Source organism: Rhodococcus sp. WB9, from assembly GCF_007558985.1.
In the GTDB taxonomy this organism is placed as follows: Bacteria; Actinomycetota; Actinomycetes; order Mycobacteriales; family Mycobacteriaceae; genus Rhodococcus_F; species Rhodococcus_F opacus.
In genome coordinates, this window is sequence record NZ_CP041769.1 from 7,100,569 (window position 1) to 7,561,941 (window position 461,373).

Sequence of the window (461,373 nt, forward strand, 5' to 3'; positions counted from 1 at the left end):
CTGCACCGACTGGTGGTGCCGGAGGGGGTCGGTCTCGGCGGAAAGAGCATCATGCTGCAGAAACCTGTCTGGGTCCGGGACTACCTGTCCGACGCCGGAATCACTCACGACTTCGACGCGCTCGTGGCGCAGGAGTCACTGCGAGGAATGCTCGCAGTGCCCATGGTGTACGAAGGTCGTGTCCTCGGTGCCGTGTACGTCGGCACCCGCGAATATTCGTCATTCGGTGATCGAGTCATCGCGGAGATCCAATCGACCGCCGCGACTGCCGCCGTCACTCTCGTCAGCGCACAGAGGGCCGCAGCCCAGACGGAGCTCGCGATCGAGGCCGAACGGAATCGGCTTGCCGAATCCCTGCACGATTCCGTGAGCCCGGTCCTCTTCCGGATCGGTGCCGAACTGCAGAGTCTGCGTGCACTGGGCGACGCTCAGGCGATCCACGATCGGCTGCAGGAGATCACTGATCAGGTACACGCCGTCAATGCGTCGATTCGCAGGTCGCTGACCGACCTCAGCGCGCGACCCCCCGAGCGGGAACTCCCTGTCGGCATCGAGGAGGACTGCCAGTCGTTCGCGCTTCGAACCGGTATCCCGGCCCGTTTCGTACCGCTGACCGAATCTCCGGATCTCGACGTGAGCCGCGTCGAGGCCCTCCAGCGACTGGTCCGGGAGGCGCTCGTCAACGTCGAAAAGCACGCCGACGCATCCACCGTGGTGGTCAGCCTGTCGGTTCGGTCGAGCAGAGTGACGGTCGTCATCAGCGACGACGGCCGGGGCGTGGACGGGGCCGACGACCCGGTGCGAGGAAGCCAATTGGGGCTCGGGCTGGCCGCAGGACGGCTCGAGCGGCTCGGTGGCGGCATGTCCGTAGTCAGCGACGACGAAAACGGCACCACCGTGCGCGGCTGGGTAGACGCAATCGACGGGTCGGGTGCATGACCGAGCCGTCGAAGACGATCCGCATCCTCGTCGTCGACGATCATCCGATCGTGCGCGGGGGGGTGGAACTTCTCGCGCGGGAGGACGTGAACCTCGAAGTCGTAGGAGGTGCACTGACCGGCGCCGCGGCGGTCGAGCTGGCCCGCACCCTCTCCGTCGACGTCATCCTTCTCGATCTTCGACTTCCCGATATCCCTGCACCCGAACTCATTCCGCGACTACGGCGGGTCGCGCCGCACGCGCGGATACTGCTGTTCACCGCATTCGCCGATCACGGCGCCATCGACCTGTTGATGGAGGCGGGCGCGGACGGATGCCTCGTCAAGGACATCAGCGGGCAGGACTTCGCCACGGCCATTCACCGCGTGTCCGGCGGCATCCGGGTTGTCGACCCGAGACTGGCCGGATCGCGAAGAGTCGTGACATCCGAAGCTCTGTACCGGGCCGGCCTGACCCGGCGCGAGTACGAGGTGCTGCGTTTCGCGGCAATGGGTAACAGCAACCCCGAAATCGCTCAGGAACTGTCCCTTGCGCGGAACACCGTAAAAACCTATTTGCAGAGCGCCATGCAGAAACTGAACGCGCGCAATCGCGTCGAAGCCATTGCGCGTGCCCACGAACTTCGCTTGCTCTGAACGCAATTCGTTCACCAGGCAACACATCCCCACCTCTCCACCTGGAGATGTTGTGTGTCCTGGATCACCCATACATTCGAGCCACAGGAATCATTCCGCAATCGTGGCAACGGAGGCCATACATGTTCACAATGTCCCAAACCTCGAAAGTCGGATTTGCCAGCGGTGTCGGTACGACAGTCGAATGGTACGACTTCTTCATCTACGGCACCGCGGCCGGACTCGTGTTCAACAAGATCTTCTTCCCCGAATTCGACTCCCTGATCGGCACTTTGCTCGCCTTCGCCACGTTCTCCGCCGCCTTCGTTGCGCGTCCGATCGGCGGAGTGGTGTTCGGCCACTTCGGTGATCGGATCGGACGGAAGTCGATGCTCGTCATCACCCTGACCATCATGGGCTTCACCACCCTCGGAGTCGGGCTGCTCCCGAGCTACCAGTCCATCGGCGTCGCCGCGCCGATCATTCTCGTGACCCTGCGCTTCGTGCAGGGCCTCGCGCTCGGTGGCGAGATCGGAGGGGCGATTCTCATGGCCGTCGAACACGCGCCTGCCGGCAAACGCGGCTACTACGGCAGCTGGGTGCAGATGGGGGTGCCGGCGGGATTGATGTTGGGCAACACGGTTTTCCTGTTCATGGCCGGGCTTTCTCCCGAAGCGTTCGAATCCTGGGGTTGGCGAATTCCCTTCCTGATCGGGGGTGCGTTCGTCGCGATCGGCCTCTTCGTCCGACTGCACGTCGGCGAAAGCCCGAACTTCGATCGCGTCAAGAAGGACGCAAAGTTGGAGAAGCTGCCCATCGGGGTGGTCCTTCGCCACTACCCCAAGCAGGTCCTCCTCACCTGCGGTGCTTACTTCGCCATCGGGGTCACCTTCTACGGCACCACGGTATTCGGTCTCAGCTACGGCGTCGCGCAGGTCGGCTACACGCGCAACCAGATGCTGACACTCGTCCTCGTCGCCATGGCGGTCACGTTCTTCGCGCTGCCGTTCTTCGGCAAACTGTCGGACTCCTACGGCAGGAAGCCGGTGTTCCTGGCAGGAGTCGTCGCAATGCTGCTGTTCACCTTTCCGTGGTTCTGGCTGGTGAACAGCGGGTCCTTCCTGCTGGCGATGGTCGGGTTCGTGGCGTTCTGTCTCGCCTTCTCGACCTCCTACGGCCCGCTCGCAGCCTTCTTCGCCGAAGCCTTCGACACCCGCATCCGGTACACCGGAATTTCCTTCGGGTACACGATCGGCACCCTTGCCTCGAGCGCTCCCGCGCCGATCGTCGCCACGTACCTGCTGGATCGCACCGGCTCCTACGTCGCCGTCGCGCTGTTCATGGTCGCAATGTGCGCCATCTCCGTCGTCTGTGTGATCGCCATGCGGGAAACCTACCGGCAAGATCTGTCCGACAACGACGAAGCCGCGGGCCACGAGCGATTGTCACCGACTTCCACGTAGGCGGCTTCGCCGCCCGTGCGCCCCTTTTGGTGACTTCTCCGTGGGTCGGGTCGGGTAGCTGTGGTCGCCCCCGAGGCTGAGTGTCGCGAGCGCGATAACCGGTCTCGGGGGCGTGGGGCCCGCAGTGTCAGCACACCCACGAACCGTACTGGTCTTCGACCTCGGCGGCGGCACCTTCGATGTGAGCCTGCTCGACGTCGGCGAGGGAGTGGTCGAGGTTCGTTCCACGGCCGGCGACTCCCACCTCGGCGGCGACGACTTCGACCGACGCCTGGTGGACTACCTCGCCGACGAATTCCAGCGTGCGGAGAATATCGATCTGCGCAAGGATGCGCAGGCATTGCAGCGCCTCTTCGAGGCCGCGGAGAAAGCCAAGGTCGAGTTGTCCTCGGTGACACAGGCCCAGGTCAACTTGCCCTTCGTCACCGCTGACGCGAACGGTCCCAAGCACCTCACCACCACGATCATGCGATCGAAGTTCGAGGATCTGACGGCGGATCTGGTGGAACGCTGCCTCGACCCCGTGAAGCAGGCGATGAGTGACGCCAAAGTGATCCTGGTCGGTGGTTCGACGCCCCGTGTTTAGACGCCGCACTCGTAAGGAATCAACACGCACGTGTCTCAAGTAGGTTGACAATTACCGTCGGTACCCACGATTGGCCTATACCGTCGCTGCGCGTGCAACCTCGTGTCGCCAGACTGCGCCGGTGTTGAAGTTGGCGCCCAGGTCGGGAAGATCCTCCCAATCGGCGTCGTCGATGTCGACGAGCGTGCCACCCGCGCTCACGACAGCCAAGGACATGCGCGCCAGCTCTTCCAGGCTGGCGGCCTGCAGAACCGACTGTTGCACCGATGACGCGACGGAGGTGATGCCATGTCCGCGGCAGATGACGACGGGCCGATCGCCCATCGCCGTCACCATTTCCTTGCCGAGTTGGGTGCTATGAATCAACACTGCGCGGCGGTACACCGGCACCCCACCCCGCGCGAGAACTGCACCGGGGATGTCGTAGGCCCCGTAGATCGGCCGCAGCGAGATACCCGCTAGGTCGGCTGCAACAATCGACGGGGGGTGCAGGTGCGCTACAGCTCGGATGTCAGGCGAGGCCCGCATCGACTCGACGTGAACGGGCAACTCCTTAGGTACCAGATAGCCGTTGTTGAGTTCACCTGGAGCGCCGGCTGTTCCGTCGAATCGTACGAGTCGGATGTCGGACGGGCGTGTATAGGCCACGCCGGTGTCGTCTGCACTGCGACACCTGATGAGCAGAAGGTCATGGGAGACTCTGAAGCTGATGTGGCCCAGGATGCCCTCCATCAAACCCCGGGCAGCGGCAACCCTGCACGCCTCGGCTACGACGACCCGTGCACCCTCGATATCTCTCTCGTTCACGTGGTTTCCTTGACCGTGGTGCGGGCTGACACCGTCATTGCCTCGAGACGTTCCGCAAACTCGACATATTCGATCCCGAGTGCGATCGCTTTGCGGGCGGTGACAAGCGCTTTCGGCCAATTGACGACGACGACCCCGGTCAGTCTGCCCTTCTCGTCGGGGTAGCAGACCGCGAACTTAGCTTTGTTCGTCACCTCGCCGATGACAGTGTGCGTCGACGAGCCCGCCAGTCCGACCGTCTGTATCTTCCAGTCGTACTGATCACTCCAGACGTATTCGACCGGTTCGTGGCGCATCTTCTCGTCCGGGCGAGCGATGTTCCGCGCGACCACGACAGCTTGCTCTACCGCGTTCGTCCAGTGCTCGAACCGGGTCGAACCGCCGCGTCGGGTGTTGTCGAACCGGCACACGTCGCCGACTGCGTAGATGTTGTCGTGACCGATTGCACGGCAGTACACGTCACACACCACACCATTGCTCACCTCGAGACCGGAGGACTCGAGCCAGTCGTCGTTCGGTATCGCCCCGATACCGACGACCACCGTGTCGGCGGCGAGCGTCGACCCGTCGGACAAGCCGATCGCGAAGGACCCGTGCTCACCGTGCACGGACTCGACACCGACCCCGAATCTGGTGTCGACGCCGCGACGCCGATGGAGGTCGATGAACAGCTCGCCGATCTCCGCACCCATCACGCGTGCCATGGGCACGGGTTCTGGATCCACCAGCGTCACGCGCATCCCGAGTTGGACCGCGGTTGCCGCGGTCTCCGCGCCGATGAAGCCGCCGCCGATAATGACGAGGTGGTCGGTGGTGCCGAAATGGCGTCGTAGTGCGCGGGCGTCCGCGGCTGTTCGTATCACGTGCAGGCCGTTCGGCGTTCCCCACGGTGACGGCCGGGCGCGAGCGCCGGTGGCGAGCACCAGGTTGTCGAACGCGACCCTCGTACCGTCTGCGAGTTCGACATCCCGGTTTGCCGTGCTCAGCCGTATGGCTGGTTGGCCCAACCGAAGCTCGAGATCGAGTTCCCGAGCCTGTTCGGTGGTCAACAACGTAATCTCGGCCATCGTAGAGTCACCTGCCAGGATCGACTTCGACAGCGGCGGCTTGTCATAGGGCAGTTCACCTTCGGCACCGATGAGAACGATGGCGCCCGGATACCCTTCCGACCGCAGTGCCTGCGCAGTTCGGACACCACCGATCGATGCACCGACGATGACCGTGGTCGATTCCGGCATCAGTCTTCGATCCAGAGCGCGGAGACCGGGCAGGACCGGGCAGCACTGTCGACGCGTCCCCGTTCCGATTCGGGGACCTCCACACTCAACAGTTCGACGACACCGTCGTCGTCGATGTCGAAGTAGTCGTCGGCAGCGACGACGCAATTGGCATATCCCTGACATGCACCAAGATTCGCTTTGACGACAGCCATCGCGGTTTCCTCTCTTTCCGAACTGGTCGAACTCGTATCAGCGGGTCGAAGTTTTGGGGGCTCCGATTCCGAAGCCGCCGTCGGGATGCGTCGCGCCTGCGGTGATTCCTCGGGATCTGTCGGAAGCGAAGAAGACGAAGCTCCACGCATGGTCCTCACCTGAGAGGGCCACGTTGAGCGGTGTCCGCGCCGCCAACTCGCGTGCACGATTCGGATTGTCGTCGAGTCGATCGGCGTCGCGTCCCAGGCTCACCAACCCGCGCAGGTCGGTGTTCAACGTGCCTCCCGGGGCGACTCCGTTGACGCGAATATCTGGGGCGAGCTCGTAGGCCAGGGTGGTGACCAGCCCGCGTACGGCAAATTTGGAAGACACGTAGAGCACTCCGCCTCGTCCGGGATAGAACGACGAGGCAGACTCCGCCAGCACGATCGACGATCCGCGGTGCTTGCGCAGCTCCGGTACGGCGGCCTTGACCGAGTGCATGTGGCTGAGCACGTTGGTTCGGAAGATCTCGTCGAACGCCACGTCGAGCGTGTCCGCGGGGATGTCCTCTATGCCCTGGTAGAAGTCGAAGATCCCGACACAGTTGACCAGTGTGTCGAGCCCTCCGAACTCGGCGACCGCAGCCGCGACGGCAGCGTCGTTGTCCGCCGCGCGTGTGGCGTCACCTTCGATGACCGGTACCTGGGGTAGGTGTTCGCGCAGCACCCGACACTTGTTCGGGTCACGCTCGAGTACCGCGACGCACGCGCCTTCGGCGAGGAACGCATCGACGACTGCTCGCCCGATCCCCGATCCCCCGCCAACGACAAGTGCCCGCTTGCCGTCGAGCCAGCCAGTCATTCGTTGTCTCCCTCTGCGATCAACGGAGCAAACATGTTTCCCACCATCTCGGCGAAGGTGGCCGGGTTCTGCCAGGTCAGCGCCTCGAGTTCCAGCGGGTCCACACAGACCCACTGTCCGGACTTCGGGGCGTGCACCAGCAGCCGTACGCCGTTGCGGGTCGCCACCTTGTGCACGCTGACCTCGGCGAATTCGTTGGCGATGGTCAGCGGATCACCGACGGCACCAGCCAAGAGCTGCGCGAACTCGTCTGTGGCACGGCGCGCGGCGCGTGCGTCCTGCTCCTCGCCTTCCCACTGCAAGCTCATAGGAACACCGCGAGATTCTGCATCCGCATCACGGACTCGTCGACAAAGATGGTGCGTCGTGCGAGCTTCCATTCGTCACCGACGCGCCTCAGCAGATCCTCGCGTCCACACGAGACGAGTGCCGACTCATTGACATCGCCTCTGCTGCGGAACAGCAATTCGGCGCTTTCGACGACGAGGTGGTCCTCGGCGTCGGTGAGGAAGGTCCGGATGTTGGTGATGTAGTGGCGCAGTCGTGACGGGGGATCCTCGGTCCACGCGTGCTCGGTGACGAACCGCGCGACCCGCCGGCTCAGCGAATACTTGTTCTCATCGAAATGTGCCATTCCTGGTGAGGTGTCGAATCCCGAGTTGAGCGCCGTGGTTACCCGAACCGGCATGAGGTAGTGGATATCGTCGGTGATGTTGTCGAGCCAGGTTTGGTATTCCTGTGCGTCGAGCAGATATGCCTCGTCGATCAAGAATTGGTGCGCGTCCAGGTGCCGTCGATCGTCGAACCGCAGCGGAGTTCCGGTGCGCGTGACGCGCGATGCATGGTCGCCCAGCACGGCTTGCTCCGAATAGGTCGAGCCTTCACCTACGCGGCTGTAACCGGTATTGCTAGCTCGCACCGACGTGGTCATGCCAGCACCGCCCCGTTGACAGTCGCGTCCTTGCTGTGGGTGCCGGCGGCGTGGTCGCAGCTGCCGTTCGTCGGAGTCATCGGCCTGATTCCGTCTGGATTGTCGGTTCCCACCGATGTCGGCCCCACCTCCAGTGCCGGCTTTTCGAGGTAGTCCGCCCACATTTCGAGAAGTTTGCGCTGATTGGCCTCGTTGTATCCGACCTGCGCCGTCCCGGGGCCGTGGAACTCGTCGGCGGTGAGCTCATCGGAGACGCGTGTCCCGTCCTCGAGCAGACCCATGCGACTGTTGAGTAGAAGGCGCCGCGCCATCGATCCTGCGGAGGTGTTCGTCAGCGATACCCAGTTCTCGACATCGTCCTGTTCGAACATGCCGGTGGACCCGAAGCACATCAGGTATGCCTTGTACGACTTCTTCTTGAATTCTTCCGGCGCGCTCCGGTCGACCGCGAAGAAGGACAACACCTCGGTCTCGTTCTCACTGATCGGTTGCCAGAGTCGAATGGAGATGAACGGCAGAACGTCGTCGCCGTCCTCGACCTTCGGCCAGTTGTGCACGAAGCTCAGGTTCGGAAACACCGATGCTGCCGAGATCATGAAGCCGTCTGCGCCGACTACTCGCTGCTGCTCGTCCGACCACACCTCCTTGGCCCGGTCGGTCATCTCCGCGGTGTATCCCACGTACTGCATGCGCTCGTCGAAGGTGCCGTCGGGCAACTTGTACGTCGTTCCCCCACCTGGTCCTGCCCAGTAGGTTGCTCCGTCCTTGCGCTTCTCCGCTTTGGGTTCGCGGAACAGGCCGATCTCGACGACCGAGGTGTGTGTCTGCGGCGTGTGGTACATGTCGCCCGCGAAATTCTCGGCTCCGATCTTCCAGTTCGCTTTGACCCTCCAACGCTGCGGGCCCCGCACCTCGAGCCCCGACTCGCTCTGCTTGGTGTAGTAGTCGAGGTAGAACTTGAAGTCGCCCAGATAGTCCGACAGCGATTCCGCGTTCGGATCCATATTGATGAAGATCATTCCGTTGTAGCTGTCGAGATTGGGTGCAGGGAGGAGTGTCTGGCCCTTCTTCTTGAAGCCCTCCTCGCCCCCGTACGCCTCCTCGTGGAACGGCAGTCCGATGATGCGGCCGTCGTTTCGGTACGACCAGCCGTGATAGGGGCAGCGAAAGTTCGACGCGTTTCCCATTTCCGCGCGACACACCTGCATCCCGCGGTGCAGACACATGTTGAACATCGCCCGAATCCCACCCTTGGAGTCGCGGGAGATGATGAACGAATCCTCGAGTACCCGGCGGACAACGTAGTCCCCCGCCTGCGGTACCTCGGATTCGTGCGCGACGAACAACCACGATCGACTGAAGACGGTCGCCTTCTCACGCTCGAAAATCCCTTTGTCGTTGTAGATGTGCGCCGGGATCATGCCGCGGCGAATGTCTTCCATCGCTTGTGTGTGGTGGGTCGTCCGGGGTTCCAAGGTTCATTCCTCTTCGATCGACGATGACGGTCTCTCTGCTATGCAGAAGTGTCTTCTGTTAGATAGATGTTGCTCTCTTCAGCCCGACGAGTCAACCCCTGTGCGTACGCGGATTCCACCCGCTGGCAGGTCGACCGCAACCACGACCTGACACGTATGCTCTCTGCTATGCAGAACCACGGTCCACGGCAACAGGCGCCGGAGGCGACACCACCGCAGTACCCGATCGAATCCGTCGACAACGCACTTCGTCTGCTGTTGCTGCTCGGTGAACAGCCCGAAATTCGGCTGACCGAGGCGAGCCAGTACCTCGGAGTTGCGTCGTCGACGGCTCACCGACTTCTGGCGATGCTCCAGTACCGGGGCTTCATTCGGCAGGATCCGGCCAGCAAGGCCTATCGTCCGGGCCCAGCGCTGACGGGGGTCGCGTTTGCGATTTTTGCCAGGCTCGACATTCCTCAGACGGCGGCACCGATCCTGCGCACCCTCAGCGAGGAACTGCGTGAAACTGTCCATATCGGGGCACTCGACGGTCGAACCGTGCGCTTCATCGCCGCCCTGGAGAGCCCATCGGCAGTCCGGGTTGCGTCCCGGTTGGGCAAGATCATGCCAGCGCATTGCACGTCCACTGGGAAGGCCATGCTGGCGGAACTTTCCCTCGACGAACTGCATCAGCTGTACCCGACCGAGGAACTGGAACAGGTGACTCCACAGTCCATCAGCACGCGGACCGAGCTCGAAGCCCAACTGGAAGAGGTCAGAAGGAACGGGTACGCGGTCAACCGGGAGGAGTCAGAGGAAGGTGTTGCCTCCGTGGCTGTCTCGGTCCCGACGAACGCCCCCGGCATGCGCCTGGCAATGAATGTTTCAGCGCCCAAGCACCGCCTGCGCCCGGCACAGGTACGCAGCATCGGCCGCGCCCTGACGGACGCGGCTGATCAGCTAGCGGCAGCGCTCGGGTGAGTGTCCGGTCCACCCGGCGAGGTACGTTCTCGCGGGTACTGTGACCGTCAACTCGACGACGGAACGCTCTCGAGGTAGGCGCTGGCCTCGTCGAGTCCGACGACGTCACCGTATTTGGCGTCGATATCGAAGAGGCTGGCAGTGTGCGGTAGTGTCGCCCGGTCTCCCACTGCGTCCTCGACCACTATGGTATGGAACCCGTACGAGCAGGCGTCTACCGCGGTGGCACGAACACATCCGCTCGTGGTGCAGCCCACGATGATCACGGTGTCGATCCGGCGGCTGATCAACCGAGCGGCCAGGTCGGTGCCGAAGAAGCACGATGCGTACTTCTTCACCAATGTCGTCTCACCTGGCTGTTGTTCGAGCCGCTCGTCGATCTCGACCCATTGACTGCCCTCGACCAGATACTTGTTCGAGGGGATCTTGCCGATCCAGGCGCCGGCCTCTTGGAGTTCCGCGTCGTAGGCCACTGTGGAGAAGATGATCGGCACCTGGGCCTTTCGCGCGAGCGCGAGGAGAATCTTCGTTGCGTCGATTTGGGTATCGAGGTCACCTGCGAGCGGCGAACGGCGATCGGTGAAGCCCGTGATCAAGTCGACCACCACCACTGCCGGCCGCACGCCGAAGCCGATGCGGCCGCCCAGACCTTTCTCCCGGAATTCGGTGCGCAACCGCTGGTATTCCTCTGCTGCGGCAGTCAGGGCGCTCATCAGTGTCCTCCGGAAATGGGTGTGGGCATGGGCCGGAGGGCCCACTGCCGATTCGGATAGTTGCGTGCGGCGATCAGTTGACCGCGTCGGTGATCTTCCGTTCGATGGCCCACAGGGCGATGTTGCCCACCAGCGCCATCGAGACCAGCAGCATGATCACTCCGTACATCGTCGGTAGATCCAACTTGCCGTACGCAAGCATCGCCATCTGCCCCAATCCTGCTCTGGTGGCGAAGAACTCGGCGATCAGTACATTGATGAAGGCAATGCTGAAGCCGATTCGGATACCGACCATGAGAGAGGGCGCCATCGCGGGCACCACGATCTTGCTCATTGTCTGAAGCGGACTTGCACCGGTGGCCCGGCCGAGTTTGAGCAGGATGGGGTTGATGGCGCGTACTCCCGCCGCCGTCGAGACGATGATGGGGAACACCGCGGCCAATGCGGCCATTGCCGACTGTGCTCCGAGTCCCAGGCCGAAGATCTGCAGCAGGATCGGAAAGAAGATTACCCGTGGTATGGCGAAGGCACCCGCGATGATCGGATCGAACACATCACCGAGAAACTTGCTTCGCCCGATGATGTATCCGGTCGGGAAGCCCACCGCTGTTGCGACGACGAATCCGAGTCCGACAGCACTCATCGTGGCGTTGAGATTCCTGTAGATGGAACCGTCTGCGAACAGTCCCCATACCGCCGACATCGACGCGCCCGGGGACGGCACAAGTTCGCTGGTCGCTGCAATAAGCGCCCAGACACCGATCAACCCGATGACGATGAGTATTCGCAGGAGGTTGTCGGCCCACCGCTGTGACAGGCGGAACCGCTGTTCCGTATTCTGTTTGCCTGCTTCGCCTTCGGTTTCGGCGCTGAGCGTGGTGGCGTTCACAACATGTCCCTTCGAATGGCTCGTTCAGCCAGGCCGAGTGCACTGTTCACTGCGATGCTGAAGACCACGACAATGGCGATGTAGGCCCACATGTCCGCGACGTAGAGTTCGCGGTACATAAAGCCCGCACGAAACCCCAGGCCTTTCGACGCCAAAATGAACTCCATCGCGATGGTGCCGATGACTGCGTAAATGAATCCGAGCTTGATCCCGGGAAAGATGAGCGGCGTGGCGGCCGGGAACAGCACCTTGAAGTATTGCTGCCGGCGCGAGGCATCGACCGATCGCGCCAGTTTGTGCAGCACCGGTTTGACGTCTCCGAGCGCCACCATCGTGGTCAGCGCTATTGGAATGAGGGCCATCGTGCTCGCGATGACGATGATTGGTCCCGCGTTGAGTCCGAGCACCGCGACCAGAATCGGGTAGAACAGCAATGTCGGCATCGCGTACCCGGTGACGATGAATGGTTCGAGGACTCGGCCGATGACCCGGACCCTCCAGAGCAATACGCCCAGGGGCACCCCGCCGAGCACGCCCAGTGCGAACGCCGCCAGTATGGTCACGCTCGTCCGTGTCAGATCGGTGACGAAGTGGGTGCTCGGGATGATTGCCGCGACGTGGGCGAGTATCTCGGACGGCGCGACCATCTGATTGCGGTCGATCCAGCCGGTTCGCGTTGCCGCCTCGAGCAACAACACCAGAGCAACCAGCATCGTCCAACGTACGACGCGTGCTCGATGTTTCGCTCGTCGGAATCCCGACCTTGGCGTTTCGTGGAGGGCCGCCTGCGGCGAGGTCACAGTCATGCGGCATCCGTCCCGTGCCCCAGTGTCTTAGCGGCCTCTTCCTTGATGATCGACCACAGGTGATCCTCGAGTTCCTTGAATCTGGCCATGGCGTGTGTGCCGCTCGGGCGTGGACGGGGGAGCCCGACGTCGATGACCTCTCGGACCACCGATGGACGTGCCGACATCACCCAGATCTGATCCGACAGATAGATCGCCTCTTGGATGTCGTGGGTAACGAAGAGTACCCGATTGTGGGTCTGCTCCCAGATCTTCAAGAGCTCGCGCCCGATGAACTGTCGCGTCTGCTGATCCAGAGCGCCGAACGGTTCGTCCATCAGCAGAATTCGAGGATCCGTGGCGAGTGCACGGGCGATCGCCACGCGTTGACGCATACCTCCGGAAAGCTGCCCGGGCCGGTGCTTCTCGAAACCCTTCAAGCCGACCAGTTCGATCATCGCACGCGCTTTTTCCAGGCGTTCGTCCTTGTCGACGTGCTTGATTTCCAACCCGAAAGCCACATTGTCGAGAACACTTCGCCAGTGCAGCGTCGAGTCTTCCTGAAACACCATGGCGGTGTCCTTACGGGGCCCTGTGACAATCTCCCCATCGATGGTCACCCGTCCATGCGAGGGAACAAGTAGGCCACAGGCCATGTCCAGCAAGGTGCTCTTTCCGCATCCACTCGGACCGATGACCGATACGAACTGGCCCTCCGCGATCGATGCCGTGACGTTACGCACGGCCTCGGTCCGCCCGGTGTCGGAATCGAAAGTCATACCGATACCGTCGAAAGAGACGTTCTTCGATTCGACTTGTGTAGTGGTCATGTTCTCTTCCCGCCTTATAGTTCGACTACAACTGAGTCAATATCGACCTTGCCGCCGAGTCGTCCGGCCTCGACGCCCGAGGCCACGACCGCTTCGAGTTGCGGGCGCGCGAAGTCGAGACTGAAGAAGCCTCGCGAATTCTCCAACGCCGTCAGGGCGATCTCGGGCTTGTACTTGATTGCGCGGCCATAGATTTCGGCCGCCCGCTCGAGATCCGTATCGATCATCTCGATACCGCGACCCACGGCACGCATCCACCCCGCCAAGACGTCCCGATTCTTTTCGATGAACGGGGTGGTGGCACATAGGCAGGTGTCCGACCAGTCCTGGACGTAGTCCCGGGATCGCCAGATCACCTTCGCGCCGGTTTCGGCGATGATGCGCTCGGACAGCGGGGACGCAGTCCACGCGACATCGACAACGCCCTGGGAGGCGACGGTCCACGAATCGCTCGCGGATCCGACGCTGAGCAGCTCGACGTCGACGCCGGGTGTGAAACCCGCCAATCGAAGCGTCTTCTCGGCGAAGTCGGTCGAGTTCGATCCCGGGCTGCTCACACCGATGGTGCGGCCCCGAACATCTTCGATCGTGTTGATCGGGGAGTCAGCGGGGGCGATGAAGTCCACAGATGCCGCGGTGTAGACGTTCCCGAACGCCTTGACATCGAGTCCGCGCTCCACGGCGATGAACACCGGAATCGTCGCCGAAGTGCCGAATCCGATCCCGGAGCCGATTCCACGCACGGTGTCCAGCCCGCCCGGGAACTGAACGTTCTCCAGCGCCAGCATCTCTTCTTCGTAGTAGCCCTCGGACGCTGCGATCAGAAACGGGGCCGAATGGATCAGGCTCGCCAACCCCGTGATGGCGACGTCACCTCGGTAGACGCCGTCCCTACCTCGGGACTGGGTAGCACACCCTGCGCCGGCTCCCACAGCAAGGAGACCCCCCAGAGCCGCCGTCACTCTCATGAAATCCCGCCGACTCAGCGAACTACTGCCCATATCGACCCGATTCCTTCTGTAGTCCCGTCACACCTTGTCCCGAAAGTGAATCACATCACGTGACTGTTGTACAGAATCTAACTCTGGTCTGCAGAGAGACGGTGTTGCGGGTGTCCCCAAATGCCGCACTGCACCGTGGGTGCGCAGAACCTCTCGCTTTCACGATGATTGAGCAAAGTCCACCCCTGCGACACAACCCCGTTCCCAGCCAGACCCAACGGGTCACGGCTCCACCCCGAGGTCTGGTGACGGAAAGGCTGACCGTGGTCTTCCTGATGGCGTCGGCCGACTCGGTGTACCTGATCGGCAAGTCCCGCGAACATCAGAAGCACGTGGGTCCTGGCGCTGCTCGGTCTCCCGGTACCTCATCGGCCACGACAGACAATCACTCCAGCACAACCGGAAGTCACCTCCCGCAGGGGATCCCCGCATGCGTCGACACAGACACGCTGGGAGCGTCGCACCCTTCTCCGTAACGCGGGGGTGTGAGTTGCAGTCTGGGTGGGATCTCACAGAAGCCGGCCGAGTCTTGCTGCGTATTTGTTCAGCACGGGCACGGCTGCCTCACGGATGTCGTGCAGGGTGGTTCTGGCTGTGGACGTACTGACACTCATTGCCGCCACGGTTTCGCCCCGGGCAGTACGGACCGGTACGGCTATCGACAGCATGCCGAGTTCGATTTCTTCGTCGGTGCAGGCCACACCGCTCTCCCTCGCCGTCAGGATTCGCTCGCTGATGGCATCGACATCGGTCAGCGTCTTGGGTGTGCGGGGCTGCGGGTGGCATTCTCGGAGGTAGTCGTCGAGTTGCGTATCGGGGAGTCCGGCCAGCAGTACTCGACCGGTCGCGGAGCTGTGGGCGGGCAGTTTGGCGCCGACCCGGACTCCGGTCGCGACGATCCGTGCGGCCTCGGCGCGGGCGACGAACAGGGACCACCCGTCTTCGAGAACCGCGAGCGACACCGACTCGCCCAGCGCATCGCGGGCCTCGGCCAACTGCGGCTGGGCAAGTTGCGGCAGTGGCGCGGTGTCCAGATAGGCGCCGCCGAGCCGAAGCATCCTGGGTGTCGGTCGGAAGTTTCCGTTGTCGTGGGTCAGGTAACCGAGCTCGACGAGAGTGAGCAGGCAGCGGCGCGCCGCGGCGCGGGAGGTGTTCGTCCGCTGAGCGGCGTCGGTGACGGTCAGTTGCGGGTGGCGGATGCCGAAGGCCTCGATGACCGCCAGGCCCTTCGCCAGTCCGGCCATTCCCTCGGGAGCGCGGGCAGCACCCTTGACACTTCCCTTATCGTCCGGCTTAATTGTTCGAGAATTGCTCATTTGTTCGTTATACGAACAGCCGCGGGGCTTGTCAAGTCCTGGCGAGCGAGTTCTCTGATGTCCCGACTGGTTGTCCAGACTGAGGAGAAATTATGGAAAGCAGCGTTGTCCACACGGCCCGCGAGACCACGGCGGATTGGACTGACGACCTCACCCGGGTGCCGTATCGGGTGTTCCAGGGCGAGGACATCTACGCAGCCGAGAAGACCAAGTTGTTCCATGGCCCGTATTGGAGCTACCTGTGCCTGGAGGCGGAGGTAGCCGGCCCGGGAGACTACTGCTCCACCTTCGTCGGCGAGACGCCGGTGATCGTGGCGCGTGATCGCGACGGTGAGCTCTACGGCTTCGAGAACCGGTGCGCCCATCGCGGCGCCCTGCTGGCGCTGGACGACCGCGGAAACACGAAGGACTTCACGTGCGTCTACCACGCGTGGAGCTACAACCTGCAGGGCGATCTGACCGGCGTTGCGTTCAAAGATGGGGTCAAGGGCAAAGGGGGAATGCCTGATTCGTTCTGTATGGAGGACCACGGACCGCGCAAGATGCGCATCGCCGTCCTCTACGGTCTGGTCTTCGGGAGTTTTTCCGATGACGTGCCCGACATCGAAGACTATCTCGGCGAAGAGATCACGAGTCGGATCGCCCGTGTCCTCGATGGACGCGCCCCCGAGATCATCGGACGCTTCACACAGATCCTTCCCAATAACTGGAAGCTGTACGTAGAGAACGTCAAGGACTCCTACCACGCCAGCATCCTGCACCTGTTCTTCACGACCTTCGAGCTCAACCGACTGTCGCAGCGCGGTGGGATCATCGTCGACGAGAGCGGCGGCCACCACGTCAGCTACTCGGCGATCGACCGAGACGCCGAGAAGGACGTCGCGTACTCGGATCAGAACATCCGGTCCGAAAGCGCCTACAAACTGGCCGATCCAACGTTGCTCGAGGGGTTCAGCGAAGTCGGTGACGATACGACGCTGCAGATCCTCTCCGTCTTCCCGGGCTTCGTGCTGCAGCAGATCCAGAACTCCGTGGCTGTGCGCCAGATCCTGCCGACCGGGGTCGAACGAACACGGCTGAACTGGACGTACCTCGGCTTCGAAGAAGACACTCCCGAGCAGCGGGAAGTACGACTCAAGCAGGCCAACCTCGTGGGCCCCGCAGGCTACATCTCGATGGAGGACGGCTGCGTCGGAGGCTTCGTGCAACGCGGAATCACAGGTGCGGCAAGCCAGTCCGCCGTGCTCGAAATGGGAGGCTGTCTAGCCGAATCCAGCGAAAGCCGTGTCACCGAAGCATCGGTCCGCGGCTTCTGGAAGGCATACCGGGCCGCGATGAACCGACAGGAAGAGGCATGAGCGTGAACGATTTCCAGCGAATCGGCCGCGTGCAGGCCGACTACTCCCGCTGCATCGACGAGGGGCCGCTCGAGCAGTGGCCGGACTTCTTCGTCGAAAACTGCATGTACCGGATCACCACCGCACAGAACTACAGCGAAGGCCTGCCCGCCGGACTGGTGTGGGCCAACACTCGCCGGATGCTGGTCGACCGCGTATCGGCGTTGCGTGAAGCCAACATCTACGAGCAACACACCTACCGTCACATCCTGGGCCAGCCCTCGGTCCTGGAAGAGAACGGTGACGGTATCCATGCCGAGACGAGCTTCCTGGTGGTACGGGTGATGCGTGACGGCCAATCCGACATCTTCGCCAGCGGGCGGTATGTCGACCGCTACGTCGACGTGGACGATCAGTTGAAGATTGCCGAACGAGTCGTGGTGTGCGACAGCACCAACATCGATACCCTGTTGGCGCTCCCGCTATGAGTGGGTCCCCTCCGCGGGTCTTGCTCACGATCGGCGATCCGAATGGAATCGGCCCCGAGCTCGCGGTGAAGGCCGTCATGGCAGCGCAGGAGCATCCCGCATTCAATCCGGTCCTGGTGGGCGATCGATGTGTCGTCGAGCCGCTCGCCCGCTGGGCAGGCATGACGGTCCGCGAGACAGCCGACGGCTTGGCCACGCCCATGACCGATGTCGTCGACCTGCTTCCGGTGCACTCGCTGCCCGCTGGGGCTTTCGCACCGGGCCGGGTGACAGCAGAGGCGGGGAAGGCGACGGTGGCGTATCTGGAACGGGCGGTGCGATGTCTGCAGGGCGGCGGAGCCTGCGGCATCGTCGCATGCCCGCACTCGGAAACCGCGGTCAACGCCGCCGGCATCTCCTTCGACGGATATCCGAGCTTGCTGGCCGAACTCGTCGGCGCGCGGCCCGATCAGGTGTTCTTGATGTTGATCGGTGCCGGTTTGCGCATCGTGCACGCAACGTTGCACGAATCGCTGCGGGATGCGCTTCGGCGCCTCACGCCCGAGCTGGTGCACGGGGCGGCACGTGCCGCGGTGGAGACGTTACAGGCGCAGGGCATCCCGTCCCCGCGCATCGGCGTCTTCGGCATCAATCCACACGCCGGCGAGGGCGGTTTGTTCGGTGACGAGGACCTGCGGGTGACAGCGCCAGCGGTGGAGCGGCTGCGCGCCGCAGGGATTGACGCCTCGGGTCCGGTCGGGGCCGACCTCATGCTGGCAGACTCAGGCTTCGACGCGTTCGTCGCCATGTACCACGATCAGGGCCATATTCCCGTCAAACTCCTCGCTGGGCGCAGCGCAGCCGCGATGACGATCGGCGCCGGAGTGCGGTTCTCCAGTGTCGGCCACGGCGCGGGGTTCGACATTGCCGGCACGGGCACAGCCGACCCGGATGCGGTAGTCGGGGCGCTGCGACTCGTCGGCGCCGCCGAAACCCACATGTCGGCACCCGGCACCTTTGGAGCTACCTCATGACCTACACAGTAACTGTCACCGGAACGGACATCAGCTTTCCGTGCGAGCCCGATGAGAGCGTGCTCGACGCGGCGGAACGTTCCGGATACGCGATCCCGTACTCGTGCCGCAAAGGCGTGTGCTCGAGTTGCGAAGGCGCACTCGATGCCGGCTGCCTCGATGTGCGCGGCTGGGGGATGTCGCAAGGCCCTCAGAGCGGAGTGCTGTTCTGCCAGGCCCGGCCGAGAACCGACACCTCGATCACGCCCAAGCGGATCACCAAGCAGGACAGGGTGATACGCAAGACCCTGACCGCAAAGGTCCATCGGATCACCCGTCCGTCGCCCGATGTCACGGTGGTGCAGCTGCGTCTCCCCACCGGGGTGCGTGCGAAGTTCGCTGCCGGGCAGTACCTGAAAGTCTTTCTCGACGACGGTGACAGCCGGAATTATTCGATGGCGAATCCGCCGCATGAGAACGACGGAGTGCAGCTTCACATTCGTCGGGTGCAGGGTGGACGCTTCTCCGATGAGGTGCTCGGCGGGCTCGAAAAGGGAACCAGACTGAGGATCGAGCTGCCCTACGGCGAGTTCTCACTGAACCCCGACTCGGACAGGCCGGTCATCTTCGTCGCTAGTGGCACCGGCTTCGCCCCGGTCAAATCGATCATCGAGGACCATCTCAAACGTGGTGGAGAACGATCCGTGCACCTCTACTGGGGCGCACGAGGACAGGGCGACATCTACCTACCCGAGTTGCCCGAGAAGTGGGCCTCGGATCCGGGTCGTGTCTCATTCACTCCCGTCCTGTCACATCCCGCGGGGGACTGGACCGGACGCACCGGGCTCGTTCATCGAGCGGTGCTCGAGGACTACGCGAACCTCAGCGACCACGAGGTTTATGCATGCGGAAGCCCCGCAATGACCTCGGCGGCACGCGAGGATTTTGTCCACGAGGCCGGTTTGGCGCCAGACAATTTCTATTGCGACGCCTTCGTACCGTCGGGCGAGCCCGTTGTCACCGCGTGATCCGCTACCACGACCACATCATCCGGGAAACCGGGCATCAGATAATGTGAGGCAATCATGTCCTTAGCACCATCGCGCGTGAAACTGCCGGATTTCATCGATTCGCGGCCAGTGAGTCGATACCAGTACATCGTGATCGCTTTGTGTGGGGTGGTCATGTTCATCGACGGCTTCGACACTCAGAGCATCAGCTACATGGCGCCCCACATCGCCGAGGAGTGGGGCCTGTCGAAACAGGTGCTCGGGCCCATCTTCTCCGCCGCTCTCGCCGGTCTCATGGTCGGCTATCTGGCGCTCTCGCCGCTGTCCGAGCGGTTCGGCCACCGCCGGATGATCCTCACGAGCACGGTCGTCTTCGCCCTCGGCACGTTGGCGGCGGCCTGGTCACAGAACGTCACCGAACTGATGGCGTTGCGCTTCATCACCGGAATGGGGCTCGGTGCCGCCGCGCCGAGTGCCATCGCACTGACGGGCGAATTCAGCCCCAAGCGTCTTCGGGCAACCTTCGTCCTGGTGATCTATTGCGGCTTCTCCCTCGGATTCGTCGCGGCAGGGCTGGTCTCCGGTTGGCTGATCCCGATTCTCGGCTGGCGGTCGGTACTCGTCGTCGGCGCAGTAGCTCCGCTGCTCCTGTTCCCGGCGTTGCTGCGCTACCTGCCGGACTCACTCACCTCAATGATCAACAGAGGCGCGGAGCCCAACAGAATCCAGGCGATCTTCCGCAAAATGGATCCCGCCCTCGCCGTCGGCCCCGACATCACCTACGAGGCCGAGAAGCGGACCCACGGACAACGCACTGCACTGCGGAGCCTGTTCACCCGTGACCGGGTCTTGGGAACCCTGGTGCTGTGGCTGGTCTTCGTCATCAACCTCGGCGAGTTCTACGCGCTGCAGAGCTGGCTACCGTCGATCATGACGAGCCTGGACTACGACATGGGTACGGTGGTCACCGCCACCACCCTCACGACTGTCGGCGGCATCGCCGCCGCATTTGTCACCGGACCCTGTATGGACCGACTCGGCGCGTACGTCACCCTCGGAACCGTTTATGTCGTCGGCTTCGCATTCGTTGCGCTGACCGGTGTCGCCTTTACGGCGCCGCTGTGGGTCCTATTGACGGCCAATTTTTTTGCGGGGGTCTGCATCAGCGGTGGGCAGAAGAGCCTCATCGCGCTGTCCGCGGTGTTCTATCCGACATCGATGCGGTCCACCGGGGTTGGATGGGCGTTGGGTGTTGGCCGCCTCGGCGGCATCGTCGGGCCGATCGCTGTCGGAACGGCACTCGGCATGGGCTGGTCTGCCAGTGCAGTCTTCTACGCAATGTCAGTCCCCATGCTCGTCGCCGGAGCTGCGGTCTTCCTCCTCGGCCGCTGGGTCCGAAGCGACAATCACCCCGATCGCAAGTCGGCAGAAAGTCATTCGCTCGCCCGCAGGTAGTGTGGATCGGCAACACCGGCCGGGTGATCTCGAGGCCTGCGATCTCCAGCTGGGTCGGCTACCACGACCGCGGTGCACAGGCAACGCGCTGCCACCCCGCCTGGGCGATATCACCCCCTTCGTGATCTCGCGGCCGTCCAGTTCGAGACCGAGCTCGCCGAACCGTGGGACGGCGGTACCGTGGATACCGAGGTCATTCTGGGCCGAAAACCAAGGCCCTGCCTCGGCGTCGAACCTCGGATTTCGCGTTCACCGCCACACCCCAAGGGCGAAGATCTGCAAACTGTTCGGCCGCCCGGCCTGGACGGCACCCGGCGCTGTTCCAGGCCCTCGACGGCCCGAGTTCTGGTGGGTCATCGGAAAAGTGCAAGACGGCTCATTCACCATCTTCATGGCGCTCGATCCTTGTTCAATCATTTCGACAACATTTGATACACCTCATAGTTGTTGCGGCTCGCGCGCCCAAACTGTCCCAAATTTAGGACAGACAGCAGGCGAAGACGCGCGGGATTCGACGTCCGCTGGTCCCCCCCTTCCCGAACCGCCCATGACGATCCCCCGTGCCGGGGTCCGCGGCCTCCACGATGCCCAGTTCACACCCACCTGCATACACAGCGATGCTGTGCACGCAACCGATCAGCCGACCACGCAGCCGGTCCCGGCCGAGATAACCGGCATAGCCGTGCGCAGATCCCACAGGTCTTCCGGCCGGCAAGACCATTCGTGCGTCCAGGGAGATGGTGGCTATGAGGGGCTCGGGGAGACCGCCAGCCGGCGCAGCCCGGCGGCGGCAGGGTGTACACCCAGTGACACTCGCCCGCGCGGCGTCCCAGACTGATCCGTCGGGGCCCAGAACCGGCACCGCCGTCTCGAGCAGCTTCGCGTTCACGGCCGAATGCCCGGTGACCGCAGGGCGATCGGAGTGACACTTCCGCCAGGTCACACCGTCAGCGTGAGGATCTCGGCGTCATCCTCCGAGATCTCGACCTGACGGAGCATCGGCCCTCGCGGCTTTCTGTCCACGCCGAACTTCGGCGACACCCAATCCTTGCGTGACGACGGTGGGCCTCCGGTGAGCCACTCACTCCCGCGACCGCAACTGTTGCGCGTCATCGGCCGCTTCGCGATCATGACGGCATCCGCAACCTGCCGAGAAGAATCATTCTTCGCAGCACGGGCGACCGTGACGCCGGTGATCAGCAGAAGACCGATCATCACGAGCTCACGCACCAGTAGGTGACGCAGGAGGGCGCCGTCGACACTGAGACGACGGACCGACGATTCCAATCGCTGATCTCTTACTTCATTCCTCACTCCGGGGTGCAGATACCGAGGGGGTGGGCGTGCAGCTCGCCGGACTGGTCGAGGACCGGCGGCGCACCACCACCCAGGATGTCCGAAAACGGGACACCCCAACATCCGTATCGACGGTGAAAACTAGTCTCCGAAATACGGCAGCTGTGACGCGAGCCATAGGCGGCTCGACCGGACGATGCGAGGAGCCTCGATGGAACGCCTGATCCCGGTCGGATCCGGTGCCGCGGGCCGGGTCTTGTCCCGTGCTGCGGTGGATCGAACGAGAGCCGCCAATATGGTTGGCAACCTTGTGTTTCACCGGAACCTGTGCGTTCGTGATGGGTGCGAATCAACGCTTCTTGCGCTGCTCGTCCACATCCGCGCTCTCTTCAGAGTTGCTCCAAGGGCGAATGTGCTCTTCCCATGATTTCCAGCGCAGTCTCGGTGGTGGCCAATCGCTTTGTTGCTCTCTCCAACTCGCGTATAAGGCGTGCGATCTCGCCTGCTCGGTGGTGAGTTTGCCGATCTTGTCGCCGGGCTTCTTTCCGTCGAGGACGCCGGCATCGCGTTGTTTGCGCCACTCGCTGATCAGGGACGAGTACAGGCCTTCGCTGAGCAGGTACGCGCCGCCGCCGTTGCTTTCCCAGGCCTGTTCATAGGCGGTCAGGTGGGCGAGCTTGTCAGCGGCGCTGAAGGCGCGTCAGCGATGCGGGCCGTCGGCGCGTGGGTGCGAGGGGTCCATCGGGACATTGTCCTCGACCAGAACCGTGGGAGAAATCGTTATCGCGGGTTGATCCGCATCTCGCCCTGCAGGCGGGTTTGCGGTGAACACTGGACTCGACTCACCCTGACACTCAGGCTCCCGGCGACACCGACGATCTTGCGTCCGAATGTCATACGACAAGCATCGGAAGCTCTGCGCCGCCTCGCATCAAGGGACCAACGTCGCGAGCGCTGTGTGCCCCTTCGGAGCCCGACAGGAAGTGGGACACGAGCGTAGATCGGTGCTGCAGGGGCGAGCGAGCGGCGGACATCGGCGTGTCCGTGCATGCGACACTCAGCGTTCCCTCGACACCGGGGTGTCCGGTCACCGATCATCGGGACCCGCTGGGTGTCATCGCACCCCAAATACGTCCTGGATTTTCTGCATTCCGATTGCAGCATTGAAAACCAACACAAGAAAACCCACCATCAAGATTCCGGCGAGGGTTGCCACCACTGCCATCCTGAACCGCGAAGTACTGTCTGCCCGTCCCTCCGGCAGTGACCGAAGGGTGAGTGGAACCCGGCCGGACGAGCTGGTGGGCAACTGCACGCCGAATTCGCCGGAACGCTTCCGCCGCGGGACATGGCATGCCTACCGTGAAAGGGAGCGCCCGCTGCGGGTGCATCGGTCTGAGGTGACCTCATGGGTGCGATACTCCGCGACGGGGAATGGCGGGAGGGTTGGTTCCTACGACGCGCAGCCCTCACAGCCTCCGTAGTCATGTTTGCGATCGGGGCGGCATTTCTCATCGACGTGGCCAGACCGGAATCCATCGGCTATCCCGACTCGATCGCCACTGCCGGAGGTCTTCTGCTGAGCGCAACAGTCTTCCTCCTCAGCTTCGCTCAGAATGATCACCGGCATGCTCTCACTACCGCCGTCCGCGAAGTCCGGGCGCGCGATGCCGCCCTGGTGAAAGCCGGCTCCCACGACGACCCCGACCCGTGGCCGCCGCGCATGTACCGGGAACTCGAGCATGTCGCGACCATGAGCGCCCTGAGCAGACTGTCCCCGCACGCGCTGCAACGTCGCGCATATCTCTGGGGACTGTGGCAACGCGAATGGGACCGGGAGTGGGCCTCGAGCTTGTGGAGCGGCAACGAGGAAGAACGCCGCCGCCATTCATCCGCCAGACGAAGGATCGAGAAACGGCTGCAAACTCAACTCCTCAACGAGATGGGCCGGCAGTCCACTTGGGGTGATCGTCTGAGCCTGGCCATGCCGTCGCCGAGGCCGGAGCCATCGGCACAGCAATTTGAGCACGAACTGGCCGTTCAATCCAGAGCGCTGGCGACGGCCTATCTCCTACTCGGGGCGATGATCGCCCTGACCCTCGTCGGGGTGGCCTTCGTGGACGACCCACTGTCCTGGCCGCCCGACCCGTCGTGGTGGGGTGGCGTCATCCTCGTCGGAGTGGCCTTCGTCTACGTCGATCGAGTCAAGGACGGAATGCGGGCCACCGGCGCCGCGGCGGCCCAGCGGATGCACCACTCTGCGTTGCCCATTCTGCAGTGGCTCCAGATCATCCTGCTCGACGGCAACATCAACGACGCGCGGAGGGAAGCGATCGACGAGCACCTCGAGGCCCTCGCGAACGCCGCGGACCTGCCGATGGTGCAGCGGCTGCGCGGCGAATACCGGCTCGCAAAGGCGTTCAGGTCCTTGCCGAGGGTGAACACGGAAAAACCGAAGATCGTCCACTTCGAAGAATCTCGGGAGTGGTGGTTCAGCGATGTCGGGAAGGAAGAGAGCCAGAACCACCCCGAGCGCAGCAAGGAACAAATTCGCCGGACGCTCTATCACATCGATGCGGCAGTGTCGCATCTCGAGCGTGGCGCCCAGGCACACGACGACCCGATCGCACTGACCGCCCTCGCCGGCGCTCTCGACGCCAAGAATGCCTTCCTCGGCAAACCGGCGCCTGAACGCGTCCGGCAACTCCTCGAGTCGGCCGTCACGGTATTCGAGAAGATCGAGGCCGGCCCCTACAAGCTCGACGTCGGGGCGCTCCTTTACGGCCACCGCTGGCTGTGGCCCCGGGACGCGGACGTTCTCGAACGCTCCCTGGCGAAGAAGGCCAGACCGGATGGCCTCCAATAGCGACCCGGCCCTCGCGTCGCCGACGCGCTCGTGCAGCCCATTGGAGGGTCCGTTGTGAAGAACCGCCGGCCCGGTGGTGTCGTCTCCGCCGCTTGGGGCGGTAGAGGCACCTACTGTCTCGCGGAACGAACGCCAGTTGGGCCAAGGCTGCTCGATCGTTCCTGAGTATGACAGCGTCTGCTCTGGTTGCAGACGTTGAAGCAGTTCGTCTGATTGCGCCAGCACCACTCGCGTGGATTCGCCGACCAGGCACGGTGCTGTTCCCGTCACCGATCAACCAGCTGTACTCGACGTATTGGGTGCGCGCAGGCCGAGCAGAATTCAATCGCGGCGCTCCGTCGAGTTCGGAGAATCACGCTCTGACAAGACGCTGAGAAACCTGGCGGTCGGAAACAAAAAGCGACACCGATCCGCGGAACATTATGGGATCGTCGTTCCCACGATGCGGTGGACTCGAAGACGGACTCGTACGCCGCCGGCCCGAGGATTGTTCACCCCGGTCCGGGGGTGGGGTGTCGACCGCGTGGTGGGCTTGGTTGTGGTCGGCCATGGTTGGGCGTTTCCCGGTGTGTGAGGATTCTGTCGTTTCGGTACGTTCGCGGCCGCGCACTTCATTGAAGACGTGCTGTTCCCAGTACCCATTCGATCGTGTTCGCGATGCCTTCATGCAATGTCCTTCGGGGCGTGTGGCGGCCGGAGTTCGCTCGGTCCTCGGGCTCGCGTGGGTGGTGGGGTTCCACGGCAAAGCACGGGGTCACACGGTCGAGCTGTATTGGGGTCCAGTCCAACTGCCGGTGTTGTGGAGGCATCCTGTGGAGCAGATCAGTCGCGTGTATTGCCTCGTCAAGAGCACCAATTGAGGTTGGCCGATCCCAGTGGCACGCCGAAGCAGATCGTTACCGAACCAGCGGCGGGGGTCGCGGCGAATGCTTGTACCTCGACCCGGGCCGTAGAGCGCTGCTCGGCGGGCGAAGTGCGTCGGCCAAGCATCTCGAACAATGTGAGGAGTCTTCACGTGCCCGCTTCGCGCGCGCCGGGCGCTGTACCATCCCCCATCCACGCGATACGTCGCTCCACTCCCTTCAACGCCATGTCGGGATGGGGCAGGATGAAGAAGCGACTGGTTCGGATCGCGTCGACAACCATCTCTGCTACGTGGCACGGTTCCAGGCCGAACAGGATCTGCCAACGTCGACACGACACCGCTGGGCCGATTGCGTTCGGACTCAGTCATGCGTGTCTTGACCGGACCTGGGCACAGCACCGATACCCCGATCGACTCTCCTGCCGTTCGCAATTCGATCTCGAGCTTCTCACTCATCCCCAGGACCGCAAACTGCGATGCAACGTAGGGGCTCATTGTTGGTGCGCCGGTCGCGAATGCAGCCACCGAGCAGGTGTTGACAATGTGCGCCTCGGGTTGTTGGCGGAGGAGAGGGAGAAACTCCCGGCAGCCGTGGAGGACGCCGTAGAAGTTGACATCCATCACCCACTGCCAGGTTCGCAGGGGAATGTCGGAGAACAACGCGCCGCTGTCGACCCCGCGTTGTTGCACAGGATATGGACACCGGCGAACTCGTCGATCGTGCGCAATGCCAGGTTGTGCACGCTCTCCGAATCCGATACGTCTGTCAGGACCCCGACAGCGTCGGCTCCTGACGCTCTCAGAGCCGAAACTGTGCATTCAAGCTATCTTCTTGGATATCGGCAAGTACGACCTTCACACCTTCGCTGGCAAAACTTTCTGCCACAGCGAATCCGATCCCGCTGGCGCCGCCAGTGACGACTGCGATCTTGCCTTCGAGCTCTACCATGCCGATCTCCTGACCTGAAACAGTCACCGTGGGCGGGTTGAAAGTTCTGCCTTGCAGCACTTCCTGTGCCGATCAGGATTGATGGACCTTCGAGTGCCTCCGGCGCACAAATCCGATCACTGCCGCCGCAGCATGACTGACACAGTCGAGTCACACACCAACCGAAGTGCGCGACCCGACTGGATCAGCGAATCCGAGTGAGTTGCCCCGGCACTCGAACAATTCGGGTATGCGCGTCATTGCCTCGAAATACGGATCCGCACCAGTGAACGTGGCTATCTCGATGGATCTGCACGCCTGGGACGTATAGGTGTGTGACCACGCAATCAATGGCAATGTAGATCAATTCACGCAACCTCACCGGCAGCGAACCGAATTGGGCCCCGACGGTGGAGAAGTTCATGTAGGCCTCGAACATGTCCGGATCGAGCGCCAAGTCATCGGCCCAGCTCTTGTGCCAGTACCCGCGCTTCTGTTCGAAATCCGCACGCAGGTTCCGCTGTCGATCGCTCAGTGCGGATGGAGGACGAATCCCCCGTTCGGACTGAACTTCTGCAACGGCGGGCGCCCCGATCGACAGCGCATGGATACATGATGCTGACCAACTGCAATACGTCACGGACTTCGGCTCGACTCGCGCCGAGGTCGAGAGCGGCCCGCACATATGCACGCAGTCGCGGCCAATTCGTGCAGGCAGCGTTGCCTACGACCCCGACCCCAATCAGCGCTTGTTCGATAGGGGTGGGCGCCCCACGTGATCGGGGGACGTTGACCATAGCGCCAAATCTGTCGAAGAACTCTGGGGAATCGTGGTACTCGGCGTCGAGCGTGTCGTTCCAATCACCGAGGTGACCGGATAGAGCCTGCACGGGGGCCAAATTCTCCTTGGAAATTGTCATCGGCAAGCCTTCTCAGAGCAGCCACGATCGTGCTCGGCCTACTCGCGCAATCCCGTGCCGCGGTGTCCCTCGGTGCCGTTTGGGGCTGGCCTTCGGCGGGGCTGCCGGCCTGCTGCAGTCCGAAACGCCTTCCCGCCTTGCACACCCGTGACGGATGCTGACCACAAGGCTCACTGGACGCCGGGTTGTACGCTTCGCGGGCCGGGATCATCCCGCCTCGTTCGACCGCCTCCGCGTCTCCTCGATGCGTTGCCGCTGCCGAACCCCGTACGCCGCCTCCTTGACGGCGGCGTCGTCCTCGAGACCCGACCCGAGGGCCCCACCGATAGTCGCGATGGACGCCAGCAACCAGGTGAGCGTCAGGTAATCAAAGAAGTTCACGCCGTGCCCGAGAACACGGGACAACAGTTCCGGGGGAAGAGTGAGACACGCGGTGAACAGCAGCAGGCAGAACAGGGCCACGTGCAGCACAATGACGCCGATGACCAGGGTGGCCACGGTCGCGGTGTTGTACAGCACCGATCGATCACGTTCCTCCGGCGACTTCGGCCGCTCCCACAGTTCGTGGTCGAGGATCAGCCACAGAACCATCGCCACGATCGACAGGATCGTCGCCGCACTCATACGCCATGGGCCCATCGTGTCGGCGAACAACCAGATCGTGCTGGTGGCCAGGGCGATCGCACCCGTGGCGAAGGCACCGACGAGGACCTTCGACAGTCCGGTGACCAGTCGCCACGGCCGGTTGGCCCGCACCATTCCCGACAGCAGTCGCAGCCGCCGCAGCCCCGAGGGCGCGAAGTACCGGATGCCGTCCTCGATCTGCACATACGGGAACCGTCGTGCCGCGCCGTGGGGCTTGAGTTCCGGTTCACCGAGGACGCAGGCGATCGCGAGTTCGGTGACGGTGCGGACGCGGCGCTCGATGTTGACGCCGCCCACCCCGGCGACCGAGATGAGCGCGAATTTGTGGTCGGCGCTGACGTCGGCCACCACGGGCAGGGTGTCCTCGCGGCGTGGTAGATCGGTGAGGTACACGACGATGTCTTCCGCTTCGGAGGACGGATCGACTGTGTCGATGACATCTGCGAAGTCTGCTTGCTCGTCTGAGAGGTACGGTTTTCGGCGCACGCACGTCGTCCACCGACGCTCGGGGCGGTCACGGCTTCGCAAGCGTTGCGGCAGGTACTCCGCGACGCGTTCCGCGAGAGCCGCAGGTTTGCCCGGATCCGCGATGAACAGCACCGAGGCCTGCTCACCCGCGGCACCGGATTGCCCTTCGAGGTGCTCGTTCGCCTTCACCGCCTTCGCGTACCCGCCCGGTCTGTCCCCAAACTCCCGGGCAGCGGGTGCGAGTCGACCACGGCTCCGCCGCTTTCCGTGTCCGGTAGACACGTCCACCTGGGAGAAGGTGACATCCTCGGCCACGAACCGATGGGGATCGTCGAGGAGGTCGGGACGGAGGCGGGCGACCTGAAGGTCGGCGACCGAGTGGTGATCCCGTTCCAGATCTCGTGCGGCGACTGCTTCATGTGCAACTTGCAGCTGTACACGCAGTGTGAAACGACGCAGGTTCGCGAGCAGGGCATGGGAGCGGCACTGTTCGGCTTCTCCAAGCTCTACGGCGAGGTGCCGGGAGGACAAGCCGAGTACCTGCGCGTCCCTCAAGCCCAGTTCACCCACATCAAAGTCCCCGAGGGCCCGCCGGATTCCCGTTTCGTCTACCTGTCCGATGTGCTGCCGACGGCGTGGCAGTCGGTCGAATACGCCGCGATCCCCGAGGGCGGGTCGGTGACCGTGCTCGGCCTCGGACCGATCGGAGACATGGCGGCGCGCACCGCCCACCACAAGGGCGCCCGGGTCATCGCGGTCGACAACGTCCCCGAACGCCTCGCGCGCGCCAAGGCCCGGGGCATCGAAACCCTGGACCTGGACGAGCACGGTGGCGATCTCGCCGACGTCATCCGCGACGCGACCGACGGTCGCGGCACCGCTCATGCAGAAGGCGGGCGTCGACCGTCTCGGTGCGCTGTACTCGGCGATCGACATCGTCCGCCGCGGAGGCACCCTCTCCATCATCGGCGTCTACGGCGGCATGGCCGACCCGATTCCCATGCTCACCTTGTTCGACAAGCAGATTCAGGTGCGCATGGGCCAGGCCAACATCAAGAAGTGGGTCGACGACATCATGCCGCTCCTCGACGACGACGACCCGCTCGGCGTCGACACCTTCGCCACTCACGAACTCCCCCTCGAACAGGCACCCCACGCCTACGAGATCTTCCAGAAGAAGCAGGACGGGGCGGTGAAGATCCAGCTCAAACCCTGAACAGCGCGCTCGCTCAGCAGGAACGGTGCAAGCAGCGCACGAACAGCAACATGCGGTAGCCGGCCAGACGCCGCACCTGCTCGGGGAGGCGTTCTCGTTCCACCAGCGGTACCTGGAGTCCGGCTCGATGCGACTCTAGGACGGTCACCTTCCCGCTCTCCCGTCGGGCGGTGAATCTTCCGGGGCTCGTCCGCGAAGGTGAGGCGATCTGGAACCTGGTGGGCCCGATGGCCGAGGAAATTCGGATAGCTTACTGACGCAGGGTATGTGGGCGCCCGTTGACCCGGGTCGACGGGCGGCCCGTCCACCCTGCGCCCAGGCAGTGAGATCTGAGGTGCGTCAAGCTTGCCCGGGAGTCAACCCGAAACCAGACCGGGGCGAAATCGTCGGCGCGATCTCGACGGCCGCAGCGACGTCGTAAATCAGCGCGGCGGCGTATCGACAAGACCTGCGACGTCGATGGCGTACGGCGCGGCCAGTTCGTAGTGGGCAGGACGGGCCGACGCACGGCGAAGCAGGGCGATCGCGCCCTCCACATTGCCGCGCCGGACGTGGGTGATGCCGACCATGAGCTGGTCCAGGCCTTGCCACAGCATCCGCTCGTCGTCCGGACCGTTCTTCCCAGCGGCCTCGAGCACCTCATGCGCGTCGAATGCCAGGCCGCGATCCAGCAGGTCCTGGGCACAGACGAGAGGTTTGGCCGGCACGAGCTCGAGATCATCGGAATACGCGGAATGCCCGTACTCCCTCGCGTCGACCGGCAGCGTCGCGCAGGCGGGCGCTTCAGGGCGGCCGGTCACGTTCGGCCATGTGCCCATCCTGGCAAGTCAATCCCCCACTCACTGCAACGCCCTGAAGTTCAGCTAGACGGTGCTTACATCAGCGGAGTCGTTCTCACCGTACGGCTCCCCCTATGCCGGTGCCTATCTGCGGGCGCCGCCACAACTCCAGCGCGAGTCGCAGGACTCCGATCGCGGTAAGAACGCTCAGCGTCAAGACGGCGGGGACGGAAATCGCCACCGGAAAAACCAGGAGGGCCGCGGCGGCGGTGAGGAGCCGATCGACGGTGAGCTGATGGTGGTCACGCCATCGGTAGGCCACCTCGGCGGCGTAGAACAGTGCCACCCCACCCGTGAGAGCGAGGGCGGCCAGCGGCGCCAGCGGCTCGTCGATGTGTTCCACCGAAACCCGTGCCCCGAGGGCGAAGAAGACAATCCCCGCGACGAGCGGCAGGTGCAGGTAGCTGTAGGCGTCGCGCGCCAACCGGGCCCGATCGACACCGGGTGTTCGCCGCATACGTTCTTCGGCGCCGGAAGCGAGGCCGAAGTAGGTCCACCACAGGGTGGCCGAGATCAGCACCCCGAGAACCACAGCGCCGAGGACCCCGGGCCGGTGCAGGTTTTCGGTTGCCCCCGCCCCCAGCGAGATGATCGTCTCGCCCAGCGCGATGATGATGACCGAACCGTGGCGCTCGATGAAATACGAAGGTACGACCCGAAGTCCGCTGGTTCCCGCTATCAGGGGACCACCGAAGTCGACCGCCGCCGCCGCGACCCACAGCACCTCACGGTAGGGGGAGGCCACAAAAGCAGCGGCAACGATCAAGGCCGGCCCGACGAGCAGGCCCGGCACCAGTCGGCGGATCGCCGACGCCAATCCCTCCTCCTCGCGGGACGACGAGGCGAATAACATACCGACGTTGATGAGGCGGACGGCGAGCAATGCGAGCCCGAAAACGAGGGCCCCGGTGGTGAATGCGGTCGGCAGTGCGATGGCCGCGATGAGCATCGCCGCCATCGCGACGATGATCGAAGTCGTGTGCATCACCCGCGCCGTGTCGAATGTGTTGGTCAGCCAGGCGTAGCACACCCACGCCCACCACAGGGCGAGCAGAGCGAGCACACCCCGGCCGAAACCATGCCAGGAGATGTCACTGAGCATCAGGTGTGTCACCTGCGACATCGCGAACACGAAGGTGAGGTCGAAGAACAACTCCAGGTTGCCCACCGACCTCCCATTCGACTCCTGCGATCCGTCGGTGTCGGGCACGCGGCCGGCGGATCCCCCGGCGGCGTTGCCGTCGTCGACCGTCATCGTCGACCAGTGGTCATGATCATCGCCCGCTGCTATTCACCAGTGATGTTCTCCGATATCACTTTCTCGGGGGTGATCCGCACCAGCAGCATCCCCTCGCCCGCATTGAGCCGGCCGTACTCCTCCGCCCGCTCCGCCCCGACGTCGGCCAGTCGCTCTGCCACCGCAACTGCTGCTGACCCGGTTGTACAGGTCCCGTGGCCAGGGGTGTGAGCCTCCTTTCCGACCGCTTCGACGCTCACAACCGCGACGTCGCCCTGTCGACGCGCAGTTCCCTGACAACGCAGGTCACCGCTCACAGCGCCGCCCCGGCCGTCTCGGCGACCTGGCCGTTGTGCCGCAGCGGCGCACCGCCGGTGAAGATCATGATGCGCCCACCGTTTGACACGTGTATCCCGTAGAACTGCCCGCCCGGCCCGGACCCGCGTCGGCCGCGAGGTCCTCGGTCGAGATGTCCAGCGCCCGCGCGGTGAACGCCTTGCTGATCAAGATGTCGATGCTGGCGATCCAGGCACCGTCCATCCGCACGTGGGCCACGAGGTTGCCGCCGGCATCGATCACCGCAATGTTCGACGGCGACTCGATCTCGTCAGCTTCGGTCCGCCCGGCGGCGATCACCCGCTGCGCATCGTCGAGGGACACCGAGGTCTGGTTCACTGTCATGACGCACCCGTCCGGGGCTTCGCGAACTGCGCGACGATGGCCTGACAGAACGCGGGGAGGTCGTCGGGCGAGCGGTTCGAGATCAGGTTCCCGTCGATCGCGACCTCTTCGTCGACGACGTCGGCCCCGGCGTTGCGCAGGTCGGTCCGCAAACTCGGGTATGAGGTGAGCGTTCTGCCTTTGGCCACACCGGCCTCGACGAGGGTCCGGGGACCGTGGCAGATTACCCCGACCGGCTTTCCCGAGCCGACGAAGTCACGCACGAACGACACCGCCGCCTCCTCGATTCGCAGCTTGTCCGGGTTCACCGTGCCGCCCGGCAGCAGCAAGGCATCGTAGTCGTCGACCGCAACATCGGACACGGCCCGATCTACGGTGAACGTGCCGGCCGCGTCGAGGTCGTTGTTGCGTGCTTGGATTTCGCCGGTCTTCGGCGACAGCAGCTCTGTGCGCCCACCGGCTTGATGCACCGCGTCGCGGGGTCGTTCGAGTTCGACTCTTTCGACCCCGTCGGCAGCGAGAATCGCGATCCGCTTGCCCTTCAGTGTCGTTGCCATCGTTGTGCTCCTCTCGGTCCGGGCCCCTCACGGATGAAGTACGACCTTGGTCCATCCGTCGTCGCGGGCATCGAAATGCTGGTAACCGGACTCGGCCTCGGCGAGTGGCAGTTCGTGCGAGACGATCCAGGACGGCTTGGCACGGCCCTGATGGATCAGGTCCCGCAGTTGCCGGTTGTAGTGCTTGACGTTGGCCTGCCCGGTCCCGACCTGCTGCCCCTTGAACCAGAATTTGCCCATGTCAAAGGCGATCTTGCCGTTGCGTTCGAGTTCGTCGGGGCCGTTTCGGTCCTGGGGCAGGAAGATGCCGACCACGCCGATGTGGCCGGTGAAGCGCACCGAGTCGACGAGCCGGTTCATCGTCATCGCGGCGTCCTCGTGACCCTGCGGGTCGTGCGCCTGATAGCCGACACACTCACACCCCTTGTCGGCACCCTGCCCGCGGGTCTGTTCCAGGACCTGCTCGACCGGGTCGCCCTTCGAATCGTCGATCGGAATGACGCCGATCTCCTCGGCGAGCCCGAGCCGGTCCGGATGCCGGTCGACGATCATCACCTTGCTCGCACCCTGGATCATCGCCGAATACGCCGCCATCAACCCGACCGGTCCGGCCCCGTACACCACCATCGAATCGCCGGGCTGCATGTCCGCGAGGCGGGTGCAGTGCCAGCCGGTGGGAAAGATGTCGGAGAGCATCACGTAGTCGGTTTCCTTGTCCTGGGCATCCTCGGGCAACCGCAGACAGTTGAAGTCGCCGAACGGCACCCGCAGATATTCCGCCTGCCCGCCCCAGAACGGGCCCATCCCGGCGAACCCGTATGCGGCGCCGGCCATCTTCGGATCCGGGTGCACCGTCAGGCAGAACGCGGTCAACCCTTCCTCGCAGTTTCGGCAGAAACCGCAGCCGATGTTGAACGGCAGGCACACCCGATCCCCGGGTGAGACCTTGACCACCGCATTGCCCACCTCGGCGACGATCCCCAAGTTTTCGTGACCGAGGACCATCCCGGGCTCCAGATCGGTGCGGCCCTCATACATGTGGAGATCCGACCCGCAAATGTTGGTGCTGGTGATCTTTACCAGCACATCGGTCGGCTGCTCGATCCTGGCATCGGGCATATCCTTCACGTGAACCTCACGTGGCCCGTCGTACACAAGCGCTTTCATCTCGACTCCCTGATGCTGCGTTCCCGGGTGGATCCCGGCCCGGCGGCCACAGGCGATTACATGTGAGCGACCGACCGAATGAATCGTGCCGCTGGGGCAGACGCGACAGCGCACGGAACTGAAAACAACACCAAAACGTTGGCACACCACCATGTTTCGCGTCACGGTCCACTGCAGCGGGTGCATTCCAGGCGTCGCATTCCATCCACCATGGAGTCTCCTCTTTCGGCTCCACGATTGCCAGGGGTGAGATCGGTTTCCTTGATTCGTGGGCTCGGGGGCTCCTTCCCTTTACCGGCCGATGGTGTGATGCTGGACCATGTCCACCACCTCGAACAGGAGACCCGACATGGCCACCAAGGCGCTGCTGGTCCGACTCGAAGCCAAACCCGGCAAGGAAAACGCGGTCGAGGAATTCCTCCGATCGGCGCTGCCACTCGTCGAGCAGGAGCCCGGCACGAAGCCGTGGTTGGCGGTACGGTTCGGCCCCTCGACGTTCGGCATCATCGACGCCTTCCCCGACGAGGCCGCCCGTGAAACACATCTCAATGGGCCGGTCGGCAAGGCCCTCGGCGAACGCGCCGACGAACTCTTCGCTGCACCGCCCGAAATCAGCAACCTCGACGTGCTCGCCGACAAGCTCTGAGCCGCCGACTGGAAACAGCCCGCCCGCAAGCTCGACAGAACCGACATCACCCTCGCGACCGCGAACCGTGACACGCGAGTCCGCCGGACCTGTCGAATCTTGGTACACAACGACGAGGCGAGCGCGCAGCCTGACACGTCACCCGGCCCCCACCACACTCCACCGAACTCGGGACATCCTTCGCGACCACCATGCTCACCTGGGCCAAAGAAACTCAATCGGCGACGGCGCCCAACGGCCGGCCGTGACGCGTCCGGTGACCGATCGCCTGCTTCCGATACCTCCGTGCGCAATATCCACGAGATCTCGAAAGCACTCCTCGAACGAGCCGATTCCACCCGCTCCGTAGTAGCTCGGAGCCGCGAGGGCATCGCCCCACGTTCGAGCAAAGTCCGGAAGGGTTCTGCACCGAACGCCTTGGATCGTGACGAAGTGAGTAGCTGGCTCCTCGCAGTCATGGCATGCACCCGTGACGGCATCACGGCATCACGGCATCACGGCATCACGGCATCACGGCATCACGGACAGGCGGCATATTCGGGTAAACCTTGATCCAGGGGAGGCTGGATCGGAGGTTCCCAGCGTGCCAGCCGGCCTCTAACAGGCCATAACCCGGGCAGTCCCCTGTCGATCTAATGTCGGATAGGACTGAATCCCCTTCGACGACAGACGGAACAGCCGTTGTAGCCTCAGCCTGCCCGCAGCATCGACTCCGCGAGATGGCACGCGTAGGTCGCGTCCGCCGACGCCAAGGGCCGGAGGCGGGGCCCCTTTCCTCCCAGCCAAGAGCCGCTGCTGCGCAGCGCCACTCGCAACAAGCGCAACCCCGAATTACCTACCAAATACTCAATACCACAACCGCTTACATCAACACTCAGTCCGAAGAATCTCGTGGGGGCGCTCGTGGGTCGATTTCGAGCAACCCCGTGCATTCCAGACAGGATGTGGCGGTTCTTCCGCGGGTTAACCTCATCGTCGCAGGTTTCGCGGATCCGGTAGCCATGTTGTGTACCCTCCTCACGCCGGCGCATCGTCTGTCAGGGCACCGGTCCCCCGTCGGGAAGGTCGGAGGCCCGGCCCCGGGAGCGCCGGTGCCGTCCACTCTCGACACGGAATCGGAACGAAACTGATAGGCGGAGGCCGACATGCCGGAGCGAGATCGCGACTACATCCAGAGTATCGAGCGCGGTTTCGCAGTGCTGCCGGCGTTCGACGCCCAGCGCCCGAACCCGACACTCACCGAGCTCGCCACCGAAACGGGACTGCCCCGTTCGACGGTCCAAAGGATCCTGCACACCCTGTAAATGCTGGGGTACGTCGCCAGATCGGAAGGCCACTGGTCGCTCGCTCCTCGGGTGCACAGCACTACTCGCAGTCGCACCCGCTGATCGAGACCGCGGTGCCCCCGGCTGCTCGAGGTCACCGAGAAGACCCAGGAGTCCGCCTCGCTCGGCGTCCTCGACGGCGCCGACGTCGTGTACGCCGCACGAGTCCCCGTCCGCCGGATCATGAGCATCAACGTCTCCGTCGGCACCCGCGTCCCCGCATATGCCACATCCATCGGCCGCGCGCTCCTCGCTTGGCCTCCTGCCGAAATCGTCGAGCGGGTGGTCGCCGAGTCCACATTCCGGAAGTTTGGACCCGAAACCATCAGCACAGCAGCCGAACTCGAACGGGAACTCGCCAAGGTCCGCGAGCAGGGGTACGCCCTGACGTCCGAGGAGCTCGAAAAGGGGCTGATCTGGTTGGCCGCCCCCGTCCGCGACGCCGGCAGCATGGTCGTCGACGTGATCGCGTGCTCCACGTCGTCCGCACGCAACTCCCGCACGGTTCCGGGAACAGGCCGTTCCCTGCATACTCGCCGCCGCGGCCGCTCACAGCGCCGACATCGGATACGTGGACTGACACCGCCGGATCCACTGCGGGGTCAGACCACCGCGGCCACCAGACACCGAGCCCCGACTGCCCCCGGTACCCACCCTCCCAGCCAAAAGCGATCGATACCTCGTCGGCGCTCTCGAGTTGGGTTGCACCCTTCGCAGGCCCGCGATCATCGCGCCTCGTTCGACGGTTGTCACGTCTCCTCGATGCGTTGCCGCTGCCGGACCCCGTACGCCGCCTCCTTGACGGCGGCGTCGTCCTCGAGACCCGACCCGAGGGCCCCACCGATGGTTGCGATGGACGCCAGCAGCCAGGTGAGCGTGAGGTAGTCGGAGAAGTTCACCGCGCGCCCGAGAACGGGGGACAACAGTTCCGGGGGAAGAGCGAGGCACGTGGTGAACAGGAGCAGGCAGAACAGGGCCACGTGGAGGATGACGACGCCGATGACCAGGGTGGCCACGGTCGCGGTGTTGTACAGCACCGATCGATCACGTTCCTCCGGCGACTTCGGCCGCTCCCACAGTTCGTGGTCGAGGATCAGCCACAGAACCATCGCCACGATCGACAGGATCGTCGCCGCACTCATGCGCCATGGACCCATCGTGTCGGCGAACAACCAGATCGTGTCGGTGGCCAGGGCGATCGCACCCGTGGCGAACGCGCCGACGAGGACCTTCGACAGTCCGGTGACCAGTCGCCACGGCCGGTTGGCCCGCACCATTCCCGACAGCAGCCGCAGCCGCCGCAACCCCGAGGGCGCGAAGTACCGGATGCCGTCCTCAATCTGCGCGGACCGGAACCGTCGCGCCGCGCCGGGGGGCATGAGTTCCGGTTCACCGAGGACGCAGGCGATCGCGAGTTCGGTGACGGTGCGGACGCGGCGCTCGATGTAGACGCCGCCCACCCCGGGGACGGAGATGAGCGCGAAGAGGTGGTCGGCGCTGACGTCGGCCACCACCGGCAGGGTGTCCTCGCGGCGTGGTAGATCGGTGAGGTACACGACGATGTCTTCCGCTTCGGAGGACGGATCGACTGTGTCGATGACATCTGCGAAGTCTGCTTGCTCGTCTGAGAGGTACGGTTTTCGGCGCACGCACGTCGTCCACCGACGCTCGGGGCGATCACGGCTTCGCAAGCGTTGCGGCAGGTACTCCGCGACGCGTTCCGCGAGAGCCGCAGGCGTGCCCGGATCCGCGACGAACAGCACCGAGACCTGATCACCGGCCGCACTGGATTGCCCTCCCTGCAGGTGCTCGTTCACCGCCTTCGCATACCCGCCCGGTCTGCCCCCAAACTCCAGGCAGTTGCTGCGAGTCGATCACGGCGTCGCCGCGGATCTCCGCCGCCTCTGTCCCGTAGACACCATGAGCGGCCGAGGATGCACCGTCGACACGGCCAACGCAACGTGCCGGGCCGCAGCACCGATTCCGTCCACGCGCGTTTCGGTCGCTCTTGGAATCGTCGTTCAGCCGGCGGGGCGGTCCGTCACGGTAACCGATATCTGCTGGGTCTCGCCGCCGCGGAGCACGGTCAGTTCGACTCGATCGCCCGGGGCGACGGCACGGAGCGCCGCAATGAAGTCCTCCGCCGACTCGGTGTCGTGGCCGTTGACCGCGGTGATGACATCGCCCGGCCGGATACCCGCGGTCGCTGCCGGACCGAGCGGGACGACCTCGAGGACGACGACACCGCTGGTGCGGTCGACCGCCAATTGTTCGGCGATCTGCGGGGTCAGCGTGCCGGGTTGAATGCCGACGTACGCATGCCGGGCGGTCCCGGAGGCCAGCAGCTGGTCCGCGACGTCGACGACCTCCGCCGCGGGGATGGCGAAGCCCAGAGCCACCGCACCCGCCGTCGGGGGAATGTAGGCCTGGCTCATCCCCACGACCCGCCCTTGTCCGTCGATCAGCGCACCCCCGGAATTACCCGGCGAGATCGCAGCGTCGGTCTGGATCAGGTCGACCAGCGGCGCCCCGGTGGAGGCCGACCCGGGGATCTGACGGTGCAATCCTGAGATGATGCCCGAGGTGACCGTGTCCTCGAACCCCAGCGGACTACCCACGACTACGGCGAGCGCGCCGACCTCCGGCAGCGCTGTCTCGAACGTCGCCGCAGTCAGACCCGTGCGGTCCGCGTGAAGGACCGCGACGTCGGCCACCCGATCGACGGCCCGCACGTTCGCAGACACCTGTTGCCCGTCCGCGAAGGCCACACTCACCTGCCGGGCACCCTCGACCACGTGGGCGTTGGTGACGATGGTGCCGTCGGTCTTGTAGACGATGCCGCTGCCCACACCGGACTCGGTGAGCACGGTGACGACCGAGGCCTCCACCTGCCGGACCAGTGCCGGCAGGTCTACGGCAGGCCCCGCTGAGGGCGTCGAGGTGGTGGGAGCCGAGGCTCCGCATCCTGCGAGGAGGAGGACCACGATCGCGACCAGCGGCACCCAGATCGAGGAACGTACGGTCGACGGCACGCGCATCAGCGACCGCCTCCGTGAGGAATCGGTCTCCTACTTGCACCTACCGCGAGCGGGCCCACCCGATCAACATACCCCTCCCTGCTCCCGTGGTCGGCGACTCCCGACCCACGTCACATACCCATGGAAAATCTACATCGACGATTACAGTGCGCGTGCTTCAACTGCTGCGGCGGAGAGTCGTATACTGTTGTACTACTTTTGCTTTCAGACCAGCTTCCCGGCTTCCGCCCGATTCGGTTGCCGTACAGCGAAATCAGACTGTGGTGACTCTACTGGATGGGCTGATCCAATAGCTGGAAAGTGGATTTCGTCGCTGGTTCGATTCTGCACCAGTTGGATTAGGGTCCAGCACCGAGGGCCTAATCCTCTACGTGAGGATGAACAAGCTGTTGTTCCCAGTGCTCCCGCGACTGTACTGACAGGGTGGAATCGACTTCCTGCTTTCGACCTGCGGGGCCCTAGGCACCCACCTCCTTCGGTTGCGAAAATTTCCTATCGGGAGTTCAACTCATGGAATTCCCCGAGTAGTGGCTGATGCCCGGAGTGCGCGCACCGGCCGCCTCGAGCGGGTTCCGGCGGACATCGATGCCCTGGGTGGGGGTATTGGACGCCACTGTCTCCCGTTGTGTGAACGCCTTTTAGGCGAATCTTGATAACGCCCAGGGGCGGATGACGAACTCTCAGGCGGTTGAGCTTCCGTGAGCTCAAACGGTTGACTGATCGACCGAACGCCGAACTGGTACGCGCGGGCTCGGCGAATCCCAAGTCATCGACGCCTAGGGGGCGTTATGTCAGAGTCCAGTGGCGGGACCTCCGCGGTACGTCCGAACCGACCTGCCCGCCAGGTTGTAGCAACGTTCGACAACTACGCCGACGCTGAAAACGCCGTCGACTATCTCTCCGACCAACATTTCACGGTAGACAAACTAGCCATCGTCGGTCGCGATATCGAGCTGGTCGAGCAGGTCGTCGGCCGATTGAATTACGGCTGGGCCGCTCTGCGCGGCGCCGCCGCGGGCGCACTGACGGGTGCGCTGTTCGGCTGGATCTTCGGGTTACTCGATTGGGTCCAGCCGCTGCTCACGGGCCTCGCGCTCGCCTTCTACGGGTTGGTGTTCGGTGCCGTTGTCGGCGCTCTGCTCGGCCTGCTCATGTATGCGCTGCAGGGCGGCCGGCGCGACTTCACCTCAATCCAGTCATTACAACCACGTCACTACGAAGTCCTCGCCGATGTCGAGGTCGCGGACGAAGCCGTCCGCCTGCTGACCGGCCGGACCGATCGAAAGGAATGAGTCATGGCGACCGCTGTGGGGATAGACCTGGGCACCACCAACTCGGTCATCGCAAGCTGGCAAGGCGGCGAGCCGGTGGTGATCTCCAATGTCGAGGGAGCGCGGACGACGCCGTCGGTGGTGGCGTTCACCGAGAGCGGCGAGCGCCTGGTGGGTCAGCTTGCCCGACGGCAGGCGATCTTGAATCCGAAGGGCACGATCTACTCGGCGAAACGCTTCATCGGACGTCATTACGACGAGATCTCCGAGGAGGCAAAAGCGGTCAGCTTCGACGTCGTGCCAGGTGACAACGGTGAGGCCCGATTCGACGTGCGGGGAAAGAAGTACGCGCCCGAGGAGATCAGCGCCCTCGTGCTGCGCAAGCTCGTCGACGACGCAAGCAAGTTCCTCGGTGAGAAGGTCAAGGAAGCGGTCATCACCGTTCCGGCCTACTTCAACGACGCGCAGCGCAACGCCACCAAGGACGCCGGCCGGATCGCAGGCCTCGAGGTTTTGCGGATCATCAACGAGCCGACCGCTGCGGCACTGGCGTACGGCATGGACAAGCAGACCCACGAAACCGTACTGGTCTTCGACCTCGGCGGCGGCACCTTCGATGTGAGCCTGCTCGACGTCGGCGAGGGAGTGGTCGAGGTCCGTTCCACGGCCGGCGACTCCCACCTCGGCGGCGACGACTTCGACCGACGCCTGGTGGACTACCTCGCCGACGAATTCCAGCGTGCGGAGAACATCGATCTGCGCAAGGATGCGCAGGCATTGCAGCGCCTCTTCGAGGCCGCGGAGAAAGCCAAGGTCGAGTTGTCCTCGGTCACCCAGGCCCAGGTCAACTTGCCCTTCGTCACCGCAGACGCGAACGGTCCCAAGCACCTCACCACCACGATCATGCGATCGAAGTTCGAGGATCTGACGGCGGATCTGGTGGAACGCTGCCTCGACCCCGTGAAGCAGGCGATGAGTGACGCCAAAGTCACCGCCAACGACATCGACGAGGTGATCCTGGTCGGTGGTTCGACACGTATTCCGGCGGTGCAGGCGCTGGTTCGCCGGCTCACCGGCGGTAAAGACCCCCACATGGGCGTCAACCCGGACGAGGTCGTGGCGCTCGGTGCCGCAGTCCAGGCGGGCGTGCTCAAGGGCGAGGTCTCCGATGTGCTGTTACTCGATGTCACACCGCTGTCCCTCGGCGTCGAGACGCAGGGCGGGGTGATGACCAAGATCATCGAGCGCAACACGACGATCCCGGCCCGGCGCAGCGAAGTGTTCTCCACGGCGGAAGACAATCAGTCCGCCGTGGACGTCGTGGTGCTGCAGGGCGAACGCGAACGGGCCGCCGACAACCGGGTGCTCGGCCGTTTCCGGCTGGAAGACATCCGCCCCGCGCCACGCGGTGAGGCCCAAGTCGAAGTCACGTTCGATATCGACGCCAACGGCATCCTCAACGTCACCGCCCGCGACAAGGACACCGGCAAGGAGCAGAGCATCACGATCAGTGAGCAGGGCAACCTGGACCATAGTGAGGTCGAACGCATGCTCGCCGAGGCCGAACGGAACCGGGGTGAGGACGAGGCGCTGCGCAAGGCGGTCGACGCACGCAACGCGCTCGATTCGGTTGCATATCAAGTGGAACGGCGACTCGCCGAACTCGGTGACAGTGCGCCACCGCACGACAAGGCGCGGGCCGAGATGCTGATCGCTGACGCCAGGAAGGCCGTGAAAGACGGTGCTTCACCCGCGGAGGTAGAGCCGCTCACCTCGGAGCTCCAGCAGTTGCTCTACGGGCTCGCGCCGGTCCAGGACGGCGGCGATGGACACCAGGCCGGCGACGCAGAGGCTGCGTCGTCGGATGACGACGACGTGATCGACGCCGAATTCGATCGAAGCTGAGGCACACGATGGAAAGGTCCGCAGATCATTCGACGACCGAGCCGGCTACCGACGGTACCGACAGAGATCAGACCGAGACGGCGCCCGATCGCACCGACACGGGGGCCGAGTTGGCTCAACTCGAGGACCGCTGGCGCAGGGCCCTCGCAGATCTGGACAACCTGCGCAAGCGGTATTCCAAGGATCTGGACCGTGAGCGCGCCGCGGAGGTGGCGAAGGTTTCCGCGGCGTGGCTGCCGGTACTGGACAATTTGGAGCTTGCGCTGGCCCACGCGGGCAGCGATCCTCAGACCGTCGTCGAGGGTGTGAAGGCGATCCGGGATCAGGCGGTGCAGGTGCTCTCACGGTTCGGCTTCGAGCGCCACGACGAGGTCGGTGTGCCGTTCTCCCCGGAGCTCCACGAAGTGGTCAGTGTGGTGGCCCAACCCGACCTTCCCTCCGGGACCGTGACCGAGGTCTTGCGCCCGGGCTATGGAGAGGACGGGCGGCAGCTGCGACCCGCCGCGGTGGTCGTCAGCCGCCCCGAGGGGTGAGCACCGATGGCGCGTGACTACTACGAAGTGCTCGGGGTCCCGCGGGGCGCCGGCACCGACGAAATCCAGCAGGCCTACCGCAAGCTGGCCCGCAAGTACCACCCCGACGTGAACAAGGACCCCACTGCGGAGGACAAGTTCAAGGAGGCCAACGAGGCCTACCAGGTGTTGTCCGACCCGGACACCCGGAAACGCTACGACCGATTCGGTGACGACTTCCGGCGTGTGCCCGAGGACTACGACGAACGGGTCCGGGCAAGCGCCGGTGGGTACGGCGGCGGGTTCGGCGGCGGTGGGGGCGGGGGCAGAAGGGTGCACTTCGGTCACGGTGTCGGTGGCGAGGGCGGCGTCGACTTCGAGGACCTCTTCGGGCAGATGTTCGGCGGCGGTGGCGGGTACGGGCCGATTCCCGGCGCCGATCAGGAAGCGGAACTGGAACTGACCCTGGAAGAGGCGTATCGGGGCGGCAAACGCACTCTCAGACTGGACGGACGGCAGTACGACGTCGACATTCCGGCCGGTGTCCTGGACGGCCAGCGAATCCGGCTGGCCGGGCAAGGCGGCCGGAGCAACGGTGACGCGCCGCCCGGGGATCTGTACCTCGTGGTGCGGATCAAGCCGCATTCCCGGTTCCGCGTCCAGGGCCGGGACATCTACGTCGACCTGCCCGTATCGCCATGGGAGGCGGTTCTCGGGTCGACCGTCGTCGTTCCCACCCCGGGTGGCGAGGCGAAAGTCAAAGTGGTGCCGGGCTCGTCGACGGGACGGAAGCTGCGCCTGCGCGGAGAGGGAATGCCCAATCCGCGGGGCGCCAACGGCAACCTCTACGCCGAAATCAAGGTGATGGTGCCGCCGAAACCGACAGCACGCGAGCGCGAGCTGTTCGAGCAGTTGGCCACCGAATCGAACTTCGATCCGAGGAAAGAGACATGAGCACCCCGACCCCGGTCACCCAGTACGTATTGGTTCGCCGTGCCGGATTGTCGCCAGATGCCTTCGCCAAACGTACCGGGCTGCACCCCGACCTGGCACGAAAGCTTGTGGCTCTCGGCCTGCTCGACGCCCACCGCGCCGCCGGCGGCGAGATGTCGTTCGAACCGTCCGAAGTGGCCCACGCCGCCCGCATCCAACGGCTGCGGACCGGTCTGGGCCTGAACTACTCGGCAATCGGGCTCGTGCTCGATCTGCTGGATCGAATCGAGAAACTCGAAGCAGCTTCCCGCAGAAGGAGGACACCCCCATGGACACCGGCAGCCTGACTGAAAAGTCACGAGAAGCCCTGCAGGAAGCCCAGAACGTAGCGACCAGAATGGGTCACACCGAGGTCGACGGAGAGCACCTGTTGCTCGCGTTGGTCGATCAGCAGGAAGGGTTGGTCCCCCGACTGCTCGAGCAGGCCGGCGCGAACGTCGATGCCCTGCGATCCGACCTGGAACGTGAACTGTCGCGCAGGCCGAAAGTCAGCGGCCCCGGCGCGACGCCCGGTCAGGTGATGATCACCCAGCGTTTGGCCAAGCTGCTCGACGCCGCGGAGCGGGAGGCGAAGCGACTCAAGGATTCCTACGTATCGGTGGAGCATCTCGTGATGGCCCTCTCCGAGGAGGGGTCGGCCAGTGCGGCAGGGCGGGTCCTCGCCAGTCATGGGGTCACACGAGAGGCCTTCCTCACGGCGCTGACGAAAGTGCGCGGCAATCAACGCGTCACCTCGGCGACCCCGGAGGGGGCGTACGAGGCTCTGGAGAAGTACGGACGCGACCTCGTCTCCGAGGGGCGGGCAGGCAAACTCGATCCGGTCATCGGCCGAGATGCCGAGATCCGCAGGGTAACGCAGATCCTGAGCCGGAAGACGAAGAACAATCCGGTGCTGATCGGCGACCCCGGCGTCGGTAAGACCGCGATCGTCGAGGGCCTCGCCCAGCGGATCGTCCGCGGCGACGTGCCCGAGGGCCTGCGCGACAAGACGATCTTCTCGCTCGACATGGGTTCCCTGGTGGCCGGCGCGAAGTACCGCGGCGAGTTCGAGGAGCGACTGCAGGCGGTGCTGTCCGAGGTAAAGGCGGCCGAGGGGCACATCCTGTTGTTCGTCGACGAGTTACACACAGTGGTCGGTGCGGGATCAGTCGGCGGCGAGGGATCTCTCGACGCGGGCAACATGCTCAAGCCGATGCTCGCCCGCGGCGAACTGCACATGATCGGTGCCACCACCCTCGACGAGTATCGCAAGCACATCGAATCCGATGCGGCACTGGAGCGACGCTTCCAGACCGTTCTCGTCGACGAGCCCAGCGCCGAGGATGCGATCTCGATTCTGCGCGGACTTCGAGAACGCCTCGAGGTGTTTCACGGCGTGAAGATTCAGGACGGCGCACTGGTGGCCGCCGTGACCCTCTCGCACCGGTACATCACCGACCGCTTCCTTCCGGACAAGGCGATCGATCTGGTGGACGAGGCGTGTGCCCGGCTACGCACCGAAATCGATTCGATGCCCGCCGAACTCGACGAGCTCACCCGGAAGGTGACCCGGCTGGAGATCGAAGAGGCCGCGCTGTCCAAGGAAACGGACGCGGCCAGCAAGACGCGCCTCGAAGAGCTGCGTAAGGAACTGGCCGATCTACGGGCCGAGGCCGACGCCCGGCACGCTCAGTGGGAGGCGGAGCGGCAGGCGATCCGGCGGGTGCAGGAGCTGCGGGGAGAGCTGGAACGATTGCGCCACGAGGCCGAGGAGGCGGAGCGCAACTACGACCTCAATCGGGCCGCCGAGTTGCGATACGGCGAGATCACCGAGTTGGAACGCAGGCTCGAGGCCGCGGAGGAGCAACTGGCCACCAGGCAGGGACAGAATCCGTTGCTGCGTGAAGTGGTCACCGAAGACGAGATCGCAGAGATCGTGGCCGCATGGACGGGTATCCCGGTCGCCCGGCTGCAGGAAGGTGAACGGGAGAAGCTGTTGAAGCTCGACGAGATTCTGCACGAGAGGGTCGTCGGTCAGGACGAGGCGGTGCAACTGGTCGCAGACGCGGTGATCCGGGCGAGGTCCGGTATCCGTGATCCGCGCCGGCCGATCGGTTCGTTCATCTTCCTGGGCCCGACGGGCGTGGGAAAGACCGAGCTCGCAAAGACGCTGGCCAGTGCCCTCTTCGACAGCGAAGACAACATGGTGCGCCTGGACATGAGCGAATACCAGGAGCGGCACACGGTGAGCAGGCTCATCGGTGCGCCCCCCGGGTACGTCGGGTACGACGAGGGCGGCCAGCTCACCGAGGCCGTACGCCGCAAGCCGTACTCCGTGGTGCTCTTCGACGAGATCGAGAAGGCCCACGCCGACGTCTTCAATACCCTGCTGCAGGTGCTCGATGACGGCCGGATCACCGATTCTCAGGGGAGACAAGTCGATTTCCGGAACACGGTGATCATCATGACCTCCAACATCGGATCCCAGCATCTCCTCGACGGAGTCACAGCCGACGGCGAGATCAAGCCGGACGCCCGAGAGCGGGTGCTGGCGGAACTGCGCGGGCACTTCCGTCCCGAGTTCCTCAACCGGGTCGACGACATCGTGTTGTTCACTCCGCTCACGCTGCCCCAGATCGAGCACATCGTCGAGCTGCAGCTCACCGATCTTCGGAACAGGTTGTCGGAGCGACAGATACACCTGGATATCACGCCGGAAGCACGCCGGCTCATCGCCGAACACGGTTTCGACCCGGTCTACGGTGCGCGGCCGCTACGGCGGTACATCGCCCACGAGGTGGAGACCAAGATCGGTCGTGCGCTGTTGCGAGGCGAAATCGAACCGGGTGGCACCATCGCTGTCACGGTGGACGGCGGCGAGCTCGCCGTCGCGTATGCGGAACCCGCCGTCGCGGCGGCCTGAGGAGAGGTGTCGTCATGGGATCCGACAAGGTGAAGTGTCCGAACTGCGGCAAGATCAACAAGGTGCCGGCGGCCGGGGAAGGAAAACCGCGCTGCGGGAACTGTCACGAGCCGCTGCCGTGGATCGCCTCGGCAGGGGACGGCGACTTCGCGGAGGTCGCCGAGAAGTCCTCGGTGCCTGTGCTCGTCGATCTCTGGGCGACGTGGTGCGGCCCGTGCCGCATGGTCAGCCCGGCGCTCGAGCAGCTCGCCACAGAACGCGCAGGTCAGATCAAGCTGGTCAAGGTCGACGTAGATGTTGCTCCCCAGACGGCCGAACGGTTCACCGTCCGCGCCGTGCCGACTCTGCTGGTGATGGACCGGGGTGAGGTCCTCGCTCGGCAGGCGGGCGCAGCTCCGGTACCCCAGCTGCGCACGTGGCTCGATCAGGCACTCTCGGAAGATGCAGGCAAGGAAGCGAAGTCATGACCTTTGTCCATCCGGACCCACACGTGACCGCGATCCGGGCCGTGGTGCCCCGGACCCCGCAGGGTTGCGAGGAATGTCTTCGCCTCGGCACCCCGTGGGTGCATCTGAGGCTGTGCCTGACGTGCGGACACGTCGGTTGCTGCGACTCTTCGCCGGGCAAGCACGCGAGCGCGCACGCTCACGCCATCGGCCATCCGATCGTACAGTCGATGGAGCCCGGTGAAGATTGGCGCTGGTGTTATGTCGACCAGAACTTCGTCTGAGGACGCCACACCCGTCGGCGACGTTCCGCCGGTCGACGACGAGACTCCGGATGCGGTCGGAGCATTCCCGCGGCTGACGGACGACCAGGTCGCAACGCTCGAGACCGGCGGCACGCGTCGATCGGTTCACGCCGGCGAGGTTCTGATCCGTGAGGGCGCGCCCAGCCACGACTTCTTCGTCATCCTCTCCGGCAAGGTCGCGGTCATCGACGAGGGCGACGGGGACGGCGAACGCCGGATATTGCGCGTGCACGGTCCCGGCCGATTCCTGGGCGAGCTCGGACTGCTCGAAGGCCAGGTGGCGTTCTTCACCGCCGAGACCATCGAGGACGGCGAGGTGCTCGTCGTCCCCGCCGCGCGGGTGCGCGAACTGGTGGCCCACGATCTCGTGCTCAGCGATCTGATCCTGCGCGCCTACCTGGTCCGCCGGCACCTGCTGATCGGACTCGGATCCGGGTTCCGGATCATCGGCTCCTGCTATTCTCCGGACACGTTGCGGCTTCGGGAATTCGCCATGCGAAACCGACTACCCCACAGGTGGATCGATCTGGAGCAGGACCAGCGGGCGGAGCAGCTGCTGCGCAGCCTGAACATCGCCCCCGAGGACACTCCCGTCGTGATCTGGCACGGCCAGAAAGTGCTGCGCAATCCGACGAACGCCGAACTCGCCCGCGTCGTCGGGCTTCCGGTCCCGGACTCGGTCCCGGACGCAGCCCAGGACGTGTGCAACCTCGTCGTCGTGGGTGCCGGGCCGGCCGGTCTGGCCGCGTCCGTGTACGGCGCCTCGGACGGGTTGAACACGGTGACGCTGGAGTCGATCGCCGCCGGCGGCCAAGCCAGTACCTCCTCCCGGATCGAGAACTACCTGGGTTTCCCCGCAGGGATCTCCGGCGCCGAATTGGCAGAGCGCGCGGTGATCCAGGCCGGCAAGTTCGGCGCCCGCATCCTGGTGTCGGCCGACGTGACCGGTTTGGGATCCGAGGCCGGGAACCATGTCCTCCGGCTGGCGGACGGCGGCGCGGTCCACGGCCGGGCCGTCGTGCTCGCCACCGGGGCGCGATACCGCAAGTTGGCAGTTCCGGGGATCGAGGCACTGGAGGGAACGAGCGTGTACTACGCCGCGACACATCAGGAAGCGCGGATGTGCGGCACCGACCCGGTGGCCATCGTCGGCGGCGGAAACTCCGCCGGCCAGGCCACCGTCTTCCTCGCCGACCATGTCTCCCACGTCCACCTGTTCATCCGCGGCGACGACCTCGGAAAGAGCATGTCCCGATACCTGGTCGACCAGATCGAGCACCACCCGCGCGTCACCGTGCACCGGAACACCGAGATTCGTATGGTTCACGGTGAGAAATACCTCGAGGAAATCGTGGTCGAGGACAACCGCACCGGCGACCAGGACACGATCCGGGTGCACGCCCTGTTCGTCTTCATCGGGGCGACGCCGCACACCGGGTGGCTGGCCGACGCGATCGCACTCGACGACCACGGCTTCGTCCTCACAGGCGTGGACGCGGCGCGCGCTCGAGGAGACGGCGACCTGCGGATCGGCGCCGGGTTGTCGAGGACGCTCGAAACCAGCCGGCCCGGCCTGTTCGCGGCCGGCGACGTCCGCCGCGGCTCGGTGAAACGGGTCGCATCCGCTGTCGGTGAAGGAGCGATGGCGGTTCGCCAAATCCATGAATACTTCGAGAGGAGCTGACGACATGCCAGTGATGGGCACCGTGAAATTTCAGCGGTTCTTCCGGGCAGCGGCTGGACTGCAGGTCGACCGGAACGACCTCAAGCGCTATACGGATTTCATCGACGACAAGATCTACGACATGATCCTCATCGGCAAGGCCTCGGCCAAGGCCAACCTGCGGGACGTGATCGAACCGTGGGACCTGCCGATCACCAAGGGGCTGCAGGAGAGCATCCACCGGTTCGAAAAACTGGACGAGGAGATCGAACTTCAACCTCTGCTCGACCAACTGACGGCCCGCCCGCCGTTGGACGTGGCCCTCTCCGAGGAGACCGAGCAGCGACTGCCGCTGATCGCCGGAGGCTTGAGCGTGGCGCTGGCGCATACCTTCGTCACGGTCGAGCCGGACCGCAAGAACCCCGGCACCGCCGAATGGAACGTTGCCTTCGACATCTTCCACCTACTGCTCTGACCCCGGACCGGCGGTCCGGGGTCGGAGCAGTAGATCGCCGGGACGCGAAAGGAACTCGTCCGAGGTCACGTATTACCGGTCGTCGACCACCACACCGTGTGATCGTACGGTGCAGATGCCCATAGATGATTGAGCATCAGCGGCCACCGCGCTGTCTGTCCTTTCCTCGTTCTGGACGCTTCCGGTCATGGTTGAGGAGGGGTCCGTTCGGGGGCGTGGTGGTCACAACACCGTGAACCGTGCTGGATTCTTGCCGTGCCGGAACGGCCCGAAGGGAGATCGGACCTCGTCCCACGTGGAGGCGGCGGTGGCGGGCGCCGCAGGGCGGCGACCAGACCGGCGTGCTGATCGCTGATGACCAGTCGGACACCGGACAAGTCGCGTTTCTTCAGCGCAGCGAGGAAGCCTCGCCAGAACATCTCGTCCTCACTGTTTGCGCAATCTCGGGATCCGCATTGGGACGTCGCCGGCCTCGGTGGGGCCGGGACCCTTTGCGTTCGGTCGTGCGGGCCTCGGTGCGTTCACAGCTCAGCCCCAAACCCCCGCCACTCCACGGGGCGACTACCCGGCTCTGCAGGATGTTCGCCTCCGGCGAGATCGACTCCCCCGGCACCGTCTGATACTCACCCCGCGACTGATGCAACCCGAGGCGGCCACGCTTGGACGCCTTCATCGCATCACCGGTCGGCGCCCTCGCGATGCCCCGCCACTCACCATTCACACACACCGCGGATGCCTTCTGCTCGAGGTTCATCGTGTCCCGGTTGCAGTGCTGCAACAACCCGCCCCCATACCGAAGATCGCGCTCTCCGCTGAGAAACCGTGGCCCTCGAGCTCGGCATACACAAGCTCTAGCAGCAGGTGCGCCGCTTTGGGTCTATTTCGACGAGCGGCCGCCGGACGTCAGGCCGGCGGCTCGCGCGCGTCGAGGGCGAGCAGGTCGGATGCCGCGACGACCGCCATCATCGGAACTCATTGGCAGGATGTGAAGGCCGCCGAACCCTGCGCCTGATGATTTCCGCGCGATCCGCTGTTGGTCGACCTGTCCGCCGTTCGCGCACGTCGTCAGGACAGTGTGAATGCCTTGTACCCGGCCGCGACGTTTTCCTCCCAGTGCTCGAAGTAGGAAGGAAGGCCGCCAGAGTAGTTGAGCATCTGGCTCGGTTTACCGGGAATGTTTGCCCCGTGATACCAAGACTTGGCCCGAGGAAAGAGCGACATGTGGAAGACTTCCTCCACGTGCGCCGTCCATGATTGCTCTGCGTCCTCGCTGGTCTCGAACCGCTGGTATCCGCCGTCGCGAACGTGGGTCAGGAAGTCGACAACGATCTCTCCCTGTACCTCCGCGCAAGTGGGCCCGTTGCAGAATCCGGCTGGGCTCTGTGGGCCGTACACGAACATCAGGTTGGGGAATCCCGCAGTGGTGAGTCCCATGAAGGTATCGAGCCGCTCGGACCACTTGTGGCTCAACAGTTGACCATTGGTGCCTCGGATATCGATCGACGTGATGCCACCGCGGTTCGCGTCGAAACCTGTGGCAAAGACCAGGATATCGAACTCGCGCAGACCGGACTTGGTCTGGACACCCGCCGAGGTGATCCGCTCGATCGGATCCTCGTTGACGTCGACGATGTCGACGTTCTCCTGGTTCACCACATCATAGAAGTTCTGCTCCAGCGAGGGTCGCTTCGTCCCGAACGGATGGGGCGGATCCATCGGGGCAAGCTTCTCAGCCTTGACCGGATCGGTGACGCGCTGATGGACCTTGTTGCGCCAGAAGTCGTACATGGTCCGGTTCGCGCGTTCATCGAGCAAGATGTCTTGATAGTTGGCGAGCCACAGCTCGAAACCGCCTGTGGCCCACATCTGTTCGTAAGTGCCAGACCGCTCCTCGTCCGAGACTTCGAACACGCTCTTCGGGATGAAGTCCATGTCGAATCCGGCAAACGACCTCCGGCGCTGGGCGAATCGCTCGGGAAGGTTCTCCTTCAGCTTCTCCTTGAGCTCGCCTGTCAACTGTTGCTGCCGCATCGGCAGCGCAAGGTTCGGCGTCCGCTGGAAGATTGTGATCTGTTCGGCGTCTGCGGCGGCCTCCTGGGTGACCTGAACACCACTCGACCCGGTGCCGATGATCCCCACACGTTTGCCGGCCATGTCGAGACCTTCTTGGGGCCACAATGCGGTGTGGTGAGAATCACCTGCAAAGCTGTTGAGCCCGTTGATGCTGGGAATGTACGGCTTGGCACCGAATCCAGTGCAGATCACCACAGACCTGGCACGCAGCATCCGGCCCGTGGAGGTACGCACTGTCCATTGGTTCCGCTCGCCGTCGAAGTCCGCAGACGTCACCCGCGTACTGAAGATGATGTCTCGAGACAGATCGAGCTTGCGGTCGACGTATGCAAAATAGTCGCGCACACCGGACCACGACGGATAGAGCTCATCGTAACTCCAGTCCTTCCACAGGTCCTCGCGTGAGTACTGATAGATCTGCCCGGTGCTGTCGGTTCGAGCACCCGGGTAACAATTCCAGTACCAGATTCCCCCCAGCGAGTCACCGGCTTCGACAACCTTCACCGAAAATCCGCGTGAACGAAGTTGATCGAGTTGATACAGACCCGCGAAGCCGCCTCCGACGACGAGAACGTCCAAGACGCCGCTCGTCTCGTCGAGTTCCCTTGAATCGATCGATATCGTGGCCATGCTGCCTCCTTGAGTGAAATGCCTGGGACCCGCGCCGAGGAGCAGATCGATGTGTGCCAGTCCGGCCCGTCTGTATGACCGACATCACATACGCTAGGGCCGTTCGAGAACCTGAGACTGTCCGATATCGATCCACCAGACACCCGGACGGCGCCAGGCACACGAGCACGCACGCCTCGCGTGGCGAACGGCCAATTCATCGGACGGCATCCACCATGCAACTAGGGCAACATCTTCGACCGGAACAGTGCCTGTAGCGAATCCGGACGTGGCACCGTACCTTGTCCACCTCACCAGCGAGGAGCAGAACAGCACTGGCTCCCGCCAGGTTATGCAGTGGCGAGATGCTCGCTGCGATCGACATGACCGAGACATCGGGTGGATCAAATCTGGTCACTGAAGACGACCGGGCGGATTCGAGTGGCCGTTGCAACGCTTGCGCAATCATTGTGGCAGTCGAGCGGCGAAAGCCGTTGCCGGTGTGGCCCAGTGCAAGCTATTGCGCGGCCGATTGTTGAGAAGGTCTTAGACCCGTCGCAGGTCGTCGATGGCGTAGGTGCGCAAGTCGGTACTCTTGGGAAAGTACTGGCGAACCAAGCCGTTCGACGCTCCTATGTTTGTCAAGCAGTAGCAGGGAGGGTGTTGGTGCGGGTCGCAGCTTCCATTACCCGGTAGAGCCTCCTGGCGAGGGCGCGTTTGAGACAGCGGCGAATATCGCGGTGCGTCTTGCCTTCGGCCGTGCGCTCGATCTCGTAGGCGCGGGTCTCGGGGTGACACCGCATCCTGGTGATCGCCACGGTGTGCAGCGCCCGGTTCAGGGCACGATCGCCGCCGCGGTTGAGGCGGTGTCTGGTGCGTTGTCCGCTACTCGCTTCCAGTGGGGCGACGCCGGCGAGGGAGGCGAATGCGGCTTCGTTGCGAACCCCTCCGGGGTGGGACCAGTTGGGCGGCAACGACCGGACCCACGCCGGGTTGGGCGAGGAGTGCCGGTCCGGCGGGATGCTGTCGGAGTAGTCGAAACAGTTCGGGATCGAGTTCGGCGAGTTGCCTGGTGAGAAAACGGATACGGGTGGTGATCGACTGCAGAGTCAGCACGGTGATGCGGTGCTCGATGGTGGCCGACTCCGCTGTGCCCACTGCCTCGATGCGGGCGAGTTGGTTGGTCAGCGAAAGTCCCCGCGTCGTGGCGCGCAGATGTTCGGGTGCGACCACGATCAGGCTCTCGAGTTCGTTGATTGCCTTGGTGCGACTGACGAGAACTGCTTCCCTGGTGGCGGTCAGGGCACGGATTGCCTCTCGAAGTCCGCGGGCTCGCGGGCTGGCCTGGTGCTCCCGGCCGAGCACTGTGCGTGCGGCCCGGACCGCATCGAGACGATCATTATTCGGGCCCCGAATACGTTTGAGGCCAACGACTTCGACGACATCCTCCCCCGCCCGGGCCAGTGCATCGGCCAGCCCGGAAGCGAAGCTTCCGGTCCCTTCGAGCGCCCAGACCCGTCGCCCCGGCGCGTGTTGGCGAACCCACCCGAGCATGTGCGCGTATCCCATTCCGTCGGCCGAAGACACGAGGTGCGCGCGGACACCGCCTGTGGCGGTATCGACTATGGCCAGGTCGACGGTGTCGCGGTCGGGGTCTCCACCGATGACGAATTCGTACTCACTGCCAGCATGGTCACTGCGGTTGTCCTTCCATCGAGGGCGAACGCGGACGGCACCGGTCTGGGAGAGGTCACCTGTCACGGCAGCACTGTGAAGGGTCACGCTTCCTTGGAAACGGACAAGCTCCTGATCAGGCCAAGACAAGTGGGCCAGGCCGGTGCCGGCACCCGAAGGGACACGTCAAATGTAAGGCACATCCGAAGGCGGCCAGTATTCGCGAGAGTCACCCCGAATCACCGACACCAGCCTGACCGATCAGCCCTACCGGGCCACCTCCGACACTCACAGACGCTCTCGTTGGTACCGCGTTGCGACGGACTTCCGGGTCGGCGACATAGATGCCTTCGTCAATGAGGTGGGCAAGTAGATCAGTGGCGAGCCGTCTCGCTCGCCCTGGTCCCAGGTCAAGGTGCGCCGCGCGATCGGCGGCAGGTCGCCGACCGCGGTGGCCAAGGCCGCGACGAAGTCCTCACCCCTGCGGCGATCGGGCACCCGCACCAGGCGGACGAAAGGAAGAGAGACACACCGGGTTTGCGCGGCCATCGGCACTGTGGAACTACCCCGATCGCAGCTGATCGGCCACCCGTGGGCTCGCCGACATTGCTGGGATTTCGTTGGCCGGTAGGCAGTGACGATGAATGGTTCTACCCGTATTCCACGAGCGACATCACAGCCTTTGTCTCAGCGGCGCTACTGCTCTATCCAGTCGGTGTAGAAGTCAGGAAGGTCGGTGGATACGCGTCCCTTGAACTGGGGCTTCCTCTTCTCTCGGAATGCTTGGACACCTTCTCTTCCATCTCCGATACTGGTGTAGAACATGGCGAGTGAGTCGATGCGGTGCGCCTCGGCGGGATGATCGAGAAGCGCGTTGCGGTACATCATCTGCCGGGTCAGGGCGGTCGCGACACGCGACCGACCGCGAGTGAAGCGATGTGCCAGTGCAAGCGCCGCATCGAGAAGTTCGTCCGGCGAGTGGACCGAGCGAACCAGGCCGATGTCGGCCGCGTCGGCCGCGTCGAGGATGTCGGCGGAGTACACGAGGTCGAGCGCGGTGTCGAGTCCGACGATCCTCGTCAGGAACCAGGTCGAGGCTGCTTCGGGTGTGATCCCGAGGCGACCGAAGACAAACCCGAATCGTGCTGCGGTGGAGGCGAGTCGGGCGTCCGTGGACAAGGTCAGGGTGGCTCCGATGCCCACGGCGGGACCGTTGACGGCGGCGATCACGGGTTTGAGGCAATCGAACACCGCAAGTGTGACCCGACCGCCGGTGTCGCGGACGCCGCGGGCAATGACCGGGTCCTGCAAGTCCCCCATATCGTGGAGGGTCGGCTCCAATGTCTCGTCGAGGCCGAACACGTTGCCGTCGGTCGTGAGATCCATACCGGCGCAAAAGGCACGGCCCGAGCCGGTCACCACCACGGCGTTGACATCGTCGTCGTCATTGACGGCCCGGAAGAGGTGCTCGAGCTCATCAGCCATGGTGATGGTGAAGGCGTTGAGCGACTCCGGTCGATTCAGCGTCACGATGAGCACGCCGTCGCGCAGCTCGAGGGCGATCGTCTCGTACTCGGCATCCACGGTGCGGATCATCGGATGGCACCCGTAAGTTGGGGAAGTCTGTTCACGATCAGATCATGGGCTTGGTTGACCGTGCTGGTCACGATCTCCTCGCAGGTGAGGATCTCGTCGATCAGTCCCTGTGATTGCCCGGCCCACCACAGGCCGGCATCCACGTCGCCGCCGGCCAGAACCTTCTGGCGACCGCGCACCCCGGAGGCCAGATCGGCGACGTCGTCGAATGTTGCGTTCGGAAGCGCGGAGATCTCGGAAATTCTCTCCGAGATGGAGTTGCGGGCGACGCGGGCGGTGTTGTTGAACTCTCGGAACACCAGTTGCGTGGATCGTTCGTCGTTGACGGTGATCTGGCGTTTGACGTTCTCATGGACTGTCGCCTCCGTGCTGGCGACGAATCTGGTTCCCATGTTGATTGCGCTGGCCCCCAATGCCAGAGCCGCCGCCAGGCCGGCACCGTCGGCGAATCCACCGCTGGCGATGACGGGGATCGACAATTTGCGAGTGGCGGCAGGGATCAGGACGAGACCGGGAACGTCGTCGTTTCCGGGATGGCCTGCACATTCGAACCCGTCGATGCTGACCGCGTCGACTCCAAGCTTCTCCGCCTTCAGCGCGTGGCGCACGGAGACGGCCTTGTGGATTACCTTGATGCCGGCGGCGGCGAACGCGTGCAGATGGGGGGCGGGGTTGCTACCCGCCGTTTCGACGACGCCCACGCCGGAGTCGATGATGGCAGCGCGATAGTCCTCGTAGGGAACAGGTTTGAGGGTTGGCAGGATCGTCAGGTTGACACCGAAGGGTCGGTCCGTCATGGACCGACATCTTGCGATCTCCTCGGCCAAGGCTTCGGGTGTCGGCTGGGAGAGAGCGGAAAGGAATCCGAGAGCACCCGCGTTTGCGACGGCGGCGATGAGGTCGGCAGTGCCGACCGCAGTCATGCCGCCACAGACGACGGGATGCTCCACGTCGAAGATCCGTGTGAAGGAGGTAGTGAACACCCCGGGGCTCCTTGGTCAGTTGAAATGTGAGATCAACGCCGGACCCGCTGTGGGAGACGGTTCCGCCGCGGGATCCGGAGGGTCAGGGGCGGCCGGCGTGTGGTACGTCCACTTCGGTGGCGAGCATGCGCCCCAGCCGGGTTGCGGTGCGTTCGGTCTCGTCGAAATTCGGTGCGACGCACAAGAACAGGGTGCGCCCGTCGTCGCCGCCGAGCGCGACGGCGAACACCCCGTCGGGTGCGGTGCTGACCTCGTCGAGAATTTCGCCGCCCTTGGCGATCCGCACCGCTCGGTTGTTCCCGGCATCGGCAATCCACACGGCGCCTTCGGCGTCCAGGGTCAGACCGTCGGGCACGATCGTGGCGGCCTCGAGTCGTGTGCCGACGTCGGGCTCGGCACCGAGATCTCCGTAGCCGGCCCATTCGATTCGCTCGCCGAGCGTGCCGTCCGGGTGGATGTCGAATGCCGAGATCCGATTGCCGAACAATTCGTTGACCAGCAGGGTTGAACCATCAGGAGTGATGACCATGCCGTTGGGGAATGACAGTCCGTCGGCGACGATCGAGGCGCTTCCGTCGGTGTCGACGAGGACGACAGTTGTGTGCTCGTGTGGCGCCCCACCCATGAGGTCGAATCCGAAGTTGCCCACGTAGGCCCTACCCTGGGCGTCCACGACCATGTCGTTGGCGTGGCCACCGCATAGGTCGCGGATGTCGGCATGCTCGACGAGTGTGCCGTCCGACTCTTGACGCAGCACCTTGCGGTCCTTCATCGACACGATCAGCAGCCGCCCGTCCGGCAGCCAACCGAGCCCAGAGGGTTGGTGCGGGACCGTCGCGACCAGTTCGATGCTGCCGTCGGCGTTCACGGCATTCACGGTGTGGGTGTAGAAGTCCGCAAACCAGAGACGTCCGTCATGCCAGCGGGGGCCCTCGAGGTACGAGTAGCCGTCGACAATGGTTCGCAGCGTGTATTCGGTCATGGTTGTGCCCCTTTAGATTTGGAGTCGTTTCGGGCTCGGCATTTCAAACCCGCGGTTTCCACCACTGTTGTCGGCTGAGTGATCAAACGGATGTCCGAAAATGCAACACCACGTTGGGGCAAGGGGTGACTCGTTATAGGACACCTTGTGCCTGACGGGGGGTACAGGATCGGCCTATTACGTGGTCGCAGAGTTGGCATCCATCGAGGACCCGACTCGGAGCGATCTGATGAAAGGCGGTAGGACCGGTGGATGGGCTCATGATGAGTAGTCAATTGTCGGTGGCGAGGCTGCTGTGGCGCGCCGAGAACGTGAATGGCGCTCGGATCAACACGGCCTGGACTTCGGACGGGGTTCGCAGCTTCACGTACCGGGACCTGGTCTCCGACGTGAGGGATCTGGCCGGTGCGCTCGCATCGATCGGCGTGAAACGCGGGTCCCGAGTCGCAACCATGGCGTGGAATACTCGTCAGCACCTGGCGGCATACTTCGCGGTCCCAGCGCTCGGGGCCGTCCTGCACACGGTAAATCACCGCATGCCGGTCGAACACATGGCCTATACGATCAACCATGTTTCAGATGAGGTTCTGATCGTCGACGAGGATCTCCTCCCGTCGGTGGAGGCGATGCGTGGTCGGATTCCCACGGTTCGTCACCTCGTCGTTGTGGGCGAACCCGGTGCGATCGATGGCTTCGACCAGGTCATTCCCTATGATCAGTTCGTTTCACGTGCATCCACCCACGGGTCCTTCCAGGAGGTCGACGAAAACACTGCGGCGTCGATCTGCTTCACCTCGGGCACGACCGGGTTGCCCAAGGGCGTCGTCTACAGCCACCGGAGCATCGTGCTCCACGCCATGGCGATCAGCACCAAGGGCGGAGTCGAGATCGACGCAGAGCGGGCCTACCTGCTCGCCACCCAGATGTCGCACGTCAACGGCTGGGGGGTCCCCTACGCGGCGGCGCTCCAGGGCGCACGTCTGGTGCTGCCCGGACCGCACCCCACACCCGAGCGGTTCCTGGACTTGATCCATGGCGAACGGCCCGACACCTTCGTCGGCTCGCCGACGGTCGCCGCCCTCATGCGCGACGAGCACCTACGCCGTAACTGTGGCTACGACCTCTCGGAGCTGAAGACGATGTGGCTCGGAGGGCAGGTGCCGCCGGTCGCGCTGGCGCGGTGGTGGGCTGAGCAAGGCGCCCGCGTCGTAAATGGATGGGGAATGACCGAGACATCTCCGATGGGCACGTTCTCCCCCGGCGGCTCGATGCAGGGCAGGCCACTGCCGTTGTTCGAGCTCCGCGTCGTGGACGAATCCGGCTCACCGCAAGACTGGGATGGTCAGACCGTCGGCGAACTGGAAGTACGTTCGCCGTGGGTCGCCCGGGAATACCTGGACGATCCACGAACGCCGGACAGCTTTCGAGACGGCTGGCTCCGCACCGGCGATGTGGCGACCGTTCACCCAGATGCCGGCCTGCAGATCAAAGACCGCGAAAAGGACCTCGTCAAGAGCGGTGGGGAGTGGATCTCCTCGGTAGACCTCGAGAATGCGCTCATGCTTCATCCTGCTGTCTCGGAGGCCGCCGTCATCGCCGTACCGGACGACACATGGCAGGAACGCCCCCTCGCGTGGCTCCGGCTGGACGCCGACGTGACCGACGAGGAGCTCCGGACGTTCCTGGCGATAACCCTCCCCCGATTCTGGCTGCCCGATCGTTTCGTGAGAGTCGATGAGATCCCCAAGACTGCAATGGGCAAGATCGACAAAGCCGACATCAGACGACAGCATCGGGAAAACACAGGTCAGCCCACATCGACAGACCAGGCGAGCACAGTCTCCGATGGTCGCGACCACAACGTTGCAGTCATCCCCACCAGGTCCGGTACAACGAGCGGACTGTAGCAAAACGGGACACATCCGAAGATGTGAGCCAGGTTACATTGAATGGAGGGTCAGCTCGAAAATCCCCTGACCAGTTATGTAAGGTGGCTATGAGTATCGACAAGGCGGGCCGCGAGCCATTGAACGAACGTGAACGATTCTGGACATCAGCGCCATCACGAGAGAGCCAGGAGTTGAGCACCCTCCGACCCGAGATCGAGGCGTCATGGCGGCGGTGTGAAGTTATCGGCGTCTCGTCCGGCGACGGCGACCTTCCCTACACGCCGGACGTGGATCGTGACAGCCGGTTGAGGAGAGCCGCCGATCCCGTGATCGACAACCTCGTCCTACACCTGCAGGACGCGCCCGCGACCATCCTGCTGGCCGATTCCGCCGCTCAGATCGTCGACCGCAGGGCGGGCGACGCAGGGTTGCGAGCGCGTTTGGACCGCGCCTACGTGGCACCCGGTTTCCGCTATGCCGAGGAGGACACCGGCACCAACGGGATCGGTACCGCGTTGGAGGAGCGACGACCGTTCCAAGTCAGCGGTGGTGAGCACTTCCGTGAGGCGCTGCAGAGCCTGGCGTGCGTCGGTGTTCCTATCATCCATCCGATCACCCGCACCGTGGAGGGGATCCTCGACATCACCTCCAACCTGTCGGACTCCAACGCGCTGATGGGTGCCCTGGCGCAATCAGCCGTTCGCGAAATTCAGTCGCGCCTCTACGCCGAGTCCTCCGATCGCGAGCAACTGCTTCTCCAGTCCTTCCTGCAGGCCTCTCGACGCGGATCCTCTGCAGTGGTGTCCTTGAATCAAGATGTCATCATGACCACTCCGATGGCCGCGCAGATCATCGACACGTCCGACCAGGCGCTCTTGTGGGATTGGGCATGCCGAATGCTGGCCGGCCGCGACGAGTTCATCGGGGAAGTCAGGCTCGCCGACAACGTCACGGTTTCCGCAACTGCACGTAGAGTCGGAGACTCCCGAACGCCGGCGGGCATCGTCATCGAGATGCGGCCACATCCCCGCGATCCGAAGAAGTCGCCCGCCCGTCAATTGGCGTCGGCCTCTCCCGTCGAAAGACGCACGGAGACTGTCAAGATTCCCGGCCGCAGTTTGTCGACGAAGCGACTGCAGACCGAACTCGAGCGACTCGCCGCGATCGACGCACCTGTGCTCGTCACCGGAGAACCCGGCGCCGGCAAGTTCTTTGCCGCGAGCGCCCTCCACCGGATGCAGGATGCCGACGGCCATTTCACCGTGTTCGACGCTGGTACCGCCTCCGTCGACCCCGTCGCGTGGATTGCCGGACTGGTCAATTGGAACAAGGTCGACGGAGCCCTCATCATCCGGCATCTCGATCTCCTGCCGGAACAACTGGTCTCCAACGTCTGCGCGATCCTCAGCGAGGCCGTCGACAATCGCGCTCACATCATTGCCACCGCCGGCGAAGGGATCCGTCAAGGCCCCGCCGGTCGACTGTGCGATCACTTCATGCGCCGCATAGAGATCGATCCACTGCGACATCGGTCCGAAGATATCGCCGACATCAGTGTCGCCCTACTACGTAAGCACTCCCCGGACCGCACCGGCCTGCGACTGCAACCCACTGCTCTGCAACTGCTGGTCGCGCGGGACTGGCCGGGAAATGTCAGAGAGCTCGAATCGGTTCTGGCGTCCTCGCTCCTGCGGTCGATGGGCTCCGACATCGGAGTGCAGCATCTGCCCGACGGATACCGCGACGGTGATCTACGCCGCCGAAATGCCTCGACCTCACTCGAATTGGCGGAGCGTGACGCGTTGCTCAGGGCACTCGTCGAGACCGACGGCAACAAACTGTTGGCTGCGCAACGCCTGGGGGTAGCTCGCTCCACCCTCTACCGCAAAATGCGTGCCCTGGGAATCGACGGAAGCCGATTCCTTCCGCAGTAGTGCCAGTCGATGAGGGGACCGTGCCGATCGAGACAGAGTGTCAATCACCGGCTCGCGCCCAGGCCTCGAGCATGCGCCTCGCAATCGAGACTGCGCCGGGCAACAACACGTCCGCATCCGCCGAGCTCGTCCAATCCCCTGCAGCCAGAGCCTCCCGTACCTCCGCGCGGGTGCACCAGAGTGCTTCGCCGATCTCGCCATCCATGAAGACGAGCTCGTCTCGGGGATCGGCCGTGGCATGGAATCCGAGCATGAGGGAGCGCGGGAAGGGCCAGGGTTGACTTCCGACGTAGACCACGTCGGAGACGACGAGACCGACCTCCTCCGCAACTTCCCGTGCCACACAGCTTTCCAGAGACTCGCCCGCCTCGACGAAGCCCGCCAGCGTCGAGAAGTTCCGTGCCGGCCAGTTCGCCTGACGCGCCAGCAGTACTCGGTCTGCCCCGTCGTGCACCAGACAAATGATCGCGGGATCGGTACGCGGATATTCCTCCCGGCCGCACGCCGTGCACACGCGCATCCAACCACCCGAGGTGATCGTTGTCGGCGCCCCATCTCGCGCGCAGAAATGGGCGTCGTCCTGCCACGTCAGCAATGCCAACGCTGTGACATACCGGTCCGCGTCAGCAGCATCGAGGAGTGCTCCGTGTGAGCGCAGGTCACCGAGCTCGACCTTGGTTCCCGCAGAGGAATTGTCAGCGAGGAACTCGTCCCGCACCGCCCACTCGTGAACCGTGCCACAGACACCGAGCAGCACGGCGCGCGCGGGAGGCTCGGAGTAGAGGTCGACGGCCGGTTCCAGCATCAGTTGTCTGTCGGCAAGCCGGACCTGACCACGACCGTTCACGCGAAGTATTCGGGCATCCGGCCACGCCTCCACCCACGCGGCCGCGTCGTCACGCACCGAGACGGGACGGCTCAGGGCACCACGTGACGGGGCCTGCCCGCTGTGTTCGACACTCACCACTGGATCACAACTTTCGGAAACGAGCGACACCGTCGACCGGACCGTCGTTCGACGAACGACGGTCCGGTCGTGCCTATCGCGAGGCGAATTCGATCTGAACGGACGAATACGATTCGGCCATCACCGAGATGAATTCCTTGACGAGGCGCACATGATCGGGATGTGCCAGGTATGTGCGAAAGTCGGGAACGTCTTCGAAGGTCGCGGAGATTGCGTAGTCGCCGCTGCCGGGCTTGAGGGCCAGATCCCTTCCGTAACGGTATTCCACGACCTCCGGAATCTTCTCCGAGACTGCGCTCAGAGCTTCGTGAAAGGACTCAATGTGCTCGTCACTGATGTCCTCCTTCCATTTGAATGTCACAACGTGATTCAACATGGTGAGAATCCTCCCTGGATTTGTGATTCGAACGTGGCATGTCGGAACCCGGATTGCGTTCCCGGTCAGATCAGTACAGAGATTGCTCCGACAACGCCACCGTCTCCGGAGCGTTCTCCACCATGGGGTAGTGCCCGGCTTTGCCCCGAACGGTCTTCAGGTTCCCGTTCTTCAAGGCCGCCAACGTGTCCCCGAGGTAGTCGGCGGTGACGAACGGGTCGCTCTCACCCACGATCAGGGTGGTAGGCCCTTCGTAGGTGCCCATCTGGTCGAGGAAGTCGGGACTGGTCCAGTTCTTCAGGTAGGACTCCCAGGTTGCCTGGTCCATCGTCGAGCGGTTGCGGTCGACGAGGTTCTTCAGATCTGTCTCGTCGATGTGTGGTGCCAGTGCGCCACGGATGGCTGCACCCGGGTCTGCCCAGGCCCCGGCGAAGGAACCGTAGGTCGCTTCGTCGAGAGGGGTACCTGCCGGGGAGACGGGCGTCAGTGCGACGACCGAGGTCACGCGTTCAGGTGCGAGGGTCGCCACCCGAAGCGCTGTGGTGCCCCCCATCGAATGTCCGAGAACGGAAAAGGTCGACCATCCGAGCTGATCGGCGGCGTCGAGGGCGACCGCGGCCATCCCGTCGATTCCGTCGGCCGGTGCTTCGGGCCGGTTGACCCCGTATCCCGGAAAGTCGAGGTACGCGTAGGTGAAGCGGGACTGATCCGTCCGGGCTCGGGCGGTGAGCCATACGCTGCTGTCCAGCGCCCAGCCGTGCAACACCAGGACCCGATGGTCACCGCTTCCTTCGATCGCTGCAATCGCGTTCACTGCCGTTCCTCTCTGTCGGCGACGCTGAAATTCCAGCCGTCTGTTGATCACTCCGAATCAAACTAGAACCGCAGGGCGTCGGCGTGTCCGATTGTGAAACACACGCCTGTGACACCGGGGGCGCGGATGCGTGTGTGATTTTCGGACACTCCCCGCGCCGAACGCACCCATAGTGTGGCTCCACCTGCCGGCTGAACAGACTTGCTCATGACATGAAGGAGAACACCATGGCACTCGATCCTGCGGTCAAGAATTTGATAGACACTTTGAACGAGCAGGGACTGAAGTCGTTCGAGCAGATGAGCATTGCTGAAGTCCGTGAGGTCGTCGAGTCCTTCAGCGGCCTCCAGGCACCGAAGGCGGACGTCGCTCGTGTCGTCGACACGGTCTACCCCGGCCCCGGTGGCGACCAGGCAGTGCGTCTCTACATCCCGGAGTCCGAAACACCTCTGCCGATCGTGGTGTACATCCACGGCGGTGGCTGGGTCGCCGGCAGCCTCGACGTCACCGAGCAGCCATGTCGCGCGCTCGCCGCCGATGCGAAAGTCGTCGTGGCCGCACTGAGTTACCGGCTGGCTCCCGAGCACAAGTTTCCTGCCGCACCCGAAGATGCGTTCGCCGGACTGAACTGGGTCGTCGAGCACGCAGCCGACTTCGGTGGCGACGGCACGCGCGTAGCCGTCATGGGTGACAGCGCCGGAGGCAACCTGGCCGCGGTCACAGCCCTCCGGGCACGCGACACCGGCGCCCCGGCACTGCGCGCTCAGGTATTGATCTATCCGGTCATCGACGGCACGGCACGATTCCCGTCGCGCGAGGAGAACGCCGAGGGGTACTTGGTCACCACGGCAGCCATCGACTGGTTCTGGGAGCAGTACCTGGCCACCCCGGAAGACGCCGAGAATCCGTACGCCTCCCCGGCCAAGACCGCGGATCTGTCGGGGCTTCCCTCCACTCTGCTGTTGCTCAACGAATACGAGGTCACTCGGGACGAGGGCCTGGACTACGGCCGGAGGTTGGCCGACCGGGGCGTCCCCGTGCAGGTCGAACTGTATGAAGGCCTTGTCCATGCCGTGTACTGGATGTCCGGTGCCATTCCGCGCAGCGCTGAACTGCACGGTGCCGTCGTCGAATTCCTCGGCAAGCAGTTCGCCGGCTGACCACGGTGCCCCGGGTCGGCTGCATTACGGCCGTACGCTGCGATCGGACCAACTCCGGGCACCTTGCTCCAAGAGCGCGACCAGCCTGTCGCGCTCCTTCGTGATCACGGTGTGTGGTGCGATGACACCGACGGCGGCGACGGTCTTGCCGTTCTCACGAACCGCGACCGAGACACCGTCGCCGTCGGTCGACTCGTTGGGGGAGGCGCAGATTCCGGTCTGTTCGATCTCCGGTAAGGCAGCGAAGAACCGCTCGACAGTGTCGCGATCCTCGTCGGGCAGAGTCTGGATGTACGCCCAGAGGTCACGCTTCTCCATCCCGGCAAGCAGTATCCAGCCGCCGGAGGTACGGATGAGCGATCGCCTCACGTAGTTCTCGGCGAGGTACGCGAACCGTGGGTCGGAAGAGCAGTAGTCGACGTAGAAGATGTTCGGACCGACGGCGATCGACAGCACGGTCGTCAAGCCGGAACTCGCGTGGACGTCTTCGAGGTCGGCGTGCGTGACCGTCGAGACGGGCTGCCGCCCCGCGAGGCGGTTGAGTAGATACGGGGCACTGCCGAGCAAGTACCGTCGCTCGTGCTCCTCGAGATAACCCGTCGCAACGAGGCCGTTGACGAGACCTTGCGTCGAACTGATCGGCGCGTCGAGCTCTTTGGCCATCCCACTCAAGGTGAGTCCGGTGCGGGAGCGGGCTACGAGCTCGAGAATCGCAGCAATGCGGTCCACGGTTCGATGGCGACTGCGGCCTCGAACATTGAGGGCGTCCTCTGGTTGCGTCACGGCACATTCTCCCTACGGGCACTGCTCCATCCGAGCGGTCACCACCACTCTATCTTACTTATATCTGTAATCAACTCTTTTATTGCGGAAAAGTGCTCCGGCTGACATAGTCCTTGAAGTGCTTCCTGTCACAGCGAAAGAGTCGTTATGCCCCATACGTCATCGCCGACAAGGTCGTCGGGCGCTACATCGTCATCGCCGGCCGCGCCGATCTGGTGAACAACCCCCGCTACGCCTCGGTGAACGACCGCCACACCCACATGGGCGAACTTCACTCGGCGATCCGTGAGGCCGTCCCGAGCCGGACCACGCGGGAATGGTTGAACTTGTGTCAGACACAGTGAATTCCCGCGTCCGACCTACTCGATCTCGCCCACGCACACGAGAACGCATACGTCCTGGACCAGGGATTGAGCACCAAGCGTGAACACCCCACCGAAGGCGAGTATTACGCCACCTGCACTCCGTTCGCGATGTCGCGCACACCGATTTCGTTCAGCCGACACCCTCCCCTGCTCGGTGAGGACACCTTCACGATCCTCGAAGATCTCGGTTACTCCGCCGACCGCGTCCATGCGCTGGCCGATGCATCCATCGTGACGGCGACGTCGCCTCAGCCCACCTCCTCCTGAATGGAAGAACCTCATGACCAACCTCAGATTGGTGCCCCCGGTCTCCAGCGACCCACACGCCATGGACGACTTGCGGACCGAAGTCCGTGAGTTTCTTGCCGAGCAACTCAGTGAAGGCAAGATCGGCCGACAGGTCGACTCCTGGTTGACCGGCTGGGACGAAGACTTCACACGTGCATTGGCCGCCCGCGGATGGCTCGGCATGACCGTGCCGGCCGAGTACGGCGGCCACGGCCGCCGCCACCTCGAACGATTCGTCGTCACCGAAGAGTTGCTCGCCGCTGGCGCCCCCGTCGCCGCCCACTGGATCGCCGACCGGCAGATCGTCCCGTCGCTGCTGAAGTACGGCACCGAGGTCCAGAAGCACAAGTTCTTGCCGGCGATCACGCGCGGAGAATGCTATTTCGGTATCGGTATGAGCGAGCCGGATTCCGGGTCCGACTTGGCCAGTGTGCGCACAAAGGCCACCCGAGTGGACGGAGGGTGGTCCATTACCGGAGTCAAGGTCTGGACCTCCGGTGCTCATCGCGCTGACGCGTTCATCTGCCTTGCCCGCACCGCCCAACTCGATCCGGCACATCGACACGATGGCCTCAGCCAGTTCATCGTCGATCTGCACGCCCCCGGGGTCGACATCCGGCCGATCGTGTCGATGAACGGGCAGCACCACTTCAACGAGGTCCTCCTCGACGAGGTCCTCGTCGAGGACGAGATGGTCTTCGGCACCATCGACAACGGGTGGCAGCAGGTCACCTCGGAACTCAGCTTCGAGCGCAGCGGCCCGGAGCGATTCCTGTCGACGTTCGTCCTGCTCGCGAAGACCGCCGAACAGATGAAGCAGGGAACCTTGCCGCGGCATTCGAATCTGGGCCGGTATTTCGGACGGATCGCCGGTCTGCACCAGATGTCGACCGGAGTGGCGGGCGCACTGGAGCGCCACGAACCCGCCGACACCGCCGCAGCCGTGGTCAAGGTCCTCGGGACGTCCACCGAAGGCGACATAGCCGACTTCGCCGACCTCCTCACCGATGAAACTTCGCCTCCTCGGTACACCTCGATGCTCGAGGACGCCATCGTCCAACGCCCGGGATTTACTCTCCGTGGCGGCACCAACGAAGTTCTGCGCGGCGTGATCGCGCGGGGATTGGGGATGCGCTGATGCACGCACCAACCACGGTCGACGCGGACCTCACCGACATGATGTCCGCGGTCTTGTCCGATCACCGGGAACGGAACGGGCCCAAGGACGGTATCGCCACGTGCGATCCCTCCCTGTGGGCACAACTCGACGAACTGGGTCTTGTCCGGCTGACCGGCCGCGAAGAGACCGGCGGCAGCGGCGCAGGCTGGTACGAGGCCGCGGAACTCTTGCGCGCCGCGGCATCGCACGGGGTCCGGATTCCTCTCGCCGAACACGACCTGCTCGCCGGTTGGCTCCTCGAAGAAGCCGGCCTACCGATGGATAAAGCGCGCCTCACCGCATGCGTACTAGACGAGAAAGGCGTCGCCCGCGGCGTGCCGTGGGCATCCCAGGCAGACAAGATCGTCACGGTCTGGCGGAAGAACGACACGTACGTCGTCGCCGACCTCGAGTCAACCTTCTTCGACATCACCTCCGGGTCCAACCTCGCCGACGAACCCCGCGACGTCGTTTCCGCCGACACGATCGCATTGTCGGGCACCCCAGTGTCGGACTCGGCGATCCGACAACTCTTTTTGCGGGGCGCCCTCATCCGAGCGCTCCAGGTGTGTGCCGCCCTCGACCGCATCCTCGATCTCTCCGTCGCCCACACCACCGAGCGAGTGCAATTCGGACGCCCACTGGCCAGATTTCAAGCCGTTCAGAACCTGGTGGCTGACATGGCAGCGGAAGCTTCCCTCGCCCGAACAGCGACCGAAGCAGCACTGACGGAAGCGGTCCGCACGCAGTGGTCGAGTGAGAACCTCGAACTCCTCATTGCCGTCGCCCGGTCATGTGCTGGACACGCGGCATCGGTCGTCGTCCGTAACGCCCACCAGGTGCACGGTGCGATCGGCACCACCCGCGAGCACAGGCTGCACGAATTCACCCAACCCGCCCTGGCGTGGCGCTCGGAATTCGGATCCGTCCACTACTGGGACGACACCTTGACTACCGCCGCTCTCGAAGCAGGTTGCGAGAATATCTGGGGCCTCATCACCCGCTGAAGTGCCCAGGCGCCACCAGAAGGGCACCAGTTTCGCGAGCAGACCTGAAAGAAGAACTCCGTGGAAGCATCCAATTCGCATCCACGGAGTTCTTCGGTTTCTCGGGCACGTCACTCGCCGGTGAAGGCGGCAGTTCTCTTCTCCATGAAGGCGTTGACTGCCTCCGTGTGATCGGTCGTCTGCTGAACCAGCGCCTGCATGGCAGCGGATAATTCGAGGAGGCTGTCGAGGCTTTGGTGCTGTCCCTCGCGGAGGAGCCTCTTGGCCATCCGTACCGAGTGTGGCGGATTGGCGGCCACCCGGCCGGCGAGCGCGCGAGCTTCGTCGAGCAGCTTGTCCGGCGCAACGACACTGGAGACCAATCCCCACTCGAGTGCCTTGACCGCGTCGACGCGGTCGCCCGTCAAGATCATCTCTGCCGCCCGCGCCATCCCGACGGCCTTGGGCAGCAGCCACGCGCCACCGTCACCCGGGATGATTCCCAGCTTGACGAAGCTCTCTGCAAAGAAGGCCTTACTGCTGGCAATGCGAAGGTCGCACATGAGGGCGAGGTCGCATCCGGCACCGATTGCAGGACCGTTCACTGCTGCGATGAGAGGTACGTCGCAGTTGTACATGATCCGCGGAATCCGTTGTATCCCAGCTCTGTAGCCATCCCGCTGTTCGTGAGGCTTCCCCCCGAACAATCCGCGACGATTCGCCATGTCCTTGACGTTGCCGCCGGCGGAAAACGTCGAACCGGCACCGGTGACGATGACAGCTCGCACACCGTAGTCGGCATTGACCGCCTCGACGCAGGCGACCAATGCGTCGACCACCTCCATCCCGGAAATAGGATTGCTCTGCGCCGGTCGATTAATCGTCCATGTCTCGATGAACCCGTCGCGTTGGACGAGGACTGGACTATCCATGGGTGTATTTCCCCTAACTTCACTGCGGATCGATCGTTCGACTGGTACCCGACCGGCACGCGAACGAACTCGTCGGCGGCGGTCCAGACCCGTGTAGACCGCCGCCGACGAACACCTTCACCTCTTGCCGCCGAGAACCTTCGCGTTCATACGCACACGGCGCGGGCGGACTTCAGGCGAGGCCCAACTCGAGTCGCAGCCACTGGGCAATCCGGCTCAACGCTTGATCCGCCTCGGGTGCCCGCCCCGCGTTGAAGTGAAATACATGCTGTTGCTCATCGACCACGTCGAGCACGACCTCGCCACTCACCTTCTCGATCAATTCGGCCAACCGACGTGAGTCGTCCAGCAGCGTCTCATAGCCTCCGACCGATACGTACACCGGAGGGAAATCGGTGAAGTCGTTGAGCAGTGGGTTCGCCCGCGGGTCCGTTGCATCTGCGGGTTCTGAGAGAAACATCTCCCGCATCATTTCCAGAACCGCCCGCTTGGCCAATACGTCGACCGCGTCGTTCGATTCGACCGTCAACCCCTTGATCTCCATATCCAGCCACGGCGAAAGCGTGACGACGGCAGCAGGAGTGGGAAGTTCCGAGCTCGCGAGTTCGAACGCTGTCGAGATCGCGAGGTTGGCACCCGCCGAGTCGCCGACAGTCGCCGTGTACTCCGCCTTGTAACCTTGCGTGCGGAGCCACTTGTGGACGGCCATGCAGTCTTCGAGTTGGGCCGGGTGCTTGTGCTCCGGCGCGAGCCGATAGTCCACGATCAGGGCGTGAACACCCGCCAGTTTGGCGAGGTGTGCCGCAAGCTTGCGGTGTGAGAACCGTGAACCTGTCACGAACCCGCCACCGTGGGTGAAGACGATCACGCGGTCCTCGGCGGCCCCCAAAGGCTTCGCCCACGTTGCCGGCACACCGTTGGCTGTCACTTCCTCATATGTGACGTCGATGGGTTCGATGGTCGGAAGATGCCACTCTTCGAACATATCTCGCTGACTGGCGAGGTCCATTCCTTCGGACCGGGTAAGCCACGAAGCGTACAGGTCGTTGAGGAACAGGGATTCTTTGCTCACGGACATGTGTTGCTCACTTTCATCACTGCTCGAGGGAGGCAAAATCGACTGCTCAGGAAAGCGTGAAGCCCTTGTATCCCGCACACACGATCTCGTCCCACTTGGCCAGGTAGAGGGGAAGACCACCGGGGTAGTTCAGCAACTGCCGCGGCTTACCCGGGACGTTGGCACCCATGTACCAGGAGTCGGCTTTGTCGTAGAGCGCCTCGGCCGTCAGCTCGGCGACGTGATCGGACCAGGCAGCATCCGCGTCCGCCTCGGACTCGATACGGTTCAATCCGTTGTCCCGCAAGTAGTCGATGGTGTCGACGATGAGGTCACCTTGGATCTCGGCGCAGCTTGGCCCGTTGCAGAAGCCCGACGGGCTCAGTGGTCCGTAGAGGAACAGCAGGTTGGGGAATCCTGCCGTTGCGACCCCGAGGTTTGCCCGCACACCGTTCGACCACTTGTCCCTGAGCAACGTACCGTCGGTGCCGCGAATGTCGATGGCGGTCAGGCCACCGGTGACGGCGTCGAAGCCCGTTGCATAGACGATGATGTCGAACTCGTGCTGTTCCGATGTGGTCTTCAGCCCGGTGGGCGTGATCGTCTCGATCGCGTCCTCGTGCAGATCGACGAGACGCACGTTGTCCTGGTTGAAGATGTCGTAGTACGTCTGCTCCAGCGAGGGGCGCTTCACGCCGAAGGGGTACGCCTTCGTCATCGGCGCCAGCTTCTCGGCGATGACCGGGTCCTTGATCCGGGCACGCGTCCGGTTACGCCAGAACTCGTAGGCCGTGTCGTTTGCGTCATCGTCGACGAAGACGTCTTGGTACGTTCCGAGCCAGAACTCGAAACCATACTCCCACAGTCGCTCATAAGTTGTGGTTCGCTCCTCGTCGCTCACCTCGAGGGCCGACTTGGGTATGAAGTCGAAGTCGAAGCCGGAGAATGACGCCGCACGACGACTGAATCTGACCGCCAGATCGGACTTGATCTTCGCGTTGTCCTCGTCGGTGAGCTGGCGCTGTCGCATCGGGAGCGCCTGAACGGGGGTGCGCTGGAAGATGGTCAGCTGTGCGGCTTCCTTCGACGCCTCCTGAGCGACCTGCACACCGCTGGCGCCGGTACCGATGATGGCGATTCGCTTTCCTGCGAAATCGATTCCGCCTTCAGGCCACAAACCGGTGTGGTGGTTGATCCCTGCGAAGCTGTCCATTCCCGGGAGCTTCGGGAAGATCGGCTTTGCCGCGAATCCGGTGCACAGAACGAAGTACTTGCAGACGAAAGTGCTTCCGTTCTCCGCGGTCACGGTCCAGGTGTTCGCCGAATCGTCGAACTCGGCGGAAGCGACCCGAGTGTCGTAGTAGATGTCCTTGCTCAGATCGAGCTTCGCGTCGACGTACTTGAAGTAGCGGCGCAGTTCGTCACCTCCGGGGTAGAGCTCGGAGAACGCGAATTCATCCCATAGGTCGGGGCGCGTGAACTGGTAGATGGGACCTTCGCTGTCCACTCGGGCACCCGGGTAGCGGTTCCAGTGCCAGATTCCGCCCAGACCCTCACCCGCCTCGACTACTTTCACCGAATAGCCTCGACTCCGCAGATTTTCGAGCTGGTACAGCCCGGCGAATCCGGCTCCTACAACGAGAACGTCGAGTACTTCGGTCACGGCTGGAGCGGCAGTGCTCATGTTGGTCTCCTCTAGATGCCGAGGGCTACTTGGGGGTTTGTCGATTGCGGTCTGTGTCGCAGACTGTGAGCCGCTGAATGCGGAAGCTCGTCCGGTGCAGCTTCTAGGTCCAGCGGACATACGCAGTCTTGGTGGTTGTGAAGAAAGTACGTGCGGCCTTGCCCTGTTCTCTGTTCATGCTGCTCGAGCCTTTGAGGCCACCGAACGGCACATGTGGCTCGACACTGCTCGTCTCGCGATTGACGTGCACCAACCCCGATTGTGTGCGCCGAATGAAGGTCATCGCCGTCGCGATGTCTCTGGTGAACACTCCAGAGGACAGGCCGTAGTCCGTGTCGTTTGCGGCCTTCAGCGCACCGTCGAATCCATCGACCTCCTGCACGGTCACGACTGGCCCGAAGATCTCGTCCCTGACGAGCCTGCTCGCCTCCGACACTCCGGCCAGGACTGTTGGTGCGATATAGCAAGTGTCGGAATCGAACTCCCTTCCCGTAAGGAATTCGGCGTTCTCGTCACGAGCGAGTCGCAGGTATCCGGCCACCGTGTCACGTTGCTCCACCGAGGCAAGGGGCCCGATGTCGGTGGCTTCGTCGTACGGATCACCGACGACGAGCGCGTCAGCGTGCTTCACCAGCAGTTCTCGTAGTCTGAGAGCGACAGTGCGGTCGACGTAGACCCGGCTCGTCGCTGTGCAGCGTTGCCCGGTGTGGAGCATCGCGCTCTTCACGATCTGTAGCGCTGCATCCTCGACATCGGCGTCGGCGAGAACAATGGACGGGTTCTTGCCGCCCAACTCGAGCTGGACCTTGACGTTGCGATCGGCGACGGCCTGACGTAGTCGCGACCCGACTGCACCCGAACCGGTGAATGTCAAGGCTGCGAGTCGCGCGTTCCCGGTGAGTGCCGCCGAAAGCGTTCTACCGCTGCCTGTCACCAGATTGAGGACACCCGCGGGCAACCCGGCTTCTGCGAGGATCCGCGTCAGGAACACTGCGGATCCGCAGGCCGGTTCGGCGGGCTTCCACACAACTGCGTTCCCGAAACCTATTGCCGCCGCGATTTTCCATGCCGGAAGCGCGAAGGGGAAGTTCCACGGCGTGATTGCACAAACGACGCCGAGCGGCTCCTCCACCGTCATCAGCATCGTGTGTGAATCAGCACTGGGGTACGTCTCTCCACTGGGCTGCAGGATCTCACCGGCGTAGTAGCGGAGAATGGCGACACTTCGCAGGACCTCGGCGCGTGCGTCGCGGATCGCCTTCCCCATGTCCGCGGTGATCGTCAGCGCAGCGTCGTGAACGCGGCTTTCCAAAAGGTCAGCGGCAGAACGAAGAAAGTCCGACCGCTGAATCGCTGTCGTCTCGGACCACGCTGGTTGAGCACCGGCGGCGGCCGCGTACGCACTCTCGACATTGCCGGGAGTCGCCGAAGCGTAGATTCCCGTCACGCGGCCGAGATCGGAGGGATCTACCCGCTCGAAAGTGTCGGTGGCAGCACTCCATCGACCTGCGATATACAACGTTCTCCCGTCGGCGATCGACGACGACAATGCTGGGTGGTCCACGTTTATGGACATCTTTGTTCCCCGATCTGTGTAGGCGCAGAATTGGTTTGGAAGTTCACCACCCGGCGCGGAGTTGATTTGCCTGATCAGTCGTCCGCGCTGTGCGGCAGGCGTGCCAGTACGAAAGACTTTCTCGGCAGTTCTGTAGTCGAGAGGGATGGGAAAGTTCGCTCTCTGGTCCTCAAAAGTTCTGTACTCAGCGCGTTTTGAAGACTCACAGGCATCAGACTCGCTGCTACCTGACGCTTTTGGCCGGCACCCCTGACTGACATCGCCCACCCAGCGACTCGACCTTCACGACATCCGCTCCCTGTTCGCAAATCTACTGCGGCGTAGGGAATCGAATCGCTGCGATGGCGATGGCCAGCGGGCCGTCCGACGCCCCAGCCACCTTGCGACCCGCTTCAGAAACGACTACCCAAAGTGACCTGGAACACCTCGCAGGGCAAGCATGACACCCAAACCCTAAAAACACAATAGGGGAATTGTTTACTTATATAAGAAGGTTCGGCTTGTGCCGAGCGGGAAAATGCACGACAAAACCTAGCGGGATCGAGGTGGTGGGCGGCATAGATGGTCGATCCTGGCGGCATACCCGCGCTCGCCTTACAACCTTGCGTAACATATTCCTGGGGACACACGCGCGCCAATCTGCCTTGACCGCAGAGACTTCGAAGCCTGGACTTCACAAGCAGGCATGCCCGTCACCGCAGTTCCGACGTCGTTTGTCAAGCGGGAAGGGTGCGGGTTGGCAGCGGTCACCTTCGCTGGAGCTACAGCACAAGTCGGGAGCGTAGGTTGAGAGATCAACCGTCATAGAAGTAGAGGTAACTTTACTGCCGCGGCTTGAAACTCACTGTTCGCAGTTGAACGCAATCGTGCTTGTGTGGCCCAAATATCGCAGATTCAGGCCCTGGATCGGACCACACCGACGCTGTCGATGCGGATCGGCTCGGGCTGGAAGCACACTCACGACTACGCCCGACACCGCACCTTCACCCTGTTCCCCGCCCCAGTCATCACCACCGGCACGGTCACCGAGCTGCGCAGCCCGCGACATCACCGTCAGGTTTCCTCGTCTTCCTCAAACACATCGCCGGCGCCCGGCCGGGGCGAGAGCTGCATCTGGTGACGGACAACTACGCCACCCACGAGAAGTCCGAAGTCCGGGCGTGGCCGGCCGAAAATCCCCGTATTCGTGGCATCTCACCCCCCGCCCCGGCATCATGGATGAGGCTTGTGGAGGTGTTGGTTCGGAATAAGAACGGCAGGCCATCCACCGCGGACTTTGCGGCTCCGTCACGGAGCTGAACACCAAGATCCGCGCCTTCATCAACGGATGGAACACCCGCTGTGCGCCGTTGGTCTAGACCATGTCTAGACCAACACCGCCAACCAAGTACTTACCGCAGGAAAACCGTGAAGATACCTCGACAACGAGCCACCAGGGACTGAGCGGGCCGCATTGTCGTTAGATGCCGACGAGAGGGCCTATGACTGGATTCCATTGGTAAATGCGCTGCTCTACGACGACACCCTGCTTGACGTAAGGATCCTCCGCAAGCAAGGAACGCAAAGCGTCTTCGCCGGCCGCTTGGAATACCAGTAGGGCTCCGGCGCCGTCGGCCCAGGCGCCGGCCTCCTGCAGCATGCCTCGGGCAGCGGCATCCTTGACGAAAATCAGGTGTTCGGCATGCGCAGCCTCTTTGACAGAGGCATCGGTGGTATACGACCAGATCACAGCAAACAAGGCCATGGTCACTCCTCGAGCGGGGGAAAGAAACAGTTCCGAACATGCACACGGATTGCGCACCTGAGAAGGTTAGAAGTACGGATGAGGTGACTCGTGTCCCATTTCGCAACACTGGGTCTTCTTGAAGATGATTCTTCAATCGGAATCGGATCGGACCGGCGTGTCGTAAACCAATGAAGGCGGCCATCGCATGACTCTTCGAGAGACCTGCCGAAGTCACCCAACCCACGGAGATAGCTGGCCGGGACGCCGTAAGACCAGTCCCCATTCCCCCGCCCGGCGGCGGACGGGTCAGCGTGAGGCGGGCGCGCAGGTCATCGAGGACCTCGCCGGACGAATGGATGGCAGTGGGCTCCAAAAGGGAAGGCATGTGGGGTGGTCACGGCGTGGTTCCCTACGAAGTGAGGCAAGGTGCCGTCAGCCCTGTTGGCTGCGACTCGACCACCTTGGCACCGGCCGGCGGTGAGCAGACTGTGGCGCTCGGCAGTAGGGGAATACGGCCCAGTTGTGAGCAAGCCAGTTCCCCGGCAGACCTGGGATCTCGACACAAGACAACTCCCGCAGCCGGACCCCACAAGATCTTGTCAGCACGTCTTGAAAGATCAGGAATCCCGTCTGCGCGGCGACCGGACCGATCGCATTCCGGGCTCCAGCAATCTGAGCTTCTCGGATACTTTGCGGCGCCTCTTACAGTGGAAACGTTTATGTTACGCACAGTACGATGCGCAACTTCGAGAGAAACGACATTTGGATCTCGTGCATAGGTGACAATTCGGATTCTGCGACAGAGCGCCGGACTACCCTTTATCGTTTCTATCCGGGTCGCAGTCTGCCGACCCCGAGAAGCCTGAGGAGAACCGACAGTGGCTGCGCCTGTGCGATTGATCATCGATACAGATCCAGGAATCGACGATGCGCTGGCGCTGGCGCTGGCGGTGACGAGCCCAGAGGTCGATCTGCTTGCCGTCACCACGGTCGCGGGAAACGCTCCGGTCGAGGAAGCGACCGACAACGCGCTGCGGCTGCTGCGCGCATTCGGGAGGGAAGACGTTCCGGTCGCGGCAGGCGCAACGCGCGCGCTCGTTCGCATCGGGATGCACAACCAGCCGTCACCGCACGGCGAGAACGGGCTGGGCGGCGTCGAACTTCCTGCGCCGACCCGATCGTTGTCCGAGGAACACGCCGTCGGACTCCTCGCCTCGGTGCTCCGTGAGGCCGCACCGCGGTCCGTGACGATCGCGGCGATCGGTCCGTTGACCAACATCGCCCTGCTCGTCGCCATGCACCCCGAGTTGATCGACCGGATCGACAAGCTGGTGATCATGGGAGGGAGCACCGGCCGGGGCAACATCACGCCGGTTGCGGAATTCAACATCTGGTCCGACCCCGAGGCAGCGCAACGTGTCTTCGCATGTTCGGACCTCGAAACCTGGCTGCTGGGACTCGATGTCACGCGACGCTCGACCCTGGACGAGACAGCGCTCGCAATACTCGAGGCGCGGTCACATACCGGGTCACTCCTCGCAACGATGATCCGAGGCTACGGCGACATTCAGGCGGACGGCTGGCCCATGCACGACGCCTTGGTGATCGCAACGATCGTCGACCCTGCGATCGTTCGATTGCAGACCGCGACAGTCGAAGTCGAGACCGGTGTCGGTGTCGGTCGCGGACAGACGGTGTGCACGCTGTCGGGCTCTCTCACCACGGCCGTAGGGAGTGCCACGTCGGGTACACGTCTGGCGGTCGATCTGGATGTCGACCGATTCCGTGCCCTCGTGCTCACCCGCGTCGCCGGTCTCGCTGTGGCACCAGCCTGAAGAGGCCGAGCGACGGCGCGTTACGGACGCTGCAAAGGGTTGCCGGTGGGCAGACGTTCGTGCGAGCTCACAATTCTACGAGCGCCCCCGCCACATCTGCGGGCGGACGGACATGCCGAGGTCGGGTGGGGTAGCCGATCGCCACGGCGCCGAGCGGCTTCCAGTTCGACGGCAGACCCAATTCCGTGCGAACGATCTCCGGCGCAAAGATGGTGGATCCGATCCAACAACTGCCCACTTCCCTTGCGGCGAGGGAAACCAGGAGTCCTTGCACCGCCGCGCCGACGGCCACGGTGAACATCGTCGACTCAGCGCACCGACGGTGGGCGTCCGGGTAGTCGTGGGCACCGTCCGGTACACAGAACGGGACGATGACTTCCGGGGCGTCGAACAAAATGCTGCCACGGGCGATTCGCCGCTCCACCCGCTCCGGGGACAAGCCGTCGGCGGTCAGATCGATCCGCCACTGCTCGCGCATCGCGGCGACGAGTCTCGCGCGTACCTCGTGCGACCGCAGCCATACAAATCGCACGGGATGTGTGTGGTGCGGGGCTGGTGCCGTCAGGGATTCGGCGACCGCCTGCGTGATCAGCTCTGGGTGAACCGGCCTGCCGCTGAACGCGCGAACCGAATGCCGCAGCAACTGAGCCTCACGGCGGCCCTGTGCCAGCGCCTCAGCGGTGCCGAGCCAGAACAAGTCCTCGTGGCCGGAACGCAGCAGATCGGTTGCACCTGACCCGTCGTCGGATGATTTCAGTCCCCGAATAACAGCGACGGGGATTCCCGCCACCTTGCCTTTCACCAGATCGGCGGCGGCCGCGAGTTCGTCGGCCACTGCCACCTCGGTTACCTCCAGCACGTTGCCCTGCGCGTCCCTGGTACCGGCGTAGCCGTGGAGAACCGCGATGCCCCCGCTGCCGATCGCCGCGTCGGTTTGTCCCCGTCGCCACGCGCGGCCCATCGTGTCCGTGATGATCACCGCCACGCTGACACCGAGCAGATGCTGCAACCCTGACCGAATCGACTGCGCGCTCTCATCGGGGTTCTCGGGTAGTAGTGCCAATTCGTGCGAGAAGACGTTGGACCCATCGATTCCCGAAGCGGCCTGCACTATCCCCAGACGGTTCTCGGTGATGACGGTGGACCCCTTGCGGGCAACGACACGAACGGCTTCCTGCTCGACCAGAAGCGCCCGGAACGCCTCACGATCCTCAGCTCCCGTCGGCGCATCGACGATTCGTCCCTCTGCCTTGGACACGATCTTGCTCGTATTCACGACGATGTCGTCGTCCCGCGAGCTCAGGAGTCACGCTCGACGACAACAGTGCGGTCAATTACGTGAAGTACGGTCGCGGAGGCACGCCGAAGGTACTGAATATGTCATCTGAGGTTCCGCCACCGAAGGGCTGCCAGCGGCGGGCAAAGTCGATCATTGCAGCCTCGTGTTTGTCCCAGAACGCGAACTCGGACGCCGACCCCAGGGCAGCCATGCGGGCGCCGAATCCCAACCCCCCGACCGTGCGCAGGTCGGAGGCGGTGTCCACGTCTGACCTCAGCGAAGGCCATTCGCCCTCGAGAACTATGGCACCCGACGCCTGGTGGGCGAGCGCCGAACCAATTCCGAAGGCTGGGAACAGTCCTTTACCCGCCGCCGAGAGCAGCAACGTTGTGCCCTTTCCATCCCGGTCGGCGCACAACGCACGCCTGCCGTCGGCAGCCGAGATGAATGCGGACAATTCGCGATGCCGAAGCGCCGGAAGATCCGCGGGCAACGCCCCTACCACTCGGCCCGGGCGTTCCCGCTCCAACAGGGCCGCGCCGTGGTTCAATGCCGCGTTCAGTCCGCCGGCTGGTTCGTTTCCCAGTACGCGTGCACCGAGCCGTTCGACGCTGCGAGCCACGACCGGGTCCGGCGTGACGACGAGCACAGAGTCGACCACTTGTGCCCGCAGCGCAGCGCAAACCGTGTCGAGCACGATCGCCAGGACCAGCCTCTTGTGTGCGTTCATCTTTCCGGTACCGCCGTCAACCGCGCCGCGGAGTCGTGTTTTCGCCTCGTTGAGTGACTTGACCGGAATTATCAGGTCGATGCGATGCGGATTCGTCATTACAAGACTCGGATTCTCGAGTGGGTCTTTTCACATCGTCAGTTATCGCGCCGAGGCGCGGAGGTCTGCGCAGTTGGACAGCAGGCTCGCTGCGGCCGCGTCCAGGAACACCCGGGTCGCGTGCGAACCCAGCGCCCCCGCTGCTGGTAACAGTTGGGGCGTCACCCCCTCCATCAGCGTCGCGACTGCAGACGCCTTGGCGTCGCCGGTAGTCATCAGCCACACTTCGCGGGAGCGCGTGATCGCCGACAGGGTCAGCGAAATCCGGGTGCTCGGCGGCTTCGGGCAGTTGTACACCGCCACCACTTCACGCTGCTTCTCCAGCACTGCCGGTGAGTCCGGGAAGATCGAGGCGACGTGACCTTCCTCGCCCATCCCGAGGAGGCAGATGTCGAACAGAGGCGTCCTGTCCAGGCGACCGTACGCGCAGAGTAGCGCCTGGTAGGCGTTTGCCACTGCGGTGGCGTCATTGCCGAAGCCGCCGTCGCAGGGCGCCATGACGTGCACACGGCTCGGGTCCACGGGCAGGTGGTCCAGTAGGGCCTCGCGCGCCTGCTTCTCGTTACGGTCGGGGTGGTGTCGGGCCACGAAGCGCTCGTCGCCCCAGAAGAAGTTCACTCGATGCCAGTTGACGATGTCGCGATTCGGGGCGGTGCGTAGTCTCTCGAGCACCGCTGTCCCGGTTCGTCCTCCGGTGAGCACCAGCGACGCGTAGGCGCGCTCTTTCTGCGCCTGGGCAAGGTTCGAAAGCAACCTCGACGCGACGTCACCGGCGAGCTGTTCGCTGTCGTCGTAGATATAGGGGATCGGCTTCGAAGGAGCGGAAGTGGTTCTTGTTGTTGTCATCTGAGGATCACCTCTGGTGAGTGTGTCGGCGCACCGTGCAGATCGAGCTGGTGGGTGGGAGGCGTCAGGTAGTTGGTCGTGCGCCGTCGCAGGCGTCGGCCGATTCCCTGCACCACCGCGTCCAGGTCTCTCTCGTCGAGTTGCTGGCCGTGGGCGGCGCCGGCGGCGCGGCTGATGTTCTCGTCCATCAACGTCCCGCCGACGTCGTTCACTCCGGCTTGGAGCAGTTGACGAACGCCGTCGAGTCCGAGCTTGACCCACGACGCCTGCACGTTGTCGATCAGGCCGTCGTAGACGATTCGCGCAATCGCGTGGACCAGCACTACTTCTCGCCAGGTCGGACCGCGGCGCGCACCTCGCTTGAGGTAGATCGGAGCCGCCATGTGTACGAACGGAAGACCGACGAACTCGGTGAACCCTCCGGTCTCACGCTGGAGATCTCGGGTGCGGAGGAAGTGGCGCGCCCAGTGCACGGGCTCCTCGACGGTTCCGAACATCATCGTCACGTTCGACGTCAGGCCCATCGAGTGGGCGACGCGGTGACATTCGAGCCACTCCTCGGTGTCGATCTTGTCCGGGCAGAGGATTGCCCGGACGTCGTCGTCGAGGATTTCGGCGGCGGTGCCCGGTAGCGACTTCAGTCCTGCCTCGACCAATCGCTGTAAGTACTTCTCGAGCGGCTCACCGAGCCGCTTGGCCCCTTCGGTGACCTCGAGGGCCGTGAAGCCGTGCACGTGGATGTCGGGCGCTGCTTCCTTCGCCGCGCGGCAGACGTCGATGTAGTAGTCGCCGTCGAAGGACGGATGGATGCCGCCCTGTAGGCAGACCTCGGTACACCCGAGATCCCACGCCTCCCGGACACGGCCGGCGACTTCGTGAAGGGTCAGCAGGTACGGCTTGCCGCGCAGGTTCAGCGACAACGGTCCCTTGGAGAACCCACAAAAGGTGCACTTGAAGGTGCAGACATTGGTGTAGTTGATGTTTCGGTTCCGCACGAATGTCACGTCGTCACCGACCGCCCTGAAGCGGAGGTGATCAGCGAACTCGGCGACCTCGGCGACCTCTCGCCCACGAGCTCCGAACAGGGTGACGATCTCGTCCACTCCCGGTTCCTGCCCCGAGGCGATACCGTCGAGGACGCCACGGACGGGGCCGCCGAACCCTCGCCTGCGGCTCGGCACCAGATCGGTGGGCGCGAACTCCGACCCGGAGCTCCACACTGTCGAGCGCCGACCGATCTGGACGACTTCCGCCCCGGTGCCGACGTTCTTCGCGTCAGCGTGGCTCTCGGGGAACATCGCGCCCGGGTCGTCGCGGCCGAGCGACTCGGCGTCCGACCGGTCCATGATCGCAAAGCGCAGACCGGGGTCGATCCATTGTTCGGGGCGGCGCGCGAACTCGGGGTACACGGTGAGGCGGGGTGCGAGGAATTTGCCGTGGCGTTCGGTCACCTCGCGGAGCCGGTCGAGCGCGGGCCACGGCCGTTCCGGGTTGACGTGGTCGACCGTCACCGGAGACACACCACCGAAGTCGTCGATCCCCGCATCGAGCAGCGGACCGAAGTCTTCCGACAGGTTCGGGGGTGCCTGCAGGTGCACATCCGGCGGCAGGATCAACCGCGCCATCGCGATCGTGCGGAGGAACTCGTCCTGCGGGCAGGCGGGTTCGTTGCGCATCACGGTGTCCGGTTTGGGCATGAAGTTCTGCACGATCACTTCTTGGACATGCCCGTAGCGTCTGTGCAGGTCGGCGATGGCTCGCAGCGCCGTGGCACGGTCCTGCGGGGACTCTCCGATGCCGACGAGGATCCCGGTCGTGAAGGGAATCGCTAGTTCGCCCGCGGCTTCCAGCGTGGCCAGTCGGCGTTCCGGTGTCTTGTCGGGCGCACCGCGGTGGGCCATCAGCGTCGGGTTCAACGACTCGATCATCATGCCCTGGCCGGGGCTGACCGTCCGCAGCAGCGACAGAGCATCCGGTGCGAGGGCTCCGGCGTTGGAGTGCGCCAGCAATCCCGTCTCCGCGGTCACGAGCCGGCACATTGCGGCCAGGTACTCGACGGTGGAGCTATAGCCGTGATCGGCCAGCCATTGGGCCGCGACGTCGTATCGGTCTTCGGGCTCTTCCCCCAGCGTGAACAGCGCCTCGTGACATCCCGCCTGCGCCCCCTGCGCCGCGATCGCGAGCACCTGATCGGGCGTGAGGTACGGCGCCTCCGCGCGTGCGGGTGAGCGGGAGAAGGTGCAGTAGCCACACCCGTCGCGGCACAGTGAGGTCAACGGGATGAAGACCTTCGGCGAGTACGTCACCCTCGTGCCGAAGAGCGCGTCGCGCAGTGCAGCTGCCCGTTCCATCAGCTCCGGAAGGGGACGGGTGAGGACGGTCGCGTCATCGACGGACAGTGCATCGAGGGCGCTCCTCGTGGTGCCGAGCTGGTGGATTGTTGACTTCGTACCTACATCGAGACTCATGGTGGGATGCTCTCTACGCCTCTACCGTGTGATGAGAACCCCCCGAGCGCGGCTCGGCGGCTCCCACTTCGATCGATCAGAACAACTGGTACTCACTGCCGAACACTTCGCTGACGGATCCGCCTCGGAAGACCTGGCTGATCGAGTCGGCGAGGACGCCGGCGCAGGACAGCACGCGCACGTTCGCCGGTGCCTGGGGCGACAGTGCGATCGTGTCGGTCACGACGATCTCTTCGAACGGCGATGCGGCGAGGTTGTCGTAGGCCTGGCCACTGAACACCGGGTGGGTCGCTGCGGCGAACACCCTCGACGCTCCTGCCCTCATCACCATCTCCCCCGCAGCACGGAGCGTGCCGGCGGTATCGATCATGTCGTCGACGATGATCGCGGTCTTGCCCCGAACATCTCCGATCACGTGACCTATCTCGGCGACCTGATGTCTCGGGCGTTCCTTGTCGAGAATCGCGAGATCGGCGCCGACGCACTTGGCGAAACTCTTGTTCAGCTTCACCCGGCCGGCGTCGGGTGCCACCACAACGAGGTCCTCCATCTCGAGATCGATGAAATACTGAGCGAGTAACCTCATTGCCGTCATGTGGTCCACCGGGATCTTGAACATGCCCTGGAGCTGTCCGGCATGCAGATCCATCGCCAGGAGTCGGTCTGCTCCCGCCGATTCGAGCATCCGGGCGACCATACGCGCGGAAATCGGCTCTCGAGGGGCGCTCTGCTTGTCCTGCCGCGAGTACCCGTACCACGGCGTGACGGCGATGACGCGGTGTGCACTGGCAGCCACTGCGGCGTCGATCATCACCATCAGCTCCATCAGTGCGTCATTGGTGGTGACCCCGGTATCAGCATTGGTACATGTCGGCTGAACGATGAAGACGTCGGCGTCGCGGATCGACTCCTCGAACCGGCAGTACACCTCCCCGTTCGAGAAAGTCTTCAGCACAACCGGACTCAGCCCCACGTCCAGCTCGGCACCGATCGCTTTCGCGATGTCGGGGTTGGCCCGACCGGAAAACAGTTTCAACCGCTTGCCGTAATTCATCGGCATGCTCGTTGCGGTACCCACGGACGTAGCGCTGTCCACACCACTCCTTGTCGGGATGCTTCTCAAGGCGGCCACCGTTCAAGGACCTCACTGTCGTATTGGTGGAAGGTACTACTGATGTGCCTGTCTTCGACGTGCGGCGACGCCGGTCAGAGCAGTCCTCGGCCGAGGACGTATGCACCGCGGAGATCGGACCCCTCGTACTCGATCGTCGCAAGCTCACGGACCCGGGGGCTCGCATTGACGGCCACCGTGTTCGGAAGCTTTCCGAACAGCGGGATGTCGGACGTGGAGTCGCCGTAAGCGACGCAGTCCCCTTCGGCGAGCCCATACTCCGCGAGTAGCTTGCTGACGATCGAGACCTTGTCCTCGGCGCTGAGGAGACTCTCCGGGCCGACCTCGCTCCTCAAGGCCACCTGCGCGCCGAACGCCGAATCAGCACCCCACCCGGTCAGACGTTCCACGAAGAACTGGGGTGACTGAGAGATGACGGTGCTGTATTCGCCACGGTTGCGGATATCGGCGAAGACTTCGACCACGCCGCCGATCCACGGGGACGCGGCGAACGCGTCATCGATGTCCGCCTCGCTGAGCCCTTCCCACAGCGGAAGGCAGAGTTCCCAGAAACGCACATCGCTGATCTCGCCCTTGAACCAGGATTGCTCGATCAGCTCGCCCGCAGCGAGTTCTCCGACCGCTCTCGAGATCTCGATCGAAGCAGTGGACTGCAGAAGGGTGCCGTCCATGTCGAAGACGTGCAGCTTAGTCATCGTGCTGTGAACCTAACTGTGTGTGGAACGAGTTACAAGGCTGCCCGGGAGCCGGCGGCCAGGGCGTTGTGAAGGTTGCGCCCGGTCGCCGGCAGCTCTCAGGAGAGTGCGAGTTCAGCGTCGTTGTGCAGGGGTGCGATGGCATCGGCGTAATAGCTCTCCGGCACCTCCCGCTCACTGCGCTCGATCAGCTCGGAGAAATCCCACTTCCGCAGCAACTTGCCGTTACGGAACACCGGCTGCAGGATGTTCTCCTCCGGCGAGATCGACTCCCGCGGCACCGTCTGATACTCACCCTGCGACAGCCGCAACCCGAGGCGGCCACGCTTGGACGCCTTCATCGCATCACCGGTCGGCGCCTTCGCGATGCCCCGCCACTCACCGTTGACACACACCGCACTGGCCTTCTGCCCGAAGTTCATCGTGTCCCGGTTGCAGTGCTGCAACAGCCCGCCCCCCATACCGAAGATCGCGTTCTCCGCCGAGAAACCGCGGCGTTCGAGCTCGGCGTACACCCGCGGGAGACTGTCACGATTGACCCCGTCACCCTGCACCACCCGCACATAGTCGGGCAGCACCTTGAAACCCTTGCTGTTGGTGGTGTACCCGAAGCTGTCCATCAACCACTCGGTCGTCTCCGCGGTCACCTGCACCACGTCACCCGAGTCCGGGCGCACCCCGACCAGTCCGGGAAAGTTCCGAACAACATCGGCGAGCTCGCGGCCGATGATGTTCTTGACCGAATTCTCGTGGTCGTAGGTGTCGGTCAGCAGCAACACCACCCCGCTCGGTGCGTGCACCTCGAGCATGTTCCGCATCGCCGCGGCCTCGTTCTCCCGACCCCACGCACAGAAACCGGCGTGCTCGGAGTTCGGGCCGGAATTCGCCGGCGACACCGCGTTGTAGTACTCCTTCGCCGCGAGAATCCCTGGCACGGTGTCACTCTGGTTGAAGTTGACCAGGTGCGCCAACCCACCGAGCGCGGCCGACTGCTGCGAGCTCACCCCGCGGGCGCCGTAGTCGTGCAGACAGTGCCGCAGAATTTCCGGGTGATCGGAGGTCCGGGCCAACGCCTCCTTGATGACCTGCTTGGCCAGCCAGCTGATGGTGCCCACCGTGGTCGGGTACCACACCCCACGCAGCAGGGCGGTCTCGAAGAAGCTCGTCACCCAGAAGTACTTCGGGTCGGTGTTGATGATCTGCACCAGCACGTTGCGGGTCGGCATCACCAGGCCCTCGGGCACCGCCTCGATCTCCACCGGCAAGAACCCACCGTGATCGTTGAGGATCCCCAGCCAATTCTCCCGATTGAAGTGCATCCCCTGCTCACGGGTGATGCTCTCCGCCTGATCGATGTCCTCGAGCGTGATCGGATGCAGCAGATACTCCCGAAGGAAGGCCTGCAACCCCACGAACATCGTCACCGGGAACTCCCCACCCCGCGACTCGACGTAACTGGACACATACTCCGTCCCCGCCGGATACAACGGGTAGTGACAATGCTTGTAACTGTCGGTGTTGATGATGATGTTGTCGTAACTCCGGCCCAATGCCATCGCAATCTCGCCTTTTCTCGTGGTGTGATCGTTGCTACTTCTCTGCTGTCTGAATTTTCCAAGCCCAGGAGAGTTGCCGCGAATGCGGCCCGAACCTTCGCCTTCGAGGTGCTGCGTTCGACCCAGTACCCGATACTGTATGACGTTGGTTACCAGGATGTTTCGGACCATTACATCTAGCGAGCCGATGCTCGTCCTGCGGGCGACATGCAGCGGATTCGCTCTCTCAGTGCGCTACATCACACTTACTATTAACGTTTATAGTCTCGCAGTCAAGAGGTTCGCGGAGATCAATTCTCAGCTCGCGCCCCTGCTCGAGAAACCGGGTCGCGCAGCTACTGGCCTGGACAATCCTTTGTAAACAACCAGTTGGCCGCATCTCACGTCCGCGCTCCGCATACGGACGCCGAAGAACCCGTGGGCCCGGTAGAACTACCAGAAACTAGAAAGGGTTCTACTCGGGTCGCGGAGGCCTGAGCTACTCGCGAACGCGCTGCCGATCGGCCGCGTGACCGTCCTGTGGCGGCGATGCAACATGCACCTGCACAGACGAATACGGCCATCCACACGAGTGAATGGCCGTATTCTCGCAGCCGGAGTCGAGGGCGCCGTGGCCGAGCGCCGGCACGGCGAGGCGACCGGTCGGTGCCGACTCGACGAAGCGACCATGCGGTTCTCCCGCTCATTGCGGGACGGTCGCCCAATCTACTACCCCAACTCCGGGCAGGTCCGCGCTCCGACACTTGTCAGTGGCGTCAGAGCGATCACGTTGCGGATCCGACCGCAACCCAACCCGCAACATTCAGCTATTTCCTCTGCGTTGTAACTTCTAGGAAGCAGTAACGGGAGTGGAAATCTTGCGGTAGGTGTCCTTACGCCTGATGCGGTCGCCTTCGAACTCGAACACGTCGCACGCACGTGTTTCCAGAACGGCACCGTCCTCGTGCCTCTGGAAGGTAGTCCACCGGGTTACAGCAAAATTCATACTCACAAGCGGCTTCTCCATCACGGTTTCTGTCGCTGAACCGCTTGGTAGAAGGTACATCTCGAATCCGCGACGAACATCGGCCTGACCTTCGAACCGGACTCCCGGATCGGGGCCGACCGAAGAGTGGAAGATGCAATCGTCGATCATCAGGTTCATCAATGCGTCGACATCCTTGATGTTCCAGGCGTAGACGAACTGGTCGATCAACGCTGCACGGTCGTCAATAGTCATGGTTGCTCCATATGCTCCGGTTCGGGAAGCCTCCGGCCGCGCTGATGCTCGCCGCACAGGGGCCTCGACGGGTGGTTACGCCCGGCTGCCGACCTCGATGTCCGTGGCGCGAGGCATCCCGGCGCGGGCCCCGACGTGTGCAACAGACAGCGCAGCAGCAACATTCGCGGCTCGGACCGCGTCGTCGAGTTCGTCTCCCGCTGCCAGCCGGGTGATCAGAACGCCATTGAAAGTATCGCCTGCGCCGGTGGTGTCGCGGGCCACGGCCGGCCGTGGCCGAACGTGGTCGACGTTCCCGTCGGGCGTGAGTACCAGGGCACCGTCACCTCCCAGGGTGACGACGACCGGCGCTCCGGTGCGTGCCATGATCGCGGCGGCGGCCTCGCGGGCGTGGGTGTGGCCGTCACCCAGCATCTTGGCGAGTTCGAGACACTCACCCGCGTTGGGCGTCAGGATCGGCCCGTACCCGAGGAGAGCGGCAACCCCGGGAATGGGAGGGGCCGGATTCAGGACACAGCGTGCACCCGCCGAGGCGGCAGCGACCACCGCGGCCGCCACCGCGGCGTCGGGGATCTCCGTGCTGACCAGCACTGAATCCGAGGGTCTCAGGTTGGAAGCGAGGGTGCGCGTCACGTGTTCGGCGCTCAGTGCGGCATTGGCACCCGCGCCGACGGCGATCTGGTTCTCGGCGCCCGGGTCGACGACGATCAACGCGACCCCGGTGGCTTCGTGCTCGAGGACGGTGACACCGTCCACCCAGATGCCCTCGGCGGTGAGTTCGTCCAGCGCTTCGGTGCCGTTGGCGTCCGCGCCTGCCGCTCCGACGAGATGCACTTCCGCACCTGCCCGCGCGGCAGCCACAGCGGCGTTGGCGCCTTTGCCGCCGCCGTACCGTTCGACGCGGGTTCCCACGACGGTCTCGCCCGGACCGGGCAGTCTCTCAGCGGCGACGACCAGGTCGACGTTGATCGCTCCGACGACGAACACTCGCCCCCGGGTGGTACCCACGTCCAGCGGCGTACTCATGAAATACCTAAGGGTGTAGCCACGGAATCTCTTATCTGTAGCAGGGTCGGGAACGGCTCGGGCGCGGGAACGTCGACCTTGTCGTCGATGAGTTCGAACAGCAGGTTCGCGGCTCGCACACCCATGTCCCGAGCCGGTTGGCGGACTGTGGTCAATCTCGGCGTGAGGAGCGAGACCAGCGGTAAGTCGTCGAATCCGACGACGCTGAGTTCTTCGGGCACCTGGATGCCCTCGGATCGGCAGTATTCGAGCACGCCGATGGCCATCAGGTCGTTCGCGCACAACAACGCTGTCGGGCGCTCCGACGACGGGCCGGACAATGCCTTCGCCGCAAGTTCCGTACCCGACTCCTGCCGGTAGCTACCACCGAAGACCGGAACGGTATCGGGTTCGATTCCGGCGGCTGCCAACGCTTCCCGATAACCGGCGAGTCGCTGTTGGGCCGTCCACAGGCCCTCGGGACCGCCGATGACGGCGATCTTGCGATGGCCTGCTTCGAGCACATGTTGAGCAACTTCCCGGGCACCGCGGCGGTTGTCCGACACGATGGCCGGCAGGTCGAATCCGGGGACCTGCTCGTCCACCAGAACGATCGGACCGAGCCGCGTGAGTTCGAGAAGCGACGTCGGTGACGTCGACGCCCCCGACAGGTAGATGATCCCGTTCAGCCTCTGACTTCGCAGCAGCCGCCCATTGAGCGACTCTCCTCCGTCGATGGCTTCGGGGGCACACAACACGACGAGCACTCCACGAGCAGCTGCCGCCTGTTCGACGCCCTCCGCGAGGAGCGCGAAGAACTGGTTCGACAGTTCGGGGACCACGAGTCCGATCGTGGGCGCCGAACGTCTCTTCAACCCCCGCGCAGCCTCGTTGGGTGCGTAGTTGAGGACCCGCACAGCATCGAGCACGCGGGCTCGACGTGCGGGCGCAACCGGTCCGCTGTCGTTCAAGACATAGCTGACCGTGCTCACGGACACGCCCGCGTGCCGGGCCACATCTTTCATCGTCGGGGGCTGACCGTTGCTCATAAAATTCTCAATCTACCGCAGCGATTGCGTGCACCGACGACGGAAGGCTTGTGTCGAGGCCCGCAGCCCAGTTCACGATCGACGTCCACAGCGCCTGATAGTGCTGCCACTGCACGAATTCCGGCGGCGCCCAATGGGGCGCCAGATCGGACGCGAAGGCCACGGTGCGGCCGACGCCGGCGGTACCGACGACCAGCAGCGGGTCCTCGCCGAAGCGCGCGACAACCGTCGCGTCGGACTTGGCGATGACCCGGTTGTACCCGAGAAGCATCGGCCATTCCGCGGGGGTCCCGCCGAGGATCTCGTGGTTCGGCTCGTCGAACGTGGCGTCGAGGCCTTCGGGAACTTCGATGCGGTCGTCGTAGTCGAGCATGGTGACCGGAAGCACCGGTGCCAGCGGGCTCATCCCGTAGCGGGCCTTGCCGTCGATCCCGGTGAACGACATGTAGCCGCCCACCATGATCAGGCCTCCGCCGGCTTCGGTGAAGTCCGCGAGCAGCGACAACCGGTTGACGCTGCGTTCGGATCGCAGGAACGTCTCGTCGGCCAGCAGGAAGGAGTTCGCACCGATGTCGCTGAGGACCACGACGTCGAACTGCTGCAACTCTTCCAGCGTCTTCGGGAACCGTCCCGAGATCTCGTGGGCGCGCATGTACGTCACGTCGAGCCCGGAAGCCTTCAGCGAGTCCAGGAAGACGCCGCCGCCTTCCTCGTACTCGACTGTGCGGAATTCGTCGAAGCCCTTGATGTGCACCGTGTGCTTGATCCACGATTCGCCGACCACGAGCACCCGGGTGGCGCCGTCCTTAGTCGAAGTCATACCTACTCCAAATTTCAAAAGAATGTGTGTGTGCAACTCGAGCCGTCGCCCGCGGTCGTCGTTGTCGGGAGCGGGCGGACCGGCGTGCCCGTCAGTGAACGAGGAGATGCCGGTCCGCCGTGATCTGCGGCGATGAACGGATCGGTCAGCTCTTGGGGAGCGGCCGGTCTCCTACAAAGTCCGGCAGCACGCGAGCTTCCGGAACCTGCGGCATCGTCGTCTCGCGTGAATCCCAGCCGATCATCTTGTCCGGCACCAATTCCAGGTAGCGACGGTCGGCGAATTCGCCGAACTCGAAGTACTGCTCGGCGTAGGGGTGACCCGTGCCGAAGTACTTCTCGAACACCTTGTCCTGGAGCTTCTTCACGAGAACCTCGTCGGTGGCTTCGACCAGCGTTCCCAGGATGCGTACACCGCTGACGGTGGCGTACTCGTCGCCCGAATCGACCAGCGCGGCGATCTTCCGGCCGGCCTGGGAGTTCGCACCGTGGCGGCTGCCGGCGTCGATCGGGAGGAAGATCCTCTTTTCGTCGACGACGAACCACAGGGGAGTCAGGTAGATGCTCCCGTCGGCATTCACGCTCGCCACACGGATGCTCTTGGCCCTGTCGAGGTAACCCCACCTCTTGTCGCCCCGCAGAGGGGCGGTCTGGCTTGCGGTCACGGCCATTGCTCTCTCACTTCCTCAGTTCTTGGAGGGTCTTGTGGTAATCCGGCACCTCGACGAGTCCCACGCGGGGAGACGGTCCGCTGGTCCAGAAGAAGACGGTCCGCACACCGGTGTTCTCGAGGGTGTAGGTGTAGCCGGCCGGCAGGTAGATGTGCTCTCCCGGACCGGCTTCGAGCACGACCTCTCGGTCGTTCGCATCCTTGACCCGCAGCTTGATGTGCCCCTCGAGGCAGTAGTGCGTCTCGTCGAAGTTGGGCTGCTCCCAGTTGTAGGGGGCGTGGTCGGGCTCCTGGTAGCAGTAGCCCTGGCGGAAGTAGCGTGCGTCGTCGCGCTCCCGTGACAGGAAGATCGCGGTGTCGATGCCGGTGTTGAACTGTAGGCGCGGCATGCTGCTGATCTCGCCTTCGGTGATCACCCGCGGGTAACGTCGCGCGTTCGGCGCTGACGGATCGAAGTCGGCCATCCGGGTCTTCCCTTCATTTCGAGTCGGTTTCCGAGAGCATCCACAATGGTGGCCAGGCAGACTGAGCGCAGTTGGCTCGTGCTGGATATTCGGGTGAGTCCCGCGACGACCACCGGGATTGCTAGCCGGTGTGAAACGTTTCCACTTTTGAGATCTAATCTGGCATCCCACCTGTTGTAATGCCGACTGGATTCGTTTCTAATCTACAAGAGCGGTTATGGAGCGTCAAGTGTTCTGGAGGATTCTCGCGTGCCTGTCGCGGACGCCGTCTCCAGGCCCGGGACCTGCACATACCGCACCGTGGACAGCCCTGTTCCCTCAGCGCACGGCGGCAACGTGTTGGTCTCCACCGGTCCGTGACTACACCCGCCGGGCCGCGGCCTTCCGGTACAGCGAGACCAGGGAGTTGGTCGATTCATCGTGACCGAGCGCGGGCGGCTCGTCCTGAGAGAGCTCGTCGACGATGCGGTGGGCGAGCACCTTGCCCAGCTCCACACCCCATTGATCGAACGAGTTGATCCCCCACAGAACCCCCTGGGTGAACACCTTGTGCTCGTACAAAGCCACCAGCTGACCGAGCACGAACGGGTCCAGCCTGCCCGCCAGCAGCGTGTTCGTCGGTCTGTCCCCCGCGAAACTTCGGTGCGCGACGAGGTCGGCCCGCACCCCGGCAGCCGCCACTTCCTCCGCGCTGCGGCCGAAGGCGAGTGCCTCGGTCTGAGCGAAGAAGTTCGCCATCAACAGATCGTGGTGTTCGTCAGGACCGTCGACGGGACGAAGAAAGCCGATGAAGTCGCAGGGGACGAGATGGGTGCCCTGGTGCAGCAGCTGATAAAAGGCATGCTGCCCGTTCGTACCGGGTTCGCCCCACACGACCGGGCCGGTACGGACCCGGACCGGCCGTCCCTCGGTGTCCACCGATTTGCCGTTGCTCTCCATGTCCAGCTGCTGCAAGTACGCCGGAAAGCGTGCGAGGTACTTGCTGTACGGCAGGACGGCATGAGTCTGAGCATCGTGAAAATTGTTGTACCAGAGTCCGATCAGTGCGAGGAGCACCGGCATGTTGCGGGCGAACGGCGCCTCGCGGAAATGAATGTCCATCGCACGGAAGCCGTCGGTCATCGAGGCGAAGTTCACCGGCCCGATCGCGATCATCAACGACAGTCCGACCGCCGACTCGACGGAGTACCTACCGCCGACCCAGTCCCAGAAGCCGAACATGTTCTCGGTATCGATCCCGAAGCGATGCACCTGTTCCGCGTTGGTGGACACGGCGACGAAGTGTCTGCGGACCGCATCCTCGTTGCCGAGCGCGTCCACCAGGAACCGGCGCGCGGTGCGCGCATTGGTCAGTGTCTCGACAGTGGTGAACGTCTTGGACACGACGACGTACAGGGTTTCGCTCTGGTCGAGATCCCGGACCGCCGAAACGATGTCCGAGCCGTCGACATTGGAGACGAAACGAACGTTCAGTTCCGGATCCGAGTAGGCCGCCAGCGCCTCGGCGGCCATCACGGGACCGAGATCCGACCCGCCGATCCCGATGTTCACCACGTTCTTGATGGCCTTCCCCGTGTATCCCAGCCACGCTCCCGACCGGATCCGGGTCGCGAAGGCCGCCATGTCGTCGAGTACCTGATGCACCCCCGGGACGACGTCACCTCCGTCGATCACCATTCGCGCACCGCGTGCGGCGCGCAAAGCCACGTGTGCCACGGCGCGATCTTCGGTCGAATTGATTCGTTCCGCCGCGAACATCGCCTCGATCCGCCGGTCCACACCGGCGGCGTAGGCGAGGTCGACCAACTCGCCGATCACCTCGGCGTCGACGAGGTTCTTCGAGTAATCCAATAGCAGTCCGTCGACACCGAGAGTGAACTCGGCAGCGCGACCGGGATTCTCGGTGAAGAGTCGGCGAAGCGATACTCCGTCGAGGCGTGCTCGGTGTTTCGCGAGCGCGGCCCACTGCGGCCGCTGATCGACCGGGGTTTGAAGGAATTCCATCATCGCCTCACACTTCTCGAGTCTGGACCGCCGTGACAGGGAACGACGGTGGTATCTGTGCTGGGATACGGGACCGGTCGATCTGCGCGCGGGCGTCGTCGAGAAGCAGCGCGACGGTCGAGGTGAGGTCGTTCCAGGCGACCTCGAACTTCCGCAGTCCCTCCGCTTCGAGCCCACGGACGACGTCGTCGTAATCGACTCCGGCGAGCGTGAGCTTGTCGAGCACCGTGCGCGAGGTGTCGTATGTACCGGAAATACTGTCGCCGTCCACGACGCCGTGATCGGCCACGGCGCGTAGCGTCTCCTCCGGCATCGTGTTCACCGTTCGGGCGGCGATCAACTCGGTGACGTACCGGGTGTCGAAGTACGCGGGGTCCTTCACACCCGTGGATGCCCACAGGAGGCGCTGCGGGTGGGCGCCGTCGGCCTCGAGCGCGCGCCATCGAGGACTGAGCAGCATCGTCTCGAACTTCTCGTAGGCGAGCCTGGCGTTTGCTATCGCTGCCGCCCCGCGCAGGTAGTCGCGAGCGTCCTCGCCGAGGCGCCGGTCTACTTCCGTGTCCACTCGGGAGATGAAAAATGAGGCCACCGACTGGATTCCGGCCAGGTCGTGGCCGTTCGCGCGGGCCTGCTCGAGACCGGCGAGGAACGCGTCCTGGACGCCTTCGTAACGTTCGAGAGAGAAGATCAGCGTCACGTTGACGCCGATGCCGGCCGCGAGCGTCTGTGTGATGGCGGGAAGGCACTCGGCCGTCGCCGGAATCTTGATCAGGACGTTGCGGCGGCCGATCGAGCGAAAGAGGTCGCGGGCCTCTGCGACGGTGCCCGGCACGTTGCGCGACAGGTAGGGGTCCACCTCGATCGAGACATATCCGTCGGCACCGCCGGATCGTTCGTAGGTCTCCTGCAGAATCTCGCAGGCCCAGCGAACGTCGGTGGTGGTCAACGCTCGTACGGCCTCGGCGGCATCCGCCTCCGCGATCGCCAGCTCACGGAGCTGTTCACCGTAGGCGACCTCACCCGACCGCAGGGCGTTCTCGAAGATCGACGGGTTGGTGGTCACGCCGCACACGGACCAGTTCCGCACGAGTGCGTCCAGGCTCCCCGACGCCAGGCGGTGACGAGACAAATCGTCGAGCCACACTGCAACGCCGGCGGCGGACAGCCGCTGGAGAGGGCCGGACGCGGCCGGGGATTCCGCGGAGTTGCGCTCCTCCCGCGCCGGCCCTTCGTCGGTGTCGAGGTACTCGTTGGGGCGAACAGTGCGCCCTCGATCGTTTCTCATTCGAAGTCTCCTTGACCGTTCCGGCATGGGCACATATTGTCATGTAAACGTTTCTACTCGGGAGGTAATATCATCACATGCCGAATGCCCCTGACAACCTCATGGCCCACGATTCCCCGAGCGCCTCGGCCGGCCTGATCGCCGCGATGACGCTCCGACTCGGACACCCCGGCGGGATTCCCGGACGCGACACACCTACTACGACGTCGTCGCGCTCCATCGCCGCAGGTGAAAGAACCAAAATCCCACGTTCGACTCCTTCCATGCCCCAGGTCAGGTGACCATGTCCAACACCTCTGCGTCTGCAACGCTCCTCGACGGCGCCGCGACGCTCTTCATCGATGGCGAATGGTGCACCTCGGAACAGACATTTAAACGATTCGAGCCATACGGGACAGATCGCCCGTCGGGCACCTTCGCGTCCGCGACTCCCGCTCACGTCCGCCGCGCCTACGACGCGGCCGAGAAGGCACAGCCGGGATGGGCGTCCACACCTGCCGTCCAACGCGCCAATGTCCTGCGCCGAGCAGCCGACCTGCTCGAGGCCAGGGTCGAGACGGCCGCTCGCCGGCTCACCGCCGACATGGGCAAGGCCATCCGCGACGCCCGCGGCGAGGTGCTGCGCAGCGCTGCGATCCTGCGCTACTACGCCGGCGATCTGCTGCAGCCCTCGGGCGAGACCTACCCGAGCGCAGACCCCGAGACCGTACTGCTCACCGTCGAGCAACCCCTCGGGATCGTCTGCGCCATCACGCCGTGGAACTTTCCGTTCGCGATTCCGACGTGGAAAATCGCTCCCGCACTCGCATTCGGAAACTCCGTGGTGTGGAAGCCGGCCGAAGTGGCGTCAGGCAGCGCGGTGTTGCTCACCGAGATTTTCGCCGAGGCGGGTTTGCCGAACGGTGTGCTCAATCTGGTCACCGGCAAGGGCCGTTCCCTGTCCGGTTCGTTGACCGGGGACAACCGCTTGGCGGCGTTGACCTTCACCGGATCCAACGGTGTCGGTGTCCGCCTCCGTGAGGCGGTCGCAGACCGCAACGTCAAGGTGCAACTCGAACTCGGCGGCAAGAACCCCGCCATCGTGCTGGCGGACGCCGAACTCGAGGACGCGGCCGTGCAGGTCGTTCGCGGAGCCATGCTGGCCGCCGGACAGCGGTGCACGGCCACCAGTCGCGTGTATGTTCAGCGCCCGGTGGCCACGGAATTCCGCGAACTGCTGCTCGCCCAGGTCAACCGACTGGTGGTGGGCAACCCGTACGACGAGGCCACCGACATCGGGCCGATGTCCTCACCGGAGCAACGCGACACCGTGGTCGAGTACCTTCGGCTCGCGCACGAGGAGGGTGCGGACATCCTTGTCGGTGGCAAGGCAGACGGTGAGGGTTGCTTCCTCGAACCGACAGTGCTGACCGGTGTGGCCCCGTCCAGCCGACTCGTGCGGGAGGAAATCTTCGGCCCGGTGCTCGTCCTGACCGAGGTCGAGGATTTCGACGAAGCGCTGGCCGCGGCGAACGACACCGTGTTCGGCCTCTCGGCCTCGCTGTTCACATCGAACATCTCCAAAGCCATGCAGTTCGTGCGCCGGATCAATTCCGGCCTGGTGCATGTCAATCGGGAGACGGCGAGTGTGGAGCCACACGTCCCGTTCGGCGGAGTCAAGGCCTCGAGCAGCATGAATCGTGAGCAGGGAAAGGCTGCCCGCACGTTCTTCACCACCACCAAAACGGTCTATCTCAGATCGCCGAACTGACGGGGGCGATCACACATTTTCGAGATCAATCGCTTGGCCCCAGCACTTTTCAGCATCACCAACACTTCGACGGAGGAAAATGATGGACCACACTCAGAAGTTCTACATCGGCGGCACCTGGGTAGACCCGATCGGCTCGAAGACGCTCGAGGTGATCAACCCGGCGACGGAGAAGCCGATCGCCACCATCGCGATGGGCAACGAACAGGACGTTGACCTCGCAGTCACCGCCGCACGCACGGCGTTCGACAGCTTCGCGTCGACCACCCCGGCCGAGCGCATCGCCCTGCTGGAGAAGATCATCGAGGTGTACAAGCGGCGTATGAAGGACCTCGCGGCCGCCGTCACCAGCGAGATGGGAGCGCCCACCGGCCTCGCGGAGGCCGCTCAGGCACCGGCAGGCCTCGGGCACTTCATGGCGACGCTCGACGCCCTCGAGAACTTCACGTTCGAGGAAAAGATCGACACCACGACCGTGGTGCGCGAGCCGGTCGGCGTCTGCGCCTTCATCACCCCATGGAACTGGCCGCTCAACCAGATCGTCGCCAAGGTGGCACCCGCCCTGGCAGCCGGATGCACGATGGTGCTCAAACCGTCGGAGATCGCGCCCCTCAACGCAATCATCTTCGCCGAGATCCTGGACGAAGCCGGTGTTCCCGCAGGCGTCTTCAACCTCGTCAACGGTCATGGCCTGACCGTGGGAACGGCACTGTCCGCGCACCCCGAAGTCGACATGGTCTCGTTCACCGGGTCGACGCGGGCCGGCATCGAGGTCGCCAAGAACGCGGCCCCGACGGTCAAGCGCGTCGCCCAGGAACTCGGCGGCAAGTCGGCCAACATCGTGCTCGACGACGCCGACTTCGAAGACGTCATCACTCGCGACGTCACCGGCATGGTGGTGAACTCGGGCCAGTCCTGCAACGCCGGATCCCGCATCCTCATCCCCGCGGATCGCATGGACGAGGCTGTGGAGATCGCAAAGAAGGCCGCGGCCACCATCGTCGTCGGAGCTCCGGATGCGGAGGGCACGACCGTCGGTCCCGTGGTGTCGCAGGCACAGTTCGACAAGATTCAGGGACTCATCCAGAAGGGCATCGACGAGGGCGGCACGCTCGTCGTCGGTGGCACCGGCCGCCCGGACGGGCTGCACGAGGGTTACTTCGTCAAGCCCACCGTCTTCGCCGACGTCACCAATGACATGACGATCGCGCAGGAGGAGATCTTCGGGCCTGTGATGATGTTCATCGGCTACGAAGACGAGGACGACGCGGTGCGCATCGCCAACGACACGCAATACGGGCTCGCCGGCATGGTGTCTTCCGGAAACCCCGAACGTGCTCGGAAGGTCGCTCGGCGGATGCGGACCGGAATGGTGCACCTCAACGGTGCCCCGCTGGCCGCCAATGCGCCGTTCGGTGGATACAAGCAGTCCGGCAACGGTCGTGAATTCGGCAAGTTCGGTTTGGAGGACTTCCTCGAGGTGAAGGCCATCTTCGGGGACAACCAGAACTGACACACCCACGGGAGGTCGAGCACGCGTGCCCACGGGGCTCGGCCTCCCCCACCGGTTGTGCTCTGTCGATTCGGAAAGGCTCCACGCTATGCAGATCGGGCTTATCGGGCTGGGAAAGATGGGCTTCAACATGCGCGAACGGCTCCGCCGTTCGGGCACCGAAGTTCTCGGTTACGACCCGCACGTCAACAGCGCCGACGTCTCGTCCATCGACGCGCTCGTCGAGGCACTTCCCCCACCGCGCATCGTCTGGGTGATGGTTCCGGCGGGTGCGCCGACGCAGGAGACGATCACGCACCTGTCACAGGCGCTTTCTCCGGGCGACCTCGTCATCGAAGGTGGCAACTCCCGCTTCAGCGAGGACATCCACCACGCGAAGGCGCTCGACGCGCGAGGGATCGGGTACATCGACTGCGGTGTGTCCGGTGGAATCTGGGGTCTCGAGCACGGTTACGCGTTGATGGTGGGCGGATCCGAGGAACACGTCGACAGGGCGATGCCGCTCTTCGACGCCCTCCGCCCGGAAGGCCCGCGTAGCGAAGGATTTGTACACGCGGGACCCATTGGAGCAGGCCATTATTCAAAAATGGTGCACAACGGGATCGAGTACGGCCTCATGCAGGCGTACGCTGAGGGCTTCGAGCTGCTCGAGGCCACGGAACTCGTCGAGAACGTCCCGGCAGTGATCGAGGCCTGGAGCCGTGGCACCGTGGTGCGATCGTGGCTCCTCGACCTCCTCGTGCGCGCCCTCAAAGACGATCCCGAGCTGTCCGGGATCTCCGGCTGGACCCAAGACTCCGGAGAAGGCCGGTGGACCGTCGAAGAGGCCATCCGCAATGCCGTTCCGGTACCGGTCATCTCGGCTGCACTTTTCGCCCGGTTCGCCAGCAGGCAAGAGACCTCACCGTCGATGAAAGCGGTCTCCGCCCTGCGGAATCAGTTCGGTGGACACTCCACGAGCAGGGCAGACGCTGCACTCGATCAGGTGAAGGCAGCGGCCCGATGACAGTGAGCCGCCGGGAGAAGCCGGACCGCAATCTCGCCCTCGAACTGGTCCGCGTAACGGAAGCAGCCGCGATGGCCGCTGGACGCTGGGTGGGACGGGGCGACAAGATCGGCGGCGACGGCGCCGCAGTCGACGCAATCCGGCAGCTCATCAACTCCGTGACCATGCGCGGAGTCGTCGTGATCGGTGAGGGCGAGAAAGACAACGCCCCCATGCTCTACAACGGCGAGTGCGTCGGCACCGGTGACGGTCCCGAGTGCGACGTCGCGGTCGACCCGGTGGACGGCACGACGATGATGTCCAAGGGAATGTCCAATGCCATCGCAGTGCTCGCGGTATCCGAGCGCGGAACGATGTTCGATCCGTCTGCGGTGTTCTACATGGAGAAGATCGCAGTCGGTCCCGATGCCGCCGACGTCATCGACATCACCGCGCCGGTCCACGAGAACATCCGACGTGTGGCACGAGCGAAGAAGTCGTCGGTCTCGGACGTGACAGTGGCCGTACTCGACCGACTCCGCCACGGCGACCTCATCAATACCGTGCGAGACGCCGGAGCCAGGGTCCAACTGCTGGCGGACGGAGACGTCGCCGGTGCCATCGCAGCCGCGGATCCACGTTCGGCACCGGACATGCTGCTGGGGATCGGCGGCACCCCCGAGGGCGTGATCGCAGCAGCGGCACTGCGATGCATGGGAGGCGCGATCCAGGGCCGGCTCGCCCCCACCAACGACGCCGAACGCCGGCGAGCGATCGACGCGGGCCACAACCTCGACCGGGTGCTTCATACAGAGGATCTCGTTTCCGGAGACAACGTGTTCTTCTGCGCGACGGGTGTCACCGACGGTGACCTGCTCCGCGGGGTGCGATACGCCGCCGGCGGAGCCACCACCCAGTCGATCGTCATGCGATCAAAGTCCGGCACGGTCCGGATGATCGACGGACGACACAGTCTGAACAAACTCCGTGAGTACTCCGCGGTGGACTTCCACGGCTGACGACCCACTTCGTACACACACAGAAAAGCAGGAACGCACATGACCGCAGAACTCAAGCTCGGGTACAAGGCGTCGGCGGAACAGTTCGGCCCACGTGAACTGGTCGAACTCTCAGTGCTCGCCGAAAGTCATGGACTCGACAGCGCCATGGTGAGCGACCACTTCCAGCCGTGGCGGCACAAGGGTGGCCACGCCCCGTTCTCCCTGGCGTGGATGACGGCCGTCGGTGAGCGGACCACGAGGATCCAGCTCGGCACTTCGGTTCTGACACCGACATTCCGGTACAACCCCGCAGTCATCGCTCAGGCATTCGCCACGATGGGACTGCTCTATCCCGGACGGGTGATGCTCGGGGTCGGCACCGGTGAGGCGCTCAACGAGATCGCGACGGGGTTCGAAGGCGATTGGCCCGATTTCAAGGAACGCTTTGCCCGCCTGCGCGAATCCGTGCAACTCATGCGCGAACTGTGGAAGGGCGGCCGGGTCGACTTCGAAGGTCAGTACTACCGCACCACCGGGGCCTCGATCTATGACGTTCCCGTGGAGGGCATTCCGGTGTACATCGCGGCAGGCGGTCCGGTCGTCGCCCGCTACGCCGGTCGTGCAGGTGACGGATTCATCTGTACCTCCGGTAAGGGCATGGAGCTCTACAACGACAAGTTGATGCCTGCCGTCGCCGAGGGCGCACAGAAGGCCGAACGGAAGCTCGAGGACATCGATCGTCTGATCGAGATCAAGATTTCCTACGACACCGATCCCGCACAGGCACTGGAGAACACCCGATTCTGGGCGCCGCTGTCCCTGACACCCGAGCAGAAGCATGACATCACCGACCCGATCGAGATGGAGGCCGCCGCGGATGCGCTCCCTATCGAGCAGGTCGCGAAGCGGTGGATCGTGGGCGCCGACCCGGACGAAGTGGTCGAGGCGATCAAGCCCTACATCGACGCAGGGCTGAACCACCTGGTCTTCCACGCTCCCGGTCACGATCAGAAGCGCTTCCTCGAGTTGTTCGAGCGTGACCTGGCACCCCGGCTTCGCCGGCTCGGCTAGCTCACCCCAGCCCGTCACCGCACCGTCCAGCCAGACGCCGCGGTGACCGTCACCGCACACGTCCAGCCATAGACAGTGCGATGACCGTCTGCGGCGCACCAGGTGTTCGGCCCTACGGAGTGGCTGGAAATACCCACCACTCACCCGGGCCGTTCGTCGCCATCGCCTGGTGCGCCGCTGTACGACTTTTCACCGGGCACCCAACTACTCTGCCCGAGAGCCGATCCAGTCGCTCGACCAGCCTGAAGACCAAGGAGATCACGTGAAGAGAGTGGGCGTCATCGGCGGCGGAATAATGGGGAGGGGATGGCGGAAGTAGTTGCACGAGCCGGCGTTTCAGCGACCATTCTCGAGCGCGACATCACCTCGGCCAATGCCGCAACGGACCGTACCCAGTCGTCCCTCGCCCATGCCGTCAAGTCGGGACGACTCGACAGCAATGCCAGCACAGCCCGCCGCCGTTGTTACAGCGCATGGTCGATGCCGGTCGTCTGAGTAAGAAGACCGGCCAGGGTTTCTACTCCTACACATAGTCCAGACCGCCCGTCGAGAAATGGACGGCCAGAATCAGTCCCGGCACCGGCAGCGATCGAGTGCCCATATTTCCCACCCCGCAATAGGAGACTTCTGCCCGTGTCGATCACAGACGACATCCACGTCCTCACGCAACCGGTTCACCCCGCCGACTGGACCGAACTGGACACCAAGGCCGTCGACACCATCCGGGTGCTCGCCGCGGACGCGGTGCAGAAGGTCGGTAACGGCCACCCCGGCACGGCCATGAGCCTGGCCCCCCTCGCCTACACCCTCTTCCAGCGCGTCATGCGCCACGACCCCACCGACGCCGACTGGATCGGCCGCGACCGGTTCGTGCTGTCCTGCGGACACTCCAGCCTCACCCTCTACATCCAGCTGTACCTCGCCGGCTACGGTCTCGAACTCGACGACCTGCAGGCGCTGCGCACCTGGGGCTCGAAGACCCCCGGCCACCCCGAACACGGCCACACCCGCGGTGTCGAGATCACCACCGGGCCCCTCGGTCAGGGCCTCGCCTCCGCCGTGGGCATGGCCATGGCCGCCCGCCGCGAACGCGGCCTCTTCGACCCCGAGCCCGCCCTCGGCGACAGCCCGTTCGACCACCACATCTACGTCATCGCCTCCGACGGCGACATCGAGGAAGGCGTCACCTCCGAGGCCTCCTCCATCGCCGGCGTCCAGCAGCTCGGCAACCTCACCCTGATCTACGACGACAACAAGATCTCCATCGAGGACGACACCGCCATCGCGCTGTCCGAGGACACCGCCGCCCGCTACGAGGCATACGGCTGGCACGTGCAGATCGTCGAGGGCGGCGAGAACGTCGTCGCCATCGAAGAGGCCCTGAACAAGGCCCGCGAGGTCACCGACAAGCCGTCGCTGATCCTGCTCCGCACCATCATCGGCTACCCCGCACCGACCAAGATGAACACCGGCGCGGCGCACGGCGCCGCCCTCGGTGCCGACGAGGTCGCGGCCGTGAAGAAGGCGCTCGGCTTCGATCCGGACAAGACGTTCGAGGTCGCCGACGAGGTCATCGCCCACACCCGCAAGGTCGTCGAGCGCGGCGCCCAGGCACACAAGCACTGGCAGGCCCGGTACGACGAGTGGACGCAGCGCGCCCCCGAGGGCAAGAAGCTCCTCGACCGTCTGATCGGCCGCGACCTTCCCGCCGGCTGGGCCGACGTGCTCCCCACCTGGGAGCCCGATCCCAAGGGCATCGCCACCCGCAAGGCGTCCGCCGCCGTCCTGAACGCCGTCGGACCGGTGCTCCCCGAACTGTGGGGCGGCTCCGCCGACCTCGCCGAGAGCAACAACACCACCATCACGGGCGCCGACTCCTTCGGCCCCGAAACCATCTCCACCCGGATGTGGACCGCCCAGCCCTACGGCCGCACCCTGCACTTCGGGGTCCGCGAACACGCCATGGGCTCGATCCTCAACGGCATCGCGCTGCACGGACCGACCCGCCCCTACGGCGGCACCTTCCTCGTCTTCAGCGACTACATGCGTCCCGCCGTGCGGCTCGCCGCGATCATGAAGACCCCGGTCACCTACGTGTGGACGCACGACTCCATCGGACTCGGCGAGGACGGGCCCACCCACCAGCCGATCGAGCACCTCGCCGCGCTGCGCGCGATCCCCGGCCTGTACGTCGTGCGACCCGGCGACGCCAACGAGACCGCCCACGCCTGGCGCGCCGTCCTCGAGAAGGGCGCCGACGACGCCACCCGCGCTCCCGCCGGCCTCGCCCTGACCCGCCAGGACCTACCCGTCCTCGAGGGCACCAGCTACGAGGGCGTCTCCCGCGGCGGCTACATCCTCGCCGACGCCTCCACCGGCGCACCGGAGGTCGTGCTCATCGGCACCGGATCCGAGCTGCAGCTCGCCGTCGCCGCCCGCGAAACCCTCGAGGCCGACGGCATCCCCACCCGGGTCGTGTCCATGCCCTGCGTCGAATGGTTCGACGCCCAGGACCAGGCCTACCGCGACGGCGTCCTCCCCCCGACGGTCAAGGCGCGGGTCTCCGTCGAAGCCGGCATCGCCATGCCCTGGCACCGCTTCGTCGGCGACGCAGGCGAAATCGTCTCCATCGAGCACTTCGGCGCCTCCGCCGACTACAAGACCCTGTTCCGCGAGTTCGGCTTCACCGCCGAAGCCGTCACCGCCGCCGCACAGCGCGCACTCGCACGCGCCAAGCGCTCTCTGCACACTCCACTTCCTCTGACGAGCAGTCCTACCGCAGCGACCAGAGCGAATTGACTACGCACACAGTGCCTGACCCCACACGCAAACCTCTCAGTTCTGGTCCGTTGGTCGTGAATGTGACTTGGTGGAGCGAGGCTCCATCGAGATGCTCGGGGCGGAATCAGATGTGATGAAAGGCCCTCGAGCGTGATTACCTGCCCGTTCAGTTCGTGGAGGTACCAAGGACCACATCATTGCTCGCCACGGGTGAACACCCCTCGCACTGGTTCCGGACCCGCCGGGAACCCGTGAAGGCCGGCCCGCTGTTCCGTACCCAGCACGCCCCGTCAGGAATACCCTGGCAAGTGCACGCCCCCATGCACCTCCCGGAATCCGCACCGCCCGGAATCGGACCGCCATGAACGATCGCCCGCCGAGTGATTCGACGGTCGCGTCTGGGCCGCCCACCGAACTGGGTCAGAACACTCAGCTGCCGTCGACGACGACGTCGGGCGCCGAATCGGTGTTCGTCGTGGAAAGCGGGGTCGAGCGCCTGGTCGCGGATTGGGAGTCGTCCGGTTCGCCGGCCGAGCTCACCGAATATCTCCCCGACACGGCTGCGATCAGGCGGGCCGCGCTGATCGAGCTGATCAAGGTCGACCTCGAGTACCGGTGGCTGCGGTCGGGGAGCCCGAAGCGCATCGCCGACTACTGCCTCGAATTCCCGGAGCTGCTCGCCGAACCACTGCCACCGGAACTCGTCTACCTGGAGTACAGGGTCCGCCGTCAGAGTGGCGCCGACGTCGATCCCGCCGAGTACGTCGCCGAGTATCCGCAGCAGGCGGCCCGGTTCGAGACCCTCCTCGAACACGACCGCCGCATGGACCGGCGGACCATCACCGCGGAACTCGGTCCGGGCGACGACCTCGACGTCGGTGAGCGCCTCGACGATTTCGACCTGATGATGGAACTCGGTCATGGCGCGTTCGCGCGGGTGTTCCTCGCCCGGCAGCGTTCGATGCAGCGGTGGGTGGCGTTGAAGATCTCCCGCAACATCGGCAACGAGCCGCAGACACTCGCGCAGCTCGACCACCCGTACATCGTCCGCGTCTACGACCAGCGGGTGCTGGAGGACCGCCGGCTGCGGGTGCTGTTCATGGAATACGTCCCCGGCGGCACGCTCCTCGACGTGGTGCGGCTGGTCCGCAAGACCCCGCCCGAGCAGCGATCCGGACAGCTGCTGCTCGATTCGGTCGACCGGATCCTTGAGGAGAGAGGCGAGATCCGGCCCGAGTATTCGAGTGTTCGAGACGAGATCGCCGCACTGTCGTGGCCGGAGACGGTCGCGTGGATCGGGTTGCGGCTCGCCGACGCACTCGACTACGCCCGGGCGCACGGCGTCCTGCACCGCGACATCAAACCGGCGAACGTACTACTGGGACTCGAAGGCATCCCCAAACTGGCCGACTTCAACGTCAGTTCGAGCGACAGCGTCGAGAATCGCGGCGCCGGAGGATTCATCGGCGGCTCCGTCGCGTACATGTCGCCCGAACAGCTCGAGGTCATCGACCCGAGCACCCACCGAACCGCGTCCGACCTCGACACCCGCAGCGACATCTTCGCGCTGGGCGTCATGCTGTGGGAACTGCTGACCGGGGCCCGGCCCTTCCCGGACGACGACGGGACCACATCCCCGCCGACGCCTCAGGCTCTTCTCGAGTCCCGACGCCGGGGCGTGGACCCGGAACGATCCGCGCTCCCCGAGGACTGTCCCGCCGCGCTGCGGCGCATCCTGGTGAAATCGCTCGCCCCCGACCGGGACGACCGGTGGTCGAGTGGCCGGAAGCTGACACGGCAGTTCGCGCTGTGCCTCGACCCGCACGCCCGCGATCTCGTCGACCCGGCACCGGGAAGCGTGCGGTCCACGATGTGGCGGTGGGCGCTTCCGATCGTGATCGCCGCCGTCGGCATCCCGAACCTGCTGGCAGCCGGATACAACTACTATTACAACAAGGTGCTGATCATCGCGACGCTGCCCGTCGAGGCGCAGCAGGATCTCGAGTTCGTGCACCTGGTGATCGGCGGGATCGCATTCCCGCTGGGCGCAGTGCTCATCGTCTACTGGTGTCGACTCGCGCTCACGGTGCCGCGAGGACTCCGAAACGGCAGAACCTACAGTTCCGAGGTGCTGGAGAAGGCGCGAGCCACGACGCTCGGACTCGGCCATCGCGCGGTCGTGGTCAGCTTCGGGTTGTGGGTCGTCGCCGGCGTCGCCTACCCGGTCGCCCTGGAGATCACCGCCGGCGGGATTTCGTTGGGCGCATACACGCAACTCCTCGCGTCCCTCGCCGTGTGCGGGGCGGTCGCGCTCGCCTACCCCTTCTTCATCCTGACGTTCTACGCGGTGCGGTGCCTCTACCCGATCCTGCTGTCGCACGGCGAGTTACGCGGAAGCGACGGCCGCAACATCCGGGCCCTCGGCCGAGGCATGCCGCGGTACCTCGCCGTCGCGGCGGCCGTCCCGTTGATCGGGGTCGCCGGACTCAGCTTCGTCGGTGGAACCACCGGCGACGCCGTGAACGCGACGGTGCGCGCGCTGTGTCTGGGCGGCATCTTTGCCTTCATCGCCGTGTACCAGTTGTTCCGGCGGATCGAGAGCGATCTGCGCGCGCTCGAAAGGGTCGTGTGGCTGGAGGTGCCGGGTCGCCGACCGGGCGGCGGCGGGAGGAGCGCAAAAAGAAGGCCCCTGACGCTGCCGGGTCGGGGTCCGACAGCGCCATGGGCTCACTAGGTATTTCTCCCGAAGCCCCCTCCGCGTTACACCCCGCGTGTCGCGCGCCCGGCGAGGCCCCCCATCGTCATGTCGTAGAGGACGGTGGCCAGCTCGTTTCGCCGGTCGCGGAGGTCGCGGCGGAGGTATTCGAGGCTCACCTCCCGGTAACTGACGGTGAGCACCAGCAGCAGCGCGTCGAGGTCGACCCCCGGACCGATCGCGGACGGATTCAACGTCACATACGTACGCAACAGGTCGCGGCACCGTTCCTCGATGCGGACCGAACGGTGAGCGGTGAGGGCCAGGTGCGGCGCGTCGTTGAGCAGCGAACCGAGGATGTCGCGATACCTGTCCAGGACTGCGAGAAGCTGGGACTGCAGGGCCGCGTCCTTCAGGAACGTGCCCTTCGCGACGGCGTGCTCGAGCTGCGTCCCGAACGTAGCGGTGGTTTCTTCCATGATCTTGTCGATCAGGACCTCGATGATCTCGTCCTTGTTCGCGAAATACTGGTACACCGATCCCTTCGAGATGCCGGCGGCCTCCGCGATGGCGTTCGTGCTGCAGCCGGTGTACCCCTTGGCCCGCAAAACCTGACCAGTTGCCGACAGGATGCGCGCGACCGTCTCCTGCGACCGCTGCTGAGAGGGGTCTTTCCGCTGGCCAGTGCCCATTCGCTGAACCCTCCCGATCTGCCCCACAATGCGACTTGTACCCGTCCGATTAGGTGGGGTGAACTGTAACTCACAGCCCCTCGAGCGGGAGCTGAGGCACAAAGACGCCCCCTTCTCGACTACCGAATCGAGTGCACCGCAATGACAGAAACCCAGTCCCGGGAGTCGGCGCCCGGCTTCTCCGACTTCACGCCGCCGCGGCGGTTCGACATGGACTCGGAGTGGGGTCGCCGCTCGATGCGGACGCTATCGCGATTCGTGCACGGCGACCCGACGCCCACCCCGGCGGAGCGGGAACTTCACGCCCGTGCGGTGGTCCGTCAGGACGAGATCGGTGCCGCACTGGCGCGGGCCGTCCTCGTCGACAAGACCGTGACGATGGCCCAGTTCTCCCAGGCACTCTCCGACGGCATCGGCAGCGTGCCCGACGCGGCGCCGCCGCTGGTCGCCTTCTTCGACGCAGTGGACCGTCGGCCGTCGTGGGTCGACGACCGGCGCCTCGAGCACGGGGCCGCCGTCTGCCTGCGCAGCGGAATGACCGGACTCGACCTGCTCGCGACCGGTTCCCTGATGAACGGCTACCGCAGCGCCGCCACCTCCCGCCAACTCGTGGCCACCGGCAGGCTGGTCGGGGACGGCGCCGGTCAGCGCGTGGCCGAGACCGTGCGGTGGTGGTACGAGTGCGTCCTGCCCGGCGGCATGGATCGCGACCGCCGGGGCTGGCAGTTGTCCGTCCACGTGCGGTTGATGCACGCGTTCGTCAATCTGACCCTGCTGCAGGACGAGAGCTGGGACGTGTCCGACTGGGGCATGCCGATCAACCAGTCGGATCAGGCCGGGACGCTCGCCCTCTTCTCGACGACGTTCCTCGTCGGACTCCGATCGCTGGGGGTGTGGGTCTCCGCCGACGAGGGCCGCGACGTCATGCATCTGTGGCGGTACATCGGCTGGCTGATGGGCATCGACGAGCACTGGCTGGTCGACGACGAGAACACCGGACGCCGCAACATGTGCCAGATCGGGATGTTCGCTCCCGGCCCCGACGAGAACTCGAGGGTGCTGGCCGACTCACTGCAGAAGTCGTGGGCCACGTTCCACTACCCGCACGCACAGTCCCTGCGACGCCGGCTCAACCGCCAGCGCCTACTCAGCATCCAGCGGATGTTCTCCGGCAAGCGCGGCATGCGAGAACTCGGATTGCCGGTCGTGCCCGCCTGGTTCGCTCCGCTGGCACTGGTGGGGAACGGGACGCTGCACGGTGCGGCCCGAGTGAGTCCGGCCGTCCGCGAACGCGTCGGCCGACGCTCCCGGCGGCGAGTGGAGGCGTGGCTCGCCGCCAACGAGACGTCGTCGCGCGTTCAGCGGCGCTCGTAGATGCCGCGGACGTACGCCGCCTGCCCGGCATGCTGCAGATCGTCGGAGACGACGCTGATCAACCGGACACCGAGAGTGACTGGCGGATCCCAGTTCTCGTCGACGATCCGGTCGAGATCGTCCGGCCCGATCGACTGGACGTAGTCGACGGTGCGGTCGTGTACGGCATCGTGATACTCCCGCAGGAGGTCGGTGCCGGTCCGCACCTTCGCGACCTCGGCCGCGGAGTGCCCGTAGCCGATGTCGGCAACCGGGAACGGGAGGTCGAGGCGCTCCACCCACCCGCCCGACGTCCACACCTGCGCGGTGCCCGCGACACCGGCGACGTGGTCGTCCTGCACTCGCGTCAGATGCCAGATCAGCCAGGCGATCGTGTTCGCCTTCGCGTCCACCCGAAACGTGAGGGCGTCGGCGGGGAGATCGGCCAGCGTGGAATGCACGGTCTCCTGAATGCGATCGAAGGCGTCGGTCAACAGCGCGCTATGGTCCACGATCTTCCTTTCGTCGTGTTCACATCACGTTCCACTATGACCCCCCGCGGGCTCACAGAACCGGCACGACATGTCCCCAGTACCCCGTGCGGCCGCTGACCACCACGGCCGGGCTACACCGGTGACGATCCGAACCGCCGAGCGTCACGGCTTCCGGAGATCGCGGTATGCGTGGGCTCGGGTACTGATCGTCTCGGTCAGGTCGGTGACCGTGGCCGCGGGTATCCCGTCATGTTCGTCGATGCCATCCACGTCAAGATCCGCGACGGTCAGGTCGCCAACCGGCCTATCTATGTCGCGATCGGCGTCACCACCACCGGAGAACGCGAGATCCGCCCCCGCGAGCGGGAGGTACCCCCAGGATTGTGGGCCGGCGACGGCGGCGAGGGATATGGAACGAGCACAGGTTCCTTTCCGGAGTTTCGTGCTGCTGCCTGAGGTTTTCCCACTGATCGGCGTGTCGTTGATCTTCGACGTGTAAGCCCGCTGTCGCCGTGTCCGCGGGGGTCGATGTGCAGATCCCGAAGGCGACCCCGGCACCGGGTGTGGTGACATGGTGGCGGCGATTGATGTCGCGGCTGCCGCGGTGGTGGATCGGTTCGGTGTGGGCGGAGGTGTGAGGGTGTCGGCTGTGGTCGGCTTCTGTGTTCGGCCTCGAGAAGGGAGCTGAAGGCTCGGCTGCGGAGGAGATCGTGGCGGTTCCGTTTTCATGACACGGACCTTGCGATCACGGCGTCGAGGTACCGGCTCGCGGCGTCCTCGACGCGGGCGCCCTCGGCGACCATCGGCCACGCACCGTCCATGCCGCCGAGAATGGCCGCGCGGGAGAGGAACCCCTCCCAGAACGCCGGTGACCCGAACTCGCCGCGCCACTGCAGGGCGGGAAGGGTGACCCGGTGCAGGGTGTGCTCGTGGGTGGTCCCGATCGCGCCGTGCACCTGGTGGACGTTGCGCACCGCCACGGCCAGGGCCTGCGAAACGACGCTGCGCGCGACCGCAACGCGGAACTGGGACAGCTCGCCGTCGAGGTCGTCGGTGAGGGCGTCGGCGAGCGCGGTGTCCACGGCAGCGCGGGCCAGCACGGACTCGGCGGCGATGTCGACGACGAGGTTCTGCACGGACTGGAACTTCGCCAGGGCGCGACCGAACTGGCTGCGGGCGGTGGTGTGCTCAATCGCCGAGGCGAGCATGCCGTCCATCGCGCCGACGCACTGCAGTGCGCGGGCGAGCGCGCCGCGCAGGACGTACGCCTCGACGGCCGCGGTGGATACGGGTGACCAGGAGATGCCCTCACCGACGGTGACAGAGCCGGTCGGCACTGCCGAGATGCCCTCAATGGTAGTGATCGTCAACCGGTCGGTTGGCACGTCCGCGAGCTCGTGGGTATCGCCGGCGGGGCGCACGCACACGACGGTGGCGGTGGCACCGGCCCACGGGACACCGTGCGCGGTCCCCGAGGAATCGAGCAGCGCGACGGTGGCGGTGGAGTCGGACGAGTCGTCGATCCCGGCGGCGCGCCGGAGCGGCCCGGCCAGCAGGTCAGTCTCGGCGTACGGGACGGCCACACCGGCGGCAGCCGCGGTGCGCAGGAGCGCCGCGGCTTCGGCCCAGCCGGCTCCGCTGCCCCCGGCGTCCTCGGGCGCGGTGAGCCGGGCGACGCCGACCTCCCGCAGTGTCGACCACACGGCGTCGGCGTCGGGCCGGACGTCGGGGCCGGAGAAACCGGAGACGACGTCGGAGAGCATCGCCTGCAGGTCCTCGTCGACGGAGAGGTCGACGGTCGTGGCGGTGGTCATCAGCGCATCCCCAGTCCCCGCGCGATGACGCCGCGCAGAATCTCGTTGGTGCCGCCGCGGAGCGTGAAGCCCGGGCGCTGGTGGAGGCCCGCGCGCAGCAGGCCGTGGATCTCGGCGACCGCGGCGGTGCCGTTCGTGCCGGCGAAACCGGCTGCCAGCTCGTCGCCGAGCCGGGTGGAGACGGTGTCGACGATGTCACCCTCGGCGGCGGTGCCGAGAAGCTTGACGAGGGCTGCCGGGGTGTCGGCGGGTTCACCGCGCTGCAGCGCGCCGGCGATGTTCTGGCTGAGGTTGTGCAGTCCGGCCATCCGGGCCACGGTCCGGCCGAGGTCGCTGCGCTCGGGCAGGGCTCCGGTGGAGATCGCACCGATCTCCGCGGCGAACAGGCGGAACGAGGAGAGGAACCGTTCAGGGCCGCTGCGCTCGAAGGCGAGCTCGGAGTTGACCTGTTCCCAACCGTTACCGAGGGTGCCGAAGACCATTGAGTCGGCGACGAAAACGTCCTCGAGGACGACCTCGTTGAAGTGGTGGTCCCCCGAGAGGGAGACGATCGGCCGGATGGTGACGCCCTCGCTGCGCAGGTCGACGATGAACTGACTCAGACCCGCGTGACGGTGCGAGGTGTCGAGCGGTTCGGTGCGGCACAGCGCGATGAACGCCTCCGCGTGCTGGGCCCCGGAGGTCCACACCTTGGTCCCGGTGATCCGCCAGCCGCCGTCGACCTGAACGCCCTTGGTGCGGACACTGGCCAGGTCGGAGCCGGAGTCCGGTTCGGACATGCCGATGCCGAAGCAGCACTCGCCGGCGGCAATTCGGGGCAGGTACTCGTGCTTCTGCTCCTCGGTACCGTAGCGAAGCAGGGACGGGGCGATCTGTCGGTCGGCGACCCAGTGCGCGGCGACGGGGGCGCCCACGGCGAGCAGTTCCTCGGTGACGACGAAGCGCTCGAGGTGGGTTCGGCCGCGGCCACCGAACTCCGTGGGGATCGTCATCCCGACCCAGCCGCGTTCGGCGAGGCGTCGGGTGAAGTCCTCGTCCCAGCGGGTGAGCCAGGTGTCGATCCAGGGTATGAGCCGCCCGGCGTCGACCTCCTCGGCGAGAAACGCGCGTACTTCGGCACGCAGGGCGTTCATCTCTTCGGTCGCCACCGTGGTCGGTGGCGCGAGAGTCGAACTCATGGGGCCTCCTGATGAGTCCTGCCCGGGCGGCGCCCGGGCGATCGGGGTGGACTGTGCCGCTGTTCGGGGAGTGCGCACAGTCAAATTAAGGGTCAGTCCAGACCGCGGGTCGCCCTGCCGCGGAGGATGCCCCGAATCACTTGGGAAGTGTCCCAGAAACGCCAGAGATACACAATAGCGAAGCGGACTACGTATATACGCGATCCGTTAAGCGTGGACGCCATTGCTACGCTTTCGCAATGACGGAAACTTCTCCGGCCGCCGGAGCCGTACCTTTCGAGCAGGTTCCCGAGCGTCCCCGCCATCGCATGATCGACCGGGTCGCGGCAATCCTCGAACTCGTCGCCCGCTCCGGTGCCGGTCTCACCCTCACGGCCGTGGCAAAGGCTCTCAACGCCCCAGTGAGTTCGGTGCATGGGCTGCTCAACGGTCTCGTCGCCGTCGGCTACCTCGACGAGCGCGACCGTATCTACACCCTCGGTACAGCGCCCTACCTGCTCAACGTCATCGCGGGACGCCCCCCGGTCACGTCGATAAGTCACGAACAGCTCCAGCAAGTGCACGCCGAGGCCGGACTGACCATCGCGCTGTCCACCTCGGTGGGCGACGACCTGTTCTACGTTGACCACGTCTCCTCTGAACCGGAGTACGCGTACCTGGCGGAGAATCGCCTGCGGCGCTCCCTGCTGCGCACGTCCGCGGGGTGGCTGCTACTGGCCGACCGCGAGCAGCGCGACATCTGGGCCTACCTCAACTCCCGCCCGGTGGCCGACGCCGACTACATCGAGCAGTTCCTCCACGCCCTCGAGGCACTACGGGCCACCGGCGTGTGCGCAGCCCCGGGCGTGGCTGTCGATCGCGGTGACGGCGTGTCGGTGGCCCTCCGGGAACGCGGCCGAACCATCGCCACACTCGGTGTGGTCGGCGTTCGCGAGACGATCATAGAGCGGCGCGACGAGCTCGCTAAGATCTGTCTCCGGCACGCCGAGGAGTGGGGCTTTCGCTGACCCGCCAGGCGCGCGACTCCGTGCGAATGCCGAGTGCATGAACGTTCTCACAAGATGCAGGACGAACGCGATCTCTCGTGTCAACGCCCCTGATACTTGCCGGCGCGTTTGCTCGCGAACGCCGTCAGCGCCTCATGGTGGACCTCGGTGTGATGCGCGAGCGCCCACGGAGCGGCCGACAGCTCGAGAGCAGTGACTCCAACGGCTGGTGCTGGGACTCCCACAACAGGAGAGCTTCGTGCCACTGGGGTCGTTCCCGGTGCGGCGAAGAACGCGCGGGGCGAGGCGAGCCGCAGGTTAGTCGAGCACATCAGGTTCGCTCATACCGAGGGCGATCTCACGACGTTGATGGCGTGACCAGGGGCAGGATCGACGCTGATCAGACGCGTCTCGAGCTGGAGCTGGAGCCGGAGTCGCAGGTCCGCGCGGGCGGGGATGCGGTGGTGCGCTCGCACTCCAGCGAGGTCCTGTGGGCCGACCTGGCCGGGACGTACTAGGCGCTGGGGTTCGATGAGATCGGCGATGAGACATTCAAAGTCGCTAGTGTGCCCGACTGATCGAGTTGAATAGCAAACTCGACACGACCGGGCGCTAGAAGACACCGGCGTCCAGGCACCCCCCGAAACACGATCAACGCCAACCTGCGGGGCCGTCGTTCATCGTCGCCTCCCGAACCTCCAAGGCCCCCAGGGAACTCGAGGATCACTTCGGCCGCCGCGGTAACACTATCGCCGAAGGTGACACCGCGGAGCCGACCCGCTCGATGGGCCAGGGCCCTGACCGGCGCGACCGCAGGGTGGTGTGGCATGAAAAGTGGCAGCGCGCCCAACACGACCGGAGCACCACTAACGCGCAGATCGACCGCACCCAGCGCGTAGGCGACCTGGCAGAACCACTACGAAGGTAACGATCCGTCAAGGTCACCGGACAGAGCGTCATCCTGGATGAGGCATCAATCGAGCGGGCCCGCCAGTCCGCCGGCCACAAGGGCTACGTCACCGACATCGAGCCGACCGCGATGGTCGGAAAGGCGGTCGTGGCCGCCTATCATTCTTCCGCCTGGCCAAGTCCGAACTGGAGGCCTGACCGGTCTTCCACCGCACCCGCGAGTCGATCGAGGCGTACCCCACCATCGTGCTCGCCGCTCCAGCCATCGCCCGCCCGTGCCGCGCGGCCAACGCAGCAAAACACTACTGAAGCGTCCGAATTCTACGTAGTTATGAATTGTTCTCTTTAGTTGCGGACTTGAAGCCTGAAGCCTATGGTGTACACCACATCCCAAGCGAGACTTGGTAGCAGTCACACAGGTTCCAGGTCTCGCTCCCCTCCAGCTCGTTCGGCCCTCTAATCACCTCTGATCAGAGGGCTACAGCGAGCGGCAACCCTGCCCCATCTCAGTGTTCGAAAGGTCCAAATCAATGACCGCAATCCACGCTCCAAAGAACGACCTGGCACAGTCTGCAGAAACACCTACCTATGACGTCATCGTTGTCGGTGGTGGTTTCGGTGGCATCTATCAGCTACGCCATCTTCGGGACCGCGGATTCTCTGTGATCCTCCTTGAAGCCAGTGGCGGTTTCGGCGGGGCATGGAGCCTCAATCGCTATCCGGGAGCAAGGGTGGACAGCCACGCACCGGTATATCAGTTCACTGACGAATACCTCTGGAAGGATTGGGACTTCTCGCAGATGTACCCCGATCATGAGGAAATGCGTAGCTATTTCAATTATGTTGATTCCAAACTGGACCTGAGCAAGGACAGTCGATTCAACACTAAGGTCGTGGGCGCGACGTTCGACGAAGAGCAGCGGATGTGGAACCTCGAAACACAGGACGGAGCCACTTTCCGGGCAAGGTTTGTGGTGTTCGCTACAGGGTCGACCACGGAACCCTACACACCATCCATCCCAGATATGGATGCGTACCAAGGAGAACTGGTTCATACCGCCCGCTGGCGTTCCGATCTGGACATGACGGGAAAGCGCGTCGCGATTATCGGAACTGGCGCAAGCGCTGTTCAGGTAGTGCAGGAAGCAGGCCCAGTAGTCGAAAACCTCACGGTTTTCCAGCGCACTCCGAATATTTCGTTGCCTATGCAACAGAAGTACTTGGATGATGAGGAACAAGCTGTCCTCAAGAGCAGAATGCCCGATGTTGCCGCGAAATGTCGCGAAACCCACGCAGCGATCGACTACGACTTTGACCCCCGGAGCGGTGTCGAAACCCCAGAGGACGAGCGCAATGCTGTCTTTGAGCGCCTATGGAATCAGGGCGGATTCGCATTCTGGCTGGGAAATTTCTCGGACTATCTATTCAATGACGAAACAAATGCGCTGGCATATGAGTTCTGGAAGAACAAGATCAAGCCCCAGATCAAAGACCCAGTCAAAGCAGAGCTGTTGGTCCCCGAAATCGCCCCTCATCCCTTCGGAGCCAAGCGGCCGGCCCTCCATCAAAACTATTATGAGGTGATGAATCAGACGAACGTCTCTCTTGTCTCCACCAAAGAGACACCGATCGTCGGATTCACCGAAACTGGGATTCGCACAGCCGACGGAGTCGAGCACGGCGAGTTTGACATTATCGTTCTCGCCACAGGCTTCAACAACAACACCGGCGCACTAACCTCGATCGACGTTCAGAACGCGAATGGCGTCACTTTACGTGACAAATGGAGCCAGGGCGTAGACGCGTACCTCGGAGCAGTCACAGCCGGGTTCCCGAACGCCATTTTCGTCTACGGCCCCCAGAGTCCTGCTGCCTTTGCGAACGGGTCCACGAACGCCGAGCTTCAGGGCGAGGTCATGGTCGACTTTTTCGAATTTCTTCGGTCAAACGGACTCACCCGTTTCGAATCGACAGTTGAAGCGGACAAAGCTTGGACCGCGCACATCAACGAGACCGACGACACGGCGCTATTCAATCGGGCGAAGTCTTGGTATAACGGGGGCAACATTCCGGGCAAGAAAATGCAGATGCTGCAGTATCTAAACGGCGTGCCGACATACTTGCAGTTCTGGCAGAAGGAAAAGGAGTCCGGATATACCGATGGGCTGACCGTGTCATGACTTTTCATCACTTGGTCGCTATATCATGGGCCCGGTCGATCGATGACTCGAATATATCGGCTTTCGCAATTGCGCTTGATCAGCTGTCCGCCGAATGTACAGAACTGCTACATGCCTACGCTCATGGAAGAGACATCAGTTCGCGCGACGTGAGCAGCGACTACGGGATTTCCGCTGCGTTTCATGATCCAACAGGCTATGCCGAGTACGACGTGCATCCTGCTCATATTCGCGCAAAGGAGCTGCTCTCCAAGTTCGCGGCGAAATACACCGTAGTGCAATTTGAGGCGTGACTAGCGCCTAGGATGCGTTAACTCGAAGCTGCAATCGCCATATCTACCACCGAAAGGGCAGGCAATGAAGAACCATTCACTGCAGACAATATCCAGTGGGCATGGCTACCTCGAAGCACCACGCTGGCACGATGGTCGACTATGGGCCAGCGACTTTTTTGGCAAGCACGTCCTTCATTTCGAAGAGGACGGCAGCCACACTGCATTCGCGACGCTCGAAGAGTCACCGTCTGGGCTCGGTTTCCTACAGGATGGATCGGTCTTAGTGGTCCTCTTGGATCCGACGAAGAAGAAGGTTGTGCGCATCGCGTCCGACGGATCCGTCAGCGAGTACGCCGATATCGCGCATATCGCCCGCGGAATGGCAAACGACATGCTGGTATCGCCGTCCGGACATGCCTACATTGGTAACTTTGGCTTTGACCTCGGGGCTGAGGATCCGAAGGCAACAACTTTGGCCCACGTAACACCCGAGGGCAACGTAAGCAGAGTTGAAGGCGATGCGATATTCCCGAACGGAGCTGCTCTCAGTGCGGATGGTCGAACTTTGCTCCTCGCGGAGACTTTCGGTCACCGGATTGATGCTTTTGACGTAAACGCCGATGGTTCCTTGACTAATTTCCGAGTGTGGGCACAACTCGACGAGAGCATGCACCCTGACGGGATTGCACTGGACACCGAAGGTGGCGTCTGGTTCGGCAATGGCCTGACCAACGGTCCGGAGAGCGGCTTCTATCGCGTTGAGGAGAGCGGCGAGATCACCGATTCCGTTCTCGTGCCTGACGCCTGGGCTGTTGCTTGCACGTTCGGCGGATCAGACCTGGATGTGCTGTACATGTTTTGCAATGCGACCACTCTCGAGCAATTCGGTGAAGGTAAGTCACAAGGCACCGTCCGCACCGCGCAGGTGAATCGACGTGGCGTCGCACAGTAGGCCGGCCTGATCTCCCTAGATGTGGGCCGTCCGTACGGAGTTCGATCGGGCCCGAGACGGCCCGATCGGTACTCCGTCCGTATGGAGTTCGATCGGGCCCGAGACGGCCCGATCGGTACGGTGCCGAGCAGTCATCTAGTCATTCGCTTCAACTGTAGACGCTCCAGCGCTTTGCCCTTCGTTTGGCTGCGGCAGCGTATTGACCGTAATCGTCTTTCGTAAGCAACCTTGGAAGACAAGGTATATGACCACTTTAGAGAGGTTACATTATGCCCCCAGCCGGTGGCGCCGACCGCAGACAGTTTTATATTAACGGTCAGTGGCGAGAGGCTGTCGACCCAGAATTATTTACTATTGCAGAAGCAGCAACCGAGCGGCCGCTGGGCGTTGCCGCAATGGGTGGTCCTTCGCAGATTGACGAAGCTGTTTCGGCCGCGCGCGCGGCACTCGACAACGGCCCCTGGGGGCGTTCCACCCCGCACGAACGGGCCGAGACTATGCGGCGGTTCGCCGATAGCCTCGAGCGCCGAGGAGAATCCACCGCGCGCTTGGTCAGTCAGCAGAATGGCATGATTAGGCCTTTATCGATTATCAGTAACGCTGCGGCTCCGGTAGCGATACTGCGTTCAATGGCTGAGCTCGCCGAGGCACGGACTTTTGAGACCCGCCGCCCCAGCAAGAAGGGGCACACCATTGTGCGGCAAGAGCCAGTCGGTGTTGTTGGTGCAATCGTTGCGTGGAACTATCCTCAGTTGCTGGCTATGGCCAAGATTGCTCCTGCTCTCGCCGCTGGGTGCACTATCGTTTTGAAACCAGCCCCCGAAACTGCGCTTGACGCCTACGTGCTCGGGGAAGCAGCGGAAGATGCAGGTCTGCCGCCTGGAGTCCTCAACATTGTTGCTGGTGGCGTTCGCGCGGGCGAGGCCCTTGTGGCCCATCCGGGTGTGGACAAGATTGCATTTACCGGGTCAACGGCTGCAGGGCAGGCGATAGGCGAGGCGGCAGGCCGGTCCCTCAAGAGGGTATCGCTCGAGCTCGGTGGCAAGTCGGCGGCCGTTGTGCTCCCTGATGCGGATCTGGATGTCTTCGCTAGGAGCCTGGACGACGCTGTGTTCAAGAACGGGGGGCAGACGTGCACCACAAACTCCCGTATCTTGGTTCCCCATGGTCGTTCCCAGGAAGTTCTAGATGTCCTGGCTGCCTATGTGGATGATCTGGCGATGGGGGACCCGCTTGACGACGCGGTCACTTTGGGCCCGATGGTGAGCGATCAACACCGAGAGCGAGTTAGAAACTATATCCGGCTTGGGGAGTCTGAGGGATTCCAGCTTGTCCGTGGCGGCGCCGAGCCGCCTAATGGCCTAACGCGCGGGTGGTTTGTTTCGCCTACTATTTTTGGAGGCGTGGACAATAACAGTCGACTGGCGCAGGAGGAGATATTCGGTCCTGTCATCTCCGTTATCCCGTACGAGTCCGAGGATGAGGCCGTTCGTATCGCAAATGACACCGTCTTCGGTTTGGGCGGGGTCGTCTTTACTGAGGATCACGAGCATGGCCTAGATATCGCGTCACGTATCAGGTCTGGCACAATGGGGATCAATTATTTTTCGATAGACATGGGCTCCCCCTTCGGTGGCGTGAAGCACAGCGGAATTGGGCGAGAATTCGGCCCTGAGGCTCTGGATTACTATCTTGAATACAGGTCCATCTATGTCTAGTCGCCTCGGAGCCTTCCGACCCCACTCCCTGTTCAATTGGATGCCTAGAGGCTTCATGATTTACCTTCCCCCTCGGCCGGCCCGACCCTTCAATACCCACCAGAATGAGCAGCCATGACCAACTCGACAGTCAACGCCCTTTCGGCCGACGCCTGGGACGCCTCTTCCAATTCAGCCGCGCTGCCTCCGCGGACTGGCGCGCTCACAGACATTCGCGTCGTCGACCTGTCGCGGGTGCTCGCCGGACCACTGTGCGGGCAGATGCTCGCTGACCACGGTGCGGACGTAACGAAAGTAGAGCCACCAGCCGGCGACGAAACCCGCGGTTGGGGCCCGCCGTTCGTCAGAGAAGACCACAGCACGTACTTCGACGGGCTCAACCGCAACAAGCGCAATATCAGCATCGACCTACGAATCGAAGAAGGACAGCAACTCCTGCGCCGAATGCTCGCCGAGGCCGACGTCGTGATCGAGAATTTCAAGGCCGGGACGCTCGAGAAGTGGGGCCTGGGCGACGAAGTACTCGCCGCGGAGTTCCCGCGCCTCGTACACTGCCGGATCACCGGGTACGGTACCGACGGGCCGCTTGGTGGCGCGCCCGGGTACGACGCAGTGCTTCAGGCACTGTCCGGGCTGATGAGTATCAACGGCGAAGCTGACGGCGAGGCGATGCGGATCGGGATCCCGCTGGTGGATATCATCACCGGCCTCAATGCGATGAACGGCATCCTCATGGCGCTGCACGTGCGGCGCGAGACCGGGCGCGGGCAGCTTGTCGACCTCGCGCTGCTCGACAGCGCGGTGTCGATCCTGCACCCACACGCCGGCAAATGGTTCGCTACCGGCGTCGCGCCGGAACGCACCGGCGTCGCCCATCCCACCATCTGTCCTTACGAGACGTTCATCTGCAGTGACGGACCGTTCTTCATTGGTGCCGGCAACGACCGGCAGTTCCGGTCGCTCGCCAACGCGTTGGACGCGCCCGGGCTCGCCGAGGACCCACGGTTCACGACGAATACCGATCGTATGGCGAACGCAGTACAGCTGCGCAAGGTCCTCGGCGGACTCATCGGCGGTTGGCAGCGCGAGGCCCTGGCCGCCGCACTTCGACTGGCCGGTGTTCCCTCGGGGGCCGTGAACAACGTCGGGGAGGCCCTCAACCTTCCGCAGGTGCGGCACCGAAAGATGGTGATCGAATGCGACGGGTACCGAGGCGTCGGCGTACCAGTAAAGCTGTCCGAGTCCCCCGGTTCGGTGCGATTCGGCCCTCGCCACCGCGGCGCCGACACCGACGCTGTTCTCGCCGAGCTCGGACTTTCCGAGAACGAGGTTGCGCGTCTACGCGGCTCCGGGGTATTGCCGGAGTAGCGGGGCCGCAACACCCGTGAATTCCGTCATTCGGGAGCGTTCCGAGGACGGCATACCGATTGCAGCACAGTGGATACGACTCGGGAGGCTCGAAGTGGCGGTCGGAGGCCGGTTCCAGCAGCACATGCTTCTCCGTGAGACGAACCTGCCCGAGCCCGTCGACTCGCAGAAGTCGCGCCGTCGGCCACCCCTCCCGCAGCGCTTCGGCGTCGTCGCGCAGTGCGGCGGGGCCGTCGAGGCCACTACGTAAAGCCGCGGCCAGTCGCGATCGAGTTCGATCATAGATTCACGCCCAATCTCGTAATGGTGCTTCACAATTGCTCAGACAACTCAGTTTCGTACCGCGCGCTTCAGCCCATCAACTCTGAAAGCCCCGGAGGGCTCGCCTTCCAGGCACCGTACTACCGACGCGTCATCAACGCGGTTATTCCACAGATGATCTTATCTACAATGAAGAATGGCTATCTGAAACTTACTTGACTGCAAGCTAAGTGACACGACACACCAACCTTTTATCATCATATTCGTTGCACCCCAACCTTTTTAATCGATACTCAAGGCTGTTACCCTTGGCCGTGGCACGGTTCCCGCCGATCAACTGATCTCGATTAGCGAAGTGGTTTGTCGAGTGCCTTTCCCCAACAAAAACCCTCAAGGAGCACGCTATGCCGCTGTTGCATGTGACCCAGACCCCCGGCCAATCTGCCGAAGCGAAGCGTGAGCTATTGAAAAAGCTGACCGCTGCATACGTGGACGCGACAGGAGCGAAACCGGCAAGTGTCTGGGTGACGATCGAAGAAGTGTCGAAGGACGATTGGGCCATCGGCGGTGAGACTCTGACTGAACGAGCCTCGAAGCCGGCCTGACCGACTTTCGGCGAGCGACTCCGACTTCTCGTTCGGGCACCTCGGTCGCGCGAGAGGCCGGAACCCACCCTCGGTTCTCACTGAACGTCGGCGCCCCCGATCAACTGGACGTGGTGCCCTCCGCTCAGCTGCTGAGCGGGGGGCACCACGTCGAGAAACTCGTCGATGCCATCAAATGTTGCGGAAACGGCGTAGTCGGCGTTGCCGCCCTTGATTCCGAGATCTCGGCCGCGCCGATACTGAACAACCTGCGGACTGCAGCCGAAGTCGGGACCGACAACTATAAGTCAGTCATCGTGACTGATTGACCCTCACACAAGGAGCAACTTTCATGGATGATCCCGTTCTCGTCCAGCGCGACGGTGTTATCGAGACCTGGACAATCAATCTGCCCGAAGAACGCAACCCGATCTCCGGCGAGGACGTGATCGACGCGCTCGTAGCCTGCGTGGCCGCTGTCAATGCCAGCCATGAGACCAGAGCAGTCATCGTGACGGGCGCCGGTTCCGCGTTCTCGGCCGGCGGTAACGTGAAGGACATGGCGGAAGGCCGCGGGCTCTTCGGAGGCAAGCCTCACCAGCAGCGCGAGGGGTATCGGAAGGGAATTCAACGTATACCTCGGGCTATGTACAACTGCGACGTCCCCCTGATTGCGGCGGTGAACGGCCCCGCAGTGGGCGCCGGCTGCGATCTCGCGCTCATGTGTGACATGCGGATCGCCTCCGACACGGCCTTCTTCGCAGAAAGCTTCGTCAAGCTGGGCATTATTCCCGGCGACGGTGGAGCGTGGTTGCTGCCACGCGCGATCGGCGCGGCCCGCGCTGCCGAGATGACGTTGACCGGGGACCGCGTCGACGCGGCGACTGCACTGGAATGGGGGCTGGTCTCCCGGGTCGTCGCCCCGGAGCAGCTGCTCGACGAGGCGCGCGGGCTGGCGGAGCGCGTAGCAGTCAATCCGCCGAACTCGGTGCGGATGGCAAAGAAGCTTTTGCGTGAATCCCAGCATCTGAGTCTCGATAGTTTGCTCGAGTTGTCCGCTGCCATGCAAGCGCTGTCCCATCACACCGCCGACCACCGGGAGGCCGTCAGCGCGTTCTTGGAGAAGCGTCCGGGTTCCTTCACAGGTGAGTAGCACCTGCATCGCTCGAGGCTGGGTCGGTATCACCGGAGAATGACCGCCCAGCCGCCCGCGAGCTCAGTATGAGAACCACAAACGAGCAGATCTATCGAGGTTGCCAGGCCGGCTCCCGTCTCCCAGAGCACCTCGTGTTTGAGTGGCATCCCGACTTGATGGGCGAGAAGTTGGCGGCGGCCGGGTCGCCGAAGGCCCGCCACACCCAGGTGCGGCACACCGTCAGGGAAGTGACTGGTCCGGTGTGCGGGGTGTCAGCCTGCCGCGCAGGGCGATAGAGCCGCCCCCGAGCGTCCTCCCGGGTCTGCCGCCAACTCTGTCGCCGAGTCGCGGAGAAGCTGCCGATAGGCGACGTCCGAGAGCTGCCTCTTCCAGCAGCGCAACGCTTCCCTGTGACTCTTTGCGGCGGCGCGTTTCCGTTGGGTGATAACGCGCGGCCGGGTGTGTCTCGACCGATCTGTGTAGTAGCCATGGAGTGCAGGGCGCAGTTCAGTTGCCGGTCTCCGGCGCGGGAAAGACGGTGGCGGACGACGTCGCCGGAGAACCCCTCGATCGGGGCGGTGCCGGTGTAGCTGGCGAACGTGGCGGCCTGCCAACACAAGGGCTCGGACTCCCAGCTAAAGCTAAAGGGTCCGCCAGACCACCCCAGTTTGCCTCAAGAAGTAGCGAGCAAACGCAGGTCGACAGGTTGTCCGTCTGAGGGGAACGGCAAGGACGTGAAGTTGAGTGGGGCGACGTAGTCGGCGTCGACGTGCCAGTCGAAGCGCAGGAGGAGGTGGTGCATGATTGCTTTGATCTCGGCGCCGGCGAAGTGCATTCCGAGGCATTTGTGCACGCCACCACCGAAGGGCTCCCAGGCATATCGGTGCACCTTGTCTTCACGTCGATGCTCCGCGAAGCGTTCGGGATCGAAACGCTCGGGTTCGGGCCAGTACTGCGACATGTGGTGGGTGAAATGTGGCACCACCGCCGCGTAGGTTCCCGCAGGCACGAAGTGCCCTTGCACCTGGGTGTCGTGAACCGCTCGGCGCGCCATGACCGGCACCGGAGAGACGATCCGGAGGCATTCCTTCATGACCAGATCGAGGCTGTCCAGTCCGTCGAGATCGGCATAACTCGGCGCCGGGGTCTCCAACGCGAGCGACTCCGCCCGGCATCTGTCCTGCCACTGCGGGTGTTGACCCAGGTACTGCATCATCGTGGAGATGGTGATCGTGGAGGTGTCGTGCGCGGCCATCAGGAGGAAGATCATGTGATCGACCACCTCGTCGTCGCTGAAGCGTTGTCCTGCTTCGGATTCGATATGACAGAGCACGGAGAACAGGTCGTCCGTTTCGTGTGATCGACGCGCCGGTAGGTATTGCCGGAAGAAGTCTTCCAGGACTCGGCGTCCGTCTAGTCCTCGCTTCCACCTGGTCCCCGGGACCGGATAGCGGACCACCGAGGTTGCCGCCTGCACGCAATCGACGAAAGCCTTTTTCACCGAGGAAATCTCGCTCTCGGTAGACCCTTCCGCGCCACCCATGAAAATGTCGGTGGCGAGATCGAGAGTGAGCGTCTTGAGCGCCGTGTAGGCGCGGAATCCGTCGGCGGGAGTCCAGGCGTCGAGCGCCGAATCGATCGCCGGGTTGAGAACGTCGACGGTATTCTCGAGGCGCGATCGGGTGAAGGCTTGCTGCATGATTCGACGGTGTCGTAGATGTTCTTCCGAATCGAGAAGCATGAGGCCACCGTGAAAGAACGGGCCGATCAGCACCGACCAGCCGTCACCGTTGACGAATGCCCGATCTTTGTTCTGCAGCACTTCCTGGCATGCGTCGGGTCCGAGGACTGCGACCCAACGCCGACCGACCATCGAGAACCAGGAGACCTCGCCGTAACGGTCCCAATGCTTTTGCATCAATGCGAGTGGATCTCGGATGTATTCGAGTACGTGCCCGACGCCGGGCAGCCCCGATCGCCCCGAGACCGGTTGCAACTGCGACTGTGCGGGTGGAACGGCCAGGATCTTGGACATGACGAACCTCAACTCCCGTCTCATCTGACAGCGCGTCCTGTCAGATGAGCGTAGTCTGCGACATCGAGATCACGTCTGTCAATATCGATCCATGACTCCCCCTACGCCCCGTCGATACGCTGGCCTGAGCGGCGACCAACGTGCAGCACTGCGCCGCGAGTGTTTGCTCGAGGCGGGATTGGACGTGTTTGCGGCCACAGGTAAGGGCGGCGCCACCATGACCGCCATCTGCGCGCACGCCAAGTTGACGGAGCGATACTTCTACGAAAGTTTCACCAGCAGAGACGAACTCTTACAGAATGTCCTGGACGGCATCGCCGACGAGGTCCGTCAGGCCGGACTGGATGCGCTTCGAGCGAGCACCGGGACGATCGAACAACGCGTACGAAATGCCATCGCGTCGTTCGTCACCATCCTCACCGAAGATCCACGCAAGGGACGTGTTGCGATGATCGAATCCGCCGCGTCCGAACCTCTGCGCACCCACCGACGCGCAGCACTGCGGGGCTTCGCTCAGATGGTGGCGGACGAAGCCACGCGCATGTACGGAGACCGAGCGTGGTCACCACATCAAGGTGAGATCAACGGACTGCTGTTTGTGGGCGGCTTGGCCGAGCTGGTCACCGCATGGTTGAACGACGAGATCTCCATCATGCCCGACGAGATCGTCGATGCGGCAACATATCAATTCACCTCCACTGCACACCGATGAGGGGCGCGGTGCTTGGGCTCGTAATGTTGGCGACGGGACACGGACGCGTTGTTCGAGATCGTCGATATGAACGGCTCACGATCGGGTGGGTAACCTAGGCCTTGGCGACAAGTTGCCAGCACGACTCGGCAGTCAGATCCGGATCGAAAAAGATTCCCGACTGGACTACGCCACCGATGGGTGACGGTACCCACATTGATGTCATGGGGGCCAGTTCGTCGGCCAGAGCGAGCGACAGATTGCGCAATCCGGCTTCACCTATCGAGGCAGACGCCCTCGATACACAGGAAAGTCAAGGTCCTGACGCTGCGACGAAATGCTGTACACGGGGCTACCCAACACTTGCACTATGCGGCATCGATCAGTGTGTAGGTCCAGCGCTTGGGGCGCACTCGCCGACGGAGGCGCCTTTTCACTCCTTCAGAACGACCGGACCGTAGGTGTCGGCGTATTCGAGCGCGAGTTCCAGCTTCAGCCTGTTCGGTCCGACGGGGCGGCCGAGCAACTCCTCGGCGCGCTGGATGCGGTAACGCACGGTGTTCTTATGCACGCCGAGCGCCCGAGCGGCCGCGTCCGGACTGCGGTTCACGGTCAAATAGCCGCGCAGCGTGCGGCGCAGCATCGCGGAGGCTGCATCGGTACCGTCTAGGCCGCGCAGTTCACGGGAAACCAGCGCCCTCGCCGCGTCGGGATGGCCGTCGAGCAGGTGGACAATTTCGACGTCCGCATAGCAAATGAGGCGAGTCTCGGCCGGTCGAGATTCCGAGATATGTTGAGCAGCAATAGCTTCGGTGTGACTCTGCCGGAATCCCCGAATTCCCTTGCCCGGGTTACCAATCGCAATCCGGATCCCGCCCGGGATATCCGGACCGATGTCCAATGCGGTGAGATCCGGCTCGACTTCCGCCGCCAGCCATGCCCAGAGCCCTCGCGATCCGGACGGCACAGTAAGCATTTGCCGAGCCCCGATCGTGGCCGCAACTGCACGGGCGGCGGAGTCCAGAACGCCGATCCCGTCCTCGGCCTGATCCGACAGTGTGTCCTCGAGCCACAGCACAAGTGCGGTGTTATGCCCGAGCAAGGGGTAATTCAAACGATTCGAGGCGGCCACGGTATCGGCGATCTCGCCTCGGATGATCGCCTGCACCGTTTCTGCCTGCCGGGCGAACGCGCCGCTCAATCCCCGCTCTCGTTCCTCGCTGTAGGTATCCGCGAGTACCTCCAATGAGACGTTGAGCCAGTGATTCGCCCGCTCCAGTAGCCGAATCAGGACTTTTGGTTCCAATACCGGGTCGGTGATGCGCTCACTTGCTGTTTCCGCGGCGAATCTCAGCAGAGCTTTCTGGCCGACTCGGTAGATCTGCATCAATACCCTCAGATGCAGGCCCCGTCGGGCGATTGTGCGTGCGAGACCATGTGCCGCGGGTGGGAGGTCCACCTCTGCGGAGTCTCCGGTGAGCCAGACCAGCAGTGCGCGCCCTTGGTCACGGGTGCTGGCATCGAGGTCCCGTCGCAATTCTCGGTCCGCGGAAACCTCGGGAACCTCGGCCACAATCACGGCGTCGAACCTCGCGACGAGACCATCCAGGGTGCCGGGCACCAGCGCCTCCGCAGCGAACTCCCGGAGCCAGGCAAGCACCATGTCGTCAGCGGACACGTCGATACCTCCTTCTAATTGGACCCAGAACACAAATGACGAGGGCCCAATTGGCTGATTTCGCTAAGAAACGTGCGGATCGGTTGTGCAATTCTAATAGGAAGTGTCGTGCATCATAGGAGGCGGGGTTCACATGAGATCCGGAAGCAAGGCGCACACGAGGTGCGACGACATCGACGTGCACTGCCCCGCCGACGGCCGCCTCGTCGCGCGTGTACCGGACGAGAGTTCCGAAGCAGTGACCGATACCGTCCGTCGACTGCGCGCCCACCAACCCGAGTGGGAAGCGCTGGGGCCGAAAGGAAGGGCCACGTGGCTGCGGAAGCTGCGGGACTGGCTTCTCGACAATGAGCGCCACCTCATCGACGTGCTGCGGTCCGAGACCGGGAAGCCACGCGCCGAAGCAGCCATCGAGCCTGCGCTCGCGTGCGACCTGATCAACTACTTCGCCGACAACGCCGGCAAGTTTCTCGCCGACGAGCGGGTGAAACCGCACGGGCCGCTGTCGATGACAAAGCGACTGATCAAGACCGTCCGCCCCTACCCGGTGGTCGGTGTGATCACCCCGTGGAACTTCCCGCTCGCGATGCCGGCGATGGACATCATACCGGCGCTGCTCGCTGGTGCGGCGGTGCTGCTCAAGCCGTCTGAGGTAACGCCGTTGTCAGCCGTCGAACTAGCTCGGGGATGGTCGGAAATCGGTGCACCCCTGGTCTTCTCGGTACTCACCGGCCGCGGCGACACAGGTGCAGCGGTAGTGGATTCGGTGGACTTCGTGCAGTTCACCGGCTCCACCCCGACCGGTCGAGCGATCGCCGTGCGGGCCGCAGAGCGGCTGGTGCCATGCAGTCTCGAACTCGGCGGCAAAGATCCGGCCATCGTGCTGGCGGATGCGGACCTGGACCGCGCGGCAGCCGGAATCGCTTGGGGCGGACTGTTCAACGCCGGACAGGTGTGCGTGTCGATCGAACGCGTTTACGTCGAGGCGCCCGTGTACGACGAATTCGTCGCGCGACTGGTGGCACTCGTCGGCTCGCTCCGACAGGGTGACGACGGCGACGGGTACCGGATCGATGTCGGTGCGATGGCTACACAGGCCCAGCGTGACCTCGTTGCCCGACACGTCGCCGACGCTGTGGACGGCGGCGCCACGGCGCTGACCGGCGGCAAGGCCGGGAGCGCTGGCACCTTCTTCGAGCCGACGGTCCTCGTCGACGTGGACCATTCGATGGCCTGTATCCGGGAGGAGACGTTCGGGCCCACGATCCCGGTGGTGAAGGTCGCCGACGCCGACGAAGCCGCGCGCCTGGCCAACGATTCCGAGTACGGCCTGTCCGCGACGGTGTGGTGCGGAGATCGGGCCCGCGGCGAGGCGATCGCGCGCCGGCTCGAAGCCGGCGCGGTGAACATCAACGACGCCTTCTCCAACCTGTTCGCGCTGGGGTTACCGCACGGGGGATGGAAGCAGTCTGGTCTCGGCGCGCGATTCGGTGGTGAATATGGAATTCGGAAGTACACCCGGCAGCAGGCGATCACGGTGCCGCGCGGACCCGCAATGAAGCGGGAGTTGCTCTGGTATCCGTACGCACCCGGCCGCGGTCGTTTCGTCGGCCGGGTGCTGCGCGCCCTCGTCGCGCGCGACCCGCGCCGCCGCCTGTCCGTGACAAGCCGCTCGAATCCCTGTAACGACGACAGAAGGACAGAAGGAAAATGACACAATCTCTGCACGGTCGCGTCATCGCGATCACCGGCGGTGCCCGCGGAATCGGGTTCGCGACCGCCACGGCCCTGACCAGGCTCGGCGCGAAGGTGGCGATCGGGGACATCGACGAGGTCGAGCTGAAGGAGTCCGCGACCGAACTCGGCCTGGTCAGCTACCGGAAGCTCGACGTGACGGACGCCGAATCGTTCGAGGTCTTCCTCGACGACGTGGAAGCAACGCTCGGACCTATCGACGTGCTCGTAAACAACGCCGGCATCATGCCCGCCGGCCGAATCGCGGACGAGCCCGATGCGGTCACCCGCCGGATCCTCGATATCAATGTCCTCGGGGTGATCACCGGTTCCAAACTGGCTGTTCGGCGAATGCTGCCGCGAGGCCGTGGGCACGTGGTCAACATCGCCTCACTCGCAGGCGAAATCTACACACCAGGGCTGGCCACCTACTGCGCCAGCAAATATGCCGTCGTCGGCTTCACGGACGCGGCCCGGGTGGAGCACCGCGGAACGGGAATCGAGTTTTCCGCGGTGCTCCCGTCTTTCGTCAACACCGAGCTGACTGCCGGCACCAAGGGGCTCCCTGGACTCAAGAACGCCGAGCCGGAGGACATTGCGCGTGCCATCGTGGCATTGATCGAATGCCCCAAACCGAAGGTGCGGGTGACCAAGCTCGTCGGTGCCCTCGCCGCGAGTCAGAAGTTCTTCCCTCGTCGGATCAGCGAAGCGCTCACCCGTGCGCTCCACACGGACAGAGTGTTTCTGGAAGACGTCGACATCACTGCCAGGCAGGCCTACGAAGAGCGGGCTCGTCACAGCTGAGCAGACTTTCGGATGCAGGTCATGCAGGTCACGAAGCCCCGGCCATGGGACGGCTATCGGGTGTTGGGTGTCTCATCCTTCGTCGTCGACGGCCGGGGCGGCCTGGGAAGCCTTGCAGTAGCTCCGAATCAGTTAGGAGATGCACACCACGGAGGCGGCGATGAACGCTGTCTTGGAGGGATAGTTGGCGAAGAAGAGGACGACCGGTCCGGAGCCGCCCGGGCGATCGCCCTCGACACCAACCCGTCTACGTGCGCGTCAACAGCTTCGGCACCGGACGCTCACACCGAGACGTGTCACCTTTCCTGGTCAGCACGCTCTCCGAGAGCACGGTTTCTGCCGTCCATCCACCCGATCGCATGACCACACGGAGCGCTGAGATCTTTGGGGAGGCCGGCCTCCTTCCGGATCGACAGCAAACCGGCGGCGCAGCGCTGCGTCGTCGGCGCGCAGCGCCTCCCGGACGGGGTTCAGATGTGCTCGCTCAGTGCCCAGGACGAACGGCGAGAACGTTCCCGTGCGATCCGTTCGACTCGTGGCGACGCCGCGACTCTCCGGCGCCTCCAGCGCGCTTCCCTGCCGTTCGCGCAGACTTGCGTGACCTACATAACAAGCGGCCGAAGCGGACTTCGCAAATCTGCCGAGCGGACGCTGACCGGGCGGTGAGCGACACAAGACCCTCGCGGGTTCCGTGTGCCGGCGAGGGTCTTGCAGAACCAGTGTGGTCCTGGCGAACTCGTCACGCAACTGTCGTACCGACAAAGGATCAAGGGCGAAGGCCCTGGGACCAAGGAGCGTCAAGAATGGGGGATCAGGGAGTTTGCTTCGGAGATCGACGCGCACGGACAGTCCATGCGTGAACTCCGGGTGTCCATCAACACCCTCGACACCAGTTCGAATGACGAGTTCTTCGCCGGCTACGTCCGCAATTCACTACGAGCCGATGCTCGCGTGGCGCAGCAGCACGCGGGCACCACACCTGCGCACGTCCTCGACTTCCCCTAGCCGCCCCGGGCCCCTCGCGCCGCATCAGCACAGACCGCGCTGAGCAACGACGACGCACGTAACCGGCCACCGCGGCAGCGCGACACCGACCAGATGAGGGCCGCGGGCATCGACGAAGAAGTCGCCACTCGCATGCGCGCCGACCTCGACCAGGCCAGACACCCGGTCGAATCGGTGGCTGGCACGGGCAGCCATCCCAAGGCCCGCAAGGACCGGGCCAGACGTGGTAAGTCTGCCGAGCGGACGATGACGGCCGGTAGGCATGAACCGACTGAGCTGACGCAGCTCACACCGACACGAAGCGGGGGAACCCTGACGATCCACCCCCGCTTCTGCTCAATGGCGCCCGTTTCGACCTGTAACCGGCGGCCGCGAACGCCCGCTCCAGATCGTTCGGGGTGTTCCAATTGACACCCCGAAAGCAAAATCATCACCGGACGGGTCTCATGCCGAGCTGGCGGTTATGCAAAGAGGTCGGCGAGTTCCGGTCAGCGGCGGGCTTTCGAGACGCGCCGGTGCGGGTTCGGCATTCGGGACGCCCGCCGAGGGAAAACCGGCAGTCCGAAGGCAACCTCGGCAGCACCCGCATGAGCAGACGGGCCTCACGGATGAAGTACGACCTTGGTCCATCCGTCGTCGCGGGCATCGAAATGCTGGTAACCGGACTCGGCCTCGGCGAGTGGCAGTTCGTGGGAGACGATCCAGGACGGCTTGGCACGGCCCTGATGGATCAGGTCGCGCAGTTGCCGGTTGTAGTGCTTGACGTTGGCCTGCCCGGTCCCGACCTTCTGCCCCTTGAACCAGAATTTGCCCATGTCGAAGGCGATCTTGCCGTTGCGTTCGAGTTCGTCGGGGCCGTTTCGGTCCTGGGGCAGGAAGATGCCGACCACGCCGATGTGGCCGGTGAAGCGCACCGAGTCGACGAGCCGGTTCATCGTCATCGCGGCGTCCTCGTGACCCTGCGGGTCGTGCGCCTGATAGCCGACGCACTCACAACCCTTGTCGGCACCCTGCCCGCGGGTCTGTTCCAGGACCTGCTCGACCGGGTCGCCCTTCGAATCGTCGATCGGAATGACGCCGATCTCCTCGGCGAGCCCGAGCCGGTCCGGATGCCGGTCGACGATCATCACCTTGCTCGCACCCTGGATCATCGCCGAATACGCCGCCATCAACCCGACCGGTCCGGCCCCGTACACCACCATCGAATCGCCGGGCCGCATGTCCGCGAGGCGGGTGCAGTGCCAGCCGGTGGGAAAGATGTCGGAGAGCATCACGTAGTCGGTTTCCTTGTCCTGGGCATCCTCGGGCAACCGCAGACAATTGAAGTCGCCGAACGGCACCCGCAGATATTCCGCCTGCCCGCCCCAGAACGGGCCCATCCCGGCGAACCCGTATGCGGCGCCGGCCATCTTCGGATCCGGGTGCACCGTCAGGCAGAACGCGGTCAACCCTTCCTCGCAGTTTCGGCAGAAACCGCAGCCGATGTTGAACGGCAGGCACACCCGATCCCCGGGTGAGACCTTGACCACCGCATTGCCCACCTCGGCGACGATCCCCAAGTTTTCGTGACCGAGGACCATCCCGGGCTCCAGATCGGTGCGGCCCTCATACATGTGGAGATCCGACCCGCAAATATTGGTGCTGGTGATCTTTACCAGCACATCGGTCGGCTGCTCAATCCTGGCATCGGGCATATCCTTCACATGAACCTCACGTGGCCCGTCGTACACAAGCGCTTTCATCTCGACTCCCTGATGCTGCGTTTCCGGTTGATCCCGGCCCGGCGACCACAGGCGATTACATGTGAGCGACCGAATGAATCGTGCCGCTGGGGCAGACGCGACAGCGCACGGAACTGAAAACAACACCAAAACGTTGGCACACCACCATGTTTCGCGTCACAGCCGACAACAGCGGGCGCATTCAGGCGTCGCATTCCATCCACCATGGAGTCTCCTCTTTCGGCTCCACCATTGCTAGGGGTGAGAGCGGTTTCCTTGATTCGTGGGCTCGGGGCTCCTTCCCTTCACCGGTCGATGGTGTGATGCTGGACCATGTCCACCACCCTCGAACAGGAGACCCGACATGGCCACCAAGGCGCTGCTGGTCCGACTCGAAGCCAAACCCGGCAAGGAAAACGCGGTCGAGGAATTCCTCCGATCGGCGCTGCCACTCGTCGAACAGGAGCCCGGCACGAAGCCCTGGTTGGCGGTACGGTTCGGCCCCTCGACGTTCGGCATCATCGACGCCTTCCCCGACGAGGCCGCCCGCGAAACACATCTCAATGGGCCGGTCGGCAAGGCCCTCGGCGAACGCGCCGACGAACTCTTCGCTGCGCCGCCCGAAATCAGCAACCTCGACGTGCTCGCCGACAAGCTCTGAGCCGCCGACTGGAAACAGCCCGCCCGCAAGCTCGACAGAACCGACATCACCCTCGCGACCGCGAACCTTGACACGTGAGTCCGCCGAACCTGTCGAATCTTGGTACACAACGACGAGGCGAGCGCGCAGCCTGACACGTCACCGGGCCCCCACCACACTCCACCGAACTCGGGACATCCTCCCCGACCACCATGCTCACCTGGGCCAAAGAAACTCAATCGGCGACGGTGCCCAACAGCCGGCCGTGACGCGTCCGGTGACCGATGGTTTAGCGGGACCGCACGCCGACGCCTCGCATGGTGTGGTCCGGGCTGATGCGGACAGCCCGTTCTCGCAGAGGCCCGAGGTGAGGTCGCCGAGCGGATAGGCGGCTTCCGCGGAATGGATCTCGGGGCGGCGGCGTGTCAGCCGGATGCGGGGCCGGGCTGATCGGACTTGGGGCGGCGGGTGTGCTGGAGTTCAGCGTTGATGCGTCGAGCCTCGGCGAGTTGGTCTTCGAGGATGATGATGCGGCACGCGGAATCGAGTGCGGTGCCCTGGTCGATCAGTTCGCGGGCTCGGGCGGCGAGACGGAGCTGGTATCGGGAGTAGCGGCGGTGACCGCCCTCCGAGCGCCCGGGGGTGAGCAGCTTCGCGGCGTCGAGGCTGCGCAGGAATGCCTGTGTCACGCCGAGGATCTCGGCGGCGTGACCCATGCTGTAGGCCGGGTAGTCCTCGTCGTCGAACTTCCCGGCCGGGTCACGGCCGGGCGAATCTTTCTGAATGGGGGTGACACCTTTCAACGGACAGGGCCCCCGGCGCCATGAGGCACCGGGGGCCGGAGCGGTTTCACTTCCTTGTTCACTGCACTTCTTCCGGCTGTCGGGCCTTCGTGCTGCCCGGCCGCCGCCGGACGTGCCCGGGGCCTTACACACTCACATCAACCCTTACCCGGCACATCCTGGTCTTGCGGTACTTCTCTGCGGGCAGTTCATTCTCTCCCGCACCTCGTGAACTCTTTCCTTGCGACGAGAGGAACTCTACAACAGCGACCCCTCAATGTCTACAGTCACCACTACAGAAATCCTGGAGCGGTTGACTAGGGGTTTCACACCCGGCAGCCGACTTTTCTGTCCACGTCGGCGGCCGCTCGCTCGACGGACCGGCTCTCCTTGATCGAGAACGGGAATTCGATATGAGTGCCCGGATCGACTTCAGGGAGTATCGGCATGGCGCAGGGGCATTGCGACGTGGTTCAACGGCGAGAAGGGCTTCGGTTTCATCGCGCCCGACGACGGAACTCCGGACGTCCTCGTGCATTGCGCGGAAATCTCGGGCACACGACCTCAACTTTCTGCCGGCCGTGCCGTCTCGAGCACCTGATCGACGAGGACCTCCGCATCCACCAGCCAGCATGCGCGCAACGGACCTGGTGCCACCAGTTCATGTACCTCGGGTCCGCGACGATGGCACCGGGACGATCACCACCACTGACGGTGAATCGCTGACCGGTCTGTTCTTCGGACCATCCTTCTTCGCTACCCACATCCTCGCCTTCGAACGCAACGTCGTGAGCTCTCGACGGCTTCTGATCCCTGACCGGCGCCGTGACCTTCCAGGGCAAGATCGGACTCATCGGCGTACCCGCCGACCCTGAATCGGCGAGGGGCCGGCGGCGGGGTCGATCACGTGGGTGGCCTCCGCGGCGATGATGACGATCCTCCGGGAGCTGCAGAGGGGGTCCGTCAGATCCTGGGTGAGGTCTGCCCTGGTGTGAACTCAGGCTCCTGTTGTGTACTGGAGCAACGGTGATGTGGATGTGATGCCGCTTCGAGCAGCCAGGCCCACCCAGCGAGTCCGGGCGTGACCGGAACCAGGTCGCCGACCCAGGCCACCCCACCGACCACTGATCCCGTTGGATAAGCGACCCGACGAATGGAGAACCGACATGTCCGAAGATAGCAGTGTGCCCCCGACCGGAAGGGACACCGACCGCGTGCGGATCGGTGCGGTCTACCCGCAAACCGAGCTCGGCGGGAACCCCCATGCTGTGCGGCGATTCGGCACAGCAGTCGAGGATCTGGGTTTCGACTACCTACTCGCCTACGACCACGTCCTGGGCGCCGTACACGCCGACCGGACACCGCCCCTGACAGGGCCCTACACCGAACACGACCCGTTTCACGACCCCTTCGTCATGTTCGCCTTCCTGGCTGGGATCACCGAGCGGATCGGTTTCTCCACCGGCGTGCTGATCCTGCCGCAACGCCAAACCGCCCTGGTGGCGCGGCAAGCCGCCGACGTCGATCTACTCTCCGGGGGCCGGTTGCGGCTCGGTGTCGGTGTCGGCTGGAGCCCCGTCGAATATGAAGCCCTCGGCCAGAACTTCCGCACCCGGGGAGCCAGGCAAGAGGAACAGATCCAGCTGCTACGCCAGCTGTTCACCGAACCGGTCGTCGAGTTCTCCGGCCGCTTCGACCGAGTCGATCGCGCCGCCCTCACACCCCAACCGAGCCGGGCCATCCCGATCTGGCTCGGCGGCGCCACAAAGGCAGCGCTCGAACGCGCCGCCCGCCTCGCAGACGGTTTCATATTCTTCGGAGCGACCGGGATCGACACCGCTGTTGAATCCTGGCAAGGGCTGCGCGAACGCGTGCATGCAGTGGGCCGGCCGGTCGAGGATTTCGGCGCGGAATACGTCGTGCTCAGCCAGGGTGCCGACGCCGTCAGCACCGAGATCGCGGCCTGGCGCGCAGCGGGCGGCACCCACGCCGCCGTAGCGACGATGGGCTTTGGCCTCAACACCGTCGAAGCGCACATCGACTACCTCACCACGATCGCGGACACGTTGAACCTCACCTGACATCCGCAGACACGTCACCCCTGCGCCAGACCGACCTGCTCGGGCACGAGGAGGGCGGCACCGACCACCTATTCCTGGCCCTGCTCGACGACCCCGCCTCCACCGGCACTCAGATCCTCACCGCCCTTGCATCCCTGCCCATCAGCGAAATGCGTGAGCACCTCAGACGCGAACTGGCCCAGCAGCCCACCCCCGGCCCCGCCCACCGCATCCCCATCCGGCTCAGCGACGACGAATACTCCCGCGCCCGCGCCGCCGGCCAGAACCTCGAAACCTGGTCCACAACCGCATCACCGACGCCCTCGAACAACCCGAACAGCAGGTTCAGTCGCCGATACGGATCATTCGGGACGTGTCATATTCCAGTTCAGAGCGCTCTCCGAGGCCGCGGCTCTTGCCGTCCATCCACGCGATCACATCGAAGACGCACAATGCGGAGATCTCTTCGGGCAGGCCCGCCTCCTTCCGGATCGACAGCAACCGGCGATGCAACGCGCCGTCGTCGGCGCGAAGAGCCTCCCGGACCGGGTTCAAGTGCGATCGCTCGGTGCCCAGGACCTGGCTGACGACCGAGTCCCAGAATTCCGAGGCGTACAGGATCGGGACGGATCCGAGCAGGTGCCGCGGGAACTTGCGGAGCAGGATCCGCCGGATCCGGCCCTCGGCGCCGTCTCCGGCAGCGACCACCAGGCGCGCTGCGCCATCGGGGTCAACTTGTTGACGTGGCGAACGAGTTCGCCGGCGAGGTCCTCATCGCTGAGCCCGGTGTCGATCGCGGTGACACGCCCACCGATCAAATCATCGAACAAGGTGCGTTCGGCGACGGTGCCGCGCAGCTCCTGCACCACGGCGATGTCGTCGGTGATCAGTCCGATCCGTGGGCCCTTGCGCTCGATCAGGGCGTTGGTGCCCCGCGTTGTGGAGTAGCGGATGTGTTTGGTGCTGTGCAGCAGCTTCCGGCAGAGCCGGCTGCCCGTCAATTTCGGTGATGCCGCCGAAGCGGCACTGGGACAGGTCGAACGGGGTCGTGAGTGTCTTGGCGAAGGTGAACTCCGCCCCAGCCCACACGCAGATGTCGGGTCCCACCGTTGTCGATATTGATCAGGCGTTCCATCGAGGTTCCTCGCTTCGTCCGGTCGGGCCGCCGATGACTCGAGCCCTGGCCGCCCCTCGATTCGGAGATCAGTCCCACGTCGACACGCAGGTTGTGGGGTGCCCCACTTTCGGACATCCTGGATGGTGGGTGCGGTACCGGTCCGCGGCCAGTCCGGCGAGCTGTGCACACCCGCCCCCGGTGGTCGATCGGGCACCCCCGGAGCGAGGAACGAAGTAGGAGATCACCGATGGAATCGTCAGACCGTCGCCTCAGGGTCGCGGCGGCTCGTGCCGGGTACCTGTCCACCGGCGACGCCGATCCCGGTGCCGTGTCGGACTTCGTGGCCGCCTCGTGGCGGCGCTCGCAGGGCGCGGGAGTGGCGGCGGACGGCGGGGAGGTCCCCTACATCGGTGACGTGGACACCACCTCGCGACTGGCCCGATGCTCGCAACCGATCATCGACCGGCTCGTCGAGGCCACCGCGGACCTTCCCCTGAGCATCGCCCTGTCCGACAGCAAGGCGCGGGTACTCGCGCGCGTCGACACCACCCGAACCATTGGGTTGCGCATCGACAGCATCTCCCTCGCCCCTGGATTCGACTACGCGGAGGGCCATATCGGCACCAACGGCGTCGGGACGGTTCTCGAGTCCGGCCGATCCGTCCATATCGTCGGACCGGAGCATTTCCACGAACGCTTCCAACCCTATTCGTGTTCGGGCGCACCGATTCACGATCCGATGACCGGCCACATCGAAGGCGTTCTCGATCTCACGTGCCTGACCGAACACTCCACCCCGATGCTGCACAGCATCGTGCGCTCGGCCGCGAACGACATCGAACAAAGCCTGCTGAACGATCGAAGCCTGCGGCAGCAGGCCTTGTTCGAGGCGTTTCTGCGCATCGAGTCACGTTCGAAGACAGCCGTATTCGCGATCGGCGGGCAAGTAACGATGGCGAATGCGCTGGCGCAAAGCGTTTTCGATCCGGCCGAACAGCGAATGATCGCGCATCACGCAACATACCTGATGGAAGGCAGACAAGCCGTAGACGACGAGATCGAGCTACCAGGCCAGAGGCTGGCCCATCTGAAGGGCACATGTGTCAGCGCTGGGTCCGAAATCGCCGGAATCGTCGTAGAGGTTCGTGCCGTCCAGGAAGGATCGACACCGCGCGCCCGCGGCATCCGACACACCACAAAGCGCACCACAGGCTTCCACTCCGCCGCGGGCGCCTCCACCTCGAGTAGCAGCCCGGGCGCACTGGACCAGGACAGCAACTCACCGCTGTGGCGGCGGGCATGCAACGATGTCGCGGCGGCCCTGTACCGGAACGAGTCGCTGCTGGTCACCGGGGAACCGGGGACGGGGAAAGTCTCCCTGCTCACCGCCACCTTTCACCATGTCCATCCCGGCAGTAGGAGCATCGAACTCGACGCCGACGACCTCGCGCACGACGGGACCGATGCGGCGACATCCGAGACAGGCGCCCCCACCCTCTTCATCCTGCGTCGACTTCAGGACCTGACGCCCGACGAGGTCACCAAGGCGCATGCCTTCCTCGACGACATAGCCAGGAGCGATCGGCCGGTGTGCGCCGCGGCCACAGTATCGGGGGCATGCGCGGACGCCGACCCGGTACGCGAGCTCCTGCCACACTTTCAACGGTCGACCTCGGTGCCGCCGGTGAGGCATCGCATCGACGACCTTCCCGCGCTCATTCGCCAAATACTCGCCAAACACTCCCCCGGACGAAGCACCTCTCTGAGCGCGGCCGCAACCCGGACGATCGCCAGATACCCTTGGCCCGGCAACGTGCGCCAACTCGACGAAGCCCTCCAGGCGGCGCTCGACAAGCGTCCCGTCGGCGAAATTCAATGTGAAGACCTCCCCGGCTACTGCTATCAGACCTCGGGCAGGACCCTCACCGCGCTCGAGTCGATCGAACGCGACGCGATCGTGCAGGCATTGCGCGACGCCGCCGGCAACCGTGTGCAGGCCGCGGCAAGCCTCGGGATCGCGCGCTCGTCGCTGTATCGCAAGCTGAAAAGCTTCGGCATCGAAGTCGACTGACGGTTCGACGCTGCCGCCCGGATGACGAGCGCTACGCGGCAGGGGCCGACGTATCGCACCAGGCGACGACCACCGAGGCCACCTCGGTCATCGTGAGCATATCCCGAATCGGGCCGCCCACACGCACCTGGCAGTCGACGACACCTCGCCCACCGATAGCGAGTCCGGCAGTCACGTGAGGTACCGCCACGAGGATCTCCGCGGGCAGCCCGCTGCGACTTCCCTCGATGAGCAGCAGTTCCTCCTCGACAGCCCGCACGGGCACATTCTGAGCTCCGGACACGTCACCCACGGCCAGCGCGACGTAGTCGTCGTCGTCATCTCTCCAGGCGATCAAGCGGGCCCGTCGGGTACCGATCGTCAGGGACACATCCAAGGTCACCGCCAGGCCGTCCCTGTTCGCGGTCTCCTGCGGTACAGGCGCGTCGTCGAGCCCCCGCTCGAGGACGACGCGTCGCGACTTCGAACCGAAGTACGGCTCGTTCACCATCTTCATGGCGCTCGTTCCTCCTTCAATCATTTTGACAACATGTGATACACCTCATAGTTGTTGCGGCGCGCGCGCCCAAACTGTCCCAAATTTGGACAGACAGCAGCCGGGGACGCGCGGGATTCGACGTCCGCTGGTCCACCCCTTCCCGAACCGCCCATGACGATCCCCCGCGCCGGGGTCCACGGCCTCCACGATGCCCTGTTCACGCCCACCTAACCCAGGATGTCCGAAAACGGGACACCCCAACATCCGTATCGACGGTGAAAACTAGTCTCCGAAATACGGCAGCTGTGACGCGAGCCATAGGCGGCTCGACCGGACGATGCGAGGAGCCTCGATGGAACGCCTGATCCCCGGCACAGTGGGCGTTGAGGGAGTCAACGACACACTGGCGCGCCGGCCCGTCCCTTGCTGCCACGGATTGACGGAAACCGCACTGATCGGACGGCGCGGGTCGGCTGCTCCGGAATCACGTGCCGTCCGCATCGCGGACGGCGCGTGGTTCGGCGGGGTTGTCGTGGCCGGCGCCCTTCGTGAAGCCGCGGTGAGGCAAACCGCCGATTCGCTATCGGTGCTCGCCTCTGACCTCGGTCACCGGGGGGAAGGCGGAGCACAGTCGATGGACAGCAGCCTCCGGCAGATGGTTCCCCCCGAGGAATATGCGTTCGTGTTCTTCTACGACGGTGGCAAGCCGGCGATAAAGAGCCCGTCCGCGTGCGCTCAGGTAGACGCGAACCTTGCGGCGATCCACCGAGTCGACCTCGCGATACACGGCTGCGGTGGACACCAGACGGTCGACGATGCGGGTCAGCGTCGCACCGTTCGCAGCGGTCCGGACAATCAGGTCCGCCATCGTCAAACCGCGCTCTCGAGCGAGGGACTCGAGCACCAACCAGTGATCGAGGGCAAGCCCGTGGGGTTTGAGTGCCGTGTCGATATCGGCAGCCAGGCGTCGAGAAGCGCGGGTCAGCGACGCCGCCAGGGACTCCGGCCGATCCTCGTCCGGGATCTGTCTCTCCGCCATCTCGATCCTCCCCTGTTGCCCGAACTGCATTCATGACAAATACTTTTATTTGAGATGATATACGCACCCGAACGTAACCGGTCGTCGGACTGGACGATCGCGATGGTGGTGCCCCTGCAAGGGCCCGCCGGCCTTTTCGGGCCCTCGTGTGAGGCGATGAGCGAGCTGGTCGCCCGTGACCTGAACGACGCGGGCGGCATTCTGGGCCGCGAGGTCCGGATGGAGGTGGTCGACGGCGGTGGTGATCCCGCACGAGTTGCGGCCGAGGTGGGTGCGTTGGTCGATCAGGGACGCATCGATGCCGTCACCGGCTGGCACATTTCCTCCGTACGTCACACCCTCGCGCCCGTGCTCGCGGGCCGCGTTCCCTACGTCTATCCGGCATTGTACGAAGGCGGGGAACACCGACCTGGTGTCTACTGCAGCGGTGAAACGCCGCGACTGCAGATCGAACCCGCGTTGCGCTGGATGCGCGAACACATGGGTATGCGGAGGTGGTATGTGGTCGGCGACGACTACGTCTGGCCGCGCCGCTCCGCAGCGGCCGTGCACGCGTTCGCCGACGAAATCGGACTGGACATCGTCGGTCAGTCGTTCGTCAGTCTCGGTGGCCGAAACATCGGGCGCGTCGTCCGACACATCGCCGAGACCAAGTGCGATGGAGTGTGCATGCTCCTGGTCGGACAAGACGCTGTGGCCTTCAACCGGAGCTTCGCCCGCGCCGGCCTTCAGGACCGGCTGATCAGGTTCACACCCTTGATGGACGAGAACATGATGATCGCGAGCGGGCCCGGCGCGTTGGTGGGAATGTTCGCGGCCGCGTCCTACTTTCGGTCGAAGGCGGATACGAACCCGATGGCCCTGCTGGGCAGGTACGTCGACCTCCACGGACCGGACGGCCCACCGATCACCGCCGTATCGGAGTCGTGTTACGAAGGCGGGCAGACTCTGGCGCATCTGATCGGTCGCGCCGGCAGCCCCTCGGTCGCCGCGATCGACGCTGCGCTCGACGGGACCGCGTACGAGGGCCCCCGCGGCACCGTCGAATTCAAAGGCCGCAGGGCGCATCAACCGGTACACCTGGCGGTCGCCGACGGGCTGGATTTCGACGTCCTCACGACCTTGTAGCCTGCACCGCTACCTGGCTGAATCTCTCGCGGCGAACGTCGCCACCGGCAGGCCGGTGATAGTCGGCGGTCTCGACGACGACTCACCCATCGGCGGGCCCCACGCATATCCGACGACGACGCCGGTCTCTGCCCGACCACATCGGGGCACTGCATCGGCGCGCTCGCGTCATCGTCACGATCCCGGCGCGGCGGGCCGCGCACTACGAGACAACCCGAAGGGCGCCTATCCATTGACGGACATTCATCTACAGTATATTTTCAAATGAGAATGTTTCGGGCTCCGGTCGCACGGACATCCACCTCGCGAATCGTAGCCGGAACATTCCCCACCCTGAGGGACGACGATGTCCGTACTCCCTCGATGACCAATCAGGAGAATCATGCGACACGGCGACATTTCATCCAACGACGACACCGTCGGTGTAGCAGTCATCAACTACAAGATGCCGCGACTTCACAGCCGGGCCGAGGTGCTGGAGAACGCCTGCAAGATCGGTGAGATGGTCCGGGGCATCAAGTCCGGTTTGCCGGGCCTGGACCTGTTGATCTTTCCGGAATACTCCACGCACGGAATCATGTACGACCAGCAGGAGATGTTTGACACCGCGACAACGGTTCCCGGTCCCGAGACCGCGCTCTTCTCCGCCGCGTGCCGCGACGCGGGCACCTGGGGTGTCTTCAGTATCACCGGCGAGCAACACCAGGATCATCCGAACAAACCCCCGTACAACACCCTCGTATTGATCAACGACCGCGGGGAAATCGTGCAGAAGTACCGAAAGATCCTGCCGTGGACTCCCATCGAGGGGTGGTATCCGGGCGGAGAAACGTACGTCGCCGATGGTCCGAAAGGCCTCAAAGTCTCGTTGATCGTGTGCGACGACGGCAACTACCCGGAAATCTGGCGGGACTGCGCCATGAAGGGCGCCGAGCTGATCGTGCGCAGTCAGGGCTACATGTACCCCGCCGCGGAACAGACCGTCCTGATGGCCAAAGCTATGGCTTGGGCCAACAATTCGTACGTCGCCGTCGCAAATGCCGCCGGTTTCGACGGTGTCTACACCTACTTCGGTCATTCCGCGATCATCGGGTTCGATGGCCGCACCTTGGGGGAGACGGGCGCGGAGGAATACGGGATTCAGTATGCGCAGCTGTCGATTCCGGAAATCCGGAACGCGCGCAGGCACGACCAATCCCAGAACCACCTGTTCAAGCTTCTGCACCGTGGGTACACCGGCGTTCACGCTGCCGGCGACGGCGACAAGGGCGTCGCCGACTGCCCGTTCGATTTCTACAAGCTGTGGGTCAACGATGCCCAGAAGGCGCAGGAATCGGTCGAAGCGTTCACCCGGGACACGATCGGCGTCGCCGAATGCCCGGTCGGCGACCTGCCCACCGACAACGTCTCGGAAGCCTGAGCGCGGCCCGAGAAGGCCAACCGGACAAGCCCCTGACCCGCCAGACGTTTCGGTCGACCTCGACCGGATCCGGATTGGGTGCCACCGGGCCCTGCCCAGGGCGTCCGAATGAACAGCCGCTGGACCCCGCAACGCATACCGGCCTGACCCGACTTCCGCCGTCACCCCCCACAAGTTCACGTTCACGTTCACGTTCGAGCAAAGGAAAAGATAGATGACCGACAACGGACATGACCACGGCCACCACCACGACGCGTGTGACAGCGAATCGCTGGGGCTGACCACCGACCTATCTCGCATCGAGGCGCTGGTGACTCAGGGCGTGCACCGGATCGGGGACCACGAGGGCCCGTTCTCCCTGCACGTGCTCGGTCTGGGGAAGACCGGCGCCAACATCATCGAGGAGATGATCGGCTCCCACGCAGACATCGCCGCCGACACCGAAACGCCCTTCCATGCGCTTGCCGTCGACATCGGGGACGCGGAACTCGTGGGAGTCAGGCACGCAGCCGAGGACGCCCCGGCCGACCGGGTGCACGTGCAGACCGTCAGCCTTCCGGCACCGGACAACAGCACCCTGTTCGCCGGGCTTCGGCGGTACCGGGAATTCCTCAAGACGGAATACCCCCGCTACTACTGGAACCCGAACTACGAACCGTGGTTGCCCAACGATCTCGAAGTACCTTCCGCGGGGGCACACTTCCCGCGCGCCCTCGCCAAGGGAATCTATGGCGTCGAGTACTACCAGGGCGGCCAGGTGACCTCCGCACTCGATTCCTTCGCCGAATCGGTCCTGAACAGCACACAGACACCCCTGGTGTGCATCGTCTTCAGTCTCGCCGGCGGAACCGGTAGCGGCATTGTCGTCGAGCTGGCCCGGCATCTGTCGACGATCCGGCTGGGACGACGGGCATTGGTCCTGGGCATCGGTGTCCTGCCCTCGGACGGAGACCCGGCGGAGCTGCAGGACGGCCGCATGTTCACCACCATCAACGAGCTGGACTGCATGATCGACTCGGAAAAGAACAAGGGCGTCATGGCCGTGTGGGGCGACCTCTACAAAAACCCCTTCACCGCAGGGTTCTTCGCCGTGCCGCAAAACGCTGTCTACGAGCGCACAGGCGACATCCAGCAGACTCACACGGAAATCGACTGCGACCTAGCCGATTTCGTCCTACGTGATGGCGGAACTCATCTCTACGAATCCATCAAGGCCCTGAACTGGCTGAACGTTCCGGCCAACGCCTGGCATCCGGCCACGCGCGGAGAACAAAGCGATCGGTGGATCAACCTGCTGAGCGTGGGAGCCGGTCCGGGTCAGGACATTGTCAGCGCCCGCGAACTAGCGGCCAGTGCCGTCCCCGACTTCGCCGAAGTCCGCGTCTTCGGAAAGGAGACGGACGACCAGGACGGCGACACGGCCGCCGGCGCACTCGCCGCGATGGTCACCACGGCCGTGCGGCCCGGGAGCCTGGTCTTCCCGTCCAATGAAACACCCACCGTCAGCGCCTTCATCCCCCGCCTGAGCAAACTCGACATGGAATTCTTCGTCGCCAGCCGCGAAGTGTACGACTCCCTGGACTGGGAAGAAAAGCTGATGCGCCATGCGTGGCTGCTCGATCTGGGAGTGCTGTTGTGCGAGCCGTCCACCCGCTTCGAAGGCGTCGGCGGGGAATGCCTCCTCGGCTGTGCGTGCTGGGTGGTCGTACCGCACGCGGCCATCCGCGGAGAACTGGAACTGACCGAGACCATGCACTGAATCGCAGGGAAGATCACCATGACACTCAATTGGGACAATGTGCTCGAAAAGTACCGGGACGGAGCCGAGATCGATTCGCTCCCCGGCGCTGCCACACTGTCGGTCAGCGGCGCCGACGAGGAGAAAATCTATGTCAAACACCGCCTGTGGAAGGACTCACTGAGCCGCACCAATCTCGAGCGTGCGATCGAGATGGTTTCCGCGGGAACGATGACCCGAACCGCGGCCGACTTCATCGATCAGTACCGGACCATCATCGCCGACGAGCGGCCCACCACCGCGGCCACAGTGCTCAAAGACCTCGGCTACCTGGACTAAAGGACGATAAAATGGCACAACTTTCGATGTACCACAGCGCCACCGGAAAGCAATCCCCGCACTGCATCCACATCGTCGGCCTCGGCAAAGCGGGTGCGCAACTTATCGACTCCTTCCTCAGGACCGGCGAAGTCGAGGACCTCCTGGCCGACCCGCGCGCCCGGTTCACCGCGCTGGCGGTCGACATCGGCGAAGCGGACATGCGGCAGCTGCAGCAATACGCGGACTCGTTCTACGCGCGACTCGCCGAACGCGGAATCCCCGCCAACCGGGCCCAGATCAAGACGGTCGCCCTCACCGTGCCCACCCCGCAGGAGCTAGCGGACAGCATGCAGCGTTTCCCCACCTTCCTCGGCTCCGAATACCCCCGGTTCGGTGGGGCACCCGATCACTTCGCGCCCTGGATCGAGACGGGAACGCCTTTCCCCACCGCCGAGAAGCGCTACGCCGCGCAGCTCGAGCAACCCGCCGAGAACGAGCACTTCCCGCGGGCTCTGGCCAAAGCGATCTACGGGCGCGCCTACTACGACGGGGACCGGGCCCTCTACCGTGAACTCGCGGAGTTCGCCCGGAGCATCGACGACACCAAGCTCCCCTCGATGGTGCTGATGGCCTTCGGCATCGGCGGCGGCACCGGCAGCGGCATGGTGGTCGACCTGGCCCGGCACCTGACCAACGGCCAGCTCGGCCGCCGGGTCCCGGTGATCGGTGTCGGTGTACTGCCCTGCACCGGCGATCCGGAGTACCAGCGGGGCGCGTCGGTGTACACCACGCTCAACGACATCGACTGCATGCTGGACGAGGCGAAGAACGAGCAGATCGTGTCCATCTGGGGAGACATGTACAAGAACCCCTTCACCGGCGGGTTTCTCGCCCTGCCTCAACAGCAATCGTGGGAACGCCTGCACCGCTACACCACCATCAAGCCCGGGGTGCGTCCCGAGGTTCGCCACCGGCAAGCCGTGCACGTCACCAACAAGTTCGTTGACGACTCGTTCGCCCGCTACGTCGTCCACGACTACGGCCGTGAACTCTTCCGGATCCTGCGGCCCGCCGGATTCACCGGCGCCCCACACGAGCGGATCAGCTACGGCGACCGGAACTGGACGATCTTCGACGTCGCGAAGCTGACGCACCCGGGAGTGCAAGTCCTGCCCGGCGAGCCGATCGGTAAGTGGCGCACCGCTATCAGCGACTGGATCGGGTACATCCCGCAATGGTGCGGGCTGCGGCCGGGATTCAAGACCGAGTACATCGAAGCCCACACCTTCGCCGCTCGCGCCAAATGGAATGCCACCCTGCAGAAAAAGCTCGAAGACACGCTCTCCGAATTCCTCCTGCCCGGAGACAGCGGAACGCTCCGAACGACCGAGGGCGAGTTCTTCGACGAACTGACCCTCTACACGAACGTCATCATCACCGGGGCGGCCAAGGCCGATCTCACCGCCTTCACCGAAGCCCGTGACGCCTACGACGCGCTCTCCCCGAGCGAGCGTCTCACAACCCACGCATGGCTGCTCGAGCTCGGCGTCATGCTATCCGAACCATCAGAACAGTCCGAAGGCCTGTGCGGCAAACCCCTTGCCGGGGCCACCGGATGGAAACTGGACATCCCCTACGCCGCGCTGCGCGGCGATGTCACAAGGTTCCCCACCGCGGTGCAGCTCACCACCGCAGCCATGGCAGCACCGGTCCAAACGGTAGTCCCCACACCGTAAACAAAGCATCCCCCGCTCCCACGTGGTCAGCGCACCCGCCCGGCGCAGTGCGCTACGGCCCGCGGCAATGCCCCCCAGGTTCCCGACAAGTCCCGGGTCCACCCGCCTGCACGGCTATCGACTAGGAGAAAATGCCATGGCCACACTCTCGGCAGGACAAGCATCGGCTTCGATGCAACCGCCGCCGCCACGATTCGTGAACACCGACTCGAGGCCTGCCATCAGGCGATGGTGGCCCCACGTAACGCCCCCCGATCCCTAACCGACATCGCAACCCGGTTCGGGTTCGTCGAACTGTCGGTTCTCGGCAGGGCATTCACAGCGACCCACGGCATCAGTCCGATCCGGTACCACGAACAACACCGATGATCGAGGCGTGAAAGTCGATCCGCCGAGCGTCGGCACGGCAGTAGTGACATCCGCGCTCCTGATGGGTGCTGCACATTCACCCCATCCATGCAAGCATCGCGGACCACGACTCGTGGTACCGGATCGGCGGCCGGACAGGTCGCTGATCGAAGCGGACGAAGGCGCTGAAAGCACAAGTGACTGTCACTGAGGGGCAAGCGCTATGCATCGTCGGCCCCTATCCTTCGAAGACACCCGAAGATCGAAATGGTTCAGCATCTGCCTGAATCACCAGCGGACTGCACAGTAGTCCGAAGCGCCACAACATATCCGATCCGACGAAAGCGTTTCAGGCTGAGTGGCACCCAAGACCAGAGCCGACAGCCGTATCCACCCCACGCGGCCAGCGAACTCTCGCTGTAGAGACAAAGGACAACCATGGCGTCCGTAGCCCACTCGTTCACCACCCGATGGACCACCGCCGAGCGATCGCGCCTGGCCGCGATCGTGGGGGCCATCGCCACCTTGCACGTCCTCGGGTGGAGTCTCTACCTGTGGCAGAGCGAAAACCTCGCGGCCGCCAGTGGCTTCGCCGGAGCAGGGACCCTCGCCTACATCCTCGGCATGCGTCACGCCTTCGACGCCGACCACATCGCCGCCATCGACGACACCACACGGCTGATGCTCGTGCGCGGACGACGACCCGTCGGTGTCGGTTTCTTCTTCGCGATGGGCCACAGCGCCGTCGTGCTGGTACTCGCCGTTCTCGTCGCCCTCGCCGGCGCCAACCTCAACGACACCAGCCTGGACGGGATACGCGGTGTCGGCGGCACCATATCAATCCTGGTCGCGATCGGCTTCATCGCCCTCGTCGCCGCGCTCAACGCCGTCGTCTTGACCGGGCTGACTCGACTGTGGCGCCAATATCGCGTCGGCACTCTCCGCGCCGAACAGATCGACCTGCAACTGCTGAACCGAGGTCTGGTCAACCGCGTTCTCGGCTCGCGCGCCCGCAACCTGATCAAGTCTTCCTGGCACATGGCGCCACTCGGCTTCCTCTTCGGTCTCGGTCTCGAGACCGCCAGCGAAGTCACCCTGCTGGCGCTGTCGGCGACGACCGCGGTCAACGGCGGTATGTCGTTTGCCGCTGTCCTGACCCTGCCGCTGCTGTTCGCGGCCGGCATGTCGATGATGGACACAGCCGACAGTCTGCTCATGACCCGGGCGTATTCATGGGCCTACCGCAGCCCTGGTCGCCGCCTGTATTACAACCTGGCGACCACCGCGATGACCGTGGTCATCGGACTGTTCGTGGCCTCGGTCTACCTCGCCGGAGCACTCACCGACCACTTCGGAGTAACCACCGGCTGGATCGGCTGGTACGGCGCCCTCGCCGATCACTTCGAACTGTTCGGCTACGTCATCGTCGGACTCTTCGTTGCATCCTGGCTCGGTGCGGTCCTGCTCTGGAAGTTGCACTACCACAAAGCCGAAGCCGAGCGCGCTCCCGATACCACCATGTCAGCCCTCTGAACCAGGAGAGCGCCGGACCGCCACCGAGGGTGCCGCTGACCGCACGATGACCGCCCATCGGACGAATCACAACCAACCCACCAGACAGCGAGAACGGGCGATGAAACGGTTCACCTCGGTCGGGCACGCGCAACGGTTCTTGTCCGCGTTCAGTGGCATTTCACCGCATTTCCGGCCCGGCCGGCACCGGCTGACAGCACTCGAATGGCGGGCCGAGATGGCCGATCGTTTCGCGGTCTGACGGGAAGCCACCGCGACCGGCGTCGCCGCCTGAAAGTGGACCTCCCAAAGGTGTTTCATAGAGGCAGCTCCAAAACCAATTGCGCCGCTACACTTTTCAATCAACGTGACAGTGCCGTGAACACCGTGGCAGTCCCGAGTCGTAGGGTCTCGAGATCTCACGCGAGATGGCCACTCGGTGGTGTGCAGCCGTGCGCGATACCGGCGGCCTTCCGCGGCGGCTCCGACCTTGGAGCCCGGCCGTGGTTGTCTGTCGATTCCGGCGCGGGAGAAAGGAACCGGTCGGTTCGTGGCGTCGGACACTGTGATCGTTTACAAAGGAAGAGAAGGGTTCGCTGCTGTCGAGGAAGCGGGCCACGCCAATTCAGCGCGATCTTCTGGAGGAGCAGATCGCCTCTGAGCACGTACCTTCCGGGGAGGACATCGCATGAGCACGCGGCCATCACAACCACGATCGGACGCCTATTGGCAACAGCAGGTCACCGCGGAGCGGAGTCCGGACCGGGGCCCTTCCCCGCGGGCGCCGTCGCCTACCCCGCGACCGACTCTCGCCGACCATGGGCTCCGCGACCCCGCATCCGGCGAGTGCCGGAAGTAGCCGCATACGCTGCCCACAATCGAGTCCATGTGCGTGGGTGGTGATCGCCCACGATGACGGGAAGGGCGCACCGGGCGTACGAAAAATTCTGGGGTCATGTCGTCACCGCAGGTCGACGCCCTATTCCGACGGACCAAACATCAGTCGGCGAATCACCAGTCACCCGGCCGGGCGACGGCGGCCCGTACCGTTGCCCCACGCCCGCACGCCCCCGAAACCCAATGCCGACCCGTAGACGCCGTCTCTGACATCGACAATTCCTCAGCGGATTCCCCCATCAACACAGCGCCATCGCACCGGGAACGGGAATCGAGCTGTGGATCCACATCCATCACACCGTTCGCGCGAGGAGTCGTTCCCCGCGGCGGCCGGGGTCATCGCGGGCGATCTTTTCGACCGTCGATACCGCGCACGCCGACCCGCCCGAAGCCCTCACGTCGATATCCACCGACGACGCTCGCGAACGAGACGGCGGATGTGACGCCAGTTACTTTCGAGCGATACCCTTCAGTATCGTTCGCCGTGTCGCTACCATCAATTCCACACCGCTTACCACCTCGTTAGAGGTGACCGAGTGTGGATCATCCGGGTTCGTCCCGGTCCCACCGATGTCGAGCCCAGGCATCAACGCACCGACACGCCCTGCGGACGTGGTGCCGCACCGATCACAGTCCCGGACCCAGGTCTGCCGCTGCCGCTACCCGACTGCCGCCTCCCGGGCATCAGAAGTGACACCGCGATGTGTCGAGGGGTCATGTCGCACAACACCTTCGGATGAAATGAACGACGCCATGGTTGTTTCCCGGGAGGCCACGCCAACCCACACCGATCCGCATGGCATACCACGACAGCAAGCCCACCTCAGCCAGCCACACCCACGCGCTCCACCCTTACCGACAGATCGGCCCACCGCTCCACTCCGAAAGCGACCCAGCCCGCTGTGCCTAATCACTTCCACCACTCCCCCGCCCAGGACTGGCAACACCGCGCCTCCTGCCGCGGCACCAACACCGACCTGTTCTTCTCCCCCGACGGTGAACGCGGCAACGTCCGCGCCCGACGTGAGCGCGCCGCCAAACAGATCTGCCAAGACTGCCCCGTACTCGAACAGTGCCGCGCCCACGCCCTCACCGCCACCGAGGCCTACGGCATCTGGGGTGGTATGTCCGAAACCGAGCGCTCCCGCCACATCCGACGCACCCGCGTCCCAGCCCGCCACCGCGACGCCGCACACGCTCCGGCACCACACCACCACCGCTCTACCTGCTCGCGCACGTGACGAACACGTGCGCGGTGACATCGATACCCCCGTCACGGCTCCGCCTCCGAACCTGCGAACGTATCTCCGCAAACCGGCAGACGGCACTCCTGAAGTCCCTATCCTCGACAACGGACTTTCTCCCGGAAGGAGTGACAACGAGCGGATCGATCGAATCATCGCCTCACGACGGTGCCCGTGTGCTTGTCGTGATCCTCTCCGCGGTGGTGGCGGTCGTGGGTTCGATCATCGGCTCAGGGGCGCTGGTGGGAACCCCGATCTCCCAGGTCGCCGACGGCGCCCTCGCCGCCGACGCCACCGCAGTGGCCCCGGCGGGCCCGCCTTCTCCAACTGGACCCTGATCTACCTCGGGTTCCTTACGCTCGCGATCTGGCAGGCACTGCCCGCGCACCGCACCGATCCTCGGCAACACCGCGCCGGGTGGTGGCTCGCCGCGGCGATGGTCTACGGGCTACCGTACCGCTCCAGCGTGGCCGGGTCTCGGACGGTTACCGAGGCCGTAATCTGATGACAACCGCGCCATCACGCTGTTCGTTGTCCAGCACGTTCGCGTCGCTGCTCATCTCGCCGGTGGAGTGGGCTGTGCTGCTCGTTCCCTGGCGGGGTGCCAGGTCGAGACGGCCCAGATCACAACGGCGTTGAGAGCGAAGACTGCGCCAGATCGATGATCGGCGGCCCACCTACGGCATCGGATCCGACATCGAGGTCATCCCCGCCCACCAAATCGACCAGGCATACGAACGCCCGACGTCCGATACCGGTTCGTCATCGACACCGCCACCCTGAACTGACCCGACCGTGAACGCCCGCGACAAACGGTCCGGCGAGCGTTCACTGCCACCTGAACGTCCCTGCGCACGAGCGCCTCTCAGCCGGGGTGCTCGGATGACGTGCCGCCGGTGTCTCCCCCTGTCGGAGTTTGCGCAGGGAGCTGTCGGCGTCGTGGGACCGGGCCAGCACCCCTGGCGCAAAGCTGCTCCCTGATCACGTCCATCTCACCGCACTACATTCGAGGGCCCCTAACCGGACACCGACACTAGTCGGGAGCGGAGAGCCTACTCGGCAACCACGCTGCCGCCTCCGAATCAAGCAGTACCGCCCCGGGCGCCGTAGACGCCTATGACACTCCAGTCGGGGTCGACGTCGTCCAGGGTCGGCCGCTCCGTTACCGGGAATTATTCTCGGCGTCCGCGGTCGCCGGGTGCACGGCGACCAGGCCGAGGCCTTGGCGTCGCTTGCACAGCCGCGCCAGCTCGCGATACGCGGCCTCACCGAGCAACTCGGTGAGCTCCGGCGCATACGACTGCCACACCGCCCTGGCGCCGACGTGCGCGTCCGGCGAGCCGGAGCAGTACCAGTCCAGATCCGCGCCGCCCTCACCCCAGCCGCGGCGGTCGTACTCGGTGATCGTCGTCGTCAAGATCAGCTCGCCGTCGGGTCGCTCCACCCATTCCTGCGTGCGCCGGATCGGCAGCTGCCAGCACACGTCCGGCTTCACCTCGAGCGGCTCGATCCCACGCTCGAGCGCCATCGAATGCAGCGCGCACCCGATGCCACCCTCGAAGCCGGGACGGTTGAGGAAGATGCACGCACCCTTGTAGCGGCGGGTACGCAGCGCCGGCTCGTCGTCGAGCTCGTCCTCCTCGATGTACCCCTTCTTCCCGAGACCCTGCTTCATGAACTGCCAGTCCTCGGGCCGGAGCAGCTTCACGGACTCGTGCAACCTCGCGACGTCCTCCTCGTCGGTGAAGAAGGCGCCGTGCGAGCAGCAGCCGTCGTCGGGTCGGCCCGCGATGATGCCCTGGCAGGCCGGGGTGCCGAACACGCAGGTCCAGTGCGAGAGCAGCCACGTCATGTCCGCGGCGATGAGATGCTCGGAGTTGTCGGGATCGAGGAACTCGACCCATTCCCGTGCGAAGTCGAGCGCCACCTCGGGGCTGGGCGTCATCTTGTCCGACGGCCTCGGAATACCTGCTGTCACAAACCCCCACGGTAGCCGACCCACGTAACAGACAAGGACTGATCAGATCCCCGCCCGAAGAGCAAGGTGCCCGACCCGACTCTCGCCGATCCTCCTGCGATATCACCGCGGTGCTATCCGGTCGATCAACCCCAGACCCGGTGCCCCGCATCGGAAACGACGTGAAGTGGCGCGGTCCAGCACGAACAGGCGCCCTGGGGGTGACGATCGGCGGAGCCTTCATTCGACGTCGAGGGCCATCAGCGTCACGTGTCGTCCCGTCACCTGTTCCATGTCGATGACGAGGTGGCAGGTGCCCGACGGGATCGACCAGGGCACCGTTGTCCGATCGTGAAATCGGGCCACGCTGTCCGAGAAGGAAAGATGCGTAGCGCGGCCCATGACGACCACGCTCCACCCGTTGCGAGCCGACAGATCGATGCCGTCAGCCTCGAAAGCGAGGAACTCACCGTCGAAGCGTTCCGACCACGCACCGTCCGGCAGGGATGACGACTTCGCCCGCCACAGCCGCGAATGTCACCGGCCGTAGCGCCGGCAATGCGTTCTCGGTGAAGACCCCCCGGCCGACACCGAACGCAGCAAGTGGATGCAGTCGGCCAGAGAGAACGCGGGATCCTGGGCTGTCATGGTCATGATGGTCTCCTCCGCGCACGATGCTGTACCCCTACCATCAGCTTCACCACCGTTCCGAAGGCACAGGGCTATGTCACCTGTCACGCTCGACGAACTCGCCCAGTGCCCGCACCGCAACGTCGGCGAGCCCACGCACGAGGCGGTTGAGGAATACACATACGCAAAGCACCCCGCCCGAAACACCCCGGTGAGCTCCTCCGAGGCTGACAGAAGAACGTGCGGACCCAGCAGTGCCCCAACAACGCGGCCAGCGACAGCCGAAGTCGACCTAAGCACGCCACGTCATAGGTCGAGCCCGCGAGGATGAAGGCCGTCCGCGACGCGGGCTGGTAACCTCCGACGCCTACGTCCGCCTGCGCGCGCGCCGGCCGACCCGTACGGGAGAATCAGTGCCATGCACGCCCGCCGCCGCCCCGGTCACCTCGCTGCTGTCCTCGCAGTCCTGCTGCCCGCCCTGATGGCCGGTGCCTGCGCACCCTCCACAAACCAACCCGCGGGACCGGCCGCGCCGCCGCCGGGACCGGAGATCACCGTGTCCCCAGCCGACGACACCGCCGCGGTCAACCCACTCGACCCCGTGTCGGTGAACACCACCGGTGGCACCCTCGAGACGGTCACCATGACCAACGACGAAGGCCGGCTGGTCGAGGGCATCTACACCCCCGACCGTCTGGCCTGGAAACCGGGAATACCCCTCGGCTACGGCAAGAGCTACACCCTCGCGGTCACCGCCGTCGGCGACCAGGGCGCCCGAAGCGAGAAGACCAGCACCTTCACCACGGTCACCCCAGGAAACCAGACCAGGCCGTCTTTCGTCACCACCGGCGGCAACTTGCTCGCCGACGGCGGCACCTTCGGCGTCGGCGCCGTGATCGTCACCCACTTCGACGAACCGATCACCGACCGCGCCGCCGCCGAGAAGGCCCTGCACGTAGACACCGCACCCCCGGTGACCGGCTCCTGGTACTGGGCCGACGACCAGAACGTGCACTGGCGACCGGAGAACTACTGGACACCCGGCACCCAGGTCACCGTCCGCGCCGACGTCTACGGCATCGCGCTCGGGGAAGACCTCTTCGGCCAGGAAGATGCGCAGACCTCGTTCACCATCGGCGACGCCCATATCTCCGTCGCCGACGACACCACCAAACAGGTCACCGTCACCGACAACGGTCAGGTGGTCCGCACGATGCCGACGTCGATGGGCCGAGGCGGCACCGAAGCCGTGGGTGGTCAAACCCTGTCGTTCTGGACCCAACCGGGCATCTACACAGTCATCGACAAGGCCAACCCGGTCATCATGGACTCCTCCACCTACGGCCTTCCGGTGAACTCCCGCCTCGGATACAAGGAATCGATCAACTACGCCACCCGCATCAGCAACGATGGCATCTACCTCCACGAACTCGCCGAGACCATCTGGGCGCAGGGCAACACCAATGTCTCGCACGGCTGCCTGAACCTCAGCCCCGACCACGCTCGCTGGTTCTACGACTTCTCCGTGCCCGGCGACATCGTCGAGGTCCGGGGAACCGGCGGCGCTCCCCTCGAGTTGTGGCAAAACGGCGACTGGTCCGTCCCGTGGGACCAATGGCTCGCCGGCAGCGCCCTGCGCTGACCGTCGGCCGGTGGGCATTATGGCGGCCCGGCCGGCGGCTCTCGTCGCCGGCAGGGAGATGGCATCCGGGACCGTCAGTGATCTGGTCGGTAGCCGAAGGCAACGTGGTGGGTACTTGCGGTTTACGCTGCGAGACGAAGGCCTCTCCGCAGCAATGGTTGCCGACGGATCTTCTCCCACGTATGCCGACAGGACCCGACTCCTTCGTCGGTGCCGAGATCTAGTCGGCACCATGACCATGGTCGTGTCGTGGACGGATCAGCATTCATGAGTGGGCGACCGATTTCCGCCCGATCAATCTCCCCTGTGCCTGCCGGGCCTTTCTTCTGCTGTCCCCGGCTTTGGAGCGGAGCGGTCCGTGCTGGGATCGATGGTCAGGTCCGTGGTGTCGGCGAAGATTAGCCGACCATCGTCGAGGGCGATTGCCCATCGGTGTGCCGGCGCCCATTCGTGCCCGCGGCCCCCCGGCTCGGTCAGTGCCGCATAGTCCTCGACGACCTCGCCGGTAACGTCGGCCTCGGCGTTTCTGCGGACAAGCACCCGAGTGCCGATAGCCAGAGTGGGGCCGATCACCAGGCGGTTGCCGTTGTTCGTGGCCATTCTTTCGCACCTTCTGCTCGACGGACCCGGGCGATGGCTACCGCGGAGTCGGTCACAACTCTGATCTTTTGCTCCCACAGCCTATCTTGTGACCTCAAAGTAGTCTGTGGGAGATCGGGAGAGCGGGCATCCCGCGAGGCGATCCTCGCGGGATGCCCGCCGTCTACGAGGCGATCCAGATTACCGGTCACCCAGCTGGGTCTGCGTCAGGCGATTTCGAATCGGTCGAGGTTCATCACCTTGTCCCAGGCGGAGACGAAGTCTCGCACGAACTTCTGCTGTGCGTCGTCGGAGGCGTACACCTCTGCGAGAGCGCGCAGTCGGAGTTCGACCCGAACACGAGGTCGACGCGGGTTCCGGTCCACTTTCACCTCACCGGTGACGCGGTCGCGGCCCTCGTAGATCTGCGAGTCCGTGGACCTCGTCGCCCATGTCGTTCCCAGGTCGATCAGGTTCGCGAAGAAGTCGTTGGTCAGCGTCCCCGGCTTCGAGGTGAGGACACCCTCCTCCGACCTGGTGTTGCAGTTCGCGCCCAGCACCCGCAGGCCGCCGACGAGGACCGTCAACTCGGGAGCGGTCAAGGTCAGCAGGTTCGCCTACGATCCCCCCGAAAGTGCGAGCAGAGCAACGACCAGCATCCGCTTCTTGCCGACCTTGTCGCCGATGCGGCCGACGATTGGTGTGCACACCGAGGCGGATAGCAACTATGCAGTGAGAACCCACGACACTGTGGCCTGGTCGGTGTGTGGCTCTGATTTGATCTCGCTCAGTACGGGCAATACGAAGGATTGCAAGAGCGCGAACACAATAACTGGCACGGACAGGAGCACGAATGTGATGCGGTGGCGGGGACGGCTGTCGGCGGTCACGACGCTCCTAAGTACGGCGACAAGTTTTCACCGCCCTCAGCACGCCCATACCTTCAGCTCGAGGGTTCTGGCTTCAGGGGCACGCCGCTCGAGAGGATCGCTGAGGTCACCGCGGCTGCCGGCTGCTCCGGCGCACGAGGATTGGGCAGTAATACCAGGTCGAGAGCAGGCAGCGCCGGAATCCCGGCCGACGCGGGCAACTCCACAATGTCCGAGGACAGCAGTGACCGCGCGAACACCGCGATGCCGAGCCCGGCCCGAACCGCTGCGAGAACGCCGTTGACGCCTCGCGCCACACAAGTGATCCGACTGCGCATGCCTGTCGCCTCGAGCGCCTGCAGCTCGCCAACGGCCTGAGTCGTTTTCGGGGCCTTGGTGGAGCGGACTGTCGGGCACCGGTGCACTCGATGGCAAGTTCGCGAAGCACGCTTCCACGCGACGGTTGCGACTCCTGCGAATGACGGTCTTCAGCCAACCATGGTTATTCGTCACGCCGCCGACCCGATCGTGCCGATGGCATCGGGGTATTTAGAAGAGCATTCATTGAGCACGCAACAAGCTCGTCGGGGAACTCGGCGTGTCGTGAAAGGTGCGGAATACGGACAAGATCGTTGAGTGCTGTGCGAACCGCATTCACCAGCGCGAGTGCGTCTGCCTCGGTGACTTCTGAACGCGAGGTTCGTAGCCATTTGACCCATTCGGCGAGGTCGTCCTGGCGGATTCGCCGATCACGCTCGGCAGCACTAGCGGGGAGGTTGAGGGCTTCGGTAACTGAAACCGCGAGCAGATCCGTTGCTTCGGTTGCGATACGAACATAACCTCTCACGAGGCCTTCGATGACCTGTTCATCGGAGGCGCTGTGATGCATGGCCCTGGAGCTCTCCAGGGCCATCCATTCCTGTACTCGGATGATCAAGGCGGAAAGGATGTCGGCCTTGCTGTCGAAGTACCTGTAGACGGCAGGGCCTGCGATGCCGAACTCGTCGAGGCTGACTCCACCGAAACCGCGCTCCCGGAACGCGCGCGCCGCTGCTGCGATGATCTGTTCGCGACGTGATGTACCTGGTCGTTCATTTGCGACTGGAGCCTCCGCCGCTGGCGCATCGCGGGACTCGGGTGACGCTGACGCGCATTCGGGGGTATTGATGGCTGCCAACGCAGCAGACACCAGCAGTGGGGACAGGCGACGCTGTGACAGTGACCGGTCGTAGTGCCCTGGGCTGGTGATGATGCTCACTGCCATCCACGCGCGTACGTCGGCACCGAATCTGCTCTTGGAGGGATCGGCCTTTTCAATGGCCCTTCGCACCGCGCCTCCGATGCGACGAGTACCCTCGCGCACTCGCTCGAAGTCATCGGCGGTGAGGTGCCGTGCTTCTCGCTGCCATAGGGGGCCGAGTCGAAGGCTCTCCAGTGATGCCTCGACCATCCACGTCAATAGCTCCTCTAAGCTGCAGACGCCGGTTTCGGAGCGCTCGGCGGATTGGGCTGCCATGAGCAGTCGGTCCTGGTCTTCGAGGACCACCTGCGACAGTAGATCCTGCTTGTTGGCGAAGTGCCGGTAGATCGCCCGTGCGGTGACGTCGGTTGCCTCAGCGATGTCTTCCATCCGCACGGCGTGAAACCCGTATTTCGTGAACAATTCACTGGCGTTGTGGAGTATCTGCGCACGCCGGTCACGGGGTCGCCGGCGCGTGGCAGTGGACGCCTTCACAGTTTGCGATGCGGTCACGACGCCCCTTTCCTCCTTGAGGCCCAAATGGGATGCACACGATGTCCGGACTGGCGGCGCAGCCGTTAATACAGCCTTCTGACGATATACCGGCGGCGGACGGTCCCCCGCAGTATCCCGCACTGCCGCCTTTCGAGGGCCGATCGGACACGATGCCTCCTCCCACGCGGGGCGGCGCAGGCGCACTGCGCCCGAGCGTAGGTGAAGTCTCCACTACGGCCGTAGCCGAACAGTATGCACACTTTGCGATAAGAGTCATGGACAACTTCCTTTGCATGATGCTACCTGCTTGATTCGATGAAAGATACGTTCACCTGACATTTTCGGCTCAACTCTCAGCGACGCCCCCCTCGCGCTGCCGCGGGTCACTCGCGGATCGGCAGCTCTTCCTGCTTGGCATTTGGCCCCTCAACAGGTCATATGCTTCCGTATGAACGAAAAATCAACCATGCATCCTCTGAGCTCTACGGATCTGAGAAGTTTCACATTTTCAGATACGAGCTATTGACATATCTACGGAGTGGGGCTTACTAATGTGAGTAGAAGCACACCAGGTTTGTGAAGCAAACCACTAAGGATCAAGGACATGCCGCCTCACGGAGGCGACCATCCGCACCCGGCCGGTCACAGCTTCTGCTTACGCCCGTTCGAACAAAGGAACTTCGATGAAGGATCTGCAATTTCTGCAATGGAAGACCGATCAGAAGGTAGGCACGGTCTGGCTTACCCGCCCGCCGGTCAACGCGGTCACCCGGGAGATGTACGCAGAGATCAAGTGGTTCTTCACCCACACGGAGGACTACCTCCCCGAGGCTCGGGCGATCGTCTTGACCGGCGCCGGCAAGCACTTCTGCGGCGGCAACGATCTCACCGAATTCCAGACGATGACGCCGGAAAACGCCGGTGAGCGCATGCTTGCGGTCCGTGAAGCGTTCTGGTCGATCTACGATTGCCCGTTGCCGGTGATCGCAGCTGTCCACGGAGTGGCCGTGGGCACCGGATTGGCCCTGGCAGCGTCGTGTGATCTGGTCGTGGCAGCCAAGGGCGCCACATTCACGCTTCCCGAGGTCAACGTCGGTGTGATGGGCGGCGCCAAACATGCCTCACGCCTGGTACCGCAGCAGTTGGTCCGCTATCTGCACCTCACCGGCGAACCGCTGTCTGCCGAGGAACTCGCGCGGCAGGGCGGCGTCTTGAAAGTCGTCGATCCCGAGCAGCTACTCGACGTAGCCTACGACGTGGCGGCCAAGATGGTCCGGCACTCCCCGGTCACGTTGCGGTTCGCCAAGCGCAGCCTCAATGCGATCGAATACCAGGACCTCAAGGGCGGCTACGAGTTCGAGCAGGGTCTTTCCGGCGAGTTGTCCGCTTACTCAGACGCCAAAGAGGCCGTAGCAGCATTCTTCGAACATCGCGCACCGGCCTACACGGGAGCATGAGATGAATGCTGTTTCACCTGTGCCGGTCGAGCAGATCACCGAGATCGCCGATCTGCGGCGCGAGGCTCGGAGGTGGCTTGCCGAAACAGAGATCCCCACCGTGCCGTTGGAGCTGGAGGAACGGTTCAACGTCCTTCGTCGATGGCAGCGCACACTATTCGATGCCGGATGGATGGGGCTGGGATGGTCACGTGAAGCCGGCGGACGTGGCCTCACCGCGCGGCACCAGCAAGTTTTCTCCGAGGAGCTGGCGCGCGCTCATGCACCCGCCCCGATCGGATTGATCGGCCTCGATGTGGTCGGCCCCTCGATCCACCGGTACGGTTCGCCCGAGCAGCGCTCCCGTTTTCTGCCGCCGTTGCTCGCCGGCGAAGACATCTGGTGTCAGGGGTTCTCCGAACCCTCTGCCGGCTCCGACCTCGCATCACTGCGGACCCGCGCTCTTCGCCACGGGGACAAGTACGTCGTCAACGGACAGAAGGTCTGGACCAGTTGGGGCAATCAGGCCAGTTGGTGCGCACTGCTGTGCCGCACCGACCCCGACGCCGAACCCAAGCACGCCGGCATCTCCTACCTCATCGTCGACATGAGTTCCCCCGGAATCACCGTCCGTCCACTCGTCCAGATGACAGGCGATGCCGAATTCTGCGAGGTCTTCTTCGACAACGTCGAAGTCCCGGTCGGCAACCTGGTCGGCAAGGAAAACGACGGCTGGCGAATTGCCCTCGACACCCTGTCTCAGGAACGTGGCAACTATGCAATGCGCCGACAGGTGGAGATCGGCTGGGGTGTCGAGAAGACGATCGACGGACTACGAGGCACCTCCCCGGAATCGACGACCAATCGTCGGATCAGCACCGCCATCGGAGAGTCACACGTGGCGCTGCGGGTATTGGATGCTCAGATCCGCCGAACTGTGCAACGCCTGATCGACGAAGAGGGACCACATCCGCTCGACTCGATCGACAAGCTCGTCCTCAACGACGCAGAGCAGGTAGTCGGTCGCGCCCTCGCCGATCTCCTCGGACCGTTCCGCCTCGACACCGAATCACAACCTCTCGGACTGAACGCCGCGCAGTTGATTCACGATCACTACTTCTCGCGTGCCGCATCGATCTACGGCGGTACATCACAGATCCAACGCAACATCGTTGCCGAGCGGCTGCTCGGCCTACCCAGGAGCTGATGATGAGTCTCACCGCACCTGACGTGGACCTCGTCACCCCGATCCGCGAATTCTTTGACCGCCGTGTCACATCCGACTACCGCCATGCCCTGCTCAGCGGCGGCGGCTGGGACCCGGATCTGATGGCCGAACTCGACGACCTCGGCTGGTTCGAGCTGACCCGCCCCGAAAACCGCGGTGGTCTAGGAATCGACCTGACCGCGGTCGCCGGTCTGATCGCCTTGGTCGGTGATCGGCTCGTACCCGGCCCCCTGGTCGAGCAACTGATCCTGCCGGCGTACCTCGACATTCCCGAAGGTTCGCTCGTCGCCTTCGCCGACCCTGCCGTCACCCTCGACTGGGCATCCTCGATCGGTTCCGTGCACATGGAATCGGGGCAGATCCAGGGAACGATCGAACTCGTACGCTTCGGCGCCGAGGCCGACTCGCTGGTACTGGCAGTCGACGGCCCGGACGGCCCGGCGCTGCTGCTCCTACCGGGCAGTGACCCGGCGCTGGCGCTCACGCCGATCACCAGTTCTGATCCCACATCGCATTACGTGCGCCTGGAGATCGCATCGCGAACTGTCACCGACGCCGAGATCCTCGCCACCGGAATCGAAGCGGCCACACTCCTACGACAGATCCGGGCATGGTTCCGGCTTCTCACCGCGTGCGAAATCAGTGGTATCGCCCGCCGTATGCTCGAGAAAACTGTCGAGTACGTCGCGCAGCGCCAGCAATTCGGCAAGCCCGTCGGATCCTTCCAAGCCGTGAAACACATTGCGGCGTCGATGGCACAGGCGGCCATCTCGATGGAGGCGCTCTGCGAGGCAACGGTTTCCGATATAGCCTCTGCTGAGGTTGATTTCGACATCGAGATGGCAACGTGGACGGCCAAGGCCTATGCCGCCGGCGCCGGACGACAGGTGGTCGAGGACGCCTTGCAGTTGCATGGCGGGATCGGCTTCACCACCGAATACGACCTACACTGGTACTACCGCCGCGTCCTCGCCCTGCGGACCTGGTATGGGGACGAGCACGAACTCCACGCACTCATCGGTTCGCGGCGCCTGACCGACGGAGTCGACCGATGATCACCGCGACTCACACCGATTCCGAACGCCGCGACCGCTACCTCACCAGCGGCGAGTGGAGCCACAGCACGATCGATTCTGCTTTGGCCGAGTATGCACACCATCACCCCGATCGGCTGGCTGTGGTCGATGGCGATCGTCAGGTCAGTTATGCCGAACTCGACGCCATGATCCGCCGGTTGGCCGGCGCACTACTCGAGCGTGGGATCCGGCCGGGCGACTCGGTGGTCTGGCAGTTGCCGAACTGGCTTGAAGCGATCGTCGTACATCACGGTGCGCTGCGGATCGGCGCCGTCTCCACCCCGATCATCCCGATCTATCGACATCGCGAAGTGCAGTTCATTCTGAAGCAATCGCGAGCGCGTATCGCGTTTGTGCCCGGCATGTTCCGCTCCTTCGACCACCGCGGGATGTTCGACGAGCTGGCGCCCACGCTTCCCGACCTCGAGCATGTGATCACCGTTCGTGGTTCCGACAACGAGTTCGACCACCTCCTCTCGGGCGCAACTCCACTCGACAATCCCGTCGAGCACGCCAGCACCGATGTCGCAGTGCTTCTGTACACATCCGGAACCACCTCCGATCCGAAGGGTGCTCTACACACCCACGAAAGCCTAGATTACGAGAACCGGAGCATCATCGAACTCTTCGATCTGACCGGCGAGGACATCGTGTACATGCCCTCACCGGTCGGTCACATCACCGGCATTCTGTACGGACTGCAGTTGCCGTTCATGCTCGGCAGCCATGTCGTGTTCCAAGATATCTGGGACCCCGGCGCCGGCCTGGAGTTGCTGCAACGCCGACGCTGCACGTTCGTCATCGGTGCCACACCCTTCTTGCACGGACTGGTACACCACCCGGATCGCGCCGAGTACGACATCGCCCTGCGGGTTTTTGGTTGCGGTGGCGCCGACGTACCCCCCGAACTGATCCGTCAGGCCGAGGAGCGGCTGGGCTGCACCGCGACCCGCATCTACGGATCGACCGAATTCCCGACTCTGTCCGGCGGAAACGCGAGCGATCCGCTGGACAAGCGCGCCACCACAGACGGGCGTCCTATCGGGTCCGCAGAAGCGAGGACTGTCGATGAGCACGACACTCCGGTCCCCCCGGGCGCGGTCGGCGACCTGCAGGTTCGCGGCCCTGACCTGTTCACCGGATACCTCGATTCGAGACTCAATGCGGATGCCTTCGCCTCGGATGGCTGGTTTCGGACCGGTGATCTGGCGGTGATCGACGAGGACGGGTACATCCAGATCACCGGTCGGCGTAAGGACATCATCGTCCGGGGCGGGGAGAACATTTCCGCCAAGGAGATCGAAGACCTGCTCTTCGAATATCCCGGTATTGCCGACATCGCGGTGATCGGCATGCCCGACCCGATCATGGTCGAACGCATCTGCGCCTATGTGGTACCGAGCGACCAGGCGCATCCACCTGCGCTGGACGAGCTTACGTCGTTCCTGCGCGAACATCGGATGGCTACCCAGAAGCTGCCCGAGCGGCTCGAAGTCGTCGAACAACTACCGCGGACGGCGACAGGCAAGATCCAAAAGTTCGTCCTGCGTGACCGAATCCGAGTCGCTCTGACCTCCGACAACGCTGTCTGATCGCACTCCCCCATCTCCCTCGTACCCCTTCCGAAAGGAAATCCCTTGAACACCACACTCCTCGAGGAGCTCGACGTCCTCGTCATCGGCGGCGGCTTCTCCGGCGTCTACCAGCTCGACCGGCTGCGCACCCTCGGCTACAACGTCAAGATCTACGAGGCCGGCACCGGACTCGGCGGCGTCTGGCATTGGAATTCCTATCCAGGTGCACGCGTCGATACCTGGGCGCCGGTCTACCAGTTCTCACGTGAAGAGCTCTGGCGCGACTGGAACTGGAGCGAGATGTACCCCGGTCGTGACGAGCTGGTTCGCTACTTCGAATACGTCGACGAGAAGCTCGACCTGAGCAAAGACGTCCGCTACGAGACCCGTGTCCTAGCAGGCAGATTCGACGAAGAAACCCATACGTGGACATTGGTTTCCCGCAACGAGCGCACCGGTGAGGAATTCACCACCCAGGCGCGGTTCGTGATCATGTGTCTCGGTGCCGGCTCCAAGCCCCTCTTCCCCAACATCCCTGGCCTCGAAAAGTTCGCGGGCGACTGCTTCCACACAGCACGCTGGCCACAGGAGGGCTACGACCTTGCGGGCAAGCGGGTCGCCGTCATCGGCACCGGAGCCAGCGGCATCCAGGTAATCCAGGAGGCCTCGAAGGTCGCAGATCATCTGACGGTGTTCCAGCGCACCCCCAACACCGCGCTTCCGATGAATCAGCGGGCGCTTGGTGAGGCGGACAATGCCGAGATGAAGAAGACCTACCCTGAGCGATTCGCCAATCGTAAGAACACCTGGGCCGGTTTCGATTATGACTTCCTCAAAGAGAACATCCAGGATCTGACCGAGGAACGTCGCAACGAAATACTCGAGGAACTCTGGACCAACGGTGGACTGCAGCCCTGGCTGGGTGGCTTCCTGAATGTCCTGTTCGACAAGGACGACAACGACATCCTGTACGCGTTCTGGCGGGACAAGACACGTCAACGTATCACCAGGCCGGAGCTGGTGGAACTACTTGCACCGACCGAGCCGATCCATCCGTGGGGCGTCAAGCGTGTCTCCCTGGAGCAGAACTACTTCGAGAGCCTGTGCCGTGACAATGTCGAGCTCGTCGATACCTCTGCCAATCCGATCCGGGAGGTCGCCAGTGACGCCATCGTCACCGCGGACGGTACCCGACACGAAGTCGATGTCATCGTGCTGGCCACCGGCTTCGACTCGGTCACCGGAGGCTTGACTGCCATAGATATTCGCGGCACCAGAAATGAGACCTTCGAGGAGGTGTTCCGCGGCGGCAGCCGGACAGCACTAGGCAAGGCGACAGCAGGCTTCCCGAATCTCCTGTATGTCTACGGACCCCAGAGCCCGAACGCATTCTGCAATGGTCCGACATGCGCCGAACTTGAAGGCGAACATCTGATCCAGATCGTCGAGCACATGCGGAACAACGGCTACACCCGTATCGAGGCCAAGCCGGAAGCCCAGCAATATTGGGGTGCGCATATCGCAGAGCTGACCTCGGCCACCCTGTTCCCGCTGGCCAAGTCTTGGTACATGGGCGCCAACGTGCCCGGCAAAACCGTCGAAATGCTCATGTATCCCGGCGGTCTTTCGGTATACCTCGAGATCCTCGAGAAGGCTGCTGCCGGTGGATATCAGGAGCAGTTCGAACTCGTCTGATCTCACCTGACCAGCCACCCGAACAGAACCCGAGGGTAGACATGCTCATACATGTCGTGACATTCACCTTCAAGCCGTCCATCTCGACCGGTGAAATCGACGAATTCCAAAAGGATTTCAAATTCTTCGTCGACCAAATACCGTACGCGCGCAATGTCCGACACGGTATCGACCTCGGAACGCGACCGAACAACGCCGGCTACGCACTGGTTGCCCATTTCCAGGACGAAGCCGACTTCCAGCAGTATCTCGACCACCCTCTCCACAAGGAGCTGATCCAGTCCACAATCGTGCCCAAGTGTGAATCCTGGCTCGGGACCCAATTCCTGACAGCCGAGTGACAATCACCCAGTACCTCAACCCGCACGGACTAAGGAGTTCACGCGATGGCTACCTACCAACCCACAGTATTCTCGACCGGGCATCAGTTTCTCGAGGCACCTCGCTGGCATGACGGAAAATTCTGGGCCAGCGACTTCTTCAGCGAACAGGTGCTCACCTTCGCCGAGGACGGCACCGCAACGCCGATAACCAAAGTGCCCGGCCGACCGTCCGGACTCGGTTTCCTACCCGACGGGACCCCCCTTGTCGTCTCGCAGAACGAGCGGTCGGTGTATCGCATCACCGCCGGCGGCAAGCTCGAGCAGTATGCCGATTTCAGCGCACTGGCTGGAGGGATCGGCAACGACCTGTATGTGTCACCGGCGGGCGACGCTTATGTCGGCAATTTCGGATTCGCGCTCGGTGAAGAGGATCCGAAGCCGACTCACCTCGTCCACATCCGGGCCGACGGCAGCGTCTCGCAGGTTCCTGGAGATCTGATCTTCCCCAACGGCTGCGCACGTACCCCCCATGGCACCCTGCTGGTCGCGGAAACCTTCCCGCACCGCATCAGCGCGTTCGACATGGCGGAAGATGGCGGTCTGACCAACCACCGAGTATGGGCGCAGCTCGACGAATCGTTTCATCCCGATGGCATCGCCCTGGATAGTGACGGCGGCCTCTGGTTCGGGAACGCGTTGACCCTCGGCGCCGACAGTGGCTTCTATCGGGTCGTCGAAGGCGGCCAGATCACCGATAAGGTCGAGGTCACCGACACGTGGGCAGTGGCGTGCGCATTCGGCGGAGAGAACCTCGACACCCTCTACCTCTGCTGCAACACAACAACGCTCGAAGAGTTTCACGAAGGACGCTCGACCGCTCATGTGGCCGTCGCGCAGGTCGGGCGCACCGGAGTTCCGGCGTCCATCTGAACGTGAGGAGACGGGCGTGAACACCACGATCGTCACAGAAGGCCGCGGCGGGATCGGGCTTGCGACAGCGCGTACCCTTCTGAGGATTGTCCGAAGCGCCAGGTCGTCCTGGTGGACCTCGGCGCTGGCGAGGCCCCCGGCCTTCACTGATCGAGTACATCTCATCGCCTGCGACGTCACCGATCCGGCATCAGAAGGACGCACGGGCGCAGATCGAATAGGCGGCCCCGCCGGTGGCCGGTCTGGTGAACTGCGCCGGTACCGTCATGAACGACGCCACCGCCGACATCGCGCTGGCCGACTTCACTCGACTCCACGCAGTTCACATCCACGGCACCTTGCTGTGGTCACAAGCGCTGGTTCGCTCACTCGACGGGCGGGGTTTCTTGCGGTGTCCGGCCCGTGTGCCGGGCGTCGTGCGCTGCCCCGACGACACACGGCGGCGCCGGCAACTAAGGCACGTACGGGGAGGAAAGGGTTCACAAGGGTGGACACAGCAGTAGCGCAATGCGCGGGACGGCGCGGACGCCGCTGGGTCCAGCGAGGTCCCACGGAAGAACTGAACCTGGACGTGCTTCGTATAGCAGCGGAATCTGAGGAACCAGCCCTCGCCGTCGTGCCCGTAAAACGGTTGTTCCATTTCACGGCCTTGTGCACATCGGGGACGGTCCGCACGATCAGGCTATCGAGCCGCTCGCCCAGCGAGCGCTTCCACTCGGGCATCGCGGCGATAGGACTGCACCTGTCCGTCATCCTCCCCCTTCGGGATCTGCGGGTTCCCGCCGGAGAGGAGCTTCGGTTCGGAGCCAGCGTTCTTGTTCGCGTTGTTCCTACTGGTCGGCATCGATCCTCCATCGTTTGTGCTCGTCAAACGGCCGAGGTGGCGGTTTACGCGTCGGGCTGTGAGCGCCGCCCCCGGCGCCCGGTACCACGAAGGAGCCACCCACTCGAAGCCGGCGGGCGAATGAGACACATTTCGTCGCCGTCCACCACTCGCGGAGACCGCAGCAGCGCCCACGAAAAAACCCGCCGCGCCCCGCAACCACAACTTACCTAAGGTGAACTCGCGGAGCCATCTCTCGACACGTAACCCGGCGGGAACCGGTGCGGAGGTCGACCAACCACGGGACGGTAACTCTCGAGCTCGAGAAGCGACCGCACATGTCCCGCTTCCGCCACGGCCGTCACCTCATCGAGGTAGGCCAGGACGGGCCGGATCGGCGGTCGAGGTCGTGCCCGGGTCGCAGAACTGGACCTCCAGACGATCACCGGCCGTGGTCGCCTCCCTACTGACTGCACCGACATTCAAGTTGTACTGTGCAGTCCCGCTGTGCCGTTAATCGAGCCAGGCTCGGCGACGAGACGTGGCCCTCGTGCCTTACTGGAAAGGATCCGCCGTCCTCGCCGTCGCCCGAACCTCCGGCTGCCGGTCGGTGGGATCGGATACCGCACCGCACCGGATCAGCTGATGCTGCTGCACCTCGCCACCGACCCCACTGCCGACAACACGGCATCGGCACCGCCCTCATCCACTGGATACACGCCCACCACCCCAGCATCCCGCTCGTCGCCGAACCGACACCGACCTGGACACCACACTGCGCCGGATCGATCGGGCACCGACGTATCTGCTGACCGACAATCCCCGAACCGTCACGATGAACCGGATCGCCGGCGGCCCCGTCCGCCACCCCGACATCGTCTCCGCAGGAAAGCATTACGGTTGCGTCGTGCACACGTGTGAACCGTTCGACCAGGAATCGAAGGGCGGCGCCGAGCACACGGTCAAAATCGCGAAGGCCGATCTGGTGCCGACCGAGGCGAACCGAGGAATACCCGAGTTTCGCCGAGCTCGTCGACGCATGTGAGTGGTGGGGCGAGAAGGTCAACGCCCGCCCGCATCGCGCCGTCGAGGCCGCCCCGCACGGTGGATCTCGGTATCAGTTCGGCGTCTCGGACCGCCCTGGCCGACGGCGGCCGGGACTTTCGCGGCACAGCACGTCGACGGGGCGATCTTCCGCGCCGGCCTGGACGAGAGCTCGGCAGATCGGCTCGACCCCGTAGTCGGCCTTGTGTGCGTCGATGTAGTCGACGAGCACTTCAGTTTGCGTAGGGGCACCTCCCGCTTGCGGGGGACGAGGCCCGCTGCCACGAAAAATGCGCACGCCGTCTTCAAGATCTGGTTGGCCCGCTTGTTCCCGCACCTCACGTTCGAGTGCAGCGATCCACTTCGCATCATCGGTCTCCGGATGGATACCCAGTTGGTCGGCGATCCTCGCGATCGCGCCACTCCCGATTGGGACAGTCCCAGAAGAAGGGCGGCAGGGTTCAACGCTGCGCGACCATGAGCGAACAGGCAGGCATCACGCTTGCGGCATTCGCCGAGCGCGCTCACATACGACTCGAATCCAATTCCGGCTCCGCAGAGACGTTCTCGTCGGGCTCCGGTGCCGATGCGAGCTTGCTCGGCCACCAGATCTTCTGCCCGATGTCGACGGTGAGGGCGGGCACCAGGAGTGACCGCACGAGGAGTGCGTCGAGGAGCACGCCGAACGCCACGATGAAGGCGATCTGCGCGAGGAAGATCAGCGGAATGACGGCGAGTGCCGAGAAGGTCGCCGCCAGAACCACTCCCGCCGACGTGATCACTCCGCCGGTGACGGTCAGGCCGCGCAACGCGCCGCGCCGGGTTCCGATGCGCCGCGCCTCTTCCCGGACCCGGGTCATGAGGAAGATGTTGTAATCGATTCCGAGGGCGACGAGGAACGCGAACGCGAACAGCGGGACCACGGGATCGGCACCCGGGAATCCGAAGATGTGCTCGAACACCAGGGACGAGACGCCCAGCGTCGCAGCGAAGGACATCACCACCGTTCCCATCAGCAGCAGCGGCGCGAGTAGCGAACGCAGCAGCAGGCACAGGATCGCGAACACCACGAGGATCACGACGGGGATGATCAGCGTGCGGTCACGCGTCGACGTGGTCTTGGTGTCGAGGTCCGTGGCGGTGGTGCCGCCGACCAGGGCGTCGGCGCCGTCGATCGGGTGGACGGCCTCACGCAGGCGGACGATGGTGTCCTCGGCCGCGAGGGAATCGGCCGGATCGGTCAGGGTGGCTTCGATCGCCACCCGGCCGTCGACCACCAGCGGGTCCTGCGTGCCGGGGGCGGACAGCACGGTGATGTCGCCGACTCCGTCGACCCGGGCAGCGTCGGCTACCGCATCGCGGGAGCCCTCGTTCGCGATGATCACCGCCGGCGAACCGGAGCCGGCGTCGAAGTGGTCGCCGAGAATCTGCTGGCCCGCAACGGAATCGACGTCGAGGAGGAACGTCTCCGACTCGGCGACACCACTCGCTTCGAACTGGGGCATCAGGAGCGCGAAGAGCACCAGCACCAGGCTCGACGCCACCCAGAACCGGCGTGGGTGCGCACCGATCCGTGCCGCGAGCGCGGCCCAGAACTTGTGGTCTGCGGCTTCGTCCTTCTCTGCGTGCCGTGCGTCGAACGCGGGCCGGCTCGGCCAGTACGCCGTCCGGCCGAGGAGTACGAGCACCGCGGGGAGGTATGTCATGGACGCGACGAACGACGCCGCGATGCCGATGGCCGCCACGGGCCCGAGTCCGCGGTTGGAGTTGAGATCGGACAGCAGCAGGCAGAGCACGCCGGCGATGACGGTGCCCGCGGAGGCGGCGACGGGTTCCAGCGTCGCCCGCCACGCGGTCCGCATGGCGCGGTACTTGTCCTGCTCGATCCGCAGTTCCTCGCGGTAGCGGGACACGAGCAGCAGGGCGTAGTCGGTCGCGGCACCGAAGACCAGGATGAACAGGATTCCCTGACTCTGGCCGTTCAGTGCGATCACACCGGCGTCGGCGAGCAGGTACACGAGGAGGCTCGACAGTCCCAGCGCGAAGATCGCGGACGTGATCACCGCGAACGGGAGGATCGGACTGCGGTAGACGACGATGAGGATGAGGATCACGACGACACCCGCCACCAGGAGCAGCAGTCCGTCGATTCCCGCGAACGCCGAGGACAGATCCGCTACCTGACCGGCGGGTCCGGTGACGAGGACGGTGAGACCGTCCGGTGCGGCATCGAGCGCGTCCCGGAGTTCCGTGACACTGTCGCCGACCTCGCCGGCGCTGTCGACGGGCACGAACAGCTGCAGTGCCCGGCCGTCGGCGGACGGGATCGGCGGTGACACCTCGTCGCCGAATCCCTCCGAACCGGCGAAGGAGGCCGCGGTGCCGGCGAGGAACTCGGTGTCGGCCGCGGTGATCCCCGACGTGCGTTCGGCGACGACGATCGCCGGCACGAACTGCGTGTCAGTGAAGCCCTTCTGCAGGGCGGCCACCTCGGTGGCCTCGGCCGACGCGGGCAGGAAGGACGTGCTGTCGTTCTGCTGGACGGCGGAGAGTTTGCCGGCGAACGGGCCGCCGAAACCGCCGACGGCCAGCCAGACGATCACCAGCAGGGCTGGCAGAATCCACCGCAGGCGACGAACCGGGCGCGGGCGGGCAGTTGTGGTCACGTGCTCTCCAATGCTGGACGGTTCGACGTCCGGATGTCCGGATTGCGATGTTCCTATTTTGTTCAGCCTGCTGAGCAAATTGCAAATGGAGGCGAAGAAATGATGAGCGACGGCATGGACGATTGGCCTACCGGACGGCTGTTGTCCACGGCTGCGCGGCTGGTCGAGCACTCGTGGGAGGACATTCTCCGGTCACAGAACATGACCCACGCCGGCCTCATCTGCCTGCACACGATCGCCGACCGGCCTGCCTCGCAGCGGGACATCGCGAAAGTCTCGCGGGTGACGGACCAGACCATCAGCCGCACCATCGACCGCCTCGAACGCGCCGGGTACGTCACCCGGGAAACCGATCCACTCGACGAGCGGCGCAAACGGGTCGCGATCACCGAGTCGGGCCGCGCGATCTACCGCCGCCTGCTCACCCTGGAGAAGGAGGATGCGGCCCTCACCGCCGCCGTCGGCGACGTGGGGCCGCTGCGCGAGCAACTCCTGCTCCTAGTCCGGTCACTGGGACTTCCGCCCCGGAACGAGGCCGAGGACTGATCACACATTCGCCGGGAGGGCGATGACGACCTCCTGCTCGTTCGCCGCCAGATAGTGGACCGTCACCACCCGGCCGACCTGGACGTGCCCGACGCTGCGCGGCGGCAGGAACTTCTCGATACGGGTGGTGAACGTCGTGCCGTCGGGCCGGGTGACCGCCAGCCCGAGTTCGACCTTCGAATTCCCGTTTCGGATCTCGCCGGGCACGCTGAGCGACTGCACCACCGCCTGCGCGGGGATGCCGCGGGCCGCGATGTCGAGCTTGCCCGGGGTGGTGATCCCCTGACGAATCATGGATCGGTTCAACGCATCCTGCGCCGTCGACATGTCGCCCGAGCGATCGATCTCGACCTTGTCGGTGCGGTCCGGAAGATAGCGGACGGGCAGGACGACCCCCGGACGGAGAAGCGCCAACTCGGTCAGCGGCACGATCATCCTGGCGTGCGATTCGAAGATCCTGCCGTCGGCGCCCTCGACGCCGAGGTCGATCCGCACTTCCGGTTGATCGTTGAGCGTCATGCCGGTCTGGCGCACCGACCGCACCGTCCCGATCCCGACCGCGCCGTGCCGGAACGCGGCACTGTTCCGCCCCGTGAACGCTGCCAGCACACTGTCGCCGGTGACGGCGAAACAGACCACGACCACGCTGACCGCGACGATCGGCCAGATCATCTGCGGGCCGACCCACGACAGCGCGTCGATTCCGTAGTTCGTCCGCCCCCGATCGCCGAGGCCGTACCACAGGTAGTAGCCGACCGACCCGACGAGAAACACCAGGGCGGCGGTACGCACGATCTTCTTCACGATGAGCCCTCTCCGTGCCTGAACTGGGTGGAAGAACGGGTGGGACGCGCGCGAACTCGACTCCCGCGCGCGTCCCGGGTGAGCCGGCTCAGCCGCCCACGACGGTCGAGCATGCGAACGTGATGTCGAACTTCGACGAACTCGGCGCGGTCGGGTTGCTCATGTCGGGCGCCCCGACGCCTTCGCCGGTGATCGTGTAGGTGTCGCCGTCCTTCACGACCGTCGCGGAGCCACCGGGCATTCCCTGGCCGAAGCCGAGGGCGTACGGGAGGCCGTTCGACCCGCCCTTGCTGCCCGCGATCCCGACGGCCTGCACGGTGTCCGTGCCGGTGATGGTCGCGGAGACCGCCAGGTCGCCGTACGTCGCGTTGGCGGTGTCTGCCAGCGCCAACGCGAGGGTGTCGCCCTGCTTGGCGCAGGTGGCGTCGAAGTCGGCTTCCAGTGCCTTGCCGTCGACCGCGGCCGAGGACGCGCCTGCCTCGGACGCGGCGGCCGGGGACTGTTCGGAGCTTCCACCGCCGGAGTCGCTGTCGCTGGTGTCGCCGCAGCCCGAGACGAGCAGGGCGACAGCGGCCGCCGCCACGATGCCGGCGGTGTAGACGCGCTTCTGAGTCCGAACGATCTTGTTCATGATCCGTCCTTCACGTTTCGTGAGGGGCGCTCGGCGCCCGTCGTCGATTCCTTCGGCTCGCGGACTGGAGCCGATGTGAGAAAGGTAGGAACGTCTCGCGCCCTACCGATCCCAGATTTGTCGACGGGTCGACGGGGCATCCCTGCGGTAACCTGCTCGAATGCGGACTGGATCGAGGAGCTCAACGGCTGCTCGGCGACCGCGCGCGATGGTCCTCGACGAGGTGTGGCGCGAGCTGGACGGCGTCGAACCGCTCAGTGGGCCGGACGGCGGACCACTGAGCCGCACCGTGAAATTGATCCTCGATCCGCTCGTCATCCGCCCGGTGCAGAACCCGCTGTGCGCCGGGCCGATCGTCACGGCCGACGGGGCGCAGCTGCTCGCCACCGAGGTGCACGCCTCTGCCGACGTGCTCCGCGCCACCGCCGCCTGGTTCACGCTGCTCAAGCGGGTTCGCCGAGCGCTGCGCATCACCGACGGCAACCCCCAGGACCTGTACTTCCAACGCTGTTTCGAACTTGCGACCGGCTCGGGCTCACCCGACCCGCTCCGGGACGAGTCCGTCGCCGAGGACACGCTGCGCGACGTGCACGATGTCGCGGCCGGCCGCACCACTCAGGCGTTGAAGGCCCACGTCACCGACCCGGAACGGGCACGGGAACTGAACGCCCTGATCGACGTCGCGTGGGGACGGCGTCCGCTGTCGGGCGCGGCCACCGGTGACCACGCCGCCGCGATCGACGCGGTCCTCGACGCCTGTCCCGGCGCGCGCCTCGAGCAGGACGGTGACGACGGACGGCACGCACTCGACAGCCTGGTCGCCGGGCATGCGGGAACCCACCACGGCATCGCACTCTGGACAATCGAGGTCACGGCCCACCGGCTCGGCCTGACAGCGCATCCCGTGCCAGTGCCGCCGCGGCTGGGGTCATCGGCGTCCACGTCAACCCTCGGACTCCCGTTCGACCGATCCGTCTACGAACGCGTCTTCACGGTGCTCCGCGCGTCGACCGACCGTACGGAACTGCCACCGATCCACGAACTGGTCACCACCGAGATCGCCCGAAGTTGCTCGCCCTGGGCGCTTCTCGACGAATCCTTGCGGGTCGCGGCGACGACGGGTGCCGCGCTGGCGACCGGTCTCCGTCCGATCGGAACGCCGTCTTCTCCCGCGGCCACGGACACCACCGCCGTCCGGGTGATCAACGGTCGCTGGCAACGGGAGGCGTACGTCCTGCAGGCACGCCGCCTCGCGGTGAGCGCCGACGCCGCGTCGCTGCCCGCAGCGAATCCACTGACGGCCATCGCCGCCGAACTCCTCGAGCCGTGGCGGCCCTACCTCCGTCGCCTGTGGGTCCGCCTCCACGGCCGCGACGTGCGCGAGTTCGCCGTCCACGGACCCGACGAACTCTGGGACCTCCTCGACGGCGTGGCGCGATCGGTCATCCTCGACCACCGCATGCGGGTCAAGCAGGCGCTCAGCGCAATTCCGCTCACAGACGCGGCGAATGCTCCCGAATCGAGGGCGAGTTGACTACCGGCACCTTGCGGATCGAGCGCGCGCCCGACGGGGTCTGGATCATCACCCCCGACGACGCACCGAGCGTCCTCGACGACACCGCAGGCATCGACGTGGCAGTGCTGGAAGTCGTCGGCGGGCACCTGTCATGGAGTGTGCTCGCGGACCATACGGTCCCGGTCGCGGTGCTCGACGACGTCGCTTCGGCGCAGGACTGGGTGTGGGCCGTGTTCGGCGAGGAGGTGGCGCTCGCCGTGGCGGCCGGATCCGGACGTGACGTCACGGTTTCCCCGGCGCGCCCTCGGGTGGCCGACGGTGCACGGCGACTCGCGTTCGCGCACTGGGCGGCGCGGTGGTGGCCCACCTCGACGATCGACGCCGTCCCACCACTCGACGAGGGGCTGTTGAACGGCGAGATCGACACGCTCGTCGGGGAATGCGATCTGCTCGTCGACGGGGACGACTCCGTCGCGCCGACCGGCCCGGCGCTCGCCGACCGTCCCGGCCGGGCAGAGGACTACGCCCTCGCGGCCGGCGCCGCGGCGACGCTATCGAGCACGCTCGTCCTGGCGCGGGGTACCACCGGATCCGACTGGCGCCGGTACCCACCCGGACTCGTCGACGCGTCCGAGCGCGCGGTGTCGTGGGTGGTGGTGCGCGCCGCCGGGAACACGACCGTGCGGGTGAGTGTCGTTGCGGCACCGGGCCTCTCCGAACCCGTGCCGGAGCATGTGCGTCCCCACGCGCTGGTCGGCACGGCATCGGGCGCTGTCGATATCGCGCTGCGACTGTCCGGGGATGCCTGGTTCGGCGAGTCGGCCGCACCGCAGGGCTCGGAATCGGGGGTGTCTGTGGACGTGTATCTGCCCGGGTTCGGTGTGGACGGGCGGCCGGACGGTGGAGGTTCGGAGGTCCGGGAGCGGGTTCGGGCCCTGGTCCGCCGGCGGCTACGCCGGGCTGCGGAGACGGCGCCGGACGACGGGCCGGACTCACCTCTGCTCGCGGAGATAGCGGCGGCCGCGTCGGATTCGGACTTCTGACGTGGGAGATCAGACGCTCGGCCCGGACACGGCGCGCGACCTCCTCGCGGCCGGCGCGGCAGCGTACTCCCGCGGAGAGGTCGCCGAGGCACTCCGGACGTTCGAGCGGGTCGCCCGCTCGACCACCGGCGATCTGCGGACGAGCGCGATCATCAACGCGGCCAGCATGTCCGACGAGCTGGGCGATCACACGAGGGCAATCGACCTCTACCGGGAAGCCCTCGCGGTGATGCCGGCCGACGCGATCCGGATGCGTCCCGCGGCGCTGGTCAACCTGTCGCAGGCCTTGCAGCACCTCGGCGACCTCGACGATGCGCAGGACGCGCTCGAGCAGGCGCGGGGACTGCTCGCGGCAGCCGACGATCAAGGCGACCTGCGGGTCGCGTGCCTGCTGTCACTGACCGCGGTCGCGATGCACCGGCAGCAGTGGGCGCACGCGGCCGAGATTGCCACCGAGTCCCTCGACGCGGCGGTGCGTTTCGCCCCCGCGCTGGCGGGCCACCCGCTCATGAACCTGGCCGCCATCCACTTCGAGACCGGGCGCTTCGACCTTTCCGACGACTTCGCCGGCCAGGCGCTCGACGCGTTCGAGACGGCGGGCGACGTCAACGCGGTCGCCGAAACACAGCAGAACCTGGGCATCATGCACGTCCGCTCGGGGCGGCCCGACGACGCCGAACCGCTGCTGCTGTCGAGCCAGACGTATTTCGAGCGCGCCGGGATCGGCCACCGAGCGGGAATCGGGTCGAAGGTGCTGGCCTTCCTCGCCGAGGGCCGCGGTGACACCGAACGCGCGTCGACACTCTATCGCTGCAGTCTCGACTACTTCCGGAGTTCCGGAGCGGTACTCGACGTCGCGGACGTCGAGACCCGCCTCGCCACCGTCGCCTTCGGTGAAGGGCGGCCCGACGAGGGAAAGACACTGCTCGCCGCCGCGTTCGACACGTATCGCGGGCTGGGGCTCGGGCTGCACTGCGCGCAGGTCGACTTCTGGCATGCAGCCCTCCTCGAATCCGCGCTCGCGGTGTCCGGCACCCCCGACAGCGCGGTGCGGGCACGAGCCACCGCGCTCGCGGTGCCCGCGGCGATCGCCATCGACGCCGTGCGGTGCACACTCCCGAACGGGCGTCAGCGCGAGCAGTGGAACCGCGAGATCGCCGATCCGGCGATGCAATTGGCGTTCCGTCTCGCCTCCGCGTCCGGCGATGCCCGGCTGGTGGCCGATCTCGTCGAGGCACAGTGCGCGGGGACGACGGTGGACATCGGCCGGGCCGGGCACCGCACCCCGGCGCGGCTCCCTCTGCAGTTGCCGGACCTTCCCCCGGCAGGCGCGACCGGCACCGAGGGTTCGTTTCTGCTCGGTGCCGCACTGGCCGGGGTCGCGGCCGGTGCCGGTCTGCCGGTCCCCCTTCCTCCGCGACTCGTCACGCCGGATGGACGGAATGTGCTGGGCTCCGCGATCGCGGTCGCCGAGGAACGCTATGGGCGCGACGTCCGGGACAGCCGGGTGGTGCCCGCACGGTGATCTCGCCCGGGTGTCACGGTCGTCACACCGCACGTCCGGGGAGTACCTCGGGCGGTGTGGGTGGAGAGCGGCACTGACCTGCAGCGCTGCCGATTCGGCGACCATTGATAGCCCCACCCAATCTATGGAATAGGTCTCATAGATTGGACCTATTCCAATCTGCTGGATAGCCTCGTCGCTGTCGGCTTCCAGTCTTACGAATAGAGGTTCCAATGGCCCTGATCAACACGCAGATCAAGCCCTTCGCGGCGTCCGCTTTCAAGGACGGCGCGTTCATCACCGTGTCCGCGGACGACATCAAGGACAAGTGGGCGGTCTTCTACTTCTACCCGGCCGACTTCACCTTCGTCTGCCCGACCGAGCTCGGCGACCTCGCCGATCACCACGAGGAACTGCAGCGTCTCGGCGTCGAGGTCTTCTCGGTGTCCACCGACACCCACTTCACGCACAAGGCGTGGCACGGCTCGTCCGACACCATCGGCAAGATCAAGTACGCGATGATCGGTGACCCGACGCAGGAGATCAGCCGGAACTTCGAGGTTCTGCGCGAGAACGAGGGCCTGGCTGATCGCGGCACCTTCCTCGTCGACCCTGACGGTGTCATCCAGTTCACCGAGGTCACCGCGGAAGGCATCGGCCGCAACGCCGCCGAGCTGGTCCGCAAGGTCAAGGCCGCTCAGTACGTCCGCTCGCACCCGGGCGAGGTCTGCCCGGCCAAGTGGGAAGAGGGCGAAGAGACCCTCGCTCCGTCGCTCGACCTCGTCGGCAAGATCTGACGTAGCCCAGTCGACCGTAGGCACGGGCTCGGATTCCTCTGAGCCCGTGCGCGCGGTTCCCGGTGCTCCGCTCCCGTGGGGGCAATCGGTGTCGCACCAACACTTTCCGGACCGCCCAGAGCTGGTTTCCGGTTTCCGATCCCTTTCCTCCCGATCGATGGAGTAGATCCGCATGCTCGAAGCCTCGCTCGCCGGCCAACTCAAGTCCCTGCTCGAACGGCTGACCCTGCCTATCGAGCTCGTCTCCTCACTCGATGACGGTCCGAAGTCCACCGAACTCGCCGAACTGCTCACCGAGATCGCGGCGATGTCGGACAAGGTCACCTACGAACGCCGCGACGACGACGCGCGACGCCCGTCCTTCGCCGTCCGCCGCAGTGGCACCGACACCGAGGTCCGCTTCGCCGGGATCCCGCTCGGCCACGAATTCACTTCGCTCGCACTCGCTTTGCTCCAGGTCGGCGGCCACCCGTCGAAGGAGGCTCCCGAACTGCTCGAGCAGGTCCGTGACCTCGACGGCGACTTCCACTTCGAGACCTACTTCTCGCTGTCCTGCCAGAACTGCCCCGACGTGGTGCAGGCCCTGAATCTGATGTGCGTGCTCAATCCGCGCATCAGTCACGTCGCGATCGACGGCGCCCTGTTCCAGGACGAGGTCGACGGCCGCCAGATCATGGCTGTACCGACGGTCTTCCTCAACGGCGAACTCTTCGGCTCCGGCCGGATGAGCCTGGAGGAAATCGCCGGCAAACTCGACGTCGGTGCCGCCGACCGCGCCGCCGCGGCGATCGCGCAGAAGGATCCGTTCGACGTGCTCGTCGTCGGAGGCGGACCGTCCGGCGCCGCGGCCGCGGTATACGCCGCGCGCAAGGGAATTCGCACCGGCATCGCCGCTGAGCGCTTCGGCGGTCAGGTGCTCGACACCATGGCGATCGAGAACTTCATCTCCGTCCCCTACACCGAGGGGCCCCAGTTCGGGTCGGCGCTCGAGAATCACGTCCGTCAGTACGGCGTCGACATCATGAACACTCAGCGTGCCGCGAAGCTCGTGCCTGCCGCCACCGAGAACGGACTCGTCGAGATCGAACTGGAAAGCGGCGCTTCTCTACTCGCTCGCACCGTGATCCTGTCGACGGGTGCGCGGTGGCGTTCGATGAACGTGCCCGGCGAGGACGCGTACCGGAACAAGGGTGTGACCTACTGCCCGCACTGCGACGGACCGCTGTTCAAGGGCAAGCGCGTCGCCGTGATCGGTGGCGGTAACTCCGGCGTCGAGGCAGCCATCGACCTCGCGGGCATCGTCGAGCACGTCACGCTCGTCGAGTTCGACTCGGTGCTCCGCGCCGACGAGGTGCTGCAGCGCAAGCTGCGCAGCCTCCCCAACGCCGACATCCTCCTGAGCACGCTCACGACGGAGGTCCTCGGGGACAGTAACAAGGTCACCGGTCTGACCTACCAGGACCGCACGACCGACGCCTCGCGCACGCTCGACATCGAGGGTGTCTTCGTCCAGATCGGCCTCCTGCCCAACACCGAGTGGCTGGCCGGGTCGGTCGAGTTGTCCGACCGCGGCGAGATCGCGATCGACGACCGCGGCCAGACGTCGGTGCCCGGCGTGTTCGCTGCCGGCGACTGCACCACCGTGCCGTACAAGCAGATCGTGATCGCCGCCGGTGCCGGAGCAACGGCAGCGCTGAGCGCGTTCGATCGGCTCATCCGAACGGGCGTGCCCGCCGAGGATTCCACCGCCGCAACGGTCGGATAGCTCGGCCGAGGTCGACGAGCCGTGCCTGCATGTCAGGCACGGCTTTAGGCTTTCGGATCGACCCGGGTGCCCGGTACACACTCCGGCGCCCGGGTGGGTAAGGGATGCTGTGACAGTGCCGACTCACCTGTCTCACCCGCCGACCGCGATCGTCCGGATGGCCGACGCCGGCGATCTGTACACGTCGTGGCGGTGGACCCACGATTCGCACACCGGCGGTGTCGGCGTCGCATCCGCCGTGCAGGTGGACGAAGCCCTCGCCGCGCTGGCCCGGGCCCTGCCCGACCTCACGGATCCGCAGGGGCTGCACCACGCGCTGACGGCGGGCGGTTTCTCCGCTTACGAGCCGGAGCACGATCTGGCTCAGCTCCTTTCACGCACATTCCTTCCGTTCGGCCTGGCGCAGCAATTGCACGAGCTGTTCACCCGCGGTGTGCGCCCCCACCTCCGGATCCAGCCGTCGCCCCGCGTCGCGCAGGTGCCGTGGGAACTGATCGCACCCGACGCCGGGCTGCGTCTCGTCGACATCGCGGACGTCAGCCTGCTGGCTCCGCTCAGCATCGTCCACTCGCCCGGCCGACACTCGACAACTCCCCGTCGTCGCGGTGCTCGACCCCAGGGTTCCGGGCTTCCGCGCGGATTCGGCGCTCGGCTCGGTCCTGGGACGGATGGCCGCGGACAGTCCGCTGTCGCAGCGGGTCGCGACCTACGCCGGGGAGGGCCGGCTGCTCCCCGCCGTCGACGGACCGACGGAGTGTTTCCGCCGCGAAGACGTGGACCGGGAGTGGCTCGGCGCAGCGTTGCGTGACGGTGCGGGCCGCCTGGTGTACGTCGGACATGTCACCGCGGCGGCACCCGAATCCGGTCAGAGCGAGCACGCCGAACTACACCTCGCCTGCGGCGCGGACTCCGTCGGGTTCGCGGAGCCGACCCGTGCCCACCGGCCGTTGTCCGCGAAGGACCTGCTGCTGGGAACGCACACGCTCACGGCCGAGCCGATCCGCGGCACGGACCTGTGGCCGATCCCGAGCCGGGTTGCACTCATCGCCTGCGAGAGCGGTGGCGACCTGCGGTTCCGCGAGGCACTCGGATTGGTCTCCGCGATGATCGCCGGCGGGGCGGAACTCGTCACGGCCAGCCGCTGGGCCCTGCCCACCGACCTCGCGTTCCAGCACATCGCCGGCGCCGCATCACACTCGTGTCCTCTGCAGGACGCAATCTGCTCGATCGACGCGGCGCACGAACTGCCCGACGCGGTCGGCGCGCTCTGCGACTGGCAACGCGACCGGGTGGCCGCCTGGCAGGACGAGCGGACGATCGAGCACTCACCGGTGCTGTGGGCGGCGTTCGCGACGGTCTCGGCGCACTGATCCGCCTCGGCCGTCCGTTCCCCACAACGTGTCGGCCGGTCGTTGTACCGTCGTTGCTGTCGGTTCCGGCACGAAGAAGGAGCATGTCCCATGACCTCTCGGCTCAACCCCTACATCAGCTTCGACGGCAACGCGCGGCAGGCAATGGAGTTCTACAAGGACGTCTTCGGAGGCACCCTTGCATTGAATACCTTCGGTGAATACGGTGCGCGGGAGGGCGAGGGCGCCGACAAGATCATGCACGCCATGCTCGAGTCGGACAGCGGCTACACGATCATGGGTGCAGACACCCCGCCCGGAATGGAACACAACCCGGGAACCAACATCGCGGTGAGTCTGAGCGGAGACGACGGCGACGAACTCCGCGGCTACTGGGCCAAGCTCGCCGACGGCGGTTCCGTGTCCGTGCCCCTGGAGAAGCAGATGTGGGGAGACGAATTCGGTGCCTGTACAGACAAGTTCGGCATTTCATGGATGGTCAACATCGCCGGCACACCGGGCTGATCGCAGCGCCGGGTAGTCCTGCAGATCGATGTCGGTAGCGAAGGAGTCGGTCAGCTTCATCATCAGGCCGAACAGGGTCTTGGACTTGAACGTCCAGTTGCGCAGCCTGATTCGAGTAGCCGACTTCGGCGCGAGAAACGGTCCGGCGCTGCCCTTGCGGGCGATCTTCGCGTAACCGTGCATCTGCTCGTTGTAGCGTCCGAACGCCACGCGGTGGTCACCGTCGGCGGCGGCAAGCTCACCCGCCAGGACGTACGCACCGACGAGGGCGAGTCCGGTCCCGAAGCCGCCCAGCGTGTTTCCGTACGCGGCATCGCCGACCAGGGCCACCCGGCCGGCGGTGTACGTATCGGTCTCGACCCTCGCGATCGAGTCGAGGTAAAAGTCGGGCGCGTCGTCCAGGTGCGCGAGCAGCCGGGGCACGCGCCACCCCGAATCGGCATACGCGCTGGCCAGCATCCGTTTCTGCTGGGTGAGGTCGCCGCGGTCGTACTCGATCCGGTCGGAGGCGAAGACGAACAATTCCGGAGCCTTCGGTCCGCCGACGACGGCCATCCGTCCCGGCTCGTTGTACATCAGCCCCGTCCCGCGTTCCCGGTCCGGCGAGGTGTCGCTCGCCGAGCCGGTGGTCCCGACGACGGCGTAGTAGTACCCGAGGAATCGGACGAATTCGTCCTCCGGCCCGAACCGGTGACGTCGGACGGCCGAGTGAATGCCGTCGGCGCCGAACACCAGGTCGAACCGGCGTGCGTCCGACTTCTCGAACGTGACCTCGACACCTGACTCCGTGTCGACCAGTGCGGTGACGGAATCGCCGAAGAGGTACTCGCACGAATCCGCGGTGTGCCGGTAGAGGATCTCGGTGAGGTCGCCCCGCAGGATCTCGATGTCGCCGCCGACGAATTCGCCCGGGATGGTCGCCAGGTGCTTGTCGCGTTCGTCGACGATCAGGAGGTCGGTCTTTCCGGTCCGACTGCGGAGCACGTCGTCGAGAATTCCCATCCTCTCCAACACTTTTCGGTGAACCTCACCCTTGAAGTCGACGGCCTGGCCGCCGAGCCGGAGGTCCGGTGCCCGCTCGACGACGGTGACGGCGTATCCGCACCGGCTGAGCCAGAACGCCAGGGCGGGCCCGGCGATGCTCGCACCAGAGATCAGGACGGTTCTGTTCGGCATGGGAGGCTCCAACGGATTAATTGTGTCTGAAGGACACAATTCAGTGTATGGTAGACACTATTCTGGATCAAGAGTCGGCCGGAGGAGCACAGATGGTCACCCCGCCCCGCACCGCCGAGCTGCTGTGGGGATCGTCGGAGAGACCGAAGCGGGGTCCGAAACCCGCGCTGAGCCTCGAACAGATCGTCGCCACCGCGATCTCGATGGCGGACGCCGAGGGCCTCGCCACGCTGTCGATGCAGCGCCTCGCCGAAGACCTCGGGTTCACCAAGATGTCCCTCTACCGCTACACCCCCGGCAAGGCCGAGTTGACCGCCCTCATGCTCGATACCGCTCTCGGACCCGCGCCCGACCCGTCCGGGATCGACGGCGGCTGGCGCGGTGCGCTCCACGAGTGGGCACTCCGGATGTGGGTGGGCCTCCGGCGGCATCCGTGGGTCGTGGACGTCGCCGTCGGTCCGCGCGTGCTGGGCCCGAACGAACTGGACTGGCTCGAAACCGGCCTCGCGGCGCTGCGCGCCACGGGACTCACCGGCGCGGAACGGCTGGACGCGGTGGTCCTGATCACCGGACACGTGCGCAGCCTCGTTCAGCAGGCAACGGCACCCGGCGCCGAAACCGACACACCCGAGAAGTCCCTGAACGCGATCATGACGGGAATCCTCGCCGACCACGCCGACCGCTACCCCGAGGTGACGGCCGCGTTCGCGTCGGCCGGATCCACCTCCGGGCACGACGACGCGCTCGAGTTCGGCCTGGCCCGGATCTTCGACGGTCTTGCCGCCCTCGTCGCGGCCCGTGCCGAATAGCAGCGCGCGGGGCCCTCAGCTCGCCTGCGGTTTCAGGTCGCCGTAGTGGGTGTGCGCCTTGCCGGCGAGAAGCCACAGAGGCGCCGACGCGTCGTCGTCGGTCAGGTAACCCTTGTCGCGACCGTCGGCCAGGTACTGGGAGCGCACCCATTCCTCCATCGCCTCGTTCGACTGGTCGGGCAGACCGTAGATCTGCGCGACGGCGCGGTGAAGTTGTTCGTCGTCGACGGTCATGCCCTGCGGCTGCTTTCGCAGGTTCAGCGCCTTGTCCGTCTCCCCCGCTCGGTGCAGGTGGACGATGTGGAAGGCCATCTCGCACACGAAAGGCTGGTTTCGGTTCACGATGCTCCTCTCCGTTCGTCACCCTCGATCGTCCCGCCCGAGTCCGTCCGGCGCCAGTGCGAACTATCGGCCGGTCCGCGCTCCCCGTCCGCTCCGCCGGTGTCCGGGGCCGAATGACGCGTTGCCACAGCGGATCTCGGTTGTGCTCGTGTGACGCCGACGGCGAATCAACGCGCGCAGTGTGGCCGAGTTCTGGTAGCCCACAGCGGACGCGATCGTGTCGACGCTCTGCTGCGTCGTGCGTAGGAGGAATATCGCCTGGTCGAGTCGGATCTCCTGAACGAACTCCACCGGCGACAGGCCCAGCACTGCGGCGGTGGTGCGTTGCAGCGTTCGTTCACTCACCCCGATCGCGTGCGCGCCCGAGTTGATCGGCAACGGTTCCGCGAGGTGATCGCGAATCCACCGTTCGAAGGCGGTCATCGTCGGATCGGCGGTGGCGAGCAGGGCCGGCACCGCGAAGATCGCCTGCGAGGGCCGGTCGCCGATCAGAAGGTACCGCGCGACGAGATCCGCCAGCGCCGGACTGTGCTGCTGGACGATCGCCAGCGCGAGATCGGTGTGCGCGAACGCCGCCCCGGCCGTCGTCACCCGGGCGTCGTGGATGAGGGTGCGAGGAAGAACGTGCCGCTGCACGCCGCGGCGAGGGCGGCGCCGGAACCGCGACCCGCCGCGACCCAGTCAAGGGCGGGATGCCCACGCACCACGTCGACGATCCGATCCGGCGTCTTCACCCCCACGGCGGGCATGACGAGGACATCGGGCGGCACGGCGATCTCCGTCAGCGGGGTGGTGGCCAGCACGAGTCCGTGACGGGTGCGGACCGACGGTCCGACCGCGACGGGGATGACGGTGAACGCCTGGTCGCCCGCCTCCGCGTCGTCACGCAGGGCATCGGCCGTCGCCAGGACGTCGAGCATGACGCTCAGACCCGAATCGAACGTGCCGTCCACGGCGAGCACCGCGACTCTCATGACGGAAACGGTAACAAAGGTGGCGCTTCCGCCGCCCCGCGTGCCGGTCGACGCCCATAGCGTCGGAGTTGAACGAAGTCGTACATCGACCGAGGAGGAGACATCATGACGATCGACAGAGGAATACTGGCACTGCTCGAGGCGGAATACTGGCACTGCTCGAGGCCAAGCCGGGCAAGGGCGAAGAACTGGCCGCGTTCCTCGAGCAGGGGCGCGCCCTGGCGGCGGAAGAACAAGGCACCGTCACCTGGTACGCGTTCAAGGTCAGCGACACGACGTACGGCATCTTCGACACGTTCGAGAACGAGGAAGGCCGGCAGGCGCACCTGACCGGAGCCATCCCCCAGGCACTCGGCAAGGTCGGGCCCGAACTGCTCGCCACGGATCCCGACATTCGTCCCGTCGACGTCATCGCCGTCAAGTAGGGGCGATCCCGCCCCGGTGAGCACGGTTTACCCTCATCCCCCGTCGGGCACCCGAACACGGACATCGACCGACGAGAGGTGTGGTTCCCAGTGCGAGCAGTCACGTGGCAAGGCAAACGAAAGGTCAGCGTCGACACCGTCGCCGACCCGAAGATCGAACACCCGACCGACGCCATCATCAAGGTCACGACAACGAACATCTGCGGTTCCGATCTGCACCTGTACGAAACTCTCGGCCCGTTCATGGGAGAAGGTGACATTCTCGGCCACGAACCGATGGGGATCGTCGAGGAGGTTGGGACGGAGGCGGGCGACCTGAAGGTCGGCGACCGAGTGGTGATCCCGTTCCAGATCTCGTGCGGCGACTGCTTCATGTGCAACTTGCAGCTGTACACGCAGTGTGAAACGACGCAGGTTCGCGAGCAGGGCATGGGAGCGGCACTGTTCGGCTTCTCCAAGCTCTACGGCGAGGTGCCGGGAGGACAAGCCGAGTACCTGCGCGTCCCTCAAGCCCAGTTCACCCACATCAAAGTCCCCGAGGGCCCGCCGGATTCCCGTTTCGTCTACCTGTCCGATGTGCTGCCGACGGCGTGGCAGTCGGTCGAATACGCCGCGATCCCCGAGGGCGGGTCGGTGACCGTGCTCGGCCTCGGACCGATCGGAGACATGGCGGCGCGCATCGCCCACCACAAGGGCGCCCGGGTCATCGCGGTCGACAACGTCCCCGAACGCCTGGCGCGCGCCAAGGCCCGGGGCATCGAAACCCTGGACCTGGACGAGCACGGCGGCGATCTCGCCGACGTCATCCGCGACGCGACCGACGGTCGCGGCACCGACTCGGTGATCGACGCGGTCGGCATGGAGGCGCACGGTTCACCGATCGGCAAACTCGCCCAGCAGATCGTCGGGTACCTGCCCGATGCGGTCGCGGCGCCGCTCATGCAGAAGGCGGGTGTCGACCGACTCGGTGCGCTGTACTCGGCGATCGACATCGTCCGCCGCGGAGGCACCCTCTCCATCATCGGCGTCTACGGCGGCATGGCCGACCCGATTCCCATGCTCACCTTGTTCGACAAGCAGATTCAGGTGCGCATGGGCCAGGCCAACATCAAGAAGTGGGTCGACGACATCATGCCGCTCCTCGGCGACGACGACCCGCTCGGCGTCGACACTTTCGCCACTCACGAACTCCCCCTCGAACAGGCACCCCACGCCTACGAGATCTTCCAGAAGAAGCAGGACGGGGCGGTGAAGATCCAGCTCAAACCCTGAACGACGCAGACGCAGGCGGCGATGGCCGGGATCCCGTGACGGGTGACCCGGCCACCGCCGCCGTTTTGCGCAAACCGGATAGACCGCTCCGTAAGAATCCCGCTGACCAGCACGAATGCCGGAGAAATCCGCATCACGCCGGCGCATAGCGGATTGCTCCTTTTAGCGATGCCCCTCACACTCATAAGCGAGGAAACCTGATAATCAGCGACCAACTGTCGCAGGTCTTGCGTACGACCCAGCCCCAGAGAGGTGTCAAGGAGAGTCTTCGAACCGTCCGGTCGGGTAGTACCCGGACCGGCGCGTCCGGGGGCATACTTGGCCGGCTCGGGGGTGTCCGCAGACGATACGGAGAAACTGATGCTCGACCGGCTGTACGCCGCTGTCCTCGCCGTTGCCGGCCTCGGCTACGGGGGATACATCCTCCTCGACGAACTGACCGGAGGCTCGGACACGCCCGGAGAGGAAGACCAGCACCTCCGCCGCGAATCCTCCGAGCAGGTGTCCACGGCATAGCCGCTGCGTGGGATGGCGGTCAGGGGAACAGTCCCCCGCGCCTCGTGCACCTCGCCACCTGCCCGACACCGTGACGTGGCTGCGGGAGGCTCTGCATGAACACGCAGAGCCACCGGACCACCACCTCGACACCGGTCGAGGTGAATGCCTGCAGGTTCTGGACCCATTCGAGGTACGAGACAACCACCCAGGCCATCGTGGATTCGTCCGCATCATCGGCGCCGGAATGTCCTTTGTCGGGTCCGATGAACGGGAGGATCTCCTGCGTATAGCGACGGTCAGCCGTTCCTTCTCCGACACCCTCAGCCCACGCGGGTCGATCGCGATGCGCCCTTCGCTCCACCGTAGGGCAGCCCGGGCAGCGCACCGAGTCCGGCAACTGCGCCGGAAGGCCTACTGGGCGATGCCTGCCCGGCCGAGTTTACGGATGCTACCGGCTCACGAGTTTGACCGCCGCGGCCTCGATGGTGTCCTCCGAGAGCAGGACCTCGAGGGCGGCGTCGCCGAGCGGGATGAAGCTGTCGTCGCTCGTGACGCGTGCGAGCGGCCCGGTGAAGCCGTCGTCGACCAGTGCCGCGACCACACCTTCGGACACTCCCCCCGATGTGCGGGTCTCGTCGACGACGAGCACCCGTCCGGTGGCGTTCGCCTCTCGGAGGATGTCGTGCACGGGTAGCGGTGCGAGCCACCGCATGTCCACCACACGCGCAGCGATGTGTGCCTTCTCGAGCCGGCACGCGACCCGCAGGCTCATCCGGACCCCGTTGCCGAACGTGACGATCGTCAGGTCGGTACCGTCACCGTACGTGCGGGCGGAGCCGATCGGCACGTGATTCTCGGCCCGCTTCACCGGATCCGGATACGCGGCCAGCCACTGCTCGTCACCGTCCTCGTACAGATCCCGGGTGTGATACAGCGCAATCGGTTCCAGATACACACACACCGCCCCCGCGGTCCGCGCGGCCGCCGCGCACGTGTGCATCATGGCCGCGGCGTCGTCGGGGCGAGCCGGGGAGGCCACGACGATGCCGGGGATGTCACGCAACGCGGCGACGGCATTGTCGTTGTGAAAATGCCCACCGAACCCCTTCTGATACCCGTACCCCGCGACCCGCACCACCATCGGATTGCGGTACTGACGGTCGGAGAAGAACTGCAACGTCGCACCCTCCCCGCGGATCTGATCGGCGGCATTGTGCAGATACGCCAGGTACTGGATCTCCGGGATCGGCAACAACCCGGACACCCCCGCGCCCAGCGCGAGTCCCAGGATTGCCTGCTCGTCGAGGAGCGTGTCGAACACGCGCGCCGACCCCGCCTTCTTCATCAGACCCCGGGTCACCCCGTAGACCCCGCCCTTGCGGGCCACGTCCTCACCGAACACCAGCGCCTCGGGGTAGCGGGCCAGCACGTCGAGCAGTGCGCGGTTGATCGCGAGACCGGTGGTGAGCCGACCTTCATCCTCGGGAAGCGGGGATCCGATGAAGTGCGCGCGACGGTCCGAATCGACGCGCTCCGGCACGGCCGCGGCCGCCTCGACGGCACTGTCGGTGAGCGGTTTCATCACCGCCGCGGGACTGTCCAGTTGAGGTAGCTCACCGACCTGCTCGGCCAGTTCGAGGACCTCGGCACGCTTCTGCTCGTAGAGGTCGAGGGCATCAGTGGGGCTCAGGTGTCCTCGCTCGACCAGCAGTTTCGCCGTGCACAGCACTGGGTCGCGGTCGAAGTCGGCGGCGATCTCCGCTGATGTCCGGTACGCGGTCTCGACATCGGAGCCGGCATGCCCCATCAACCGGACGGTGCGCAGGTGCAGGAACGCGGGCTTCCGGTGCCTGCGGACCCAGTCGGCGGCATCTCTCGCCGTCGCGTACGCCGCCGGCAGGTCGGAGCCATCCGCCTCGAAGTACTCGAGCCCCGCCCGGTCACCGAAGTTCGCGGCGATCCAGCCCTGCGGAGTCCTGGTGCTGATCCCGATTCCGTTGTCCTCGCACACCAGCAGCAGCGGCAACGGCAACCCCTGGTAGGCGGCGTGCACCGCGGTATTGATGGCACCGACGGCGGTGGAGTGGTTCGCGGACGCGTCCCCGAAACTGCACACGGCGACCGCGTCGGCCGGCCACGGCGAGGGCACGTGCAACTTCTCCGAGCGGGCGATGGAGAAGGCGACACCGACAGCGCGTGGGAGATGCGAAGCGATGGTGGAGGTTTGGGGAATGATGTTGAGGTCGCGGCGGCCGAACACCTTATGCCTACCACCCGAGATCGGCTCCTCCGTCGCGGCCACGAGACCGAGGAGGACGTCGCGCAGCGGATCGCTGCCATCCACCTGCTGCGCCCGCGCCAGGAAGAAACCACCGGAACGGTAGTGCAGCAGAGCGGGATCGGTGGGTCGCAGCGCGGCCGCGACGGCGGCGTTGCTCTCGTGCCCGGACGAGCCGATCGTGTAGAAACCCTTACCCCGCGACCGCAACCAGCGGGCCGCCAGATCGAGGTGCCTGCTGCCGAGCTGGGCATCGAAGAGGTCCAGAGCGCCCCGCACCGACAACGGGAATGGCGGCTGAATCGGATCCTCCGGACCGACGCCGGGGCGGCTCTCCCCGGGGATCAGCCCCGACACGACAGAGGTGAAGTAGTCGTCGATCTGTTCGGCCATTCCTAGATCATCCTGTGGCGCCGATCAGCGGGCAAGAGTCGCAGAATCAGAGTCTCGATGCCTCACCGAAAGGTCGACTGGTCCTCGCGCCGGGCCGCGACCGTCACCATGACGAATACTGAGGTCGCGGTGTCTCTGCGGGCGCTCCGCCTCCGGCTCCGATGTTCGAGCACATGACGTTCGGCGACACTGGAGTGGAGTCGCGGGATGGCAACATATCTGGGTCCGACTCCGCGAACCCACAGCACATTCGAGAGGCCACTGTGATAATGACCAATTCCCCCGCTGGTGAATACATGCTGGTACGCGGTCGATGACCACGACGAGAACCAATGTCGCCGTGATCGGTACCGGCACCATGGGCTCCGCAATCATGTGGCGACTGTCGGAGCGCGGTATCCCTGCCGTCGGTCTCGAGCAGTTCACTCCCGGACACGATCGTGGCTCCGGACACGGCGAGTCGCGCATCTTCAGAACTGCATATCATGAGGATCCCGCGTATGTCCCGATGCTCCGAGCCGCCCTCCGAGGATGGCGGGAACTCGGTGAGCAAACCGGCGAACCCGTCCTGACGATGACCGGGGGCCTCGGTATCGGCCCCTCGACCGGCGTGATTGTGGGTGGCTCCCTCGAAGCGGCCAAGGTGCATGCCCTCACACAGGAGATTCTCGACCCGGCCGAGTTCAGTGCCCGGTTTCCCACTCAGCGATTGCGTGAGGGAGATACGGCCATCTGGGAGAAGGACGCCGGCGTGATAAGGCCGGAGTTGGCAATCACCGGTGCCGTGCGCCGTGCGTGCGAACTGGGTGCCTCCGTGCGTCCCGAGAGCCGCGTCCTGGGTATCGAGGACGGTCCCGGTGACACGGTGCTCGTGCGGCTCGACGAAGAGGTCATTCGAGCCGACCGCGTCGTGGTCGCGGCCGGCGCCTGGATTCCCGGCCTTCTCCCAGAAGCCCAGCTCCCCTTGACCGTGGAGCGCAAGATCCTCGCATGGTTCCCAGCCGCAGATCCGACGCAGTTCGGGCCGGACCGGTTCCCGATATTCCTCAGGGACAGCCCGGAGGGTACGTGGTACGGCTTCCCCACCATGGACGGCAAGACGGTCAAGATCGCGCTCCATCTCGGCGGGCGCGAGACCGACCCTGACGAGCTGGATCGGGTGGTCCATGACGAGGACACCGCTCCGTTGCGGGACCTCGTTCGTCATTACCTGCCGGGATTGAGTTCGCGCCCCGTTCGGGCCGCGGTGTGTATGTACACGAACACACCCGACGGGCACTTCGTCATCGGAAATCCACTCGCCTACAGGAACGTGACAGTCGTTTCCGCGTGCTCTGGTCACGGTTTCAAATTTGCACCGGTGATCGGGGAGATCGCCGCCGATCTCAGTTGTGGCTCGACCCCCGAATTCCCCTTGGAGCTGTTCGACGTCAACCGATTCGCGGATTGACACAACGGAATCCGGCGTTCGCGCGGTTGCGATCGAGGGGGGAGGGCCGTCGGCCCTCCCCCCTCGCCGGCTAGGCGGAGAAGTACACCGGGGGCGTCGTCGAGTCGAGTGCCAGTGCCACAGCCGCGCGGGCAGCGACGGGACCGACCAGGTTTCCCGTCCCGTTGTACCCACCGATGGCGATGACACCGGGAAGAACCTCGGAGCAGAGGGGTCGACCGTCGGTGGTGTAACTCACGGACGCACCCCATCTCCGAACGACGTCGACGGGCTTGCCCGCCATACGTTCCGCTAGTCGTTCGATGTAGCCCTGGACATCGGGAGTGGGTGAAGTGTCGAATGTCCACTCGGTGTCGACGAAACGGTCTCGCCCGCCCCCGACGAACAGGCGCCCATCCTTCGCTTGCTGCGCGTAGTCGTATCCCCAGCGTCCGTACACAGGACACGGCAGGCGTTCGGGCAGCCCCGGCGCCGTCCCGAGCATTTGCAGGCGTGCCGTCCGGACGCGCCCCTGCAAGACCGGGAGGACCCGTTCGAGTTTGCCGTCCACCGCGACAATGACGACAGGCGCACTGACCGAACCGTGTTCTGTTGTCACCCTTCCACTTTCCACGGCGGTGACAGCCGAATGCTCGTACAGGTCGGCCCGCCCCCGAAGGAGTGACGCCAACCCCAGAGCTCGACGGGAGGGGTTCATCGCCGCGTCGTCGGGCAGAAACAGGCCGCGCCCGAGCTCGCCGTCGTATTCTTCGACAGCGATGTCGTTGTCACGCAGCACCATTTCCAGTGCTGCGCAATCCGCGAGTTCCGCCACACGGTCGGCGGCCTCGGCGTCGTCGACAGGTTCGCCGGGCAATCCGGCGAGGCGAATGGAACCCGTCCGTGCGATGACCTCCGGACCCAGCAATTCGGCAAGCCGGTCCAACTCGAGAAGAGTTGCGCGATAGAGATCGACCGACGACGTCCCCCAGGTCGTGAGGGACGAGTGGAGGAACGTCGCCGGGCCGCCCAGGAGGAAGCCGCCGTTGCGCCCCGCCGCGCCTGCCGCGACCCGCCCGGCGTCGACGCCGACAACCTGCAGCCCCCGTTCGACCAGGGCGCCGATCGCCGCGAGACCCGACCCGCCGAGGCCGACGACACACACGTCGGCCGTGACGTTCTGTTCCAACACCGGAAGACCGTTCCACGACGCGACCACCGGGTCGTCGTCCCAGGCGCTCACCGAGTCCCACTGGGTGACGGATCGAAAATTCATCATCGCATTCCCTATCCTTCATCTCGCGAGGTTCCGATGTCCGAGGAAGTTGACGCCTTGCGCGAAGCCACGACCGGGCAATTCTATGTGGCACTGCGGGCGACGAGATAGTCACAGACGACTTTTCCAGCGGGGCAACGGTCGCAGCCGGGACCGGTGTCACGAGATGTTGCGTCGGTGTCGCTCGTCGAACCGGTGGATCTCGTCGATGACGGTCTCGACGATGCGTGACCCGGCACCACTGACGGAAGTCGCGACCGCGAGTACGCCGACCGCAGCGGTCTTGTCGGCGGGGTGAGGTGTCCACGCGGGGACCACGCCGCAGTCGACCGTCACGCCGGGCGCCTGCTCTACCCCTCGCCCGTCAGTCGTGCCCGACATTCGCCGCGCGACGCCGAGTGCAGTACGGGTCGCGGATTCGAGCAGTTCCGCGGCAGCTCCGTCGGTCCGGGAGCAGCACATCAGATTTCCGGCGTCGTCGACGACGCTGACGGCGACGGCCGTGTCGAGTGTCGCGGCATGGCGCCGCGCGAGGTCGAGGGCGAGTTGTGCACGTGCTGCGGTGAGTGTCATGGCGTTCTCCGATGATGAATCCGCGGACGGTGCGGCTCAGCTCACCTTCTTGATCAGGTCGGCGAGCTCGGCCAGTTCGACGGCGTCGAGGTCGGTCAACGGCGCGCGGACGGGGCCGGCGGGTCGGTCGATCGCCGTCATGCCTGCCTTGATGATGCTGACCGCGTAACCCTGCTTCTTGTTGCGCAGGTTGCAGTACGGGATCACGAACTCGTTGAGCGCGTTGATGACGAACGCGTTGTCTCCGCTGCGGAGTGCGTTGTAGAAGTCGAGCGCGAACTTGGGCACGAAGTTGTAGATGGCCGAGGAGTAGGTGGTGACGCCGAGTGCGAGATAGGGCAGTGCGAACATCTCGGCGGTGGGCAGTCCGCCGATGTAGGTGAGCCGGTCGCCGAGACTCGCGTAGATGCGGGTCATCTGCTCGATGTTGCCGACCCCGTCCTTGAACCCGACCAGGTTCGGGCAGCTGTCCGCGAGTTCCGCGACGGCGGCCTCGGTGTAGACGGCGTTGGCGCGACTGTAGATCGTCACACCGAGAGTGGTTGCGGCACAAACCTCTTTGACGTGGGCGACGAGACCGTCCTGGCTCGCCTCGGTGAGGTATGGGGGCAGCAGCAGGATGCCGTGCGCGCCGACGCTCTCGGCCGACCGGGCCATCTGCACGGCGGTCGCAGTGCCGTAGCCGGCGGGCGCGATCACCGGAAGACCGTCGGGTGCCTCTTGCACTGCGGCGCGGACCACCTGCTCCACCTCGGGCGGGGTGAGCGAGAAGAATTCGCCCGTGCCGCCCGCGGCGAACAACCCGGAGGCGTCGAACTGCCCGAGCCAGCCGATGTTCTCGCGGTACGCGGCCTCGTCGAACGAGTGGTCATTCTTGAAGTGGGTGACCGGGAACGACAACAGACCGGAGCCGAGCTTGTGGGCGATCTCGTGGGGGGACGCAGTGGCCATGGGTTTCGTTCTCCTCGTTCGCAATCGCGTCACCGTCAGTGCGCGCTGTGTCCCCAAGGCTAGGAGCGCCAACCATTCAAGTCCAACACTAGTTCTGGATCTTTTGATACCCAAAAGGTATTGCGCTCCCTGGACGAACGGGACGCTCGTTCGATCTGACGCAACGAGCGCCCCGTTCGTTCAGGAGAGGGGTCGTTCAGGAGAGGTCGAGGGCGGCGCGGACGATGCTGTCGGTGTCGATGCCGTGGTAGCGGTAGACGTCGTCTAGGGAACCGACCTGCCCGAACTTGCTGACACCGAGCGCAGCACCGGGGACGTGGTTGATCCCGGTCAGGAACGCCAGGGTGTGCGGGTGCCCGTCGAGGACGGTCACCATCGGTGCCGCCCGGTCGGCGGGGAACACCTGATCGAGGATCCAGGACGGGCCGTCGGCGAGTCCGCGGCGGGCCTGGACCGCCTCGAACAACAACCCGGGACTGGTCACGCACACGACGTCCGCGGTAATGCCCTGTTCGGCTAACCGGTCTGCGGCCGTGAGGGTTTCGGTGATCATGGCGCCCATGCCGACCAGCGTGACCGCCGGATTGTCGCTGTGCCGGAGGGTGTACGCGCCGGCGACGACCTGACGGCGGCGGCGCTCCCGGGCGGCGGGATCTGACGGCACCGCGGCCAGGGTCTGATCGACCGGGCGGGTCGAGAGCCGCAGGTACGACGAGGAGCCGTTCGGGCGGCCGAGGCGGCTGATGCTGTCGAGGAGCGTCCACTCGACGTCGATCGCGAACGCGGGTTCGTAGCTGACGCAGCCGGGCTGTTCGAGGCCGATCGACGGGGTCTTGATCGACTGATGCGCCCCACCCTCCGCGGCGAGGGTCACCCCGGACGGGGTGCCGACCAGGATCGACTGCCCACCCGCATAGATGCCGTAGGACCAGGGTTCGAGGGCACGCTCGACGAACGGGTCGTACATCACCCCGATCGGGAACAGCGGCTGCCCCCACCGGCTCCACGTCGCGCCGAGTTCACCCATCAACCCGACCAGGTTCGTCTCGGCGATGCCGAGTTCCATGTGCTGCCCGGTGGGCTTCTCCCGCCAGTGCATGATCGTCTCGGCGTCGTCGTCGAACCAGTTGCGCCGCTCGTGCGGCGACCACACCCCCACCTTGTTCAGCCACCCGGCCAGGTTCGTGGTCGAGGACACGTCGGGGCTGACCGTGACCACCCGTTTCGCCGCGTCGGGGGCCTCCCGGGACAGGTCCAGCAACGCCCGACCCAACGCCGCCTGCGTTGTGGACGTTCCCGACGGGGTGCGGCCGATATCGGCCGGGACCGCGGGCGGTGTGCCGAATTCGACCTTCTCCCGCCTCAATCTGTCTGCGGTCGCGGCGCACACCCGGCCCGCCGCACTGCCGGGCTCGAACCGGGCCCACGGGTGCGCCGGGTCCATGCCGAGCTCGGCGGCCAGCTGTTCGTACTGCTCCACCGTCAGCAGCGACGAGTGATTCTGCGGATGCCCCTGCGTCGGCAGGCCGCGGCCCTTGATCGTGTAGGCGATGATCACCGTCGGCCGGGTGTCGTCGATCTGCGCGTACGCGGCGCGCAGGGCGTCGAGGTCGTGGCCGCCGAGGTTGCGGATCGCCCGCAGCAGGGTGGCGTCGTCGAGGCCGGCGATCAGCGACGCGATCGCGGCCGCATCGGGGCCGTCCCCGGGCAGCCGCACCCGCACCTGCTCGGCACTGCACCGCAGCAGCCGCTGGTATTCGGGGTTGGGCATGTCCAGGATCCGGGTGCGCAGCGCCGGCCCGCCGGTCCGGGTGAACAGCGACTCGAGCAGGGTCCCGAACTTGACGGTGATGACCTGCCAGCCGGCGGCAGCAAACATGGCCTCGAGCCGGCCGGCGGCGATGTTCGGCACCACCCGGTCCAGGGACTGCCGGTTCAGGTCGACGATCCACACGATCTCACCGAGCTCGGAGACGGAGGTGTCGAGGATCGCCTCCCACACCGCGCCCTCGTCCAGTTCGGCGTCACCGACGAGGGAGTACTGCCGGCCCGTGCCGGCGCCGCCGATCGTGGTGTCGACGTAGCGGCGGGCGATGGCACCCCAGATCGGGGCCGTCGCACCGATCCCGACCGAACCCGTCGAATAGTCCACCGGATCAGGATCTTTCAACCTGCTCGGGTACGACTGCAGGCCACCGAACTCCCGCAGCGTCGTCAGATACTTCTCGTCCAGCTCACCGAGCAAGTAGTTGATGCCGTGCAGCACCGGCGAGGCATGGGGTTTGACCGACACCCGGTCACCCGGCCGGAGCTGCTCGAACCACAACGACGTCATGATCGACACCATCGACGCACACGACGCCTGATGGCCACCGACCTTCAACCCTGTCGGATTCGGGCGAACCCGGTTGGCGTGGTGAATCATCGAAGTCGACAACCAGAGCACGCGCTTCTCGATCTCCACGAGCGCTTCCGGAGTGGCCGCGCGCGGGGTGAGCTGCGCCGTGTGGTCGTCGATCGTACGGGCGTCGTTCATTGCTTCGTCCTTGCCTGTGAGTTCCTGGCACCGAATCCGATCCTCCTCGGCCCAGTTCGTGAGCGAGGCGGATCGGCGGTGACGGGCAGGCGGACCTGTGGGAACCGACCTCACCGCATCTTCGAGGTCTCGTGTGCAGATCTCACACAACAGTCGACCACCGGAACGCACTTTGAGCAATACCGAGCGTCACGTTTGAGCATCCTGCGCATGTTCGGAGCAGCCGCGGTGGTCGGCGGTTGGCAAAATGCCCAGCACGACCGCCGCCACTACCTCCGGCGCTACCCTGACCGGGAGGGCACTGCACCGCGCACACCGACCCAGGGGGAAAGCTTGACCACCACACCAGACCGCGTTCGCACGGCGTTCCCGGAGATCAGCTCGCGTGCGTGGGAGCACCCGGCGGATCGGGCGGCGCTCGTCACCCTGCGCACCCTGAAGGGGTTCGACACGGTCTTCCGAACCATCTCGGGTCTGTTACAGGAGCGCCAGCACCGGCTGATGTACCTGGCCACGTCCGTGCGCGTCGACGAACGGCAGTTCAGCGATCTCCACGACCTCCGCAGCGACTGCGTGCGGATTCTCGGCGCCGACGAGACGCCCGAGCTGTTCGTGCTACAGACCCCGGTCGTGAACGCCTTCACCATCGGCATGGACCGGCCGTTCATCGTGGTCACCACCGGACTGCTGGACGTGATGAATTACGAGGAGCAGCGGTTCATCATCGGCCACGAGCTCGGGCACGCGCTGTCCGGACACGCGGTGTATCGCACGATCCTCATGCACCTGATGCGCTTGGCCGGGACCATCGGCTGGATTCCGATCGGCGGGTGGGCGCTGCGCGCGATCATCGCCGCGCTCATGGAATGGCAGCGCAAATCGGAACTGTCCGGCGACCGTGCCGGATTGCTGTGCGGGCAGGACGTCCACACCGCCCTCCGCGTTCAGTTGAAACTGGCAGGCGGCTCTCGGGTGAGCGAGATCGACACCGACGCCTTCCTGGCCCAGGCCGCGGAGTACGACGCCAGCGGCGACCTGCGCGACGGTGTTCTCAAGCTCCTCAACATCGAATTGCTCACCCACCCGTTCTCGGTGCTGCGTGCCGCCGAGTTGAAGAAGTGGGTGGACAGCGGCGCCTACGCAGCCATCCTGCGTGGCGAATACCCGCGTCGCGGCGAGGATGACGATGCCAAGATCAGCGAAGAATTCCGTAAGGCCGCGAAATCGTACAAACAGAATTTCGACACCTCGAACGACCCGCTGATCCGCATGCTCCGCGAGATCGGCAGCGGACTGGGCACCACCGTGGACGCCGTCGGAAACGGCGTCGGTGACGTCGCGGCGGACATCAAGGAGCGGTTCACGCACTGGCGCAGGAATTCCGACGGCAACAAGGATTCCGACGGCGACAGCTAGCCGCGAATCCACCGGAGGTCGGGCGCGGTTTCGCGCGCCCGACCGATCCGGTCAGTCGGCCATCGCCTCTGCCAGCTCCTCGACCTCCTGGATGACCGGTTCGGGCACCCGCACCGGGCCGGGGGTGTAGGTGACCGACCGCAGTCGGCCGGTGAACCGGAACGTCCCGCGCCGTTCCCGCAGATCCCACACCACCGGTCCGCGGGCGTCGACGCCCACCGAGATCCCGGTCCACGGCGCCATGCCGACCAGCTGGAACTGGTCGTCGAGGGTGGCGACGTCGGTGGTCGCCCCGGCCGCGTCGGTGAGCGCGACGGTGAAGTTCCACCGAACGGATTCGGTGGCCTCCGCCCGCACCTGCACACCGACCACACCCTCGGCGAGGGGCGCCGACGTGTGCGCGACACGGCCGTAGCTGTTGACCGCGAACACGATTCGACGGTCTTCGACGTAGAGCACGTAACCGCCGTGCGGGTCGCCGTGGGCGACGAGGACTCCTTCGTCGCCTGCGGCGATCGGGTGGGTGGCGACGTCGATGGTGAAATCGCGGTACTGAATCAGCACACTGGACCGATAACGTTCCAGCGTCGGCGTGCCTGCGAGGATCTTCACCGGTTCCGCGAGCCGGCGCTCGTCCGGTTGCCGCTGCACGGCCTTGCGGTCGTTGAGGATCGGGAACACGGTGTTGTGCCAGGCCGCCCGATCCCACGCCTCGGCGAGTTCGCGCACCTTCTCGGGGAAGAGATGCGCGACGTCCGTGGTCTCGGCCGGGTCGGATTCGACGTCGAACAGTTGCCACTGCGGATCGTCGACCCGGGTCGGATCCGTGTGCAGCGACAGCAGTTTCCAACCGTCCCGGTAGAACCCGCGGTGACCACCGAACTCGGCGTACTGCTCCGTGTGGGGTGTGGGCTGCGCAGCGTCCCGAAGGATGTCGGCGATGCTGACACCGTCACGCTCCTGGGCGGGAAGCCCGTTGCGGTGGCTCGGAGTCTCGAGTCCGGCGAGATCCAGGAGGGTCGGGGTGATGTCGGTGACGTATGCGTAGTGCTTGCGCAGTCCGGTGTCACCGTCGGCGCGCCCGAGACCGGCAGGCCAGGACAGCAGGAACGGCACCCGGACACCACCGGCGAACGTCTGACCCTTGTAGAACCGAAACGGGGTATTCGACGCCTGTCCCCAGCCGCGCGGGTAGTGGACGCCGATCCTCTCCGAGCCGATCAGTTCCTCGTCGTGCGGAACGTCGCGCACCCAGTCCGACGGGACCGGCCCGTGCACGAATTGGCTGAAGTACGACCGTGTTCCCGCTGCACCACCCTCGGCCGTGCCACCGTTGTCGGACGTGAACACGATGATCGTGTTGTCGGTCTCGCCGAGTTCGTCGAGGGTGACGAGTACCCGGCCCACGCTCTGGTCGATGCTGTCGACCATCGCGGCGTAGACCTCCTGGTACCGGGCGAACCGCAGCTGCTCCTCTTCGGTGAGCTCGTCCCACGGCGGCGCGTCGTAGCCGGGTTCGGTGTTGCGTTCGGTCATCTGGGTGCCGGGCGGGAAGAACCCTGCCTCGAGCTGTGCGTCGAAGCGGTTGCGTCGCAGTGCGTCCCAACCCTCGGTGTAGCGGCCGCGGTACTTGGCGAGGTCCTCGGGCTTGGCCTGGTGTGGTCCGTGCATCGCGATGTGCGAGAAGTACAGGAAGAACGGCTTGTCGGCGTCGTGGGCGCGCAGGCTCTTGATTCGCGAAATGGCCTTGTCTGTGATGTCGTCGGTGACGTAGTAGTCCGACGGATACTCCTCGACGTCGACCACGGAGTTGTCCGAGATCAGCTCGTTCGGGTAGTAGAACGAATTCAACCCTTCGAGCGAACCGTAGTAGCTGTCGAATCCACGCTGCAGGGGCCAGGAGTCGCGGGTGCGGCCCGGCGCGAGGTTGGTGTCACGCGCGAGATGCCACTTGCCGACCGCGTGCGTGGCATACCCGTTCGCGCGGAGGATTTCGGCGAGGCTGAGCGCGTCGTCGGCAAGTTCCATTCGCAGTCCGGGGAAGCCGGGATCGAAGTTGGCGACGCTGCCGTAGCCGGCGCGGTGCGGGTTCAGGCCGGTGAGCAGCGCCGCGCGAGCGGGTGAGCAGACCGAGGTGGTGTGATAGTTCGACAGCCGGTAGCCGCTGTCGGCGAGCCGGTTCAGGTTGGGGGTGTCGATCTCGGAGCCGAACGGTCCGATGTCCGAGTAGCCCATGTCGTCGATGAGGATGACCACGATGTTCGGTGCACCGGCCGGGGCTTTCGTCGCCGGCGCCCACCACGGCGTCGACTCCGCACTCGTCCGCCCGACATACCCGCCGAATCCGTCGTACCCTCGCGCATCCGGAGGGAGCTGCTGCTGACCGGCAACACCACGGATTCGGTCACTTTCCACTTCGGGCACGCGTGCAACCCCTTCACTCACGGAGACAGATTCCCCACATATGTGGGGAAATCGTACGGTCGCTCGCGATGGCGGTGAGTGGTTTGAATCACGAAGATTTCAAGCCACGTTCAGCAGTCGGCTGTGACCTGAATCGCCCGAAACCAGATGGAAAACGTGATCTGCGCTATGAAAGCGGCGACTTTTACACCGGCGTAAGAAATCCAGGACAAGCTTTGCGAAGGCTTGTCCACCGGCGGTCGTCGGTGTCGGCAGGCTCTACAGAATGTGCTCCTGCCCACGTGTGACCGTCCAGAAAGCTGTACCACTGTGCTCCAGCTCATCTCGATACTCGCCTTTCTCCGAAGGGTCGGCTCCACCGCTCTGCCGTCAGTGCACGCCGCGTTACTTCGCTTCGCGGGGTACCTGGTGCCGATCGCGCAGACGGCGGTCACCGCGGGGGCGGCGTGGTGGGTGTCGGTCGAGGTGGCCGGACACGAGCAGCCGCTGCTGGCTCCGTTGGCGGCGGTGGTGTGCCTGAGCGTCGCGCGGGGTGCCCGCAGTCGTCGGGCCGGCGAGTTGATCGCGGGCGTCACCATCGGAACGATCGTCTCGGACGTCGTCGTGCGGTACATCGGCAACGGGCCGTGGCAGATCTGCCTCGTGGTGGCTGTGGCGATGTCTTTTGCGGTGCTCGTCGACGGTGGTTCGGTGATCGTCCTGCAGGCGGGTTCGTCGGCGGCGTTGGTCGCGGCCATGGCATCCGCCACGAGCGCCCACCCGTTCGACCGTGTCGTGGACGCACTGATCGGGGGTGCGCTCAGCCTGGTGGCGCTGTCTGTGCTGCCCACCGACCCTGTGCGGCGGACGCGTCGATGCGCCGCCGCCGTGCTGGACAGCGTGGCCGCAGCCCTCCGGCAGACGTCGAAGGGACTCGCCGCGGGTGATGTCTCGGCGCTGGAAGACGCTCTCGCGCTTGCCCGTTCGACGCAGTCGACCATCGACAGCATGCGCGTGGAACTGCGCTCCGGATCCGAGGTGGCCCGGATCTCACCGATTCACTGGCGAGGACGTCGCCGCATCGGCCGGCTGGCATCGATTGCCGACCCGATCGACAACGCCGCACGCAACACCCGGGTCCTGGTGCGGCGCGCCCTGATCGCCACGTACGACGGCGAGCGAGTCGACCCGCAGTTGGCGGACTCCGTCTCCGATCTGGCGCACCTCGCCGACCGGATGCGGCTGATGATTCTCGCGACTCCCGCGAAGAAACCCAACGAAATCCAGATCAGCGATGAACTCGAGCGATTCGCGCGATCACTGCCGCAGCAGGAGATCTCGGCCGGGTTCTCCGCGGCGGTCGTGTCCGCGCAGGTGCGGTCGATCGTCATCGACTTCTTCGAAGTGTGCGGCATCCCGCGCGCCGTCTGCCGGCCCATGCTTCCCCGGCCCGCCCACTACGCGGGCGCGGCGTAGCCCCGCGACCTCAGGACAGCTCGAGCCGGCACTCCTCCGGCGCGTTGGAGTTGTCGATGACGCAGAACCGGTTGCCCTCGGTGTCCGCCAGCACGACGAAGTCCGAGTCCTCCGGGTAACGGTCCCACGGCACCCGCTGCGCGCCGAGACCGACGAGGCGTTCGATCTCGGCGGCCTGATCCTCGCTGTCGCGGGCGTGCAGGTCGAGGTGCAGCCGCGGCTCGGGTTCCGCGTCGTGTTCACTCTGCTGGATCGCCAACACCGGTCGGCCGTCGGGCCGCGTCAGGTTGGTGAAACCGTTGTCGCCGACCGGCGGGAGCGCGGTCAAACCGAGTGCCTCGGTCCAGAACCTGACTGCACGGTCGACGTCGCGTGCCCCGATCACGGTCGTTCCCAAGATGAGCATGATCCGAATTTATCCGCTGCGCCGGGCGCGGGTGGACGATGTCGGGTGTGGAAATTCAGGAGGCGGTGTTGCGGCCCCTCGCCGAGCGGTTGTGTCGCGTCGACGGCGTCGTCGGCGTCACCCTCGGCGGCAGCCGCGCCCGCGGCACGCACACGGCGGAATCCGACTACGACCTGGGCGTCTACTACCGTGGGGCGCTCGATTCCGACGGACTGAACGTGCTCGCGCAGGAGTGGGCGGGCGCCGGGGCGTCGGCGACCCGCACGGGCGAATGGGGTCCGTGGGTCGACGGCGGGGCGTGGCTGTCGTATGCCGGCCGGGCGGTGGACTGGCTGTACCGCGACCTCGACCGGGTGACCGCGGTGTGGCGGGACGCGCAACAGGGGGTGTACGGGTTCCATGCCCAGACCGGTCACCCGTTCGGATTCGCGGACTTCGCGTATGCGGGCGAACTCGCGTCGGCAGTGATCCTCGCCGATCCGTCCGGCCAGCTCGCCGAATTCCGCGCCGACATGCGGCACTACCCCGACGCGCTGCGCGACGCCGTGGTGCGGCGGGGGCTGTGGGAGGCGGAGTTCGTCACCGTGCTGGCCCGCAAGGCAATCCCGCGAACCGATGCGACGTACGTGGCGGGGTGTCTGTTTCGTGCAGTATGCCTGTGCGCCCACGCCCTGCACGCGCATGCCCGGCGCTGGTTGATCATCGAGAAGGGTGCCGTTGCCGCCGCCGGCGCCCTGCCGAACGCACCCACCGACTTCAGCTCTCGCGCTCACGCCGTCCTCGGCCGGCTCGGCACCACACCCGACGAATTGTCCGCCGCTCTCACCCTGGCCGAACAGCTCGTCGCGGACACCCGCGACGCCTGCCCGCTCACCTGAGTGCGCACACCCTCAGCCGTCCTCCCCGAACCGCCCACGGGCCTCGACCGGGATCAACGGCTTCTCCGCTCGCGCCCTGATCTGCTGGACCGCCCACGTATTGCCGTCGGGATCGGCGAATCCGAAGAACGTTCCCCCGTCACGCTCGTCGAACACGGTGATGTCACTGACCTCGACACCACGATCGAGCAACTCCTGCCGGGCCGCGGTCGCGTCGGCGACCACCAACTGCAGTCCTTTCATCGACCCCGCTGCCATCTGCGTGTGCGAGGGGAGGTCGCCGATCACGATCGAGCACCCCGAACCGGTCGGGGTCAGCTGAACGACGTGCATGTGCTCGTTGGTGGTGTCGTGATCGAGATGAAAACCGAGCTTGTCGCGGTAGAACGCGACGGATCGATCGATGTCACTGACGGGCAGAACGACCACTTCGAGGGTCCAGTCCATGATGCGAGTTCCTCCGTATCGTGTGAGAGCAAAGCACTCCGCATCAGACAGTATTTCGTCAACCGTGCGTGTGGAGTGGCTTCCCCGACAACGCGAGCATCGCTTCGCCCAGTGCCTCGTTCTGTGTGGGGTGTGCGTGGACGAACGGCGCCACGTCGGTGGGAAGGGCTTCCCACGCGACGGTCAGCTGGGCCTCGCCGATGAGTTCGCCGACGCGGTCGCCGACCATGTGCACCCCCACCACCGGGCCCGCGTCGCCGGCACGGATCACCTTGATGCCGCCGGCGGTGTCGAGGATCTGACTTTTGCCGTTGCCTGCGAGGTCGTACATGACGGATGTCACGTCGCCGTGCCGTTCCCGGGCAGCGTCCTCGGTGAGGCCGACGGACGCGACCTCCGGGTGCGAGTATGTCACCCGTGGAACGAGGTCCTCGGCCACGGGAACGGGATCGAGGCCGGCGATCTCCTCGGCGACGAAGATTCCCTGTTGGAAACCTCGGTGCGCCAATTGAAGCCCGGCAACAACGTCTCCGACGGCATAGACGCCGTCGACGGGGGTGCGCAGCCGGCCGTCGGTGACGACGAAGCCGCGGTCGAGGGGGATGCCGTGTTCTGTGAATCCGCTGTCGGCGGTGCGGGGTCCGCGCCCTACGGCAATGAGCAGGATGTCCGCCTCGAGGGTGTCGCCGTCCGCGAGTTCCACGAGGACGCCGTCCGCGGTTTCCTTCGCCAACTCGACGTTCGCACCCGTGCGGGCGGTGATGCCACGCCTGCGAAACGCGCGCTCGAGTTGCTTCGAGCACCACGGATCCTCCGCCGCGACCACACGAGGCAAGGCTTCGACGATGGTCACCTCGGCGCCGAACGAGGCCCAGACACTGGCGAACTCGACCCCGATCACGCCACCGCCGAGGACGACGGCCTTTTCCGGGACGAACCCGAGGTTCAGTGCGTTATCGCTGGTGACGATGCGCTCACCGAGTTCGATGGACGGCACCGTCCGGGCGTAGGACCCAGTCGCCAGCACCACGGACGTCCCGGTGTAGCGGGCGCCGTCCACCTCGATCGTCCGGTCTCCGACATATTTTCCGTGCCCGTTCACGAGTGTGATCTTGTGATGCGCGACGAGCCCCTGCAGCCCTCTGTAGAGCCGGTCGATCGTGCTGTTCTTGTACTCGTGTACCGCGTCGAGGTCGATGCCGTCGAACGTCGTGCGCACACCGAAAGCTGCACCCGTGCGGGCGGTATCGGCAACCTCCGCGGAACGCAGCAGCGCCTTGGTGGGGATGCAGCCCCGGTGGAGGCAGGTTCCGCCGACCTTGTCCGCCTCGATCAGCGTGACCGACAGCCCGAGCTGGGCGGCGCGGAAGGCGCAGGCGTAGCCGCCGGACCCGCCTCCGAGGATCAGGACGTCGCCGTGGTTCGCGGTCATTTACAGCCTCCCCAGCACGGTGATCGGACTCTCGATGTAGTCGGCGAACGAGCGCAGGAATCCGCCGGCGACGCCGCCGTCACACACCCGGTGATCGAAACTCAGCGACACCTGCATCACCTTCCGGACAGCCAACTGCCCGTCCACGACCCACGGTTTGTCGACGATACGACCGACACCGAGGATCGCGGCCTCGGGATGGTTGATGATCGGGGTCGATCCGTCCACCCCGAAGACGCCGTAGTTGTTGAGAGTGAACGTGCCCCCGGTCAGCCGCGTCGGCGGGAGTGTTCCCTCGCGGGCCAGCGCCGTGGTGTCCCGCAGTTGCCGGCCGAGTTCGACGGTCGTGAGTGAATCGGCCCGCTCGATCACCGGGACGACGAGCCCGCGCGGGGTTTGGGCCGCGATGCCGAGATGGACGTGACCGTAGCGGACGATCTCGTTGCGGTCGGTGTCGACGGTCGAGTTGAGTTCCGGGTACCGCTCCAGCGCCGCGAGGGTCAGGCGCGCGAGCAGTGCCATCAGACTGACCTTGTCGTCCTCGGGCAGTGCGGCGTTGATCGCGCGGCGGGCGGCGAGGAGATCGGTGGCGTCCACATCGACCCACGTCGTCGCGTCCGGGATTTCGCGGCGGCTCGTCGACAGCTTGTCGGCGACCGCCTTGCGCAGGCCCTTGATCGGAATCCGCTGCGCATCATCGCTCTGGCCGCCGGGTGTCGTGGCAAGTGCCCGCTCGACGTCGGCCCGGGTGATGATTCCGCCGGGTCCGGCGCCGGACAGGGTGTTCACGTCGACGACGTTGTCCCGGGCCAGTTTTCGCACGATCGGCGAGATCACGCGCACGCCCGCGGGCCTCGGCGCAGGCGTGACCTCGGGTCGCTGCACACGCCGCCGACGCTGCCCGGTGTCCTCGCTGGTGCCGTAGCCGATGAGCACATTGCCCGATCCGGAACTCGTCACGGTGATCAGCGGGGTGCCCACCTGCAATGTCGAGCCTTCGTCGCCGTGCAGGGAGATCACCGTGCCCTCGAAGGGAATCGGCACCTCGACTGCGGCCTTGGCGGTCTCGACCTCGACCACCACCTGATCGACGGTGACGGTGTCGCCGACCTTCACTTTCCACTCGGCGATGTCGGCCTCGGTGAGCCCCTCGCCGAGGTCGGGAAGCAGAAATACCTGGTCGCTCATGCCGTCACCGCCCACCGGGTGTCGGCGGAATCGTTCCACTGCAACCGGTCGACGCTGTCGAGGACGCGATCGACGCTCGGCAGGTGGAGGCGTTCGAGTTTCGGCGCCGGGTAGGGGATGTCGAATCCGCTGACCCGCAGCACCGGCGCGTGCAGGTGATGGAAGCAGCGTTCCTGGACGCGGGCGGCGATCTCGGCGCCGACCCCGGCGAAACCCTGCGCCTCCTGAATGACGATGCAGCGACCCGTCTTCCGGACCGACGCCATCACCGTGTCGTCGTCGAAGGGCACGATCGACCGCAGGTCGATCACCTCGAGGTCGTGGCCCTCCGCCGCGGCGGCCTCGGCGGATTCGAGCGCGACGGTCACCGACGGTCCGTAGGCGACGAGGGTCGCGTCCCGGCCGGGACGACGTACCGCGGCCTGCCCGATTGGCGCGCCCACCGCCAGGTCGACGTCGGCACGCGAGAAGTACAGGCGTTTCGGTTCGAGGAAGATCACCGGGTCCGGGTCGTCGATCGCCGCCCGCAGCAGGGTGTATGCGTCCTCGACGGTCGAGGGGGCCACCACCTTCAGACCCGGGGTGTGGGCGTAGTAGCCCTCGCTGGAATCGCAGTGGTGCTCGACGCCGCCGATGCCGCCGGCGAAGGGGATCCGGATGACGATCGGCACGGACAGCGCACCCTTGGTGCGGTTCCGGATCTTCGCGACGTGGGAGACGATCTGCTCGAACGCCGGATAGGCGAACGCGTCGAACTGCATTTCGACGACCGGCGTGAACCCGGACATCGCCATGCCGATCGCGAAGCCGATGATGCCGGATTCGGCGAGCGGGGTGTCGAAGCACCGGTCATCGCCGAAGTCGCGGGTCAGGCCGTCGGTGACGCGGAAGACGCCGCCGAGGGCGCCGACGTCCTCGCCGAAGACGACGACGTTCTCGTCGGCGGTGAGGGCGTCGCGCAGTGCGGTGTTCAAGGCCTGGGCCATGGTGAGCACGGGCATGGTGTCAGTTCTCCTCGGATTCGGCGGCCAGTTCGGCTTCCGCCTGCGCTTGCTGCTCTCGAAGTTGCGGGGTCTGCTCGGCGAAGACGTACCGGAACAGGTCCATCGGGTCGGTGGGTCGGTCGACGTTCATGCCGGCACGCAGCGCGGATGCTGCGGCCTCGGCGTCCGCGCTGATGGCCTCGGACGATTCGTCGTCGAGCAGTCCCCTGCCCCGCAGGTACTTGTCGAGCCGGGCCAGCGGGTCGCGGCCGAGCCACTGCTCGACCTCGGACGAATCGCGGTAGCGGGTGGCGTCGTCGGCGTTGGTGTGCGCGTCGATCCGATACGTGTGGGCCTCGACGATGACCGGACCGTTGCCGGCCCGGACGAAGTTCGCGGCCTCGTCCATCACGGCCAGCATGGCCACGGGGTCGTTGCCGTCGACCTGTTCGCTGCCGATTCCGTAGCCGACTCCCTTGTGCGCCAACGTCGGTGCGGCGCTCTGCCGGGCGAGCGGCACGCTGATCGCGAATCCGTTGTTCTGCACCAGAAACACCACCGGGGCCTTGAACACGGCGGCGAAGTTGAGGGCCTCGTGGAAGTCGCCCTCACTGGTCGCGCCGTCACCGCAGAACGCCAGAGCGATCGTGTCGTTTCCCTTGCGGTGTTCGCCGTAGGCCACACCGGTCGCGTGCAACAACTGGGTGGCCAGCGGGGTGCACTGCGGGGCGCTGCGGTGGGCGGCGGGGTCGTAGCCGCAGTGCCAGTCGCCGGCAAGCATGCCGAGGATCTCGACCGGATCGATGCCGCGGGCGGCGAGCGCCACCGAGTCGCGGTAGGTGGGGAACATCCAGTCGCCGGGTTGCAAGCTCATCGCCGCCGCGATCTGGCAGGCCTCCTGACCACGCGACGACGGGTACACAGCCAGCCGGCCCTGCTTGGTCAGCGCCGTCGCCTGCTGATCGAAACGCCTGCCCAGCACCATGTTCCGGTACATCTCGACCAGACGGTCGTCGCTCGGCCTCGGATACCGGGCCTCGCTCTCGGTCAGCTCGCCGGCCGCGTCCAGATACTGCACCGCACGCTCGGCGGGAAGGAACGTCCGATACGGCGTCGCCAGGGGCGGCTCTACGAGCGTCACGTCTACCTCCAGATGCATTGTGTTCGTCAATGCTCGCAACTGAACGACTCATCGACAACGACAAGGCAGAATCGGAGACAAACGGTTTAGAATCGGCTCATCGGGAGCAGAATGTCTCACCGGAGTGTGAGCGACCACAGCAGGGATGGACAGATGGCCGGCGGCACAGCGGACACGTATGAACTCGACGCCATCGACCGGCGCATCATCAAGGAACTCGTCGCCGACAGCCGCATCTCGATGCGGGCGCTGGCGGAGAAGGCGCACATCTCCCGCGCGCACGCCTACGTCCGCATCGAGCGGTTGCAGGAGGCGGGGATCATCGAAGGCTTCACTACCCGGATCTCGCACTCCAAGGCGGGACTCGGCTCGTCCGCGTTCATCGCCCTCTCGATTCGGCAGGATTCGTGGCGGGGGATCTCCACCCAGCTCCGAACACTGCCCTTCGTCGAGCACTTCTCGCTGCTGGGCGGCGATTTCGACGTTCTCGTCCTGGTGCGCGCACCGGACAACAGCGCACTGCGGCATGTCGTCCTCGAACGGTTGCAGAGCCTCGAGGGGGTGCAGTCGACCAAGACGTGGCTGATCTTCGAGGAAGCCAACGGGCCCGGACCGGAATGGGTTCGTTGACGGGGCGGATAGGATTCCGTCATGCGCAGCGACCTGATGAAGAACGCGGAACGCAGTGGTGAACCGGGCACCTTCGTGCTACAGAATCCCCGAATGCTCAAGGTGGACTTGGCCGGAACCAGCGGTCACTTCTTTGCCCGGCAGGGATCGATGGTCGCCTACCAGGGTGACGTCGACTTCGCCTACCAGGGCAGCGGAGGTGTCGGGAAGTTCTTCAAGAAGGCCTTCACCGGCGAGGGCATGTCACTGATGAAGGTCTCCGGCAGCGGCGACGTGTTCCTCGCCCGCGACGCCGACGAAATCTTCCTGCTCGAACTCGAGGACGAGTCGGTGACCGTCAGCGGTTCCAACGTCCTCGCGTTCGACAGCTCCCTGAACTGGGACATCAACCGCGTCGAGGGCGCGTCGATGCTCAGCGGCGGACTGTTCAACACCACGTTCACCGGCCGCGGTGTCCTCGCCGTCACCATCTACGGCACTCCCGTCGTCCTGAACGTGGACACCCCCACCTACGTCGACATGCAGAGCGCGGTGCTGTGGTCGACCGGCCTGCACTCGACGATCCGCAAGACCGCGAAGATGGGCGCCGCGATCGGCCGCGGATCCGGTGAGGCATATCAGCTGTGCCTCACCGGAAACGGCATCGTCGTCGTCCAGGCCTCGGAGGGGCACCCGGTTCCCAAGCCGTAACCGCCGCGGCTGCACGGGTGCCCCGGTCACTCACCCTGCCCGGGTGCGGGCGAGGGCGCCGATCGCGACGTCGACGAGCAGGAAGGCGAGGAGGCTGACGCCGAGCAGCGGAACGAACCAGCCGACGAGGACGACGCATGCGGCCCCGGCCACCGCCGCGGCCGGGTGGATTCGGCGCCAGGTGCCCCGCACCGGCGGCCTGCCCACCGCCCGGGTGGTGCCGCGGGTGGGCCTGCGGCGCCACCACAGGAGGTAGCCACGGACGATCACGGCGAGCAACGCTACCGCGAGGACGGCCAGGACCACCTGGTTGAGCAGGCCGAACAGCAACCCCATGTGCAGGGCGATGCCCCAGGACGTCAGCTTCGCCGCGAGCGGCCAGTCACCGAATCGCGACACATCCGTCACCGCGCCCGTGGCCCCGTCGACCGCGATCGAGTCGGTCGAGAACTGCCACGGTTCGCGGGTTTGCGTGACGGTGAACGCGGTGCCCGCGTCGGCGGGGACGGTCGCCTCGACAGCGCCGGTGACACCGCTCTGCCGGGCCACGTCGAGGACGGTGTCGAGTGCGCCCACGTTGCGGTCGAGGATTCCCGGATCCGACGCGGGCGTGTGCCCTGCGCCGTGCCCGTCGTGACCGCCTGATGCGGCAGCGCCGGCAGCGGGCGCCGAGTCCAGCTTCTTGTCGATCTTGGGGGTGGTCCAGCTCAGGGCGGAGCGGAGTTCGCCGACGTTCTCGCCCGCGTACCGCGACCAGGTCAGGCCCGTCACCGAGAGGAACACCAGGCCGACCGCGATCCAGATGCCGACCACCCCGTGCCAGCTGAGGGTGCGGTTGCGTCCGCGGCTCGACCGGTCGAGCGTCCACAGCCTGGCGGCGTCCGCGTTGCGGGCGCGGGTGGTGCGGTAGCGCTGCACCCACAGGTACACGCCACCGAGCGCGATGACCCACAGCCACGATGCGGCGAGCTCGCTGTAGAGGCGGCCGGGCTCGCCCAGGTGCAGGTGCCGGTGCAACTGCGAAATCCAAGTGCGCATCGGCAGCGCCCCGCTGCTGCCGTAAACGACGAGCTCGCCCACCGACTCCGCGGTGACGGGATCGACGAAGACCGCGCGGCGCTCGGACTCGCCCAGGGTCGGATCGGTGAACATCACCTGCGTCGTGTCACCCGCTTCGGTCGCCGGGCGCACGGCGGCGACAGTGAGGTCCGGGCGAACCTGCTGCGCGGCCCGCACCTGTTCGGACATCGGCAGGTCCGGGCCGGTCGAATAGACGTGTAGGTAGTCGCGGTAGATCAGCTGCTCGACCGACGGCGCGAGAGCGTAGAGGCCGCCGCTGACCGCGGCGATCACCAGGAACGGGGCCACCAGGATCCCCGCATAGAAGTGCAGACGCAGGATCAGTGGCCGGAAACTGCGCGGCGGCGAGGAGACCTTCGACGCCGGGGAGGACGCGACCGGTGTGTCGCGTTCGAGTTCAGGGATGGACATGACGATCTCGCTTCGAATCGGCTGAGACGGGCACCCGGCGCCGTCGAGGCCGCGCACTGCGGGGTGCGCTGGGCACTTCGAGGTGACACGTCAGGGATGCGCCGACTCAGGAAGGAATCGGCACCGGGACTCGCGTGGGAGTCTGCTGGTGCCGTGTGAGGACACGCCGAACCGACGACCACACGTCGTGTGTGTGCCGGGAAGGCGGTGAGAAAGGATTCGACTAGACGAGAGCGGGTGGTCCGCGGGTGCCGGCGCCCGCGGCGACCAGCAGCCACAACGACAGCTTCGCGCGGTAGACCGGGGTCGCCGTCCAGGTGCCGGTATCGACCTGCAGCGGGGCCAGGACTGCGAGAACGATGCGCGACAACGCCGCCAATGCCCTCAGGCAGGCGCGTTCGGCCGACCGGACCAGCACCGCGGCGACTGCGATCGCGGCGAGGTGCGCGGCGATCATCGGGGTGGAAACCCCGAGACCATGGGAATGATCTGCGGCCAAGGCCAGTGTGGTGTGGCCGATCAGCTGGCCCGCAGCGAGCACCGACAGCACGAACAACCATTCACGGCGGGGCACCCGGACGGCGGCGACCGACGCCCCGACCGCGGCGCACGCCGCGAGAAGCAGCACCACCGAGCCATCGCTCGGGGGCATTCCGCCTCCGGCGATGCCGTGCGCGGCGATGCTGACCGCGCCGGACAGTGAACCCACGACGGAGCCGCGCACCCGCGCGACCACATCCAACCGTGAATTCACCCCGCGAGGGTACCGCTTCCGCGATGCCCACCCCGGCCGCGGTGTGCGAAACGGGTCAGGCGGAAGCCCCGGCCGCCGGGCGCAGTCGCGCGAGGACGTCCGTCAAGGTGACGACACCGGTCAGCTCACCGTTGTCGGTGACGATCGCGAGGTGGCTGCGGGTCTCGCGCATGGTGTGCAGGGCCTCGTACACGGCAGCGTCCGCATCGAGGGTCAGCACCGGGCGCATGAGGTCGGCGGCCGTGACTGCGGCGCCGGCCCGCAGGCTGTCCCGGGCGTGCACCACCCCCTTGATCCCGTCCTCGTCGCGTACGAGCAGTCGGAGGTGGCCGCTCCGATCCGCGGCCGCCCTGATCGACGCCGCGGTGGCGTCCGGGGCGACACTGCTCGGGGCGGTGTTCGGCCGCACCACGTCTCGCACGGCGAGCGATTGGAGTTCCAGGGCGCTGGTCAGTTGACCGTGGTACCGCTCGTCGAGCGTGCCGACGGTCGCCGAGTGCTCGACGAGGTGCCGCAGCGCGTCGGGATCCTGGCCGGCCCCCACCTGGTCGACCGGTTCCACGCCGATCCTCCGCAGACACCGGTTCGCCATCCGGTTCAGCACGAGCAGCAGCGGGCGGGTGGCCCACATGAATCCGCGCATCGGGATCGCCAGCAGTGTCGCCGATTTCTCCGGGTGCGCGATCGCCCACGACTTGGGTGCCATCTCACCGACGACGAGATGCAGGAACGTGACGATGATCAGGGCGAGGATGAATCCGAGCACGTCCGCCAGCCACAGCGGGGCGCCCCAACCTGCGAAGGCCGGGGTGAGCCAGTGATGCACGGCCGGCTTCGTGACCGCACCGAGCGCGAGGGTGCAGACGGTGATGCCCAGCTGGGATCCGGCCAGCAGCACGGATAGCTCGGATGCGCTGCGCAGAGCCGCGCGGGCAGCCCTGCTGGTGGGGGCGGCGTCCTCGAGCCGGTGGCGACGGGCAGCGATCAACGCGAATTCGATCGCCACGAAGAACGCGCTGGCCGCGATCAACCCGACGGTGACGAGCACGATGACCCACGGATTATTCATCGGTCGAGTCACTCTCCAAGATGCGGAGCCTCACGAACAGTGAGGACGGGACGTGCTTGTCGACTGCCCGCACCTCGGCGTCGAGAGTGCGGACGGGTGGGTCGGCGTCGTTGATCAGGTCGGCCGGATCCGGGTTCAAGCGGATCGCGACGGCGTCTCCGACGACGGGGAGCCCGCCGAACTCGGCGATGACGGCACCCGCGAGCGTCTCGAAGTCGCCGGGCGGCAGGTCGTGTCCGAGTATGCGCTCCACCTCGTCGATGTGCAGATCGCCGGGCATCGTCCAGCCTTCGGATTCGGACCCCGTCACCGACGCGTCGCCGTCGGGATCGTGTTCGTCGGCGATCTCACCGACGAGTTCCTCCGCTAGGTCCTCGATCGTGATGACGCCGGCGAACCCGCCGTACTCGTCGACGACGAGCGCCATTTCGTCCCGGGCAGCCGTCAGCTGTTCCAGCACGTCGGGCAGCGGCAGCGAGGTCGGCACGACGACGGCCGAACGGGCCCGGGACGCGGCCGGACCGTCGGCCTGCTCGCCGAGCAGGTCGTGGAGGTGGATGACGCCGCGCAGATCGTCGGAGGAACTCCCGACCACGGGGTAGCGGGTGTGGCCCGCGCCCATCTTCTCCAGAACACTGCTCAGGGAATCGTGGGCCCGGACGGTATCGACGTGGGCGCGGGGAATCATCGCGTGCCCGGCGGTGCGGGTGGGAAAGTCGAGGATCCGGTCGAGCAGGGTCGACAGTTCCCGCGGCAGCTCACCGGCGTCGCGGGATTCGGCGACGATGTGTTCGAGGTCCCGCACCGTGGCCGAGTGTTCGACGTCGTGGACCGGCTCGATTCGCAGCGCGCGCAGCAGCAGGTTCGACGACTGGTCGAACAGCCAGATCAACCAGCCGAAGAGTTTCAGGTAGATCGTGGTCGACAGCGCGAGCCAACGCGCCACCGGTTCGGCCCGGGCGATCGCCAGGTTCTTCGGGAAGAGCTCCCCGAAGAGCATCTGGACGAAGGTGGAGAACAGGACGGCGAGGACGGCGCCGACGCCGATCCCGACCGCGGTGGGGATGCCGACACCGCCGAGGAGCTCACCGAGGCCGCGTCCGATCAGGGGTTCGGCGACATAACCGACGAGCAGGCCGGTGACGGTGATGCCCAGCTGGGCGCCGGAGAGCATGAACGAGGTGCGGCGAGTGACGCCGAGGGCGCGGGCGGCGCCCGCGTCTCCCGCCTCGGCCCGGGCTTTGAGCCGCGAGCGGTCGACCGACATGTACGCGAATTCCTGGGCGACGAAGTAGCCGGTCAGGGCGGTGATCAGTAATACGACGACGACGCCGAAGCCGATGCTCAGGACGGTCACCATGTGTTCACCCCCGCGGTGCGTCCGGGACTGCGGTGATCACTCTGGGGCGGGCTGGGTCTTCGGGGGCGCGAAGCGCTGGTCATGGCTCTCTCTGTATTCGGGGTACGAGTCACCCATAGTAAAGGACTCTTTACTTTTTCGAGCGGCGGGTGCGCAGAGTCACGCGGTCGGTGTTACGACCGGATTACCGGATTCGGGCCGCGGTGAGGGTTACGAAACCTGAGCTTGTTCCTCGCGTGACCATTCGGAAATCACCGAACCGTGTACTTGTTTCAGGTCGACGGAGTGCGCAGCGCACTCTCCCCACGCAGAGCGAATGGACATCGAAGTCTACGCCCGGCCCGTCGCCCACAGCATCTCATCAGCGCGTTCAGGCCCTTCGGGCGCCTCCGCCCCACGAACAACCAGGAGTCCCTGTGACCGACATCGAGAACACCATCGCCGAGAACATCCAGAAGGCACTCGGCGAGATTCCCCACCCGGCACTACCCAAGGGCACCAACATCTACGGGTCGACGAAGATCTTCCCGGACTACAAGGCCGCGGACGGCGAGTCCTACTTCACGCTGGTGCACGGCATCGCGCACGAATCCTCCGTCAGCTTCGTCGCCGTCCTGCAGGCAACCCGCGCACTGCGCAAGGGTTTCGAGTCAGCAATCTATTTCTACGGCCCCGGCGCCCTCAACTGCCTTGCGACGCGTGGGTTTCCGACCACCGGAGACAACGGTTTCCCGGGCGAGCAGAACATCAACGACGCACTCGCGACATTCATCTCCGAAGGAGGGACCGTCTTCGCGTGCCGCTTCGGCCTCGCGCTGCACGGCGGACGGGAAGAGGACCTGATCGAGGGCGTCGTGCCCGCACATCCCCTGGATGTGCAGGACGCCATCATCCACTACTCCCGCAAGGGCGCCATCATCAACTCCACATACATGGTCTGAGGTGTGAACCATGAGCGATCTCTCGACACGAGTTGACGTAGCAGTACGCGGAATTCGATCACTGAACGTCCCGGTCACCCGGACTTCCGGCGCCGGCCCCAGCGACGACGGTCATGTACTGATCGGCGGGATCGGCGGCGCCATCCCCATCCGGTCCGACAGCCCGTACGAAGTCAGTGGAAACCGCCTGCTGTTGAACGGCACCGACATGGGGGTGGAGATCGAGCCGGTCCGCCGGCCCCGGTTCTACGACCTCGATACCGCCGACGGAATCTCCTACGAGAAGATCGCCCGGCTGCACGGGACGAACGTACTCGCCACGACCGTGGTCCAGACCTGCATTCGATACGACCCGGCACAGCGGTGCCGATTCTGCTCGATCGAGGCATCACTGCAGTCCGGCTCGACCATCGCGGTGAAGAAGCCCGAACAACTCGCCGAGGTCGCCGAAGCCGCCGTCCGCCTCGACGGCGTCACCCAGATGATCATGACCACGGGCACGTCGGCGGCCAAGGATCGCGGTGCCCGTCATCTGGCGCGATGCGTCGCGGCCGTCAAGGCGGTGGCCCCGGACCTCGCCATACAGGTGCAGTGCGAACCGCCCGGCGATCTCGGGACCATCACGGATCTTCGGGACGCGGGGGCCGATTCCATCGGCATCCACGTGGAGTCCCTGGACGACGAGGTTCGGCGGCACTGGATGCCCGGCAAGGCGACTGTTCCGCTGGACGAGTACCGGGCGGCGTGGCGCGAGGCGGTTCGGGTTTTCGGACGGAATCAGGTGTCGACCTACCTGCTGGTCGGGCTGGGTGAAGATCCCGACGAATTGGTCTCGGGCGCAGCCGAACTGATCGACATGGGCGTCTACCCGTTCGTCGTCCCGTTCCGGCCGCTCGCCGGCACGCTGGCAGTCGAGGACGGGGCTCAGGCGCCGTCGCCGGCCCTGCTCGCCGACGTCACCTCGCGGGTGGCGAAGGAATTGCAGGCGGGCGGGATGCGCGGCGCCGACCAGAAGGCGGGCTGCGCCGCGTGTGGGGCCTGCAGTGTCCTTCAGAACGCAGGAGGCTGACATGTGGGACCTGCCGACCGCCGAGAGCACTCCTTCCGATTTCGCCGTCCTCACCGGGCCGTCGGTTCAGGAGTCACAGTGGAGTTTCCTCGTGCAACCCGCCACCGGTCGGGTGATGATCGAGGCGTACCGACGACTGCGGCGTGAGACGTTCGTCGTGGAACAGGGACTGTTCACCGCCAGCGACCGGGACGATGTCGACGACGATCCCCGAACCGTGGTGCTCGTGGCGATCAGCACCACGGGCGAGGTGCTCGGCGGTGTTCGCCTCGCCCCGATGACGGACGGCACCGACCTCGGGTGGTGGGCGGGAAGCCGCCTCGTGGTGGGTCGAAACATCCGGAACAGCAGGGGAATCGGAAAGGCACTCGTGCGCGCCGCCTGCGCCCACGCCGAATCCCGCGGCGCGTTGCGGTTCGACGCCACCGTGCAGAGCCGGAACGAAACGATGTTCGCCCACCTGGGCTGGACGCGGATGGGTGACGTCACGGTGGCGGGCGCGCCGCACGTGCACATGACGTGGCCGATCGATCGCGTCGAGCGTCTGGTCCAGAGCACGAAGTCCTGTCTGGCCCACACCCTGGCACCCTTGGGTACGCATGGTGATGCGCTCGGCGGCAGCGGGTTCCGCGGCGACGACGGCGCACCGGTACCGGGCAGCGACCTGATCGCGGCGTGCGACGCCATCCTGCCCGCCATGGTTCAGCGCGATCCCGAGTGGGCCGGATGGTGCGCCGCCCTCGTCAACCTCAACGACCTGTCGGCGATGGGTGCCATCCCCGTCGGGATGCTCGACTCGGTCGGCGCACCGAACACCTCGATCCTGTCGAAGGTGATCCGTGGTCTCAGCCGGGCTGCGGAAGCGTGGGACGTACCGGTACTGGGCGGCCACACCCAGCTCGGCGTACCCGCGGCGCTGTCGGTGACAGCGCTCGGACGCTCCGCGGATCCGGTGCCCGCGGGTGGGGGTCGGGTCGGCGACGAGCTCACGCTGACAGCAGACCTGCACGGGCAGTGGCGGCCGGGATACACCGGACAGCAGTGGGATTCGACGTCCCATCGCAGCTCGGACGAACTGCGGGACATGGCCTCGTTCGTCGCCCGCACCCGCCCCGCCGCGGCGAAGGACATCAGCATGGCGGGGATCGCCGGCACCACCGGGATGCTCGCCGAGGCGAGCGGACTCGGCGCCGTCCTCGACGCCGCATCGGTCCCCAGGCCGCCCGGTACGACGGCGGGTGACTGGATGACGTGCTTTCCCGGGTTCGCGATGATCACCGCCGATCGGCGCGGTAGCGCGCCGGCGCCCGCCGGGCCGGCCACCTCGGCCGTCTGCGGGGAATTGACATACGAGCCGGGGGTCAGCCTTCGCTGGCCCGACGGCGTAACGACACGCGTGGTGCACTCCACGGTCACAGGATTGGGAAGAGCATGACTGACATCGGAATCTCCGTTGCGGCAGCCGAGTTCGGCCGCGACATGGAAAGGGCGTATCGCACGATCGGTGAACTGATCCAGCAGGCGCGGACAGCCGGGAGTTCGCTACTCGTGCTTCCGGAGGCCTGCCTGGGCGGTTACCTGCCCAGCCTGGGCGGAGGCGACGAAACCGAGGAGCAGCGGCAGCGTCGGCTCCGCAGCCTCCCGCCCGCACTGAAATTGGACGGGCCCGAGATCCGGCGGGTCGTCGACATGGCCGGCGACCTGGTGATCACCCTCGGATTCTGCGAGGCCGACGGCGCCGACCGGTACAACGCCGCGGTGACGCTGCACGGCGACGGGATACTCGGCTCGTACCGCAAGGTGCACCAGCCACTGGGGGAGAACCTCTGCTACCGCGCCGGCGGCAAATACGAAGCGTTCGACACCCCGGTCGGACGGATGGGCATGCAGATCTGTTACGACAAGGCCTTTCCCGAGGCCGCGAGGACGCTCGCCCTCGACGGCGCGGAGATCATCACGTCGCTGTCGGCGTGGCCCACCGCCCGCACCAACCGCGTCGAGAACCCCGAAGACGACCGGTGGAAGCAGAGATTCGACATCTACGACCGCGCGCGGGCCACGGAGAATCAGGTGGTCTGGGTGGCATCGAATCAGGCGGGGACGTTCGGGTCGCTCCGGTTCGTGTGCAGCGCGAAGATCGTCGGCCCGGGCGGCGAGATCCTCGCCACCACAGGCGTGGAACCCGGCCTCGCCTCGGCCACGCTGGATGTGCAGGCCGAACTGGACGCGATTCGCAGCGGCGGGATGTACAACCTCCGGGACCGCCGGCCGGAACTGTACGGAGACGTCGTCGCGGAGAACCGGGTGAGCGGCACCCGGCTCGACGCGACGGCGCGACCGTCGTTCCTCCGCACCACGACAGCCGAACTGGAGCCCGTCGATGCCTGAGATGATGTTCACGGTGCGCTGGCCGGACGGAAGCACCCAGTCCTGCTACTCGCCGTCGCTGGTCATGCACGACCACCTGGTGGCCGGTGAGGACTACACGGTCGCCGATTTCCTCGCACGCACCACGACGGCGCTCACCGAGGCCAGTGAGCGAGTCCGTGCCAAGTTCGGGATGTACTGCACGTCCGCGTCCGAGCAGATGCAGGAACTCGAACGCGCAGGCCGCACCCTCGACCCCCAATCCCTCGTCCGGGTCCTCGAGATGAACCCGGCTTCACTCCCCGGAGAGTCGTGATGACCGAACAACACGCAGTCGTCGTGATCGGCGGCGGCCAGGCGGGCCTGTCGATCAGCTGGCATCTGGTGCAGCGTGGAATCGACCACGTGGTGCTCGAGCGAGAGTCGATTGCGCACGAGTGGCGCGACAGTCGCTGGGACAGCTTCACTCTCGTCACTCCGAACTGGCAGTGCACCCTTCCGGGATACAGCTACTCCGGCGGCGATCCCGACGGGTTCATGAACCGCGAGGAGACCTACCAGTTCGTGCGTGGGTACGCGGATACCTTCGATCCTCCTGTGCGCGAAGGGGTCGCGGTGGTGGGGGTCCGGCAGTCGGGTTCCGGAGGGTTCGACGTGGACACGACGGAAGGCTCGATGCACGCCGACCACGTCGTCGTCGCGGTCGGCGGGTACCACACACCGGTCGTTCCCCGGTTCGCCGAACGGCTGCCCGCCGACATCACGCAATTGCACTCGTCGCAGTACCGGAGCGCCGGCGAGCTGCCCGCGGGCGAGGTTCTCGTGGTGGGCAACGGCCAGTCCGGCGCCCAGATCGCGGAGGATCTTCATCTCGCGGGTCGCACCGTCCACCTCGTCACCGGTGGGGCGCCGCGGGTCGCGCGGTTCTACCGCGGCCGGGACTGCGTGGCCTGGCTGCACGACATGGGCACCTACGACGTCTCGATCGCCGATCACCCGGGCGGTCTGGGCAAGCGGGAGAACACCAACCACTACGTCACCGGCCGGGACGGTGGCCGCGACATCGACCTCCGTGCGTTCGCGCTCGCGGGAATGCGCCTGTACGGGCGGCTGCTCGACGTCGTGGACGGCACCCTGCGGTTCGCGCCCACTCTGGAGTCGTCGCTGGATGCTGCCGACGCCGTCAGTGAGAGCATCAAGGATTCCATCGACGCCTATATCGACCGCGTGGGCATCGATGCGCCGCGCGAGGAACGGTACGTGCCGGTCTGGCGTCCCGAACGTGAGGTCACCGAGTTGGAGCTGCCGACATCGGGCATCGCGTCGGTGGTGTGGTCGATCGGTTTCCGGACCGACTACCGGTGGCTCCGCGCGGGCGTGTTCGACGGTGAGGGCCATCCCACCCACAACCGCGGCGTCACCGCGGTGCCCGGGCTGTACTTCCTCGGCCTTCCGTGGCAGCACACGTGGGGTTCGGGACGGTTCGCGGGAGTGGCGCGGGACGCGGAGTATCTGGCGGACCGCATCGAACTCGAAGCGGGTGTGTTGCCGGCGACGGCGACACTAGCCTGACGCCTATGGTGACGACACGGTTGGCAGCATTGGCGGGGCACTTCGGCCGCGACATCGATCGCGCGCTCCTGAAGTTGCAGACGCTGATCGAGAGTGCGACGAACGACGGGGTGGACCTACTGGTCCTGCCCGACGCCTGCCTCGGTGGCTACATCTCGGATCTCCGGCGGCCGGACACGGAGGAGCTTCCGCCCGCGCTCGCCGCGGACAGCCCGGAGCTGAAGGCCGTCGCGAAGATGGCGGGCCGCATGACGATTTGCATCGGGTACACGGAACTGTGCGACGGGGTGCGATACAACGCCGCAGCCTGCGTGACCGGTGACGGGGTGCTGGGCAGTCACCGCAAGGTGCATCAGCCGGCCGGGGAATCCCTGGCGTACGCCGCGGGTGACTCGTTCACCGCCTTCGATACACCGGTGGGCCGGATCGGGATGCTGATCGACTACGACAAGACGTTCCCGGAATCCGCTCGCACCCTCGCGCTCGACGGCGCGCGGATCATCGCCGCGTTGTCCGCGTGGCCGGCCAGCATCACGGACCGGGCGGCGCGCATGATGCAGGACCGGCAATCACGCCTGTTCGATCTCTACGATTCGGCCCGGGCCGCCGAGAACCAGGTGGTCCTCGTGTCGTCCAACCAGACCGGAATCCAGGGTGGCCTGCGGTTCCTCGGTCAGGCCAAGGTCGTCGGCCCGGGCGGCGACGTGCTCGCGCGAACGGGGACGAAGGGCGGCCTCGCCGTCGCCGAACTCGACGTCGACTACGAGGTCAACCGGGCCAGGAAGGTACTGCGGCACCTGGACGAACGCCGCATCGACACCTACCGGAGACTGCTGGACCGAGGAGAACACTGACATGCGGATCGCGCTGCTGACCTATTCGACCAAACCGCGCGGGGGAGTCGTGCACACGCTGGCGTTGGCGGAGGCCCTCGCCCGACAGGGCGCGGACGTGACGGTCTGGACCCTGGGCAGGCACGGCGACGCCGCCTTCTTCCGTCCGGTCGACCCGACTGTCACCGTGCGGGTGGTGCCGTTCGCACACGTCGACGACGAGACCGTCGGTGAGCGGATCCTCCGATCCATCGAGACGATGCGCGCCACCTTCCCACCGGGGGCATACGACATCGTCCACGCGCAGGACTGCATCAGCGCCAACGCCGTCGGGCGGTGCGTGCGAACCATCCACCATCTCGACCAGTTCACGACGCCCGCGCTGGCCGCCTGCCACGAGCGCGCGATCGTGGATCCGTACGCGCGGATCTGCGTGTCCGCCGCCGTCGCCGCCGAAGTTTCGGCCGGATGGGGTCTCGATTGCGCCGTCATTCCGAACGGCGTGGACGCCGCCCGATTCGAGGACGCACGCGGGGACACCCGGCGCCGCCGCAGGTGGGCCGGTGAATTGGGCGACTACGTGTTAGCGGTCGGCGGTATCGAACCGCGCAAGGGCAGCATCGACCTGGTGGAGTCGTTCGCACTGCTCGTGAAGGAGCAACCGGACCTGCGGCTGGTGTTCGCCGGCGGCGAGACCCTGTTCGACTACCGGGGGTACCGGGACGAGTTCGACCGACGGGCCGCGGAGCTGGGTGTGACACCGACCATTCTCGGAACGATCGACGACGCCGACCTCCCCTCGCTGGTGGCCCAGGCCAGCTCGTTCGCCTTCCTCTCCACCAAGGAAGGATTCGGGCTGGCCGCGATGGAAGCCCTGGCGGCGGGCGTTCCCGTCGTCGCACGCGACCTGCCGGTCCTACGGGAGGTCTTTCGCGGGACGGTCCGGTACGCGTCCACCCACGAGGAGATGGCACGCGCCCTGACCGAGCCTGCCGACGGCTCCTCCCTCGACGAGGGGCGCGCCTTCGCTCGCTCACACCGATGGGACGACGTGGCGCAGAAACATCTCGAGTTCTACCGGGAGGTCGCGGCGCACCGCTGACTCAGTCGGCGCTCTTGATGGTCTTCATCGTGATCAACGAGGTGACCCGCGATACCGCCGGGAGCCCGCTGAGCTTGGTGGCCATGAAGTTCTCGTACGTCGCGAGGTCGCGGACCGCCACCCGGATGAAGTAGTCGGGGATGCCGAACAGCCTCCGGCATTCGATCACCTCGTCGAAGGCGGCGACCCGGGACTCGAACTGCTCGATGGTCGCCTGGTCGTTCACACCGATCTCGGCGGTGACGATCACCTGGAAACCCCGATCGAGCGATTCCTGGCTGACGATGGCGCGGTAGCCGGTGATGACTCCGTCCGCCTCGAGCTTCTTGACCCTGCGCAGGCACGGGGACGGAGTCAGACCCACCAGATCCGCCAATTCCGTGTTGGTCAGACTGGAGTCATTCCGCAGGTGGTCCAGAATTGCGTGATCGATGTCATCCATTGAACTATTATTGCGCAGAGTGCGGAGAATGGGCATTCGCTCGCAATCGCGCACCGGGATAGTTGCTATAGATTTGCGTGGTGATCGATCCAGCAACCCTCTCGACGACCGCAGTCGTCGACTCCGCCCCCCGGCACACTCCGGAGTGGCGTCGCGCCCTGCAGGCGTCTCTCCCCGTCGGGATCGGGCTGGTTCCGCTGGGGATCGCCCTCGGGGTGCTCGTCGTCCAGCAGGGACTCAACCCGTGGTGGGCGATGGTTTTCACCTCGCTGATCTACGCCGGTTCCCTCGAATTCATCGCGGTCGGCATGGTGGCGGCGATGACGCCGCTCCCGTACATCGCGCTGACCGCGTTGCTGGTGAACTTCCGGCACGTGTTCTACGCCTTGAGCTTTCCCCTCGACAGGGTGAAGGGCCGGCTCGCCCGCTTCTACAGCATGTTCGCGCTGACCGACGAGGCGTACGCCATGACGGTCACCGGCGACCGGAAGTCGATGTCCGGCCGGGTCGTCGTGTACTCGCAGTTGTATCTCCACGCGTACTGGATCGGTGGAGCGATGCTCGGAGCGACCGCGGCGCAATGGATCCCGGAGAACATCGTCGGCCTCGACTTCGCGCTGACCGCTCTGTTCGTCGTGCTGTCCATCGAGGCCATCCGGTCGCAGAGCGGTTTCGCAGTGCCCTCGACGGCCGTGATGTGCGCCCTGATCGCGCGCCTCGTCGACCCCGGACACATGCTGCCGATAGCGATGGGCGCCTTCGTGAGCCTGCTCGTCGTCCGCTATTTCCTCGCCCGGCGAAAGGTGCGCACCGATGCCTGACGCCGGTTACATCCTCGCGGCCATCGCGATCATGGCGATCGTCACGTTCGCCCTGCGCGCCGTCCCCTTCGCGATCGTCATGCCGTTGCGCTCGTCCGCGCTCGTCGGCTACCTGGGTGTCTACCTGCCGGCCGGGATCATGCTGATCCTGGTGGCGTACTCGCTGAAGAACGTCTCCGTCACCGCCCCGTCGCACGGGATCCCCGAACTGATCGCGGTGGGGGCGACCGCCGCGGTGCACCTGTGGCGCAAGAATGCGGTGCTCTCGATCGTCGTCGGAACCGGGCTGTATGTCGCCCTGATGAACTGGGCATTCGCCTGAGCCCGGCGCGCCTCACGTTTACGATGCAACCACACGGGTAGGCAGGAACCACAAGACAGTCGGCCGTTTCTCGGGAAGGACGCACTGATGAGCGAACAAGATGCACGTTCGGTGACGGGTGTTCGGGACAAGGACTACAACCTGATTTGGTTCGTCGAAGCGTCACTGAGCAACGCTCTGCGTCTCGAGGGTTACATTTCGGACGCCGACATGGACGGTGACGCCGAGTTGGCCGACTTCTTCCGCCGCGCCCAAGCCGTGAGCCGGAAGGGTGGCGATCTGGGCAAGGCCATGCTGGCCGCCCGCCTGAAGAAGGAACAGTAGGCCTCCGCCCCCGGCTGGCCCCGGGGCGGAACTCAACCCCTCTGCGTCGGCCAGGGACCGCCGCGGACAGGCCTGCCCGCGGCGGTCCGCTTTTCGTTGTCACGGAACCGCGGCTCGTAGTGATGGAAGAACACCTTGCCGACCAGGTCGCGTCGGCTGTGCACACCGGTCTTGTCGAAGATGCTCTTCAGATGTTGCTGCACGGTCTGCGCCGACACGTGCAGTTCGGCGGAGACCTGCGAAGTCGACGCCCCTTGCAACACCATCGACGTGACCTCCTTCTCGCGCTCGGTCAGCCCGTACGCCGACATCAGCAGCGGATACAGACGGCTCGGATGCGCCGGCTCCACGATCACCGCGATCCGCCGCCTGCCCGTCGACGTCAGGCATGCCCCGTGCAGCACCAACCACGCCCCCGACCGCGACAGCACCCGCGAGATGGCCACGTCGCCCAGCCGGTCGCGGTCTTCCACACACCGCAACACGCGACCGGCGAGAGTGATCACCGAGGCCGGCAACTCCCCCCGATCCCAGTCCCCGCCCTGCAGATCCACCATCCACCGGTCGACCCCGGGCGTCGCGGATTCGATGTTCCACTTCTCGTCGAGGACGAGCAGACCCGGCGAATCCGCATACTCCGGTTCCTCGGCCTGCCCGCACAGCAGTGCTCGGCGGGCACCGCCCGCGAGGACCGGCGCGATCTGCTGCACGAACGACTTCTCGGTTTCCGAGAACATCGGCATCCCCTCGTCGCGATAGAGGCTCAGCGCTCCCCAGGTTTCTCCCGAGCGCGTGCGTAGCCGCGCAATCAACTCCTGGTCGCCGCCGAGTGTCCGGTTCCGGCGCCAGCGCGGACTTCCCGACGGATCACCGTGCGCGGCTTCGTGCAACGTGGAAATCCCTTCGGCGGAACGCATTACGTCGGGGACGGACTGAACGTCGTCCTCGTAGTACTCGGCGGCCAGCCATTCTCCGGGAAATTCGTCCATGCCGAAGTGATAGTGACTGGTCATCAGCATGGACACGGGGTCGAGGGTGAACCAGCACGGCGTCCAGTAGTACGGGACGACACCGGCCACGACGTCCGACGCGTCCCGCCACAGCGACACCAGGCCGCGGGGTGCGGCGCACAGTCGTGCGACCTTGTCTGCCGCGCACTGCACGGAATCCACACTCACGAGTCAAGCGTACGAGCGCGGATCGGCGGCGGAAATACCAGAATTGTGGAATGGTGTGCCCGCTCCACCGCTCCTAGCGTCGGTGACATGTCCAAAACCGATACCGCAAATGTGCGGTTGAACCCGCCGCCACCCCATTTGATGCGGCTGGTCAACCCGTTGGTCCGGCGGGTCCTCACGACCCGGTCACTGGGGCGGCGCATCCGGCGCCAAGGACTGATCGAGTTCACCGGCCGTCGTACCGGGCGCACCCTGCGAGTGCCGGTATGCCTGCACGACGTCGACGGTCAGACGCTCGTCTTCACCGAGCGTCCGTGGCGGCGCAACTTCGCCGGCGGCGCACCCGTGACGGTCACCCACCGGGGCCGTGTCCGCCGGGGCTGGGCCCTGCTACTCGAGGCCACCCCCGCCGAGGCGGGCGCCGCATTCCGTGCCGCACTCGACGACGGGGCCACCCCGTTCGAACTGGGCCTGAAGGTCCCGCGGGGATACGAGCCGACCGAAGCCGAACTGGCCACGATCGCCCGGTCGCTGATCCGTGTCGACTACGACGACTGAGGAGAGTTCCCATGCGTATCAACAGAATCCGACGCGACATCACGGTACTCGGCGACGAACTGGAAGTACCGGGGATCGGGCACCTACCGGTGAACGCGTACGTTCTCCACGCCGCCGAACCCGTCGTCGTCGACACCGGACTCAGCCTGCCCGGACGCGGCTTCATGGACGCCCTGGGATCGGTGCTCGACCCCGCGGACGTCGAGTGGATCTGGCTGACGCATCCGGACCGCGATCACACCGGCGCGTTGTTCGACCTTCTCGACGCGGCGCCGCGCGCCCGCCTGATCACGACGTTCGCGGGCGTCGGCATCATGTCCTGCGCACGGCCCGTCCCGATGGACCGGGTCTACCTGCTCAATCCAGGTCAATCCCTCGACGTCGGCGATCGCACACTGACGGCGCTGCGGCCCCCGCTGTTCGACAATCCCAGCACCGTCGGCTTCTACGACGACCGCAGCGAGGCCTGCTTCTCGTCGGATTGCTTCGGGGCGCCGATGGAGACCGCCGAACTCGCCACCGCCAACGACGTCGGGTACTCCGCACCCGGCGCCGTCCGCGCCGCGCAGCACCTGTGGGCCACCGTCGACAGTCCCTGGGTGCACCTGGTGGACGAGACGAACTTCCTGCGCACCGTCGCCGCGGTCCGGGCGCTCGACCCGCGATGGATCCTCAGCACCCACCTCCCCCCGGCGGACGGTCGCACCGCCGAGTTTCTGGACATGCTCGCCGAGGCACCGAAGTCAGACCCCTTCATCGGGCCCGACCAGGCCGCACTCGAGCAGATGCTGGCCGGATTCGAGCCCGTCGGGTGAGGTCCACGGCAGAAAAAAGCCGCCGACACCATATGGTGCCGGCGGCCTCTGCGACGGTGCCGTCATATCGCCTCTCGGCAAGTGGTCGCTCTCGGCGACAATTTTAATGTGGTACCCGGGGTATGTCCGACACCGTCGACGGGTTCAACTGTACCGTTCTCGGAGATATTCCGCCCCTCCCCGCGTCACACCTCGTGGTCAGCCGTCGGATGCGCGATCGCGAGCAGCGCCGGCGCACCTCGGCCCGGCCAGGTGCCCTCCAGAGTGTGCGAGCCGAGGTCCGCGACCCGATCCGGATCGATCACCCGGAACACCCGGATGCCGATCGCGGCCGCCGTGATGACGGTGGCCGTTCCCTCATTCGCACAGGTCACGGCACCGACGACCGGCACAGTCGAGCCCGGTGAGCCGCTACCCGACACCCTCGTGGTCACCTCTCGGCGCTCGGCGGGTGCGGCGAACTGGAGTTCCGCCTCGCTCCCGCCCGTCAGGATGGCCGTCGCGAGCGCACTCGCGTACACCGGGTCGGCGCAGGCGTCGTAGACCCAGCGCTCACCCAGCACGGAATGCTGCATCGTGGTGATCAACGCCTCCGCACCGGCCATCGGGGCACCGCGATACGTCACCGGCACCTGCACGACCTGCCCGTCCGCCGTCCGGACCAGGTGGGTTTCGATGCCGACCTCCCCGGCCGGATCGTCGAACCGGTACGCACCGACGACCTCGAGGGACGACGCGTCGGCGGACCCGATCCAGGGCTGGCGAGGAACCCACTCGCCGAGCATCTCGGCCTTGGACGGAGACAGTTGAGCGTGATGGATGAGAGCCACACGGCCGACGGTACCGCGTCACCCGGCAACCGATGCCGCGTCGAGATCGGCGGCGTAGACAGTCATCCAGTGCGGATGCAGCCGGTAGTAGACCACGTCGTTGTCCCAGTCGAAGAAGTCTTCGCCGTAGAAGCTCTTGAAGTAGGCGAGCAGGTCCGGCCAGTCCGCGGCCGGCTCGCCGTCGCGGGGGTTGAGGGTCTCCACCGTGCCGTGCGTGAACACGCCCAGGTCCTCACCGCGCATGTGCGCGGCGCTGACGGCCGGGCGGGCGGCGAGGTGGCGGGCCTTGGCGGCGCCGCGCGCCGTGCCGAAGTGCCACTTCCCGTGCAGGAAGTGCCCGTCCACACCGCTGATCCGCGGTTCGCCCTCGGCCGTGACGGTGGACAGGGCGAGGGTACACATGCCGGTGACGATCTGGGTGAGCTGCTGTGCGGTCAGGGTGCTTTCGGTGTTGATGATCGAACGCAGATGAGCGGTCGAGCGGGACAGCGAGGCGTCGAGGAGGGTCTGGAGCTCTTCGAGCTCTTCTCGTGTTTCGCGCATGGAGGTCCTTGTCTATGTCGAACGGTGAAACCATGCTCGCACCGAGACGCTGACATCCTGTGTCAGGTTTCTCCCGACGATCTGCTCGTTTCAGCTCGTGGACGTGTGTCCCAGTGCGGACATTCCGGCATCGAAACTCTCCAGGGCCGCGCCGACCGCCGCGGCGACGGTGACCTCGAAGACCTGATCCTCGGTTGGTCCGGCGGCGAGGAGCCGGCCGATGTCGGTGTCGGTGATCGTGTAGGAGGCGTCGCGGACCGTCGCGGCGTAGTCCTGCCACGGTTCGGGAAGCGGAATTCTCGTCACCAACCGCGCCCAAACCGGAAGTAACGCGGAACAAAGCCCGAAACCTCACTCCGCCCACAGACCAACGTGCGATTCGCCATCGGAATGTCAGACGCTCGACCTGCAAACTCGTCACTCAATGTCAGCACGTCTCGTCGCTGGATGTCAGTCGAGACCTGGGCCGATGCGGTCGAGGTCAAGTGCGTGCGCGGCGACGGGCGCTGCGGTTCAGTTCACCTGGTTCGGGTGACGCCGCCCAACGGTTCGTCCTGCACGATCGGGTGGGGAGACGGTGCATGCCGTCGCGCCGGCGGGTCGGCGGTGGTGGCTCGTGCTGTGACAGGAAGGTGGTCGTATGCCCAATCCGTACGATGTCGAGCGCACGTGGCCGGACTATTTTCTCGAACACCGCCGGTTGACCGTCGAGCAGCAGGGGACCTATCGGTGTGGTGAGTTGCCGGTGTGGACGGTGTACTGCCCGCACGGTTACCTGGGCAACGCGACAATCATCGAGGGCGATGACGGCCTGATCGTCTACGACACCGGGGTCAACATGGATGCGGGGCAGGTGATCGCCGCCGAAATCGCGAAGATCTCCGACAAGCCCGTGGTCGCGGTCTTCTACTCCCATCACCACCCGGACCACTACAACGGCACCCGGGCGATCGTCGATCCCGCGGACGTGGAGTCGGGCGCGGTGAAGATCTACGCGTGGGGAAACTTCGACGCCGAGCGCGCGAACGAGTTCGGCGAGATTTTGCCCCGGCAGTCGATGGGGTCGGCCTACTACGGCGGCGCGTTCCTGTCCCCGGACGACAAACATCACCACGGCATCGGCACCGTGCCGTCGTCGGGTGCGGCCGGGTTCATTCCGCCCACCGACCTGCTGCCCGGCAACACCACCGTCACCATCGCCAGGATACGGCTGGAGATCTTCTACACCGGTGGTGAGGCGATCAGCGAGTTCGGCATTCACCTACCCGATCTGGACATGGTGCTCATCGCCGACGAGTTCTTCACCGGGCTGCCCAACACCCACACCATCCGCGGCTCCAAACCGCGTATCGCCGAGAACTACATCACCGCACTGGAACGTGTCCTCGACATCGAGCCGCTGTGGCTGCTGGGCTCGCACATCATGCCGATCCAGGGCAAGCAACTCATCCGCGACACCGTCACCCGCTACCGTGACGCCACCCAATACCTGTGGGACCAGTCGATCCGGTTGATCAACAAGGGCTACACCCCGGTCGAGTTGCAGCACGCGCTCAAAGACGTCCCCGAGGAGTTGATCGACCCCCCGTACACCGTGCCGATGTACGGCACCCCGTTCACCAACGTTCCCGAGTATTTCACCGGGTGGGTGAGCTGGTTCAGCGGCGACGCCACCGATCTGTTTCCGTCGCTGCCCGACCACAAGGCCCGCCGGATGGTCGAGCTGATGGGAGGTGTCGACGCTGTAGTCGACGCCGCCAAGGACGACCACAGCGCAGGCGACCACCAGCTCGCCGCCGAGTTGACCCAGCTCGCGCTGCGCGCCGCACCCGATCACGAGGACGCACGCCTGCTTAAGGCGGCCGCCCTGCGTGCCCGCGGCTATCGGGAAGTCAACCCGATCGCGAGGTCCTGGTACCTGACCGGCGCGCTCGAACTCGAGAAGGCCTTCGACCCCGGCGACCTGCTGCGATCGATGCTCTCGCAGTTGGGGGCTGCTGCCGCTCCCGCCGAGATCGTTCGTGGATGGCGCTACCTGCTCGACGCCGACAAAGCCGCGGGCGTCGACCTGACCGTGGGCCTGAAGTTCACCGACTCCGGCGAACAGATCACCGCCCGGATACGTCACCGCGTTCTCGTCGTCGACGACGGTATCGCCGAGGACTGCGACGCCGTCATCGAACTCACCGCCGCCGACCTCGAGACCGGTACACGCCCCACCGTCGTCTCCGGGGACGCCACCGCCTGGTCCACCCTGCTGGGCCTGATCGACCGCGAGATCACCGGATTCACTATGCACATGCGCTGATCCCTGGACACGCTCGACGATCACAGCCGACGCGTCAGCCTTCCGGTTGCTGTTACCTGACGGCGATCCGCTGAGGGGGTAGCGGCGAAGTGCCGGACCTGCCGGGGTCGCGACATCGCCTGAACCTCGACGCGGGTGAGCCAGCCGTCCGACCAGGGATGTAGCGCTGGAGGGTTGACCTCGCACATGCGCACTGAGGTGCGCAGGTGCTGGCCGGTAGTGCCGATACCTCCAGACAGCAGAAGTTGATTGGCGTCGGTGTCGCGCAGTTGAACGTAGGTGCGTGCCGCCGCGAGCAGTGGACGCGCCGCGGCGGGGATCGGGTGCGCGGTGGGATGACGATAGTGGCGGCGCCCGACCGCACCGCTCAGCACCAGCGCGCCGGCATCGCTGGTCAGCGCGCTGACTGGGATGGACGCGAGGTGTGGTGCGGGACTGCCGGTGCACAGCAGCGCCGCGAGCGCGGCGGCATGTGTCGGGCTGGGGATCACCGAGCGAATACGGTCGGCGGTCTGCTCGGTAACCGGCACGGTGGTCAGTCCGGGTCCGACGCTGAAAGCCAGATTCGGAGGTAATTCGACGCGGATTCCGTGCATGTGCAGACCGCGTTGGGCACCGCGCAACCGCGCCACCGTGTGGCCACGGGATGGACTGTCGGCGGCCAGCGCGCCGAGGAATCGCAGCAGAGCGACCTGGTCAATACCTGCAGCCGCCTGCGACGACAGGTTAGTCCCAGAGAAGGCATCAGCAGGTTCGGCGTGGGCGCGCTCGTCGAGCGAACAGTCGGCTGCCCACCGGCAACCTGCTCGCATGCCCGAGATGTATACGGCATCGATGCGCGCGAAGTCCTCTGACGAGTGTTCCCGACGCGCCGCGGCCCGGAAGTCGCCGGCGTCCGCGTCGAACACGATCGGCACCGGCAAGATCATCGTGTCCGGCGAGGGGCGCGCCGTCGTTCCGGGTGATGCACACGCAGCGACGAGGGCGGCATGGTCCCTGGTGATCCGCACCGGGTACCCAACAATGTCGCGCGCGTCGACTGGGTGGGCATGCCAGACCAGTACGAGGTGCACACCGGTGGCATGGTGAAGCGTGAGGAGCCGCTGCCGTTGTCCTGCAGTAAGGCGGTGGGCGCGCAGCACCACCAGGTGCGCAATCCGTTCTGCAGCCATCCACGCTGTTATCGCCCGCCACGCGAGCACAGCGCTGTCGAGCCGGTACGCGGCCAGCCGTGTCGGTGACTGTCCCAGCGCGACGAACAGATCTGCAGCTAAGGCTGCCTCGCTCCTGGTCGCCGGGGTGGGATGCACCGTCACGACCCCGCCGGCCGGGCAGTGAGCCGCGCGGAGGGCGCGCGTCACCATGGCGTCATCCGACGGATCCACCAGCACGGTGATCGACGCTGCCCACTCGCCGCGGTGGGCGCTCCGCGCAGGCGGGGGTGTTGTCATCGGCTGCGGCCGGACAGTTTCGAGAACACCCAACCCAGCACCTCCTGGTCGACCTGAACACGGTCGAGTCGGTGTAGTGCCCGTTGGGTGTGTGCGGTGATCTTCGCCCAGGATCGGAAGTTGCCGTGTCCGGCGTGGGTGTCGGCGAACGTGATCACCTCCGGCGTCGCCGTCTCCCAAATCGGGTGGAAAGCGGGAATCACGCGCAGGACCTGCTCGGAGCTCATCCGGCGAAATTCTTGCCAGACGAAGATCCGGGAACTGAGCATCGGCTCGCGGCGCAGCACCTGGTAGCAGTCGCCGCCGCCGACGAACACGATCGCGATGTCGGTGTGCAGGTCGTCCCCTAGGTGTCGCCAGTATTCGAAGCACTCCCTCGACATCCACTGGGCCTCGTCACAGACCAGCACCCGAAATTTCTCTCGCCGGCGGCGGCCCACTGACGGCGAGGGCATCGAAGAGCGTATGGCGGATGTCCCGCGGGGTCGGACGCGCGCGGAATTGCACTCGACATACTGCCTCCGGGACGAGGTCTCGTAGGGATGCGTTCACCGAGAGCGTCTTGCCGAGGCCGGCGTCGCCGTGCACACACATCATGGCCTTGGTGTCGATCACGTCGACGAGGTTGTCGCGGGTGGCGAGCAGGGTATCGGTCGCCACGATATGTGCACCGGACAGTCCGAGGAAGTGCTCGGGCGACTGATCGACGTCCGCAGGCGTTGCCGGGGTGCCTGTCATGACGACTCCGGCTCGTCACTGGCGGCGGTGTCTCTGGGTCGCACCCATCCAGGCGGGGGTGGGCTGAGTGGGAGCAGGCCTGGCCGCGCCCACCGGAGTAGGTCGGAGTCGTGGACGTCGGCGAGCTCGGCTTTCGCCTCCTCGACGGTCAGCGCCTCGAGTCGCTGTGCCGGGGCCGGGACCGTCGTGGCTGCGTACCGCACGCGCCGAGCCCGCTCGGCGGCCGCCAGATCAGCCCGCAACTGACGCGCTTTCCGGGCTCGGGTGCGGTGCACCGCGGCAATGGTTTGCGCGGATGCCTGGTCGGCCAGCCCAGCGGTACCCAGATGAGTGTTGGTGCGGCAGTCGAACACCTCGATCTCCTGAGCGTGATGGGGCATATACCGTAATCGAACGCTGGTGCCGACCAAGCCCGTCATCCAGTCGGCAACGTAGAAGCGGCCACGGCCGAAGCCGATGCCCTTGTTTGTGATCTTGCGCTGGCTGCGGTGGTCCTCGAGGGTGAACATCCACAACGTGGCTTCGTCGATCTCCGTGATCGGTGTCGGGTCGGCCTCCCATGATTGCAGCGGCGTCCGCTCATCCAATTCGGCGATCGTATGCTCGCAGTTCCACCAGTCCACCCAGGCCAGCACCTCGGCAGCGACGCCTCGAACGTCAACGCCGGCTGGTCGGGATCGACTGGTGCGCCGTTGATTCCCTCCTGACGATGGGTATACCGGGGAAGGCCCGCGAACAGAATCCGCTCCACAGCACCGTTGATCGCCTCCACCGTGCCCTTCAGATGTGGGGTGTAAGGTCGGGTGGCCCGGGGGAATTGCACCCCCGGGCTCCCACAGAACGGAGCGTGACAGTCTCCCGTCACTCCGCTCTTGTCATCCTGGTCACCAGAAACACGGCGTCCATGCCCAGTGGGCGAAGAGCCTAGGATGCTGACGGGTGATGCGCTGCCAGCATCTTTGGGCCTTCTTGAACGGCCGCAGTCGTTTGTACTTCTTGCGGATCCAACGCACCAGATAGGCGTTGATGCGCTCCAGGAGGGGCAACAGCGCGGAGCGGTAGTACGCCCCGTAATACTGCAGCCAGCCGCGCACGATCGGATTGATCTTCCGTGCGAGCTCGACGAAGGTGTGGCGGGTCCGCAGGTGCAGCCGCCAGGAGCGAACTTCCCTGCTGATCTTCTTCAGGGCATCCTTGCTGATCGCGGGCAGGAAGTTGGTGAAGTTCTTCCCCTTCCTGCTGCGCGCCTTGCGGGCTTGGAACGTGAACCCGAGGAAGGTGAACGACGTGTGCTCGTACGAGCCACGCCGGTTACCGTCCCGGCAGTACACGATCTTGGTTTTGTCGGGGTGCAGCCGCAGCCCGACTTCCCCCATCCTGTCCCCGAGCGCCATAAGCACCTCGCGGGCCTGACGCTCGCTGACGCAGTGCACGACCGCGTCGTCGGCATAACGCTCAAACTGGACGTCCCGAAAGTTTCGGGCGAGCCAGACGTCGAACGCGTAGTGCATGAACAGGTTCGCCAACACGGGCGAGACCGCGGACCCCTGCGGGGTCCCCCGGTCCCGCTCCTGCAAGGTTCCGTCGGGCAGTTGCAGCGGGGCTTGGAGCCACCGCGTGACATACAACCTCACCCAGGCGGCGTCGGTATGGGCCTCCACAGCCTTGACGATGAGGTCCCACCGGACGCTGTCGAAGAACTTCTGGATGTCGAGGTCGATCACCCAGTCCTTCTTCCAACACCGTTGCCGGCAACGCTCCACCGCCATCAGGGCCGACCGCTTCGGTCGATAGCCGTAGGAATCCTCGTGGAAGACCGGCTCCACCCGAATTCCCAAATGCCTGGCCACCACAGTCTGCGCGACCCTATCGGCGACAGTGGGGATACCTAGCATCCTCGTGCCGCCGCCGTGCTGCTTCGGAATCTCTACCGCACGCACCGGAGGAGGGAAGTACGTCCCCGACGACATCCGATTCCAGATCCGAAAAAGATTATTCTTCAGATCGTCCTCGAAGTCGGCGATGGACTGCCCATCCACCCCCGGCGCACCCTGATTACCCTTTACCTCTCGAAAAGCCTCCCAGACTTCCCACTTCGATATATCAAACGGCTTCTCTGACAATTTCAGCTTGTTCATCGGCTCCTCCCGGAGAACGTCCGGTTGACCTGACACACACAGCCACGGATGACCCGGCCCCTTCGCTCCACCCCCATTACAGGGCTTCCCCACTACTACGAGCCGGTCCGCCAGCATCTCTCGCGACGGTACTCAACCCCTTGCGGTTTCAGCCGCTTGGAGCACTCCCTCTCGCACCCCATGCCGGGGCAGCGGTGTCGAGACATGCCTTCCCACGTTCCATGCACGAGCGGCAGATCAGGCTCACGTCACCTCCATGCCGGACACCATCTGGCCAATAAACGGGCACCCGCCAGACTCCTCCCGGGATCAACAAGACACCCCGGTTTCGATGCCACCTCGAGTTAAATAACGACACGTCATCAGTGATTCGCTCGCGCTCGTCTTCCTGATCCCTACCTGACACCGTCACACAGTGCCTTTTCCACATCGCTCACCACGGTCGCGTTACCACTTCCGCAGCATGTGGCGGTTTGGAGCCTCCCCCCGCAGGGCGGCTCCGAAGGGCCAAAACCTTCATCTCCTGCACAGCACCACATAAAGTCGCCTTGCCTACATCAAGCTCCTCCTTGTGTTCGTGGCACACCTTGTTGTTTAACCTGGTTGGGTTTCACTTTCTGGCTTCGTGATGTCGATTTTCGTGCGTTTCCCGACGTGATGGTGCTGGGCGGGGCGGCGGTTCCTCGAGCCGGGTGGGCGTCCGGGACCAGGTCGACTGGGTTTCGGTGCACTGGCAGGATTGGGCATGGTCGCGCGGATGCGCGGAAACCCTCGACGGACGCGGGCCGGCGTCAACCGTCGCGGTGGGGCGGGTCGTTCCCACGGACGGCGTAGGTCTTCGGCGAGCGGCCGGGCGAGCCGGAGTTGGGTGTGCGCAATCAGGACGATCCACGTCCATCGGTCGGCCGCCTCGGGGTTGCGGATCTTCGGGGCGGTCCAGCCCAACGTCTGCCTGAATAGTCTGCCTGAATAGGCGGAATGTGTGCTCGATGTCGAAGCGCCGCAGAAACATCTGCCACAGTCGGTCGATATCGGCGGTGCCCGCACCCGGATGTGAGTACCAGAGCCACACCGGTTTGGGATGCCGGTCGCCGGGCAGGTGATCGACCGTCAGCCGGATCACCGTTCCTTCGACGATCGGCGGGAATCCCGGGTGGTCCGCCCACGATCCACGGTGAGTGATTCTCGGGTGCAACCGATTCCACGCCGCAGTGACGGCTCTTCCGTAGCGGTCGGTGTCGGTATCGGTGGCGCTGTCAGGTTCGGGCCAGGTCTGGGAGTCGGCGAATTTGAATTCGGCACCGTGCCGGGGTGGGCGCCCGGTTCGACCCGCCGGCGGCGCGGGGAAGTGCAGCACCCGGTCCGAACGCATCCGACCCAACACCTGAACCGGTAGATCGGCGAGTAGGAACGCCATCCGTGCCAGTTCGTACCCGGCATCGAAGACGAGCACGATGTCCGGGTCGCCGTCGCTCCAGTGCCCGGCCGCTTGCAATCGCCCGACTACTTCGCGGACTTGTGCCGTGGTGACCGTAGTTTCGTCGTCGTCGGGCCGCAGGCGCACCGCATCGAGTACCGCCGTCCACGAGGTGCGGCCCACCTCCAACGCGGCAACGAAGGAATACGGCCACCCGGGGATCAACTGTGCTTGATTCCTACCGCGACCGTAGACGTGACAGAACGCTCGCTGGGAGCTGGTTGGCGCATCCGGGCGCAGCCACGGGCTGATATCGATGGCCAGGACGATCCGGCCATCGCTGCTTCGCGGCAGGGGAGTGCTCCGACTGCGCGTCGCAGTCGATCGATATCAACCCGGCCGCAGTTCAATCCGTCGTATAAGGCGCCGTGACCGCGCCGATGCTCAGGGGTCAGCGACAAGTCGACCAACGTCGTAACCGGGTCCCCGGAACACAGCAACGCATCGGTCAGCTCGAACACCGCATCACTGCGCGCCGACAAACACCGGTAGAACTCTTCGCGGAACGACACCAGCTCGACCAGGTCATCCGCGCACGACCCTTCCCCGACCACCTGCGTGTAGGGCACACTGACACTCACGACCACCGCTTGCCTTTGTCTCGAAAGTTCTGTGAGAGGAACCTCAAGATGATCAGGCGGTGGTCGCCCCATGCCGCGGCGACACGCCGAACAACACCAGCACCAACTGCCCCGCGCGACGGCCGAGGTTAAACGACAAGCTAAGGATCGAAACCGCGCGTGTGCCGCCTCATGTGGCCGCGGCGGGCATCGGGCGTGTCCCGCTTTCGGATACCGGTGGCAGCGGTCAGTGGTCCGTTGGGCACCACTCACCGTCTCCGCGCTGGGGGTTCTCTCCTGCGTGACAGAAGGATCTCTCTTCGGAGTGGTGTCTACCTGCTGCTCGGCGTAGCGAGCACACTTGGGCTTCTCATCGGGCTGCACGAGGTCGCGGCATCCGCGGCCGACACCGACCATCTGGTCGCCACCGCGACCGACGAGCCAAATAGCGCAACCTCGATCACGAGCGAGCAACTCTGCGAGGATCGCGGTCTCCGCTCGTCGGGTGCGAACGCGGACCCTCTCCCCGGGACCGAGGTCGTTGAGCAACCCGTAGATCGATATCAACCCGCGCGGGTGCACGGTCTGACCGGCTGCTTCTGATCCGCGTCGCGGTAGTGGCTCCACGGGTGAAGATCCGAGGACCAGGCTGGACAATGGCGTAACCGAAGGGTCCGAGACCACCGATTTCCAGCACCGGGCGCGCCGGTCGCGCAAGATGGTGGGGCCGGTCCGATGTGGGCCGTGGTCATCCCGACCTCCCCTGATCCGCGGACGAAGGCCACCCGAGGGACCACACCATGACAGAACGAGACCCCTTCCCCGATCCAGCACCCGCCGGTGCGCCCAACCGTCCGACCCGGGCGGCACGGATCGAATGCGGCGACACGGTCCGGCGCCGAATCCCATTCGACGCCATCGCCGAACACGCACCGGCCCGCGACCGGGACCCGGTCGGCCTGCTCGAGTCTCAGGCGGCCACCCGGGTCCCCGACCTGGTCCCCATCCGGTACGGGCGGATGGTGCAGTCACCGTTCGCGTTCTACCGCGGCTCCGCCCTGGTGATGGCCGACGACCTCTCCCACGCCCCGGAAACCGGCCTGCACACCCAACTGTGCGGGGACGCCCACCTGAGCAACTTCGGACTGTTCGCCACACCCGAGCGCAAACTCGCCTTCGATGTCAACGACTTCGACGAAACCTATCCCGGCCCGTTCGAATGGGACGTCAAACGACTCGTCGCGAGCCTCGCCGTCGCCGGCCGCGCCAACGGGTTCAGCCGGAAACAGCGCAAACGGATCACCCGCGCCTGCGCGGCCGAATACCGCGAGACCATGACCTACCAGGCCGACCGCGGCGAGCTCGCGGCCTGGTACGCCCACATCGACGCCGCCACCGAGCTGGACCAGCTCCGCGACGTCCTGGACTCCTCGACCCGCAAACGCGTCCGCAAGACGATCGACAAATCCCGCGGCCGCGACAGCCTGCAAGCACTGTCCAAGCTGACCACCCTGGTGGACGGGCAGCCGCGGATCGTGAGCACGCCCCCGCTGATCGTGCCGATCGAGGAGGTCTTCACCGGCACCGAAGCCGAACAACTCGACCGGGAGCTGATCCGGCGAATGCGCGACTACCGCGACACCCTGCAACCCGCCCGCCGTGTCCTGTTCGATCGATTCGAGTACGTCCAAACGGCACGGAAAGTCGTCGGGGTGGGCAGCGTCGGCACCCGGGCCTGGATCGTCCTGCTCCGCGGCCCCGGCGGCGACCCCCTGTTCCTGCAGGCCAAGGAGGCACAACCGTCGGTCCTCGAAAAGTACGTCGACGGCCCGGCATTCACGAATCACGGCGAACGCGTCGTGTCCGGGCAACGCGTGATGCAGGCCGCCAGCGACATCCTTCTCGGCTGGCAGCAGGGACCCGACGCCGACGGCGCGGTACGGGACTACTACATCCGCCAGCTGCGCGACGGCAAGGGCTCGGCCGTCATCGAGACCATGAATGCCGACGCCATGGCGATGTACGGGCGGTTGTGCGCCCGGGTGCTCGCGTACGCGCATGCCCGCGCCGGCGACCGGTTCGCCATCGCCGGGTACCTCGGTTCGGACGACGACTTCGACAAGGCACTGACCGGATTCGCCGAGACCTACGCCCTCCAGAACGAACGCGACCACGCCGCGTTGCGGAAGGCGATCGACGACGGCCGAATCACCGCACACCCGGGAACATGACGATGAGCGACAACCGATCCACCGCCCCCGACACCACGACCGGAACCCGCCGCTGGTGGGCGCGGGCGGCGTTCGCACTGGCGATCCTCGCGGCGGCGGTGCCGCTGGTGTCCGCCGGACTGCTCAGCACCATCGGGAGCCTCCTCGTCGGAGTCGGCGGCGTCGCCGTCATGGTCGCCGCCCTGTACTGGTTCCTCGCCAGTCGCGGTGTCCTGCGCTGGATCTCGCTGACGATCGCGATACTGTCACCGATCGTCGTCCTCGTCCTCTTCATCCGCGCCCACCTGCTCGCCGAGGTCGTCGCCTCCGTTGTTCTCGCGCTCCTCACGGTGCCCTGCGCCCGCGCCGCCCTGCGCGGACGAACCTCGGACACCGCCGTCCGCGAGGCGCCCGCCCCACCGGTACGGCATCCGGTGCTGATCATGAACCCACACTCCGGCGGCGGCAAGGTCGCAAAATTCGACCTGCAACGCAAGGCCGAGGAACTCGGCGCCGAGGTGCTCCTGCTCGAAGGACCCGGCACCGTCGACGTCACCGACCTGGCCCGGCAGGCGGTCGCCCGCGGCGCCGACCTGCTCGGCGTGGCCGGCGGCGACGGGACCCAAGCCCTCGTCGCGGGGGTCGCAGCAGAAAACGACCTGCCGTTCCTGGTGATCAGCGCCGGCACCCGCAACCACTTCGCGATGGACCTCGGCCTCGACCGCGCCGATCCCAGCCGGTGTCTCGACGCCCTGCGCGACGGCGTCGAGCTCGCCGTCGACCTCGGCCGGATCAACGGCCGCCCGTTCGTCAACAACGCCTCCTTCGGGGTCTACGCCGAGGTGGTCCGCAGCCCCGCCTACCGCGACGACAAGACCGGAACCGTGCTCCAGATGCTCCCGGACCTGCTCGCCGGACAAGCCGGTGCCCCACTCATCGCCGAAATCGGGAACGTCACCGTAAGGAACCCGCAAGCGGTGCTGGTGAGCAACAACCCCTACGGCACCAGCGATCTCGCCGGCCTGAACCGTCGAGATCGACTCGACCGCGGCGTCCTCGGCGTCGTGACCGTCTCCGTCGCCAACGCCCGCCAAGCGGTCGGGCTGCTGCGCCGCGCGAACGTCCGGGGCCTGACCCAGCACACCACCACCGAGGTCATCGTCGACGCCGACACACGTCAGACCACGGTCGGCGTCGACGGCGAATCCCTGCTGCTGACCACCCCGGTGCGGTGCACGATCGAGCCCGGCGCCCTCCGTGTCCGGGTACCCCGCGACCGCCCCGGGGTGCGCCCCGCCGAACCCACCGTCGACTGGGTCCGGCTCCGCGAACTGGCCTGGCACCGTCAGGCCGCGTCACCTCGCACTTGAGACGCAGCAGTACCCCGGCCGCACAATTCAAGCGCCAAATACGCTGCCAGAAAGGCAGTTCCGAATCCACGTCTGCGACGGGTCCCGATTCGACGATCCCGCGGTCATCTCCCGCTTCGAAGCCAGACGCTACCGCGGAGGCGAAACCACCTGTGCCCCATGTTTTCGGGCGGCCAGTCCGCCCGTCCCGCCGGGGGACGGTCCCCGGTACACTTGTTCGGGCAAGTGTCACATCAACTGAGAGGTTCTGCGGGGCATCGGATTCGGGTGCGGCATCGTCCGAGCCGGATGTTGCTGTGGGTGGTTCAGGCGGCGACCGCGGTGTCGGTGATCTCACACCAGATGGTGAACCGGTCGGCCATCACCTGCGGGTACTCACCCGCCGACAATCGGTGTCGGTGTGGCCCGAAGTGTGGTGAGATCGACGAGAACGCCGACAGAAAACGCCGCGCGTGCCGCATCGATTTGAAGCGTTTCATCGCCCGTTCGCGCTGCCGGGTCGGCTGATGCGAGTTCTCGGCTCGATTGTTCAGGTACTTTGATCGTCGATGCTCGACGGAGCCGAGCAGGTCGCGATGCGCGACGGTGTAGCTGGCCAGCTCGTCGGTGACCAGCACCCGCGGCACGTATCGCAGGCCCTTGAGCAGCTTACGGAAGAATCGCTTGGCAGCCTTGGCGTTGCGGCGGGATTGCACCAGCACGTCGAGCACGTTGCCGTGCTGGTTGACCGCCCGCCACAAGTAGCGCTGTTCGCCGTCGATTCTCATAAGGACCTCGTCGAGGTGCCACTTATCGCCTGGTCGCGCCCGGCGGTGACGCAGCTGGCTCGCCCAGTCCTGCCCGAACTTCGCGCACCAGCGCCGGATCGTCGCATAGGACACCGCGACACCGCGTTCGAGCATCATCTCCTCCACATCGCGGAAGCTGAGGCTGAAGCGGAAGTGCAACCACAAGCGGCGACCGGGAAGCGGTGACGGTTGCACGACGGCGCTGCGGTGTTCACCAAGCCGATCCTGCCAGCCGGACCCCACTACCGTTAACGTGACAATGCCTGTCTTCTTGTCCCCCGACGAGGCCGCGGCGTCCGGCTTCTACGAGAAGCGTGCGCGCATCAACCCCGAAGCGGTCGGCGGCCGCCTCGGCGTGACGCAAAAAGCCCGAGTACATCGAGCAGCAGTTGGGCAGCGTTGGCCAGGCTCACGCCTCTTGTCCCGACTGCAGCAGTCTTACGGCCGATTCGAAGATCAACCGAGTGTGCAAATCGAACAGCTTGATCAAGTCCACTGAATCTCCTCCGACTTCCTTGGCGATGAACAAGCCATCGGCGCCGGCGATGGCATAGGTGGTGAGCAGACGCACGTTCTCCTCATCGAGTCCAGGAGCGACGTCGCGCACAATCTGCGCGAAATGGTGGAACGCGTTGTCGCGGACCTGAAGAAACATCTCGCGTGCCCGCGGTTCGACCGGACGGTGCTCGAGGGCCAGCATCAGCCCCAGGCGCAGGAAATCAGGCGCATCCAGCAGCGCCTTGGCCACCTGCGTCCCCAGCTCGAACGCCAGCGTCCGGGCGGCCTCCCCGCCGGGCAGCTCGAGTGCGGCGAGCCACCGCTGGTAGCTGCGCTCGATCACCGCGGCGATCAGGTCGTCCTTGTCGGTGAAGTGCCAGTAGACCGACGTCGGCGGCAGGCCGCTCTTCTTGCTGACCAGTGAGATGGTGGTTCCGTCGTAGCCGCGCTCGGTGGCCACCTCGGTGGCCACCTCGAGGATTCGCTCGCGCGACTGCTCGCCGTTGGCGCGGGTGCGCCGCGGCGCACGGGCCGTGGGCTTCGAATCCCCAGCGGGGGTGGGCGTTGTCACGCTGCCTCCTTGTCGGGTGTTGACGATCACACAAACCAAGCTTACTGTATGGAGCGCTACATTAACAAATCAGGACAGGAGTCGATCGTGACCGATCAGATGACTTACGACGTGGCGATCGTCGGCTACGGCCCGGTCGGCGTCACCGCCGCGAACCTGCTGGGCCAAATGGGCCTGAAGGTCCTCGTGGTCGAACGCGATCCCGACATCTATGCGCGCGCCAGGGCAATCTCCACCGACGAGGAAGTGATGCGTATCTGGCAGCAAATCGGGCTGGCCGACCGCCTCAACGCCGATATGCAGCCCGGCTGTGGTGCGAACTTCGTCGACTCCAAGGGTGTGCCGTTCGTGCAGCTGCTGCCGGTGTCCCGGGGTAACGGGCACCCGCCGCAGCAGTTCCTCTACCAGCCCGCGCTGGAGCAGGTGCTGCGCGCCGGGGTGGACCGGTTCCCCAACGTGTCGGTCCTGCTCGAACACGAGTGCCTGCGAGTCATCCAGCGCGCCGACTCCGTCGAGTTGATGCTCGCGGATCTCACCGTCGACGAAGTCCGGAGAATCCGGGCCTCCTATGTAATCGCCGCCGACGGCGGCTCGAGCTCGATCCGCGGTCAGCTGGGCATCGGATTCGGTGGGCGGACCTACGCCGAGCGCTGGATCGTCATCGACACCAAAGTCCTCGAGGAATGGCCGGGCCATGACCGGCTCCGGTTCCGCTGCAACCCCGAACGGCCCACCGTCGACTGCCCCACTCCGCTGGGTCACCACCGTTGGGAATTCCCGGTGCGCGACGACGAGGACGAGCGCGACCTGCTCAACGAGGGCGCGATCTGGAAGGTGCTGCGCGGGCAAGGAATAACCGAGGAGAATGTCAAGATCCTCGGCTTCGCCTGCTACAGCCACCACGTCCGGTTCGCCGACCGGTGGCGGGTGGGACGGGTCTTCCTGGCCGGCGACGCCGCCCATGCGATGCCGCCGTGGATCGGCCAGGGCATGTGCGCCGGCGTGCGCGACGTGGCGAACCTGTGCTGGAAGCTCGGCGCGGTGCTGTCCGGATCGCTGCCCGAATCCGTGCTCGACACCTACCAGGCCGAGCGGCTACCGCACGTACAAGAGGTGACCAACCGCGCGGTCAAGACCGGCAAGCTGATCATTCAGCACAACCCTTGGCGCGCGGCGGCACGCAACCACATCTTCCGCACCGCGAGCAAAGCACCCTTCTTCCTCACCTGGCTGCGCGACCATCGATGGATCCCCGATGCCCGCTACCGCGACGGTCTCGTCGCCGACAACGGCAACGGCGCCGCCGGTTGGCTGATTCCTCAGCCCCGGGTGATCGACGAGAAGGGCGACCCGGTGCGCCTCGATGACGTCGTCGGCGGCCGCTGGACGGTGCTGCACACCGGCCCGGCAACGGACTTCCGGGCCTGGCGAACCGCTGGCGTCGCCACCCTGCAAGTCACTCCATCGCACAGTGTTCCGAGCGCCGACTGCATCGTCGACCGCGACGGATCGCTGACTCGTTGGCTGAAGAGGAAGGGCGCCTCCGTGGTGGTCGTGCGGCCCGACGGGTTCGTCTACGCCGGCGCAGAACAGGATCAGCCGCTGCCGCCACCCCCGGCCGGATTCGCGGCGTAAAGGAGAAGCAATGAGCACCGACACCCTGAATGAACGCGTCCTACGCGTCAACGGAAAAGACATCTTCGTCGCCGACACCGGCACTGGTCCGCCCGTGGTGCTGCTGCACGGCGGCGGGCCCGGCGCATCGGGCGTATCGAATTACTCGCGCAACATCGAACCCTTGGCCCAGCACTTCCGGGTCCTCGTGCCCGATATGCCCGGTTACGGCCGCTCGGCCAAGGGCGTCGACGGCAGCGATCCGTTCGGATACCTCGCCGATCACATCCGGGGAATGCTCGACGTCCTCGGCATCGACCGGGCGCACCTGGTGGGCAACTCCTACGGCGGAGCATGCGCGCTGCGCCTGGCCCTGGATACCCCGCATCGGGTCGACAAGCTCGTGCTGATGGGCCCCGGCGGCGTCGGAACAACCCGCGGACTCCCCACGGCCGGCCTCAAAAGCCTGCTCGGCTATTACGGCGGCGACGGGCCGAGCCTGGACAAGCTGCGGACGTTCATTCACACGTATCTCGTCTACGACGGCGATGCCGTGCCGGACTCGCTCATCCAAACCCGGTACGAGTCCTCGATCGACCCCGAGGTCGTCGCCAACCCGCCCCTGCAACGCCCGTCGAGTCCGCGCACGCTGTGGCGGATGGACTTCACCCGGGACCCACGGCTAGCCAGGCTGGCGACGCCGACGCTGGTGATGTGGGGGCGAGATGACAAGGTCAACAAGCCACGCGGCGCAGCGATGCTGGGGCGACGGATGCCCAACGCCGACGTCCTGCTGACCGCCAATACCGGCCACTGGGTTCAGTGGGAACGGGCGGACTTCTTCAACGCCGTCACCACCGCATTCCTGAAAGGCTGATATCGAATGTCCACCACCATCACCCCCTCGGTGTTCGGCAACGTCCACCTGGGTTATGTCGTCGTCGAAACCGGCAAGTTCGGCGACTGGAAACGCTTCGGTCGCGAGGCAATCGGGATGCACCTCGACGACATGACACCCGACATGGTGCGATTCCGCCTGGACGCCAACGAATGCCGCGTGCTGCTGCGGCGCGGGCCGGCCGAAGACGTCGTCACAGTGGGTTGGCACCTCGACGACGATGCCACCTTCGACGAGATCTCGCGGCGCGTCGTCGACCACGGGGTGCCTGCCGTCGAGGGCACGGACGAGGAAGCCGAGCTACGCGGCGTCGAACGGTTCCTGAGATTCCCCGGACCCAACGGCTTGACCCAGGAGACCTACACCACCGCCCGCACCTCACCCCTGCCACTGGACATCCCCGGCAGCGGATTCGTCACCGGCGCAGGCGGACTCGGTCACGTGGCGCTCACCACGAAGAAGCCGCACCTGGTGCGCGGGTACTACAACCACGTCTTCGATGCGCGACTGTCGGACTACATCGACGAGACGATCAACGGCATGAAGCTCAAGATCCGCTTCCTGCGGGTCAACGAACGTCACCACTCGGTGGCGATCGCGTCGGTGAACATCTTGCCGATCAACCCGATTCGCACCCGCATTCAGCACATCAACGTCCAGGCGGCCACCCTGGACGACATGGTGGCCTCGTATCAACGGGTCAACGAACTCGGCTTCGAGATGGCGCTGACGGTCGGTCAGCACACCAACGACAAGGAGCTGTCCTACTACGCGCGAACGCCATCGGGGTTCGAATGGGAGGTCGGATGGAACCCGATCATCGTCGACGAAGCCACCTGGAAACCCACCACTCACCAAGGGATCAGCATCTGGGGTCACACCCCGGAGGGACAGACCGTCATCGACAAACTCAGTCAATTCGAGGCGGCCGCACGATCCTTGCTTCATCGCGAAGACACCATAGCGGCGCTCAGCGCTCCCGGGATCGCCGACGACCAACTACCTCGACCCGAGGAACTGGCGCGTGTCCGTGCTGGTGGACGGTGACGGCTTCGTCGGATCGTCGGGTTGCCGGTTGTAGCCCGTTGCCGAGGAAGACCCCGACACTGCACTGGACGTTGTCACTTTCGACTGTGGCATCGAACTCGACAGACTGATCGGTCCGTACGCCCGGGCGGGTTGCTCTCGGACTATCGGGGTTCACGTACGACGACCGAGGCCTCGGGATCAAGCTGGCCCGCCTGCAAACCGAAGGGCAGCTGCTCGCCTGCGCCGGCTCGCCGCGACCGCACCCCCGAGGTCCGCGCCCAACTGGAGGCGAAGATCGCCGTCCTCGATGTGCACCGAACCGCTGTCGGCGCCAAACGAGGGAAGATCAACCGGGAACTGGCGTTTCACTTCCGTCAGGTTACCGACTTCGCTGCCGCAGCGGGCGCGACGGTGATCGCGGTCGAAGACCTCACCATCCTCGAGACCCGCGGGCACGGGCGCGTCAACAACAATCGGGCCGCGCAATCAGCGCGCCGCAAAGCCGTCGACGCTCTCACGCACACTGCCGCCGGCGTCGGTGCGCCGCCGAGGTGTTCGTGCGTCTCGGCGAACGGTCCGTCGGTGATCAACGTCCGACCGTCCCGAACGCTGACGGTGGTGGCGGTGCGTTCCGGCTGCAGCGGGTGCCCGGAGACGAAGACGCCGCGGCGGCGGCACTCGTCGGCGAAGGCGTTCACCCGGGCCAGCGCCTCGGCGAAACCCGGATCGCCCGGTTCGGGCCGTTCACAGTTGTAGATCAACAGCATGCACTGCACAGGTCGCTCCTCTCACCCGCAACAAGTCGGTGTAGAGAATGACGAACGAGCCAACCCTATCTCGACTCTTCGGCCCGATCGGTTTCGATATCAGCACCATCGGCCTGCTCGAGTCGATGCTCCAGCGCTCTATATCACCGGCCGGGAGGAGGGCCGGGCTGCGTCAGCGTCGCGGTCAGACCCGCGAGGAGGATGTCGACTCCGCGTTCGAGTTCGGCGGCGCCGTCGTAGGACGCCAGGACCGGCGCCAGACCCCGGAGTAGAGGGAACTCGCCGATCGGCAGGCGGTGAAGGCCGAGGCGCAGAAGGTCGTCGGACTCGTCGGGACGCTCGACGAGTTCCTGCAGCTCGTTGAGGACGTGGCCGTAGAGGAAGCCGAACAACGCCCGATAGACGTGCAAGGCATCGGCGTCGGTGAAACCCACCTTGGTGAGCAGGGCAAGGATGTTCTCGAGGGGACGCAGGGTGCCGAGCGGCCTGAGCCCGAGCGGCGTCGACAGCGGCCGGGTGACCAGTAGCGGTACCACCTGGGGATGGGCGAGGGCCAACCGGCGGAACCCCCGCGCGACCTGCCGTAGCTGGGTGGCCCAGTCGCCGTCGTCGGTGTCGACCTCGAGTTCTTCGAGGACGAGCTCGGCTACCCCGTCGAGCAGCGCGGCCTTGTTCGGGGCGTGGCGGTACAGGGTCATCGGGTCGCGGCCGAGGGCCTTACCGAGGCGGCGCATGGACAGCCCGTCGATTCCGTCTCGGTCGATGATCTCGAGCGCGCACTCGAGAATCCGCTCACGGGTGATCGGGCCACCGTCGGAGTGGATCGATCGACGCTCGGGCACCTTCGCCATCACGACACCTTCCCTCATTTCCAACTGTAGGCCTAAACAGTAGATCTACAGTGTTGACATGAGGGTCGCGTCCGGCGTTGACTTGGTTATGAGCATCGGAAAGAAGCTTCGACACAAGGCTGAAACCGCTGAAGGCGCCGCCAAGAAGACCGTCGGGAAGGCGCTCGGAAACGAGCGCATGGAGGCCGAGGGACGCGCACAGGAAGCCAAGGGCAAGATGAAGCAAGCCGGCGACCAGGTCAAGCAGGCAGGGCAGAAGATCAAGAACATTTTCAAACACTGACCCGCACTGCACACCCGCCCGGCACTCAACCCCCGTCCCGAAATCAGGCCGTCATCATGATCATTCCCGGAAGCCACTACTACTGACGCACAGCCGATCCGGGGTGGTTCCGGAAACTGGAGTCGACCATGGCGATATCCGACATCAAGGAATACGCGCACCTCACCGCAGAGGACGTCGAGGCGCTCAGCGCCGAACTCGACGCCATCAGGCGGGACATCACCGATTCACTCGGCGAGCGAGACGCCACCTACATCCGCCGAACGATCGCCTTCCAGCGCGGGCTGGATGCCGCTGCGCGGCTGGTGATCCACGCAAGCCGGGCGCGAGCCGGGTGGGTCCTCGGGACCACGGTTCTCGCTGTGGCCAAGAGCGTGGAGAACATGGAGATCGGGCACAACGTGTCCCACGGCCAGTGGGACTGGATGAACGACCCGGAAATCCACTCCAGCACCTGGGAATGGGACATGGCGGGTCTGTCGTCCCAGTGGCAGTACTCCCACAACTATCGCCACCACGTGTTCAGCAACGTGGTCGGGATGGACGACGACCTCGGATTCGGCGTCATCCGCATCACCCGCGACCAGCCGTGGAAGCCGGACAATCTGCTGCAACCGCTGCGGAACCTGTTGCTGGCGGCCACGTTCGAATGGGGAATTGCCCTGCACGGTCTGTATTCCGAGCAGGCGCGCGCCGGCACAGGCACCGAGAAATCTGCCCACACACGAGCCCTGCTCGGCAAAATCGTGCGGCAGACGGGCAAGGACTACGTGCTCTTTCCCGCCCTCAGCGGGCGGCGGTGGCGGCGGACACTGAAGGCGAACCTCGCCGCCAACCTGCTGCGAAACCTGTGGGCCTACGTCGTGATCTTCTGCGGTCACTTCCCGGACGGCGCCGAGAAGTTCACACCCGCCGAACTGGAGAACGAGACCCGGGCGGAATGGTATCTACGCCAGATGCTCGGCACCGCAAACTTCCGAGCCGGCGCCGTGCTGGCATTCCTCAGCGGCAACCTCTGCTACCAGATCGAGCACCACCTGTTCCCCGACCTCCCCAGCAACCGCTACCCGGAAATCGCGACGCGGGTCCGCGCACTGTGCGAGAAGTACGATCTGCCCTACACCACCGGTTCGCTTGCCAAGCAATACCTTTTGACCCTGCGCACCATCCACAAGCTGGCGCTCCCGGACCGGTTTCTGTCCGCGACCGCCGATGATGCTCCCGAGACCGCGTCCGAACTGAAATTCCGCAGAGCATCCACCACGCCCGCCCACGGAGCCACCGGACGGCGCACGGGACTCCGCACCGCGCTGCGTGCGGACCAGCACTGAGCCGCTACGGGCGAGCGCTGACGCCGCGGACATCCCGCAGTCATGAGCGGTATCGACCGAGTCGCGGCGGTCGAAGATACCGGCGGTCCTTCTCCGTCGTGCCGCCCCAGACGCCGAATTGTTCACCGGTGATCAGTGCGTGATTTCGGCACTCGGTCCGGACCGGACAGGGCTCGCAGACATTCTTCGCGGCTCGTTCTCGACGAATGCGTGCGCCCTGCCCTTCGCCCTCGCGCGGAAAGAAGAGCTCGGTGTCCATGGACCGGCATCGCGCGTGCATCCGCCAATCCCAGTCCGGCACGGAGAGTGCGACCGGCTGGAGTTCGAAGCTGTGCTGGGACATCCCGCTCGCCTCTTTCGTGAGAAACGGTGTTCGCTCGACGCGCGGTCGTGGTGACCGATGGGGCACGGGCACTTTCCGGCCATTCACTCTGTGAAGGGAGTGTAAATACGGCCATTAGGTCAATCGGCGCTTCCGCTCGCGTTCTTGGCCCTTGAACAGCAAAGATAGGAACGACCCGGACCAAATGGTGGCACCGGATGCGGGTGGATGTCAACGCGGACACTTGACTGAAACGTACATATTCGCGAATATGGCCGTACAAATTATCGAGCCACCGCGGCCCCTCGCGCCGATTCGGGAGAAGTGCAATGAGCTACAGGCTGAACGAGGAAGAGACCTTCCTGGTCAAGACGGTCCGCGAGTTCGTCGACCGCGAGGTCAAGCCGTCGGTGCAGGAGGTCGAGCACGCCAACGAGTACCCCGAGAAGTGGATCGAGCAGATGAAGCAGATCGGGATCTACGGTCTGGCGGTCCCCGAGGAGTACGGCGGATCACCGGTGACGATGCCCTGTTACGCGCAGGTGACCCAGGAACTCGCACGTGGCTGGATGAGCCTGGCGGGGGCGATGGGCGGGCACACCGTCGTCGCGAAGCTGCTGTCGCTGTACGGCACCGAGGAGCAGAAGCAGCAGTACCTGCCGAAGATGGCGACCGGCGAGATCCGGGCCACCATGGCGCTGACCGAGCCCGGCGGCGGTTCCGATCTGCAGGCCATGGGCACAACCGCCAAGCGCGACGGTGAAGACCTCGTCATCAACGGATCGAAGACGTGGATCTCCAACGCCCGCCGCTCCGGGTTGATCGCGCTGCTCTGTAAGACGGACCCGAAGGCGACCCCGCGGCACAAGGGGATTTCGATCGTTCTGGTCGAGCACGGCCCCGGTCTGACGGTGTCGCGGGATCTACCGAAGCTCGGCTACAAGGGCGTCGAGACGTGCGAGCTGTCGTTCGACAACTACCGGATCTCGGCGGACGCGGTCCTGGGCGGCGTTGCCGGCCAGGGGTTCGCGCAGATGATGAAGGGCCTCGAGACCGGACGCATTCAGGTGGCTTGCCGGGCCCTCGGTGTCGCGGCCGCTGCTCTCGAGGACTCGCTCGCCTACGCGCAGCAGCGGGAGAGTTTCGGCAAGCCGATCTGGAAGCACCAGTCGATCGGCAACTACCTGGCCGACATGGCAACCAAGCTGACGGCGGCACGGCAACTCACCCGCCATGCGGCCGAGCAGTACGACAGCGGCGACCGGTGCGACATGGAGGCCGGCATGGCCAAGCTGTACGCGTCCGAAGTCGCCATGGACATCGCCCTCAACGCAGTGCGCATCCACGGCGGCTACGGCTATTCCACCGAGTACGACGTCGAGCGGTACTTCCGGGACGCCCCACTGATGATCGTCGGCGAGGGCACCAACGAGATCCAGCGCAACGTCATCGCCGGCCAGCTGGTGGCACGCGGAGGGCTCTGATCCGCGCGACTAGTTGTCCGGCTTCCAGCGGGCGGACGGCCACTCACCGCGCTCGACGGCGTCACGCATCTGGCGGACGAGCAGATCGGCCACCGCGTGGACGGCAGGCGGGATCCGCGGGGCGCTCGGTAAGGCAAGCGCGACGGTGCGCTCGACCGCCGGGGAATGGAGCGGCGCCGCACTGAGCAGACCGCTGGCGACATCACCGGCAACGGCGATGCCCGGCAGGATCGTCCAGCCGTGACCAGCTCGCACGAGCCGCTTCTGGATGCTCACTTCGTTGGTCTCGACGACAATGTTCAGGACGATGTCGAGTCTCGCGCACGCCTCCGCTACCAATGTCCGAATTCCGTGGGGCGCACTGGGCATCACGACCGGGTGGCTCGCGACTTCCTCGAGGGTGACCGGTCGGCCGGTGTCGAGCCCGCCGTCGGGCGGGGCAACCGCCCAGAGGTTTTCGGCGAGCAGAGCCCGCACGTTGAGCGACGACGTGGATTTCAGGTTGTAGAGCAGGCCGAGGTCGATGTCACCGGCATCGAGCCACTGCCGCACGTGTCCGGCGTAGCCGGACACTATTCGCAGCCGGACGGCGGGATGCTCCTGCAATACGGCCGCGACGAGTCGTTCGGCGAGCAGTTCGGAGGTGGAGGACAGAAGTCCGACCGTCACGATCCCTTGCAGCACCCCCGGATTCGGTCGGATCTCGGCCCGCGCACGCTCGAGCTCGGACAGCACCCTCCGGGCGCGCTCGAGCATGAGCCGGCCGGACTCCGTCAATTCCATTCCCGCACGGCTACGTTCGAACAGCGGGACACCCAGTTCCTGTTCGAGCGTGTGAATTTGGCGTGTCACCGCCGGCTGAACCAAGTGGAGTAGTTCGGCTGCGCGGGTCACGCTCCCGGCGTCCGCCACCGCAACGAGTGCAGTCAACTGCTTGACGTCCACCGGACGACCCACCTTCCCGAGCTACCCGCCGGCCCGCACCATCAGCAGGCGATATGCAGGAGCGGAATCGATCACAACAGAGAATACCAATTTCTCAACCCTGGACGGTGGTGACCGGTGTCCCCTTCGAGGCCGAGTGCTGCGCGCGGTCGGTCGGTCCCGGGGCTGCCGTCGCGGCGATGAGGTTGACGTCCTTGGTCTCACGCATGAACACGTAGGTGATCAGTGAGATGGCCGCGCAGATCGAGACGTAGACGAAGAACCAACTCTCCCGGCCCGCGTCGCGGAATGCCAGAGCGATGTATGGGGCAGTGCCCCCGAACACGGCGGTGGCGATGCTGTACGGGATGGCAACACCGACCGTTCGTACTCCGGTGGGGAACAGTTCGGCCTTGACCACCGCGTTGACCGACGAGTACCCCACCACGAACACCAGGCCGAGGACGGTGAGCACCAGGCAGGTGAGCCACGTGGGATTGTTCTGCATTCCCTGCAGGATCGGATACGTTCCGATCGTGGTGCCGATGCCGAAGAAGATGAGGACGGGCCGCCGGCCGATGCGGTCGGAGACGTAACCACCGATCGGCAAGAGGACCAGGAAGACGAGCAGTCCGATGAAGCTGATCGTCGAGGCCTGCGACTTCCCGAGGCCGACGCTGTTCACGAAGTAGCTGGTCAGGTAGGTGGTGTAGGTGTAGTAGGCGACGGTGCCACCAAGGGTCAGTGTGAAGACGACGACGGCGGCGCGCCGGTTGCGCCATACCTCGGCCAGTGTTCCCCGGGAATCTTCGGTATCGACGGTTTCGGCAACCGAGTAGGCCGTCGTCTCGTGCATTCCGCGCCGCAGGTAGAAGACCGCGACGGCGCCGACGGCACCCATCGCGAACGGCACTCTCCAACCCCACGACGTCAGCTGTTCGTCGGACAAGCAGAACTGCAAGACGATGAGGACCAGCAGGCCGGCGAGCTGACCCAGGGTGACGGAGATGTATTGGAAACTCGCCCCCAGACCCCGCCAGCCCTTCTTGGATACCTCGGTCAGATACGCTGCCGACGCGGCATACTCGCCACCGACCGACAGTCCCTGCAGGATGCGCGCGACGACCAACAGGCAAGCTCCCAGATTGCCGGCCGTCTCGTAGTTCGGCGCGAGAGCGATCATCAAGGCGCTCGCAGACATCATTCCGACGGACACCGTCAGGCCGGCTTTGCGGCCGTTGCGGTCCGACAGACGCCCGAGCAACCAGCCGCCGAGAGGCCTCGCCAGGAATCCGACCGCGAAAATGGCCGCCGTGTTCAGGAGCTGCGCGGTGCGGTCGTCGCTCGGAAAGAATTGTCCGGCAAAATAGATTGCGAAGGTCGAATACACGAACCAGTCGAACCATTCGATCATGTTGCCGATGGAACCGACCAGCACCGACTTGACGTAGTGACTGCGCGAACGAGGCGGTTCCTCGGATCGATCATCGGTTCTGTGAGCTTGCGGCGGTGTGGATGGGGTCATGGCGACTCCTCGTAGTGGGAATGGATTCTGCAATGGCTGCGGGCTTCACCGATCGACGGTCCGGTCCGTCACGAACTCGCCTCAGGGGCTGACGGTTTCGGTGCCGCGGGGATGCACTACGTTCCGTGGGTTGTCGGCGTCGAGTACCGCACACCGGTCATGCACCGCACCCCCTGCAGCCTGCGTTACTTCGCCTCGAAGTAGTTATCTGGGTCTCACTTCGTTGTAGTGACTCAGGTGATTCTGCTACCTGATGGACCGGGCGCGATAATGCCAAATTCTGATGGAGTGATGACGAGCGGACATGGCAACCCGATTGAGTCGAAGCGGCTGTGCTGCACCTGGTTCGAGTCGCTGCTCGTCCCGGAACCGAGGGCGATTCCTCTTGCCGCCGCCGACTGCGTCCGATACGGTGACCGCCATCCAAGAAGGCACGCCAAGGGACTACCCGCTGCGTCCTCCGACTCCCCGCACCGACTCACCCAAGCGAGGCATGAATGCGAGCAGCATGCGTGACCACACCCGGCGTCGTCGAAGTTCGCGACTTCCCCCGGCCGGTCCCGGAGCCGAACCAAGTGCTCGTGGAAATGCGATACGCCTCGATCTGCGGCTCCGACGTCCATATCGTCTTCGACGGATTCCACAACCCCGAGCTTCTCGGAAGACCTGGCTATCCGGGTCACGAGGGAGTGGGAATTGTTGTTCGGAGCGAGAATTCGGATATCGAGGTCGGACGGCCGGTGCTGACCGTTCCCCACGGTCAGCGCGGTGGTTGTTTCGCCGAGTACCAGGCCGTCGACGCCAGCCACGTGATCGTGTTGCAGGACGGCGTCGACCTACGGCGCCTGCTGCTCGCACAGCAACTCGGCACCACTCTCTTCGGAATGAAGAAGTTTCTGCCCGCCGACACCCCGGTCGAGCGAATGCCCCACACCGCGGCGGTCATCGGCGCCGGCTCCTCGGGTCTGTTCTACCTGCAGCACTTGATCGCTCGGGGCGTCGAGGTCATCGTCGCCGACCTGGACAAGGACCGCCTCGCCATCGCTGAACGGCTCGGCGCGGCACGGACCGTCCTCGAACCGGTCGAGTCGATCTCCGACGTCGTGCTCGACGCGACCGGCGGCGTCGGTGCGGACTTGGTGATCGAGGCCGCGGGTTACGACCTCGCCCGTGCCGCCGCGGTCGAAGCCGCGCGTATTCGCGGGACGGTCGGATTCTTCGGTTACCCCGAATCGAAGGGCAACGCCCCGTTCCCAGTGGAGCGTTCATTCCGCAAATCCCTGACCATGGAGTGGGTCAACGGTACGCAGTCCGAGGCCGGGCTGCTGTCGTTCCGGGCGGCAGTCGAGGCCATCGATACCGGAATGATCGAGGTCGACCACTGCCTCGAGAAGATGTTCGACCTCGAGGACACTCCCGCCGCACTCGCCGCCGCCCGCGACCACGGCCACGGTGCCGCGAAGGTCGGTATCGTCATGCCCGGATCCGGTGACTAGTGCGCCTCAACCCAACTCGCCAGCGAGTTCTCACAGTGCGGTGAGGAAGCTGATCGCCGCGGCGCCCGCGACAGTGCGATCTTCTTCGAAGTACGCGTGCCGTGCGCCGGGGAGCAACTGCACGCGGGCATTCGGGATCCGCTCGGCGAGCAGGGGAACGTTGTCGACCGGGGACAGAAGGTCCTCGGTCCCGTGCAGGACGAGGGTCGGCGCACTGATCGACGGAAGCGCATCCCACGCGTCGTGGCCGTTGCTGGCCCGCAGGTGGGCGAGCTTGGCGTGCGCGGGCATGCCCGGGTCCCCGAGGGTGTTGTAGGGACCGGGATTTCGACCGAGCCAATCCTGCGTGTACATCAACTCGAGCAGGGCGCGGCGTGACCGGTCGGGATCGGGTTGCGCCAGGCTCGCTCGGACTTCCCGGCTGCGCTCCACCGCGTGCGTTCCGCCGGGTGAGGTGCAGCCGAGGATCAGTGTGTGGACACGCTCCGGGTGGCGCGCGGCGACCCACTGCGCCACCCGGCCTCCCATCGAGGTGCCGTAGACGTGCGCCCTCTCGATGCAGAGGGAGTCCAGCACGCGGATCGCGTCATCGGCGAACAGTATTGTGCTGTATTCGGTCTCGGGTTTGTCGCTCGCTCCGGTTCCGCGGTAGTCCACCGTGATGGTGCGGAAGTGCGTGTCGAAGTCCGCGCGAACGCGGTCCCACCAGTGGTGATTGTTGGCCTGACCGGCGAGCAGCAGCAGCGGCGGTCCGCCGCCGCTGACCTGGTACGCGACACGCGTTCCGTCGGACGCCACTGCATGGGGCACTGCCGGCCCTCAGACCGTGTCTGCCGTGTGCAGCCCGGAGATCGCGCCGTCGGTGTAGCCGAGCTCCCCCAGGATGGCATCGGTGTGCGCGCCCAGAGCCGGAACCGGATCGAATCGAGGTTCCACACCACTGAGGTTCGCGGGCGGCAGCAACGCCCGAACCGGGCCGCCCGGGGTAGCCACTTCACGCCAACGGTCACGGCCGGCCAGGGACGGGTGGGACAGAAAGTCGTTTACGGTGCCCAGCCTGCCGTTGGCGATCGACACCTTGTCGAGCAGGGCGAGGGCGTCGTCGGTGCTGAGCAGACGCGTCCGCTCGGAGATCAGAGCGTTGCATTCCTCACGGTGCGTCACCCGCGCGGAGTTTCGGCAGAAACGCGGGTCGGTGGAGATCGACTCGTCGCCGAGCACCTCCGAGCAGAACGCGGACCATTCGCGGTCGTTCTGGATCGACAGCAGGACCGTGCCGTCGGCGGTGGGGAACGGGCCGTACGGGGCGATCGTCGCGTGTTCCGCTCCGACCCGGCTCGGCTGCCGGCCACCGTATTCGGTGTAGTAGGCGGGAGATCCCATCCATTCGCCGAGCGCCTCGAACAGAGCGACCTCGACCGCGCGGGCCGTGCCGGTGGTTGCGCGCGTGTACAGCGCGGACAGGATCCCGCTGTAGGCGTACATGCCGGCCGCGATGTCGGCGATCGACACTCCGACCTTGGACGGGCACTCGTCGGGGCCGGTCAGCGACATCAGACCGGATTCGCCCTGGACGAGCATGTCGTAGGCTTTGCGATCGGACCAGGGACCGGTGTTGCCGTAGCCGGACACGTCGCACGGAATCAGCGTGGGGTACCGCTGTTGGAGCGACTGGGCGTCGAGGTTCATTCGGGCTGCCGCGCCAGGAGCCAGGTTCTGCACGAAGACATCCGCTGTGGACAAGAGCTTTTCGAGGATGTTGCGGCCCTCGTCGGACTTCAGGTCGAGGGTCAGAGACTCCTTGGACCGGTTGAGCCAGACGAAGTAGCTCGATTCGCCGTGCACGGTCTCGTCGTAACGCCGGGCGAAGTCGCCGGCGTCGGGACGTTCCACTTTGATGACGCGGGCACCGAGGTCGGCCAGTTGCCGGGTCGCGAACGGTGCGGCAACTGCTTGTTCGATGCTCACGACGGTGATCCCCGCGAGCGGTAGGGCGGTCTGCGATGCCATGGAGCCAGCCTTCCTCGAAATGTACGGCCATTTTGCCTCTATGTACCGGCCATCGTCAATCGGGTGGGTGCCAGGTTTTACACGTACTTGAGGTTGTCGGCCGTACCCGGCCGCCTTCTAACCGTGGTGGCGGCGGTACGCCTCGACGGCCCCCGGATGGCGAGGGACGCCTGCCGTCTGGATAAGCGATCGGACATCGAGGAACTGGGCCCCGACGGTATCGGGGGGAATCAGGTCCTGGGCTCGGTCGACGAGAAGGTCGACGAGGGCGCCGGCCACGGAGTCGGGCAGCTGCGGGGAGGCGACGAGCAGGCTGGGAACGCCGACTGTCGCCGTCTCGGCGGTGTCACCGTATGTCCGGGCCGGGACCGAAACCGGTTCGTACATGGGCCCGTAGGTCTTGCGCATCTCGACGTACTCGGCGGACAGGTCGAGTAGCCGGATGCCCCCGTCCGGACCGTGACCGGACCGCGGCATCGCCGCCGGGGTGGGCACACCACCGGCCCACAGTGCGGCGGCGACCGTGCCGTCGCGGAGGGAATCCAGAACGGTGGTGAGTGAGACCGGGCGCACCGTCACGTCGTCGAGGGTCAGTCCGCTCGCCTCGAGGACCCGCCGTCCGGTCTGCGCGGTTCCGGAGCCCGGGGCTCCGAGGCTGATCGTCTGGCCGCGAAGATCTTTCATCGTGCGGAAGGGTGAGCGGGCCGGCACCGCGCACTGGAGATAGTTCTCGTACACCCGGCCGATGGCCACGATCGGGGTGGCCGACTCGACAGCGGAGTCGGCCAGGGTCAGCCCGATGAGTACCTCACCCGACGCCAGCAGCGACAGGTTCTCCAGGGAACCGGTGGTGTAGCGCACCGTCAACCGAAGGTCCGCACCCGAGGAGGCCGGAACGTCCGCAAGCAACTGCGCGAACTCGGCCTGGAATCCGTCGCGCTCACCCGACGCGATCTCATACGTCCCCGAAGGCTGGGTACGGGCGCACCCGGACAGTGCGACCACTGCGGCCACACCGCCGATGAACTGTCGCCGGTTAATCATCGTCCAGCTTCTCCACGTGCGGTTCGAGCCACAAGCGTACGCGCAGTCCGCCCGCGGGGGCCTCGTCGATGACGAGACGCCCGCCGTAGGCTGCGGCAACCACCTCGACGATGGAGAGGCCGAGACCCGTTCCGACCTGGTCGCCGGCACGGAAGAAGCGCTCGGTCAGCTTGCCGCGCAACTCTTCCGGGACTCCCGGACCGTCGTCGGCTACCCACACGCACACCGGAGTGTGATCGTGCGACGGTTCCACGGTCACGCCGATTTCGATGGTGGGGTGTGGGCCTGCGTACCGGGAGGCGTTGTCGATCAGCACATCGAGCACCTGGGACAGATCATTCTCGGCGATCGCGACCGGAACGCGGTCGGCGTCGGGGGCCGCGACGGTGACCAGACGCGCACCACGTTCGCGGGCCGTCACCGACCAGAAGTCGACCCGGTCGGCTACCACCGACAGTGCGTCGCAGGCCGCCTCGGACCGATCGACCCCGAAGCGCGGCGTCTCGGCCGAGGCGAGCGAGAGAAGACTGTCGAGAATGGTCTGCAAGCGTTTGGCCTCCTCGGTCACGCTGCGATAATCCTCGCGTGCGCTGTCCGGTATCCCGTCGTCGAGGAGGTCGAGGCGAAACTGCAACGCCGCGAGCGGGTTCCGCAGTTGGTGGGCGGTGTCGGCGATCAGGCGCTGCTGCGCGTCCGCGGCCCGCAGCACCGCCGAGGACATCACGTCGAACGAATGCGCGAGCCGGCGCACCTCGGGCGGCCCGCCCGCAGCCGTGGCCGGCAGCACGGATCGCGGCGGCACGGAACTCGTCGGCGTCCTCGCGTCGGGCATCCGGCGGATGAGTTGCACGATTCCCTTGGACAAGTTCGCGAGCGGTCCGAGTACCCACCGGCTCAAGGCGATCGCGAGGACACCGAAAGCGACCAGTGCAAGCACGGCGCCGGCCGCGATCACGGCCCATTGCCGGAGGATGTCGGAGCGGGCCTCGGCGGTCGAGGCCCGCAGCACGATGGTGCCGTTCACCTGAGCGCCCGACCCCACCGGCTTGACGAACAGGGCCTCGTCGTCGCTCCACGGGAACAGCCGGTCGACGGTGGACACGCGCTCGTTGCGCAGTCCGCTGCGAATCGCGGCGTCGATTCCGGGTTCGTCGCCGTCGAGGCCCACGCCGAGGGTGGGCACACCACGCGTGGAGACCACCAGCACGCCCTCGCCGTACACGTCGTCGTACGCCTCGACCTCGCCGGCGATCCTGGCGGGGTCGCCGGTCCTGACGTACTCCTCGGCGAGGACGGCGAACCGTTGGATGTCTCCCTCGCGGCCGAGTGTGAACGCCTGCGTCCGCGAGTCCGCGGTCGCGAGCGCGAGGGGAATGGCGAAACTCGCGACCGCACAGGATCCGAGTATCGCGAGAATCAGCAGTAACCGTCGGCGCATGTCGATTCGACCCTGAGGTCAGCACACCCACCGGTAGCCGAAACCACGGATGGTGCTGATCAGCCCGGGCCGGTCCAGTTTGGCCCGCAGAGTGCCGATGTGGACGTCGAGCGAACGCGAAACCGCCACGAACGCGTCACCCCAGACCCGATCCATCAGTTGCTGACGACTGACCGCAGCCCCCGGGTTCTCGAGCAGGATCTCGAGAAGAGAGAACTCCTTCGACGTCAGGTCCACTTCTCTGCCCGCCACGGTGACGGTGCGGGAATCGAGGTCGACGCGGACGTCTCCGGTGACCACTTCTCGTGGTGCACCGCCTTCGACGGCCATACTTCGCCGGCGCACCACTTCGATGCGAGCGAAGAGCTCCGACATCCGCGCCGGCTTGACCAGGTAGTCGTCGGCGCCGCCGCGCAGGCCGCGGACCACCGAACGTTCGTCGTCGCGGGCGGTCAGGATGATGACGGGGACGGCGCTGACCTGGCGCAGCTGACGCAGCACCTCGAGCCCGTCGCGGTCCGGTAACCCGAGATCGAGCAGGACGAAGTCCACCTCGCCGTGGTGCAGCAGCAGTTCGGACCCGAACTTCATCCGCACAGGCTGGTGCGCCTGCCGGGTCAGCCCCGCAACGAGTGCGTTGCCGACGCCGTCGTCGTCCTCGACCACCGCAATCCGCATAACCGGCATTGTCCCCCGGCCACGATGAGCCGGGGGAACAATGCCGGACGAGGATGAATCAGACACGCTCTAGTTCGCGGTTGTCGCGGTCGTCCTCGCGTCCGTCGCGGGCCTGATTCTCCGTCGCAGGATCGAGGGTGGTGCCGCCCTTGCCCTTGGACATGAACAGTGCGGCGACCAGGGTCAGTGCCGAGCAACCGACGACGTAGTAGAAGAACGCCGATTCATGTCCGGCCTGCTTGAGAGCGAGCGCGAGAGGCTCGGCCGTGCCACTGAACAGGGCGGCGGTGATCGCGTGCGGCAGTCCGACACCGAGCGCGCGGACCGTCGTCGGGAACAGCTCCGCCTTGACGATCGCACTCAGCGCACTGTAGGCGGTCACGATGACCAGTCCGGTCATCATCAGGCCGAACGCGACGAACGCATTGGTGGTGTTGCCGAGAACGGTCAGGATCGGCACGGTGAGCACGGTCGAGCCGACACCGAAGAACAGCATGACCTTGCGGCGACCGATGCGGTCGGAAATCAGTCCGGCCACGGGCTGCAGAAGCATGTAGATGAACAGTGCGGCGAAGTTGATCCATGCCACCGTTTCCGGGGCGATCCCCGAGGTGTTGATCATGTACTTCTGCAGGTACGTGGTGTACGTGTAGAACGCGACGGTGCCGCCGATCGCGAGGCCGAACACCATCGCGAGTTGCTTCGGGTACTGCAGCAGCAGGCGGAGGGTGCCGCGCTTGGCCGACGGCTTCGTGCCGGATGCCTTCTCGGCAGCGATCTGGGCCGCTTCCTCCTTGTACTGGTCCGATTCGTCCATCCCACGACGGAAGAGCATCACGGTCACGGCGGCGATCGCGCCGATCACGAACGGAATGCGCCAACCCCAGGCCTCCATCTGGTCGATGGCGAGAAGCTGCAGCAGAATGATCTGGACGCCGAGCGCGGCGAGCTGACCCAGAATGATCGACACGTACTGGAAGCTCGAGTAGAAGCCGCGGCGGCCGGGCGTCGCGACCTCGGACAGATACGTGGCGCTGGAAGCGAATTCGCCTCCCACGGAGAGTCCCTGGATCAGTCGCGCCATCACCAGCAATGCCGGGGCGAGCATGCCGATCGCCTCGAAGCTCGGTGTCGCAGCGATGATCAGCGATCCCGCGGCCATCATCAGCACCGACAACGTCAGCGCGTTCTTACGCCCGTACCGGTCCGCGTATCGGCCCAGGATGTACCCACCGATCGGGCGCATCAGGAATCCGACCGCGAAAACCAGCGCCGTGGAGAGAAGCTGGGCGGTCGTGCTGCTCTGCGGGAAGAAGGACGCCGCGAAGAACACACTGAACGCTGCATAGACGAACCAGTCGTACCACTCCACGAGGTTGCCGATGCAGCCGCGAACCACGTTCGCAACAACCCGCCTCTCGCCGGTCGACGACGTTGGGTTCGAAGTCGTGTGTCGCATGATGTTCCTTCCTGGGACTGCTGTGATGATGCATAGCCACTGACACCAATGTGGTCGCCGCCACAGCGAGAGGGAAGGGATGGGCCGCTTTCCTTACATTCGCTTTAGACGGCACTGCTGCGGGTCGCTCGGAGCGCGGCCGAGGACGAATCTCATCGACATCAGCTGTGCGACCGCGCCCCGCACGTTGTCGCCGAGTCAACGCGTACGGCTACCGAGACCGGAGGCCGCATCTCATGACTAGCGGGGGCGCGGGCGGCACGCAATCCGCCGAGGCCCTGCGCCTGAAGCATGGGCAGTACCTCACGAACGGGGTTGCGGGATACACCAATCCGCGTCGCGAGTTCCTGTTCGCTCAGGAACCAGCCCTGTGCCGCCGGCGATGTCAGCACCTGCTCCTTGACCTACCGGTACGCCTTTTCTCGGCCAGACAACTCGGTGGCAGCTTCCTCGGCCCGGCCGTTCCCTTGCATACGATATGTGCACCTTAGATCGTTGCCGCGCGGGCTGAGCCTGCGCGGCACTTCGATCAACTACTCGATGCCGGCTGCGCGGCGTGACCGGTCGTCCCACCTGGGGTCGACGCCTGCCGTGCGCGGTCCGTGCCCCTTGCGATACACCATGAGGGTCCGTTCGAAGGTGATGATGATGGTGCCGTCCTGGTTGTACCCGATGGTGCGCACGGTGACGATGCCGATGTCCCTGTGGGATGCAGACTCTCGTTTGGTGAGGACCTTCGATTGGGAGTAGATGGTGTCGCCCTCGAATACCGGATTCGGCAGGCGCACTCGGTCCCAGCCGAGGTTGGCGTGCACGTGCTGGGAGATGTCACTGACGCTCTGCCCGGTGACGAGGGCAAGGGTGAAGGTGGAGTCCACGAGTGGCTTACCCCACGTCGTCTGACTCGAGTAGTGCGCATCGAAGTGGATCGGCGCGGTGTTCTGGGTGAGAAGCGTCATCCACGAGTTGTCGACCGGCAGCACCGTGCGGCCGAGTGAGTGCCGGTATACGTCTCCGATTTCGAAGTCCTCGAAGTAGCGGCCGGGCCAGCCGGTGACCGGTGGCGCCGACTGCTCGACCTGGATTTCACTGCTGTTCACGGTAATTCTCCTTCGGTAGTTCGTCACCGACGGCGCGACTCGGCCGACGGCGGAGGGAAGAGGAGTGTCAGGACCCGACCGCTGCGTACTCGTCGAGCCACGTCAGGATGCTGTCGGTGTGTTCCCCCAGACCGGGTACGGGGCGCATCTCGTGTTCGACGCCCATCACCGTCACCGGGGGCAGTAGTCCTTCGAGCCGTCCGACGGGGGAATCGAATTGTGCCCACCGGGAGCGTGCCGCGAGCTGCGGGTGCTCTGCGAACTCGTCCATCGTGCGCTGCCGGGCATACGCGATCTTCGCCGCTTCCAACCTGCCGACGAGGTCAGCGCCGGACAGGCCTGCGGCAACGTCGGCGATGTCGCCATCGAGGTCGGCGCGGTGCGCGACCCGGTCGGCGTTGGTGACGAACCGCGGATCGTCGATCAGCTCCGGCGCCCGCAACACGACATGGCAGAACACGACCCATTCGCGTTCGTTCTGCAAACCCAGGTTGACGACCTCCCCGTCCGCCGCAGTGAACGGTCCGTACGGTGCGATGGTCGCGTGGCTCGCTCCCGTCCGCTTCGGCGCCGATCCGCCGTATCGGGCGTAGTAGTCGGCATACCCCATCCACTCGCCGAGAGCCTCGAGCATGGAGATCTCGAGGTTGGCGCCGTGGCCGGTCCGCCCACGATCGAGCAAGGCGGTGAGGATCCCCGAGTAGGCGTACATGCCGGCGCAGATGTCCGCGATGGACAGACCGACCTTCGAGGGCTCGTCCTCGGATCCGGTGATCGACACCAGTCCGGCTTCGCACTGAATCAGCAGGTCGTAGGCCTTGCGTGCCTCGTAGGGACCGCTGCGGCCATATCCGGAGATATCGCACGTGATCAGGCGCGGGTGGGTTTCCCGCAAGCGCTCGGCCCCGATGCCGAGGCGCCCCGCCGCGCCGGGTGCCAGGTTCTGGACGAGGACGTCGGCGCGGTCGACGAGCTGGTGCAGGATCCGGTTGCCGTCGTCGGAGCGAACGTCGAGCTCGATGCTCTCCTTCCCGCGGTTCGTCCACACGAAATGACTCGCCATCCCCTGAACCGTTCGGTCGTATCCGCGTGCGAGATCTCCGACGCCGGGACGTTCGATCTTGATTACCCGCGCACCGAGGTCAGCGAGTTGCCGGGTCGCGAACGGTGCCGCGATCGCCTGTTCGAGCGAGACCACCACGACACCCTCCAAGGGCCGATGCACAGGGTGGGAAGCAAAATCCGAACGCTCGGTACTCACGTCATTCTCCTTGCCGGGTCAGTCGAGTCAGTGCCCTTTCACTGTCGCGCCCCTGCGTGGGTTTGTGAAATGCCGATATCCGCCGCCCCTCATACGTTCCGCGTATAAGCTCAGGCAGTGAACTTGCAGGAGTTGCGATGGTTCGTCGCCCTCACCGAATCGGAGAACATCACCGCTGTCGCCGTGGAGATGCATGTCACGCAACCGACGTTGTCGCGGGCCATAGCCCGGCTGGAGACGGGGTTCGGGGTGCGCTTGTTCGACCGGCGGCACAATCGGCTCCACCTCAACCGGTACGGCGAGATTCTCCGCGCACATGCGTTACGCGCATTGAGCGAAGTCGATTCCGCACACAACCGGATCAGCACCCTTGCGGATCCGAACGAGGGCACCGTCTCCCTCTGCTTCCTGCACAGCCTCGGCGAGTGGCTCGTGCCGGAACTGATCAGCAGGTATCGCGCCGAACATCCCAAGGTGAGATTCGAACTACGCGGCGCCGCAGCCGATTCGGTTGTCGATGATGTGCGGGCGGGCCGGTCCGATCTCGGATTCGTGGCACCCGAGCCCTCCGTCGACGACCTGGTGTGGACACCAGTGGCCACCGAACCGGTTTGCTTGCTCGTCCCGGTCCGTCACCGGCTGGCCCGCCGGAAGACGGTGAGTTTCACCGAGGTCGCCGAGGACGATTTCGTGGCGCTCACGCCGGAGTACGGGCTGCGCCAACTCACCGACCGTCTCGCCCGAGCTGCCGGCTTCGCCCCGCGAATCGCGTTCTCGGTCACCGAGGTCGGCACGATGCGCGCCATGATCGCGGCCGGAGTGGGCGTAGGAGTTGTTCCTGCTCCATCTGCGGCTGCCGACCCTCCCGAGGGGAGCGTGCTGGTAGAACTCCGCGATCGCGATGCTTGGCGAACGATCGGCATGATCCGGGCCGATCGACCCCTCACCTCCTCGGTCGCCGAAGGCTTTCACCACTTCATTCTCGACACCTTGGATACAAGCGGCCTAGTTCCATAGGACACCGAGGGGGGTGTTCACCCATTAGGCCCCGTTGTGTTCACCTATTGCGCCAGTGATCAAACCTGGGCGCTGCCTTCTCGCGTTGGACAGGCCGCCTTAGAGCGTGTCTCATGTGGATGAAGTGATGTGTGGGACATAATGTGACCCGTGGTAGATGAGTTGTCACTGAGGTTGGTTCCGGATGCGTTGTGGGAGATAGTCGAACCGTTGATACCGCCTTTTGTCGCCCGGCCACAGGGAGGCGGCAGTGCGCCGACCGATGACCGGGCGGTGTTCACCGCGATCGTGTACGTGCTCACCAGCGGATGTGCGTGGCGGCACCTGCCGCCCTCCTTCGGGGTGACCGTGCCGACTGCGCATCGACGGTTCAGCGCCTGGGTACGGGATGGGGTGTTCGAGAAACTCCATCGCGAGGTGCGGGGTCGGCTCGGTAGCGTGGGCGAACTCGACTGGACGGCAGCGATCCTGGATGCGGCAAGCGTCCGGGCGAAAAGGGGGGCTCGCTGACCGGCCCCAGTCCGGTCGACCGCGGCAAGAAGGGATCGAAGATCCACGTTCTGTCCGAAACGAATGGAATCCCACTGGTCGTGGGTGTGACCGGGGCGAACACCCACGACAGCACGGTGCTGCAACCATTGGTGGCAGCGATTCCGGCAACGAAGTCCAGGCGCGGACCACGCCGGCGCAAACCGGGAAAGCTTCGCGGCGACAAGGGCTACGACTACGACATTCACCGACGGTGGCTGCGCGAACGAGGCATCGCCGGCGAGGATCGCCCGCCGCGGCATCGAGCGAAACGATCGCCTCGGCCGGTACCGGTGGAAGATCGAACGCACCATCGCCTGGCTCACCGGCTACCGGCGCATGACCATCCGCTACGAACGCTACGGCGAACACTTCGCTGGCTTCCGTCACCTCGCCGCGGCACTCACCTGCTTCAAGAAACTTCCCACATGAGACACGCTCTTATTCCAAGGACCACTGTGCCTCGCGGCGGTGCCTCTCCATCTGTCAAGCCGCACCTGCGGTATCCGCTTCGTTTAGTCGGTATCGGCGTTTCTCGTCGGCGAGGATGATGCGCCAGACGTGATCAGATAGGTGCCGTTTGAGGGCGCGCCTCGCCGCTGCGGGCGTTTTGCCTTCATCAATTTTCTTGTCGTAGTACGCGCGGCCGGCGCTGGCGGGCATTCGGGTCTGGACCATGGCGACGGTGTAGAGCGCACAGTTGAGCTGCCGGTCGCCGTAGCGGGAGACGCGGTGGCGGCCGGTGTCGGCGCTGGCGATCTGTACCGGTGCCGAACCGTTGTAGTTGGCGTAGGCCGCGGCGGTCGGGAATCTGCTGGCGCGTCCCGTGCGACCGATCAGCCGGGCCGCGGTCACCGCACCGATCCCGTCCACCTCCCGCAGACGGGTGCCGTGCTCGTCGAGCGTATGGGCCATCTGCTTCTCGTTCGCCGCGAGCTGGTCATCGAGGCGGCGGATGTCGGCGATCAGATCTCGGCACAGACCGACGCGAGTTCGGTCGACGCCGCTGCAGGCACAGAAGCCCCGCAGCAGGGTGGTGGCCGAGGCCGCGGTCAACGAGGTCGGCGCTCCGCCGGCGAACAGCTGTCACAGCAACGCATGCGACTGATTGACGAGCCGAGTCCGACTGTTAGACATATTCGTTCGACATTCGTCGAGCAGCGCCAGGATATGGGTCGGGCAGGTAGACGTGGACGGCACGCTGGAAGTACAGCTCGTCCTCGAGTTGCCGTCGGGCATCGGGTGTCGGATAGCCGCCCTCGATGCGCGCTTGTGCGAGACGGGTGAACCGGTCGAATTCCTCGGGCATGAGCGGATCCCTCCTTCACCGTGGGTTAGCGGTGGCAACGATCACACGCTGACGTTACGAAGCCGCCTCTGGGACCACTTCCCCGATCCGGGTGAACTTCGTTGGGGGCCGGTGAATACACCCGTGCGGCCTACGGATGTGGTCGGTCTCCCCTGGTCCGGGCGTGTAGTTCGTCGTCGGCGAGCAGTGCGGCGCGAAGGAGGGAGGCGCCGGACCGTTGGTGGGCGTCGATCAGTTTGTTCCAGTGGGCCACGTCTGCGTGGCTCTGAATGACGAAGCTCTTGGCGGCCGGGTTCAAGGCGCCGGGCCGGTGCACGATGCCGAACGATGTGCGGATCGCGGGGCGTGTTTCGGTCACCTGCGCGCCGAGCCGGTGGGCGGCGGTGGCCATCCTCAAGGGGAGGAAGGCGCTGGCCGCCCCGCTCAGGACCAGGGTCATCTGCGCGTGCCGGTTCGGTACCCGGGCGCTGATCCGGGGAATCACCTTTTCGCGGCGCAGAACTGTCGCGACGATGTCGTTCTCGCGCAGCGCGGAGCTGCTCGTTGCGAGTGGAACGTCGGCGAGCCGGGTGAGGTCGAAGGGTTCTGCGTCGTCGCCGACCGACGTCCCCGGGGGACGCACGAGCAGCAGCCGCTGGACTCCGAGCTCGACGGTTTCGAGGTTGTCGGTCGGCACCGGGAAGGTGGTGAATCCCAGCTCGCAGTGCCCGGTGAGTACCTCGTCGCACAATGCTGTGGCACTCGGGAACTCCGACAGGTCGATGCGGATGTCGGGGTGCAGGCGGGTGAACGACCCGCTCCACGCTGCCACCGCCTCGCTCGACATCTCGGGCATCGTCCCGATGGTGATCGACCCGACCTGGAGTTCGCGGGCGCCGCGCATGATGTCCTGCGCCGCCAGAAGGTCGTCGAGCACCTTGCGTGCGGGCTCGACCAGCAGTTTCCCGGCCGGGTTGAGGACGAGGTTGCGGCCCGTCCGATGGAACAGGCTCAGCTTCAGTTCCCGCTCGAGTTGGCGAATACCTTGCGACAACGATGCCTGCGCCACGTGGAGATGCCCGGCCGCCCGATTGACCCCGCCGTGCTCGACCACGGCGAGGAAGTACTCGAGTTGACGGATGTCCATGAATCCATCTTCCCCGCGGTCGGTGCCCGGTCACGCGGATCGGGCACCGACACGACTCAGACGCGGTAGGAGTTGGGCAGCGTTCCGGTGTCGGCGACCTGGCGGGTCATCGCCTTGGCAAGGTTCCGCTGGTGCACGGGCGAGGAACCCTCATAGATTCGCAGCGCCCGCACATCACGCCACATCCGCGGGACGGGGTGCGGGCCGACGATGCCCTCGCCGCCGAGCAATTGGACACACCGGTCGGCGATACGGCTCGCCATCTCGGAGTTATACAGCTTGGCGGCGGCGATGCGGTGCCGGGGGATCTCGCCGGCATCGAACGCGCGCGCGCTCTCGACGGTCAGGGCGCGTCCCGCCTCGAGTTCCGCGAAACTTTCCCCCAGCGTGGCCTGTACGGCACCGAGATCGGCGAGCGGGGCCCCGAACTGACTGCGGCCGTTGACATGTGCCGTCGTCTCCTCGAGCATCCGGGTCGCCTGCCCGACACAGGTCGCGGCGACGTGCAGACGCGCATGGTTGATGCCGCGCAGCGCCATCGTCAACCCCCGGCCCTCGACACCGCCGAGCAGATTCTCCGCGGGCACGACCACGTCGTCGAAGTAGATCTCTCCGACCGGTGCCTCCGCGTGTCCGTTCATGACGGTTGGCAAGACGGTACGCACCCCGGGCGATGTCGCGTCCACGAGCAGCGCCGAGACCCCGCCGGCACCCGGGTCCGAGGCATCCGTGCGCGCGAAGACGAGGAAGGCGTCGGCCCAGGCCGCATTCGTGATGTACCGCTTGCTCCCGTTGAGCACATACGTGTCCCCGCGACGCTCGGCGGTGGTGCGCAGGTGCGCCGCGTCCGATCCGGCCTGTTCCTCGGTCAGTGCGAATGCGGTGACCAGTTCGCCTGCCGCCATGGCCGGCAGCATCCGCAGACGCTGCTCCTCGGTGCCGTGGTCCAGGATCGCCTGCGAGCACAGGCCGATCACCGTAGAGAATCGTGACCGGTAGACACAGGACGCGCGAGTGAATTCGAGGGTGAGCTGCACCTGCTGCTCCATCGTCCACTCGAGGCCGCCATACGCGCGGGGAATGGAGATGCCGAAGAGTCCGAGTTTTGCCATCCGGTCGAGGAGGCGGGCGGGGACCTCGCCGGCCTCGACCATCTCGTTCTCGGCTGGGATGAGCTCGTTGTCTGTGAAGTCGGCGATGGCCTTCAGGTAGGTCGGGAAGTCGTAATCGAGGATGTCCGGATCGATCATGGAGAAGCCTTTCGAGGTCAGTGTGGTGCGGCGGCGGTGACGACGCGGCCGTCGATCAGTTCGGTGATGTCACCGTCGGTGAAGCCGAGGTCGCGGAGCACGGCGACGGTGTCCCGCCCTACCTCCGGTGCGGACGTGGAGACGGTGCGACGGCGGCCGTCGAGGGTGAAGGCCGGTCCGGGGCTGGTGAACGAGGCCCCACCGGGTTCGGCGACGTCGACGAGGATCTCGGACGCCAAAACGTCCTTGTCCTCGGCGATCTCGTCGAAGGAGCGGATCGCACCGCACACGATGTTCGCGGACTGCAACCGGGCGACGGCCTGGTCCCGGGTCATCCCGCCCAAGGCGTCGCCGAGAGCGGTCAGCATCTCGGCCCGGTGCGCCACTCGCGCGGGATTGTCGACGAACCGCGGGTCGTCGATCATGTCCGGTCGTCCGACGAGATGGCAGAGTGCGGACCACTTTTCGGTCGTGTAGGCGGAGAGCACGATCATCCCGTCGACTACCTGGATGACATCGGCCGCGGGGGCGGCGTGCGCCTGTCCGTTCCCCTTACGCCGCGGCGCGAGGCCGGTGAGGGTGTATTCGCCCCAGGACGCGGCCTGCATCGACAGCACCGCTTCCATCAGCGAGGTCTCCACGTGCGCGCCCCGACCGGTCGATTCCCGCTCGTAGAGCGCCGCCAGGATTCCGGTCGCGAGGGCGTTGGCAGCGGTGACGTCCGCGGCGGGCAACCCGAGCCGCTGCGGGTCACCGTCGACCTCGCCGGTTGCGTGCATCAAGCCGAATTCCGCTTGCGCGGCGATATCGAGGCCGGGGCGGTGCCGTGACGGTCCGCGGGATCCGAATCCGGTCACATTGGCGTAGATCAGACGCGGATACCGTGCACGCAATTGGTCGGGTCCGAGGCCGAGCTTCTCGGCGGACCCGGTGCGGAAGTTCTGCACCAGGACATCGGTCCGGGCCAGCAACCGATGCAGGATCGCCTCGGCCTCGGGCCGCGCCAGATCGAGGCCGATGCTGCTCTTGTCCCGGTTGTAGGCGCGCACCATGGCCTCGCCGAACGTGCCGATCCCGCGCGCCTGATCGCCGCGGAGGCTCTCGACCTTGAGCACGTCCGCACCGAGGTCGGAGAGGGTTTGGCCGGCGCTGGGTCCGGCGATGTACTGGCCGAGGTCGAGGACCCGGATGCCGGAGAGCGGTCCGCCCATGGTGATCACTCGGCCTCTCGTGCCGCGTACCGGGCGGTCATCTGCTCGAGTTGGGTGCGGGCCTTTTCGGGATCGAGCATGATGGCGCCGAGGACACCGAGCACGCACACCACGCCGCCGACGAACAGGAAGCCCGTCGAGTACCCGGCGGCGGCAGTGGTCGCACGCTCGACGATGAGCCCGAGCGCATACGGTGCGACGATTCCCGCGACGCTGTACGCGGCGATGATGCAGCCGAAGAACGCCACCCGCTGGTGTGCGGGCAGGAAGTCCGACGCCCCGGCGAAGGCCACCGAGAAGGCCACGCTGTTGACGGCGAACGCGCAGATCACGAACACCAACTGCAGCGGTCCCGGGTCGAGCTGGCTGAAAATCATCATCGAGACCCCGCCGAACAGCAGGTACGCCCCGGTGAGGTAGCCGCGGGCCACCCGCGAGGAGTGGCCGGCGCGCAGAAGCCGACCCGACAGCATGCCCGCGGACAGCAGGACGACCACCGCGACGACATAGGGAATCGTCACCAACGAACCCACGGTGCTCGCGGAGTACCCGAGCCCTTCGTTCATGTAGGCGGGCAGCCAGGCGACCTTCAGCGACGAGATCAGATACCCGGCGAACGACAGCAACACCAGTCCCCAGAAGCTCCGCAGCATCAACAAACGGCGGAACGGAACGACGATGTCTCCGTTGGGATCAGCGGCGTCCACGGCGCTGTCACCGGCGCCCGGGCCGGCCTTGCGGAAGGGCAACCGCTCCGAGAACCAGAGCCAACCGACCAGCCACATCGCCCCCGCCACGACGAGGACAGCAAACGCGGCATGCCACGACCAGGTGAGGATCACCCAGGTCAGGGTGGGCGCCGCAATGAGGGGCCCGATGGACGAACCCGCGTTGACGATCGCGCCGGCCGTCGCTCGCTTGTCGGGTGCGAAACGATCCGCGACGATCGACTGGCACAAGGCGTGCGCCGGGCCTTCGAAGAATCCCAACGCAATTCGGCAGGCGATCAGCACACCGAACGACGTCGGGACCGTCAGTGGCGCCATGCTCGCAATCCACGTCACCATCAGCAGGGCCGCGCCCCAGGTATAGGAGATCTTCCGGAGTACCGCTGCCAAGGTGACTGCGCCGATCGCGAACAACCAGAAGAACGCGCTGCTGAGCAACCCATATTGCCCGGCGGTCAGACCGAGGTCGTGGCGGATCTGCTGGCTCGACAACCCGACAGCGGCCTTGTCGGCGAAATTCAGGGTGAAGAAGAGGAACAGGAACAGGACGATGCCCCAGGCCCGCCGGTCGACGGCCCCGGCAGGGCGATGGCCGACGTCGCGTCCATCGGACTGCGTGGTCACCATGACGACCTCCGGAAATTTTTCGGCTGAGTGAGGGGCACCGCGGGTAGTGACTCGAACCACAGGTGCATGTCCTCATCAGACCGCCCCGCCGAGGGCCGATCAACCAGCAAAACGCGGTCGGACCGTACGGAATTGCCTATATCCGCTGGTCGCCGGGGTGCGCATGTTGGCGGGTGCGGAATTCGCTTCGACGGATTTCACTCCGTGTCGAGAAGTTCAGCCAGCGCCGCGAGAGCAGGAATAGCCGCGCCGATCGCGGCGCGCTGCTGCTCATCGAGTCGGTCGAAGGCCTCCGAGATGCGCCGCTCGTTCGCCCCCATCCAGGCGTTCAGACGTTCCCGCCCCGCGTCGGTGACGTCCACGCGCACTGCCCGGCGATCTCGTGGATCAGGAGAGCGCACGACCAGACCGGTCTCGACCATCTGCTGAATCAAGGCGCTCACGGTGTTGGTGGCCATCCGGTGCTTGCGCGCCAACTCGACGATCCGCAGGCCCGACTCGGCCGAGAGCCGCTGGAGAAATTCGACCTGGGCCATCGGCAACGACTCCCAGGCGAAGTCTTCGCGGACGCTCGACCTCAACGCCCGTCGTAGTCGCGTGATGACCGCGGTCAGGGCCCATCCCTCCCCGCTCCCGGCCGCGCCGTCGGGAAGAGGAATCGCTCCGGTGTCGTCCATCCGTTAACCTACTTCTGTTACAGAACTATCTGGTGTCAGAAGAATTATTTCACCGACACCGACCCGAGCATGCAGGGAACACCCATGAACAGTGAAGTAGACCTTCCCCCGCGCCGACCTGCCGCCGTCTACTCCGTGGGCGAGGAACCAGACGTCCGTTTCTCGCTGGCCAACGAACGCACCGCACTGGCCTGGGTTCGGACCGCTCTGGCCCTGGTGGCGGGCGGTGTCACTCTGACTACCTTGGCCTCGGTTACCACCGCCGGCCTGGTCGTCCACGTCGTCGCGATCCTCGCCTGCTGCACCGGGGGAATGCTCGCGGTGGTGGCCCTGTGGTCGTGGCGACGCAACGAGCGCGCGCTGCGACTGCACGAGCCGCTTCCCGCGCCGATTCCCCTCGCCTGGCTCGCGGGAGGGCTCGTTCTCCTGTCAATCGGATTGGGAGTGTTCGCCGTGGTCACCACCGTCAACTCGTGACGATGCCCGATCCGGGTCTGCAGCCACAGCGCACCGCACTGGCGTGGCAACGCACCGGCCTGTCGGTGCTCGCGACGTCCGCGGCGATCGGCTTCGTCGCGTACCGACTGGGTGCACCGCTGCTCACTCTGAGTGCCCTGGTCGCCAGCTCGATCGTCGGCTATCTCGGTATCCGCCACTTCCCGAAAGGGTCCGCACGGGCGAACACGGACACCGGCGCCTGGCCCGCACTGCTGCGCACCGTCTCGCTCGTGGCATTGACCGCCCTCCTGGGGGTGGGTATCTCGGTCACCGGAATGCTGCACACGTAATAGACCGGCTTGCCGCAACACATGGATTCCGCACCCCCTCGTCCACGCCGGGCCGATAGTTTTGCTCCATGGATCTGCGTCAGATGGAGTACTTCCTTGCCGTGGTCGACCATGGCGGCGTCAACCGCGCGGCGGCCGCCCTGCGGGTGGCCCAGCCTTCCCTGTCCCAGGCAGTGCGCAAACTGGAGAAGGACCTCGGCACCGAATTGTTCCACCGGGTGGGGCGAGGCCTCGTCCTCGCGCCCGCCGGCGAGGCGCTCATCGGACCGGCTCGCATGATCTTGAGGGAAACGGAAGCCGCCGAGAACGCCGTGCGGAGTGTCGGACAGGTGCGAGGCGGCCGGGTCGACATCGCCACCCTGTCGGACATGTCGATGGACCCGCTGTCGGTGTGGGTGGCGAGGTTTCGTATCCGATTCCCCGACGTGCGGTTCCGGATCGAGGAACGCGACGACGCATCGGGGGTGGTCGACCTCGTCCGATCCGGCTCCTGCGAGCTCGGATTCTTGGCGTCACCACCGCCGGGCGCCGATCTGATCAGCGAGCATCTGGTCGAGCAGAAGTTCGTCCTGATCTGCCCACCCGGGACGGAGGACTACTGGCCGGATCCCGTTCCGATCGAGGCCCTGTCCGGAGTTCCGTTCGTGATGGGGGAGAACGGCACTGCGACCCGCGATTACATCGAGAAGTCGCTGCGCGAGCACGGAGTCGAACCCCGGATCGTCGTGGAAGTGCCGCAGCGAGGCGCTGTGCTGCCCATCGTGTTGTCCGGAGGCGCGGCTGCCATCGTTCCGTTGCGGATCGGTCTGGACGCCCGTCACCGCGGCGGCATCGTGCGGGAACTGGCACCGAGTCTGGCCCGACCGCTGGAGGTGGTGTTTCGAGCGGCCCGGATCACCCCGGCGACCACCGAATTCCTCACTTACTCGAAACGATCCCTACAGGCCTGGGTCCGTGCCATCGCCGAGAACCAGGGCAGCGGCCACACTTTGGTCGAGGCCGCAGCGATGGCCGCGCTGGCGGCCGATCACCGGGTTCGCGATCGCAACCGCGAGAACACTGAGGTCAGACCCTACCTATAGGCAATTGCACTCAATTCGGGTGACTTCCGGACTTTGACGCAGTCATTCCTCGCGACCTTCAATGGACGTGCGCCACTTCACAGGCGACATCCCATTCGAGGAGGACTCCATGACCGGTCGTGTCCACGTCACCGTCGACAACGCCGTTGCACACGTGGTGATCGACAACCGCGGCCGACGCAACGCGGTGTCTCACACGGTCTTCGGCGAACTCGGCTCGGCGATTAGCGAACTGTCGTGCTCACCGGGCGTGCGCGCGGTAATCCTGTCGGGGCACGGCGATGATTTCAGTGTCGGCGCCGACCTGGCCGCGACTGCCGACTCGCGCACCCTGCGTGGCGACTCGGTCGTGGCCGACACCGCACGCCTGCGGCAGGTCAGCGACACTCTGCACCGGTTCCACCACATGCCACAGGTCACCGTTGTGGCAATCGACGGCGCCTGTGCCGGAGCAGGTTTGTCACTCGCGGCCGCCGCCGACTTCCGGATCGCCTCCGACCGTTCGGTTTTCAACACCGCCTTCGTCAATGCAGGCCTGTCCGGCGATCTCGGCGGTGTCTGGCTGATCACCAGGATGCTGGGCGGTGCGCGGGCTCGTGAATTGTTCCTGACCCCAATAAAATTCACGGCCCAGAAGGCGCTGGATTACGGGCTGGTCACCGCGGTGACGAGCGCGGAGTCGCTGCACGCGGACGCCCGGAACCTCGCAGATCGGCTCGCGGCGTCCGCGCCGCTCGCGCTGCGTGCGATGAAGCAGAACCTCCTCCAGGCGTCCACCACGTCCCTCGGTGACTATCTGCTCGCCGAGGTGGACCGGATGGTGCAGTGCTCCCATTCCGGCGATGCCCGCGAAGCCGCGGACGCGTTCGTCACCAAACGAATGCCCGCGTTCACCGGCCGCTGACCGACACCTCCCCTCACCCTCCATCCGCCAGTACGGAGCCCGTCCCATGTCTGACACCCTCACACAGAAGGCCGCCGTCGGCGCATCGCCGTCACGGTCGCGCGCCTGGCTCGTCACCGGGCTGCTGTTCGCCTTCCTACTGCTCAACTTCGCCGACAAGGCCGTCCTCGGCTTCGCCGGAATCCACATCCAGCAGGATCTCGACATCAGCCCGCAGCAATTCGGACTCGTACAGAGCGCCTTTTTCTGGCTGTTCGCGGCCGGCGCGATCGTGCTCGGAGCGCTCTCCACGCGCATCGGGGTGCGCTGGCTGCTGGCCGCGCTCATGCTGATCTGGATCGTGACCATGGTTCCTCTGCTCGGCCCGGTCAGCTTCGGTGTCCTGCTCGCCTGCCGGATCGTCCTCGGCTTCGCGGAGGGACCGGCCTACGCGCTGGCCACGCACTCCGTGCACTCCTGGTTCCCGCCGGAGCGGCGGGCGTTGCCGGGCGGAATAGTCACCGCCGGCGCCTCGGTGGGACCGCTGCTCGCCGCGCCGATCCTCACCTGGGTCATCGTTACCTGGTCCTGGCACGCGGCGTTCGGTGTCCTCATCGTCCTCGGTGGCCTCTGGGCGGTGGTCTGGGTGATCTTCGGAAAGAACGCGCCCGCGCACATCCAGCCCGCGGCCGCCGGCACCGTCGAACTGAGCGATGCACCCTACCGGACGTTGCTGACCACCGGAACCGTCGTCGGCATCGCGCTACTCACCTTCTTTTCCTACTGGTCGACGACGCTGAAGGTGGCCTGGCTCCCGGTCTACCTGTCCGACGGGCTGGGCTACGACACGATCACCGCGGGCCGGTTGATCATGCTGCCGTATGCTTTTGCCGCTGCGGGGGCGATCGGCGCGGGATGGTTGTCGAACTGGATGACCGCACGGGGCATATCCCGGCGCATTTCCCGGGGATACCTGACCGGCGGGTTGATCGTCGGCTCCGGGGTGTCGATGGTTGCGTTCACACTGCTGTCGGTAGGCCTGCCACAAATGGTGTTCATCACGCTGGCGTTCTCCCTCAACTCCGCCGCGTACGCGGTGGCGTTCACCGCGATCGCCGATGTCGTCCATCCCCGCAAACGCGGACCGATCCTCGGATTCCTGGTGGCGTTCTACAGCATGGCAGGAGTGATCGCGCCCCTGCTGCTCGGCTACTTCGTCGGCAACGCCACCGACAAGGCCACAGGCTACGGCCACGGCTTCGCGCTCACCGGAGTGCTCATGACCCTCGGCGGCGCCGCCGCCACCTTCCTGGTGCGTCCCGAACGCGACGCCGCCAAACTCAGCACACGGACACAGGAGAACGCAGCATGACCCGACCCTTGGACGGCGTGCGCGTCGTCGACTTCGGACAGTTCATCGCCGCCCCCGCCGCCACCCAGATCCTGGTCGATCTCGGCGCCGACGTGATCAAGGTCGAACCCGTGCACGGCGAATCGTCCCGGTTGATCGGCGTATACGGCGAAGCGATCCTGCGGAACTACAACCGCAACAAGCGCTGCATCGCGCTCGACCTCAAAGACGAACGCGGGCAGAAGATCGCACACGAGCTGATCTCGGGAGCCGACATCGTCGTGCAGAATCTGCGCCCCGGTGTGATGGAGTCCTTCGGGCTCGGCGCCGATCGCGTCCGGACTGCGCATCCGGGCATCATCTACGCCACCGTCAGCGGATTCGGCCTGCAGGGACCGTCGCGGAACCGTGCGGGACTGGACATCGCCGCGCAGGCCGAAAGCGGCATCATGTGGGTCACCGGCGAGGCCGACGGAGAACCGCAACGAGTGGGCTTCCCCGTCGTCGACGCCGCCGCCGCCCACGTGTTCGCCCAAGCCATCCTCGGTGCTTACGTCCGTCGACTCCGCACCGGCGACGGCGATACCGTGGAGACCTCGCTGCTCGAGGTCGCGGTCCACCTGCAGGGGCCGAACTGGGGCGAATACCTGCTCACCGGCAATGAACCGTTCCGTAAGGGCAACGGACAACCCACCGTTGCACCCGCTGCGGACGTGATGCCCACCCGGGACGGCGCAATCGTCGTGTCGGCTTATTCGGTAGTGCATTTCGACCGGCTCTGCACCCTGCTCGGCCGGCCCGAACTCACCTCCGATCCGCGATTCGTCACCAACGAGTCCCGGGTGCAGCACCGCCCCGCGCTTCTGACGGAACTGCGCGCCGAGTTCGCGAAGTTGACCAGCGACGACGCGATGGCGCTGCTGACCCCGAACGGGGTGGTCGCCGGTCGAATCAGTTCCTACGGCGAGGTCCGTAAGAACCCGGACGTGGAAGCCTCCGGAATCTTCGTCGACGTCACCGACCCGGACGGGGTCGAGCACACGACCCTCGGTTCCCCCTGGCATCTCGGCAGTATTCCCGAATTCTCGACGGTCGGCGCCCCTGAGCTGGGACAGCACACCACCGAGGTGCTCACCGAACTCGGCTACCCCGCCTGCGCGATCGACGACCTCGCCGCCGCGGGTGTCGTCCGCTCGCACCGATAACCCACAAGCTCTCGCGGGCGCGCGACCGGCGCGCCCACCCGATCACCGTTAGGACCGACAGAACCATGCAACGCAACATCTTCGATTCTGACCACGACGCCTTCCGGCAGACCGTGCGACAGTTCATCGGCAAGGAAGTCGTGCCCCACATCGTGGACTGGGAGGCGGACGGACGCGTCCCACGCGAGCTGTTCACCAAGACCGCCGAGATCGGAATCAACGGCCTCCAGGTTCCCGAAGAGTTCGGGGGCGGCGGGATCGACAGCTTCCTGTTCAACGCCATCGTCATCGAGGAAATTGGCTACGCTGCAGCCACTCTCGGCGGTATGCAAGTTCACCTGAGTACTGTACTCCCGTATTTCTTCGAATACGCCGACGCCGAGCAGAAGTCCAGATGGTTCCCGGGATTCGCGGACGGTTCCCTGATCTCGTCGATCGCGATGACCGAACCCGGCACCGGATCCGATCTGGCCGGCATGGCCACCCACGCCGTCCGGGACGGCGAAGACTGGATTCTCAACGGGGCCAAGACGTTCATCACCGGCGGTATCAACGCCGACCTGATCGTCGTCGCCGCCCGCACGAACCGCGACGTCACCAACCGGCGCGACGGGCTGTCCCTGTTCGTGGTCGAGGCCGGCATGGACGGTTTCCACCGTGGCCGCAACCTCGACAAGCTCGGCCTCAAAGCCCAGGACACCGCCGAGTTGCTGTTCGAGGGCGTCCGGGTCCCCGCCCGCAACCTGCTGGGCGAGGAAGGCGCCGCCTTCTCGATGCTCACCAACAACCTCCCCCAGGAGCGGCTCACCATCGCGGTGTCCGCGCAGGCCACCGCCACGGCGGCACTGCGCCTGGCCACCGACTACGTCAAGGACCGCAAGGTCTTCGGACAACGGGTCGCCGACTTCCAGAACACCAAGTTCGTCCTCGCCGACTGCGCAACCGAACTCGAAGCCGGTCAGGCCCTCGTCGACCGGGCGCTCGTCGCTCTCGACGCCGGCGCATTGTCGGTAGCGGACGCGGCGAAGGTGAAGCTGTTCACCACCGAAATGCAGGCCCGGGTGATCGACCGCTGCCTGCAACTACACGGCGGCTACGGCTTCATGCGGGAATACCCCATCGCCCGCCTCTACGCCGATGCCCGCGTCACCCGGATCTTCGGTGGCACCAGCGAAGTGATGAAGAGCGTCATCTCCCGATCCCTGGAACTGTGAGGAACCACCGTGCACATCAAGGACATCAATGCCGTCGTCACCGGCGGGGCATCCGGTCTCGGACTTGCGGCAGCGACGCGTCTGGTCGAGGACGGCGCCACCGTCACACTCGTCGATCTGCCCACCTCTGATGGCGCCGCCCGCGCCGAGGCCCTCGGTCCCGCAGCGCGATTCGTCGCAGCTGATGTCACCGACGCCGAGAACGTGGCGGCAGCTTTCACCGCCGCGGCAGAACAGGGACCGTTGCGTGCGGTGATCCACTGCGCCGGACGTGGCCGGCCCATGCGAGTGCTGGACAAGAGCGGCGTCGCCGCCGAGCTCGCGCCGTTCGAATCGGTGATCGGGCTGAACGTGGTCGGCAGCTTCAACGTGCTGCGGTTCGCCGCCCAGACCATGGCCGGCAACGAGCCGCACGACGGCGACCGGGGCGTGTGCGTGTTCACCGCGTCCGTCGCGGCGTTCGAAGGGCAGATCGGCCAGATCAACTACGCCGCCGCCAAGGCCGCCATCGTGGGGATGACCCTCCCCGCGGCACGAGACCTCGCCGGCGTCGGCATCCGCGTATGCACCATCGCCCCCGGCACGTTCGACACGCCGTTGCTGGCGGGAGCACGCCACGACGTGCGGGAGTCGCTCGCGGCCTCGGTGCCGCACCCCCGCAGACTCGGTGACCCCGCCGAGTTCGCCGCCCTGGCCGCGCACATCGTCGAGAACGGCATGCTCAACGGCGAAACCATTCGCCTCGACGGCGCCATCCGGATGGCGCCGCGATGACCGTCCCGCGCCGGACGGATCCACCACACCGACAATCGAGTAGAGGCATTCTCATGCGTGACGCAGTCATCGTCGAGGCGGTACGAACACCCGTCGGCCGCCGCAACGGAGCCCTGAAGGACATCCATCCCGTCGACCTGTCGGCGGTGGTGCTCACCGCCCTGATCGAACGGACCGGACTCGACGTCGGCGTCGTCGATGACGTCGTGTGGGGATGTGTGGGCCAGGTCGGGGAACAATCGGCGAACATCGCCCGCAGCGCCGTCCTCGCCGCCGGGTGGCCCGAACACATTCCCGGCACCACCGTCGATCGTCAATGCGGCTCGAGCCAGCAGGCGATCCACTTCGCCGCCGCCTCGGTCATCGCCGGCCACGCCGACGTCGTCGTCGCCGGTGGTGTCGAGTCGATGACCCGGGTTCCGATGGGCTCGGCCCGCAGGGCGGGACCAGGTGTCCCCTTCGGCCCCACCGTGTCCCATCGGTACGGCAACGTCGATTTCAATCAGGGCGCCGGCGCCGAAATACTGGCCAAGCGGTACGACCTCAGCCGCACCCGACTCGACGAGTACAGCCTCGAATCACACCGTCGCGCAGCGCAGGCCGCCGACGACGGCCGATTCGTCAAACAGATCGCCCCGGTCGAGTTGCCCGACGGCACCACCCTCACCGCGGACGAGGGCATCCGCCGGGACTCCACACTCGACGCACTCGGAGCCCTGAAGCCCGCCTTCGACGAGGAGGGCCGGGTCACCGCGGGCAACGCATCCCAGATTTCCGACGGCGCCGCCGCGCTGCTGGTCACCACCAGCGAACGGGCGCGGCAACTCGGTCTGACACCCCTCGCGCGGGTGCACACCGCCACCGTGGTGGGCGACGACCCGGTCACCATGCTGGCCGCACCGATCCCGGCAACGAGGAAAGCACTCGGGATAGCCGGACTGAACCTCGACGACATCGACGCCTTCGAGGTTAACGAGGCGTTCGCGAGCGTGGTCGAAGCCTGGCTCACCGACACCGGCGCGCGCCGCGAACGGGTCAACCCGCTCGGCGGCGCCATCGCACTGGGGCACCCCCTCGGCGGTTCCGGTGCCCGGCTGGCCACCACTCTCGTGCACCACCTGCAGTCCGAGGGGATGCGGTACGGGCTACAGACCATGTGCGAGGCCGGTGGCATGGCCAACGCGACCATCTTCGAAAATCTCACGGCGTAACCGGCCACCGAACCGGGGCAGCGCCCGGTGCACAACCGCGGCGCTGCCCCTCGACGTCCTGAATCCTGGAGAACCCTCGTGAGCTTGCCCCCCATCCTGCAAGACCGGCTTCGCCTACCCGTGGTCGCCTCGCCGATGTTCATCGTCTCCGGACCCGACCTGGTGATCGCCCAGTCCACCGCCGGCATCGTCGGATCATTCCCCTCCCTCAACGCCCGCCCGCAGCCCGTCCTACGCGAATGGCTCACCCGCATCACCGAAGCCCTCGCCAAGCACGACGCCAACAACCCCGAAACCCCCTCCGCGCCCTACGCGGTCAACCTGATCGTCCACAAAAGCAACGACCGCCTCGACGAAGACCTCGCCACCATCGTCGAATTCCAGGTGCCCATCGTCATCACCTCCCTCGGCGCCCGAGCCGACGTCAACGACGCCGTCCACAGCTACGGCGGCATCGTCCTCCACGACGTCATCAACAACACATTCGCGAAGAAGGCCGTCGAGAAGGGCGCCGACGGCCTTATCGCCGTCGCCGCCGGCGCGGGCGGACACGCGGGCACCCTGTCCCCGTTCGCGCTGCTCCAAGAGGTCCGCGAATGGTTCGACGGCCCCCTCCTGCTGTCCGGCTCCATCGCCCACGGCCGCTCCGTCCTCGCCGCACAGGCCGCAGGCGCCGACCTCGCCTACATCGGCTCCGCGTTCATCGCCACCGAAGAAGCCAACGCCGACGCCGGCTACAAGCAGATGATCGTCGACTCCACCGCATCCGACATCGTCTACTCCAACCTCTTCACCGGCGTGCACGGCAACTACCTGCGCGGCAGCATCGAGGCCGCCGGACTCGACCCGAACAACCTCGCCGTGTCCGACCCCTCCGCCATGAACTTCGGTGTCGGCGAGGACGCAGACACCGCCACCAAGTCGGAAGCCAAGCCCTGGCGCGACATCTGGGGCGCCGGACAGGGCATCGGCGCCGTCGACGCCGTGGTACCCGCGGCGGAGATCGTGGACAGGCTCGATCACGAGTATGCCGATGCACACCAACGCCTCCGCAGACTCTGATCACCTCATGCTGCGCTCGATCACGCATCGTCCCCGCGGTGCACCCGCACCCGCGCCTGGGCGTAGGCGGCGAGGGTCGATTCACCGATCATCAGGGTGGCCGTGAAGAACTCGATCGCGATTCCCTGCTTGGTGCTGGTGGAAAGCCCGCCGAACAGCCTGCCTGCCATGCTCGCGTACAGGCCGTGCACGGGACTGACACCCGCCAGGACGCCGGAGGCCATTCCGTCCGGAACGCTGCCGATGGCGCCGGGGAGCCCGGCGATCACGTCCGTCCGGGTCATCCGCTCCCGGGGCACCAGGGCGCGCAGTCGGCGGGAGAGCCCGCTCATACGATTCGGCAGGCCGGTGCGTTGAGCCCCGAGGTCCCGTCGGGGCCCAGGACCGGCCGGGGGATGATCATGCTCGGCTCCTTCCACGGCGGACCGTCGAACCGTCGGTCCGGTCAGCATGAGCCTTTTCGCGGTCGGCCGCTTCATCCCCGTCGGGTGAGGCCGTCACTCGGCTGTGCGGGCCAGTATCGAACAAGCGGCCGGTCCATCGACTGGCGCGCCGACTCCGAACAGGAGCGATCGGATGATGCTGGTCCCGGACACCCAACGTCGGACGTTGACCGAACTCGACGATCGCTTCAACCCGTCCTCAGGGGACCGCTCGGCGAAGAGGTCCGCATTCTGAGCGATGTTGACTCTGTCGGCGATCATCGCGGTGGCAGGCGTCGTCGGGGACTCCACGGCCACCGTCATCGGCGCCATGATCGTCGCGCCACTGTCGACACCCATCCTCGGCGTCGGGCTGGGAATCACCACCGGCCGGGCCTCGCTGGTGGGCAAAAGCCCTCTCTTGGTGGGACTCGGTGTCGTGCTCGTCGTCGTCCTCGGCGCGGTGATCGCGCAGTTGGTGCCGATTCCCACCAATGTTCTGACGAATTCGCAGGTGCTCGGGCGTACGTCACCGACATTGATGGACCTGACGGCCGCGCTCGCCACGGGTCTGGTCGGTGCCATCGCGGCAGCGCGCCGCGATGTCGGCGACGTCCTACCCGGTGTCGCCATCGCGATTTCCCTGGTCCCTCCACTGGCGGTGGTCGGGGTCTGCCTGGGCTCCGGGGCGCCGGCCCTTGCGGTGGGGGCGTTCGTGCTGTTCGCGTCGAACGTCGTGGCCATGATCATCACCGCGAGTGTCGTGTTCGTCGCCGCGGGATACGCGGCCGAGGTGGACACGGGGGTAGGCGGCCGGCGCGGCCGTGCGTACGTCGTGCTCGCGGCGGCGCTGGTGGCGGTCGCGATCCCGATGGTGGTCAATTCGCTGTCGTCGCTGTGGGCCCGCCAGATCGCGACCGCGGCGCAGCAGTGGCTGGGCGACGTTCCCGGGGCACAGGTCACCGATGTCTCCTGGCAAGGCCACGTCGCGACCGTCTCCGTTCTCGGCCCGGAGCAACTACCCCCGGTCAGCGCGCTGCGGGACTCCGTCGATGCGCTGGTGCCCTGGCACCCCGAATTGCAGATGGGACTGCCCCGGCTCTGGTTGACACCTGACCTGTGAGGGATTCGCCCTCACGGTGGAAGGATGATCGACATGCCGAAGCCGTACCCGGAGGAGTTCCGCCGCGACGTCGTCGCCGTGGCCCGCAAACGCGAAGCCCCGCTGGAGCAGATCGCGAAGGATTTCGGGATCTCCGAGACCTGTCTGAAGAACTGGCTGCGCAAGGCCGACATCGAGGACGGCACCCGACCCGGCCTCGCACGGGACGAATCCGACGAGCTCCGCGAGGCCCGCAAACGTATCCGGCTGCTCGAACAGGAGGCGGAGGTGATGCGTCGGGCGGTGGCCTACCTATCGAGGGATGTCAACCCAAAATGATGTTCCCGCTGGTCCGCGACCTTGCCGCCGACGGTATCGCCGTCGCGGTGACCTGCCGGGTGCTGGGATTCTCCCGGCAAGCGTTCTACAAGTGGAACACCGATCCCGTGTCCCGACGGGACTGGGACGATGCCCATCTGATCAACGCCGCACTTGATATCCACGCCGCAGATCCGGAATTCGGATACCGGTTCATCGCCGACGAACTACCCACCCACGGCATCGTCGCCGGCGAGAACCGCGTCCACCGACTGTGTTCGCTGCAGCGAATCTTCTCGGTGTTCGCGAAGAAGCGAGGACTTCATCGCCGATCCGGGCCACCGGTCCATGACGACCTCGTCAGGCGGCAGTTCAGCGCCCAGCAGCCCGACCGGCTGTGGCTGACCGACATCACCGAGCACTGGACCGATGAGGGCAAGCTCTACCTCTGCGCGATCAAGGACTGCTTCTCCACCCGGATCGTCGGCTATTCGATCGCGGACCGGATGACCGCGGACCTGGCGTGTTCGGCGCTGCGAAATGCTATCGCGCTCCGCAACCCGGACGGCACCGTCGTACGTTCCGATCGCGGCAGTCAATTTCGTTCCGGATTGTTCGTAGAATTGTTGTCCTGCAATGGTTTACAAGGTTCCATGGGGAAGGTGGGGGCATGTGGTGACAATGCGGCGATGGAATCGTTCTTCGCGTTGCTGCAACGCAATGTCCTCGACCGTCGCCGCTGGCCGTGAGGAACTACGGTTGGCGATCGTCGGGTGGATCGAGACGACCTACCACCGGCGGCGCCGGCAACGCGGTCTCGGTCGACTGACACCCGTCGAATATGAGACGCTCCATCAGACCGCACACGCGGCCTGAAACTGCACACCCCGTGTGTCAACCAGGGTGGGGGCAGTCCCGATCGTCCACACTGTCGGTTCGCGTCTGCCCGTCGAATGACGAGCACACAGCCAACGTAATGGGTTTCCAAAATCGTTATCACCCCTCGAGGGTGATGCGAAGAAGTCGGCGCGGGACAAATGCTGAGTAATTCGTGCACGAGGCTACCGGCGCATTCCGACCGAATCGGCGCGGGGCGCGCGAGGTGGCGGGTGGACCGAGGAGGGAGCTCACATGCGGGTAGTGGTGCTGGGAGGAGACGGGTTCTGCGGTTGGCCGAGTGCGCTCCACCTGTCGGCGAGCGGGCACGACGTCACGATCGTCGACAACTTCGTTCGCCGGCGAGCGGACGACGAACTCGGGGTGCAGTCGTTGACCCCGATCCGTTCCCTCGCCGAGCGCGTCGACGTGTGGCGCGAGGTGTCCGGGCGCGAGATCACCGTCGTGGAATCGGACGTGGCCCACGACTACGACGCGATGACCGAACTGCTGATCACCGTGCGCCCGGACGCCGTGGTGCACTTCGCCGAGCAGCGGTCGGCCCCGTATTCGATGAAATCCCCACCCCACAAGCGCTACACGCTCGACAACAACCTCAACGCCACACACAACCTGCTGGCCGCGGTTGTCCAGGCCGGCATCGACATCCACGTCGTCCACTTGGGAACCATGGGGGTGTACGGCTACGAGACCGTCCCGGTGGACCTGCCCGAGGGGTATCTCACGGTCAGCTACCCCGATCGGCACGGAGAGATGCACAGCCGGGAGATCCTGTATCCGACGCAGCCGGGTAGTGTCTACCATCTGTCGAAATCGTTGGATCAGTTGCTGTTTCAATTCTACGCGCACAACGACGGGGTCCGTGTCACCGACCTCCACCAAGGGATCGTCTGGGGCACACAGACCGACGAGACCGAACGTGATCCGCGGCTGATCAACCGCTTCGACTACGACGGCGACTACGGCACCGTACTGAACCGCTTCATCGTGGAGGCGGCGATCGGGTATCCGCTGACCGTGCACGGAACCGGCGGGCAGACACGGGCTTTCATCAACATATGCGACACCGTTCGGTGTATTCGGCTCGCGGTGGAATCCGGTGGTCAGGTCGATGGGCAGGTCCGGGTGATGAATCAGATGACCGAGACGCATCGAGTCGCCGACCTCGCTCAGCTGGTGGCGAGGACGGTCGGCGCCGACGTGGACAGGGTGGCCAACCCCCGGCAGGAGGCCGACGAGAACCAGCTCGCCGCCCGCAACGACCGGCTACTCGGGCTGGGCCTGGCCCCAATCACCCTCGACTCGGGTCTGCTGTCCACCGAGGTCGAGATCGCCCGTACCTACGCCGGGCGGATCGACACCACCCGCATTCCGTGCCGGTCGTACTGGAATGAAAGTCGCAGGTCCGCGGCCGAGGAGCAGAGCGCTTGAGCGACGACGACGGAGCATCGGGCGCCGCCGCACCGGAGCCGCCGCAGCAGCCCAAGCCGGACAAGGACGACTACTTCCCCGGCGAGCGTGGGCGTTCCGTCCCGCGTTCTGCGTGGTGGATTCTGGGGATCGCGGTGGTGATCCTGCTCGCCTTCCTCGTCGCGCGGCCGACATGGTTCACCCACGACGCGGACGACATGAGCCTGGACGTGCCCGCCGACCGGCATTTCACCAAGACCCTCGCCGGATCCGGGCACGCGGACGGGGTGTGGCTGACCGATGATTCCCCGTCGACGAGCTATCTGGTGACGCTTCCCGCCGATTCCACGCGCGACGAGACCCGCCTGCATCTGACCGGCTCCGCCCAGATTCCCGGCAACAGCACCGTCTTCCTCAGTGTGAGCATGGACGGTCAGCAGGTCTACAACCAGGAGTTGTCCACCGGGGAGAAGGACATCGACGCCTACGTCACCGTCCCGGACCAGATCGCCGACGACGGGCAGGTGCGCATCCAGTTCCGCGCCGACGGCACCCGGCACGACGAGACGTGCACCACCGATCACTCGTCGGGGATGCAGATCCACCTCGACCCCGCCACGGTCGTGGAGGCCGCACTCGCCTGGCCGATCCACACCGTCCGGGACGCCGTGGTGTCCTGGGACCGTGGGCTCACCGTGGTGCTGGCCGACCAGTCGGACCAATGGCGGACGACGGCAGCACAGTTGGGGATGGCTCTGACCCGGGCGGGCCACCAGGTCCGGTTCGCCGACGCACTCCCGGCCTCCGACGTCGACAACGCAATCCTCGTCGGCCCCGCGGCCACACTGAGCGACAGGGACGGCTGGTCACCCTCACAGGAATCCGGTGAGGACACCGCCGACGGCACCGCCGTAGGCACTATCGACGGCACCGCCGTGGTGGGCGTGACGGTACCCGACGGCTCCCTGATCTCGAACTACCTGACCGGGCCTGCCGTGACCACCGCCGACTTCTCCGGTGGGGATCCGCAGGCGGTCGCAGCCACACCGCTGACCGGCGATCAGGTAGCACTCGAGGCCCTGGGGGCGGACATGTCCGTCGGTCAGATCACCGAGACCCGGCGCTGGCGCATCGGCTACTCACTCGCCGACCTTCCCGGCGGGCGTCTGCCGCAGTCGGTGCGCGTCCAGATGCAGCTACCCGCATCGCCGCCCGACCTCACCTGGATCCTCAACGCCGAACTCAACGGGCATCTCGTCGGCAGCCTGCCGTTGAACCCCACCGCGGGCGCGGTGACCCTCGCGCTCCCACCGCAGGACGCAGTGCTCGAGAACACCCTGACCCTGTCGGTCGAGCGTGACCGCGATCTCGGTGGCTGCGACGTCCGGGTGACGAGTTACCCGATGCAACTGCAGCCCGGCTCCGCGCTCCAACTTGGCGACGACCCCGGTGCCGGCTTCACTGCGCTGCCTCGCGGACTGGCACCCGGCTTCGCTGTCTATGCCCCCGAGTCCGATGGTGTCGATGTGATCGAACAGCTCAATGCCATCGTTCCGACGATCACCAAGTTCGTTCCAGCACACTACAATCCCGACTTCCGCTGGTCCGCACAGCCGGCGGCGGGGGAGCCGTTCATCCTGGTGGGGCAGAGTCCGGACGTGAATCCACTGGTGCGGATTCAGGACGGACGCATCGTGTCCGGTCCGAACGCGTCGGCGCTGAACATTCCGTCTTTCGACAACGGCATTCTGGTGGAAACGGTCACGAGCACCAGCCGGGCCCCCGGTCTGATGATCCAGTACGTGGGTGACATCGGGACAACTCGGCTGCCCGACTTCGGAACCGAGAGTGCACTGGTCGTGACGCCCCAGGCCAGTTTTGTGATCAACGGCGACGGCACCATCGCCCCGAGCGAACCCCCGCGCCAGGAACCGCCCCGATGACCGATGTCGCACACCCTCGCCGCGAACCCGTACAGGAACCGGCGGCGATCGCCGACTTCTTCCGGTCGGTCGACAGCGCACCGGCGGACTACGCCGTCGACCGGCCCTCCAGTGGCACCAACGGCTTCCTCGTCACGTTCGTGGGGATCTCGATCCTGGCCATGTGTGTGCGGATGATCCTCGCGCACGCCGACGTGATGGACGCGCCGAACGACCTGGTCATCCTGTCCGAGGGTCGCGGTGACGTCCAGTTTCCGCTGCGGATGTTCCTGGTGATCTTCTTCCTGACCTACGCGCTGCGCGCGTACTCGAACAGTTGGCGCCGCCTCTATCTCGGGCTATCGCTGCTAGGTAAGTACCTCCTGTTCTGCGTGGTGATCGACACCCTTGCCTGGTTGCTGCACAACGCCGGCATCATCTCGATCTCCGTGTTCGGTGCACAAATGATCTCCGGTCTCCTCGCACTGGCAATTTTCCCGCACACCGTTCTTCGGCAAGCGCAGCTTCCCCCGCAGGGCCCGCTTCCCCTGGACCCACGCATTCCTCCCCGCGCGTTCCTCGCGCTGGCCAGTTGCCTGGTGCTGGCCAGCGCCGGTGCCGTCATCGCATTACGCATCTTCGGTCATGTCGTCGACGTTCTGAAGGACTGGGCGATCCTCGGCGGTATCGGTGCCGGTGTGTTCCTCATGCAGCAGATATTGGCGACCTTGACGGCCCTGCTGGGTGTGCGGGCCCTGAGGAGGTCGCGCCGGCACGCGTTCGCCGCACCGCTGGCCATCCTCGTGCCCGCGCACAACGAGGCGCACAGCATCGCCGACACCATCGCGTCGGTGGACGCCGGTGCCGAAACCTACCCGGATGCCATTCACCTGTACGTGGTGAACAATGCCTCGACCGACACCACGCACGAGGTCGCCGATGCGGCCATCGCCGACTGCGCACACATCACCGGCGAGGTGCTCGACTGCCCGACACCGGGCAAGGCCATCGCCCTGAACATGGGGATCGAACACATCCGGGAGGAGTTCGTCGTCCGTATCGACGCCGACACCATGATCGGACCCGGCTGTCTGGACACCGCGATGCGGCACTTCGCGAACCCGATGGTTGGCTGCGTCGGGGGAATTCCGATGCCCGCCCAGCAGAAGACGTGGATCGACAAATGCCGGCTCATCGAGGTCTACATGCGGCACGGGTTCTTTCAGGTGTCCCTCGACGGCTATCAGGGTGTGATGGGCATTCCCGGAATGTTCGCCATCTACCGGCGCCGTCAGGTCCTCCGGGTGGGCGGCATGGTGCAGGGGATGAACGGGGAGGACACCGACATCTGCATGCGCCTCGCGGCCGCGGGCTACCACAACGTGGCCGACCCGAAGGCCGTGTACTACAGCGAAACCCCGGCGTCCTACGCCCACCTCCGCGAGCAACGAACCCGATGGTTCCGCAGCATCTACCACCTCGCCGCACGCAACCGGGCGATCCTGCTGGACCGGCGCACCATGATCGGGACCTTCGTGCTGCCGTTCAATTTGGTCAACGCCGCACGCCGCGCCATGCTCGCACCGCTGCTCATCTACGCGGCGATTGCCGGATTCGCCTTCCACACCACCTTCACGTCCATGCGCTGGCAGCCCATCGTCGCCACGTTGCTGGGCATGTCCATGATCATGACCGTGATCGTCTGCCTGATCTGGCGCCCCGGTTCGGTCAAGTACATACCCGCCTACCTCTGCTTCCGCGTGCTCCGCAGCTACTTCACTCTCGCCGCCGTCCTGACGCTCATCTACCCACCCATGCACCCCCGCATCCCCGGGAACATGCGACTGTCCCGCAAGCGTCATCCCCCCAGGTTCGGAGAGCTCACCCGTCGGTGGTGATCGTCCGCGCTTATCGGCGGACGAGACGCAGCATCACGGGCGTGACGTTCATCCGATCCGGATGATGCAGTGAGGTCGGAGCGCGGCATACGGTCGACTGCAGCTAATCGTGCGCACAAGAGGGATGGGAGTCACCGATGACCGAGGGATTCGCCGGTCCGAAGATGACACCGGAGTACGCGAGGACAGTTGCCCGGACCGCGTATTTGTGGGGTTGGCCGCTGGTGAACATGCACAACAGGCGGGTATTCATGGAGCAGTTGCCCGGCCCGGGATTGCTCGCTGGAATCGTGCCGGCCGGACCGCCCGGGACTATCGGGATGCTGCACGATTACATCCGCCCGGAGGAACGGGTGGTCGCCTGTCCGAATCAGGATGTGGTGTACGGGTTCGGGGTGCTGGATGCCGAGCGCGGCCCGTCGGTGGTGCAAGTCCCCGATTTCGGTGACCGGTTCTGGGTGTATCAGGTGGTCGATCAGCGCACCGACTCGTTCGTCCGACTCGGCAAAATGTATGGGACAGCTCCCGGATTCTATCTGCTGGCGCACGAGTTCTGGGACGGTGAGGTGCCCGACGGCATCACAGAGGTATTCCGATATGACACAAGGTCCGGGGTGGTGATTCCCCGGGTGTTTCTCGACGACACCGCCGAGGACCGTGCAGCGGTCGGGGCGCTGGTCGACCGGATCGGCGTGTATCCGCTGGCGGAGTTCGATGGCACGACGAAAGTCTTCGACTGGGCGAACGCACCCTCCTACGGTGGTGGCGGCGCCACCGGTGATCAGGGCGAAACCCAGTGGGTAGACCCAAAGGTCTACTTCGCGGCCCTCGGGGAGGTGCTCAAGGAAGTACCGCCGCGCCCCGGTGAGGAAGCACTGTACGAGTGGTTCTGGTCGATACTGGTTGCCGCCCAGAGCGATGAGTCCATCGCCGAAGCACTTCGCGAGACCGCGCACGAGACTGATGCTGTGGTCGCGGAGCTGTTCGAGTTCCGAAACATCGGCCTGCCGGCGGCGCACCACTGGACCACTCAGCGCAGTGGGGCGGCGTTCGGCACCGACTATCTGTCCCGCACCGCGATCGGCAAGTCGAACATCTTTGTCAACACCGTCAACGAAACCGCCTACTACTACCAGGATCTCGACGAATCCGGGAAGCGTCTTCACGGTGCGAACACCTACACCGTGCAGTTCCCGGCCGGACAATTACCGCCGGTGCGCGGCTTCTGGTCGTTGACGGTCTACAACAAACACCATTTCTTCCACCCCAACGACCTGGACCGATACTCCCTCGGCACCAAGAATCAGGACCTTGCCTACGGTGACGATGGTTCCTTGACCCTGACCGTCGGTGGACCCGCTCCCACCGATCCCGGTCTGCTCACCAACTGGCTGCCGGCCCCCGACGACGAATTCACGCTCTACCTGCGCGCCTACTGGCCCGATCAGAGCATCCTCGAAGGAACCTGGAATCCACCGGCGATTACCCGATAGCGGGGAATTCAACCGCTTGATCGGAGCGCCCTGAGCGGGCGGCCACGGCCTCCGCTGGCCGGGACCGACAGATCTGCAGTGCGACCAGGATGTCCGCGACATCGCCTCCCACCGCAAGGTCGCCGAGGAAGCTGCGGCCCTGGGACAGTTGACGTCCTGGGTGAACAACGCCGGTGTGCTCTTCGCAGGCGACGCGTGGACCCATCCGGACGAGGAGATCGCCACCATCCTCGAAGTGAACGTTCGGGGCACCATGGCCGGGTCCGCGGCCGCGATTACACAGATGGGGAAGGCGGGCGGGGTGATCCTCAACGTCGCGTCCATCTCAGCGCTCACCCCGGTGCCGGGTCTCGCGCTGTACGCCGCGACGAAGGCAGCCGTACTGTCCTACACAACCTCCCTGCAAGGCGACCTCCAGCACGCCGGGTTACCGATCCGTGCCCGCGCCCTGTGTCCCGACGTGGTCGGCACGCAGATGGTGACCTCCCGCGCCAAGGATCCCGGTGCCGCGATGCTGTTCTCCGGGCCGAAGCCGCTGGACGAGGACGCCGTCGCGCGGGCGGGGCTGGCGCTGATGGACAGCCGTCAGATCTTCCGCGTGGTCCCGCGGTGGCGAGGAATGCTCGTGCGCGGAATCGACGCCGCTCCCTCCGCCGGCCTGGGGTTGCTCGGGGTGATGCGCAGGCTCGGTGATTACCGTCAGGCGCGTGCCTGACGATTCGCCTTCGGCAGCACCGCCGCCCCGAGCCACTGGCAGGCCGTCAGCGCCAGCTCCAGGTTGAGGCGGTCCTCGTCGAGCGACCGGCCACGTGCCTCGACGGCCTTGTCGACGCGGTATTTGACCGTGTTCTTGTGGAGGTGCACCACCTCGGCGGCGGCGACATAGCTGCTCTTGGCCCGGAGGAAGGCGAGCAGAGTGTCCCGGAGGAGCGCGTTGTTCTCCCCGTCGTCGGCCAGACCGCCCAGCGCAGCCGCGACGAGACTCCTCGTCGACTCGAGGTCTCGCGCCAGGATCGAGCAGATCTGCACACCGGGATCGTCGAACGTCGTGACCCGGATGTCGCCCGCGATCGAGGCGACGGCGTGGGCGCGTTGCGCCTCCTGGTGGGTCGTCCGGAAGCCGGCCGCCGCGGGGTGCGGCCGGCCGAGGGCGACCCGCACGCGCGGACCCGTGTTCTCGGTCAGACGTCTGATGACATCGAGGTCGAGCTGATGGTCTCCGGTGGTGCGTCCCAGCGGAATCCAGCACCACGCCAGCGCGCGGTCCTGGGGGAGGAACAATGCAGGCCCTTCGGCGCCGAGGGACTCTCCGATCGCGGTGACGAGCGCCTCGAGACGGCGTAGTTCGCTGGGCACACCGTCCTGTTCCGCGGTCCAGACCACGATGCCCAGGTGATGCTGCCGAAGTCGGTAGCCCAGGGCCGACTCGGCCGTTCCGAGATCGTAATCCCGTCCGGACAGGACCGAGGTCAGCATCGCCGTGCGGACAGTGTTGCGGTTCGCGAGCCACCGTTCGCGCTCGGACTCGTACTCCGCAACCACCTGCTCGGCCACTCGATCGACGTAGGCGAACGACGTCGTCTGGAGGATCTGGGCTGCGGCGAACGCGACCACACGGTCGCCCTCCTCGCGAGCGACCTCGGCGACCACCCAGTCGAGCACCCGGTTCTGCCCGATGCGGTAGGCCCGCAGAAGTGCGTTGGCCGAGATGCCGCGCTGCGCGAGCCGGCGGGCGTATTCGATGGCGGCCGACGGCGGACGCACCTCCTCGATCGGGATGCGGTGTTGTGCCACATGGAGAAACGTCTCGACGTTGCCTTCCGTGCTCGCGCGCAGCAGCTCCAGGATGACCGCGTCGCCGCGTAGCTCCGGGATGGACTCGGCGATCTCGGCATGCAACGTGCTGCCGAGCCGCGACAGTTCGGCGCCCATCGTTCGCGCGACCCGGGCCACGCGGGCCGCCGCCTCGTGCCGCAACTGCTCGGGCGTGAGCTTCCCGCCGTCCATCGTGTGGTCCCTTCCAGCCCCCGTGCTGTTCCCGGGAACCAAGTGCATGTCGTCACTGTTGGTCGATCACGCCGAAAATCGCGGTGTGAAGTGAAGCTAATCACAAACACGCGGCGGAATTTTGTTTCGTGCCTGAGAAACCGCGCTTCTTGGGACTCGCGGATTCGGTGAGGAGCAGGAGGATTCCACCCCACTGGCCACCGCAGGCGAGACCTTGAATGAATCTCAGCGTCACCAGAAGAATCGGAGCCACGACGCCGATCGCTGAAGCACTCGGAATCGCGCCGATCAAGAAGGTCGCGACAGCCATCAGCAGCAGGCAGGTGACGACCGCCGGCTTGCGTCCGTACTTGTCACCGAAGTGTCCCGCGACCAACCCACCGATCGGGCGGGCTATGAATCCGGCCCAGAACGTACTGAACGAGAGCAGCGTGCCCATCAGTGCAGAGGAATCGGGGAAGAACACGTGTGGGAAGACCAGTGCCGCAGCCGTTCCGTACAAGAAGAAGTCGTACCACTCGATGGAACTGCCGAGCAGTCCTGCACCCAGGAGTTTGCGGTGCGCTCGCTTCTTCTTTCGGTCCTGATCGGACAGGCCCCCTGCCTGCGTGCTCGAATCCACTGCTGATCTCGTCATGAGTTACTCCTCGATGGGTCGGATCGCTCGTCGCGCCGCGGTTGGAAGTGGAAACAGACACCAACTTCAACGCTGCGGCGTTGCAGATCAGTCTGCGATATATGGAGAGGGTGATATGTATGCTGAAAGGCTCTGTCACATAAAGGATGTAATCTCTATTGATGGCCTGTGGCAGCCATGCGGTGACGGGGAGGGTTGCTGCCGGCGTCCGCGATACGGTGAAACGTGTTTGGCCCGTTGTATCGCCGCGGTCAGGCCACTTCTTCGACGGCGCCAAGAGATTCGGCGGGGATGCGGACTTCGATGATCTCGATGAGCGCAGCATTCCACTCGGTCCGATTCTCGATGAACGCGACGTGTCCGCTGTTTTCGAAGTAGGTAAGCGTGGCATTTGGGAGCAGACGTCGGGCCTCCTCGGACCACTGGGGGTCCAGATGGCATCGTGGCGCCCGGTGAAGATTGCGACCGGATGCTCGATGGTTGGCAGGTGCAGGGACATGTCGACGTCGATGAGCGACTGAAAGCTCGTGAGGCCGACGAAGGCCGGCACCTTCCGCCGGTCTGGATGAACATTTCTTCCGTGGCTTTGAGATCGGTGCGGTGGAAGTTGTTGGCGTACAGCCCGGCGATGGTTTCGGTCCGCGCCACACGAATGGCGTCGACGAGTCCCTGTACGTCTGCAGGCGGTGTTCCGAACGGCGCGTTTGGCGCCTGCCAGAACCGGGGACCGCTGCCGGTGATGACCAGGCGCCCGACCCGCTCGGGGTGCTCGTGGACGTACTTCAGGCCGAGGTGCCCGCCCATCGACCAGCCGACGAGGGTGATGTCTGTGAGATCGAGCCTGGTAATGAGGGTGTGGAGGTCTCGGACGAACAGGTCGTAGTCGTAGTGGCCCCACGGCTTGTCCGAGGCCCGTGTCCGCGCAGGTCCACCGTGATGCAGCGGTACGACGGAGCGAGATCGAGTACTTGGTAGTCCCAGACATCGCCACTGCCGCCCCAGCCGTGGACGAAAATGACTGGTTCGCCCGATCCACGATCCTGGTAGGCGAGATTGACCCCCGGATCGACTTCGATGTAGGGCATGTTTAATCCTTAGTGTCGTTCTCGGCGGGATGCGAGGGTAGTGAGTGAAGGCGATGGATCTCCGCCGCCACGAGGTCGGGTTCTTCGAGGTGCAACAGGTGCCCGGCGGCGGGTACCTCGCGGTAGCGTGCAGACGGGAGCGCTTCTGCGATGGCGCGGCCGTTGCCGACTGGGAGGACGCGGTCGGCGGTCCCGTGGAGCACCAGAGTTGATGTCGCGATCTTGGAGATCTGCGATCCGGTCTGCAGGAATCGTTCACATGCGTCGTATTGCGCCCGCCAGATTTCAGCGGGTGTCGGGTGTGCGAGCCGAGACTGGATGATCTGCTCGTAGTTGGTTGCATTCGATTCGGGCCAGCCGTCCCGGAAGGAGAATGGCATCGTGCGCTGGGCATATGTCTCGGGTGGCGTGCCTACAGCATCGAGCCAGGCCTCCCGGGTCGCTTCGGGGACCGGAACAGAGTTCGTACCACCAGCGCTCGTCCCGATCAGGATCAGGCTGGAGACGAGTTCGGGCCGCGTTAGGGCGAGTAGTTGGGCGATGTAACCGCCCATTGAGTACCCCACCACGGTGATCGGCGGTCGGAGCGCCTCGACGGCGAGGGCAGCGTCCGCGGCGAACTGTTCGATCGAGAAGGGTCGACCTGGCGTTGAGCGGCCGGTGCCACGGTTGTCGAGGGACCAGAGACCGAGGTCCTCGCCGAGAGCGTAGCGTAGCGGATCCGCTGCCCACGAGGCGTACCCGAGTCCGTGCAGCACCAGGACGGCGCGCCTGGCTGGTGGGCCCTCCATATGCAGTACAGCGCCATCGTCGGTGCGGAGAGAGATTTCGGCGAGCGCGCTGTCGCTCATCGCGGAAACTCGATCAACGGGCGGGCCGCCTGTCCGCTGGCGAACTCGTCGATGGCGTGAATGTCATCAAGGGCGATCCCGGTGGTGGCGATCGCTTGTAACGGCAGTCGCCCATTCTGCCGAAGCTGTTCGAGGTTGCTGGCTGGAGCGGTGGTAGCGAGGCCGCTGCCAGTGACCTCCTTCGGCTCCGAGACGAGCGATGACGGCATGGACTCCGCCCGGACTTCGCTGACCGGCAGCTCCACCAATGGATCGATCGTTGGTTGCGTGTGTTGCGAAACCAGATACTTCGTGATGATGAGTGTCAGCACTACGTGCGTGTGACAGTCTCCGAATTCTCCGGAGAAGGTGTTTCCCGGGTTTACAGAGGGAACCGCTCCTCGGTGGGAGCAGCAGGTAAGGAGGGCTGTGCGTCCGGTCAGGTTCTGTTCCGTCATGCCGAGGTTCCCGCCTTCTCGTCGGCGAGGGTCTGGGCGTCCGCCGCGTCGATCGATTCGAGCGAGATGCCCTTGGTCTCCCGGGCGACGATGACGGCGACGACGGTGACGAGGCACGCGATCGCCAGGTAGATCGCAATCGGAACGGACGAGTCGTACTTGCTGAGCAGGCTGGCCGCGATGATCGGCGCCAGCGAACCGGCGACGATCGACGTCACCTGGTAGCCGAGGGAGACACCCGAGTACCGCATGCGCGTCGGGAACATCTCGGCCATGATCGCCGGCTGGCCGGCGTACATGAAGGCGTGGAAGACCAGGGCTGGTGAACGCCTTGGTGATCCCGTCGGGGACGGTGCCGTTCCAGTTGGGTCCGAGGAGCAGGTAGTGGCCCGGTGCACTGTCGTAGGGCGATCCGAGGTGCCCGAACTGGTCGGTGCGGGGGTCGTAGGACGTGTACACCCAGGTCGGCGAGGTCGACGTGCCGGGCGTTGTGGACCCGCAAACTCAACGTGGTCACCTCCTCGTACCCGGAGGGGGGCCGGTGCGGTCGCGGCGATTGTGGCGGGACTTAAGTTTCAAGCGCTCGGTAGGGTCGGAAAGCTGCTGTGCGAGGGTTTCATCAAAGTTCACGTCAGTGATGATCTTCCTGAGTTTCTCGGCGAAACGCGGTCGAGTAGTTCCGAAAAGGACAAATATGTCCTCGTCGGATCCTCCACCATAAGGTGCCCAGCTTCGGGCAAATGCGATGAAATCTTCGGCTTCGCTGCTCAATCGATGCTGTCCTGACGTCGTGAGTTGAGCTTCTTTCCGTCGATCTCGCCATCGTCGGAGCCTGCGCGCATTTGGTTCACCGCACGTCGTCGACATTGTTCGGTCCGAGAGTTCTCGGGCTCTCATGCCCTCGGGATTGCGTCCCCGAGTTTCCGGACCTGGAGTTGTCGTCCATTGATCCCAATCCGATTGAGCGGACGGTCCACGCAGCCGTCGATCAGATGAGGAAACCAGCATTGTGTGCACTCCCTCGACCTGGTGGTGGAATACTCCGAGGTGGAATAGGAGAGGTGTACTCAGATGTGTTTTCGGCACTCGTCGGTCTCATAGAACGTCGATTTGCTCATTCCGTGCCGGGTTGGCCTCTTCACGCGCATCGCGTTGGGAGTATCCAGCCTTTGAGGTCAAGATCCCATCGGTACCCGTCGATTTCAGCCCATTGTGGTGGACATTCGGTGCTGGTTCGTCGCTGGGCAAGATCAACCGATCGGGAACCATCGATCGATCCCGGCGTGCCCACACGTAGTAGATCGTGCCGGGAACGATCAGACCGACGATCCACGAGATGTCCGTGTGCCCGAGAACGGCGACCATCGGCCCCGAGTAGAAGGCGGTGTACAGGAACGGGAGCTGCGCAATCAGGCCAATGGCGTAGGTCGTGAGCGCCACCGTGTTCCAGCGCCCGTACCGCCCGTCCGGATCGGACAGCGCTGGTACGTCGTAGTGCTCTTTCGTCACGAAATAGAAGTCGACGAGATTGATTGCGCTCCACGGGGTGAAGAAGGCCAAGAGGAACAACAGGAAAGTCGAGAAGGACGCGAGGAAATTGTCGCTGGCGAGGAGCGCAATCACTGTGGCACACAGCATGATGAGGGTCACGCAACCCACGCGCGCTCGCTGCGATATCTCCCGGTGACCGAGAAATCCGGTCACCGTGGTGACCAGCGACATGAATCCGCCGTATGCGTTGAGCACGTTGACCGTGAGTTTGCCCAGGGCGATCACGCAGTAGAGCAATGTTGCTATCACACCCGCGCCGCCGAGGCTCACGATGTAGCCGACCTCGTTGTCCACGAACGCAGATCCCGCGAGTTCCGCTGCAAGGACGCCGAATGTCATCGACCATTGTGAGGCGATGACCGATCCTGCGAGGGTGGCACCGAAGGTTTTCCACGCCGGCGTGTCGGCGGGAAGGTAGCGGGAGTAGTCGGCGACGTAGGGGCCGTAGGCGATTTGCCAGGAGGCGGACAGTGACATCGCGAGAAGGAAGCTGGCCAACGAGAACGAGGAGTTGCCGAACAGCATACCTAGGTCGGCGCTGGCCAGTAGCCGATAGGTCAGATAGGTGAAGGCGAGAAACCCGATGATGCTGCTCAGGCGCCCCATGATGTGGATCAGGCGATACCCGATGATCGCAATGACCGCGGTGGCGGCGCCGAATATGGCGATACCGAGCCAATGTGCGGAGTGGAGGATCCCGGCGACGGCCTGGCCGGCGAGGACGGCGCCTCCGCCAGCGAAGCCGGTGTACATGACGATGACCAGGACGAGCGGGATCATCGCTCCGTAGACACCGAACTGCGCGCGGCTCGAGATCATCTGAGGGAGCCCCAGGCGTGGGCCTTGCACCGAGTGCAGTGCCATGACTGCGCCTCCGAGGACCTGTCCGAGCAGGAGCCCGATGATCGACCACACGACGTCACCGCCGAGCACGACGGCCAGGGCTCCGGTGACTACCGCTGTAATTTGGAGGTTCGATCCGAACCACAGCGTGAACTGATTCAAGGGGCGACCATATCGTTCGTTTGTCGGCACGAAGCCGATGGAACGATGCTCAACATTGAACGTCTTGGTAGGAGATTCGGGTGCGTGCGGTTGGTGTGGCTCGGGAGTGATCTTCACGAGGTTCTCCGTAAGTATGAGGTCGAAAAGTATGCGGTCGAGAAGTATGAGGTCGAGCGAGGATGGCCTGAAGGATCGGAAGTCATTGCTGCTCATGCCAATCCGGTTAGAAGAGCGGTGCCCCTCTCTGCATACGAGGGATTCGCTGGCCCTGTGGACCGAGGGGGGGTGGCTACATCAATTCGGCTTGCAGGCCATGACCGACAGAAGTTCGTATGCCACGGACGAGGCGGCCAGGGCCGTGATTTCGGCGTGGTCGTAGGCGGGCGACACTTCGACGATGTCCGCCGACACCAGGCGCGCCTGCGAGAAACTCCGGATCATCTCCAGCAGTTCACGACTGGTCAGTCCGCCGGGCTCCGGGGTGCCGGTGCCCGGGGCGTGCGCGGGATCCAACACGTCGATGTCGACGGACACGTACACCGGACGCGTGCCGACTCGTTCCAGCACTCGGTCGATGATGCGATCGAGTGGAGTGCGGGTGAATTCCCGTGCATGGATCGGAATGAATCCGAGGTCTTGGTCCAGACTCAGGTCGACGGCGCTGTAGATCGGTCCACGGGTACCGATGTGGACGCTGGCCTGCCGGTCGATCAAGCCCTCTTCGGATGCGCGCCGGAACGGGGTCCCGTGGGTGTAGGCCTCCCCGAAATAGGTGTCCCAGGTATCGAGATGCGCGTCGAAATGGACGACCGCGACGGGGCCGTACTGTTTGGCGATCGAACGAAGGACCGGCAGGGCGACCGTGTGGTCGCCGCCGAGGACGACCAGGCGCGTGCCGACGCTGAGATGCGAATCGGCTGCCCGCTCGATCTGTCCGAGCGCCTCCCCGATCGCGAAGGGGTTGCACCCGACATCGCCGCAGTCGGCCACTTGCATGGATCTGAAGGGGTCGACGTCCAGTGCCGGGTTATATGTTCGAAGGACGCGCGAAGCCTGCCGGATATGGCTCGGACCGAATCGTGCGCCCGGGCGGTAGGTGACGCCTGCATCGAACGGGACTCCCAGGATGCCGACGCCGATGTTGGAGACCTCATCTGCCCGGGGTAGGCGGGCGAAGGTCGAATACCCTGCGTACCGGGGAAGGTCCTGGCCCGAGATGGGACCGACGGGCTCGATGGGTGGACTTGTCATCGGTAGTACTCCTGCCGAGTGAACGGGCAGGAATCCGATTCCTACAGCCCTACGTGGGGAAGCTGTTGCTCCTCCTCCAGAGAACGTGACGACAATCACTATCATCGACTGCAATCGTCCGCGACAGGTCCAGATCAAGAGAATTCATAGGTACCAGATAGGCCGGCATCGAACGGGCAGTGGGCTTCTGCATCAAGGAACAGGACAGCAGTTCCCCCAACTCGTCCCGACGGTCGAACGCGCGATCGTCGACCGGGCGTCATCCTGCTCAAATACTGGCTGGAAGTGAGCGAGGAGCAGCAGACGCTGCGTCTGCAGAGCCGGGACGGCGACCCCTCAGGTGATATCGGAGGTGGTCACGGTGGAACAGATCCTGATCCGCAACCTTCCCGCGGGAACCAAAGCGGCCCTGCGGGCGCGCGCTGAGCAGCATCACCGGTCGGTGGAGGCGGAGGTACGCGACATCCTCGGCGAGGCCCTCGAGCGGGAGCCGGTCACGCTCGTCGACCTATTGAGCACCGATGAGGGTGCGGACATCGAGTTCGAGCCCGAACGCCTCGGCGTGACCGCCCGAACTGCCCAGTTGTGAAGTACGTCCTGGACACCAACGTGGTGTCCGCGCTGCGGGTTCGGGGCCGTAACCGGTCGGTCGAGGTCTGGGCGGCGTCGGTGCCGGTGGCGGACCAGTTCGTGACGGCCATGACTATTGCCGAGATCGAGCGAGGCGTGGTCGCCAAGGAGCGATCCGACCCGGAGCAGGGAGGGGTCCTGCGCCGGTGGTTCGAGGAGCGGGTGCTGCCCGCCTTCGCCGATCGTGTGTTGCCGTTCGCTCTGCCGACGGCAAGGGTGCTGGCCACCTACCGGGTGCCCGAGCATGCGCCGTTCGACGATGCTCTCATCGCCGCCGTCGCGCAGGCCGCCGAGATGACCGTGGCGACGCGCAACACCAAGCGCTTCGACCCGCTCGGTGTCCGCTGTGTCAACCCGTGGGAACGGATTTCCTGACGGCCCGACTTCGGTGTGAAGTCTCTGGACCGGGCGATAACTCGAGTGCGGTTACCGGGACTCGGGGAGCTGGTCGGTGCGGCAGGCCTCGCTCGGTGGTCGAGTCGGGATGCCGTAGTCCTTTGCGATTCGGCTCATCCGCGGCACGCTGCGCCCCGCCTCGTGTCCGAGTTCCCGCAGGGTTCGCCGCTGAGTGACGTACTGGTGGTGAAACCATGCCGGATCGACCGGCGGGCCTCCGGCGGCCGGCGTGATGCCGTGGTGTCGTGCCAGCCGGCCTGGCACCTTCCTGCTGACTCCGATCATCGCGGCGATCTCGGCGAGGGTGCGGCGTTGGACGCAGTAGAGGTCGACGAACTGCGCCCGACCCAACGCTTCCTCCGCGGCGGTCTGGGCTGCGTATCGCCTGAGTCGTTCTGCGGCAGTACTTGATTCAGGTGCGGGTTGGTTTTCGAGGAGATGTCGGATCACGTCGAGGGTGGTACCCAACTGCCGCGCAATCTCCGACAGTGCGGTGTGTTCGCCGCGGGTCAGGCCGTGCAGGGCGGCGAGGTCCACGGCGGTGGGATCGGGTCCGGGCAGGGCGAGCCCGTCGAGCAGATACAGGGGTGGATGCCAGGCAACCGGTTCCGCGCCCAACCCCAGGCCATCGAGGAACCGGCGGGCCTCCTGGTCGAGCAGCGCGGCCAGGGCGGGGTGAGGGTGCGCGGGAACTCGGACAGTTTCGCGCGGACGTCGTCTCCTCCCTGGAGGAACGGGGATCGGGACGCGGGGAGCCCGCTGAGTCGTTCGAACAGTAGGCACCGGGCGAAATCCGCCTTCTGGCCGGCATCTGGGGGTGTGCCGGTCCGGCGGCAGATCTTTCTCTTTTCCCAGCGGTCGTCGGGCAGCAGGCCACGGTAGTCCAGGCGGCGGCTCCGCGGTGAGGTGGTCCGCCAGCCGGGTCAGCGCGGTCAGGGTGTCATCCCAGCGTGGGGCGTTCCGCAGGTGGGCCAGCGTGCGGGTGACCCCGTCCGCGCGGACCGCCGAACCCAGGCGGTCGGCGGCCTCACCGATGGTGAGCGTGGTGCCCACCAGCATCAGAGCTACCGACAGGGCCGGTCGGACCTGCGCCGGGCTGCACGGCGGCACCGTGCACCGCTGCGACCATTGCGCCCAGAGCCGGGTCGGGAGGCGGTGGGCAGCAGCGTCTACCGCGATAGCGCTCGTCGACGGGCGGCTCGGAAGGGCGGCGGCACACGCCTACGAGGCGGCGGAGATCGCCGCGAAGACCCGGGCACACCTGCTGACCCTGGGGAAATCGTTCATCGCCGAGACGGTGTTCTCCCATCCGTCGAAACTGGAGCTGATCGACCAAGCGCGCACGCACGACTACACCGTCGTCTTGCATGTGCTGATGATTCCCGAGGAGCTAGCGGTCCAGCGTGTGCGCTACCGGGTGCGCGCCGGCGGGCACGAGGTGTCCGAAGACAAGATCCGCCAGCGATACCACAGATTGTGGGGTCTGCTCGCTCAAGCGTTCCCGCGTTGTGATCACGCGAGCGTGTACGACAACAGCGCGAGCACCGGCCCGCGCATCGTCGCCCAGTTCACCGACGGACACCTCGTCGGCGAAGCCACCTGGCCCGCGTGGACACCCGCAGAACTGACCTCGCACACCAGCCGGGGCGAGCACCAATAGGCGCAGCAATAGCCTGGCGGATCCGAACACCCAGAACATGGGTGAAACAACAGGAACGGGATGTGCGAGTGAGATCGTCATCTTCCTCCTTTCGTGGCCTGCCGGTTTCACCAGAGATCGGGATGCGTCGGTAGAACGCCGGTCTGCTTCGGAGGTCCCGCCCCATACTCCATAGCGCTTTCCCACTCCGAAGGCGTGGGCTCGGCAATCGCTTCGTCCTGGGCACCCATCGCAGATCTGTTACGCCGCCTTTCCCGGCGAATCCGTTCCGCTCGCGTCTCCCCCGTCACGGTTGAAGAAGATCTGCGATCCGAGGAACCGGCAGCGTGCGTGCAGTTGCCAATCCCAGAGATCGCTTCGGGGCTGCAACGCTGCGACCAGTCGGAGAGCGAGGACATTGTGCCTATTCCTTCGGCATGATGCGACGGGTGCGGAGTGTGCCGGCGGTCTCCGAGTGGCGCGGCTAGGGGATGGCGGCGAAGTTGTACAGCTCGAGCGTGGTCTTGCCGACGCGCAACTCGTCGAAGATGCGCTTTTCGTCGGCCACTCGCGCGTCCGAGCGTTCGAGAACGTCGGTGACGTGTTCGTGCGGTATCGCCACGACCCCGTCCGCATCTCCGACGACGAGATCACCAGTTGCGATTCGAATTCCACCGACGGTGATCGGCACACCGAGACCACCCCGGTAACCCTTGCGGGTGCCGACGATGGAGATGCCGCGCGAGAAGACGGGAAAGTCGATGCCGGCGAGTTCGACGGTGTCACGGACGCCACCATCGATGATCAACCCCAGCAGCCCACGCTGCTGGGCTGCGACGGCGAGCACCTCACCCCAGTGCCCGTGAAGGGCGCCACCGAGATCGGCGACCAGAACATGCCCCGCCGGGGCAGCGGCGACCGCGCTGTGCAGCGCCAGATTGTCACCGCCCGCACCCTGCACCGTGTACGCCGGACCCGCGACCCGCGCGCCGGTCCACGCGGGCCGGATCGCCGGGTCGAGTGCGATGGTCATCTTGGATGCTTCGTAGATGGTGGCGGTGGCATGACCGCGGGCCTGGTCGCTCATGCCTGCTTCCTCTGCAGCGTGTGGTACGAAAAGCGCTGTCGCGCTTCGCGGAGGGGGCTTCCGTCACGGGCCGCGGCGACGATGTCGGCCTCGACCTGCTCGATCCGTTCGGCGAGGTCGAGCACCTCGTCGACGATTCCGGCGGCGACTGCGACAACGCCGTCGGAGTCGGCGGTGATGTAATCACCCGGGCGGATGGTGACTCCGTCGATCACCACCTCGCCCTGCACCTCGGCAAGCCGGACGCGGTCCTTGCCGGTCCGCATGAACCGTGCCGTACTCCAGATCGGATAGTTCTGTTCGAGGGAAGTGTCGGTGTCCCGGCAGGTCCCGTTGATCACGGTTCCACCGATTCCGCGGGCGGCCGCGATCTGCGTCATGATGCCTCCCCACACCGTGCAGTCGGTGCGGCCCTGGTTGTCGATGATGATCACGGATCCCGGTTCGACGTCGTCGACGAAGTCGCCCACTGTTCCGGGCTCGTCGGTTACCGATTCGTAGCGAACTGTGAACGCCCGCCCCGACACCCGGATGCCGGAGGCGAGCGGGCCGATGCCGTGGAGGGAACCCGGGTGCCCCAGGGCGTCGAGGGCATCGGAGACCGACGCCGTCGGCACGGTTTCGAGTCTCGTCACAGTGGCGTTCGTCATTTCTTTCCTTCACTTCCGGCCAGGCGCGCGTCGCACATGGCATCGGGTAGGGCCATACGACACCGCCTCGTACTCGACCTCCGGAAACGTGCACGCTGTTCGCGTCGGAGCCGGGTGTGACCCGGCAACGAGGCGGCCGGCAGTTTCGTTTCGGCATTGCCTAAAACGGGGGGGTGAGGTAGGTGGCGACGTGCGTGCGTCGCGGTCAGCGCAGGACGAACGGGTTTCCGGTCGGTGCCCCGGTGTTGATCCACACGCTCTTGGTTTCGAGGTACTCGTCGATTGCCTCGGCACCGTTTTCCCGGCCGATACCGGAGTCCTTCACCCCGCCGAACGGCAGCATGAAGCTGACCGCGCGGTAGGTGTTGACCCAGACCGTCCCGGACTCGATCGCCTCAGCCATGCGGAACGCGCGGGGCAGATCGGTGGTCCAGACCCCGGCACCGAGACCGTACTTCGAGTCGTTGGCGATGGTGATCGCCTCGTCTTCGGTGTCGAACGGGATCACCGCCAGCACCGGGCCGAAGACTTCCTCCTGCGCCAACCGGGATTGATTGCGCACCCCGGTGAACACTGTCGGCTGTACGAACCACCCATCGGTTCCGGTATCCGTGGCCACGCCGCCACCGAGAGCGAGTTGTGCGCCCTCGGCGGTGGCGATGTCGATGTACTCGAGGACCTTCTTGTGCTGGTCCCGAGTCGTGATCGGCCCCACCTGGGTGTCGGGGGACATCGGATCGCCGATCCGCGCGGTAGAGGCAAGCGCGACCAGCTTGGCGACGACCTCGTCGTGCACGGAACGCTGCACCAGAAGCCGGCTTCCGGCGATGCAGGTCTGACCGCTCGCGGCGAAAATTCCGGAGACCGCGCCGTTGACCGCGGCGTCGAGATCGGCGTCGGCAAAGACGATGTTCGGCGACTTGCCGCCGAGTTCGAGCGAAACCCGCTTGAGGCCGCGTGCCGCCGCGGCACCGATGTGCCGCCCGGTCGCATCCGAGCCGGTGAAGCCGACCTTGCGCACCAGTGGGTGGTCAACCAGCGGGCCGCCCACGTCCGGCCCGAAGCCGGTGACCACGTTGACCATTCCGACAGGCAGGCCCGCCTGCTCGAGGATACGAACGAATTCGAGTGTGGAGGCGGAGGTGTATTCAGAGGGCTTGACGACCACCGAACAACCAGCGGCCAACGCGGGTGCCAGCTTCCAGGTGAGCAGCAGCAGCGGCGAGTTCCACGGGGTGACGATTCCGACGACCCCGATCGGCTCGCGCCGGGTGTAGGTGAAGTATCCCGGCTTGTCGACGGGAACGACGCGGCCTTCGATCTTGTCGGCGAGACCACCGTAGTACCGGTACCACTGCGCGAGATACCGGCACTGGCCGAGCATTTCGCTGTAGAGCTTGCCGTTGTCGCGGACCTCGATGCGGGCGAGGAGTTCGGCGTTCTCCTCGAGCGCGTCGGCGACGCGCTGCAGGACGCAACCGCGGGCGCTGGGACTCATGGTCGCCCACGGCCCGGTGGTCATGGCACGGTGCGCGGCCGCAACGGCGTCCTCGACGTCCTCGGCCTGCCCGCGCGCGACCTGCGCCCACGGCCGGCCGGAGAAGGGATTGTCGGTCTCGAAGTAGGAATTGTCGGCGGACGGGCGCTGCTGACCGTCGATGTGGAGAAGGTATTTCTGCATCACAATGTTCTCTCTCCCTTCGGTGTCGGCCATCAGAACGTATCGAGGCCGAGTGCGGCGCGGAACTTGTTCTTCACCGCCGTGCCGTCCCGGGGCGGAAGGGCGCGTGGTGGTTCGGTTTGCTCGATGAACACCTGGACGAAGGTCGTACCTTCCCGGGCGGTGACGATCTGTGCGACATGGTCGACGTCGGCGATGTCGCGGACCCGTTCGGTGCGGGCAATGCCGAACGACGACGCGATGCCGGCCAAATCGGCTCCGAGACTTGAATGGCTGCGCTGCATGCCCGTTTCGCCGAAGTGCCCGTTGTCGAGGACGACGATGGTGAGGTTCTTCGGGGCCTTGACCGCGACCGATCCGAGCGCACCGATTCCCATGAGCTGTTCCCCGTCACCGGTGATGACGACCACGGACTCGTCCGGACGAGCGAGCGCGAGGCCCAGGCCGGTGGGTACGGCGGCGCCCATGGCGCCCCACAAATAGAAGTTGCGGTCGCGCTCCCCGGCGGCGAACACGTCATAGGACGGGGAGCCGAGACCGGTGACGACCAGTGCCTCTGGCGCTCGGTCGAGCAGCTTCGCGACGAACTCGCGTCGGTCGAGACGTTCGCCGGCGAGGGTTCCGATGGTCGAGTTGTGTGCGTTCACTTGCGCTCCCACTTCTTGCGTCCGATGAGCCGCTGGCCCAAGAGCACGGCGACGCGCTCACCAGCGAGAAATGCCTGATCGAAGGCGGCGGAGACGACCTCGCCGACCTGATCGGGGTCGTCGACCCGGAAAACTGTGTTGCCCATGAGTTCGAGGGCCTGCTGCGTGGTCGAACCCATGGGGATCTGCCACGGGTTGAACTCGGCGTACTCACCACGCATGGTCACTAGAGCGAGGAACGGAAACTTGCACATCTCCAGCAGGGAGAACATGTTGACGCAGTTACCGACTCCGCTGCTCTGCATGAGCAGGACCGCGCGCTGCCCGCCGAGCCAGGCGCCGCTGACAACGCCGACGCCCTCTTCCTCGGTGGTCAGCACGACGTCTTCGATGCCGGGGTCGGCAATTGCTGCCTGGATCGCGTACGAGTGGCCGGCGTCCGGTACGTACGCGATCTGCTTGACATCTCCTTCACGCAGAACGTCGAAGACGGACTTCTGCCAGCCGGGTGCGCTGACTGTGGAATTCATGGGTGCTCCGATTCATGACGATGGACGCTCCCAAAGATCATGAAACAACATGTTGACGGGGCGGTAATAGAATTCTGTGATACTGGTATCAACGGTTTTGTTTGCGGCGGGCAGACCCACCGAACAGGCCTTGGTCATCGACGTTCGCGACGGCACCACTCCAGCCCAGACGCGTTCCCGGCGTTCGCACAGGGGTGGGCAACACGCAACCCTAGGGTGTCTGTCGAACCGCACGTCCGAACGGCAGTGTTGTTGTGGCCAAGGAATACTCGACCACACACCACCAAGGACTCCGCATGTTTCGCCACACCGCCATTCGCGCCGGCCTGATGTTCGCCGCGGTTGCTTTCTCTGTCACCGGCGCCGCCGGAATCGCGCACGCCATGCCCGCCTCGTCGGGGACCGATGTCGCAGTGGTCTCGCAGTCGGACCGCGATGCCCGCGACCGCGATCGGCGCGACCGTTTCGACGACGACGAGAAGGCGATGCTCTGCGAGGGTCAGGCCGTCGTCGACCGCCCCAGCTGCTCGTCGTTGCCGTACTGATTCGCATCGATCGGGCCCGGCCCTCCGCCGGCGCCGCTGCCGCCTTCAGTGCGGTAGCGGCGCTCGAACCGATACGGCAGGGCGCGTATCGTCTGCTGCAAGGTAACCCCGCACCCAATGGCTTCGCCCATCGGTCCGCCTACTGCGCGGGGTCTGACGATGCGCGAATATGCCTCACCCCAGACGTTCACCGTCTTCGTCGACGACGAGCCTGTCTCCGCAAACTCCGTCTGGCACCCGGGTGACACCGTGAACACCGCCCTCTCGTGGCTCGACGAGCAGCAGCTTCCCGCCGAGCTCCGATCGCTGGCAGAGGAGGTCGAGGTGCGGCCGAACGGTGCCGACCGAGGACTCTTCTACGTCGACAGGTACCCGGGGTTCTCCCCTCAGCCCATACGGTCCGTGAGCGGAGTGGTCGCGACGATCGAGGTCGTCGCGAACCTCGAACTGCACACCGACCACGGCTGGAAACCGTTGCCCGACACCGTGCAGATGTGGGACGTACCCGACACAGGCACCTGGCGCATGCCGAATCGGCAGTACTCGGTACCCGGCACGTCCGGTGACCTTCGGTTCGTCGAACAACACGAGTTCATCGAGCGGTACGGCGTCACCACGCCGACCTTCCGTCGCGATTCCCGATATTTCCGGGTGGCTCTCTACCTGGCCGAGTGAGAGCTATCCTCCCGGTTCGTCGGGTTGGCTCGATCATTCCTCACCCGACAGGTGGAGGGTTCGTGAAGCGCTCGGACCAGCGGACCCCGGGATACACCATGAGTAGTGCCGGCGCTGACGTTCCGTCATCCCAGCCCAGATGCCGAATTCGATTCGATTGTCGAGTGCGTACACACACCGCATTCCATCAGCACCGGACAGTGCCGGCACAGCGCGACGGCCTTGCGTTGCGCGGCGCCGGTGACGAAAAGCCGATCCGGGTCTCCTTCTCGACACCGAGCCCTCGTTATCCAGTCGAGTCCCGGTGAGGGGTGCGCGAGGTCGTGATGCCTGTTCGGTGTGCACATGCGGAGTCATCCCCCTCTCGAAGACCGAGCACAGTCAGGGCACTGGGAATGCGGGCGACCCGATGGGCCGCGTGAAAGAACTGGTTGCGGACAGATTTTCGCAACGCGCGGCTCCGGCGACGAGGTGCGATCGACAATTGCACCGCTGACAGATCAACTGCACTCCGCGCCGATCGCGCGCCGGAGACCGGGACGGCCGTTGTGGGTGCAGACTGGATCCATGGTGTCGACGCAGCGCGAGCGGGAAGACAAGTACGAGGTGGGGCTCGATTTCGTCCTGCCGGATCTCGAGGACGTAATACCTGCCGGGGGCCGGATCGAGCAGGGCACGGTAAATCTGAACAGCGTCTATTTCGACACGGATGACCGCGATCTGCTCCGTCAGAAGATCACGTTCCGCCGCCGGAGCGGGGATACCGATGTGGGATGGCAATTGAAGGTCCCCGCCGACAAAGCCCGCACCGAGATTCGGATGCCTCCGGGCGAGAGTGACGCGGTTCCCGACGAGTTGGCGACCATGATTGCGGGTGTCGCACTGGGCAAACCCGTGCACCCGGTCGCGACCCTGAAAACCGTGCGACGCACGCAGCGACTCCTCGACCGGGACGACGGTCTGCTGGCGGAAGTGGCCGACGACAGCGTGCGCGGTGCCGTCGCCGGCGATCGCGCAGTCCTGAGCGAGTGGCGGGAGGTGGAGGTCGAACTCGGCGACGCCGGGGACGAGAAACTGCTCGGGAAGATCGGTAAACGCCTCACCCGCCGGGGAGCGCAGCCGTCGCGGTATCCGTCGAAACTCAGCCGGGTGCTCAGCGCCGCGCACCTCGCGGTCGACGGCGGCGACACGCCCCGGACGACAGTGGAAGCGGTGCTCGTCGACTACCTGGATGCCCAGGTCCAGGCGATCGTGGCCGGCGACGTGTGGTTGCGTCGTGGACTGGACCCGGTCCATCCCACCCGCGTGGGAATCCGGCGTTTCCGCAGCACGCTGCGGGTATTCGGGCGTCTGTTCGATCAGACCGCGCGGGCAGAACTCGACGCGGAACTGTCGTGGTACGCCGGACTGCTGGGGGAGGTGCGGGATCGGCAGGTGCAACGCGCACGCTTCGCGGACGCCCTCGCGGCCCTGCCTTCCGAACTGGTGATGGGCCCGGTCGCCGCGCGCATCGAGAACGATCTGCTCGCCGAGCAACTCCGTCGAAGAAAAGAGGTGATGGATGCGCTCGACGGTGACCGCTACCGTGCGTTGCTGACCACCCTGGCGCAGTGGCGCATTACTCCACCGCTGACTGCCGAGGCCGGCGACGATCCCCGCGTGATCGCCAAGTTGGTGCGGAAAGCCGAACGCAAAGCGCTCACACGAGTCGCCACCGCGGCTACCGACGACGACGATGCCGCCCTGCACCGCGCGCGGAAAGCCGCCAAACGGGCCCGCTACGCCGCCGAACTGGCCGCACCGATTTTGGGGAGAAAGTCGGCAAAAAAGAAGGCGGCACGGTTCAAGAAGATGCAGACGGTCCTCGGCGAGCACCAGGACAGCGTCGTCGCCGCGGAGACGCTCCGGACGCTCGGTGCCCGCGCCGGCACGACACCGGGCGAGAACGGTTTCACGTTCGGCCTGTTGTACGGCCTGGAACTGCAGAATGCGCGGCAGGCACGAGAGGACGCCGCCCGGCTCGCGTCGGCCTAGAAGTCGAGGTCAGCCGGTCGGAATCGGCGCGAGGTACCGCAGCGCCGGAGGCGGACCTGCACCGCAGTCGACGAACCACACGCCCCCTTTCGCGGTCGCGCCCGAGGGAGGGAGGCCCGGTATTCCGCGCGACTGCGCGAACTCGGCCAGCGCGTTGAGGATCTCCCCGTGGGTGCAGAAAACCGCCCGGTCGGCGTCGGGTCTGTGTAGCGCGGCGAACAGTTCGTCGGGGGGTGCGTCCGGTGCCAGCAGCGGTTCGTCGTGGATGGGCAGACCGCGCGCCTGCGCGAGCGGCAGCAGGGTCTGGCGACAACGGGTAGCGGGACTGGAGAGCAGTGTCTCGATCTCGATGCCGCTCAGCGCCGCGACGAGACCGTGGGCCTGCTCGTGCCCGAGCGGGCTCAGCGGACGCTCGACGTCGGGGCCGTGCCACTGTTTCTTATCGCCCGCATGGGAATGCCGGACCAGGACGAACATTCTCACCTTCTCCCGGCGCTGGGATGGTCGTTGAAGACTCCCACGCGAGACGCCTGCCCGAGGCGAATTGCCGTCCGAAGATTGTCGAAATGCTGTGCGGGTTCGCAGTACATTCGCGACAGTCAGGCCCGGCGGGACGAACGGATCCCGTAGATCGCGGCCCCGACTCCGAGGACGATCACGCCCGAGATCACCGAGGCCAGGGGGAGGAACGCGGCGAGAACGACACATCCGACGGCGCCGACGACGGCCACCAGCCGCGACCACGGTTTCGCAGACAGGGTCCAGGCCGATGCGTTGGCGATCAGGTAGTAGACCAGCACCGCGAACGAGGAGAACCCGATGACGCCGCGCAGATCCGCGGTCGCGGCGAGGAGGGCCACCACCACACCGACGGCCAACTCGGCCCGATAGGGCACCGCGAACCGGGGGTGGACGGCGTCGAGCAGACGTGGCAGATGGCCGTCCCGTGCCATTGCGAACGTGGTCCGTGACACCCCGAGGATCAGGGCGAGCAGTGAGCCCAGCGCCGCGACCACCGCAGCCACCCGGACCACCGGCTCGAGGCCGCCGAACCCCACAGCGGCAACGGCCTGCGCGAGTGGATCCGTCGCGGCAGCGAGTGCGTCGGCGCCGAGAGCCTGCAGGACGGCGACCGCGACGCACAGGTACACGACGAGCGTGATCGCCAGAGCGATGGGGATCGCCCGGGAGATGGTCCGGGCCGGGTCCTTCACCTCCTCGCCGAGCGTGGCGATCCGGGCGTACCCGGCGAACGCGAAGAACAGCAGGCCGGCGGCCTGCAGGACTCCGGCCACGCCGTGACCCGAGGTGATCGCGAGGCCGTCGAATCCGGTGTCGGAACCGGTCAGGCACACGACGACGACCACGGCGAGGACGGCGAGCACCACGAATACGATGACCCGGGTGACCAGCGCGGACTTCTGCACACCCAGGTAGTTCACCGCGGTGATGGCGGCGACGGCGACGACCGCGACGAGATGCTCGCGGCCGGGCCAGGCGTAGGCGCCGACGGTCAGGGCCATCGCGGCACACGAGGCGGTCTTGCCGACCACGAAACCCCAGCCCGCCAGATATCCGAAGAACGGTCCCAGGCGTTCGCGGCCGTAGACGTAGGTGCCACCGGATTGCGGGTACAACGCCGCGAGCCGGGCCGAGGAGTGGGCATTGCAGTACGCGATCACAGCGGCCACGGCCAACCCGACGAGCAGGGCACCTCCGGCGGCGGAGGCGGCCGGCCCCAGCGCGGCGAAGATCCCCGCCCCGATCATCGACCCGAGGCCGATCATCACCGAGTCGAACACCCCCAACCGGCGGCGCAACTGTGGCGTCGCGGTCGGGTGCGCGTCGTTGCCTTCCGAAATCTCGTCACCGGTCATGCGTGGCAGTTTCCCCTCGGGCGTACGGATGTCGGGCACTCCAACGCTAGCGGTCGTCCGGAACTCCCACGTGAACCCCTCGGGGTCACGTGGTTTCGGTGCGGCGGCACGCACGCGGTCACAACCAGGGCTTCGTCGGCCACGGCGAGCGGCCGCGGACGTCGCGGTGGAAACACCGATAAGCCGCTCGAAGGGGTGATTTCCGCCAACGGCTCGGACCATAATTGTTTCATCTGGAAAACGGATACACCGAAATCATGTGTAACCCGAGAATCATCGACCGGTGAGAAGCCGGGCGACAATCGAATCAAAGGTGACATCAGATGAACACGTTCGCATTGCGCACGGCGATTACATCGGCTGCAATCGCCGCCTTTTTTGCGCTCGGTTCGGGCGTCGCAACGGCGGCACCGGCATTTCATGGAGACCCGAACACCCCCGGCACACAGCTTCACGTCCACAACGACCACCCCATGGACAACAACAGCTACCAGTGCGGGGCGATCGGCGTCGGCGGCGCGGGAGTCGGATCGAATCCCCCCGGAGGCAGCGGGCAACTCAACGGCGTCTTCTTCGGCAGCGGCCCCGTCCAGGGTGGTTGCATCGGAAATGACGGGTCGGTGCACTTCCCGTCCGGACGTGCCGAGTAGTACACGCTCGGCCTGATCCGCGCCCCGGCCGTCCTACGCGTTGCACCCTGATTCGATATATGTCAATATCGACGTATGTCGAATCAGGAACCGTCGGACGGTGGCGCGTGCTGCTCGCCGCTGGTACGTGAACCCTTGACCGAGGACTGGGCCGGGGATCTGGCCCGGATGTTCAAGGCGCTCGGCGATCCGGTACGCCTGCGCCTGCTGAGCCTGATCGCCAGCCACGCCGGTGGTGAGGCCTGCGTGTGCGACATCTCCGAGTCGTTCGACCTGTCGCAGCCGACGATCTCACATCATCTGAAGGTTCTCCGCGCCGCCGGACTGCTGGACTGCGAGCGTCGCGGCACCTGGGTGTACTACTGGGTGATCCCGTCGGCACTGCAGCAACTGTCTGCTGTGCTGCTGACCGAGAGCGGACCGGTCGTCCCGTCCGAGACCTGCACCTCCACGGAGGTTCCGGCATGAGCGGGGTCTCGACCACCGAACACCCCGCCGTCGTCGGCAAACTTTCCACCCTGGACCGGTTCCTGCCGGTGTGGATCGGCGTCGCCATGGTCGCCGGACTGCTCCTCGGCCGGATGATTCCCGGGCTCGGGGACGCCCTGTCCGCGGTGGAGATCGACGGCATCTCGCTGCCGATCGCCCTCGGCCTGCTGATCATGATGTACCCGGTGCTCGCCAAGGTCCGCTACGACCGACTCCACACCGTCACCGGCGACCGCAAACTGCTCATCGGATCACTGGTGCTGAACTGGGTGCTCGGACCCGCCCTGATGTTCGCCCTGGCCTGGCTGCTGCTGCCGGATCTGCCGGAGTACCGCACCGGCCTGATCATCGTCGGCCTGGCCCGCTGCATCGCCATGGTCATCATCTGGAACGACCTCGCCTGCGGTGACCGTGAGGCCGCCGCCGTGCTGGTCGCGATCAACTCGGTGTTCCAGGTGATCATGTTCGCCGTGCTCGGCTGGTTCTACCTGTCCGTGCTGCCCGGCTGGCTCGGCCTCGAGCAGACCACCATCCACACCTCGCCGTGGCAGATCGCGAAGTCGGTGCTCATCTTCCTGGGCATCCCCCTGCTCGCCGGCTACCTCACCCGCCGCTTCGGCGAAAAAGCCAGAGGCCGCACCTGGTACGAAACCAAGTTCATCCCGAAGATCGGGCCGTGGGCGCTGTACGGCCTGCTGTTCACCATCGTCATCCTCTTCGCCCTCCAGGGCGAACAGATCACCTCCCAGCCGTGGGACGTCGTCCGGATCGCGATCCCGCTTCTCGCCTATTTCGCGATCATGTGGGGCGGCGGCTACGCCCTCGGCGCGGCCATGGGCCTCGGGTATGAACGCACCACCACCCTGGCGTTCACCGCCGCGGGCAACAACTTCGAACTCGCCATCGCCGTGGCCATCGCCACCTACGGCGCCACTTCCGGGCAGGCCCTGGCCGGTGTCGTCGGACCGCTGATCGAGGTCCCCGTTCTCGTCGGGCTCGTCTACGTGTCCCTGGCGCTGCGCAACCGGTTCTCGCATTCCGCTGGTTCCACCGACGCCCCCGCATCCGCATCCGTGACGAAGGAGTCCTGATGTCCGATCCGCTCGATGAGGAACTGCGCTCCCAGATCCACCGGGCGCAACCGGAACTGCTGATGCCCCAAGCCGTGCTCTCCCGCACTGCGGAGGCCCTGGCCGCCAAATACACCGGGGTGTTCTCCCCACAGACGGTGGAGCGGTATGTCTTCGAGTCCTATACCGCGCTGCGCCGGACCGCGAAGGTCCACACCCACCTGACCACCTTGGCGGGGCGGTTCGCCGCCGACCGGCTCACCGCCCTGGCCCAATCGCAAGGCGCGGCACCGAAGGACGTGCCCGAGGTGCTGTTCGTCTGCGTCCACAACGCCGGCCGCTCCCAGATGGCCGCCGCTCTCCTCGATCACTACGCGCAGGGGCAGGTGCACGTCCGCTCCGCCGGATCCGCCCCAATCCACGCGATCAACCCCACCGTGACTCTGGCGATGACCGAGATCGGCCTGGACCTGGGCGCCGAGTACCCCAAGCCGCTGACCGACGACGTCGCCGCCGCCGCCGACGTGGTGGTCTCGATGGGCTGCGGCGACGCGTGCGCGATCTACCCCGGCAAGCGGTACCTCGACTGGGCCCTCGACGACCCCGAAGGCCAACCCCTCGAGACAGTGCGGGTGATCCGCGACGACCTCGACACCCGGGTTCGCCAGCTGCTGCGCGAGCTCACCACCGTCCCCGCCTGACCGAACCGGTCGGGCCCCACCGACTTCCGTTCCCGTTCCACCGAAAGGACTTCTTCATGTCCACCACCCCGAGCGTGTTGTTCGTCTGCGTCCACAACGCCGGCCGCTCCCAGATGGCCGCCGGATTCCTCTCCCACCTCGCCGGTGACCGGATCGAGGTCCGCTCCGCCGGATCCGCCCCGGCCGCAACCATCAACTCCGCCGCCGTCGAGGCCATGGCCGAGATCGGCATCGACATCTCCGCCCAGTCCCCGAAGATCCTCACCCCGGACGCCGTGCAGACCTCCGACGTGGTGATCACCATGGGCTGCGGCGACGCCTGCCCCGTCTTCCCCGGGGTCAGCTACCGCGACTGGGCGCTCGAGGACCCGGCCGGCAAGGGCGTCGACGCGGTCCGTCCGATCCGCGACGAAATCCGGAGCCGAGTCGAGGCGCTGATCGCCGAACTCGTCCCCGCCACCGCCTGAGAGACGGAGACGAGACGATGAGCAGGCCCTCCGTGTTGTTCGTGTGCGTGAAGAACGGCGGCAAGTCGCAGATGGCCGCCGGACTGATGCGCAAGGCCGCCGGTGACGCGGTCGAGGTGTATTCGGCCGGCACCAAACCCGGCAACAGCGTGAACGCACTTTCGGCGGAGTCGCTGCTCGAGGTCGGAGTGGACATCACCGGGGAGACCCCGAAGCTGATCGACCCGCAGCTGGTCCGCGATGTCGATGTGGTCGTCACCCTCGGCCGCGACGCCCACGTCGACCCGGTGGACGGCACCCGGTTCGAGAACTGGGACACCATTGAGCCGTCCGAGCGCGGCATCGACGGGATCGAGCGGATGCGGCTGGTCCGCGACGACATCGCCGCCCGCGTGAATCAGCTCGCCGCCCAACTCCGCACCACCCACCAGTCCTGAGATCGGCCGAGGAGAACACCATGAGCACCATCGAAATTTTCGAACCCGCCCTGTGCTGCAACACCGGCGTCTGCGGCGACGACGTCGACCAGGGTTTGGTCACCTTCTCCGCCGACATGGACTGGGTCCGCGCCCAGGGCGGGGACATCGCCCGGTTCAACCTGGCCAGCGAACCGCTCGCCTTCGCCGAGCGCGAACCCGTCAAGGCGTTCCTCCAGGTCTCGGGATCCGAAGGACTGCCCCTGGTGCTCGTCGACGGTGTCACCGCGCAGACCGGCCGCTACCCCGACCGCACCCAGCTCGCCAAGTGGGCCGGCATCAGCACCGACACCCCGGACGCAGGCGCACCGGCCGGCATCACCATGCTCGGGCTCACCGACACCACCGACGCCGGATCCTGCTGCTCCCCCACCGACACCGGCAGCACCAGCTGCTGCTGAAAGGCATTGCCCGCAATGAAGTTTCTCGACACCCCGCCCCGCTTCCTGTTCTTCACCGGTAAGGGCGGGGTCGGGAAGACCTCGATCGCCTGCGCCGCAGCCATCACGCTTGCCCGCGCGGGCAAGCGGGTGCTGCTGGTGAGCACCGACCCGGCCTCCAACGTCGGGCAGGTCTTCGGACTGACCATCGGCAACACCGTCACCGACGTCGCCGCCGTGCGCGGGCTCTCGGCGCTCGAGATCGACCCCGAGCAGGCCGCCGACGCCTACCGCGAACGCATCATCGGACCGGTGCGGGGTTTGTTGCCGGAGAAGGAACTGGCGTCGATCACCGAGCAGCTGTCGGGGTCGTGCACCACCGAGATCGCCTCGTTCAACGAGTTCACCACCCTGCTCACCGACCACCACACCGTCACCGACTTCGACCACGTACTCTTCGACACCGCCCCCACCGGGCACACCATCCGGCTGCTGCAGCTGCCCGGGTCGTGGACCGACTTCCTCAGCGCCGGCAAGGGCGACGCCTCCTGCCTGGGCCCGATGTCCGGGCTCGAGAAGCAGCGCACCATCTACGCCGACGCCGTCGCCGCCCTCGCCGATCCTCAGCGCACCCGCCTAGTCCTGGTCACCCGCGCCCAGAGCGCCCCGCTCGCCGAGATCGCCCGCACCCACACCGAACTCGCCGACATCGGGCTCACCCACCAGCACGTCGTCGTCAACGGTGTCCTCCCCACCCCCGAGGACTGCGACCAACTCGCCGCCGCGATCCGTCACCGCGAACAGGCCGCCCTCGATGCTCTTCCCCGCGAACTGCGCACCTTGCCGCTCGACGAGATCGAACTCAAGGCCACCAACATGGTCGGCATCAGCGCACTCGAGAGCCTGTTCACCCCGCACCCTGCCACGACCCCCCAGGCCCTCGCCGAGGATGCGGCACCGTTCCCGGATGCGCCGCTGTCCGCGCTGGTCGACGAACTCGCCGACGCCGATCACGGGCTGATCATGTGCATGGGCAAGGGCGGGGTCGGCAAGACCACCCTCGCCGCCGCGATCGCCGTCGCCCTCGCCCAGCGTGGCCACCAGGTGCACCTGACCACCACCGACCCGGCCGCGCATCTGACCGACACCCTCGCCGGGAACCTCGACAGCCTGCAGGTGTCGCGGATCGACCCCGCCGTCGCCACCGCGCAGTACCGGGACCGGGTGCTGGCCACCAAGGGTGCAGCACTGGACGAACAAGGTCGGGCCACCCTCGCCGAGGACCTGGCCTCGCCGTGCACCGAGGAAGTCGCTGTCTTCCAGGCCTTCTCCCGGGTCATCCACGAATCACGGCGGAAGTTCGTCGTCGTCGACACCGCCCCCACCGGGCACACCCTGCTGCTCCTCGATGCCACCGGCTCGTATCACCGGGAGATCGCCCGGCAGATGGGCGACAGCACAAACTTCACCACCCCGCTGATGCGGCTGCAGAACCCGGAAGAGACGAAGGTCCTGCTCGTCACGCTCGCCGAAACCACCCCGCGCCTCGAAGCCGAAGGGTTGCAGGCCGACCTGCAACGCGCCGGGATCGAGCCGTGGGCCTGGGTGGTCAACAACTCCCTCGCCGCAGCAAACCCGACATCGGAACTGCTGCAACAAAGGTCGGTCACCGAGCGGGACGAGATCGACACCATCACTCGGACACACAGCCGGTATGCGATCGTTCCGATGTTGCCGGCCGAACCAATCGGAACAGGAGCTCTTGCCGCGCTCGCTGGAGCCGAGAACACGGTCACCGCCAGCTAAAGCGGCCCCCGGTTTCCCGGTTCCATTGTCGAGCACGATGGGTCAATGCTTCCCGGAGACGGGCCGCTCGGCGGCTCATATCCACGATTATCGACAGTTGCAACCTCCGCACGGAGGCCATCCGCGAGATGCTCATCCTGCTACGCGGACGAGCGCTGCACCCAGGTCGATTTACAACACCTTCCGCGGCCACGCCGGCATCCTTCGCGGAACCTTCGGGCGTGACATCGAATTGCTTCATCCGGAGGTCGACCGTTTACGACTGCGCGAGACGTCCTATCCCGCGTGGAAGCAAACAACGTGTGCAGTTCGCGACAGGCAAGGCCACAGGACGATCCCATCGCCCCGTCCCTGCTGCTCCCCGTCCCCATGCTCGGGTGGCCTCTCCGACGCTTTGCCGGCGCACCGACATGATGAGATGTTCGGGCGCGAGGACGGGGGGTGCCACGGGAATGTCTGATCACCTAGCACGGTTGATCGATATATACCCATGGGGGTATACAAAACGATCTTGATCGAGGTGACGATGATGAAGCCGACCGACGTCCTGCCGCGTACGTGTCTTCCGAACGGTCGGGGTGGCGGCGCCCCGCAGTTGGTCGTGACCCGGGGCCCTGGGCCGGCGAAGGGTGCATCTCTTGCCGTCGACCGCGACGTCATCACGCTCGGCAGCCATCCGAGGTCGGAAATCGTGCTCGGCCACGGAACCGTCTCGCGCCGACATGCCGAAATCCGCCGGGACGATGCCCAGTTCATCCTGTGCGATGCCGGCTCTCTCAACGGAACTTATCTGAACCGGCAGCCCGTCGATTGCGCCGGACTGGTGGACGGCGACGAGGTTCAGATCGGAGTCTTTCGCATGCTCTTTCGACTACCCGCCGCGTCGTCGATGCGTCGGCCGACCGTGACGGCGACGCCGGAGATCGCGGGCACCGAGCGCCGGGCCGTGGTGCCCGCCGCTGATCATGAGGACCGCTGCAACGGTCAGCGGACTGATCAGGGCGCCGATCTGGTCGTGGGCCGTCCGCGAGCAGGCTGAGCGTACCGAACGCGACCACGAACCGTCACGCACCCATCGACGGCAGCGCTTGCGAGGTCGGGCGTTCCCCCGGCGGTGCGGAGGTCCCCCGGCGGCGGGGTCGTGCGGTGTCACCCCTGCTCCTTGCGGGGGGCGGGGACCAACAGGACGGGTCGGCGGGCGTGGTGGACGAGTTTCGAGGACACCGATTCGCCGAGAAACCGCTCGAACAGGGACATTGCGCCGCCCCGGGACGTGCCGATGATGATCATCAGGGCATCGTTCGCTTCGGCGATCGTGGTCAACAGTTGCGCGGGATTCCCTTCCCGCGAGTAGTAGGCCCAGTTGCCGGGCAGCGCGGCCAGCATGGTGCAGGCCTCGCGGCGTTCTTGTTCGACGGCGTCGGCGAAGCGCTGTTCCCAGTCGTCCCGGTCGGGTTCGACGGGCATGTCGTCGATGTCGACGATGTGCGCGACGTGCAGAAAAGCATTGAGTCGGCCCGCGAGGTCCATCGCGTGGGTCAGGGCGGCGTGGCTGGCCGGGTGCCGGTCGAAGCCGACCACCAGATGGCACACCACCGGAGTGGAGGTCGCGGGACCGTCGACACGCAGCGGGGTGCGCCAGTCCCGCAGCGTCTCCCGCGTCGGGTGGTTGTCGTTATTGGTCATGGTCGTCTTCTCCTCACACCCCATCAGCCAGGGCGAGACTGACACTGCCGGCGACGACAGTCACCAGCAGGGCGCCGACCGCGCGACGCCGGGTGGCGTACCGCTGGCGTGGGATCAGCCGCACGGTCTCGAAACTGGCGGTGCTGAAGGTCGTGTACCCGCCGCAGAACCCGACACCCACGATCAGCTGAACTTCCGGCAAGACATCGTGAAAAGAGAACCAACCCGGCTACGAACCCGAGGAGCAGCGCCGGTCACGTTGACGATCGCCGTCGCCCACCGAAACTCCGACGTCCGCCGGTGTTTGATCGCCCCATCCACACCGAATCGGGCGATCGCCCCGATCGCTGCCGACGCACTCGATCCACCACACCATCATCGCGTCGCCCCCTGCGCCGTGACTGAAGGTGCGCGCCGATCGCAATTCCCGCGGTGGTGGCCACCAGACGCAGTCAACCGCGCGCTGCTGGCCAGTCTCAATCCTCGACCGATGTCGGGCAAGGCACAGCCTGCTGGAATGAGGCGTCTGGATCAGTACGACCAGAAGCCTCCCTGCGTCCCTGGTGTGATGCGGGATTGGCCAGTCCCGGCCCGCGCCGTCAGCTCTTCGGCTCGGAGGTGCGCAGGTTCGGCGACGTCGGTGACCCGTCCAAGTCGATCGTCGAGCGCACGGTCGAGCGCATCGAGATAGGCATCGGTGAACGCGAAGCCGAAATCCCCGAGGTGGATCAGGACGTCGGCGTTGGGTTTCGCCGCATGTGCGATGGCCACGAGACCGTATGCCGTGTTGGCGTGCCAGCCCCCCGCGATCGCCACCCGCCCAGTGCTGGTGCACAGAAATCGCCTGGTACCGAGGTTCTCGAGCTGGTGGTGGAGCATCTCAAACCACCTCTCTCGCTGCGTTTTCGGCGGGCGCGCCAGTCGCCGAACGGAGCGCGTGTGCTCGGTCGATGCCAACCATTGCGTTGACACGCAACGCGTGTCGCTCACGCGATCCGCTGTTCGTGCTGTTGCCCGTGAGGTCCGATACCGGGCGTCGTGCCTGGGCGGTCTTCTGGCTGCGGGACCTCTCCGCCGTGGCGCACAACTGATCGTCCACCGGTTTTCGGGGCCGAGCGGACCGCCATGGCATGGCAGCGGACCGCCCTCGGCGTCGGTGGCGTGTCGGCGTTGCTGCTACACCTCGCCGCAGGCAATCTCCCAGTGGCTGTTCCAGGACTCGCCGGCCTGTCGGCCGCGCTGCTGCTACTCGTGCTATCGGAACAGCGGTATATGCGGATCGTGAACAAGGTGGGAGCCGGTGAGCCGCCGCCGGCCCCCGGCCTCGTACGCCTCATCGCAGCCGGTGCCGTCGTCCTCGCGGTGTCCGCCCTTGCGCTGCTGCTCCTCACCGACGCCTGACCGAGCAGGCATCCGGGCCGCACAAATAATCAGCTTCCGAGGCCCGGTTTGGAGGGGTGATGGACCAAGACATCGCGGCACAACTACAAGAACTCCACACCAGGGTCTGCAAAGCCATTGCCGACCCCAAGCGCCTTCTCATCATCAACGAACTTCGCGACCGTGAACTGAGCGTCGGAGAACTTTGCGAGGCAACCGGCATCAGCCAGTCCAACGCCAGCCAGCATCTGACCATCCTGCGTGAGCGCGGCATCGTGACGACGCGCCGCGTCAAGAACAACGTCTTCTACTCGCTACGCAGCCAAGAGATTGTGCAAGCAGTGGACCTGCTCCGAGAGTTCCTGGCCGAGGATCTGGCCGACCACGCAGCATTGGACGGCGCCATCCGCGGCTGACCCCGCGGGACGTCGGGACAAGCGGCCCAGCAGCACCCGCGCCGCGCCGGTGAGATCGGTGCGCGACCAGGCTGCGCCCGTGGATACACGCACACCATCTCCCCCGCCGGCACCTCGGTGAGACCAGGAAGTCACCTCCCCCAGCGGCATCACCCGCACACCCGGTACATGGGCCCGCACGGACCTGTGGCCTTCGCGCACGACCACCACCGGCACGCCGGACGCCCATGCCGGACGCAGGCATTGACTTCTTTGTCGTGGCCACTGGCCGATTGATACCGGCGGGGGCATTTCGCCCGCAAGACTGACATATACCCCCAGGGGTACTTGCATACCCCGTGGGGTATATGGCAGTCTTGTGGACAAGGAGAAAGATCCCGCCAACTTCGGAGGAGACCACGATGATTCTCGAGCAGTACTACATCGAGTGCCTGTCCCACGCCTCGTACCTGATCGGAGACGAATCCACCGGGCGAGCCGTCGTGGTCGACCCGCGCCGCGACATCACCGAGTACCTCGACGACGCCCGCACGCACGGGCTGACCATCGACGGGGTGATCAACACCCACTTCCACGCCGACTTCGTCTCCGGGCACCTCGAATTGGTCGAGGCCACCGGCGCCTGGATCGGCTTCGGCGAGGCCGCCGAGACCGACTACCCGATCCGTCGCCTCACGCACGGCGAGCACATTTCCCTCGGGCGAGTCGACCTCGAAATCCTCTCCACCCCCGGCCACACCTGGGAATCGATCAGCGTCCTGGTCCGGGAAACCGCGGACGCCACCCCGACCGCGGTCCTGACCGGGGACTCGCTGTTCATCGGCGATGTCGGTCGGCCCGACCTGGTCAACCTCGGCGACGGCTCCACCACGGACCTGGCCCGGGCGATGTACCACACGGTGCACGACACGCTACTGGCCCTGCCCGACGGCGTGACGGTGATGCCCGCGCACGGCGCCGGCTCCTCCTGTGGCAAGAACCTGTCCGCGGAGCTCACCTCGACCATCGGGGAACAACGGCGCACCAACGCGTCGGCTCAGCCGATGAGCGAGGACGCATTCGTCGCGTTGATCACCGACGGCCAGCCCGCGGTACCGGCGTACTTCTCGGTGGACGCGGCCATGAACAAGTCCACCCACCCGGCACTCGACCAGCACCGCCGGATCCCGGAATTGTCCGCCGACCGGGTACGCGCCGAACTCGCCACCGGCACCCGGGTACTCGATGCCCGCACCGTCGACGACTTCGCCGCCGGACACCTGCGCGGTGCGGTCAACGTCGGCTTCGACGGCCGGTTCGCCGAAACCGGCGGCATGGTCGCCGAGGTCGGCGAGGCGATCGTGCTGATCACCTACCCGGGCGAGGAACAGGACGCGGCGATGCGCCTGGCCCGGATCGGCTCGGACAACGTGATCGGCTACCTGGGCACCCACACCGGCGGCATCCTCCCCACCGCACTCGCCGACCTCGTCCAGACGGCGCCGCGCACCACCGTCACCGAACTCGACCGGCTGCGCGCCGACGATGCGATCACCCTGGTCGACATCCGCAACCCCGGCGAACGCGACTTCGGCGTCATCCCCGGTGCAATCCCGGTTCCGTTGGCGCAGTTGCGGTCCCGCGCCGAAGAGCTGCCGACTGGCAAGCCGATCGTGGTGCACTGTGCCGGTGGATGGCGTTCGAGCGTCGCCGCATCGCTGCTCCGCGCCCGCGGTATCGAGCGGGTCAGCGATCTCGTCGGCGGCTACAACGCATGGGCCGCACAGCAGGTGCCGGCCTGACGCTCCCTCGATAAGCACCCCGATATCGTGCACGCCAAGGTCGACACCGAAGCCGAGCAGTAAATCGCCGCTGCCGCGGGAATCCGCTCGATCCCGAGGCGCTCGACATGGCCGCAGTACGCGCCACGCTCGCACAACAACCTGCCGCCCATACCCGTCCCACACGTCACCGCCGAACTCTCCGGCGAGCAGACCCGATGACGGCGCGCGGGCCGACGCGGCGATCTGGTTCCCCGATCGGTGGCTGTCGGGCGATGTCCCCGGTCGCCCCGGGGACCAACGGCCCTGGCGCGGTCCGTCGTCCCCTGCCACCCTGACAGGAGCAGGGACCTGATGTCCCGCCGGAGAAGAGGCACTTCGATGACGACGGCAGTTTCGTCCACGCCGATTACACCGTCCCGGTGGTGCTTTCGATCTCGTCCCGTGCCGGACCTCGAGCCGATGAGATCGATACCGAACGCAAGCACCAATAATCGGAGGTAGAGCATGGACTACGGCAAGGCTGTCCAACAGGAACTTCGGGGACCCGCCCGGGCACTGCGCCACACGATCCCGCAGGTCTACGCCGGTTACGGGCAACTGCACGAAGCCGCCCTGGCACCCGGGGCCTTGGACGCCAAGACCAAAGAACTGATCGCCCTCGCGATCGCCGTGAGCAAGCAATGCGATGGCTGCATCGCCGCACACGCGCGCGGCGCCGCCGAGCACGGCAGCACACCACAGGAAGCAGCGGAGGCAATCGGCGTCGCGATTCTGATGAACGGTGGGCCCGCCACCGTGTACGGACCCCGAGCATTCGCCGCGTTCAACGAGTTCCACGCCGATCAGGAACCTGGCCACGAGAACAATCCGCCCGGACGATAGCTGGAATCACAGCGATTCCTGCCGAGCGCCCACCAGGCGGCTGGGCATACTGAGGCACTGTGCGCCACCGCGGATCCGACCGGAACCGCCGCGACCCGGATCCGTTGCCGCTCAATGACTGTCGATGCCGAGGCGGGAAGAAACCGGCGCAGGACAGGTGTGGTCATCCGCACATCTCCCGCGAATAGATACCCCTAGGGGTATAGTTTGTTTCGTTACGATCAGCGGCATTCCGAGGAGGAACCCACCATGTGTTATCCAGTTACGTGCCCCGGCTGCGGAAAGACAACGTGGGGAGGCTGCGGTGCACACGTCGACGGTGTCATGAACGCCGTGCCCGAATCCCAGAAGTGCACCTGCGAGGACAATTCCGCTCCCCCGGCGAAATCCGGATTCTTCGGCACACTCTTCGGCCGCTGACCGCACGACCCACCCGCCTCGCCGACAGACCCTCGCCACCTCGACTGCCGGCCACCGCACACTCGAGGGTGCCGTCGACGAGGACGGGACTCGTCGACGGAGCAGGGATTCGGCGCGCACCGAGATCGCCATGCAGGACGGCGCTCCGGCGAAGCTCGGCGAGAGGACGGAACGCAATGCCACCCTCCGCACCTGCAACTCCCCGCCCGCGGATCGAGCGGTCAAGCCCAACCGGCAGATCGGGCTGCTGCCGCGCGGCAACCGAGGAGCCCGCACTCGCGCCGGCGGTCAGGGAAGCCGCCATGCGCCAGTGGTGCGCACCAACGTCGCCGGTGCCCGCCACCCGAAGGATTGCATGGATACCCCCCTGGGTAACATAGTCAAATATATTCGATACCCCCTAGGGTATGAAAGGCGTGTCATGCGTGAAATCGAGATCGGTGAATTCGCCGACGCGTGGGCGGCGGGAGCACCCGTCGTCGACGTTCGAGAGCCGTGGGAATACCGGAATGCGCACGTGCCCGGCGCGCAGTTGCTGCCGTTGGGACAGCTTGGCGACCGGGTAACGGAAATCCCGGCCGGCGCGGTGGTGTACGTGATCTGTGCGTCCGGGAACCGGAGCCTTCAGGGGGCACGAATCCTCATGACTGCCGGACGGCCCGCGGTGTCGGTGGCCGGGGGCACCTCTGGGTGGGCCGCGGCGGGCCGGCTCCTCGACACCGGTGATGGCGGCTCATGTGCCCACCGCTGATCGCCCCGCCCCTTTCTCGACCAGATTGTTCCTCTCAGATCGTCAAGGAGACCGCAGATGACGCGCAGTACCACCGTCGACGGCGACCAGCCCACGACCACGACCACGACCACCGCCGAGAGTGGGGTGCTGGGCCGAATGGGCGTGGCGATGGCCACCCATACCAAAATGGTGTTCGGGGTGTGGTTGATCGTGCTGGTCGCGCTCGGTGCGGCGGCGCCGTCGGTGTTCGGCTCGCTGGCCGGTGCCGGGTGGCAGGCCAACGGCTCGGAGTCGGTGCAGGTGCGTCAACTCGCCGAGCAGCACTTCGGCGGTAACTCCTCGGCGGCGGTGCAGGTGGTCGTGCACTCGGACTCCCAGACCGTCGACAGCCCGCGGGTTCAACAGACCCTCCGCGAGGTCGGCGCCGTCTTCGCAGGCGATGCCCGGTTCGGGGCGGTGATCACGCCGCGGCCGGGAATGTCGATCAGCCCGGACGGGCACACCGGCATTCTTATTGCGGGCGCGAACGCGAGCACCGACGACATGGTCAAGGCCGTCGACGTACACAAGGCGGAGCTGACGGCACTGTCCGGCGACGGGATCGAGGTGTACCCGACCGGGGCGTCCGCGCTGTGGAGCGACTTCAACAAGGCCAACCACGACGCGATGATTCAGGCCGAACTATTCTCCTGGCCGGTGACATTGGCGATCATGGTGCTCGCGTTCGGATCCCTCACCGCCGCCGGGCTGCCACTGCTGTTGACCCTGGCCGGACTCGTCGCCTCGGCAGGCGGGCTGGTGTTGCTCAACGAGATCACCCCGATCTCGGTGTGGGCGATGAACTTCGCGATGATGTTCGCCCTCGCCCTCGGCATCGACTACGCCCTGTTCGTCGTCTCCCGCTTCCGGGACGCGGTGAAGAACGGTGGTGACCCACGATCGGCGGTGGCCGAGACGATGGACACCGCGGGCAAGGCGGTAGCCCTGTCCGGGCTGACCGTGCTCGTGAGCCTGTCCGCTGTGCTGTTGGTGCCGGCACCGGCGGTGCGCACGATGGCCGTCGGGATCATGCTGGCGGTGTTCTTCGTCCTGCTGGCCACCCTGACGTTGCTGCCCGCCGTGCTGGGCACGCTCGGCGACAAGGTCAACGCCGGCTCGCTGCCCTGGGCGAAGAGGCAGCAGCACCGCTCGCCGCGGTTCGCCGCCTGGGGCGAGCTGCTGCATCGCCACCCGTGGCCGTTCGCGATCGGTTCGCTGCTCGTGCTCATCGCGCTGTCGGTCCCCGTGCTCGGGCTGAAGGTCGCAATGCCCTCGATCGAAGTGGTGCCCACCGATGCCCCGGTCCGGCAGGGCTACGAACTCGTCCAGGCCCAGATGGGCGAGGGCGCACCGGGGATGTTGCAGATCATCGCCCCCACCGCGGAGGGTACGGAAACCGGGACGACAGCCGCCGCAACCGACGGAATCGCGATGGTGACCCCGCCGCTGCCCGCCCCGGACGGCAGTGGCTACGTGATGCTGCAGGCCATGCCCACCGTCGATCCCTCCGACGCCCGAATGGGCACCATCCTCGACACCCTGCGCGCGGATCTGCCCCCAGGCGCGTTGGTCGGCGGGGCGCCCGCGGAGAATCTGGACCTGCAGCAGGCGCTGAACGATTATTTCCCGCTGATCGTGGGCATCATCTTGATCCTGGGGTTCGGTCTGCTGCTGGTGGCGCTGCGGGCCCCGTTGATCGCGATCCTCGGCACGGTGGTCAGCCTGCTCTCCACTGCGGCCGCGTTCGGGGTCGCGAAGCTGATCTTCCAGGACGGTCACGGCGCGAGCCTGCTCGGCTTCACCCCCCAGGGGTTCCTGGACGGGTGGGGGCCGGTGTTCTTCTTCGCGATGATTTTCGCGATTGCCATGGACTACACCGTGTTCCTGCTGGCCACCGCGAAGGAACACTACGAACGTTCCGCGGATCCGAAGGTCGCGCACGTCGACGGTCTGGCGCATTCGGGGCGGGTGATCTTCGCCGCCGCCGCGGTGATGGTCGCCGTGTTCTTCACCTTCGCCCTCGCCGACCCGTTGCCCCCGAAGGAGATGGGCATCATCCTCGGGGTCGCCGTGCTCCTCGACGCGGTGCTGATCCGGCTGATCCTGCTGCCGGTGCTGCTGCGCCTGACCGGGCTCGCTGCCTGGTGGTCACCGGCCTGGCTGCGCAAGGTCCTGCCGAAGATCAGCTTCTCCCACTGAGCGTCGGGACCGTGGCCGCGGGTGGGGTGGGGCATTACACAATGCACCCACCCCACCCTTGGTACCCCCGGGGGTATACTGTGATCAGGTCTCAGGAAAGGAACCATGATGGTCGGCGACGAAGACAGCATTGCATTGGTACTCAACCGGCTCCGCCGCGCCCACGGGCAGCTCGCCGGGGTGATCTCGATGATCGAGCAGGGACGCGACTGCAAGGACGTCGTCACCCAACTCGCCGCAGTCTCCCGCGCCCTGGATCGCGCCGGGTTCAAGATCGTTGCCACCGGGCTACGGGAATGCCTCACCGGCGAGCCCGAGGACGGCAAGAAACCGATGACCGAGGCCGAGCTCGAAAAGCTCTTCCTCGCCCTCGCCTGAGGCTCGGTCCGGCCACCACCTCCGTTCGCCGTCGACGAAAGGTGACCATGACCGATGCGACCCGTCGGCGCGGCTGAACGAGCGAACGGATCGCGCCGCTGCTCGCCGGAACGGTGGTGCTCGCGGGAATCGCACTGGCACTGGTCTTTCCGTCGCGGTGGCTGCGGCTCACCGGGTTCGCAGGCCGCGAACCCGCTGCTCCACCGCCTCGGTGTGCCCCGGCGCACCGCAGTATGCCCGACCTGATCTCAGGTCGCCGAGAGAAAGGCAGAACACGCTCATGACACTCGCACTGTCGACCACCCTGCACACCTCGTTCGCCGACGCCGTGGACCGCACCCGCAAAGCCCTGGCCGAGCAGGGTTTCGGGGTCCTCACCGAGATCGACATGAAGGCCACCCTGAAGGCGAAACTCGGTGAAGACATGGAGGACTACCTGATCCTCGGTGCCTGCAATCCGCCGCTCGCGCACCGCGCGGTCACCGTCGACCGGCAGATCGGGCTGCTCCTGCCGTGCAACGTCGTCGTCCGCACCGACCCCGCCGACCCGGGCACGGTGCTGATCGACGCAATGAACCCACAGGTGATGGTCCAGGTCGCCGACCAACCCGGGCTCGGAGCGGTCGCCGACGACGCCACCACGGCGTTGCAGGCCGCCATCGATTCCCTCTCCCGGGACATCGGCGACCGGTAACGAGACCCTGCCCCGCGCCCCCGGGTTGGCGGCGGAAGGAGGAATGTGGACACAGCGGTCGCACTCGCGCTCGGGGCGATCATCGGCGTCCTGCTCGGACTCCTCGGCGGCGGAGGGTCGATCCTGGCCGTCCCCGCGCTGGTCTTCGGCCTCGGCCTCGACCTCGAACAGGCCATTCCGATCTCCCTGCTCGTGATCGGTGTCGCCTCCCTCGCCGGAGCCGTCCCGAAAATTCGCGAGCACCAAGTGAATTGGCGCATGGCCGGGGTATTCGCCGCCTGCGGCATTCCCGCCACCTTCGCCGGCAGCGCGGTCGGGCGCCTGCTGCCGCAATCGGTGGTGATGGTCGGTTTCGCCGCCGTGATGGTCGTCGCCGGGATCCGGATGCTGATGGACCGAGGCGACACCGGCACGGCCTGCGAGGTCGGGGACTCGGGGATCGACTGGCGCCGCTGCGCCCCCCGATCCATCCCAGCCGGAGTCGCGGTGGGCTTCCTGACCGGCCTGTTCGGTGTCGGCGGCGGATTCTTGATCATCCCAGCCCTGGTGCTGATGCTCGGTCTGGACATGTCGGTCGCTGTCGGCACCTCGCTGATCATCATCGTCGCGAACTCGGCGGCCGGTCTGATCTCGCACCTGAGCGGCGCGAGCATCGACTGGGCGATCACCGCCGCCTTCGCGGGCACCGCGATCGCCGGGTCCCTGATCGCCGGTCATTTCGGCACCAAGGTCGACACCGACCGGCTGCAGCGGTGGTTCGCCTACCTCGTCTTCGCCGTCGCCGCCTACGTGCTGATCGACACGATCTTGCTGCGCTGATGCCGCGGGCGGCTTGCATCACACCGTTTCACCTATGCCCTCCCGGGCATGCGAACACCAGAGAATATGTGAGGAAGGTACGAGTCATGGATGTATCGATCATCGAGACCTCCAGTCTGGGCGATCGCAGTTACCTGATCAGCGCCGGCACCGTCGGCGTCGTCGTCGACCCGCAACGCGACATCGACCGGGTACTCACCCTCGCCCAGGACCGGGGCGTGCGAATCACCCACGTCCTCGAAACCCACATCCACAACGACTACGTCACCGGCGGCCTCGAACTGTCCCGCACGGTCGGCGCCGAATACGCCGTCCCCACCGGCGACGACGTAGGCTACCAGCGGCGCGCCGTCGGTGACGGCGACGTCATCGACGCGGGCCCGATCCAATTGCAGGTCATGCACACCCCCGGCCACACCCACCACCACGTCAGCTACGTGCTGCGCGAGACCACCGGCGGCATCCGCGGAGTCTTCACCGGTGGATCGATGCTCTTCGGCACCACCGGCCGCACCGACCTCCTCGGCAAGGCCCACACCCGGGAACTGACCCACGCCCAGTACCACTCGGTGCGCCGCCTGGCCGACGAGCTCCCCGCCGACACCAAGATCTACCCCACCCACGGATTCGGCAGCTTCTGCGCCGCCACCCCGGCCGCCGGCGACTCCTCCACCGTCGGCGAACAACGCACCACCAACCCCGCCCTGACCCAGGACGAGCAAAGCTACGTCGACGAACTGATCGCCGGACTGTCCGAGTATCCGGCCTACTACGCGCACATGGGGGTGATCAACACCAAAGGACCGGCCCCGGTCGATTTGTCGCTACCCAAACTGGTCGACCCGGACGAGCTCCGCCGCCGCATCGCGGCCGGGGAATGGGTCGTGGACCTGCGCGAGCGCACCGCCTTCGCCGCCGGCCACCTCGGCGGCACCCTCGGCTTCGAATTGTCGGACTCGTTCGTCACCTACCTCGGCTGGCTCTACCAGTGGGGTGCACCGCTGACCCTGATCGGCGAAAACGAAGACCAGGTCGCCGACGCCCGCCGCGAACTGGTCCGCATCGGCATCGACGACCTCACCGGCGCCGCTATCGGCGAAATCCACACCCTCGTCGCCGGCACCGAACTGCGCTCCTACCGGGTCGCCGACTTCCCCGCCCTCACAGAGGCACTGCACGAGAAGGACATCACCGTCCTCGACGTCCGCCAACGCAACGAATACGACAGCAGCCACATCGGCGGGGCGATCAACATTCCCCTCCACGAGCTCCTCGGCCGCATGAGCGAGCTACCCACCGGTGAGGTCTGGGTGCACTGCGCCTCCGGCTACCGCGCCTCCGTCGCCGCCTCGATGATCGACCGACCCGACCGCACCACCGTGCTGATCAACGACGACTACGAGAACTCGAAGGGCACCCGTGGGATCGGGGTGCCCGCCCAGCGCTGAAAGCAACTCCTGGCGACCACGGGATGGTGCAGGACGGCCGTGCACGCATCGGTGATCACCGTCCCCGCGTGCACGTGGGGACCAGCCGGGTGCGGCGCCGCTGCCGACAGCGGTCCGGAGAAGGTAACTCATCGATACCCCCCGGCGTATTATTAGAGGTGACAGACGCAGGCGTTCCGACCGAACGGGTGGCCGGGCCGGTACTGCTCGTCGTGGTGGGGGGACTGCTGGTGTATCGCGCAACATCTCGACCGGCCAGCCACATCACGGGCCGCACCGCGGACACCTCGCGCCGCCGGCCGGACATACCCGGGCCCGCGAGATCCTCGAGGAACGTTTCACCCGGGGGAGATCGACGCCGAGGAGTTCGGTGACCGGCTGCGCATGCTCGACGACTGCGACTGACGGAACCGATCAACCGCCGCCGCGCACTGCAACTCGGTGGCCTGGGCCTGGCCGGCGCGCTCGCGGGTGGGCTCGGATCGGCGGGGGCCGATAGCCCGCAGTGATCGCGGGACGAGCTCGGGCCCGGAACTACTCGGCCCAGGGCTGCGGCGCGGTGCGCCATTACACATCATTGAGCCTACGCGCGCCTGAACGCGGAACGGGCGAAACTCACTCTGCCCCTGACACTTCCGGCAGGGGTGCGGTCCAGGTCAGGCGGGTTCCGCCGGGGGCGGGGGTGGTGAGGGTGCAGGTGCCGCCTGCCTGTTCGGCGCGGGCAGTGAGGTTGTGAAGGCCGCTGCGCGTGGAGGCCGGCGCGATGCCGATGCCGTCGTCGGTGACGCAGATGGTGAGGTCGTCGTCGACGGAGACAGTGACATCCACCTGGTGGGCGTGGGCGTGGTGTACGACGTTGCTCAGTGCTTCCCGCAGCACTGCTTCGGCATGGTCGGCGAGGGGTCCAGTGACCACACTCAGTGGCCCGGACATGCGCATCGTGGTGCGCAATCCGCTCTCACCGGTTTGTTCGGTAACGATCGCGGTCAACGCCGGGCGCAGCGCGAACCCGTCGTCCTCCCCGCCGTGCAGGTCGAAGATGGCGGTGCGGACATCGGTGATGATGTCTTGAACGTCGTCGATCATCTCCGACAACCGGCGCCGGGCCTCGGGGACGCGGCTGCGGGCCTGGGCGCTTTGCAGGTGCAGTCCGTGCGCGAACAACCGTTGGATGACGTGGTCGTGCAGATCCCGGGCGATCCGGTCCCGCTCGGCGATCAGCGACACGGCCGCCAGCTGGCGTTGATCATCGGCCAGTTTCAACGCGAGGGCGGCCTGGTCGGCGAACGCCGCGGCCAGCGGCAGTTGGCGGTCGTCGAACGGTTCCCGGCCGCGATTGCGGACGAGGGCGAGAACCCCGGTCACCGAGTCGGCGGACACCCGCAACGGCAGCAGCGAAGCCGGACCATGCGGGCCGGCATCGCTGATCTGCGGCACCTGGATCAGGTTCCCTGTGCGGTAGACCCGCCCGGTAGCCGTGTCGTCGACACCGATCCGCAACCCGGGCACGCTCGGATCGTTCCCTGCGTACGCGGTCACGGTGAGGGCGGTAACGTCGGCGGAAACTTGGTCGAGGTCGTCCGGTCGGGCGATCAGGACGTGGTCGGCGCCGGCCAGGTGGCGGGCCCGGCGTGCGATCAGGTCGAGCACCTCGCTGGGGTCGATGGCGGCGAGCAGTTCGCCGCGGATCTCGCTGGTGGCCTGCTGCCACTGCTGGCGCTGACGGGCTTGTTCGAACAGGCGGGCGTTGTCGATGGCGATCCCGGCCGCCGCCGCGAGGGCTTGGATGAGGCCTTCGTCGTCCTCGGTGAAGGACTGGCCTGCGGCTTTGTCGGTGAGGTAGAGGTTGCCGTAGACCTGCCCGCGGATGTGGACCGGCACACCGAGGAAGGTGCGCATCGGCGGGTGATGTGCGGGAAACCCCGCAGACGCGGGGTGCCCGGTAATGTCGTCCAGGCGTAGCGGTGCGGGGCGGTCGATGAGCAGGCCGAGCAGGCCGTGCCCGGTCGGCAACTCCCCGATCAGGTGGCGAGTCTCGTCGTCGACGCCCGCGTAGACGAATTCCTGCAATCGGTCTCCGCTGTGGTTGAGCACGCCGAGGGCTCCGTATCGACAGTCGACCAGCCTGATGGCCGCGTCGACGATCCGCCGCAGGGTCGCAGCGAGGTCGAGGCCCGGACGAGACGGTGAGCATCGCCTCGAGCAGTCCGTCGAAGTGTTCCCGGGAGGCGGTCATCTGCTCGATGCGGTCCTGCCGCTCGGTCAGCATCTGACGAAGCCGCAACTGCGAGAGAGTGTCGAGCAGGAGCGATTCGTCGTCTCCTGGCATCGTCTACCAGCTTTCTGCGCCGCTTCCTGACTCGCCCGCCGTACAGGCGCGGGCGACGTAGCCGACGGCGGCGCGTACACCCCGAGGATATCCCCTTGTCGTCGAGGTCAAACCCCGCGACGGGTGGGCGATGCTCCTGGTGGGGTCTCTGCCGCGGCAGGCGAACGACTTAGGACTCTAACCACGGGGGGAACAAACGCTCATGCTGACGGAGTAGACGCACGCACACGACCGTCGCGCCTGGAAAGAAGACCACGCAATGCGTACCTCCGGCCGTAATGGCACCCTGACCCCGACCGAATGCGTCCACGCGTTGCGGTCGGTGCCCACGGGTCGTCTGCTCTACACCGAGGACGCCCTGCCCGCGGTGCGGCTGGTGACCTTCGCCGCCCCCCGCGCCGAGATCATCATCGCGACCGACAACGAGTCCTGGTTCGGCCGCTTCGATCGGACGTTCGTCGCGTTCGAGGCCGGGCATGTCGAGTCGGGAACCCGCGACGGGTGGAGTGTGGTCGTTCTCGGCCATGCCCGTACCGCCACGGGCTCGGAGTATCTGTCCGGGTTCGACCACTCCGGTCCCTCCCCGTGGACGGTCCGGTCCTCGGACTGCTACCTCGTCCTCGACATCGAGCACGTCACCGGGCGACGAATGACCCTGCCCCGGCTGGCAGGCGACCAGCGATAGGGCTCCCACTGCCGGTGACCGTGACGGGACATTGCGTTCGGTGGCGGCGACGCGATCACCACCGCCCTCCCCGGCACGCTCCAGAGAAAGCACATGACCAGATCGGCTACCGGCGCACTGGACAAGCCCGCAACTTCGTTGCGGCACATCATGCAAAGGACGAGACGATGAAGATACTCGACGGGCACGCGAGCGCGACGGGTTCGGCACGAGCGATCACCGAACGCATCACGGCGGGGCTCGACTCGGCCGGTCATGACGTGGGTCTGCAGTCCTGCGCCGACATCGCCGAAGTGAATGACTACGAGGTGGTGCCCGGTAGTGCTATTCACAACAGACAGTGGTTGCCCGCTGCCGCGGATATGATCGACCGTCTGCGCTCGCACCTGGAGGCCAAGGTCGTGTGGGCGTTCTCGGTGCCCTCTGCGTGTATAAGGAGCACCATACTGTCGCCGCGGGTGGCGAACGACCTGCGTCGGGTGATCCGGGAGCCGCGGGTTGTCCAGCGATTGCGGGCCCCAGCAGACGTACGCGACCACCGGTTATTCGCTGGGGCGATAGCTTACGGCGCCTGCCATTATCGCGACACCGGCGGCCGGCCCGATACCGACCGGTGGACCGGCGCCGTCCGCGCGGAGGCTCGCCGGGGGGAGCGGCGATGACGGCATTTGGGTGGGGTCGACAGCGAACCGACCACACACCGTTCGAAGGTGGTGCCCGTGGGTTGTCGGGAAAGCGCTGGATTGCGTTGTGCGCGAGTGCCGAGGCCGTCGGCATGACCGCTGCCGCCGTTGCAGCGAAGCTGTCCCAGCACGTTCTCGGCGGTCAGCCGAGGGGCTGGGATGCGGCACTGGCGCTACTTCTGGTGGTGGCAGGTGGGCTGGTCGAAGGGGCGGCGCTCGGCCGGGAGAACATACCGGTCCAGGCACGATCAGGAGACATCTCAACCAGGCAGGCATCCACGCCGGGGCGAGTCGTGTTGCCGCCCTGATTGATCTGGCGGACGACCTGCCCGCCCCCGTCCTCGCTGATCTGTTGGGTATCCACATCACTACTGCCGTTTGATGGACGCGACTGGCTCAACGCGACTGGAGCCACTACCTCTCAGCTCGGCAACTCAACACACTCGGAGATGGGTAACAGCAATCTGCGACTGAATCGGTTGGCGCCAGCAACGCCGTGCTCTCCCAGTGCGTCTTCGTCGGCAGTACCAATTCGGCGCGCATCCGGCTGAACACCGATGCTGGCGACCGCACCGAGTGTCGGCTGCGGCGCCGCAACCGTACTAGCCCCTCGCCGAGTTTAGTGGTCTCGCCTGCCGGACCTGGGATCGTCGCCGCGATTCGTCAGCGGACTCCCAGCGGGGACGATCCCCGGTCATTTCCTTGACTAGCGTGAGTGGATGGGTGGTTTGGCTGGGCTCGGGGCTTGTCGACTGGGTTCGCGTGTGTCGGTGGAGGGGAGTGCCATCATCAGGACGGCGGCGACGAGGAAGAAACAGCCGCAGACTACGAATCCGGAGCTGAACCCGACCGTTGCGGCCAATGATCCGAGGATGAGCGGGGCGAGGGCGGATATGCCGCGGCCGACGTTGAAGCAGAATCCTGCGCCGGTGGCGCGAATATGTGCGGGGAATAGTTCTCCCAGGTAGGAGCCGAACAGCCCGGTGAAGGCGGCGAAGAACGCGAAGGCCGGGCCGAGCCACAGCAGCGTGCTTTCGCTCGCGGCGATGGCGTACAACGGGAGCAGGAGTCCGGTCCCGGTGAGGGAAATAATGATTGCCTTCTTCCGGCCTATCTTGTCGGCGATCACCCCGAATACGTTGTAGCCGAGGAACATGCCCAGGCTCAGAACGGTCATGAAGAGTGCGACGGTGGGCATCGGCACGTTCTTGTCCTCGTGCAGGAATGTCGGCAGCCAGGTGGAGGCGCCCCACCAGGCGACGAGTGAGAAGGCACAGACGGCGGTGCCGAGCAGTGTGACGCGGAGATATTCGCGCGAGAATATCTGGGAAACGGGTGTGGCGGATACCTCGGTGTCACCTGCCTGCCGGGTGCGGAGCCATTCCTGGGATTCTTTGAAGCCGAGGAGCACGATCAGGATCGGGATGATGACGCCGGCGCCGGCGATGAAGAACATCATTCGCCAGGACGGCAGAACCAGGGTGGCGATCACGGCGGCCAGTGCACCGCCGAGCGGGAATGCGCTGAGGACGAAGGCGACGGCGCGGCCGCGGTATTGCGCCGGCCAGGTTTCGACGACGTAGGCGGCGACGATGGCCCATACCCCGCCGAGGCCGAATCCGGAGAGGAATCTGATCGCCAGGATCAGCTCGTAGTTGCTGGCGAAGGCGAGGCTGGCGGAGAGAGTTCCGAAGACGGTCAGGCAGTGGATGAGTGGCTTCTTGCGGCCGTATCGGTCGGAGAACCAACCGGCGGTGATGGCGCTGACGCCGATGCCCAGGAGGGTGGCGGTCGCGAGCAGTCCGCCCTGTGGCACGGAGATGGCGAGATCGGGCCGCATCGAGGGCAGCGCGAGCGAGAGGATGACGATTTCGAGGGCGTCGAAGAGGTAGGCGATGAAGCAGCCGATGAGAACGATCCATCGAAGCGGAACCGTCACTGTGTACTCCTGGGTGGTAGTGGTAGTGGTCGTGGTCGTGGTCGTGGTCGTGGTCGAGTCGGGTCGGGTCGGGTCCTAAGTGGTTCCGCCCATAAGTTCGTTGGGGGTCATGCGGCACGGGCTTGAGCGGCTGTTTTGTCGGGCTGATCATGGTCGCGTTCGTGGCGGTCGAGCCTGGCGAGCAGATCGGCGAGGTCGCCGGTGGTGAACTTCCATTTGAACGGTCGGGCTGCCCGGTTGTAGTGGGTCTCGAAGGCCGCCAATCGTGCGGCGACTTCGTCGGTATCAGTAAAGTCGTTGGGCGAGACAATCTTTCGTTGAACTATGGAGAAGAAGATCTCGACTTGGTTCAACCACGACGCGTGCACCGGTGTATGGACCATGATCGCGTTGGGAAACTGTTCGGCAAGCCGGTCGATCGCCGCTTGCCCCCGGTGTGACGAGCCGTTGTCCACAATCCAGAACACTCGCTCCGCCGACGCGTAGGGCGCTTGGGTCATGACCTGCTCGACGAGACGGGCGAACGGAACGATGCCGGTGGTGTCCTCGCAGCGACCGAAGACATTCGCGTGGTGCACATCGTAAGCAGCGAGGTAGGCGACGGCGCCGCGCCGCTTGTAGGTGTGGTTGACCCGCATCGTCCGGGAGCGGCCGGGTGGAAGTGGGGGGTGACAGCGGCAGCGGGCCTGAATGGACGTCTTCTCGTCAGAGGAGATCACATAATCGTGCTCGCCCAAAGGTTCCCCATCCCACACCCGGGCATACAGGTCGAGCACACGGCTAGCTTTGGCGGCGAAGTTCGGATCGGAGATGAAGATCCACGACTGATGCTGCCAGGGCTTGAGGGCGTCTTGGGAGAGCCACCTGCGAATCGTGGCCTGCGAGATCGACGCACAGATCCCGTCGGTGACGGCGTGGCGGGCCAGTTCCGGACACGACCAACGGGCCAACGGCACCCCACACTCCTTCGGGGGTGTGCAGGCCATCGCCTTGACCCGCGTGACCTGCACCGGGGTGAACTTCGGTGGCCGACCCGACCGTTTCGCGTCTCCCAACGACGCCACGCCCGGCGCGGCGTTCCAACGGCCCCGCCACTTGCGGACGGTCTCCACACTCACGCGTAACGCCCGGGCGATCGCGGCACTTGGGCACCGATCCGCAGCCCACAAAACGATGGTGGCGCGCAGCACAAGACGCTGTTCGGTGCGCCCGGCTCGAAGCAAACGATTCAGCTCGCGGCGCTGGGATCCGGTCACCCTGACCGGATCCGCACTGATCAAAGGCAATGCTCATACCCCAAACCGAAGTTCCCAATAGTCACTTCAGTCTCGAGTTTCACCCGGCGGACTGGCTCGCGACGCGCCGGTCGGGCAGGATCAGTGATCATGGCCACGCCTCCTCAGTCCACGAAGACGTCGCTGCAACAGCGCCTGTCCCAACGCGCACGCGAACGCTGGCCACAGCTGACCGGTGTCGGAGTTCGGTTCCGTGGCCAGTTCGCCTATGTCACCGGTGAACTCGTCGACGGCGATACCCAGCCATTGATGCGACTACGCTACGGCGGGTCCGCCTCCCAATGGGGCTTCGCGGCCTACCTTGCGAGCAAGGACGGATACGAGGACTCCTTCCTGCCCAACGGCCACACCGCCGGACTCCCAGAAGACGCCCTCGACACCGTCTGCGGTCTCTACCTCAACGACCCGACGGCCTGGACCTGAACCCCCAACGAACTTATGGGCGGAACCACTAAGGGGCGTCGACGATCGCGACGGCTCGTGTCCAGCCCGCAGATCCGCCGTGGACTTTCACGGGGAAGCAGGACACCTGGAACCCGGTGGAGGGGAGGTTTTCGAGGTTGTGCAGCTTTTCGAGGTGGCAGTAGCCGATCTGTCGTCCGGCCTTGTGGCCTTCCCAGATCACCGAGCCGTCGTGGTCGCGGGCGTACCGTTCGGCGGTGTAGGTGAAGGGTGCGTCCCAGCTCCAGGCGTCGGTTCCGGTCAGGCGTACGCCTTGTTCGAGTAGGTGCACGGTGGCGTCATGCCCGATTCCGCAGCCTGTGGATACGTAGTCGTCGTGCCCGTAGCGGGTGCCGGCCGCGGTGTTGACGACGACGATCTCGAGGGGGCTGAGGGTGTGGCCGATGCGGGCGAGTTCGGTGTCGATGTCGTCGGGGGTGACGACGTAGCCGTCGTCGAGGTGCCGGAAGTCGAGTTTCACGGCGGGCTGCAGGCACCAGTCGAGTGGGACCTCGTCGATGGTGATCGCGCGCTGACCACGATTCATCGTCGAGGCGTAGTGGTAGGGCGCATCGAGGTGGGTGCCGCTGTGGGTGGTCATCGAGACGCGTTCGATTGCCCACCCTTCGCCGTCCGGTAGATCTGCTCTGGTGGCGCCGGGGAAGAAGGCGAGGATGTCGTCGACCGTGTCCTGGTGGGTGAGGTAGTCGATCTGTGGGAGCAAACCCGGTGGGTCGGAGGCGATCCCAGTCTTGAGGGGTACGGAGATGTCGATCAGGGTGCGCATGGTGAAGTGCCTCGGGATATTGGGGTGGACTGATAGCTCTGACGTGCTCAGAACGGCTGATTCAGAGCGTCTTCGACGGCCGCGGTCTGGGCGGGGAGCGCTTCGCGCATGTGCGCGCAGGCGGCCGGGATCGATGCGGCGTCGATGGCCATTTCGCCGGCGAGGATGGCATGCGAGGCGTCGTGGACGAGTTTGACGCGCTGGTATCGGCGGGCGGTGAATGCGGTCATGGCCTCGTCGAGGTCGGTGCCGCGGCCGAGTTCCTCGGCCAGTACGACGGCGTCTTCGAGGGCCATGCCGGCGCCCTGGGTCAGATGAGGTGCGCACATGTGCGCGGCGTCGCCGAGAACGATCAGGCGGCCGCGGTTCCAGGGTGCGGGGAGCAGGACCTCGCTCAGCGGGCTGTAGACGATGCCGTCGGGGCCGTCGATGGCGTCTCGGAGATCGCCGATGAGTCCCTCGTAGCCGGCGAGGCGCGCGGTGAGCAGGGTTCCGAAGTCGGCCCGGTCGTGGCGGGGGTTGCCCGGTTCGGGAGTGACCAGGAACAGATACATCGAGTCCTCGGACAGCGGGATGACTCCGGCCTTTGTCCGATCACCTTGGAAGAGAAGAGTGTTGGAGACCGACGGGTCGCGAGGCATGGTCTTGCGCCACACCCCGTAGCCGCTGAACACCGGGTCGTGCCCGGGGCCGGCGACGAGTTCACGCATCGTCGACTTCGCCCCGTCGAAGCCGATTACCAGGTCGTAGAAGTCGCGGGCACCGTCGCTGCTGTGGACCAGGACCCGATCACCCTCGTCGGTGAGGTCCTCCACGGTGACTCCGTAGCGGATCTTGACCTGGGCGGTTTCGGCGGCGCGCAGCAGGATTCGCTTCAGCTCGGCGCGGGAGAGGGCGCTGTTGGCCGGGACGTCGTCGCCGCCGAGGCGGGACGGACAGTCGACGATCAGATTGCCGTGCCAGTCGAAGAAGGTGTTGCCGCTGTGGGCGTATCCGGCGTTCAGGCATTCGTCGAGGACCCCGATCGTCGCCAGTGCCCGCAGCGAGTTTGCGGGCTGGTTGATCCCGACTCCGAGGACGGAGGAATCCGGGCGGGCTTCGATGACCTCGACCTGGACACCGCGCCGGGCGAGCAGTGCGGCCGCCCCCAGTCCGCCGATTCCGGCGCCGACGACGAGAACTTTCTGGACCAACATGGGAACTCCTTGGGGGGTGCTGGGCGGGGGCAGTGCACTGGGCGCTGACCAACTCAGATCGGGATCGCGGGCGAGGGCTTCGTGCTATGCGCCGGCTCGCCGGAACCCCACGCTATGACATGGAACACACGCCGCCAAGTGATTCCTGTCGATGCCATACATCGATAAGGTTGATACTCGAGGAGTCTGGGAGGTGGCAGGTGCGCGATCTGCAGCGCGTTGATCTGAATCTGCTCGTCGCGTTCGACGCGCTGATGGCCGAGCGGAGTGTCACCCGTGCGGCCGAACGCATGTCGGTGGGGCAACCCGCCATGAGTGCGTCCCTGGCGCGGTTGCGCAAGCTGTTCGACGATCCCCTCCTGGTGCGCGACGGGCGGGTGTTCGTCCCTACTCCGGTCGCCGAATCCCTGACCGGACCGATCCGTCAGTCGTTGTCCATCATGGAAGGCGCACTGGGGCGACGCCGCACCTTCGATCCCGCGGTCGACCAGCAAACGTTCACCCTGCTGGCCAGCGATTACGTGCTGCTGGTTCTGCTGCGGTCGCTGCTCAGCGAGCTCGCGGCCGAAGCGCCGAACGTGCGGATCAACGTGCGTCCGATCAGCGGCGACTACGCCGACCAGCTTCGCCGTGGTCAGATCGACCTGTTCATCGTTCCCCGCGAGATCGAACGATCCGGCGCCCCGCTGCTGTCGGAGGACCTGTTCCAGGACCGGCTCGTGTGCGCTATCGATATCGACCACCCGGAGATCGGTGAGACCATCAGCCGCGAGCAATTCGAAACCCTGCCGTACCTGGCGTATGACGGAGGTCCGCTGCCGTCGGCAGCCCAGCTGCAATTGCGCGCCCGGGGAGTCGACCGCGCCATCGACGTGACCACACAGAGTTTCGTCGTCGCCCCCCTGATGCTGCGCGGCACCCGGTTCCTCACGCTCCTCCACGAGCGCCTCGGCCGCGGCCTCGCCGCCCAAGCGCAGATTCGGCTGCTCGAACCGCCGGTCGAGCTGACCTCGATCACCGAAGCGATGTTCTGGAGTCCACGCCACCAGGACAGTCCCGCGCACCATTGGCTGCGTGAGCGGATTCGTCAGGCAGCCGCCGCCCTCGACACCTGAGTATCGACATCAGTGATGACTCAGATCGATGAGAATCGATAACACCTGTGTGATCGGGGGCACTAGCGTCGGGTGATATCGACGAGCCCACGACGTACTCGGGGCATCCACCTCCTCGCCGACAGCAGTGCCCACTGTGCTGCGCGGTCTCGGAGGTGCGCCTGGCTCCTTGATCCACCGCCTCCATCTAGAACCGAGGGACACTATGTCTGCACCCGCCAAATCGCCAATCACCCATGTCCGGCACGTGGGAATGGCCGTACCGAACTTCGACGACTCGGTCGAGTTCTACACCAACACTTGGGGTCTCGAGCTGGTCGCCGAGGACAACGGGCTCGCCTTCTTCGGCACGCCGGCCCACCCGGAGCACTACATCGTGCGGGTCCGCAAAGACTCCGACAAACGCCTGGACCTGATCTCCTTCGCCGTCGACACCACAGCCGACGTCGACGCGCTCGCCCAGCGCCTGGGCGCCGCCGACATCACGCTGGTGCGCGAACCCGAACGACTCGACACCCCCGGTGGCGGCTACGGTTTCCGTTTCTTCGACCCCGACGGCCGGCTGATCGAGGTGTCGAGCGATGTCGAGGAACGGCAGGCCCGGGCGCTGGAGCCGCGCGAATCCATTCCCCAGAAGCTCAGCCACGTGGTCATCAACTCCACCGACGTCGTCGCCACCAAAACCTTCTACGAGCAGCACCTCGGGTTCCGGCTCTCGGACTGGCTCGAAGACCACATGTGCTTCATGCGAGTACGCACCGACCACCACATCCTCGCGATCTCCCAGGGCCCGCACACTTCCCTCAACCACGTCTCGTTCGAGATGCGGGGCATCGACGAATACATGCGCGGCACCGGCCGTCTCACCCGCGCCGGCCAACCCCCGATCTGGGGGCCGGGACGGCACGGCGCCGGGGACAACACCTTTTCCTACTTCCTCGACCCCATAGGCAACGTCGTCGAATACACCACCGAACTCGAGAAGATCGAAGACGACGACACCTGGGAGCCGCGGCGCTTCGAGGCCAAACCCGAGGCCGCCGACCAGTGGGGCACCGGCGGGCTGATCACCGAGCAGATGATCCCTGCCATGTTCAACGACCCGGACAAGGGCCTGTGGGTGCCCGCCCCCGTGTAGCCGATCCCGGCCCGTCACCGCCCACCCGTCGCAGCACACCCCGTACCGAAAGTTCACTGACATGAGCGTTGCCATTACCGTTGCACCGACCGGGCCGATCGCCACCAAGGCCGACAATCCGCACCTGCCGACCACCCCCGAGGAAATCGCCGACGCCGTGGAAGCCGGCTTCCGGGCCGGCGCCTCCGTCGCGCACATCCACCTGCGCGACGAGCAGCAACGCCCGACCGCCGACCTGGCGATCGGACGGAAGGTGATGGACCTGATCGCCGAGCGGTGCCCGATCCTGATCCAGATGTCCACCGGCGTGGGACTGACCGTCCCGTTCGACGAACGCGAGAAGCTGATCGACCTGGCCCCGCAGATGGCCACCCTGAACCCCTGCTCGATGAGCTTCGGGCAAGGCGAATTCCTGAACCCACCCGCCGGTGTCGAGCGGATGGCGGCGAAGATGCGTGACCTCGGCGTCAAACCCGAACTCGAAATCTACGACACCGGTCACCTCGAGGCGTGCCTCCGGCTGCGGGACAAGGGACTGCTTCCCGAGCCGCTGCAGTTCTCGATCGTGCTCGGCGTGCAGGGCGGGATGGCGGCCACCGCCGACAACCTGCTGACCATGGTCAAACGGTTACCCGACGGCGCGATCTGGCAGGTCATCGCGATCGGGCGCACGAACCTGGAGCTGACCGCGATCGCTCTCGCGCTCGGCGGCAACGCCCGCGCCGGACTCGAGGACACCCTCTACCTCGGCAAGGGACAGCTCGCCGAGGGCAGCACCCCCCTCGTCGAACGCGCGGTCAGACTCGCCACCGAACTCGGCCACGAGATCGCCACCGTCGAACAGACCTACGCCGCGCTCGGCCTGAGTCGATAACCCCCATCCACCGAGCGGGCCGGCCACGCGAACAGCGCCCCGCGCCTACCCCGCTCGACCAGTGGGGACCACCACCCACCTGACCAGCAATGATGAAAGAAGACAACAATGTTCGAACCCGTACCGGGTAAGTATGTGTGGAACCTGTCCGCGGGACTCGCCCTGGCGACCGGCGGTCTGATCGGCGAGGTCGACCGCGCCTGTCGCCCGCTCGTCGACGCGGGCGAACAAACCGAAGACGAAGCCACCCAGGCGTTCTTCACCTCCTGGTGCGGCATCGCCGACACCCTCGTCGAACTCGCCGACGAAGACGAAAAACTCGGCCGCCGCCACAGCGCCGGAGAGAAGCACCGCCGCGCCGCGGTCTACTACCAAACCGCCGAACGCATGCAGAACCACTCCTACGCGCCGCGGAAGGAGGCCTACGCCAAGACCCTGGCCAGCTTCGCAAAATTCCTCGAACTGACCGACCAGCCCGCCGAACGCGTCGAAATCCCCTACGGCGATGGCAGTTTCCCCGGAATCCTGATGCGCGCCGACACCGACGGCCCGGCCCCGTGCGTGATCTTCTTCAACGGCCTCGACAGCACCAAGGAACAGTTCTACGGCTCCGGCACCCCGGACGAATTGCGGCGCCGCGGGATCTCCACGCTGATGGTCGACGCCCCCGGCGCCGGTGAAGCCCTCCGCCTGCGCGCGATGACCGCCATCCCCGAAAGCGAACAGTGGGCTGCCGCCTGCATCGACCTGCTCGAACAGCGCGAGGACATCGACAGCACCATGATCGGGATGCTCGCCTGGTCGCTGGGCGGGTATTACGGGCCCCGGGCCACCGCCTTCGAGCCGCGGATCAGGTTCAGCGTCGCGTGGGGCGCGAACTACGACTGGGGCCAGGTCCAGCTGCGCCGCCTCGAGAACCAGGGTGACCGGCCCGTGCCCCACTACTGGGAACACGTGCGCTGGGTGTGGGGCGCGAAGGACATGGACGAGTTCCTCGCCATCGCCCCGAAGGTGACCCTGCGCGGAATCATGGACCGAGTCGAGGTCCCCTTCCTGGTCGTCCACGGCGCGCACGATCGGCAGATTCCCCTCGAATACGCCCACAACCTCTTCGACGACCTCGTCAACAGCCCCAAACGGGAGCTGAAGATCTTCACCGATCGCGAAGGGGGCGTCGAGCACTGCAGCATCGACAACATGCCCATGGTGCGTGACTACATCTGCGACTGGATCGACGAAACCGTCACCGAACTCCAAACCGCCACCGGAAACAGCGACACTCCGTAGCGTCCCGCCTGAACGGTCCGTGCCAGCCCTGAGCGCTATCAGCGGCACGGACAACCTGCAGGCCCCGGGAAGGATGATCTTCCCGGGCGCCTGCCACATTGCCGACTCCAGTGCGGACCGACCCCGTTCCCTCTCGGCCGCAGTCCGACCGATGCGGTCACCCTCAACCCCGAGGCATATCCAGAAACGCAATATATTGGCTGCTCAGGGCGGCGTTCGGCGTTGCGTGCAATCCCTACAGCGACGGACCCCTCCGTGCCCGCCATTTCGCTGATCGACCGAAAGCGGTGAGTTGGCCAGCTTAGTTCGACAACGGCTCGCAGGCACCGGACGGACATCACACCCGATCTCCCTCTGTCCGGACCAACGCATGAGACGTCACGAGGTTCGAACACGATGACTGCCGGATCCGACCACCTAGGAATACCGCAGGTTTCGAATAATCCCTCACCACCAGTCCAATGGGATCTATCGCAGTAGCTGCAACCTCCAGAGCAGTTCCATGTGTCTGCGGCCGGGACTGTAAGAACAACGGTGTAACTCTGAAAGGAGATGCACCATTATGACTGATGTGATTGATCGTGAGGATGAATCGAACTCGGCACGTGTGGGTGTCAGCGACGCGAGGCTGCAGGAGCTGGTGGATCAGGCGCGGGCCGATGGCCTGCAGCTCACCGGTGAGGGTGGGTTGCTGGCGAAGTTGACCAAGCTGGTGGTGGAGTCCGCGCTCGAGGGTGAGATGGACGACCACCTCGGCTACGGCAAGAATGACTCGGTCGGGCGGGGAAGCGGCAACTCCCGCAACGGCAGACGCGCCAAGACCGTGTTGACCGAGGCTGGGCCGGTCGAGCTGGAGGTGCCCCGCGATCGGGAATCCTCCTTTGAGCCGAAGATCGTGGCCAAGCGGCAGCGGCGGCTCACCGGGGTGGAAGACATGGTGATCTCGCTGTCGGCCAAGGGACTGACCACCGGTGAGATCTCTGCGCACATGGCCGAGGTCTATGGCGCCGAGGTGTCCAAGCAGACGATCTCGACGATCACCGAACGGGTGATGGACCGCATGGCCGAGTGGCAGAACCGGCCGCTGGACCCGGGGCGGATTCCACTGATCGTGGCGAATTATTGGTTCGTCGTGGGGTGCCACCATCGTCGCACAGCTTGGGCTGGAGTTCGGTCGTTCAGGCATAGCCTCGGACGGTCGTTGAGTTCGGCAGCGACCTCGTCGAGCTGGTCTTGGGTCCAGCAGCTTAGATCGGTGCCCTTCGGGAAGTACTGCCGCAGCAAGCCGTTGGTGTTTTCGTTCGATCCCCGCTGCCACGGCGAGTGGGGATCGGCGAAGTAGATCTTCAACCCCGTGGCGGCCGCGATGCGCTCGTGCTGGAACATCTCGTTGCCCTGGTCCCAGGTCAGCGACCGCCGCAGCGAGACGGGCATCCGTGTGAAGCGCTCGATGAGAGCATCCCCGACGACTTGCGCGGAGTGGCCACCGCGGATCGCGACCAGGATGGTCAATCGCGTCTTGCGCTCGACGAGTGTCGCGATCGCCGATCTCTGGCCGGCGCCGATGATGAGGTCGCCCTCGATATGCCCTACCTGACGACGTGATTCCACGTGGGCTGGCCGTTGCGCGATGGGCGTCATATTCGTTGATTGCTTGAGCGAACCGTCCCGGGATCGTCCGCGGCCACGGCGCCGGCGATAAGTCCGGCCGGTGCGCAAAGACCCGCCAGTCGCAGCCAGGACCAGTCCGCGGTACACCGCTTCGTAGATCGTCTCAACGCACACGTGCCACGCCGTGCGGCGTGGGTAGCGTCGCCGCAGCCATCGACTGATCTGTGCCGGTGACCAGCGCTTGCCGAGCTTAGCGGCGACGAGCTGACGCAGCGTGTCATCGTGGGTGAACACACGCACTTTCGGGCGTCGTCGACGCTGGTGTGCCTGGTTGTGGGCATACCACGGTTGGTAGCGACCATCCGATTTTCGATTGCGTGCGATCTCCTTGTACACCGACTGGAAGCTTTTGCCGATGCGTTCCGCGATCGTCTTGACCGACTCCTCACGGGCCAGCCCGTCGGCGATCTCGATACGGTCGTCTTGGCTCAAGTAACGGCTACTGATCGGACTCTCGACATAAGACACACTGCCAGCGTCTATGAACCACAACGACCCACAGCTCAGCGACACGCCGACCATTGCTGCCGCCTTCGATCCTGAGTGGCCTTGTCTGATCAGCTCGAAGTAGCGGCGCTTGTCCTCCTGTGGTGACTTGTTCCACGCATACCTGGGCATCGTAATCCTCTCGGGAAAGGATTCGCTTCGATCAGTGGAATCCGCCCGGTGTATCCGGTGCTGTTCATCGACTGCATCCACGTCAAGATCCGCGACGGCAACGTGGCCAACCGGCCGATCTACGTCGTGATGGGGGTGACGGTGGATGGCACTCGCGACATCCTCGGATTGTGGGCCGGCGAGCACGGTGACGGGGAGGGGGCGAAGTACTGGCTGCGGGTGTTGTCTGAGCTGAAAAATCGTGGTGTGCAGGATGTTCTGATCGTCGTGTGCGACGGTCTCAAGCATCTGCCTGACTCGATCGGTCAGGTGTGGCCGCAGGCTATCGTGCAAACCTGTGTGGTCCACCTCCTTCGGAATACCTATGCCTACGCATCTCGCAAGGACTGGGCCGAGATCGCCAAGGACCTCAAGCCGGTCTACACCGCGCCGTCGGAGCAGGCTGCGCTGGATCGGTTCGCCGAGTTCAGCGAAAAATGGGAGAAGCGCTATCCCGCGATCATCCGGTTGTGGACCAATGCTTGGGCCGAGTTCGTGCCGTTCCTGCAGTTCGACGATGCCATCAGGCAGGTCATCTACACGACAAATGCCATCGAGAGCGTCAACGCCCGAATTCGCAGAGCGGTCAAGGCTCGCGGCCACTTCCCGACCGAAGCGGCGGCCCTCAAATGCGTGTTCCTGGCCATCATGAGCCTCGACCCCAAAGGCACCGCCCGCCAGCGCTGGTCCAACCGCTGGAAGGCAGCACTGAATGCCTTCGAGATCACCTTCGACGGACGCCTGTCCGCCGGACGAAAGTAGCTAGAAATCAACCAGTTACACCGTTATCTGGACAGACCCCTGCGGCCGGTGGATCGGCTCGCGATGGGCAGGACGTGGCAGGATCAGCGCTGTCGAGATCGGGAATTCGATGTGAGTGCCCGGATCGAGGTTGTAGGGAGTATGCATGGCGCAGGGCATTGTGAGGTGGTTCAACGGCGAGAAGGGCTTCGGTTTCATCGCCCCCGACGACGGAACTCCGGACGTCTTCGTGCACTTTTCGGAAATCTCGGGCAGCGGTTACAAGTCGCTCGACGAGAACCAGCGTGTGGAGTTCGAGGTGGGACAGGGCCAGAAGGGCCCGCAGGCCACGAACGTGCGGGCTGTCTCACTAGTCTGCGGTCCGCACCCGATGGGTGCGGACCCTCCATTTCGATAGCCCGGATGAGGATTCCGCCATCGGCCGTCAGCAGGTGACATAGTTCTCTAGTTCGACAGCAACCGTGGGGTGATCATTTTAGTGGTAAGCCATTTGTGGCTCGAATGCTGTTTATCGACATCAGAACAAGCGCCCGGAGGCCTCCCCTGACAGCACGAGGGGCACCTTGTTCCCAAGGACCCGTCGATGCAGAAGCGAGCGGAAATCACCGTTGAGGCGCTGCTACTCGCGGCGGCGGCAGAATTTACCCGCCTCGGTTACGCACGGGCCAGACCATCACCACCCGCGCGCACGTCACCAAGGGTGCGTTGTACGGCCGCTTCCGTTCCAAGGAAGAACTCGCACGCGCGGTGATCGGGGCGGGCGATGCCCGATTCAGGACCGCACGCAGTCCCTTCCTCACCTTCCGGATTCCCGCGTTCGAGGCGCTGATCGGCATCTCGTGTCTGCTGCTCGATCCTGCCGTCAACGACGCCGTGGTCCAGGCGGCGTTCCGCCTGATCAGCGAGATTCGGGACCATTCCGGTACCGACACACCCCTGCTCGCCGCCTGGCTATCGGACTACCGAGAACTCGCCCGCCGCGCCGTCACAGAAGGCGATCTTCGCGGCGACGACCCCGACGCGGTCGCTCTACTCCTGGTGGAAACCCTCGCCGGGGTCCGCCTACTGGCCGCGGTCACCGGCCACTCGGATGATCTGCCCGCCCGCCTGACCACCGCCTGGGAGCTGCTTCTGCCCGGCCTGGTCGACGATACGAAACTCGAGTACTTCCGTGAACTCGTGCCGCGACAGGTGGCCCACATCGGTGACCGCAGCACGCCGCCGCGCCAGCGGCGCCCCGAGCGTGGCGTGGGTCCCCATCCGATTGTCGTCGCCGCTACCGGTGCGGGCGGACGCCCCGGCGCACCGCAAAGCACTCTTTCGCAGTCAGCCCGCAGGCACCCTCGGCCGGGCACCGCAGGAGCGAATCACGTCGAGGACTCTGCCTGAAGCCCCTCAGGCAGAGTCCAGAGTTCAGCTTTACAAGCGCCGATAACTCGCCGCACGCTTTTCGTCGAGCCCATCGCGATCACAGGGCGCATGACGAGCGGACGTCGTGACCCTCTCCCTACTCGTGGCCCACACATGGCCGAGATCGCCCGCCAGAGCACCGACGACATTCGGCTGCCGTGCGAAGGCGCCACGCCGATCCACGAGACCAGTCGTGGCGCTTCCTGGGCTACGTGAGTGTGATGATGACGCGTTTTCCGGCGGCCAACTCCGTGGCATACGCGGTCAGTTCCGGGTCGGTGATGTCCGCGTCCGGGGCGTCCTCCCGCGCCTGCCCCAACCGACGTTTCGTTTCCTCGACCGACTTGCCCCTGCACTCCTGCTGCAACCGATCCATCATGTGTTGCAGGGTGCGCTCCACGGTGGCTTTTGCCAGCTGCTCGAGTTCATGCTCGTGGAACTGGAAGTCCGACAACGTGCTTCGCTCCTGTGATTCGCATCGACTGTTCCCGCTGGTCGCGGGATTCCTGAGTGCTGTGACCCAGGTCGACCCGGCCCCGGCGTGCGCCCGACCCCATATCGACCGGAGCAGACGGGCATTTTACGGTTCCGCACCGTACCGCGATCCCCGCTCCGGGCACTGATTCTCATCCGACCATGATCAGCACGGCGACGACCGCGACCGCCACCACGGAAGTGCTGACGCAGACCGTCCATGCCCGCAATGCGACCCGGTCCCAATCCCGGTGCACTCCCGGGGCGGTAAGCACCGGCGACGGTGGGGTTGATACGGCAGGATCGGCACCCTCGGCCCCTTCGGCTGCACGCTCGCGGGATCGTCGACGGTGTCGAGCGCAGGAAGGCGCGGGTGTTCCGTCCGCGGCTGTGGGCGGGCGTCTCTGCCATGCGGGGGGTAGCAGGTGTGGCACTCGACGCACGCCAGGCCTCCGATGCCACGACACAGAATGTGCTGCACGAACTCGACCGCCGCGACGGTGAAGGCCGACTGAGCAGCTGAGTACGACTTCGGAGTGGCGATTGCTCATTACTATAGTGGACGCTATAGTAATTTAAAGTAACAGTCTTTGGGTCCACTCGGGACCCGTCGCCCTTCAGGAGGATCACCGCATGTCCGTCGCATTCAAACCGGTTCGCATCGGATCCTGGGACCTGCCCCAGTCGTTCGTCATGGCGCCGTTGACGCGCAGCCGCGCGGGAGAGGGCAACGCGCCGACCGCGCTGAACGCCGAGTACTACGCCCAGCGCGCAGGGGCGGGGTTCATCGTCACCGAGGGCACCGCGCCCAGCGCGGTCGGGCAGGGCTACCCGGCGGTGCCCGGTCTGTACACCGACGAGCAGGTCGCCGGGTGGCGGCTTGTCGCCGACGCCGTGCACGGGGCCGGGGGAACCGTCGTCGCGCAGTTGATGCATGTCGGCCGTGTCGCTCACGCGAGCAACAAGGGTGGGGTCGACACGGTCGCGCCGAGCGTGGTCCAGGCTCCCGGGCAGATGTTCACCTTCTCAGGCATGGTCGACCACGACGTGCCGCGGGCACTCGAGTCCGGCGAGATCGACGGAGTGATCGCAGAATTCGTCGGCGCGGCCCGAAATGCGATCAGCGCCGGACTCGACGGCGTCGAGGTTCACGGCGCAAACGGCTACCTGCTGCACCAGTTCCTCGACCCCACGGTCAATCTGCGCGAGGACGCGTATGGCGGTTCGCCGCAGGGGCGGGCGCGCTTCGTCATCGAGGTCGTGACGGCCGTGGCCGACGCGATCGGCGCGGACCGCGTCGGCCTGCGACTCTCGCCCGGTCACCAGTTGAACGGCGTCGGTGAGATTCCCGGTGAGGATCTGACCGCCACCTACCGGGCGGTCGTCGACGGGATCGCTCCGCTGGGCCTGGCATACCTGAGCATCCTCGCCAGCCCGTTCGAGGCGCTCGAACCTCTCGTCCGCGACCTGCGTCAGCGATTCGGCGGCTCGGTGCTCCTCAACCTCGCTGCACCTGCGGCCACCTCGCTGGCGACGGTCGAGGAGCTGCTGGAGAAGGAACTCGCCGACGCGGTGGCTGTCGGGCGGGGATTCCTGGCCAACCCGGACCTCGTGGAGCGGTGGCGCACCGGTGCGGAACTGAACGAGATCGACTTCGGCACCCTCTACGGCGGTGATGCGCGCGGCTACACCGACTACCCGGCCCTGGCCGAGATCCCCTGACTCGCTCGTCATCTCACTCACCACACGCAGACGGCCAAGTATCACAACAATCCTTGAGGAAAGAGATATGAGCACCTACACAGCGGTCCACACCGCTGAGAACCTTCAGGTCAAGGGGGTTCTGGGGCGGTTCACCTACCGCCGATTCGGCCCGCGCGGTGGTGTCCCCCTCCTGCTGGTCCACCGATTCCGGGCCACCGTCGACTGGTGGGATCCGGAGTTCGTCGACATCCTCGCCGACGATCGTGACGTGATCTGCTTCGACAACATCGGAATCGGCTACACCGGTGGTGAAGCCCTGACCACTGTGGAGGGCTTCGTGGCCGGCGCGATCGACTTCATCGACGCTTTGGGGCTGACCGAGGTGGATCTACTCGGATGGTCGTTCGGTGGTGTCGTGGCGCAGGCGATTACCCTGACCCGGCCGAGTCTCGTCCGGAAGCTGATCGTCGCGGGAAGCGGATCCGGCCTCGCCCCCAATATGCCGAGCATCACCGAGCGCGTCCTGGGGATCATGGCGAAGCCGAATGCCGACCTCGAGGACACCCTGTACCTCTTCTACCCGGAGACCGAGGAATCCCGGAAGCTGGGGCTCGACCACTTCGACAAGGTCTCGGCCGCGATGCCCGCCGACGCTCCGGTCGTCAGCGAGGAGGCCGCGATGGGTCAGCTCCAGGCGATCACCGCGGCCTTGGCGACGCCGTGGGAGCAGGTGGTCGAGAACCTGAAGACGATCACCCAACCCGTCCTCTACGCCAACGGGATGCACGATGTGATGATCCACGCCTTCGCCTCCTACTCGGCGGTCGAGCATCTCCCGGCGGCCAAGCTCGTGCTCTACAGCGACGCCGGTCACGCATTCCTGTTCCAGCACCTCGAGGAGTTCACCACCGAGGTCAAGCGTTTCCTCGAAAGCTGAGTTCCGCTGCCGACTTCCGTGACGACGTCTGACGCTGCCTGATGGAGAACCATCGGACAGCGTCAGGTGTCGTCACGGCTCGCCCTGTCCCCGAGGGTGTGCTCGCACAACCGGAAGCAGCAACGATATGAAAATGAAGTAGCGACTATACTATGGGAATGAATTCTCGAACGTACGGCCAGAACTGCGGTCTCGCTCGTGCGCTCGACCTCCTCGGCGAGCGGTGGACCCTGCTCATCATGCGCGACCTGGGAATGGGTCCGCGCAGATACAAGGATCTGGCGGCGGGTTTGCCGGGCATCGGCACCAACCTTCTCGCAAGCCGCCTCAAGAGCCTGGAAGAGGCCGGGGTGATCGAACGGATCGTGCTGCCTCCGCCGGTATCGGTCCCGGCCTATGCACTGACCGGCGCGGGCGAAGAACTGCGTCCGATGTTGGGTCAGTTGGCGGCCTGGGGACTGCGGCACGGGGCGGGGTTCGATGATGCGGACATGACTCGTGCGGAGTGGATCATCCAGGGCATGTTCGCGCGCGCCGACCCAGACGCCGTCGCCCGCTTCGGTGGGGTGGTCCAGTTCGACGTCGGCGAGGAGTCCGCCTGGATCGGTCCCTCATCTAATGGCGTGGTGCTTCGGCCGGGTGCCGCTCCCACAACGCCGAAAGTACGGCTCGCGACCGATCTCTCGACATTACTGTCCGTGGTGAACGAGGAGACCACCGTGGCCGACGCCATGGCGTCCGGCGTCCTCGTCGTCGACGCCACCGCCGCGGATCTGGACGAGTTCCTTCGCGTGTACGCCCTCGACGGCGTAGGAGTGTCGGCGAGCTGATTTCAGGCCCGCTAGCAGAGGCCACCGGCGAGAATACGCCCACCTGGTGTGGTGCGGTGAACCAAGTCGGCACTTGTCGCGAGAATGACGACGGTGACCTCGCCGCCGTTATTCGGTGGGAATTTCCCAGTGCCAGGTGACACGTCGGTGACTCACCCGCGGAATGCTGCGTTTCCGCAGCCGTTTCCGTCCCGGACCGCGAGGGTGCCCTGGGGCCAGCTCTACGGTGTCACCCAGCACGATCCGGACATTCGTCGTCATTGCTCATGAGCGAGTGCGACAAGGTGACGGGCGGCGTGGGCGTCGCCCCGACCGGCGTCTCTCCCGACCGCGAAGGAGGGCCTCGAGCGCGAACAATATGCCTACCAAACACGTCCATCGCTCGGACCACCGGACTGCACATTAGGGCTTTCAGCCTCGGGATCCGCTCATTCATCCCGCTTGGGGTGGATATCCGATCTGATCCTGAAGGCGACCGCGCCCCCCTACAGATCCCACCTACGACGCGTTCATGGAGAAGGGCTCCGGAAAGCGCCGCTGCTCCGAGATGGATGCATTCGACCCCGGAGTGATCCGAAACAACTGGATCGGGCGAACGGTGCAGCACCGAAGGAGGTCGTCTCGCTTCTGGTCGACCTCCTTCGGTGGGTAGCGCGCTAATCTAGTGGGCGGCACGGTCGCTGGTAGGGCGCGAGCTGAGCTCGCGCTTGAGAATCTTGCCGGTGGCGGTCATCGGTAACGACGTCACGATCTCGACGATGCGGGGGTACTTGTAGCCGGCCATCTGTTCTCGTCCCCAGGCGACCAGTTCGTGGTCGGTGGTGTGAGCGCCGGGATTGAGGATGACGAATGCCTTGACCTCCTCGCCGTGGCTCTCGTGCGGTACGCCGACCACGGTCGCGAGGCTGACGTCGGGGTGGGTCATCAGCACCTCTTCGATCTCCCGCGGATACACGTTGAAGCCTCCGCGGATGATCATGTCCTTGGAGCGGTCGACGATGTAGTAGAAGCCGTCCGCGTCTCTGCGGGCGAGGTCGCCGGAGCGAAACCAGCCGTCCCTGATCACTTCGGCACTGGCCTCGGGGCGTCCGTAGTAGCCCTTCATGACGTTGTGGCCCTTGATCGCGATCTCCCCGATCGCACTGCCTGAGCCGTCGTCTGTGATCTCGTTCCAATCGTCGTCGACGAGTTTGCACTCCACACCCCAGATGGGGACGCCGATCGAGCCCGCCCGCGGTTCCCGGTCCGGGTCGCTGAACGTCACGACCGGGGAGGTCTCCGAGAGGCCGTAGCCCTCGAGGATCTGGACGCCGAGCCGCTCCTTGACCCGGGTGATGATCTCGAGCGGAAGGCTGGCCCCGCCCGAGACTCCGACGCGCAGATTTCCGGCGATCCGGTCGACGTCGACCTCGTCGGTGAGCGCATCGAGCAACGCCCACCACATGGTCGGTACCCCGGCGAAGAAGGTGACGTCCTCCTTCTGCATGAGTCCGATCACCTGCTGCGCGTCGAAACGTGGAACCAGGAGCAGCGTAGCCGCCATGGAGAAGCCGGCGTGCATCTGCACCGTTGCGCCGAAGGTGTGGAAGAGCGGAAGGGTGAGGACGTGGGTGTCGCCGGCCGGTTGGTTGTTGAAGAGTCGGTTGAGGGTGAGGGTGTTCAGCATCGTGTTCGCGTGCGACAGTTCGGCGCCCTTGGCCTGCCCGGTGGTCCCACTGGTGTACAGGATGATCGCGGTGTCGGTGGGCTCGGTGACGACGGACTCGAAGGACGTGGGCTGTTCCGCCAGCGCCTGGCCCAGTGTCTCGACGCCCTCGATCGGGCTCGGTGCCGTGGGGTCCGCGGTGATCAGGAAGAAGTGCTCGGCGGCCGACTCCCGGAATCCGGTGTGTCCCTCGGTGCCGATAGGCAGGTCGGGTGTGCCTTCGAAGCAGAAGTACGCGACCGCATCGGCGTCGGCGAGGTGGTAGGCGACCTCGCGGCCCTTGAGGAGGATGTTGAGGGGGACGACGACCGCACCGGCCTTGAGGACGCCGTAGTAGACGATCGGGAACCAGGGCTGATTCGGGCAGCTCAGCGCAACCTTGTCGCCGGGCTGGATGCCGCGTTCGACCAGGAGGTTGGCGACCTGGTTGGCGGCGGCGTCGACCTGCGCGTAGGTGAACCGGGTGTCGCCGAGCACCAGTGCGTCACGGGCGGGATACCTGCGGGCGGAGTCTTCGAGAAGGATCGACAAGTTCAACATGACACTCCTTTGCTTCATCCGCGCCTGGACCGGAAGGACGTCCGGCCGTTGCGTCGCACCATGGCGACGGTGGTGGTGAGACGTCCACGGTTCGGGTCGGGCGCGAGTCCGGCGCCGAGGCGGTGCAGCTGGTCGGTGTGCCAGCTCAGGTCGAGCAGGCCGTCGAGCGCTTTGAGGTCGGCGATTTTGCCGAGCACACGGCGCATGCCGAAGCGCACCTGGTGGGCGACGAGGGCAGGTGCGCGTCCGGCGAGGATCACCTCTGCGGAGCCGGGGGTGGTGGCGGTAGGGCGGCCGATGCCGACGACATCGCATTCGCCGCCCTCGATGGCGTTGTCCATCGCGGTCCGTGACCGGAAGCCGCCGGTGACCGCCAGTGGGATGTCACCCACCAGGGTGCGGACGGTGCGGGCGTATTCGAGGAAGTAGGCCTCGCGGGCCCGGGTGGACGCCGCTGCGGTGCCCATCATCGCGGGAGATTCGTAGCTGCCGCCGCTGACCTCGATCAGGTCGATGCCTTCGAGGGCCAGCGCGGCGAGGACGCCGCGGGATTCCTCCTCGGTGAAGCCTCCACGCTGGAAGTCGGCCGAGTTGAGTTTGATGCCGACTGCGAAGCCGGGCGAGACGCGGGACCGGATGCGGCGGACGACCTCGAGCACGAAACGCATGCGGCGTTCCGGGTCGCCTCCCCACTCGTCGGTCCGCTGGTTCGACAGGGGCGAGAGGAATTGTGCGACGAGGTAGCCGTGGGCGCCGTGCACCTGCACGCCGTCGAAACCGGCCGCTTCGCACACAGCGGCCGCGTTGGCGAAGCGCTCGATGATGTCCTCGATCTCGGTGGAGGTCAGCTCGCGCGGGGTGGTGGCGCCGGGGAAGTCGAGCGGGATAGGGCTCGGGGCCACGGGGGTATGGCCGAGGGCGAGCGGGTTGGACTGGCGGCCGGGGTGATTGAGTTGCACCCAGATCGGGACGCCGGCGTCCTGGGTGGTCTTGGCCCACCGCGACAGTGCATCCAAGTCCCGGTCGTCCTCGATCGCGACGTTGCCAGGCTCGCCGAGCTGCCGGCGATCGATCATGACATTTCCGGTGACGATCAGTCCGTATCCGCCCTCACGCCACGTTCGGTAGAGCTGTTCGAGCCGGTGGTCTGGGGAATTGGTCTTGTCACCGAGCGCCTCGCTCAACGCGGATTTCATGATCCGGTTGGGCAGCACCTGGCCGTTGGGCAGGGTCAGGGGTTCGTGCAGGGAGGTCACGGTGTGCTCCTTCGGGATGCGGACTCGACAGCACACTACTTTAAAATAAAGTAGTAATCAATACTATTATTGCAACTCGCGCGTCCCGTTGGAGCTGCGGCGCGACCGGCCTAGACGGTTACGTGGGGGCGGGCGCGGGCGGTGGCCCGGATGGGCCCGGCGCCTCGCGGACGTCGATGCCAGGTCGAAACACCGGCCCGATCATCGGCCGGCATGGCGCGCCGTCTCGTTACGAGTAGGCCGGCGGTGGCACGTAGCCGCCCACCTCCGGCGTGGGTGTGACGAACTCCCTCGTGGTGAGATCACCCCTGGCAGGGCCCAATACCTGCAACCTGACCGGCACCAGTTCGGCAACGCCGCCCGCCTGCATGAGGCTGTGCGCCCTACCCCGGCGGACCGGATCATGGTGGCCGATCCCCCGAGATGTACGCCAGGGCGCTCGGCTTGACTTGGTCCCGTGGGATGTGGGGTGGACTGAATGGGTCGTCACCCTCGGGTATGGAGTGGGCAGCTAGCGGACCCTGGCGGTATACTTCCATTATGGAACGTACCAGTTTCCGGGACATGGATTGCCCGATCGCGCTCTCGCTCGAGCGGGTGGGCGACTGGTGGAGCATTCTCATCCTGCGCGACGCCACGCACGGCATCACCCGTTTCGATCAGTTCCAGAAAAGCCTCGGGATTTCGACCAACTCCCTGTCTCGTCGGCTCGGGGTCCTCGTCGAGGCGGGCCTGCTCGAGCGTCGTCGCTACAGCGAACGTCCTCCGAGACACGAGTACGTCCTGACCGAGTCCGGACGAACGTTCCGACCCGTGCTGATAGCACTCTATGCCTGGGGTAGCGAGAACTTCCCGCCCGAAACGCCCAACGTCCGTCTGGTGCACAAAGAGTCGGGTGCCGACGTTGAACCGCTGCTGATTGACCGATCCACGGGCGATCCGCTCGATGACGAGCACACGAGCTTTCAGCCCGGCCCCTCCGCCGATGATCGGTTGCGGGCCGTGCTCGCTCGGCGCAACGAGGTCACGGCCTGAACGCGCCACGCGGGACGCCGCTGTTGCGGCAGCCCGTTCGGGGTTGCCTCTGCCGCGGCACGTTGAGGATGGTCCCGGATGGCCATGGACGACGGACGGGCGTTCGGAGCGCGTATAGCCAGAGCCTGCCGACAGAGCCCTGGGAGCCTGCCGACGCAACATCGGGCAGGGTGTGGCGACAGATCTGGCTGGTGCGGCGCGGGACAAGCAATTTGACAGTCGAGTTGTCAACGAGCAACGAGCAGACCCAGTCAGGTCCGATGACAGGCTCTTACGGAGATCTGGAACGCTGAAATGGCGGACGACCCATAGATGCGCTCGGGTGAGGTGACCCCGTGCTGCAGTCGGGTCAACTGGGATCTCGCACCACCTCCGAGCCTATGGTTGTACTCCCGTATATCGATTGCGAAGGCGGCCGCAACATTTTCCGGAGCAGGTCCCCCAATCGGCTCCCAGCGAAGCGCAAAGTCGAGAATGTCATTGTCGTTACGTCTGTTCCACATCCTTCCTTGCTCCGACCTATCCGCAAGGTCTTTGGACATGTCGAGCCGTCAGTCGCCTGGGCCGCGTACGTGACGGATCGCCGACGGACTCACGGATCGGGTGAGTAGTCTCTCGTTCGCACGGTTGCGCGGATATGCGCTCGATAAGCTTCGTATCTCGTCTTGGCGACAGTTCGATTCGGGGACGACCTGCCACAATCGTTCGATGAAACGGCGGGTGGTCATTCCGAAGTGGATAAGGATTTCCTCGGTAGCGCCTCCGTAGGGTGCCCACATACTGGCGAACGCGATGAGGCGCTCCGTCTCGGCGTCAGGATGTTTGCGCGCACGGGTGGCTTCCGGATTGCGGAACTGTTGGCGTTCTCGCCACAGTGAGGGCTACGAAAGCCGGCCGTTCTTGCGCTGCACGTCAAGACGCATATCCCACGCCTGGACTAGGGGCCCTCGACGGTGGAAACACGCTGTCGGAGGGGAGCATCGGTGGTGGAACTGTTGAACGGGACGGCGAGTGGTACGTACCCCGAGACCGCTCGCCGTCCCGTTGGATATTTCGGACAGGTTTAGGCGTTGACGTCCACCACGGTTCGTCCGCGGATGGTTCCGGAGAGCACCTGTTGTGCCACCGCCGCGGCCTGGTCGAGCGGGATCGTGGTGGTCATCTTCTCGAGCTGCGCGTCGTCGAGATGCTTGTCCAGCAGAGTCCATGCTTCGTCTCGGCTGCCTGCGGGGGCGTTGACGGAGTCGATCCCGACGAGCGTGACGGATCGCAGGATGAACGGCGCGACCGAGCCGGGGAGGTCGAGTCCTTGGGCGAGTCCGCAGTTCGCCACCGTGCCGCCGTAGTGGATCTGCGCCAGGACATTCACCAGCGTGTGGCTGCCGACGGTGTCGACCGCCGCTGCCCACCGCTCGGCGCCGAGTGCGGCCTCGGAAGGTTCGCTCAATTCGGATCGGGCGATGATCTCCTGGGCTCCCAGGTTACGTAGGTAGGCCTCTTCATTCGGTCGCCCGGTCGAGGCGTGCACCTCGTGCCCGAGTGCGGCCAGCAGGGCGATGGCCACCGAGCCGACACCGCCGGCGGCGCCGGTCACCAGGACCGGTCCTTGACTCGGGGTGACTCCGCGGCGCTGGAGCGCGGCGACACTGAGGGCCGCTGTGTACCCGGCTGTCCCGATCGCCATGGCCTGCCAGGTGGTGAACCGGGCGGGGATCCTGGTCAGCCAGGCCGACGGCACTCGTGCACGCGTGGCGAACCCGCCGTTGTGGTCGACCGCGAGACCCCAGCCGTTCACCGCGACGGCGTCGCCCGGCGCGAAGCCCGACCCGGTGGGGGCTTCCACGACGGTGCCGGCCAGGTCGATGCCGGCGACGATGGGGAACCGCTGGACGACCGGAACGATACCCGTCACGCCGAGTCCGTCTTTGAAGTTCACCGCCGAGTAGTCGACCGCGATGGTTACGTCGCCCTCGCCGATGTCGTAGTCGGCGATCTCGGTCAGTTCTGCGCGTTGTCCGGATTCGTCTTTCACGATCTGTACTGCTCTCACCACAGATTTCCTTTCACATACTGGTCATACATTGATGGGATGGTGTCGCCCGGAGTCAGGCCAGGCAGAATCCGGCGTCGATTTTCATCTCGAGCCCGGTCACGTACCGTGCCTCGTCCGATGCGAGGAACAGCACCGCGTTCGCGACGTCCTCGGCATCGACCCAGGGCGTCGGCATCGGGTTGAGGGTGGCGAACGCCTCCGCGGCCTGCTCGCGGGTCGGATCTTCGACGTCGGGGACGAAGAGCCGATGTACGGCGCTGTTCTGCACCATGAGCGTGTCCGCGATGCTGGGGTTGACGGTGTTGACGCGGATCTTCTCGACGGCGAGCTCGAGCGACATGGCCCGCATCAGCCCGATCACGCCGGCCTTCGCGGCGACGTAGTGCGGGAGATTGGGCATGGCGCGGATGCCCACGGCGGAGCTGGTGAGGATGATCGCCCCACCTCCGCCGCCCGCTCGGATGTGCGGGATCGCGGCCTTGGCTGCGTGGTAGACCCCGGTGAGATTCACATCGATCATGTCCTGCCAGCTTTGCTCCGCGAGAGCCTCGGTGGGCGCCGCCGACAGGATGCCGGCGTTGGCCACGGCGATGTCGAGGCGCCCGAACTCCGCGACGCCGGTGGCGACCGCCGCCTCGAGTGCGGCGAGGTCGCGCACATCGGCACGGGTTGCGAGAATCCGTCGGCCGAGGCTCTCGACCAGGCGCACCGTCTCCTTGAGGTCGGTGTCGGTGGCCAGCGGGTAGGGCACCGAATCGATGTCCCCGCACAGGTCTACGGCGATGATGTCGGCGCCTTCCGACGCCAGCCGCGCGGCGTGCGCGCGGCCCTGTCCACGAGCGGCGCCGGTGATGAAGGCAACCTTGCCCTCGACACGTCCGGTCATATTTGTCTCCTCAATTCTTGTTGTTGAAGCCCGCGTCGACGGACAAGGTCGTGCCGGTGATGTAGCGGCCGTCGTCCGAGACCAGGTAGAGGACGGCGTTGCTGACGTCCTGGCAGGGGAGCAACTCGACTGGCATGGGGTTGGTTATGTCGGCTGCGAGGTGCTGGTTCGCTTCGACGAAGCCGATCATCGAGGCGGCGGTGATCATCGGCGTCTCCACACCGGACGGGTTCACCGTGTTCACACGAATCGAATGTGCAGCAAGGTTATTGGCGTACGAGCGCATCAACCCGACCAGGCCGTGCTTGGAGGCGACATAGCCGAGCGCGGCCCGGGACGGACCGAGAATGCCGCGCAGGCCGGCGGTGGAGCTGGTCAGCACGATGGCTCCGCCCTGACCCCGCGCGATCATGGAGGGCACCACAGCCTCCAACGTGTTGAAGACGCCTGTGAGGTTGATGTCGATCGTGTCTTGCCAGGCCTCGTGCGCCTCGTCGACGGCGAAGAGGGCGACGCCGGCGTTCGCGATCACGATGTCGATCGGGCCGATCTCCGCTACGCCCTCGCGGATTGCTTCCGCGAGTTGGTCCTCGTCACGCACGTCGGCCTCGACGCTGATGCAACGTCGGCCGAGGGCCTCGACCGATTTGCGGGTATCGGCGAGGTCGTTCGGCGACGCCAGTTCGTAGCGAGCCGACGCGAGCGGTTTGCACATGTCCAAGGCGATGATGTCGGCGCCCTGCTCGGCGAGCAGCAGGGCGTGGCTGCGGCCCTGACCGCGGGCTGCGCCGGTGATGAAGGCGACTTTCCCGTCAACTCGTCCCATTTTGCAGTCTCCTTATGGTTGGGACGACACGGCACGGTGACGTTGACAAAGATCCGTGGGTTCGTCCGGGGTGAGCGGACCCGGGGGTCGGGGCCGTCTTGGGGGTTGTCGGGCGTTAGTGGACCGACGCGGGCCGGGATGCCGGGAAGGTGTCGCGGAGCCGATCCAGCACACTCGCGTCTTCGATCGTCGGCGGCACCTGAACGGGTTCGCCGTTGGCCAGGTTGCGCAGCGTCCGGCGCAGGATTTTCCCGGACCGCGTCTTGGGAAGTTGGTCGACCACCACTGCGGTGCGGAAGGCGGCCACAGCCCCGATCTGGCTGCGGACCATGTCGACCAGCTCGCTGACGACGGTCTCCGGATCGCGACTCACCGCGGTCTTGAGCACGACCAGGCCCACCGGCGACTCCCCTTTGAGCGGGTCGGAGACACCGATCACCGCGCATTCGGCCACATCGGGATGCGCGGCGAGCACCTCTTCCATCGCGCCGGTCGAAAGCCGATGCCCCGCAACGTTGATGATGTCGTCGGTGCGACCCAGGACCCACACGTCCCCGTCCGCGTCGAGATATCCGGCGTCGCCGGTGCGGTACCAACCGGGAAAATCGTCCAGGTACGACGTGCGGTACCCGTCGTCGTCGCCCCACAGGGTCGGGGCGCACCCGGGTGGCAGCGGTAGCCGCAGTGCGAGGTTGCCGGTCTCACCAGCCGGCAGCGGTACGCCGTCGTCGTCGAGCGCCCGGATCTCGAAACCCGGACTCGGCCGGCCTCCCGAGCCGGGCTTGAACGGCGTCAGTTCGCCCCCGCGGAAGCGCGCGGTGATCGGCCAGCCTGTTTCGGTCTGCCACCAGTTGTCGATGACGGGCCGGTCGATCCGGGTCTGCAGCCATGTCGCGGTCGGTGGGTCGCACCGCTCGCCGGCCAGGAAGACCGCACGGAGAGAGGAGATGTCGTACCGGTTCATCAGCTCGAGCTCCGGGTCCTGCCGCCTGATCGCGCGAATCGCCGTCGGCGCGGTGAACAGGACATTCACTTGGTGCCGGGCGATCACGTTCCAGAACGCGCCGGCGTCCGGGGTGCCGATCGGCTTGCCCTCGTACATGACCGTCGTCAGACCCGCCAGCAGAGGCGCATAGACGATATACGAGTGACCGACCACCCAGCCGACATCCGATGCCGCCCATAAGACGTCACCGGCCTGCAACCCGAAGATCGTCGGGATTGACGCCGCGAGCGCCACGGCGTGCCCGCCGTTGTCCCGCACGACGCCCTTCGGCCGTCCTGTCGTGCCCGACGTGTGCAGGATGTACAGCGGGTCCGTGGCCACGACCGGCACCGGGGGGTGTGGGCGGGCCGCCGCCGCTGCGGCCAGCAGATCGTGGTCGCGGCCCGGGTGGAGCTCGGCGATCGACTGCGGGCGCTGCAGCACGAAACAGGCCTCGGGGCGGTGTCGCGCCTGGAGCAATGCGGCATCGAGTACCGGCTTGTAGGCGACCACTCGGCCCGGCTCCACACCGCATGACGCGGCGATGATCACGCGTGGCTCGGTGGCATCGATCCGCGCGGCGAGTTCGGACGCGGCGAAGCCGCCGAACACAACCGAATGGACTGCCCCCAGCCTGGCGCACGCCAGCATGGCAATCGCCGCGTCGGGCACCATCGGCATATAGATCACGACGCGATCGCCGCGGACGACGCCCACGGCCGCCAGCGCACCAGCCACTTTCGCGACATGGTCACGCATTTCACGGTAGGTGTAACTTGCGCTCTCGCCGGTCATCGCACTGTCCCAGACGAGGGCGAGCCGGTCGCCGGCGCCCGCCTCGACGTGACGATCGAGACAGTTGTAGCTGGTGTTCAACCGGCCGCCGGGGAACCACCGGCCGTACGGACCGGTGTCCCCGTCGAATACCGCGGTCCACGGGGTGTCCCAGTCGATACTTGCCGCCTGCTTGCCCCAGAAACCCAGTGGATCCGCACGCCAACTCTCGTACAGGCTGCTGTAGCTCGTCATCGAGATGCTGCCGTGTCCCGCACGTGCAGGAACCGTGTGACTTGCGCCGCGACGGCATCGGGGTGCTGCTGGTGTGGTGCGTGTCCGGCCTGGGGGTAGACCGCCAGCTGAGCGTCGGGCAGCTCCCGGTAGAGCAGCCACTGGTTCTTGACGGGGAAGAAGTGATCGTCGTCCCCGGAGACGATGAGCGTCGGTTGGTGCAGCGTGCCGAGTCGGGCGTAATGGTCGGTCTTGCCGCCCATGAAGTCCATGATCAGCCCGGCCATCGCCTGGATGGTCGCCGGTGCGACGAGCGGTTCGCGGTCGGTCCGCAGGGCGTGGCGGTCGATGTAGGCCTGGGTTTCGGTATCGCGACCGTCGGCGAAGAACAGGTAGCGGATGTCTTCGAAGGAGTATTCGGGTTTGAGGGCGATGTCGAAGACAATGTCGGTGTGCGGGTCGGTCTCGGCGTTGCCGCCCGGACCGGTGCCGACGAGGACAACGCTGCGGACCAGTGTGGGTTCGCGCATCGCGAAAGCCTGCGCCACGAAGCCGCCCATGGAGAATCCGAGCACGTCCACGACGTCATGCCCGAGCGCCCGAACGAAAGACGCAGCGTTCGCGGCCTTTTCGTCCACGCTGGTGGCCGCAGACCCGGTGGACGAACCCACCGCGGCATCACTGAACAGAATGACGTGCCGGTGCTCGGCCACGGCGTCGACGAACGCCGGATCCCAGTCGTCGAGCGTTCCCCGGAAGCGGTGCAGGAAAACCAACGGCGCCGTGTCCCGGTGCCGGTCCTGTCCCACCTCCCGATAGGCGTAGCGGACGCCGTCGACCTCGACGTACTGGGTCGGTATCTGGACCGAAAGGTACTGCTGGACAGCTCGATCGCTCACGGAAGAACTCATGTTGCACCTCATCGATTGACAGCGAGTAGTCGGCCGCCCTGATGGCGGCCGTCGGCGCCCTGTCCGCCGGCGGTCAGGGCGATCCGCGCGGTGATCCTCGCCTGCGGTTCGGAAGTCAAATGTAACCCTAGTCACTTCCATCATGCAAGTAACTTCTCGGAATTTGGCAGTCGGCACCATCTATCCCAGCTAAATGCGCATGAGGGCAGGGGTTTCCGCGGTATCGTGAAGATCTACGGTGGCGGTCATCGCGCTGCATCCGTGTCTCGATGCTGGAGAGCATGGAAAGGTAAAGGCATAGCGCTCACCAGTCCCGCAGCGGGTGGCCGTGTTTGGCTGGCGGTTTCCGTCGGGTCTGCGGTACACGGCCGCAGCGCTGGCCGGGCGGGACGGTGACAGGCGTACGCCGGTGCTCCTGCACCGCAGTGGGTCCGCGTCGACCTCGACGCGACAGGTGTCACCGCAATGGCCGTGACCGCGTCACGGTGCGCGTCGCACAACCGGCCCGGCCCTGCTGACCCGTCAGGAAGTGGACTATTCGGAAACGCTATCGGGGAAGGCCGTCTGCGTGTATCCGCCGCGCAGGGTGCCTTCGATGTAGCTCGCCTTGCACGCGCGGCGGGCGATCTTGCCGCTCGACGTACGAGGAATCGAGCCCGCGGGCACCAGCAAGATGTCGCGCGCGGTGACCCCGTGCCTGCTCGACAACGCCGCCCGCACCGTGTCCGCGATCGGCTGGGGGTCGGCCTTGCCCGCACCCGGTGCGCGCTCGGCCACGATCACGAGCTGCTCGGAGGAGTCGCCCGCGTCGTAATTCAGACCCGAGTGCGTGTTCTCGAACACAACGGCGGGCAGCTGGTTCGCCGGGACCGCGAACGCGGCGACGAAACCGGGGCGCAGCGCGGTGCTCGCCTCCTGCGCCGAGTACTCGAGGTCCTGCGGGTAATGGTTGCGGCCGTCGACGATCACGAGGTCCTTGACGCGGCCCGTGATGAACAACTCACCGTCGATATACACGCCGTAGTCGCCGGTCCGCATCCAGTTGGCGTCCTCGGGCGTGCCCTCCGCGTGGCTGCCCTCGGCGAGCCGGTTGGTGAGCTTGTTGTGGAACGTCTCGGCGGTCTCGTCGGTACGACCCCAGTACCCGATGCCGATGTTCTCGCCGTGCAACCAGATCTCACCGACCCGGTCGTCGGGCTGCTCGATGCGCGACTCCGGGTCCACGATGGCAGCCCACTGGCTGCGCGCCACGTACCCGCAGGACACCTGCGGAATGGCGTTCTCGGCGTCCTGGTCCACCTTCACGACGCGACCGGCGTTGAGCTCGTCACGATCGACGTAGATGACGCGGGCCTCGTCCGAGTGCCGGGTGGAGGACACGAACAAGGTGGCCTCGGCCATGCCGTACGACGGCTTGATCGCCGTCTTCGGCAGCCCGTACGGCGCGAACGCCTCGTTGAACTTGCGCATCGACGACGTGGTCACCGGCTCGCTGCCGTTGATCAGGCCGATCACGTTGCTCAGATCGAGGCTCTCACCGTTCTTCGGCAGACCGCGGGCGGCCGCGTGCTCGAACGCGAAGTTCGGTGCGGCCGCGAACGTGCCCGCACCGTCGGACACCGCTGCCAGTTCCTTGATCCACCGGTACGGCCGCTGCACGAACGCGCGCGGACTCATGATGGTGATGTACTTGCCGCCCAGGGCGGGCAGGATGACCGTCAGCAGACCCATGTCGTGGAACAGCGGCAGCCACGTGACGCCACGCGAGTTCTCGTTGAGCTCGATGGAGTCGACCATCTGCAGCGCGTTCGTGCCGACGGCGCGGTGCGTGATCTCCACACCGGCGGGCACACGGGTGGAACCGGACGTGTACTGCAGATACGCGATGTCGTCGAGATCGATCTCAGGGCGCACCCAGGACTCGCCGACGCTGTCCGGGATGGCGTCGACGGCGATGATGCGGGGACGCTCGGCGGCCGGGAGGGACCGGAAGAACTGCCGAACACCCGCGGCGGAGGAGGTGGCCGTGAGGATGGCGGCAGGCGTGCAGTCACCGAGAACGGCGTGCAGACGGTCGGTGTGGCCGGGTTCGTCGGGGTCGAACAGCGGCACCGAGATCGTTCCGGCGTGGATGGCGGCAAAGAAGGAGATGACGTAGTCGAGACCCTGCGGCGCCAGGACCGCGACACGATCGCCGGGCTTGGTGACCTGCTGGAGGCGCGCCGCGACGGCCCGCAACCGGTGGCCGAACTGTTCCCAGGTCAGCTCCTGCGCTTCGCCGTCTCGGTCCCGCGAATAATCGATGTAGCGGTATGCCAACTCGTCCGAGTTCTCCCGGGTGTGCCGCTGGACGTAGTCGACCAGCGTGCTTCCCGAGTCGAGCCTGATATGGCCCTTCTCGTCGATAAAATCATCGAACTTCGCGTTCATTCCATCTCCTCCGAAGCGATCACACAGGCATGCCACCGGCATGACTGCGCCCCAGACTTCCTTCGCCGAATCGGATCTTGTACAACTGCCTTCGGGCCTTCCTTGCCCGCAGCGTCAGCGTTGTGCCAATTGCGGGTAGAGCGCCTCGATGGGCCCTGCAAGACTGGCCTTGACCTGCCGAGAGACCTCGTCGGCGAGTACTTCGTATGCCCCGGCGAGTACGCCGTCGTATGCCTGGCGGACGACGTCGGAGGGGTTGTTCTTGGGCACATCGAGGCCTGCGGTCATGGGAGTGTCCGTGAAACCGAGATGGAGTGCGGTAACGAGGATGCCGTCGGCGGAAAGCGCGATGCGTTGGGTGTTGGTGGCCGACCACAGTGCGGCCTTGGTGGCGCTGTAGCCATCGCCGATACCGAGCCAGGAGAGCACAGAGAGCACGTTGATCAACGCGCCGCCGCCATTGGCCGCAAGCGCCGGTACGAATGCATTCGCGACCGCGAGAGGCCCGAAAAGGTTGACTTCGAACAACTCCCGCAAGTCGGGGGAATCTTTCAGCACAGTGGCACCGTTGGATGAACCGGCGTTGTTCACCACCAGTGTCACGTCTGTCGCGACCCCTGCCGCGGCGGCGATCGACGACGGATCAGTAACGTCGACGACGAGCGGCACCACGCGAGGATCGTCCCACCCGCGCGGGCGGCGAGCCGTCGCATACACCTTCCGTGCGCCTCGGGCCAGTGCCTGGTCGACGAACTCCGTTCCGAGTCCGCCGTTCGCTCCGGTCACGAGGACCACGTCTAGCGTCGCCATCTCAGACCCTCTCGATGATCGTCGCGTTGGCCAGGCCACCGGCCTCGCACATCACCTGCAGGCCGAAACGCCCACCGCGCTGCTCGAGCACGCTGAGTAGAGTCGTGGTCAGCCGCGCACCGGAACCGCCGAGCGGGTGTCCGATCGCGATCGCCCCTCCGTTGACGTTGACCTTGTCGAGGGGCGCCCCGGTCTGGGCCTGCCAGGCCAGCACCACCGAAGCAAACGCCTCGTTGACCTCGAACGCATCGATGTCGTCGATGCTGAGTCCGGCCCGTGCGAGCACCTTCTGAGTCGCCGGGACGATCCCGGTGAGCATGAAGATGGGATCGTCACCGGCGACGGCGAACGAATGCACCCGAGCGCGGGGCCGCAACCCGTGCCGTGCAGCGGCCTCTTTCGACGTCACGAGTACCGCGGCCGCGCCATCGTTGACCGGGGAGCTGTTCCCCGCGGTGACCTTCCAATCGATCTCGGGGAACCGCTCACTCCAGTGAGCGCCCTGGAACGCGAGCCGCAGGCCGGCCAAGGTCTCGGTCGTGGTGGTGGGGCGGATCGTCTCGTCGGAGGCAAGGTCGGTGATCTTCACGACTTCGCCGTCGAACAGTCCATCCGTCCACGGCTTCGCCGCGCGATGGTGGGACATCGCGGCGAACTCATCGAGTTGGGCGCGCGAAAAGCCCCATTTGGCGGCAATCAGCTCGGCCGAGACGCCCTGGGGGATCAGTCCCGGGGCATAGCGGTCGGCGACCGAGGGGCCGGCGAAGTCCTTGCCCTGGAACTGCGAGCCGATCGGGATGCGCGACATCCACTCCACTCCAGAGGCGATCGCGACCCCGTACGCTCCCGCGAGCACGCCTTGAGTTGCGAAGTGCAGCGCCTGCTGACTCGAGCCGCACTGGCGATCGACCGTCACGCCGGGGACGGACTCGGGGTATCCGGCAGCGAGCAGCGCCCAGCGGGCGGCGTTAGGGGACTGCTCGCCGATCTGGGCGACCACGCCGCTGATGACGTCGTCTACGGCTGCCGGGTCGATTCCGGTGCGCTCGACCAGCGCGCGCAGCGGTGCGGCATGGAGTTCGACTGGGTGGATCTCGGAGTAGGCGCCGCCGGGCTTGCCCTTGGCGAGGGGGGTGCGGACAGCATCGATGATGAGTGCCGTGTTCATGCTGTGATCCCTTCCGATGGGCCGATTGACGTCACCATAACGCAGTGAGTTTGATAATCAAACTTACTCAGTTGTGATTTCCAACTTGCTAGGCTTGGTGCATGTCATCGCAGGTGCGCCCTTGTTCCGTCGCCCGCACGCTGGAACTGGTGGGAGCGAAATGGACCTTGCTCGTAGTGCGGGAGATGCTGCTCGGTAACCACCGGTTCGACGAGATCGCGCGCTACACCGGCGCCCCGCGCGACACCCTCACCGCGCGGCTGCGCAAGCTCGAGTCGGAGGGACTGGTCACACGAGTGCAGTACGAGCAGCGGCCGCCTCGGTTCGAATATCACCTCACCGCCCTGGGCCGCTCGCTCGGCCCGATCGTGGCCACGATGCGTGAGTTCGGCGATCGCCACCTGACGGCCCAGGCGGACACGCCGATGGTGCTCCAGCACACTGCTTTCACACCTCTCCGTTTCTCGAAGCGCATATCAGCGGGCGAGGAACTCGACGGCGACGGGGACGAACTCGTCGTGGAATTGAAAGATCCCGCCGTGCCCGGAATCGGGGTAAATGACCAGTTCTGATCCCTTGATTCGCCTGTGGAGGTCCTCGGAGAGGGTTGAGGGCACCATCCGGTCGTTGTCGCCGTTGGCGATCAGGGTGGGCTGGGTGATCCTCGACAAGTCGGTCGGCGTGGAGCGGCCCCACTTCTTGATCGCCTTCAGCTGCGTCTGGAAGGCCTTGATCTTGATCGGGGCGTCGCGATCGACGGTGCGCTCCTCGAGGCGTTCGACGAACGCGCGCGCGGCGCGTTTGCCGGCGGCGTTGCGGTTGAAGAACAAAAACTCTTTCGGATCGGACCGAGTGAGCGTGGCGCGCAGCATGTCGTAGTAGGTCGTTCGAGCGACCTTGTCGATGTCTTTCCCACCGGCAGGACCGGTGCCGGTGAGGATGAGCTTGCGGACGAGTTCGGGGTGTTTGAGGACGAGGGCTTGGGCGACCATCGCACCGAGTGAGAACGAAAAGATGTCAACCTTGGCGAATCCGAGTGCCTTGATGAACGTCACGGCATCGGCGGCCATCATTTCGATGCTGTCGGGAACAGCGCCGGTAGAGCCGCCGACGCCGCGGTTGTCGAACGCGATGACGTGGTGGTCCTTCGCGATGGGGTCGATGATTCGGGGGTCCCAGTTGTCGAGGGTCGCGGCGAGGTGCACGAAAAAGATAACGGGGATCCCGCCCGTCGGTCCCAGCTCACGGTACGCGTAAGTGATACCGCCGGCAGTGACGGTGCGGGCCGGGGCCTTCGCGTAGGACGTTACGACGGCGTCGTTGTTGGTGCTCACGATGTTCTCCTTTGTATGTGGTTTCAGCTTCCTTGCACGCACGAGTGATATCTGCAGATATCCGGCGCCCGACCCGCCACCTCGAGCCCGGTCCGCGCCCAGTCACGAATAGTTCGTGGTCTTCGCGTTCGACCAGTTGATTTCTAGCTACTTTCGCCCGGTGGACAGGCGTCCGTCGAAGGTGATCTCGAGGGCGTCCAGTGCTGCCTTCCCGCGGTTGGACCAGCGCTGGTGGGCGGTGCCTTCGGGGGCGAGGCTCATGATGGCCAGATACACGCATTTCATAATTTGGCGACCACGCCGCACTCAAATGCCTCTACCTCGCCACCCGTGCGGTGGACCCGACCGGCAGGGGACGAGCGCGATGGGTGACGAGGTGGAAACCAGCCCTCAATACGTTTGCTATCACATTCGAAGGCCGAATCACCCCAACTGGAAACTAGATTCATATGCCAGAGCTAGATCCACCGAAGTCCCCAGTGATAGTTTCACCGACTCCTGTCCTCACCCGCGGTGGTCACCCAATTTCGGAGTCGGCGAGGAACTTCAGGACTTCGGGGACGAAGGTCTCGTGGTGCTGGAACACGCCGCCGTGGCCCGAGTTTGGGTAGATCGTGATCGTGGAGTTGGGCAGGCGTTTGGCCAAATCCTTGGAGTGTTCGCTGGCGACCATGAGGTCGTTGTCGCCGTTGGCGACGAAGGTCGGTGCCGTGATCTTCGAGAGGTCGTCTGGTGCGTGCAGTCCGCCGGTGGTGATGGCGCGCAGTTGCGCGAGGCGGGCCTGGTTCGAGATCGGCTTGTCGCGGTCGGTGGTGCGCTCTGCGAGGCGGTCGAAGTAGGCGTTGGCGGCCTTTTTGCCCTCGGGGGTGCGGGGGAAGAAGAGGAAGTGGCGTGCGTCCTTGCGTGCCAGTGCCGCCTTGGCGTAGGCGCCGCCGACGATGAACGGCATCTTCCATATTCCGCCGCCGCCGCGTGGTCCGGATCCGGCTATGACCATGCGACGTACGAGGTGGGGTGCCTGGAGGGCGATCATCTGAGCTACGGCGCCGCCCACGGAGAAGCCGAAGAGGTCGACCTTCTCGTGGCCAAGAGCGCGGATGAACGCGATGGCGTCGGCACCCATCTGCTCGAGGTCGGCGGGCACCTTGGAGCCGGTTCCGCCGACGCCCCTGTTGTCGAAGGCGATCACGCGGTGCTGGGCTGCGATGCCGTCGATGACGCGGGGATCCCAGTCGTCGAGGGTCGCGGTGAAGTGGTGCAGGAAGACCACCGGCACTTCGGAGTCTGCTCCGAGTTCGCGGTAGACATAACGCACCCCGTCCACGTCGATGTTGCTGGTCGGCACGTCTTTCCAGGTGGTCATGACATCTTCTTTCGCGAAGTGGTGGGTGTGGAGGTCTGGGGTTGTGGGCCGCGTTGATCCAAGTGGGTGAGGGTGTCGAGTACGGTGCGGTCGGAGGTCAGCTTCTTGTCGAGAATTGGACCGATCACGCCGCGTGCGGCTGAGATGACGGCCCACCGTGAGGGGTGGACGACGCGGGGTGCGCGGCGTTCGAGCCCGTCGGCGATAGCGATGGCTGCCGAGTTCGGTGTGACTCGTTTCATCATCTGCCGCGGGAGTGCTCCGAGGAGGTCGAGGACCACTTGGTCCTCGTCGACGCCGTGCTTGATCATGTCGGTGTCGACCAGGGAGAAGTAGGCGGTCAGGACGGAGGCGCCGGCGTCGGTGAGTTCGATGCGAAGACCGCGGCCGAGCTGCTCGACTGCTGCCTTGCTCATAGCGTAGGGGATGGTGCCCATGCCGTTGACGAAGGCGAACACCGACGAGATCAGGACTATTTGGCCTTGGTGGGCCAGCACCTGTTCCAGGGCGGCGTCGACGGTATTGACCACGCCCGAGACGTTGACGGCCAAGGCATTGTCTACGTCGGATTCTGGTGTCGTTCGAAGCGTTGCTGCCTTCGGCAGGAGACCGGCGTTGGCGATCACCACGTCGAGGCGGCCGAAGCGGTCAACCGTCGCCGCGACCGCGGCCGCGAGCGCGTCGCGTCGGCGTACGTCGGCAACCACCCCGAGTGCGTCGGTGGCGTGCAGTCGCGATGCGCGTCCAGGGGTCTCTGGCGCGAGATCGGCAATGGTGACCCGCGCACCCCTGCGGAGCAATTCATCGGCCGTCGCGCTTCCGATCCCGCCGTTACCGCCGGTGATCAGGACGGTCTTGCCGCTGAGGTCGTAGGTTTTGGGGCTGGACAGGAACCTCATCACAGGCTCCGACGCTTGCCGAAAGCGACGCGTCCGTTGCGGTGCACCATCGCGGCGGTGGTCCTGATCGGGCCGCGCTCGAGGTCTGGCTCCTCGCCGCGGCTCAGCCGGTGCAGTTGGTCGGTGTTCCAGCTGATGTTGAGAAGTCCGTCGAGCTGCTTGAGGTCGGCGACACGACCCAGGAGCGGGCGAAGCCCGTAGCTGATTTCGTGTGTCGTCAACTCGGCCTCTTCGTCGGCGAAGATGTCGGCAGCCGCCTCGGGGTTGGTGGCCGAAGGGCGCGCGATGCCCACGAGGTCGCACTCGCCGCTCGTCACGGCCCTTTCCATGCCCGCGTGGGTGCGGAAGCCTCCGGTGACAGCGATCGGCACGTCGCCTGCCACGTCCTTGACGGAGGCCGCGTACTCGAGGAAGTACGCCTCGCGAGCGCGTGTGCTCGCCGCTACGGAGCCCGACATGGCGGGGGACTCGTAGTTGCCGCCGCTGATCTCGATGAGGTCGACACCTTCGTCAACGAGGGCGGCAACGACGTCGCGTGACTCGGCCTCGGTGAAGCCACCCTTCTGGAAGTCAGCCGAGTTGAGTTTGACGCTCACGGCGAACCCCGGGCTGACTGCCGTGCGGGTGCGTCGGACGATCTCGAGCAGGAATCGCCTGCGTCGTTCGGGGTCGCCGCCCCATGCGTCGGTGCGCAGGTTCGCCAGGGGAGAGAGGAACTGGGTGACGAGGTAGCCGTGAGCCGCATGGATCTGAACGCCGTCGAATCCGGCCGCCTCACATACGGTCGCAGCGCGGGCGAATCGATCAACGATGTCCTCGATCTCGGCGGCGCTCAGTGCGCGCGGTGTCGCTGCGCCGGGCATCGCCAACGCGACAGCGCTGGGAGCGACGGGGGTGTGGCCGAGGTTGAGCGGGTTGGCCTGACGGCCGGGATGATTCAACTGAGCGAAGATGGGTGTGCCGCCGTCGTGGGCGGCCTTGGCCCACGAGGCCAGGGCATCGTGGTCGCGGTCGTCCTCGATGACGACATTGCCGGGCTCCCCGAGCTGCGTGCGATCCACCGCCACATTGCCGGTGATGAGCAGTCCGTAGCCTCCCCGTCCCCAGCGGCGGTAGAGGCGTGCCAACTGCTCGTTCGGGGCGTTGTCGCTGCCCGCGAGCGCCTCACTCATCGCCGCTTTGGCGATGCGGTTCGGCAGGCGGAGGCCGCAGGGAAGGTCGAGTGGGTCGCTCAGGGTCGCTGTGGGATTGGTCATGGTCACTCCAGACGGTAATTGAAGTACGATCATAATATGATGGTCGTCATACAATCAAGAGGTGAATGAGGAAGGGACGCTCTGATGGCCAGATACGCCAGTGATCACAAGGAAGCGACGCGACGGCGCATCATCGAGACGGCTGGTCGTCGCCTCAAGCGAGATGGGATAGATGGCGCCGGCATCACTGCGTTGATGGCCGATGCGGGACTGACGAACGGTGCCTTCTACGCGCATTTCGTCTCGAAGGACGATCTCATCGCTGCTGTTGTTCGCGACCAGCTCGGAGCGCAGGCCTCGACGATTGCTCAGCTCCCCGAGGGCCGTGAAGCGCTCACCGCCTACGTCGGCTGGTACCTGTCGCCGGAGCACCGCCAGGACGTCGCCAACGGGTGTCCCTCTGCTGCACTGCTCGACGAGATCGCGCGGCAGGGGGGAGAAGTCAGTGCGGCCTATCAGCTCGGCGTGGCCGTGATCGTGGATGAGGTCGCGCACCGGCTGACCAGGGATTGGTCACTAGATCCCGCTCTGGCCAGGACACGAGCATTGGGGCTGATGACTGTTCTCATCTCGAGCATGCAACTGGCGCGGGCGATGACCGACGAGCAGGCCGCAGGGCAGGTTCTCTCGGCGGGGCTGGAGAACGCCGGAGCACTCCTTTCCTCCTGACGTCGGATCAGGTGCAGCAGTGGGTTGGGTCCAGAACCCCGGCCGGTGCGTGACCGACGCCGATACTTCCTCGGGGGGGTGTGGCCGCCAACATGCTGCAGATCGTGGGACGGCAGAGAAGAAGAAGGTGGGCCGTTCCTGTTTCGACGAGGTGGAACGAGGCTGGGGCGCGCAGCTCGGGTGAGCTTTCGTGCCGCCTGGGGCGTTTTGTCCGTGGCCATGAGAAAGGGATCTGGCGCATTCTTCGTGATTCCTCTGTGGGACTTGGCTATACGGCGTGGAGGACGCGTTTGCGGAGCAGGTCGAGGTTTGCGCGTCCGTCCATCTGGCGTTTGAACATTTTGATGCGGTTGATATGTCCTTCAACCGCCGGAGCTGTAGGGCAACGTCAGCCCGGCGGTGACGGCATCGAGGTCTCGGCGTAGACCTGTGACGAAGGACCGCAATGCCCGATCTCCGCTGGTGTCAACGGCCGTCATCCAGGCGCCGAGGTCGCACCCGCGACGTTCGGTCATGATCTCGGCGAAGTCGTGGACCAGATCTCGGGTGGTGGCCAGGGCGGGACTGCGTTCCAGCAGTGCGCCGAGTTGTGCGCGTTCGTCATCGGTGCGCCGATCCGGGTGGCGGGTCAGCCAGCCGGTCGCCTGCCGGACCGAGGGAGCCGCGGGTCCTGATGGAAGCGGATTGCCAGCTCCCCGCAACGGCTGCAGGTAACGGCGGACGGTCTTGTCGATGCCGCGGTAACCCAACTCCACGATCTCGCGAGTGAGTCGGGCGGCATCGGTGCCCCCGGCATTGAAGCGTTCGTGGAGGTGGGGCCCCAAACTCGTCGAGCAGGCTGGAGCGGGATTCCGCCTTGGTCAGCAGCTCCTCGACCTCCGTGGCGCGGGCGAACCGCCGTACCGTCCTGCGGTCGAGGGAGAGCTTCCGCCCGATCGCGGAAATCGACATGCCCTGGGAGATCAGCTGCCGGACAGCTGCATGCCGCTCGCGGGTTCGAGTGACGAGCCGGCCGTCGATCGGCTCGCTCTCAGCGTGGAGGACCTCGTCGACCCGGCGGTGACAACGTCGACGTTAACGACGTCGACATTCTCGGCGTCCTCGGCGGGCAGACGCAGGTCGGCGCGGCGACGGGTGACGGTCTTCTCCACCGCCTCGGCCAGGCCCAAGCCACAGGCGCCAGCGGTCGGCCACCTGGACGGCGTCGGGCGCACCGATCCGGATGCCTTCGGCATAGGCGCCGGCGCGGTCACGGCACACCACCTCGGTACCCGGATGCTCCTTTAGCCAGTCGGCAACGGTGTCAGAGGTGCGGTCGGCGAGCAGATCGATCGGCCTGCTCGTGACCATGTCCAGCATAAGAAATAACCCTGGAGTTCCCCGCCACCGTCGAACCTGCCCTGTCCGCAGACCAGCGGATTCCTGATCATTTTCGTGATGTCGGGCGTGTTGAACAGTTTTCAGGATTTCTGAGGAGCTATCGTCTTATTCGATTCTTCCGTTATCAGCGTGAAGACGAGGAGGCTCGGATGGGGCTTTCGGTGGTGCGGGACCTGCGCGAGCGGCGGACACTGGCGAGTCCCGAGGAGATCACTGAGTTCGAGACCGACGTGCTGTCCGGGTTCGTGCTAGCTCGAGCGGCAGCCGGGCTGGCGGACAGCACGATCCGCGCCGACGTGGCAAACCTGGAACAGCTGCGAGCATGGCTCGGACGCCCCTTGTGGGAGATGGAGCCTGCTGATGCGGACGGGTACTTCGGCAAGGCGTTGCGGCAGGCGGCGAAGAACACGCGACTGGCCCGTGCGCAGGCCCTCAAGACATACTTCTGTTTCCTGGAGCTGCGCCACAAGGTTGAGATCCACGCCCTGACCGGCCGCGTCGCCGAGTGCCCGATCGACGAGATCAACCGACCGCGCGGTCAACAACGGGCATCGTTGCGGATTCCACCCAGCGCCGAGCAGGTCGATCGGTTGTTCGCGGGCTGGCGGCAGGAACTGGTCACCTGCCGGAAGTTCGCGCCGACGGCACGCAACTTCGCCGCCGCCCGATTGATGGCCGACGTGGGGATCCGCATCAACGAGACCCGCAGCCTTGACTTGGCCGACATCAAGTGGGAGCTCGGCCGTTTCGGCAAACTCCATGTCCGCAACGGGAAGGGGTCCCGGGGCAGCGGGCCACGAGAGCGCATGGTGCCGCTCATCAACGACGCCGGGCGGACCCTGCGCTGGTTCGTCGAGGACGTCTGGGGACATTTCGGCGATGATCACGATCGGCCCGGCGTGCCGTTGTTTCCGTCCGAACGGAAGAACATCGACAGCTCTGCGACACGGATCAGCAGTGAGACGCTGCGTTCCGCCTTGGCGGAGGCAGCGGTCCGGCACCTGCCGGACTGGCCGGACAGGCTCACCCCGCATGTGCTGCGGCACTTCTGCGCCAGCCAGCTCTACCTTGGCGGCATGGACCTGATCGCGATCCAACAGGCCCTTGGCCATTATGTGGGTGATCCTGTCAAGGTGACCATGTCAGGAGGCGGACTGGTCGAGTCGGGTGAGCAGTCCGTCGAAGACCTTCTGTCGGCCGAGTTGGCCCTTGCCCGCGGCGTCGTCGCGTTGTGCCTGCAGGGTGGGTCGGAACTCGATGGTGGTCTGGAAGAATGTGCAGGATTCACAGATGGATTCGAAGTGGCAGTCGAGACCCACGGGTCGGGCGCAGTAGCCGTTGCCGAGCATCCGCCGGTGCATCTCGGCACGAAGCTTGCGCATCTCGGCGCCCTCGTCGTCGGCGGGCAATTCGCGGGGTGCATCGTAGAGCGCTTCGACCTTCTCCGAGACGGCGAAGTACTCGTCGGCAACAGTGCGGTCGGCAATTCTGGCATACACCATGGTCATTCGCATAGAGCGATGTCCGAGTAGGGCGGCGATCGCCTCGAGTGACATGCCCCGGTTGATGGCCTGGGTGGCCAGGGTATGTCGTAGTTGGTGGGGAGTGACGTGCCCGATCCCCGCCGCCGCGGCGACCGCCGCGAGCGCCCGGTCCACCCGATTCTTGGTGATCCGGCGGCCACGTTCGAGGAACAGATAGTCGCTGCGCAGACCGGCCGGGCGCTTATCTAGCCAGTCGTCGAGCATCTCTTTCAGCTGCGGGTGCAACGGAATGTATCGATCGGTGCGCAGTTTCCCGACGGGCACGTGCAACCAGTATGCGGAGCCGATCTGCACGACAGCGTCGACGGTGAGGTCGAGGAACTCGCCCTTGCGCAGCCCGGTACGAGCCAGGAACTCGATGGCGAGCCGGGTGAACGGATCGGGGTCGGCGCGGGCGGCCTGCAGCAGCTTGGCCGCCCTGCCGTCGTCGAGGAAACGGGGCAGCGGCTCGTCGCGGCGGGGCAGATCCCCGGCAAACACGAGTACTCCGGTGGGGACGTCTTCGCCGTCCCACTCGGTGAGGCGTTCGAAGCAGGTACGCAGGGCACCAACGTGTTCGGCGAAAGCGGTCTTGGACAGCCGGCCACCGCGGGCCGACGGACGAACGGCCAGGTGCAGCTTGTAGCTCTCGATATGGCGGCGACGCAGATCGGCGACGCAGCCCACTTCGGGCGCCTCGCGGGTCAACCACGCGGCGAACCCCCGCAGCACCCCCTCGACACCGACGATGGTGCCCGGGCGCAACGACAGTCGCATCTGCTCGACGTAACCCAGCAACGTCGCGGCCAGCCGGGGCGGTGCTGCGGCCCAGGTAGCGGCGCGGGCCGCGGCCTGGTTCGGGTGCGTCTTGCGCGGCGGCACGTCGATCACACCGGCGTGGAACAGGGTGGCCTCGGCGCCGAACAGGGCGGTGGTCAGCGCCCGAACGCCGTGCGCGTCGGGCCGGTGCCGGCGGATCGCAGCGATCATCTGCTCCCGGCCGGCCTCGAGGTCGGCCTTGCTCAGCCGATCCTGCGCCACCCCGATCAGAACCGCCACCTTCGTCACCGCCGACCACTGCAGCACCGTGGCGCGCCGGTCGAAGCCGAGCTCGGAGGCGGTTTCGGTGAACCTCCGGTGGAACGAGTTATGGTGGCGCGCAGCAACTTCACCGAGGTATGGGCGTCCCAGCACCAGATAGTCGGCGGTCGGCTTCAGGCGGCCGGTGACCATCAGCCAGCCCACCACGCGGCGGTCCTTGAGTGAGGTGGCGCACTGCTCGGCGAGCGAAAGCGCGGACCAACCGTCGACGCCCACCCGGGACAGGAACGACCGGGCCGGTGAGGTGACCGGATGCTCGGCGAACATGCCGGCGGCGAGGAGATCGGCGCGGTAGGCGGCAACCAGCTCCTCGACCTCGACACGGCGCGGCGAGCGGGTCATTCGATCACTCCCATGTCCGTCGGATTCGACTGGCTGTCAATCGAAGCCGCCGCGCGCAGGTATTCGCCGGCCAGCCAGTCGTTGGCCAGGTGCAGATAGATGCGGGTTGACTCGATCGAGGCGTGTCCCGCCTGGGCTTGGATCGCCTCCAGCGCCATCCCGGCCTCCCGCAGTCGGGTGAAGCAGGTGTGCCGCAGCTGGTGGCAGGTCAGCCGGGTCAGACCGGCCCGCTTCCGGGCGCCGGCGAGGATCTCGTCGAGTCCTGCCGCGGAGAGCGGGCCGCCGCGGTGCGGTCCCTTGAGCACGACGAACACTCGGTCGGTCGTCGAGATGCGTGGCCGTTCGTCGTTCAGATAGTCGCCCAGGGCGGCGAAAACGCGCGACGAGACGGGTACGATCCGCTGACGGCCGCCTTTGCCGTCGGCGATGAACAGCCGGCGTTCGCCGGCGTTGATGTCACCGAGTCGCAGCCCGAGTACCTCGGAGCGACGCAGACCGCCGAGCAGCATCGCCTGCACCATCGCGGTGTCGCGCCGGGTCCGCAACGCCGTCAGCATCGCGTCCACCTCGTCCGGGCCGAGCACCCGTGGCAACGTCCGCGGGGTCCGCACCAGCGGCACCCCACCACGGCCACGGCGCCCCGGCTGTCGACTGGACAGGCCACGCGGGACCGGGTTGCGCACCACCCCGACATCGCCACGGGCTGTCAGATATGCGAAAAGACCTGAGACAGTGGATAACCGGCGGGCGATCGTGCGTGCGGCGAGGCCGCTCTCGCCGTCCTCGAGCCGGACCACCCGCTCCCCGAGGCGCGGGGCCCGCTGCTGCTCGAGGAACGCGAACACGTCCGGCGCGGTGACCTGCGCCGGTTCCTTGGCTACGACGGTGAAGAACACCTTCAGGTCGTAGGCAGTGGCGAGCCAGGTGTTCAACCTGGCCCGGGCGCCAACAAATGCGAGGTAGTCATCGAGCAGGGGATGCCCAAGGGTGAGCGCTCGAACCTCCGAACCGTGCATCGAGCGGACCAGGCTGGGCACGAACGTCATGCGGGCTCCTCCGGTGGGGGACGGCAATCAGGCCTACACGCGATCCTCGTCGAGTCATTGAGATCGCACAGGATTACCCGCATATCACACACGTCTGGATCGCGACCACAATGCACTATGTCCACGTGCACCGCACCCACATCGAGGACGCGTGGATCGCCGGCCAACAGCGTGCCGAGCGACGGCTGGGAGGACTGCTGTCATGAAGTGGAACCTGCGGCTGGCCGCCGCGAACCGGGGCATCTGGAAGGCCAGCGAGCTGCAGCGAATGCTCGCCGACCACGGGCTGACCATCAGCGCAGGGAAGATGTCGGGCATGTGGTCGACCGACTCGTTGGCCAGCATCAAACTCGCCGACCTCGACGTCATCTGCGCCGTCCTCGGCTGCGAGGTCGGCGAACTACTCATCCCCGAGCCCGATAAGGTCACCCGCCCGGTCGACCACACGCACGAGGGTCCGCCCGCTGCGGCCTCATCCGGCGGGCCCGCGGTGGTCCCCAAGCGCAGGGACGGTCGCTCGCTGCCGCCGGTCTGATGGGCGGGACCTCACCGGGCAAGCCGGCGGCCAGTTGCGTCGAGTGCTTCGCCTGGGGCGTGCTGCCCGGCTACTGTTGCCGAGCCTGCTACACCTTCCGCAACCTACATCCATCGGGCCGCTGCGCAGCCTGCCATCGGACGGTCCCGATCAAGGAAGGTTACTGCCGCTTATGCCGGCTGCAGGCGCTCGCCGACGCCAAATCCGCCGGGAAAACCGCAGTCTCCGAACCGTTTCTGCGTCGGGTGCGCAGTCAGCAGCTGTTCCTCGCCCGCATGCACCGCGACCACTACCGCATCCCCGGACGAGCACGACTGGGCAAGGGCGGCACGCGAGGACGGCGCCCCACACCCATGGGTCCCGAGCGCCGAGATCCCACACGGGCCGGGGTTCAACTCCTTCTCCCGCTCGATATTCGCCGCGACTACAGCCGTTTCGACCGCCGGCGGGACGCAGACCTGACCAATCCCACCCTCATACGCGGCCGTCGCGTCACCCGGGACTTCGGCGAGGCCCACGGGTGGTCACACGCACTCATCACAAGCGTCGACCAGGCACTGGTCGTCCTGCTGTCCGGCCATACCAGCGATGAGAAGATCCGCTACTCCGAGCTAATTTCCACGGTCCGTCATCGCGGCCGGGTCGCGGAGATCCTCGACCAGCTCGGGCTGCTCGACGACGACCGGGCACCGGCGTTCGAGGCGTGGCTCGCGGGCAAACTCGACGGCATCACCCCCGGCATCCGGCGCGACGTCGAGGACTGGATCCGCGCACTCCACGACGGTGGGCCCCGCACGCGTCCCCGCGACCCGAACACCGTGTGGGGCTACCTCAACCGGATCCGGCCCATCCTGCTCGGCTGGTCGCATCACTACCACCACCTGCGGGAAGTTACCCGTGACGACATCCTCTCCATCGCGAATACCCTGCAGGGCAACGAACGTCGCCACACGCTCAGCGTTCTGCGGTCGCTCTTCGGACACTGCCGGAAGAGAGGTGTCGTCTTCCGCGACCCGACTACGCGCATTCGCGTCGGGCCGAACAACTACCGCGCCATACTTCCACTGGAAGACAACGAGATCACCGAGGCGACGGGTGCGGCCACCACACCCGCGACCCGTCTCGCCGTCGCGCTGGCCGCCATCCACGCCGCCCGATCCAAGGACATCGGCGAGTTGCTGCTCGCCGACGTCGACCTCGGTGACCGTCGGCTGACCATCGCCGGCCGATCCCGACCATTGGACGACCTCACCTACCGAGCACTGACCCAGTGGCTGAGCTACCGACGCACCCACTGGCCCAACACCGCCAACCCCCACCTGTTGGTCAACCGCGTAACCGCGGTACGCACTTGCCCGGTCGGCAGAGTGTGGATCACCCGGGCCTTCTGGGGGCTCACTGCCACCCTCGATCGGCTGCACGTCGATCGTCAACTCGAAGAATCACTCACACACGGACCGGATCCACTCCACCTCGCCGCAGTCTTCGGCATCAGCCCGGGCACCGCGATCCGCTATGCTGCCGCGGCCCGGCACCTCCTCGAGACTCCTGCAGAACACCACGATCTCCACAGTTGACCGCGAACCCACCACTATTATTGGTTCCGAGTCCAACATGTTCTCGAGTTCGCGCCGAGAATCCTTCAGTTTGGCTGAACTCCGGGCTTTCCGAGGGTGCCGTACACGTGGCCGCGGCGGATCGCGAAGTCGTCGATGCCCAGGACGCTGACCTCGCCGATCTCCGGATCGCCCATGGCGCGGACGGCCCGCAGCAGGGTGTCCCGGCCGACGGCGACCCCGTGGCGAGTCGCCAGCCTGGCCCGGCCCGCCCGGCCACGGCCAATCCGATCGCTGTGACCATCGCGCCGAGGACGGGCGTGCGTCGCGACCATGCGCGGGTCAGATCCGGTACCTGTTCGGCGAAAGTCTTTGCCGTGCAATCAATGGTGTCGCAGAAGAATCGACGCACCCGAAGGTCGATCATGACCGGATGTCCACCGATCGCGGTGTCGGCCAGCTGCCGGCGGTACCGGGAATGCACGCGAGCGGACTCACCATCACAGCGCGGACACCAACCCCGGTCGCCCGTCGGCTCTGCGGCGATGCGGATCGTGGAACCGACCCGACGAACCCCCGCGACAACGACACCAACCAGGTGGGGCAACAACGCCCGCGCACTCTCGAAATCACACGCCGACGATCCTCACCCGCCGCAGGTCAGCGCACCGTGACGACACGCCCAACACCTTCACAAAAAGTGCGCCATATCCACTTCTACTTGGCCATTGACACGTGACTGGCGTAACGAGTTGCCCCTTAGTGGCCCTTAGTGGAAAAGATCAGCTCAATCAGAGACACACCACGCCTTGTCCGATTCAGCAATGCTGCCGAGCATTCGCAAAAGCGATCGGGCGTCGACTCAGAGGCCGATGGTGGTGAGGGCGGTGGTCCAGCGCCGCCTGCTGCGCGGCGTCCGAGGGTACTTGTCCGGAGCAGATCAACGAGGTGTTGCGGGCACTGTCACGTTGACTGAGAGGTGCTGCTGCAGGGCATCGTATTCGGGTGCGGCATTGACCGAATCGGATGTTGCTGTGAGTCGTTCGGGCGGCAACATCGTTTCCCAAAATCAGCGGAAACCATATTTGACGACGAGCTTGAAGTCGCCATTGTGGATCTGGAGTCGAGAAGGTTACGCCGGCCGCGTGAACGGCCACCAATACATCTCGGTCCCTCAGCTGCGGTTCAGGCATCTCTGCTGCCCGCAACGTTCCGTCCTTCTCGTCGCGATCGGCAACGAACGCCTTCATGAACCGTTCCTCTCGTCGACACACATCAGGTGATTCCCTTCGAGAATTGGAGGTAGCTGCCTTCTCGGTCATCACCGTTCGATCAATGATGGGAAGTGGGTGCCGGCAACGTGTTTGACATGGGATGTCTGCTGTACGAAATTGACAGGATCGTGGTCGGCGGTATCCGCCGAGGTCACGCCTCTTGCACCGAAAGGCTTCTCCGCCAGGCGATGAGGGCGGGGGCAACCGCGGTCTCTAGCCCTAGGGCGACCAGCGAACTGGGATGGGGCCGTCCACGCTGCTGCCACGACAGCAACCTGGCCAATCCCCCGAGGAACACGGTGCCGAGGGCTACGTCCACGATCGGCGAGCGCTCGACCAGACTCAGTTGCGACAAGATGACCGGCCCGACCGCAATCTTGAACACATTGGCGTAGCGCAATTCACCGTCCACGGTCGACGAGATGTCCGGCGAGCCACCTGGCACGCCGCGCGCTCCCCATAGAACTTCGCGTGCACCGCTGATCATCGGCGCTGCCGCAAGGAACGCCAGCGTCCACTGCAGCCCTCTGCGGCGTCGGGCATGGGCGGTTCGTGTCATCGTTTCTCCCTGTGGGTCGTGGTGTAGCTTCTGAAGACATTGCGACACCGAAAGCTCAAACCCGCGTACGGTCCCGCCTACGTACTCTCTTACAGCCCTAAAGACTTTCGAGGCTGAGGAGGTCAAGCGCATTCCTGATTCCTGCTTCGAGCACGCCATCGGACATACTCGGATCTGTGACAGCGCGGGCCAGTTGCAGGTTGCCGACAAGCAACGTGAACAACCCGATTGCCCTGCTCCGAGCCGACGAAGGACTCTCCTGTGACAGGCGCAATGCCACTGCGTCGATGATCGATTGCACGCCCTCGGTATAGGAATCCCGACCTTGTCTGTCCAGGCGACCTATCTCGTCGAGCAGTGCTCCCGACGGACAACCACTCTCCGGGTGGTCGCGGTGATCTCGCGAAAGGTAGCTGCGGATAAATTCCTCGAGCGCATCCCTCCCAGACGGGAGCGCCGTCACCCTGGCGGCTTGAGTTCTCAGCTGGTCTTGCAGAACATTGGCCACGAGGTCGTTCTTGGAGTCGAAGTGGGAGTAGAACGCGCCGTTGGTCAGCCCCGCGTCCGACATCAAAGTCGCGACGCCCGAACCGTCGATACCGTCACGCTTCAATCGGCGCCCCGCACTGTCGATTATCCGGCGCCGTGTCTCGTCCTTGTGTGTCTTGTCGTACCTCGACACTGCCCCCCTCCTGTCATGAAACCGATGCGCCGCTTTATAAGGAGAAAGCCTTATGATCATACTATTACGATCGACATATGAAAGCAACTCGTGCTCGACATTCCACGGTTTTCGCGGGGCCATGGTCCGCGGTAGTTGGACAAAATCATTGTCACGCCGACCCGCCACTCAGCAAGCAGCGCGTTGGACAACTACCGGACAACTTCGGTATCACTTCACACTTGAGTTCGATGTAGTTCGATTTCGCGTCAGCAACCCAGGTGCGCTTCGCAGTCCCCTCCGTGGATAGGGGACCGAAGTCGCCGGCGATCGGGCGATGATTGTGTCGGTCCGTGCGCACCAGATCCTCGAGCAGCTTGGCGTCACCGGCGTCGGACTTCGCACCCGAGACGTGGTGACGGTCGCGGTAGCGCGCGACAACGTCACCCAGCGGCGAACCCTGCGGGAACTCGGACACGAGGTGGGACGCAGCGTGCCGCGGATGAGTCAGATCGCGAAGCAATACGGCATCCCGATTCGGCCGCCAACCGACGCGGCAACCCGCAGTCCGTAGAGATGCGGCGGCCGCCGCACTGATTGGTCTCGGCCTTCGTGCGGTGCACACTCGAGTCGGGGCCGGCACAGAGGCGGGCACGACGTTGTCGTCGCCCGGGTCCTGCACCGTGCCTTTCAGTCGTTCAGGTCTTTCAGCACTTCCTCGCGCTCCGCTGCAATCCGGTCCCGGTATTGCCGGGTCAGAACTCGCGCAGATGATGTGGCGATCAGTTTGCATTGTTCGTCGGTGAACCCGTGGAGGCGTTGTAACTCGGCGAGGAGTTCGTCTACGTTCGCAGAGGCAAGAGTGAGGTCGTCCAACTCATGCCGGTTGTTGATTGCCCACAGAACCGCGTCGAGTCCGGCGAGTCGGTTCGTAGCCTCTGGGTTTGGCACCGTCATCTCCTCCGGTCAGCCTCTAGGTAGAAATGCCGTGGCAATATAACGTGAATTCCATAGCGCGACTGGAGAACAAGACCACGGGTGACTGCGGCATGGGGCACGCCGGGAGACTCGAACCGGTTAACGTTGTGCGTTATTAACGTTATGCGTTATTAACGCAGTGCGTTATAGTGGCGAGGTGATCGAATCGTTCGCCGACAAGGAGACCGAGCGAGTCTTTCGCCGGCAGTTCTCGAAGAAGCTCCCGCAGGACATTCAGCGGATCGCGCGTCGGCGTCTGTTGTTGATCGAGGCGGCCACCGACGTCAACGACCTGCGGGTGCCCCCAGGCAACCGCCTGGAGAAGCTCTCCGGGGGCCGGATGGGCCAGTACAGCGTCCGGATCAAAGATCAATACCGCATCTGTTTCATCTGGCGCGCCACCGCCGCATACGACGTGGAGATCACCGACTACCACTGACCACCCGGAACCGACACCTCCCACCAAGGAAAGGAACACCGACAATGACTACAGACCTGAGCCCCATTCACCCCGGCGAGATCCTCCGCGAGGACTTCCTCGAGCCTTTCGGCATCACGCAGAACCGCCTCGCCACGATCATCGGTGTGCCGCCCCGGCGGATCAACGAGATCGTGCTCGGAAAGCGATCGATCACCGCAGACACCGCACTGCGGCTGGCCCAGGCGTTCGGCAACAGCGCCCAGTTCTGGCTCAACATCCAGGACCGCTACGAGCTCGACCTCGCGGCCGACAAGCTAGGCGACACCCTCGCCAAGATCACCCGCCTCTCGGCATAGATCGGCAGGTATCGGACTCGGCACCCCGCGGACGATCCGGCGCACTCGCTGAGCTGCGGTTGTCCCCGCGCTTCACCGTTGGGTGCCACCGCTGGTGAGCATCAACGTTTGTGAAGTTCGGTATCGAGTCGCCGTCGCGTGTTGTGGTTGCCGCAGACGAGTTCTGGAGTTGTGGTCCATTCGCGACGTTCGAGCCACGCCAGGACCGGTGGGGGTAGGTCGTCGCTGGAGGAGCCGGTGAGCAGCGGGCCGTCACCGCACCTCGAGCAGCTGATCACCAGGACGTGGCCGTGCGGTTGACAGCGGGCGCAGTGCCGCGCCGCGTGCGGCTCGCCGGGTTCGTCGAGGTGCAGCCAGACGGTGGCGAGGTCGGCACGGTGCGGGACCAGATCCCGACGCGTGGTGGGCTGATACCCGCAGTTCGGGCATGCCGATCCCGTCGTCGGAGGGGCAGCGCCGCCGGATCCGGTGACGGCGAGGGCTTCTCCTCGCCTGGGGCGGCGTCGGCGGTGAGCGTCTCCGCTGGTCGGGGATGCCGGTAGAGGGTCGAGCGGGTCAGCCCGGTCTTGTCGGTGATCTCGGCGATGGTGGCGCCGCCCTCGCGCAGCTGGGTGGCGTAGGCGAGTTGGGTGTCGGTGACCACGCTGGGGCGGTAGCAGCCGGGCAGTCCCGGCGTCATTGGACTCGCGGCTGCGGGCACGCGCGACACCGGCACTTGGCGCTGTGGGCTCGGTAGATGGCGGATCATTGTGTGATCACGATCTTGCCGTTGGCTTTGCCGCGCTCGACATAGGCCATCGCCTCGGGGGTGTCTGCGAATGGGAACGTCCGGTCGAGCACGGGGCGCAGGATCTGCTGGTCGTAGAGGGAGGCCAGATGAGCGAGCTGGTTGCCGTCGGCTCGCATGAAGAAGAACGAGTAGCGCGCACCCAGCTTCTTGGCCTGGGCGCGAATCTTGCGGCTCATCAGGTACATGACGGGTGAGAGCAGTGGCTGACCTAGCTGTTTGGCGAAGGCCGGGTCGGGTGGTCCGACGACGCTGATCGCGATACCGCCGCGGGCGAGTACGGTCAGTGACTTCTGCAGGTTGGCTACGCCGAGCGAGTCGAGGACGACGTCGTAGCCGGAGAGCTCCCGGGTGAAGTCCTGTGTGGTGTAGTCGATGACCTCGTCGGCGCCCAACGCCCGAACCTTGTCGAGGTCTTTGGTGTGCGCGGTGGTGGCGACAAAGGCTCCGAGGTGTTTGGCGACCTGGATGACCGTCGATCCGAGACCGCCGGCGCCCGCGTGGACCAGCACCTTCTGTCCGGGCTGAAGGTCGGCGGTCTCGACGAGTGCCTGCCAGGCGGCGAGTGCCACCAGCGGTACTGCGGCAGCCTGCTCGAACGACAGCGAGTCGGGCTTGCGGGCAACGTCGGCGGCGTCGACAGCGATGGCCTCGGCGAAGGTCCCGATCCGCAAGTCCCTCGGCCGTGAATAGATCTCGTCGCCGACTTCGAACTCGTGCACGTCTTCCCCGACAGCGGTCACGACTCCAGCGAGGTCGTGCCCCAGGACGAAGGGCGGCTTGTACTTGAGGAGTTGTTTGAATTCGCCGTTGCGCACCATCTTGTCCAGTGGGTTGATGCTCGCCGCGCGGATGTCGACGAGGACGTCGTTGCGGCCCGGTGTCGGGGTGGGGATGTCGGCGAGTTCGAGTCCGTCCTCGCCGTAGTGGTCGACCACGAATGCTTTCATCGGTGCTTGCGTCCTTACTGTTGCGGCGAGCTGGAGGGGGTTGTCGGCGGCTGGGCCAGGGCCAGGGCGTTGGTGACGCCGGCGGCGAGGACGCGATCGGAGAGTTCGCGATCGGTGAGCGCGCGGGCGAGCTCTGTCACCCCGCACTTTCGTGGGAGGTACTCGTGCCGTCATCGCGGCCTGGACGTCGTTTCACTCAGATACGCAGTGGTGAATGCGATCGTTGCTGGTTGGGCGAGGTGAATGCTGGAATGAGTTGGTCGTTGCGGCCCAAGGCGGCGACTTCGATCTCGAGGGACGGAATTGTCCCGGCCGCGAACCTCCGCGTCCAGGGCCACACCAGCGGCGAGTGGAGAAGTGCCTTGGCCCAGTTGGCGATGGCGACGGCGCGAGGAACGTAGACGCGACTGCGTCGGTACGCGAGTCCGTCCACGATGGCTGCGGCCACGCGGTCGACACTGGTCGTGACGTTGCCCGGATACGGCAGGCGCCCGCGCATCTGCTTGAAGGAGGGAATGTCGACCTCGGCGCCGCGGACCAGGTCGGTGTCGATCCAGGAGGGATGGACGAGGCCGACGGTGATCCCGAGATGGGCCACCTCCGCACGATAGGCGAGGGCGAGGGACTCGACCCCGGCCTTGCTTGCCCCGTACGAGGCCAGGCCCCCGATCGAGGTGAACGACAACGCGGACGCCACGATCAGCACGTGGCCCCTGCTTTGCTGAATGTGAGGTGTCGCGTGCTTGAGGGTGCGGAACACTCCGTTGAGGTTGATATCCACCACCCGCTCGAAGGACGCCTCGTCCGCGCATCGCACCGTGCCGTACGCGGCCACTCCGGCGTTGGCGACAACCAGGTCGACGCCGTTCATGATGCCGGCGCACTCGTCGATCGCGGACTTCAGCGTCGCGCTGTCGCGCACGTCTGCCTCGCACCAATGCGCCGACGGGCCGAGTTCCTCGGCCAGGGCGCGCAGTCTGTCGGGTTCGAGTCCGATCAGGGCAACCCGCGCACCCTGGGCCGCGGCGAGGCGGGCCACCTTCTCGCCGATGCCGCGCGCGGCTCCGGTGACGATTATTTTCCGGCCCACCAGATCTCGTTTCATGAAGCGACTATAACTTCGTTATATGGTGGGCGCAATGCCCCCTGCATTATCTCCACGTGCTTCACCGACCCCGCCGGCCCGCCTTCCCGGGCCGCGGCGCCGCGGCCTCAATGTCGGGCGCTCGCCGAGCTGGTGCCCTCCAGTGCGCCTGCGGCATACCGGCGCACGACCCGCTCATGCGAGGACTGGGCGCGCTTGCGGGTATCGCCGAGGCCGACGGCGAAACTCACCCCCATCGGCAGCAGCACCTGGGTCACCGCGTCGTCGAATTCGGCGAAGTGCTCGCCCAGCTCGAGGGTGATGTAGCCGTGCACGAAGCTCCACAACTGCGCGGCGACGACCTCGGGTTCCCGTTGCCGGACCCGGCCGGAGTTCACCAGGCGTGCGCAGGCATCGGTGATCCGCGCGTGTGCGTCCCGGAAGGCGGGCGACTGCCCGCTCAGGCGCGTGTCCGACTCGAGCGGACGGTACGTCGCGCGGGTGGACAGTCCGAACATCAGGTCGTACAGGTGAGGGTTGTCCCGCGCGAATTGCCGGCACGTCAAGGCCAGTGTGAACAGGTCCGCGACCGGGTCCTCGGTCACCGGCACCCGGGAGAACGCGTCGCCGAGTTCGGTGAAGCCGTGGTCGACCACCGCGCGGATGAGCTCGGGAATGCCCCCGAAGTGGCTGTAGACGACCATCGTCGACAACCCGGTCGCCGTGGCCACCGTCCGCGCCTTGATCGCCGACGGCCCCTGCTCGGCCAGCAGGCCGACCGTGGCCCGAATGAGCCGCTCGGGGACACTCTCGGACACCGAAACCGCCGTCCTGTCTTGCATTTTCTCCACCTGACTGCACTGCTGCCCGACGACGCGACCGGAGGCGGTCGCCCGTCGCCCGCCCGGACGTCGCGGGGTACTCGGGTGACCCTTGCCACCTCTTGATAACTTGGTTATAGTAACTGATAACGAAGTTATCGCGAACGGTGTTCGTCCCGGCGCGCCGCACCGCACCGTTTGCCTCTTCCCTCGAAACCTCACGGAAGCAGAAATCTCATGACACACGAAAATAGGGGTCATCTCGAGGTCGAGGACCGCGGGGACGTGTTGGTCGTGCGGGTCGACGGCGGCCAGCACAGCCTGTTCGGTCTCGACATCGCCAACCAGCTCGACGAGTTGGTTGACCGGGTCGACCGCGACCCCGGCGTCCACGCGGTCGTGTTCACCGGGGCGCGTCCGGGCCGGTTCGTCAGCCACGCCGATGTGCGGTGGCTGCAGGAGGAGGGTGCCGCGGTGCCGCCGCTCGGCCGGCGCGGCGCCTCCGCGATCGCGCGGGTGGCCCGGGGCGCCGACCGCGCGCGTCTGCTCGAGCCTGTGGTCCGCAAGACCCCACTGTGGGGGGCTGTCCAGCTCGACCGGCTGCACGCGACGTTTCTGCGGATGAATGCCAGCGGCGTCATTTTCGTTGCCGCACTGAATGGTTCGACTCTCGGCCTCGGCGCGGAATTCGCCTGGGCGTGCGATCTGAGAGTCATGGCCGACGGGGACTTCTTCATCGGTCAGCCCGAGGTGCTCCTGGGCATCAATCCGGGCGGCGGCGGCACCCAGCGCCTGACCCGGCTGATCGGAACCCACCGATCCCTGGTCGCAATCCTCGAGGGCAAGCCGTTCACCCCCGCGCAGGCTCTCGCCAACGGCGCCGTCGACGAGGTCGTCGCGCCGGACGAGGTGATCACCCGGGCGGCCGAACTCGGCACCTACCTCGGCTCACGGCCGAGAGAGGCGCTCGCCGCGATCAAGCGGTCGGTGTACTTCGGCGGCTCGATGTCACTGGAGGAAGGCCTGCACGTCGAGCGCACCGAGTTCCTCGGCACCGATCAGTCCGACGACGGCCAGCAACTGATGCTCGACTACCTCGAGACCACCGCCGCCACCGGCGAGCTGCCCCTGTACAACCCGGACACCTACAAGCAGGCACTCGAAGCGGGCCGGGTCCCCGGGCCTCGCTCGACGAACGGACGATAAACCGCCATGGCCACCAAGAAGCCCTACACCCGCCACGACGTCCTCTTCTCCTCCGGCGACAGCTCCTGCGCCGCATGGCTCTACCTCCCCACCGGAGTCACCTCACCGCCCGTCGTCATCCTCGGCCACGGCCTCGGCGCCACCCGCGAGATGCGCCTGGACGCCTTCGCCGAACAGTTCGCCAAGGCCGGCATCGCCGCCTTCGCCTTCACCTACCGGCACTTCGGCGACAGCGGCGGTGAACCCCGTCAGCTGCTGTCGATCAAGAAACAGCTCGCCGACTGGGATGCCGCCATCGCGTGGATAAAGACTCGACCCGGCCTCGACAACACCCGCATCGCGATCTGGGGCAGCTCCTTCGGCGGTGGCCACGCCGTCACCGTCGCCGCACGCCACCCGGAACTGCGCGCCGCCGTCGCGCAGTGCCCGTTCACCGACGGGCTCGCCTCCGCGCTCGCGCTCGGCCCGGCAGCCACCATGAAGGCGGCCCCCGTGATCGCCCGGGACCTGGTGGCCAAGGCCCGCCGCAGCGCGCCCGTGATGATTCCGCTCGCCGGCGCGCCCGGTTCGCTGGCACTGATGAACGCCCCGGACGCGCTGCCCGGCTACCGGGCGATCGTCCCGGCCGGCACAACGTTCCGCAACGAGGTGGCCGCCCGCGTCATTCCCAGCCTCGTCACCTACCGGCCCGGGCGCGTGGCGAAGAACATCGGCATCCCGATCCTGTTCTGCATCAGCACCACCGACACCGTCACCCCACCCGCCCAAACCCTCCGCTACGCGCGCACCGCACCGCGGGGTGAGATCAAGACCTACGACGCCGGCCACTTCGACTTCTACCTCGGCGAACCCTTCGAGACCTTGGTCCGCGATCAGATCGACTTCCTCACCCGCCACCTCGCCCCGGCACCCGCCACCCCCGCCCCTGGCCCTGCCCCTGGCCGAATCGCACCGCACCGAAGGTGAGTACGCCCACCATGAACTTCGCATCGCTGCCCGACCTGCGCGCCGATTCCGACCCGCACGGCCCCGCGATCTCCGACGCCTCACAGTCACTCACCAATGCTCAACTGCTCACCCGGGTTCGCGCGGCCACGCACCACCTCCGGGGCCTCGGAATCGGCCCCGGCGACGTCGTGGCTCTGAAGCTGACGAACCGCGCCGAGTTCGTGGTGCTGATGTTCGCCACCTGGCGACTCGGCGCCACCATCACCCCGGTCAACCCGGCCCTGACCGACTCCGAGGTCGCCCGGCAACTCGGCGACGCCGCCGCACGCCTGCTCGTCGTCGAGGACAGCTGGGAGGCCGCGGAAGATGGTGGTGTCGACACTCTCGCGGTCGGTGAGCTGTCCCAGGAGGGAGCCGAGTCCGATCCCACACCCCATGCGGATTCGTCCGCACTGGCCCTGCTGATCTACACCAGCGGCACCACCGGGGTACCGAAAGGCGTCATGCTCGACCACGCCAATATCGGCGCCATGGCAGAGATGGGAGTCCACGCACTGGGGGTGGGACCGGCCGACCGATGCCTGCTGATCCTGCCGCTCTTCCATGTCAACGGCATCGTCGTCAGCGTCCTCACCCCGCTTCTCGCCGGCGCCAGTGTCGTCATCGCCGGCCGGTTCGACCCCCGCACCTTCTTCGACCTCGTCGAATCCGAGCGTCCGACCTACTTCAGTGCGGTGCCGACGATCTACAACATCCTCGCCGCCCTCCCCGGCGACGTCCGCCCCGACACATCGTCACTGCGGTTCGGGATCTGCGGCGCCGCCCCCGCCCCGCCCGAGCTGCTGACCCGGTTCGAGGCCCGCTACGGGTTCCCCCTCGTCGAGGGATACGGACTCTCCGAAGGAACCTGCGCCACCACCCTCAACCCCGTCACCGGCCCCCGGCGCCCCGGCACCGTAGGCATTGCCTTCCCCGGACAGGAAGTTCGGATCCTCGACCCGAACGGCACCGAAACGGCCCCCGGCGTGGACGGTGAGGTCGTGGTGCGCGGCCCCAACATCATGCGCGGCTACCTCGGCCGCCCGGACGAGACCGCCCGCGTCCTCGTCGACGGCTGGCTGCACACCGGCGACGTCGGCCACCTCGACGCGGACGGCTACCTGACCCTGGTCGGGCGATCGAAAGACCTGATCATCCGCGGCGGCGAGAACATCTACCCCAAGGAGATCGAGGACGTCCTCGCCGGCGACCCGACCGTCCTCGAGGCCGCCGTCATCGGCGTCGCCGACGACAAATGGGGCGAGGTCGTCGTCGCCTACGTCCAACCCCGTCCCGGCTCGGCCGTGGATCCCACCGCGCTCACCGCACGGTGCGCGCACCACCTCAGCCACTACAAACGCCCGACCTCGATCCTCGTCGTCGACGCCATCGCCAAGAACGCCGTCGGCAAGATCGACAAGACCACGCTGCGCGCCACCCACGCCGCCACTGCGTCGTGACCATCGAACCCTGCGAGAGGAAAGCCCTATGGCCTCCCTGCACGACCCACTGCCACTGCCCTGCGGACAGGTACTCCCCAATCGGATCATGAAAGCCGCGTTGAGCGAAGGTCTCGGCAACAAGCAGAATTCACCCGACGGCCTTGCCGTCCGGCATCAGGCACAGCACGTTCACCGGGGTCGAGTCGATCTCCACCACCTGACCGGGAGTCGTCGCCGAGATCGGCGCCGGAACCCGGTCCGGGCGATTACCCGCCGAACGGCGAGTGGTGGCCGAACGGCGAGTGGTGGCCTTCCCACGGACGAGTGTCATAGGCGTCGATGAGCCTGCGAAGCGTCCGGTCCGAGGGCATCTCGATGTCCTCATCCGTGTGCCGGACCCGCAGCCGTGCTCGGACGCGGTTGATGAGGGTGGCGACCGAGACGGTGCTGTCGGTCATGGCGTCTTCCAGAACGGCGACCACCGCCTCGGACGACCACGGCGATGGCCGCCAACGGCGCCACCACGGACCCGGTCAGGTCACGGCCGATACCCACGGGGTACGGGCCGAGGAACGATCCGAGCGAGGCGATGGCGTTGACCAGGGCGATGCCCGCCGCGGCGGCGGTCATGTTCGCGAGCTGAAGATTGGTGATCGTCCAGATCACCGAACCCGTGGCGGTGAAAAAGGCTGCTGCACAGGAAATTCCGATGATCGTGACCGAGAAGTTGTGCCCGAAGGCGATCGCGACCACCAGACCGGCGGCAGCCACGGCGATCCCGGCGAAGACGACCACCGAATGCGTTTGCCGGCGGTCACAGTAGACCCCGACGGCGACGGTCGCGAGAACGGCGACGGACCACGGGATCGCGGAGAGGTAACCCACCGTGGCCACGTCGTCGACGCCCAGGGACGCGATGATCGTGGGCAGCCAGAAGATCACGGCGAAGGTGCCGAGATAGTTGGCGGCCAGGACCAGCCCGAGCAGCCAGATTCGCCCGGTGCTCAGCGCGGCGCGCAGTGTGGGCAGCATCCGTTCGCGGGTGACGGCGGCGGGGACGGCGGGGAGCAGGGTGGCCTTCTCGTCGGCCGACAGCCAGGTGGCTTTCGCGGGGGAGTCGACCATCGTGGTGTAGAAGACGATGCCCATCAGGACGGCGGGGATGCCCTGGAGGATGAACATCCACTGCCACCCGTGCAGGCTTCCGCTGCCGTGGAAGGTGCTGATCATCCAGCCCGACAACGGTCCGACCAGTGTCGAGCCGATCGGGGCTGCGATCACCATCAGCGCCAGCGTTCGACCTAGGCGTCGTCGCGGGAACCAGCGGGAGAGGTAGAAGATCATGCCGGGGCAGAAACCGGCCTCGGCGATACCGAGAGGATGCGCGCGAGGTAGAACTGGCCGGTGTTCTGCACGAAGGCGGTTCCGATGGTCACCAGACCCCAGGTGACGAGGATCCGCGAAATCCACGCCGGGCACCGACCCGCTCGAGGATGATGTTGCTGGGCATTTCGAACAGGCAGTAGGCGAGGAAGAAGATCCCTGCCCCGAGGCCGTAGGCGGCGGCCGACAGTCCGATGTCGGGACTCATCTGCAGCTTCGCGAAGCCGATGTTGACCCGGTCGATGATGGCGACCGCATAGGTGATGGCGATCACCGGGAGCAGTCGCCAGGCGATCTTGCGGTACAGCGTCGACGGAATGTCGTCGCAGACGGCACCACTGGTGGTGGGCGGTGTGGTGGTGGGTTGCTGAGTGCTCATGAGCGCAGGGCTTTCGTCGGAAGGGTCAGTGGACCGGGCAGGTTGTGGCGGCGGGCAGCGGCCACCAGGTTCCGGGGGTCCACCGCTGGGCGGTCCAGGCGGCGTGACGGGCGTCGTCGGGGTCGGGACGGCGCGGGAGTCGAGGTCGATCAGCATCGTCGATCGTCCCGAGTCGGGGCTGTACCGGGCCCAGGGTGCGAGGTCGTCGAGGTTCGGTGTGCCCGTGGTGATGAACGAGATCCACCGCCGCCGTATCTCGGTGGACAGGTGGCGCTGCTGGTCGGTTGCGGCGTCCAGGGCGACGTTCCACACGAACGGAATGTCCGCGCCGCGGAAGCCGGACTTGTCCGCGGGGGCCCCGGGGGAGGGGGCGTCGAATCGGTACCGCCAGACCGGGGCGTGCCGGGACTGGGCGTCGAGCAGATGACGGGTGGGCACGCTTGAGTTCGTCGGAGAGGATCGCGCACCCGATGGTCTCGGCCGCGGCTCCCGGGATCGTGGCGGCGTAGCCGTCCCAGACCCGGCCGGCGTCGGCACCGAAGATCGACTCGAGCACCCTCAGCCGGACGTGAAACCACCAGCACCGGCGCCGGCCGCGACGAGTCGACCGGTGCGCAAATGTTCAGGTGCAGGCAATCCTCCGAGAACGGAGTGTGCTGGTCGTTGGGTTCGGCGCCGCCGGGCGGGACCAGCGACGCAACCAGATGCTGGGGCGCCCGGGCACCGAAATGCGTTGTCTCCCGCACCTCCGACCACGGGGCCGGCGGCGCCGGGGGATGCCAGCGCAGAGCCCCGACCGGCGGTGCGGCATAGGGTGGGCGGTTCCCGACGACCCGTCGTGAACCCTCTTGCCTATGCGAAGAACTCATCCTGAAGGTGGCTTCGCCCCTTGCCAGTGCGTGGCGGCCTGTTTCTCTTTGCGATCTGGGTGAATCCGCCATCACTCGGCCTGCACCTACGGGCCCTCTCGATTGGGTAGTTGTACCGATCCGCCTCCGGCGGTCGATACATAGCGCAGGAGGGGTGCGCTTCCATTCAACTGAGCCCGTTTCCGACCAAGGAGTTCGTCATGTTAGACCTTGTGGTTTTTCTACGCTTTCCCTGAGATCATCGCCGCCATCATGGCACTCGGGAACGCAGTGCGGTGGTGGCAGTCGCTTCCATTCAACTAACCCCGGCAGCTGGATGGTGTGGGCACCCTGGCTGGTGCCCAGCGTTCTCTGGTGGAACTCCTGGCCTCCGTTGGCAGTGAAGTACAATGAGAGTTGTTGCGGCAGAGTTCTTTACGGAACTAGGTTGACTATAACTCTTATCGGCATATTTTCGTCTGTTTGCCGAACTGGCAATTGGCATGGACTGCGAACGCCGAGGGACCGTTTGCCTATTTGGGCGCATCTGACTCTCAATCGAACGGACAACTCCCGATAACCGGTCACGTCTTCCCCTTGCCTGTTCGACGCCGTCGGCAAGCGACTGCCACCGAGGCACCTCAGACCAGCTCCCGTTCGAGAGCCTGCTGGACGAGTGTCACGACACAGCGGAAAGAGCGAGCGATATCCTGGGGATACGCCACCGAGAGGTACATCGTGCAGACTTCGTCGAACGTATCGCGGACCGGATGAATCGACCTGGACGATGCCCGATATCGATCCATTCGAGACCCAGTCCGATGTGACCCCCTCCGTCACGTCGGAGCTGATAGCGGGTGGATTCGACGACCCCCGGGAGATCGGGCGCGGCGGTTTCGGTGTCGTGTATCAGTGCAGGCAGACCGCCCTTGACCGGACTGTCGCGGTGAAGGTGCTCACCAGCAGCCTCGCGGAGGAAAACCGGGAACGGTTCTTGCGCGAACAACGTGCGATGGGCCGCCTCACCGGCCACCCGAACATCGTCAACGTCCTCCAGGTCGGGGTCACCGCCAGCGGTGAACCATTCATTGTGATGCCCTACCACCCGCAAGGGTCCCTCGACGCACGCATCCGACGGCACGGTCCATTACCTATGGACGACGTACTGCAGCTCGGCGTACGGCTGGCGGACGCGCTGGAAGCCGCCCACCGCCAGGGCATCGTCCACCGCGACGTCAAGCCCGCGAACATCCTCCTCACCGACTACGGCGAGCCTGCGCTCACGGACTTCGGAATCGCGCACATCACCGGCGGTTTCGAGACTGCCACCGGGATCGTGACCGGTTCGCCCGCGTTCACCGCACCCGAGGTGCTCGGCGGCGCCACCCCCAGCCCTGCCTCCGATATCTACGGACTCGGAGCCACCCTGTTCTGCGCACTCACCGGCCATGCCGCATTCGAGCGCCGCAGCGGCGAGCAATTGGTCGCCCAATTCATTCGCATCACCAACGAACCGGCACCGGATCTACGGGATCACGGCATCGCCGACGATGTCGCCACCGTGATCGAGCAGGCGATGTCGGCCCGCCCCGAGGACCGGCCACCTTCCGCCCAGACATTGGGCGAGAATCTGCGCGAGATCCGACGCCGCCGCGGGATATCTGCGGACGACAGGGCGCTCCATGCGCCCACACCGGTCGCAGAACCAGCATCAGATGAGTGGTTTCACGCGAACCGGTCCCATTACGAGAGAGGGAACCTACCCCTGGAATTGTCCAGCTTCGTCGGTCGCAGGCACGAACTCACCGAAGCGAAGAATCTACTAGCGTCCTCGCGCCTGCTCACCCTGGCCGGAATCGGTGGAGTCGGGAAAACACGTCTCGCACTTCGACTGGCAACGAGCATCCGCCGCGAGTTCGCCGACGGCGCATGGTTCGTCGAACTCGATGAGGTCCACACCCCGACTCGGTTGGTCGACGTGGCGGCCGCAACGCTCGGCGTGCGGGACCGAACTGACCGGTCGCTACGCGAGATTCTGCTGGACTTCCTGTCGTCGCGAGAGCTCTTGCTGATCTTGGACAACTGCGAGCAGGTGGTCGACGCGGTAGCCGACCTCGCGACGGCTCTGCTGCAACAGAACCCGAATCTGCGCATCCTTGCCACCAGCCGCGAACCCCTAGCCATCGCCGGCGAGGCGACGCTGCGCGTTCCCCCATTGACGGTCCCCGACCCCGACCGCGAGCCGTCGCTGCAGGGTCTGCCCCGCTACGACGCCGTGTCGCTGTTCACCGAGCGCGCCACCACCGCGGTCTCGACCTTCACGTTGACCGATACCAACAAATCCGCGGTGGCTCGGATCTGCCGCCAACTGGACGGGTTGCCCCTGCCCATTGAACTGGCTGCGGCGCGGCTGCGTGCGATGTCGCCCGAACAGATCCTGCAACGGCTGTCCGACCGCTATGCGCTGTTGACTCGCGGAAGCCGAGGCGCACCCACGCGCCAGCAGACGCTTAAGTTGTGCGTGGACTGGAGCTACGACCTGTGCACCCCGCTCGAACAACGGACGTGGGGACGACTCTCGGTCTTCACCGGCAGCTTCGAACTTGATGCCGCAGAACACGTGTGCGGGCAGAACCTGCAGCCCGGCGAACTGCTGGACTCGGTGGCATCCCTCGTCGACAAGTCGATGTTGATTCGCGAAGAACACGGCGGCACGGTCCGCTTCAGGCTGCTCGAGACCCTCCGTGCTTACGGACGGGAAAAAGGCCAGCAGAACGACGACTACCACGACCTGCGCCGGCGGCACCGGGACTGGTACCGCCAGCTGGCTCGCACCGCCGAGGACGAATTCATCGGCCCCCGCCAGCTCGAATGGATCGCCCGACTCAACAGTGATCAGCCCAACCTGCGCGATGCGATGGATTTTTGCCTCGTCGAAAACGATGCCGAAGCCGGGTTACAGATTGCCACATCCTTGCTGCAACTCTGGGGGTCACGAGGCCAACTCAGCGAGACGAGACGCTGGCTCGACCGATTCCTGTCACTCCAGCCACAACGCCCGACCATAACCTGCATCCGGGCGCTGTACGCCGACTGCCTGGTGTCTGAACAGCAGCAGGACCACCAGAGAGGTGCTGCCCTTCTCGAGCAGGCACGCATCCTCGCCGACCAGATGACCGACCCGATAGCGCACGCGATCGTCGACCACACGGACGGCATCGTCGGATTGTTCACCGCCGATCTCACACGGGCCACTTCGAGTCTGGAGCGGGCACAGCCAGTATTAGCGCAAGCCGAGAACGAGCTTGCGTTGCAGATCGAGTCTCTGTCGTTACTGGGATTGACGTATCAATTGGCCGATACCGAACCCCACCGGGCGATCGAATGCTACGAGAAGGTTCTCGCGATCACGGAGGTTCACGGTGAATCTGTTTATCGGTCGTACGCACTGTGGGGCATGGCCGTCGCACAATGGCGCCTGGGTGCTCAGCGTCGCGTAACCGAATTTCTCGAGCAGGGTTTGCGGTTGGCCCGGCTCGTCGACGATCCGGTCGGTTGCGCAAATTGCGTCGAAGTTTACGCTTGGATCACCGGGACCAGCGACCCCAGACGTACCAGCACGCTACTGGGAGCAGCGGAAGGGCTCGGTCGCGCTGCCGGAAGCTCTTCCGTTTTCGTTCCCAACCTGCTCATCTACCACGAAGAATGCGAACGGTCCGTCCGCCGAATGCTCACCGCACACGTCTTCGAGGAGAGCCGACAGCACGGTGGGGCTATGGATATCGATTCCGCGGTCGCCTACGCACTCGGCGAGCACCCCCAGAAGCCGACCTTCCCAGGTTCCCCCCGCTTGACGAAACGCGAACAGCAGGTGGCGGAACTGGTCGCAGAGGGCTTGACCAACAAGGCGATCGCCGCCCGCCTCGTCATCTCACAACGCACCGCCCAAGGGCATGTCGAACACATACTCACCAAACTCGGATTCACCTCGCGAGCACAGGTCGCGGCGTGGGTTGTCGAAGAACGGCAATCGTCGTAGGTTCCTGCGTCTACTACACCGCGGCAGCTACACGAAGGCGACTTGTCCGGTCGCGACGATCGCCGGTGCAGATCTCGGGACGGAGACGAGGCCGATCCGTGTGACCGAGCCGGACGGAATGAGCGCCGTCGGCGAGACCCCGGTCAAAAGTCGCAACGTGATGACGGGTAATGCAACCGCCGCGAGGCGACGGCAGCGGCGATCGACTCGCGGACCCCGACGGAACCGCGCTGGTGTGCGTGCAGCTCGCGCCGGACGCGGCACCGTCGGACGAGTTGGTGGCCGAGCTGATCGTCGACCGCCGAAACCTGGCTTGCTACAAGCAAGTCCCCACGGGGTGCGGTTGGTGGGCATCCTGCCGCGCAAGCCCACGGGCACGCTCGTCAAGCCTGTGATCACTGTGGACTGACCACGCCGGATACCCCTGCCGCCTCTTCCGCGGATCCGTCGCGTGAGGCCCCCCGGGTGTACTCGCCGAGTACGCGGTATCCATGGTAGTAGGTCACGAGCATGAGAGCCCAGACCGACATCGCCAGAATGTAGAACAGTGTGTGATCCGCGTCATCGCCTGGGATGTGGAAGAAATCGTAGATCGCCGCCACGAGCGCTCCGAGGGCCGTGGCCACGAAGACCCATCCCGCGTGCCGTCGCTCGCCGGCCCGCCACAAACGAACGGCGACCGCGAACATGAACAGGGCCACGGCAAGATTCATCAGGAGATAGAAGATCGCCCACCCCAACTCGACGGGTCGCACGTCGAGTGCGCGGTTCAATCCCACCGCGACCGCCGCTGCGAGGGCGCCGACCTCCACCACCCATGAGGGCCGGTACCCGCGGGTCACCCCCATCATCCCGAGCACGATGACCAGCGTCATGCCGAACGAACGCGAGAACGCGTCGAAGAACACCATGAGGTGATAACTGAAACTCGAGTGCACGATCCCGGTAGCGGCCAGGAACAGCACGTTCGTACCGGATAGTCCGATCACCAGCCACTCGATCCCGAGCAGAAGATTATGCTGGCGGCGAATGAATCTGATGCCGTAGTAGTAGCCGGCGCCCAGCATCGAGACGTCGGCGAACAGCAGTAACGCCATGGGGAGAGCGTTCATCATTGGTCCTTCGGAGGAGGAATTTCGGTTGTCGGAGTTGCCGTGGAAGCCGCGACCTCAGCGCGCCAGCGATCGCGGCGTCGATGCGGTCGACCGCATCCCGCGTGGTGGCGCTCGCGCATTGCATCAAGCACCGCTACGGATGACGCACTGGATGAACCCGGCGTCACTTCGACGCGCGGCATCGCCGACACTTCACGGGCGGCTCCAGGCATGTGTACCTGGAGACCGCCCGCGACGTCCTATCTGAATGTCACTAGGCCGCCGTCAGAGTGGCAACGCCTTCCACACCGCCGATCACGGCGATTACCGCCGAGATGAGTCCGGCGACAACCGCGACCGTACCGAGGTCCGATGCAGATGATCCATCACAAACTCCTTGTCTTAGAACAGTTTGCAGAGAGCGATTTTTCCGTTGCTTGGTGGTCGGACAAACTGAAGAGTCTGGACTCCAATCCGTCTTGGCTCAGGATGCGGGATCCTACGAGCCCTGCCCCGATCCGGGATCAGGCTGGCGGACCGCGAGAATTCTGTCCATCTGACCTAGTCAATGAACTTGGTCACACATTGAATAAGTACCCTGACGGTACGTTCGATGTCAATGGCAACTTTCCAAACAGGGCGCCACTCGTGCCCAGATTGCGCTCCAGTCTGGAGCAATAACCACGACGCGAGTGGGAATGACCGGCATAAGCAACCCCCGCTTTGTGGTCGCCGCAGAGTCGAACCTCCGATCCCACAGTGGACACTTATCCGTTCATCTGACATGATCGTTTGATCTGTTATTAGCTGTTCTTCGGACCGAGAGCAATGTCGTCCGTCTCCCAGCCAGGAAATGTGACTTCCGCGAAACCAACGTGTTCGAAGCGATCGATCGACCTCGAGATGACTGGACAATGATGACCGCCCCTGACCTTCGAAGGCTGCGCGAGTCCGACACGCTCCAAGCCGTGATCGTTCCGAACCCCCTTCCGCGCTCTGCAACGGCTACGACGGTAATCTCCCCGCTTCGCCGGCGGAACGCAGAGTTTCAACAGCTTTCGCACTTCTACATCCGCGTGATCGACCCCGCGGTGCTGCCTCACATCATCGTCGCGATTGGAGAGTGACTGTATATGACCTACTCGGAATGGCAGGATGTCCTGGACTCGGATGCGCTGGCAGTTGCCAGGCAGCTTGATGAACTGCTACCGGGCCCGCTATACACGCTAGGGCTCGACGGTGTTCGAAAGTTCGCCGCGCCAACACCTCCGCCACGCACGACACGGGTGGCATCGGTCGAGGACCGCATCGTCACCTCCGGCGCTGAGCCTGAGAACGTCTCGGTCCCGGTCCGTATCTACCAGCCCGACCGCCCAACCCGGGCCGGTGCGCTCCTCTACATCCACGGCGGCGGCTTCACTGTGGGCTCGCTGGACGGTGTCGACGAGCTGTGTCGGATCATCGCCAACGAGGCCTGCTGCGTCGTCGTATCGGTGGATTACCGTCTTGCACCTGAGCACCGTTTCCCGGCGGCGATGATCGACGTCCGAGCGGCCTACGACTGGCTCCGGGCCAACGCCGCCGAACTGGGTGTCGCCCCATCGCAGCTCGCTGTCGGCGGCGATTCAGCCGGCGGTGGACTGGCCGCCTCGCTGTGTCTCGACCTACGCCAACGCCGTGTACCTCAGCCAGTGATGCAACTGCTGGTCTATCCGGCGGTGGACGATCAGTTCACGCGGCCGTCGTGGACCGAGTTCAAGGACGCCCCACTCCTTGACGCCGGAACCGCGCAGTGGTTCTGGAAGCAGTACGTCGGTGAATCCCTCACCGATCTCGACGAGCTCGCCGTCCCGTTGAAGGCGGGGTCGCTGGCCGGACTGGCCCGTGCTCATATCGCCACCGCCGAGGTCGATCCGCTTCGCGACGACGGCGAGGCATATGCCGCCGGCCTCCACGAGGCAGGCGTGGCGGTGCGGCTCCAGCGATATACCGGCGTGTTCCACGGGTTCTTCCCGGAGGTGCAGACCTATGCCAAGAGTCGCCGCGCCGTGCTGGACGCATGCGAAAGCCTGCAGCTGGCCTTCGGGTTGGGTCCCTCAGCGACGCCAGTTGACCAACCTGACAACCTGTTGGTAGTCGGCACCGAGGCGAACCGTCCGGGGATCTTCGGCGCTTCCGGTGTGCCGTGCGACAGGTAGCTCAACTGTCAGCCCAAGAACGGGGCTCCTCCGAATCCACACCTCGACGCGACGAGGAGCGCCGCAGTCCGAAAGCTCGTCGGCCCGAGAAGTTGGTGTAAATACCGTGAAATCCTCCGATTATCGCCGATGGCGCCAGCCGCGACACGCCGCAGGGGTCGAGGTCAATCGCAAACGTAAGCACCGTGACAATGAGGCGGCGATCCTTATTGAGTTCGCGAGTATGTGGGCACCATACGGGGGCGCTTGCGAGGACGACATCCTCGTCCAATTCGGACTGTCAAGACGTCAGTTCATCGACCGCCTGTGGCAGACAATCCCAGAATCCAACTGTGCCTTGGAAGAGATCCAACGCTTGGCACGGGCATACCCGCGCCGTCCGCGAACGAACGGATTCCACTCCCTGTGAGTGAGTCGTTATGGAGGCGTGGCTCCGCCGGCGACCGTCGGTCCGACAGTTGCACGGGTTGGCGTAAGACCGAGCCCCCTCGGTTATCGGTCATCCCGTCGCCCGGGCGACGGTGCGGGCACGGATCGGCGCGATGGCGACACACAGGCACAATCAAGTCTGTGACCACGCCGCCGGTTGCGGGAATCATGACAATAACTGCCGCGCAGGTGTTTCCACTGAGGCGCTCACCGTCCGATCCCCGGCCGCGCACGCATGTGCCCGTCGCGGAGTCCGCAGACGATCAGGGCGAGCAGTGTGCAGGCCGAGGGGCCTCCGCTGATAGTCATGCCGCGGCAGGCGTCGAGGCGACCTTTCTCGGCGGGGATCGTCGCCGTCGTTGAACGCCCTCGACCGCCGCCCACCGCACCAGTGTGGAGCGCTGTCGCGTGACGTGGCCACGGCTGATTCTCGTGAAGGGGGATCCACACGGCGAACAAGCACAGGTGCTCAGGATCGCCACGTAACCGCGCTGGCCACAAAGTCCGGCCGCGATCAGTCCGACGAATCACCTCGCGAGCGTATGCGATGAGCTTGGCTCGATAGCGCACCAGCCAGACATACGATCCCAAAATGGCAGCAGCCCGGGCTGTCCCGGCCGGACACACCGAAGGCTCAGAACAAGACCGGCCGCGATCAGTCCGACTGTTTGATTCCTCTTCGGGTGACACTGGCGCTGCGCCCGGATGCACCAATCACGCGCCCACACCCGCCTGACGACTGCTTCCGCCAGGTTCACCAGGAGCGATCTGCCGCGCACCCAGCGATTACAGCTCGATCCAGGTCGTCTTGAGGTGCGTGTATTTATCCAGGCCGTGATTGCTCCTGTCCGCACCATGCCCGGACAACTTGCGGCCGCCGAACGGGACCGAGGAGTCGCCCTCCTCGTAGCAGTTGATCCAGACCATCCCGGCATCGATTCCGCGCGCCATCCGGTGTGCCCGGCTCAGATCCGCGGTCCACACCGACGAACCCAACCCGAAAACCGTATTGTTCGCGATCGCGAGCGCCTCCTCCTCCGTACGGAAGGAGTGCACCGCCAGCACCGGACCGAAGATCTCGTGCTGGGCGAGCCTGCTGTCCGGATCGACGTCGACGAAGACCGCGGGGTCGACGTACAGCCCGTCATCACGCCCGGCATCGGAGCCCAGCACCAGCTTGGCACCCGAGTCGATGCCCTTGCGGATCTCGGCGAGAACGTCGTCGCGATGTGCCGCATAGGCCAGCGGACCGAGTGTGGTCGCCGGGTCCAGAGGATCACCGATCACCGCTGCGCTCAGGTTGTCGACGACCTTCGCCACCACTTCCTCGCGAATATCTTCGTGGACCACCAATCGAGATCCAGCAGTGCACATTTGACCACTGTTGAAGGACACCGCCCAGGCGGCCATTGATGCCGCCCGGTCCAGGTCGGGTGCGTCGGGGAACACGATGTTCGGCGACTTGCCGCCCAGCTCCAGCCACACCGGCTTGGCGTTGGACGCACCCGCGTAGGACAGCAGCTGCTTCCCTACGTCGGTAGATCCGGTGAACGCCAGGGTCGCGATATCGTCGTGCATGCCGAGCTGCTCGCCCACCTTGGCGCCGCTGCCGGTGATCACCTGCAGCACACCCGGCGGAATCCCCGCCTCGAAGGCAAGCTCGGCGGCCCGCAGCAACGAGAACGGCGTCTGACTGGCAGGCTTCGCGACGACGCTGTTGCCGGCCACCAGGGCAGCCGGAATCTTGAACATCGCCAGCGTCATCGGGAAGTTCCACGGCGTGATGATGCCGACGACGCCGACCGGCTCACGGGTCACCAGCGCGACCGCGCCGTTACGGCCGCGCGGCGACTCGTCCATCAGCTTGTCGGCCAGCTCGCCGTACCAGCGCACAGTGTTGATCGCGGTACGCATTTCGACGTTCCACGCGATCGTGACGGGCTTACCCATTTCATACGCGACAAGGAACGCCAGCTCATCACGATGCCGGTCGAGCAGGTCGGCCCACCGGATCAGCGCCTCGCCACGCTCACGCGGCTCCAAGCCTGCCCACACCCGGCTGCGAAAGGCGCGCTTGGCGCCCTGTATTGCCCGCTCGACATCCACTTCATCAGCACTCGCCACCTGCGCTGTCTCGCCGCAGCGGGGACTGGTATGCGTTGCGGTTCTACCGCCGCTTGCCTGCGCCCACTCGCCGTCGATCCACATCGCGGTCGGCAACGCGGTCTGCATCTTGATGGCCAGCCAGTCGTTGGGTGTGGCCCGTCCCGGAGTCTCAGTTTCGACTGACACGGTTACTTCCGCCTTTCGCACGGCTCGGTGCCGCTGCTGTGAATTCTCGAACGACCGATTCATCAACCGGCCGAAATCAACTCGCGACGGGCGTGATCACCCGGTGACGGGTAGACCGCACCACCGTGCGATGAATCTCGCCCTCAGCCGTCGAGTCCGAGCACTCCGGCCAATTCGTTGTAATCGACCTGCCACAGGCCAGGCGATGCCAGCGGGTACTGCGAGCGGAATCCGATCAGCCGTTGCGCACGCGGCGACAGCGTCTTGACGATCTCCAGATCGACGATGAACGGATACGCCTCCTCGGGGGTCAAGAAGCCGGCGTTGAACGTGAATGCAACAGCACGACGGTACTCGTTGTCCGTGAGGTTGGCCCCGCCACCATGGACAGTCTTACCACTGATGAACAGCGCGTCGCCGGCTTTCATGATCGCCGGGATGGTGCCTTCCGGAGTGCCATTGTCCTCGAAGTCGTCCCAGTGATTGCTCCCCGGGATGACACGAGTGGCACCATTGTCCTCGGTGAAGTCGGTCAGCGCGATCAGGAAGTTGATGCACGCCTCGGGACCGGACGGGCCCATGCCGATGAAGGGCGCCCAGTTGCCGAGGTCACGGTGCAGCATCTGAGCCTTGTTACCCGGGCCGATCTCGATAACCTGCGCCGTGGTCATCCAGTACGTGCCGGATTCCTCGACGAAGGTCAGATCACTCAGTTCGTGAACCAGGTCCTTGTCGATGATCTCCTCGCGGAAAGTCTTGCTGTGCATGACCAGATTCGTCAGGCGCTTGGTATTGCTTCCGTGGAACTCGGCGATCATGCCGTCATGCGTAGAACCCGGACGCAGCTGTGCCATCGGATCTTCGATGTCAGCGTTGAAGTTCTTGATCTGGTCCTGTGTGAGAAAGTCTTTGATGATCACTCCGCCGTCGCGGCGGACGATCTCGAGAATCTTCTCCGCAGACGTGGCCGCGGGGACTTGTTGCAGTGCCTGCTGGTCGACAGTCATATGTTCTTCTCCATCCGGTAGACCGATAATTCTGATCATTTGACCTTATCGTGCGATCAAATTAAGGACAAGACTTTTCGTGTGCTAGATCACGCCCGAATCCCGACCGTCGCCGGGTCCGCGCCAATTGCTGCAGCACAAACATATTCGTGCGAATCGGAGACCTTCGAAGTCGATCCGGCCGCATGCCGACAGGTGGTCGGAGGCGTGCCGCAGCCCTTCACGTCAGATACCCAAACTGATCATTTGATTCGTAATTCACACTGCGCATCACCGAGGGAGTTCACACCTGTTCGGCGACGCTTCGTATCGCTACCGACGCTGGGGATTCGGCTGAACCGTCAAGCAGCGCTGATACGTCGAGCGGTTCAGCCGACGACGCGGCTCAGTGCCTCGGCAATGAAGTCGATGTCGTCCGTGGTGTGCGCAGTACTCAGGAAGATTTTTCCCGACGGCATGAACATCACGCCTTCGGCGAGCATCCCGCCCAGGACTTTCCCCCAGATGCCACCGGTTCCGTGGAGTCCGGTGGCACCGCCTTCCGGCACGAATTGCAGCAACGATCCCACCCGGTTCAGATGCGCCGGGACTCCGGCTTCGGCCAGCACGGTATCGAACCGGTCGTGGAACCGCGTCGCGTTGCTCTCCAGCGTCGCATATACCGCCGGATCCGCGAGCACACCCATCGTCGCCTCGACCGCGGCCAACGCGACCGGATTTCCGTTGAAGGTTCCGGCGTGCACCACGCCGTCGGTGACCTGATCTATCAAGTCCGCGCGGCCGACCACCGCGCTCTGGGTGAACCCGCCGGCGATCGCCTTGCCGAACACCGATAGATCCGGGCGTACCCCGAAGCGCTCGGTGGCACCACCGCGCGCGATCCGGAAGCCCGCAATGACCTCGTCGAAAATGAGCACCACGCCGGCCTCGTCGCACAGCGCCCGAACCGCCCGCAAGAATTCCGGACGCGGTTCGGTCACCCCCGCATTGCTCATGATCGGGTCGAGCAGGACCGCGGCGATATCCAATTCGCGCGCGTCCTCGAGAATACCGGTGATCATGTCGATGTCGTTGAACTCCGAGACGATCAGGTCATCGAGGACGCTCGGGCTTTGACCTTTGGTTGCGGTCAGCGTCGGCCTGCCGTACTCGTCCGCCGACATACCCGCGTAGACTGAATCCTGCCAGCCGTGGTAGCTCTTGGCGAACTTGACGATGCGTCGCCGTCCGGTGGCGGCCCGGGCCAGCCGCAGCGACACCTGAACGGCCTCGGTGCCGGTGTTGCTCCACAACAGGCGCTCACCGTGCGGAACCGCGTCCAGCACCGCTTCGGCTGCCGCATACTCGAGGACGTGGCCGGTGCCGACCACCTGCATGCGGTCCAGAACTCCCCGGACCGCCGACACCACCCGATCGTCGCTGTGACCGAGCACCATTGCACCCCAGGCCATTACACAGTCGACATAGCGATCACCGTCGAGGTCCCACACGTGGGCGCCATGAGCTTTCTCGACGAACAACGGATGCGGTTGCATGGACGCACGCAACCCCGAACTGACCCCGCCGCCAATGCTGTTCCGGGAACGCTGAAATGCGGCAAGCGAAGATTGAAGACCCATACCCGGTGACAACTCCTCGTGTAACTGAACTCGAGCCTGAACCCGTCGAGAAGATTGTCGACTCGGGTTGGCTTGCATGATATTTGGGGTGCGTGGACACGCAACATGTGTATCGCCCGACCATATCCAGTGGTGGACTAGGCCGATTTCGACCGAAACTCGGATCCGAGAGTCACCCGACCTTGCTATCCTGCCGGCCCTGTCGGCGCTCGCCCATGGTCCACGTGCACCGCTCGATGAGCCAATCGAAGATCGGGTCACGCGCGGTTTGCCATTCGGGGTGCCACTGGACGCCGACCACCGGTCGGCCACTCAGCTCGATCATCTCCGCAATTCCGTCGCTGGCTCGGCCGGTGACCGCGAGTCCGACACCGGTCAGGTCGACCGCCTGATGATGCCAGGAGTTCGATGTTCGGTGGGCTCCGTAGATTTGGCGTCCGACACTTCCCGGAGAAAACTCGATGACATGGTTGTCGTCACCGGCGTAGGGCGCAGCCTTCGGCGAGGAATGCACGACGGACGTTTCCTCGATGTCCTCGATCAACGTCCCACCGAGGACGGCGTTCAGCAGTTGATGCCCGCGGCACACACCGAGAATGGGGATGCCGAGAGACAGCGCATCGGAGATCAGATCGGCCTCGTACTGGTCCCGCTCGAAGTCGATGACGTCGATGTTGCGGCGAGGATCGGCATCCGGGTCGACCGGCCGCGTGCCACCCCAGCGCGACGGGTGCACGTCCTGTCCGCCCGTCACGATCAACCCGTCCAGCCGGTCGGCCACACCGGCCGAACTCGACACGAACGGCAGGTTGACGGGAATGCCGCCGGCCTCGGCGACGCACCGGTCGAAGTCGGTGAAGAAGGAGTTCGTCAACCGGTCGGTGAAGCGTGGAGATGTACCGGTCACCATTTCCAGCCGATAGCATCGGCCGGTGATACCGATGAGAGGTCTCATGTCGAGGTCGCTCCAATTCCTACGACAACGCGGATTTCCTTGCCCGATGCCAGGGCATCGAACCCTTCGTTGATTGTGTCGAGTGTGTATTCGGCGGTGACGAGCTCGTCGAGCTGCAACAGACCCGCCCGTGCGAACTGCAGATACATGGGGATATCCACCTTGAAGTGGTTCGATCCCATGAACGATCCGCGCAAAGTCTTTTCCTGCATGAAGAGTTCGGATCCACGAAGGGGAATCGAATGCGAGTCCGGGATCATGCCCATCACCGTGGCCACGCCGCCCGGGCGCAGCATCGCGAACGCCTGCCCTGCGGTCGCACCCGAGCCGACTGCTTCGAACGCGTGGTCGGTGCCGCCGTCGGTCAGCGCCTGCACCGCCGCGACCGGGTCGGTCTCGCGGGCATTCACCACGTCGGTTGCTCCGAAGAACTTGGCCTGCTCCAGTTTGTCCGGCACGACGTCCACGCCGATGATCTGTGCCGCGCCGGCCAGCCGGGCGGCCTGCACCGCGGAGAATCCGATTCCGCCGAGCCCGATCACCGCGACAGTCTGCCCAGGACGAACGCAGGCGCTCTGCAGCACCGACCCCATCCCGGTGGTCACCGCGCAGCCGAGCACACTCGCCGTTTGCAGACGTACCCCCGGCGCGATCTCGACGACGCTGTTCTTGTGGACCAGCGCCATCTCGGCGAAGCCACCGATCCCGGCGGTGGCCCGCACCGCCGCCCCCTGACTGTTCGTCAGACGGGGCCGGGCGCGGCCCTGCTGCAACTCCGTCCGGCGCACGCACAGGGTCTGCTGCCCGGCCAGGCAGAATTCGCACGACCCGCAGTACACCGACAGACAGGTCACGACGGTCGCCCCTGGACTGAACTCCGTCACAGCGCTGCCGACCTCGACGACTTCGCCCACCGCCTCGTGGCCGAGCACGATCGGCGTGTCGGACTCGAAGGTTCCGTCCATCTCGTGCAGGTCCGAATGACACAGACCGGCGTACGCGATCCGGACCAGCACCTCGTCGGGTTCGGGGTCGTCGATGACCAGCTCTTCGATATCCAACGTGCCTGGCGCGTGGTTGAGCACGGCCGCCTTGATGCGGGTGCTCATACGAGTTCGAAGTAGCGGTTGAGTTCCCAGTCGGTGATCCCGCAGTCGGGGTCGCCGCCACCCATGGTGTGGAACGCCAGCCATTCCCAGCGCCGGGTTCCGATCCAGTAGTCGACGAACTCCTGCCCGAGGACTGCGGCCAGTGCCTTGTCGGCTGCGAGCGCATCGGCGGCGCGGGTGATCGTGTGCGGCAACGTCTCGGTGCCGGCCGGGTTACACCAGGCCATGCCGACGAACGGGGCCGGCGGCTCGACGCCGTTGACGACGCCGTAGAGGCCGGCCCCCAGCACCGCCGCCGCCACCAGGTACGCGTTGGAATCTGCTCCCGGCGTCCGGTATTCGATGCGCGAATACTTCGGGTGGCGGGTCACCGCACGGACGGCGGTGGTCTTGTTGTCGATCCCCCAGGTGACGGTCGTGGGCGGCCCTTCCAACGGGATCTGCCGCCGGTAGGAGGTCAGGAACGGCAGTGCCAGCGACGTTGCCCCCGGCATGGTCTGAACGACGCCGCCGATGAAGTTACGCATCACGTCGGACGGTCCGTTCTCGGCGAAGAACGCGTTGCCGTCCTCGTTCGCCAACGAGATGTTCAGATGCGAGGCCTGACCCCACGCGCCGGACCACTTGGCCATGAACGTCACCGACCGGCCCAGCTCGTTCGCCACCTCACGAAGCACCTGGCGGGTCCGGGCCCAGTTGTCGGCCGTGGTGACGATCTCGGCGACGGCAACGTTGATCTCGATCTGGCCGACGGCCGCCTCGTCGTTACACGCCTCCCACTCCAGCCCCAGCTCTTCCAGACGGTGCTGCACCCGGTCCAGGAACTGCCACCAATCACCCGACTTGGCATGCACATAGGCTGAGCCGGCCAGACCGCCGAGCGGGGTCAGATCCTTGTATCCCTTGCGGCGCGCTTCGTGAACCGACTCCTCGAAGAGGGTCGCTTCGATCTCGATCGCCGCCTTCACCGAGTAACCCTCCGCAGCAGCCTGCCGCTCCACCTTGCGCAAGAGGTTCCGCGGACAGACCGACACCGGGTCGCCGGTCTTGGTCCAGAAGTCGCCGATGACGGATGCCTTGCCAGGCTCCCACTCGATCAGCGTATCCAGGTCCGGGCGCAGGAAGATGTCCAGCAGATCGCCGCGCCACTCCGGAAAGGCGAAACCGAACTGGGGAAAGTTACCGAGATCGTTGCCGAGGACGACATCGGCGAACGGAAAGCCCGTCTCGAGTCCGCTCAGGAACTTCTTCGGGGAAATCGACTTTCCCACGAACGTCCCGTCGAGGTTCGTCGCCTCGAGTCGAATCGACGTGATGGCCCGCTCGTCCAGCCACCGCCGGACCCGGGCACTCGTTGTTTCAGCCATTGAACCGCACCTTCCAGTGTGCACCGCACATCACAGAGACCTGCGCAGCCGAGCCGACCATCGTGACGGCACCGACACCCAGTGCGATGAGAAATGAATCGAACCAGCCGCTGAGGACTGCAGACAGTGACTCAGCCGGTCCGTGGATCTCGAAAGTGGCCCCGCCGTCACCGAAGACGACACGCTCGTCGTCGTCGGTGCACACGATGACCAGCTGCTCGGGGAATCCAGCCGAGTCTGCGTTGAGTTCCCAGAACTTCTGCGCAGCAACATTCCAGTCCGGCAGCGGCGGCGAGAGCATCCGGCCGACCGCCTCCCCGAGCGCACCTCCCCCGACGACCGTGTACTCCGGGTAGAAGTGCAGTTGGAGAGGCTCGACACCGCCGGCGACTCCGTGCCTCACGTGGACGCAACCGTCGACGAAGTCGAGCGTCACCGCCTGCCGATCGGCCACCGACTTCAGCGCAACCGTCCCGGTAGTGCCGTCGATCAGCGCGCGCAACTCGGGAACCTCGGCGCTGGCCCTCAGCGTCCGAGCCACCGACAACACCAGCGGCGTCGGATCCGGCTCGACCGCGACCAGCACATCTTCTGCAGTCAAGGAACTCACCTGCTTAACCTCGTTTCGGTAACCGATTTAGACCTGTGCCTAAGTCATATGATCAGTAGTGTGGCCGGTATCACCGATCGCGTCAAGAGCCGATTCGCCGGGCCACGACTCGCTCACCGGTCCGGACACGCTCGCTTGCACTCAGATACTGCCAGTTCAGACGGACAAATTTTGGATTTCTCGATACCACATTTCGACACGCGCTATTGACGCAAACTACCGCATTGCTGCAAACTGAGCTTTGATCATTTGATCAGGTCAGCAATTTGTTGCATCGGTTCGGATGCGGCCAACACACGGCAGGCACACACCCCGTGGCATCCGGGTTCACCGAGGCACCGACAACAACCCAACTGGTATCAGTAGCAGCCGGCCCGTTCGGCAGGGAGTGACTTCATGGAGCCAACAAACTCGCACGTCGACGTCGTAATCGTGGGAGCGGGACTTTCCGGCATCGCCGCCGCGGTCGAACTGCGCACCACCCATCCCGAGCGGACATTCGTCATGCTCGAGAAGCGCGACAACCTCGGTGGCACCTGGGACCTGTTCCGGTACCCGGGCATCCGGTCCGACAGCGACATGTTCACCCTCGGCTACAGCTTCAAGCCGTGGCGGGACGAGAAGACGATCGCGGCCGGGGAAACCATCCTCGCATACCTCGACGAGGCGGTCGAGGAGCATCATCTGCGTCCCTTCATTCGCGTCGATCATCGTGTGCTGCGCGCAGATTGGTCGAGCGAATCCAGCACCTGGACGGTGCAGGTCGAGTCGCCCGCAGGCTGCGAAACGATCACGTGCTCATTCCTGTACATGGCCTCGGGCTACTACGACAACGAGAACGGCTACCGACCACGATTCCCGGGCGAGGAGAACTTCGAGGGCCCGATCGTCCACCCTCAAGAATGGCCGGAGGATCTCGACTACGCCGACAAGAAAGTGGCAGTCATCGGTTCCGGTGCCACGGCCATCACGCTGATCCCGGCGATGGCCGGCACCGCCACCAAGGTCACCATGGTGCAGCGTTCGCCGTCGTACGTCGCGATCGACAGCGACGTCGACGAGACCGCCATCAAGTTGCGGGCGGAAATCGGCGACGAGGCCGCGTTCGACGTGGTCCGCCTGCGCAACTTGGAACAGCAACAGATCAACTATCAGTTCGCACGCAACCATCCCGACGAGTTCAAGAAGCCGCTGTTCGACGCAATCGACGCGATAGTCGGGTCCGAGTTCCGCGAGAAGCACTTCACCCCGTCCTACCAACCGTGGGATCAGCGCCTGTGCCTGGTCCCCAACGGCGACCTCTTCGAAGCGATCAAGGCCGGCCAGGCCGACGTGGTAACCGGATCCATCGCCGAGTTCACCGAGCACGGCATCCGAATGGAGTCCGGCGACATGGTGGAGGCCGACATCATCGTCACCGCCACCGGACTGAACCTCTGCACCCTCGGCAAGGTTGCGTTCACCGTCGACGGAAACCCGGTCGACTTCAGCACTACCTACACCTACAAGGGTGTCGCATTCAGCGGCGTCCCAAACCTGGTGCAGGCGCACGGCTACCTGAACTCGTCGTGGACGCTGCGACTCGAACTGGTCAACCAATTCTGGAGTTCGCTGCTCACCACGATGGACAAGCTGGGCGCCAAAGCGGTTACCCCGGTGTTGCGTGCCGGCGACGAGAATATGCCGCGCGATCCGTGGATGACCGGAGTGACCTCGGGATACTTCTTGCGGTACCTCGATCACATGCCGTCGCAGGGTGATCGGCTCCCGTGGCTGAACCCGCAGGTACACCAGTTCACGAAGGAGATCCTCAGCGCCGATCCCGACGACGGGGTGCTTCAGTTCACATAGTGGTTTCGTCTGTTCTGTTCGGTCGACAAGAGGAGTGTGCGCATGGATGTGACGAATCAACTCGATGTGACCGTGATCGGTTGCGGAAACATGGGGTCCGCGATAGCCCGGGTTACGCTCGCGAAGCAGTATTCGGTCGCAGTATGGAATCGCAGCCCGGAGCGCGCCATGCGACTGGTCGATGCAGGCGCCACCGTCCTCACCGAAGTCAGGTCGGCGTTCGAGAACGCCGACCTGACCATCGTCTGCGTCAGTACGACAGACGACGTCCGCGCCCTGCTCGCGCAGATCGACCCGGCCCGGATCGCCGGCACGATCTTGAACCTGACGAGCGGATTGCCGGACGAGGCAAACGAACTCGCGGCGTGGGCGGCCGAACACGGCGTGCCGTATCTGGACGGCGCAATCCTCTGCTTCCCCGAGCAGATCGGCAGCGCCGAGGCCCGTATCCTGATCGCCGGCCCCGAGCAACTCTGGACGACGCACAGCGACATCGTTCGGGGGCTGGCCGGAGGGGCACTGCATGTCGGCACCGTCCACGGCGCAGCCAACGTCATGGACGCCGGCCTGGTCGGCGCCTTCTACATGTCCAGCATGGTGGCGTTCATCGAGGCGACCCGGTACATGGGCAACGCCGGTGTCAGCACCGACGCGCTCCGGTCCCTACTGCCACACACCCTCGATCAGTTCTCCGAGGAGATCCACGACATCCTGAACCGATTGGACACCGGCACTTTCACCACCGAGCGGGCCACACTCACCGTCTACCAGGAGGCCGGTCGAACCTTCCTCGACACGATGGCACCGCATGGCCCGTCCACCATGATCCGGGCAACCACAGGTGTGTTCGACCGGGCAGTCGCCGCCGGCCTCGCGAACGAGGACCTCGCCGCGGTCGTCAAGCTCTCAGCCGAATAGCGAGGATGCCGTGCAGTTCCGATCGGGAACTGCACGGCATCCGCAGTGGTATCGAGTCGTTCGAACTCGGGGCAGGTACTACGCCACAGTCGTGGACTCGATTCGATGGGCACCTTTCGATGCAACCGCCGCAACCGGAAGATCGGCCATGGTGCGCAGGCCCGGCATCGTATCGACGATCGCCGTGATCGCGTTCGACGCGACCGCGACAGTCGACTGCAGGCTGTCCAGCCCACGCGGCGCGATGAACTCGAGAGTCTGCTCCTCACCCTCGATCAGCCACCGGTCGCCGGGGACGACCGGATCGCCGTCTTCGAAGAAGCCGAAATGGACCGCAAGCTCGATGACGGGTTCACCGTCCCGAATCCCCCGGGCCGCATGACGGACCGCTGCAATCGTTCCCGGCGCCACAATGAAATTGTCACCGATTCGCTCACTGGCGGTGAGAAATACCGGCGCCGGACTGTCGACCTCGATCGTGTCCAGCACCCACCCCAGTCCCGATGCCAATGCCGCGATGCTCTCGGCGAATCCGACGTGACCGATGACCCGCCCCTCGTCCTGGGCCTGCACGAACTCCACCTCGGTCAGTCCGATACCGAACTTTCCGAGGATGTGGCCGTAATGCACCATCTGAGTGGCCCGCTCGATCTGCACGCTCTCGACGCGCTGAGTCAAACTGCTGAGCAGCAACGGCAGAGTGTCCATCAACATGCCCGGATTACATCCGGTGCCGACCACGCTGCGGCCGTGTGCACGTGCTACCTCGTCGACCCGCGCCGAGAACTCGGGATGAGCGTGCGCCGGGTACCCCAATTCCTCACATATCGACACGACGTTGTAACCATGCGAAAGCAAGTCCGTGACCAGCGGCTCGATCGGCTCGACGAACGACGTGGTCGCGACGAACGCCACATCCGCCCTCGGCAATGCGTCGATGGAGCCGACCACGACGCCCTTGGAGCTACTCACGCCGAGCAACTCGCCGACATCGCGGCCATGCAGGGCAGGCTGGATGTCCAGCGCGCCCACCACGGCGCAGTCCTCACGTCGGCACAGCGTCCGACCAACGTCGACGCCAACGCTGCCGAGCCCGACGAGGACAACCGATGTAATGCGCATTCTTTCTCCTGAATCTATACGAGCCCAGCTAGTCTCACGCGCGCGTCGCCGAACCCGGCAGGTGTTCGCCATGGCGGCCTGGGTAGACCTCTAACACGTAAAGATGATCCGCCTACTCGGCATCGGCGCGTTCCTTCAGCAAGAAGATCGGGTCGGCCATCATGCCCTCGTGGCCCACGAATCCGGTACCGGGTGGGCAGGTCGAGTAGCCCAGCAGTTTCTGAATATCCTCGTCGAACGTCCTGGCAATCTCCGGCGGGTACGTAAGGAATGCGTTCTCCTCCTGACGCAGAAATCCGAGATCCAAGCCCATGGTGAATCCGATCCGGTTGCTGTCGGAGTTGTTGGTGCCGCCGCCATGATAGGTACCGCCCACCCAGATCAACGCCGACCCCGCCACCATCTCCGTCGGCAGGGCCTCGTTGATCTTCGGTGCCCGGGTGTCGTCCCACCTGTGACTGCCCGGAACCACCATTGTTCCTCCGTTTTCCGCGGTGAAATCGGTGATGGCGACCATCAACTGGACGCGGGCCTGGTTGTAGCCCTCGTGGTGGCGCCATTGCCACACACTGTCATCCCGATGCAGCGGCTGCGCGCCCTCGCCGGGGTGGATATCGATGATCGAGGTGACCCCGATCTGGTAGTTCGGCACCATCTCGACCTGATCTTCACCCAGCAGGATCGGCCGGGTGCGCTCCAGGTAGTGCGCCGCTACGCCGTTGTAGATCGGGTGACGTGCGGCCGTAGCGGCATACGTGGCGTGCTTGAAAACGCCATACAGGCGCTTGGTCCGTTGTCCGGAGAAGTCGTCCTGGCCCCAGGCCGTTGTCTCCAGCGCGGCATCGGTCTCCGCTCGGGCTCCCTTCAGTGTCTCGCCGTCGAAGTAGTCGCGGATGATGACGCCGCCGTCACGTTCGATGTGGGCGATCACGTCTTCCAGGGGGGCGATTGCTTCCAGGGTGGTCAAACCTGCCACGATGGCTCCTTCAAAGATGTGCGGACGGAATTGTTCTTTCAATGGACTCGATAGAAATTTCGGCCACTCGCCTATTCGGAACTGAGGACCTCGAGGTGGCCGTCGACGAACTGCTGCCGAAGCAGCTTCTTGTCGAACTTGCCCACACTGGTCTTCGGCACTTCGTCGATGTAGACCCAGCTGTCGGGCAATTGCCATTTGGGTAGATTTTCGCTCAGATGGTCGCGGAGTACCTTCGGATCGGGCTCCGCTCCCTCCTCGAGGACGACCACCGCACACGGTCTTTCGTCCCACTTCCGATCCGGGATACCGACCACGGCGGCCTCTGCGACATGCGGATGTGCCATCAGGTCGTTTTCCAGCTCCACGGACGAGATCCATTCCCCGCCGGACTTGATGACGTCTTTGGCGCGATCCACCAGAGTCAGATACCCGTCCGGCGACACCCGACCGACGTCGCCGGTCCGCAGCCAATCACCGTCGAAACTCCCGGCGTACCGCTCCCGCTCGACGTCATCGCGCGCGTAGTACGCCGCCGTGACCCACGGACCCCGCACCTGAAGCTCACCCAGTGAAACATCGTCGTTGGCGACAACGTCACCGGCATCGTTCTTCAGCCGGTAGTCGACGAGCGGCGCGAACTGGCCCTGCGTCGCGCGATACGCCCACGGATCGTCACCGGAGTGACCCGCGGGCAGTGCCGCGGTGGCAGAGACCGCCGATGTCTCGGTCATGCCCCACCCCTGGATCATCTCGACACCGAGCCGGTCCTCGTAGGTTTGCAGCAACGACAACGGTGCCGCCGATCCGCCGACGAACACCCGCTGCAGGTGTGTGAGGTCCTGCGGCTTACGCGCGAGGGTCTGCAGTGTGCCGGTAAAGATCGCCGGCACGGCCGCGGCCACGGTCGGGCGTTCGGCCGCCAGCATCGCCAGCAGCGGCTCGGGTTGCAAGAAGCGATCGGGCATGAGTAGCTCCGCGCCGGAGAGCATCGACGCATACGGCAAGCTCCAGGCGTTGACGTGGAACATGGGCACGATGACCAGGCAGGTGTCCCGGGCGCTCAATCCCATCCCCATGGACGTGGTGACGTGCAGCGCGTGCAGGTAGAGCGAACGATGCGAGTAGACAACACCCTTCGGATCTCCGGTGGTCCCGGAGGTGTAACACATGGCGGCAGCCGATTGCTCGTCGACATCCGGCCAGCAGTAGGTCTCCGATCGGTCTGCGAGCAGCTCCTCGTAATCATGCACCGCGACGTGCGCGGGCGCCTGGAAACTTTCCGCGGGAGCACCCACGACGACGACGTGCCGCACCGTCGTCATCATCGGCAACGCCTGCCCGAACGCCGACAGCAGCGAAGCATCGACGATCACGACCTGATCTTCGGCATGGTTTGCCACGAAGCCCACTTGACTGGGCGAGAGCCGGATGTTCAGCGGATGCACCACCGCACCCATCGCAGGCACCGCCGCATACACTTCGAGGTGCTCGCTGTTGTTCCACATGAAAGTGGCCACCCGATCCGACCGCCTGACGCCGAGGCCCTGTAACGCGTTCGCCAACTGCGCCATTCGGGGAGCCAGCTCGCCGAAGGTTCGGCGCCGACAGCCGCCGCCGGTCCAGGTCGACACTACTGCTGCGCTGTGCGCGGTGGTGGCATAGCGCAGCAAGCGTGCGAGCGATAGCGGTTCGTCATTCATTGTGCTGCGCATAATCGCCCTTCAGAATTCGGTGCACCGCGGGTGCTCCGACGCAGTCGAGAAACAGGATTCGATCGGGCACCGCGTCGGCGCGACCGGAACAGCGATGCCGCGCAGGCCCGGCGCCGCATCGGCGACCGCCGTGATCCGAGTACTGATCATCTGCCCAAGTCTTATGATCAGACGTTAAACTGCTCACAGCGTTTTTGTCAATGATCAGCCGACATTGCCCGTTCCGCCCACCGGCGCCGCTCGTCGCCGCGTTGCCGTTCACCCCGGAAGTCGGCTTCACCGCCTGCCCAGCAGGCAGATCGCACAGCTCACGAAGGTCGCGAAGGCTCGACCCCTCTGCCCTCATCGCACCCGACCAGCCCGTGCGGCGAGTAATTTCGACTGTGGCATTGACCACAGCCGGACATGCTGCAATCATCTGGAGATCTTCCGACCGAATCACTTGAACAGTCTTTACATCGGTCGTCGAGGATTCGCTGCACCGACCCGGAGGCCGCTCGCAGGACCTCCCTCGATCGACGCGACGCCTGTCGCGAAACCTTTTAGGAGTAAGCGCATGGTCGATACTGCATCGCCCCATGGCAATGAGCACCCACATCAGTCGGGGGTCGAAGATCTCGACACCGGCCGCCTTGGGCGGGTACCACTGGTTTCGTTGTCCCTTGCCTCGTTCATTCCAGCTGTCGGCATGGCGCTCGTACCGCTTCTGATGTTCGAGACCGCCGGCACAGCGGCATGGCCGTCCGCCCTACTGGGTGCGCTTGCGGTGATCTTCGTCGGGCTGTCCGTGATCACCTTTGCTCGCCGATTTGTCAGCACCGGCTCGCTGTACAGCTATGTTGCCGAGGTCTTCGGACCGTGGGCGCGATATCTCACCGCAGCAGCACTCTTCGTCGGGTTCGTCCTACAGGTGGGTGGAATCGGCGGAATCGTCGGCATCTTTACCGGTAGCTTCCTCATCTCGCGGGGCTTCGAGAACGCCCTCGATTTCGGCCCGCAATCAGCGATCATTCTCGGCGCGATCGTGATCGCGGCTATCGTCGCTATTCGCGGACTGGACACGTCGGTGCGGGTCGCGGTCGGCCTCGCCGCGCTGTCGATTCCCCTCGTCCTCATCATCACCATCGCGAGCGCAGTACATACGGGACTCGACCTGTCCCAGCAGTTCGACTTCGACGGCATCAGCGTCAGCGGGATTCTGCAGGGTGTGGCCGCCGGCACCACGTTCCTCGTCGGATTCGAAAGCTGCACCGCATTGGCTGCCGAAACCCGGGATGCTCGACGCAATATTCCACTCGCGGTGATGTCCGTGCCCGTGGTGCTGGGTCTCCTGTACTTGCTCTGCACCATCTTGCAAGTGCCCGGGCTCATCGCCGCTTCGTCCGATCTCGAGGCCGGAATGTCGGCGCCGGCAGCGTTGGCGCTCAATGCCGGGCTCGGATCCGCGGTCGCGACGGCAACCGACCTAGTGCTCGCCGTGGCGTGTTTCGCCGCGCTCATCGGGTTCGTCAACTACGGCGCCCGCTTCATCATGACGCTGGGAATCGACAACCTGCTGCCAGAACGAATCACCTCGGTGAACACCAAATTCCGAAGCCCCCATGTGGCGATCATCGTCCTGTCTGTACTCGGGTTCGCCGACATCGCCGCTGTCATGGCCGTCACGGGAACCGTGACCGAGGCGTACTACGCCGGTGCACCACTGATCGTGTACGCGTGGGTCGCCCCGTACATCCTCATCACCGTCGGCGCCATCATTCTGATGCTCCGCGCCAAGACGAAACATCCCCTCATCCTCGTGTGCTCCGCACTCGGCGGCATCACCATGGCCTGGGTCTACCTCAACGGGGTGATCAACCCTCCGGCACCACCGAGCGATGCCATGTCATGGGTGATCGTCGTTGTGATCGCACTCGTGCTGGCGGTCTTCGTGATGTCCGGCCGACGGCGACGCCCCACCACTCCTCCCACCCCCGCTCCCATCCGTGGCGAGGAGGAAATCGCCCTCTGACGCGCTGACCGTCCGAGCCAGGCCCTCGCGATCCGCGATCCACAATCGGAACGGCAGACGGGAATTGCTCATCCCTCGCAATAGTGACGGATGAGCGATTCCCGACGCGGTCACGCGACACGATGACGTCCTCTTGCCGTGTCGCTAACCGGCTGGCGTCGCTTGCGGGAGCCGGTGCGCGTCGGCGAGTCGTTCCAGGGATTCGGCGATGACATCGATTGTCGTGTCACGTATGACCGGGTCCTTGTAGGTCAGCCATTGCGGAATCAGACCATCTGCCATCGAGGCAATCGTTCGAGCCAGAACCTCGACCAAGTTGACGTCGTCGTCGGGCCTCAAACCCTGACGCAGCAAGCCTTCGAGCATGTCGAGATAAAGTTGATACACCCGCTTCGCCAAGTCACTGTCCTGCCTGAGGACCCAGAAGAACAATTCCAACTGCGCCTGCGCGTAGGTGTCTTCCTTCGCGAGCCATGCTTGGATCTGACGCAGAAGTCCCGCCGCTGCTCGGCCGAGTCCTGAGCCTTCGCGTACGTGAAAACCTTCTCGCACCTGCGCCGAAGCCATATCCTCGTAGATGGCGAGAAACAACTCCTCCTTCGTATGGAAGCAGTAGTGCAAGCTCGCAAGCGGTGCTTGCGCACGTTCCGCGATGCGGCGAGTGGTCGCCCCATGTACACCGCGTTCGGCAATAACCTGCACCGCCGCGGTGATGAAGTCTTCTCGGCGTTGCCCGGCCGGCAGACGTGCCATCTTCGCTCCTCGCTTCTCCAACAGATCCGGTAGCAATCAGCCTACCGGATACTGGATCGATTGACTTGGTCGCTCCGTCAACGCGCAGGCATGCGAGATGAAGTCCAGAAAGTGCACCACTGCGTGTCCTGCAGGCTCAGACAACGAACAGCTGGGCTCCCGACTGGTTACCAGGATTTGCACGCGATCCGCCCGGCGAACAATGTCGGCCGCGACGCTTCCGCTCGCCTCGATCAAGTGCTCGCAGTTGTCCAAGACGATGAGTGCATGTCTTCCACCGAGGAATTCGAACAGGTAGTGACTACCGTCCGCAGTCATTCCGTCTCGGATGCCGAGCGCCTCGGGAATTGCGCTGACGACAAGTTCTGGAGTGGAGATCGCGGCGAGATCCACAAACCAGACGCCGTCGGTGTAGGTTCTGCGCACTTCCGAGGCGACGCGGCATGCCAGCCGGGTTTTCCCTACCCCACCAAATCCGGTGAGGGTCACGATCCGGGAATCCGACAGACGCGCCTTGACGGCGGCTACTTCATTGCGGCGTCCGACGAAACTTGTCACTTCGCGAAAGAAGTCGTGTGCATGGGAGACGAGTTGGTGAGGCGGCGGCACCCTCACGTTCTCCTGTGGCTGCACGGCTCCCGCTTCGGCGTGCAGTGCCATCTCGTCGACGGGAAACCCATGGAGATGTTGGGATGCTCGGAGTTGCTGACCAAGTTCCGTAGCGGAGGGGCGGTCCTCCGGGGTGCCGGTCATGGCACGTTCGATGATCGTGCTGACGTCCTCGGGAATGCCGTGCTTGCGTGGGTCCGGACCAGGCTCGGCGGCGATCCTCAGGAATTGGGCTACCACCTGCTCCCCGCTGCGGCGTTCGAAGGCGGCGTGACCGGTCATCGCAGCGAACAGCGTGGCACCGAGGCCGTACACGTCGGCGGCAGCACTCGGGGGTTGGCCGGTCACCACTTCGGGGGCAGTGAACGCCGGCGACCCCGTCACGACGCCGGCGGTGGTTTCGAATCCGCCGGCGATACGGGCTATGCCGAAATCTGACAGCGCTGGCTCGCCGTAGTCGGTGAGCAGGATGTTCTCGGGCTTGACGTCGCGGTGAAGGATCCCGAGTCGGTGGGCAGTCTCGAGGGCGCCGGCCATTTTGACGCCGAGTCGCAGGGCTTCATCCAGTGGGAGTGGGCCGTGGCGGCGGATTCGCGCGTCGAGGGAGTCCTGGGCGTGGTACGGCATGACGATGTATGGCCGACCGTTGTCGGTGACGCCGACGTGGAGGACATTGACGACATTGGGGTGTCCGGTCAGCCGGCCCGCCGCGCGCTGCTCGCGGACGAATCGTTCCCGGTTCTGCTCGTCGAGGTCTGCGGTGAGGACCTTGATTGCCACGGTGCGGTCGAGCGCCGCCTGGGTGCAGCAGTAGACGACGCCGAAACCGCCGCGGCCGAGCTCGTGTGCGTCCTCGAATCCGGCGGCTGCCAGATCGGCCGTGACCGAACCCGACGCGTCGCGTCGCGTGGCGAAGGGATCGTTGTCCGTCATCGACTGGATCGATTCTTCCGGTCCGAGCCACTGTCGAAGAAGTGCACCACCGCTGGCCTCTCGAGGAGATACCCAAGGCTATCGCCGACGACCCCCATCCGATGCCCGACCTACGACCCACGGAGGCAGAGTTTTCTGGTTGCGCCCCTGGACGATGATGTTACACAACCAAACACCCGCCCAATCGTTCCCGGCGCCGTGCGCTCTCGGGCGCGTCCGGCGGGATCGCCCGGGTGACGGATGATCTTCGCAGGTCAGACTGCCGCGGGCAGCGTCGTCACGCGAGCGAAACTTTTCCTGCCCGAAGCGAGTAGCCCCGCACGTCGGCGGGTACCCCGCATCCACGCTGCCCCGGGATCGACGGCCCCGAGTGGCAGCCAGGTCCCCTGACCGGTCCCCCTCGGCCGGGAGACCGTCCGCCGCTCGTGTCCGGGGACGCCCCCCCTCTTCCTCGGACACGAGCGGCTCGTCGTGCGCCTGCACGTGCGGTTAGTCGCGAGGTCTCCGGCGCCGTTCTCGGCCCGCGAAGCCGCAGAATACTGTAATCGTTCACACGACCCGCCGAAGCCGAAACGCGGTTGTCATTTTCTGCGCACCTTGCACATCGAATCGTCTCTCGCATAGTCACTTTGACGTTGACGACACATCAAAGGAAGGCGAGGATCATGCGACAACCGGGCTGCGGTGCCCCGCGTCGTGACCCGACAACGGTCATGACTCGGCCGTCCTCACCCGCACACTTCCGAGGTACTCGCCGCAAGTAGTTCGATACAAGGAGTCGCACGTGGGCGCTGCGCAGATCGTGTTCTTAGTCGGCCTTGCTTCTCTGATCGTGGCCATGGCACTACGCAAGAACGTCATGATCCCCGCGGTACTCGCGACATTTGCCACGGCACTTGCGTACAGCGGCAGCGTCCCGAATGCCATCATGTCGGTGTTCCGGGCCACCATCACTTCCGGCACCGCGCTGTTCGAGATCTTCATCGTCATCGCGGCGGTGACCTCGATGCTCGCGGCGATGCGGGCGATCGGTTCCGATGAGGTGATGGTTCGCCCCGTCAGTCGGTGGATGGTCAATGGTCGAGTCGCGTACATCGTGCTGTTCGTCTTCACCTATTTTCTCTCGCTGTTCTTCTGGCCGACCCCGGCACTGGCCCTGATCGGTGCGGTCCTGCTTCCTGCCGCGATCAAGGTGGGTCTGCCACCGCTCGGAGCTGCGGTGGTTCTCGCGATCTCCGGCCAGGGGATGTCGATCGCCTCCGACTACGTGATCGGTCTTGCGCCGTCGATTTCCGCGAGCGGCGCGGGCGTTCCCGCCGACGACATCGCCGATCGTGCCCTGGTGATCTCATTGATCGTCGGTATCACTGCGGCGGTGCTCGCCTACTTCCTGACCGTCCGCCGCAGGATGCGTACGGACGCGGTTCCGGGCACCGACCCGATCGGTGGAACCGGGCATCCCTCCGGCGGTGTCGGTGGCACACCCGCCGGCCCGGCTGCCGGTTTCGCGCCGAGCCCGGATGTCGCGGTCTCACCCACCGCCACGGACGTGCTCGACGAGGAACTGCCCGGGTTCGAGGACGACGGAACGAGAATCACCGATCGCCCGACTCTGACCCGTGCGTGGGCGATCGGCGTGCCTGCCGCGTTCGTCGCCGTCCTGGTTTACATGTTGGTCGGTCGTTTCACCGATCTCGTCCCCTGGGAGGACGGCGCGGGCGCGTCTCTGGTGGGAGGCACGGCAATCATCCTGATGGCCCTCGTGACCGTCACCTCACGACGCTCCGATGCGCTCGAATTCTGCGCCACCCACTTCATCGATGGTCTGTCGTACGCATTCAAGGCGATGGGCATCATCCTTCCCGTCGCAGGTTTCGTGTACATCGGAATTCCCGACTATTCGGGCGCCATTCTCGGACTCGACGACGACACCACCGGTCCGGCCTTCCTCTTCGACACCGTCGAACGGGTGCAGCCGTACATCCCCGACAACGGCGTCTTCGTCGCGCTCAGCATGCTCTTCATCGGTATGGCGGTCGGTCTCGACGGTTCGGGGTGGGCGGGCTTACCCCTCACCGGCGGATTGGCTGCCGCGCTGGCACCGCAGTCCGGAATGGACACCGCGACCTTGGCTGCCATCGCCCAGAACGGCGCCACATGGACGGGCGGGGGAACTCTCGTGATCTGGTCGTCGCTGGTGGTGGTCGCCGGATTCTGCCGGATACCGGTTGCCGAACTGGTCCGCCATCTCGTCGTCCCGGTGATGGCCGGACTGCTGCTGGCTACCGGAGCCGCCGTCGTCATCTGGTAGCGGCTCAACGCCGAACAAGATTTCCGCACAACCCTGACAGGGAAGGACACCACGAAATGAGCTCGGTCCCGTTCCGCTACGACCCCGCCCGGTGCGCGCTGATCGTCATCGACATGCAGAACGATTTCTGCTCCCCCGACGGGTCGCTGGCACAGAAGGGCTTCGACGTGACCGCCCCGGTGGCGATGGCACCGCGCCTGGATCACCTCGTCGCGTCGGCGCGCACGGCCGGGGTCCGGGTGATCTTCGTACGTACCCTGCACGACGAAACCACCGATACACCCCAGTGGCTCGGCCGCATCGGCGAGGGGCCGGACGCGGCACGCACCGGAATTACCTGCCGCACAGGAACACCCGGGGCAGGCTATTACGCCGTCGCTCCGCAGGACGGCGACGTGGTGATCACGAAGAACCGGTTCAGCGCCTTCGTCGGCACCAACCTCGACCTCACCCTGCGTTCCCTCGGCATCGATTCCCTGCTCTTCACCGGGGTCGCCACCGAGGTGTGTGTCGAGTCGAGTCTGCGTAGCGCGCTGTTTCACGAATACTGGGTTTCGCTCGTCGAAGACTGCGCCGCCACCTACAGCCGAACAGCCCACGAAGCTTCGGTGTCCGTCGTCGCACAGAACTTCGGCACCGTGATCAGCGCCGACAAGCTCGAGTCGTTCTGGACCGCACTCCCAGGATTGTGAACGGTTTCAGCCGGCGACGGGTGCGGCAAGCGAGGTCGGCCAGCGATCAGCTGTGACTGTGCAGTGGTGTACCCGCGAGAGCGAGGTGTGCCTCGCCGAGCGCTTCTGCCTGGGTGGGGTGCGCGTGCACGAGGGTGGCGACTTCGTCGGGGTACGCGCCCCAGTTGACGATCAGTTGCGCCTCGCCGATGAGTTCGCCCACGCGCTCGCCGACCATGTGGATTCCGACGACCGGTCCCTCCGTGGCTCCGGCGCGCACCAGTTTGACGCCGCCGCTGGTCCCGAGGATCTGGCTCTTGCCGTTGCCGGCGAGGTCGTAGACGACGGTGGCGACGTCTCCGTGCCGCTCGCGGGCCTGGTCTTCGGTGAGCCCGACCGACGCGACCTCGGGGTTGGAGTACGTCACCCGGGGGATGCCGCTGTCCTCGACCGGTGTCGGGCTCAGGCCGGCGATCGTTTCCGCGACGAAGATGCCCTGCTGGAATCCGCGATGCGCGAGTTGCGGACCGGCGACGATGTCACCGACCGCGTACACGGCCGGCTGCGAGGTGCGCAGGGAGTCGTCGACCGCGACGAAACCGCGGGGGTCGAGTGCGACGCCGTTCTCGGTGAGTCCGATGTCGGCGGTCCGAGGTCCGCGGCCGACCGCGACGAGCAGCAGGTCCGCCTCGATCGTGTCGCCCGACTCCACCGTGACGCTGACCGTGCTCTCGTCCTGGACCGCCTTCGCGAATCGGGTGCCGGTCATGATGGTGATGCCGCGTTTGCGGAGGGCCCGGGTGAGTTGCTTCGAGGACCACTCGTCTTCGGCGGCGACGAGCCGGGGCAGCGCTTCGACGATGGTGACGGCGGCACCCAACGATGCCCAGATGCTGGCGAATTCGACCCCGATGACACCGCCGCCGAGTACGACGACGCGCTTCGGAAGGTCGGGAAACGTCAGTGCCCCGTCGCTCGTGAGGATGCGGCCACCGATCTCGAGTCCGGGCAGGCTCCGGACCTGCGAGCCGGTCGCGAGCACCAGCGACGTGCCGGTGATCGTGCGATCGCCGACGTGGACGGTGCGGCCCCCGTCGTAACGGCCGGTTTCGTGCACCACCTCGATCTTGTGGCCGCGAACCAGCCCCTGCAGGCCGTTGTACAGGCGTTCGACCATCGCGTTCTTGTAGGCGTGGACACCGCCGAGGTCGATCCCGTCGAGCGTCGCACCGATACCGAGGGCTGACGCGTGCGTGACGGTGTCGGCGACCTCGGCGGCGTGCACGAGCGCCTTGGTGGGGATGCACCCTCGGTGCAGGCAGGTGCCGCCGACCTTGTCCTCTTCGATCAGGGTGACGGTCTTACCCAGTTGCGCGGCGCGGAAGGCACATGCGTACCCGCCGGATCCACCGCCGAGAATCAGGACGTCCGGTTGGTCGGACATGGGGAACTCCCTCGATCGGGCACGCCATGGGACGTGCCGGAAAGGTCGAAACGAACAGGACTTCAGCTGAGCGCGATCAACGTCAACGGGTCCGACAGGATCTGACCGATGGCCGCGAGGAATCTCGATCCCTGCTCACCGTCGACCAGTCGATGGTCGAACGACAGGCTCAGTGTGGTGACCGACCGCAACGCGATCTCGCCCTGGTGTTCCCACGGCTGCCTGCGGATCGCCCCGAAGCACAGGATCGCCGCCTCGCCGGGGTTGAGGATGGGCGTACCCGCGTCGACACCGAAGACGCCGACATTGGTGATCGTGATCGTGCCGTCGGCGAGATCGGCGGGTCCGGTCTTGCCCTCCTTCGCCGTGTTCGTCAGATCCGACAGGGCGATCGCGAGGTCGCGCAGACCGAGGGTGTGTGCGTTCTTGATGTTCGGCACCATCAGCCCGCGGGGGGTGGCGGCCGCGATGCCGAGGTTCACGGAGCGTTTGAGGACGATCTCCTGGGAGTCCTCGTCCCAGGACGAATTCAGGGTCGGGTTGGTGCGCAGCGCCACGAGCAATGCCTTGGCCACCAACGTCAGCGGTGTCAGGCGCACGTCGGTGAAGTGCTTCGTTTCGCGTAGCTGTGCCAGCAGGTCGATCGTCGGGGTGACATCTACCGTGACGAACTCGGTGACATGCGGGGCGGTGAATGCGCTTCGGACCATCGCTGCGGCAGTGTGCTTGCGGACGCCCTTGATCGGGATGCGTTCCTCGTCGGCGTCCGGCGGGACCGTCGCCGCCGACGTCGTCACCGGGGTGGCGGTGCGGTGGCGTTCGAGGTCGTCCCTGGTGACTTCACCGTGCACCCCGGTTGCGTCGACCTCGCTGAGGTCGACTCCGTGTTGCTTCGCGGCGAACCGCACCGGCGGAGAGGCCAACGGACGCGACGTGCCCGGCGCCGCGGTGTCGTCGACTCGGGTTCCCGCCGCTGGACGCCGTTGCCGGCGCCGGCTCGAGGAGTCTTCGGCCACGCCGTACCCGACGAGGACCGGGGTCCGCTCTGCCGGGGCCGCAGCAGCGGTCGACTCGGGCGTGTCCGCCGGGTCCTCGCCGGCGACCGCTACATCGATGAAGGGGCTGCCGACGTCGACGGTCGTCCCCTCCTCGGCGTGCAACGCGACCACCGTTCCGGCGTAGGGCGAGGGCAACTCCACCGACGCCTTCGCCGTTTCGACCTCGGCGATGATCTGGTTGAGCGTCACGGTGTCGCCGACCTTCACCACCCAGGTCAGCAGTTCGGCGTCGGTGAGGCCCTCGCCGAGGTCGGGCAGCAGGAATGTCTTGACAGTGGGCATGGCGAACTCCTGGTCCTACGCGGTGAAGGTGCGGTCGACGGCGTCGAGGATGCGGTCGACGTCCGGCAGGAAATGCTCTTCGAGTTTCGCCGGCGGATACGGGACGGTGAAGCCGCCGACGCGGGCCACCGGTGCTTCGAGGTGATAGAAGCAGCGCTCGCTGATGCGGGCCGCGATTTCGGCACCGATCCCGAGGAACACAGGCGCCTCGTGGGTGATCACCAGGCGTCCGGTGCGCCGCACGGACGCGGCGACGGTGTCGACGTCGAGCGGGGAAATGGACCGCAGATCGATCACCTCGATCGACCTACCCTCGCCCGCAGCGACTTTCGCGGCCTGCAGTGCAGTTGTCACGAGCGGCCCGTACGCGACGACGGTGGCGTCGGTGCCCGGTACGACCACGCGGGCCTTGTGCAGTGGACTCGCCTCGGCCACCGGGTCGATCTGCCCCTTCTCCCAGTACCGGCGCTTGGGTTCGAAGAACAGCACCGGATCGTCCGACGCGATGGCCTGCTGAATCATGGTGTGCGCATCGGCGGCGGTGCTGCAGGTGACGACGCGAAGACCCGCGGTCGCGGCGAAGTACCCCTCCGGCGACTCGGAGTGATGCTCGATCGCACCGATGCCACCGCCGTACGGGACGCGAATGGTGATCGGCATCTTGACGTTGCCGCTCGTGCGGTAGTGCAGTTTGGCTACCTGCGAGACGATCTGGTCGAAGCCGGGGTAGATGAACCCGTCGAACTGGATCTCGCACACCGGTCGGTAACCGCGCATCGCGAGACCAACTGCGGTGCCGATGATCCCGGATTCGGCGAGCGGCGTGTCGATGACGCGGTTGGGACCGAAGTCCTTCTGCAGTCCGTCGGTGATGCGGAAGACACCGCCGAGTTTGCCGATGTCCTCTCCCATGAGCACGACCTTCGGGTCGTTCTCGAGGGCGCGGCGCAGGCCGGCGTTGAGGGCCTTGCCGAGCGGAAGCGTGGTCGGGGCGGCCGCGGAGATGGCTGTGCTCATGCGTCGGTTCCTTCGAAACTGTCGAGGTAGGCGGCGAACTGGCGGCGCTCTTCGTCGACGAGGGGATGGGGTTCGGCGTACACGTTGTCGAACAGGGACATCGGCTCGGGTTCGACGGTCTCGAGGCAGCCGCGGCGCAACGCCGCGGCGGTGTCGTCGGCGCGCTGCTGCACGGCGGCGAGGTAGTCGTCGTCGATCGCGCCCGCCGACTCGAGGAGGGCGCGGATGCGGTCGAGGGGGTCCTTGCGTTTCCATTCCTCGTCGAGCGCAGCGGGGCGGTACCGGGACGGGTCGTCGGACGTGGTGTGCGGGCCCATCCGGTAGGTGACCGCCTCGATCAGGTTGGGCCCGCTGCCTTCCCGTGCCCGTTCGAGCGCGGCCCGGGTCACGGCGATCACGGCGAGGACGTCGTTGCCGTCGACGCGCACGCTGGGAACACCGAAGCCCCGGCCCCGCGCGGCGATACTCACCCGCGATTGCAGGCTGACCGGTTCGGAGATTGCCCACTGGTTGTTCTGGCAGAAGAACACCACGGGGGCGTTGAAGCTCGCGGCGAACCCGAAGGCCTCGGAGATGTCGCCCTGACTGGTGGCGCCGTCGCCGAAGTAGGTGATCGCGGCGCCGTCGGAGCCGTCGAACTGCATGCCCATCGCATACCCGGTGGCGTGCAGTGCCTGCGCGCCGACGATGATCGCGGGGGTCGTCATGTTGTACTCGAACGGGTTCCAGCCCGAGTGCGTCGACCCTCGCCAGAACCTGAGCATGTGGGCGGGATCGACGTCGCGGCAGTACGCGACTCCGTGTTCGCGGTAGCTGGCGAAGACGAAGTCGTCCGGACGGAGGGCGCGCGCCGATCCGACCTGCGCCGCTTCCTGCCCCAGCAGCGGAGCCCACAGTCCCAGTTCGCCCTGACGCTGCAGCGCGGTCGCCTCCGCGTCGATGCGCCGCACCACGACCAGGTCTTCGTACAGCGCGCGCACCGACGTGATGTCGACATCGTCGACGTACCGGGAGTAGTCCGGATGATCGACTCGCGCACCGGTTTCGGTGACCAACTGCACCACATCGTCATTATCGAACACGAAAACCTCCGAAAGTGATGTACCGGGAGAGCTCGCCGCCCGCGAGTGACCGGGTCGGTCAGAATGTTGTATCCACACAATCATCAGGATTCATCATGCGCAAGTGTTGTTAAGCAGATTAAGCAGAATGCGCAAGTATGACGTCTCGAACTCTGGCATACTGCGCTACATGACGAGACTCGATCGGACCGATGCCCGCCTGCTGCTCGCGCTGTGCGATGCCCCTCGCGCCACCGGGGTGCAATTGGCCTCCCTGCTGGGGATGGCACGTAATACCGTGCAAGCAAGGATGTCTCGCTGGGAGGAGCAACGAGTGCTCGCACCCGTCGACCGCTGCGTGTCACCCCGCGATCTGGGGTACCCCCTGCAGGCGTTCGTCACCGCGGTGGTCGACCAGCATCGCCTCGAGGACGTCATCGAGCACCTGCGGGACATCGCCGAGGTCGTGGAGGTCGTCGGCATCTCCGGGGCGGCGGACCTGCACATCGGCGTGGTCGCCGTCGATGCCGACGATCTGTATCGGGTCGCCGGCCTCATCCTCGCCGTGCCCGGGATCGAGCGCACCACGGTGTCCGTGGCGATGCGCGACGCCATCCCCTACCGAACCCGGCCGCTGCTGGAGCGGATCGCCGAGGATCAATGACGAAGGCGCGGCCCACAGTTGGGCCGCGCCTTCGCGAGTTCACCGGCTCGCGGCGACAACACTCCCGCTGATGTCTTCGTCGCTGCGAGTGGGACTTACCCGCGATCTGAGCACGAGAACCAGAACCACTGCGACGAGCATGACCGCCCCGACGACCCACAGGCCTGCGCGTGAGTTCCCGGTGGCGTCGAACAGCCACCCCGTGACGTACGGGGCGCCGAAACCGCTCATGTTGCCCACCGAGTTGACGACGGCGATACCTGCGGCGGCACCCGCGCCGGCCAGGAACGTGCTGGGCAGGTACCAGAACACCGGCAGGGCGCAGAACACACCGACCGCATTGACGGTGACCGCGATCATCGTCGTGAGCGGCGACTGCATGTACAGGGCGACCGGAATGGAGACGGCTCCGATCAGGGTGGGGACGGCGACGTGCCAGATCCGCTCACCGGTCCGGTCGGAGTGCCTGCTCCACAACACCATTGCGACGGCACCGACCGCGAACGGGACCGCAACGATCAACCCGGTGGTGAACAGCGAGAAGTCGGTGTCGAACGACTTCTTGAAACCGGCGACGATGCTGGGCAGGAAGAAGCTGAGCGAGTACAACCCGTAGGTGATCCCGAAGTAGACGAACCCCAGCATCCACACGCGGGAATCGGTCACCGCCCGGCGTACCGACCCGCTGATGTGAGAGCCGGATTCGGCCGCCTCGGATTCGAGTTCACGAGTGAGCCACACCTTTTCGTCCTCGTTCAGCCATGTGGCCTGCGAGGGCCGGTCGGTCAGGTAGAACCAGGTGACCACCGCGAGCACGACGGCCGGGATCCCCTCGATCAGGAACATGACCCGCCACCCGGACAGTCCGAACAACCCGTCCCAGTACTGGATGATGGCGCTCGACAACGGGGCTCCGAGCGCCGACGACACCGGGAGCGCGAGAAGGAACAGGCCCATCAGCCGGACCCGATAGGCGCGGGGAAACCACAGGGTCAGGTAGAGCAGAACGCCCGGGAAGAATCCCGCCTCGGCGATACCCAGCAGCATGCGCAGTGTGTACAGCGAGCCGGCATTGGGCACGAAGGCCATGGCCGCCGCGATGATTCCCCACGTGAGCATGATCCGGGCGATCCACCGGCGCGCCCCGAACCTGTGCAGCGCGAGATTGCTCGGCACCTCGAACAGGAGATATCCGATGAAGAAAAGCCCGGAGGCCAGACCGAACATGGTCTCGGTGAGTCCGAGCTCCTCACTCATGGTCAGCTTCGCCAGCCCGATATTGGTCCGGTCGAGATAGTTGACGAAGTAGGCCAGGCCGAGGAACGGAATGAGCCGCCGGGCGACCTTCCGGACCACCCTCGCCTCGATCTCGGGTTTCTGCAGTACAGACGACATGAATGACTCGGCTTCCTGAAGAGTGGGCGCCCGACCGGGCAACGTGATGCAGACCACTGTATGAGCCGGATCGCGAGGAAACCATGGAGAAATCACCCACACCGCGATGGGATCAGTGGAGACAATCACCGCCTTCGGTAACCAGCGTGTGCCTCACGCCGTCGAGGCGCCCTCGCCGGAGTTGCCGCGTCCGACGAGCCCGTGCAGGAGTGAGTCGACGATGCGCTCGGGTAGCTCCGGGTCGAGAGCTTCGCGGGTGAGCAGGACCTTGAAGTGTATTGGGGCGACCAGCATTTCGATGGCGAGTCGGACATCGGTGGTCTCGGGCAGCTCACCCCGTCCGATCGCGCGCTTCACGATCTCACCGGATCGCGCGAAGCGCGCCTCCCAGTACCGGTTGCGCGCCTCGGTGGCGGCGGGGTCGTCGCCGGAGGCAGCCAATGCCCTGTCGAAGGCCGCGCCGACCGGGCTGGTCAGGTACGTCACGAGTCGACCGGCGTAGGTGATCAGATCGTCACGGAGCGATCCGGTGTCGGGCACCTGGCCCCATTCCTCTGCCTCCTCGAGGAGGGCCTCGATCATCAGGCTCTCCCGCGTGCCCCACCGACGGTAGATCGACGTCTCGTGCACGCCTGCCCGGGACGCGACATCCGCGACCGCCAGCCCCTCCATGCCGTGTTCGTGTAGCGCGTCGAGAGCGGCATCGAGGACTGCGCGGCGGACTCGAGCGGAACGGCCACCGGGGCGACGCTGGGCTCCTTGATCACTCATGACCTCACCTTAACGCAAGACCCTTGCGTTAATGACGTGACTCAACTCATACTGTTAATGCAAGTTTCTGGACTTTAGAAGGTGGGTAGTCATGACAACGCAAGCCAGTGCGGAGATCACCGAACGCAGCGAGACGTCGGACGGGATGCGCATCGACTGGGACGTACCCGTGCCGATGGCGGACGGCACGATCCTGCGGGCCGACGTCTTCCGGCCCGACGACGAGGGCGAATATCCGGTGCTGATGACCCTCGGGCCGTACGGCAAAGGCCTGGCGTTCCAAGAGGGATTCGGGCCGATGTGGCAGCAGCTGATCAGCGCGTATCCGGAGGCAGCGGCCGGGTCTAGCAACCGCTACCAGGTGTGGGAGACCGTCGATCCGGAGAAGTGGGTTCCCGACGGATACATCTGCATTCGGGTCGATTCCCGCGGCGCCGGCCGCTCGCCCGGACTGTTGGACATGCTCAGCGAGCAGGAGGCCCGCGACTACTACGAGGCCATCGAATGGGCCGGCACCCGAGACTGGTCGAACGGCCGGGTGGGACTGCTCGGGATCTCCTATTACGCGGCCAACCAGTGGCTCGTGGCGGCACTGCGTCCGCCGCACCTGACGGCGATCTGCCCGTGGGAGGGCTTCACCGACTTCTACCGAGACCTGAACCGGCACGGTGGCATCCTGACTCGGTTCGGCCAGGCGTGGCAGGAGCACCAGATCTTCACCGTCCAGCACGGGGCCCGGGAGCGGGGCCGACGCAATCCCAACACCGGTGAGTTGGTCGCCGGACCGCCGACGCTGACCGACGACGAACTCGTCGCGAACCGGGTCGACACGATCGGGGAGGGCAAGCGCCGGGAGCTGCTCGACGAATTCGCGCAGGCCCGCACCCCGGACCTGACGCGGATCGAGGTCCCGGTACTGTCGGCGGCGAATTGGGCGCACCGGTTGCACACCCGCGGCAATTTCGACGCCTACGCCCAGGTGTCCTCTTCACAGAAGTGGCTGGAGGTGCACGGTCACGAGCACTACGCGGAGTTCTACACCGACTACGGCGTCGACCTGCAGAAGCGATTCTTCGGCCACTTCCTCAAAGGCGAGGCGACCGGCTGGGGAGACCAGCCCCCGGTTCGACTGAACGTGCGCCACCTCGACGGCTCGTTCGAGGGCCGCGACGAACAGGAATGGCCGCTTGCCCGCACGCAGTGGACGCGGTTCCACCTCGACGCCGCGTCCGGAGCGATGAGCCCGACCGAACCACCGGCCGAGGGCACCGCCGAGTTTGCGGCGCTGGGGCCCGGTGTCGACTTCTGGACCGCGCCGCTGACCGGGCCGTTGGAGATCACCGGACCGGCGTCCGCCCGCGTACGTCTGGCGTCCTCGACCACCGACGCCGACCTGATCGTCACCCTGCGCGTACAGGACCCCGACGGGAACGAGATGTCGCTGGTGGACGCGATCGATCCCCACGGTGTGCTCGGCGTGGGCTGGCTGCGCGCCTCCCACCGCGAACTGGACGAGCAAGCCAGTTCCCCGCACCGCCCGTGGCATCGGCATACGAGCAAGCAGCCACTCACACCCGGCGAGGCCGTCGACCTGGACGTCGAGATCTGGCCTACCTCCGTCGTCGTCCCCACCGGCTACCGGCTCGGCGTCACCCTCGCCGGCCGCGACTTCGACATGCCCGGCGACGGACCGTGGCCGGTGATCTACGGCATCGAGATGCGCGGCAACGGATTGACCCCGCACGACGATCCGGACGACCGGCCCGCCGGCATCTTCGACGGCACCACCACAGTGCACACCGGCCCGGACGCCGGAACCTCCCTGCTCCTTCCCGTGATCCCGAAGTAAAGGCTCGAAACCATGCGACGAATCATCGACCTGTCCGTGTCATTGCAGGCGGGCATTCTCTCCGACCCACCCGGTCATATGCCCGAGATCGACTACCTGGACCACGAACACAGCCGCGGTGAACTGCTGCAGTTCTTTCCTGGCGCTCGGGTCGACGACCTGCCCGACGGGGAGGGATATGCCGTCGAACGGGTCCGCCTGTCCACCCACAACGGCACCCACCTCGACGCCCCCTACCACTACGCGTCCACAATGGACGGCGGCAAACGGGCCATCACCATCGACGAAGTGCCTCTCGACTGGTGCTTCGGGCACGGCGTCAGACTCGACTTCCGGCACTTCGACGACGGCTACGTCGTCACCGCCGACGACATCGACCGCGAACTGGACCGGATCGGTCACACCCTGGCCCCGTTCGACATCGTCCTGGTCAACACGAGCGCGGGTGCCCGCTACGGCCACGACGACTATGTGAACACCGGCTGCGGCATGGGCCGCGAGGCGACATTGCACCTGCTGCGCCAGGGCGTGAAGGTGACCGGCACCGACGCCTGGAGCTGGGATGCGCCGTTCGTCTACACAGCCCAGCGGTACGCCGAAACCCAGGACGCCTGCATCATCTGGGAGGGCCACCGCGCCGGGCGCGAAATCGGTTACTGCCACATCGAAAAACTCGGCAATCTCGAGTCGATCCCCTCGTCGGGATTCCAGGTGGCGTGCTTCCCCGTGAAAATCCACAAGGCCTCGGCCGGATGGACCCGCGCCGTGGCCATCTTCGACGAGGAGCAGGCATGAGAATCGGTTCCCTGATCGTCGACGGGATCCAGCGCTACGGCGTCGTCGACGACCACCACATCACACTGTTCGCGGAGTCCGCCGACGTCTTCGACGTGCTCGCCGCCGACGACCCGCGCGGGGCCATGACCGAGCACCGGCTGCCCTGGGACTCGACTGCCCACCTCGCGGTGCCGGTTCCGGTCGCCAGCATCCGTGACTTCATCACCTTCGAACAGCACACGGCAGGATCCCTGCGCGCGGTCACCGGGGCGGCCGCGATCCCGGACGCCTGGTACGAAGCACCCGCCTTCTATTTCACCAACCCCCACGCGGCCATCGGCTCGGGCGCAACGGTTCCGATGCCGCCGGGCTGCGAGGTACTCGACTTCGAATTGGAAGTCGCCGCCGTGATCGGCACAGCCGGTTACAACCTGTCCGTCGACGAGGCATTCGACCATGTTGCCGGGTTCACCATCCTCAACGACTGGTCCGCCCGCGACCTGCAGGGACGTGAAATGCGGGTGGGCCTGGGAACTGTGAAAGGCAAGGACACCGCCACCACCCTCGGGCCGGTACTCGTCACCGTCGACGAGTTCGTCGACTACGAGGTCGATGGGCGGTTCGACCTGGACATGGAGGTCTTCGTCAACGGCACCCGCATCGGCGGCGACACCCTGGCGAACATGGCGTGGACCTTCGCCGAGTTGATCGCCTACGCCAGCCGCGGCACCTGGGTGCGGCCCGGTGACGTACTCGGATCCGGAACCTGCGGGGGCGGCTGCCTCGCCGAACTGTGGGGATGGCGCGGAGATCGACAACCACCACCGCTGCGCATCGGTGACACCGTCAGCATGACCGTGGAAGGCATCGGCAGCATCCACAACACCGTGGTCGCCGGACCACCACTCCACGAGGTCCCGCCCGCGCGCCGCCAGCCCCCTTCTGTCGCTGCGTCGTTCGGCGGCGACCGCCGCGGAGAGGCTGCGCGGCTGTGAGCCCTGGACTTCTCGCCGCACCCTGAGTGACGGCGAGAGGCCGACAGCGGGTTACTCGAAGATTTTGCCGGGGTTCATGATTCCGCGCGGGTCGAGGGCGTTCTTCACCGATCGATGCATGCCCAGGACGACCGGATCGAGTTCCTGGGCGAGGCCGTCCATCTTCAGTAGACCGACACCGTGCTCGCCGGTGACCGTGCCGCCGAGTTCCAGTGCCGCGTCGATGATATCCGCGAACGCGGCCTGCGCCCGGGCGCGGGCAGCCTCGTCGTCGCGGGGTGTGATGAGCAGCGGGTGCAGGTTTCCGTCGCCGGCGTGGGCGATGTTGGCGATGGTGGTCTCGTGGGCGATACCGATCTGTTCGATGCGCGCAAGCATCTCGGGGACAGCCCGTTTCGGCACGCACACATCTTCGGTGAGGACCGGTCCGAGTCGCTCCATCGCGGGGTAGGCCAGACGACGCGCAGCGAACAACGCGTCGGCTTCCTCCTGGTCGGTGGAGACGGCAGACCACGTGGCTCCGGCTTCGTCGAAGCACGACAGCATCTTCTCCGCTTCCTGGTCGCCGACGACTCCCGCGGTGTCGATGCGGCCGAGCAGAACGACGTTCGCCTCCACCGACAATCCCATCTTCTTCCAGGCGTCGACGGCGACGAGGCACTGCTTGTCCACCAACTCGAGCGCCGACGGGGTGAGCCCCGCCGCGGCCACCGCGCTGACGGCCCGGCCCGCGTCGACTATGGAGTCGAAGTAGCCGGCCACCGTGCGCTGCGGGTCCTGGAGTGGACGCAGCTTGACGGTAATTTCGGTGATGACGCCGAGCGTTCCCTCGGAGCCGACCATGAGGCCTGCCAAATCGTAACCGGCCACACCCTTGGCGGTCTTGCGTCCGAGTCGCACGAGGTCACCGGTGCCGGTGACGATCTGCATGCCGAGCACGTAGTCACGGGTGACGCCGTACTTGACGCAGCACAGTCCGCCCGCGTTGGTGGCGACGTTCCCTCCGATCGTCGACCACGGTGAACTGGCCGGATCCGGCGGATACCAGAGTCCGTGTTCGGCGCACGCGGCGCGGAGATGGTCGTTCACCACGCCGGGCTCGACGACGGCATACCGCTCGAGCGGATCGATTTCCTTGATCGCGTTCATGCCCTCGAGTGCGAGGACAACGCAGCCGTCGGTCGCGTTCGCTCCGCCGGACAGACCGGTCCCGGCACCCCGCGTGACGACGGCGGCGTCGTGGTCGAGGCAGGCGCGCACAACAGCCTGGACTTCGAGGGCCGTTCGGGGCCTGACGACCGCGAGCGGTGCGGCGTACGGCGCCCACTCGGCTTCGTCGTGCTGGTACTTCGCGACGACGTCGGGGTCGCGCACGACGCGATCCGCGGGAAGGGATGCCAACAGTGCATCGATCAGCATGGCGAAAACCGGTCCTTTGCGGGCGAGAAGGTGATGTCTCGAATCTAGCTGTGATCTGGATCTCGGCCAATGTAGATTTCATCTATCAAATCCAGGAATCCATGGATGGAGGCACCAGTGAGTACTGCCGATCGCGGCTGGATGGAGCTGCTTCTCGACGACGCACCCATCGACGAACTCGATGCCCTCCGGCGCACGCTGATCGAGGAATCCGGCGCGTCCGACAGGGCCGCGGTCGAACGCGAAGCCAACGCCGCACTCCGGCTCCGCGCGCAGCTCGACCAGCGCCAACAGCGCAGTAGGGAGTTGGCGGCGCTCAACGACATCGCCGTCCGGTTGACGACGGTCCGCTACGACCGGGTGTTGCTGCAGGAAGTGGTCGATCAGGCGCGGCAACTTCTCGGTGTGGATCTCGCCTACATGGGATCGGTGTACGACGAGGAATTCGTCATCGAGGTCACCAGCGGGGCCTTGACCCCGAACCTCGTCGGAATCCGACTGTCCCTGGACGAAGGACTCGTGGGCCTGATCGTCCGCAGGTCCGCACCGGAGTGGACACCCGACTACCAGAGTGAACCGGCGTTCCGGCACATCACCGGAGCCGACAGCGCAGCGCGGTCGGAGAACATGCGCGGCCTGCTCGGGGTGCCCCTGCGCGTCGCCGACCGCGTCATCGGTGCCCTGTTCGCGTGCAAGCGTCAGGAGCGGGCCTTCACCGAATCCGAGATCGCGTTGCTGTCGGCGCTGGCAGCCCATGCAGCGATCTCGATCGAGAACGTTCGCTCGTTGGAACGTGAGCGAGACACCGTCGCACGGCTCGAATCGGTGAACGCCGAATTATCGCAGCGCACAATCGAGCTCGAACAGATACTGCAGTGGGATCGGACGCTGACTCAGGTGGTGCTGCTCGGGGCGGGAGTGCAGCGTTTGGTGCAGGAGGTCGCGCAGCTCTCCCGGCAACCGGCCTATTTCGTGCAGGACGAGTCCGCGTTGCCCGTAGAACTGATGCCGCATGCCGATGACGTGTCGGCGGCGGTCCGTGAGCTTCGGGCGGGAGGGAAGGACCACGCCGAACGCGGCGAGGTGGTCGCACAGCGTGTCGCGGCGGCCGGCGAGATGCTCGGCGCCCTCCTGTGCGTGGGAGCCGGGCAGCCGACCACGCGTCTCCTGCTCGAACGTGCGGCACCCGCGATCGCGCTGTCGCTCGCCGAGGAACGTGCCGCGGGGGAGGCGACCCGTCGTGCACGGGATGCCTTTCTCGTCGACCTGCTGACCCATCCCGCCGCGACCGCACAGGACGAGCGCCGCCAACTGCGGTTGGCCGGGCTCAACCCCGACACGACGTACTGCGTCGCCGTGGCGATCGCCACGGGCCCGGACCCGGTCCGTACCGCTCTCGGGACATTCGCCTTCCCTTCGGGAACCGTTGCCGCGGAGCATGGTTCCCGCGCGCTGGCGGTCGTGCCCGCCAAGGATTCCGCCTCCGTCCAGGCGGTGTTCACCGCCGGACGGCTCGACGCGACGATCGGAATCGCGGAGCCGGCGCGTGGCGCGAAGGCGCTCGCGCAGGCGTACGTCGAAGCCCAGCAGACCGTCGACGTGCTCGACACATTGGGACGCGCGGGGGACGTCTCGTCCGCCCGCGGCCTGGGCATCTACCGGATCCTGCTGAGTCACATGGCGCGCGAGCACCTCGACGAACTCACCGAGGCCCAACTGGGGCCGCTGATGGCGGAGCAGGCCAAACGCGGAGTGCCACTGCTGGAAACACTGTCGGAGTATCTCGCTCACGGACGCCACCATTCGGCGACCGCGGCGAGTCTCGGCGTGCACGTCAACACCCTCTACCAGCGTCTCGACGCGATCGACCGCCTCCTCGGCCCGGACTGGCGCAACCCCGACAAGGCTCTCGATCTACAGGTGCTGATGCGGTTGCGCCGAACCGCGGAACTTCTCGGCGCACGAACTCGGTGACACGGTTCAGGCGCTGATGCCGCCCGTGAGGATCGCGGCGAGTTCGGCGTAGGCGTGCGCATCGTCGAGTCCGGTGCTGTCGCGGACCCCGCGTTGCTGGATGCGGACCATCATGGTGGCGGCGAGGTCGGCGGCGAAGGCGGCGTGCACGTCGCGGAAGTCCCCGCCGGCGACGCCTTCGGTGATCAACTCCTGGACCCGACCGGCCGCGAACTGGGTGTTCCGTTCGTACACCTCCCGTGCCGGCGGGAAGGCGTCGAGGTCGGCCATGAACTGGTCGGATGCGGCCGAGAGGGCGGTGCCCACGGCCGACAGGTAGGCGGTGATCCGCTCGCGGGCCCCGGTGATCGGCTCGATGTGCGACTCGACGTCGTCGGTCGCGCGGCGGAAGAAGTGCACGGTAGCGGCCCGGACGAGCTGTTCTTTGCTGCCGGCGAGGGTGTACAGCGTCGACTTCGAACAGCGCAGCCGGTTCGCGATCTCGTCGAGCGTCAGGTGGGCGAACCCCTCGACCAGGATGAGGTCGACGAGGGCGTCGAAGAGCTGGGTGCGCCGTCGGGTGGCGAAACCGGGTCGGGTGGGCTGCTCCATGACAGAAATAGTACTGGGCGACGCCTTGCAGTACTATTTCGCAATCAGTACCCTGGGGCGTAATCCAGTACTGTTTTCCGTAGCCTTCTCGAGGAGAAACCGTGGCCGTCGATCGCTTGCTGCCTACTGACGAAGCCCGTGACCTGATCCAGCTCACGCGCGACGTCGCCGACAAGGTCCTGACGCCGATCGTCGACGAGCACGAGAAGTCGGAGACCTACCCCGAAGGCGTGTTCGCCACCCTCGGCGAGGCCGGACTGCTGAGCCTGCCGTACCCGGAGGAGTGGGGCGGCGGCGCGCAGCCGTACGAGGTGTACCTGCAGGTGCTCGAGGAGATCGCCGCCCGCTGGGCCTCGGTCGCGGTCGCGGTCAGCGTCCACAGCCTTGCCTGTCACCCACTGATGGCGTTCGGCACGGACGAGCAGAAGCAGCAGTGGCTCCCGGAGATGCTCGGCGGCAACACCATCGGCGCCTACAGCCTCTCCGAGCCGCAGGCCGGGTCCGACGCCGCCGCACTGACCTGCAAGGCCACCGCGACCGACGGCGGGTACGTCGTCAACGGCGCGAAGGCGTGGATCACCCACGGCGGCATCGCCGATTTCTACAACCTCTTCGCCCGCACCGGTGAGGGATCGAAGGGGATCTCCTGCTTCCTGGTCCCGAAGGACACCGAGGGCCTGACGTTCGGCAAGCCCGAGGAGAAGATGGGCCTGCATGCGGTGCCGACAACGTCCGCGCACTACGACGACGCCTTCGTGCCCGCGGAACGACGTATCGGCGCGGAAGGGCAGGGTCTGCAGATCGCTTTCAGCGCACTCGATTCCGGCCGGCTTGGCATCGCCGCGGTCGCCGTCGGTCTCGCGCAGGCCGCGCTCGACGAGGCCGTCACCTACGCCCAGGAGCGGACTGCGTTCGGCAAGAAGATCATCGACCATCAGGGACTCGGCTTCCTGCTGGCCGACATGGCCGCCGCCGTCGACTCGGCACGCGCCACCTACATCGACGCGGCCCGTCGCCGCGACGCCGGCCTGCCGTACTCCCGCAACGCGTCCGTCGCCAAGCTCGTCGCCACCGACGCCGCGATGAAGGTCACCACCGACGCCGTCCAGGTGCTCGGCGGCTACGGCTACACCCGCGACTTCCGCGTCGAGCGGTACATGCGAGAAGCGAAGATCACGCAGATCTTCGAGGGCACCAACCAGATTCAACGCCTGGTCATCAGCCGCGCCCTCGCCGCGAACTGACGCACCCACCCCCGAGAAAGGCTCCTCCTCACATGCCCACCTCTGTGATCGTCGCCGGCGCCCGCACCCCGATCGGCCGCCTGCAGGGTTCGCTCGCCGGATTCTCCGGCGCCGACCTCGGCTCCATCGCCATCGACGCGGCGCTCGGCAAGGCCGGGGTGGCCCCGGACCAGGTGCAGTACGTCATCATGGGTCAGGTCCTCACCGCCGGCGCCGGGCAGATGCCCGCCCGTCAGGCCGCCGCGAAGGCCGGCATCCCGATGAGCACCCCGTCGCTGAACATCAACAAGGTCTGTCTGTCGGGGGTCGAGTCGATCATCCTCGCCGACCAGTTCATCCGGTCCGGCGCGTTCGACGTGATCGTCGCCGGCGGCATGGAGTCGATGAGCCAGGCACCGCACCTGCTGCCCGGTTCGCGCGGCGGTTTCAAGTACGGCGACGTCACCCTCGTCGACCACATGGCCCTCGACGGGTTGCACGACGCATTCACCGATCAGCCGATGGGGCTGCTCACCGAGGCCGGCAACGACAAGGACGTCATCGCCCGCGACGACCAGGACGCGTTCGCGGCGCGCTCGCACCAGCTGGCCGCGAAGGCCTGGGACAACGGGATCTTCGACGACGAGGTCGTCCCGGTCGAGATCCCCGCCCGCAGGGGTGAGAGCACCTGGCTGCGCCGCGACGAAGGCATCCGCCCCGACACCACCGTCGAAACCCTGGCGCGGTTGCGCGGCGCGTTCCGCGACGGAGGCACCGTCACCGCGGGGAACGCGTCGACGATCAACGACGGCGCCGCCGCCGTGGTGGTGATGAGCAAGGAACGCGCCGAGGCCGAGGGGCTGACCTGGCTGGCCGAGATCGGCGAGCACGGCATGGTCGCCGGACCGGATTCGGGTCTGCAGTTTCAGCCGTCCGGTGCCATCGCGAAAGCCTGTGATGCGGCGGGTGTCTCACCGACCGAGCTGGATCTGATCGAGATCAACGAGGCGTTCGCGGCGGTCGGGATCGCCTCCACCCGGGAACTCGGCGTCGACCCCGACCGGGTCAACGTCAACGGCGGTGCGATCGCCCTCGGTCATCCGATCGGCATGTCCGGCGCCCGCATCACCCTGCACCTCGCGCTCGAGTTGCAGCGCCGCGGCGGCGGCACCGGCGCCGTCGCCCTCTGCGGCGGCGGCGGACAGGGCGATGCCCTGATCCTGCGCGTCCCCTGACAACCCCGCTTTACCACCACTGCCGCAACCCTATTCGAGGAGAACTTTGTGAAGATCGATGGAGCCGTCGCTGTCGTCACCGGCGGAGCATCCGGACTCGGTAACGCCACCGCCCGGGCCCTGCACGAGCGCGGTACACAGGTCGTGCTGCTGGATCTCCCGTCGTCCGACGGGGAAGTGGCCGCCAAGGAGATCGGGAAGGGTGCCTACTTCACGGCCGCCGACGTCACCTCCGCCGGTGACGTCACGTCCGCGATCGACTTCGCCGCGTCGCTCGGCGACCTTCGCGTGGTGGTCAACTGCGCCGGAATTGCGACGCCCGGCAAGGTTCTCGGCAAGGCAGGCGCCCTTCCCCTCGCGGACTTCGAACGCGTCGTCCGCATCAACCTCGTCGGCACCTTCAACGTCCTGCGCCTCGCCGCGGAGAAGATCGCCCAGACCGAACCCGTCGATGGGGAACGCGGCGTCATCATCGACACCGCCTCCGTCGCTGCGTTCGACGGCCAGATCGGTCAGCCCGCCTACGCGGCATCCAAGGGCGGCGTCGCCGCGATGACACTGCCGATCGCCCGCGAACTGGCCCGCCACCTCATCCGCGTCGTCACCATCGCGCCCGGAATCTTCGAAACGCCCATGATGGCCGGGCTTCCCGAGGAGGCGCAGAAGTCCCTCGGACAGCAGGTGCCGCACCCATCCCGGCTCGGCAAGGCCACCGAATACGCCGCCCTCGCCGCGCACATCATCGACAACGCCATGCTCAACGGCGAAACCATCCGTCTCGACGGAGCCATCCGGATGGGTCCCCGGTAGGCGACCCGACCGTTGCGGTCGGCGGCACCGAGTCATCGGATGCCGCCGGCGGCACCGACCGGACGGATTCCTCGATCCGACTGGGGCCGGATCGATCGGCTTACATTCCTACGTAGTTCGCGCATGTGACTGCTGATCGACGCACCCGCGCTTTCCGGAGGGGGTCGAAATTGCCGTCACACATGCGACCACATCTTCGGTGCGGGAGCATGCAGGCTGCGGTTGCAAAGTGAGACATCCGGGGCGGAGGCGAAGACTTGGTTCCATTCCACGCAACAGCCTGGAGATGGAATGATTTCTCCACGTGGAGTGCGTTGCGAGCAGCGGAGCCTTGTCTGAGCCCTACGTCGGAACGGTTTGCCTTTCGGCAGCCGATTGCATTGTTCCTCGGTCGCGAAGATCATCCGCTCCCGTCCTTGCTCCACTCCCTTTCGCACTGTGCCTACGAGGCTGCCAGTCCCTCTACGCAGCAGGGCTTTCTGACCACTGAGGTCGTTCGCGAAGGCCACCACGCGGTATGGGCTGACTGGCCAGACGATATACGGTGACGAGATCAGGCTTGGCGGCGGCGGCGGCGATGTCGTCGATCGCGGTCGCGGAGTAGCCCTTTCCGACACGAACTTCGTTCTGCATCTGTGGGATTCCGCCCCCGACGGCAAGCGGCAGCTGATCACGTCCGGTTCCCTCGAGGCGTCGCACCGCGAACTCGACGAGCGCACCACCGAGGGCAACCCGCACCACCCGCATAGCCGCGCTGTGCCGGGCGAGCCCGGGACGATCGAGGAGTACGTGCTGCGCCTCTCCCCGTTTGCCGCGACGCTCCGACCGGGACACTCTCCGACGGTGGAGCTCTCGAACAACGAACCGCCGGCCGACGCGCATAACGCGCTACTGCCACTCGATGCCTTCCATCTGCCGGTCGGCCGCCCGGTCACCCACAAGATCGACCGGGACGCCACGCACCGGTCCCGCCTCGTCCTTCCGTTCACGAGACGCAAGGCCGGAGGAGCAGAGGTAGCGAAGCTGGTCTCGGCCCGTGTGCCGGCGGAGTACTGGCCATCGGCGAGCGGATCGGTCACGATCGACAGGTGGACCGCACCGCCAGACTCGCCCTCGCCGTCGACCGGCAGGGCGGACGATGCCTGTGGTGCGGTCGTCGTTTCGGACCGTTGATTCCGCCGACCACCGAGCACCTCGTGCCACGACTCGAGGGTGGCCCCAGTATCACAGCCAACGAGGCCGCCGCGTGTCCGCGCTGCAACGCGGACCGCGGCCACACCGGTCCGGTCGACTGGCTCGCGCAGTGCCAGAGCCGACACGGTTGGGCCCCGCAGGCGAGCCTGCTTGCGACCCTCCTGAACGCGTTGGACGCCGAACTCGACCACGTGGGTGGACATCGCCGCGCCAAGCGGTACCTGTCCGGCCAACTGCGACGCTGCCGGAACAGCCAGTGATGTGCGCACGAGCGTGACGGCAGCCTGTGTGGCTGCTCCCGGGGCCGGGCACTCTCCAGTATGGGATCGAACGCAGGCCACCCCACCAGCCCGACGGCCGCAGCTCTCGGCGGTCGGCTGATGCAACTGGTCGGTGACCGCGACGCCGCCCGGTTCTCGTTCGAGATATCCCGAGTGTGCGCCGAACCGCACCCAGACGGAGAGCGGCCGAAATACGGCGACGTGCTCGCCTGGGTCGTCGATGCCATCGTCGGCGTGGTCATCGCGCGTCTGGGCGCCGCGGGCCCAGGGGAGAGGTTCATCCTCGACCTCCGCTTCGCGGACGGCGGGTACGTCGACGTCGACGCCCTACCGGCATCGGCGCGGTGGGTGCTGCGGACAGTGTCGGCCGTCCTCGCCGAGGATCACGCGGAAGTAGAACGGTCACTCACCGCGGCCGAGCAACAATTCGACCTCACCATGCGCGCGGAAACCCTGGCCGACGCGCTCATCTGGCTCGACTTCGTTCTCGGCGTCGACCTTCCCGACCCACCCGACGTCACCACCGCATAGGGAGGACGCCTAGCTCGGCCCAGGTGCCGTGGGGGTGCCGGCCACGATCAGTTCTGTACTCCCGGCTGGGTGTCGGGGTGCTCGTGTGCGGTCAGGAGCAAGTGGTCGAACCGGGCGCGAAACGACTCGGGGAGGGTAGCCTCGGCGGCGAGAGCCTCGACGAAACGCTCGGCGAGGGTGTGAAGTTTTGTGTTGGTCTCCTGTGAACGCCAGGTGAGGATACCGAAGGCACGCTCGGAGGAGATGCCGTAGACGAGCATGAGTGCACCCTTGGCCTGCTCGATCACCGCCCGCGATTGTTCGAGTTCGGCGACGGCCTCGGTGAGCGCCGCGTTGAACTCACGGAGGTCGGTTTCCAACGCTTCGGTGACGTCGATGTAGTACCCCGATGTGCCGACGACGTGATTGTTCTCGTCGAGCATGCGATCGCCGACCACGATGACGTGGTGGATGCGCCGTTCGGTGTCGATGATGCGGTGCTTGCTGCTGAACGGCTCGCCGGCGTGGATCATCTTGTCGAAGAGAGCTGCGACCTGCGGTTGGTCGTCAGGATGCTTGTGGGAGAGCAGCAGTTTGGTGGTGGGGGTTACCTCGCCCGGGTGGTAGCCGTGCATCCGGGCGACGGGGTCGGACCATTCCCAGCGCTGGCCGTGGAGGTAGAACCGGAAACTTCCGCCCTGTGGGGGTGCATTCGAGCCACGGAGCTCATCAGTGTCCACAGCCACACCCACGGCACTGCGCGCTCGACCGTCCTCGCCATGCAACCACTGCCACAGTATGCCGCGCACTCACGTCGGAATGCGCGGAATTCAGCTGCCCGCAACACCGCCTACCCAGTCAGTTCGGGCTTTGGGTGTGCTTGCCCTCCGTCGGCGAAGTAGAAGTAACGGTCGGCGGGTCCGTGGGAGTGCGGCCCGCAGCGTCCTCCAGCGACACTCCGTTGGTGGGGGCGCCCGTCGCGGTCGTGTCCGCGCCGCGGTGGGTAGCCTTCTTCGCCAGTTCGCCAACCTTGTGCTGCACCTGCGGCGCCTTGTCCTTCACGGTCTCCGTCGCCTCGCTCACCTTCTCCTGCACGGTGGGGTTGTGCCAGAGCTCGAGGGACTGATGCCTCATCTTCTCGTAGGTTTGCCGGCCGGACCGAGTGCCCAGGACGAAACCCGCGGCCGCGCCCGCTGCGAAGATCAACACTTTCTGCATGACGTCTCCTGACTGTTGTGTGGCCCGAGCGGTCAGCCGAATCATCGTCCGAACGCTCCTCATGCACAGCTTGCCCTCAGCTGCCGAACCCAAACCGCACCGGCGACGACTTCCGAACTAACTCACGTCTCATCTGCGCGTAACCTACGGTTCCGTAACTTGCCGTAGCGTAAGGACATGGCGATTTCGGATGTCAAGATGTACACCCACCTGACCGAGGCAGATGTCGAAGCTCTCGGTATCGAGTTCGACACGATCCGACGAGACATCGAAGCCTCACGCGGGGAGAGTGATTCCCGGTACATCAGAAACGCGATCCGGCTGCAGCGGTCACTCGAAATCGGCGGGCGTGCCCTGTTGTTCGCGAGCCTGTTCCCACCGGCGTGGCTCGGGGGTACCGCGATGCTCGGCACCGCCAAGATCATCGAGAACATGGAACTCGGTCACAACGTGCTGCACGGTCAGTGGGATTGGATGAACGATCCGGAGATCCACTCGTCGTTCTGGGAGTGGGACATCGCCGGGCTCTCGGAGCATTGGAAGCAGACCCACAACTACGTTCACCACAAGTACACGAATGTGCTGGGGATGGATGACGACGTGGGCTACGGCATGCTGCGGGTCACTCGCGATCAGCAGTGGACGCCGTTGAGCGTCGGCAACCCGGTCTACAACCTGTTGCTGCAGTTGTTCTTCGAATACGGCGTTGCCCTCCAGCACCTCGAACTCGGCAAGGTGGTTACGGGCGGTGTCGATCGTGAGGAGTTCGAGCGCAGGTGCCACGAGGTGCTCGAGAAGGTCGGCCGCCAGGTGCGCAAGGACTACGTCGTCTACCCGGCGCTCACCGGTCCGGCGTTCCTGACGACCTTCACCGCGAACCTGACGGCGAACATGATCCGCAACGTGTGGACGAACGCCGTGATCTTCTGCGGTCATTTTCCTGACGGCGCCGAGAAGTTCACAACGAAGGACCTCGAAAACGAAACGCGGGGTCAGTGGTACCTGCGGCAGATGCTCGGTAGCGCGAACTTCGAGGCGGGCCCGGTCATGGAGTTCATGAGCGGCAACCTCTGCTACCAGATCGAACATCATCTGTTCCCCGACCTGCCGAGCAACCGCCTGCGTGAGATCTCCGTGCGGGTGCAGGCGCTGGCTCAGAAGTACGACCTGCCCTACACGACGGGTTCGCTGCCGATGCAGTACTTCAAGTCGTGGCGGACCATCGCCAAGCTGGCGCTGCCGAACAAGTTCCTCAGGGCAACCGCCGACGACGCACCCGAGACTGCATCGGAACGCAAGTTCACCGACTCGCCCCCGCAGATCGATCCGGTCACGGGTGATCGCCGTGGGCTGTTGACCGCGCTTCGTGCACGGGCGGGAGCTTGACACCGCCGGGTCGCCACTCGAGCACGGGCAATTTCACCGATTCGTGGTTCGTGGCCGGTTCTCATCTGCGTTCGGTAATCCGCTGTGCGATAACACTCAACCGGGTATTGGTTTCCTGAGAGAGTCTGGTGAGCAGCTCGAACGCATGGATCGCGTCGATGTCGAATCGCTCCATCAGCATTCCCTTCGCCTGCCCGATGACGTCGCGTGAGGCGACCGCTGATCGCAGCTGCTCTTCGGTCCGTACAGCGGTGAGTGCCAACGCGGCGTGGGCGGCGAGAACCTCGCCTGCTGCTTCCTCGTTGGGACCGAACGCGTTCGGCGAGAATGCAAACAGGTTGAGTGCTCCCATCTTCCCTTCGGAGGTATACAGCTGAAAGGACATCGAACTGAGAATCCCCACATCGACGGCGGCGGCAGCGAACTTCGGCCACCGCGATTCCGAGCGAAGGTCTTCGCTTCGCACCACGAGATTGTTGAGCGCCGCCGCCACACACGGTCCCTGACCGAGTTGTTGCTGAGCGTGGTCGAGCGTTCGGAGCAGCTCGGATGTCGGCGCGACGGTCTCGAATTTATTGCCACCGGAGATGAGCAGAATGCCCGCGCACGTTTCGTGCGGCATCAGCTCGACAACTGCGGCGGTGACAGCGCGCAGGCGTTCGTCGAGGGTGCGTGGGCCGGAGACACTGCGGGCCAGCTCGGCCATGGTGCGGCTGAGGTCCCCCGCGCCGGAATCGCTCATTACCACTCCTCGGGTCGGTCGAAAGGATGGCTGCAGGAAGGCGCCCCAGTTGGGGAACGGTCCGATAATTACAGCGTCCCGGCTCGGGACGCGGTCGCCGCGGTGTGACGAGAGAGCAGGAACCCGAGCGCGACCATGGCGACGCCGAGGAACACCGCACCGACGATCAGGGCGTCGAGCCGGAATGGTGTGCGCGTCGTCGGTGACGCACCGGTCGAGTCATGGAGTGCCTTTCTCGGAGGGTAGGAACTCGAATGCCTGTTCCCGAGTGGTACCCCAGCACCCCATCGCGAAACAGTCACGGCCGAACGCCCGCGTGGAAAAAGGCCGCAACGTCGACGAGATCATCGAGGCCCTCACGGTGCACACCTACATCGAGAACGAGGGCAGGTTTCCGGAAGTGCGCGATCTCGCCCCCGACCTCGAGGACGACATCCTCGAATCCCACGAAGAGCACCACGTCGCGGACGTGCTGGTCGTCGAGCTGGCAGCGATGTCACCCGACGACGAGCGGTTCGACGCGAAGACCACTGTCCCGATCGAAAGCGTCGAGCATCATGTCGAAGAAGAAGAGCAGGAGTGGTTCCCGACGGTACGAGAAGAACTGGGGCGTAAACAACTTCAGGAGATGGGTGCGCGGATGCTGGAGTTGAGGGACAAGGCTCCGCGGTTGAGGAGTCCCTCACCGACACGCCGTCCGCACACTCACTACATCCCTTGTGGGCGGCTCCGCCGGCTATGGGCTTAACCGGGGAGCCTGGCCGTCGTCGCGTCCGGACACGACGAGGACGTGAGTATCGAAGTACCCTGCCGCGAGCGAGAGTAATCCCGTGTCCTTGCAATTGCTTTCACCCCGTCGGCACCGGACGTCAGATCGACGAGTTCCTTCGCCAGCCGAGCGAGTTTGATGTTTCTCTGCTGCGAGCTGACGACGAGGAAATCGAAGGCTTCGTCCGCGGACACACCCCCGGTTGCCATGACGATGCCCTTCGCCTGCTCGATGATGCTGCGCGACTCCATGGCTTTGATCAGACCCGCCGCTTCCTCACGCGCCTCCCGACCATCTCGTGCGAGCCGAATCGTCGACGCAATCAGGCTGGCGTACACCCGGAGCAGGGCAGCATCGAATTCCGAGAAGGCTCGGCCGACGCGGCTGTACAGATTCAGCGATCCCAGGACGTCTCCCACGGACAGCGGAGCACATAGAAAACTGCCCGACTCGAAACCGGCAGCTTCAACCGCGGACGCCAACGCGGGCCAGCGCCGAACCACCCCCTCACCGAATTCACCTCTCAGTACCGCGCACGTGTCCGCAGCGACAGGACCCGGGCCCATGCCTGTCCGTATCTGGGCACCCTCGATCGAGGCGATGCGAGGATCCGTGCACGCCACCGACCGACTGCCCCCAGCGCCATAGGAAAGAACCGCCCCGGCCATCTCCGCGCCGCTGACGGCATCGACGGCCCACTCGCACAGTCGTTGCAGCTGAGTGTGTCCGGACACTTCTTCTTCGAGAAGTCGACGCAACGCGTCGAGTGCCTTTCCGACCGCCTCGACATCTCCGCCCCAGCCGCCGTGCGCGGACACGCCAAACCCCTTTCTGCGTTGTTTGCACCAATTAATCTATTGTTTACGACAAAGATATCGTGCGACGCGGTCCGTCTCAACGCAAGGAGCGCACGGAGGGAATGCCCAGCGTGCAAGCGCGAAGCAGCCCCCGGCCCGTCCAGCGCGAGAAAGGCAGGCCGGGGACTACGGATGGACAACGTCAAGTGTTCCCGTGCGGCGGAGAGCGTTGGGTGGCAGCTACTGCCGGGTTCGGACCCCTGCGCCGCATGGTGGGCGCCACCGCGTGCAGCGGCGGCCTCGTCTTCTCGCCGTGGACGTCCGTAGTCGAAGTCGGTGCCACGTCCGTGAGGACCGGCGCGGGCGCGTCGGCGAAGATCAGGTCCACCTCAGCTGCCAACAGCTGGCATTCGAGGTCTTCCCACACGTACTCGACCTGTGGCAGTTCCGCTTCCACGGTCGAAGGGCTCATCTGTGCGTACACCATCGTGGTCATCCCTCCCGCTGTGTGTCGGATCGGCGCGGGTCAGGCACTGACGGCCTTTCGGTCGTCGCTGTGGGTGATCTCGATCTTCCGGGCCTTGGCACGTTCGGCCACCGGGACCGTCAGCCGGAGCACCCCCGATTGGTAGTTGGCCGTGATCCGGTCGGTGTCGAGGTTGTCGCCGAGGAACAGCTGCCGGCTGAATACGCCCCTCGGTCGCTCCGAGGCCAGCATTTCCTGGTTGTCGGCGCGCGCGGGGCGTTCAGCATGAACGGTCACAACGTTGCGCTCGACATCGAGCGAGACGGAATCGGCGTCCACCCCTGGCAGGTCGAACTCGACCACCAACTGTTCGCCTTCGCGCCACGCGTCCATCGGCATGGCCGCCGGTCGCGCCGTGGTGCCGAGGATCTGCTGAGTCAGGCGGTCGAGATCGCGGAATGGATCAGTGCGCATCAACATTGTCTCCACCTCCAGAAACCCGAATCGTGATAGGTAACCTTCAGCAAATGCTGTAGATTCGTTATAGCAAACGCTCTAGCTCCTCGCAAGAGGGTTCGGCGGACTCGATTCTCGAGGAGGACGCGATGTCGAACGGCGACAAGTCGCGAGCCAAACAGGGGGTCTACGGCATCACCGTGGCGTCCGAGCTCTCCGGGTTCGGCACCCAGGCGCTACGTTTCTACGAGCAGCACGGCCTGATAAACCCTGCCCGCACCAGCGGCGGAACACGCCGCTACAGCGACGACGACCTCCTTCGCCTGCGGCGCATCGCCGAGCTGATCGCGGACGGGGTCAACCTGACGGGCATCGCTCGCGTCCTCGATCTCGAGCACCTCAACACCGAGCTCGCGAGCGACAACGATCGCCTCGTCGAGGCCAATAGCCGGCTCGAGAGCGACAACGCTCGACTCAGAAGGGACGGGACTCGCGGCGAGCGAGCCTGAGTGTCAGATCACCGTTGCCCGTTGACTGCCGTCTCGTTGCGGCGCTTGTCCTTTTCCGCCTCGGCCAGCTTCTCGGCGCGGTCGGCACGAGCACGTTTGTCCGCTGCCTCGTCCTGCTTGTTCGCGGCGTCCTTCAGCCGGGCCTTGGCCGGCACTGCCGCCACCTTCTCGGCTTCCCGGAGTTCGGTCTGCTCGGCGCGGTGCTCGGCCTCTGCCGCCTGGGTGCGTTGGGCGGCAAGTTGATCGGCGTTCTTCTTCGCGACCTGCTTGCGGTGCTCGGCGTCCCGTTCAGCCGCCTGTTTGCGCTCGACCTCGCGTCGGCGTGCCTGTTCGACGTCCCGCTGCTTCGCCTCGCGCGCTGCCGCCTGCTCCTTCTGAACCTGCTTACGCTTGGTTTCCAGTGCAGTGTCGGCCTCGGCCTCGGTGCGTGCAGCCTCTTCTTCGAGTTTTGCCGCCCGGGCCAGTGCGTCGCTGTGCTCGGTCAGTGCGTCGCCGCGCCGCTCGGTGTCACGGTCTCCGAGTGCACTGCCGACGGTGCCGTCGAGCACGCCCAGAGTGCGCTCGTACATCAGCCGGGCCGGCGATTCGGTTGCCAGCCGGGACATCAACTGGTCTTCGACGAGTTGCAGAGGAATCCGCAGGATCGTGTACTGCAACCGCAAGAGCGTGATGGGGACGGTAAGGACGTTCATGGAATCTCCGATTATTCGTAGGGGGTGGATCAGGACAGGCCGGCGTCGTTGCTGAAGCCCTCGGCGGCGCGCCGAACTCGTTCTGCCTCGTCGCGGGCGGCGTTCGCTTCACGGACAGCCCGCCGGTGTTCGTCGGCGGCGTCGACGGCTTCTTCGGCGGCGGCGACCGTCTTCGCCCGTTCGACGGTCTCCGCCCGGGCCGCTTCGTCGCGGGCGTCGGCCGCCGCGCGGGAATGCTCCTGCGCGACCTGGCGGTGCTGTTGCTGCTCCGCGGCCCGGTGCTCTGCTTGCTGCCGGTTCCGGGCAGCTTCTTCGGCGGCCGCCGTCTCGGCCCCGATCGCAGCGCGTTCCTCGGCACTCTCACGACGCACCTGGCCGAGTTCCTCTGCGGCCTGCGAGGTTTCCGCCCTGGCCACGGCCTCCGCACTGTTCGCCTCTCTACGTTGCTGCGCCTGCGCCTGTTGCAGCTGTCCTTCGGTGGCCAGCGAGTCGTTGCCGGTCACGGCCCCGGCCACTTCCTTCACCTTGCCCTTGACCGAGTCGAGGAGACCCTTGCGCGCTTGTCCGGATGTGTTCTGCTCGTTCATGACTATGTCCTCCTGGTATTCGGGCGGGCGACGGTACCGCCACCCGCAGTGGCGTGTTGTCTTTCATGCTTTGCTCCGGAGGTCGGGTGTTCGGTGTGCGCCGCAAGGTCGAGGACGCGCCGGACGCCGGGTAGTTCGACCGAGGACGGCGCACTGCGCGGACAGCAAGTTCTCGCGGTTCTCGTCCAGACCATTCACTTCACAACCGGGTCACGTCACACCTGACGCTCCCAGACCCGGTGGGACTTCATCAGCGCAGTGATGCCGTCGAACAGTGCGGACGCGTCGTCGGCGATCACGATGCCCGGGGCCTCGGACGGGATTCCGGCGGCTTCGAGGAGGCCGCGACCGGCGGCCCAACCCCCGAGCGCCTTGCAGTGCCGGAATGCCTCCGTCAGCAACACGTGCACCCGCGGGTCCGACGCCGGCGCCGCGACGAGAATCGCGTCGAACTCCACCGACCGCATCGTGAGGAACGTCCGGGACACCGGGACGGCGCCCTTGCCCGACCCCAGTTCGCCACCGTGCGGTCCGATGACGAGCGGCACCATGCTGTTCTTGCCGATCATCTCGACCGCGTCGGCCACCTCGGCCAGATCCGACTCGTCATCGGCGACGATGCCGATGATCCTCCCGTCCAGCGGCCACTCGGCACCGACCTGCGACAGCGCGGGACTGGGCGTCGGTGCCACGTCGAAGGCGACGGTCGGCGCTGGCGCCGGGAGGCCGAGACCCACGGCCACCTGCTCGCACAGACCGGGGTCGATGTTGGCGACGACCTCGAGTGCACGCTCCTTGATCACCTGCTCGTAGCACTTGCCCAGCTCGAACGTGTAGGCCTGCGCGACGTGCGCCTGCTCGACCGGGCTCAGGCTGGCGTAGAACAGTCGGGCCTGCGAGAAGTGGTCGTCGAAGCTCGCGGGGGCGGCGCGTAGTTTCGTCGACTCCGGCATCGGCACCGGAACCTCCGCGAAGGCAACGTCCGCGCCGGCCAGGAACGGGCAACCGCCGTCGAGGGAGTTCGGTCGATACGGCGCGACCCCCGGGTGGACTCCCGTCTGGTGCATGCCGTCGCGCAGCATGTCGTTGACCTCGGCCTGGGGCCGATTGATCGGTATCTGCCCGAAGTTGGGCCCACCGAGCCTGCTGATCTGGGTGTCGAGGTAGGAGAACAGCCGCGCCTGCAGAAGCGGGTCGTCGGTGACGTCGATCCCGGGAACGAGATGCCCGGGATGGAACGCCACCTGCTCGGTCTCGGCGAAGAAGTTCGTCGGATTCGCGTCGAGCGTCATCAACCCGATCGGCTGCACGGGGGCCAGTTCCTCGGGCACCATCTTGGTCGGGTCGAGCAGGTCGATGCCCTCGAACGTCTGGTCCGGGGTGTCCGGGAACGCCTGGATGCCCAGCTCCCATTCCGGGTACGCACCGGACTCGATCGCGTCGGCGAGATCGCGGCGGTGGTAGTCGGGGTCCATACCGTTGACGATCTGCGCTTCTTCCCACACCAGTGAGTGCACACCGAGTTTCGGCTTCCAGTGGAACTTGACGAGCGAACTCTCACCCGCCGCGTTCACCATCCGAAAGGTGTTGACGCCGAAGCCTTCCATCATCCGGTACGAGCGGGGTATGCCGCGGTCGGACATATTCCACAACGTGTGCGCGGTGGCCTCGGTGTGCAGGGACACGAAATCCCAGAACGTGTCGTGCGCGCTCTGCGCCTGCGGAATCTCGCGATCCGGGTGCGGCTTGGCGGCGTGAACGACGTCCGGAAACTTGATGCCGTCCTGGATGAAGAACACCGGAATGTTGTTTCCCACCAGGTCGAAAGTGCCTTCGCCGGTGTAGAACTTGGTCGCGAAGCCTCGGGTGTCGCGTACAGCGTCGGCCGACCCCCGGGAGCCGAGGACGGTGGAGAACCGCACGAAGACCGGCGTCTCGACGTCCTTGCCGAGGAACGCCGCCTTGCTGATCGGTTCGGCGGAACCGTATCCGCGGAAGACGCCGTGGGCAGCCGCACCGCGTGCGTGCACCACCCGCTCCGGGATCCGCTCGTGATCGAAGTGCGTGATCTTCTCACGGAGATGGTGGTCCTGGAGCAGGGTCGGTCCCCGGGTTCCCGCCTTGAGCGAGTGATCGGTGTCGTACAGCCGCGCGCCCTGCGCGGTGGTGAGGTGCTCACCCTGCTGGCCGCGGGCCGTATCCGGACCTTCGACGGGTTGCCCGGTCGCGGTTCCCAGCGCGGGAGCCCGCTGATCGGGCTTGGGAGGCAACGGCTCGGTGGGTTCCGTCGGCTCGGCGAGCGTCGGGGTACCGGAACCGGGAGTACCGGGAATGGGCGGGTTGTTCTTGGGCACGGGCGTAGCTCCTCGCTGAAAAATCCGTGGGATCGGCGCCGCATCGTTGCTGTACGGTCCGCTCTTCTCGGAGTGCCCAACCGTTCGCAAACCGAATCAGGATGGGCGCAGCGCCACACCGTGCCCCGATCGGGAGACGCGGTTTCGCATTCGCGTCCCAGGGCATAGCTACAACAGATATCAATCACAAACGAAGTAGGAATCCGGCGTTGTGCTACGTCGGAAAGGAGTGATCATGGGCACCGAACCAGGCACGCAGTTGAACGAGGAACCACAGTCCGAGCGCGGCCCCAAGGGCTCACGCGACGCGGGACCGGACCAGGCCGGAGCGGGCCAGACGGGCCGCAAGCCGGGGTCTCTGGATCAAGAAGAGGTCACCTCTTCCGCGGAATCGGGCACGAACCCTGCGCCCGCCGGCGGCTCGCTGCCTCCCGGCGACGCGGAGCCGGCCACACCGCCCTACGACGGCCGGACGACCAGCACGAAGGAAGGACGCCCGGAGCACGACGACCATGTGGACTCCGGCGGAATGCAGTCGCCGAAACCCGGGGAGACACCCCGCGGTGCGGTGGCCTCGCCCGCGGAGGAGAAGCCCGCCGCACACGCCGCCGAGACCGAGGGCAGCGACTCCGGAGTGGGACCCGCGCATCAAGGAGGCGTCGGCAAGGCCGAAGACAAGAAATAGAAAGTCACGTCCGCGGCGAAGGCCGTACTCGCGTAGTTCACCCCCGGTTTCGACTCGACGCTAGCCTTGTAGAGCGAGCCACCGGACACGAGGCGGCGCTGTCGCCGGGGAGTGACTATGGAGTTCAGACATCTCGTCGCGTTCATCACGATTGCCGAGGAATTACATTTCGGCCGGGCCGCTTCGCGGCTGCACCTCTCCCAGCCGTCCCTCAGCTCACAACTACAGAAGCTCGAGAAGTCTCTCGGTGTGAGACTCGTCGCGCGGAACTCGCATGAGGTCAGGTTGACCTCCGCGGGCGGGGAATTCGTGACACAGGCCAGGCTGATCGTCTCCCACATGGAGAGGGCGACGCGGATAGCGAAAGCCACCGCGGACGGCCGCTCCGGCACCCTCGACATCGGATACAACATGCCGGCCAGCAGGCACGTCCTGCCGGCGGCGCTGGCGCGGATGAGCGCAGAGCACCCGGATGTCGTGGTGTCGTTGTGGGAGAAGCGAACCGGACCGCAGCTCGTCGATCTCGCGGGCGGCACGCTCGACATAGCGCTGGTGTACGGGCATCCGCGGACGGCCGACTTCCGGTACCGGCTGGTCTTGGGGAAGATTCCACTCGTCGCCGTCGTAGGCAAGGGCCACAGATGGGCGGGGCGGGCTGCGGTTCCGTTCGCCGAGTTGGCGACCCAGGGGTGCGTGATGTTCTCGCGCGATCAGTGCCCCGCTATGTACGACTCCATCTTCGGCGCGGCGTCCGATTCTCGAATCTCGCTCGACGTCGCTCAGACCGCCGACGACCCGGGCGCGACGGCTCACATGGTGTCGGTCAAGCCGTTGGTCGGGTTCGCGTCGCTGCCGCGCGCCAATTCGGGCGGACTCGATGCGATGGGCGTGAATACTGTGGCGGTGAGATTGGTCGATCCGATTCCGACGATCGACCTGTACGCGGTATGGCGGGGCGGCGAGGTGAATCCTGCGGTGTTCTCCTTCCTCGACTGCGTCGACGATTCCGACGAACTGGAACGCGGCGAGGGCGGCCCGGTCACTGTTCCGCCACATGTTCCGAGACCTATTTCAGTCCGGATCGGACGAACGCGTTGACGATGTGCCGCTGCAGGACGACGTAGAGCGCGAACACCGGCAGGCATGCCAGACCCGCGACGGCCATCATCGGCCCCCAGTCGTTGCCCTCGGTTCCCATGAAACTCCTCAGCCCCAACTGAACGACGGCGTTGCTGCGCTGCAGGACCACCGCCGGCCAGAAGTACTCGTTCCAGGCATTGATGAACAGCAGAATCGACAGCGCCGCCAATGCGGGACGCAGATTCGGTACCACGACGGTCCAGAGAATCGACCACGACGAACGGCCGTCCAGCTTGGCCGCCGCGACCAGTTCCTTCGGGAAGCCGGCCATGTGCTGCCGTAGCATCAGGACACCCAGCGCGGAGCACAGCGTCGGCACGATCACACCGACGAGGTTGTTGATCAGTCCCATTTGGTACAGCAGTACATAGTTAGGGAGCATCGTGACCTGGAACGGCACCAACCAGGTTCCGACGAACGCAAGGTAGAGCAGCCGTTGGAAGCGGAACGAATACATCGCGAACGCGTACGAGGCAAGCAGAGCCACGAGGAGCTGGCCAGCCGCCGAGACGCCAGAGACGGCGAACGTATTGGCGAGCAGGCGGATCACGTCGACTTTCTCGGTCGCGTCCACATAGTTGCCCAATGACAGCGGCCACGGAACGGGGGAGAGGGAGCCGACGTCGTCGGGCCGTCGCAGTGACGTCGCAAGCAGCCAATAGATGGGAAAGATGCACCCGAGGGCAATGGCGACGAGGACCGCATGTCCCCGTGCTCGCCGCCACAACGGCTCGGGTACGGGTGACTGGCTAGTCGTCATGGAACGAGATCCTTTCCGAGATCCACACGAGAACACCCGCAACGAGACCGAATCCGACGAACAGCATGATGCCCGCGGCGGCACTCAGGCCCGCGTCGAAGCTGTGGAACCCGAAGTCCCACAACAAGTAGTAGATGTTGGTCGTCGCCTGCGACGGTCCGCCCTGGGTCAGGGTGTCGATGAGCGGGAAGGTCCACTGCGCGCTCAGCAGCACGGTCATGAGTCCGAGGAACACCAGGGTGGGCGACAACAGTGGCAGGGTGATCCACCAGTCGATCTGCCGCCGTGTCGCCCCGTCGACTTGCGCGGCCTCGGCGTAGTCCCCGCTGATGCCGGCCATCCCGGCCGACACCACCAGCATGGCGAAACCCATGAAATGCCACCCGGTGATGGCGACGATCACCCATTGCGCCGTCGCCGGTTCGTGAATCCAATTGGTGTTTGAGCCCAGCACCCGGTTCACGATTCCGGCACCTGGGTCGAGGAGCCATTGCCACACCGCCGCGCTCGCGACAGGGGCGACGAGAAAGGGTGCGAAGATCAGGCTCTGGTAGATCGCCCGGGCCCGGCCGTGGACGCCGCGGGTGGCGAATCCGACGACCACCGGTAGCACGAGCGTGAACGGCAACAGACCGACGATGAGGATGACTGTCCGCCAGACGGAGTCACCGACCGCCGGCAGCTCGAGCAGCCGGCGGTAGTTGTCCGGGCCGACAGGAACCATGGGGGTGGTCGGAAGCAGGTTCCAGGAGTAGGTGGAGAGTTGGGCCGCCTGAACGAGCGGGCGGTAGGTCCACACGACCAACAATGCGACAGCTGGTGTCAGGTACAGGTACGGCTCGGCCACCCGCACCACCCTCCGCAGAGGGTGGGTACGGATGGCAGGCACCGCCACCGGTTCCCGGACGGGTGTTGTCGCGTCAGCAAGATCCGGTACGGCAACGAACACGATCGCCTCCTCACCCCGCCTGGAGCTGGAGGGCATGCAACCGGGCAAGCATGTCCTGTTCGGGGATGTCGTAGACCGTTTCGGCCGGGGTCGTTTCGACCGCGGTGGCGACCACCGTGGATTCGAGGACATCGATCCGGCTGAAGCCGTGGCCGGCGACGCCGCGGTGGCTGCCCACCCCCGCGATCGGGTCCACCCGGTAGGACAGGGCCGGGCCGACCCACACCGGGATCCCCGCTACCGCCCCTGAGCTCGACAGATGGGAGTGCCCACAGAGGATCATCCGCACATCGGAGCCGGCCAGAACCGCCGCGAGCCGGTCGGGATCCTGGAGGCGCAGGTAGTCCACCGTGGCGACTGGCGACGGAATCGGCGGGTGATGCAGGACGAGGAGCGTTCCCCGCTCGCTGGGCTGGGACAGTTCCTCGTCGAGCCATGCCAGTTGCACGTCCGTCAGCCAACCCTCGTGTCTCCCGGGTGTGGTGCTGTCGAGCACGATCACCCGGAGACCGTGGATGTCGTGGACCGCGTCGTGCGGGGCCTCGAGATCACCACTGCCGGAGTCGAGTCCGAGTAGTTCGGTGTGGAAGGCGGTGCGGTCGTCGTGATTGCCCATGGCGTAGACGATTTGCGCCCCGAGTTCGGCGGCCGCCGGCTCGACAACCTCGCGCAACCGCCGGTAAGCCTCCGGTGCCCCGTTGTCGGTGAGATCGCCCGACA

At 65.5% G+C, this 461,373-nt stretch carries 409 protein-coding genes and 35 pseudogenes (2 of these 444 cut by a window edge); 215 read left to right on the forward strand and 229 right to left on the reverse strand.

What is annotated here, in order from left to right; translation table 11 throughout:
• The 4 genes and pseudogenes from FND50_RS33065 to FND50_RS33080 all read left to right on the forward strand — a co-directional run.
• Positions 1 to 939: the 3' portion of a GAF domain-containing sensor histidine kinase gene (locus FND50_RS33065; RefSeq protein ID WP_144288558.1), read on the forward strand. It extends 243 nt beyond the left edge of the window; 939 of the gene's 1,182 nt are visible here — the last part of the coding sequence; its start codon lies beyond the left edge, outside the window; it ends in the stop codon at positions 937 to 939.
• The gene (locus tag FND50_RS33070; protein ID WP_144288559.1) at positions 936 to 1,574 is read left to right on the forward strand and encodes a response regulator transcription factor; all 639 of its coding nucleotides are present in this window, start codon (positions 936 to 938) and stop codon (positions 1,572 to 1,574) included. The genes FND50_RS33065 and FND50_RS33070 overlap by 4 nt, the downstream gene beginning before the upstream one ends.
• 131 nt (positions 1,575 to 1,705) lie before the next feature.
• A complete protein-coding gene (locus FND50_RS33075; protein WP_144288560.1) occupies positions 1,706 to 3,016 on the forward strand; it encodes an MFS transporter in 1,311 nt (436 codons plus the stop codon).
• Positions 3,017 to 3,158: 142 nt separating this feature from the next.
• Positions 3,159 to 3,590: pseudogene (locus tag FND50_RS33080) on the forward strand (Hsp70 family protein); the annotation flags it as partial.
• A gap of 87 nt (positions 3,591 to 3,677) precedes the next feature.
• Here the strand turns inward: FND50_RS33080 and FND50_RS33085 are convergent.
• From FND50_RS33085 to FND50_RS33115, 7 genes are all read right to left on the reverse strand, one after another.
• Positions 3,678 to 4,409, reverse strand: a complete 732-nt coding sequence (locus tag FND50_RS33085; RefSeq protein WP_144288561.1) for a class II aldolase/adducin family protein — start codon at positions 4,407 to 4,409, stop codon at positions 3,678 to 3,680.
• A complete protein-coding gene (locus tag FND50_RS33090) occupies positions 4,406 to 5,647 on the reverse strand; it encodes an NAD(P)/FAD-dependent oxidoreductase (protein ID WP_144288562.1) in 1,242 nt (413 codons plus the stop codon). Before FND50_RS33090 ends, FND50_RS33085 begins: the two co-directional genes overlap by 4 nt.
• Positions 5,647 to 5,841, reverse strand: a complete 195-nt coding sequence (locus FND50_RS33095; protein ID WP_005256000.1) for a ferredoxin — start codon at positions 5,839 to 5,841, stop codon at positions 5,647 to 5,649. The genes FND50_RS33090 and FND50_RS33095 overlap by 1 nt, the downstream gene beginning before the upstream one ends.
• A 37-nt stretch (positions 5,842 to 5,878) precedes the next feature.
• Positions 5,879 to 6,685 carry a 3-(cis-5,6-dihydroxycyclohexa-1,3-dien-1-yl)propanoate dehydrogenase gene (gene hcaB / locus FND50_RS33100; RefSeq protein ID WP_144288563.1) on the reverse strand — a complete coding sequence of 269 codons (807 nt, stop codon included), beginning with the start codon at positions 6,683 to 6,685 and terminating at the stop codon, positions 5,879 to 5,881.
• Complete coding sequence (locus FND50_RS33105) at positions 6,682 to 6,993, reverse strand: hypothetical protein (RefSeq protein WP_144288564.1); 312 nt, start codon at positions 6,991 to 6,993, stop codon at positions 6,682 to 6,684. Before FND50_RS33105 ends, hcaB begins: the two co-directional genes overlap by 4 nt.
• Positions 6,990 to 7,541: a 3-phenylpropionate/cinnamic acid dioxygenase subunit beta gene (locus FND50_RS33110; RefSeq protein ID WP_007297301.1), complete on the reverse strand. Its 552-nt coding sequence runs from the start codon at positions 7,539 to 7,541 to the stop codon at positions 6,990 to 6,992. The genes FND50_RS33105 and FND50_RS33110 overlap by 4 nt, the downstream gene beginning before the upstream one ends.
• A 71-nt stretch (positions 7,542 to 7,612) precedes the next feature.
• Complete coding sequence (locus FND50_RS33115) at positions 7,613 to 9,058, reverse strand: aromatic ring-hydroxylating dioxygenase subunit alpha (RefSeq protein ID WP_144288565.1); 1,446 nt, start codon at positions 9,056 to 9,058, stop codon at positions 7,613 to 7,615.
• A 201-nt stretch (positions 9,059 to 9,259) separates the two neighbouring features.
• Here FND50_RS33115 and FND50_RS33120 point away from each other — a divergent pair, with 201 nt between their 5' ends.
• Positions 9,260 to 10,054, forward strand: coding sequence for an IclR family transcriptional regulator (locus FND50_RS33120; RefSeq protein WP_016885003.1), 795 nt, complete (start codon positions 9,260 to 9,262; stop codon positions 10,052 to 10,054).
• Positions 10,055 to 10,101: 47 nt separating this feature from the next.
• Here FND50_RS33120 and FND50_RS33125 read toward each other — a convergent pair whose 3' ends face one another.
• The 6 genes from FND50_RS33125 to FND50_RS33150 form a co-directional block, all read right to left on the reverse strand.
• Positions 10,102 to 10,767 (reverse strand): N-carbamoylsarcosine amidohydrolase, encoded by a 666-nt coding sequence (locus FND50_RS33125; RefSeq protein ID WP_144288566.1) that lies wholly within the window; start codon positions 10,765 to 10,767, stop codon positions 10,102 to 10,104.
• A gap of 73 nt (positions 10,768 to 10,840) precedes the next feature.
• Positions 10,841 to 11,656 carry an ABC transporter permease gene (locus tag FND50_RS33130; RefSeq protein WP_144288567.1) on the reverse strand — a complete coding sequence of 272 codons (816 nt, stop codon included), beginning with the start codon at positions 11,654 to 11,656 and terminating at the stop codon, positions 10,841 to 10,843.
• Positions 11,653 to 12,369, reverse strand: a complete 717-nt coding sequence (locus tag FND50_RS33135) for an ABC transporter permease (protein WP_210753181.1) — start codon at positions 12,367 to 12,369, stop codon at positions 11,653 to 11,655. Before FND50_RS33135 ends, FND50_RS33130 begins: the two co-directional genes overlap by 4 nt.
• Positions 12,370 to 12,458: 89 nt before the next feature.
• Entirely contained in the window at positions 12,459 to 13,271 is an 813-nt protein-coding gene (locus tag FND50_RS33140) for an ABC transporter ATP-binding protein (protein WP_016884999.1), read from the reverse strand.
• A gap of 14 nt (positions 13,272 to 13,285) precedes the next feature.
• The gene (locus FND50_RS33145; RefSeq protein ID WP_144288568.1) at positions 13,286 to 14,272 is read right to left on the reverse strand and encodes an ABC transporter substrate-binding protein; all 987 of its coding nucleotides are present in this window, start codon (positions 14,270 to 14,272) and stop codon (positions 13,286 to 13,288) included.
• 509 nt (positions 14,273 to 14,781) lie between these two features.
• Positions 14,782 to 15,588: an IclR family transcriptional regulator gene (locus tag FND50_RS33150; protein WP_241769537.1), complete on the reverse strand. Its 807-nt coding sequence runs from the start codon at positions 15,586 to 15,588 to the stop codon at positions 14,782 to 14,784.
• Positions 15,589 to 15,758: 170 nt separating this feature from the next.
• Here FND50_RS33150 and FND50_RS33155 point away from each other — a divergent pair, with 170 nt between their 5' ends.
• From FND50_RS33155 to FND50_RS33175, 5 genes are read left to right on the forward strand one after another with little or no spacing between them, the layout of a single operon-like run.
• Positions 15,759 to 16,946 (forward strand): aromatic ring-hydroxylating dioxygenase subunit alpha, encoded by a 1,188-nt coding sequence (locus FND50_RS33155; RefSeq protein WP_260850795.1) that lies wholly within the window; start codon positions 15,759 to 15,761, stop codon positions 16,944 to 16,946.
• Positions 16,943 to 17,413, forward strand: a complete 471-nt coding sequence (locus tag FND50_RS33160; protein ID WP_005256013.1) for an aromatic-ring-hydroxylating dioxygenase subunit beta — start codon at positions 16,943 to 16,945, stop codon at positions 17,411 to 17,413. Before FND50_RS33155 ends, FND50_RS33160 begins: the two co-directional genes overlap by 4 nt.
• Complete coding sequence (locus FND50_RS33165) at positions 17,410 to 18,426, forward strand: PdxA family protein (protein WP_144288570.1); 1,017 nt, start codon at positions 17,410 to 17,412, stop codon at positions 18,424 to 18,426. The genes FND50_RS33160 and FND50_RS33165 overlap by 4 nt, the downstream gene beginning before the upstream one ends.
• On the forward strand, positions 18,423 to 19,433 hold the full coding sequence (locus tag FND50_RS33170) for a 2Fe-2S iron-sulfur cluster-binding protein (protein WP_144288571.1): 1,011 nt from the start codon (positions 18,423 to 18,425) through the stop codon (positions 19,431 to 19,433). The genes FND50_RS33165 and FND50_RS33170 overlap by 4 nt, the downstream gene beginning before the upstream one ends.
• A gap of 57 nt (positions 19,434 to 19,490) precedes the next feature.
• Positions 19,491 to 20,870: an MFS transporter gene (locus FND50_RS33175; RefSeq protein WP_144288572.1), complete on the forward strand. Its 1,380-nt coding sequence runs from the start codon at positions 19,491 to 19,493 to the stop codon at positions 20,868 to 20,870.
• A gap of 939 nt (positions 20,871 to 21,809) precedes the next feature.
• Here the strand turns inward: FND50_RS33175 and FND50_RS33180 are convergent.
• The gene (locus FND50_RS33180; protein WP_144288573.1) at positions 21,810 to 22,157 is read right to left on the reverse strand and encodes a hypothetical protein; all 348 of its coding nucleotides are present in this window, start codon (positions 22,155 to 22,157) and stop codon (positions 21,810 to 21,812) included.
• A gap of 1,495 nt (positions 22,158 to 23,652) precedes the next feature.
• Here FND50_RS33180 and FND50_RS33185 point away from each other — a divergent pair.
• Positions 23,653 to 25,032 (forward strand): hypothetical protein, encoded by a 1,380-nt coding sequence (locus FND50_RS33185; RefSeq protein ID WP_260850796.1) that lies wholly within the window; start codon positions 23,653 to 23,655, stop codon positions 25,030 to 25,032.
• Between the two features lie 754 nt (positions 25,033 to 25,786).
• On the opposite strand, the pseudogene FND50_RS37335 reads toward FND50_RS33185, so the two are convergent.
• Together FND50_RS37335 and FND50_RS33200 are read right to left on the reverse strand one after the other, a co-directional pair.
• Positions 25,787 to 26,846: pseudogene (locus FND50_RS37335) on the reverse strand (SDR family NAD(P)-dependent oxidoreductase).
• A 1,106-nt stretch (positions 26,847 to 27,952) separates the two neighbouring features.
• Positions 27,953 to 29,047, reverse strand: coding sequence for a hypothetical protein (locus FND50_RS33200; RefSeq protein WP_144288575.1), 1,095 nt, complete (start codon positions 29,045 to 29,047; stop codon positions 27,953 to 27,955).
• Between FND50_RS33200 and FND50_RS33205 the strand changes: the two are divergent.
• Positions 29,018 to 30,074: pseudogene (locus tag FND50_RS33205) on the forward strand (alcohol dehydrogenase catalytic domain-containing protein). The gene FND50_RS33200 and the pseudogene FND50_RS33205 sit on opposite strands and share 30 nt — an antisense overlap.
• A gap of 339 nt (positions 30,075 to 30,413) precedes the next feature.
• Here FND50_RS33205 and FND50_RS33210 read toward each other — a convergent pair.
• The 6 genes and pseudogenes from FND50_RS33210 to FND50_RS33230 form a co-directional block, all read right to left on the reverse strand.
• Positions 30,414 to 30,848: pseudogene (locus tag FND50_RS33210) on the reverse strand (DUF309 domain-containing protein).
• Between the two features lie 120 nt (positions 30,849 to 30,968).
• Positions 30,969 to 32,168 (reverse strand): low temperature requirement protein A, encoded by a 1,200-nt coding sequence (locus FND50_RS33215; protein ID WP_144288576.1) that lies wholly within the window; start codon positions 32,166 to 32,168, stop codon positions 30,969 to 30,971.
• A 32-nt stretch (positions 32,169 to 32,200) separates the two neighbouring features.
• A complete protein-coding gene (locus FND50_RS37345; RefSeq protein WP_260850799.1) occupies positions 32,201 to 32,332 on the reverse strand; it encodes a hypothetical protein in 132 nt (43 codons plus the stop codon).
• 199 nt (positions 32,333 to 32,531) lie between these two features.
• On the reverse strand, positions 32,532 to 32,831 hold the full coding sequence (locus tag FND50_RS33220) for a heme-binding protein (protein WP_260850800.1): 300 nt from the start codon (positions 32,829 to 32,831) through the stop codon (positions 32,532 to 32,534).
• On the reverse strand, positions 32,828 to 33,388 hold the full coding sequence (locus tag FND50_RS33225; protein WP_144288577.1) for a type 1 glutamine amidotransferase domain-containing protein: 561 nt from the start codon (positions 33,386 to 33,388) through the stop codon (positions 32,828 to 32,830). The genes FND50_RS33220 and FND50_RS33225 overlap by 4 nt, the downstream gene beginning before the upstream one ends.
• Before the next feature lie 27 nt (positions 33,389 to 33,415).
• Positions 33,416 to 34,555 carry a glutathione-independent formaldehyde dehydrogenase gene (locus FND50_RS33230; protein ID WP_144288578.1) on the reverse strand — a complete coding sequence of 380 codons (1,140 nt, stop codon included), beginning with the start codon at positions 34,553 to 34,555 and terminating at the stop codon, positions 33,416 to 33,418.
• A gap of 349 nt (positions 34,556 to 34,904) precedes the next feature.
• Between FND50_RS33230 and FND50_RS33235 the strand changes: the two genes are divergently transcribed.
• Positions 34,905 to 35,201, forward strand: coding sequence for a putative quinol monooxygenase (locus FND50_RS33235; protein ID WP_054247999.1), 297 nt, complete (start codon positions 34,905 to 34,907; stop codon positions 35,199 to 35,201).
• 1,145 nt (positions 35,202 to 36,346) lie between these two features.
• Positions 36,347 to 37,106, forward strand: a pseudogene (locus tag FND50_RS33240) (IclR family transcriptional regulator C-terminal domain-containing protein).
• A 169-nt stretch (positions 37,107 to 37,275) separates the two neighbouring features.
• Here FND50_RS33240 and FND50_RS33245 read toward each other — a convergent pair.
• Positions 37,276 to 38,343 carry a hypothetical protein gene (locus FND50_RS33245; protein WP_144288579.1) on the reverse strand — a complete coding sequence of 356 codons (1,068 nt, stop codon included), beginning with the start codon at positions 38,341 to 38,343 and terminating at the stop codon, positions 37,276 to 37,278.
• 204 nt (positions 38,344 to 38,547) lie between these two features.
• Positions 38,548 to 39,564, reverse strand: coding sequence for a S1C family serine protease (locus FND50_RS33250; protein WP_144288580.1), 1,017 nt, complete (start codon positions 39,562 to 39,564; stop codon positions 38,548 to 38,550).
• 788 nt (positions 39,565 to 40,352) lie between these two features.
• On the opposite strand from FND50_RS33250, the gene FND50_RS33255 reads away from it, so the two are divergent.
• The 10 genes from FND50_RS33255 to FND50_RS33300 are packed head-to-tail and all read left to right on the forward strand — an operon-like array spanning position 40,353 to position 50,036.
• A complete protein-coding gene (locus tag FND50_RS33255; protein WP_065492487.1) occupies positions 40,353 to 40,856 on the forward strand; it encodes a general stress protein in 504 nt (167 codons plus the stop codon).
• 3 nt (positions 40,857 to 40,859) lie between these two features.
• Positions 40,860 to 42,740 (forward strand): molecular chaperone DnaK, encoded by a 1,881-nt coding sequence (gene dnaK / locus FND50_RS33260; protein WP_144288581.1) that lies wholly within the window; start codon positions 40,860 to 40,862, stop codon positions 42,738 to 42,740.
• A gap of 8 nt (positions 42,741 to 42,748) precedes the next feature.
• Positions 42,749 to 43,273: a nucleotide exchange factor GrpE gene (locus tag FND50_RS33265; RefSeq protein WP_144288582.1), complete on the forward strand. Its 525-nt coding sequence runs from the start codon at positions 42,749 to 42,751 to the stop codon at positions 43,271 to 43,273.
• Positions 43,274 to 43,279: 6 nt separating this feature from the next.
• A complete protein-coding gene (locus FND50_RS33270; protein WP_144288583.1) occupies positions 43,280 to 44,206 on the forward strand; it encodes a DnaJ C-terminal domain-containing protein in 927 nt (308 codons plus the stop codon).
• A complete protein-coding gene (locus tag FND50_RS33275) occupies positions 44,203 to 44,532 on the forward strand; it encodes a chaperone modulator CbpM (protein WP_144288584.1) in 330 nt (109 codons plus the stop codon). Before FND50_RS33270 ends, FND50_RS33275 begins: the two co-directional genes overlap by 4 nt.
• A complete protein-coding gene (clpB, locus tag FND50_RS33280) occupies positions 44,514 to 47,147 on the forward strand; it encodes an ATP-dependent chaperone ClpB (RefSeq protein ID WP_144288585.1) in 2,634 nt (877 codons plus the stop codon). Before FND50_RS33275 ends, clpB begins: the two co-directional genes overlap by 19 nt.
• A 14-nt stretch (positions 47,148 to 47,161) precedes the next feature.
• Positions 47,162 to 47,614: a thioredoxin gene (trxA, locus tag FND50_RS33285; RefSeq protein WP_065492492.1), complete on the forward strand. Its 453-nt coding sequence runs from the start codon at positions 47,162 to 47,164 to the stop codon at positions 47,612 to 47,614.
• Positions 47,611 to 47,877: a ubiquitin carboxyl-terminal hydrolase 14 gene (locus FND50_RS33290; RefSeq protein WP_081315448.1), complete on the forward strand. Its 267-nt coding sequence runs from the start codon at positions 47,611 to 47,613 to the stop codon at positions 47,875 to 47,877. Before trxA ends, FND50_RS33290 begins: the two co-directional genes overlap by 4 nt.
• Positions 47,855 to 49,582, forward strand: a complete 1,728-nt coding sequence (locus FND50_RS33295) for an FAD-dependent oxidoreductase (protein ID WP_144288586.1) — start codon at positions 47,855 to 47,857, stop codon at positions 49,580 to 49,582. Before FND50_RS33290 ends, FND50_RS33295 begins: the two co-directional genes overlap by 23 nt.
• 13 nt (positions 49,583 to 49,595) lie before the next feature.
• Complete coding sequence (locus FND50_RS33300) at positions 49,596 to 50,036, forward strand: DUF1931 family protein (RefSeq protein WP_005259205.1); 441 nt, start codon at positions 49,596 to 49,598, stop codon at positions 50,034 to 50,036.
• Positions 50,037 to 50,350: 314 nt separating this feature from the next.
• Here FND50_RS33300 and FND50_RS33305 read toward each other — a convergent pair.
• The 8 genes and pseudogenes from FND50_RS33305 to FND50_RS33340 form a co-directional block, all read right to left on the reverse strand.
• Positions 50,351 to 50,467, reverse strand: a pseudogene (locus tag FND50_RS33305) (transposase); the annotation flags it as partial.
• Positions 50,425 to 50,790 carry a hypothetical protein gene (locus FND50_RS33310; protein WP_260850801.1) on the reverse strand — a complete coding sequence of 122 codons (366 nt, stop codon included), beginning with the start codon at positions 50,788 to 50,790 and terminating at the stop codon, positions 50,425 to 50,427. The gene FND50_RS33310 and the pseudogene FND50_RS33305, both read right to left, overlap by 43 nt.
• Before the next feature lie 311 nt (positions 50,791 to 51,101).
• Positions 51,102 to 52,739, reverse strand: a complete 1,638-nt coding sequence (locus FND50_RS33315; protein ID WP_144288587.1) for an NAD(P)/FAD-dependent oxidoreductase — start codon at positions 52,737 to 52,739, stop codon at positions 51,102 to 51,104.
• Positions 52,740 to 53,359: 620 nt separating this feature from the next.
• Positions 53,360 to 53,692, reverse strand: a complete 333-nt coding sequence (locus FND50_RS37970) for a transposase (protein WP_222105597.1) — start codon at positions 53,690 to 53,692, stop codon at positions 53,360 to 53,362.
• Entirely contained in the window at positions 53,604 to 54,500 is an 897-nt protein-coding gene (locus tag FND50_RS36545) for a transposase (protein WP_222105598.1), read from the reverse strand. The genes FND50_RS37970 and FND50_RS36545 overlap by 89 nt, the downstream gene beginning before the upstream one ends.
• A gap of 588 nt (positions 54,501 to 55,088) precedes the next feature.
• Positions 55,089 to 55,988 carry a crotonase/enoyl-CoA hydratase family protein gene (locus tag FND50_RS33330; protein ID WP_144288588.1) on the reverse strand — a complete coding sequence of 300 codons (900 nt, stop codon included), beginning with the start codon at positions 55,986 to 55,988 and terminating at the stop codon, positions 55,089 to 55,091.
• Complete coding sequence (locus FND50_RS33335) at positions 55,985 to 56,971, reverse strand: nitronate monooxygenase family protein (RefSeq protein WP_144288589.1); 987 nt, start codon at positions 56,969 to 56,971, stop codon at positions 55,985 to 55,987. Before FND50_RS33335 ends, FND50_RS33330 begins: the two co-directional genes overlap by 4 nt.
• Before the next feature lie 82 nt (positions 56,972 to 57,053).
• Positions 57,054 to 57,953, reverse strand: coding sequence for an SMP-30/gluconolactonase/LRE family protein (locus FND50_RS33340; protein WP_005256223.1), 900 nt, complete (start codon positions 57,951 to 57,953; stop codon positions 57,054 to 57,056).
• A gap of 260 nt (positions 57,954 to 58,213) precedes the next feature.
• Here FND50_RS33340 and FND50_RS33345 point away from each other — a divergent pair, with 260 nt between their 5' ends.
• Together FND50_RS33345 and FND50_RS33350 are read left to right on the forward strand one after the other, a co-directional pair.
• Positions 58,214 to 59,860: a long-chain fatty acid--CoA ligase gene (locus FND50_RS33345; protein ID WP_144288590.1), complete on the forward strand. Its 1,647-nt coding sequence runs from the start codon at positions 58,214 to 58,216 to the stop codon at positions 59,858 to 59,860.
• Between the two features lie 173 nt (positions 59,861 to 60,033).
• The gene (locus tag FND50_RS33350) at positions 60,034 to 61,776 is read left to right on the forward strand and encodes a sigma-54-dependent Fis family transcriptional regulator (RefSeq protein ID WP_260850802.1); all 1,743 of its coding nucleotides are present in this window, start codon (positions 60,034 to 60,036) and stop codon (positions 61,774 to 61,776) included.
• A gap of 40 nt (positions 61,777 to 61,816) precedes the next feature.
• On the opposite strand, the gene nudC is transcribed toward FND50_RS33350, so the two are convergent.
• The 3 genes from nudC to FND50_RS33365 all read right to left on the reverse strand — a co-directional run bounded on the left by nudC (position 61,817) and on the right by FND50_RS33365 (position 63,933).
• Positions 61,817 to 62,743: an NAD(+) diphosphatase gene (gene nudC / locus FND50_RS33355; protein ID WP_144288591.1), complete on the reverse strand. Its 927-nt coding sequence runs from the start codon at positions 62,741 to 62,743 to the stop codon at positions 61,817 to 61,819.
• 73 nt (positions 62,744 to 62,816) lie between these two features.
• Entirely contained in the window at positions 62,817 to 63,119 is a 303-nt protein-coding gene (locus FND50_RS33360; protein ID WP_144288592.1) for a Dabb family protein, read from the reverse strand.
• Positions 63,120 to 63,189: 70 nt separating this feature from the next.
• Positions 63,190 to 63,933, reverse strand: coding sequence for an alpha/beta fold hydrolase (locus FND50_RS33365; RefSeq protein WP_144288593.1), 744 nt, complete (start codon positions 63,931 to 63,933; stop codon positions 63,190 to 63,192).
• Positions 63,934 to 64,160: 227 nt separating this feature from the next.
• Between FND50_RS33365 and FND50_RS33370 the strand changes: the two genes are divergently transcribed.
• Positions 64,161 to 65,093, forward strand: coding sequence for an alpha/beta hydrolase (locus tag FND50_RS33370; RefSeq protein WP_144288594.1), 933 nt, complete (start codon positions 64,161 to 64,163; stop codon positions 65,091 to 65,093).
• Between the two features lie 24 nt (positions 65,094 to 65,117).
• On the opposite strand, the gene FND50_RS33375 is transcribed toward FND50_RS33370, so the two are convergent.
• On the reverse strand, positions 65,118 to 65,876 hold the full coding sequence (locus FND50_RS33375) for an IclR family transcriptional regulator (RefSeq protein WP_144288595.1): 759 nt from the start codon (positions 65,874 to 65,876) through the stop codon (positions 65,118 to 65,120).
• Between the two features lie 215 nt (positions 65,877 to 66,091).
• Here FND50_RS33375 and FND50_RS37975 point away from each other — a divergent pair.
• The 3 genes and pseudogenes from FND50_RS37975 (at position 66,092) to FND50_RS33390 (ending at position 68,695) form a co-directional block, all read left to right on the forward strand.
• Positions 66,092 to 66,508: pseudogene (locus FND50_RS37975) on the forward strand (CoA transferase).
• A 13-nt stretch (positions 66,509 to 66,521) separates the two neighbouring features.
• Positions 66,522 to 67,667: an acyl-CoA dehydrogenase family protein gene (locus tag FND50_RS33385; protein ID WP_144288596.1), complete on the forward strand. Its 1,146-nt coding sequence runs from the start codon at positions 66,522 to 66,524 to the stop codon at positions 67,665 to 67,667.
• Positions 67,667 to 68,695 (forward strand): acyl-CoA dehydrogenase family protein, encoded by a 1,029-nt coding sequence (locus FND50_RS33390; protein WP_144288597.1) that lies wholly within the window; start codon positions 67,667 to 67,669, stop codon positions 68,693 to 68,695. The genes FND50_RS33385 and FND50_RS33390 overlap by 1 nt, the downstream gene beginning before the upstream one ends.
• 110 nt (positions 68,696 to 68,805) lie before the next feature.
• Here the strand turns inward: FND50_RS33390 and FND50_RS33395 are convergent, their stop codons facing one another.
• From FND50_RS33395 to FND50_RS33415, 5 genes are all read right to left on the reverse strand, one after another.
• Positions 68,806 to 69,606 (reverse strand): crotonase/enoyl-CoA hydratase family protein, encoded by an 801-nt coding sequence (locus FND50_RS33395; protein ID WP_011598505.1) that lies wholly within the window; start codon positions 69,604 to 69,606, stop codon positions 68,806 to 68,808.
• 172 nt (positions 69,607 to 69,778) lie between these two features.
• Positions 69,779 to 70,684: an alpha/beta hydrolase gene (locus FND50_RS33400; RefSeq protein WP_005561342.1), complete on the reverse strand. Its 906-nt coding sequence runs from the start codon at positions 70,682 to 70,684 to the stop codon at positions 69,779 to 69,781.
• A 46-nt stretch (positions 70,685 to 70,730) separates the two neighbouring features.
• Complete coding sequence (locus FND50_RS33405) at positions 70,731 to 72,347, reverse strand: NAD(P)/FAD-dependent oxidoreductase (protein ID WP_144288598.1); 1,617 nt, start codon at positions 72,345 to 72,347, stop codon at positions 70,731 to 70,733.
• Positions 72,348 to 72,450: 103 nt separating this feature from the next.
• Positions 72,451 to 73,923: an aldehyde dehydrogenase family protein gene (locus FND50_RS33410; protein ID WP_144289231.1), complete on the reverse strand. Its 1,473-nt coding sequence runs from the start codon at positions 73,921 to 73,923 to the stop codon at positions 72,451 to 72,453.
• 1,459 nt (positions 73,924 to 75,382) lie between these two features.
• Positions 75,383 to 75,667, reverse strand: a complete 285-nt coding sequence (locus FND50_RS33415) for a YciI family protein (RefSeq protein WP_043787215.1) — start codon at positions 75,665 to 75,667, stop codon at positions 75,383 to 75,385.
• Positions 75,668 to 76,527: 860 nt separating this feature from the next.
• On the opposite strand from FND50_RS33415, the gene FND50_RS33425 reads away from it, so the two are divergent.
• Positions 76,528 to 77,484, forward strand: coding sequence for a nucleoside hydrolase (locus tag FND50_RS33425; RefSeq protein ID WP_260850805.1), 957 nt, complete (start codon positions 76,528 to 76,530; stop codon positions 77,482 to 77,484).
• Positions 77,485 to 77,551: 67 nt separating this feature from the next.
• Here FND50_RS33425 and FND50_RS33430 read toward each other — a convergent pair.
• The 15 genes and pseudogenes from FND50_RS33430 to tal form a co-directional block, all read right to left on the reverse strand.
• Positions 77,552 to 78,775 (reverse strand): annotated as a pseudogene (locus FND50_RS33430) (coenzyme F420-0:L-glutamate ligase); the annotation flags it as partial.
• Between the two features lie 43 nt (positions 78,776 to 78,818).
• Positions 78,819 to 79,592: a 2-phospho-L-lactate guanylyltransferase gene (cofC, locus tag FND50_RS33435; RefSeq protein ID WP_144288599.1), complete on the reverse strand. Its 774-nt coding sequence runs from the start codon at positions 79,590 to 79,592 to the stop codon at positions 78,819 to 78,821.
• A 42-nt stretch (positions 79,593 to 79,634) separates the two neighbouring features.
• Positions 79,635 to 80,438, reverse strand: coding sequence for a 6-phosphogluconolactonase (pgl, locus tag FND50_RS33440; RefSeq protein ID WP_144288600.1), 804 nt, complete (start codon positions 80,436 to 80,438; stop codon positions 79,635 to 79,637).
• A complete protein-coding gene (gene cofH, locus FND50_RS33445; RefSeq protein WP_144288601.1) occupies positions 80,435 to 82,906 on the reverse strand; it encodes a 5-amino-6-(D-ribitylamino)uracil--L-tyrosine 4-hydroxyphenyl transferase CofH in 2,472 nt (823 codons plus the stop codon). The genes pgl and cofH overlap by 4 nt, the downstream gene beginning before the upstream one ends.
• Positions 82,907 to 82,982: 76 nt before the next feature.
• Positions 82,983 to 83,960: a ribose-phosphate pyrophosphokinase gene (locus FND50_RS33450; RefSeq protein ID WP_005561331.1), complete on the reverse strand. Its 978-nt coding sequence runs from the start codon at positions 83,958 to 83,960 to the stop codon at positions 82,983 to 82,985.
• A gap of 152 nt (positions 83,961 to 84,112) precedes the next feature.
• Positions 84,113 to 84,733, reverse strand: coding sequence for an HAD family phosphatase (locus tag FND50_RS33455; protein WP_144288602.1), 621 nt, complete (start codon positions 84,731 to 84,733; stop codon positions 84,113 to 84,115).
• Positions 84,734 to 84,831: 98 nt separating this feature from the next.
• Positions 84,832 to 86,289, reverse strand: coding sequence for a nicotinate phosphoribosyltransferase (locus tag FND50_RS33460; RefSeq protein WP_144288603.1), 1,458 nt, complete (start codon positions 86,287 to 86,289; stop codon positions 84,832 to 84,834).
• Between the two features lie 829 nt (positions 86,290 to 87,118).
• A complete protein-coding gene (locus tag FND50_RS33465) occupies positions 87,119 to 87,508 on the reverse strand; it encodes a nuclear transport factor 2 family protein (RefSeq protein ID WP_144288604.1) in 390 nt (129 codons plus the stop codon).
• Between the two features lie 75 nt (positions 87,509 to 87,583).
• Positions 87,584 to 88,534: a PfkB family carbohydrate kinase gene (locus tag FND50_RS33470; protein ID WP_144288605.1), complete on the reverse strand. Its 951-nt coding sequence runs from the start codon at positions 88,532 to 88,534 to the stop codon at positions 87,584 to 87,586.
• Positions 88,531 to 89,562 (reverse strand): LacI family DNA-binding transcriptional regulator, encoded by a 1,032-nt coding sequence (locus FND50_RS33475; RefSeq protein ID WP_260850806.1) that lies wholly within the window; start codon positions 89,560 to 89,562, stop codon positions 88,531 to 88,533. Before FND50_RS33475 ends, FND50_RS33470 begins: the two co-directional genes overlap by 4 nt.
• A 7-nt stretch (positions 89,563 to 89,569) precedes the next feature.
• Entirely contained in the window at positions 89,570 to 90,382 is an 813-nt protein-coding gene (locus FND50_RS33480; RefSeq protein ID WP_144288606.1) for a glutamine amidotransferase, read from the reverse strand.
• A 145-nt stretch (positions 90,383 to 90,527) separates the two neighbouring features.
• On the reverse strand, positions 90,528 to 91,052 hold the full coding sequence (locus FND50_RS33485) for a pyridoxamine 5'-phosphate oxidase family protein (RefSeq protein ID WP_005561315.1): 525 nt from the start codon (positions 91,050 to 91,052) through the stop codon (positions 90,528 to 90,530).
• Between the two features lie 7 nt (positions 91,053 to 91,059).
• Positions 91,060 to 91,515, reverse strand: coding sequence for a hypothetical protein (locus FND50_RS33490; protein ID WP_005561314.1), 456 nt, complete (start codon positions 91,513 to 91,515; stop codon positions 91,060 to 91,062).
• Between the two features lie 360 nt (positions 91,516 to 91,875).
• Entirely contained in the window at positions 91,876 to 93,522 is a 1,647-nt protein-coding gene (pgi, locus tag FND50_RS33495) for a glucose-6-phosphate isomerase (protein WP_144288607.1), read from the reverse strand.
• A 4-nt stretch (positions 93,523 to 93,526) separates the two neighbouring features.
• Positions 93,527 to 94,804 (reverse strand): transaldolase, encoded by a 1,278-nt coding sequence (tal, locus tag FND50_RS33500; RefSeq protein WP_144288608.1) that lies wholly within the window; start codon positions 94,802 to 94,804, stop codon positions 93,527 to 93,529.
• A 283-nt stretch (positions 94,805 to 95,087) separates the two neighbouring features.
• On the opposite strand from tal, the gene FND50_RS33505 reads away from it, so the two are divergent.
• The 8 genes from FND50_RS33505 (at position 95,088) to FND50_RS33540 (ending at position 106,639) form a co-directional block, all read left to right on the forward strand.
• The gene (locus tag FND50_RS33505) at positions 95,088 to 96,554 is read left to right on the forward strand and encodes an aldehyde dehydrogenase (RefSeq protein ID WP_144288609.1); all 1,467 of its coding nucleotides are present in this window, start codon (positions 95,088 to 95,090) and stop codon (positions 96,552 to 96,554) included.
• A gap of 82 nt (positions 96,555 to 96,636) precedes the next feature.
• On the forward strand, positions 96,637 to 98,067 hold the full coding sequence (locus tag FND50_RS33510; protein ID WP_144289234.1) for an aldehyde dehydrogenase family protein: 1,431 nt from the start codon (positions 96,637 to 96,639) through the stop codon (positions 98,065 to 98,067).
• An 88-nt stretch (positions 98,068 to 98,155) separates the two neighbouring features.
• The gene (gnd, locus tag FND50_RS33515) at positions 98,156 to 99,073 is read left to right on the forward strand and encodes a phosphogluconate dehydrogenase (NAD(+)-dependent, decarboxylating) (RefSeq protein ID WP_144288610.1); all 918 of its coding nucleotides are present in this window, start codon (positions 98,156 to 98,158) and stop codon (positions 99,071 to 99,073) included.
• On the forward strand, positions 99,070 to 100,071 hold the full coding sequence (glpX, locus tag FND50_RS33520) for a class II fructose-bisphosphatase (protein ID WP_144288611.1): 1,002 nt from the start codon (positions 99,070 to 99,072) through the stop codon (positions 100,069 to 100,071). Before gnd ends, glpX begins: the two co-directional genes overlap by 4 nt.
• Positions 100,072 to 100,110: 39 nt before the next feature.
• Positions 100,111 to 101,124 (forward strand): glucose-6-phosphate dehydrogenase (coenzyme-F420), encoded by a 1,014-nt coding sequence (gene fgd / locus FND50_RS33525; protein WP_005561299.1) that lies wholly within the window; start codon positions 100,111 to 100,113, stop codon positions 101,122 to 101,124.
• 473 nt (positions 101,125 to 101,597) lie between these two features.
• On the forward strand, positions 101,598 to 101,657 hold the full coding sequence (locus FND50_RS33530) for a hypothetical protein (protein ID WP_231137956.1): 60 nt from the start codon (positions 101,598 to 101,600) through the stop codon (positions 101,655 to 101,657).
• A gap of 100 nt (positions 101,658 to 101,757) precedes the next feature.
• Complete coding sequence (gene tkt / locus FND50_RS33535) at positions 101,758 to 103,923, forward strand: transketolase (RefSeq protein ID WP_144288612.1); 2,166 nt, start codon at positions 101,758 to 101,760, stop codon at positions 103,921 to 103,923.
• A 343-nt stretch (positions 103,924 to 104,266) separates the two neighbouring features.
• Positions 104,267 to 106,639, forward strand: a complete 2,373-nt coding sequence (locus FND50_RS33540; RefSeq protein ID WP_144288613.1) for a serine/threonine-protein kinase — start codon at positions 104,267 to 104,269, stop codon at positions 106,637 to 106,639.
• Positions 106,640 to 106,665: 26 nt separating this feature from the next.
• Here the strand turns inward: FND50_RS33540 and FND50_RS33545 are convergent, their stop codons facing one another.
• Positions 106,666 to 107,292, reverse strand: a complete 627-nt coding sequence (locus tag FND50_RS33545; RefSeq protein ID WP_144288614.1) for a TetR/AcrR family transcriptional regulator — start codon at positions 107,290 to 107,292, stop codon at positions 106,666 to 106,668.
• Positions 107,293 to 107,433: 141 nt separating this feature from the next.
• Between FND50_RS33545 and FND50_RS33550 the strand changes: the two genes are divergently transcribed.
• Complete coding sequence (locus FND50_RS33550; RefSeq protein WP_144288615.1) at positions 107,434 to 108,666, forward strand: oxygenase MpaB family protein; 1,233 nt, start codon at positions 107,434 to 107,436, stop codon at positions 108,664 to 108,666.
• Here FND50_RS33550 and FND50_RS33555 read toward each other — a convergent pair.
• The gene (locus FND50_RS33555; RefSeq protein ID WP_144288616.1) at positions 108,651 to 109,157 is read right to left on the reverse strand and encodes a mycothiol transferase; all 507 of its coding nucleotides are present in this window, start codon (positions 109,155 to 109,157) and stop codon (positions 108,651 to 108,653) included. The genes FND50_RS33550 and FND50_RS33555 overlap by 16 nt on opposite strands.
• 222 nt (positions 109,158 to 109,379) lie before the next feature.
• Here FND50_RS33555 and FND50_RS37980 point away from each other — a divergent pair.
• A pseudogene (locus FND50_RS37980) lies at positions 109,380 to 109,547 on the forward strand (transposase); the annotation flags it as partial.
• A gap of 317 nt (positions 109,548 to 109,864) precedes the next feature.
• Here FND50_RS37980 and FND50_RS33565 read toward each other — a convergent pair.
• Both FND50_RS33565 and FND50_RS33570 read right to left on the reverse strand, forming a co-directional pair.
• Entirely contained in the window at positions 109,865 to 110,953 is a 1,089-nt protein-coding gene (locus FND50_RS33565; RefSeq protein WP_144288617.1) for an acyl-CoA dehydrogenase family protein, read from the reverse strand.
• Positions 110,953 to 112,131, reverse strand: a complete 1,179-nt coding sequence (locus FND50_RS33570; RefSeq protein WP_144288618.1) for an acyl-CoA dehydrogenase family protein — start codon at positions 112,129 to 112,131, stop codon at positions 110,953 to 110,955. Before FND50_RS33570 ends, FND50_RS33565 begins: the two co-directional genes overlap by 1 nt.
• Before the next feature lie 239 nt (positions 112,132 to 112,370).
• Between FND50_RS33570 and FND50_RS33575 the strand changes: the two genes are divergently transcribed.
• From FND50_RS33575 to FND50_RS33630, 10 genes are all read left to right on the forward strand, one after another.
• The gene (locus FND50_RS33575) at positions 112,371 to 113,138 is read left to right on the forward strand and encodes an IclR family transcriptional regulator (RefSeq protein ID WP_144288619.1); all 768 of its coding nucleotides are present in this window, start codon (positions 112,371 to 112,373) and stop codon (positions 113,136 to 113,138) included.
• Between the two features lie 353 nt (positions 113,139 to 113,491).
• Positions 113,492 to 113,635, forward strand: coding sequence for a hypothetical protein (locus tag FND50_RS37370; RefSeq protein WP_260850807.1), 144 nt, complete (start codon positions 113,492 to 113,494; stop codon positions 113,633 to 113,635).
• Between the two features lie 921 nt (positions 113,636 to 114,556).
• Complete coding sequence (locus FND50_RS33595; protein ID WP_144288620.1) at positions 114,557 to 116,206, forward strand: NAD(P)/FAD-dependent oxidoreductase; 1,650 nt, start codon at positions 114,557 to 114,559, stop codon at positions 116,204 to 116,206.
• On the forward strand, positions 116,203 to 116,499 hold the full coding sequence (locus tag FND50_RS33600) for a Dabb family protein (protein WP_144288621.1): 297 nt from the start codon (positions 116,203 to 116,205) through the stop codon (positions 116,497 to 116,499). Before FND50_RS33595 ends, FND50_RS33600 begins: the two co-directional genes overlap by 4 nt.
• A 64-nt stretch (positions 116,500 to 116,563) precedes the next feature.
• Positions 116,564 to 117,433 (forward strand): SMP-30/gluconolactonase/LRE family protein, encoded by an 870-nt coding sequence (locus FND50_RS33605; RefSeq protein WP_039952557.1) that lies wholly within the window; start codon positions 116,564 to 116,566, stop codon positions 117,431 to 117,433.
• Between the two features lie 269 nt (positions 117,434 to 117,702).
• Positions 117,703 to 119,151: an aldehyde dehydrogenase gene (locus FND50_RS33610; protein WP_144288622.1), complete on the forward strand. Its 1,449-nt coding sequence runs from the start codon at positions 117,703 to 117,705 to the stop codon at positions 119,149 to 119,151.
• Positions 119,152 to 119,265: 114 nt separating this feature from the next.
• Positions 119,266 to 120,519 (forward strand): CaiB/BaiF CoA-transferase family protein, encoded by a 1,254-nt coding sequence (locus FND50_RS33615; protein ID WP_144288623.1) that lies wholly within the window; start codon positions 119,266 to 119,268, stop codon positions 120,517 to 120,519.
• A gap of 94 nt (positions 120,520 to 120,613) precedes the next feature.
• Positions 120,614 to 120,769, forward strand: a complete 156-nt coding sequence (locus FND50_RS36395; RefSeq protein ID WP_186301189.1) for a hypothetical protein — start codon at positions 120,614 to 120,616, stop codon at positions 120,767 to 120,769.
• Positions 120,770 to 121,184: 415 nt separating this feature from the next.
• Positions 121,185 to 121,385: a 4-oxalocrotonate tautomerase family protein gene (locus tag FND50_RS33620; protein ID WP_005264727.1), complete on the forward strand. Its 201-nt coding sequence runs from the start codon at positions 121,185 to 121,187 to the stop codon at positions 121,383 to 121,385.
• 331 nt (positions 121,386 to 121,716) lie between these two features.
• Complete coding sequence (locus tag FND50_RS33630) at positions 121,717 to 122,517, forward strand: crotonase/enoyl-CoA hydratase family protein (protein ID WP_007299825.1); 801 nt, start codon at positions 121,717 to 121,719, stop codon at positions 122,515 to 122,517.
• A gap of 91 nt (positions 122,518 to 122,608) precedes the next feature.
• Here FND50_RS33630 and FND50_RS37375 read toward each other — a convergent pair whose 3' ends face one another.
• Both FND50_RS37375 and FND50_RS33640 read right to left on the reverse strand, forming a co-directional pair.
• Entirely contained in the window at positions 122,609 to 123,118 is a 510-nt protein-coding gene (locus tag FND50_RS37375) for an IS110 family transposase (RefSeq protein ID WP_260850808.1), read from the reverse strand.
• 54 nt (positions 123,119 to 123,172) lie between these two features.
• Entirely contained in the window at positions 123,173 to 124,534 is a 1,362-nt protein-coding gene (locus tag FND50_RS33640) for a cytochrome P450 (RefSeq protein ID WP_144288625.1), read from the reverse strand.
• Positions 124,535 to 124,625: 91 nt separating this feature from the next.
• Between FND50_RS33640 and FND50_RS33645 the strand changes: the two genes are divergently transcribed.
• Entirely contained in the window at positions 124,626 to 125,246 is a 621-nt protein-coding gene (locus FND50_RS33645) for a TetR/AcrR family transcriptional regulator (protein WP_144288626.1), read from the forward strand.
• A gap of 412 nt (positions 125,247 to 125,658) precedes the next feature.
• Here the strand turns inward: FND50_RS33645 and FND50_RS33650 are convergent, their stop codons facing one another.
• Positions 125,659 to 126,903, reverse strand: a complete 1,245-nt coding sequence (locus tag FND50_RS33650) for a CdaR family transcriptional regulator (RefSeq protein WP_065492529.1) — start codon at positions 126,901 to 126,903, stop codon at positions 125,659 to 125,661.
• Between the two features lie 133 nt (positions 126,904 to 127,036).
• Here FND50_RS33650 and FND50_RS33655 point away from each other — a divergent pair, with 133 nt between their 5' ends.
• The 3 genes from FND50_RS33655 (at position 127,037) to FND50_RS36400 (ending at position 130,446) form a co-directional block, all read left to right on the forward strand.
• The gene (locus FND50_RS33655; protein ID WP_144288627.1) at positions 127,037 to 128,617 is read left to right on the forward strand and encodes an aldehyde dehydrogenase family protein; all 1,581 of its coding nucleotides are present in this window, start codon (positions 127,037 to 127,039) and stop codon (positions 128,615 to 128,617) included.
• Positions 128,614 to 129,441: an SDR family oxidoreductase gene (locus tag FND50_RS33660; protein WP_144288628.1), complete on the forward strand. Its 828-nt coding sequence runs from the start codon at positions 128,614 to 128,616 to the stop codon at positions 129,439 to 129,441. The genes FND50_RS33655 and FND50_RS33660 overlap by 4 nt, the downstream gene beginning before the upstream one ends.
• An 852-nt stretch (positions 129,442 to 130,293) precedes the next feature.
• Positions 130,294 to 130,446, forward strand: a complete 153-nt coding sequence (locus FND50_RS36400; RefSeq protein WP_186301190.1) for a hypothetical protein — start codon at positions 130,294 to 130,296, stop codon at positions 130,444 to 130,446.
• A gap of 602 nt (positions 130,447 to 131,048) precedes the next feature.
• Here FND50_RS36400 and FND50_RS33670 read toward each other — a convergent pair.
• Positions 131,049 to 132,188, reverse strand: a complete 1,140-nt coding sequence (locus FND50_RS33670; protein WP_144288629.1) for a glutathione-independent formaldehyde dehydrogenase — start codon at positions 132,186 to 132,188, stop codon at positions 131,049 to 131,051.
• A 343-nt stretch (positions 132,189 to 132,531) separates the two neighbouring features.
• On the opposite strand from FND50_RS33670, the gene FND50_RS33675 reads away from it, so the two are divergent.
• On the forward strand, positions 132,532 to 132,828 hold the full coding sequence (locus tag FND50_RS33675; protein ID WP_054247999.1) for a putative quinol monooxygenase: 297 nt from the start codon (positions 132,532 to 132,534) through the stop codon (positions 132,826 to 132,828).
• A 404-nt stretch (positions 132,829 to 133,232) separates the two neighbouring features.
• On the opposite strand, the gene FND50_RS33680 is transcribed toward FND50_RS33675, so the two are convergent.
• On the reverse strand, positions 133,233 to 133,610 hold the full coding sequence (locus FND50_RS33680) for a MerR family transcriptional regulator (protein WP_144287098.1): 378 nt from the start codon (positions 133,608 to 133,610) through the stop codon (positions 133,233 to 133,235).
• 385 nt (positions 133,611 to 133,995) lie between these two features.
• Between FND50_RS33680 and FND50_RS33685 the strand changes: the two genes are divergently transcribed.
• Positions 133,996 to 134,190 (forward strand): cold shock domain-containing protein, encoded by a 195-nt coding sequence (locus tag FND50_RS33685; protein ID WP_397494243.1) that lies wholly within the window; start codon positions 133,996 to 133,998, stop codon positions 134,188 to 134,190.
• Positions 134,191 to 134,755: 565 nt separating this feature from the next.
• Positions 134,756 to 135,670, forward strand: a complete 915-nt coding sequence (locus tag FND50_RS33695; RefSeq protein ID WP_144288630.1) for an LLM class F420-dependent oxidoreductase — start codon at positions 134,756 to 134,758, stop codon at positions 135,668 to 135,670.
• Between the two features lie 324 nt (positions 135,671 to 135,994).
• On the opposite strand, the gene FND50_RS36550 is transcribed toward FND50_RS33695, so the two are convergent.
• Positions 135,995 to 136,357, reverse strand: coding sequence for a DUF6308 family protein (locus tag FND50_RS36550; protein WP_397492991.1), 363 nt, complete (start codon positions 136,355 to 136,357; stop codon positions 135,995 to 135,997).
• A gap of 35 nt (positions 136,358 to 136,392) precedes the next feature.
• Here FND50_RS36550 and FND50_RS37985 point away from each other — a divergent pair, with 35 nt between their 5' ends.
• A complete protein-coding gene (locus tag FND50_RS37985; protein ID WP_397492993.1) occupies positions 136,393 to 136,659 on the forward strand; it encodes a hypothetical protein in 267 nt (88 codons plus the stop codon).
• Between the two features lie 435 nt (positions 136,660 to 137,094).
• Positions 137,095 to 138,837 (forward strand): sigma-54-dependent Fis family transcriptional regulator, encoded by a 1,743-nt coding sequence (locus tag FND50_RS33710; RefSeq protein WP_260850809.1) that lies wholly within the window; start codon positions 137,095 to 137,097, stop codon positions 138,835 to 138,837.
• Positions 138,838 to 138,868: 31 nt separating this feature from the next.
• Here FND50_RS33710 and FND50_RS33715 read toward each other — a convergent pair whose 3' ends face one another.
• Both FND50_RS33715 and FND50_RS33720 read right to left on the reverse strand, forming a co-directional pair.
• Positions 138,869 to 139,333 (reverse strand): hypothetical protein, encoded by a 465-nt coding sequence (locus FND50_RS33715; protein WP_144288631.1) that lies wholly within the window; start codon positions 139,331 to 139,333, stop codon positions 138,869 to 138,871.
• 562 nt (positions 139,334 to 139,895) lie between these two features.
• Positions 139,896 to 140,384: a MarR family transcriptional regulator gene (locus tag FND50_RS33720; RefSeq protein WP_222105599.1), complete on the reverse strand. Its 489-nt coding sequence runs from the start codon at positions 140,382 to 140,384 to the stop codon at positions 139,896 to 139,898.
• A 24-nt stretch (positions 140,385 to 140,408) separates the two neighbouring features.
• Between FND50_RS33720 and FND50_RS33725 the strand changes: the two genes are divergently transcribed.
• The 9 genes and pseudogenes from FND50_RS33725 to FND50_RS33770 form a co-directional block, all read left to right on the forward strand.
• Positions 140,409 to 141,482, forward strand: a complete 1,074-nt coding sequence (locus FND50_RS33725; protein ID WP_144288632.1) for a substrate-binding domain-containing protein — start codon at positions 140,409 to 140,411, stop codon at positions 141,480 to 141,482.
• A 382-nt stretch (positions 141,483 to 141,864) separates the two neighbouring features.
• The gene (locus tag FND50_RS33730) at positions 141,865 to 142,902 is read left to right on the forward strand and encodes an aliphatic amidase (protein WP_144288633.1); all 1,038 of its coding nucleotides are present in this window, start codon (positions 141,865 to 141,867) and stop codon (positions 142,900 to 142,902) included.
• Positions 142,903 to 143,116: 214 nt separating this feature from the next.
• Positions 143,117 to 144,661 carry a tubulin-like doman-containing protein gene (locus tag FND50_RS33735; RefSeq protein WP_144288634.1) on the forward strand — a complete coding sequence of 515 codons (1,545 nt, stop codon included), beginning with the start codon at positions 143,117 to 143,119 and terminating at the stop codon, positions 144,659 to 144,661.
• Between the two features lie 18 nt (positions 144,662 to 144,679).
• The gene (locus FND50_RS33740) at positions 144,680 to 144,979 is read left to right on the forward strand and encodes a hypothetical protein (RefSeq protein ID WP_054248276.1); all 300 of its coding nucleotides are present in this window, start codon (positions 144,680 to 144,682) and stop codon (positions 144,977 to 144,979) included.
• Positions 144,980 to 144,990: 11 nt separating this feature from the next.
• A complete protein-coding gene (locus tag FND50_RS33745; RefSeq protein ID WP_144288635.1) occupies positions 144,991 to 146,697 on the forward strand; it encodes a hypothetical protein in 1,707 nt (568 codons plus the stop codon).
• Positions 146,698 to 147,483: 786 nt separating this feature from the next.
• Positions 147,484 to 148,578 carry a HoxN/HupN/NixA family nickel/cobalt transporter gene (locus tag FND50_RS33755; RefSeq protein ID WP_144288636.1) on the forward strand — a complete coding sequence of 365 codons (1,095 nt, stop codon included), beginning with the start codon at positions 147,484 to 147,486 and terminating at the stop codon, positions 148,576 to 148,578.
• A gap of 64 nt (positions 148,579 to 148,642) precedes the next feature.
• A pseudogene (locus FND50_RS37380) lies at positions 148,643 to 148,819 on the forward strand (IS6 family transposase); the annotation flags it as partial.
• A 1,537-nt stretch (positions 148,820 to 150,356) separates the two neighbouring features.
• On the forward strand, positions 150,357 to 150,695 hold the full coding sequence (locus FND50_RS33765) for a WhiB family transcriptional regulator (protein ID WP_144288637.1): 339 nt from the start codon (positions 150,357 to 150,359) through the stop codon (positions 150,693 to 150,695).
• Between the two features lie 131 nt (positions 150,696 to 150,826).
• Positions 150,827 to 151,140, forward strand: a pseudogene (locus FND50_RS33770) (tryptophan-rich sensory protein); the annotation flags it as partial.
• 720 nt (positions 151,141 to 151,860) lie between these two features.
• Here the strand turns inward: FND50_RS33770 and FND50_RS33780 are convergent.
• Together FND50_RS33780 and FND50_RS37385 are read right to left on the reverse strand one after the other, a co-directional pair.
• The gene (locus FND50_RS33780) at positions 151,861 to 152,643 is read right to left on the reverse strand and encodes a hypothetical protein (protein WP_144289239.1); all 783 of its coding nucleotides are present in this window, start codon (positions 152,641 to 152,643) and stop codon (positions 151,861 to 151,863) included.
• 252 nt (positions 152,644 to 152,895) lie between these two features.
• Positions 152,896 to 153,183 (reverse strand): pyridoxamine 5'-phosphate oxidase family protein, encoded by a 288-nt coding sequence (locus FND50_RS37385; protein ID WP_313905330.1) that lies wholly within the window; start codon positions 153,181 to 153,183, stop codon positions 152,896 to 152,898.
• Between the two features lie 520 nt (positions 153,184 to 153,703).
• On the opposite strand from FND50_RS37385, the gene FND50_RS33790 reads away from it, so the two are divergent.
• Positions 153,704 to 154,927 (forward strand): Ig-like domain-containing protein, encoded by a 1,224-nt coding sequence (locus FND50_RS33790; protein ID WP_144288638.1) that lies wholly within the window; start codon positions 153,704 to 153,706, stop codon positions 154,925 to 154,927.
• Between the two features lie 294 nt (positions 154,928 to 155,221).
• On the opposite strand, the gene FND50_RS33795 is transcribed toward FND50_RS33790, so the two are convergent.
• The 4 genes and pseudogenes from FND50_RS33795 to FND50_RS33815 form a co-directional block, all read right to left on the reverse strand.
• The gene (locus tag FND50_RS33795; RefSeq protein ID WP_005565974.1) at positions 155,222 to 155,527 is read right to left on the reverse strand and encodes a hypothetical protein; all 306 of its coding nucleotides are present in this window, start codon (positions 155,525 to 155,527) and stop codon (positions 155,222 to 155,224) included.
• 206 nt (positions 155,528 to 155,733) lie between these two features.
• Positions 155,734 to 156,123: pseudogene (locus FND50_RS33800) on the reverse strand (catalase-peroxidase); the annotation flags it as partial.
• A gap of 326 nt (positions 156,124 to 156,449) precedes the next feature.
• On the reverse strand, positions 156,450 to 156,713 hold the full coding sequence (locus FND50_RS33810) for a hypothetical protein (protein ID WP_186301191.1): 264 nt from the start codon (positions 156,711 to 156,713) through the stop codon (positions 156,450 to 156,452).
• 164 nt (positions 156,714 to 156,877) lie between these two features.
• On the reverse strand, positions 156,878 to 158,128 hold the full coding sequence (locus tag FND50_RS33815) for a TetR/AcrR family transcriptional regulator (protein ID WP_144288639.1): 1,251 nt from the start codon (positions 158,126 to 158,128) through the stop codon (positions 156,878 to 156,880).
• A 665-nt stretch (positions 158,129 to 158,793) separates the two neighbouring features.
• Between FND50_RS33815 and FND50_RS33820 the strand changes: the two genes are divergently transcribed.
• Genes FND50_RS33820 through FND50_RS33850 form a run of 7 tightly spaced genes read left to right on the forward strand, consistent with a single transcriptional unit; the run spans position 158,794 to position 166,372 of the window.
• Positions 158,794 to 159,567, forward strand: a complete 774-nt coding sequence (locus FND50_RS33820; protein ID WP_144288640.1) for an enoyl-CoA hydratase-related protein — start codon at positions 158,794 to 158,796, stop codon at positions 159,565 to 159,567.
• Between the two features lie 19 nt (positions 159,568 to 159,586).
• On the forward strand, positions 159,587 to 160,753 hold the full coding sequence (locus tag FND50_RS33825) for an acyl-CoA dehydrogenase family protein (RefSeq protein ID WP_005565967.1): 1,167 nt from the start codon (positions 159,587 to 159,589) through the stop codon (positions 160,751 to 160,753).
• A gap of 2 nt (positions 160,754 to 160,755) precedes the next feature.
• A complete protein-coding gene (locus FND50_RS33830) occupies positions 160,756 to 161,829 on the forward strand; it encodes an acyl-CoA dehydrogenase family protein (RefSeq protein WP_231137737.1) in 1,074 nt (357 codons plus the stop codon).
• Positions 161,826 to 163,442: an AMP-binding protein gene (locus FND50_RS33835; protein WP_144288641.1), complete on the forward strand. Its 1,617-nt coding sequence runs from the start codon at positions 161,826 to 161,828 to the stop codon at positions 163,440 to 163,442. Before FND50_RS33830 ends, FND50_RS33835 begins: the two co-directional genes overlap by 4 nt.
• Positions 163,443 to 163,487: 45 nt before the next feature.
• Entirely contained in the window at positions 163,488 to 165,119 is a 1,632-nt protein-coding gene (locus FND50_RS33840) for an NAD(P)/FAD-dependent oxidoreductase (RefSeq protein ID WP_144288642.1), read from the forward strand.
• Between the two features lie 56 nt (positions 165,120 to 165,175).
• Positions 165,176 to 165,460 (forward strand): Dabb family protein, encoded by a 285-nt coding sequence (locus FND50_RS33845; protein ID WP_186301192.1) that lies wholly within the window; start codon positions 165,176 to 165,178, stop codon positions 165,458 to 165,460.
• Between the two features lie 45 nt (positions 165,461 to 165,505).
• Positions 165,506 to 166,372 carry an SMP-30/gluconolactonase/LRE family protein gene (locus FND50_RS33850; protein ID WP_144288644.1) on the forward strand — a complete coding sequence of 289 codons (867 nt, stop codon included), beginning with the start codon at positions 165,506 to 165,508 and terminating at the stop codon, positions 166,370 to 166,372.
• A 1,940-nt stretch (positions 166,373 to 168,312) separates the two neighbouring features.
• Here FND50_RS33850 and FND50_RS36405 read toward each other — a convergent pair.
• Together FND50_RS36405 and FND50_RS33870 are read right to left on the reverse strand one after the other, a co-directional pair.
• Entirely contained in the window at positions 168,313 to 168,471 is a 159-nt protein-coding gene (locus tag FND50_RS36405; RefSeq protein ID WP_186301193.1) for a hypothetical protein, read from the reverse strand.
• A gap of 292 nt (positions 168,472 to 168,763) precedes the next feature.
• Entirely contained in the window at positions 168,764 to 170,905 is a 2,142-nt protein-coding gene (locus tag FND50_RS33870; protein WP_144288645.1) for an MMPL family transporter, read from the reverse strand.
• A gap of 99 nt (positions 170,906 to 171,004) precedes the next feature.
• Between FND50_RS33870 and FND50_RS33875 the strand changes: the two genes are divergently transcribed.
• A complete protein-coding gene (locus FND50_RS33875; protein WP_144288646.1) occupies positions 171,005 to 171,451 on the forward strand; it encodes a MarR family winged helix-turn-helix transcriptional regulator in 447 nt (148 codons plus the stop codon).
• Here the strand turns inward: FND50_RS33875 and FND50_RS33880 are convergent, their stop codons facing one another.
• Both FND50_RS33880 and FND50_RS33885 read right to left on the reverse strand, forming a co-directional pair.
• Positions 171,452 to 172,255 carry a hypothetical protein gene (locus tag FND50_RS33880; protein WP_144288647.1) on the reverse strand — a complete coding sequence of 268 codons (804 nt, stop codon included), beginning with the start codon at positions 172,253 to 172,255 and terminating at the stop codon, positions 171,452 to 171,454.
• 88 nt (positions 172,256 to 172,343) lie between these two features.
• Complete coding sequence (locus tag FND50_RS33885; RefSeq protein ID WP_144288648.1) at positions 172,344 to 172,886, reverse strand: lipoprotein LpqH; 543 nt, start codon at positions 172,884 to 172,886, stop codon at positions 172,344 to 172,346.
• A 208-nt stretch (positions 172,887 to 173,094) separates the two neighbouring features.
• Between FND50_RS33885 and FND50_RS33890 the strand changes: the two genes are divergently transcribed.
• The 7 genes and pseudogenes from FND50_RS33890 (at position 173,095) to FND50_RS33920 (ending at position 181,385) form a co-directional block, all read left to right on the forward strand.
• The gene (locus FND50_RS33890; protein WP_144288649.1) at positions 173,095 to 174,420 is read left to right on the forward strand and encodes a hypothetical protein; all 1,326 of its coding nucleotides are present in this window, start codon (positions 173,095 to 173,097) and stop codon (positions 174,418 to 174,420) included.
• Positions 174,417 to 175,445 carry a hypothetical protein gene (locus FND50_RS33895; RefSeq protein ID WP_144288650.1) on the forward strand — a complete coding sequence of 343 codons (1,029 nt, stop codon included), beginning with the start codon at positions 174,417 to 174,419 and terminating at the stop codon, positions 175,443 to 175,445. Before FND50_RS33890 ends, FND50_RS33895 begins: the two co-directional genes overlap by 4 nt.
• A gap of 1 nt (position 175,446) precedes the next feature.
• The gene (locus tag FND50_RS33900; protein ID WP_144288651.1) at positions 175,447 to 176,970 is read left to right on the forward strand and encodes a lipopolysaccharide assembly protein LapB; all 1,524 of its coding nucleotides are present in this window, start codon (positions 175,447 to 175,449) and stop codon (positions 176,968 to 176,970) included.
• Positions 176,971 to 177,182: 212 nt separating this feature from the next.
• Positions 177,183 to 177,746, forward strand: a complete 564-nt coding sequence (gene ahpC / locus FND50_RS33905; protein ID WP_144288652.1) for an alkyl hydroperoxide reductase subunit C — start codon at positions 177,183 to 177,185, stop codon at positions 177,744 to 177,746.
• A 172-nt stretch (positions 177,747 to 177,918) separates the two neighbouring features.
• The gene (gene ahpF / locus FND50_RS33910) at positions 177,919 to 179,511 is read left to right on the forward strand and encodes an alkyl hydroperoxide reductase subunit F (protein ID WP_144288653.1); all 1,593 of its coding nucleotides are present in this window, start codon (positions 177,919 to 177,921) and stop codon (positions 179,509 to 179,511) included.
• Positions 179,512 to 179,626: 115 nt separating this feature from the next.
• Positions 179,627 to 180,881 (forward strand): annotated as a pseudogene (locus FND50_RS37670) (CHAT domain-containing protein).
• 90 nt (positions 180,882 to 180,971) lie between these two features.
• A complete protein-coding gene (locus FND50_RS33920) occupies positions 180,972 to 181,385 on the forward strand; it encodes a VOC family protein (protein ID WP_144288654.1) in 414 nt (137 codons plus the stop codon).
• Here FND50_RS33920 and FND50_RS33925 read toward each other — a convergent pair.
• A complete protein-coding gene (locus FND50_RS33925) occupies positions 181,350 to 182,561 on the reverse strand; it encodes an FAD-dependent monooxygenase (RefSeq protein WP_144288655.1) in 1,212 nt (403 codons plus the stop codon). The two genes, FND50_RS33920 and FND50_RS33925, sit on opposite strands and share 36 nt — an antisense overlap.
• 92 nt (positions 182,562 to 182,653) lie before the next feature.
• Here FND50_RS33925 and FND50_RS33930 point away from each other — a divergent pair, with 92 nt between their 5' ends.
• Complete coding sequence (locus FND50_RS33930) at positions 182,654 to 183,370, forward strand: TetR/AcrR family transcriptional regulator (protein WP_144288656.1); 717 nt, start codon at positions 182,654 to 182,656, stop codon at positions 183,368 to 183,370.
• 15 nt (positions 183,371 to 183,385) lie between these two features.
• Here FND50_RS33930 and FND50_RS33935 read toward each other — a convergent pair whose 3' ends face one another.
• The 3 genes from FND50_RS33935 to FND50_RS37405 all read right to left on the reverse strand — a co-directional run bounded on the left by FND50_RS33935 (position 183,386) and on the right by FND50_RS37405 (position 184,686).
• Complete coding sequence (locus FND50_RS33935) at positions 183,386 to 183,712, reverse strand: hypothetical protein (protein ID WP_005261491.1); 327 nt, start codon at positions 183,710 to 183,712, stop codon at positions 183,386 to 183,388.
• A gap of 63 nt (positions 183,713 to 183,775) precedes the next feature.
• Complete coding sequence (locus FND50_RS37400) at positions 183,776 to 184,303, reverse strand: helix-turn-helix domain-containing protein (RefSeq protein ID WP_260850811.1); 528 nt, start codon at positions 184,301 to 184,303, stop codon at positions 183,776 to 183,778.
• A complete protein-coding gene (locus FND50_RS37405; protein WP_260850812.1) occupies positions 184,300 to 184,686 on the reverse strand; it encodes a hypothetical protein in 387 nt (128 codons plus the stop codon). Before FND50_RS37405 ends, FND50_RS37400 begins: the two co-directional genes overlap by 4 nt.
• 68 nt (positions 184,687 to 184,754) lie before the next feature.
• Between FND50_RS37405 and FND50_RS33945 the strand changes: the two genes are divergently transcribed.
• The 3 genes from FND50_RS33945 to FND50_RS33955 all read left to right on the forward strand — a co-directional run bounded on the left by FND50_RS33945 (position 184,755) and on the right by FND50_RS33955 (position 186,899).
• Positions 184,755 to 185,111, forward strand: a complete 357-nt coding sequence (locus tag FND50_RS33945) for an antibiotic biosynthesis monooxygenase (RefSeq protein ID WP_260850813.1) — start codon at positions 184,755 to 184,757, stop codon at positions 185,109 to 185,111.
• Between the two features lie 90 nt (positions 185,112 to 185,201).
• Positions 185,202 to 186,383, forward strand: a complete 1,182-nt coding sequence (locus tag FND50_RS33950; RefSeq protein ID WP_007299004.1) for a zinc-dependent alcohol dehydrogenase — start codon at positions 185,202 to 185,204, stop codon at positions 186,381 to 186,383.
• 333 nt (positions 186,384 to 186,716) lie between these two features.
• Positions 186,717 to 186,899, forward strand: a complete 183-nt coding sequence (locus FND50_RS33955; RefSeq protein WP_144288657.1) for a hypothetical protein — start codon at positions 186,717 to 186,719, stop codon at positions 186,897 to 186,899.
• Positions 186,900 to 186,918: 19 nt separating this feature from the next.
• Here the strand turns inward: FND50_RS33955 and FND50_RS36410 are convergent, their stop codons facing one another.
• On the reverse strand, positions 186,919 to 187,095 hold the full coding sequence (locus tag FND50_RS36410; protein ID WP_186301194.1) for a hypothetical protein: 177 nt from the start codon (positions 187,093 to 187,095) through the stop codon (positions 186,919 to 186,921).
• 234 nt (positions 187,096 to 187,329) lie between these two features.
• Entirely contained in the window at positions 187,330 to 189,552 is a 2,223-nt protein-coding gene (locus FND50_RS33960) for a thiamine pyrophosphate-dependent enzyme (RefSeq protein ID WP_144288658.1), read from the reverse strand.
• Between the two features lie 313 nt (positions 189,553 to 189,865).
• Between FND50_RS33960 and solA the strand changes: the two genes are divergently transcribed.
• Positions 189,866 to 191,002 (forward strand): N-methyl-L-tryptophan oxidase, encoded by a 1,137-nt coding sequence (gene solA, locus FND50_RS33965; RefSeq protein ID WP_144288659.1) that lies wholly within the window; start codon positions 189,866 to 189,868, stop codon positions 191,000 to 191,002.
• A gap of 70 nt (positions 191,003 to 191,072) precedes the next feature.
• Here the strand turns inward: solA and FND50_RS33970 are convergent, their stop codons facing one another.
• The 4 genes from FND50_RS33970 to FND50_RS33985 all read right to left on the reverse strand — a co-directional run bounded on the left by FND50_RS33970 (position 191,073) and on the right by FND50_RS33985 (position 196,317).
• Positions 191,073 to 192,260, reverse strand: coding sequence for an FAD-binding oxidoreductase (locus tag FND50_RS33970; RefSeq protein ID WP_144288660.1), 1,188 nt, complete (start codon positions 192,258 to 192,260; stop codon positions 191,073 to 191,075).
• A 156-nt stretch (positions 192,261 to 192,416) separates the two neighbouring features.
• Complete coding sequence (locus FND50_RS33975) at positions 192,417 to 192,830, reverse strand: heme-binding protein (RefSeq protein WP_144288661.1); 414 nt, start codon at positions 192,828 to 192,830, stop codon at positions 192,417 to 192,419.
• A gap of 36 nt (positions 192,831 to 192,866) precedes the next feature.
• On the reverse strand, positions 192,867 to 193,781 hold the full coding sequence (kdgD, locus tag FND50_RS33980; protein ID WP_144288662.1) for a 5-dehydro-4-deoxyglucarate dehydratase: 915 nt from the start codon (positions 193,779 to 193,781) through the stop codon (positions 192,867 to 192,869).
• Between the two features lie 196 nt (positions 193,782 to 193,977).
• Positions 193,978 to 196,317: a transketolase-like TK C-terminal-containing protein gene (locus tag FND50_RS33985; protein WP_144288663.1), complete on the reverse strand. Its 2,340-nt coding sequence runs from the start codon at positions 196,315 to 196,317 to the stop codon at positions 193,978 to 193,980.
• Positions 196,318 to 196,650: 333 nt separating this feature from the next.
• Here FND50_RS33985 and FND50_RS33990 point away from each other — a divergent pair, with 333 nt between their 5' ends.
• Entirely contained in the window at positions 196,651 to 197,733 is a 1,083-nt protein-coding gene (locus tag FND50_RS33990) for a M48 family metallopeptidase (protein ID WP_144288664.1), read from the forward strand.
• Between the two features lie 51 nt (positions 197,734 to 197,784).
• Here FND50_RS33990 and FND50_RS33995 read toward each other — a convergent pair whose 3' ends face one another.
• Positions 197,785 to 200,157: an arylsulfatase gene (locus FND50_RS33995; protein ID WP_144288665.1), complete on the reverse strand. Its 2,373-nt coding sequence runs from the start codon at positions 200,155 to 200,157 to the stop codon at positions 197,785 to 197,787.
• A gap of 309 nt (positions 200,158 to 200,466) precedes the next feature.
• On the opposite strand from FND50_RS33995, the gene FND50_RS34000 reads away from it, so the two are divergent.
• A complete protein-coding gene (locus tag FND50_RS34000; protein WP_144288666.1) occupies positions 200,467 to 201,612 on the forward strand; it encodes an aromatic acid exporter family protein in 1,146 nt (381 codons plus the stop codon).
• Between the two features lie 10 nt (positions 201,613 to 201,622).
• Here FND50_RS34000 and FND50_RS34005 read toward each other — a convergent pair whose 3' ends face one another.
• A complete protein-coding gene (locus FND50_RS34005) occupies positions 201,623 to 202,018 on the reverse strand; it encodes a VOC family protein (RefSeq protein WP_144288667.1) in 396 nt (131 codons plus the stop codon).
• Between the two features lie 47 nt (positions 202,019 to 202,065).
• Between FND50_RS34005 and FND50_RS34010 the strand changes: the two genes are divergently transcribed.
• Complete coding sequence (locus FND50_RS34010) at positions 202,066 to 202,896, forward strand: nucleotidyltransferase domain-containing protein (RefSeq protein WP_397493011.1); 831 nt, start codon at positions 202,066 to 202,068, stop codon at positions 202,894 to 202,896.
• Between the two features lie 12 nt (positions 202,897 to 202,908).
• Here the strand turns inward: FND50_RS34010 and FND50_RS34015 are convergent, their stop codons facing one another.
• Genes FND50_RS34015 through pdhA (FND50_RS34035) form a run of 5 tightly spaced genes read right to left on the reverse strand, consistent with a single transcriptional unit; the run spans position 202,909 to position 208,105 of the window.
• Positions 202,909 to 203,343 carry a VOC family protein gene (locus tag FND50_RS34015; protein WP_144288669.1) on the reverse strand — a complete coding sequence of 145 codons (435 nt, stop codon included), beginning with the start codon at positions 203,341 to 203,343 and terminating at the stop codon, positions 202,909 to 202,911.
• Positions 203,344 to 203,401: 58 nt separating this feature from the next.
• Entirely contained in the window at positions 203,402 to 204,775 is a 1,374-nt protein-coding gene (gene lpdA, locus FND50_RS34020; protein WP_144288670.1) for a dihydrolipoyl dehydrogenase, read from the reverse strand.
• Positions 204,776 to 205,963: a dihydrolipoamide acetyltransferase family protein gene (locus FND50_RS34025; protein ID WP_144288671.1), complete on the reverse strand. Its 1,188-nt coding sequence runs from the start codon at positions 205,961 to 205,963 to the stop codon at positions 204,776 to 204,778.
• Entirely contained in the window at positions 205,960 to 206,964 is a 1,005-nt protein-coding gene (locus FND50_RS34030; protein WP_144288672.1) for an alpha-ketoacid dehydrogenase subunit beta, read from the reverse strand. Before FND50_RS34030 ends, FND50_RS34025 begins: the two co-directional genes overlap by 4 nt.
• Before the next feature lie 4 nt (positions 206,965 to 206,968).
• Positions 206,969 to 208,105, reverse strand: coding sequence for a pyruvate dehydrogenase (acetyl-transferring) E1 component subunit alpha (pdhA, locus tag FND50_RS34035; protein WP_144288673.1), 1,137 nt, complete (start codon positions 208,103 to 208,105; stop codon positions 206,969 to 206,971).
• A gap of 135 nt (positions 208,106 to 208,240) precedes the next feature.
• On the opposite strand from pdhA (FND50_RS34035), the gene FND50_RS34040 reads away from it, so the two are divergent.
• Together FND50_RS34040 and FND50_RS34045 are read left to right on the forward strand one after the other, a co-directional pair.
• Positions 208,241 to 208,717 (forward strand): Lrp/AsnC family transcriptional regulator, encoded by a 477-nt coding sequence (locus FND50_RS34040; protein WP_007297835.1) that lies wholly within the window; start codon positions 208,241 to 208,243, stop codon positions 208,715 to 208,717.
• 21 nt (positions 208,718 to 208,738) lie between these two features.
• Positions 208,739 to 209,407: an AIM24 family protein gene (locus FND50_RS34045; RefSeq protein WP_061040598.1), complete on the forward strand. Its 669-nt coding sequence runs from the start codon at positions 208,739 to 208,741 to the stop codon at positions 209,405 to 209,407.
• Between the two features lie 30 nt (positions 209,408 to 209,437).
• Here FND50_RS34045 and FND50_RS34050 read toward each other — a convergent pair whose 3' ends face one another.
• From FND50_RS34050 to FND50_RS34065, 4 genes are all read right to left on the reverse strand, one after another.
• The gene (locus FND50_RS34050; protein ID WP_144288674.1) at positions 209,438 to 210,898 is read right to left on the reverse strand and encodes a PepSY domain-containing protein; all 1,461 of its coding nucleotides are present in this window, start codon (positions 210,896 to 210,898) and stop codon (positions 209,438 to 209,440) included.
• Between the two features lie 223 nt (positions 210,899 to 211,121).
• Positions 211,122 to 211,652, reverse strand: a complete 531-nt coding sequence (locus tag FND50_RS34055) for a hypothetical protein (RefSeq protein ID WP_186301196.1) — start codon at positions 211,650 to 211,652, stop codon at positions 211,122 to 211,124.
• Between the two features lie 55 nt (positions 211,653 to 211,707).
• Positions 211,708 to 212,721: a hemolysin family protein gene (locus FND50_RS34060; RefSeq protein WP_144288675.1), complete on the reverse strand. Its 1,014-nt coding sequence runs from the start codon at positions 212,719 to 212,721 to the stop codon at positions 211,708 to 211,710.
• The gene (locus FND50_RS34065) at positions 212,714 to 214,081 is read right to left on the reverse strand and encodes a hemolysin family protein (protein WP_144288676.1); all 1,368 of its coding nucleotides are present in this window, start codon (positions 214,079 to 214,081) and stop codon (positions 212,714 to 212,716) included. Before FND50_RS34065 ends, FND50_RS34060 begins: the two co-directional genes overlap by 8 nt.
• Before the next feature lie 416 nt (positions 214,082 to 214,497).
• Here FND50_RS34065 and FND50_RS34070 point away from each other — a divergent pair, with 416 nt between their 5' ends.
• The 8 genes from FND50_RS34070 to FND50_RS34105 are packed head-to-tail and all read left to right on the forward strand — an operon-like array spanning position 214,498 to position 221,965.
• Positions 214,498 to 215,022: an MSMEG_0572/Sll0783 family nitrogen starvation response protein gene (locus FND50_RS34070; protein WP_144288677.1), complete on the forward strand. Its 525-nt coding sequence runs from the start codon at positions 214,498 to 214,500 to the stop codon at positions 215,020 to 215,022.
• Positions 215,023 to 215,032: 10 nt separating this feature from the next.
• Positions 215,033 to 216,091 (forward strand): MSMEG_0568 family radical SAM protein, encoded by a 1,059-nt coding sequence (locus FND50_RS34075; protein WP_144288678.1) that lies wholly within the window; start codon positions 215,033 to 215,035, stop codon positions 216,089 to 216,091.
• A 1-nt stretch (position 216,092) separates the two neighbouring features.
• On the forward strand, positions 216,093 to 217,526 hold the full coding sequence (locus tag FND50_RS34080) for an MSMEG_0567/sll0787 family protein (RefSeq protein ID WP_144288679.1): 1,434 nt from the start codon (positions 216,093 to 216,095) through the stop codon (positions 217,524 to 217,526).
• Positions 217,523 to 218,479 carry a carbon-nitrogen hydrolase family protein gene (locus FND50_RS34085; RefSeq protein ID WP_144288680.1) on the forward strand — a complete coding sequence of 319 codons (957 nt, stop codon included), beginning with the start codon at positions 217,523 to 217,525 and terminating at the stop codon, positions 218,477 to 218,479. The genes FND50_RS34080 and FND50_RS34085 overlap by 4 nt, the downstream gene beginning before the upstream one ends.
• Positions 218,472 to 218,774 carry an MSMEG_0570 family nitrogen starvation response protein gene (locus tag FND50_RS34090; protein WP_144288681.1) on the forward strand — a complete coding sequence of 101 codons (303 nt, stop codon included), beginning with the start codon at positions 218,472 to 218,474 and terminating at the stop codon, positions 218,772 to 218,774. Before FND50_RS34085 ends, FND50_RS34090 begins: the two co-directional genes overlap by 8 nt.
• Positions 218,774 to 220,030, forward strand: coding sequence for an MSMEG_0569 family flavin-dependent oxidoreductase (locus tag FND50_RS34095; RefSeq protein WP_144288682.1), 1,257 nt, complete (start codon positions 218,774 to 218,776; stop codon positions 220,028 to 220,030). Before FND50_RS34090 ends, FND50_RS34095 begins: the two co-directional genes overlap by 1 nt.
• A gap of 5 nt (positions 220,031 to 220,035) precedes the next feature.
• Entirely contained in the window at positions 220,036 to 220,884 is an 849-nt protein-coding gene (locus tag FND50_RS34100; protein WP_144288683.1) for a carbon-nitrogen hydrolase family protein, read from the forward strand.
• Position 220,885: 1 nt separating this feature from the next.
• Positions 220,886 to 221,965, forward strand: a complete 1,080-nt coding sequence (locus FND50_RS34105) for an MSMEG_0565 family glycosyltransferase (protein WP_144288684.1) — start codon at positions 220,886 to 220,888, stop codon at positions 221,963 to 221,965.
• Position 221,966: 1 nt separating this feature from the next.
• Here the strand turns inward: FND50_RS34105 and FND50_RS34110 are convergent, their stop codons facing one another.
• A complete protein-coding gene (locus FND50_RS34110; protein WP_144288685.1) occupies positions 221,967 to 222,407 on the reverse strand; it encodes an Lrp/AsnC family transcriptional regulator in 441 nt (146 codons plus the stop codon).
• A gap of 77 nt (positions 222,408 to 222,484) precedes the next feature.
• Between FND50_RS34110 and FND50_RS34115 the strand changes: the two genes are divergently transcribed.
• The 3 genes from FND50_RS34115 to FND50_RS34125 all read left to right on the forward strand — a co-directional run bounded on the left by FND50_RS34115 (position 222,485) and on the right by FND50_RS34125 (position 223,874).
• Complete coding sequence (locus tag FND50_RS34115) at positions 222,485 to 223,228, forward strand: AzlC family ABC transporter permease (protein ID WP_144288686.1); 744 nt, start codon at positions 222,485 to 222,487, stop codon at positions 223,226 to 223,228.
• The gene (locus FND50_RS34120) at positions 223,221 to 223,550 is read left to right on the forward strand and encodes a branched-chain amino acid transporter permease (protein WP_005254662.1); all 330 of its coding nucleotides are present in this window, start codon (positions 223,221 to 223,223) and stop codon (positions 223,548 to 223,550) included. The genes FND50_RS34115 and FND50_RS34120 overlap by 8 nt, the downstream gene beginning before the upstream one ends.
• 87 nt (positions 223,551 to 223,637) lie before the next feature.
• Positions 223,638 to 223,874 carry a hypothetical protein gene (locus FND50_RS34125; RefSeq protein ID WP_005254663.1) on the forward strand — a complete coding sequence of 79 codons (237 nt, stop codon included), beginning with the start codon at positions 223,638 to 223,640 and terminating at the stop codon, positions 223,872 to 223,874.
• Between the two features lie 32 nt (positions 223,875 to 223,906).
• Here the strand turns inward: FND50_RS34125 and FND50_RS34130 are convergent, their stop codons facing one another.
• Complete coding sequence (locus tag FND50_RS34130; RefSeq protein WP_144289242.1) at positions 223,907 to 225,037, reverse strand: helix-turn-helix transcriptional regulator; 1,131 nt, start codon at positions 225,035 to 225,037, stop codon at positions 223,907 to 223,909.
• A gap of 102 nt (positions 225,038 to 225,139) precedes the next feature.
• On the opposite strand from FND50_RS34130, the gene FND50_RS34135 reads away from it, so the two are divergent.
• Entirely contained in the window at positions 225,140 to 225,610 is a 471-nt protein-coding gene (locus FND50_RS34135) for a grhN (RefSeq protein WP_260850814.1), read from the forward strand.
• A gap of 11 nt (positions 225,611 to 225,621) precedes the next feature.
• A complete protein-coding gene (locus FND50_RS34140) occupies positions 225,622 to 226,425 on the forward strand; it encodes an MBL fold metallo-hydrolase (RefSeq protein ID WP_144288687.1) in 804 nt (267 codons plus the stop codon).
• A 185-nt stretch (positions 226,426 to 226,610) separates the two neighbouring features.
• Here the strand turns inward: FND50_RS34140 and FND50_RS34145 are convergent, their stop codons facing one another.
• The 3 genes from FND50_RS34145 to FND50_RS34155 form a co-directional block, all read right to left on the reverse strand.
• A complete protein-coding gene (locus FND50_RS34145) occupies positions 226,611 to 227,255 on the reverse strand; it encodes a CG0192-related protein (protein ID WP_144288688.1) in 645 nt (214 codons plus the stop codon).
• 18 nt (positions 227,256 to 227,273) lie between these two features.
• Positions 227,274 to 227,798: a pyridoxamine 5'-phosphate oxidase family protein gene (locus FND50_RS34150; RefSeq protein ID WP_144288689.1), complete on the reverse strand. Its 525-nt coding sequence runs from the start codon at positions 227,796 to 227,798 to the stop codon at positions 227,274 to 227,276.
• 90 nt (positions 227,799 to 227,888) lie between these two features.
• Positions 227,889 to 228,104, reverse strand: coding sequence for a hypothetical protein (locus FND50_RS34155; protein WP_260850815.1), 216 nt, complete (start codon positions 228,102 to 228,104; stop codon positions 227,889 to 227,891).
• A gap of 334 nt (positions 228,105 to 228,438) precedes the next feature.
• Here FND50_RS34155 and FND50_RS34160 point away from each other — a divergent pair, with 334 nt between their 5' ends.
• The gene (locus FND50_RS34160) at positions 228,439 to 230,106 is read left to right on the forward strand and encodes an alkyl sulfatase dimerization domain-containing protein (protein WP_144288690.1); all 1,668 of its coding nucleotides are present in this window, start codon (positions 228,439 to 228,441) and stop codon (positions 230,104 to 230,106) included.
• Positions 230,107 to 230,126: 20 nt separating this feature from the next.
• Here FND50_RS34160 and FND50_RS34165 read toward each other — a convergent pair whose 3' ends face one another.
• From FND50_RS34165 to FND50_RS37990, 6 genes and pseudogenes are all read right to left on the reverse strand, one after another.
• The gene (locus FND50_RS34165; protein ID WP_144288691.1) at positions 230,127 to 231,557 is read right to left on the reverse strand and encodes a hypothetical protein; all 1,431 of its coding nucleotides are present in this window, start codon (positions 231,555 to 231,557) and stop codon (positions 230,127 to 230,129) included.
• Positions 231,554 to 231,967, reverse strand: a complete 414-nt coding sequence (locus FND50_RS37410; protein ID WP_260850816.1) for an ATP-binding protein — start codon at positions 231,965 to 231,967, stop codon at positions 231,554 to 231,556. The genes FND50_RS34165 and FND50_RS37410 overlap by 4 nt, the downstream gene beginning before the upstream one ends.
• Positions 231,954 to 232,295 carry an ATP-binding protein gene (locus tag FND50_RS37415; RefSeq protein WP_144288692.1) on the reverse strand — a complete coding sequence of 114 codons (342 nt, stop codon included), beginning with the start codon at positions 232,293 to 232,295 and terminating at the stop codon, positions 231,954 to 231,956. The genes FND50_RS37410 and FND50_RS37415 overlap by 14 nt, the downstream gene beginning before the upstream one ends.
• Positions 232,292 to 232,882 (reverse strand): Mu transposase C-terminal domain-containing protein, encoded by a 591-nt coding sequence (locus FND50_RS34180; RefSeq protein ID WP_144288693.1) that lies wholly within the window; start codon positions 232,880 to 232,882, stop codon positions 232,292 to 232,294. The genes FND50_RS37415 and FND50_RS34180 overlap by 4 nt, the downstream gene beginning before the upstream one ends.
• Before the next feature lie 297 nt (positions 232,883 to 233,179).
• A complete protein-coding gene (ltrA, locus tag FND50_RS34185; protein WP_144288694.1) occupies positions 233,180 to 234,433 on the reverse strand; it encodes a group II intron reverse transcriptase/maturase in 1,254 nt (417 codons plus the stop codon).
• Between the two features lie 610 nt (positions 234,434 to 235,043).
• Positions 235,044 to 237,379 (reverse strand): annotated as a pseudogene (locus tag FND50_RS37990) (transposase).
• Between FND50_RS37990 and FND50_RS34195 the strand changes: the two are divergent.
• Positions 237,271 to 238,701 carry a DUF2252 domain-containing protein gene (locus tag FND50_RS34195; protein ID WP_144288695.1) on the forward strand — a complete coding sequence of 477 codons (1,431 nt, stop codon included), beginning with the start codon at positions 237,271 to 237,273 and terminating at the stop codon, positions 238,699 to 238,701. The pseudogene FND50_RS37990 and the gene FND50_RS34195 overlap by 109 nt on opposite strands.
• 2 nt (positions 238,702 to 238,703) lie before the next feature.
• Positions 238,704 to 240,050 (forward strand): diacylglycerol kinase family protein, encoded by a 1,347-nt coding sequence (locus FND50_RS34200; protein ID WP_144288696.1) that lies wholly within the window; start codon positions 238,704 to 238,706, stop codon positions 240,048 to 240,050.
• Positions 240,051 to 240,355: 305 nt separating this feature from the next.
• Here the strand turns inward: FND50_RS34200 and FND50_RS34205 are convergent, their stop codons facing one another.
• The 3 genes and pseudogenes from FND50_RS34205 to FND50_RS34215 form a co-directional block, all read right to left on the reverse strand.
• Positions 240,356 to 241,033: an IS6 family transposase gene (locus tag FND50_RS34205; protein ID WP_260850818.1), complete on the reverse strand. Its 678-nt coding sequence runs from the start codon at positions 241,031 to 241,033 to the stop codon at positions 240,356 to 240,358.
• Between the two features lie 16 nt (positions 241,034 to 241,049).
• Positions 241,050 to 241,217 (reverse strand): annotated as a pseudogene (locus FND50_RS34210) (hypothetical protein); the annotation flags it as partial.
• Positions 241,218 to 241,247: 30 nt separating this feature from the next.
• Positions 241,248 to 241,907 (reverse strand): TetR/AcrR family transcriptional regulator, encoded by a 660-nt coding sequence (locus tag FND50_RS34215; protein ID WP_144289245.1) that lies wholly within the window; start codon positions 241,905 to 241,907, stop codon positions 241,248 to 241,250.
• Positions 241,908 to 241,994: 87 nt separating this feature from the next.
• Here FND50_RS34215 and FND50_RS34220 point away from each other — a divergent pair, with 87 nt between their 5' ends.
• The 4 genes and pseudogenes from FND50_RS34220 to FND50_RS37425 form a co-directional block, all read left to right on the forward strand.
• Positions 241,995 to 243,542 (forward strand): bifunctional 3-(3-hydroxy-phenyl)propionate/3-hydroxycinnamic acid hydroxylase, encoded by a 1,548-nt coding sequence (locus FND50_RS34220; protein ID WP_186301360.1) that lies wholly within the window; start codon positions 241,995 to 241,997, stop codon positions 243,540 to 243,542.
• A gap of 10 nt (positions 243,543 to 243,552) precedes the next feature.
• Positions 243,553 to 244,398 carry an alpha/beta fold hydrolase gene (locus FND50_RS34225; RefSeq protein WP_144288697.1) on the forward strand — a complete coding sequence of 282 codons (846 nt, stop codon included), beginning with the start codon at positions 243,553 to 243,555 and terminating at the stop codon, positions 244,396 to 244,398.
• A 6-nt stretch (positions 244,399 to 244,404) separates the two neighbouring features.
• Positions 244,405 to 245,466 (forward strand): VOC family protein, encoded by a 1,062-nt coding sequence (locus FND50_RS34230; RefSeq protein WP_144288698.1) that lies wholly within the window; start codon positions 244,405 to 244,407, stop codon positions 245,464 to 245,466.
• Between the two features lie 123 nt (positions 245,467 to 245,589).
• Positions 245,590 to 245,988 (forward strand): annotated as a pseudogene (locus FND50_RS37425) (transposase); the annotation flags it as partial.
• Between the two features lie 370 nt (positions 245,989 to 246,358).
• On the opposite strand, the gene FND50_RS34245 reads toward FND50_RS37425, so the two are convergent.
• On the reverse strand, positions 246,359 to 247,066 hold the full coding sequence (locus FND50_RS34245) for a TetR/AcrR family transcriptional regulator C-terminal domain-containing protein (RefSeq protein WP_144288699.1): 708 nt from the start codon (positions 247,064 to 247,066) through the stop codon (positions 246,359 to 246,361).
• 88 nt (positions 247,067 to 247,154) lie between these two features.
• Here FND50_RS34245 and FND50_RS34250 point away from each other — a divergent pair, with 88 nt between their 5' ends.
• A complete protein-coding gene (locus tag FND50_RS34250) occupies positions 247,155 to 247,349 on the forward strand; it encodes a CsbD family protein (RefSeq protein ID WP_144289247.1) in 195 nt (64 codons plus the stop codon).
• Positions 247,350 to 247,477: 128 nt separating this feature from the next.
• Complete coding sequence (locus FND50_RS34255) at positions 247,478 to 248,680, forward strand: acyl-CoA desaturase (protein ID WP_144288700.1); 1,203 nt, start codon at positions 247,478 to 247,480, stop codon at positions 248,678 to 248,680.
• 40 nt (positions 248,681 to 248,720) lie between these two features.
• On the opposite strand, the gene FND50_RS34260 is transcribed toward FND50_RS34255, so the two are convergent.
• Positions 248,721 to 249,023 carry a WhiB family transcriptional regulator gene (locus tag FND50_RS34260; RefSeq protein WP_144288701.1) on the reverse strand — a complete coding sequence of 101 codons (303 nt, stop codon included), beginning with the start codon at positions 249,021 to 249,023 and terminating at the stop codon, positions 248,721 to 248,723.
• 308 nt (positions 249,024 to 249,331) lie between these two features.
• Here FND50_RS34260 and FND50_RS34265 point away from each other — a divergent pair, with 308 nt between their 5' ends.
• The gene (locus FND50_RS34265; protein ID WP_144288702.1) at positions 249,332 to 250,486 is read left to right on the forward strand and encodes an acyl-CoA dehydrogenase family protein; all 1,155 of its coding nucleotides are present in this window, start codon (positions 249,332 to 249,334) and stop codon (positions 250,484 to 250,486) included.
• 9 nt (positions 250,487 to 250,495) lie between these two features.
• On the opposite strand, the gene FND50_RS34270 is transcribed toward FND50_RS34265, so the two are convergent.
• Both FND50_RS34270 and FND50_RS34275 read right to left on the reverse strand, forming a co-directional pair.
• Positions 250,496 to 251,431 carry a LysR substrate-binding domain-containing protein gene (locus FND50_RS34270; protein WP_144288703.1) on the reverse strand — a complete coding sequence of 312 codons (936 nt, stop codon included), beginning with the start codon at positions 251,429 to 251,431 and terminating at the stop codon, positions 250,496 to 250,498.
• Between the two features lie 94 nt (positions 251,432 to 251,525).
• Positions 251,526 to 252,935 (reverse strand): MFS transporter, encoded by a 1,410-nt coding sequence (locus tag FND50_RS34275; protein ID WP_260850820.1) that lies wholly within the window; start codon positions 252,933 to 252,935, stop codon positions 251,526 to 251,528.
• 512 nt (positions 252,936 to 253,447) lie between these two features.
• Here FND50_RS34275 and FND50_RS34280 point away from each other — a divergent pair.
• Positions 253,448 to 254,431: a zinc-binding dehydrogenase gene (locus FND50_RS34280; protein ID WP_186301197.1), complete on the forward strand. Its 984-nt coding sequence runs from the start codon at positions 253,448 to 253,450 to the stop codon at positions 254,429 to 254,431.
• A 30-nt stretch (positions 254,432 to 254,461) separates the two neighbouring features.
• Here the strand turns inward: FND50_RS34280 and FND50_RS34285 are convergent, their stop codons facing one another.
• The 9 genes from FND50_RS34285 to FND50_RS34325 all read right to left on the reverse strand — a co-directional run bounded on the left by FND50_RS34285 (position 254,462) and on the right by FND50_RS34325 (position 263,421).
• A complete protein-coding gene (locus FND50_RS34285; protein ID WP_260850821.1) occupies positions 254,462 to 255,241 on the reverse strand; it encodes an alpha/beta fold hydrolase in 780 nt (259 codons plus the stop codon).
• A gap of 9 nt (positions 255,242 to 255,250) precedes the next feature.
• Positions 255,251 to 256,441: a CaiB/BaiF CoA-transferase family protein gene (locus tag FND50_RS34290; protein ID WP_054247439.1), complete on the reverse strand. Its 1,191-nt coding sequence runs from the start codon at positions 256,439 to 256,441 to the stop codon at positions 255,251 to 255,253.
• 117 nt (positions 256,442 to 256,558) lie between these two features.
• Complete coding sequence (locus FND50_RS34295) at positions 256,559 to 257,485, reverse strand: TAXI family TRAP transporter solute-binding subunit (protein WP_144288705.1); 927 nt, start codon at positions 257,483 to 257,485, stop codon at positions 256,559 to 256,561.
• The gene (locus FND50_RS34300; RefSeq protein WP_144288706.1) at positions 257,478 to 258,923 is read right to left on the reverse strand and encodes a HAMP domain-containing sensor histidine kinase; all 1,446 of its coding nucleotides are present in this window, start codon (positions 258,921 to 258,923) and stop codon (positions 257,478 to 257,480) included. The genes FND50_RS34295 and FND50_RS34300 overlap by 8 nt, the downstream gene beginning before the upstream one ends.
• 18 nt (positions 258,924 to 258,941) lie before the next feature.
• Positions 258,942 to 259,601, reverse strand: a complete 660-nt coding sequence (locus FND50_RS34305) for a response regulator transcription factor (protein ID WP_144288707.1) — start codon at positions 259,599 to 259,601, stop codon at positions 258,942 to 258,944.
• A gap of 58 nt (positions 259,602 to 259,659) precedes the next feature.
• Entirely contained in the window at positions 259,660 to 261,060 is a 1,401-nt protein-coding gene (locus FND50_RS34310) for an MFS transporter (RefSeq protein WP_144288708.1), read from the reverse strand.
• A gap of 161 nt (positions 261,061 to 261,221) precedes the next feature.
• Positions 261,222 to 261,452 carry a GntR family transcriptional regulator gene (locus FND50_RS34315; RefSeq protein WP_260850822.1) on the reverse strand — a complete coding sequence of 77 codons (231 nt, stop codon included), beginning with the start codon at positions 261,450 to 261,452 and terminating at the stop codon, positions 261,222 to 261,224.
• A 141-nt stretch (positions 261,453 to 261,593) separates the two neighbouring features.
• On the reverse strand, positions 261,594 to 262,160 hold the full coding sequence (locus tag FND50_RS34320) for a MaoC family dehydratase (protein WP_144288709.1): 567 nt from the start codon (positions 262,158 to 262,160) through the stop codon (positions 261,594 to 261,596).
• 67 nt (positions 262,161 to 262,227) lie between these two features.
• Positions 262,228 to 263,421 carry a CaiB/BaiF CoA-transferase family protein gene (locus FND50_RS34325; protein ID WP_144288710.1) on the reverse strand — a complete coding sequence of 398 codons (1,194 nt, stop codon included), beginning with the start codon at positions 263,419 to 263,421 and terminating at the stop codon, positions 262,228 to 262,230.
• A gap of 117 nt (positions 263,422 to 263,538) precedes the next feature.
• Between FND50_RS34325 and FND50_RS34330 the strand changes: the two genes are divergently transcribed.
• On the forward strand, positions 263,539 to 264,438 hold the full coding sequence (locus tag FND50_RS34330) for a LysR family transcriptional regulator (RefSeq protein WP_144288711.1): 900 nt from the start codon (positions 263,539 to 263,541) through the stop codon (positions 264,436 to 264,438).
• Positions 264,439 to 264,588: 150 nt separating this feature from the next.
• Positions 264,589 to 265,398 (forward strand): annotated as a pseudogene (locus FND50_RS34335) (IS5 family transposase).
• 54 nt (positions 265,399 to 265,452) lie between these two features.
• Here the strand turns inward: FND50_RS34335 and FND50_RS34340 are convergent.
• From FND50_RS34340 to FND50_RS34365, 7 genes are all read right to left on the reverse strand, one after another.
• Positions 265,453 to 266,022: a transposase gene (locus tag FND50_RS34340; protein WP_260850823.1), complete on the reverse strand. Its 570-nt coding sequence runs from the start codon at positions 266,020 to 266,022 to the stop codon at positions 265,453 to 265,455.
• Between the two features lie 73 nt (positions 266,023 to 266,095).
• Positions 266,096 to 266,275 (reverse strand): hypothetical protein, encoded by a 180-nt coding sequence (locus FND50_RS36420; RefSeq protein ID WP_186301362.1) that lies wholly within the window; start codon positions 266,273 to 266,275, stop codon positions 266,096 to 266,098.
• Between the two features lie 130 nt (positions 266,276 to 266,405).
• On the reverse strand, positions 266,406 to 267,401 hold the full coding sequence (locus FND50_RS34345; protein ID WP_144288712.1) for a LysR family transcriptional regulator: 996 nt from the start codon (positions 267,399 to 267,401) through the stop codon (positions 266,406 to 266,408).
• A 56-nt stretch (positions 267,402 to 267,457) separates the two neighbouring features.
• Positions 267,458 to 268,651, reverse strand: a complete 1,194-nt coding sequence (locus FND50_RS34350; RefSeq protein WP_144288713.1) for an acyl-CoA dehydrogenase family protein — start codon at positions 268,649 to 268,651, stop codon at positions 267,458 to 267,460.
• Positions 268,652 to 268,668: 17 nt separating this feature from the next.
• Entirely contained in the window at positions 268,669 to 269,862 is a 1,194-nt protein-coding gene (locus FND50_RS34355) for a CaiB/BaiF CoA-transferase family protein (RefSeq protein ID WP_260851079.1), read from the reverse strand.
• Between the two features lie 5 nt (positions 269,863 to 269,867).
• Positions 269,868 to 271,217: an MFS transporter gene (locus FND50_RS34360; RefSeq protein ID WP_144288715.1), complete on the reverse strand. Its 1,350-nt coding sequence runs from the start codon at positions 271,215 to 271,217 to the stop codon at positions 269,868 to 269,870.
• A 197-nt stretch (positions 271,218 to 271,414) separates the two neighbouring features.
• Positions 271,415 to 271,894 carry a MarR family winged helix-turn-helix transcriptional regulator gene (locus FND50_RS34365; RefSeq protein ID WP_186301198.1) on the reverse strand — a complete coding sequence of 160 codons (480 nt, stop codon included), beginning with the start codon at positions 271,892 to 271,894 and terminating at the stop codon, positions 271,415 to 271,417.
• 84 nt (positions 271,895 to 271,978) lie between these two features.
• Between FND50_RS34365 and FND50_RS34370 the strand changes: the two genes are divergently transcribed.
• From FND50_RS34370 to FND50_RS34415, 10 genes are all read left to right on the forward strand, one after another.
• On the forward strand, positions 271,979 to 272,371 hold the full coding sequence (locus FND50_RS34370) for a YidH family protein (protein WP_144288716.1): 393 nt from the start codon (positions 271,979 to 271,981) through the stop codon (positions 272,369 to 272,371).
• Positions 272,372 to 272,373: 2 nt separating this feature from the next.
• Positions 272,374 to 272,682 carry a DUF202 domain-containing protein gene (locus FND50_RS34375; RefSeq protein ID WP_144289251.1) on the forward strand — a complete coding sequence of 103 codons (309 nt, stop codon included), beginning with the start codon at positions 272,374 to 272,376 and terminating at the stop codon, positions 272,680 to 272,682.
• 68 nt (positions 272,683 to 272,750) lie between these two features.
• Positions 272,751 to 273,764, forward strand: coding sequence for a LysR family transcriptional regulator (locus tag FND50_RS34380; protein WP_260850824.1), 1,014 nt, complete (start codon positions 272,751 to 272,753; stop codon positions 273,762 to 273,764).
• A gap of 109 nt (positions 273,765 to 273,873) precedes the next feature.
• Positions 273,874 to 274,668 (forward strand): enoyl-CoA hydratase/isomerase family protein, encoded by a 795-nt coding sequence (locus tag FND50_RS34385; protein WP_144288717.1) that lies wholly within the window; start codon positions 273,874 to 273,876, stop codon positions 274,666 to 274,668.
• A gap of 46 nt (positions 274,669 to 274,714) precedes the next feature.
• Positions 274,715 to 276,019: an MFS transporter gene (locus FND50_RS34390; protein ID WP_144288718.1), complete on the forward strand. Its 1,305-nt coding sequence runs from the start codon at positions 274,715 to 274,717 to the stop codon at positions 276,017 to 276,019.
• On the forward strand, positions 276,016 to 277,203 hold the full coding sequence (locus tag FND50_RS34395; RefSeq protein ID WP_144288719.1) for a CaiB/BaiF CoA-transferase family protein: 1,188 nt from the start codon (positions 276,016 to 276,018) through the stop codon (positions 277,201 to 277,203). The genes FND50_RS34390 and FND50_RS34395 overlap by 4 nt, the downstream gene beginning before the upstream one ends.
• A gap of 65 nt (positions 277,204 to 277,268) precedes the next feature.
• On the forward strand, positions 277,269 to 278,417 hold the full coding sequence (locus FND50_RS34400) for an acyl-CoA dehydrogenase family protein (RefSeq protein ID WP_144288720.1): 1,149 nt from the start codon (positions 277,269 to 277,271) through the stop codon (positions 278,415 to 278,417).
• A 9-nt stretch (positions 278,418 to 278,426) separates the two neighbouring features.
• Positions 278,427 to 279,191, forward strand: a complete 765-nt coding sequence (locus FND50_RS34405) for an SDR family NAD(P)-dependent oxidoreductase (protein ID WP_144288721.1) — start codon at positions 278,427 to 278,429, stop codon at positions 279,189 to 279,191.
• A gap of 53 nt (positions 279,192 to 279,244) precedes the next feature.
• Entirely contained in the window at positions 279,245 to 280,402 is a 1,158-nt protein-coding gene (locus FND50_RS34410; protein ID WP_144288722.1) for a thiolase family protein, read from the forward strand.
• Positions 280,403 to 280,480: 78 nt separating this feature from the next.
• Positions 280,481 to 281,464, forward strand: coding sequence for a nitronate monooxygenase family protein (locus tag FND50_RS34415; RefSeq protein ID WP_144288723.1), 984 nt, complete (start codon positions 280,481 to 280,483; stop codon positions 281,462 to 281,464).
• Between the two features lie 20 nt (positions 281,465 to 281,484).
• Here FND50_RS34415 and FND50_RS34420 read toward each other — a convergent pair whose 3' ends face one another.
• Entirely contained in the window at positions 281,485 to 281,796 is a 312-nt protein-coding gene (locus FND50_RS34420; RefSeq protein WP_260850825.1) for a SulP family inorganic anion transporter, read from the reverse strand.
• Between the two features lie 349 nt (positions 281,797 to 282,145).
• Here FND50_RS34420 and FND50_RS34425 point away from each other — a divergent pair, with 349 nt between their 5' ends.
• The 7 genes and pseudogenes from FND50_RS34425 (at position 282,146) to FND50_RS34455 (ending at position 291,641) form a co-directional block, all read left to right on the forward strand.
• The gene (locus FND50_RS34425; protein ID WP_260850826.1) at positions 282,146 to 283,009 is read left to right on the forward strand and encodes a DUF389 domain-containing protein; all 864 of its coding nucleotides are present in this window, start codon (positions 282,146 to 282,148) and stop codon (positions 283,007 to 283,009) included.
• A 33-nt stretch (positions 283,010 to 283,042) separates the two neighbouring features.
• Positions 283,043 to 284,182: pseudogene (locus tag FND50_RS34430) on the forward strand (IS3 family transposase).
• 255 nt (positions 284,183 to 284,437) lie between these two features.
• On the forward strand, positions 284,438 to 285,634 hold the full coding sequence (locus tag FND50_RS34435) for an NAD-dependent epimerase/dehydratase family protein (RefSeq protein WP_144288724.1): 1,197 nt from the start codon (positions 284,438 to 284,440) through the stop codon (positions 285,632 to 285,634).
• The gene (locus tag FND50_RS34440) at positions 285,631 to 287,556 is read left to right on the forward strand and encodes a hypothetical protein (protein ID WP_144288725.1); all 1,926 of its coding nucleotides are present in this window, start codon (positions 285,631 to 285,633) and stop codon (positions 287,554 to 287,556) included. The genes FND50_RS34435 and FND50_RS34440 overlap by 4 nt, the downstream gene beginning before the upstream one ends.
• The gene (locus tag FND50_RS34445; protein ID WP_144288726.1) at positions 287,553 to 289,433 is read left to right on the forward strand and encodes a glycosyltransferase family 2 protein; all 1,881 of its coding nucleotides are present in this window, start codon (positions 287,553 to 287,555) and stop codon (positions 289,431 to 289,433) included. The genes FND50_RS34440 and FND50_RS34445 overlap by 4 nt, the downstream gene beginning before the upstream one ends.
• A 137-nt stretch (positions 289,434 to 289,570) precedes the next feature.
• On the forward strand, positions 289,571 to 290,926 hold the full coding sequence (locus FND50_RS34450) for a DUF1254 domain-containing protein (protein WP_144288727.1): 1,356 nt from the start codon (positions 289,571 to 289,573) through the stop codon (positions 290,924 to 290,926).
• Positions 290,927 to 291,065: 139 nt separating this feature from the next.
• Positions 291,066 to 291,641 carry an SDR family oxidoreductase gene (locus FND50_RS34455; protein ID WP_260851080.1) on the forward strand — a complete coding sequence of 192 codons (576 nt, stop codon included), beginning with the start codon at positions 291,066 to 291,068 and terminating at the stop codon, positions 291,639 to 291,641.
• Here the strand turns inward: FND50_RS34455 and FND50_RS34460 are convergent.
• The 10 genes and pseudogenes from FND50_RS34460 to speB form a co-directional block, all read right to left on the reverse strand.
• On the reverse strand, positions 291,626 to 292,933 hold the full coding sequence (locus FND50_RS34460) for a CdaR family transcriptional regulator (RefSeq protein WP_260850827.1): 1,308 nt from the start codon (positions 292,931 to 292,933) through the stop codon (positions 291,626 to 291,628). The two genes, FND50_RS34455 and FND50_RS34460, sit on opposite strands and share 16 nt — an antisense overlap.
• Positions 292,934 to 293,060: 127 nt before the next feature.
• A pseudogene (locus FND50_RS34465) lies at positions 293,061 to 293,570 on the reverse strand (MFS transporter); the annotation flags it as partial.
• A gap of 135 nt (positions 293,571 to 293,705) precedes the next feature.
• Positions 293,706 to 294,572, reverse strand: a complete 867-nt coding sequence (locus FND50_RS37995; protein ID WP_397494248.1) for an alpha/beta fold hydrolase — start codon at positions 294,570 to 294,572, stop codon at positions 293,706 to 293,708.
• Positions 294,521 to 294,655, reverse strand: a pseudogene (locus FND50_RS38000) (alpha/beta fold hydrolase); the annotation flags it as partial. The gene FND50_RS37995 and the pseudogene FND50_RS38000, both read right to left, overlap by 52 nt.
• A gap of 2 nt (positions 294,656 to 294,657) precedes the next feature.
• A complete protein-coding gene (locus tag FND50_RS36565; RefSeq protein ID WP_144288729.1) occupies positions 294,658 to 295,506 on the reverse strand; it encodes an alpha/beta fold hydrolase in 849 nt (282 codons plus the stop codon).
• Positions 295,503 to 295,817, reverse strand: a complete 315-nt coding sequence (locus FND50_RS36425; RefSeq protein ID WP_186301363.1) for a hypothetical protein — start codon at positions 295,815 to 295,817, stop codon at positions 295,503 to 295,505. The genes FND50_RS36565 and FND50_RS36425 overlap by 4 nt, the downstream gene beginning before the upstream one ends.
• Positions 295,818 to 295,939: 122 nt before the next feature.
• Positions 295,940 to 296,260: pseudogene (locus FND50_RS34480) on the reverse strand (MFS transporter); the annotation flags it as partial.
• Positions 296,253 to 296,402 (reverse strand): annotated as a pseudogene (locus tag FND50_RS38005) (DUF1254 domain-containing protein); the annotation flags it as partial. The pseudogenes FND50_RS34480 and FND50_RS38005, both read right to left, overlap by 8 nt.
• 636 nt (positions 296,403 to 297,038) lie before the next feature.
• Positions 297,039 to 298,712 (reverse strand): cytosine permease, encoded by a 1,674-nt coding sequence (locus tag FND50_RS34490; RefSeq protein WP_144288730.1) that lies wholly within the window; start codon positions 298,710 to 298,712, stop codon positions 297,039 to 297,041.
• A gap of 81 nt (positions 298,713 to 298,793) precedes the next feature.
• Positions 298,794 to 299,750: an agmatinase gene (gene speB / locus FND50_RS34495; protein ID WP_144288731.1), complete on the reverse strand. Its 957-nt coding sequence runs from the start codon at positions 299,748 to 299,750 to the stop codon at positions 298,794 to 298,796.
• Between the two features lie 161 nt (positions 299,751 to 299,911).
• On the opposite strand from speB, the pseudogene FND50_RS34500 reads away from it, so the two are divergent.
• The 3 genes and pseudogenes from FND50_RS34500 to FND50_RS34510 form a co-directional block, all read left to right on the forward strand.
• Positions 299,912 to 300,086 (forward strand): annotated as a pseudogene (locus FND50_RS34500) (polyphosphate kinase 2); the annotation flags it as partial.
• Positions 300,087 to 300,111: 25 nt separating this feature from the next.
• On the forward strand, positions 300,112 to 300,339 hold the full coding sequence (locus tag FND50_RS34505) for a FitA-like ribbon-helix-helix domain-containing protein (RefSeq protein WP_144288732.1): 228 nt from the start codon (positions 300,112 to 300,114) through the stop codon (positions 300,337 to 300,339).
• On the forward strand, positions 300,336 to 300,755 hold the full coding sequence (locus FND50_RS34510) for a PIN domain-containing protein (protein WP_144288733.1): 420 nt from the start codon (positions 300,336 to 300,338) through the stop codon (positions 300,753 to 300,755). Before FND50_RS34505 ends, FND50_RS34510 begins: the two co-directional genes overlap by 4 nt.
• A gap of 51 nt (positions 300,756 to 300,806) precedes the next feature.
• On the opposite strand, the gene FND50_RS34515 is transcribed toward FND50_RS34510, so the two are convergent.
• The gene (locus FND50_RS34515) at positions 300,807 to 301,835 is read right to left on the reverse strand and encodes a hypothetical protein (RefSeq protein WP_260850828.1); all 1,029 of its coding nucleotides are present in this window, start codon (positions 301,833 to 301,835) and stop codon (positions 300,807 to 300,809) included.
• Here FND50_RS34515 and FND50_RS34520 point away from each other — a divergent pair.
• Positions 301,822 to 302,436, forward strand: a complete 615-nt coding sequence (locus FND50_RS34520; RefSeq protein ID WP_260850829.1) for a zeta toxin family protein — start codon at positions 301,822 to 301,824, stop codon at positions 302,434 to 302,436. The two genes, FND50_RS34515 and FND50_RS34520, sit on opposite strands and share 14 nt — an antisense overlap.
• 183 nt (positions 302,437 to 302,619) lie before the next feature.
• Here the strand turns inward: FND50_RS34520 and FND50_RS38010 are convergent.
• The 6 genes and pseudogenes from FND50_RS38010 to FND50_RS34550 all read right to left on the reverse strand — a co-directional run.
• A pseudogene (locus FND50_RS38010) lies at positions 302,620 to 302,673 on the reverse strand (hypothetical protein); the annotation flags it as partial.
• 226 nt (positions 302,674 to 302,899) lie between these two features.
• On the reverse strand, positions 302,900 to 303,502 hold the full coding sequence (locus FND50_RS34530) for an RraA family protein (protein ID WP_120660163.1): 603 nt from the start codon (positions 303,500 to 303,502) through the stop codon (positions 302,900 to 302,902).
• Positions 303,499 to 304,152 (reverse strand): RraA family protein, encoded by a 654-nt coding sequence (locus FND50_RS34535; protein ID WP_144288734.1) that lies wholly within the window; start codon positions 304,150 to 304,152, stop codon positions 303,499 to 303,501. The genes FND50_RS34530 and FND50_RS34535 overlap by 4 nt, the downstream gene beginning before the upstream one ends.
• A 205-nt stretch (positions 304,153 to 304,357) precedes the next feature.
• Positions 304,358 to 305,833, reverse strand: a complete 1,476-nt coding sequence (locus tag FND50_RS34540; RefSeq protein WP_144289255.1) for an aldehyde dehydrogenase — start codon at positions 305,831 to 305,833, stop codon at positions 304,358 to 304,360.
• A 32-nt stretch (positions 305,834 to 305,865) separates the two neighbouring features.
• Entirely contained in the window at positions 305,866 to 306,480 is a 615-nt protein-coding gene (locus FND50_RS34545) for a thiamine pyrophosphate-dependent enzyme (protein ID WP_133985646.1), read from the reverse strand.
• On the reverse strand, positions 306,477 to 307,010 hold the full coding sequence (locus FND50_RS34550; RefSeq protein ID WP_144288735.1) for a thiamine pyrophosphate-binding protein: 534 nt from the start codon (positions 307,008 to 307,010) through the stop codon (positions 306,477 to 306,479). The genes FND50_RS34545 and FND50_RS34550 overlap by 4 nt, the downstream gene beginning before the upstream one ends.
• Before the next feature lie 296 nt (positions 307,011 to 307,306).
• On the opposite strand from FND50_RS34550, the gene FND50_RS34555 reads away from it, so the two are divergent.
• Positions 307,307 to 307,555 carry a hypothetical protein gene (locus FND50_RS34555; RefSeq protein ID WP_005567996.1) on the forward strand — a complete coding sequence of 83 codons (249 nt, stop codon included), beginning with the start codon at positions 307,307 to 307,309 and terminating at the stop codon, positions 307,553 to 307,555.
• A 117-nt stretch (positions 307,556 to 307,672) separates the two neighbouring features.
• The gene (locus FND50_RS34560) at positions 307,673 to 308,230 is read left to right on the forward strand and encodes a hypothetical protein (RefSeq protein WP_144288736.1); all 558 of its coding nucleotides are present in this window, start codon (positions 307,673 to 307,675) and stop codon (positions 308,228 to 308,230) included.
• A 40-nt stretch (positions 308,231 to 308,270) separates the two neighbouring features.
• On the opposite strand, the pseudogene FND50_RS34565 reads toward FND50_RS34560, so the two are convergent.
• Positions 308,271 to 308,577, reverse strand: a pseudogene (locus FND50_RS34565) (WhiB family transcriptional regulator).
• 220 nt (positions 308,578 to 308,797) lie between these two features.
• Here FND50_RS34565 and FND50_RS34570 point away from each other — a divergent pair.
• Positions 308,798 to 310,264 (forward strand): CYTH and CHAD domain-containing protein, encoded by a 1,467-nt coding sequence (locus FND50_RS34570; protein ID WP_144288737.1) that lies wholly within the window; start codon positions 308,798 to 308,800, stop codon positions 310,262 to 310,264.
• A 9-nt stretch (positions 310,265 to 310,273) separates the two neighbouring features.
• On the opposite strand, the gene FND50_RS34575 is transcribed toward FND50_RS34570, so the two are convergent.
• Entirely contained in the window at positions 310,274 to 310,741 is a 468-nt protein-coding gene (locus FND50_RS34575; RefSeq protein WP_144288738.1) for a histidine phosphatase family protein, read from the reverse strand.
• A 122-nt stretch (positions 310,742 to 310,863) separates the two neighbouring features.
• Positions 310,864 to 312,141 (reverse strand): APC family permease, encoded by a 1,278-nt coding sequence (locus tag FND50_RS34580; protein ID WP_186301200.1) that lies wholly within the window; start codon positions 312,139 to 312,141, stop codon positions 310,864 to 310,866.
• A gap of 323 nt (positions 312,142 to 312,464) precedes the next feature.
• Between FND50_RS34580 and FND50_RS34585 the strand changes: the two genes are divergently transcribed.
• From FND50_RS34585 to FND50_RS34625, 9 genes are all read left to right on the forward strand, one after another.
• A complete protein-coding gene (locus FND50_RS34585) occupies positions 312,465 to 312,791 on the forward strand; it encodes a hypothetical protein (protein WP_005567965.1) in 327 nt (108 codons plus the stop codon).
• Positions 312,792 to 312,866: 75 nt separating this feature from the next.
• Entirely contained in the window at positions 312,867 to 313,259 is a 393-nt protein-coding gene (locus FND50_RS34590) for a helix-turn-helix transcriptional regulator (RefSeq protein ID WP_144288740.1), read from the forward strand.
• On the forward strand, positions 313,256 to 314,371 hold the full coding sequence (arsB, locus tag FND50_RS34595) for an ACR3 family arsenite efflux transporter (protein WP_144288741.1): 1,116 nt from the start codon (positions 313,256 to 313,258) through the stop codon (positions 314,369 to 314,371). The genes FND50_RS34590 and arsB overlap by 4 nt, the downstream gene beginning before the upstream one ends.
• Entirely contained in the window at positions 314,371 to 315,051 is a 681-nt protein-coding gene (locus tag FND50_RS34600) for a three-helix bundle dimerization domain-containing protein (RefSeq protein WP_397493043.1), read from the forward strand. Before arsB ends, FND50_RS34600 begins: the two co-directional genes overlap by 1 nt.
• A gap of 56 nt (positions 315,052 to 315,107) precedes the next feature.
• Entirely contained in the window at positions 315,108 to 315,518 is a 411-nt protein-coding gene (locus FND50_RS34605; RefSeq protein ID WP_144288743.1) for an arsenate reductase ArsC, read from the forward strand.
• Positions 315,519 to 315,535: 17 nt separating this feature from the next.
• Positions 315,536 to 315,955, forward strand: coding sequence for a low molecular weight phosphatase family protein (locus tag FND50_RS34610; protein ID WP_144288744.1), 420 nt, complete (start codon positions 315,536 to 315,538; stop codon positions 315,953 to 315,955).
• A 20-nt stretch (positions 315,956 to 315,975) separates the two neighbouring features.
• The gene (arsD, locus tag FND50_RS34615) at positions 315,976 to 316,395 is read left to right on the forward strand and encodes an arsenite efflux transporter metallochaperone ArsD (RefSeq protein ID WP_144288745.1); all 420 of its coding nucleotides are present in this window, start codon (positions 315,976 to 315,978) and stop codon (positions 316,393 to 316,395) included.
• Positions 316,396 to 316,410: 15 nt separating this feature from the next.
• Positions 316,411 to 318,180 (forward strand): arsenical pump-driving ATPase, encoded by a 1,770-nt coding sequence (gene arsA / locus FND50_RS34620; RefSeq protein WP_144288746.1) that lies wholly within the window; start codon positions 316,411 to 316,413, stop codon positions 318,178 to 318,180.
• A 529-nt stretch (positions 318,181 to 318,709) separates the two neighbouring features.
• Positions 318,710 to 319,219: an FHA domain-containing protein gene (locus FND50_RS34625; protein ID WP_260850830.1), complete on the forward strand. Its 510-nt coding sequence runs from the start codon at positions 318,710 to 318,712 to the stop codon at positions 319,217 to 319,219.
• Between the two features lie 110 nt (positions 319,220 to 319,329).
• Here FND50_RS34625 and FND50_RS34630 read toward each other — a convergent pair whose 3' ends face one another.
• The 3 genes and pseudogenes from FND50_RS34630 to FND50_RS34640 all read right to left on the reverse strand — a co-directional run bounded on the left by FND50_RS34630 (position 319,330) and on the right by FND50_RS34640 (position 320,745).
• Positions 319,330 to 319,866 (reverse strand): universal stress protein, encoded by a 537-nt coding sequence (locus tag FND50_RS34630; RefSeq protein ID WP_005257435.1) that lies wholly within the window; start codon positions 319,864 to 319,866, stop codon positions 319,330 to 319,332.
• A 13-nt stretch (positions 319,867 to 319,879) separates the two neighbouring features.
• Positions 319,880 to 320,211, reverse strand: a pseudogene (locus tag FND50_RS34635) (fluoride efflux transporter FluC).
• A 186-nt stretch (positions 320,212 to 320,397) separates the two neighbouring features.
• Positions 320,398 to 320,745 carry a hypothetical protein gene (locus tag FND50_RS34640; protein WP_144288747.1) on the reverse strand — a complete coding sequence of 116 codons (348 nt, stop codon included), beginning with the start codon at positions 320,743 to 320,745 and terminating at the stop codon, positions 320,398 to 320,400.
• Positions 320,746 to 320,904: 159 nt separating this feature from the next.
• Here FND50_RS34640 and FND50_RS34645 point away from each other — a divergent pair, with 159 nt between their 5' ends.
• The 10 genes from FND50_RS34645 to FND50_RS34690 all read left to right on the forward strand — a co-directional run bounded on the left by FND50_RS34645 (position 320,905) and on the right by FND50_RS34690 (position 331,037).
• Complete coding sequence (locus FND50_RS34645; protein ID WP_260850831.1) at positions 320,905 to 321,267, forward strand: DUF202 domain-containing protein; 363 nt, start codon at positions 320,905 to 320,907, stop codon at positions 321,265 to 321,267.
• A 59-nt stretch (positions 321,268 to 321,326) separates the two neighbouring features.
• The gene (locus tag FND50_RS34650; protein WP_144288749.1) at positions 321,327 to 321,662 is read left to right on the forward strand and encodes a helix-turn-helix transcriptional regulator; all 336 of its coding nucleotides are present in this window, start codon (positions 321,327 to 321,329) and stop codon (positions 321,660 to 321,662) included.
• A 401-nt stretch (positions 321,663 to 322,063) separates the two neighbouring features.
• Positions 322,064 to 323,443 (forward strand): rhodanese-like domain-containing protein, encoded by a 1,380-nt coding sequence (locus FND50_RS34655; RefSeq protein WP_144288750.1) that lies wholly within the window; start codon positions 322,064 to 322,066, stop codon positions 323,441 to 323,443.
• Positions 323,444 to 323,929: 486 nt separating this feature from the next.
• Positions 323,930 to 324,307, forward strand: coding sequence for a carboxymuconolactone decarboxylase family protein (locus FND50_RS34660; RefSeq protein ID WP_005571931.1), 378 nt, complete (start codon positions 323,930 to 323,932; stop codon positions 324,305 to 324,307).
• Positions 324,308 to 325,148: 841 nt separating this feature from the next.
• Positions 325,149 to 325,478 carry a rhodanese-like domain-containing protein gene (locus tag FND50_RS34665; RefSeq protein ID WP_144288751.1) on the forward strand — a complete coding sequence of 110 codons (330 nt, stop codon included), beginning with the start codon at positions 325,149 to 325,151 and terminating at the stop codon, positions 325,476 to 325,478.
• A gap of 57 nt (positions 325,479 to 325,535) precedes the next feature.
• Complete coding sequence (locus FND50_RS34670) at positions 325,536 to 327,698, forward strand: MMPL family transporter (RefSeq protein ID WP_144288752.1); 2,163 nt, start codon at positions 325,536 to 325,538, stop codon at positions 327,696 to 327,698.
• Positions 327,699 to 327,806: 108 nt separating this feature from the next.
• Positions 327,807 to 328,076 (forward strand): metal-sensitive transcriptional regulator, encoded by a 270-nt coding sequence (locus FND50_RS34675; protein ID WP_054249022.1) that lies wholly within the window; start codon positions 327,807 to 327,809, stop codon positions 328,074 to 328,076.
• Between the two features lie 280 nt (positions 328,077 to 328,356).
• Positions 328,357 to 328,770, forward strand: a complete 414-nt coding sequence (locus tag FND50_RS34680) for a DUF302 domain-containing protein (RefSeq protein ID WP_144288753.1) — start codon at positions 328,357 to 328,359, stop codon at positions 328,768 to 328,770.
• 45 nt (positions 328,771 to 328,815) lie between these two features.
• The gene (locus FND50_RS34685; RefSeq protein WP_144288754.1) at positions 328,816 to 329,589 is read left to right on the forward strand and encodes a sulfite exporter TauE/SafE family protein; all 774 of its coding nucleotides are present in this window, start codon (positions 328,816 to 328,818) and stop codon (positions 329,587 to 329,589) included.
• 86 nt (positions 329,590 to 329,675) lie between these two features.
• On the forward strand, positions 329,676 to 331,037 hold the full coding sequence (locus FND50_RS34690) for a rhodanese-like domain-containing protein (protein WP_144288755.1): 1,362 nt from the start codon (positions 329,676 to 329,678) through the stop codon (positions 331,035 to 331,037).
• 615 nt (positions 331,038 to 331,652) lie between these two features.
• Here the strand turns inward: FND50_RS34690 and FND50_RS34700 are convergent.
• Positions 331,653 to 333,366: pseudogene (locus tag FND50_RS34700) on the reverse strand (GAF domain-containing protein).
• A gap of 259 nt (positions 333,367 to 333,625) precedes the next feature.
• Between FND50_RS34700 and FND50_RS34705 the strand changes: the two are divergent.
• The 3 genes from FND50_RS34705 to FND50_RS37435 all read left to right on the forward strand — a co-directional run bounded on the left by FND50_RS34705 (position 333,626) and on the right by FND50_RS37435 (position 335,042).
• On the forward strand, positions 333,626 to 334,051 hold the full coding sequence (locus FND50_RS34705) for a pyridoxamine 5'-phosphate oxidase family protein (RefSeq protein ID WP_144288756.1): 426 nt from the start codon (positions 333,626 to 333,628) through the stop codon (positions 334,049 to 334,051).
• A 167-nt stretch (positions 334,052 to 334,218) separates the two neighbouring features.
• Positions 334,219 to 334,713 (forward strand): flavodoxin domain-containing protein, encoded by a 495-nt coding sequence (locus FND50_RS34710; RefSeq protein WP_144288757.1) that lies wholly within the window; start codon positions 334,219 to 334,221, stop codon positions 334,711 to 334,713.
• Positions 334,710 to 335,042 (forward strand): hypothetical protein, encoded by a 333-nt coding sequence (locus tag FND50_RS37435; protein ID WP_260850832.1) that lies wholly within the window; start codon positions 334,710 to 334,712, stop codon positions 335,040 to 335,042. The genes FND50_RS34710 and FND50_RS37435 overlap by 4 nt, the downstream gene beginning before the upstream one ends.
• Positions 335,043 to 335,440: 398 nt before the next feature.
• Here the strand turns inward: FND50_RS37435 and FND50_RS34720 are convergent, their stop codons facing one another.
• The gene (locus FND50_RS34720; protein ID WP_144288758.1) at positions 335,441 to 336,673 is read right to left on the reverse strand and encodes an MFS transporter; all 1,233 of its coding nucleotides are present in this window, start codon (positions 336,671 to 336,673) and stop codon (positions 335,441 to 335,443) included.
• A gap of 107 nt (positions 336,674 to 336,780) precedes the next feature.
• Positions 336,781 to 337,929 (reverse strand): IS630 family transposase, encoded by a 1,149-nt coding sequence (locus tag FND50_RS34725; protein ID WP_260850739.1) that lies wholly within the window; start codon positions 337,927 to 337,929, stop codon positions 336,781 to 336,783.
• Between the two features lie 129 nt (positions 337,930 to 338,058).
• Between FND50_RS34725 and FND50_RS34730 the strand changes: the two genes are divergently transcribed.
• Positions 338,059 to 338,391: a hypothetical protein gene (locus FND50_RS34730; protein WP_054246209.1), complete on the forward strand. Its 333-nt coding sequence runs from the start codon at positions 338,059 to 338,061 to the stop codon at positions 338,389 to 338,391.
• 28 nt (positions 338,392 to 338,419) lie between these two features.
• On the opposite strand, the gene FND50_RS34735 is transcribed toward FND50_RS34730, so the two are convergent.
• A complete protein-coding gene (locus tag FND50_RS34735) occupies positions 338,420 to 339,196 on the reverse strand; it encodes a cyclase family protein (protein WP_144288759.1) in 777 nt (258 codons plus the stop codon).
• A gap of 47 nt (positions 339,197 to 339,243) precedes the next feature.
• A complete protein-coding gene (locus tag FND50_RS34740; RefSeq protein WP_144288760.1) occupies positions 339,244 to 340,392 on the reverse strand; it encodes an FAD-dependent monooxygenase in 1,149 nt (382 codons plus the stop codon).
• Positions 340,393 to 340,592: 200 nt separating this feature from the next.
• Between FND50_RS34740 and FND50_RS34745 the strand changes: the two genes are divergently transcribed.
• The 5 genes and pseudogenes from FND50_RS34745 to FND50_RS34765 all read left to right on the forward strand — a co-directional run.
• On the forward strand, positions 340,593 to 341,507 hold the full coding sequence (locus tag FND50_RS34745; RefSeq protein ID WP_222105601.1) for a LysR family transcriptional regulator: 915 nt from the start codon (positions 340,593 to 340,595) through the stop codon (positions 341,505 to 341,507).
• Positions 341,508 to 341,760: 253 nt separating this feature from the next.
• Positions 341,761 to 342,645, forward strand: coding sequence for a VOC family protein (locus FND50_RS34750; RefSeq protein WP_260851081.1), 885 nt, complete (start codon positions 341,761 to 341,763; stop codon positions 342,643 to 342,645).
• Between the two features lie 61 nt (positions 342,646 to 342,706).
• The gene (locus FND50_RS34755) at positions 342,707 to 343,519 is read left to right on the forward strand and encodes a 3-keto-5-aminohexanoate cleavage protein (protein ID WP_144288763.1); all 813 of its coding nucleotides are present in this window, start codon (positions 342,707 to 342,709) and stop codon (positions 343,517 to 343,519) included.
• 108 nt (positions 343,520 to 343,627) lie between these two features.
• Positions 343,628 to 344,806: a S9 family peptidase gene (locus FND50_RS34760; RefSeq protein WP_144288764.1), complete on the forward strand. Its 1,179-nt coding sequence runs from the start codon at positions 343,628 to 343,630 to the stop codon at positions 344,804 to 344,806.
• Between the two features lie 562 nt (positions 344,807 to 345,368).
• A pseudogene (locus FND50_RS34765) lies at positions 345,369 to 345,896 on the forward strand (transposase); the annotation flags it as partial.
• A 29-nt stretch (positions 345,897 to 345,925) separates the two neighbouring features.
• Here the strand turns inward: FND50_RS34765 and FND50_RS34770 are convergent.
• Positions 345,926 to 347,095 carry an IS30 family transposase gene (locus tag FND50_RS34770; RefSeq protein WP_144289256.1) on the reverse strand — a complete coding sequence of 390 codons (1,170 nt, stop codon included), beginning with the start codon at positions 347,093 to 347,095 and terminating at the stop codon, positions 345,926 to 345,928.
• Positions 347,096 to 347,143: 48 nt separating this feature from the next.
• Here FND50_RS34770 and FND50_RS34775 point away from each other — a divergent pair.
• From FND50_RS34775 to FND50_RS34785, 3 genes and pseudogenes are all read left to right on the forward strand, one after another.
• Positions 347,144 to 347,896 (forward strand): annotated as a pseudogene (locus FND50_RS34775) (IS256 family transposase); the annotation flags it as partial.
• Between the two features lie 145 nt (positions 347,897 to 348,041).
• Positions 348,042 to 348,242 (forward strand): annotated as a pseudogene (locus FND50_RS34780) (cold-shock protein); the annotation flags it as partial.
• Between the two features lie 359 nt (positions 348,243 to 348,601).
• Entirely contained in the window at positions 348,602 to 349,285 is a 684-nt protein-coding gene (locus FND50_RS34785; protein WP_260850833.1) for a TetR/AcrR family transcriptional regulator, read from the forward strand.
• A 229-nt stretch (positions 349,286 to 349,514) separates the two neighbouring features.
• Here the strand turns inward: FND50_RS34785 and FND50_RS34790 are convergent, their stop codons facing one another.
• The gene (locus FND50_RS34790; RefSeq protein WP_144288766.1) at positions 349,515 to 349,760 is read right to left on the reverse strand and encodes a hypothetical protein; all 246 of its coding nucleotides are present in this window, start codon (positions 349,758 to 349,760) and stop codon (positions 349,515 to 349,517) included.
• A 172-nt stretch (positions 349,761 to 349,932) separates the two neighbouring features.
• Positions 349,933 to 350,055, reverse strand: a complete 123-nt coding sequence (locus FND50_RS37440) for a hypothetical protein (protein WP_260850834.1) — start codon at positions 350,053 to 350,055, stop codon at positions 349,933 to 349,935.
• A 418-nt stretch (positions 350,056 to 350,473) separates the two neighbouring features.
• On the opposite strand from FND50_RS37440, the gene FND50_RS34795 reads away from it, so the two are divergent.
• The 3 genes from FND50_RS34795 (at position 350,474) to FND50_RS34805 (ending at position 353,251) form a co-directional block, all read left to right on the forward strand.
• On the forward strand, positions 350,474 to 351,502 hold the full coding sequence (locus tag FND50_RS34795; RefSeq protein WP_397493054.1) for an alkene reductase: 1,029 nt from the start codon (positions 350,474 to 350,476) through the stop codon (positions 351,500 to 351,502).
• 67 nt (positions 351,503 to 351,569) lie between these two features.
• Positions 351,570 to 352,421 carry an alpha/beta fold hydrolase gene (locus FND50_RS34800; protein WP_144288768.1) on the forward strand — a complete coding sequence of 284 codons (852 nt, stop codon included), beginning with the start codon at positions 351,570 to 351,572 and terminating at the stop codon, positions 352,419 to 352,421.
• 158 nt (positions 352,422 to 352,579) lie between these two features.
• Complete coding sequence (locus FND50_RS34805) at positions 352,580 to 353,251, forward strand: helix-turn-helix domain-containing protein (protein ID WP_186301201.1); 672 nt, start codon at positions 352,580 to 352,582, stop codon at positions 353,249 to 353,251.
• Between the two features lie 661 nt (positions 353,252 to 353,912).
• Here FND50_RS34805 and FND50_RS34810 read toward each other — a convergent pair.
• Together FND50_RS34810 and FND50_RS34815 are read right to left on the reverse strand one after the other, a co-directional pair.
• Positions 353,913 to 355,496, reverse strand: a complete 1,584-nt coding sequence (locus FND50_RS34810) for a long-chain fatty acid--CoA ligase (protein ID WP_144288770.1) — start codon at positions 355,494 to 355,496, stop codon at positions 353,913 to 353,915.
• Between the two features lie 14 nt (positions 355,497 to 355,510).
• Positions 355,511 to 356,752 carry an NADH:flavin oxidoreductase/NADH oxidase family protein gene (locus tag FND50_RS34815; protein WP_144288771.1) on the reverse strand — a complete coding sequence of 414 codons (1,242 nt, stop codon included), beginning with the start codon at positions 356,750 to 356,752 and terminating at the stop codon, positions 355,511 to 355,513.
• A gap of 540 nt (positions 356,753 to 357,292) precedes the next feature.
• Here FND50_RS34815 and FND50_RS34820 point away from each other — a divergent pair.
• Complete coding sequence (locus FND50_RS34820) at positions 357,293 to 357,787, forward strand: helix-turn-helix domain-containing protein (RefSeq protein ID WP_144288772.1); 495 nt, start codon at positions 357,293 to 357,295, stop codon at positions 357,785 to 357,787.
• A gap of 1,063 nt (positions 357,788 to 358,850) precedes the next feature.
• Here FND50_RS34820 and FND50_RS34830 read toward each other — a convergent pair.
• The 8 genes from FND50_RS34830 to FND50_RS34865 all read right to left on the reverse strand — a co-directional run bounded on the left by FND50_RS34830 (position 358,851) and on the right by FND50_RS34865 (position 368,864).
• Entirely contained in the window at positions 358,851 to 359,837 is a 987-nt protein-coding gene (locus tag FND50_RS34830; RefSeq protein ID WP_144288774.1) for an MDR family oxidoreductase, read from the reverse strand.
• A gap of 55 nt (positions 359,838 to 359,892) precedes the next feature.
• On the reverse strand, positions 359,893 to 360,726 hold the full coding sequence (locus FND50_RS34835; protein ID WP_144288775.1) for a mycofactocin-coupled SDR family oxidoreductase: 834 nt from the start codon (positions 360,724 to 360,726) through the stop codon (positions 359,893 to 359,895).
• A 10-nt stretch (positions 360,727 to 360,736) separates the two neighbouring features.
• On the reverse strand, positions 360,737 to 361,552 hold the full coding sequence (locus FND50_RS34840) for a mycofactocin-coupled SDR family oxidoreductase (RefSeq protein WP_144288776.1): 816 nt from the start codon (positions 361,550 to 361,552) through the stop codon (positions 360,737 to 360,739).
• Between the two features lie 115 nt (positions 361,553 to 361,667).
• Positions 361,668 to 363,566, reverse strand: a complete 1,899-nt coding sequence (locus FND50_RS34845) for an AMP-binding protein (protein ID WP_144288777.1) — start codon at positions 363,564 to 363,566, stop codon at positions 361,668 to 361,670.
• Positions 363,563 to 364,456 (reverse strand): alpha/beta fold hydrolase, encoded by an 894-nt coding sequence (locus FND50_RS34850; RefSeq protein WP_186301203.1) that lies wholly within the window; start codon positions 364,454 to 364,456, stop codon positions 363,563 to 363,565. The genes FND50_RS34845 and FND50_RS34850 overlap by 4 nt, the downstream gene beginning before the upstream one ends.
• Before the next feature lie 534 nt (positions 364,457 to 364,990).
• Positions 364,991 to 366,886, reverse strand: coding sequence for a long-chain-fatty-acid--AMP ligase FadD32 (gene fadD32, locus FND50_RS34855; RefSeq protein WP_144284664.1), 1,896 nt, complete (start codon positions 366,884 to 366,886; stop codon positions 364,991 to 364,993).
• Positions 366,887 to 367,000: 114 nt separating this feature from the next.
• Positions 367,001 to 367,696 carry an SDR family oxidoreductase gene (locus tag FND50_RS34860; RefSeq protein ID WP_144288779.1) on the reverse strand — a complete coding sequence of 232 codons (696 nt, stop codon included), beginning with the start codon at positions 367,694 to 367,696 and terminating at the stop codon, positions 367,001 to 367,003.
• A 1-nt stretch (position 367,697) separates the two neighbouring features.
• Entirely contained in the window at positions 367,698 to 368,864 is a 1,167-nt protein-coding gene (locus FND50_RS34865) for a thiolase family protein (RefSeq protein ID WP_144288780.1), read from the reverse strand.
• A gap of 101 nt (positions 368,865 to 368,965) precedes the next feature.
• Here FND50_RS34865 and FND50_RS34870 point away from each other — a divergent pair, with 101 nt between their 5' ends.
• The gene (locus FND50_RS34870; protein ID WP_144288781.1) at positions 368,966 to 369,436 is read left to right on the forward strand and encodes a helix-turn-helix domain-containing protein; all 471 of its coding nucleotides are present in this window, start codon (positions 368,966 to 368,968) and stop codon (positions 369,434 to 369,436) included.
• Here the strand turns inward: FND50_RS34870 and FND50_RS34875 are convergent.
• Entirely contained in the window at positions 369,341 to 370,198 is an 858-nt protein-coding gene (locus FND50_RS34875; protein ID WP_144288782.1) for an alpha/beta fold hydrolase, read from the reverse strand. The genes FND50_RS34870 and FND50_RS34875 overlap by 96 nt on opposite strands.
• A gap of 147 nt (positions 370,199 to 370,345) precedes the next feature.
• On the reverse strand, positions 370,346 to 370,474 hold the full coding sequence (locus FND50_RS34880) for a hypothetical protein (protein WP_260850835.1): 129 nt from the start codon (positions 370,472 to 370,474) through the stop codon (positions 370,346 to 370,348).
• Positions 370,475 to 370,491: 17 nt separating this feature from the next.
• Between FND50_RS34880 and FND50_RS34885 the strand changes: the two are divergent.
• Positions 370,492 to 370,641, forward strand: a pseudogene (locus FND50_RS34885) (IS256 family transposase); the annotation flags it as partial.
• Between the two features lie 74 nt (positions 370,642 to 370,715).
• On the opposite strand, the gene FND50_RS34890 reads toward FND50_RS34885, so the two are convergent.
• The 3 genes from FND50_RS34890 to FND50_RS34900 are packed head-to-tail and all read right to left on the reverse strand — an operon-like array spanning position 370,716 to position 373,716.
• Entirely contained in the window at positions 370,716 to 371,561 is an 846-nt protein-coding gene (locus FND50_RS34890) for an alpha/beta fold hydrolase (protein WP_144288783.1), read from the reverse strand.
• A complete protein-coding gene (locus tag FND50_RS34895) occupies positions 371,558 to 372,460 on the reverse strand; it encodes an SDR family NAD(P)-dependent oxidoreductase (RefSeq protein ID WP_144288784.1) in 903 nt (300 codons plus the stop codon). The genes FND50_RS34890 and FND50_RS34895 overlap by 4 nt, the downstream gene beginning before the upstream one ends.
• Entirely contained in the window at positions 372,460 to 373,716 is a 1,257-nt protein-coding gene (locus tag FND50_RS34900; RefSeq protein WP_144288785.1) for an NADH:flavin oxidoreductase/NADH oxidase family protein, read from the reverse strand. Before FND50_RS34900 ends, FND50_RS34895 begins: the two co-directional genes overlap by 1 nt.
• 84 nt (positions 373,717 to 373,800) lie before the next feature.
• Here FND50_RS34900 and FND50_RS34905 point away from each other — a divergent pair, with 84 nt between their 5' ends.
• Positions 373,801 to 374,385 (forward strand): TetR/AcrR family transcriptional regulator, encoded by a 585-nt coding sequence (locus FND50_RS34905; RefSeq protein ID WP_144288786.1) that lies wholly within the window; start codon positions 373,801 to 373,803, stop codon positions 374,383 to 374,385.
• A gap of 362 nt (positions 374,386 to 374,747) precedes the next feature.
• Here FND50_RS34905 and FND50_RS34910 read toward each other — a convergent pair whose 3' ends face one another.
• Together FND50_RS34910 and FND50_RS36430 are read right to left on the reverse strand one after the other, a co-directional pair.
• The gene (locus FND50_RS34910; RefSeq protein WP_186301204.1) at positions 374,748 to 375,140 is read right to left on the reverse strand and encodes a transposase; all 393 of its coding nucleotides are present in this window, start codon (positions 375,138 to 375,140) and stop codon (positions 374,748 to 374,750) included.
• 207 nt (positions 375,141 to 375,347) lie between these two features.
• On the reverse strand, positions 375,348 to 375,554 hold the full coding sequence (locus FND50_RS36430; protein ID WP_186301364.1) for a hypothetical protein: 207 nt from the start codon (positions 375,552 to 375,554) through the stop codon (positions 375,348 to 375,350).
• Positions 375,555 to 375,914: 360 nt separating this feature from the next.
• On the opposite strand from FND50_RS36430, the pseudogene FND50_RS34920 reads away from it, so the two are divergent.
• A pseudogene (locus FND50_RS34920) lies at positions 375,915 to 376,877 on the forward strand (tyrosine-type recombinase/integrase); the annotation flags it as partial.
• Between the two features lie 30 nt (positions 376,878 to 376,907).
• Here the strand turns inward: FND50_RS34920 and FND50_RS34925 are convergent.
• Together FND50_RS34925 and FND50_RS34930 are read right to left on the reverse strand one after the other, a co-directional pair.
• Positions 376,908 to 378,731 carry a tyrosine-type recombinase/integrase gene (locus FND50_RS34925; protein WP_144288789.1) on the reverse strand — a complete coding sequence of 608 codons (1,824 nt, stop codon included), beginning with the start codon at positions 378,729 to 378,731 and terminating at the stop codon, positions 376,908 to 376,910.
• Positions 378,728 to 379,777 (reverse strand): tyrosine-type recombinase/integrase, encoded by a 1,050-nt coding sequence (locus FND50_RS34930; RefSeq protein ID WP_144288790.1) that lies wholly within the window; start codon positions 379,775 to 379,777, stop codon positions 378,728 to 378,730. The genes FND50_RS34925 and FND50_RS34930 overlap by 4 nt, the downstream gene beginning before the upstream one ends.
• A 202-nt stretch (positions 379,778 to 379,979) precedes the next feature.
• Here FND50_RS34930 and FND50_RS34940 point away from each other — a divergent pair, with 202 nt between their 5' ends.
• Positions 379,980 to 380,312: a helix-turn-helix transcriptional regulator gene (locus FND50_RS34940; RefSeq protein ID WP_144288791.1), complete on the forward strand. Its 333-nt coding sequence runs from the start codon at positions 379,980 to 379,982 to the stop codon at positions 380,310 to 380,312.
• Positions 380,313 to 380,557: 245 nt separating this feature from the next.
• On the forward strand, positions 380,558 to 381,889 hold the full coding sequence (locus tag FND50_RS37450) for a hypothetical protein (protein ID WP_260850836.1): 1,332 nt from the start codon (positions 380,558 to 380,560) through the stop codon (positions 381,887 to 381,889).
• A 1,404-nt stretch (positions 381,890 to 383,293) separates the two neighbouring features.
• Here FND50_RS37450 and FND50_RS34960 read toward each other — a convergent pair.
• Complete coding sequence (locus tag FND50_RS34960) at positions 383,294 to 383,701, reverse strand: DUF4345 domain-containing protein (RefSeq protein ID WP_144288792.1); 408 nt, start codon at positions 383,699 to 383,701, stop codon at positions 383,294 to 383,296.
• 97 nt (positions 383,702 to 383,798) lie between these two features.
• The gene (locus FND50_RS34965) at positions 383,799 to 384,383 is read right to left on the reverse strand and encodes a TetR/AcrR family transcriptional regulator (protein WP_144288793.1); all 585 of its coding nucleotides are present in this window, start codon (positions 384,381 to 384,383) and stop codon (positions 383,799 to 383,801) included.
• A 316-nt stretch (positions 384,384 to 384,699) separates the two neighbouring features.
• Between FND50_RS34965 and FND50_RS37680 the strand changes: the two genes are divergently transcribed.
• Entirely contained in the window at positions 384,700 to 384,936 is a 237-nt protein-coding gene (locus FND50_RS37680) for a hypothetical protein (protein ID WP_186301205.1), read from the forward strand.
• A 116-nt stretch (positions 384,937 to 385,052) separates the two neighbouring features.
• Here the strand turns inward: FND50_RS37680 and FND50_RS34975 are convergent, their stop codons facing one another.
• Positions 385,053 to 385,319: a hypothetical protein gene (locus FND50_RS34975; RefSeq protein ID WP_144288794.1), complete on the reverse strand. Its 267-nt coding sequence runs from the start codon at positions 385,317 to 385,319 to the stop codon at positions 385,053 to 385,055.
• A 178-nt stretch (positions 385,320 to 385,497) separates the two neighbouring features.
• Here FND50_RS34975 and FND50_RS34980 point away from each other — a divergent pair, with 178 nt between their 5' ends.
• Entirely contained in the window at positions 385,498 to 385,779 is a 282-nt protein-coding gene (locus FND50_RS34980; RefSeq protein WP_144288795.1) for a type II toxin-antitoxin system RelE/ParE family toxin, read from the forward strand.
• Positions 385,780 to 385,823: 44 nt separating this feature from the next.
• A complete protein-coding gene (locus tag FND50_RS34985; RefSeq protein WP_012690288.1) occupies positions 385,824 to 386,117 on the forward strand; it encodes a HigA family addiction module antitoxin in 294 nt (97 codons plus the stop codon).
• A gap of 274 nt (positions 386,118 to 386,391) precedes the next feature.
• Here FND50_RS34985 and FND50_RS34990 read toward each other — a convergent pair whose 3' ends face one another.
• From FND50_RS34990 to FND50_RS35010, 5 genes are all read right to left on the reverse strand, one after another.
• Positions 386,392 to 386,796, reverse strand: coding sequence for a helix-turn-helix domain-containing protein (locus tag FND50_RS34990; RefSeq protein WP_313905301.1), 405 nt, complete (start codon positions 386,794 to 386,796; stop codon positions 386,392 to 386,394).
• 65 nt (positions 386,797 to 386,861) lie between these two features.
• Positions 386,862 to 387,854: an NADP-dependent oxidoreductase gene (locus FND50_RS34995; RefSeq protein WP_144288796.1), complete on the reverse strand. Its 993-nt coding sequence runs from the start codon at positions 387,852 to 387,854 to the stop codon at positions 386,862 to 386,864.
• A gap of 14 nt (positions 387,855 to 387,868) precedes the next feature.
• Positions 387,869 to 387,994 (reverse strand): hypothetical protein, encoded by a 126-nt coding sequence (locus tag FND50_RS37460; protein ID WP_260850837.1) that lies wholly within the window; start codon positions 387,992 to 387,994, stop codon positions 387,869 to 387,871.
• A 56-nt stretch (positions 387,995 to 388,050) separates the two neighbouring features.
• Positions 388,051 to 388,959, reverse strand: a complete 909-nt coding sequence (locus tag FND50_RS35005) for an SDR family oxidoreductase (protein WP_144288797.1) — start codon at positions 388,957 to 388,959, stop codon at positions 388,051 to 388,053.
• Between the two features lie 107 nt (positions 388,960 to 389,066).
• Positions 389,067 to 389,780: a TetR/AcrR family transcriptional regulator gene (locus FND50_RS35010; RefSeq protein ID WP_144288798.1), complete on the reverse strand. Its 714-nt coding sequence runs from the start codon at positions 389,778 to 389,780 to the stop codon at positions 389,067 to 389,069.
• Positions 389,781 to 389,996: 216 nt separating this feature from the next.
• On the opposite strand from FND50_RS35010, the gene FND50_RS35015 reads away from it, so the two are divergent.
• The 3 genes from FND50_RS35015 to FND50_RS35025 are packed head-to-tail and all read left to right on the forward strand — an operon-like array spanning position 389,997 to position 393,412.
• Positions 389,997 to 390,965, forward strand: coding sequence for an enoyl-CoA hydratase/isomerase family protein (locus FND50_RS35015; RefSeq protein ID WP_144288799.1), 969 nt, complete (start codon positions 389,997 to 389,999; stop codon positions 390,963 to 390,965).
• A gap of 6 nt (positions 390,966 to 390,971) precedes the next feature.
• The gene (locus FND50_RS35020) at positions 390,972 to 391,931 is read left to right on the forward strand and encodes an alpha/beta hydrolase (protein ID WP_144288800.1); all 960 of its coding nucleotides are present in this window, start codon (positions 390,972 to 390,974) and stop codon (positions 391,929 to 391,931) included.
• 11 nt (positions 391,932 to 391,942) lie between these two features.
• Complete coding sequence (locus FND50_RS35025; RefSeq protein WP_144288801.1) at positions 391,943 to 393,412, forward strand: class I adenylate-forming enzyme family protein; 1,470 nt, start codon at positions 391,943 to 391,945, stop codon at positions 393,410 to 393,412.
• Between the two features lie 130 nt (positions 393,413 to 393,542).
• Here the strand turns inward: FND50_RS35025 and FND50_RS36440 are convergent, their stop codons facing one another.
• From FND50_RS36440 to FND50_RS38015, 4 genes and pseudogenes are all read right to left on the reverse strand, one after another.
• Positions 393,543 to 393,725 carry a hypothetical protein gene (locus tag FND50_RS36440; protein ID WP_186301206.1) on the reverse strand — a complete coding sequence of 61 codons (183 nt, stop codon included), beginning with the start codon at positions 393,723 to 393,725 and terminating at the stop codon, positions 393,543 to 393,545.
• A gap of 50 nt (positions 393,726 to 393,775) precedes the next feature.
• Entirely contained in the window at positions 393,776 to 394,738 is a 963-nt protein-coding gene (locus FND50_RS35035; protein WP_144288803.1) for an MFS transporter, read from the reverse strand.
• 88 nt (positions 394,739 to 394,826) lie between these two features.
• A complete protein-coding gene (locus tag FND50_RS35040) occupies positions 394,827 to 395,594 on the reverse strand; it encodes a carboxylesterase family protein (RefSeq protein ID WP_260850838.1) in 768 nt (255 codons plus the stop codon).
• Between the two features lie 197 nt (positions 395,595 to 395,791).
• Positions 395,792 to 396,097, reverse strand: a pseudogene (locus tag FND50_RS38015) (carboxylesterase family protein); the annotation flags it as partial.
• A gap of 694 nt (positions 396,098 to 396,791) precedes the next feature.
• Between FND50_RS38015 and FND50_RS35055 the strand changes: the two are divergent.
• A complete protein-coding gene (locus tag FND50_RS35055) occupies positions 396,792 to 400,043 on the forward strand; it encodes a protein kinase domain-containing protein (protein WP_144288806.1) in 3,252 nt (1,083 codons plus the stop codon).
• A 395-nt stretch (positions 400,044 to 400,438) separates the two neighbouring features.
• Here the strand turns inward: FND50_RS35055 and FND50_RS35060 are convergent, their stop codons facing one another.
• Positions 400,439 to 401,155, reverse strand: coding sequence for a hypothetical protein (locus tag FND50_RS35060; RefSeq protein ID WP_144288807.1), 717 nt, complete (start codon positions 401,153 to 401,155; stop codon positions 400,439 to 400,441).
• Between the two features lie 1,115 nt (positions 401,156 to 402,270).
• On the opposite strand from FND50_RS35060, the gene FND50_RS35065 reads away from it, so the two are divergent.
• On the forward strand, positions 402,271 to 403,335 hold the full coding sequence (locus FND50_RS35065) for an alpha/beta hydrolase (protein ID WP_144288808.1): 1,065 nt from the start codon (positions 402,271 to 402,273) through the stop codon (positions 403,333 to 403,335).
• A 1,215-nt stretch (positions 403,336 to 404,550) separates the two neighbouring features.
• Here FND50_RS35065 and FND50_RS35075 read toward each other — a convergent pair.
• The 7 genes from FND50_RS35075 to FND50_RS35105 all read right to left on the reverse strand — a co-directional run bounded on the left by FND50_RS35075 (position 404,551) and on the right by FND50_RS35105 (position 412,714).
• Complete coding sequence (locus FND50_RS35075) at positions 404,551 to 405,996, reverse strand: aldehyde dehydrogenase family protein (RefSeq protein WP_144288810.1); 1,446 nt, start codon at positions 405,994 to 405,996, stop codon at positions 404,551 to 404,553.
• A 203-nt stretch (positions 405,997 to 406,199) separates the two neighbouring features.
• Entirely contained in the window at positions 406,200 to 407,063 is an 864-nt protein-coding gene (locus tag FND50_RS35080; protein WP_144288811.1) for a phytanoyl-CoA dioxygenase family protein, read from the reverse strand.
• A gap of 368 nt (positions 407,064 to 407,431) precedes the next feature.
• Positions 407,432 to 408,598: an aspartate aminotransferase family protein gene (locus FND50_RS35085; RefSeq protein WP_260850839.1), complete on the reverse strand. Its 1,167-nt coding sequence runs from the start codon at positions 408,596 to 408,598 to the stop codon at positions 407,432 to 407,434.
• Between the two features lie 256 nt (positions 408,599 to 408,854).
• A complete protein-coding gene (locus FND50_RS35090) occupies positions 408,855 to 409,637 on the reverse strand; it encodes a gamma-glutamyl-gamma-aminobutyrate hydrolase family protein (protein WP_144288813.1) in 783 nt (260 codons plus the stop codon).
• Entirely contained in the window at positions 409,634 to 410,746 is a 1,113-nt protein-coding gene (locus tag FND50_RS35095) for a Zn-dependent alcohol dehydrogenase (protein ID WP_144288814.1), read from the reverse strand. Before FND50_RS35095 ends, FND50_RS35090 begins: the two co-directional genes overlap by 4 nt.
• A complete protein-coding gene (locus tag FND50_RS35100) occupies positions 410,743 to 412,113 on the reverse strand; it encodes a glutamine synthetase family protein (RefSeq protein ID WP_144288815.1) in 1,371 nt (456 codons plus the stop codon). Before FND50_RS35100 ends, FND50_RS35095 begins: the two co-directional genes overlap by 4 nt.
• Entirely contained in the window at positions 412,106 to 412,714 is a 609-nt protein-coding gene (locus FND50_RS35105) for a hypothetical protein (protein WP_144288816.1), read from the reverse strand. The genes FND50_RS35100 and FND50_RS35105 overlap by 8 nt, the downstream gene beginning before the upstream one ends.
• Before the next feature lie 405 nt (positions 412,715 to 413,119).
• On the opposite strand from FND50_RS35105, the gene FND50_RS35110 reads away from it, so the two are divergent.
• Positions 413,120 to 414,574 carry an NAD(P)/FAD-dependent oxidoreductase gene (locus FND50_RS35110; RefSeq protein WP_144288817.1) on the forward strand — a complete coding sequence of 485 codons (1,455 nt, stop codon included), beginning with the start codon at positions 413,120 to 413,122 and terminating at the stop codon, positions 414,572 to 414,574.
• A gap of 42 nt (positions 414,575 to 414,616) precedes the next feature.
• Positions 414,617 to 415,492, forward strand: a complete 876-nt coding sequence (locus FND50_RS35115) for an NAD(P)-dependent oxidoreductase (protein WP_144288818.1) — start codon at positions 414,617 to 414,619, stop codon at positions 415,490 to 415,492.
• A 78-nt stretch (positions 415,493 to 415,570) separates the two neighbouring features.
• Here the strand turns inward: FND50_RS35115 and FND50_RS35120 are convergent, their stop codons facing one another.
• From FND50_RS35120 to FND50_RS35130, 3 genes are all read right to left on the reverse strand, one after another.
• Entirely contained in the window at positions 415,571 to 416,614 is a 1,044-nt protein-coding gene (locus tag FND50_RS35120) for a dihydrodipicolinate reductase (RefSeq protein WP_144288819.1), read from the reverse strand.
• Between the two features lie 112 nt (positions 416,615 to 416,726).
• Positions 416,727 to 417,590: a phytanoyl-CoA dioxygenase family protein gene (locus tag FND50_RS35125; protein WP_260850840.1), complete on the reverse strand. Its 864-nt coding sequence runs from the start codon at positions 417,588 to 417,590 to the stop codon at positions 416,727 to 416,729.
• Positions 417,591 to 417,661: 71 nt separating this feature from the next.
• Complete coding sequence (locus FND50_RS35130; RefSeq protein WP_144288820.1) at positions 417,662 to 419,305, reverse strand: fatty acid--CoA ligase; 1,644 nt, start codon at positions 419,303 to 419,305, stop codon at positions 417,662 to 417,664.
• Positions 419,306 to 419,747: 442 nt separating this feature from the next.
• Here FND50_RS35130 and FND50_RS35135 point away from each other — a divergent pair, with 442 nt between their 5' ends.
• Positions 419,748 to 421,316: an APC family permease gene (locus FND50_RS35135; protein WP_260850841.1), complete on the forward strand. Its 1,569-nt coding sequence runs from the start codon at positions 419,748 to 419,750 to the stop codon at positions 421,314 to 421,316.
• 144 nt (positions 421,317 to 421,460) lie between these two features.
• Here the strand turns inward: FND50_RS35135 and FND50_RS35140 are convergent, their stop codons facing one another.
• Together FND50_RS35140 and FND50_RS35145 are read right to left on the reverse strand one after the other, a co-directional pair.
• Positions 421,461 to 422,069 carry a TetR/AcrR family transcriptional regulator gene (locus FND50_RS35140; RefSeq protein ID WP_144288821.1) on the reverse strand — a complete coding sequence of 203 codons (609 nt, stop codon included), beginning with the start codon at positions 422,067 to 422,069 and terminating at the stop codon, positions 421,461 to 421,463.
• A 135-nt stretch (positions 422,070 to 422,204) separates the two neighbouring features.
• Positions 422,205 to 423,611 (reverse strand): annotated as a pseudogene (locus tag FND50_RS35145) (protein kinase); the annotation flags it as partial.
• A 784-nt stretch (positions 423,612 to 424,395) separates the two neighbouring features.
• Here FND50_RS35145 and FND50_RS35150 point away from each other — a divergent pair.
• The gene (locus tag FND50_RS35150) at positions 424,396 to 425,922 is read left to right on the forward strand and encodes a permease (protein WP_144288822.1); all 1,527 of its coding nucleotides are present in this window, start codon (positions 424,396 to 424,398) and stop codon (positions 425,920 to 425,922) included.
• A gap of 56 nt (positions 425,923 to 425,978) precedes the next feature.
• A complete protein-coding gene (locus FND50_RS35155; protein ID WP_144288823.1) occupies positions 425,979 to 426,614 on the forward strand; it encodes a cysteine hydrolase family protein in 636 nt (211 codons plus the stop codon).
• Positions 426,615 to 426,660: 46 nt separating this feature from the next.
• On the opposite strand, the gene lpdA (FND50_RS35160) is transcribed toward FND50_RS35155, so the two are convergent.
• The 4 genes from lpdA (FND50_RS35160) to pdhA (FND50_RS35175) form a co-directional block, all read right to left on the reverse strand.
• The gene (gene lpdA, locus FND50_RS35160) at positions 426,661 to 428,037 is read right to left on the reverse strand and encodes a dihydrolipoyl dehydrogenase (protein ID WP_144288824.1); all 1,377 of its coding nucleotides are present in this window, start codon (positions 428,035 to 428,037) and stop codon (positions 426,661 to 426,663) included.
• A 62-nt stretch (positions 428,038 to 428,099) separates the two neighbouring features.
• Positions 428,100 to 429,377, reverse strand: a complete 1,278-nt coding sequence (locus tag FND50_RS35165; RefSeq protein ID WP_144288825.1) for a dihydrolipoamide acetyltransferase family protein — start codon at positions 429,375 to 429,377, stop codon at positions 428,100 to 428,102.
• A gap of 15 nt (positions 429,378 to 429,392) precedes the next feature.
• The gene (locus FND50_RS35170; RefSeq protein WP_144288826.1) at positions 429,393 to 430,394 is read right to left on the reverse strand and encodes an alpha-ketoacid dehydrogenase subunit beta; all 1,002 of its coding nucleotides are present in this window, start codon (positions 430,392 to 430,394) and stop codon (positions 429,393 to 429,395) included.
• Positions 430,391 to 431,476: a pyruvate dehydrogenase (acetyl-transferring) E1 component subunit alpha gene (pdhA, locus tag FND50_RS35175; RefSeq protein ID WP_144288827.1), complete on the reverse strand. Its 1,086-nt coding sequence runs from the start codon at positions 431,474 to 431,476 to the stop codon at positions 430,391 to 430,393. Before pdhA (FND50_RS35175) ends, FND50_RS35170 begins: the two co-directional genes overlap by 4 nt.
• 169 nt (positions 431,477 to 431,645) lie before the next feature.
• Between pdhA (FND50_RS35175) and FND50_RS35180 the strand changes: the two genes are divergently transcribed.
• Positions 431,646 to 432,119, forward strand: coding sequence for an Lrp/AsnC family transcriptional regulator (locus FND50_RS35180; protein ID WP_144288828.1), 474 nt, complete (start codon positions 431,646 to 431,648; stop codon positions 432,117 to 432,119).
• A gap of 39 nt (positions 432,120 to 432,158) precedes the next feature.
• On the opposite strand, the gene FND50_RS35185 is transcribed toward FND50_RS35180, so the two are convergent.
• Positions 432,159 to 433,514 carry an MFS transporter gene (locus tag FND50_RS35185; RefSeq protein ID WP_144288829.1) on the reverse strand — a complete coding sequence of 452 codons (1,356 nt, stop codon included), beginning with the start codon at positions 433,512 to 433,514 and terminating at the stop codon, positions 432,159 to 432,161.
• 153 nt (positions 433,515 to 433,667) lie between these two features.
• Complete coding sequence (locus tag FND50_RS35190) at positions 433,668 to 434,285, reverse strand: TetR/AcrR family transcriptional regulator (RefSeq protein ID WP_144288830.1); 618 nt, start codon at positions 434,283 to 434,285, stop codon at positions 433,668 to 433,670.
• Between the two features lie 91 nt (positions 434,286 to 434,376).
• Between FND50_RS35190 and FND50_RS35195 the strand changes: the two genes are divergently transcribed.
• The 3 genes from FND50_RS35195 to FND50_RS35205 are packed head-to-tail and all read left to right on the forward strand — an operon-like array spanning position 434,377 to position 437,906.
• Positions 434,377 to 436,134, forward strand: a complete 1,758-nt coding sequence (locus FND50_RS35195; protein WP_144288831.1) for a CocE/NonD family hydrolase — start codon at positions 434,377 to 434,379, stop codon at positions 436,132 to 436,134.
• A gap of 12 nt (positions 436,135 to 436,146) precedes the next feature.
• Positions 436,147 to 436,929, forward strand: coding sequence for a cyclase family protein (locus FND50_RS35200; RefSeq protein ID WP_144288832.1), 783 nt, complete (start codon positions 436,147 to 436,149; stop codon positions 436,927 to 436,929).
• Entirely contained in the window at positions 436,926 to 437,906 is a 981-nt protein-coding gene (locus FND50_RS35205; protein ID WP_144288833.1) for a fumarylacetoacetate hydrolase family protein, read from the forward strand. The genes FND50_RS35200 and FND50_RS35205 overlap by 4 nt, the downstream gene beginning before the upstream one ends.
• A 51-nt stretch (positions 437,907 to 437,957) precedes the next feature.
• Here FND50_RS35205 and FND50_RS35210 read toward each other — a convergent pair whose 3' ends face one another.
• Complete coding sequence (locus FND50_RS35210; RefSeq protein ID WP_144288834.1) at positions 437,958 to 439,325, reverse strand: FAD-binding oxidoreductase; 1,368 nt, start codon at positions 439,323 to 439,325, stop codon at positions 437,958 to 437,960.
• 105 nt (positions 439,326 to 439,430) lie between these two features.
• On the opposite strand from FND50_RS35210, the gene FND50_RS35215 reads away from it, so the two are divergent.
• A complete protein-coding gene (locus FND50_RS35215; RefSeq protein ID WP_144288835.1) occupies positions 439,431 to 441,299 on the forward strand; it encodes a GAF domain-containing protein in 1,869 nt (622 codons plus the stop codon).
• 6 nt (positions 441,300 to 441,305) lie between these two features.
• On the opposite strand, the gene FND50_RS35220 is transcribed toward FND50_RS35215, so the two are convergent.
• On the reverse strand, positions 441,306 to 441,890 hold the full coding sequence (locus FND50_RS35220) for a TetR/AcrR family transcriptional regulator (RefSeq protein ID WP_005257782.1): 585 nt from the start codon (positions 441,888 to 441,890) through the stop codon (positions 441,306 to 441,308).
• Positions 441,891 to 441,991: 101 nt separating this feature from the next.
• Here FND50_RS35220 and FND50_RS35225 point away from each other — a divergent pair, with 101 nt between their 5' ends.
• The 6 genes and pseudogenes from FND50_RS35225 to FND50_RS35250 all read left to right on the forward strand — a co-directional run bounded on the left by FND50_RS35225 (position 441,992) and on the right by FND50_RS35250 (position 447,164).
• Positions 441,992 to 443,134 carry an acyl-CoA dehydrogenase family protein gene (locus FND50_RS35225; RefSeq protein WP_144288836.1) on the forward strand — a complete coding sequence of 381 codons (1,143 nt, stop codon included), beginning with the start codon at positions 441,992 to 441,994 and terminating at the stop codon, positions 443,132 to 443,134.
• A gap of 32 nt (positions 443,135 to 443,166) precedes the next feature.
• Positions 443,167 to 444,348, forward strand: a complete 1,182-nt coding sequence (locus tag FND50_RS35230; RefSeq protein ID WP_144288837.1) for an acetyl-CoA C-acetyltransferase — start codon at positions 443,167 to 443,169, stop codon at positions 444,346 to 444,348.
• A 48-nt stretch (positions 444,349 to 444,396) separates the two neighbouring features.
• Positions 444,397 to 445,158: an SDR family NAD(P)-dependent oxidoreductase gene (locus tag FND50_RS35235; protein ID WP_144288838.1), complete on the forward strand. Its 762-nt coding sequence runs from the start codon at positions 444,397 to 444,399 to the stop codon at positions 445,156 to 445,158.
• A 612-nt stretch (positions 445,159 to 445,770) separates the two neighbouring features.
• Positions 445,771 to 446,151 (forward strand): annotated as a pseudogene (locus tag FND50_RS37685) (CocE/NonD family hydrolase C-terminal non-catalytic domain-containing protein); the annotation flags it as partial.
• A 95-nt stretch (positions 446,152 to 446,246) separates the two neighbouring features.
• The gene (locus FND50_RS35245; protein WP_144288839.1) at positions 446,247 to 446,612 is read left to right on the forward strand and encodes an HNH endonuclease; all 366 of its coding nucleotides are present in this window, start codon (positions 446,247 to 446,249) and stop codon (positions 446,610 to 446,612) included.
• A gap of 60 nt (positions 446,613 to 446,672) precedes the next feature.
• On the forward strand, positions 446,673 to 447,164 hold the full coding sequence (locus FND50_RS35250) for a hypothetical protein (RefSeq protein WP_144288840.1): 492 nt from the start codon (positions 446,673 to 446,675) through the stop codon (positions 447,162 to 447,164).
• A gap of 47 nt (positions 447,165 to 447,211) precedes the next feature.
• On the opposite strand, the gene FND50_RS35255 is transcribed toward FND50_RS35250, so the two are convergent.
• Positions 447,212 to 447,895 carry a PAS and ANTAR domain-containing protein gene (locus tag FND50_RS35255; RefSeq protein WP_144288841.1) on the reverse strand — a complete coding sequence of 228 codons (684 nt, stop codon included), beginning with the start codon at positions 447,893 to 447,895 and terminating at the stop codon, positions 447,212 to 447,214.
• Between the two features lie 106 nt (positions 447,896 to 448,001).
• Positions 448,002 to 448,361, reverse strand: a complete 360-nt coding sequence (locus FND50_RS35260) for a YtxH domain-containing protein (protein ID WP_144288842.1) — start codon at positions 448,359 to 448,361, stop codon at positions 448,002 to 448,004.
• A 177-nt stretch (positions 448,362 to 448,538) separates the two neighbouring features.
• Here FND50_RS35260 and FND50_RS35265 point away from each other — a divergent pair, with 177 nt between their 5' ends.
• Positions 448,539 to 449,747, forward strand: coding sequence for a fatty acid desaturase (locus FND50_RS35265; RefSeq protein WP_144288843.1), 1,209 nt, complete (start codon positions 448,539 to 448,541; stop codon positions 449,745 to 449,747).
• A gap of 61 nt (positions 449,748 to 449,808) precedes the next feature.
• Here the strand turns inward: FND50_RS35265 and FND50_RS35270 are convergent, their stop codons facing one another.
• Positions 449,809 to 450,489: a GAF and ANTAR domain-containing protein gene (locus FND50_RS35270; protein WP_144288844.1), complete on the reverse strand. Its 681-nt coding sequence runs from the start codon at positions 450,487 to 450,489 to the stop codon at positions 449,809 to 449,811.
• A 268-nt stretch (positions 450,490 to 450,757) separates the two neighbouring features.
• Here FND50_RS35270 and FND50_RS37470 point away from each other — a divergent pair, with 268 nt between their 5' ends.
• A complete protein-coding gene (locus tag FND50_RS37470) occupies positions 450,758 to 451,237 on the forward strand; it encodes a hemerythrin domain-containing protein (RefSeq protein ID WP_260850842.1) in 480 nt (159 codons plus the stop codon).
• Here FND50_RS37470 and FND50_RS35285 read toward each other — a convergent pair.
• The 3 genes from FND50_RS35285 to FND50_RS35295 form a co-directional block, all read right to left on the reverse strand.
• Entirely contained in the window at positions 451,234 to 452,076 is an 843-nt protein-coding gene (locus FND50_RS35285) for a GAF and ANTAR domain-containing protein (RefSeq protein WP_144288845.1), read from the reverse strand. The two genes, FND50_RS37470 and FND50_RS35285, sit on opposite strands and share 4 nt — an antisense overlap.
• Before the next feature lie 181 nt (positions 452,077 to 452,257).
• Positions 452,258 to 452,527: a hypothetical protein gene (locus FND50_RS35290; protein ID WP_260850843.1), complete on the reverse strand. Its 270-nt coding sequence runs from the start codon at positions 452,525 to 452,527 to the stop codon at positions 452,258 to 452,260.
• A gap of 54 nt (positions 452,528 to 452,581) precedes the next feature.
• Positions 452,582 to 453,001: an Hsp20/alpha crystallin family protein gene (locus tag FND50_RS35295; protein WP_005257842.1), complete on the reverse strand. Its 420-nt coding sequence runs from the start codon at positions 452,999 to 453,001 to the stop codon at positions 452,582 to 452,584.
• Positions 453,002 to 453,126: 125 nt separating this feature from the next.
• Between FND50_RS35295 and FND50_RS35300 the strand changes: the two genes are divergently transcribed.
• Entirely contained in the window at positions 453,127 to 453,486 is a 360-nt protein-coding gene (locus FND50_RS35300; protein WP_144288847.1) for a MerR family transcriptional regulator, read from the forward strand.
• An 8-nt stretch (positions 453,487 to 453,494) separates the two neighbouring features.
• Here FND50_RS35300 and FND50_RS35305 read toward each other — a convergent pair whose 3' ends face one another.
• From FND50_RS35305 to FND50_RS35315, 3 genes are all read right to left on the reverse strand, one after another.
• Positions 453,495 to 454,178 (reverse strand): IF2 family translation initiation factor, encoded by a 684-nt coding sequence (locus tag FND50_RS35305; protein ID WP_144288848.1) that lies wholly within the window; start codon positions 454,176 to 454,178, stop codon positions 453,495 to 453,497.
• Positions 454,179 to 454,207: 29 nt separating this feature from the next.
• Entirely contained in the window at positions 454,208 to 454,765 is a 558-nt protein-coding gene (locus FND50_RS35310) for a CsbD family protein (protein WP_144288849.1), read from the reverse strand.
• A 215-nt stretch (positions 454,766 to 454,980) separates the two neighbouring features.
• Positions 454,981 to 457,119 (reverse strand): catalase, encoded by a 2,139-nt coding sequence (locus tag FND50_RS35315; protein WP_144288850.1) that lies wholly within the window; start codon positions 457,117 to 457,119, stop codon positions 454,981 to 454,983.
• A gap of 235 nt (positions 457,120 to 457,354) precedes the next feature.
• On the opposite strand from FND50_RS35315, the gene FND50_RS35320 reads away from it, so the two are divergent.
• Together FND50_RS35320 and FND50_RS35325 are read left to right on the forward strand one after the other, a co-directional pair.
• Positions 457,355 to 457,804, forward strand: coding sequence for a hypothetical protein (locus FND50_RS35320; protein ID WP_043790345.1), 450 nt, complete (start codon positions 457,355 to 457,357; stop codon positions 457,802 to 457,804).
• A 117-nt stretch (positions 457,805 to 457,921) separates the two neighbouring features.
• Entirely contained in the window at positions 457,922 to 458,902 is a 981-nt protein-coding gene (locus tag FND50_RS35325; protein ID WP_144288851.1) for a LysR substrate-binding domain-containing protein, read from the forward strand.
• Here the strand turns inward: FND50_RS35325 and FND50_RS35330 are convergent.
• The 3 genes in view from FND50_RS35330 to FND50_RS35340 are tightly spaced (each overlapping or abutting the next) and all read right to left on the reverse strand, a layout consistent with a single transcriptional unit that may run on beyond the window.
• Positions 458,871 to 459,704 (reverse strand): carbohydrate ABC transporter permease, encoded by an 834-nt coding sequence (locus FND50_RS35330; protein WP_144288852.1) that lies wholly within the window; start codon positions 459,702 to 459,704, stop codon positions 458,871 to 458,873. The genes FND50_RS35325 and FND50_RS35330 overlap by 32 nt on opposite strands.
• The gene (locus FND50_RS35335; protein ID WP_186301207.1) at positions 459,694 to 460,689 is read right to left on the reverse strand and encodes a carbohydrate ABC transporter permease; all 996 of its coding nucleotides are present in this window, start codon (positions 460,687 to 460,689) and stop codon (positions 459,694 to 459,696) included. The genes FND50_RS35330 and FND50_RS35335 overlap by 11 nt, the downstream gene beginning before the upstream one ends.
• Positions 460,664 to 461,373, reverse strand: the 3' portion of a protein-coding gene (locus tag FND50_RS35340) for a metallophosphoesterase (RefSeq protein WP_144288853.1). It continues 154 nt past the right edge of the window; the window shows 710 of its 864 coding nt (coding positions 155–864); the start codon falls outside the window, past its right edge — the gene reads right to left on this strand; it ends in the stop codon at positions 460,664 to 460,666. The genes FND50_RS35335 and FND50_RS35340 overlap by 26 nt, the downstream gene beginning before the upstream one ends.

What these genes read in the sequence shown, in the direction of transcription:
- FND50_RS34810 (WP_144288770.1), bottom strand. Translation starts at nt 355,496, where the DNA reads ATGTTGAACTTGTCGATCCTTCTCGAAGACTCCGCCCGCAGGTATCCC.
- ltrA (WP_144288694.1), bottom strand. Translation starts at nt 234,433, where the DNA reads ATGAACAAGCTGAAATTGTCAGAGAAGCCGTTTGATATATCGAAGTGG.
- FND50_RS34410 (WP_144288722.1), top strand. Translation starts at nt 279,245, where the DNA reads ATGCGTGACGCAGTCATCGTCGAGGCGGTACGAACACCCGTCGGCCGC.
- FND50_RS33485 (WP_005561315.1), bottom strand. Translation starts at nt 91,052, where the DNA reads ATGGCCGTGACCGCAAGCCAGACCGCCCCTCTGCGGGGCGACAAGAGG.
- FND50_RS33170 (WP_144288571.1), top strand. Translation starts at nt 18,423, where the DNA reads ATGACCTACACAGTAACTGTCACCGGAACGGACATCAGCTTTCCGTGC.
- FND50_RS34390 (WP_144288718.1), top strand. Translation starts at nt 274,715, where the DNA reads ATGTCTGACACCCTCACACAGAAGGCCGCCGTCGGCGCATCGCCGTCA.
- FND50_RS34295 (WP_144288705.1), bottom strand. Translation starts at nt 257,485, where the DNA reads ATGATTAACCGGCGACAGTTCATCGGCGGTGTGGCCGCAGTGGTCGCA.
- FND50_RS34530 (WP_120660163.1), bottom strand. Translation starts at nt 303,502, where the DNA reads ATGAGCGACCAGGCCCGCGGTCATGCCACCGCCACCATCTACGAAGCA.
- FND50_RS34575 (WP_144288738.1), bottom strand. Translation starts at nt 310,741, where the DNA reads ATGTTCGTCCTGGTCCGGCATTCCCATGCGGGCGATAAGAAACAGTGG.
- FND50_RS33470 (WP_144288605.1), bottom strand. Translation starts at nt 88,534, where the DNA reads ATGAGTACGCCGCTGGACGTGGGTACCACCCGGGGGCGAGTGTTCGTC.
- FND50_RS35300 (WP_144288847.1), top strand. Translation starts at nt 453,127, where the DNA reads ATGTCGAACGGCGACAAGTCGCGAGCCAAACAGGGGGTCTACGGCATC.
- FND50_RS33610 (WP_144288622.1), top strand. Translation starts at nt 117,703, where the DNA reads ATGCCCCCAGCCGGTGGCGCCGACCGCAGACAGTTTTATATTAACGGT.
- FND50_RS33595 (WP_144288620.1), top strand. Translation starts at nt 114,557, where the DNA reads ATGACCGCAATCCACGCTCCAAAGAACGACCTGGCACAGTCTGCAGAA.
- FND50_RS35195 (WP_144288831.1), top strand. Translation starts at nt 434,377, where the DNA reads ATGACAACGCAAGCCAGTGCGGAGATCACCGAACGCAGCGAGACGTCG.
- FND50_RS33450 (WP_005561331.1), bottom strand. Translation starts at nt 83,960, where the DNA reads ATGAATTACGGCAAGCGGTTGAAACTGTTTTCCGGTCGGGCCAACCCC.
- FND50_RS34090 (WP_144288681.1), top strand. Translation starts at nt 218,472, where the DNA reads ATGCCTGAGATGATGTTCACGGTGCGCTGGCCGGACGGAAGCACCCAG.
- FND50_RS33575 (WP_144288619.1), top strand. Translation starts at nt 112,371, where the DNA reads ATGACGGAAACTTCTCCGGCCGCCGGAGCCGTACCTTTCGAGCAGGTT.
- FND50_RS35260 (WP_144288842.1), bottom strand. Translation starts at nt 448,361, where the DNA reads ATGCAGAAAGTGTTGATCTTCGCAGCGGGCGCGGCCGCGGGTTTCGTC.
- FND50_RS35140 (WP_144288821.1), bottom strand. Translation starts at nt 422,069, where the DNA reads ATGGCACGTCTGCCGGCCGGGCAACGCCGAGAAGACTTCATCACCGCG.
- FND50_RS34195 (WP_144288695.1), top strand. Translation starts at nt 237,271, where the DNA reads ATGACAGAACGAGACCCCTTCCCCGATCCAGCACCCGCCGGTGCGCCC.
- FND50_RS36565 (WP_144288729.1), bottom strand. Translation starts at nt 295,506, where the DNA reads ATGAGCGACAGCGCGCTCGCCGAAATCTCTCTCCGCACCGACGATGGC.
- FND50_RS35205 (WP_144288833.1), top strand. Translation starts at nt 436,926, where the DNA reads ATGAGAATCGGTTCCCTGATCGTCGACGGGATCCAGCGCTACGGCGTC.
- FND50_RS33330 (WP_144288588.1), bottom strand. Translation starts at nt 55,988, where the DNA reads ATGATCCGCACCGTGGATGCCGAGTACGAGACGATCGCCCTCGAGCTG.
- FND50_RS34345 (WP_144288712.1), bottom strand. Translation starts at nt 267,401, where the DNA reads ATGGACATCCGTCAACTCGAGTACTTCCTCGCCGTGGTCGAGCACGGC.
- FND50_RS33975 (WP_144288661.1), bottom strand. Translation starts at nt 192,830, where the DNA reads ATGACACTCACCGCAGCACGTGCACAACTCGCCCTCGACCTCGCGCGG.
- FND50_RS35015 (WP_144288799.1), top strand. Translation starts at nt 389,997, where the DNA reads ATGACACACGAAAATAGGGGTCATCTCGAGGTCGAGGACCGCGGGGAC.
- FND50_RS35080 (WP_144288811.1), bottom strand. Translation starts at nt 407,063, where the DNA reads ATGACTGTCGACCAGCAGGCACTGCAACAAGTCCCCGCGGCCACGTCT.
- FND50_RS34435 (WP_144288724.1), top strand. Translation starts at nt 284,438, where the DNA reads ATGCGGGTAGTGGTGCTGGGAGGAGACGGGTTCTGCGGTTGGCCGAGT.
- FND50_RS34555 (WP_005567996.1), top strand. Translation starts at nt 307,307, where the DNA reads ATGTTTCGCCACACCGCCATTCGCGCCGGCCTGATGTTCGCCGCGGTT.
- FND50_RS34420 (WP_260850825.1), bottom strand. Translation starts at nt 281,796, where the DNA reads ATGAGCGGGCTCTCCCGCCGACTGCGCGCCCTGGTGCCCCGGGAGCGG.
- fadD32 (WP_144284664.1), bottom strand. Translation starts at nt 366,886, where the DNA reads ATGAACGCGAAGTTCGATGATTTTATCGACGAGAAGGGCCATATCAGG.
- FND50_RS33270 (WP_144288583.1), top strand. Translation starts at nt 43,280, where the DNA reads ATGGCGCGTGACTACTACGAAGTGCTCGGGGTCCCGCGGGGCGCCGGC.
- FND50_RS34120 (WP_005254662.1), top strand. Translation starts at nt 223,221, where the DNA reads ATGCCTGACGCCGGTTACATCCTCGCGGCCATCGCGATCATGGCGATC.
- FND50_RS33600 (WP_144288621.1), top strand. Translation starts at nt 116,203, where the DNA reads ATGACTTTTCATCACTTGGTCGCTATATCATGGGCCCGGTCGATCGAT.
- arsA (WP_144288746.1), top strand. Translation starts at nt 316,411, where the DNA reads ATGAAGTTTCTCGACACCCCGCCCCGCTTCCTGTTCTTCACCGGTAAG.
- FND50_RS34150 (WP_144288689.1), bottom strand. Translation starts at nt 227,798, where the DNA reads ATGCGCGAAACACGAGAAGAGCTCGAAGAGCTCCAGACCCTCCTCGAC.
- FND50_RS34625 (WP_260850830.1), top strand. Translation starts at nt 318,710, where the DNA reads ATGAAGCCGACCGACGTCCTGCCGCGTACGTGTCTTCCGAACGGTCGG.
- FND50_RS33140 (WP_016884999.1), bottom strand. Translation starts at nt 13,271, where the DNA reads ATGACCACTACACAAGTCGAATCGAAGAACGTCTCTTTCGACGGTATC.
- FND50_RS34705 (WP_144288756.1), top strand. Translation starts at nt 333,626, where the DNA reads ATGCGTACCTCCGGCCGTAATGGCACCCTGACCCCGACCGAATGCGTC.
- FND50_RS34535 (WP_144288734.1), bottom strand. Translation starts at nt 304,152, where the DNA reads ATGACGAACGCCACTGTGACGAGACTCGAAACCGTGCCGACGGCGTCG.
- FND50_RS34445 (WP_144288726.1), top strand. Translation starts at nt 287,553, where the DNA reads ATGACCGATGTCGCACACCCTCGCCGCGAACCCGTACAGGAACCGGCG.
- FND50_RS34230 (WP_144288698.1), top strand. Translation starts at nt 244,405, where the DNA reads ATGTCCACCACCATCACCCCCTCGGTGTTCGGCAACGTCCACCTGGGT.
- FND50_RS35120 (WP_144288819.1), bottom strand. Translation starts at nt 416,614, where the DNA reads ATGCGCATTACATCGGTTGTCCTCGTCGGGCTCGGCAGCGTTGGCGTC.
- FND50_RS33885 (WP_144288648.1), bottom strand. Translation starts at nt 172,886, where the DNA reads ATGAACAAGATCGTTCGGACTCAGAAGCGCGTCTACACCGCCGGCATC.
- pgi (WP_144288607.1), bottom strand. Translation starts at nt 93,522, where the DNA reads ATGATGGAATTCCTTCAAACCCCGGTCGATCAGCGGCCGCAGTGGGCC.
- arsD (WP_144288745.1), top strand. Translation starts at nt 315,976, where the DNA reads ATGAGCACCATCGAAATTTTCGAACCCGCCCTGTGCTGCAACACCGGC.
- FND50_RS34730 (WP_054246209.1), top strand. Translation starts at nt 338,059, where the DNA reads ATGGCCACGCCTCCTCAGTCCACGAAGACGTCGCTGCAACAGCGCCTG.
- FND50_RS34560 (WP_144288736.1), top strand. Translation starts at nt 307,673, where the DNA reads ATGGCTTCGCCCATCGGTCCGCCTACTGCGCGGGGTCTGACGATGCGC.
- FND50_RS34375 (WP_144289251.1), top strand. Translation starts at nt 272,374, where the DNA reads ATGCCCGATCCGGGTCTGCAGCCACAGCGCACCGCACTGGCGTGGCAA.
- FND50_RS33070 (WP_144288559.1), top strand. Translation starts at nt 936, where the DNA reads ATGACCGAGCCGTCGAAGACGATCCGCATCCTCGTCGTCGACGATCAT.
- kdgD (WP_144288662.1), bottom strand. Translation starts at nt 193,781, where the DNA reads ATGGCCACTGCGTCCCCCCACGAGATCGCCCACAAGCTCGGCTCCGGT.
- ahpF (WP_144288653.1), top strand. Translation starts at nt 177,919, where the DNA reads ATGCTCGAAGCCTCGCTCGCCGGCCAACTCAAGTCCCTGCTCGAACGG.
- FND50_RS33960 (WP_144288658.1), bottom strand. Translation starts at nt 189,552, where the DNA reads ATGGCCGAACAGATCGACGACTACTTCACCTCTGTCGTGTCGGGGCTG.
- FND50_RS33185 (WP_260850796.1), top strand. Translation starts at nt 23,653, where the DNA reads ATGTTTGCGATCGGGGCGGCATTTCTCATCGACGTGGCCAGACCGGAA.
- FND50_RS35100 (WP_144288815.1), bottom strand. Translation starts at nt 412,113, where the DNA reads ATGGCTGAAACAACGAGTGCCCGGGTCCGGCGGTGGCTGGACGAGCGG.
- FND50_RS34200 (WP_144288696.1), top strand. Translation starts at nt 238,704, where the DNA reads ATGAGCGACAACCGATCCACCGCCCCCGACACCACGACCGGAACCCGC.
- FND50_RS33220 (WP_260850800.1), bottom strand. Translation starts at nt 32,831, where the DNA reads ATGACAGTGAACCAGACCTCGGTGTCCCTCGACGATGCGCAGCGGGTG.
- FND50_RS33235 (WP_054247999.1), top strand. Translation starts at nt 34,905, where the DNA reads ATGGCCACCAAGGCGCTGCTGGTCCGACTCGAAGCCAAACCCGGCAAG.
- FND50_RS34255 (WP_144288700.1), top strand. Translation starts at nt 247,478, where the DNA reads ATGGCGATATCCGACATCAAGGAATACGCGCACCTCACCGCAGAGGAC.
- FND50_RS33715 (WP_144288631.1), bottom strand. Translation starts at nt 139,333, where the DNA reads ATGAAGATGGTGAACGAGCCGTACTTCGGTTCGAAGTCGCGACGCGTC.
- FND50_RS34160 (WP_144288690.1), top strand. Translation starts at nt 228,439, where the DNA reads ATGCCCAATCCGTACGATGTCGAGCGCACGTGGCCGGACTATTTTCTC.
- FND50_RS35200 (WP_144288832.1), top strand. Translation starts at nt 436,147, where the DNA reads ATGCGACGAATCATCGACCTGTCCGTGTCATTGCAGGCGGGCATTCTC.
- FND50_RS34905 (WP_144288786.1), top strand. Translation starts at nt 373,801, where the DNA reads ATGGCCAGATACGCCAGTGATCACAAGGAAGCGACGCGACGGCGCATC.
- FND50_RS34670 (WP_144288752.1), top strand. Translation starts at nt 325,536, where the DNA reads ATGACGCGCAGTACCACCGTCGACGGCGACCAGCCCACGACCACGACC.
- lpdA (WP_144288670.1), bottom strand. Translation starts at nt 204,775, where the DNA reads ATGACCGCGAACCACGGCGACGTCCTGATCCTCGGAGGCGGGTCCGGC.
- lpdA (WP_144288824.1), bottom strand. Translation starts at nt 428,037, where the DNA reads ATGTCCGACCAACCGGACGTCCTGATTCTCGGCGGTGGATCCGGCGGG.
- FND50_RS33985 (WP_144288663.1), bottom strand. Translation starts at nt 196,317, where the DNA reads ATGAACGACGCCCGTACGATCGACGACCACACGGCGCAGCTCACCCCG.
- FND50_RS34650 (WP_144288749.1), top strand. Translation starts at nt 321,327, where the DNA reads ATGGACCAAGACATCGCGGCACAACTACAAGAACTCCACACCAGGGTC.
- FND50_RS33745 (WP_144288635.1), top strand. Translation starts at nt 144,991, where the DNA reads ATGGCACAACTTTCGATGTACCACAGCGCCACCGGAAAGCAATCCCCG.
- FND50_RS33400 (WP_005561342.1), bottom strand. Translation starts at nt 70,684, where the DNA reads ATGTCCGTGAGCAAAGAATCCCTGTTCCTCAACGACCTGTACGCTTCG.
- FND50_RS33310 (WP_260850801.1), bottom strand. Translation starts at nt 50,790, where the DNA reads ATGAACCTCGAGCAGAAGGCATCCGCGGTGTGTGTGAATGGTGAGTGG.
- FND50_RS33930 (WP_144288656.1), top strand. Translation starts at nt 182,654, where the DNA reads ATGGTCACCCCGCCCCGCACCGCCGAGCTGCTGTGGGGATCGTCGGAG.
- FND50_RS33125 (WP_144288566.1), bottom strand. Translation starts at nt 10,767, where the DNA reads ATGAGCGCCCTGACTGCCGCAGCAGAGGAATACCAGCGGTTGCGCACC.
- FND50_RS34580 (WP_186301200.1), bottom strand. Translation starts at nt 312,141, where the DNA reads ATGACCGGTGACGAGATTTCGGAAGGCAACGACGCGCACCCGACCGCG.
- FND50_RS34940 (WP_144288791.1), top strand. Translation starts at nt 379,980, where the DNA reads ATGAAGTGGAACCTGCGGCTGGCCGCCGCGAACCGGGGCATCTGGAAG.
- glpX (WP_144288611.1), top strand. Translation starts at nt 99,070, where the DNA reads ATGACAGTGAGCCGCCGGGAGAAGCCGGACCGCAATCTCGCCCTCGAA.
- FND50_RS35020 (WP_144288800.1), top strand. Translation starts at nt 390,972, where the DNA reads ATGGCCACCAAGAAGCCCTACACCCGCCACGACGTCCTCTTCTCCTCC.
- FND50_RS35090 (WP_144288813.1), bottom strand. Translation starts at nt 409,637, where the DNA reads ATGAGACCTCTCATCGGTATCACCGGCCGATGCTATCGGCTGGAAATG.
- FND50_RS35215 (WP_144288835.1), top strand. Translation starts at nt 439,431, where the DNA reads ATGGAGGCACCAGTGAGTACTGCCGATCGCGGCTGGATGGAGCTGCTT.
- FND50_RS34985 (WP_012690288.1), top strand. Translation starts at nt 385,824, where the DNA reads ATGACTACAGACCTGAGCCCCATTCACCCCGGCGAGATCCTCCGCGAG.
- FND50_RS33135 (WP_210753181.1), bottom strand. Translation starts at nt 12,369, where the DNA reads ATGCTGGTTGCTCTGGTGTTGTTGCTCGAGGCGGCAACGCGAACCGGC.
- FND50_RS35320 (WP_043790345.1), top strand. Translation starts at nt 457,355, where the DNA reads ATGGGCACCGAACCAGGCACGCAGTTGAACGAGGAACCACAGTCCGAG.
- FND50_RS33300 (WP_005259205.1), top strand. Translation starts at nt 49,596, where the DNA reads ATGGGCACCGTGAAATTTCAGCGGTTCTTCCGGGCAGCGGCTGGACTG.
- FND50_RS33475 (WP_260850806.1), bottom strand. Translation starts at nt 89,562, where the DNA reads ATGAGCAACGGTCAGCCCCCGACGATGAAAGATGTGGCCCGGCACGCG.
- FND50_RS33810 (WP_186301191.1), bottom strand. Translation starts at nt 156,713, where the DNA reads ATGCGCAGTCGGATCACTTGTGTGGCGCGAGGCGTCAACGGCGTTCTC.
- FND50_RS35025 (WP_144288801.1), top strand. Translation starts at nt 391,943, where the DNA reads ATGAACTTCGCATCGCTGCCCGACCTGCGCGCCGATTCCGACCCGCAC.
- FND50_RS34080 (WP_144288679.1), top strand. Translation starts at nt 216,093, where the DNA reads ATGTGGGACCTGCCGACCGCCGAGAGCACTCCTTCCGATTTCGCCGTC.
- hcaB (WP_144288563.1), bottom strand. Translation starts at nt 6,685, where the DNA reads ATGACTGGCTGGCTCGACGGCAAGCGGGCACTTGTCGTTGGCGGGGGA.
- FND50_RS34755 (WP_144288763.1), top strand. Translation starts at nt 342,707, where the DNA reads ATGAGCGTTGCCATTACCGTTGCACCGACCGGGCCGATCGCCACCAAG.
- FND50_RS33090 (WP_144288562.1), bottom strand. Translation starts at nt 5,647, where the DNA reads ATGCCGGAATCGACCACGGTCATCGTCGGTGCATCGATCGGTGGTGTC.
- FND50_RS33830 (WP_231137737.1), top strand. Translation starts at nt 160,756, where the DNA reads ATGAGTCTCACCGCACCTGACGTGGACCTCGTCACCCCGATCCGCGAA.
- FND50_RS33115 (WP_144288565.1), bottom strand. Translation starts at nt 9,058, where the DNA reads ATGGAAGACATTCGCCGCGGCATGATCCCGGCGCACATCTACAACGAC.
- FND50_RS35075 (WP_144288810.1), bottom strand. Translation starts at nt 405,996, where the DNA reads ATGCAGACCGCGTTGCCGACCGCGATGTGGATCGACGGCGAGTGGGCG.
- FND50_RS35165 (WP_144288825.1), bottom strand. Translation starts at nt 429,377, where the DNA reads ATGCCCACTGTCAAGACATTCCTGCTGCCCGACCTCGGCGAGGGCCTC.
- FND50_RS35265 (WP_144288843.1), top strand. Translation starts at nt 448,539, where the DNA reads ATGGCGATTTCGGATGTCAAGATGTACACCCACCTGACCGAGGCAGAT.
- FND50_RS34570 (WP_144288737.1), top strand. Translation starts at nt 308,798, where the DNA reads ATGGTGTCGACGCAGCGCGAGCGGGAAGACAAGTACGAGGTGGGGCTC.
- cofC (WP_144288599.1), bottom strand. Translation starts at nt 79,592, where the DNA reads ATGACGAATCCGCATCGCATCGACCTGATAATTCCGGTCAAGTCACTC.
- FND50_RS35065 (WP_144288808.1), top strand. Translation starts at nt 402,271, where the DNA reads ATGACCTACTCGGAATGGCAGGATGTCCTGGACTCGGATGCGCTGGCA.
- FND50_RS33875 (WP_144288646.1), top strand. Translation starts at nt 171,005, where the DNA reads ATGATGAGCGACGGCATGGACGATTGGCCTACCGGACGGCTGTTGTCC.
- FND50_RS33605 (WP_039952557.1), top strand. Translation starts at nt 116,564, where the DNA reads ATGAAGAACCATTCACTGCAGACAATATCCAGTGGGCATGGCTACCTC.
- FND50_RS35155 (WP_144288823.1), top strand. Translation starts at nt 425,979, where the DNA reads ATGAGCTCGGTCCCGTTCCGCTACGACCCCGCCCGGTGCGCGCTGATC.
- FND50_RS33740 (WP_054248276.1), top strand. Translation starts at nt 144,680, where the DNA reads ATGACACTCAATTGGGACAATGTGCTCGAAAAGTACCGGGACGGAGCC.
- FND50_RS34590 (WP_144288740.1), top strand. Translation starts at nt 312,867, where the DNA reads ATGTCGAATCAGGAACCGTCGGACGGTGGCGCGTGCTGCTCGCCGCTG.
- FND50_RS34225 (WP_144288697.1), top strand. Translation starts at nt 243,553, where the DNA reads ATGAGCACCGACACCCTGAATGAACGCGTCCTACGCGTCAACGGAAAA.
- FND50_RS33415 (WP_043787215.1), bottom strand. Translation starts at nt 75,667, where the DNA reads ATGGCCTTGTTTGCTGTGATCTGGTCGTATACCACCGATGCCTCTGTC.
- FND50_RS34140 (WP_144288687.1), top strand. Translation starts at nt 225,622, where the DNA reads ATGCGTATCAACAGAATCCGACGCGACATCACGGTACTCGGCGACGAA.
- FND50_RS35115 (WP_144288818.1), top strand. Translation starts at nt 414,617, where the DNA reads ATGGATGTGACGAATCAACTCGATGTGACCGTGATCGGTTGCGGAAAC.
- FND50_RS34025 (WP_144288671.1), bottom strand. Translation starts at nt 205,963, where the DNA reads ATGAGCGACCAGGTATTTCTGCTTCCCGACCTCGGCGAGGGGCTCACC.
- FND50_RS34840 (WP_144288776.1), bottom strand. Translation starts at nt 361,552, where the DNA reads ATGGGACGAGTTGACGGGAAAGTCGCCTTCATCACCGGCGCAGCCCGC.
- FND50_RS33510 (WP_144289234.1), top strand. Translation starts at nt 96,637, where the DNA reads ATGGACCACACTCAGAAGTTCTACATCGGCGGCACCTGGGTAGACCCG.
- FND50_RS34900 (WP_144288785.1), bottom strand. Translation starts at nt 373,716, where the DNA reads ATGACCAATCCCACAGCGACCCTGAGCGACCCACTCGACCTTCCCTGC.
- FND50_RS33120 (WP_016885003.1), top strand. Translation starts at nt 9,260, where the DNA reads ATGCAGAACCACGGTCCACGGCAACAGGCGCCGGAGGCGACACCACCG.
- FND50_RS33075 (WP_144288560.1), top strand. Translation starts at nt 1,706, where the DNA reads ATGTCCCAAACCTCGAAAGTCGGATTTGCCAGCGGTGTCGGTACGACA.
- FND50_RS34310 (WP_144288708.1), bottom strand. Translation starts at nt 261,060, where the DNA reads ATGCGACACACGACTTCGAACCCAACGTCGTCGACCGGCGAGAGGCGG.
- FND50_RS33630 (WP_007299825.1), top strand. Translation starts at nt 121,717, where the DNA reads ATGGATGATCCCGTTCTCGTCCAGCGCGACGGTGTTATCGAGACCTGG.
- FND50_RS33850 (WP_144288644.1), top strand. Translation starts at nt 165,506, where the DNA reads ATGGCTACCTACCAACCCACAGTATTCTCGACCGGGCATCAGTTTCTC.
- FND50_RS37405 (WP_260850812.1), bottom strand. Translation starts at nt 184,686, where the DNA reads ATGAGAGTCGCGGTGCTCGCCGTGGACGGCACGTTCGATTCGGGTCTG.
- FND50_RS33780 (WP_144289239.1), bottom strand. Translation starts at nt 152,643, where the DNA reads ATGACGCCCAGCCCCGAGGTGGCGCTCGACTTCGCACGGGAATGGGTC.
- FND50_RS33550 (WP_144288615.1), top strand. Translation starts at nt 107,434, where the DNA reads ATGACAGAAACCCAGTCCCGGGAGTCGGCGCCCGGCTTCTCCGACTTC.
- FND50_RS33920 (WP_144288654.1), top strand. Translation starts at nt 180,972, where the DNA reads ATGACCTCTCGGCTCAACCCCTACATCAGCTTCGACGGCAACGCGCGG.
- FND50_RS34835 (WP_144288775.1), bottom strand. Translation starts at nt 360,726, where the DNA reads ATGACCGGACGTGTCGAGGGCAAGGTTGCCTTCATCACCGGCGCCGCT.
- FND50_RS34135 (WP_260850814.1), top strand. Translation starts at nt 225,140, where the DNA reads ATGTCCAAAACCGATACCGCAAATGTGCGGTTGAACCCGCCGCCACCC.
- FND50_RS33480 (WP_144288606.1), bottom strand. Translation starts at nt 90,382, where the DNA reads ATGACTTCGACTAAGGACGGCGCCACCCGGGTGCTCGTGGTCGGCGAA.
- FND50_RS34045 (WP_061040598.1), top strand. Translation starts at nt 208,739, where the DNA reads ATGCGCAGCGACCTGATGAAGAACGCGGAACGCAGTGGTGAACCGGGC.
- FND50_RS35210 (WP_144288834.1), bottom strand. Translation starts at nt 439,325, where the DNA reads ATGCTGATCGATGCACTGTTGGCATCCCTTCCCGCGGATCGCGTCGTG.
- FND50_RS33565 (WP_144288617.1), bottom strand. Translation starts at nt 110,953, where the DNA reads ATGACCACCGCCACGACCGTCGACCTCTCCGTCGACGAGGACCTGCAG.
- FND50_RS33370 (WP_144288594.1), top strand. Translation starts at nt 64,161, where the DNA reads ATGGCACTCGATCCTGCGGTCAAGAATTTGATAGACACTTTGAACGAG.
- FND50_RS34265 (WP_144288702.1), top strand. Translation starts at nt 249,332, where the DNA reads ATGAGCTACAGGCTGAACGAGGAAGAGACCTTCCTGGTCAAGACGGTC.
- FND50_RS33255 (WP_065492487.1), top strand. Translation starts at nt 40,353, where the DNA reads ATGTCAGAGTCCAGTGGCGGGACCTCCGCGGTACGTCCGAACCGACCT.
- FND50_RS34450 (WP_144288727.1), top strand. Translation starts at nt 289,571, where the DNA reads ATGACCGAGGGATTCGCCGGTCCGAAGATGACACCGGAGTACGCGAGG.
- FND50_RS34710 (WP_144288757.1), top strand. Translation starts at nt 334,219, where the DNA reads ATGAAGATACTCGACGGGCACGCGAGCGCGACGGGTTCGGCACGAGCG.
- FND50_RS34075 (WP_144288678.1), top strand. Translation starts at nt 215,033, where the DNA reads ATGAGCGATCTCTCGACACGAGTTGACGTAGCAGTACGCGGAATTCGA.
- FND50_RS34820 (WP_144288772.1), top strand. Translation starts at nt 357,293, where the DNA reads ATGGAACGTACCAGTTTCCGGGACATGGATTGCCCGATCGCGCTCTCG.
- FND50_RS34740 (WP_144288760.1), bottom strand. Translation starts at nt 340,392, where the DNA reads ATGTTGGTCCAGAAAGTTCTCGTCGTCGGCGCCGGAATCGGCGGACTG.
- FND50_RS34085 (WP_144288680.1), top strand. Translation starts at nt 217,523, where the DNA reads ATGACTGACATCGGAATCTCCGTTGCGGCAGCCGAGTTCGGCCGCGAC.
- FND50_RS33465 (WP_144288604.1), bottom strand. Translation starts at nt 87,508, where the DNA reads ATGACTATTGACGACCGTGCAGCGTTGATCGACCAGTTCGTCTACGCC.
- FND50_RS34630 (WP_005257435.1), bottom strand. Translation starts at nt 319,866, where the DNA reads ATGACCAATAACGACAACCACCCGACGCGGGAGACGCTGCGGGACTGG.
- FND50_RS34515 (WP_260850828.1), bottom strand. Translation starts at nt 301,835, where the DNA reads ATGCTGGTGGGCACCACGCTCACCATCGGTGAGGCCGCCGACCGCCTG.
- FND50_RS33105 (WP_144288564.1), bottom strand. Translation starts at nt 6,993, where the DNA reads ATGAGCTTGCAGTGGGAAGGCGAGGAGCAGGACGCACGCGCCGCGCGC.
- FND50_RS33145 (WP_144288568.1), bottom strand. Translation starts at nt 14,272, where the DNA reads ATGGGCAGTAGTTCGCTGAGTCGGCGGGATTTCATGAGAGTGACGGCG.
- FND50_RS33095 (WP_005256000.1), bottom strand. Translation starts at nt 5,841, where the DNA reads ATGGCTGTCGTCAAAGCGAATCTTGGTGCATGTCAGGGATATGCCAAT.
- FND50_RS33645 (WP_144288626.1), top strand. Translation starts at nt 124,626, where the DNA reads ATGACTCCCCCTACGCCCCGTCGATACGCTGGCCTGAGCGGCGACCAA.
- arsB (WP_144288741.1), top strand. Translation starts at nt 313,256, where the DNA reads ATGAGCGGGGTCTCGACCACCGAACACCCCGCCGTCGTCGGCAAACTT.
- FND50_RS37680 (WP_186301205.1), top strand. Translation starts at nt 384,700, where the DNA reads ATGATTGTGTCGGTCCGTGCGCACCAGATCCTCGAGCAGCTTGGCGTC.
- FND50_RS33345 (WP_144288590.1), top strand. Translation starts at nt 58,214, where the DNA reads ATGATGAGTAGTCAATTGTCGGTGGCGAGGCTGCTGTGGCGCGCCGAG.
- FND50_RS33615 (WP_144288623.1), top strand. Translation starts at nt 119,266, where the DNA reads ATGACCAACTCGACAGTCAACGCCCTTTCGGCCGACGCCTGGGACGCC.
- FND50_RS34860 (WP_144288779.1), bottom strand. Translation starts at nt 367,696, where the DNA reads ATGGCGACGCTAGACGTGGTCCTCGTGACCGGAGCGAACGGCGGACTC.
- FND50_RS34550 (WP_144288735.1), bottom strand. Translation starts at nt 307,010, where the DNA reads ATGAATTCCACAGTCAGCGCACCCGGCTGGCAGAAGTCCGTCTTCGAC.
- FND50_RS33290 (WP_081315448.1), top strand. Translation starts at nt 47,611, where the DNA reads ATGACCTTTGTCCATCCGGACCCACACGTGACCGCGATCCGGGCCGTG.
- FND50_RS34975 (WP_144288794.1), bottom strand. Translation starts at nt 385,319, where the DNA reads ATGACGGTGCCAAACCCAGAGGCTACGAACCGACTCGCCGGACTCGAC.
- FND50_RS33795 (WP_005565974.1), bottom strand. Translation starts at nt 155,527, where the DNA reads ATGGCCACGAACAACGGCAACCGCCTGGTGATCGGCCCCACTCTGGCT.
- FND50_RS34385 (WP_144288717.1), top strand. Translation starts at nt 273,874, where the DNA reads ATGACCGGTCGTGTCCACGTCACCGTCGACAACGCCGTTGCACACGTG.
- FND50_RS33250 (WP_144288580.1), bottom strand. Translation starts at nt 39,564, where the DNA reads ATGCGCGTGCCGTCGACCGTACGTTCCTCGATCTGGGTGCCGCTGGTC.
- FND50_RS33640 (WP_144288625.1), bottom strand. Translation starts at nt 124,534, where the DNA reads ATGTCCAAGATCCTGGCCGTTCCACCCGCACAGTCGCAGTTGCAACCG.
- FND50_RS35290 (WP_260850843.1), bottom strand. Translation starts at nt 452,527, where the DNA reads ATGAGCCCTTCGACCGTGGAAGCGGAACTGCCACAGGTCGAGTACGTG.
- FND50_RS34425 (WP_260850826.1), top strand. Translation starts at nt 282,146, where the DNA reads ATGTTGACTCTGTCGGCGATCATCGCGGTGGCAGGCGTCGTCGGGGAC.
- FND50_RS35130 (WP_144288820.1), bottom strand. Translation starts at nt 419,305, where the DNA reads ATGCGCAGCACAATGAATGACGAACCGCTATCGCTCGCACGCTTGCTG.
- FND50_RS33395 (WP_011598505.1), bottom strand. Translation starts at nt 69,606, where the DNA reads ATGGATAGTCCAGTCCTCGTCCAACGCGACGGGTTCATCGAGACATGG.
- FND50_RS34050 (WP_144288674.1), bottom strand. Translation starts at nt 210,898, where the DNA reads ATGTCCATCCCTGAACTCGAACGCGACACACCGGTCGCGTCCTCCCCG.
- FND50_RS34845 (WP_144288777.1), bottom strand. Translation starts at nt 363,566, where the DNA reads ATGACGAGCTACAGCAGCCTGTACGAGAGTTGGCGTGCGGATCCACTG.
- FND50_RS34365 (WP_186301198.1), bottom strand. Translation starts at nt 271,894, where the DNA reads ATGGACGACACCGGAGCGATTCCTCTTCCCGACGGCGCGGCCGGGAGC.
- FND50_RS35325 (WP_144288851.1), top strand. Translation starts at nt 457,922, where the DNA reads ATGGAGTTCAGACATCTCGTCGCGTTCATCACGATTGCCGAGGAATTA.
- FND50_RS34105 (WP_144288684.1), top strand. Translation starts at nt 220,886, where the DNA reads ATGCGGATCGCGCTGCTGACCTATTCGACCAAACCGCGCGGGGGAGTC.
- FND50_RS33340 (WP_005256223.1), bottom strand. Translation starts at nt 57,953, where the DNA reads ATGACCGAATACACGCTGCGAACCATTGTCGACGGCTACTCGTACCTC.
- pgl (WP_144288600.1), bottom strand. Translation starts at nt 80,438, where the DNA reads ATGACAACAACAAGAACCACTTCCGCTCCTTCGAAGCCGATCCCCTAT.
- FND50_RS33540 (WP_144288613.1), top strand. Translation starts at nt 104,267, where the DNA reads ATGAACGATCGCCCGCCGAGTGATTCGACGGTCGCGTCTGGGCCGCCC.
- FND50_RS33725 (WP_144288632.1), top strand. Translation starts at nt 140,409, where the DNA reads ATGATATACGCACCCGAACGTAACCGGTCGTCGGACTGGACGATCGCG.
- FND50_RS33660 (WP_144288628.1), top strand. Translation starts at nt 128,614, where the DNA reads ATGACACAATCTCTGCACGGTCGCGTCATCGCGATCACCGGCGGTGCC.
- FND50_RS35035 (WP_144288803.1), bottom strand. Translation starts at nt 394,738, where the DNA reads ATGATCTTCTACCTCTCCCGCTGGTTCCCGCGACGACGCCTAGGTCGA.
- FND50_RS33410 (WP_144289231.1), bottom strand. Translation starts at nt 73,923, where the DNA reads ATGTCCATAAACGTGGACCACCCAGCATTGTCGTCGTCGATCGCCGAC.
- FND50_RS35250 (WP_144288840.1), top strand. Translation starts at nt 446,673, where the DNA reads ATGGGATCGAACGCAGGCCACCCCACCAGCCCGACGGCCGCAGCTCTC.
- FND50_RS33265 (WP_144288582.1), top strand. Translation starts at nt 42,749, where the DNA reads ATGGAAAGGTCCGCAGATCATTCGACGACCGAGCCGGCTACCGACGGT.
- FND50_RS34250 (WP_144289247.1), top strand. Translation starts at nt 247,155, where the DNA reads ATGAGCATCGGAAAGAAGCTTCGACACAAGGCTGAAACCGCTGAAGGC.
- FND50_RS35310 (WP_144288849.1), bottom strand. Translation starts at nt 454,765, where the DNA reads ATGAACGAGCAGAACACATCCGGACAAGCGCGCAAGGGTCTCCTCGAC.
- FND50_RS33390 (WP_144288597.1), top strand. Translation starts at nt 67,667, where the DNA reads ATGCACGCACCAACCACGGTCGACGCGGACCTCACCGACATGATGTCC.
- FND50_RS34100 (WP_144288683.1), top strand. Translation starts at nt 220,036, where the DNA reads ATGGTGACGACACGGTTGGCAGCATTGGCGGGGCACTTCGGCCGCGAC.
- FND50_RS34460 (WP_260850827.1), bottom strand. Translation starts at nt 292,933, where the DNA reads ATGGACGGCGGGAAGCTCACGCCCGAGCAGTTGCGGCACGAGGCGGCG.
- FND50_RS33735 (WP_144288634.1), top strand. Translation starts at nt 143,117, where the DNA reads ATGACCGACAACGGACATGACCACGGCCACCACCACGACGCGTGTGAC.
- FND50_RS34680 (WP_144288753.1), top strand. Translation starts at nt 328,357, where the DNA reads ATGACACTCGCACTGTCGACCACCCTGCACACCTCGTTCGCCGACGCC.
- FND50_RS36440 (WP_186301206.1), bottom strand. Translation starts at nt 393,725, where the DNA reads ATGACACTCGTCCGTGGGAAGGCCACCACTCGCCGTTCGGCCACCACT.
- FND50_RS34995 (WP_144288796.1), bottom strand. Translation starts at nt 387,854, where the DNA reads ATGAAAGCATTCGTGGTCGACCACTACGGCGAGGACGGACTCGAACTC.
- FND50_RS33720 (WP_222105599.1), bottom strand. Translation starts at nt 140,384, where the DNA reads ATGCAGTTCGGGCAACAGGGGAGGATCGAGATGGCGGAGAGACAGATC.
- FND50_RS35110 (WP_144288817.1), top strand. Translation starts at nt 413,120, where the DNA reads ATGGAGCCAACAAACTCGCACGTCGACGTCGTAATCGTGGGAGCGGGA.
- FND50_RS34805 (WP_186301201.1), top strand. Translation starts at nt 352,580, where the DNA reads ATGAATTCTCGAACGTACGGCCAGAACTGCGGTCTCGCTCGTGCGCTC.
- FND50_RS34655 (WP_144288750.1), top strand. Translation starts at nt 322,064, where the DNA reads ATGATTCTCGAGCAGTACTACATCGAGTGCCTGTCCCACGCCTCGTAC.
- FND50_RS35295 (WP_005257842.1), bottom strand. Translation starts at nt 453,001, where the DNA reads ATGTTGATGCGCACTGATCCATTCCGCGATCTCGACCGCCTGACTCAG.
- FND50_RS34125 (WP_005254663.1), top strand. Translation starts at nt 223,638, where the DNA reads ATGAGCGAACAAGATGCACGTTCGGTGACGGGTGTTCGGGACAAGGAC.
- fgd (WP_005561299.1), top strand. Translation starts at nt 100,111, where the DNA reads ATGACCGCAGAACTCAAGCTCGGGTACAAGGCGTCGGCGGAACAGTTC.
- FND50_RS35060 (WP_144288807.1), bottom strand. Translation starts at nt 401,155, where the DNA reads ATGAACGCTCTCCCCATGGCGTTACTGCTGTTCGCCGACGTCTCGATG.
- FND50_RS33670 (WP_144288629.1), bottom strand. Translation starts at nt 132,188, where the DNA reads ATGAAAGCGCTTGTGTACGACGGGCCACGTGAGGTTCATGTGAAGGAT.
- FND50_RS34355 (WP_260851079.1), bottom strand. Translation starts at nt 269,862, where the DNA reads ATGGGCGGACCGCTCTCCGGCATCCGGGTCCTCGACCTCGGCCAGTAC.
- FND50_RS34065 (WP_144288676.1), bottom strand. Translation starts at nt 214,081, where the DNA reads ATGGTGACCGTCCTGAGCATCGGCTTCGGCGTCGTCGTCGTATTACTG.
- FND50_RS37435 (WP_260850832.1), top strand. Translation starts at nt 334,710, where the DNA reads ATGACGGCATTTGGGTGGGGTCGACAGCGAACCGACCACACACCGTTC.
- FND50_RS35095 (WP_144288814.1), bottom strand. Translation starts at nt 410,746, where the DNA reads ATGAGCACCCGCATCAAGGCGGCCGTGCTCAACCACGCGCCAGGCACG.
- FND50_RS35005 (WP_144288797.1), bottom strand. Translation starts at nt 388,959, where the DNA reads ATGAAACGAGATCTGGTGGGCCGGAAAATAATCGTCACCGGAGCCGCG.
- FND50_RS33455 (WP_144288602.1), bottom strand. Translation starts at nt 84,733, where the DNA reads ATGACTAAGCTGCACGTCTTCGACATGGACGGCACCCTTCTGCAGTCC.
- cofH (WP_144288601.1), bottom strand. Translation starts at nt 82,906, where the DNA reads ATGAGTCTCGATGTAGGTACGAAGTCAACAATCCACCAGCTCGGCACC.
- FND50_RS34675 (WP_054249022.1), top strand. Translation starts at nt 327,807, where the DNA reads ATGGTCGGCGACGAAGACAGCATTGCATTGGTACTCAACCGGCTCCGC.
- FND50_RS33165 (WP_144288570.1), top strand. Translation starts at nt 17,410, where the DNA reads ATGAGTGGGTCCCCTCCGCGGGTCTTGCTCACGATCGGCGATCCGAAT.
- FND50_RS33230 (WP_144288578.1), bottom strand. Translation starts at nt 34,555, where the DNA reads ATGAAAGCGCTTGTGTACGACGGGCCACGTGAGGTTCACGTGAAGGAT.
- FND50_RS34600 (WP_397493043.1), top strand. Translation starts at nt 314,371, where the DNA reads ATGTCCGATCCGCTCGATGAGGAACTGCGCTCCCAGATCCACCGGGCG.
- FND50_RS35190 (WP_144288830.1), bottom strand. Translation starts at nt 434,285, where the DNA reads ATGAGTGATCAAGGAGCCCAGCGTCGCCCCGGTGGCCGTTCCGCTCGA.
- FND50_RS35230 (WP_144288837.1), top strand. Translation starts at nt 443,167, where the DNA reads ATGCCCACCTCTGTGATCGTCGCCGGCGCCCGCACCCCGATCGGCCGC.
- FND50_RS33160 (WP_005256013.1), top strand. Translation starts at nt 16,943, where the DNA reads ATGAGCGTGAACGATTTCCAGCGAATCGGCCGCGTGCAGGCCGACTAC.
- clpB (WP_144288585.1), top strand. Translation starts at nt 44,514, where the DNA reads ATGGACACCGGCAGCCTGACTGAAAAGTCACGAGAAGCCCTGCAGGAA.
- FND50_RS34895 (WP_144288784.1), bottom strand. Translation starts at nt 372,460, where the DNA reads ATGAGGTTCCTGTCCAGCCCCAAAACCTACGACCTCAGCGGCAAGACC.
- FND50_RS35085 (WP_260850839.1), bottom strand. Translation starts at nt 408,598, where the DNA reads ATGCAACCGCATCCGTTGTTCGTCGAGAAAGCTCATGGCGCCCACGTG.
- FND50_RS34275 (WP_260850820.1), bottom strand. Translation starts at nt 252,935, where the DNA reads ATGACCCCATCCACACCGCCGCAAGCTCACAGAACCGATGATCGATCC.
- FND50_RS35305 (WP_144288848.1), bottom strand. Translation starts at nt 454,178, where the DNA reads ATGAACGTCCTTACCGTCCCCATCACGCTCTTGCGGTTGCAGTACACG.
- FND50_RS33890 (WP_144288649.1), top strand. Translation starts at nt 173,095, where the DNA reads ATGGTCCTCGACGAGGTGTGGCGCGAGCTGGACGGCGTCGAACCGCTC.
- FND50_RS34870 (WP_144288781.1), top strand. Translation starts at nt 368,966, where the DNA reads ATGTCATCGCAGGTGCGCCCTTGTTCCGTCGCCCGCACGCTGGAACTG.
- FND50_RS34110 (WP_144288685.1), bottom strand. Translation starts at nt 222,407, where the DNA reads ATGGATGACATCGATCACGCAATTCTGGACCACCTGCGGAATGACTCC.
- gnd (WP_144288610.1), top strand. Translation starts at nt 98,156, where the DNA reads ATGCAGATCGGGCTTATCGGGCTGGGAAAGATGGGCTTCAACATGCGC.
- FND50_RS33925 (WP_144288655.1), bottom strand. Translation starts at nt 182,561, where the DNA reads ATGCCGAACAGAACCGTCCTGATCTCTGGTGCGAGCATCGCCGGGCCC.
- FND50_RS33620 (WP_005264727.1), top strand. Translation starts at nt 121,185, where the DNA reads ATGCCGCTGTTGCATGTGACCCAGACCCCCGGCCAATCTGCCGAAGCG.
- FND50_RS33225 (WP_144288577.1), bottom strand. Translation starts at nt 33,388, where the DNA reads ATGGCAACGACACTGAAGGGCAAGCGGATCGCGATTCTCGCTGCCGAC.
- FND50_RS33505 (WP_144288609.1), top strand. Translation starts at nt 95,088, where the DNA reads ATGTCCAACACCTCTGCGTCTGCAACGCTCCTCGACGGCGCCGCGACG.
- FND50_RS33970 (WP_144288660.1), bottom strand. Translation starts at nt 192,260, where the DNA reads ATGATGAATTTTCGATCCGTCACCCAGTGGGACTCGGTGAGCGCCTGG.
- FND50_RS33490 (WP_005561314.1), bottom strand. Translation starts at nt 91,515, where the DNA reads ATGGCCGACTTCGATCCGTCAGCGCCGAACGCGCGACGTTACCCGCGG.
- FND50_RS34760 (WP_144288764.1), top strand. Translation starts at nt 343,628, where the DNA reads ATGTTCGAACCCGTACCGGGTAAGTATGTGTGGAACCTGTCCGCGGGA.
- FND50_RS36420 (WP_186301362.1), bottom strand. Translation starts at nt 266,275, where the DNA reads ATGCCCGAGGAATTCGACCGGTTCACCCGTCTCGCACAAGCGCGCATC.
- FND50_RS34300 (WP_144288706.1), bottom strand. Translation starts at nt 258,923, where the DNA reads ATGCGCCGACGGTTACTGCTGATTCTCGCGATACTCGGATCCTGTGCG.
- FND50_RS34290 (WP_054247439.1), bottom strand. Translation starts at nt 256,441, where the DNA reads ATGGCATCGCAGACCGCCCTACCGCTCGCGGGGATCACCGTCGTGAGC.
- FND50_RS33820 (WP_144288640.1), top strand. Translation starts at nt 158,794, where the DNA reads ATGAAGGATCTGCAATTTCTGCAATGGAAGACCGATCAGAAGGTAGGC.
- FND50_RS35185 (WP_144288829.1), bottom strand. Translation starts at nt 433,514, where the DNA reads ATGTCGTCTGTACTGCAGAAACCCGAGATCGAGGCGAGGGTGGTCCGG.
- FND50_RS33730 (WP_144288633.1), top strand. Translation starts at nt 141,865, where the DNA reads ATGCGACACGGCGACATTTCATCCAACGACGACACCGTCGGTGTAGCA.
- FND50_RS34005 (WP_144288667.1), bottom strand. Translation starts at nt 202,018, where the DNA reads ATGCTCATCTTGGGAACGACCGTGATCGGGGCACGCGACGTCGACCGT.
- FND50_RS33295 (WP_144288586.1), top strand. Translation starts at nt 47,855, where the DNA reads ATGTCGACCAGAACTTCGTCTGAGGACGCCACACCCGTCGGCGACGTT.
- FND50_RS34990 (WP_313905301.1), bottom strand. Translation starts at nt 386,796, where the DNA reads ATGACGCCGGGACTGCCCGGCTGCTACCGCCCCAGCGTGGTCACCGAC.
- FND50_RS34605 (WP_144288743.1), top strand. Translation starts at nt 315,108, where the DNA reads ATGTCCACCACCCCGAGCGTGTTGTTCGTCTGCGTCCACAACGCCGGC.
- FND50_RS34360 (WP_144288715.1), bottom strand. Translation starts at nt 271,217, where the DNA reads ATGGTGACCACGCAGTCCGATGGACGCGACGTCGGCCATCGCCCTGCC.
- FND50_RS33545 (WP_144288614.1), bottom strand. Translation starts at nt 107,292, where the DNA reads ATGGGCACTGGCCAGCGGAAAGACCCCTCTCAGCAGCGGTCGCAGGAG.
- trxA (WP_065492492.1), top strand. Translation starts at nt 47,162, where the DNA reads ATGGGATCCGACAAGGTGAAGTGTCCGAACTGCGGCAAGATCAACAAG.
- FND50_RS34030 (WP_144288672.1), bottom strand. Translation starts at nt 206,964, where the DNA reads ATGCCCGTGCTCACCATGGCCCAGGCCTTGAACACCGCACTGCGCGAC.
- FND50_RS33360 (WP_144288592.1), bottom strand. Translation starts at nt 63,119, where the DNA reads ATGTTGAATCACGTTGTGACATTCAAATGGAAGGAGGACATCAGTGAC.
- FND50_RS34245 (WP_144288699.1), bottom strand. Translation starts at nt 247,066, where the DNA reads ATGGCGAAGGTGCCCGAGCGTCGATCGATCCACTCCGACGGTGGCCCG.
- FND50_RS33835 (WP_144288641.1), top strand. Translation starts at nt 161,826, where the DNA reads ATGATCACCGCGACTCACACCGATTCCGAACGCCGCGACCGCTACCTC.
- FND50_RS34395 (WP_144288719.1), top strand. Translation starts at nt 276,016, where the DNA reads ATGACCCGACCCTTGGACGGCGTGCGCGTCGTCGACTTCGGACAGTTC.
- FND50_RS33790 (WP_144288638.1), top strand. Translation starts at nt 153,704, where the DNA reads ATGCACGCCCGCCGCCGCCCCGGTCACCTCGCTGCTGTCCTCGCAGTC.
- FND50_RS34165 (WP_144288691.1), bottom strand. Translation starts at nt 231,557, where the DNA reads ATGACAACACCCCCGCCTGCGCGGAGCGCCCACCGCGGCGAGTGGGCA.
- dnaK (WP_144288581.1), top strand. Translation starts at nt 40,860, where the DNA reads ATGGCGACCGCTGTGGGGATAGACCTGGGCACCACCAACTCGGTCATC.
- FND50_RS34540 (WP_144289255.1), bottom strand. Translation starts at nt 305,833, where the DNA reads ATGCAGAAATACCTTCTCCACATCGACGGTCAGCAGCGCCCGTCCGCC.
- pdhA (WP_144288673.1), bottom strand. Translation starts at nt 208,105, where the DNA reads ATGCATCTGGAGGTAGACGTGACGCTCGTAGAGCCGCCCCTGGCGACG.
- FND50_RS34750 (WP_260851081.1), top strand. Translation starts at nt 341,761, where the DNA reads ATGGCCGTACCGAACTTCGACGACTCGGTCGAGTTCTACACCAACACT.
- FND50_RS37415 (WP_144288692.1), bottom strand. Translation starts at nt 232,295, where the DNA reads ATGACAGGCACCCCGGCAACGCCTGCGGACGTCGATCAGTCGCCCGAG.
- FND50_RS35055 (WP_144288806.1), top strand. Translation starts at nt 396,792, where the DNA reads ATGCCCGATATCGATCCATTCGAGACCCAGTCCGATGTGACCCCCTCC.
- FND50_RS34380 (WP_260850824.1), top strand. Translation starts at nt 272,751, where the DNA reads ATGGATCTGCGTCAGATGGAGTACTTCCTTGCCGTGGTCGACCATGGC.
- FND50_RS34040 (WP_007297835.1), top strand. Translation starts at nt 208,241, where the DNA reads ATGGCCGGCGGCACAGCGGACACGTATGAACTCGACGCCATCGACCGG.
- FND50_RS34890 (WP_144288783.1), bottom strand. Translation starts at nt 371,561, where the DNA reads ATGACCACCTGGAAAGACGTGCCGACCAGCAACATCGACGTGGACGGG.
- FND50_RS33755 (WP_144288636.1), top strand. Translation starts at nt 147,484, where the DNA reads ATGGCGTCCGTAGCCCACTCGTTCACCACCCGATGGACCACCGCCGAG.
- FND50_RS33460 (WP_144288603.1), bottom strand. Translation starts at nt 86,289, where the DNA reads ATGGCATTGGGCCGGAGTTACGACAACATCATCATCAACACCGACAGT.
- FND50_RS34690 (WP_144288755.1), top strand. Translation starts at nt 329,676, where the DNA reads ATGGATGTATCGATCATCGAGACCTCCAGTCTGGGCGATCGCAGTTAC.
- FND50_RS34660 (WP_005571931.1), top strand. Translation starts at nt 323,930, where the DNA reads ATGGACTACGGCAAGGCTGTCCAACAGGAACTTCGGGGACCCGCCCGG.
- FND50_RS34925 (WP_144288789.1), bottom strand. Translation starts at nt 378,731, where the DNA reads ATGACCCGCTCGCCGCGCCGTGTCGAGGTCGAGGAGCTGGTTGCCGCC.
- FND50_RS35335 (WP_186301207.1), bottom strand. Translation starts at nt 460,689, where the DNA reads ATGCCCTCCAGCTCCAGGCGGGGTGAGGAGGCGATCGTGTTCGTTGCC.
- FND50_RS34095 (WP_144288682.1), top strand. Translation starts at nt 218,774, where the DNA reads ATGACCGAACAACACGCAGTCGTCGTGATCGGCGGCGGCCAGGCGGGC.
- FND50_RS34260 (WP_144288701.1), bottom strand. Translation starts at nt 249,023, where the DNA reads ATGTCCCAGCACAGCTTCGAACTCCAGCCGGTCGCACTCTCCGTGCCG.
- FND50_RS33175 (WP_144288572.1), top strand. Translation starts at nt 19,491, where the DNA reads ATGTCCTTAGCACCATCGCGCGTGAAACTGCCGGATTTCATCGATTCG.
- tal (WP_144288608.1), bottom strand. Translation starts at nt 94,804, where the DNA reads ATGAGAAACGATCGAGGGCGCACTGTTCGCCCCAACGAGTACCTCGAC.
- FND50_RS33570 (WP_144288618.1), bottom strand. Translation starts at nt 112,131, where the DNA reads ATGAGTTCGACTCTCGCGCCACCGACCACGGTGGCGACCGAAGAGATG.
- FND50_RS35220 (WP_005257782.1), bottom strand. Translation starts at nt 441,890, where the DNA reads ATGGAGCAGCCCACCCGACCCGGTTTCGCCACCCGACGGCGCACCCAG.
- FND50_RS34060 (WP_144288675.1), bottom strand. Translation starts at nt 212,721, where the DNA reads ATGAATAATCCGTGGGTCATCGTGCTCGTCACCGTCGGGTTGATCGCG.
- FND50_RS35180 (WP_144288828.1), top strand. Translation starts at nt 431,646, where the DNA reads ATGACGAGACTCGATCGGACCGATGCCCGCCTGCTGCTCGCGCTGTGC.
- FND50_RS33315 (WP_144288587.1), bottom strand. Translation starts at nt 52,739, where the DNA reads ATGGCCACGATATCGATCGATTCAAGGGAACTCGACGAGACGAGCGGC.
- FND50_RS33405 (WP_144288598.1), bottom strand. Translation starts at nt 72,347, where the DNA reads ATGAGCACTGCCGCTCCAGCCGTGACCGAAGTACTCGACGTTCTCGTT.
- FND50_RS33385 (WP_144288596.1), top strand. Translation starts at nt 66,522, where the DNA reads ATGACCAACCTCAGATTGGTGCCCCCGGTCTCCAGCGACCCACACGCC.
- FND50_RS33275 (WP_144288584.1), top strand. Translation starts at nt 44,203, where the DNA reads ATGAGCACCCCGACCCCGGTCACCCAGTACGTATTGGTTCGCCGTGCC.
- FND50_RS34665 (WP_144288751.1), top strand. Translation starts at nt 325,149, where the DNA reads ATGCGTGAAATCGAGATCGGTGAATTCGCCGACGCGTGGGCGGCGGGA.
- FND50_RS34370 (WP_144288716.1), top strand. Translation starts at nt 271,979, where the DNA reads ATGAACAGTGAAGTAGACCTTCCCCCGCGCCGACCTGCCGCCGTCTAC.
- FND50_RS35010 (WP_144288798.1), bottom strand. Translation starts at nt 389,780, where the DNA reads ATGCAAGACAGGACGGCGGTTTCGGTGTCCGAGAGTGTCCCCGAGCGG.
- FND50_RS35170 (WP_144288826.1), bottom strand. Translation starts at nt 430,394, where the DNA reads ATGAGCACAGCCATCTCCGCGGCCGCCCCGACCACGCTTCCGCTCGGC.
- FND50_RS34865 (WP_144288780.1), bottom strand. Translation starts at nt 368,864, where the DNA reads ATGAACACGGCACTCATCATCGATGCTGTCCGCACCCCCCTCGCCAAG.
- FND50_RS33150 (WP_241769537.1), bottom strand. Translation starts at nt 15,588, where the DNA reads ATGAGCAATTCTCGAACAATTAAGCCGGACGATAAGGGAAGTGTCAAG.
- FND50_RS34640 (WP_144288747.1), bottom strand. Translation starts at nt 320,745, where the DNA reads ATGCTCCACCACCAGCTCGAGAACCTCGGTACCAGGCGATTTCTGTGC.
- FND50_RS36410 (WP_186301194.1), bottom strand. Translation starts at nt 187,095, where the DNA reads ATGGCCTGGGTGGTTGTCTCGTACCTCGAATGGGTCCAGAACCTGCAG.
- FND50_RS33675 (WP_054247999.1), top strand. Translation starts at nt 132,532, where the DNA reads ATGGCCACCAAGGCGCTGCTGGTCCGACTCGAAGCCAAACCCGGCAAG.
- FND50_RS34305 (WP_144288707.1), bottom strand. Translation starts at nt 259,601, where the DNA reads ATGCGGATTGCGGTGGTCGAGGACGACGACGGCGTCGGCAACGCACTC.
- FND50_RS34930 (WP_144288790.1), bottom strand. Translation starts at nt 379,777, where the DNA reads ATGACGTTCGTGCCCAGCCTGGTCCGCTCGATGCACGGTTCGGAGGTT.
- speB (WP_144288731.1), bottom strand. Translation starts at nt 299,750, where the DNA reads ATGACAAGTCCACCCATCGAGCCCGTCGGTCCCATCTCGGGCCAGGAC.
- FND50_RS34770 (WP_144289256.1), bottom strand. Translation starts at nt 347,095, where the DNA reads ATGCCCAGGTATGCGTGGAACAAGTCACCACAGGAGGACAAGCGCCGC.
- FND50_RS34960 (WP_144288792.1), bottom strand. Translation starts at nt 383,701, where the DNA reads ATGACACGAACCGCCCATGCCCGACGCCGCAGAGGGCTGCAGTGGACG.
- FND50_RS35270 (WP_144288844.1), bottom strand. Translation starts at nt 450,489, where the DNA reads ATGAGCGATTCCGGCGCGGGGGACCTCAGCCGCACCATGGCCGAGCTG.
- FND50_RS34350 (WP_144288713.1), bottom strand. Translation starts at nt 268,651, where the DNA reads ATGATCGATCCGGACATCCTCGATTACGACTTCCCGACCTACCTGAAG.
- FND50_RS34015 (WP_144288669.1), bottom strand. Translation starts at nt 203,343, where the DNA reads ATGGACTGGACCCTCGAAGTGGTCGTTCTGCCCGTCAGTGACATCGAT.
- FND50_RS34800 (WP_144288768.1), top strand. Translation starts at nt 351,570, where the DNA reads ATGAGCACCTACACAGCGGTCCACACCGCTGAGAACCTTCAGGTCAAG.
- FND50_RS35330 (WP_144288852.1), bottom strand. Translation starts at nt 459,704, where the DNA reads ATGACGACTAGCCAGTCACCCGTACCCGAGCCGTTGTGGCGGCGAGCA.
- FND50_RS34735 (WP_144288759.1), bottom strand. Translation starts at nt 339,196, where the DNA reads ATGCGCACCCTGATCGACATCTCCGTACCCCTCAAGACTGGGATCGCC.
- FND50_RS34610 (WP_144288744.1), top strand. Translation starts at nt 315,536, where the DNA reads ATGAGCAGGCCCTCCGTGTTGTTCGTGTGCGTGAAGAACGGCGGCAAG.
- ahpC (WP_144288652.1), top strand. Translation starts at nt 177,183, where the DNA reads ATGGCCCTGATCAACACGCAGATCAAGCCCTTCGCGGCGTCCGCTTTC.
- solA (WP_144288659.1), top strand. Translation starts at nt 189,866, where the DNA reads ATGACCACGACGAGAACCAATGTCGCCGTGATCGGTACCGGCACCATG.
- FND50_RS34795 (WP_397493054.1), top strand. Translation starts at nt 350,474, where the DNA reads ATGGCGCCGTTGACGCGCAGCCGCGCGGGAGAGGGCAACGCGCCGACC.
- FND50_RS34490 (WP_144288730.1), bottom strand. Translation starts at nt 298,712, where the DNA reads ATGAGCAGCAATGACTTCCGATCCTTCAGGCCATCCTCGCTCGACCTC.
- FND50_RS36400 (WP_186301190.1), top strand. Translation starts at nt 130,294, where the DNA reads ATGCGTGAACTCCGGGTGTCCATCAACACCCTCGACACCAGTTCGAAT.
- FND50_RS33695 (WP_144288630.1), top strand. Translation starts at nt 134,756, where the DNA reads ATGTCCGAAGATAGCAGTGTGCCCCCGACCGGAAGGGACACCGACCGC.
- FND50_RS34400 (WP_144288720.1), top strand. Translation starts at nt 277,269, where the DNA reads ATGCAACGCAACATCTTCGATTCTGACCACGACGCCTTCCGGCAGACC.
- FND50_RS33215 (WP_144288576.1), bottom strand. Translation starts at nt 32,168, where the DNA reads ATGACGGTCGACGACGGCAACGCCGCCGGGGGATCCGCCGGCCGCGTG.
- FND50_RS33655 (WP_144288627.1), top strand. Translation starts at nt 127,037, where the DNA reads ATGAGATCCGGAAGCAAGGCGCACACGAGGTGCGACGACATCGACGTG.
- FND50_RS34850 (WP_186301203.1), bottom strand. Translation starts at nt 364,456, where the DNA reads ATGAGTTCTTCCGTGAGCGATCGAGCTGTCCAGCAGTACCTTTCGGTC.
- FND50_RS34585 (WP_005567965.1), top strand. Translation starts at nt 312,465, where the DNA reads ATGAACACGTTCGCATTGCGCACGGCGATTACATCGGCTGCAATCGCC.